The following is a 336,724-nucleotide window of genomic DNA, read 5'->3' on the forward strand; positions in this document are numbered from 1 at the left end:
ATGTGGAAGCCCAGTAATGGGTGGAGCTGACCGGTACTAATAGGCCGAGGGCTTGTCCTCAGTTGCTCGCGTCCACTGTGTTAGTTCTGAAGCAATGAACTCCCATTTGCCGGTTGAGTTCAACTTCATAGTGTTTCGGTGGTCATAGCGTTAGGGAAACGCCCGGTTACATTCCGAACCCGGAAGCTAAGCCTTTCAGCGCCGATGGTACTGCAGGGGGGACCCTGTGGGAGAGTAGGACGCCGCCGAACAAATTTTAGCCTCAACCCCCGGATTTATTCCGGGGGTTGAGGCATTTTTGCGTTCTAGGCTTGGTGCATGCGATACGACCTGGTCATTTTCGACAACGACGGTGTGCTGGTGGACAGCGAGCCGATCTCGAACACCTTGTTGGCCGGCTATCTGACGGAGCTGGGGCATCCGACGACGTACGAGGAGTCGGTGCGGGACTACATGGGGTCCGCGATGCACCGGATCCATGAGCTGGTCGAGGAGCGGAGTGGGGAGAAGCTGCCGGCGGAGTTCGACGAGACGTTCCACGCGCGGGTCTTCGCTGCCTTCCGGGCGGAGCTGGAGGCTGTGGCCGGGGCAGGGGACGTGCTGAAGGGGCTGGCCGAGGCGGGGGTTCCGTACTGCGTGGCCTCGTCCGGGAGTCATGAGCGGATCAGGGTGGGGCATCGGAAGACCGGGCTCGACGTGTACTTCAGGGACGACGTTGTGTTCAGCGCCGAGGACGTCGGGCGGGGGAAGCCGGCGCCGGACCTCTTCCTGTACGCGGCGGAGCGGATGGGGGTCGCGCCCGAGCGGTGTGTGGTGGTGGAGGACAGCGCGCTGGGGGTGCGGGCGGCGCTGGCGGCGGGGATGGACGTGTACGGGTTCACCGCGATGACGCCGGAGGCGAAGCTGGCGGGTGCCAAGGGCTACTTCGGGCGGATGGAGGAGCTTCCCGCGATTTTGGGGATGTGATCCATCTACCCAGCGGTAGTTTCCGGCCGTACGCTGTGCCGCCATGACAGATGCGCGGTTGCGGCGTGGGCGGGGATCCCTGGCGGTCAGTTTCTTCGTGCAGGGAGTCACCTTCGCCCTGCTCGTGACACGGATACCGGCGATCCAGGATCAGTACGGGATCTCGGACGGGCTGCTGCCCGCGTTCCTGGCGGCGGTGCCGATTCTGGCCGGTGTGGCGAGCGTGGCGACCGAGAAGGTCGTGGCGCGGGTGGGGCCGGCGGTGGTGCTGCGGTGGGCGCAGCCGTTCGTGCTGCTGGCCCTGCTGGCGGTGGGGGCCGGGTCGGAGCTGTGGGCGGCGGCGGTCGCGCTGGGTCTTTTCGGTCTGGCGGTGGGGGCGCTGGACGCCTCGATGAACATGTTGGGGGTGAGCCTCCAGCGGGCGTACGGGCGGAGCATCATGCTCGGCTTCCATGCCTCGTACAGCCTCGGGGGGATCGCGGGGGCGTCGCTGGCGTGGGTGGGGGCGCACTGGCACCTGTCGCTGTTCGTGTCGTATCTGCCGGTGGTGGCGGTGCTGCTGCCCGTGGTGCTCGTCGGGAGCCGGTGGTATGTGGCCGGTGGGGACGGGCCGGTGGAGGTGGCGGGGGAGAGCAAGGGGAGCGGGATCGCGTTCAAGCTGCTGCTGCCGCTGTGTCTGGTGATGACCTTCGCGTACATCGGGGATTCCACGGTCTCCAACTGGAGTGCCAAGTACCTCCAGGACGTGCTCGGGAGTTCGGAGGAGCTGGCGACGGTGCCGTACAACGCGTACATGGTGACGACGCTGCTCGGGCGGGCCGTGGGGGACCTGGGGGTGCGGCGGCTAGGGGCCGTGGCGGTCGTGCGGGGCGGGGCGGTGCTCGCGGCGCTGGGGTTCGCGGTGGTGGCGGTGGCGCAGGGGGCGTGGGCGGGGATCGCCGGGTTCACGGTGCTGGGGTTCGGGCTGAGTGTGATCGTGCCGCAGACGTTCGCGGCGGCGGGCCGGTTGTTCCCGGAGAACAGTGACGCGGCGGTGGCGCGGCTCAATGTCTTCAACTACGTGGGTTTCCTGATCGGGTCGCCGCTGGTGGGGGCGTTGGGGGACGCGTGGAGCTATCGGTGGGCGATGGTGGTGCCGATGGCGCTGGTCCTGGTGACGGTGGTGTATGCCACGTCGTTCGGTTCGCGTGGGGCCCGATACGGTGGCGGGCATGAGCGGCCGCGCACTGTTGATGTGGGATGAAGCTGTCACGCAGTACGACTTCGGGTCGGAGCACCCGATGGATCCGGTACGGCTTGCGCTGACGATGTCGCTGGTGCGGGCCTTCGGGCTCGACCGGGCGGTGGACGTGGTCGCGGCGAAGCCGGCCGGGGACTCGACGCTGCGGCTGGTGCACCGCGAGGACTATGTGGCGGCGGTGAAGGCGGCTTCGGTGGATCCGCGCCACGCGGACCAGGCGTACGGGATCGGGACGGTCGACGATCCGGCGTTCGCGGGGATGCACGAGGTGTCGGCGCTGATCGCGGGGCAGTCGGTGGGGGCGGCCGAGGCGGTGTGGCGCGGGGAGGCGGCGCACGCGGTGAACTTCGCGGGCGGGCTGCATCACGCGATGCCGGGGGCGGCCTCGGGGTTCTGTATCTACAACGACGCGTCGCTGGCGATCGCGCGGCTCCTGGAGCTGGGGGCGGAGCGGGTCGCGTACGTGGACGTGGACGTGCATCACGGGGACGGGGTGCAGGCGGCGTTCTGGGAGGACCCGCGGGTTCTGACGGTGTCGCTGCACGAGCATCCGCGGACGCTGTTCCCGCAGACGGGGTGGCCGGAGGAGACGGGCGGCGCGGGGGCGGGTGAGGGCGGGGCGGTGAACGTGGCGCTGCCGGCGGGGACGGGGGACGCGGGGTGGCTGCGGGCCTTCCACGCGGTGGTGCCGGAGCTGCTGGCGGACTTCCGGCCGCAGGTCCTGGTGACGCAGCACGGGGCGGACACGCACTTCGAGGATCCGCTGGCGCATCTGGCGGTGTCGCTGGACGCGCAGCGGGCGGTGCAGGAGGCCTGTCACGAGCTGGCGCACGCGTACGCGGACGGGCGCTGGCTGGCGCTCGGTGGCGGCGGGTACGCGGTGGTGGACGTCGTGCCGCGGTCGTGGACGCATCTGGTGGGGATCGCGGCGCACGCTCCGGTGGCTCCGGAGTCGGTGATCCCGTCGTCGTGGCGGGACGAGGTGTACGCGCGGACCCGGCAGTTGGGGCCGGCGCGGATGACGGACGGGCGGTGGCCGGTGGGCTTCCGTGACTGGGCGGAGGGGTACGACCCGGCGGACCGGCTCGACCAGTCGGTGCTGGCGACGCGGAAGGCGGCTTTTCCGCTGCGGGGGCTGCTCGCCTGAGGTTCCGCGCGGGGCCGTGCTGGAACGGACGCGTGGGTGTTACGCCGACTGTGGGGTGTCCGGGAGGTTTGGGTACCCGGGCGGTGGTGTTCCGGCAGCATCGGGAGGGTGTTGAGTACCGGGGCGCTGCGGGCGCATCTGTTGGCGGCGGGGTTGGCGGGGACGGTGGCGACGTCGCGGGAGGAGAGCCTGCGGAGCTATCGGCTGTTCGCGGCGCGGGATCCGCGGGTGTTGCTGGGGCTGGATCCGGCGTGGGGGTGGGGTGAGGCGGAGCTGCTGCGGCTGATGGCGGACAAGTGCGGGGTGTCGGGGGATCCGGCGCACCGTTCGGGGCCGGACGTCATCGATCCGGAGCGTACGTTGAGGGGGCTCGACGCGTTCGCGGCGCGGTTGGGGGCGGCGGCGGCGCGGCGGGTTCCGGTGCTGTTGGGGACGGGGCATCCGCATCGTCTGCTCGGTTTCTACGTCGCTCTCGCAGACGCCTTGTCGGCGGCGGGATGTCTTGTCCTCACCCCGGCGCAGGGGCGATGTGTCGACATAACGACCCGGTTCGGCGTACGCACGTACCTGCTCGACTACGTGCGGGGGGTGGCGCTGGTACGGGAGCCGGGCCCGTCGGGGGGAGGGCGTGAGCCGGGGGCGCACTCCCACTCGCCGCTGCCGGTTAGGGCGGCGCTGGAGTCCGCGGCGGAGAGCGGGGGTCCGCTGCCGGAGCTGGTGGTGGGGGACCACGGATGGGTCTGCGGTGCTGGTCAGCTGGGTATCGAGGCCATCGGTCTGGCCGATACGGATGATCCCGCGCTGTTCGTGGGTGAGGCGGAGGGGCAGGTGTCGGTGGCCGTTCCGCTTGATGACGGCGTGCGCTCCGACTACTACCGTCCTCTCACGCGCTATGTACTCAATCGAGCGTGTCTGTCACGGTAAACGGCCGATGGCAGCTCCTCTTCCCCACTCGTACCACCCGCCCCTAGTCTGGAGAGTGAGCGCTCGGCGACGAAGAGTCACCGGAGGGGAAGCCGGTGGGCGTCGCGGCGGAAGGTACAGGTGGGTCATGGCTGCTGGCGATCGACCTCTCAACGAGGTCAAGTTTCTGACCGTGGCGGAAGTCGCCGCGGTGATGCGCGTCTCCAAGATGACCGTGTACCGCTTGGTGCACAGCGGTCATCTGCCGGCGATCCGGGTGGGCAGGTCCTTCCGGGTGCCGGAACAGGCGGTTCACGAGTACCTGAGGGAGTCCTTCGTGGGGGTGGGCACCGCGTAGCGAGCGCGCGGCGGAACACCGGGAGAGCTCCATGCGGCCCTCGGATTACGAGCGCGGTCCTCGGGACGGTAGGCTAGGCCGACGTAGGTCGTGTGGGCCCAGACGCCCCGCACCGATCCCCGCCGGGAGGCGGGGATGTTCCGAGAAGTGAGCGAGGGTAGTCGTGGGCTCTGTTATCAAGAAGCGGCGCAAGCGGATGGCGAAGAAGAAGCACCGCAAGCTGCTCAAGCGCACGCGCGTTCAGCGTCGCAACAAGAAGTAAGGCGACCGCTGCACCGCAGCAATCGTGCGTAAGGCGTGGCCCCTCACCGTTCGCGGTGGGGGGCCTCGCTGTTTGTGGCGCGTGACTGGCGCGGACTTTATGGCGTGGAAATCTGCAGGCGCTACGGTGGCGACCAACGGAAGACGACGGAAGGCGCTGATCTTGGGCAAGGTCGTGCTCGTCACCGGTGCTGCCCGGCATCTCGGCGGCCGCTTCGTGCGGCGGATCCAGCGGGACCCCGAGGTGGACCGGGTGATCGCGGTGGATGCGGTCGATCCGGCGCACCAGCTGGGCGCCGCCGAGTTCGTACGGGCCGACATCCGCCGGCCGGAGATCGCGAAGGTCCTCGCCGAGCACGACGTCGACACGGTGGTCCATCTGGACGTCACCGGTACGGCGCTGGGGGCCGGCGGGCGGACGTCGGTCAAGGAGACCAACGTCATCGGCACCATGCAGCTGCTCGGCGCCTGCCAGAAGTCGCCGCTGATCCGGCGCCTCGTGATCAAGTCCAGTACGAGCGTCTACGGCTCCGCTCCCCGCGACCCGGCCGTCTTCACCGAGACGACCGCGGCGAAGTCGCTGCCGAGCGGAGGCTTCGCCAAGGACGCCGTCGAGGTCGAGGGGTACGTGCGCGGCTTCGCCCGGCGCCGGCCCGACGTGGCCGTGTGCGTGCTGCGGTTCGCGAACATCCTCGGGCCCCGGATCGACTCCCCGCTGGCCGAGTACCTGGCGCTGCCGGTGCTGCCGACCGTCCTGGGCTACGACCCCCGGCTGCAGTTCGTCCACGAGGACGACGTGGTCGACGTGCTGCGCCTGGCGGCGCACGAGCCCCGCAGGGCGACCCAGAACAGCGGCACGTTCAACGTGGCCGGCGACGGGGTGCTGCTGCTGTCCCAGTGCGCGCGGCGGCTCGGCCGGCCCACCGTGCCGGTGCTGCTGCCCGCGGTCACCTGGGTGGGCACGGCGCTGCGGACGGTCGGGATCACCGACTTCGCGCCCGAGCAGATCCGGCTGCTCACCCACGGCCGGGTCGTGTCGACGGTGCAGACGCGCGAGGTCCTCGGCTTCTCGCCGCGGCACACGACGGCGGAGACCTTCGCGGACTTCGTGCGCGGCCGTGGGCCCGGGCTGCTGCCGCCGGAGACGCTCGCGGGGGCGGTGGACCGGCTCGCCGGGCGGCTGCTCGGGACCGCGGCGCCGGCTTCCCCCGTATCCCCTGTTCCCCCTGTTCACGACGGCGCCTGAGGAGACCGGACAAGCGATGGCGGACGCCAAGGTCATTCCGTTCGACGACGACCGCTCGCGGGCCCGGCGACGGCCCTCCCGGGCCGATGGCGAGGCGGCGGCCGTACGGGCCCTCCCGGGGCCGCAGCAGGCCGCCCGGGAGCCGGAGGAGGCCGAGGCCGCCCTGGACCCGCACGGCGGGGACGGCGGGTCCGGGGCGGAGCCGGGCGCCGGCGGCGCGGGCGGGGGCTGGGAGCGGCGGCTCGCGGGCGGACTCGCGTTCCTGCGGCGCCGGATCACCGGCGACTACGAGGTCGACGAGTTCGGCTACGACGAGGAGCTCACCGACCAGGTCCTGATGTCGCTGCTCCGCCCGCTGTACGAGAAGTACTTCCGGGTGGAGGTGAAGGGCGTCGAGAACATCCCGGCCGAGGGCGGGGCGCTGATCGTCGCCAACCACTCGGGGACCGTGCCGCTGGACGGGCTGATGATGCAGGTCGCCGTCCACGACCATCACCCGGCCGGGCGGCATCTGCGGCTGCTCGCCGCCGACCTGGTGTTCGTGCTGCCGATCGTCAACGAGCTGGCCCGGAAGGCGGGGCACACACTGGCGTGCGCGGAGGACGCGGAGCGGCTGCTGCGGGCCGGGGAGATCGTCGGGGTGATGCCGGAGGGCTTCAAGGGGATCGGGAAGCCGTTCGGGGAGCGGTACAAGCTCCAGCGGTTCGGCCGGGGCGGCTTCGTGTCGACGGCGCTGCGGGCCGGGGTGCCGATCGTGCCCTGCTCGATCGTAGGGGCCGAGGAGATATACCCGATGCTCGGGAACGCCAAGACGCTGGCGCGTGTGCTCGGGTTCCCGTACTTCCCGCTGACGCCGACCTTCCCGTGGCTGGGGCCGCTGGGCGCCGTGCCGCTGCCGACGAAGTGGACCATCCAGTTCGGTGAGCCGATCCCGACGGATGCGTACGCGCCCGAGGCGGCGGAGGACCCGATGCTGATGTTCAACCTGACGGATCAGGTGCGGGAGCAGATCCAGCACACGCTGTACAAGCTGTTGGTGCAGCGGAGGTCGGTGTTCTTCTGACGGATCCGGTCACGGGCCTGTTCGGTCAAGGGCCTGTCCGGTCAAGAGAAGAGGGGCGCCCCCCGTCCGTGGGGGCGCCCCTCTTCTCTTGCTAGCGAGCGTCCTCGCTGTCGATGCCGAGGCCTGGAAGGAGGCCCGGCAGGAGTGGTGGCAGGGTGACGTCCGGGACACCGGGGGCGGATTCGCCGGTGGGGGTCGTCGGGCTGCCGGTCGGGGAGGGCTTGAGGAGTCCGCCGGCGCTGCCGCCGAGGAGTCCGTCGTCCTCCGGTGAGCCCGTGCCGGTGCCGGAGCTCGGGCTGGTGCCCGTGCTGGGGCCGGACGGGCGGGGCGGTGCCGAGTGGCTGCCCTGGGTGGGGGTGTCGCCGGTCGGCGGACGCTGGGTGTCCGTGCCCTGGCTGCCGCTCGGGGAGCCGGTCCTGCCGCTGGGGCTCTCGGAGCCGATCGCGCCCTTCTCCGGGGTGCGGGGAAGCACCGACTGGAGCGGCTCGACGTCATCGTTTATGGCGTCGAAGACGTGCGTCACCTCGCTGCCGACGTCCGCGAGCTGGACGGGGAGCCGGTCGCGGAGGCCGTTCCAGGTGTCGCGGTGGGCCTGGGCGAAGGAGTTGAGCCGGGCCATCGGGCCGATCTCGCCGTCCCGCTGGTACGCCTGGCGGAGCAGCCGCCGGCCTTCGCTGGCGTCGTGCTTCATTCCGCTCAGGACGCGGCGGATCTCGGTGAGCGACTCGTGGTCGAGGTCGCCCGCGCGGCCGCGCTCCATGAGCCTGCGGGCTTCGCTGAGGCGGGTGGAGGCCTGGTCGAGGTAGATGCCGCCGCGGTCCGCGTCGTCGTCCGCCATGCCCAGCTTGATGTCCTCCATGCCCCGCTTGAGCCCGTAGAGCGAGTCACCCGGCAGGGCGTCGGAGCTGGCAGCGGCCACTCCGCCGAAGGCTCCGGCCGCCACACCGACGGTGAGACCGCCGGCGGCGAGGCCCTTGGTCCAGCGGGATCGGGGGCGGAGCTTGCGGAGCGGGGAGGCCCGGTGGGTTCCCTTGCCGCCGGCCGTCCGCTGCTCCGGCACCGTAGGGCCCGCGGCCGCGCTCCCCTCCATGAGCATCGCTTCCATGGCGGCGACGAGCTGTGCTCGCTGCACCACCTTGACCTCGGGATCCAGCTGTGGCTTCGGCAGCTCGCCGAGACCGTTCGCCAAGGCCAAAAGCCGCCCCTGCTCGGCCGGTTCGGCCGGGGCTTCGGGCTGCTCGGCCGCCGCGCCCTCGGACGCCCGGTCCTCCAGGGCCTGGGCGAAGGCGTTCGCCCGCCGGTGCGCCGATACGTTCGCGATCACTGGCGGCACCTCCTCTCGTCATGACGGTCGACTCCCCGGGGTGTCCGGAAGGTTGCACACCTTGAGCGCATCCACACGAAAGAGTGAGTGGCTGCGGACATGGCGTGTCCACAGGGAGCCTGCATCCCGCACAACGAGCGGCGCGGCACTTGGGTTACGCGCGAAAGATGATCGGACCAGTGCGTCATCGAGGCGTCACCGACTGTGAGTTGGGCGGGGGTCGTGGGGGCGTGGGGGGAGGTACGGGCGTGGGGGTGCCGACCGGGGGCGGGGGGCGCGTGTGGGGGGCGCGAACCGGTCAGCGGGCGTCGTCCGGGAGGAGGCGGGCCAGGGTGCGGACGGCCCGGTACTGGAGGGTCTTGATGGCACCCTCGTTCTTCCCCATGACCCGGGCGGTCTCGGCGACCGAGAGGCCCTGGAGGAAGCGCAGGGTCACGCACTCCTGCTGCTGGGGGTTGAGGCGGCGGACCGCGTCGAGCAGCGCCGCGTTGGAGAGGGACTCGAGGACGGAGTCCTCGGGGCTGCGCTCCACCTCGTTGGCGTCGAGCATTTCGCCGGTGGTGACTTCGAGGCGGAAGCGGCTGGACTTGAAGTGGTCCGCGACCAGGTTCCTGGCGATGGTGACGAGCCAGGCGCCGAAGTCGCGGCCCTGCCAGGTGAAGGTGGAGATCCGGCGCAGGGCGCGCAGGAAGGTCTCGCTGGTGAGGTCCTCCGCCGTCGCCTTACCGCCGACGCGGTAGTAGATGTAGCGGTAGACGGTGTCGCTGTACTGGTCGTACAGCCGGCCGAAGGCTTCGGCCTCGCCGGCCTGGGCCCGCTCGACCAGGTCCATCATGCGGGCGCTGTCGCTGTCGGCGGTGGGTCGGCGGTGGGTGGTCGAGGTCGTGGAGCGCGCACCACGTCTGCCCACGGCGGCCCCGCCGTCGGCCAGGGCGTAGCAAGGGCCGGCGGGTGCCGGTGCGGCGAAGGCGAAGGCGGGGACAGGGCCGGCGTACGCGGTGGGGACGAAGCCGCGCAAGTGGTCGAGGACCGTTGCGCGCAGCGTAGCCAGGCCCGAGGTGTCAACCCCGACGTGTGGGTACACGGGACTCCCAGAGGCAGAGCTTCCATCACGTGCAGTGCGGGACCGTTCACCCGTCGTGGCGACGTGAGGGGTCCTTTGTGCGTCTGAGGAGAATAACGCTTCGTACAGGCAGCGCTACACCCAGTTGCTCAAATCACCGGTTCCGTCGTTTCCGTTACTGCTTGCAGTCGGATAAAGGCCCAGTTCGTGACTGGTTGTTGATCACTTTGCTTCCGAGTGTGACTGCGCAGGCGGTGAGTTGTGCTCAAGTGCGGGGCGGGTGAGTGATTGTGGCCGCTGCTGGGTAAGGAGTCCGGAATGCCCGCGGGTCGACGTGTGCGGGGGTGTTCGACCACGGACGGGTGAGGGCGCTTGGTCCGGGGTTGTCGCAGATGATCGCAGCCGAAACGTATCGGCAGACGGGCGACGCGCCGGGCGGAGAGAGCCGGGTGATCTTCGGCGGGGCCGCGTCAGTGGCGGCGGCGGTGCAGCGCGACCGCGGCGGCGGTGCCGCCCGCGATGGCGCCCAGGCCCGCGGCCGCGGGGATGCCGACCTTGGCGGCCTTGCGGCCGGTCCGGTAGTCGCGCAGCCGCCAGTCCCGGTCCTTCGCGTGCTTGCGGAGCTTGGCGTCCGGGTTGATCGCGTAGGGGTGGCCGACGAGCGAGAGCATCGGGATGTCGTTGTGGGAGTCGCTGTACGCGGCGCAGCGGCTCAGGTCGAGGCCCTCGGCGGCGGCGAGGGCCCGTACCGCCTCGGCCTTGGCGGGGCCGTGCAGGGGCTCGCCGACCAGCTTGCCGGTGTAGACGCCGTCGACGGACTCGGCGACCGTGCCGAGCGCGCCGGTCAGGCCGAGCCGCCGGGCGATGATCGTGGCCGTCTCGACCGGGGCGGCGGTGACCAGCCAGACCTTCTGGCCCGCGTCGAGGTGCGCCTGGGCGAGGCCGCGGGTGCCGGGCCAGATGCGGTCGGCCATGTACTCGTCGTAGATCTCCTCGCCGATCGACATCAGTTCGGAGACGCGGTGGCCCTGGACGATGGACAGCGCGCTGTCGCGGGCGTCCTGCATGTGCTCGGGGTCCTCGACGCCGGCGAGCCTGAACCAGGCCTGCTGCCAGGCGAAGCGGGCGAGTTCGCGGCGCTGGAAGAACTTCCGCTTGTAGAGGCCGCGGCCGAAGTGGAAGATCGCGGCGCCCTGCATCACGGTGTTGTCGAGGTCGAAGAAGGCGGCGGCCCGTACGTCCCCGACGACCGGGAACTCCGGTTCGGCGGGCGCTTCGGCCTCGGCGGCGCCGGTCGACGCGGCCGCCTCCTCCCGCTCCCGTTCCAGCTGGAGCGAGGACTTGCGCGCTGCCTCGGCAGCGGCCTCGCCTGCGAGGACGCTGCGCGCGGTGGCGGAGCGCCTACGGGGGGTGAGCCATCCCAGAGCGGCCATATCGTGAGCATAGCCAGTCTGTTCGGTACTTCCCGACTTGTGACGATGCCAGGGCGTGAACACTGTGGGGCTCCCCTGTTAATCCGTGGCGGGGTCCCGTACGGCCGAGGGGACAGAATGGACGGCATGTTCGGACGGACGAAGAAGAAGGCCGATCCCGCCTCGCGCACCGTGACGCTGATCGGCAAGCCGGGGTGTCATCTCTGCGACGACGCGCGCGCGGTGGTCGAGGCCGTGTGCGCGGAGACGGGTGCACGCTGGGAGGAGAAGGACATCTCCCAGGACGAGGAGCTCCACCGGGCGTACTGGGAGCAGATTCCGGTGGTCCTGATCGACGGCGAGCAGCACACGTTCTGGAAGGTGGACGCGGAGCGGCTCCGGCGCGAACTGGGTGCCTGACCGAAAGGCGGTTACCATCGTGGACGTTTTGTTGGGTTTCGGGGGCGGCGTCGTGAGAGGTGTGTGCGGTTTTGCCCCCTTCGGGTTCTCAACGCGCTGACGCGCTCCGCGGTTCCACGACGATACGAACCGGCCGCGTGACCCCGGTCACTTTGGCCAGACAAAACGGACACCATCTTTGTGCACGCGTTCACAAAGACATAGCCTGCATTCGACGGGGCGGTCTTGGGACATATGGCCGCCTGCAGCCCCGCTCATCCCGCAGGAGCACCGTGGCAACTGGCCGAACTCACCGACCGGCGACCCGTAGCCGAGGAATTCCCGAGGCCACCGTCGCCCGGCTTCCGCTGTATCTGCGCGCACTGACCGCGCTCTCGGAGCGCTCCGTACCCACGGTCTCCTCCGAGGAGCTCGCGGCCGCCGCGGGCGTCAACTCCGCGAAGCTGCGCAAGGACTTCAGCTACCTCGGCTCGTACGGCACCCGCGGGGTCGGCTACGACGTCGAGTACCTCGTCTACCAGATCTCCCGTGAGCTGGGGCTCACCCAGGACTGGCCCGTCGTCATCGTCGGCATCGGTAACCTCGGCGCCGCGCTCGCCGGCTACGGCGGCTTCGCCTCCCGTGGCTTCCGGGTCGCCGCGCTGATCGACGCCGACCCGGCCATGACCGGCAAGCCGGTCGCCGGGATCCCCGTACAGCACAGCGACGACCTCGAGAAGATCATCAACGAGGACGGCGTCTCCATCGGCGTCATCGCGACCCCGGCCGGCGTCGCCCAGCAGGTCTGCGACCGGCTCGTGGCCGCCGGAGTCACCTCCATCCTGAACTTCGCCCCGACCGTGCTCTCCGTGCCCGACGGCGTCGACGTCCGCAAGGTCGACCTCTCCATCGAGCTGCAGATCCTCGCCTTCCACGAGCAGCGCAAGGCCGGCGAGGAGTCGGGCAACGAGAACGCCCCGGAGACGGACGCCGAGACCACCGTCGCCACCCCGCCCGCCCCCCGCGGCGCGGGCGGCGGACGCAAGGGACCCGACGGGGACCTCCCCGCGGTGATGCCGGCATGAGCCTTCTCGTCGTCGGGCTGAGCCACCGCAGCGCACCCGTCTCCATCCTGGAGCGGGCCTCGCTGTCGGGGGACACCCAGGCCAAGCTCCTCCAGGACACCCTCGCCGCCGAACCGGCCGCCGAGGGCACCGTCCTGGCCACCTGCAACCGCATCGAGCTCTACGCCGACGTGGACAAGTTCCACGCCGGGGTCGCCGAGCTGTCGACGCTGCTCGCCCAGCACAGCGGCGTCGGCCTCGACGAGCTCACTCCTTATCTCTATGTGCACTACGAGGACCGGGCCGTCCACCACCTCTTCTCGGTGGCCTGCGGCCTCGACTCCATGGTCGTCGGCGAGGGCCAGATCCTCGGCCAGATCAAGGACGCCCTCGCCCTCGGCCAGGACCTGCACACCGCGGGACGCCTCCTCAACGACCTGTTCCAGCAGGCCCTGAGGGTCGGCAAGCGCGCCCACAGCGAGACCGGCATCGACCGGGCCGGGCAGTCGCTCGTCACCTTCGGCCTGGAGCAGCTCGCCGACGGCACCGACGTCGAGACCTGGGCCAAGGGCAAGAAGGCCCTCGTCATCGGCGCCGGCTCGATGTCCTCGCTGGCCGCCGCCACGCTCGCGCGCTCCGGCGTCTCCGAGATCGTCGTCGCCAACCGCACCCTGGCCCGCGCCGAGCGGCTCGCCCAGATCCTGAACGAGCCCGGTGGCACGGGAGCGGCCGCACGCGCGGTCGAGATGGTTGCCGTCGGCGACGAACTGACACGTGCCGACGTCGTCGTCTCCTGCACCGGCGCCACCGGACTCGTCCTCACCGGCGAGGCCGTCGAGAACGCCGTACAGGACCGCTCCGCGCCCCTGTACCTGCTCGACCTCGCCATGCCCCGCGACATCGACGCCGCCGCGCACCGCGTCCCCGGCGTCCGGCTCGTCGACATCGAGTCGCTCGCCGAGGCCTCCGCCGACGCGCCCATGGCCGCCGACGTCGACCAGGTCCGGGGCATCGTCTCCGACGAGGTCGCCGCCTTCGGCGCCGCCCAGCGCGCCGCCCACATCACCCCCACCGTCGTCGCCCTGCGCACCATGGCCGCCGACGTGGTGGCCAACGAGGTCGCCCGTCTCGAAGGCCGGCTCCCCGGCCTTGACGACAAGCAGCGCGCCGAGATCACCCAGACCGTGCGCCGGGTGGTCGACAAGCTCCTGCACGCGCCGACCGTGCGGGTCAAGCAGCTGGCCAGCGAGCCCGGCGGCGCCGGGTACGCGGACGCGCTGCGGACACTCTTCGACCTCGACCCGGAGACGGTGGCTTCTGTCAGCCGGGCCGACCTGAATGACGCCGACGTCAAGAACCGAGGGCGAGTATGACCGAGAGGGCACTGAGGCTCGGGACCAGGCGCAGCAAGCTCGCCATGGCCCAGTCCGGGCACGTGGCCGATGCCGTCCGGCAGCTGACCGGCCGGCCCGTCGAGCTCGTGGAGATCACGACGTACGGGGACACCTCCCGGGAGCACCTCGCGCAGATCGGCGGCACCGGCGTCTTCGTCGCCGCCCTGCGCGACGCGCTGCTCGCCGGCGAGGTGGACTTCGCCGTCCACTCCCTGAAGGACCTGCCGACCGCACAGCACCCGGAGCTCGTCCTGGCCGCGATCCCGCGGCGCGAGGACCCGCGCGACGTACTCATCGCGCGGGAGGGCGTCACGCTGGACACCCTCCCCAAGGGCGCCCGCGTCGGCACCGGCTCGCCGCGCCGGATGGCACAGCTGCACGCCTACGCGCGCAACCACGGCCTGGAGCTCACCTGCGTCCCGATCCGGGGGAACATCGACACCCGGGTCGGCTATGTACACAGCGGTGAACTGGACGCGGTGGTTCTCGCCGCGGCCGGCCTCAACCGCATCGGCGGGACGGCGGAGCTCACCGGCTCCCTGTCGCTCGACCACCTGTCGGTCGACTCCGTCCTGCCCGCCCCCGGTCAGGGGGCACTGGCGATCGAGTGTCCGGCGTCCGACGCCGACCTCGTCGCCACGCTCGCCGCGCTCGACGACCCGCACACCCGGGCCGCCGTGACCGCCGAGCGATCCCTGCTCGCCGCCCTCGAGGCCGGCTGCTCCGCACCCGTGGGTGCGCTGGCCGACCTCCAGGCCGACGACCCCGGTCACGGGCAGGTTGTCACCGAAATGCGCCTGCGCGGCGTCGTCGGCACCACCGACGGCTCGACGCTGGTGCAGCTGTCCACCACCGGACCCGTACCCACCTCGCACGACGAGGCCATGGCGCTCGGCCGCGAACTCGCGGACGAAATGCTCGCCAAGGGCGCGGCCGGTCTTATGGGGGAGCGAGCACTTTGAACCCCACCAGCCCGACCACCAGCCCCCTGTCCCCGGCCTTCGGCGGCCATGGACACGTGACGTTCCTCGGCGCAGGGCCGGGCGACCCCGGACTGCTGACCCTCAGGGCCGTCGAAGCCCTGGCGGGAGCGGACGTCCTGATCGCCGAGCCCGAGGTGCTCGAGGTCGTTCGCGGCCATGCCCGTGCGGGGGTGAGCACGCCTGAGCTGACGGTTGTTGACGAGGCGTCAACAGCCGCCGGTGTCCCCGTGTTGAGGGATGCGGCCAATCTTGTCATGGAGGCCGCGAGGGGCGGCAGGCGGGTCGTCCGTGCGGTGACCGGCGACCCCGGCCTCGACGGGAACGCGGGAGCCGAGATGCTCGCCTGCGCCGCCGAGGGCATCCCCTTCGAGGTCGTCCCCGGTGTCGCCACCGTCGTCGGCGTGCCCGCGTACGCGGGTGTGCCGCTGCGCGACGCGCAGGGTACGGACGTGCGCTTCGTCGACGCCCGTACCGCCGACGAGCGGTGCTGGGCCGAGGTCGGTGCCTCCGACGGCACCGTCGTCGTCTCCACCTCGCTCGACTCGGTCGCCGCCGCGGCCGGTGAGCTGGTGTCCGCGGGCCGTAAGCCGGACACCCCGCTCACCGTCACCATCGCCGGTACGACGACCAGGCAGCGCACCTGGAACGCGACCCTCGGCACCATCGCCCAGGTCTTCAAGCAGGGCAAGGTACTCCCCTCGCCCGAGGGCCACCGGCCGGTCATAGCCGTGGTCGGCGAGCGCAGCGCCGCCGCGCAGCGGGACCAGCTGTCGTGGTTCGAGTCGAAGCCGCTCTTCGGGTGGCGGGTGCTCGTGCCGCGTACCAAGGAGCAGGCCGCCTCGCTCTCCGACCAGCTGCGTTCCTACGGCGCGGTGCCGCACGAGGTGCCGACGATCGCCGTCGAGCCGCCGCGGACCCCGCAGCAGATGGAGCGGGCCGTGAAGGGGCTCGTCACCGGACGCTACGAGTGGATCGCCTTCACCTCGGTGAACGCGGTCAAGGCCGTGCGCGAGAAGTTCGAGGAGTACGGGCTCGACGCCCGCGCCTTCGCCGGGATCAAGGTCGCGGCCGTGGGCGAGCAGACCGCCGCCGCGCTCGTCGACTTCGGTGTGAAGCCGGACCTGGTGCCGTCGGGCGAGCAGTCCGCGGCCGGGCTCCTGGAGGACTGGCCGCCGTACGACCCGGTCTTCGACCCGATCGACCGCGTCTTCCTGCCGCGGGCCGACATCGCGACCGAGACGCTGGTCGCCGGTCTGATCGAGCTCGGCTGGGAGGTCGACGACGTCACCGCCTACCGGACCGTACGGGCCTCGCCGCCGCCGGCGGACACCCGTGAGGCGATCAAGGGCGGCGGTTTCGACGCGGTGCTCTTCACCTCGTCGTCCACCGTGCGGAACCTCGTCGGCATCGCCGGCAAGCCGCACAACGTGACCGTCATCGCCTGCATCGGCCCGGCCACCGCCAAGACGGCGGAGGAGCACGGCCTGCGGGTCGACGTCCTGTCGCCGGAGCCGTCGGTGCACAAGCTCGCCGAGGCCCTCGCCGACTTCGGCCTGCGCCGCCGCGAGGCCGCGCGCGAGGCCGGCGACCCGGTGACCCGGCCCAGCGAACGGCGCCCCGGGGCGCGGAGGCGTCGCACGACCTAGTCGGTGCGGTGTGGTTCCGAGCAGGGTGCGGGTCCCCTTGGGGGCTCGCACCCTGCTTTCGTCTGTGCGGGGGCCTTGGTGCGCGGGGGGTGCGGATATGCCCACAAGGTGTTGGTAAGGGGTGGGGGGCGGCGGGCGTAGTTTGGGGGGATGAACTCGTATGGATCGTTTCCTGGGGCGCGGCCGCGGAGGCTGCGGACGACGCCGGCAATGCGGCGGATGGTCGCTGAGACGCGGCTGCAGCCGGCGGACCTGATCCTGCCCGCGTTCGTGCGGGAGGGGATCTCGGAGCCGGTGGCGATCCAGGCGATGCCGGGGGTCGTCCAGCACACGCGGGACACGCTGCGGAAGGCCGCGGTGGAGGCGCTCGAGGCCGGGGTCTCCGGGATCATGCTGTTCGGCGTGCCCGAGGACGAGAAGAAGGACGGCGCGGGGACCGCGGGGACGGACCCGGACGGGATCCTCCAGGTCGCCATCCGCGACGTGAAGGCCGAGGTCGGCGACGAGCTCGTCATCATGTCGGACCTGTGCCTCGACGAGTACACCGACCACGGCCACTGCGGTGTCCTCGGCGAGGACGGGCGGGTCGACAACGACGCCACCCTGGAGCGCTACGCCGAGATGGCGCAGGTCCAGGCCGACGCCGGCGTCCACGTGGTGGGCCCCTCCGGGATGATGGACGGGCAGGTCGGAGTGATCCGGGACGCCCTGGACACCATCGGCAAGGAGGACGTCTCCATCCTCGCGTACACCGCGAAGTACTCCTCCGCCTTCTACGGCCCCTTCCGCGAGGCCGTCGGCTCCTCCCTCCAGGGCGACCGCAAGACCTACCAGCAGGACCCCGCCAACCTCCGCGAGTCGATGCGCGAGCTGGCGCTGGACCTGGAGGAGGGCGCGGACATGGTGATGGTGAAGCCGGCCGGCCCCTACCTCGACGTCCTGGCCAAGGTCGCCGAGGCGGTGGACGTCCCCGTCGCCGCGTACCAGATCAGCGGTGAGTACGCGATGGTCGAGGCGGCGGCCGAGAAGGGCTGGATCGACCGGGACAAGGCGATCCTGGAGACCCTCACCGGCATCCGGCGCGCCGGCGCGCAGATGATCCTCACCTACTGGGCCACCGAGGTCGCCCAGAAGCTCGCCGCCGGGCGCCGGTAGCCGGTTCCGGCGGGGCGGTTGCCGGTTCTGGCGGGGCGGTAGCCGGTTTCGGCGAGGTGGTTGCTCAGTCCCACCAGAAGCTCCAGACGGGGGCTTCGAGGAGGGCCTTCGCGGCGTACTCGCGCAGGGTGGCGTGGTGTCCCTGCGTGATGTTGTCCGGGCAGAACGCGAAGTGCTCCGCCGCCACCGCCTCGGCCTCCTCGGGAGTCCGGGGCGGTGCCGCCACCGAGACGAGCAGCTGGTCGGCGGTGAGGGCGACGACGCGGGCGCCGAACCGGTCCTCCCAGGAGCGGAGCACCGCGCACAGCCGCGCCACGTCGTTCTCGTGGTTCAGCGGGCCCGTCCAGCCGATGACCGCCGGTATGTCGGCGCTGCGCCGGGCCGGGACCAGGGCCGGGCGGGCGTCGGCGAGCCACGCGCCGGGCTCGGTGAGGGTCTCGGCGACGGCGGCCGCCGCGCGGTCGGGGTCCGAGCGCGGCGGGAGCGCGGGGGACCGGCCGGGCCAGCCGGCGGCGAAGGGGGCCACGATCTCCTCGTACTCCGGCTGCTCGCCGAACAGCTCCACCACGGCGGCGGTCGTCGCCGGGTCCCGGTCCTCCTCCGGTATCACCGAGGCCGCGTAGTCGTCCCAGAACTCGGCGAGCACCTCCTCGGCGTCGTGGTCCGCCGGGTCGGTCATCAGCTCCGGCATCAGGTGCCACTTGGCCAGGTCGCGCGGCCCGTCGAGCAGGACCGGCAGCAGCCCCGCCGAGCGGGCCGCCGGGCGCAGCGCCGCCCAGCCTTCGGGCCCCGCCGGGGCGTGCCCCGACCAGAGCCAGGGGGCGTCCGCCGGGCCTGTGAGGGCGCCGGGCGGCAGGTCGAGGCCGAGGGAACGGCCGGTCGGTTCGGCTGCGAGCCGGGGCAGCTGGTTCGGGATCATCGCCATGACGAGAACGTACGGTGCGGCACTGACAACGGGGTGTGAGCAGGGCGGATGCCGCCGCGGGCCGCGCCGGCCGGACGGGGGCCCGGGCGCGTGGCGGGCCCGTGGTGGGCGAGTGGTGGGGGCCGTGGGGGCGGGGCACTCTGGAGAGGTAGCCGACAGGTACCTCGGTGGAGGTGGTCCTCATGATGAACACGCTTGTCGGATGGCATGTGGAGATGGAGTTCAAGGAGCAGGGCAGCCGGACGGAGTGCGCGGCCATGGTCCGGCTCACGGACGGGACCGAATACCGGTCCCACGGCAGCGCGAACCGGCACCCCTCCGACCCGGAGCAGCTGCGGGTGGGCGAGGAGATCGCCGGGGCGCGGGCCCTGATGGACCTGGCGTCGAAGCTCCTGCAGAAGGCCCACACGGAGATCGACGAGGTGTCGGGCCGGACCTCGCACAGCATCCACTGACGACGAAGCCCCCGGCACGGATGCCGGGGGCTTCGCTTCGTCCGTGCGGTCAGAGGCGCTCGGGCGTCCTGATGCCCAGGAGGGCCATGCCCTGGTGGAGCGTGCGGGCGGTCAGGTCGCACAGGAAGAGGCGGTTCTCCGCGACCTCGAGCGCCGGCTCCGGCTTGATGACCGGGCACTGGTCGTAGAACGTCGTGTACAGCGAGGCCAGCTGGTACAGGTACGCGGTGAGCTTGTGCGGCGCGTACTCCTCCGCCGCCTCGGCCACCGTCTCGGCGAACCGGTCCAGGTGCAGGCCGAGCGCGCGCTCCGCCGGGGCGAGCTCCAGCTCCGGGTGGGCGGCCGGGGTGCGGTCGCCGGCCTTGCCGAAGATGGACTTGATCCGGGCGTACGCGTACTGCAGGTACACCGACGTGTCGCCGTTCAGCGACACCATCTGGTCCAGGTCGAACTTGTAGTCACGGGCGGCGGACGTCGACAGGTCGGCGTACTTGACCGCGCCGATGCCGACGTACCGGCCGTTCTCGACGATCTCCGTCTCGGTCAGGCCGACCTTCTCGGCCTTCTCGCGGACGACCGCGGTCGCCCGGTCGACGGCCTCGTCGAGCAGGTCGACGAGGCGGACCGTCTCGCCCTCACGGGTCTTGAACGGCTTGCCGTCCTTGCCGAGGACGGTGCCGAAGGCCAGCTGGACGGCCTTGACCTCGTCGTTCAGCCAGCCGGCCCGGCGGGCCGTCTCGAAGACCATCTTGAAGTGCAGGGACTGGCGGGCGTCCACCACGTAGAGCAGGGAGGTCGCCTTGAGGTTCCGCACCCGGTCGCGGATCGCGGACAGGTCCGTCGCCGCGTAGCCGAAGCCGCCGTCGGACTTCTGGACGATGAGCGGGGTCGGGTTGCCGTCCGGGCCCTTCACGTCGTCGAAGAAGACGCACAGCGCGCCCTCGGAGCGGACGGCGACGCCCGACTCCTCGAGGATCCGGCAGGTCTCCGCCAGCATGTCGTTGTAGCCGGACTCGCCGACGACGTCGCCGTCCCGGATGTCCATGTCGAGCTTGTCGAAGACCGAGTAGAAGTAGATCTTCGACTCGTCGACGAAGCGCTGCCAGAGCGCGAGCGTCTCCTCGTCGCCGGCCTGGAGGTCCACCACGCGCGCGCGGGCCCGGGTCTTGAACTCCTCGTCGGAGTCGAACAGGGCGCGCGAGGCCTTGTAGAGCCTGTTCAGGTTCGACATGGCCTCCTCACCGGAGACCTCGGCGCCGTCCTCGGCCTTGTGGTCCAGCTCGTGCGGGTGCTCGATCAGGTACTGGATGAGCATGCCGAACTGGGTGCCCCAGTCGCCGATGTGGTGCCGGCGGACCACGGTCTCGCCCGTGAACTCCAGGATCTCCACCATCGCGGCGCCGATCACGGCGGACCGCAGGTGGCCGACGTGCATCTCCTTGGCCACGTTCGGCTGGGCGTAGTCGATGACCGTGGTGCCGGCCGACTCGCGGAACGGGACGCCGAGACGCGCGTCCGCGGCGCGCGCCGCGAGGGTCTCGACGATCGCCGCGTCGGTGACCGTGATGTTCAGGAAGCCGGGGCCGGAGACCTCGATCTCCTTCAGCACGTCGTTCGCCGGGATCGCCTCGACGACCTTCGTCGCCAGCTCACGCGGATTGCCCTTGAGCTGCTTGGCGAGCGCCAGGATGCCGTTGGCCTGGAAGTCGGCCCGGTCGCTTCGTCGCAGCAGCGGGTCGGCGGAGGCGGCGTCCGGCAGGGCTGCCGAGAGGCCTTCCGCGAGGCGCTGTCGCACGGTCGAAGCGAGGGAAGGGACCGAGGCCATGAGCTTCCGTTCCTGTTGAGTTCGTCGGGTCTGAAATCGCTTGTCAAGTGTCCCATGGCGGGGCAACGTGATTTCCCCGCCTGTGGACGACTCCGGAGAGCTCCGTCTTGTGGACGACTCCGGAGAGCTCCGTCTTGTGGACAACCTCGGAGTGTTCCGTTCCGTCTGGGAGAATGGCTTCACGTAGAGCTGTCAGGCAGCACCCCTCAGGAAGAAGGACGTACCGACCGTGGCTCAGAGCAGCACCGAGACCGACTGGGTCTCCCGTTTCGCGGACGAGGTCATCGCCGAGTCGGAGCGACGTGCGCCTGGCAAACCGGTCGTCGTCGCCTCCGGCCTCTCCCCGTCCGGCCCGATCCACCTCGGCAACCTCCGCGAGGTCATGACCCCGCACCTGGTCGCCGACGAGATCCGCCGCCGCGGGCACGAGGTCAGGCACCTCATCTCCTGGGACGACTACGACCGCTACCGCAAGGTCCCCAACGGCATCGAGGGCATCGACGCCTCCTGGGCCGACCACATCGGCAAGCCGCTGACCTCCGTCCCGGCCCCCGCCGGCTCGCCCCACCCGAACTGGGCCGAGCACTTCAAGGCCGCCATGGTCGAGGCCCTGGCCGAGCTCGGCGTCGAGTACGACCCGATCAGCCAGACCGAGCAGTACACCTCGGGCGTCTACCGCGAGCAGATCCTGCACGCGATGAAGCACCGCGGCGCCATCGACGCCATCCTCGACCAGTACCGGACGAAGAAGGCCCCGAAGAAGCAGTCCCAGAAGCCCGTCGACGAGGCCGAGCTGGAGGCCGAGGAAGGCTCCGGCGCCGCCGGCGAGGACGACGGCTCCGGCGGCACCTCCGGCTACTTCCCGTACAAGCCCTACTGCGGCCGGTGCGAGAAGGACCTGACCACCGTCACCTCGTACGACGACGAGACGACCGAGCTGGCCTACACCTGCACCGACTGCGGCTTCGCCGAGACCGTCAAGCTCAGCGAGTTCAACCGCGGCAAGCTGGTCTGGAAGGTCGACTGGCCGATGCGCTGGGCGTACGAGGGCGTCATCTTCGAGCCCTCCGGCGTCGACCACTCCTCGCCCGGCTCCTCCTTCGTCGTCGGCGGCCAGATCGTCCGCGAGGTCTTCGACGGCGTCCAGCCCATCGGCCCCATGTACGCCTTCGTCGGCATCAGCGGCATGGCCAAGATGTCCTCCTCGAAGGGCGGCGTGCCCACCGCGGCCGACGCGCTCGAGATCATGGAGCCGCAGCTGCTGCGCTGGCTGTACGCCCGCCGCAAGCCCAACCAGTCCTTCAAGATCGCCTTCGACCAGGAGATCCAGCGGCTGTACGACGAGTGGGACAAGCTGGAGGCCAAGGTCGCCGACGGCTCCGTGCTGCCCGCCGACGCCGCCGCGCACTCCCGCGCCGCCCGCACGGCCGCCGGCGAACTGCCCAGGACCCCCCGCCCGCTCCCGTACCGGACGCTGGCCTCGGTCATGGACATCACCGCCGGCCACGACGAGCAGACCCTGCGGATCCTCACCGAGCTCGACCCGGAGAACCCGGTCACCACGCTCGACGAGGTCCGGCCGCGCCTCGACCGCGCCGAGAACTGGATCACCAAGCACGTCCCGGCCGACCAGCGCACCATCGTCCGCGACGAGCCCGACACCGAGCTCCTCGGCTCCCTGGACGACGAGGGCCGCGAATCGCTGCGCCTCCTCCTGGAGGGCCTCGACACCCACTGGTCGCTCGACGGGCTCACCACGCTCGTCTACGGCGTCCCGAAGGTCATGGCCGGACTCGACGCCGAGGCCAAGCCGACGCCCGAGCTCAAGCTCGCCCAGCGCGCCTTCTTCGCCCTGCTCTACAAGCTCCTCGTGAGCCGTGAGACCGGGCCCCGCCTGCCCACGCTGCTCCTCGCGGTGGGTGCGGACCGGGTGAGGAAGCTGCTCGGCGCGTGAGCGCGTGAGCGCGTGAGCGTGTGAGTGCGTGAGCGTGTGACGTGAGTGCGTGAGCACGTGAGTACGTGAAGAGGCCCCGCCTCCGGAAAACCGGAGGCGGGGCCTCTTCACGTGCCTGGCCCTGTCGTCAGGGCGTGTCGTACTCGGCCATCTCCTGGTGGATGCGCTGCAGGGTCTCGGCGATCAACTGCTCCAGCAGCGGAGTGTTCCGGAGGTGCTGGGCGCCGTAGTTCTCGATCACCGTCTGTTCGAGCTCGGCCGGCCCCGGAAGCTGCCCGTGGTCGTCCAGATGCGACCAGGCCAGCTTGTAGACGACCTCGCGGAACTCCTCGACCTGCGGATCCTCGACGTACTCCGGGTACTCGACGAACTCCTCAGGGCCCGGCGGGGGCACGTCCTCCGGCCCCTGGGGGACCGGGACCGGCATCGGTTCGAGCCCCTCGACGATCTGCGGGTTGTACGTACCCTCGTACGACTCCGGGGAGACCTGCTGAGCGTCGAACCACGGGCTGTCATGGTTCACCGGCATCGCCTGGGCGTCCGGGTGCGCCAGCGCCATCGCCTGGGCGTCGGCGGGGGCGAGCCCCGGGTGCGGAAGCTGCGGGGGTACGGGGGCCTGCGGGACCATCGCCACCGGCTGGGACGGGGAGGTCTGCGCCTGCTGGGGGAGCTGGGCGAGCGGCGGCTGCGGCTGCGGGGGCAGCAGGGCCGGCTCGATGCCGGCGGCCGCCAGACCCGCCCCGGCGGTCTCTGCCAGCGGGACACCGTAACGGGCCAGTCGGAGGGGCATGAGGGCCTCGACCGGAGCCTTACGGCGCCAGCCACGGCCGAAACGGGCCTGAAGCCGGGCCTGGTAGATCAACCGTTCCTGCTCCAGCTTGATGACCTGCTCGTACGAGCGCAGCTCCCAGAGCTTCATGCGCCGCCAGAGGCGGAAGGTGGGGACCGGCGACAGCAGCCAGCGGGTGATGCGCACACCCTCCATGTGCTTGTCGGCCGTGATGTCCGCGATCCGGCCCACCGCGTGCCGGGCGGCCTCCACGGCCACCACGAACAGCACCGGGATCACCGCGTGCATGCCGACGCCCAGCGGATCAGGCCAGGCCGCCGCGCCGTTGAACGCGATCGTCGCCGCCGTCAGGACCCAGGCCGTCTGCCGCAGCAGCGGGAAGGGGATCCGCAGCCAGGTCAGCAGCAGGTCGAGGGCGAGCAGGACACAGATGCCCGCGTCGATGCCGATCGGGAAGAAGTACGAGAAGGTGCCGAAGCCCTTCTGCAGGGCGAGCTCCCGCACAGCGGCGTACGAGCCCGCGAAGCCGATTCCCGCGATGATCAGCGCACCGGCGATGACCAGGCCGATGAGTATTCGGTGTGTGCGTGTCAGCTGCATCGCGGCCACCCGCGATCCCCTCCCGTCAAACGACATCCGGCGCGCACAGACTGGCACATGCGCGCGAAGCCCGGCCCCCGGGGGAGGGACGGGCTCCGCGTGAATATGCCAGTCTGTGCGGTTCTCTGGCTAGTTGTTCGCCGCAGCGACCGCTTCCGCGACTACTTGTTCGCCGTCGCGACCGACGCCACGGCCTCCTTGGCCGCCCGCACCGCGCCGTCCAGGACCTGCTTGTCCGTCGGACCGATGGCACCCGCGTACCCGGCGCCGTTGAACGAGAGAAGGACGAGCACGTTGCCCGTACGCGCCACCACCGAGGTGTAGACGAAGTCCTCGTCCGTCTTGCGCAGCTGGTACGAGACGGCCTGCGCCTCGTCGCCGACACCCGTGACGTCCGTGGTGCGGAGCTTCTTCGCGCCGGCCGTCGCCTGGACCTTGGCGACCTCCTTGGACAGGTTCTCCTTGGCGCGGTCCTGGCCGCTGCCGAGCGAGGAGTCCGAGTCGTAGCGGTAGAAGGACACGTCGAGCCAGCGGTAGTGCGAGCCGTGGACGCCCTTGTCCTCCAGGCCGTTCCACGAGCAGCCGCCGCGGCTCGCCAGGTCACTGGACGCGGCCGGCGTGCCGTTCTTCGTCTTCGCCTTGGGAACCAGCCCCCCCGTCGTCTTGGCGGAGATCGACTTGCAGACGTCGGGCAGCTTCGCGAACTTCGCGGGCTCCACCGTCTTCGTCGACTGCTTCGGGGACGGCGTCGCCGACGCCGAGGACGTGCCCTTGCCCTGCGCCTTGCCGGAGTCACCGGAGTCGGAGGAGCAGCCGGCGGCCACGAGCATCACCGGGACGGCGGCGCAGGCGAGTATGCGGGAGAGTCGCGGAGCTGATCGCTGCATGGTTCCTTCAGTCGCTTGTCGTGCGGTCCGGGTCGGCTGTCCGGGGGGCGTGGCCATCGCCGTGGCCACGGGGACGGTCACGGTACGCCGACACGTTACGTGGTCGTCGTCCGCTCACGGGGCGGAGCCGGACGGCTACTCCTCCAGCCGTTCGGCGAGCAGCCGGGCCAGATTCCGGGCCCTTTCCTGCAGCTCCCGGCTGTCGGGGGCCTCGGCGGAACCGGTCGTCTGCTCCCGGTAGGAGACCGTCACGATCACGTTGGATGTGCGGAACACCACGCTGACGGCACGCTGATGGCCGCTCGCGCCGACCTTCCCGAGGACGTCGTCGAGGTACGCGATCTCGCCGAGGTCGTCGAGGAGGCGGGGTTCCAGGCCGGTGGTGGCGGATTCGGTGGTGGATCCCGAGGGAGATCCGGAGGGAGACCCGGAGGGGGTGGTGCCGGTGGTCGGGGGCTTGGCCGTCGGGGGCTTGGCGCCGGGGGATGTGGCGCCGGTGGCGGAGCCCGTGGTGCCGGTGGAGCCTGTCGTGGTCGGCGAGGCCGGGGTGGAAGGGGGCACCGGGATGCCCGCTTCGAGCTGCTTCGCGGTGAAGACAGCCTGCGCGCGGTCGGCGTCGCTGACCGTGGCGTCGTACGAGACGACCCGCTCCACGTCGAGCGTGAGCCGGTGCGAGATGTCCGGGGTGTCGGCGCGCCAGGTGCAACCCACCCGGCGGTCGGTGTCGTACGTGACGGCGGCGGTGCCGCGGTACGCCTTCTCCCGCTCCCCGTCCGGCAGCGAGGCTGCGCCCGGGAGGAGGTCCTTGAGGGTGGCCTGCGGGACGGCGCCACAGGGCTCGAAGAGCGTGCGGTAGCGCCCGGGGGGCGCGACGGGAGCGGCGGGTCCCGCCTTGGCGTCGACGGCGATGTCGTCCGCGGGTGAGCCGGCGGAGCATCCGGTGAGGCCGAGCCCGAGCCCCAGCCCCAACACGCTGGTCAGAGCGACGGCTGTCCGCGCCGTGGACCCGGTGCGGCCGGGGGCGTACCTCTTTCGCTGCACGGTCCCAGGCTCCCTTCTCCCGAAGTCTTTCCCGAAAACTGTTTGCCGCGCGAACCCGGCCGATGGACACAATGTCTATCGCACACGCAGCTGTTGATGCCGGTCCGCTGTCACCTGTACGGGCTTTGGCTCCAGTTTTTGCGTTATCAGACTTTTCGGGGGAATTGAGGAAGTATGTCGTACGTAGAGGTACCCGGCGCGAAGGTGCCGATCAGGATGTGGGCCGACCCCTCCACGGTCGAGGGCGGTGCCATGCAGCAGCTGCAGAACGTGGCGACGCTGCCCTGGATCAAGGGCCTCGCCGTCATGCCCGACGTCCACTACGGCAAGGGCGCGACAGTCGGCTCCGTCATCGCCATGCAGGGCGCGGTCTGCCCGGCCGCGGTCGGCGTCGACATCGGCTGCGGCATGTCGGCCGTCAAGACGTCCCTGACGGCCAACGACCTGCCCGGCGATCTCTCCCGCCTGCGCTCCAAGATCGAGCAGGCCATCCCGGTCGGCCGTGGCCTCCATCGCGACGCGGTCGACCCGAAGCGGCTGTTCCAGTTCCCTACGGCGGGCTGGGACGACTTCTGGTCGAGGTTCGACGGGGTGGCGGACGCGGTGAAGTTCCGGCGGGAGCGGGCGGGCCAGCAGATGGGAACGCTCGGGTCGGGAAATCACTTCATCGAGTTCTGTGTCGACGAGTCCGGCGCCGTGTGGCTCATGCTGCACTCCGGGTCCCGGAACATCGGCAAGGAGCTCGCCGAGTACCACATCGGCGAGGCGCAGAAGCTGCCGCACAACCAGGGGCTCGTCGACCGTGACCTGGCGGTCTTCGTCGCGGACACCCCGCAGATGGCGGCCTACCGGCACGACCTCTTCTGGGCGCAGGAGTACGCGAAGTACAACCGCGCGATCATGATGGCGCTCTTCCAGGAGGTCATCCGCCGGGAGTTCCGCAAGGCCAAGGTGTCCTTCGAGCCGGTGATCTCCTGCCACCACAACTACGTGGCGGAGGAGCGGTACGAGGGCATGGACATGCTGGTCACCCGGAAGGGTGCGATCCGGGCCGGCTCCGGGGAGTTCGGGATCATCCCGGGCTCGATGGGCACGGGCTCGTACATCGTGAAGGGCCTCGGGAACGCGGCCTCCTTCAACTCCGCCTCGCACGGAGCGGGCCGGAAGATGAGCCGGAGCGCGGCGAAGCGGCGCTTCTCGACGCGGGACCTGGAGGAGCAGACGCGGGGCGTGGAGTGCCGTAAGGACTCCGGTGTCGTGGACGAGATCCCGGGCGCCTACAAGTCGATCGAGAAGGTGATGGAGCAGCAGCGCGACCTGGTGGAGGTCGTCGCCAAGCTGAAGCAGGTCATCTGCGTGAAGGGCTGATGCCCGAGACGGTCGTCGAGCGGCCCCTGGCACCTCGTGCCGGGGGCCGCCGTGCGTTCTCCCGGACGTGTCAGAGCTCGCGGTGGACCTTGGTGTTGGAGGCCTGGGCGCGGGGGCGGACGACGAGGAGGTCGATGTTGACGTGGGAGGGGCGGGTGCAGGCCCAGGTGATGGTGTCGGCGACGTCGTCGGCGGTGAGGGGGGCGGAGACGCCGGCGTAGACCTTGGCGGCTTTGTCGGTGTCGCCGCGGAAGCGGGTGGTGGCGAACTCGTCGGTCTTGACCATGCCGGGGGCGATCTCGATGACGCGGACGGGGGTGCCGACGATTTCGAGGCGGAGGGTCTCGGCGAGGACGCGGGCGCCGTTCTTGGCGGCGACGTAGCCGGCGCCGCCCTCGTAGGTGGAGTGGCCGGCGGTGGAGGAGAGGACGACGACGGTGCCGTCGCCGCTCGCGGTGAGGGCGGGGAGCAGTGCTTGGGTCACGTTGAGCGTGCCGATGACATTGACCTCGTACATCTGGCGCCAGTCGGCGGGGTCGCCGGTGGCGACGGGGTCGGCGCCGAGGGCTCCGCCGGCGTTGTTGACGAGGACGGCGAGGGTGCGGAAGGCGGTGGCGAACTCGTCGACGGCGGCGCGGTCGGTGACGTCGAGGGCGTAGGCGGTGGCCTGGTGGCCGGCGTCGTTCAGTTCGGCGGCCAGGGCCTCGATGCGGTCCTTGCGGCGGGCGGTGAGGACGACGCGGTAGCCGGCGGCGGCGAGCTGCCTGGCGGTGGCGGCGCCGATTCCGCTGCTCGCTCCGGTGATGACGGCGATGGGGGTACCGGGGCCGGTCATGACGTGCTCCTCGCGCAGGTGGTCGATTACGTCGATCGCCCGGTCAGGATAGGTGGGGTCCGGGTCTGGTCGGGTGGGTGGGCGTGACACGCGGGCTGATGGGTTGTCAGAAGATGTGATGGTACGTGGGTATTTTGTGCCTATGCGTGGATTGCGGAAGGGTGTGCTCGGGGTCGCTCTCGCGGCCGCGGTGTTGACGGGTGCCGGTACGAGTGCCGGTGCCGTGGGGTCGAAGGCCGGGCCAGAGGCGGATCTGTCCCATCACGGTCATGTCTCCCTCTGGGACGGGAGGCTCGGCGTCTGGCTGGTCAGCGAGAACCACGGGCCCTCCGATCTCTCCCAGGCGACCGTCCGGCTCGCCTTCTCCGTGCCGATGGCGGGAGGTCAGGAGCTGCCGCCGGCCTGTCTGTGGAGCAGTGACCGGGTGGTCTCCTGCCGGACCGGCGCGCTGCGGGCGGTGGGAGGTGCCGGTGAGCTGGCGCTCGATCTGCGGACCGCCGGCATGCCGGACGAACTGACGGTGGACATCACCACCGCCTGGCGGGACGGGGTGGCCGACCGGAACCCGCGGAACGACCGCCACCGCGTCCTGGTGCTGGCGACGGGTGACCCGTACGTCTTCTGATTTCGGGTGTTCACGCTCAGTGGTGGGCTGAGAAGACGTAGCCGTCGGGGCGGATGAGGACAGTGGCACGCTTGGCCGGGTCGGTCCAGGTGGCGCGGGTGAGGTGCTCGGGGGTGACCGGGGCGGTCGGGGGGAGGGTCGGGGCGGCTCCTCGTGGGGTTGCCTCTTGTGGGGTTGCCTCTTGCGGGGTGATCAGGACGAACCGGCCCGTGCGGAGGAGTTCGTAGAGGCGGCCTTCGCGGAGGGTGAGGTCGGGGGCGCGGCGGCCGGAGGGGCGACTGGTGCCGGGGGCGGGGGCGTAGCTGATGGCGATGCCGCTGATCATGCCCATGGTGCGGGCGGTGGCGGGCCGGACGGCGCTCAGGAGGCGGGTGGTGAGGGTGCGGGCGGCGCGGGTGAGCGGGGTGTGGGCCATGGCGAGCCGCACGATGGCGCCGCTGCTGCGGAGCACGGCGGCGCCGACGGGGTGGCGCTCGGACTGGTAGCTGTCGAGGAGGGCCTCGGGGTCGGGGGCTTCGCCGCGGAGGACGGCGACGAGCTTCCAGGAGAGGTTGGCGGCGTCCTGGAGGCCGGTGTTCATGCCTTGGCCGCCGGCGGGGGAGTGGACGTGGGCGGCGTCCCCGGCGAGGAAGACCCGGCCTACGCGATACGCCGGGGCCTGGCGCTCGTCGCTGTGGAAGCGGGAGATCCAGCGGGCTTCGTGCATGCCGTGATCGGTGCCGAGGGCCCGGCGGGCGATCTCGCGGAGCTCGTCGAGGTCGACGGGTTCGCTGTCGGGGACCTGGCGGGTGCGGTCCCAGCCCATCACCCGGTACCAGCCGTCGCCGAAGGGGGCGATGAAGGCGAAGGTGTCGCCGGCGCCGCTGACGGTGAAGGACTCGGCGGGCTTCCGCGCGAGGCGGACGTCGGCGAGGACGATGGAGCGGATCACGGAGCGGCCGGGGAAGGGCAGGCCGAGGGCGGAGCGGACGGCGCTGCGGACGCCGTCGGTGCCGACGAGGTGGCGGGCGCGCAGGGTGAGGGGCCCGTCGGGGCCGGCGAGGTCGGCGGTGACCGTGTCGGCGTCCTGGCGCAGTCCGCGGAGTTCGGTGTCGTACCGGAAGGTGACGCCGGCGGCCTTCGCGCGGCGCTCCAGGAGGCGCTCGACCTCGTACTGCGGGGTGACGAGCAGGTGGTTGAAGCGGGTGGGCAGGCGGGTGAGGTCGAGGTCGAGCCTGCCGAAGAGCCGGGCGTGGGTGAGGGTCGTGCCGGTGGCGAGGAGCTCGTCGGCGAGGCCGCGGGCGTCGAGCTGTTCCAGGGTGCGGGCGTGGACCCCGAAGGCCCGCGTGAGGTTGCCGAGGCCGTGCGGGCGGCGCTCGACGAGGGTGACGTCGATGCCGGCGGCGGCGAGGTCGCCGGCGAGGAGCAGGCCGGTGGGGCCGGCGCCGACGACGAGGACGTCCGTGTCCGTCGGGGCCGTCGGGGTCGTCGTGGGGGTGGTGTCGGTCGTGTCCTTGGTGGTGCTCATGGCTGCCTCCATGTGTCCACGCTCGTTGGCCAACGGTTGTTTGCCAACGCTCGTTGGCAACGGTAGGGGTGGTCGGGATGGCATGTCAACACCTGTTGGCCTACAGTCGTTGGTATGACGACCGTCCGCCGCTCCGACGCCACCCGGGCCGCCATCCTGGAGGCCGCTCGCGAGCGCTTCGCCTCCGACGGATACGAGCGCGCCACCATCCGGGCCATCGCCCGCGATGCCGGGATCGACCCTTCGATGGTCATGCGCTACTACGGCAACAAGGAGGGGCTGTTCGCGGCCGCCTCCGAGATCGAGCTCGACCTGCCCGAACTGGGTGGCCTGCCGGCGCGGCACATCGGGGCCGTCCTCGTCTCCCACTTCCTGGAGCGCTGGGAGCGGGACGAGGTCCTGACCGGGATGCTGCGGGTCGGCGTCACCAACGAGGCCGGGGCCGAACGCATGCAGGCGATCTTCGCCCGCGAGCTCGGGCCCGCCACCCGGGGCGTCTGCCCCGACCCCGAGGAGGCCCCCCGCCGGGCCGCGCTCGTCGCGTCCCAGATCCTCGGGATGGCCCTCGCCCGCTATGTGCTGCGGCTGCCGCCGGCCGTCGAGATGACCACCGACGAGATCGTCGCCTGGCTCGGCCCGACCGTGCAGCGCTATCTGACGGACGAGACCCCCTGACCAGGCGGTTCCTGGGTCGTACACTCTCTGCATGACGCAGAAGAGTTCCGTGCGGCGCGAGGCCCTCATGACCGAGCTGTACGGCGAGGCCCGCCGCTACATGGCCGCCTACGCCCTGTTCAACCAGGCCGTCGCCGACCATCTGGGACTCCACCCGACCGATGTGCAGTGCCTCAACCTGCTCAGCCTGGAGGAAGGCCCGGTGACGACCGGCCGCGTCGCCGAGCTGACCGGCCTCACCACGGGCTCGGCCACGCGGCTCGTCGACCGCCTCGAACGGTCCGGCTACGTCACGCGCCAGCGCGACACCGAGGACCGGCGTCGGGTCCTGGTGGCCCTCGTGCCCGAGCGGGTCGCCGAGCTCGGCGCGCTGTGGCGCAAGCTGAACCAGACCTGGGGCACGATGTTCGACGTCTACAGCGACGCCGAACTCGCGCTGCTCATCGCCCATATGCGGCGCACGGTCGAGGTCAGCGCGGCGCAGATCGAGCGGCTTCGCGGCGGGGAACTCGGCTGACGCCTCCCTTCGGGCGAGTGCTTCCGCAGCCCGCCCGGCCGGTGCGGCGCGGGGCAGTCAAGTGGGTGCGGCCCCCGGGCTTTCAGGCCGTGCGCGTGCCGCCGAACTCCCGTACCGCGTCGGAGACGATCGCCTCCAGGCGGGCGTGGTGGGCGCCGCGCCAGTAGACCCGGCCGCAGTCCGCGCACTGGGCGAAGACGTCGTACGTCTTCTCCGTCCCCTGCTCCAGGCGCTCGCGCACGGCGTCCTTGTCCGCGTCGGTCAGCTCCCCGTTGCACGCGGTGCAGCGGGTCCAGGGCGCGAGGGTCGGCGCGAACCGTTCCAGTACGTCCCGGAGTTGGTCCTCCGGACGGTCGCTGTAGATGTAAGCGCCCGCCCACAGCTCGCGGCGGCGCAGCAGGCCGCGGTCGCGCGAGAGCATCACGCGGCGCTCGCTCGCGGAGCGCGTCGCCAGTGCGGGGTCGCCGATGTCCTCGCTCTCGTACGCCGCGTCCACGCCGAGCAGGCGCAGGCGGCGGGCGAGGGTGCCGAGGTGCACGTCGAGCAGGAACCGGAGAGGGGCACCGGGGACGGGCTGGGGTCGTGCGACGTCCTGGACCTCCACGGTCTCCCCTGCGGCGGGGACGTGCGAGACGTCGACCGGGCGTCCGTCGACCAGGAGCCGTCCTGCCTCCGTGAGCGGGACGCCCAGGGACTCCACGACGTGGCCCAGCGAGGAGGTGCCGTCGGTGGTGAGGGGCGTGGGGTGGCCTGTGCGGTGTTCCGGGGGGACGAAGAGGCGCAGGCCGGGGGTGAAGCTGATGTGGATCTCCGGTCCGTTCACGGGGACAGGATGTCACCGGCGCGGGCGGGGTGGCCAGGGGATTTGACCCCGCGGCCGCGTCGGGGCGGCCGGGTCGGCCGGGCCGGCGAGGCCGACGGGGCGGGCATGGTCACCGGGCGGGCGTGGTCAGGGGAGGAAGGCGGCGGCGTGGTCGGTGGTCCAGGTGGTGAAGGAGCGGGCGGGGTGGGCGGTGAGGTGGAGGACGGTGGGGGTGAGGGGGGCGGGGTGGTGGGTGTGGGAGGACCAGTAGGAGAGGAGGGCGTCGGCGAAGGGGGCGGGGACGTAGGGCGAGACGGAGGCCTTCCACTCGTCGGGGGTGACGGCGGTGTGGGGGGCCGGGCGGCCGGTGACCTCGGCGATGATCGCCAGCTGGTCGGTGAAGGTCAGGGATTCGGGGCCGGTCAGGTGGTACGAGGAGCCGCGGAGGCCGGGCTGGGTGAGGACCGCGAAGGCGGCTTCGGCGACGTCGAGTTCGTGGATCGGGTCGGTGTGCGCCTGGGGATGGGGGAGGGCGGGTCCTCGGCCGGCGCGGAGGCCGGCGGCCCACTGGAGGGCGTTGGTGGCGAAGGCGCCCGGCTGGAGGTAGGTGGCCTCGAAGGCTCCCGAGGCCGCGACCGCGGCGAGGGCGCGCTCGGCCGCCAGATGGGAGGCGGCGATGGGGTTGTCGGCGGCGTCCGGGGCGTGGACGGAGCTGGAGGAGAGCAGGGCGATGTGCTCGACGCCGGCGGCGCGGGCCCGCTCGGCGAACGTCTCTGCGTGGGTCGCGTCGGCGTACAGGAAGACGGAGTCGACCCCGGCGAGGGCCGTGTCGAAGGTCGTCGGGTCCGCGAGGTCGCAGCGCACGGCCTCGACGTGACGGGGTGGCGAGAGGTCGGCGGGGTTCTTGGAGGCCGCTCGGGCCTTGATGCCCGCGGCGTCGAGCAGGCCGAGCAGGGTGGAGGCGACGCGGCCGCGGCTGCCGGTGACGAGAACGGTCATGAGGTGTCCCTTCGGGGGTGACTGGTGTGCGCGCAGGGCATGGCGGGCCACCATGCTTGCGCTGAGAAGCATCTGCGTTACGCAGATAAATATCCGTGAGGGTGCCTCGTCCGTCAACCCCGAAAAAACCTGGGGTACCGTCCCGGCATGAAGATCATCGAACTTGAGCCCGGTGACGCCCGGCTGGAGAGCGACCTGCTGCCGGTCCTCCTCGAACTGCGACCGCACCTCACGCCGGAGCTCTTCCGCGAGGTGTACGAGGCCGGACACCCGCAGGGACTGCGGTTCAGCGCCGCCTACACCGACGAGGGCCGCTGCGTGGGCGCGGCGGGCTGGCGGATCATCAACAACACCAGCTCCCTGCGCAAGCTCTACGTCGACGACCTGGTGACCGCCGGCGCCGACCGCTCCACCGGCGTGGGCCACGCCCTGATCGCCCACCTGGAGGCCCACGCCCGCGCCGCCGGCTGCCACGAGCTCAACCTGGACTCCGGAACCCACCGCACCGGCGCCCACCGCTTCTATCTGCGCGAGCGGTTCGACATCGTGGCCTTCCACTTCACCCGTGAGCTCACCGGGCCGGAAGCCACCTCCTGAAGCTGCCTCTCACGCCTGCTTCTCAGCCCTGTTTCTCCAGGTCGAAGCGCCAGTCGTTGCAGACCATCGGGCGGCCCGGCGGGTATTCGAGCTCGCGCTCGCCGAGCAGCTCGAACCCCGCCTTGCGGCACACCCCGTTCGACGCGATGTTGTCCGTCGACGGGTACGCGTGCAGGTAGCGGTGGCGGCCCGCAGTGCGGGCCCGCTCCACCACCGCGCGCGTGGCGGAGGTGGCGAGGCCGCGGCCTTGGAAGCCCGGCAGGACCGCCCAGCCCGTCTCGTACACCTCCTCGCCGTCCTCGGTCTGCGTCCAGTAGCCGACGCTGCCGACCACGACCTCCTCGGGCAGCAGGACGATCCGGAACATCCGCCCCGTGCCCGTGTCGTCGGTGCTCAGGTTCACGTACCGACGGTGGCGCCGGACGAGCTGCTCCTCGGTCTCGGGGCCGCCGAGATGGCCCATCAGTTCCGGTGCGTTCAGGGCGCGCAGCAGGTCCGCGTCCTGCTCGGACCAAGGCTCCAGGCGTACGGGTGCGGTGGTGTCGTTCATGTCCGTACGGTAGGTCAGGGCACTGACAGGCCCCGGGCGTAGGCCGTCGGAGGTACCCCGATCGTCGCCGTGAAGTCCCGTACGAGATGGGCCTGATCGCTGTAACCCAGCTCGGCCGCGAGACCGGCCCAGTCCGGGACCCCTTCCCTGGTGCCTTCCTTGGGCCCTGCCTTGGTCCCTTCCCCTGGCCTTTCCTTCCCCGCCGACTCGGCCCGTTCCAGGGCCTCGTGGATGCGGTAGCGCAGGATCACCCACTTCGGGCCGACGCCGACGTGCGAGGCGAAGAGCCGCTGGAGCGAGCGCGCCGACAGGCCGGACGCGGCGGCCAGCCGGGACACCTTGCGGACCGTGCGGTCCGAACGGATCAGGTCCACCAGCTCCATCGCCTGCGTGGCGGCCGGGTCCGGTGTCGGGCCGTGGGCGAGGAGGAAGGCGTCGAGCGCCGCCGCGCGCGCGTGGTCGGCGTCGGGGGAGAGGACGGCGGAGAGGACGGCGGAGAGGGCGGCGGAGAGCCGGGCGGACTCGTGGAGCACCCCGTCGAACACCTCGGTGAGCGGGACCCTGCGGCCCGTCCACGTGGAGACCGGCCACGCGGGCGCGAAGGGGCGGAAGCCGCCGGGGCGGAACTGGACGCCGCAGACACGGCCCCTGCCGGTGAGCTTCCGGGTGAAGAGTCCGAGGCCGATCCCGGAGACCTCGGCCGAGGAATCGGCGGCGTCCGGAGGGGCGTCCAGGGAGCCGTAGCGCTGGAAGACGATGTTGACCGACGGGTGCGGGACGACGTGGGTCGCGTACGGCTCCGGCAGCTCCCAGTCGATCAGCCAGTAGTGCTCCAGGAAGGGCCGCAGCTCCGGCGCGGGCATGTGGCGGCGGAAGCGGACACGGGAGAGCAGTTCGGCGGGGTCGACGATGCCCCGGGTGTCCCGGCGGGGAGCGGAGGCGGACATGCTCCGCATGCTAGGTGCGGGGCGGCTTCGGAGCCTGGCGCGTTTCTTCAAGAACGGAGTGGGCATGATCACCTAGCGTCGATTCCATGACGAACCAGGACACGCCCCGTATCGCCGACCTGCTGCACACCGCCGCCGCGCAGGCCGCGCCTCTCGTCAGGGACATCGACGACGCGTCGCTCGACGCGCCCACGCCGTGCGCCGAGTACGACGTGCGCGCCCTGCTCAACCACCTCTTCGCGGTCGTCGTGAACTTCCAGGCCCTCGCCGCCAAGCAGCCGGCCGACTTCTCCGAGACCCCCGACCGGGTCGCGGAGGCGGACTGGCGGGACCGCTTCGAGGCGGAGGCCGGGAAGCTGGTCGCCGCCTGGGCCGCGCCCGGCGCGGAGGAGGGCGCCTCCGGGGCGATGGGGATGCCCGCGCGGACCGTCGGGTCCATGGTGCTGCTCGACCTGACCGTGCACGCCTGGGACCTGGCCCGTGCCACCGGCCGCGTCTACGAGCCGGACCCGGCGGTGGTCGCGGGGCTCGTGGACGAGGTGGAGCGGATGGCTCCGATGGGCCGGAAGATGAGCGTCTTCGGCGACGCCGTCGACCTGCCCGACGGGGCCTCCGTCTTCGAGCGGCTGCTCGCGACGACCGGCCGCGACCCGCGCGCCTGGCGGTCCTGAGACGGATCCCGCCCAGCGGGCCCGCCCCCCTGGCCTGACCAGGGCGGGTCTGGCGTCAGCGCCGGTCGGGCCTCAGCGCAGGCGGCCAGGGGAGCCGAGGGAGAGGCGGGAGACGACCTGGCCGAAGGCGTGTTCCTCGGCGGGGGTCAGGGCGACGGACTCCTGGGGGTGCCAGACGCGCTCAAGGGGCACGGCCGCCCGGTCGCGGCGGACGCGGGCGCGGGCGCGCAGGCCGAGCGTCAGCCAGACCACCGTCGAGACGGCGAGGACGCCGAAGAGGGTGAGGACGCGGGGGTCGGACAACTGGCCGGGCAAGGACATGGCTCACTCCAGGACGTGAGGGCCGCCCGTATCCCGTGTGCCCCGGCAGGTGGCACGCGTGCACGACGGCGCTGGTGATTCCTACTGCTTCCTCCCGACCCGTTCAGTTAACACCACCCTGGGGGACTTTCGGCAGGGGGGTCCGGGACCAAAGTCCCGGGCAGTTGCTCGGGCTGTGGCTTGGGCGGTGGGCTTCGTGGGCCGGACGCAGGCCCTCTTGTGCGGGCCGGGGAACCGCTTCAAGGTGGCGGGAGAGGGAGATTCCGGCCGGGGAGGGAGCTGCCGCATGTCCGGAACGCAGGCATGGGGATTCACGGACGACAGAGGTACGGAGGTGGGGGCGGCCCGTGTGCCACGGCGGGTGGTCGCGTACGTGAGGGCCGGCGCGGGCCTGCTCGACCTGGGGGTGACGCCGGTCGCCGTCTACGGCTCCGGGCACGACGGCGAGGCGATCGACCCGGCCAAGGCGGGAGGGCTCGCCGCGGCCGGGGTCCCGTATCTCGGCCCCGGCCGGGTCCTGGACGAGGCGCTGCTGCGGGAGCTGCGGCCGGACGTGATCGTGGACGTCACGTACGACGGGAAGAGTCCGTACGCGCTGGACGAGGCGGTGGCCGAGCGGCTCGGCGTGCCGCTCGTCGCGCTCTCCGTCGGCGGCGAGCTGCCCCTCGGGGCGATCCTCGACCGCTTCGGCGCGCTGGCCGCGTCCCTGGAGGCCGCCACCCCGGCCGAAGCGGCCGCCCCCGCCGGAGCGCCCGGCGCCGCACAGAACCCCGCCGCCCCCGCCGAAGCGCCCGGGGCCGCGGAGACTCTGGCCGCCTCCGAGGAGGTGGTCCGGGACGCGGCGCGGCGGGGTGGGCTTACGGTGCTCGCGCTGTCCGGGGCGGGGCCGGAGCAGGTGCATCTGGCGCGGTCGCAGGCGTGGCCCGAGCTGGCGCGGCTGGCGGAGCTGGGGGTGCGGCTGATCGATCCCGGGCCGGGGCCCGGGGCGAACTGGCTCACCGCCGACTGGGGGCGGGTCGTGGAGTTGGGGCCTGGTCTGGTCCTCTTCGACAGCAGGGGGAACGCCACGCCGCCGTACGAGGTGCCGGTGGGGGCGCGCCTCACTCCGTGGAACCCGGAGACCCCGCCGAGCCCGGCCGCGTACGCGCGTTTCTTCCACGATCTGGCGCGGGCGCTCACGGACTGAGCGGGGGCCGCCTCGGGGGGCCTCGGGTGGCTGTCAGGCCGGCGTCGGTGTCAGGCGGGTGCGCAGGGAGTGGGCGAACTCCTCGGCGCGGGCGAGTTGGGCGCGGAGTTCGGCGACGCGTTCGGCGGCGGCCTGTTCGTAGCGGCGGACACGGGCGGTGAGGGCGGCGCGCTCGGCGGGGTCGAGCTCGGTGTCGGTGCCGGGGCGGTCGGCGGTGAGGCGGTCGACGGCGGTGAGGAGTTCGCGGGTCTCGTCGAGGGTGAAGCCGAGGGGCTTCATGCGGCGGACCACCATGAGCCGGGAGACGTCGGCGTCGGTGTAGAGGGGGAAGCCGCCGGGGGAGGCGGCGGAGGGGACGACGAGGCCGCTGTCCTCGTACTGGCGGATGGTCCGCAGGGACAGTTCTGTGCGTGCGGCGACCTCGCCGATCTGCATGGGTTCGCCGGCCAGGCGCATTCCTCGGGCTCCGCTCACGCGTGGTCCTCCTCGTACGGGCTCCCTCGGGGCGTACGGCTCCCCCTAGGGCGCGGCTTCCGTGCATTACATACCATTCGTCCTAACTTCAGCACTTATGAGAGCAAAGGGTGTGGCGAAACGCCTGCTCGTAGGTCGTCCGTTGGACAGCGGACGGCTCGGGGAGACGCTGCTTCCCAAGCGGGTGGCGCTGCCGGTCTTCTGCAGCGACCCGCTGTCCTCGGTCGCGTACGCCACCGAGGAGATCCTGCTGGTCCTCGCCCTCGGCGGGCTCGCAGTCCTCCATCTGGCCTGGTACGCGGCGGTCGGGATCGTGATCCTGCTGCTCGTCGTCGTCGCCTCCTACCGGCAGACCTGCTACGCCTATCCGGGTGGCGGCGGGGCCTATGTCGTCTCGGCCGAGAACCTGGGCGAGCGGGCGGCGCTGACCGCCGCGTCCGCGCTGCTCATCGACTACGTGATGACCGTGTCCGTGTCGGTCGTCTCCGGGGTCGCCGCGCTCACCTCGGCCGTGCCGTCGCTGGACGGGCACGCGGTGGCCATGTCGGTGTTCTTCGTGGTGGTGCTCACCTGGCTGAACCTGCGCGGGGTGCGCGAGTCGGGGCGCTGGTTCGCGATCCCCACGTACGCCTTCATCGCGGTCGTCTTCCTGATGTTCGCGGTGGCGGCGGTGCGGATGGGGACGGGGGCGACGATCCGGGCCGAGTCCGCCGCGCTGCCCGTGAAGGAGGTCTCCGTCTACTCGGGGCTCGCGCTCGTGCTGCTCGCCCTGCGGGCCTTCGCCTCGGGCTGTACGGCGCTGACCGGGGTGGAGGCGGTCAGCAACGGCGTACCGGCGTTCGCGAAGCCCAAGAGCCGCAACGCGGCCATGACGCTGGCGATCATGGGCGGGCTGTCGGCCGCCATGTTCTTCGGGATCACCGTGCTCGCCATGGTCTACGAGGTGCATGTGGCCGCGGACCCCACCGAGCTCGGCCTCGCGCCGGGCACGCCGATGTCCACCGCGCTCGCGCAGATCGGGCGGGCCACCTTCGGCGACTGGCACGTCCTCTTCTACGCGCTCCAGGCCGTCACCGCGGGCGTCCTGATCCTGGCGGCGAACACCGCCTTCAACGGCTTCCCGATGCTCGCCTCCGTCCTCGGGCGCGACCGCTACGCGCCCCGCCAGCTCGTCCACCGGGGCGACCGGCTCGTCTACTCGAACGGCATCGTCCTCCTCGCGCTCGCCGCCATCACCCTGATCGTGGCCTTCGACGCGCAGCTGACCCGCCTCATCCAGCTGTACATCATCGGCGTCTTCGTCTCCTTCACCCTTTCCCAGGCGGGCATGGTCAAGCACTGGCGGCGAGAACTCGCCACGCCGGAGGGGGCCGCGGGCCGGCACCGCATCCGGCGCAGCCTCGCGATCAACGCGTTCGGCGCGTGCCTGACCGCGGTGGTCCTGGTCATCGTCCTGGTCACCAAGTTCACCCACGGGGCCTGGCTCGTGGTCCTCGCGATGCCGCTGCTCTACGCCGGGATGAAGGGGGTGCGGCGGCACTACGACACGGTCGCGGCGGAGGTCGCCGTCGGTCCCGGGGCGCGGCCCCGCACCCTCGCCGGGAACCACGTCCTCGTCCTGGTGGCCTCGGTGAACGCGCCGAGCCTCCGGGCGCTGTCGTACGCGCGGACCCTGCGGCCCGACTCGCTCACGGCCGTCACCGTCGCGGAGGACCCGGCCGAGGCGGAGGTGCTGCGGGCGGCCTGGGAGGCCCACGGCATCGACGTACCGCTGCGGGTGCTCGATTCGCCGTACCGCTCGGTCGTGCAGCCGGTCCTGCGGCACATCAAGGACGCGCCCGAGCGGACGGGGGATTCGGTGGTCTCGGTGGTCATCCCCGAGTACGTGGTGGGGCACTGGTGGGAGCAGCCGCTGCACAACCAGAGCGCCCTGCGGCTCAAGGGCCACCTGCTGTTCGTGCGGAACGTCGTCGTCATCGACGTGCCCTACCGGCTCGCCTCCGCCCGCGAGCGCGCGGAGACGACCGCGGGCCGGTAGTCGGCCTCAGCCCCGGACGGCCTCAGGGCCGGGCCTCATGGCCAGACCAGGCAGTACGGCTGGTGGCCGGCCTCGTGGAGGCGGACGGAGAAGTCCTGCCATTCGTGGAGGAGCTGGTAGACGTCGAAGGCGTCGCGGGGGCCGCCGCGGTCGGGGACGGTGGACCAGATGAAGGCGGCGGCGCCGACGGACTCCTCGCCGATCCCGCGGAGGGGGTCGACGACGGTCATCGGGAGCTTGACGACGGCGTAGTCGGGGTGGAGGACGACCAGCTCAAGGGGCGGCACCTTGTGCAGGGGCATGCCCTGGATGCCGGTGAGGACCATGGCCGCTATCGTCTCGGGCTTGATCTTGGTGAACATGCCGCCCATGCCGAGCTCGTCCCCGCCGAGCTCCTCCGGACGCATCGAGATGGGGACGCGGGCGGCGGTGGCGCCGTCGGGCGCGCCGAAGTACTTGTACGTCACCCCCAAGCTCCGGCCTCCGGTCGCGGGGGGTGATTCCGCAGCGGGGTCCGGGTTCGGCCGGCCTCCCGACGCGGTCTGGTCCTCGCTCCGCCGGCGCCGGTGCCGCCCCCGCCGGGCAGACTCCGGGCCCAGGTCGTCCGTCCCCTCGCCCGGTCCGCCACCGCGATGCATATCTCCACCCGACTGCTTTTTCTCGGCAACACGACCCCGCCGCGCAACCCGATCATCGTGTCAGTGACCTCCCCCGCGTTCGTACGGTGAAACACCTGTCCGCAAGAACGCCGTGGCCTCTGACACCATGGATTCCGTGAGCCATCCCTATGACGCCCCAGTTTCGCAGACGCGGAGGGCGAGCGTCCCGGCGTAATACAGAGGATGTCCACCACCGTCCCTCCGTTCCCGATGTCGTGCCCGAAGTCGTTCTCGCAGGTCAGGATCACAGTGCCGTATTCATACGAAGCCCCAGTCTCACAGACGCTTTTCGACCGCGCTTCCCTCGTGACGCCCGGCGGCGTGAACTCACCGGTGCGTGCCTTCCGGGCCGTGGGCGGAACGCCCCGGTTCATGGTGTCCGGTTCCGGTCCGTACCTCACCGACGCGGACGGTCGTGAGTACGTCGACCTGGTCTGCTCGTGGGGGCCGATGATTCTCGGCCACGCGCACCCGGAGGTCACCGCCGCGGTGCAGGCCGCCGTGGCCCGTGGCACCTCGTTCGGCACGCCCGGCGAGGGCGAGGTCGCGCTCGGCGAGGAGATCGTCGCGCGGATCGAGCCGGTCGAGCAGGTGCGTCTGGTCTCCTCCGGCACGGAGGCGACGATGTCCGCGATCCGGCTCGCCCGCGGGTTCACCGGGCGCGCCAAGGTCGTGAAGTTCGCGGGCTGCTACCACGGCCACGTGGACGCGCTGCTCGCCGCCGCCGGTTCCGGTCTGGCCACCTTCGGTCTGCCGGACACGCCCGGGGTGACCGGTGCGCAGGCCGGTGACACGATCGTGCTGCCGTACAACGACCTGGAGGCGGTGCGGGCCGCGTTCGCCGCGCACCCGGGCGAGATCGCCTGTGTGATCACGGAGGCCTCGCCGGGCAACATGGGCGTCGTGCCGCCGGTGGCGGGCTTCAACCAGGGCCTGGCGGACCTGTGCCGGGAGAACGGCGCGCTGTACATCTCGGACGAGGTGATGACCGGTTTCCGTACCTCGCGGGCGGGCTGGTACGGCGTCGACGGCGTGAAGCCCGACCTGATGACCTTCGGCAAGGTCATGGGCGGCGGCTTCCCGGCCGCCGCGTTCGGTGGCCGCGCCGACGTCATGGGGCACCTGGCGCCGGCCGGGCCGGTCTACCAGGCGGGCACGCTGTCCGGTAACCCGGTGGCGACGGCCGCGGGCCTTGCGCAGCTGCGGCTGCTGGACGAGGCGGCGTACGAGAAGGTCGACGCGGTCTCGAAGGAGATCCAGGGCCTGGTGACGGGCGCGCTGGCGAAGGAGGGCGTGGCGCACCGGCTGCAGACCGCGTCCAACATGTTCTCGGTGTTCTTCACCGCCGACGAGGTGCGGAACTACGACGACGCGAAGAAGCAGGAGGCCTTCCGCTTCAACGCCTTCTTCCACTCGATGCTGGCCGACGGTGTGTACCTGCCGCCGTCCGCGTTCGAGTCGTGGTTCGTGTCGACCGCGCACGACGAGCGGGCGGTCGAGCGGATCGCCGCCGCGCTGCCGGCCGCCGCCCGTGCCGCCGCGGAGGCGACGGCATGAGCGAGTCGAGCACGCGGGACCAGGACATCACCGTCGTCCACCTGATGCGGCACGGAGAGGTGCACAACCCGGACGGGGTGCTCTACGGGCGCCGCGCCGGCTACCACCTGTCCGAGCTCGGCCGTCAGATGGCGGACCGGGTCGCCGAGCACCTGGCCGACCGGGACATCACGTACGTCGTCTCCTCCCCGCTGGAGCGGGCGCAGGAGACGGCGACGCCGGTCGCCAAGGCGCACGGTCTCGACCTGGCGAGCGACGAGCGGCTGATCGAGGCGGCGAACGTCTTCGAGGGCAAGACCTTCGGGGTCGGTGACGGCGCGCTGAAGAAGCCGGCGAACTGGAAGCACCTCACGAACCCGTTCCGGCCGTCGTGGGGCGAGCCGTACGTCGAGCAGGTCGTGCGGATGATGGGCGCGCTGGACGCGGCGAAGGACGCGGCGCGGGGTCACGAGGCGGTCTGTGTCAGCCACCAGCTGCCGATCTGGATCGTGCGCAGTTTCGTGGAGAAGCGGCGGCTGTGGCACGACCCGCGGCGGCGGCAGTGCACGCTGGCCTCGCTGACCTCGTTCACGTACCAGGGCGACAAGATCGTCTCGGTCGGGTACAGCGAGCCGGCGCGTGATCTCGTCCCGGTGCACCTGCTGGCGGGCGCGAAGCCGGTGAAGGGGAAGTCGAAGGCGTTCGGGGCGTAGGGCCTGTCCTGGCGAGTTAGGCCGGACAGGGCGTAGGGCCTGTTCCGGCGAGCTTGGCCGGATAGGGCGTAGCCCCTGGACGACGTACCCCGGGAAGGGGTACACCCACAGGGCGGTCGATGATGTTCATGTCATCCGGCCGCCCTGAAATTTTTGTGCTAATTCCCGGAACCTCCGTGTTCCGCCCTGCATCTCACTCATTGTCGGTTTGGATGACGTTTCGGTCATATGTCAGCGCGAATGGGGATGTCATGCGCGGGATCAGTCGAAGGGGCCTTCTCGGGGCGGGGGTTGGTGCCGCGGCGGCGCTCGGGATCGCCGGATGCAGCACCGGGAACCAGGACAAGCCGGGACGTTCCGGACCCGGTAAGGGGGGCGACACCACGACGGATCCCGGTACGCCCACCCCGACCAAGGACGACGCCCGGCTCATCGGTGACGGTTCCACCGCCGACACCGGCAAGCAGCCGCACCAGCCGGACGCGCCCGTCCCGCTCGAACCCGGCCAGACCCCGCCCCAGTTCGTGATCTTCTCCTGGGACGGTGCGGGCGAGGTCGGCAACGGCCTCTTCCCCCGCTTCCTCGAACTCGCCAAGAACCACGACGCGGCGATGACGTTCTTCCTCTCCGGGATCTACCTCCTTCCCGAATCGAAGAAGAACCTCTACCGCCCGCCGAACAACCGCGTCGGCGCCTCCGACATCGGCTACCTCACCGACGGCCACATCAAGGACACCCTGAAGTACGTCCGGCAGGCCTGGCTCGAAGGCCACGAGATCGGCACGCACTTCAACGGGCACTTCTGCGGCGGCTCCGGATCGGTCGGCAACTGGACCCCGGCGCAGTGGCAGAGCGAGATCGACCAGGCCATGAAGTTCGTCACCGAATGGAAGACGAACAGCGGCTGGACCGACCTCGACCCGCTGCCCTTCGACTACTCCAAGGAACTCGTCGGCGGCCGCACCCCCTGCCTCCTCGGCCAGGACAACCTGCTCCCCACCGCCAAGCGCCTCAACTGGCGCTACGACGCCAGCTCGCCCGGCGGCCGCCAGATGTGGCCGGTGAAGCGCCAGGGCATCTGGGACCTTCCTCTGCAGGCCGTGCCCTTCCCCGGGCACTCCTTCGAAGTCCTCTCCATGGACTACAACATGCTGGCCAACCAGTCGAAGAACACCACCAAGGGCATGCCCTCCCGCTACCCGGGCTGGCGCAAGCAGGCCACCGAGGCGCTCCTGGGCGGCTTCACGCGCGCGTACGAGTCGAATCGCGCGCCCTTCTTCATCGGCAACCACTTCGAGCAGTGGAACGGCGGCATCTACATGGACGCCGTCGAGGACGCGCTGAAGGGAATGGCCGGAAAGAAGGAGGTCCGGCTCGTCTCCTTTAAGCAGTTCGTGGACTGGCTCGACGTCCAGGACCCCAAGATCCTCGAACAGCTGCGTACCCTCGAAGTCGGCCAGAAGCCCGCCGGCGGATGGAACACCTTCCTGAAGCCCGCCACGTCCACGCCGACTGCTTAGCCGATCTTGACAAGGGGCTTTACGGGCACGTAGGGGGGTGCCCAAGATCCCCCAAACGCCCATGCGAAACTTTTCACATGAGCCTTAGCCGTGCCCCCCGTCGCACCCGGCGCACCCTGGTCGCCGTCGGCATGCTGTCCGTCGCCGCCCTCACGCTCTCGGCCTGCGGCGGCGACAGCAACGGCAAGTCCGGCGGCGGTGGCAACACCAACTTCGTGACCAACACGGGTGGCATCTCCACCGTCGCCAAGGGCGAGCGCTCGGCCACCGGCAAGCTCGCCGGCGAGACCCTCGACGGCAAGCAGCTCGACGTCGCCGGCCTCAAGGGCAAGGTCGTCGTCCTCAACGTCTGGGGCTCCTGGTGCGGCCCCTGCCGCGCCGAGGCCCCGCACTTCGCCAAGGTCGCCGCGGACCTCAAGGGCCAGGACGTCGAATTCGTCGGCCTCAACACCCGCGACCCCAACAAGCAGCCCGCCCTCGCCTTCGAAGAGGACTACGGGGTGCCCTACCCCAGCCTCTACGACCCGCAGGGCAAGCTGATCCTCTTCGGCTTCCCCAAGGGCACCCTCAACCCGCAGGCCATCCCCTCCACCGTCGTCCTCGACAAGGAGGGCAAGATCGCCGCCCGCTCGCTCATGGCGCTCGACGAGAAGAAGCTCCGGTCGATGATCGAGCCCCTTCTCAAGGAGAAGTGAGCCCGTGAACGAGACGGTCACCAGCGGAGCCCTGCTGCTCGCCCTGCCCATCGCGGTCCTCGGCGGCCTGGTCTCCTTCTTCTCGCCGTGCGTCCTCCCGCTCGTCCCCGGCTACCTCTCGTACGTCACCGGGGTCACCGGCACCGACCTCGCCGAGAGCCGCCGCGGCCGGATGACCACCGGGGCCGTCCTCTTCGTGCTCGGCTTCACCGCCGTCTTCGTCTCCGGCGGCGCCCTCTTCGGCTACTTCGGGACGAACCTCCAGGAGTACCGCGACACGCTCTCCACGGTCCTCGGCGTGCTCATGATCGCCATGGGCGTGTTCTTCATGGGCCTGATGCCCTGGTTCACCCAGCGCGAGTTCCGCTTCCACAAGAAGCCCGCGGCCGGGCTCGCCGGAGCCCCGCTGCTCGGCGCGCTCTTCGGCATCGGCTGGACCCCGTGCATCGGCCCGACCCTCGCCTCGGTCAACGCACTCGCCATCGACCAGGCGAGCGCCGGCCGCGGCGCGGTGCTCGCCTTCGCGTACTGCCTCGGGCTCGGCGTACCGTTCGTCCTCGCGGCCGTCGCCTTCCGCAAGGCGCTGGGCGCGTTCAGCTGGGTCAAGAAGCACTACGTATGGGTCATGCGGATCGGCGGCGGGATGATGATCGTCACCGGCGTCCTGCTCCTCACAGGGGCGTGGGACAGCATGGTCGCCACGATGCAGACCTGGTCCAACGGTTTCACGGTGGGGATCTGAGTTCCATGAGCACAACCGATACGACGGAGTCCGAGCGGACCGGCGACGAAGCCGCCGGCGCCCAGCTGTCGACCGCCCCGCTGGAAGAGACCGTCGTCGGCGGACCCACGCTCGGGGTCGTCGGCTGGATCCGCTGGTTCTGGCGCCAGCTGACCTCCATGCGGGTCGCGCTGATCCTGCTCTTCATGCTCTCCCTGGGCGCCGTCCCCGGCTCCCTCGTCCCGCAGACCAGCGCGGACGAGCTGAAGGTGGCCACCTTCAAGGAGGCCCACCCCACCCTGACGCCGCTGTACGAGAAGCTCCAGTTCTTCGACGTCTACAGCTCGGTGTGGTTCTCCGCGATCTACATCCTGCTGTTCGTCTCCCTCATCGGCTGCATCGTGCCCCGCACCTGGCAGTTCGTCGGCCAGCTCCGCAGCCGCCCGCCGGGCGCCCCCAAGCGCCTCACCCGGCTCCCCGCGTACACCACCTGGCGCACCGACGCCGAGCCCGAGCGGGTCCGCGAGGCGGCGCTCACCGTCCTCAAGGGCCGCCGCTTCCGCGCCCACACCGCGGGCGACGCGGTCGCCGCCGAGAAGGGCTACCTCCGCGAGGCCGGGAACCTGCTCTTCCACATCGCCCTGATCGTGATGCTGACCGCCTTCGCCTGGGGCCAGCTCTTCAAGTCCGAGGGCGGCAAGCTGATCGTCGAGGGCGACGGCTTCTCCAACACGCTCACCCAGTACGACGACTTCAAGTCCGGCTCCCAGTTCGGCACCGAGGAACTGGAACCGTTCAGCTTCACCCTGAACTCCTTCAACGGCACGTACGAGAAGGGCGGCCCGCAGCGCGGCACCCCGCGCACCTTCGAGGCGGACGTCACCTACTCCGAGGACGGCGGCACCGACAAGAAGGCCGTCATCCGGGTCAACGAGCCGCTGAAGGTCGGCGACTCCAAGGTCTATCTGATCGCCCACGGCTACGCGCCGGTCATCACCGTCAAGGACGGCCGCGGCAAGACCGTCTTCCACGGCGCCGTGCCGATGCTGCCCATCGACAACAACATCACCTCGACCGGCGCCATCAAGGTCATGGACGGCTACCGCGACAAGAACGGCAAGAAGGAGCAGCTCGGCTTCACCGCGCTCTTCGTGCCGACCTTCGCGGGCGCCGGCAGCGGCACGATGTTCTCGCAGTTCCCCGCGCTCGACTTCCCCGTCATGGCGCTCACCGGCTACCACGGCGACCTGCGCGTGAACTCCGGTCTGCCGCAGAACGTGTACCAGCTCAACACGACCAAGATGAAGCAGTTCAAGATCGACAAGGGCACCGGGGTCGCGCAGCGCATGCTCCCCGGTGAGACGATGACGCTGCCCGACGGCGCCGGCTCGATCACCTTCGAGAAGGACATCAAGGAGTGGGCGAGCTTCCAGATCTCGCAGCAGCCGGGCAACGGCCTCGCGCTCGCCGGCGCGATCGCCGCGATCGCCGGGCTCACCGGTTCGCTCTTCATCCAGCGGCGCCGGGTCTGGGTCCGGGCCGTCCGCGGTGAGGACGGCGTGACCGTCGTCGAGATGGCCGGCCTCGGCCGCAGCGAGTCCGCCAGGCTGCCGGAGGAGCTCGGCGACCTCGCGGTCGCGCTCACCGCGCAGGCCCCGCCCAGCTCCGTACCGGAACCCGCGGAAGAACCCGCAGAAGACCCTGCCCCTTCTGGAGAGGCCGACAAGTGATCCTCGCCGCCACGACCAACGAGAGCCTGGCGCGGATGAGCGACCTGCTCATCTACTCCTCGATGGCCGTCTACACCCTGGCCTTCTTCGCCCACATCGCCGAGTGGGTGTTCGGCAGCCGCAGCAAGGTCGGCCGCACCGCCGCCGCGCTCACCGCGCAGAAGGCCGCGGCCCCGGCCGTGACCGTGCGGGTCAAGAAGGCCGGCGGCACCGCCGTGCTCGACAAGCCGCAGGTCGTCACGCGGTCCGCGGCCGGCACCCGGGACGTGCCGGACGGCCCCGGCGCGGCGGGCGGCACGGTCAAGGGCGACCTGTACGGCCGGATCGCGATCTCGCTGACCGTCCTGGCCTTCCTGGTCGAGGCCTCGGGCGTGGTCGCCCGCGCGCTCTCCGTGCAGCGGGCCCCCTGGGGCAACATGTACGAGTTCTCCACCACCTTCTCCACGGTGGCGGTCGGCGCGTACCTCGGCTTCCTGGTCGCCAAGAAGAACGTCCGCTGGATCGGTCTGCCGCTGGTGACCACCGTCCTGCTCGACCTGGGCATGGCCACCACCTGGCTGAAGACCCCCAGCGACCAGCTGGTCCCGGCGCTCGACTCGTACTGGCTGTGGATCCACGTCTCCACCGCGATCTTCTGCGGCGCGGTCTTCTACATCGGCGCCGTCGGCACCCTGCTGTACCTCTTCCGGGACTCGTACGAGAACAAGCTCGCGACCGGCGGCGACCCGGGCTCCTTCGCCCGCTCGGTCATGGAGCGGCTGCCCTCGGCGGCCTCGCTCGACAAGTTCTCGTACCGGGTCAACGCGGCGGTCTTCCCGCTCTGGACCTTCACGATCATCGCGGGCGCCATCTGGGCCGGCGACGCGTGGGGCCGCTACTGGGGCTGGGACGCCAAGGAGGTCTGGTCCTTCATCACCTGGGTCGGTTACGCCGCGTACCTGCACGCGCGCGCGACGGCCGGCTGGAAGGGGCGGAAGGCCGCGTACATCGCGCTCATCGCCTTCGCCTGCTTCCTGTTCAACTACTACGGCGTCAACATCTTCGTCAGCAGCAAGCACTCGTACGCGGGCGTCTGAGCCCGTCCCCGGGGGCTCGTCCGGCTCGCACCGGGCCCGCCCCGGGGTGACGCTTGAGGTATGAGCGAGATACCCCGGGGCAGGAGCGAGACCCACGGCGACACCCACCTGCTGCGGTTCGTACTGGACCTCCCGCACCCCGTGCCGGTGGTCTGGGCGGCCGTCGCCTCGCCCGAAGGCCTGCCGGCCTGGCTCTGCGAGGCGGACCCGCTGGAGCCCCGGCTCGACGGGCGCGTCACGCTCCGCTGGCTCAACAGCGAGACGGAGGTCTCGGGGCGGGTGACCGCCTGGGACCCCGACTACGTCGCCGAGTACACGGTCGATCCGAGCACCCACGGACGGATGCGGTTCCATCTGGAACCGGGATCCGGGGCCGGGGGGCGCGGGTCGACCGTTCTGCGTTTCACCAACGAGCTGCGCGGCTCGCGCGAGTACCGGCTCGACTGCCTCGCCGGCTGGCACGACCACTTCGAGCGGCTCGCCGCCGCCCTTGACGGCCGGCCCACCGACTGGCGGGGCTGGACCGCCGAGCGGTGGCAGCACCTGCGGGACCTGTACGAGCGGGACGAGGCGGCCTGGCCGCAGTGGGTGCCGTAGGGCCCCCGGAACAGGGCCTTCCCGGGAGCGTCATCCCTTCTTCGGGGGGAGGCAGGCGGTGGTGGGCGGTGCGCCCTCGGGCCAGGCGATCGCGACGAAGCGCTGGCTGCCGTCGAGGGCGAGCTCGACGATCGGGACGGCCTTGTTGTACGGGTTGCCGTAGTTGTCGAGGCAGATCCAGCCGCCCGCGCCCTGGACCCGGAGCGAGCCCTTGACCTGCGGCCACTGGGTGACGACGTCTTCGAGCTCGGGGAACCGGGCGCCCTGCGGGGTGGCCTGGCGGATGGCGTGGACGGCGGTCGCCATCGCGTCGTAGGCGACGATCGCCTGACCGTCCGCGAGCGCCACCGGCTTCTTCGAGGCGCGGGCGATGTCGGTGACGAAGGTCGCGTACGCGACGGCCGAGCCGCCCGTCGCCGGGATCGGGCGCCCCGGGGCGGGCTTCCAGGCGTCGGGGTGCGCGAGGGACGCGTACCGGACGGTGAGCCTGGCCTTCAGGGCGTCGCGGTCGAGCAGCTTGTCGGCGCCGAGGTAGGAGCCCTCGTCGCCGGTGAGGATGGTGAAGGCGCGGTCGGTGCAGCCGCGGGCGCCGAGCGCGTTGATGAACTGGCGCAGCTGGGTGTGGCGGCCCGCGAAGAAGACCGTCTCGGCGCGGGTGTCGCAGATCAGATGAGTGATCTGGCGGAAGGTGTTGGCGGTGGTGCCCTCCTCGGTGGGGTCCGCCGGCGAGGTGAAGAGCTGCGGCTCGTAGGGGGCGCCCTTGAGGGAGGCGGCGAAGGCCGCCTTGAGGGTGTCGGTGTAGTGGTCGCCGCCGCGGGTGTCCTGGACGAGGAGCGCCTTGGCGGCGTCGACCCGGCCGAAGTGCGCGAGGGCCTTGGCCTCGTCGCTGTTGGTGGGGGAGACCCGGGCCAGGCCGGGGTAGCGGTCGGGGGCGGCGGGGCCGTTGGCGATGTCGTCGGCGGTGATCGTGGTGCCGACGACGGCGATCCCGCCGCCGGTGAGGGCGGCCACCGCCTCCCGTACCTCGGTGGAGGAGGTGGCGACGCCGGACACGGCCCGCAGCCGGTGCGGCGCCCCCGTCATCGCGGTGAGACGGTCGACGGTGGCGCGCCAGTGGGCGTTGCCCTTGCCGGTGTTGGCGAGGACCAGCCGGATCTTGGGGGTCTCGCTGTTGGACGCGTGGTTGGCGCGGAACTGGTAGGCGTACGCGCCCTGGACCTCGTGCAGCACCTTGGTCCGCATGCCCGCGTCGCTCGACGTCAGCGGCAGGAGGACGGCGACGGTGGCGTACTCGCCCTCCGTGAGCGTGGCGTTCTCGCGGCCGATGGCGGCGGCGACCTCGGTCAGGTCGGCGACGCGGAAGTCGAAGCCGTCGCCGTTGACGCCCACGCACTCGTCACTGCCGGCGGGGCGTTCGACGCCGTCCGCACAGGAACGGTTCTCCGGTTGTGCGATCCGGACGCCCACGTAACCGCCCACGCCGATGACGAGGGCGGAGACGACGGTCCAGGTGAACAGCTTCTGGCGGGGTGTCCAGTACAGGTGGCGGCGCAGCCATTCGAGCATGGCGTCAGACTCCGTCCTCGCTGCCCGGCGGAAGCGACAGCTCCCGCCAGGAGCGGATGTCGCGCGGCCAGTGGGTGGCCGCGTCCCACAGCGGACCGCTGCCCGTCAGATGACGGCCGGACAGCCGGCGCAGCTCGTGCGCGAGACGTTCGGCCACCTCCTCGTCGGGCAGCGCCAGCGGATCGGTGAGCAACCATACGGCGTGCAGCAACCGCCGTACGGACAAATGGAGTTCGGTGGCGTCGGCGTCAAGACCGGCGGGCGGCGGGACGGCCGGACCCTGCCCGAGGGCGACCGCGCGGCGCGGATCCGGCCCCGTGTGGTGCCTCTCGCGCGGGTACGGCGCCGCCGCGACGAACCGGAGCCGGCCGAGCCAGCCGAGGACGTCCGGACCGGCGAACGACAGCCGCAGCTGGGTCACCGCGAGCTCCGTCCGCCCCAGCGCCAGGTCGTGACGCAGCCGGTACGGCCCCGGCTCCGGCCCGTAATGCCGGTGCAGCGTCTCGTGGACCGCCCGCCAGGCCGCGTACCTCGGATGATCCCCGTCCTGGAAGCGCAGCCGGTGCAGCAGCAGCGCCCGCAGCAGCGGGTCCGCGACGAAGTGCCCCGGCCCCTCGGGCCAGTTCTCCGCCCGCAGCCGGTCCCGCACCCGCAGCGCCACGTCCCCGTCCAGCGACTCCCCCTGCAGCCGCGCGTGCGCCAGCATCCGCGCCGACTCCTCGTCGTGCGTCGCGGCCAGCACCGCGTACGGCTCCTGCCGGGGTACGGGCAGCAGCTCGGCGAGCAGCGCCGGCGCGACCGGCACCGGCGGACTGTCCTCCCGCAGCTCCACCGTCAGGTCCAGCAGCGCGCCGGGCGTCAGCGTCGCCCGCAGCGCAGCCGGCGCCTCCCCGGCCGCCCGCCCGAGCAGCGCCACCCCCAGCGGCCGCCCGCCGGTCAGCCGGTGCACCGCCCGGGCCAGCTCCGGCGGCGTCCGCCCCGCCGGATCGTGCCGGTCGAACACGGACCGGGTCTGCGCCGCCGACAGCGGGGTCAGCTCCACGGCGAGGATGCCGGAACCGATGCTCGTCCCGCGCGGACAGGGCGCCCGGTGCGCCGTCTCCGGCAGCCGGGTGCGGGTCGCGTGCCGCATCGCCTGGTACTCGCGGTCCCGGGAGGAGGCGAGCACCACGACCCGGTCGCGCCGGCCTTCGGCCCGCGCCCGCAGGACCGGCTCGACGAGCTGCCTGCCTACCGGCTCGTGGGCGTTGTCGAGAAGGAGCAGCGGACGGCCGATGCGGGTACCGCGCTGCCGGATCCCGGTGTAGGCGCGGAACAGGTCCTCGACCAGGGCGCCCACGAGGAACGCCTCCGCCTCCCGTCTTCGCTCCCCGCCCTGCTCGAAGTCGATCGCCAGCTGCTGAAGCCCCGCCTTTCCGCGCCCGCCCGCGTTGCGGTACCCGCCGTACCAGCTCTCCGACGTCCGCTGGAAGCGGCTGAACACCTCCTCCAGGACGGTCTCCACGGTCGCCTCGGCCAGCAGCCCGGCCAGCGGGGCGGCGGCGTCGGCGAACGTGGCGGCCAGCTTGGACAGCACCTTCCCCACCCAGTTCGTGGCGGCGCCCCGCGTCGCGTCGACCGTCGCGAGCAGCGGCCCGAGCCGCTGGAGGTCACGCCTCGCCCGCTCGTCGTCCTCCTGCGACCAGGCCAGCGACGCCACCGCCACCAGACCCAGCGACAGCCGCGGGAACTGCACCGCCCGGACGACCGTCCCCCTCGGCGCCAGCTGCACCGCCAGCTCCGCGAGCGCCCCCGTCACCGGCGTCCACCCGGGCCCGTGATCCGCCGGCGGCTCCACCCGCGCGCAGTCGAGCAGCGCCAGCGGCGTGAACCCCCGGTACCCGTTCCTGACCTCCTTGAGCAGCGCGGTCTTCCCCATCCCGCGCCCACCCGTGAACACCGTCACCGGCGGATCGTCCCCGTGCTCGTACGCCACCCGCGCGGCGCCCTTCCGGGTGAGCCCGACGAGCCGCGCGACGAGCCCCCCGTCCTGCAGGACCGCTTCGCGGCCGTACAGCTCTCTGTCCACGAACCGCCACCCCCGTCACAGTCAACTCAAGGATATCCAGGGTGTGTTGGGAAAGCGGTCAGCTTGTCGACTCTGTTGTGCAGGAGTTGTCACTCCGTGGCGATGGCGTCCAGCTGCGCCCGCAGATACGCGTGCGACTCGATGCCGTGGATCGTCGTCCCCGGCGTGCACTCGTAGAAGTACACCAGCGACATCAGCTCCTCGGCGGGCGCGTCCGCCGGTGGCGGCAACACCCGGTGCCGCCCCGAACGCCACCGTCCACCGGTCCAACCCGCCATCAGATCGCCGATGTTGACGGTGAACGCGGCGGGGTCGTACGGCGCGTCCTGCCACCCCCCGGCGTCCGTGAACACCTGCAACCCGCCCTTCCCCGCCTCCCGGTCCAGCACCGTCACCGTCCCGAAGTCCGTGTGCGGCCCGATCCTGAACTGCCCCGGCTCCGGCTCCCCCGTCCGCTCCCGCCCCGGATACCAGTTCACGTTGAACCCGAACGTCGGATGCCCCGTGTGCCGCGTGAAGAAGTCCCGCTCCTCGCCCAGCGCCTCCCCCAGCAGGTCGAGCACCCGGTCCGCCAGCGCCTTCATCTCCGCCAGGTACGTCTCGACGAGGGGCTTCAGCTCCGGGACCTCGGCGGGCCAGGTGTTCGGCAGGAACCACTCGGCGTCGACGGCCGGGTCCCCGGTCCGTTCCTCCGCCGCGAAGGACAGCGACTCCTTCAGGTCGGGAGGGGTCGCCGTCCCCTCCGCGTACCCGTTCGCCTCCGCCCCGGGCCCGAGCCATCCGCGCCCCCCGACCCGTACGGCGTACGCCTCCTTGGTAGCGGCGGGGAGGTGGAAGAAACGGCGGGCGGTGGTCCGGATCTCCGCCCGCAGCCCCGGATCCACCCCGTGCCCGGTGACCAGCAGAAACCCGGCCTCGCGCAGGGCCCGGTCGACGGCGGGGAGCTGGGGGGCCGGGTCGCGGCCGAGGTCGATGGTGGGGAGGGTGGCTTCGGTGCGTGCTTCACTCATCGCCGATGTCCTCGTTCCACAGAGCGGGGTTCTCGTCGATGAACTCCTTCATCAGCGCGACGCACTCCGAATCGTCGAGCAACACGACCTCCACCCCGTGCTCGGTCAGCCACTCGTGTCCGCCGTGGAACGTCTCCGCCTCGCCGACGACGACCCGCGAGATCCCGAACTGCCTCACCAACCCCGAGCAGTACCAGCACGGCGAGAGCGTCGTCACCATCGTCGTACCGCGGTACGAGCGCTGCCGCCCGGCGGCCCGGAACGCCGCCGTCTCCGCGTGCGTCGACGGGTCCCCGTCCTGTACCCGCCGATTGTGCCCGCGCCCGAGCAACGTGCCGTCCGCCCCGTACAGCGCGGCCCCGATCGGAATCCCGCCCTCGGCGAGCCCGGATCGGGCTTCGGCTAGGGCGGTGGCGAGCCACTGGCGGGCTTGTTCCTGGTCCATGCGGGGAGCCTTCCCCGGTGGGGTGGTCGGATATCACCCGGGGAACGGCGGACGGGTTCGCCCGCGCCGTTGGACCGCCGGTCAGCTGGCCTGGCCAGTGGGCATGATGGTGACCTGCTGGAGGTTCACCCGCGGCGGCAGCGTGGCGATGAAGCCGACGGTCTGTGCGATGTCCTGCGCCGTGAGCCACTCCATGGTCTGCCTGGAGCCGTCCAGCCAGTCCCGGGCGCCCTGGTCGGTGACGTGGCTCTGCAGTTCGGTGCCGACGATGCCCGGTTCGACCGCCGAGACGCGCACGTTCTTCGCGCCGAGCTCGGCCCGGAGGTGACGGGAGAGGTGGGTGACGTACGCCTTCGTGCCGGAGTAGACCGCGAAGTTCGGGAAGATGTTCTGCGCGGCGATCGAGGAGGTGTTGATCAGGTCGGCCACACCGCGCTCGGCGGCGGTCTTGACCAGCTGCGGGGTGAACGCGCCGATCGCGTTCATCAGACCCGTGATGTTCAGGTCGATCTGCTGCCTCCACTGGTCCGTCGCCAGCTCCTCGATCGGAGCGGGCAGCATGACGCCGGCGTTGTTCAGGAGCAGATCCGCGCCGCCGAACTCGGCCTCCACGCGGTCGGCGGCGCGCTGCACGGCGGCGGCGTCGGTCACGTCGGCGGCGATCGCCACCGCGCTGCCGCCGTTCCCCTCGATGCGGGCGACGAGGTCGGCGAGCCGGTCGGCGCGCCGCGCCAGGACGACGACGCGGGCACCCAGGGAAGCCAGTTGCTCGGCGGACGCCTCTCCGATGCCGCTGGAGGCGCCGGTGACGACCGCGATGCGACCGGTCAGAGGCAGGGACAGGGTGTTCGTGGACATGATGCGTACCTTCCAAGGGGAGAGGGAGAGTGCGATCGCGGGCCGCTCTTTCGGCCGCACACCCAGCACACCACCCGGACAAGCCCCTCAGGACGCCACGACTGGCCCTGCCCTGACAGGTACCCGCAGGGCCACCCTGGAGCGGACACCCCACCGCTGACGTGTTCACACTGGAGCCATGGACCGCACGAAGGAAATCTCCGGCTTTCTGCGCTCACGGCGCGCGCGTATCACTCCGGAAGAGGCCGGGCTGCCCTCTGACGGGCGGGTCCGCCGCGTGCCCGGCCTGCGCAGGGACGAGACGGCCCGCCTGGCCGGCGTCAGCACCGAGTACTACACGCGCATGGAGCAAGGGAGGGCGGGCAACCCCTCCACCGAGGTCGTGGAAGCGATCGCCCGCGCGCTACGGCTGGACGAGACCGAACGCGAGCACCTCACCGACCTCCTGCGGTCCGGCACCGGCACCAAGACCGCGCGCCGCGCGCCGGCCAGGGCCCAGCGGGTCCGGCCGGGCCTGCACCTGATGCTGGAGACCCTCGGCCACGTACCGGCCTTCATCCTGGGCCGGCGCACCGACGTGCTCGCCTCCAACCGGCTCGCCAGGGCCGTCCTCACCGACTTCGACGCCCTGCCCGCCACCCGCCGGAACCTGGCGCGCTACTACCTCCTCGACCCTCAGGCCCGCGAGCGCGTGGGTGACTGGGAACGGATCGCCTCGGAGACGGTGGCCATCCTCCGACTGGAAGCAGGTCGCTACCCCGACGACCGGCAGCTCGCCGATCTCGTCGGCGAACTCACTTTGTCCTGCGCCGAGTTCACCGTCTGGTGGAACGATCACCGGGTATTGCGCCGCACCCATGGCGCCAAGCGCTACCACCACCCCCTCGTCGGAGACCTGCACTTCTCCTACGAGTCCTTCCAGGCACCCGGCGACCCGGAACAGACCCTCTGCGTCTACAACGTCGAACCAGGCTCCGAAACCGCACAGGCCCTGCAGATCCTGGCCAGCTGGAACGCCTACGCCGCCCCGGCACCCACCACTGCCTCCTCCTCGTAAGGGAAGCGGGCGAGGGGGGTCGGGTTCTGGAAGAAGGTCTTGGCGCGGATCATGGCTTGTTCGTCGGCTCGGATGCGGCCGGGTCGGGAGGCTGTGCCGGTGAGGACGCCGCCGAAGTGCATGTGGAGGTAGGCGGCGGAGTGGTTGAGGCCGGTGACGAGGCCGTCGGCGACTTCGTGTTCGTCGTGGGCCATGGCGGTGACGCCCCAGAGGGTGCCGCCGGCCATGCGCTGGGCGAAGTCGGAGTCGGGGACGTTCAGCCAGCCTGACCAGTAGTCGAGGTAGCGCTTGGTCTGGGCGGAGAGGCTGTACCAGTACAGGGGGGAGACGATGACGATGTCGGTGGCGTCGATCGTGGCCTGGCGGAGCAGTTCCTCCACGTCGTGGGGCTTGCGGTCGGCGGACTCGTGGCGGCCGTCCTGGAAGTCGGGGAGCGGGAGCTCGTTCAGGTCTATCCAGCGTTGGGGGATGTCCGCGGGGAGGTGGGCGGCGGCGGTGCGGGCGAGGAGTTCGGAGTTGCCGTCGGGGCGGGAGCTGCCGAGGACGAAGAGGAAGGAGCGGTTCGGGCGGTCGTGAGCGGGGGTTTCGTCGGCGGTCATGTTCGGTGCCAACTGGCGGGACTTCGGGGGTATTCCGGGGGGCATCGGCGGGGCCGATCGGGGTCATCGGGAGGACGGTGCACTGGCTCGTGGACCGGCGGGTGGGCCCGCTCGTAGCGTCGTCGGCATGAGGAATGAGAGCAGGGGAACCGTTGAGCTGACGCTGGCGATGGTGCTGTCGGGCACGTTGGGGGTGTTCGTCGTCGAGTCGGGGGCGTCGCCGTTCGAGGTGGTGTTCTTCCGGTGCTTGTTCGGGGCGCTGGCGCTGGGGGCGTACTCGCTGGCGCGGGGGTTCTTCACCGGGCACGGGTTCACCGGGAGGAAGCTGGGGATGGCTGCCCTGGGCGGGGTGTTCATCGTCTTCAACTGGGTGTTCTTGTTCGAGGCGTACGAGGCGAGTTCGATCTCGCTGGCGACGGTCGTCTACCACACGCAGCCGTTCTTCCTGGTGCTGCTCGGGGCGGTCTTCGCGAGGGAGCGGATCCCGGGCGGGAAGCTGGGGTGGCTGGTCGTCGCGTTCGTGGGGCTGGTGCTGGTGTCCGGGGTGAGGCCGGGGGACACGGCGTCGCTGAAGGGGATCGGGTTCGCGCTGGCGGCGGCGGTGCTGTACGCGCTGTCGACGTTCGTGACGAAGCGGATCACCGGGGTGCGGCCGCATCTGATCGCGTTGGTGCAGGTGGTGGTGGGGATGCCGCTGCTGCTGCCGTTCACGGACTTCGGTGCGATGGCCGGGCTCGGGGGCGGGTGGGTGTGGCTGGTGGGCCTGGGGTTGATTCATACGGGGCTGATGTACGTGCTGATGTACGCGGCGTACGCGAAGCTGCCGACGGCAAAGATCGCGGTGCTGGCGTTCACCTACCCGGCGGTGGCGATGGGTGTCGACTGGGCGGTGTACGGGCACCACATCGGGCTCGTGCAGGCGCTGGGGGTGCCGTTGATCGTGCTGGCGAGCCTGAAGGTCACGCTGGCGGGGTCTGCTCGGACACGAGGCGCCGTGCCTGGTCGACGAACAGGCGGACATGTGGGGGAAGCCGCTTCCCCCGCCGCCACGCGAGCTGGGTGAAGAGGGTGAAGGGGGCTTGCCAGGGGAGGGGGACCAGGGTGCCGGAGGCCAGTTCCTCGGAGACGGTGACCTGGGGGAGGAGGGCGACGCCGAGGCCGGAGGCGACTCCGCGCTTGGTGGCCTCGATGGTGCCGAATTCCATGAAGGGCGGGGCCCACTCGCGAAGCTCTCGCTCGAAGAGGTCGCGGTAGGGGCAGCCGGGTTCGGTGCCGACCAGTTGGGCGTCGGCGAGGTCGGCGCTGGTCAGGGAGGTGCGGGCGGCGAGGGGGTGGCCGGGGGCGGAGACGAGGACGAGGGGTTCGGGGGCGAGGACCTCGGACTCCAGGCCCTCGTGGTCGGTGTCGGGTTCCATGAGGAAGCCGACGTCGTAGGTGCCCTGGCGGAGGGCCTGGCGGGTCTCGTCGCCGAGGGTGGGGCGGAGGGTGAGCCGCACCTTGGGGTAGCGGTGGTGGAAGTACTCGAGGAGCGGGGGCAGCCGGTAGGAGGTGAGGGACTCCATGGTGCCGACGGAGATCGGGCCCGAGGGTTCCTCGGTGACGGCGACGGCCGCCCGGGCCTCCTCGGCGAGGTCGGCCATGCGGCGGGCGTACGGGAGGAGCCGCTCGCCGGCTTCGGTGAGGCGGATGCGGCTGCCGAGGCGCTCGAAGAGCTCGACGCCGAGGGAGGACTCCAGGGAGCGGATCTGGCCGGTGACGCTGGACTGGGCGTAGCCGAGCTCGGCGGCGGCGCGGGTGAAGGAGAGGACGTCGGCGACCTTCTCGAAGGTGGCCAGGAGCCGGAGCTCCATCAGCTGTCGCTGTCCTTGCCGTCGCCACCCTGTTCGCGCTTCTTCAGCTCTTCCTCGCGGCGGCGGAGGTCGGCCTCCCAGTCCTTGAGGAGGGACTCGTCCTTCTTGTTCTCCTCGCGGAGGGACTTGAGGAACTCGGGGTTGTCGTCGGGGGCGACCCACTCGTGGCGGTGGTTGCGGTGCCACTCGGAGGGGGTGCGGCCGCCGGCGGGGGCGCGGCGCATCTTGCCGGCGGCGAACCAGACGATGGGGCCGACGATCCAGAAGAGCAGGATGATGATGACCCAGACGACCTTGGGCAGGTGCTTGGCCTCGTCCTCGGGGGTGTTGAGGCAGTCGATGAAGGCGTAGATCGTCAGCGCCAGCGGCAGGATGTACATCAGTGCCCTGAGCATGTGGGACAGCCCCCTGGAAGCAGCGGCGGGGCACGGCGACACGGCCCCGGTGACGGTCCAAGCCTAGCCCGTGGCGGCCGCGCCCCACCGGGGGACGGCGTCGGGGCTCCCGGGGGACCCGCCGGGCCCCGGGGCGGGAGCGCGGGCGGTGCTCGGGGATACTTGGCGCCATGGCTTACGACGATCTCCGCTCGCTGCTCAGGGCCCTGGAGCGTGAGGGCGACCTCAAGCGCATCAAGGCCGAAGTCGACCCGTACCTGGAGGTCGGGGAGATCGTCGACCGGGTGAACAAGGCGGGAGGTCCGGCGCTTCTCTTCGAGAACGTCAAGGGCTCCGCCATGCCGCTCGCGATGAACGTCTTCGGTACGGACCGGCGGCTCCTGAAGGCGCTGGGCCTGAAGTCGTACGGCGAGATCAGCGAGAAGATCGGCGGGCTGCTGAAGCCCGAGCTTCCGCACGGTTTCGTGGGCGTGCGCGAGGCCTTCGGGAAGCTCGGCTCGATGGTCCACGTGCCGCCGAAGAAGGTGAAGGACGCCCCGGTGCAGGAGGTCGTGCTCACCGGCGACGACGTCGACCTCGACCTGCTTCCGGCGCTGTTCACCTGGCCGAAGGACGGCGGCTCCTTCTTCAACCTGGGGCTCACCCACACCAAGCACCCGGAGACCGGTGTGCGGAACCTGGGTCTTTACCGGCTCCAGCGGCACGACAAGCGCACCATCGGCATGCACTGGCAGATCCACAAGGACAGCCGGAACCACTACGCCGTCGCGGCGGCGAAGGGCGAGCGGCTGCCGGTCGCGATCGCCTTCGGCTGCCCGCCGGCCGTCACGTACGCCTCGACGGCGCCGCTGCCGGGTGACATCGACGAGTACCTGTTCGCCGGCTTCGTGCAGGGCAAGCGGATCGAGATGGTCGACTGCAAGACCGTTCCGCTCCAGGTCCCGGCGAACGCCGAGGTCGTCGTCGAGGGCTGGCTCGAGCCCGGCGAGATGCTGCCGGAGGGGCCCTTCGGTGACCACACCGGCTTCTACACGCCGCAGGAACCGTTCCCCGCGCTGAAGATCGACTGCATCACGATGCGGAAGCGTCCGCTGCTCCAGTCGATCGTGGTCGGCCGGCCGCCGACCGAGGACGGGCCGCTCGGGCGGGCGACGGAGCGGTTCTTCCTGCCGCTGCTGAAGATCATCGTGCCGGACATCGTGGACTACCACCTGCCGGAGTCGGGCGGCTTCCACAACTGCGCGATCGTCTCGATCGACAAGAAGTACCCGAAGCACGCGCAGAAGGTCATGCACGCCATCTGGGGCGCCCACATGATGTCGCTGACCAAGCTGATCATCGTGGTCGACAAGGACTGCGACGTGCACGATCTGCACGAGGTGTCCTGGCGGGCGCTGGGCAACACCGACTACGCGCGGGACCTGACGGTCGTCGAAGGGCCCGTCGACCATCTCGACCACGCCTCCTACCAGCAGTTCTGGGGCGGCAAGGCCGGTATCGACGCCACGAAGAAGCTGCCCGAGGAGGGCTACACCCGGGACGGCGGCTGGCCGGACATGGTGGAGTCCGACCCGGCGACGGCGGCCCTGGTGGACCGCCGCTGGAAGGAGTACGGGCTGTGACCACGGCTGCCGTGCCGGGCGCCCAGCCGGGGCGTACGAAGGCGTTCCTGCGGCTCGTGATGATCGAGCACTCGGTCTTCGCGCTGCCCTTCGCGTACATCGCGGCGCTGACCGCCATGTTCCAGCTGGACCGGAACGTCCACTGGTGGACGCTGTTCCTGGTGACGGTGTGCATGGTGGGGCTGCGGACCTTCGCGATGGCGTGCAACCGGATCATCGACCGGGAGATCGACGCGCGGAACCCGCGGACGGCCAACCGCGAGCTGGTGACCGGCGCGGTGTCGGTGCGCTCGGCGTGGGTCGGGGCGGGGATCGCGGTCGTCGTGTTCCTCGGCGCGGCGGCGCTGCTCAACCCGCTGTGTCTGGCGCTGGCGCCGCTCGCGGTGATCCCGATGGTCGTGTACCCGTACGGCAAGCGGTTCACGAACTTCCCGCACGCGATCCTCGGGCTCGCGCAGGCGATCGGGCCGATCGGGGCCTGGCTCGCGGTGACCGGCGAGTGGTCGTGGGACGCGGTGATCCTGGGCCTCGCGGTGGGCGTGTGGATCGGCGGCTTCGACCTGATCTTCGCCTGTCAGGACGTGCAGGCGGACCGGGCGCACGGCGTGATGTCGGTGCCGGCCCGCTTCGGGGTGCCGGCGGCGCTGTGGGGGGCCCGCGGTTCGGCGGTCGTGACGACGGGGCTGCTGGTCTGGTACGCGCTGGCGACGGACGCGGGGCTGTTCTTCTGGGTCGGTCTGGTGATCGTGGTGGCGGCCTTCGGGTACGAGCACTCGATCGTGAAGCCGCATGACCTGTCGCGTCTGAACAGGGCGTTCTTCACGACGAACGGTTTCATCGGGATCAGCCTGTTCGTCTGCGCGCTGCTGGACCTGCTGGTCCGGGGGCTGACGCTCTAGGACCCGTCAGGCTTCGGGGGCGAGGCCGTCCAGGAGGGCGTCGAGGCCGTTGGCCAGGCCCTCCGGGCCGCCCGGCTCGGCGAGGGCGGGGGCGGCGTCGCGGAGGCGGGGGAGTTCGCGGGCCGGCATGCGGTGGAGGCCGAGGCGGAAGGCGGGGTCGGGCTCGTCGGGGTTGTCGACCATGGCGCGGAGCTCGCCGAGGACGTAGCCGAGGAGCCAGCCGGTCACGGCGCGGAAGGCCGCGACGGTGGCCTCTTCGGCCAGGCCCGCCCGGCTCAGTACGGCCAGGATCCGCTCGTGGTCGCCGAGCACGGCGAGCGGGCGGCGGGCGAGCGGGACGGCCAGCATGCGGGTGGCGAGGAGCGGGGCCACCTGGGGGTGGGCGAGGGCGACCGCGTAGGTCTCGGCGGCGATCCGGTGGAGCTCGTCCCGCCATCCGGGTGCCTCGGGGGAGGCGGCGAGCCGTTCCTCCAGTTCGGTGTAGAGGGCTTCGACCAGGCCGTCGAGCAGGGCGTCCTTTCCGGCGGCGTACCGGTAGAGGGCCATGGCCTCGACGCCGAGCTCGGCGCCGAGGCGGCGCATGCTCAGGGCGGAGAGCCCTTCGCGGTCGACCAGTTCCAGGGCGCTGGCGAGGACGCGTTCCCTGCTCAGGCGGCCGTAGCGGCCGTGGTCCCCGGCGCGCCGGCCCGGGGCGCGGCGGCCCCGTGCGGGGTCCTTCTCGCTCGCCATCGGCTCGCCCTCCGCCGTACGCCTTGACCGGGGAACATCCAGGGATAAAGTGTACATATACGTCGTAAACGTACGGTGCATTCGGCAGGGGAACCCGCCGGGTACCGCGTTCCGGCGGACGGCCTCCGCGGCACGGCACGACCGTGCACCGATTCGATCCGGAGCCATCATGACCATTCACCCGACCCTGCCGCAGAGCACCGGCTCGCGGCCCGCGGACCACCCCGAACGCCGGTCCACCGACCCGCCCCCGCACCCGATGAGGCGCGCCGGGGACCGGGCGCCGACCCGGCTCACCGTCAGCCTGGTGGTCCCCGCGCTCAACGAGGCCCGCAACATCCCCTGGGTCTTCGAGCAGATCCCCGACTGCGTCGGCGAGGTCCTCCTCATCGACGGCGACTCCCGCGACGCCACCGTCCGCGTGGCGACCCAGATCCTGCCCACCGTCCGCAGCATCCCGCAGAGCGGCAAGGGCAAGGGGAACGCGCTGCGCACCGGCTTCCTCGCCGCGCGCGGCGAGTACATCGTGATGATGGACGCCGACGGCAGCATGTCCCCGGCCGAGATCCCGCACTTCGTGCACTTCCTGGAGAACGGGTACGACTTCGTCAAGGGCTCCCGCTTCGTCGAAGGCGGCGGCTCCCTCGACATCACCCGCTTCCGCAGGCTCGGCAACCACGCCCTGCTCGCCCTCGTGAACCGGCTCTACGACGCCCACCTCACCGACCTCTGCTACGGCTTCTGCGCCTTCCGCCGCACCTTCCTCGACCAGCTCGACCTGCACGCCACCGGCTTCGAGATCGAGACCGAGATGATCGTGCACGCGCTGCGCGCCGGACTCCGCATCGCCGAGGTCCCCAGCCTCGAACTGCCCCGCCGCAACGGCCGCTCCAACCTCCACGCGATCTCCGACGGCCGCCGGGTGCTGCGCACGCTCCTGTCCGAGCGCCCCGGCGCGATGACCCCGCCCGCCCCGCGGGAGGGGAGCACGCCGTGACGCCGGCTCCGGCCGGGCCGGCCGCGCCGATGCCCGTCGTGGACATCGACCTCGCCGAGCCGGGCGCCTTCCGCCGCCCCGGCGGCCGGACGCGCACCGGACCCACCGGGCGCGCCCTCGGCCTCGTACGCCTCCACGGCCGCCCCCTCGGGATGGCCGAGGCGAGCGGACGGGAGCCGGCGGAGCTCTGGCGGGCGCTGGCGGACACGGTGCTGCGGGACCTGCCGGCGGGACCCGAAGGGCGGGCCGCGCGCACGGCCCCCGCCGGGACCGCCACCGAGGCCCCCGTGATCAGCGTGATCGTCGCGACGCACGACCGCGCCGGGATGCTGAAGGACTGCCTGGACTCGCTGCTCGCGGTGGAGTACCCGCGCTACGAGGTCATCGTGGTGGACAACGCGCCGGCGGACACCTCCGCCGAGGAGCTGGTCAGGAGGGAGTACGGCGGGGCGGACGGGGCCCGTCCCGCCGTGCGCTACCTGTGCGAGCCCGTGCCCGGCCTCGCCCGTGCGCACAACCGGGGGCTCGCCGCGGCCCGGGGGCGTATCGCCGCCTTCACCGACGACGACACGCTCGTCGACCCCGGATGGGCGGCCGCGCTCGCCGCGGCCTTCGCGGCGGACGCCCGCACCGGATGCGTCACCGGCCTGATCGTCCCGGCGGAGCTGGACACCGAGGCGCAGGTCGCCCTGGAGCGGCACGGGGCGTTCGCGAAGGGGTACGCGCCGCGGGCCTGGTCGCTGCGGGACCCGCCGCCCGATCCGCTGTTCCCGTTCACCGCGGGCCGGTTCGGCTCCGGCGCCAACATGGCCTTCCGTACGGACCTGCTGCGCGAGCTCGGCGGATTCGACCAGGCGACGGGCGTCGGGACGCCCGCGCACGGCGGCGACGACCTGCTGGCGTTCTTCCGGGTCATCGCCCGCGGCCGCTCCCTCGTCTACGAGCCCGGCGCGATCGTCTGGCACCGCCACCGGCGCACCCCGGAGGCGCTCGAGGCGCAGGCGTTCGGCTACGGCGCCGGTTTCGGCGCCTATCTCGCCGGGGCGCTCGCCCACGAACCCCGCATGCTGCCCGCGCTGCTGCGGCGGCTGCCGGGCGGGGTGCGGTACGCGCTGGCCAGAAGCCGGGAACGCGCGGGGAAAGCACCGGAGGCGGGGACGGGACCGGGGGGTGGGGTGGGCACCGGGCCGGGCGTCCCACCGGCCCGGATCGCCCGCCTGGAGTGGCGGGGGCTGCTGTACGGGCCGTTCGGCTATCTGCGCGGCCGGTTCGGGGAGCGGAGCCGGGCATGAGGACCGAACAGCCGGCACGGCACGGAACGGCCGCGTTCCACCAGACCGGCCGGCACGCCAGGACGACGACGGTGGCACCGGAGGGCCGTACGCCTCCGGACGCGCGGCGGAGCCCGTTCACCACGGTGCTGCGGGCCGGGGCGCGAGGACTGCTCTCCCGGGACCCGCTGCTGCGCAACGGGCATCTGCTCGCGGTGAGTTCGCTGGTGAGCGCGGGCCTGGGGTCCGTGTTCTGGGTGCTCGCGACGCACTGGTTCGACGACGAGGTGGTGGGCGTCAGCTATTCGGCGCTGTCGATGACGCTGCTGCTCGCGGGCGTCGGGCAGCTCAACCTGTCCGACTTCCTGGTGCGGTTCGTGCCGTCGGCCGGGCACCACACCCGCCGGCTGATCCTGGAGTGCTACGGGGTGAGCGCGGCCGTCAGCACGGTCGCGGCCGTCGGATTCCTGCTCCTCGTGCCGGTGGTCGCCCCCGAACTGGACTTCCTGCTCACGCCGGTGGCCGCGGGCTGCTTCGTCGCGGCGACCGCCGGATACGCGGTGTTCGTCATGCAGGACGGGGCGCTGACGGCGGTGCGGCGGCCCGGCTGGGTGGTGGCGGAGAACGTGGTCTTCGCCTGCGTGAAGATCGGACTGCTCGGCGTCGGCGCCGCGCTGGCCGTGTCGACCGGCATCCTCGCCGCCTGGGCGGGAGCGCTCGCGGTCTCCCTCGTCGTCACCAACTACGTGCTGCTGCGCCGGGCGGTGCCGCACCACGTGCGGGTGTCGAAGGTGGCCGAGCGGCCCGCGCGGGCGCTGCGGTACGCCTCGGCCGACTACGTGGGCTCGCTGTTCAGGATGGCGGCGTACACGCTGGTGCCGCTGATCGTCCTGGACCGGCTCGGCGCGGAGCAGAGCGCGTACTTCTCCCTGGCGTGGATCGTCGGGTACGTGCTGTACCTGGTGGCGCGCAACCTGGGCAGCTCGCTGGTGGTGGAGGCGGTGACCAGCCCCGCGCGGCTGGTCGAGCACGCGCTGAAGGTGCTGCGGCACGCGGGCCTGCTCCTCGGGGCGGCGGTCGTCCTCGTCGTGGCCCTCGCGCCGCAGATCCTCTCCCTGTTCGGCGGCGAGTACGCCGAGCACGGCACCACGCTGCTGCGGCTCCTCGCTCTGTCCTCGTTGCCGAACATCGTCGTCAGCATCGCCATCGACTCCTCACGGGCCCGCCGCCGGCTGCGCTGGGCCGTCGGACTGCAGGTCGCCATGTGCGTGCTCGTGCTCGGACTCACCAGGCTGCTGCTTCCGGTCCTGGGGATCACCGGCGCCGGCGTCGCCTGGCTGGCGACCATGTGCCTGCTGGCCGCGCCCCTGCTGATCTGGCGCGCGCGCTGGCTCACGGCCGCACCCGCACCCGCACCCGAAGCCGCACCCGAAGCCGGACCCGAAGCCGCACCCGAAGCCGGACCCGCACCCGGACCCGGGAGGTCCTCGTGAACGCCCTGCCGAGCATGACCGCCGTCGTCTGCGCCTACACCCTCGACCGGTGGGACGACCTCCGGGCGGCGATCGGGTCCCTGCGCGCCCAGCGGCACCCGGTGGACGAGATCGTCCTGGTCGTCGACCACTGCGACGAGCTGTACGCGCGCGCGTCCGCCGCGTTCACCGGGGTACGCGTGCTAGCCAACACCGGGCGCCAAGGCCTGTCCGGCGCCCGCAACACCGGTGTAGGGGCGGCCCGTTGCGAGGTCGTGGCCTTCCTCGACGACGACGCGGCCGCCGCACCGGACTGGTCCGCGGGCCTCCTCGCCCGGTACGTCGACCCGGCCGTCGCCGGGGTCGGCGGCCTGGTCAGGCCCTGGTGGGCCACCCGGCGGCCCGCGTGGTTCCCGCCCGAGTTCGACTGGGTGGTCGGCTGCTCGTACCGGGGCCTGCCCGAACACCTCGCGCCGGTACGGAACTTCATCGGCGCCAACATGTCCTTCCGGCGCGCCGAGGTGGTCGCCGCCGGAGGGTTCCGCGCCGACCTGGGCCGGGTCGGCACCCGGCCGCTGGGCTGCGAGGAGACCGAGCTCTGCCTCCGCATCGCCGCCCGCCGCCCCGGCGCGGTCCTCCTCCACGAACCCGCCGCCGCCGTCCGCCACCGGGTGCCCGCGGCCCGCGCCACCTGGGCGTACTTCGTCTCGCGCTGCTACGCGGAAGGCCTCTCCAAAGCGCGGGTCGCCCGCCTCGGCGGCACCCGCGCGGCCCTCTCCAGCGAGCGCGCCTACCTCCGCTCGACCGTTCCCCGCGCCTTCGTCCGCGCGCTGCGCCCCGGCCGCCCGGCCGGCCTGCGCACGGCGGGCGCCCTCGCGGGCGGCGTCGGCTGCACCGTCGCCGGCTACGCGGTCGGCCGGGCGCGGCGCCCCGAACCAGGCCCGCGCCGCCCCGCCGTGCTCCAAGCCCCGCCGGTGCGCCGGCCGGCGGTCGCGGGCGGTGGGCGGCCGTGACCACGGCCCCGGGCGGCCGGAACGGGTGGCCGGCCGCCCCGCCGGGCGGCCCGGGGGAGCGGGTGGCCGCCGTGCCGGGCGGCCGGGAGGGGCCCGGGGCCGGGCGGGCGCCCGTGCCCGTGTTCCTCTACCACTCGGTGGCGGCCGATCCGCCGTCGTGGATCGCGCCGTTCACGGTGAGCCCGCGGACGTTCGAGGCGCAGCTGGGGCTGATCGCGGACAGCGGTCTGACGGTCGTGCCGCTGAGCGGGCTGGTGGCGGCGCAGCGGGGCGGGGAGCCGCTTCCGGCGCGGGCCGCGGTGCTGACCTTCGACGACGGGTTCGCGGACTTCCGGGTGACGGTGCTGCCGCTGCTCGCGCGGTGGGGCCTGCCCGCGACGCTGTACGTGACCACGGGGGGTCTCGACGGCGGCGGGGCGTTTCCGCGGGGCTCGCGGATGCTGAGCCGGGCGCAGCTCGCCGAGGTGGACGCGGCCGGGGTGGAGGTCGGCGGGCACACGCGGACGCATCCGCAGCTGGACGTCCTTCCCGCGCGGCGGGTGTGGGAGGAAGTGGGGGAGTGCGGGCGGGAGTTGGAGGATCTGCTCGGTCACGCGGTGACGTCGTTCGCGTACCCCCACGGCTATTCGAGCCGGGCGGTGCGGGCGCGGGTGCGGGAGGCGGGGTGGAGTTCGGCGGCGGCGGTGCGGGACGCGTTCAGCTCGGCGGCGGACGAGCCGCTGCGGATCGCGCGGCTCATGGTGCGGGCCGATACGGACCGGGAGCGGTTCGGGCGGTGGACGAGGGGTGAGGGGCCGGCGGTCGCGCCGTTCCGCGAGGGGGTCAGGACGAGGGGCTGGCGCGCGTACCGGCGGACGAGGGAGCGGCTGAACATCCCGTACGAGGCGATCTCCTGAGGGCGGGCGGGCTCATCGCTGCCAGACCCGCACCCAGTCGACCTTCATGCGGGCCCTGTCGACGTCGTCGGGGGGCTCGTCGGGGACGCCGACGGCGAGGTTGAGCAGCACCTCCATGGGGACGTCGGGGATGCGCTTCGGGTCGGTGACGCGGAAGCGCTCGACGCCGTCGACGTACCAGACGAGCGCGTCGCGCTGCCAGAGCAGGCCGAAGACGTGGAAGCCGTCGGTGAAGTCGGCGGGGCCGTACGTGCCGCGCTGGCGGGCGCGTTCGCCGTCGGGCTCGCGCCAGTGGACGTACATGCTGAGCTCGGTCGTGGTGCCGATGAACTCCATGATGTCGATCTCGGGCGGGGTGAAGCGGGAGGCGGGCATCATCCAGAACGCGGGGAACATGCCGGATTCCGGGGGGATGCGGATCGAGGCCTCGAAGTAGCCGAAGGTGAAGACGCGGCGGGGTTCGCCGTACCACTGGTCGCGACCGGTGGAGACCATGCCGGAGCGCCAGGGGTAGGTCTTGTCGTCGCTGCCGCGGGTCGGGCGGCGCTGGGCGGTGAGGACGAGTGCGCCGTCCCGGACGGAGACCTGGCCCGGCAGGTACCACTCGGACTCGTCGTTGCTGCTGATGGTGCAGCCGTTGTTGTTCCAGTCGTAGCAGGTGGTCCAGAGGGCGGTGTCGAGCTCGGTGCCGTCGAAGCCGTCGTCGAGGACGAGCCGCCACGGGCCGGGGGTCGGCGGTCCCGAGGCGGCGGCGGGCCGGGCAGGGGCCGGGGGCGTGGCGGTGCCGGCCGGGCCGGCGCAGGCGGTGAGGGCGAGCAGGGCGGAGGCCAGCGTGAGCGCCGCCCTGCGGCGGCGGGAGCGGGGCGTGGCTCCTCGGGTCACCGCTGCCTGCCCGCGACCGAGCCCGCGACCCGGCGGGCGGCGAAGTCCGTGCCGCAGACGAACCGCAGGACGGGCCCGAACGTGGGCGCCGCGGCCAGGCTGGTGAAGTACAGGCCGGGCACGGACGACTCGAAGCCCGCGGACAGCACGGGCGCGCCGCCGGGCAGGGTGCGGACCGCCTGCCGCAGGGTCGGTTCCAGGAGGGCGAGCCGGTCCACGTCCACCCGGTAGCCGGTGGCCGACAGGACGTGGTCGGTGTCCATGAGTTCCGTCCCGCCCGCCGTGTCGGCCAGTTCCAGGCGTACGGTCCCGTCGTCCTCGCCCGGCCGGGCCGACACCACCCGGTGCCCGCACAGCACCGGGAACCGGCCGTCCACCCGCGCCCGCAGCCACCAGGCGCCCGAGGGGCCGAGGACGGTCCGCAGGAGGTGGTCGCGCACCGGGAGCGGCAGCCTGCGGTAGAGGCCCGCGCCCCGGCTGACGGCGGCGTGGGACCAGCCGGGGCCGAGCGGCGAGGCCGGTTTGAGGAGCCTGACCGGCCGGGAGCGGGACTCGGGCCGGTCGGTCTCCGGGGGGACGCCGAAGAGGAGGCTGCCGGTGCGGGCGATCACCGTGGGGCGGGCACCCGCCTCGTACAGGAGCGCGGCGCTCTCCAGCGCGGACTGGCCGGCGCCGACGACCGCGACCCGGCGGCCGGCGAACGCGGACAGGTCGGCGTGCTCGCAGGGGTGGGACGCGAGGCCGGCCCGGTGGAGCGGGGCGAGGCCGGGGAGCCGGTGGGCGTACGGCACGAGCCCGCTGGCCACCACCACGGCGCTCGCGTCGACCACCTCGCCGGTGTCCAGGGTGACGCCGAACCCGCCGCCCGCCGCCCGCACCTCGCGCACCGCCGTCCGCTCCACCCGCGGCACCCGCCGCTCCTGGAACCAGCGGCCGTACGCGATGAACTCGTCGACCGGGATGGGATACGTGTCCCCCACCGGCCGTCTGCCGTGGGCGGCGCGGAAGTCCGCGAACCGGTGGCCCTCCTCGGGGGCGGAGATCGAGGAGGCCGCCGGGACGGACTTGAGGAACATGCCGTCGGGCATGTGGGCCCGCCAGCCCTGCATCGGCTCGCCGAGGACACGGGTCGGCACGCCCGCCCCGTCGAGCCACGCGGCGGTGGCGAGCCCGTACGGACCCGCTCCGACCACCACGACGGGGTGCCGGCCTTCGCCGGGGCTGCCAGGCTCCGAGGTCATCAGGGATCTCCTCTCCGCCGGCCGTTCCCTCCACCAGGTTGCACCTCGGCGTCCCGTTCCCGCGCGCGGTGGCGGCGGGGCAGCAGCGCGAGGACCGTGGTCACGGCGGCGAGCACCGTCAGGGCCCGGCCGGCCGTGAAGACGCCGCCGAGGAAGAGGCCCACGGCCACCAGGGTCGCCAGGGCGAGTCCGAGCGTCAGGGCGAGCAGGGGGGCCACCAGGGCCGCGTACCGCGGCATGCCACGGCCGGTGACGGCCGGCCGCAGCGCGAGGACGGCCGCGAGGCCGGGGCAGACGAGCAGGAACGCCGTCACGGCCGCCACCCGCGCCGGCGAGGCCGCCGGCAGCGCCGTGGCGAGCAGCGCCAGCCAGCCCGAGACGGCGAGCCCCAGGCGGGTGAGCCCCTGCGCCGCGGTCACGGGGAGCCCCCGTCGAGCGGCGGCGTCACGTAGCGGTAGACCACGGCGTCCTTGTCGGCGAAGACGAGCGTGAAGCCCGGGGCGGTCGCCATGGCGTCCCGCAGCCGCTGCGAGGTGTCCGCCGGAAGTACCCCGGTGAGGTAGCCGTTCATGTCCTGGGCCCTGCTGAGCACGATGAACGCGGGCCGCTCCTCGGTGGAGCCGTACAGGAACGCGGTCACCCCGGCCAGCGGGTGCCTGATGAGGCGCTCGGTGTCCCTGGGGTCCTGGTGGGCCAGCTGGATTCTGCGGTGCTCCTCGTAGTTCAGGTCGAGTCCGGGGACGTCGGAGGTGAAGCTGACGATCACCGAGCCCGGGGCGGCGTGGTCGGTCACGTACCGGGCGGCGGCGACCTCGCCGGTGGTGAACCGGTTCACGGCCTCCTTGCCGTAGTAGCCGAAGACCAGACCGCCGAGCAGGGCCAGGAACACGGGGTAGACGACCAGGGCCCGCGGGACGCGCTGCCGGGCGCCCGGCGGCAGCAGCAGGGCCGCGACCAGGAACGCGGCGGCGGGCAGCGCGAACAGGTAGGCCCGGAAGAGCATCTCGCCGCCGTAGGCGTTGGCGGCCAGCAGCGGGATCGGTGCCACGGCCAGCAGGGGCAGTCCGGTGCTGCGGGTCCACCAGCGGACGAAGAACGCGGCCACGGCCAGCACGACGACCGTGGCGGAGAGGCCCCGGTCGATCCAGGACAGCAGGATCTGTCCCGGGGCGGCGTTGCCCGTCGCGGCGAGTCCCGAGGCGACGTTCTGGTCGGGCTGGCCGAGGGACGCCACGAGGTTCTCGATGTGGACGGAGATGTACGACCGGGCCACCGTCGCGTCCCACGCGAAGGTGAGGGCGACGGCGGCGGCGAGCACCGGCAGCGTCACCCGCCGGTTGCGGCGCGGCAGCGACAGCGCGACGAGCGCGCTGATCAGCATCAGCGGGGTGAGCGGGTGGGAGACGACGATCGCGGCGACCAGCACCACGACGCCCGCGAGCAGCGCGGGCGGCCAGCCGCCCCGCCGGCGCGGATCGGGCCGCGGCAGCACCGACGTCGGCAGCTGCCGGAACAGCAGGGCGATCACCGTCATGAAGAGCAGGAAGGCGAAGGACTGCGGCGCGAAGTAGTCCTGCCCGACCCAGGAGCAGCTGTAGAAGATCCAGACGGCGCCCCAGACGAGCCGCCGGTCGCGGGTCACCGACCGGTACAGGAGCAGCAGCGGGGCGAGCAGCAGGGCGTTGGCGAAGGCGGGTGTCCAGGCGGCGTACCCGACGGCCGATTCGAGGCCGGTGGCGCGCAGGAACAGGGCGTTGAGCTGGAAGAAGCCCGGCCAGTCGTTGTAGACGGACAGTTTCTCCGCGTGCGGGACCTCGCCGCCGTGCCGGAGCATCGCGTCGATGACCGCCAGGTGTTTCCAGGCCCACGAGTAGCGCAGGGTCGGGTACAGCAGCGTGGGCGTGGCGTGGAGCAGGGCGATCAGCCCGAGGACGTAGCCGGTGAGCCAGCCGGCGTGGGTGCGGGGGGTGCTCAGGGCGAGGCAGAAGCCGAGGGTGAGGAGGGCGGCGGCGACCCAGAAGAGCGGGGGGAGGACCTGGAGGAGGCCCAGGTCGCGCATGTCGTCCAGGGGCACGTCGCGGAGCGAGAGGAGCCACAGGGCGAGGGAGAGGGGCAGCAGGGCCCGTACGGACCAGTGCCTGACCGGGTGCGTGGCGGTGCGGTTCGGTGTCTCGGGGGCGGGTGCGCCGTCCAGGGTGCCGTCCCGGGTGCCCACCCGTGGGTCTCCCGGGCCCTTCACGGGGGGCCCGCGCTTCGGGTCGTGGCGTCGAGGACCGGCGCGACGGTGCGGGAGAGCCAGCGGCGGCTGTGGCCGAACTGCCGTGTCTTGCGCAGGTTTCCCGAGACGTGCCACAGCCAGGTCAGCAGCGGCAGCGCCGTCGGGTCGCCGCCGCTGTCCGGGTCGACGCCGTGCGCGGTCAGCAGGTCGCGGTCGGCGGACGGGAGCCGGCCGCGGCGCAGGACCTCGGCGACCTGGTGTCCCATCGGGGGGCCGCCGAGGGCCTCGCGGGTGGCGAGGACGAAGGTGCAGGCGTCGATCTCGGCCGGGCCGTCGGCGCGGGCGCTGCCCCAGTCGAAGACGCCGGTGATCCGGGCGCGGTCCTCGTCGAGCAGGAGGTTGTCGGCGTGGAAGTCGCCGTGCGTCCAGCCGCGCGTCAGGGTGGCGGTGGCCAGCGCCTCGTCGAGGCGCCGGCGCAGCGGGTCGAGGGCGGTGGGCCCGGCTCCGGGGCGGCCGGGGGTGATCTCCGAGGTCAGGACGGCCAGCCGGGCGTGGGCCCAGTCGGCGGTGTGGCCGGCGGCGGCCTCGCGGACGCCGGTCGCGGACCGCAGGGCCGCGAGCAGACCGAGCGCGGCGGTGACGGTGCGGCGCAGCTCCCGGGGCCGGCCGGGGAGCAGCGGCCCCGCGGGGACGCCGTCGAGCCGGGTCTGGACGAGCGGCCGGCGGGGCGGCCCGCGATGCGGCCGGGCGCCGACGGGGCGCGGCAGCAGCGGCCGCCACGGGTCGAGGCGCCGGTCGGCCGCGAGGGCGCGCAGGTGGTCCCACTCCTCGCCGAGGGCGTCCGAAGCCCCGTCGGTCCTGGGGTACTTGACCACGACTCCGGTGTCCGCCCAGTCGACCGTGAAGACCAGCAGGCACGCGTGGGACAGGGTCCGCCGCGGCAGTACGGTCACTTCGCAGGGTCCCGCCCGGCGCACCATGCCGTACGCCGCGGTCCGGTCGGCCAGTGCTCCCAGGGGCCGTGGTGTGCTGAGCGGGAGAGCATTCCCCAAGGCGGACATAACGTATCAACTTTAGAACACCCCCTGTTTTCCTGCCTTATGGGACAATAGGGAAGGTGCTTGAAGGAGAACCGTGAGGCGCGCGTCGGACGGACCGCCCCTCGACCGGGCGGTGCCCGCACTGCTGGCCAAGGTCGGCAGATACCCGCAGCACCACGGCGGGCTCGGCGTGGTGCGCACCCTGGGCCGCGCGGGCGTCACCGTGCACGCCGTCGTCGAGGACCGCCTCACCCCGGTCGCACTCTCCCGGCACCTGTCCCGCGCGTTCGTCCGGCCGACCACCGGCCTGGAGAACCCGGACGCGCTCCTCGCCGCCTTCCTCGCCATCGGCCGGTCCCTCGGCACCCCGTGCGTCCCCGTGCCGACCGACGACGAGGCGGCGATCCTCTTCGCCGAGCACGCCGACGCCCTCTCCGAGCACTTCCTGCTGCCCCCCGTGCCCGCCGCCCTCCCGCGCCTCCTGGCCGGCAAGGCCAGCCTCCACGCGCTCTGCGAAAAACTCGGCGTCGGCTCGCCCCGCAGCAGGGCGCCCGCCGACCGCGACGAACTCGTCGACGCCGGGCGGGAACTGGGCTTCCCCGTCGTCCTCAAGAACCGCGACCCCTGGACCCGGCTCCGTACCCCCGCGGTCGGCGGCACCACCGCGGTCCGCGACGAGCGCGACCTCCTCGACCGCTTCCCGCCGGGCGCGCTCCCACCGGTCCTGGTGCAGGAGTACATCCCGCGGGAGGGCGCCGAGGACTGGATCACCCACCTGTACTGCGGGGCGGGCGGCGCGCCCCGGGTCGTCTTCACCGGCCTGAAACTGCGCTCCTGGCCGCCGTACGCCGGGGTGACGACCCGGGCCGTGGCCCTGGCCAACCCCGCCCTCGCGGAACTGGCGGCGGACCTGTGCCGCCGGATCGGCTACAGCGGGGTGGCGGACCTCGACTGGCGCTACGACGGCCGCGACCAGGTGTACAAACTGGTGGACTTCAACCCGCGGACCGGCGCCCAGTTCCGGCTGTTCGAGACCACCGGATCGGTCGACGTCGTCCGGGCCCTGCACCTGGACCTGACGGGCCGTGCCGTACCGGCGGGCCCCCAGGCCGACGGCCGCGTCTTCGTCGCCGGCCACCTCGACCTGCCGTCTGTCGCGGCCTGGCTCCGGGAGGAACGCCGGCTGCCGCCCGGCCTGCTGCCGGGCCGCGACACCGAGCGCGCCTGGCTCAGCTTGGAGGACCCGCTGCCCGCCGCGGCCGAGGCCGTCCGCTTCACCGGCACCGTCGCCCGCCGCCTCGGCCGCGAGACGCACGCCTTGTTAAAGTGAGATGTCCGATTCAGGGAGGATCCGTGGACGCCGTGTTCCTCCGGGCCGTGCCGGGGGAGCGGCCGGGTGCCGGACGCCTGGCCTTGAGCGGACTCCTCCCGCTCGACCCCAGCCCGCTGCTGACCCGGCCCTCCGACCTGGTGCGCGCCCACCGCCTCGCCGGACTGCTGCGCGGCCACGACGTCCGCTTCCGCGACCTCCACCGGCTGAAGCGGACCGTCTCCGACCTGCTGGTGTTCCGCCTTGAGGACCAGGCGGCCGAGCCCCTCGTGATCAAGCACCCGCGCAGTGCCCGCGCCGCAGGATCCCTCACCCGCGGCTGCGCCGCCCTGCGCGAGCTGGCCGCCGACGAGCGGACCGGCGAGTGGCGGCGGCTCCTCCCCCAGGCCGAGGAGCTGTGGCGCGGCGACCGGCTGCTGCTCGTGACCGAGCGCTGCCTGCCGGGCGTCGAAGGGGACGTACTGCTCCGCCGCGCACCCGGCAGGACCTGGCCGCTGGCCGTGGCCGCGCTCGGCACCGTGGCGGCCCTGCACCGCGCGACCGGCCGCCCGGAGCGCGTCGACGGCAGGACCGCCGACTGGGTGGACGCGCGCCTCGCGGTCCTCGCCGAGCAGATCCCCTGGTGCGGCGGCGCCCGTGGCACGGCCGCCGTGCGGGCCCTGCGCGAGCGCCTCACCGGCGGTCTCGCCGGACGCACCCTGACCGTGGCCCGGACCCACGGCGACTTCCACCCCGGGAACATCCTGGTCGACGAGGAGAGCGGCAGGCTGTCCGGAGTGATCGACTGGGCGGACTCGTTCCCCGACGGGCCGTGCGCCGTCGACTCCTACCTGTTCGTCCTCACGCTCCGCCAGCAGCGCGAGCGGCGGCAGCTGGGCCGGATCGTCGCCGACGCCGTGCGCCGCGGCGGCCTGCTGCCCGAGGACCGCGCCCTCCTCGCCCACGCCGACGTCCCGCCCCCGCGCCACGAATCCGACGAAGCCCTCCTCCCCCTGCTCACCTGGCTCTGGCACGTGGCCGGCAACACCGCCAAGTCCGCCCGCTACGGCCGCAGCCGGCGCTGGGTGACCGGCAACGTGGTGCCGGTCCTGACGGAGGTGGCGCGGCGATGACGGGCCGTCACCACAGCGCCACCGGTCCGGTGCGGGTGACGGCCCCCGCGCCGCGCGAGGTCTGGTGGCGGCTCGCCGGGGAGGACGGGGCGGCTCTGGTCACCCAGACCCCGGCCTGGCTCGACGCCTTGTGCGCGACGGCCCCCTACGAGGACGCCAGCCGGCTGTACGCCTTCGACGGCGGCCCCCTGATCCTCGTACCCCTCGCCCGGCGGCGCGGGCTGCCGGCCCGGCTGACCGCCGAGGAGTCCTGGCCGTCGGGCTGGGGCATCGGCGGGCCGCTGGCCTCGGCGGGCGCGCCCACCGGGGAGGAGGCCGGGGTCGTCCTCCGCGACCTGGCCCGGAGCCCCGCGCTGCGGGTCGGCCTGCGCCTCGGGCCGGACGCCGACCCGGCGTGGACGTCCGCCGCGCCCCCGGGCTTCGCCGCCGAGGCGCTGACGACGCACGTCCTCGACCTCAGCGGGGGGTTCGGCGCGGTGTGGGACCACCGCTTCCACGGCCGCGTCAGGCGCGATGTGCGCAGGGGCGAGCGGTCGTCCGTCGAGGTCGAGGTCGACCGCGAGGGCCGGCTGGTGGCCGAGTTCTACGGGCTTTACGAGACGTCCATGGTGCGGTGGGCGGGGCAGCAGCACGAGCCGAGGGCGCTGGCCCGGCTGCGGAGGTCACGGGAGTTCCCGCGGCGGTACCTGGAGGAGGTCGCCGACCGGTTCGGCTCCTCGTGCGCCGTCTATCTGGCCCGGGTCGGCGGGGAGCCGGCCGCGGGCGTGGTGGTGCTGTCGTACGGCGGCCGGGCCAAGTACTGGCGCGGGGCGATGGACCGGGACCTGGCCCATCCGGTGCGGGCGAACTTCCTGCTCCAGCGGCTCGCGATCGAGGACGCCTGCGCCGAGGGCCGGACGGCGTACCTCATGGGCGACTCCCGTCCCGGGTCGCCGCTGGCGCACTTCAAGGAGGGCTTCGGGGCCGAGGGCCGCCCCTCGATGCGCTTCCGCCGCGAGCGTCTGCCCCTCACCGGGGCGGACCGCGTGCTGCGGACCACGGCCAAGCGGCTGCTGCGATTCCGGGACGCCTGACCTGGTTTTGTTCGGGCCGGATAGGCTCAGGGGCGTGGAGTCGCAGGAGATGAAGAGTCGTCGGCCCTGGGTGGTGGGGGTTTCCGGGGCGTCGGGCACGCCGTACGCCGCCGCCGTACTGAGGGGGCTGCTGGCCGCCGGGGAGAGCGTCGACCTCGTCGTGTCGCGGGCCTCGCGGCTCACGCTGCTCGACGAGACGGGCATCTCCTTCCGGGACGCCCACTGGCGCGAGGACCTGGCGGCCTGGCTGGCGCGGGGCGCCGACGGGAAGCCGGACACCTTCGACGTGGCGGGCCGTCTCGACGACGTGAAGTACTGGGCGGCCGGTGACCTGGCCGCGGGGCCGTCCTCGGGTTCGTACCCGGCGAAGGGGATGCTCGTGGTGCCGGCCTCGACCGCCGCGGTGGCGGGAGTGGCGCTCGGACTCTCGAAGGACCTGCTGCAGCGGGTCGCGAGCGTGACGCTGAAGGAACGGCGTCCGCTGGTGGTCGCCGTGCGGGAGACCCCGCTGAACGGACAGACGCTGAGGCACATGGTGACGCTGGACGAGGCGGGCGCCGTGGTGCTGCCCGCCTCTCCGGCGTTCTACGCGGGTGCGACGCACATCCAGGATCTGGTGGACTTCGTCGCCGGGCGGGTGCTCGACGCGGCAGGCGTGCCGCACGAGCTGTACCGCCGTTGGGAAGGAGAGCTCGGTGCGGCTCTCCCTGCTGATTAGCGCTTCTTGGCGCGCTTCTTCGCGGCGCGCTTCGCAGCGGTGGACTGCTGGTGGGCACGCGAGCGGTCGGCCATCTCCTGCAGCTCGCGCATGCGGGCGTAGGCCATCTCGATCGTGTACACGGTGATCACCACTCCTGAAAGATCGTCTTTGATCCACTGAAAGATTCACAGGGTGTCGCCCCTGTGTACCTTAGATTTTACACCTAAACTCGCGGTATCGCTGGACAATGGAAGGTTCCTCCCTATGGACGCCGTGGACAGGCAGCTCATCCAGGCTCTGCGCGAGAACGGCCGTGCCTCGTACGCCGAGCTCGGCCGGCTCGTCGGGCTCTCCGGCCCCTCGGTCACCGACCGCATCAACCGCCTTGAGGCGGCCGGGGTCATCACCGGTTACCGCGCCACCGTCGACGCCGCCTCGCTCGGCCTCGGCGTCACCGCGCTGATCGGCATCTCCCTCTCCGACGCCGCCGACCACGAGGACGTGGCCCGCCGGCTCAAGGACCTCGCCGAGATCGAGGACTGCTGGTTCATCGCCGGCGACGACTCCTTCATGCTCAAGGTCCGCGCCAACGACGTCGACGGCCTGGAGAAGACGATCCGCCGCCTCTCCGGCACCAAGGGCGTCTCCCGCACCCGTACGACGATCGTGCTCTCCACCAAGTGGGAGAACCGGGTCGGGGACCTGCCTGAAGAAGGCTGACGCGAAGCGGCAATGGGGGTACCTCCCGCCCGAAGGGTGGGGGAGTACGGTGGGCGGAGCTTGGATTTCGGAGACAAAGGGAGGCGGCCGTAGTGGACGCTGGACTCAAGCGCGAACTTGAGCAGAAGGTCCGGGACGGTGAGCGGCTGAGCCGTGAGGACGGCATCGCCCTGTACGAGTCCGACGACCTCGCCTGGCTCGGCGGGCTGGCCCACGAGGTCCGGACCCGCAAGAACGGCGACGTGGTCCACTTCAATGTCAACCGGCATCTGAACATGACCAACGTCTGCACCGCCTCCTGCGCCTACTGCTCCTTCCAGCGCAAGCCGGGCGAGAAGGACGCGTACACCATGCGCATCGAGGAGGCCGTGCGCCTCGCGAAGGCGATGGAGAACGAGAACCTCACCGAGCTCCACATCGTCAACGGGCTGCACCCCAACCTGCCCTGGCGCTACTACCCGCGCTCGCTCTCCGAGCTCAAGAAGGCCCTGCCGAACGTCTCCCTCAAGGCGTTCACGGCCACCGAGATCCACCACTTCGAGACGATCTCCGGGCTCTCCGCCTCCGAGATCCTCGACGAGCTGATCGACGCCGGTCTGGAGTCCCTGACCGGCGGCGGCGCCGAGATCTTCGACTGGGAGGTCCGCCAGCACATCGTGGACCACCGCACCCACTGGGAGGACTGGTCCCGGATCCACCGGCTCGCCCACGAGAAGGGGCTCAAGACCCCCTCGACCATGCTGTACGGGCACATCGAGGAGCCGCGCCACCGCGTGGACCACGTGCTGCGGCTGCGCGAGCTCCAGGACGAGACCAACGGCTTCCAGGTCTTCATCCCGCTGCGCTACCAGCACGACTTCGTCGACATGCAGGACGGCAAGGTCCGCAACAAGCTCCAGGCGCGCACCACGATGGCGACCGGCGCCGAGGCCCTGAAGACCTTCGCGGTCTCCCGGCTCCTCTTCGACAACGTGCCGCACGTCAAGGTCTTCTGGGTCATGCACGGCGTCCAGACCGCCCAGCTCGCGCTCCAGCACGGCGCCGACGACATGGACGGCTCGGTCGTCGAGTACAAGATCACTCACGACGCCGACAACTACGGCACCCCGAACAAGCTCGGCCGTGAGGACCTGCTCGAACTCATCCGCGACGCCGGCTTCCGCCCGGTCGAGCGCAACACCCGGTACGAGATCATCCGCGAGTACCCGGGCCCCGACGCGGAGCGCCGCGAGACGCCGCAGGCCATGCGGTTCTGAGGCTCCACCGAGTGCGTGAGGAAGGGCCGGCGGGAATCCCGCCGGCCCTTCCTCGTATCCCTCAGTCCAGGGGGAGCAGCATGACGATGTCGTCGCGGTCGTCGCCCGGGGCCACCCGGATCGCCCCGGGGATGCGGCCGACCTCCTTGTAGCCCGCGCGGGCGTAGAAGCCTTCGAGGCCGAGGCCGCCCCGGCAGGTGAGGCGGATGGCCTCGATCTCCTCGAAGCCGTCGGCGGTGCGGGCGGCCCGTTCGACGGCCGCCATGAGGTCGAGGCCGTACCCCTTGCCCTGGTGCCCGGGGTGGACCATCACCGTGTACAGCCACACCCAGTGGCCCATCAGCGGGTGGGTGTTGAAGGTGAAGAACGCGGTGGCGGCGATCTCGCCGTCCCCGTCGCGGCCGACGAGCAGACGCGTGCGGCCCTCCGTCATCGCCACGAGGTGCCTGAGCAGCGCCGGGCGGATCGTGTCGGCGGTGGCGGGGGGTACGAAACCGACCGCGCCGCCCGCGTTGGTGACGTCGGCCCAGAGGGCGAGGACGCCCTCGCGCAGGGCGGTGTCGACGGTCGGGTCGACCTCGAACGTAAGGGTCATGAGGCGATCGTATCTATTACTCGCGGGTGGGCTCAAGAGTTGCCGGTCGTACGCGAGCACCGCCGGCTCCTCTGAACCCACCCGCGGCCGGCTCCGCACCCCGCTCCCGGCGGGCGCTTCTCCCCGTGCTTCACTGGAGGGGCGCTCGTCCCGTATGGGACCTTGGGAACTTTTCGGAACGTCGGAACGGAAGAGTGAGCTGACATGCTCCGCTACACGCTGATGCGTCTCGGCATCTTCGCCGGATGCTTCCTCGCCCTGTGGGGCCTCGTCTACGCCGGCGTCCTGCCGCGCGGCCTCGGCGACTCGAACCTCCTCTGGGTCCTCCTCCTCTCCATCCTCATCTCCGCCCCCCTCAGCTTCGTCCTCCTCCGCAAGGCCCGCGACGAAGCCAGCGCCGAAGTCGTCGCCAAGGTCGACCGCGCCAAGGACCGCCTCGCGGCCAACCGCTCCCAGGAGGACGCGCTCTAACCCTCCCCACGGCGTATGGCTGGGTCAGGTGAACGCCGAGCCCGTCGCGTAAGCGCTGCGTAAGCTTGCTCACAGATCAGTGGGATTCGGACACCCCGGGTTGGGCCTTCCAAGGCTGCTGCCTGGGGTGTTCTGCGTTTCGGAGGTCGGGGGGCTGGTTTGGGTCTCAAAGAATGGCTTTGAGGATGTCAAAGTTCAAGTGTTAACGTGGTCGCCATGAAGACATCAGTGCGCCTCTCTCATGCCGTGGGCATTCCGCTCGTGGCGCGCCTGCATGTCGATCTGTGCCGCTGTATGTCCGCGGTCTGTTGCCGCGAGGTCTGATCCGGCATCATGCAGCGGCCCGCGCGTTGAGCGTGTGGTGCCGCACACCCGTTCTCGTATTCATTCGATACGCATCTGTGGAGTGTGTCTGTGTCCGCGCCTGCGAACGCGACCGAGGCGAAGGCCTCGTCCCGTATACCCAAGGTCCCTTTCTGGGCCCAGATCATCGCCGGTCTCGTGATCGGTGCGCTGCTGGGCTGGGTGGCCCGCAGCCAGGACGTGTCGTGGCTGAAGGAGACGCTGGGGCAGATCGGCGACATCTTCGTCCAGCTGTTGAAGCTGGCCGTGGCGCCGCTCGTGTTCTTCGCGATCCTGGTGTCGATCACGAACCTGCGGAAGGTGAACAACGCGGCGAGGCTCGCGACCCGCACGCTGCTGTGGTTCATGATCACCTCGCTGATCGCGGTGGGCATCGGCCTGGCGATCGGTCTGATCACGAACCCGGGCTCGGGCACCGGCCTGACCCCGCAGGACGGCAAGCTGCCGAAGCGCGAGGGCTCGTGGATCGACTTCCTGACGGGGATCATCCCGACGGACGTGATCACGCCGTTCACCGAGCTGAACGTGCTGCAGATCGTGTTCATGGCGGCCGTCGCCGGCATCGCCGCGCTGAAGCTCGGTGACCGGGCCAAGCCGATCCTGACGCTCTCCGAGTCGATCCTGGAGCTGCTTCAGAAGGCGCTGTGGTGGGTCATCCGCCTCGCGCCGCTGGGCACCGTCGGCCTCATCGGCTTCGCCATCGCCGACTACGGCTGGGACCTGATCGGCAAGTACGCGACGTTCACCGCCGACATCTACGTCGGTTGCGCCCTGGTCCTGTTCGGCGTCTACCCGCTGCTGCTGGCCACGGTCGCCAAGGTCAACCCGCTGCACTTCTTCAAGGGCGCCTGGCCGGCCATCCAGCTGGCGTTCGTCTCCCGCTCCTCGGTCGGCACGATGCCGGTCACCCAGAAGGTCACCGAGCGCCTCGGCGTCCCGAAGGAGTACGCCTCCTTCGCCGTGCCGTTCGGCGCGACGACCAAGATGGACGGCTGCGCGGCGATCTACCCGGCGCTCGCCGCGATCTTCATCGCGCAGATCTTCGACGTGCAGCTGGGCATCGGCGACTACCTGCTGATCGCCTTCGTCTCGGTGATCGGCTCGGCGGCCACCGCCGGTCTGACCGGCGCGACGGTCATGCTGACCCTGACCCTCTCCACCCTGGGCCTGCCCCTGGAGGGCGTCGGCCTGCTCATGGCGATCGACCCGATCCTCGACATGATGCGGACCGCCACCAACGTCGCCGGCCAGGCGCTGGTCCCGGTGATCGTCTCCGCCCGCGAGAAGATCCTCGACCTGACGGCGTACGAGAACGCCTCGGCGTCCCCGATCGACGAGCTGGTCGAGATCGGCGAGACCGACGAGAAGGTCGCGGTCACCGCCGCCGCCTGACCTGAACTGACAGGCCCCCGAGGTCCGCGTGCCCCCTGCCCCCGTCCGGGCAGGGGGCACGTACGCTTTCGCGGGGCATCCGGTGGATCTTGGAAGCGGGGATGTGGTCGCGATGGCCGACGGGACGAAGGCGCGGCGGTTGCCGAGGGCCGTGCGGGAGCGGCAGATGCTGGACGCGGCCGTACGGAGCTTCGCGCGGCACGGGTACCAGACGGCGTCCATGGACGAGATCGCCGAGCTGGCGGGGGTGTCGAAGCCGCTGGTGTACCTGTATCTGAACTCCAAGGAGGAGCTGTTCACCGCCTGCATCAGGCGGGAGGCGGGGGCGCTGCTCGCGGCGGTGGCCGCGGGGGTGGAGGACCGGAGCGTGCCGCCGGACGAGCGGCTGTGGGCGGGGCTGCTGGCGTTCTTCACGTACGCGGCGGAGAACCCGGACTCGTGGGTGGTGCTCAGCCGGCAGGCGCGGACGCAGGGGGAGCCGTTCGCGACGGAGGCGGCGCGGATGCGGGACGAGATCGCCGCGTTCGTGGCGGGGCTGATCGGGGAGGCGGCCCGGGAGGCGCAGGGGGGTGCCGAGATCACCGGGCGGGATGTGGAGGCGCTCGCGCAGGCGCTGGTCGGGTCGGCCGAGTCGCTGGCGGGCTGGGCGAACGAGACGCCGGGGGTGACGGCGAGGGAGGCGGCGGCGACGCTGATGAACTTCGCCTGGGCGGGGCTGGGAAACCTCATGAAAAGTCAACGGTGGTCTCCCCGTTGAGGCTTACCGCGCAGTAAGGTTACCGGCTAGTTAAAGCTCCGTAAGGGCGCGACAAAGCTCCGTATGGGCGCAACGTACCGACGCACGACCTCAGTTCATCGCGATAACCGAGGAGCCGCACGTGTCCGTCGCCACCGCCGCAGCCGGGACCGAGCCCGTCGAGCCGCACAAGACGCTGGTGGACGGGCGGGTGCGGGAGGTCTCCCTGCCGCCCCTCGTGCCCGTGGTCCGGCGCGGCTCGCTCGCCGACCTGCCCTACGACAACGCCCGCCAGGAGCCCGAGGTCCCGCTCTTCTCCCGTAAGGACGCGGACGGCGCCTGGTACGACGTCACCGCCTCGCGCTTCGCCGCCGAGGTGCACGCCGTCGCCAAGGGACTCATCGCCCACGGCCTGCGGCCCGGCGACCGGCTCGCGCTGATGGCCAGGACCACCTACGCGTGGACGCTGCTCGACTTCGCCGCCTGGGCCGCCGGACTCGTCACCGTCCCGGTCTACCCGACGTCCTCCGCCTTCCAGACCCGCTGGATCCTCCAGGACTCCGGCGCCGCCGCCTGTGTCGTCGAGGACTCCGACCAGGCGCGGCTCGTCTCCGCCGAACGGCGCCAGCTCCCCGGGCTCGCCCACCTGTGGGTGCTGGACGCCGGCGCCGTCGACCTGCTCCGCAGGGCCGGGAGCAGGGTCGCCGACGAGGCCGTCACCGCCCGCCGGGGACTGCTCACCCCCGAGACCCTCGCCACCCTCATCTACACCTCGGGCACCACGGGACGGCCCAAGGGCTGCGCCCTCACCCACGCCAACTTCTTCGCCGAGGTCGACAACGCGGTCCGGCTGCTCCACCCCGTCTTCGTCTCGGAGAGCAAGGAGCCCGCCGCCACCCTGCTCTTCCTGCCGCTCTCGCACGTCTTCGGGCGGATGGTCGCCGTCGGCTGCGTCCGTGCCCGGGTACGGGTCGGGCACGCGCCCTCGGTGGAGGGCGAGGAACTCCTCGGCGACCTGGCGGGCTTCCGGCCGACGTTCCTGCTGGCCATCCCGTACGTCCTGGAGAAGGTCTTCAACACCGCCCGCGCCACCGCCGAACGGGGCGGCAAGGCCGCCGCCTTCGACCGGGCCGCGCGGATCGCCCGCCGGTACGGACGGGAGGCGGCGCCCTCGCTCGCCCTGCGGGCCGCCCGGGCGCTGTACGACCCGCTGGTCTACCGGCGGATCAGGAACGTGCTCGGCGGCCGGGTGAAGTACGTGATCTGCGGCGGCTCCCCGCTCGGCGCCCGGCTCGCCGAGTTCTTCGCCGGCGCGGGCGTCGAGGTCTTCGAGGGGTACGGCCTGACGGAGACCACCGCGGCCTCCACGGTGACCCCGCCGCAGCGGCCGCGCACCGGGACCGTCGGCTGGCCGTTGCCCGGCACGGCCGTCCGGATCGCCGACGACGGCGAGGTGTGGCTCAAGGGCGGTCACGTCTTCGCGGGCTACTGGGACGCCCAGCGCGGGGTCGCCGTGCCGTACACCGACGACGGCTGGTTCCCCACCGGCGACCTCGGTTCGCTGGACGAGGACGGCTATCTGCGGATCACCGGCCGCAAGAAGGACATCATCATCACCTCCGCCGGGAAGAACGTCGCCCCGGCGCCCCTGGAGGACTGGCTGCGCGCCCACCCGCTGGTCGCCCAGTGCCTCGTCCTCGGCGACGACCGCCCCTACGTCACCGCCCTGATCACCCTCGACCACGAGGGCCTCGTCCACTGGCGCCGGATGCGCCACAAGGACCATCTGGCGCTCTGGGAACTGGCCCGCGACCCCGACCTGCTGGCCGCGGTCCAGCGCGCGGTCGACGACGCCAACCGCCTCGTCTCCCGCGCCGAGTCCATCCGCGCCTTCCGCGTCCTCACCACCGAGTTCTCCGAGTCCTCCGGCCACCTCACCCCGTCCCTCAAGCTCAAACGGCGGGCCGTGCTGCGGGACTTCGCGCGGGAGGTCGAGGAGATGTACGGCTCCGGTGCCGCTTCCGGCGGCGAATAGGCCTCAGGGCCAGAGGAGTTCGCGGGTCCAGGTGCCGTCCGGCTCGCGGCGGTAGCGGAGGCGGAGGTGGCGGCGCTGTTCGTCGCCCTGGAAGAACTCGACCTCGGAGGGCTCGACGACGTAGAGGGTCCAGGTGGGGGCGGGGGCGTCGGGCTCGGCCTGGGCCCGGCGCCAGGCGGCGGCACTGGCCTCGGCGAGGGCCGCGGGGGAGTCGAGGACTTCGCTCTGCCGGCCGACCAGGGCGGAGGCGAGGGCGCCGGTGGTGCGGGCGTGGAGGTCGGCGTGGGCTTCCTCGGGGGTGCCGGTGGTGACGTGGCCGCGGACGCGGACCTGGCGGCCCTGGACCGGCCAGTAGAAGCCGAGCGCGGCCTCGGGGCGGGCGGCGAGCTGGCGGCCCTTGGCGCTGGTGGCGTGGGAGGCGAAGTGCCAGCCGCGTTCGTCGGCGTCGTGCAGCATCACCGTACGGACGTCGGGGCGGCCGGTCCCGTCCACGGTGGCGAGGGAGAGGGTGTGCGGCTCGGTCTGGCCGGCCGCGACCGCCTCGGTGAACCAGTCGTGGAAGAGGGCGAGGGGCTCGGGCGGGGCGCCCGCCGGGTCGAAGGAGGGGAGCTCGGTGTCCCAGACCCGGAGGGAGTGGAGGGCACGGTGGAAGTCGGTCATGCGGCCACGGTAGGGCGCCGGTCCGCCGCCGTCGTGCCCGGCGCGGCGTAGTCCTCGATCGGGACCGCGTTCGCCGCCGCCTGGATGCCGTCGCGGATCTTCTTCGCGATGAGGTTCTTCCAGGGGGTCTTCGGCAGCGTCCGCACCATGAACATCCGCAGGGCGATCTTCCACTTCGAGCCGACCGTCATCTCCTTCACGAAGCCCTCGGCGAGCCGCTGGTTCTGCTCCACGCCGGGCCGCATCCGCTCCTCGTAGCGGGCGAACGCCACCGTGTGGTCGCCCCGGGCCCTGGCGAGCTCGCCGGCGAGGACGTAGGCGCCGGTCAGGGCGAGACCGGTGCCCTGACCCGAGGCGGGGGAGGCGCAGTGAGCGGCGTCGCCGAGCAGCACGACCCGGCCCTTCGACCAGCTGTCCATCTCCACCAGGGACATGGAGTCGAGGTAGAAGTCGTCGGCGTCGGCCGCGTGCCCGAGGAGCCGCGGGACCTCCCAGCCGTCGCCCGCGAACGTGTCGGCGAGCAGCCGCTTCTGGTCGGTGACGCTCCGCAGGTCGTACGGGAGTTCCTCGGGCGCCGAGAAGATGAACAGGTTCTTCGCGTCGCTCTCGCCGGAGGAGCTGTAGACGCACAGCAGCTTCTTCGGGATCGCGTGGTACGTCTCCCAGCGGTCCAGGCCCAGGTGGTTGGGGGCCGTGAAGATGGAGATGTACGCGCCGAGGTGGCGCTTGAACCGCTCCTCGGGGCCGAAGGCGAGCCTCCGGGTGTTCGAGTGGAGGCCGTCGGCGCCGACGACCAGGTCGAAGCGGCGGACGGTGCCGCTCTCGAAGGTGACGGTGACGCCGTCGGCGTCCTCGGCGAGGGCCGCGATGGAGTCGCCGAAGACGTACTCGACGTCCTGCGAGGTCCGGTCGTGGATGATCCGGGCGAGCTCGCCGCGCATGATCTCGTCGTCCTCCTCGACGCGCCCGCCGAAGATGTCCGCGGGCAGCTCGCCGATGGTGCGGCCGGCGTCGTCGACGTACGAACCGCCGCGCATGTCCGTGGAGTTGGCGCGGATCTCGTCCAGGATGCCCATCCGGCGGCAGACCTCGATCGCGGTGCCGCGGATGTCCACCTTGTAGCCGCCGGTGCGGAGCTCGGGGGCCTTCTCGACGACCGTCGGGACGAAGCCGTAGCGGTGCAGCCAGAGGGCGAGGGCGGGGCCGGCGATGGAGGCGCCGGAGATGAGGACGGTCCGGGCGGAGGTCTGGGCGGAGATCTGGTGCGCGGTCATGGCAGGACTCCTTGTCGGGTGTCTGCGGGCCGGGGTGCTCCCTGCCCGCAGACATGACTATACGGATGTCCTACACGCGTGTCTATGACGCTTGTATAGATTCTCGCGCGGGGCGCTCCGGGGGTCAGCCGCGGCCGAGGATCACCGTCCCCGAGGAGCAGAACCACCCGCCCGTCCCCGAGGCCACCGCGAGCTCCGGCAAGGAGCCGTCCGGGCGGCGCACCTGGAGGCCCGGGGCCTCGCCGCGCAGTTGCCGTACGGCCTCGACGAGGAGGAACAGGCCGCGCATCCCCGGGTGGCAGGCCGAGAGGCCGCCGCCGTCGGTGTTCACCGGCAGCCGGTCCTTCTCCGCGAAGTACGCGCCGCCCTCGCCCTTCGCGCAGAAGCCCAGGTCCTCCAGGGTCACCAGGGTCATGTAGGTGAAGGCGTCGTAGACCTCGGCGAGGTCGATGTCGGCGGGGGAGACCCCGGCCCGCTCGAAGGCCAGCCGGCCGCTGACCGCCGCCGGGGAGACCGTGAAGTCCTCCCACTCGGACATCGTGGTGTGCGAGGCGTGTTCGCCGGTGCCGAGCACCCAGACCGGGGCCGTACGGCAGTCCTGGACGTACTCCTCGGCGACGAGGAGCACCGCGCAGCCGCCGTCGCTGCGGATGCAGCAGTGCAGCTTGGTGAAGGGGTCCGCGATCATCGGGCCGCCGAGGACCTCGTCGACGGTGACCGGCTCGCGGAACATCGCCTCCTGGTTGAGGGCCGCGTTCGCGCGCGCCTGGACGGCGACCTCGGCGAGCTGCTCCAGGGTCGTGCCGTACTCGTGCATGTGACGGCGGGCGGCCATCGCGTACTTGGCGATCAGGGTGTGCCCGTACGGGACCTCGAACTGGAGCGGGCCGCGCGAACCGAAGGACAGGTTCGCGGTGCGGCGCCGGGCCCGGATGTCGGCGCGGGCGGTGGAGCCGTACACGAGCAGGACGGCGTTCGCGTGGCCCGCGGCGATCGCGTCGGCGGCGTGCGCGGCCATGACCTCCCAGGTGGCGCCGCCGACGGCGGTCGAGTCCACCCAGCGGGGGCGCAGCCCCAGGTACTCGGCCACCTCCACCGGGGCGAGGGTGCCGAGCCCCGCCGAGGCCAGGCCGTCGATCAGCGAGCGGTCGAGACCGCTGTCCGCGAGGGCGCGGCGGGCGGCCTGGGCGTGCAGGGCGTAAGGGGTGGCCTCGTCGACACGGCCACAGTCGGAGAGCGCGACCCCGACGGCGGCGACGCGGCGGGCGCTGCGTGTGGTGGGCATGAATCTGACGGTACATCAGATTCTTTGAATCGGGACCGGTGTCTCTCTGGGCAACCGCGCCCGCACCGCCCTAGCATGACGCACCGTCAGATACGGAGGGAGCTCCATGGACGCCGCCGATCACGCCGCGCTCACCGCCGCGCCAGCGGACCCGCTCACCACCCCGCCGGCGGACCCGCCCCCGGCCCCCCTCGCCGAAGGGCCCACCGCCGAACAGCGGCGCGAGACCCGCCGGGCCCTGCGGGAACTGCTCGCCGAGCGGGCCGGACCGGAGGAGAACCGGGCGGCCACCGCCACCGCCGAGGGCTACGACACCGCCCTGTGGGCCCGGATGTCCGGCACCCTCCGCCTCGCCGGACTCACCGTCCCCGAGGAGTACGGAGGAGCCGGACGCGGCCCCGCCCTCGCCGAACTCGCCCTCGCCTGCGAGGAGACCGGCCGCGCCCTCGCCCCCTCCCCGCTGCTCGCCACCACCGTCCTCGCCGCCCCGCTCCTCGCGGCCCTCGGCACCCCCGCCCAGCGCGCCGAACTCCTGCCCCGCCTCGCCGACGGCAGCCTGACCTGCGCCCTCGCCGTCCCCGGCCCCCTCGCACTCGCCCTCGGCCTCACCGGCGACAACACCGCGCACGACTGGTCCGGCGGCGGCCGCGCCGGCGGCATCCAGGCCGCCCGCACCCCGGAAGGCGGCTGGCGGCTGTACGGCGAGGCCGCCCACGTCGTCGACGGCCACAGCGCCGGCCTGCTGATCGTCGCCGCCCACACGGGGGGCTTCGCCCGCAGCCGCACGCTGCTGTTCCTGGTGCGGACGGAGGCGGGGGGCGACGCGCGCGCCGGCGCACGTACGGACGCGGCCGGTGACGCACGTACCGAGGCCCGTACCGCCGCGCCCGGCGGCGTCCGTACCGACGCGCCCGCCGACCCCCGTACCCACGCCGCCGAGGTCCCCGGGCTCGTCCGGACCCGGCAGCCGGCCCTGGACGCCACCCGCGCCCAGGCCACCGTGCAGTTCCGCGACGCGGCGGCCGAGCTGCTCGGCGAGGAACCCGCGGACGTCCTCGGCGCCCTCGCCGCCACCGGCCGTACCGCAGCCGTCATGCTGGCGGCCGAAGCGGTCGGCGCCGCGCGGGAGGCCCTCGACCGCACGGTCGCCCACGCGGGCCGCGCCACACCCGCCGGGCACCGGCTCGCCGACCTCCACGCGCGGATCGAGGCGGCCCGCTCCCTCACGTACTGCGCCGCGCGCGAGGCGGAAGGCGGCCCGCTCGCCCTCGCCCACGCGCTGGAGGCCCTGCGCGCCACGGCCGGGGAGAGCGTCCAGCTGCACGACGGCACCGGGCGCGGCCGGCAGCACGAGGCGCAGCTCTACTTCCGTCGCGCCGCCTCCGACGAACTGCTCTTCGGGCCCGCAAGGCGGCTGCGCGCCCGGGCCGCGGAACGGACCGGACTCCTCGGAGAGGTGGCGGCCTGATGCCCGTCGGCGTGAGGCTCATGCAGAAGGTGTCCTCGACCAGGACCTTCGCCAGGATCGCCCCGCACGTCATCCCGGCCATGGACCGGACCGTGCACCGGCTGACCCGAGGCAAGGTCCTGCTCAGCGCCCGCATGCTGCCCGGGGTGGTGCTCACCGCCCGGGGCGCCAGGAGCGGGCAGCCCAGGGTGACCCCGCTCGCCTGCATGCCCGAGCCGGACGGCCGCTGGCTGCTCATCGGCTCCAACTTCGGCCGCCCCGGCCACCCCGCCTGGACCGCCAACCTGCTCGCCCATCCGGACGTCCAGGTGAACTGGCGCGGCGAGGACATCCCCGTACGGGCCGAGCTGCTCGGCGGGGAGGACCGGGCCGCCGCCTGGGCGGCCGCGCTGAAGTTCTGGCCGCCGTACGCCACCTACCAGGCGCGGATCGACCGCGAGATCAGGCTCTTCCGGCTGACCAGGAGGTAGCAGCGGGCCCGGCCCGGAACACGGCGACGCCGACGACGGTCCGTGGGGGCGGACCGTCGCCGGCGTCGACGACAGGACGGGTGAAGGAGTGGACGGGCTATCTGGTCGGCTTCTTGCCGGTGATGCCCAGATGCACCAACAGGGCGAGGTTCGGCTTGAGTTCGGCCTGCTTCACACCCCAGGTCTGGAAGCCCTTCTGGTGGCCGGCGACCGAGGCCAGCATCGCCACCAGGGAGCCCGCCATGGCGGCGGGGTTGACGTCCTTGTCGACCTTGTTCTTGGCCTGGAGATCCTTCACCGCGTCCGTGAGGGAGTTGGTGACCGAGTTCAGGATCTTCATGCGGATCTTGTAGAACCGCTTGTCCCCCTCGGCCGCGCCGAGGTCCACGACCCGCAGGATCGCGTCGTGCTTGCGCCAGAAGTCCAGGAAGCCTTCGACGAGTTCCTCGGAGGTCTGCCAGCCGGCCTTGCCGACCCAGGAACGGCCGGAGACCAGCTCGGTCAACCCGGCGCCCTCCTTGGCCATTTCCTCCGCGATCTCGAGGACCGCTCCCTCGACGTCCGGGAAGTACTGATAGAACGTCGCGGGTGAAGTACCCGCCTTCCGGGCCACATCGATGACCTTGACGTCCCGGTAGGGCGAGGAGCTGAGCATCTCACCGAGGCAGTCGAGCAGCTTCTGCCGCGTCGCCTGGCCGCGTCGTCCGGCCACGCGGCCGTCGACGGTGCGTACTTGTCCTGTCATGCCGTCAGCTTACCGAGGGGCGATCGGCGCGCGATTCGGCCGAGTGCAAATGGGGTGCGGCCCCCTCCCGGCGGCGTTCTGCGAGGTCGGCGCGGGTGCGGGGGCCGGGGCGCAGGGGCGGGTTCAAGCCAGCTTGCGGGCTTTCTCGAGCGGTCCCGGGGAGCCGCGCACCCGAATAGGCTTATGAACAGCCTGTGGACAACTTCGGTGGACAACCCAGTCACCCCAAGGGCCCCGGGGCCGTAAAGGCCCGATAAATCGCCACTTAGGGACCCCCGCGGACCGCTCGGGCCGTGCGCGGCCGCCCCCACCGTCCTAGCGTGGAACCATGGCCGTACGCATTGAGGGCACCCCCTGCTGGGTGGACGCACAGCTCCCCGACCTGGAAGCGGGCAAGCGCTTCTACGGCGAGCTCTTCGGCTGGACCTTCGACGACGACCGCGACGAGGCCCTCCTCGACGGCCGCCGCGCCGCCGGACTCGTCCCCAAGCGGGACGGCCGCATGCCCACCACCTGGACCCTCTACCTCGCCACCGAGAACGCCGGCACCCTCGCCGCCCGCATCAAGTCCGCCGGCGGCCAGATGGTCATGGAGCCCTACCCCGTCGGACCCTTCGGCGTCCTCGCCCTCGCCGCCGACCCCGGCGGCGCCGTCTTCGGCCTCCGCCAGTCCGGCGACGACGACGGCTTCGCCGTCACCAACGAACCGGGCGCCTTCTGCTGGATGGAGGTGTACACCCGCCGCCCCGACGCCGTGGACACCTTCTACGCCACCGTCTTCGGCTACCTCGGCCGCCAGGCCGACGCCGCCGAGGAAGGCCGCGACGCCTCCTTCGACTACCGCATCTGGTCGCCCCCCGGCTCCCGCTCCGACGACACCGCCTTCGGCGGCCGCGCCGTCATCCCCGACGACTTCCCCGCCGAAATGCCCGGCCACGTCCTCGTCTACTTCGCCGTCCACGACTGCGACGAGGCCTGCGCCACCACCGAACGCCTCGGCGGCCGCATCGCCACCCCTCCCTTCGACACCCCCCACGGCCGCATCGCCGTCCTCCACGACAACCAAGGCGCCCGCTTCGCCGTCCTCGCCGAACCCGAATCCCCCCACGAGAACCCCTGACACCACCGGTCACCGCGCCACCGGTATGAGGTGTGACACCCCGAGCCGCCCCCGGGTTCGCAACCAGGGCTTCGGACAGGAAGAATCAGGGCGACGGGGCCGTACCCTCATGGCCCGTACGGGGAGGTGGCAGGCAAGTGGAACAGCTGACGCAGCACGACCCGAGACGTATCGGGCCCTTCGAGGTGCTGGGCCGGCTCGGCGCGGGCGGTATGGGCCTGGTCTATCTGGCGCGGTCGGCTTCGGGGCGGCGCGTGGCGATCAAGACGGTGCGCACCGAGCTCGCGGAGGACCAGCTGTTCCGGGTCCGGTTCACCCGGGAGGTGGAGGCGGCGCGGGCGGTCTCCGGCTTCTACACGGCGGCCGTGGTCGACGCCGATCCGCGCGCGGCGGTGCCGTGGCTGGCGACGGCCTATGTGCCGGCGCCCTCCCTCGAAGAGATAGTGAACGAGTGCGGGCCGCTGCCGGCCCAGGCGGTGCGCTGGCTGGCGGCCGGGGTCGCCGAGGCCCTGCAGTCGATCCACGGCGCGGGCCTGGTCCACCGTGACCTGAAGCCGTCGAACGTCCTCGTCGTCGAGGACGGCCCGCGGGTGATCGACTTCGGCATCGCGTCGGGGGTGTCCAACACGCGGCTGACGATGACCAACGTCGCCGTCGGAACCCCCGCCTACATGTCGCCGGAGCAGGCCCGCGACTCGCGCAGCGTCACCGGCGCGAGCGACGTGTTCTCGCTCGGTTCGATGCTGGTCTTCGCGGCCACCGGGCACGCGCCGTTCCACGGCGCCAATCCGGTGGAGACCGTGTTCATGCTGCTCCGTGAGGGTCCGGACCTGGCGGGCCTGCCGGACGAGCTGCGGCCGCTCATCGAGTCCTGTATGCAGATGGACGTCAGCCGGCGCCCCTCCCCGGCCGACCTCCAGGCGCAGCTGGCCCCGCATCTCTTCGGGCCGGGCAGCGACGACAGCGGTACGGCGTCGGCGTGGCTGCCGCACAGTGCGACCGCCATGATCGAGCGGCGCAGGGGCGGCGGCCGTACGCCGGTGCCGCCGGTGCCCGCCGATCCGCCGGAGGGCTTCTCCGACCCGCGCTTCCCGGACCGCGCGCCGGGCGGCCGGCGGCAGCCCGAGCCCGTCGGCGGCGGCCGGCACGCGGGCCCCGCCGAGAGCGCGGGCGGCCCGGTGCGTCTCGGCGGCGGGACGGTGCCGATCGGTCCGGGTCCCCGGGTCGCCGACACGCGTGCCGCGCTCGCGGTCGGCCGGAGCGCCGACGCGGGCCCCGCGACCGGCTGGATCCGTCCGCCCGGCGGCGGCCCGCACGGCGCCGAGCCGGGCCCGGCGCCCGGCTCGCGTCCGGTGAACGTCCCGGCGCAGGGCACCGACCAGACGGCCCCGCAGCCGCCGCCGGAGCCCGGGCACTGGCGGCCGTGGCGCTTCCGCATGTCGAACGACGTGTGGGGCACCCCGGTGGTCGCGGGCGACCTGCTGTACGTGACCTCCTTCGAGGTGCACGCCCTGGACACGGGGAGCGGCCGGCGCCAGTTCAAGACGCGGGACGTGGCCTGGTCGATGGCCGTCTCCTCGGGCCGTATCCACGCCTCGGACGGCCCCACGCTGTACGCGCTGGACGCCGGCGACGGCGGTGAGCGCTGGCGGCTGCACACGGACGCCTGGGTGTACTCGCTGCAGGTCGACCGGGGCACGGTCGTCACGGGTACGCGCGGTGGCGGCGTGCAGGGCTGGGAGGCCTCCAACGGCGCCAAGCTGTGGGAGATCACCGGCGCGCAGACGGACTTCGAGACCCCGGAGGCGGGGCCGGCCGTGCACGGCGACACGGTGTACGTGTGGCGGGACGCCCGGCTCCAGGCGCTGGACGCCCGGACGGGCGTGGAGCGCTGGTCGTACCCGATCGGCGACGCCGCCTCCTGCGCCAACGTGCCGGTCCGGGTCGCCCCGGCCGAGGACGGCTGTGTGTACGTGTCGGCCGGGACCCGGGTCCTGTCGATCGACATCGCGGCCGGGCACGTCCGCTGGCACTTCGAGGCGCCGGCCGTCTTCCTGTCGCCGCCCGCGTTCGCGCCGGGTCCGGCGGTCACCGGTGGCGGGGTGTACCTCTCCGACCACCTCGGCACGGTGTACGCGCTCGACGCGACCACCGGCCAGGACCGCTGGCGCATCGCGACCGAGCCGCGCCAGTCGGCCGAGCCGGTCCTCGTCGCCGACGGGAACGTCCACGTCGGCAGCGGCAGCGCGCTCTACACGCTGGACGCGGTCACCGGCACGCCCCGCTGGCGGTTCGCGGCGGGCGGCGAGCTCGTCGGCGCCCCGGTCGTCGCCGACGGCCGGATCCACTTCGGTTCCGCCGACCACGTCCTCTACACCCTGGACGCGACGGGCGGTCAGCTCCGCTGGAAGCTCGCCACCGGCGGCGAGATCACCGGCTCGCCGGTGGTCAGGGGCGGCGTCGTGTACGCCTGCAGCAAGGACCGCTGTGTGTACGCGCTCGACGCGGTCAAGGGCACGGCCACCGGCCGGGGGGCCGCCGCCCGCTAGACCGGGTGCCGGTCCGGAACCGGTGTGGATCAGGGAACCCGCTAGCCCTTGGGCGGCGGGTTCTCGCGTTCCGGGTCGGGCGTGGGTACGTCGAAGGTGCGGGTCGCCGCGTACGGCGTGGAGGCCTGCGGGGCCTCGGGGGCCTGCGGGGCCTGGGGCCGGACCGGCGGGCCGTCGAGCGTGGGGTGGGTGGGGCGGTAGGACGGGTCGGTGCCGTCCCGGTGGTCGAGCCGGTGGGCGCGGCTCTTGCGGCCGGACATGACGAGCGCGCCGAGGAGGAGCAGGACGCCGCCGCCGAAGGCGTTCGCGACGCCGTCGCCGAGGCCGCGGCCGTCGCCGGAGACGACGAGGCTGCCCTCGGCCTGGCCGACCCTGACCATCCAGAAGACCGTGAAGCCGAGGACGACGAGTCCGGCGAGGGCGACGAGCGGCCGGGAGCGCAGGATGACGCCGACGAGCGTGAGCAGGGCGGCGAAGGCGAAGGGCAGCAGGATCGAGCCGAGGACGTCGGACTTGGCGTCGGTGATGCCGGTGAAGAGCTCGTCGATCGCGTAGTCGCGACCGTGACGGCCGTCGTACCAGGCACGGAAGGGGCTCGAGACGGCGGCCGTCGCTCCGGCGAGAGCCAGGACCGAGCCGACGACGTTGCGGATCATCGATGCGGCCTCCTTGACGGTTCGGCTCTCGTTCCCGACGCTACGCCGGGTGCGGGGGGCCCGCCACGCGGCACCGGGGCATCCCCTAGGGTGGCGCGGACACGACAGACGGGACGGTTTTCGGGATGGTACGGACACGCCTGAAGCTCGCGGCGACGCTCACGGTGGTGGTGCTCGCGCTGACCGGTTTCCACACCGGCAAGGGCGGCGGCCACGGCAGCGGCGGCAAGAGCGGGAAGAGCGGCAAGAGCCGCAGCCACTCGGACTCCGACGACGACTCGGGCGGCGGCTGCTCGAGCGACGAGAAGAGCAACGACGACTACAGCGGCTCGGGCGGTGCCACCCCGGAGTACAGCTACGACCCGTCGCCGTCCGCGACTCCGACGTCGGACGCGGTCGTGGAGGTCGTCGACTGCGTGAAGCCCGCGCAGAAGAAGCGCAAGGGCAAGCCGGCCCGCAAGGCGGACACCACGGCCACGGTGAAGATCACCTCGGACGACTGGACGGAGAAGACCTTCCGCGTCGTCGTGTACTTCGAGGACGCGAACCGCAAGACGGTGGACCAGACCGAGACGACGGTGACGACCGGGCGCACGAAGACCTTCGAGGTGGCGATGGCGCACCCGGGGACCGTGGGCCGGGTGAAGAAGTGCTGGGCGAGCGTCCTGCGCGAGGTGCCGGGGGCGACCCCTACGGGCACCCCCGGCACCCCCACGGCTACCTCGTCCTGAACGCCGGTCCCCGCCGGGTGAACAGCTCCGCCTGCCGGTCCGCCGGCAGGTTGCCGAGGGCCACCAGGTGCGGGGCGTGCGCGAGGGCCGGGGTGCGGGAGGCCTCGGTGACGGACCAGAGGGCCCGGACCGTGCCCTGGACGGCCTCGGTGGGGTGCGTGGCGATGACGCCGGCGGCCCGCACGGCGGCTTCCAGGGCCTGGCCGGTGGGGGTGAGCTCGGAGACGAGACCGGTCTCGTACGCCCGGCGGGCCGAGGTCCGTTCCGCGCTGCCCATGAGGGCCATCCGGGCGATCTCCCCGTAGGGCATCCGCTGGGCCATGTGGATGGTCTCGAAGGCGCTGACCATCCCGTAGGTGGTGTGCGGGTCGAAGAAGCTCGCGTCCTCGCCGGCGACGACGAACTCCGCCTCGCCGATCAGATAGAACGCCCCGCCGCAGGCCATGCCCTCGACGGCCGCGATGACCGGCTTCCACAGGTCGTTCGCCTTGGGTCCGATCGCGAGGAGGGGGTCGTCGATCGTGTACGGGGACGAGGGCTGCGGCACGTTCCCGGCGGCCTCCCGGTCGATGCCGGTGCAGAAGGCCCGTCCGCCCGAGCCGGTGACGACGATCGCGCGGACCTCGTCCTCGTACCGGAACCCCCGCCAGATCGCGGCGAGTTCGCGGGCCATGTCGAGGGTGATCGCGTTGTGTTTCGCGGGCCGGTCGAGGGTGACGACGGCGACGCCGGTCTCCTTGTCGCGCTCGACCGTGACGTGGGAGGCCCCGGTGGTGCTCATCCGCGCTCCAGGAGCCAGCGCGGGACGGTGACGCCGTCGATCTCGGTGAAGGCGACCCGGACGGGGGCGCCGATGCGCAGCCGGGCCGGGTCGACCGAGTTCAGCGGGGCGTCGGGGTCGGCGACGACGTTGCCGACGAGGCGGATCAGGGGGGCTTCGGCGAGTTCGACGAGCACCGCGTTGTACGGGGCCACGGCGGCGTACTCGGGCAGCAGGGGCGGGTGGGGGAGCACGTACGACCAGATCCGGCCGCGCCCGGACATCAGGCGCCACTCGCTGTCGAAGGAGCGGCAGTGCGGGCAGCAGGGGCGGGGCGGGAAGCGGAGCTCGCCGCAGTCGGGGGCCGCGCAGGCCTGGACGCGGAGCTCGCCCCGGGCGGTGTACTCCCAGAAGGGGGCACCGTCCTCGTCGGCGACGGGTGTCAGCATGTCGGGATCAACTCCTCAGGCGCGAAGCAGGATGGCCGAAGTGGGGACGCCCTCGCCGGCCGTGACGAGGCAGGTGGCGGCGTCGGGGACCTGGGCGGTGGAGGTGCCGCGGAGCTGCTTCACGCCCTCGTTGATGAGGTTGAAGCCGTGGACGTACGCCTCGCTCAGTCCGCCGCCGCCGGTGTTGAGCGGCAGCCGGCCGCCGATCTCCAGCGCGCCGCCCTCGGTGAACGCGGCGCCCTCGCCGCGCCCGCAGAAGCCGTAGCCCTCCAGGGAGAGCGGGACGAGGGGGGTGAAGGCGTCGTAGATCTGGGCGACGTCGACGTCCTGGGGGCCGAAGTCGGCCTGCTTCCACAGGTGCCGGGCGGCGGTCCAGGCGGGGCCCGAGAGCGGGTCGTCGTTCCAGTAGTTGACCATGCCGTGGTGCTGGGCGGGCAGGCCCTGGGCGGCGGAGTGGACGTACACGGGCTTCTGCCGGCAGTCGCGGGCCCGCTCGGCGGAGACGATGACGCAGGCGAGGGCCCCGTCGGTCTCCAGGCAGTTGTCGAAGAGGCAGAGGGGTTCGCTGATCCAGCGGGCCGTCATGTACATCTCGCGGGTGAGCGGGCGCTCGTACATGATCGCGGCGGGGTTCTGGTTGGCGCGGTTGCGGCAGGCGAGGGCGACGTTGAACAGGTGGTCGCGGGTGGCGCCGTACTCGTGCATGTAGCGGCGGGCGAGCATGCCGATCTCGTCGGCGGGGCGGAGCAGGCCGTAGGGGCGGGTCCACTGGCCGGGGGTGGGCAGCTGGACGGCGGTGTTCTTCCAGGGGCGGGGGCCCGAGCCCCGTTTCCTGGACCGCCAGGCGACGCCGACGCTCGCCTGCCCGGTGGCGACGGCGGCGGCGAGGTGGCCGACGGTGGCGCAGGAGCCGCCGCCGCCGTAGCCGACCTTGGAGAAGAACGTGACGTCGCCGGCGCCGATGGCCTTGGCGACCTCGACCTCGTCGGTCTCCTCCATCGTGTAGGAGGCGAAGCCGTCGACCTCGGACGGGTCGATCCCGGCGTCGTCGAGGGCGGCGAGGATCGCCCGGCAGGCGAGGGCCTTCTCGGTCTCGGGCAGGTGTTTGGCGAAGGCGGTCTGACCGATTCCGACGATCGCCGTGGCGTCCTTGAGCACCGAACCTCCTCATGGGGCAGCACTGCTGACAGCGCGTCAGGCTACAACTAATCTGACGGATAGTCAGCTACAGGGAGGTTGGGTATGGACATGCGCGGCGACCTGGAGTGGGGCACGATCCCCGGTCTCGTACGGGCGGCGGCCGAACGGTACGGGGAACGCGAGGCCGTCGTCGACGGCCGCGCCCGCGTCAGCTACGCCGAACTCGGCGAACGCGTCGAACGGGCCGCCGCCGCCTGCCTCGCCACCGGCATACGGGCCGGCGACCGCGTCGCGATCTGGGCCCCCAACACCCTCGACTGGATCGTCTCCGCCCTCGGCGCCGTCACCGCCGGCGCCGTCCTCGTCCCCCTCAACACCCGCTTCAAGGGCACCGAGGCCGCCGACGTCCTCCAGCGCTCCCGCGCCCGCCTCCTCTTCGTCACCGGCACCTTCCTCGGCACCTCCTACGTCGCCTCGCTGCGCCGCTCAGGCGTCGAACTCCCGCACCTGGAGAAGGTCGTCGTCCTCGGCGACACCGCCCCCGACGAGGCCGACTGGACCACCTGGAAGGCCTTCCTCGCCGAAGGCGACCGCGTCCCCGCCGCCCGGGTCCGCGCCCGCGCCGACGCGATCGACCCCGACGCCCCCTCCGACATCGTCTACACCTCGGGCACCACCGGCCGCCCCAAGGGCGCCGTCATCAGCCACGCCCAGTCCCTGCGCTGCTACGCCGTCTGGTCCGACATCGCCGGCCTCCGCGAAGGCGACCGCTACCTCGTGGTCAACCCCTTCTTCCACACCTTCGGCTACAAGGCCGGCATCCTCGCCTGCCTCATGCGCGGCGCGGTGATCGTCCCCCAGTCCGTCTTCACCGTCGACACCGTCCTCGCCAACATCGCCGCCGAACGCGTCACCGTCCTCCCCGGCCCGCCCACCCTCCACCAGTCCCTCCTCGACCACCCGGCCCGGGGCGCCCACGACCTCTCCAGCCTCCGCCTGGTCGTCACCGGCGCCGCGGTGGTGCCGCTCAGACTCGTCGAGCGCCTCCGCACCGACCTCGGCGTCGGCACCGTCCTCACCGCGTACGGCCTCTCCGAGGCGAGCGGCATCGTCACCATGTGCCGGCGCGACGACGGCGACGAGACCATCGCCACCACCTCCGGCCGCCCCGTCCCCGGCACCGAGGTCCGCCTCTCCGGGAACGGCGAGGTGCTCGTCCGCGGCCACAACGTCATGAGCGGCTACTTCGAGGACGAGGAGGCGACGGCGGCGGCCGTCGACCCCGAAGGCTGGCTCCACACCGGCGACATCGGCGTCCTCGACGAGGCCGGCAACCTCCGCATCACCGACCGCCTGAAGGACATGTTCATCGTCGGCGGCTTCAACGCCTACCCCGCCGAGATCGAGCAACTCCTCGGCCTCCACCCCGACATCGCCGACGTCGCCGTCATCGGCATCCCCGACCCCCGCCTCGGCGAAGTCGGCAAGGCCTTCGCCGTCCGCCGCCCCGGCGCCCGCGTCACCGCCGACGACCTCATCGCCTGGTCGCGGCGCGAGATGGCCAACTACAAGGTCCCGAGGCAGGTCGAGTTCGTGACGGAGCTGCCCAGGAACGCGAGCGGCAAGGTGGTGAAGGGGGAGCTGCGGGCGCGGGCGGCGGGGTGAGGCGCGGGGGTACGGGGGACGGCTGCAACCAAGCATCCCCATGTACACGTCATACGTGCCGTCCTGCGGCGATCAGCAGCGCACCCCTCCTCCCCTCCTGGAGCAGCCCGTGTCCACGCCACAGCCACCCCAGCTCCCCCTCAGCCTCACCCCACAACAGGCCGCGCGGGGCGTCACGCTCACCCTCCAGCTCCCCACCGGCCCCGCCCACATCACCGTCCCGCCCTGCCGGAACGGCGACGTCATCCCCACCGTGATCGGCGGCAGCCCCGTCCTCCTCCGCATCACCGTCACCGGCGCCCCCCAGCAGAAGAAGTCCGGCCTCCTCGGCTGCCTCGTTCCGCTCCTCGTCATCGGCGCGCTCGTCGGCGGCTCGTACCTCTTCGGTGACAAGGACGAGTCACCCGGCTCCAGAGGCCCCGGCCCCGTCCCCACCTTCTCCTACTCGCCCCTCCCCAGCCTCGGCCTCGACCCCACGGCCACCGCGAGCCCCACCGAGGAACAGCCCGACCCCTTCGAGAAGGGCACCTGCCTCAACGGCTCCCTCCCCGACTCCACCACCGCCCAGAGCGTCGACGACGTCGAGGAAGTCCCCTGCTCCGCCTCCGACGCCCACTACAAGGTCATCCAGACCTTCCCCTTCACCTCCGACATGAACAACTGCAACTCCAACCCCAAAACCCAGTACGCCTTCTCCCACCGCTACACCATGAACGGCACCACCATCAGCGAATACGTCTACTGCCTCATCGGCCTCGGCTCGTACGCCCGCTGACCCCGGCACCACGCCCGCGCCCCCGCCGTGCGCTCGGCCGGCCGGGTGACGCCGGGCGTATCGCGCCCACCCGGCCCCGGACCTGCGGATACGCTCCGAGATCCGGGTCCGGGATCGCGCGAGGAGCACGCCATGAAAGCAGCGGCCTCCCTCGCCGCGGCCACGACCCTCGCCTCCGGCCTCCTCCTCAGCCCGCACGGCGCGCACGCCGCGGCCGTCGACCCCGCGCCCTGCGTCTCCGGCGAATCCGAGACCCGCGGCGACTCCAGCGTCGACGGCAAAGAGCTCCGCTGGGAGGACGACAGCAAGTACAACGACCCGCTGACCTGGGCCCACCGCGTCTGGTCGCTCGGCCTCGTGAAGATCGCCCCCGACGGCGCCGGCAACGTCAACGACCTCGAATGGCGCGACTACTCCAAAGCCGACGGCCACGGCGGCTACTGGCAGGGCAAACCGGGCGTCGACTACATCTACCTCAACTCCTACTACCTCGACGGCCGCTACAAGGACCGCGACTCCCGCCGCCACGTCGCCGTCCACGAACTCGGCCACGCCCTCGGGCTCTGCCACAAGCCCGACACCTGGGCCTCCGTGATGTGGACGAAAGTCCCCGACAACCCGCCGACCGAGCCCACGGCCCGCGACGAGGCGAACTACCGGAAGCTGTGGAAACAACCATGAAGCCGATGCGCACCGCCGGCCTCGCCCTCGCCGCCGCCCTCGTCCTCGGCGCCACCGGCTGGGCCGCCACCGAGGCCCTCACCACCGAGCGGACCCCCGTCCACGCCCTCTGCCTCCCCGACCTCTCCCACGACGAGTACGTCCCCGCCGCCATGAGCCACCTCGCCTACGCCACCGTCGAGGAGACCGTCGGCTACGACCCCGACACCGACGGCGGCCCCGGCGGCATCCAACGCGTCCACCTCCGCGTCCTCCGCGCCCTCAAGGGCCAGGTCCCCGCCACCCTCACCCTCGCCCAGGGCGTCGGCCGCGACCCCCACGGCCGCTACACCAGCCACGACCCCCTCTACCCCGTCCTCCACCCCGGCCTCACCTACATCGTCGGCTACACCCCCGACCCCACCTACGGCGACGGCTACACCCGCTACGCCAAACAAGAACCCGACTCCGCCCTCGCCCGCTGGGCCTCCCACGTCACCCACGCCGCCGTCCCCCCACCCGCCCCCGGGTGCGCCGAAGGCGCCTGACCGCACACGAAGGGGGCCGGGCATCCGCCCGGCCCCCTTCGCGGTGGTCCGATCTCCTCGCGCGAGCCCTGCCCCGACGAATCCCCCCTGGTTCCGTCGTGCGTCCCCCGAGCCCGCGCGCTCCCCCGTCGACCGGACCTTCCCGGCCGGCCCCGGCAGCTCCCCCGATGGCGCCGCCGCGGCCGTTCTCCCCGTCGGGAATGGTCTAGTTGATGGGCTCCGACGTGATGTGCAGGTTGTCGGTGGAGGCGCCGTCGCCGAGGACCTTGTCGGCGATCGCGTCGGCCGGCTCGGAGGTGATGTGCAGGTTCTTCGTGCCGATCTGGCCGGTCTCGGTGCCGGTGATGTGCAGGTTGTCCGGCTCGTTGACCGGCTTGGTGGCGTCGATGTCGCCCATGGCGTTCCCCTCCTGATGGGTGCTGCGGGTTGCTGGTGGGTGGAGCCCGTCCGGCTGTTCCCCCGTGGACGGTCGGACGGGCTCCTCGGGGTCGTTCACCCTAGTGCGTACGGGTGAGGACCTCACCGGCGACCCGTCTGCCCCCCGACGCGACGGATCGTTGAGGGCAACTCTGCCGGGGGGCGATAAACGAATGATGAACGCCGCTCGGGGCCCCGCGGCTCAGGCGGTGGCCAGGGGGCCCAGGAGTGCTCTGACCTCGGTTGCTTCCGGCGCCGACAACTCCTCGTAGATGTCGAGGGCTTCCCGCCAGCAGACCTGGGCGCGTCCGGACTGGCCGATGCCGTGCAGGGCCCGGCCGAGGACGGTGAGGACGTTGCCGCGCCGCCAGTCGCCGCCGATGCCCCGCAGGACGGTGAGGGCCTTCTCCGCGCCGGCGGCGGCCTCGCCGTACCGCAGGGCGGCGATGTCGACCTCGGCGATGCGGAACAGCGTCATGCCCTCCCACAGCCGCTGGCGGCTGTCCACGAACACGCTGAGCGCGCCGCGCAGTTGCTCCCCGGCGGCGGCCAGCTCGCCGCTCTCGGTGAGGGCGAGCCCCAGGGCGTACCGCCCGTTGGCCCCCTTCAGGGCGTGACCCATCTCGTCGTACATGTCCGCGCCCTGCTGGGCCATGCGGACGGCGTCCGCCCTGCGGCCCGCCGCCAGGTGGATACGGGACAGGTTGCACAGCGCGGCGGCCTCGCCCGCCCGGTCCTCGGCGGCCCGGAAACCGGCGATGGCCAGGGTGAGATGGTCGGCCGCGTCCTCGTAACGGGCCTGGTAGTGGGCGATGGCGCCCCTCGCGTTCAGGGCCCAGCAGATCGGAAGCGGGTCCTCCACGGACCGTGCCATGCCGATCACCACGTCGGCTTCCTTGTCCGCCTGCTCGAACCGGCCCTGGTAGTGGTGGACGTACGCCAGCGTGTTGGCCGCCCGGCCCTCCGCCCGTACGTCGCCCGTCTTGTGCGCGGCCTCGCGCAGGACGGTGGCGACGGCCTCGTACTCCTTGGAGTTGGCGCCGGATTCGGCGAGGTCGAGGGAGGCCCAGAGGAGGTCGACGCCGCGGCGGAGGGTGGTGGGGGAGGAGGCGGATTGGCGGACGGTGGCGAGGAGGGAGTTGGCTTCGGCGTAGAGCCAGTCCTGGGCGGCGTGGCGTTCGGTGAAGGTGAGGCCGTCGTGGGTGGTGGGTTCGAGGTGGTCGACGAGGCGGTCGCCGGGGCGCTCGATGGCGTACACGCGGGCGGTGGTGGAGAGGTAGAAGTCGAGGAGGCGGGAGAGGGCGGCCTCCTTCTCGGACGGGGGCTGTTCGTCGCGGTCGGCGCACGCACGCGCGTAGAGGCGGACGAGGTCGTGGTAGCGGTAGCGGCCGGGCGCGGCCGATTCGAGGAGCGAGGTGTCGACGAGCGCTTCGAGGAGGTCCTCGGTGTCCCAGACGGGCAGGTCGAGGACGGCCGCGGCGGCGGCGAGGGAGATGTCGGGCCCGTCGGCGAGGCCGAGCAGCCGGAAGGCGCGGGCCTGGGCCGGTTCGAGCTGGCCGTAGCCGAGTTCGAAGGTGGCCTTGACGGCGAGGTCGCCCGCCTGGAGTTCGTCGAGGCGCCGCCGCTCGTCGGCGAGTTTGGCGGCGAGGACGGACACGGTCCAGGTGCGGCGGGCCGCCAGGCGTGACGCGGCGATGCGGATCGCGAGCGGCAGGAAGCCGCAGGCGGCGACGACGTCGAGGGCCGCCTCGCGCTCCGACTGGACCCGCTCCTCGCCGACGATCCTGGTGAACAGCTGGAGCGCCTCCTCGGGGGACATCACGTCGAGGTCGACGAGGTGCGCGCCGGCCAGGTCGACCATGCGGATGCGACTGGTGACGAGGGCCGCGCAGCCCGCTGTGCCGGGCAGGAGGGGGCGGATCTGGGCGGCGTCCCGGGCGTTGTCGAGGAGGACGAGGACCCGGCGGCCGTCGAGCGTCGAGCGGTAGAGCGCGGCGCGGTCGTCGAGCGAGTCGGGGATGGCCGAGTCGGCGGTGCCGAGGGCGCGGAGGAAGGAGCCGAGGACCGTCTCGGGGGCGGCGGCGCGGTTCCCGGCGCCTTGGAGGTCGACGTACAGCTGGCCGTCGGGGAAGTGCGGGCGGGCCTCGTGGGCGACGTGCACGGCGAGCGTGGTCTTGCCGACGCCGCCGATGCCCGCGAGCGCCGAGACCGCCATGACGTGGCCCTCGGCGGTGGCGAGCCGGGCGCCGAGTTCCCGTACGAAGGAGGCGCGGCCGGTGAAGTCGGGGACGGTGGCCGGGAGCTGGGCGGGCCGGGCGACGGGGGCCGCGGCCGGGGCGGGCTCCTCGACGGGGCGGGCCAGCTCGGCGTCGGCCTGGAGGATGCGCTGCTGGAGCCGGGAGAGCTCGGGGGTGGGGTCGACGCCGAGTTCGTCGGCGAGGAGCCGGCGGGTGTCCGCGTAGACCGCGAGGGCTTCCGCCTGCCGGCCGCTGCGGTACAGGGCGAGCATCAGCAGTTCGCGCAGGCGCTCCCGCAGCGGGTGCGCGGCGGTGAGCGCGGTCAGCTCGGAGACGGCTTCGGCGTGCGCGCCGATCTCCAGGTCGATGTCCAGGCGGGTTTCGAGGAGCGTCAGCCGCCATTCCTCGAGGCGGGTCCGCTGTGTCTCGGCGTACGGCCCCGGCACGGAGGCCAGTACCTCGCCGTCCCACAGGTCCAGCGCCTCGGCGAGCCGCTCCCGCGCGCCCGCCCGGTCCCCGCCGGCCCGCAGTTTCTCCGCCTCGGCGGCGAGCTCCTGTGCGACGGTGACGTCGAGCGCGTCGGCGGAGGTCCGCAGTGCGTACCCGCCCGACTCGCTGACCAGGACCTTCGGGTCGAGGGCCTTCCGCAGTCGCGAGGCGTACGTGCGTACCGCCGCGAGGGCCTGCGAGGGGGGCTCCTCGCCCCACAGCGCGTCGATCAGCTCGTGCGCGGTCGCCGTCCGGCCGCCGCGCAGCAGCAGCGCCGCGAGCAGTGCCCGCTGCTGTGGCGAGCCGGTCGGCACCGCCTCCCCGTCCCGCCAGGCCCGCACGGGCCCGAGCACCCCGAACCGAAGCGACCCGGCGGCGGCGCCGGAGCCGGAGGGGCCGGACGCGCCGGAGACCTCCGTGCCAGGCACGTCCTGCGGTCCGGTGCCCGGCACGTCCTGCGGCCCGGCGTTCTGCGGTTCCGTGACGGCGTCCGTGCTCGGTTCCGTGACGGCGTCCGTGCTCGCGAAGGTGCCCGGGCGGGTGTCGTCACCCGCCGGGGTCGCCGCGTCCGTCCTCGGAGCCCGCTGTTCCGGAACTCGCGGCCCGTTCTCACGGTCCATCGCTCCCCCTGCCCCTACCGCTGGTATCGCCCAGGACAGTCTGCCTTGTACGGAGGGGGTCCGTCAGCATCGGGTCAGCCGTTGCGGGGCCGTAACCCGGGCCGTTCTGGGCCGCACTAGCTGACGGGTCGTCAGATCAGCGCTACCGTGAAAGCCATGGAGACCTTCCCGAAGATCATCTCGGTGGACGACCACACCGTGGAGCCCCCGCACGTCTGGCGGGACCGGCTCCCGTCGCGGTACCACGGCACCGGGCCCCGGATCGTCCGCGCGCCGCTGAAGGAAATGACGTTCCTCGGCGGGAAGTTCGCCCCGGTGATGGGGGCGAAGGGCGACGACGGGCCGATCGGCGACTGGTGGGTGTACGAGGACCTGCACCGGCCCCTCACCCGGCTCGACACCGCCGTCGGCTACGACCGCGACGAGATACGGCTCGAAGTCATCACGTACGAGCAGATGCGGCCCGGATCGTTCTCGGTGTCCGACCGGCTGGCCGACATGGACGTCAACCACGTCCAGTCCGCACTCTGCTTCCCGACCTTCCCGCGCTTCTGCGGGCAGACCTTCACCGAGGCGAGCGACCGCGAGCTCGGCCTCCTCTGCGTCCGCGCGTACAACGACTGGATGGTCGAGGAGTGGTGCGGGCCCGAGGCGCACGGGCGGCTGATCCCGCTCACGCTGATCCCGCTCTGGGACCCGGAGCTCGCCGCCGCCGAGGTCCGCAGGAACGCGGCGCGCGGGGTGCGGGCGGTGGCCTTCTCGGAGATCCCGCCGCACCTCGGGCTCCCCTCGGTGCACACCGACCACTGGGACCCCTTCTTCCGGGCGTGCGACGAGACCGGCACGGTCATCGCGATGCACATCGGCTCGTCGAGCCGGATGCCGTCCACCTCGGCGGACGCCCCGCCGGCGGTCGGCTCCACCATCACCTTCGCCAACTGCTGCTTCTCGATGGTCGACTGGCTGATGAGCGGCAAGTTCGAGCGCTTCCCGAACCTGAGGATCATGTACGCGGAGGGCCAGATCGGCTGGATCCCGTACATCCTGGAGCGCGCGAACGTCGTCTGGGAGGAGAACAGGGCCTGGGGCGGCGTCGCCGACAAGGTCACCCGCCCGCCGTCCGAGCTCTTCGCCGAGCACGTCTTCGGCTGCTTCTTCGACGACGCCTTCGGCCTGAGGAACCTCGACTCCATCGGCGCCGCCAACGTCCTCTACGAGACCGACTACCCCCACTCCGACTCCACCTGGCCCAAGTCCAAGGAAGTCGGCGAGGCCCAGATGAGCCACCTCGCCCCCGACGTCGTCGACCGCATCGTCCGCGGCAACGCCATCGACCTCCTGAGCCTGAGCCCGGAGGGCCTGTGGCGGCCGTGACGCAGGGCGTCGCGTAACGGCCCCCGCCGGCCGCGCCCGGTAGGGCCGGGGGTCCTTACGGCCCCACCGGCCCGACCGGCCCTCTCGGCCCTACCGGACGTCGTGGACGCTGTGCTCGCTCAGGTCGGCCGCGTGCCGTGCGAGGGTGCGGTAGTCGCCGTCGTCGTGGAGGACGGTCAGTCCGTGGTGGGCGGCGGTGGCCGCGATGATCAGGTCGACCGCCGAGGCGCTCCGGTGCTCCCCGGCTTTCGCCATGCGGTGCTGTACGGAGGAGATCCAGCGTCCCGCGTTCTTGGGTACCGCCACGTCGGGGTAGAGGTCGGTGAACATCTCGGCGATCTCGTCGTACTCGCGACCGTCCCGCGCGCTGTAGAGGAACTCGGCGCGCTGCGGGTAGCAGGAGGCGATGGCCTCGGCGTCGATGGCGTCGTACCAGGCCGACTGGAGCTCGGGGTCGGCGAGGAGCCGGACGAGTCCGGAGGTGTCGAGAAGGTAGATCACCGACCTTCCTTCTCGGCCTGGTGGCGCTTCGCGGCGTCCTCGACCGCTCCCCACTGGCGGGCGCGCTCGAAGTGGCGGCCGATGCGTGCGGCGCGTTCCTGCCGGTCCGCGTAGAACCGGAGGGCCAGGTTGACGGCCTCCTTCTTGGTCCTGGCCTTGGACAGGGCCATGGCGCGTTGCAGCGCGTCATCGTCTATGTCGATCTGGGTCACGGCCATGCCGTGCCTCCTCGCCCGCGATGTTGGTTATGTACAAAGAATCGTATGGCATCCACAAGGCTTTCGCGACTCTTGCCTGATGGCGCATGGGTGGCGACTATGGGCCCCTTCGATATCTGACGGATCGTCAGTCCAGGGGGTTTCTCATGGTGGTCTACGGAATGCAGCTGCCGGTCCAGTCGCAGTCCGCCCTCTACGCCGAACCCTGGGAGGCGGACGCCGGGCCCGCCGATCTGCTCGCGATCGCGCGGGCCGGGGACGCTCACGGCTTCGACTACCTCGCGAGCTGTGATCACGTCGCCATCCCGCGGCGGCTGGCGGCGGGGATGAGCACCGTCTGGTACGACCCGGTGGCCACGCTTTCCTTCCTCGCGGCCGCGACCGAGCGGGTGCGGCTGCTGTCGCACGTGGCGGTCGTGGGGCTGAGGCATCCGCTGGTCACGGCGAAGGCGTACGCGACGCTCGACCACCTCTCCGGGGGGCGGCTGATCCTCGGGGTGGGGGCCGGGCACGTGCAGGAGGAGTTCGAGGTGCTGGGGGTGGACTTCGCGCGCAGGGGGGCGGTGCTCGACGAGACCGTGGACGCGCTGCGGGCGGCGCTGGGGCCGGAGGAGTTTCCCGAGCACCTGGGGGAGCGGTTCGCCTTCAAGGACCTCGGCCAGCTGCCCCGGCCCGCGCAGGAGCGGGTGCCGTTGTGGGTCGGCGGCTCGTCGCCGGCGGCGGTGCGCAGGGCCGCGCTGAAGGGGGACGGCTGGCTGCCGCAGGGCGACCCGCGGGACAGGCTCGCCGCGCAGATCCGGAAGCTGCTGCGGCTGCGCGCCGAGGCCGGGATCGCGGAGCCGGTCACGGTCGGCGCCATCACCGAGGCCCTGTACGTCGGCACGCCCGGCTGGGAGGTCGGCCGCCGGACGCTCAGCGGCGGCCCCGAGGAGCTCGCCGAGTCGCTGCGGGCGTACGGGGAGATGGGCGTGCACCAGATCCAGGTGCGGTTCCGGTCGCGGAGCCGTGCCGAACTCATCGATCAGATGGCGGCCTTCGGCACGGAGGTCGCCCCCCACCTCCAATGAAGAGGGGTACGGACATGGGCAAGCTCGACGGGCGGGTCGTCCTCGTCACCGGCGCGGCGCGCGGGCAGGGTGAGCAGGAGGCGCGGCTCTTCGCGGCCGAGGGGGCGAAGGTGGTCCTCGCGGACGTCCTCGACGGCGCGGGGGAGGCGCTCGCGAAGGAGCTGGGGGAGGAGCGGGCGGCGTACGTCCATCTGGACGTGACGAGCGAGGAGGAGTGGGCGGCGGCGGTGGCCGCGGCGAAGGAGCGGTTCGGGAAGGTCGACGGGCTCGTCAACAACGCCGGGATCCTCCGCTTCAACGAGCTGCTCTCCACGCCCCTGGAGGAGTTCCAGGCGATCGTCTCGGTCAACCAGACCGGCTGCTTCCTCGGCATCCGCGCGGTCGCGCCCGAGATCGCGGCGGCCGGCGGCGGCACGATCGTCAACACCGCCTCGTACACCGGTGTCACCGGCATGGCGGGGGTCGGGGCGTACGCGGCGAGCAAGCACGCGGTTCTCGGCCTCACCCGGGTCGCGGCCCTCGAACTCGCCGCGAAGGGGATCCGGGTGAATGCGGTCTGCCCCGGCGCCATCGACACCCCGATGAGCAACCCTGAGGGCGTCGACCCGGCGGCCACGGCCGAGCTGTACCGCAAGCTCGTGCCGCTCGGGCGGATCGGGCGCCCGGAGGAGGTGGCGGCCCTGGCGCTCTTCCTGACCGGCGCGGAGTCGGCGTACATCACCGGCCAGCCGTTCGTGATCGACGGCGGGTGGCTGGCGGGCGTGAGCCTCTTCTGACGCCACGTCAGGTATTGACGCACCTGTCGCTCGGTGCGACAGTCGGGCACATCACGAATCTGACGACTCGTCAGAAACTCACGAGGACGGTGAACCCCCTTGGAATTCGGGATCTTCGTACAGGGATACGTCGGCAAGCGCGCCGAGACCGATCCCGAAGCCGAGCACAAGGCCCTCATGGAGGAGACCGAGTACGTCATCCAGGCGGACAAGTCCGGGTTCAAGTACGCCTGGGCCTCCGAGCACCACTTCCTGGACGAGTACTCGCACATCTCGGCCAACGACGTCTACCTCGGCTACCTCGCCCACGCCACCGAACGCATCCACCTCGGCTCGGGCATCTTCAACCCCCTCGCCCCCGTCAACCACCCGGTGAAGGTGGCCGAGAAGGTCGCCATGCTCGACCACCTCTCCGGCGGACGCTTCGAGTTCGGCTCCGGGCGCGGCGCCGGCTCCCACGAGATCCTCGGGTTCATGCCGGGCATCACCGACATGAACCACACGAAGGAGATCTGGGAGGAGACGATCGCCGAGTTCCCCAAGATGTGGCTCCAGGAGGAGTACGTCGGCTTCCAGGGCAAGCACTGGTCGCTGCCGCCCCGCAAGGTCCTCCCCAAGCCGTACGGCAAGTCCCACCCCGCCATGTGGTACGCGGCCGGGTCCCCCTCCTCGTACGCCATGGCCGGCAAGAAGGGCCTCGGCGTCCTCGGCTTCAGCGTGCAGAAGGTCTCCGACATGGAGTGGGTCCTCGAGTCCTACAAGTCGGCGATCAAGGAGGCCAAGGCGGTCGGCGACTTCGTCAACGACAACGTCATGGTGACCTCGACGGCGATCTGCGCCGAGACCCACGAGAAGGCCGTCGAGATCGCCGTCGGCGGCGGGCTCAACTACCTCCAGTCGCTGCTCTTCCGCTACCACGACACCTTCCCGCGGCCCGAGGGCATCCCCGAGTGGCCCGAGCTGCTCCCCGAGTACTCGGCCGAGATCATCGAACTCCTCATCCAGGAGGAGCTGATGATCTGCGGCGACCCGTCCGAGGTCCTCGCGCAGTGCAAGCGCTGGGAGCAGGCCGGCGCCGACCAGCTCTCCTTCGGCATCCCGATCGGCGTCTCGTACGAGGACACGATGAACTCGATCAAGCTGATCGGCGAGCACGTGATCCCCAAGATCGACACGGACCCGGTCCACCGCACCACCCGCTTCCGCCAGGGCGCGGGCCAGTAGGCGGAGCCGGAGCCCCGCACACCGGGGACCCCACCGTGGGCGGCGTCTTCCCGGACCGCCGCCCGCACGCCCCGACCGCGGCGGCCCGCGGCCGGGGCTGGGGCCTGTCCGGACCTGCCCGGAACCGGGGCCGGCCCGGCCCCGCAAGCGCCCCCCCCCGCACCCGCAAGCGCCCCCCGCACCCGCCCCCGCACGTTCGCAAGAAGGGACCGTCATGCTCGACCACCTGATCACCGGTGCCACCGTCGTGGACGGCACCGGCGCACCCGCCTTCGTCGCCGACGTCGGGATACGGGACGGGCGGATCGCCGTCGTCGCCGAACCCGGGGCTGTCCGGGAGGAGGCCCGGAGCAGCGAGGACGCGACGGGGCTCGTCCTGACGCCGGGGTTCGTCGACCCGCACACCCACTACGACGCCCAGCTGTTCTGGGACCCGTACGCCACCCCGTCCATGAACCACGGCGTCACCACCGTCGCCGGCGGCAACTGCGGCTTCACCCTCGCCCCGCTGCACCCGGACCGGCCCGAGGACGCCGACTACACGCGGCGGATGATGTCGAAGGTCGAGGGGATGGCGCTCAAGGCCCTCGAAGAGGGCGTCGAGTGGAGCTGGTCGTCGTTCGCGGAGTACCTCGACGCCCTCGAAGGACGGATCGCCGTCAACGCCGGCTTCATGGTGGGGCACTGCGCGCTGCGCCGGTACGTGATGGGCGAGGACGCGGTGGGCGGGCAGCCGACACCGGAGCAGCTGGAGCGGATGGTGGCCCTGCTCAAGGAGGCCATGGCGGCGGGCGCCTGGGGCCTGTCCACCACGCAGTCCGCCACGCACTCGGACGGCGACGGCGCCCCCGTCGCCTCCCGGCACGCCGCCCCCGCCGAGCTGATCGCGCTGTCGAAGGCCGTCGGCGAGCACGAGGGCACGCAGCTGGAGGCGATCCTCGCGGGCTGCCTCGACCAGTTCTCGGACGACGAGATCGAGCTGTTCGTGGAGATGACGGCGGCCGCCGGACGGCCGCTGAACTGGAACGTGCTCACCATCGACGCGGCCGTCCCCGAGCGGGTGCCGCGCCAGCTGACCGCCTCCGAGCGGGCCCGGAAGTCCGGGGGCCGGATCGTGGCCCTCACGATGCCGATCCTCACGCCGATGAACATGTCCCTCGGCACGTTCTGCGCGCTCAACCTCATCCCCGGCTGGGGCGAGATCCTCGGCCTCCCCGTGCCCGAACGGATCGCGAGGCTCCGCGACCCCGAGGTCAGGGCCGAGATGCTGCGGCGCGCCGACTCCAGGGAGGCGGGCGTCTTCCGGCGGCTCGCCCACTTCGGGCGGTACGTCATCGGCGACACGTACAGCAGGGAGAACGAGGGGCTCACCGGCCGGGTCGTCGGCGACATCGCCGCCGAGCGCGGCCAGGACGCCTTCCAGGCGCTCGTCGAGATCTGCGCCAACGACGACCTCAGGACCGTCCTGTGGCCGATGCCCAGCGACAACGACCCGGCGTCCTGGGCGCTGCGCCGGGAGACCTGGGAGCACGAGGACGTCATGCTCGGCGGCTCGGACGCCGGCGCCCACCTGGACCGGATGTGCGGAGCGCCGTACACCACCCGCTTCCTCGGGGACTGTCTGCGCGGCCGGAAGCTGGTGCCGCTGGAGCGGGCGGTGAAGATGCTCAGCGACGATCCGGCGCGGCTGTTCGGGCTGCGGGAGCGGGGCCGTATAGCGGAGGGCTTCCACGCCGACCTCGTCCTCTTCGACCCGGAGCGGATCGACGCGGGCCCGGCGACGCTCGTGCACGACCTGCCGGGGGACAGCCCCCGGCTCGACTCGCGGGCGGTCGGCATCGTGTCGGTGCGGGTCAACGGCGTGGAGACGGTACGGGACGACGAGGTGACCGGCGCGGTCCCGGGCAGGGTGCTGCGCTCCGGCCGCGACACGAGGACGGTGAGCACGCGGTGACGACCGGGAACGCGAGGCCCCAGAGCGTGAGGACCGAGGGCGGGAGGACCGAGGGCGTGAGGACCGACAGCGTGAGGACGAGGGCGGGAGGACCGAGGGCGTGAGGACCGAGAAGCTCTTCATCGGCGGCGAGTGGGTCGAGCCCGCCGGCGGGCACTACGAGGTGATCGACCCGGCGAGCGAGGAGGTCGTCGGGCTCGCGCCCGAGGCCTCCCGGGCCCAGGTGTACGAGGCGGCCGCCGCCGCCCGCGAGGCCTTCGCGACCTGGTCCCGCACGAAGCCGGAGGAGCGGGCCGCGATCCTCGACCGGGCCGCCGACCTGATGGCCAGGGACGCCGAGGCGAACACGCTCCTCGCGCGGGCCGAGACCGGCGCCACCACCGGCACCGCGCGCGGCATGCAGGTCGCCGTCGGCTCCTCCCGCTTCCGGCGGTACGCGCGCGGGGCCATGGAACCGGTCGAGCAGGCGCTGCCGCCGCAGATCAACGAGGCCGGGCCGATGGGGAAGGCCGGCGTGTTCGGCGCGGTGGCGGTACGGCGCCCGGTCGGCGTCGTCACCTGCATCACCTCGTACAACAACCCCTGGGCCAACCCGGCCGGCAAGATCGCCCCCGCGCTCGCCATGGGCAACACGGTCCTCGTGAAGCCGGCCCCGCAGGACCCGCTCTCCGTGTACGCGATGACCCGCGCCCTGGAGGAGGCCGGCGTCCCGGCCGGGGTCGTGAACGTCGTCACCGGCTCCGACCGGGCGGTCGGCGAGGCGGCCGTCGACTCCCCGGACGTCGACATGGTCTCCTTCACCGGCTCCACGGCCGTCGGACAGGCGATCGGCGAGGTCTGCGGCCGCTCGCTCAAGCGGCAGCTGATGGAGCTGGGCGGCAAGGGCGCCGCGCTCGTCTTCGACGACGCCGACCTGGACGCGGCGGTGATGGGCATCGGGACGACCTTCGCCTTCTACAGCGGACAGATCTGCACGGCCCCGACGCGGGTGCTCGCGCAGCGCGGGATCCACGACCGGCTGATCGAGAAGCTCACCGGCTACCTGGCCTTCATGAAGGTCGGCGACCCGGCCGCGCAGGGCACGGTCGTCGGCCCGGTGATCTCCGCCGCGCACCGCGACCGGGTGGAGTCGTACATCGAGCTGGGCAGGAAGGAGGGCGCCCGGGTCGTCGCCGGCGGTGAGCGCCCGGACTTCGCCAAGGGCTTCTACGTGGCCCCGACGCTGCTCGCCGACTGCACCAACGAGATGCGGGTGGTGCGCGAGGAGATCTTCGGGCCGGTCGTCGTGGTCGTCCCCTTCGACGACGAGGAGGAGGGGATCGCGCTCGCCAACGACAGCGACTACGGGCTGATCGACTACGTCTGGTCCGGCGACGTCGCCCGCGCCTTCCGCGTCGCCGCCCGGCTGCGGGCCGGCGGGGTGGGCGTGAACACCATCGGACGGAACATGGAGGCGCCGTTCGGCGGGTTCAAGAAGAGCGGTGTCGGACGGGACGTCGGCTCGTACGCGCTCCACGCGTACAGCGAGCTGCAGGCGGTCGTCTGGCCGGGGTGAGACACGTCTCGAAAATTCCTCGGGAAAATTTCAAACCGGACATTTGGGACTCTGCTGCGGTTCCCGCATATCGGACACTCGGCGACGGACCTACCAGTTGGTCGGTCCGTTGCGGTGGTCGATCTTTCAATCATCGGTCGATGTCCACTTCGACCCGCTCATTGCAAGGCGATGATCGATCAAGTGAGCGGAGGGCGATCCTCCGGATGTGGAAACCGCAGCATTTAACGTCCTGTTCATGACTCAGGTGGAAGCCCGGCCCCAGGCCGGAGACACGGTAAGGGGCGCCGACACCCCCGACGGCACCCCCGGTGTGCGCACCAAGGGCCTCGGCGGAAACTCCGTCGGCCTCCTCGGCAGTGCCGTCATCGGCATCTCGACCGTCGCGCCCGTCTACTGCCTGACCTCGACCCTCGGCTCCACCGCCGGCGAGGTCGGTCTGCAGATGCCCGCCATCTTCCTCGCGGGCTTCCTCCCGATGCTCCTCGTCGCCTTCGCGTACCGGGAGCTCAACAAGGTCATGCCCGACTGCGGCACCTCGTTCACCTGGACCGTCAAGGCCTTCGGGCCCAGGATCGGCTGGATGTGCGGCTGGGGCCTGGTCATCGCGACGATCATCGTGCTGTCCAACCTGGCCGGCGTCGCGACCTCGTACTTCTGGCTCCTCGCGGGCGAGATCACCGGCAGCGACTCCATCGCCGCCCTGGACGACAACAAGGCCGTCCACATCGTCACCTGCCTCGCGCTCATCGCCGTCGCCACCGCGATCAGCTACCGCGGCATGACCGCCACCAAGGGCCTGCAGTACACCCTCGTCGGCCTCCAGCTCGTCGTCCTCGCGCTCTTCGTGGTGATGGCCCTGTCGAAGGCCGGCGACTTCGAGACCTCGGTCTCCTTCTCCTGGTCCTGGATGAACCCCTTCGCGGTGCAGTCCTTCGCGGCCTTCACCGCCGGACTCTCGCTCTCGATCTTCATGTACTGGGGCTGGGACGCCTGCATGGCCTCCAACGAGGAGACCACCGGCAGCGCCAAGACCCCCGGCCGCGCCGCGCTCATCGCCATGGTCGTCCTGGTCGGCTCGTACCTCGCCACCGGCATCGCCGCCCAGATGGCCGTCGGCTCCGGCGACCAGGGCCTCGGCCTCGCCAACCCGAAGACCTCCGACAACGTCTTCGCCGCCCTCGCCGGCCCCGTCATGGGCCCCGCGCTCGGCATCCTGCTCTTCGTCGCCGTCCTCGCCTCCGCCGCCGCCAGCCTCCAGACGACCTTCATCCCGGTCGCCCGCACGGTCCTCGCGATGTCCACCTACGAGGCGCTGCCGAAGTCCTTCACCAAGGTCCACCCGGTCTTCAAGACCCCCGGCAAGGCCACCGTCGTCGCCGGCGTCGCCACCGGCGTCTTCTACACCGTGATGACCCTGGTCAGCGAGCACGTCCTGGTCGACACCATCTACGCCCTCGGCCTCATGATCTGCTTCTACTACGCCCTCACGGCCTTCGCCTGCGTCTGGTACTTCCGCGCCGAGCTCTTCCGCTCCGCCCGCGACTTCGCCTTCAAGGGCCTCCTCCCCGCCCTCGGCGGCCTCATGCTCACCGCCGTCTTCGCCAAGACCCTCTACGACATGTGGGACCCCGCCTACGGCTCCGGCTCCGCCGTCCTCGGCGTCGGCTCCGTCTTCGTCATCGGCGTCGGCCTCCTCCTCCTCGGCGTCGTCATCATGCTCCTCATGCAGCGCAAAAGCCCCTCCTTCTTCCGCGGCGAAATCCTCACCAAGGAAACCCCCTCCCTCGTCGTCCCCGACTGACCCCCTCCCCGACGCCCTCCCTGGGCGTCCTGCGAACGCGAAGGGGCGGGCCCGTGGGGGGTCCCGTCCCTTCGCTGTTTCACGAATCGCAAATGAAGAAGCATGAATGCTCTCATTTGATCTTTTCTCTGCTTTTCATTCGACCTGCCTGTGATGTCGGCTAGGTTCGCCGGTGTCAACGCTCGGCAGGGGAGGGCGAGGGGGTGGGCGGCCATGGCAGAGATGAGGCGGCTGCGACAGATCGCACGCCCGTTCGTTGTCGACGGCCCCTCCGGCGTGAGCATCCGAGACCGGCTCAAGGGCGTGACGGCTGAGGACGAAGAGGTCCTGCGTGCCGTGGGTGCGCACATGGGGCGCCTGGCATCGGGGGACTTGGCGAGGCGGGTACGGGACGGGCTCGGGCACTCCGCCGAGACATGGGCGACCCGTAAGCGGGAGCTGACCGCCGTCTCCTCCTCTCGGTGGGCCGGGTCGATCACCGCGAACACCCACGACCAGTGGGGTCTGTCCCGCCGGGCCCAGCACGCGCATCTGAAGACGCTGGACGCCGGGATCAGGACGATCCGGCTCCGACTGTCACTGCCGTTGGGGGAGAAGGGGCCCCGGGGCGGGAACGGCGGTTACACGTCCCGCCGTGAATGGTTCCAGAAGTCCCGCCGTCTGACGGTTCTCGAAGGTCGCTACGAGCGGGCCAAAGCCGCGTACGAGTCGGGACGCGTGTCGGTCGTGCGTGGTGGCAAGCGGCTGCTCAACCAGCGTCACCACCTTGCCGCTGCCGACAGGACCCCGGGGCAGTGGCGGGCGAGGTGGGAGGCAGCCCGCTGGTTCCTGACCGCCGATGGCGAATCCGGGAAGAAGTTCGGGAACCAGACCATCCGAGTCAGCCCTGACGGCGAGGTGAGCATCAAGCTCCCGGCGCCGCTGGCCGGTCTGGCCCATGCGAAGCACGGTCGGTACGTGCTCACGGCTCGCGTCTCCTTCCCGTATCGCGGCGAGGAGTGGTGTGACCGTGTCACCGGCAACCGGGCCGTCGCCTACCGCATCCATCTCGACCCCTCAACCGGCCGCTGGTACCTGGACGCTTCCTGGACTAGGAAGGATCTGCCCGTCGTGCCCTTGGCGGCTTTGAGGGTACGAGGCGTGATCGGCGTGGACATGAACGCCGACCACCTCGCCGCCTGGCGGCTGGATCCCCACGGCAATCCGGTCGGCGAGCCACGCCGTTTCGACTACGACCTGACGGGTACTGCCCGCCATCGTGACGCCCAGCTCCGCCATGCCCTCACCCGTCTCGTGCGCTGGGCCGAGGCCGCCGAGGTGCAGGCGGTCGCCATCGAGGACCTCGACTTCACTGCCTCGACGACCCGGGAGAAGCACGGACGAGCAAAGAAGCTCCGTCAGTTGGTCTCAGCCATTCCCACAGCGAAGCTCCGCGCACGTCTGGTCAGCATGTGCGCCGAGGCCGGCATCGGAGTGATCGCCGTGGATCCCGCTTACACCTCGAAGTGGGGTGCCGAGCACTGGCAGAAGCCGCTGACCAGCGGAAAGCGACAGACTTCCCGACACGCCGCAGCCGCGGTGGCGATCGGAAGGCGCGCCCTCGGGCACCGGATCCGGCGACGGGCGGCACCGCCCCGTGACGACCAGAGCGATGGTCACGGGCATCGGACCGCCCAGGCCGCATCGGGCACCTCAGGACGTGAGGGACACCGCCCCCGCATCCCCGGACCCCGGACGAGATCCGACGGCGCTGGGATCGGACGGAACGCGGTCGACCAGGACGCCCAGCACCGTTCGGGATGTCCGGCTGAGCATGAGCTCGGCTCTCAGGAACGGTCCCGCCGTCTTCGTTCCGGTTGATGAGGTCGCTTCCGCATGACTACGGCCCCTCTCGATCGGCCTCCGGCAATGCGGAGTGTGCCGGTTACGAGAGAGGCCGTTGGCGGGACGGGGCCGTGTCAGTGGTGCCCCGGCAGGAGCCTCTCCACCGCCGTGTTCGCCGGGGGGAGGTCGGGGGTGCCGGCGGGCTTGGGCTTGGGGGTGAGGACGCCGCTGAGGGGGACGACGGAGGGGAGGTTCATGCCGCTGGTGTCGGCGGTGGCCGTGGTGGCGGCGGAGACGCCGGTGGAGACGGCGAGACAGGTGAGGGCGGCTGCGGTGAGGATGCGCTTCATGACCGCACCAACGCGGACGCCCTGGATCCGGTTACGACCGGGGTGCCGGTTACCAGGACTGGCCGGCCGGCTGCTTGGTGGTGGCGTTGAGGCGGTTGAAGAGGTTGGTGACGCCGAGCCAGGCCACGATCTGGGCGAGCTGCTGCTCGTTGTAGTGGCGGGCGGCCTCCTCCCAGACGGCGTCCGGCACGGCGTCGACGCGGTCCGCGAGGCGGGTGGCGTGCTCGGCGAGGTCCAGGGCCGCGCGCTCCGCCTCGGTGAAGTACGGGGCCTCGCGCCAGGCCGCCACCGCGTGCAGCCGCTCGGCCGTCTCGCCGTCCTTCTCCGCCTTCTGGGCCCCGCCCACCACGCAGAAGCTGCAGTTGTTGATCTGGCTGGCGCGCAGGTGGATCAGGTCCAGGGTGCTGGAGGGGACGTCGCTGCCCGACTGCACGGCCTTGATGAGCCCGAAGATCGCGGGGCCGACGTCGGACAGGACGATGGCGGGGTTGGGGATGCGAGCGGTCATGGTGGGGCTCCTTAGGATGTGTACATGATCAACTGGTCGATGCGCCCGGCACGGGCCGACGAAGTGGAGACGGTCGCCGAGCTGAGAGCGGTGGTGATGCGGGACGACCTGGTCAGGCTCGGCGTCTACGACGAGAACCAGGTGCGGGACCGGCTGCGCCGGCGCTACCGGCCCGAGCACACCTCGGTGATCGAGGTGGACGGGGCTTTCGCGGGCTGCGTGGCCGTGGTCCCGGACGGTGACGGTGAGGGCCACCCGAACGGGGTGAGCGAAGGCTCGTGGCTCGAGCACTTCTACCTCGCCCCCGAGACCCAGGGCCGGGGCCTCGGGACGGCGGTGCTGCGCGAGCTGCTCGCCCGGACGGACGCGGCGGGGACACCCGTCCGCCTCCAGTCCCTGCGGGGCAGCGCGGCCATCCGGCTCTACGAGCGGGAGGGCTTCACCATCGAGGCGGAGACCCCGTTCGACGTGTGGATGGTCCGCGAGCCCGGCTCGGTCACGGCGAGGGGATGACGCCCGCCGGCTGGCGGACGGTGACGTTCAGCCGGTTGAAGAGGTTCGTGACGCCGACGGTCAGCACGATCGAGGCCAGCTGCTTCTCGTCGAAGTGGTCGGCGGCCGCGTCCCACACGTCGTCCGGCACCGCGTCCGTCACGTCGGCGAGCCGGGTCGCGGCCTCGGCGAGCGCCAGGGCCGCGCGCTCCTCGTCGGAGAAGTACGGGGCCTCGCGCCAGGCGGCGACGGCGTACAGCTTCTCGTTGCTGACGCCGGCCTTCTTGGCGCCCTTCGCGCCGAAGTCGACGCAGAAGCCGCAGTTGTTGATCTGGCTGGCCCGCAGGTGCACGAGCTCCAGGATGGTCTCGTCGACCCCGCCCTGCCGGGACGCCTTCACCAGGTTCATGATCGCCGCGCCGGCGTCCGGAAGGATGTAGGCGGGGTTCGTCATACGGGCCTTGGGCTCGTGCAGCGCCATGGTGTTCGCTCCTCAGCGTCTCTCGCGTCCTGCGTTCTTCGCTTTCACTGCACTGACGGAGCGCGCGACGAGGATGTGACAGCTCCCGGGAAGTTTTTTCGGAGAAATTTTCCGGGACGCTGTCACGGGAGCCGTAAACCGGCTCTGAGCTGCGATTACGCCGTCTCCTCGGCCTCCGCGATCAGGGCGGTGGCGATCGTGCGGAAGCCCAGCCGGCCGTACATCCGGGCCACGTCCGCGTCCGAGGCCGTCAGGAACACGAGCTCCGTGCCGGCGGCCCGGGCGTCCGCGACGAGGGCGGCCGTGACCGCGAGCGCGAGGCCGCGGCGGCGTCCCTCGGGCACGGTGCCGACGCCGACGACCTCGGAGACCGGGCCGACGCGCTGGTGCTGCCCGGCCGAGAGGGCGGTGCCCGAGCCGTCGAGCGCCGCGGCGAGCCGGCTGAGCCCGGCCGTGATCCGCTCGGCGACCCGCTCGGCGGCGCCCGGCATCGGCGGCATCCCGAAGGCCGCGAACGGAGCGGCCACGGCCGTCTCCAGGGCCTCGTCGTCCGCGCCGACCATCCGCACGGTGACGCCCTCCGGCACCGGCACGGCGAGCGGTTCGCCCTCCAGGACCATCAGGGGGTGCTCGTGCACGGTCAGGCCGGTCGCCTCCACCGCGGCCCGCAGCCCCGGCGTCGTCTCCGCCACCCACTCGAAGGCCTCCGGCACCCCCAGCTCCCGCTGCCGGGCCCGTACGGCCTCGACCGCCCCGACGGCCACCTCGCCCTCGTGGCCGAGCGCCGGCCGCGCGTAGTACGGCCAGCCGTTCCCCTCCTGGACGAACAGGGTCAGCGGCCCGAAGTCCTCGGCGCGGGCGGAGGGGCGTGGCACGGCGTCGTAGAACGCCTCGATTCGATTCAGCACCCGGTCACGGTAGGGGGAGGCGAGGGGCGGCGCAGGTGGTTTTCCGGTGGGCCGGCGGAACCGATCCTGGCATGATCCCGTCACCATTGCAGACAGGGGAGAGGGGGAGCCATGAGCCGTACGAGCAACACCTGCCCGGGCTGTGGCCGCGACGACCTGGTGCAGGCGGTGCCGGCCGTGTACGTCGCGGGCCGGAACGCCGTCACCAGCCGGGAACGGGACAGCGACGGCGACATGCGGACCGTGACGCGGACCGTGAGCACCGGCCTCTCCGACGCCCTCGCGCCGGTGCCCCCGCAGCCGACGTACGCGATCGGCTGCCTCGGCCTGCTCGCCGCGGCCGTCTCCGTCGGCACCTTCGTGGGCGGGGCCGTCAAGGGCGAGTGGTTCAAGGAGGAGCCCGAGCCGACGGCGATGACGCCGGGGGCGGACGGCTGGTACCACCTGCCGCAGGACGTGCCGTCCGAGCCCCCGCCGGGCTTCGCCTTCCTGGGCTGGATCTCGGCGCTGGCCCTGCTCGCCGCCGTCCTCGTGCTCGTCGTGGTGGTGAGGCGCCGGACGGCCTTCGCGCGGATCACCCGCCGGCGCCACCAGGCCGAGGAACTCTGGTCGCGCGGCTGGTACTGCCACCGCTGCGGCACGGTCCACTTCGCGGACGTCCCCGGCGAGGACCGCACCCCGCTCACCCTCCAGCGCTTCCGCGAGAAGGTCTGGGAGCACGGCGGGTACGGGGATCTGGCGGGCGAGCTGCGAGCGGTGGACCATTCCGGCCCCTGACGGCCGGGTGCGCCGTACCGCTGCGACGTCACGCGCCCGCCGCTGACGGCCGGGTGCGTCGTACCTCTCGGAAATCACGCGCCCACGCCCTACCGTGCGGCTATGCGGATCTCGACCACGATCTTTCTGACCGACGAGACCATCACCCCGGTGCGGCTGGCGCGCGAGCTCGAACAGCGCGGGTTCGCCGGGCTCTATCTGCCCGAGCACACCCACATTCCGGTGGAGCGGACGACGCCGTACCCGGCGGGCGGCGAGCTGCCCCGGGAGTACGGCAGGACGCTGGACCCCTATGTGGCGCTGGGGCAGGCCGCCGCCGTGACCGAACGCCTCGGTCTCGGCACGGGGGTCTCGCTGCTCGCCGAGCACGACCCGATCGCCCTCGCCAAGCAGATCGCGACCCTCGACCATCTCTCCGGGGGCCGCTTCACCCTCGGTCTCGGGTACGGCTGGAACCGGGAGGAGGCGGCGGACCACGGTGTGGAGTGGTCCGCGCGCCGCGGGCTCACCCATGACCGGCTGGCGCTGATGAGAGCCCTCTGGGCGGCGGAACCGACCGCGTACGAAGGGGAGTCGGGCTGTTCCGTCCGGGCGTCGGAGGCCTGGCCGAAGCCGGCCGGCGGGGCGCCGCGGATCCTGCTCGGCGGCGCGGCGGGACCGAAGCTGTTCGCGCGGATCGCCGAGGACGCGGACGGCTGGATGCCGATCGGCGGCCGCGGGCTGACGGAGTCGCTGCCGGTGCTGCGGGAGGCGTGGGAGAGCGCGGGCCGCGACCCCAAGGCCCTCCGGCTCGTCCCGTACGCCGTCCTCCCCAACCCCGGCAAGCTCGGCCACTACGCGGAGCTGGGCTGCGAGGAGGTCGTGCTCCAACTGCCCCCGGCGGGCGAGTCCGAGGTGCTGCGGACCCTGGACGCGTACGCCGAGTATCTGTGAGGGACGTCCGGAGCGGGGCTCTTCCTCGGGAGGCCCGAACCTCGGGAGACCCGAACCTCAGGGCCCTGCCCGCTCGTATGCTCGGTTCATGACTGATCACCAGGCAGCCCGCCCCACCGAGAACGCCATGCGACGCGCCCTCAAGCGGGCCAGGGACGGGGTCGCGCTCGACGTGACCGAGGCGGCCGTGCTGCTGCGGGCGCGCGGCGACGACCTGACGGACCTGGTGGCGTCGGCGGGGCGGGTGCGGGACGCCGGCCTGGAGGCGGCCGGGCGGCCGGGAGTCATCACGTACTCGAAGAGCGTGTTCATACCGCTCACCCGGCTCTGCCGGGACAAGTGCCACTACTGCACCTTCGTGACCGTCCCCGGCAAGCTCCGCCGGGACGGCCACGGGATGTTCATGTCGCCCGACGAGGTCCTCGACGTCGCCCGGCGCGGGGCGGAACTCGGCTGCAAGGAAGCCCTGATCACCCTCGGCGACAAGCCGGAGGACCGCTGGCCCGAGGCGCGGGAGTGGCTGGACGCGCACGGCTACGACGACACCATCGCGTACGTGCGGGCCATGGCGATCCGCATCCTGGAGGAGACGGGTCTGCTCCCGCACCTCAACCCCGGTGTGCTGTCCTGGACGGACTTCCAGCGCCTCAAGCCGGTCGCCCCTTCGATGGGGATGATGCTGGAGACCACCGCGACGCGGCTGTGGTCCGAGCCGGGTGGCCCCCACTACGGGTCCCCCGACAAGGAGCCCGCCGTGCGCCTCAGGGTCCTGGAGGACGCCGGCCGGTCCTCCGTGCCCTTCACCTCGGGGCTGCTGCTCGGCATCGGCGAGACCCTGGAGGAGCGTGCCGAATCCCTGTTCGCGCTGCGGCGGGTGGCCCGCGCGTACCACTCGGTCCAGGAACTGATCATCCAGAACTTCCGCGCCAAGCCGGACACGGCGATGCGCGGGATGCCGGACGCCGAGCTCGACGACCTCGTCGCCACCGTCGCCGTCGCCCGGCTCATCATGGGCCCGTCCGCCTGCCTGCAGGCCCCGCCGAACCTGGTCGACTCCGAGTACGAGCGGCTGATCGCGGCCGGCATCGACGACTGGGGCGGCGTCTCGCCGCTCACCATCGACCACGTCAACCCCGAGCGCCCGTGGCCCCGGATCGAGGAGCTGGCCGCCCGGTCCGCCGCCGCCGGCTTCGAACTCCGCGAACGGCTCTGCGTCTACCCCGAGTTCGTCACCCGCGGCGAACCCTGGCTCGACCCCCGGCTCCTCCCGCACGTCCGCGCCCTCGCCGACCCCGAGACGGGCCTCGCGAACCCCGACGCGCCCGTCCGCGGCCTGCCCTGGCAGGAGCCCGACGAGGCCTTCACCGCCGCCGGGCGGACGGATCTGCACGCGACGATCGACACCACGGGCCGCACGTCCGACCGGCGCGACGACTTCGACGAGGTGTACGGCGACTGGGAGTCGCTCCGTGAGGCCGCCGCGCCCGGCATGGTCCCCGAGCGCGTCGACGGCGACGTCCGCGAGGCGCTGGCCGTCGCCGCCGACGACCCGACGAAGCTGACCGACGCCCAGGCGCTCGCCCTGCTGCACGCCGACGGGCCCGCACTCGACGCCCTGACCCGGATCGCGGACGACGTCCGGGCGTCGGTGGTCGGCGACGACGTCACGTACATCGTCACGCGGAACATCAACTTCACCAACGTCTGCTACACCGGCTGCCGCTTCTGCGCCTTCGCCCAGCGGCGTACCGACGCCGACGCCTACACCCTCTCCCTCGACCAGGTCGCCGACCGCGCCGAGCAGGCCTGGGACGTCGGTGCCGTCGAGGTCTGCATGCAGGGCGGCATCCACCCCGACCTCCCCGGCACCGCGTACTTCGACATCGCCCGCGCGGTGAAGAAGCGGGTCCCGGGCATGCACGTCCACGCCTTCTCCCCGATGGAGGTCGTCAACGGCGCCACCCGCACCGGCCTGTCCATCCGCGAGTGGCTGACGGCGGCGAAGGAGGCCGGTCTCGACTCCATCCCCGGCACCGCAGCCGAGATCCTCGACGACGAGGTCCGCTGGGTCCTCACCAAGGGCAAGCTCCCCACCGCCACCTGGATCGAGGTCGTCACCACCGCCCACGAGCTGGGCATCCGCTCCTCGTCCACGATGATGTACGGGCATGTGGACCAGCCCCGGCACTGGCTCGGCCACTTCCGCACCCTCTCCCGCATCCAGCAGGAGACCGGAGGCTTCACCGAGTTCGTCACCCTCCCCTTCATCCACACCAACGCCCCCGTCTACCTCGCGGGCATCGCCCGCCCGGGCCCGACCGCCCGCGACAACCGCGCGGTCATCGCCATGGCCCGGCTCCTCCTCCACCCGCACATCCCGAACATCCAGACCAGCTGGGTGAAGCTCGGCACGGAGGGCGCGGCGGAGATGCTCCGCTCGGGCGCGAACGACCTGGGCGGCACGCTGATGGAGGAGACGATCTCCCGGATGGCCGGGTCGAGTTACGGCTCGTACCGCTCGATCCGCGACCTGGAGGCGATCGCGGAGGCGGCGGGCCGGCCCGCGAAGCCGCGGACGACGCTGTACGGCGAGGTCCCGGCGGAGCGGCAGCGCGTGGCCCGCGCCTCGGACGGCCACCTCCCCGAGCTCCTCCCGGTGCTGCCGCGGGAGTAGCCGAACCTGAGCGGCCGATGGTCACTCCGGAGCGGCCGATCCGGAGTGGTCACCGCCCTCCTTACAACGGTCAAACGTGGCCCCGAGGGCGTCCGGACACATAACGTTCCGGGCCCCGAATGGACTTACCCGGTCCATTACAGTGCTGCGCAGACCGCCGACGGGGGGAGGGCACGTCGTGGCCACGACAGCCGCAGCCGTGTGGGGCCGCGCCGAGCAGCAGGACTTCCGGGCCCGCGTCCGGGGCTGTCTGCTCGGCGGCGCCCTCGGCGACGCCCTGGGCGCCGGAGCGGACGGGACCCTGGACGCGCTCCGGAAGGCCCACGGACCTGACGGACTCACCGACCCCGTCCCCGCCTTCGGCCGCCGGGGCGCCGTCACCGCCGCGACCCAGATGAGCCTCTTCACCGTCGACGGCCTGATCCGCGCCCAGGTCCGCCGGGACACCGGTGCCTGGCACCCGCCGACCGACGTGCACCGGGCGCATCTGCGCTGGGCGGCCACCCAGCGCGACTGGGGGCCCGACGAGCGCCGCGAGGACAACGGCTGGCTCGCGTGCGAGGAGTGGCTCTACGCCCGCCGGAACCCGCCCCGCGCCTGCCTCACCGGCCTCGGCGACGAACGCCTCGGCACCCTGGACAAGCCGAAGAACCCGGACGCCGCCGACTCCGGCGCCCTCGTCCGCTCCGCCCCCTTCGGGCTGCTCGTCGGCTGGGAACCGCAGCTCGTCTGCCAGCTCGCCGTCGAATGCGCGGCCCAGACGCACGGCGCCCCCACGGCCACCCTCGCCGCGGGCGCCTACGCCGTCACCGTCCACGGCCTCGCGCGCGGCGCCTCCGTCGAGGCGGCGGTCGCCCGGGCCGTCGCGCAGCTCACGGTCCGCCCCGGCCACGAGCCGGTCACCGAGGCCCTCGCCCGCGCCCTCGGAGCCGTACGGGAAGGGGCGCCGGACGCCGACCGGGTCGCCGCGCTCGGGGCGGCCGAGGACCGGGCCGAGGGACAGCTGGCGGCGGCCGTCTACTGCGCCCTGGTCGCCGAGGACGTACGGCACGGGGTCCGGCTCGCCGTGAACCACGACGGGCCGTCCGCCGTCACCGGCTCCCTCACCGGCGCCCTGCTCGGCGCCCTCCACGGCGAGACGGCCCTCCCGCCGGCCTGGCTGGCCGATCTGGAGGGCCGTGCGACCGTCCTCGAACTCGCCGACGACTTCTCGATGGAGATGACCCAGGGCCCCGCCCTGCACGGCCCCGCCGAGTCGGCCCCCGGCTGGCTGGCCCGCTACCCGAGGGGCTGATCCCGCCGGGCCTCCGCCTCCGCCCCGGACTGTGCCGGGACCGGGCCGCCGTCGGTGGCGAGGCGTTCCAGGAGGGCGTCGCGCTCGGGGGTGGCCTCGGGCCTCACCTGTCCGATGAGGACGTAGAGGAGGAGCGAGGTCGCCAGCGGGGAGACGATCTGGATCTGGAGCTCGACGCCGTCCAGGCCGTAGGTGGTGAGCCAGAAGACGAAGAGGCCGGCGGCCCACGAGGTGAGGGCGGCGGTGGGGCCGGACTTCCGGAAGGCGCGGAGCAGGCCGAGCATGAAGGGGATGGCGATGGGGCCCATGAGTCCGGCCACCCACTTGATGACGACGGTGATGATGTCCTTGAAGGTGGGGGAGTTCACCTGGGTCGCGACGGCCATCGACAGGCCGAGGAAGGCGATCGTCGACCAGCGGGCGGCGAGCAGCCCGGCCCGCTGGGTCCAGCTCCGCGCCGCCTTGCTGAGGACGGGGGCGATGTCCCGGGTGAAGACGGCCGCGATGGCGTTGGCGTCGGAGGAGCACATGGCCATGGTGTGCGAGAAGAAGCCGACGACGACGAGACCGAGGAGCCCGTGGGGGAGGAGCTGTTCGGTCATGAGGGCGTACGCGTCGGAGCCGTCGGGCTTCTTCGGGTGGACGAGCAGCGGCGCGCACCACATGGGGAAGAAGAGGACGAGCGGCCAGACGAACCAGAGGACGGCGGAGAGCCGGCCGGAGCGGGTGGCCTCGCGGGCGGACGGCGTGGCCATGTAGCGCTGGGCCTGGTTCCACATGCCGCCGCTGTACTCGAAGGTCTTGATGAAGAGGTACGCGAGGAGGAAGGTCAGCGTGTACGGGCCGGCCGTGGGCGCGGTGTGGCCCTGGAGCTCCGGCCGGTCCCACACCGTCCAGAGGGCGTCGATCCCGCCCAGCTTCCCGAGGACGGCGACGAGCATGGCGACGCCCGCGAGGAGCTGGATGACGAACTGGCCGAGTTCGGTGAGGGCGTCGGCCCAGAGCCCGCCGACCGTGCAGTAGATCCCGGTGACGACGCCGGTGATGAGGATGCCCTGGTCGAGGGAGATGCCGGTGAAGACGGAGAGGAGGGTGGCGATGGCGGCCCACTTGGCGCCGACGTCGACGATCTTCAGGAGGACGCCGGACCAGGCGAGGGCCTGCTGGGTGGGGAGGTCGTAGCGGTCCTTGAGGTATTCGAGCGGGGAGGCGACCCGGAGCCGGGAGCGCAGCCGGTTGAGGCGGGGCGCGAAGAGGTGGGCGCCGATGGCGATGCCGATGGCGATGGGGAAGGACCAGGTCACGTAGGACGTGACGCCGTAGGTGTAGGCGATGCCCGCGTATCCGGTGAACATCACCGCGCTGTAGCCGGACATGTGGTGCGAGATGCCGGAGAGCCACCAGGGCATCCGGCCGCCGGCGGTGAAGAAGTCGGAGACGGTGTCCACGCGCTGGTGGGACCAGACGCCGATCGCGATCATCACCCCGAAGTAGCCGATGAGCACGACCCAGTCGAGACTGTTCATTGCGCCCCTCCATGAGATCCGGTCCGCCTTGTGAACGCGGTTCATGGTGTGGGGAGTTGGAAGGCGGTAACAATGCAGGGGAGGGTCAAGGGCCAGTAAAATCGTTCGGTTTACTGACCCTTGTTCATGGATATGAACTTGTCTGTGGGTTCCGGGAGTTCGCCCCCAGCGACGTCAGCGCATCAGCTCGCCCGCGTTGACCAGCAGTGACTGCCCCGTGATCGCCCGCGCCCGGTCCGAGGCGAGGAAGACCGCCGCCTCGGCGACGTCGCCGTCGGTCGCGAGCTCCGGCAGCGCCATCCGCTCGGTGAGCCGGGCCAGCACCTCGGCCTCCGGCACGCCCTCGGTGTGCGCGGCGAACTGGACGTAGGCCTGCACCGGCGGGCCCCACATCCAGCCCGGCAGCACGGTGTTGACCCGGATGCGGTGCGGGCCGAGCTCGTGCGCGAGCGAGTACATCGCCGAGGTCAGCGCGCCCTTCGAGGCCGCGTACGCCGCCTGCCGGACCTGCGAGGGTGCCGCCACCGCCGACTGCGTACCGATCAGGACCACCGAACCGCCGGCCGCCTTCAGGGCGGGCAGGCAGGCCCGGGTCATCCGCAGCGTGCCCAGCAGGTTGACGTCCAGGACCCCCTGCCAGGTCGCGAAGTCCGCGTCCTCGAGACCCCCGAAGTAGGAGTCCCAGGCGGCGACGTGCACGACCGCGTCGATCCCGCCGAACCGCGCCACGGCCAGCTCGGCCAGCGCCTCGCACTGCGCCTCGTCGGTGATGTCCGTGACCCGGTGCGCGACGTGGCCGCCCTCCGGGTCGATCTCGGCGGCGGACTTGACGAGGTTGGCCTCGGTACGGGCGCCGAGCACCGCGTTCCCCCCGTCCCGCACCACCGTCTCGGCGATCCGGTGGCCGAGTCCCGCGCCGACCCCCGACACGACGACCGTCTTCCCCTTGAGCAGCATCCGGACCCTCCTCGACCCTGGCCAAGCATCTGACGGTCCGTCAGAGTAGGTCTCCGTCACCGACTTGGGAAGGGGTACGAGGATGAGCGAGGAGACCCGCAGCGAGACGTACGCGGAACTGGCGGCCGTCGGTCCGTACGGCGTGCGGCCCGGCCACGCGCTGATCACCATGGTCGAGCCGCATCCGGGCCAGGAGTACGCGTACAACCGCTGGTACGAGGACGACCACTACTACGCCGGCGCCATGGCCATGCCCTGGATGTACGCCGGCCGCCGCTGGGTCGCCACCCGCGACCTCCAGGAACTGCGCCGCCCCGAGAAGTCCGCCGTCGCCCAGCCCGTCACCGCCGGCTGCTACCTCTCCACCTACTGGATCACCGACGGCCGCTACGACGACCACATGAAGTGGACCGTCGGCATCAACAAGCGGCTCAACCAGGACGGCCGCGTCCACCAGAGCCGTACCCACGTCTTCACGGCCTTCCAGGACCACGCGGCGACCGTGTACCGCGACGGGGCCGCGGGACCGCGCGACTTCCACGCCCTCGACCACCCCTACGCCGGACTGATCCTCCAGGTCGTCGACGCGGAGGGCCCCGAGGCGCGCGACGCGCTGCTCGACCGGCTGCGGACCCGGGAGCTGCCCCGGCGGCTCGCCGGATCACCGGCGGCGATGGTCACCGTCTTCCGGCCGACCCCGCTGCCCGGCGACCGCATGACCTATGTGAAGCAGGTCGAGGGCGTCGACACCCGGCTGACCCTGCTCTGGTTCCTGGAACGCGACCCGCGCGCATGCTGGACCGAGCACTTCGCCGACCTCGACGCCCTGGGCGGCGACGCGGGGCGGGTGGAACTGGTGGCGCCGTTCATCCCGACGGTGCCGGGCACGGACCTCTACGTGGACCAGCTCCGCTAGGCGGTGTCTTGTCGGGAAGGGCCGTCGGGAAGGGCCGTCGGGAAAGGCTGTCGGGAAAAGGCCGAGCCCCCTCGGCCAGGACGGCGGACCGGTCGAGAGGGCTCTTCACGTGCTGCTGGTGACGGCGTGCGTGCACCGGGGACTCAGAGCGCCCCGGTGGTCACCTCGCCGACGAAGACGTTCCACGAGGCCGGGCCGAAGTTGATGGACGGGCCCTCGGGGGCCTTGGAGTCCCGCACCGCGATCGCGGCCATGACCGGGGACTTCACTTCGACGCAGGCGCCGTTCCCACCCGAGTAGGAGGACTTGGTCCACGTGTCGGTCGCACCCTGGATGATCGCCATTATGCTCAACTCCGGTTCTGCCAGTGAGTGTGTCGAGCCGACGTTCTTGCCGGCGTGATCGACGCTACTCGCCGGGCCCGGCCGGCGGGACCGGCGTTCACACGACCGGGTGGCATATTCCAACCGGGCTTCCGTGGGAGCGATCACGGGGTGTACGGTGCCTGCCCCGGCGCCCCGGGGTCAGCCCTGAGCGTGCTTCTTGGCCATCTTCGCGATGAATTCGCGGGTCTGGTCCACGTTCAGCGCCTGTGCCCTGAGGTGCTCGTACATGACGGAGTACTTGCCGACGTCCTGCGCTTTTTCCAGGTACAGATCGCTCGTCACGCCCTCGATGTACACGACGCTCGAATCGGACGTGTCGGGGAACTCCAGGATCGAGTACTGCCCGCTGATCCCCGGATGCGCGCCCATCTCGAACGGGATCACCTGCACCGTGACGTGCGGCAGCTGCGACTGCTCGATCAGGTGCTCCAGCTGCTGCACCATCAACTGGCGGCTGCCGACGATCCGGTGCAGCGCGCCCTCGTCGATCACCGCCCACAGCCGCAGCGGACGCTCCTCGTCCCGGATGCGCTCCTGGCGGCGGGTGCGGACCTGGACCCGCTTCTCGATCTCCGCCGGCGTCGACTCCGGCATCGCGCCGGAGATCACGGCCTCCGCGTACGCCGGGGTCTGCAGCAGTCCGGGGATGATCTGGGACTCGTACATCCGCAGGCTCTCCGCGTCGGTCTCCAGACCGATGTAGACGCTGTACGGGATGTCGCCGAAGGCGTGCCACCAGCCCTGCTGGCGCGAGTCCTTGGCCATCTGCATGAGCGAGTCGACCATGCGCTCGTCCTCGACCTCGTACACCCCGCAGAGGTCGCGCACATCGCGCTGGCTGATGGAACGGCGGCCGTTCTCGAGGCGGCTGATCTTGGACTGGGAGACGAGGAGGCGCTCGGCGACCTGCTCGGCCGTCATGTTCTTCGCCTCGCGGAGCTTGCGCAGCTCCTGCCCCAATCGGCGTCGCCTGACGGTGGGGTTGACGTTGGACGCCACGGAAACTGCACCTCCGGCTGGTCTGCTGGGTAGCTGTGAGTATCTACCGCTTGGCAGACTGCCACCAATGACCGGGTGTGCGCTGGGAAACGACGACAACGCACATGTGCGGGACGGCCGTCCAGACCGCCCCGCACACCTGTGCGGCTCCCGGGTTGGTACGTGGTGCTGTGCCTCGTCGGAGGCGGTGGCTCAGTGCACCGCCGCGCGGGCCATGCCGCCCCGCGGTTGTGCCGGAACACCCGCCGCCGGCGCACGGCGCGGTTGCGCCGCGGCACCGTTCTGGACGTCCATGACGGCGTGCGCCACGAGACCGCCCATCGGGTCGTGCCGGATCAGGTCGCGCAGCCGGGACCGCGACGACCGTCCTTCGTTGCCGGGGTAGAGGTGCTTGCCGAGACCGACCGCGTGGGCCAGTGCGGCGAGCGCCGCGGTCCGCGGGTCCGGCGGTACGCCGGTGCGGATCGCACTGTCCAGCCGGGCCCTGATCTCCCGGCTGATCGCCGTGTCCGTCGCCTGGTAGCGAGTCGTCGGCAACACCCCGCACATCTGGGTCTCCACGGCATGCACCATGCCGCATCGCTCCAGATGCGAGAGATACGTCTGACGGAGCCCCAGTCGGGGTCCGCCGATCCAGTGGACGGCCCGGACCGGGCTGCCGCGCCTGCGCAGCAGCTCCAGTGCGGAGTCCAAGGTCGGATCTCCGGTCGGCCGTGGCATCACCACGGCGATACGATCCCCGTCTGGGGCTATCCGGCCTGCCAGCGCCAGCTCCACTAGCTGTGCTCCGGCCAGACCGAGGTCGAGCGACTGCGGCTGCGCTGTGGTACCCGTGGTCGGGTCCAGAGCGAGCAGCAGAAGCTCTTCCGGAATGGTTCTGCGGCTCCTGCCCATCCATGCCTCCCCGCGTGGATGAATGACAGGGTGACCCCTCTCACATTCATCTGTCGAGAGTGCCTGGGTGCTTCATCCGGGAACCAGTAGGTATGTCGTTCTCGTCTAGCACGGGAGCCAAGGGGTTCACACAGGACACTGGTAGACGGTTCGGACGTACGTATGACGCATGGAGGAGGCACGGTGGCGGGCGAGTCCCCCGACAAGTCGGAGCAGCAGGGGTCGTCTCAGGAGACGGCGACCCCGGTGGGCGGCGGCCGGGATCCCCGGCTCTCCGTGCTCCGCGAGTCAGAGTCCCCGTCGCCCTCGGCCTCACCGGTCCAGGTCGACCAGCCCACCGCCGTCTTCAAGACCCTGGCCCCCCGGACCCCGGAGGACGACGCGGTCGAGCCGGCCGCCGAGGCTTCCGCCGCCGAGCCCGAGCCCGAGAGCGCGCGCCTCAAGGCCGCCGTGGCGGCGTGGGTGGCCACGGCCGCCGACGACGGGGCCGCGGAGGCCCCTGAGGCCTCCGGGACGGCCTCCGAGGCCCCCGAGGGCTCCGTGGACGCTCCCGAGGACGACGACGACGCCCCTGAGGCCGACGACGCCGACGACGCCGACGAGCCGGACGACGAACCCGAGCCGGAGCCCGAGGACGAGCCCGAGGCCGACGACGAGCCGGAGGCCGACGACGCGTCCGAGCCCGACACGGACGACGAGGGCGACGACGAGGGCGACGAGGAGCCCGTCGTGGACGCCGTGGACGCCGGGGAGTCGGCTCCCGCCGCCTCGTGGTTCGCCGCCCGGAAGCCGGACGCCGCCGAGGCCGACAAGCCCGCCGCCGAGGCCGACAAGCCCGCCGCCGCGGCCGACAAGCCCGCCGCCGAGGCCGGCAAGTCCGACGACACGCCAGTCGACCAGCCGACGGCCATGTTCAAGATGGTCCGTCCGCCGGTCGTGGACCAGCCGACGACCGCGCTGAAGCTTCCGCGGGATCTGACCGCGGACTCCGACAGCGAGCGCACCAGCACGTTCCTGCCGCTGCGGGCGGACATCCCCGCCGAGCGGAAGGCCGAGGAGGCGCGGGCCGGGCGGCAGGCGCCCGCGCCCGCCCCCGTACAGCCCAAGCCCGCCGAGGCAGCGCAGCAGGCGGCGCAGCCGGCCGGGCTGACGGAGCCGGAGCGGACCCGGCAGCAGCCGTTGCCGCCGCTGCCGCCGCTGGACTTGCTGGCGGAGCTGACGAACACGCCGCCGCCGGAGCCGACGGCCGTGCGGACGACGCTGCGGCGGGTGCGGATCTGGACGCCGCTGGTGCTGCTTCTGCTGATCGTCTTTGCGATCGTGCAGATGGTCAGGCCGCTGCCCGCGCCCCAGCTGGACCTGTCGGCCGCGCCGACGTACACCTTCGAGGGCGGCGCGCTGAACCTGCCGTGGCCCAACGAGGGCCAGGGCGCCATCGAGGTCGAGGGCGTCGGGTCGATGGGCATGTACGGCCCGCAGAAGCCGGCCCCGATCGCGAGCGTCACGAAGACGATGACGGCGTATGTGATCCTCCGCGACCACCCGATCAAGGGCAAGGAGCAGGGCCCCGAGATCACGATCGACCGGAAGGCCGCCGAGCAGGCGGGCGCGGCGCACGAGTCGACGGCGGCGGTCAAGGAGGGCCAGACCTACTCGCAGAAGGAGCTTCTGGAGCTCCTGATGGTCCCCTCGGCGAACAACGTGGCGCGGCTGCTCGCCCGCTGGGACGCCGGTTCGGAGGCCGCGTTCGTCGAGAAGATGAACGCCGCGGCCAAGGAGCTGGGCATGACCCAGTCCGTCTACACCGACCCGTCCGGTCTGCTCGACACCACCATGTCGACCCCGCAGGACCAGCTGCGGCTGGCGAAGGCGGTCATGCAGTTCGACGTGTTCCGCGAGATCGTGAACATGCCGAACATGACGGTCGACGGCATCCCGGGCCGGATCGAGAACAACAACAACATCCTGCTCGAAGACGGTGTGAGCGGCATCAAGACCGGCTCCTCCACCCCTGCCGGCGGCAACCTGCTCTGGTCGGCGAACACCGTCGTGGACGGCCAGAACCGCCGCATCCTCGGCATCGTTATGGGGGCGAAGGACGCCAAGATCCTCAACGACAAGCTCCAGCTCTCGATCGACTACAGCCTGAAGCTGATCAAGCAGGCGCAGAAGGACGTCACCTCGGCGGCCGTGGTCAAGAAGGGCCAGGTCCTCGGCTACATCGACGACGGCCTCGGCGGCCGCACGCCGGTGGTGGCGACCAAGGAGCTCAAGGCGATCGGCTGGCCGGGCCTTGAGGTGAAGCTGGAGCTCACCGACGGCGGCAAGGCCGTCCCGCACTCCGGCAAGGCGGGCGACATCGTCGGCCAGGTGTCCATCGGCACCGGCGCCGGCAAGGTCAGCTCCCCGGTCGCCCTGAAGTCGGACCTCGTCGAGCCCGGCTTCGACAAGAAGCTCAAGCGTCTGGGCTGACCGCACGGCCGCGCGGCCGGGTACCCCGGAATTCCGGGGCACCCGGCTGTTAGCGTCTTCGGGGGACGAGAAGCAGCGCGTGACCTACGCGGGCAGCGAGACGGGAAGCACGGGAAAGGGCCGCAGTGACCACCGCCGAGCCGACACGCGCCGACCGCGCGGACTCCGACCCCGACGTCTACGGTGAGACCCGTGACCCACGCGAAGCCCGCGACACCGGCCGCGACGCCGCTGACGCCGACGGCGGATCCGGCACCGATACCCGGCCCTCTTCGCACGCGCGAATAGTGCTGCCGACCCAGCGGCCGGCGCCCGCGCCCGCGCCGCATCCGTCCGCCACGACGCCGCCCGCCGCCCGGCCACGGCGCAAGCGCCGCTACACGGTGATGGCGGCGACCGGGCTCGCCGCGCTCACCCACCTCCTCTGGTTCTTCTTCTTCGCGAACAGCGGCGGCGACCTGGCCGCGCAGGACGCCTGGGCCGAGTTCGTCGGACGGCACCCGGACTCCGCGTACAACCTGGCCTGGTACGGCGGGATGCACCCGGTCTCGTACAGCGTCGTCTCGCCGTATCTGATGTCGCTGCTCGGCGTCCGCAGCACGATGATGGTCGCGGGCACCCTGTCGGCGGCGCTGACGGCGCTGATCCTGGTGCGGGTGCCGGCGGTCCGCAATCCGCTGGCCTGCTCGGTCGCGGGCGTCTTCGCCTTCCTGTGCAACGCCCTGTCGGGGCGGGTCACCTTCGGCCTCGGCATGATGTTCGCGCTCGGCGCGGTCGCCGCCGTCTTCTGCTGGCCGCACCGCTGGCGCCGCAAACGCTGGGCCAAGGCCGCGGTGGCTGCCCCGCTCGCCGGTCTCGCGACCGCGTGCAGCCCGGTCGCCGGGCTGTTCCTCGGCATCGCGGCGGCGGCGCTCTTCCTGAACAAGCGGCGCCCCGGCGCGTACGCCCTCGGGCTGGCCCCGGTGGCCGTGGTCGCCCTGTCGTCCTGGCTCTTCCCCTTCTCGGGGACGCAGCCGATGGCCTTCGGCTCGACCGCGCTGCCCCTGCTCTTCGGGGTGCTCGTCCTCCTGCTCGTCCCCGCCGACTGGCGCACGGTCCGCACGGCCGCCGCCGTCTACACGGTCGGCACGCTGCTCACCTGGCTGATCGACTCGCAGATCGGCTCGAACATCTCGCGGCTGCCGATGCTCTTCGCCGGTGTCGTGCTGCTCGCCGCCCTGCCGTACACGGCGCCCCGCTCACGCCGCTGGTACGCCCTCCTGCTGGCCTTCGCCGGCCTGAACTTCTGGATCGGCTTCAAGGGCGTCGACGACGTCATCCGCACCGCCCCGGACGCCTCCTGGGCCCGCGAGCTCGCCCCGCTGGTCAACCAGCTCCAGGTCCGCGACGCCCGCAAGGCCCGCGTCGAGGTCGTGCCGGCCTCGAGCCACCGCGAGTCCTCCGCCCTCAGCCCGTACATCAACCTCGCCCGGGGCTGGAACCGCCAGGCCGACATGGAGCGCAACCCGCTCTTCTACGACGACACCCTCGACGCCGCGAACTACCAGGACTGGCTCGACCGCTGGGCCGTCCATTACGTCGTCCTCCCCACCGGCGCCCCCGACTCCGGCGCCGCCCGCGAGGCGGAACTCGTCGAGGGCGGCCTCCCCTACCTCAAGCAGGTCTGGGCCGACGCGAACTGGCGCCTCTACGAGGTCGAGAACCCGACCCCCCTCGCCACCCCGCCGGCCCGGGTCCTCAGCGCCCAGGAGAACGAGGTCGTCATCCGCGTCGACCGCCCCGGCCGCGTCCTCATCCGCGTCCCCTACTCCCCCTGGCTCGCCCTCGTCGACGACCAGGGCGCCAAGCTCGAAGCCCCCCAGGAGACCGAGGCCTCCAAGCTCGCCCGCGAGGAGTCCGACTCCGAACTCCCCAAGGTCTTCGCCAACAAGAACGGCTGCCTCTTCAAGACCGAGGCCGACCACCAGGGCGACGAATGGACCACCCTCATCGCCCCCACCCCCGGCACCTACCGCCTCGCCGCCCCCTACAAGCTCTCCCGCGGCACCGCCTGCCCCGAAGAACTCCGCTGAACGCCGAAGACCACCCGGCGACATCGCCAGGTGGTCTTCACACACACGTGCCCCCGGCAGGATTCGAACCTGCGACACCCGCTTTAGGAGAGCGGTGCTCTATCCCCTGAGCTACGAAGGCGTTCGGCGATGGACCGGTGGGGTCTGGTCGCCGCCGTCAGTGTAGCGGGTGGTGGGGTGGGGGGACGGGGAGATAGTGTCGCGGGGCTGGGTAAGCAAGCGCTTAGGAGGGTTGTGTGGTGGTGGGTGGCGGAGTGGAGCGGCTCACGGCCGGTGGGGGGCCCTTCGAGGTGGAGGGTGGGGTGTACGTCGGGGGGCCGCGGACGCTGCGGGAGTTCGTGGAGGTGACGTGGGCGTTCGGGGACCGGGTGTTCCTGGTGGCCGAGGACGCGCGGTGGACGTACCGGGAGTTCTTCGACGCGGCGTGCGGGCTGGCGCGGAGGCTGGTGGGGGAGTACGGGCTGAGGCCCGGTGACCGGGCGGTCGTGGCGATGCGGAACGTGCCGGAGTGGCATGTGGCGTTCTGGGCGGCGCAGCTGGCCGGGCTGGTCGCGGTGCCGATGAACGCGTGGTGGACGGAGGGGGAGTTCGCGTACGCGTTGGGGGACTGCGCGCCGGGGGTGCTGCTCGTCGACGGGGAGCGGGTCGGGCGGGTGCGGGCCTGGGCGGCCGAGCACGGGGTGCCGGGGATCGTCTTCCGGGGGGAGGCGGAGGAGGGGTTCCGGGCGTACGTCGTCGAGGACGATCCGCTGCTGGGGCCGCCGCTTGTCGAGGTGCTGCCCGAGCAGGACGCCACGATCATCTACACCTCGGGGACGACCGGGCGGCCCAAGGGGGCCGTCGCCACGCATCTCGCGCAGGTGGGGGCCGCGATGAATCCGCGGTACTTCGCCGCGGCCGCGGCGCTGGCGCGGGGGGAGGTGCCGGGGAGCGGGCCGGCGATCGTGTCGTTGACGACGTTTCCGTTCTTCCACGTGGCCGCGTTCACCTCGTTCTATGCCGTGATGGCGGCCGGCGGGACCTTGGTGATGATGCGGAAGTGGGATGCCGGTGTCGCCCTGGAGTTGATCCGGAAGGAGGGCGTCACGCATTACGCGGGGGTGCCGACGACGGCTCTGCAGCTGCTGGAGGCGGCGCGGGAGGCGGGGGATCCGCTGGAGAGCCTGACGCTGCTGAGCACCGGTGGGGCCGCCGCGCCGCCCGGGATCGTCGCGGGGATCGTGGCGGGGTACGGGGAGCGGGTCGAGCCGCGGAACGGGTACGGGCTGACGGAGACGTGCGGCGGGGTGCTGTCGAACGTGGGGGCCGAGTACCGGGCGCATCCGGGGAGCGTGGGGTGGCCCTCGCCGGTGACCGAGGTGCGGATCGAGGGGGCGGACGCGGCCGGGGTGGGGGAGTTGTGGCTGCGGGGGCAGTGTCTGATCCGCGGGTACTGGGGTGACGAGGAGGCGACGCGGGGGGCGTTCACCGAGGACGGGTGGTTCAGGACCGGGGACCTCGCGCGGGTGGACGGCGAGGGCCGGGTGAGCGTCGTCGACCGGATCACGGACATGGTGATCAGGGGCGGCGAGAACGTGTACTGCGTCGAGGTGGAGGGCGTGCTGCACGAGCATCCGGACGTCGCCGACGTGGCGGTGCTCGGGGTGCCGCATCCGCTGCTCGGCGAGGAGGTCGTGGCCGTGGTGCGGCCGCGCGCCGGGGCCCGGGTCGACGTGGAGGGGCTGCGCGCCCATGTGGGGGCGCGCCTGGCCGCGTTCAAGGTGCCCGCCCGGATCCGTGTACGGGAGGGGGAGCTGCCGCGGAACCCGACCGGGAAGGTCCTCAAGCGGGAGCTCCGGGAGGAGATCAGCGGCGGGTGACGCGGACGCGGTAGGCGCCGGTGGCGTCCTCGTCGAGGACGGTGATGCGGATGCCGTTGGCGCGGTCGGTGAAGGTCTCGCCGGGGCGGTAGGGGGCGTCGGAGAGTTCGGCGTGGACGTTGGCGCGGCGGGTGCAGCCGCCGCTGGCGTGGTCGCTGTCGGAGACGGTGACGGGGCCGTGGCCGGTGTCGACGTCGGACTCGACGCGGTAGACGAGGACGCCCTGCTCGCAGACGGCTTCGTCGTTGCCGTCCTTGCTGCGGACCTCGACGGCGTATCCGGAGGTGCCGGAGAGGGGGACGAAGGCGAGCTTGGGGCCGCCGGGGGTGGCGAGCGGGGTGAGGGTGTAGTCGCCGGTGCCGGGGCTGGAAGCGCAGCTGACCTGGTCGTTGTCGAGCCAGCCGAGCTTCCATTTGTGCCAGCCGAGGAGGTCGTTGTTGGCGCCCCAGTCCTCGGACATGATGTCCCAGTGGCCGACGGTGCCGCCGCCGTCCGAGGTGTAGAGGTCGGGCAGGCCGAAGACGTGGCCGTTCTCGTGGGGCAGGACGCGGTAGCCGGTCTCGGCGAGGCTGCCGGAGCCGTCGTCCTGGCGGCTGTAGACGAAGGACGTGTTGGCGAGGGGGACGCCGTCGGCGTAGGGGGCGTCGTCGTTGCCGGAGAAGGTGACGGACAGGACGGTGTCGAGGGCGGAGGGGCCGGCGTTCGGCGTGACCAGGATGTTGACGAGGTCGTAGGCGCTGAAGTCGACCCGGGAGTCGGCGGCCTTGACGATGTCCTCGACGAGGGAGCGGTAGCCGGGCTCGTACGGTGAGCCGCGTTCGATCCCGTACGCGGAGAACGCGCGCGGCATGCGCAGCCAGTCGGGTATCGGGACCTCGGCGTGGTAGCGGAGGCGGCCGTACGAGCTGGTGCGGAACCAGTCGGCGGTCTGCGGGAAGAACTCGCGGAAGCGGGCGGTCGCGGTGCCGTCGCCGGGGGCGTCGGGGAAGTCGATCATCAGGTTGAGGGCCCTGACCCGGCCCGTGGAGCGGACGTATCCGGGGGCGGTGGGCAGCCCCTCCGACATCTGCACGCCCATCGTGGTGGCGATGCGGCACGGTCCCAGCTGGGCGGCGCCGGGCGCGGCGGCCACCGGGCCGGCCGTCGCGGGGGCGGGGCCGGGGAGGGTGGTGCTCGCGGAGGCGAGCAGCGTGAGCGAGAGGGCCGTGATCGCTGCCAGGGCGACGGGTCTGCGTATCCGTCGGCGGGGGTGCTGCATACGGGCGCCTCTCCGGTGGGGGCAGGTCGGCGGCGCGGACCCTGCGCGGTTCCGCGTCGTGCGGCGCGGGCCCTGCGGCGGCTCCGCGTCGTGCGATCAGCCTGTGACGGGTGGGGCGGGGGCGCGCGCCGGGTGATCCGATCGTGGGTATTCCGCGGAGACGCTGGCTTGTGACGCAGGTCACATCGCAAGAGGGAAATAACCGGGGAGCGTGTCCCCGTTTAAGCCTGTGTTCAGCGAAGTGGGGAGTCCTTCCCCGGATGTTCCGAGTGAGTGTGAGGAGGCCGTGGCGTGACCAGCACCGCCGACACCGCGCCCGCCCGCCGCGTACCCAGGCCGCGGGCCGACGCCCTGCGCAACCGCGAGCGGATCGTGACGGCGGCCCGCGAGATGTTCGTCGAGTTCGGCTCCCAGGTGCCGTACGACGAGATCGCGCGCCGGGCCGGCGTCGGGAACGCCACGCTCTACCGGAACTTCCCGGAGCGGGCCGACCTCGTGCACGAGGTCGTCCTCTCGCTCATGGCCCGGGTCACCGAGATCGCGGAGCGGGCCGGCGAGGAGGAGGGCGACACCTTCGCCGCCCTCGCCCGCTTCACCCACGGCGCCGCCGACGAGCGGGTCGGAGCCCTGTGCCCGATGCTCGACGGCGCCTTCGACAAGGACCACCCGGACCTGATCGCCGAACGCGAGCGCCTCGAGGAGGCCGTGGAGGGCCTCGTCGAGCGGGCCCAGCGCGCCGGCCGCCTCCGTACCGACGTGGGTGTCGGGGACCTGATGGTGGCGCTCTCCCAGCTGACCCGCCCGCTGCCCGGCTCGGGCTGCGGGGCCTTCGACCAGTTCGTCCACCGTCATCTGCAGCTGTTCCTCGACGGCCTGGAGACCCCCGCCCGCTCGCAGCTGCCAGGAAAGGCCGCGACCTTGGAGGACCTGAGACGCGACGCGTGCTCCGCGCAGTGAGCGGCGTCCGGACCTCCCCCCGACTTACGTAACCGCACCCCCTTACGTCCTTTTTCGCACCGTACGCGCCAAGAGGTGGCTACACCCATGCCGAAAACACCCGAGACCACCGCGATCCAGGCCGACCCCGGCCGCTGGAAAGCCCTGATCTTCATCGCCCTCGCCCAGCTGATGGTCGTGCTCGACGCGACGATCGTGAACATCGCCCTGCCCTCCGCCCAGCAGGACCTCGGGATCTCGGACGGCAACCGGCAGTGGGTCATCACGGCCTACGCCCTCGCCTTCGGCGGTCTGCTCCTCTTCGGCGGACGCATCGCCGACCTGTGGGGCCGCAAGCGCACCTTCGTCACCGGCCTGATCGGCTTCGCCGCCGCCTCCGCGCTCGGCGGCGCCGCGACCGGCGAGGCCATGATGCTCGGCGCCCGCGCGCTCCAGGGCGCCTTCGGCGCGCTGCTCGCGCCCGCCGCGCTCTCGCTGCTCGCGGTGACCTTCACCGACGCCAAGGAGCGCGCGAAGGCCTTCGGCATCTACGGCGCGATCGCCGGTGGCGGCGGCGCCGTGGGCCTGATCCTCGGCGGCTTCCTCACCGAGTACCTGAACTGGCGCTGGACGTTCTTCGTCAACATCCCGTTCGCCGTGGTCGCCGCCGTCGGCGCGTACCTCGTCGTCCGTGAGCCGGCCGGCGGCCGCAACCGCTCGCCGCTCGACATCCCCGGCGTGATCCTGTCGACCACCGGTCTGGTCGCGCTCGTCTACGGCTTCACGCGCGCCGAGTCCGCGGGCTGGAGCGACGCCGGCACGATCGGCCTGTTCATCGGTTCCGCCGTGCTGCTGCTCGCCTTCGCGCTCGTCGAGTCGAAGGTGAAGTTCCCGCTGCTTCCGCTGCGCGTCGTGACCGACCGCAACCGCGGCGGCGTCTACCTCTCGCTGGGTCTCGCGGTCATCGCGATGTTCGGCCTGTTCCTCTTCCTCACGTACTACCTCCAGGTCGTGAAGGGGTACTCGCCGGTCAAGACGGGCTTCGCGTTCCTGCCCATGATCGTGGGCATGATCGTCGGCTCGACCCAGATCGGCACGCGCCTGATGACCCGGGTCCCGCCGCGGCTGCTGATGGCCCCCGGCTTCCTGACGGCCGCCGCCGGCATGCTGCTCCTGACGCAGCTGGAGATCGGCACCTCGTACGCCGGTCTGATCCTGCCCGCGCAGCTGCTGCTCGGCCTGGGCATGGGTACGGCGTTCATGCCGGCCATGTCGCTCGCCACGCTCGGCGTGGACCCGCGGGACGCCGGTGTGGCCTCCGCGATGGTCAACACCTCGCAGCAGGTCGGCGGCGCCATCGGTACGGCCCTGCTGAACACGATCGCCGCCTCGGCGACCACCGCGTACCTGACCGACCACGCGGCGGGCGCGACCACTCCGGCCGCGCAGAAGCTGCTCCAGCTCCAGGGCATGGTCGAGGGCTACGCCGCCGCCATCTGGTGGGCGGTCGGCATCCTGGTCGTCTCGGCCACGATCGCCTTCGTCCTCATCAACACCGGCAAGCCGGGCTCCGGCGCCGTCGCCGGGTCCGGTGCGGGCGCGGACGACGAGGTGAAGATCCCGGTGGTCGCGCACTGACCCCGCGGTAGTCCCCCCGTCAGGCCTGCCCTGGTTCCGCTGCCTCAGCGGAGCCAGGGCAGGTCCGCGTCCGCGTCCGTCGGTTCCAGGCCCTCGGCCATGACGCGCATGATCGCGCCGAGCTGTGTCACCTGTTCGGGGGAGAGGCGGTCGAAGAGGGCCTGGCGCACGGCCGCCACGTGGCCGGGGGCGTTGTGCCGGAGGACCTCCATGCCCTCGTCGGTGAGGAGGGCGAACTGGCCGCGCTTGTCGGAGGGACAGTTCTCGCGCCGGACCCAGCCGTTCTTCTCCAGGCGGGCGACGGCGTGGGAGAGGCGGGAGCGGGTGATCTTGGCGCTCTTGGCCAGCTCGGTCATCCGCAGCCGGCGGCGCGGGGCCTGGGAGAGCTGGACGAGGAGCCCGTAGTAGATGTGCGGCATCCCGGCGTCGCGCTGCAACTGGCGGTCGAGGTGGTCCTCGAGGAGCGTGGTGGCGTGCAGGTAGGCGCGCCAGACGTGCTGCTCCTCGTCGCTGAGCCAGCGGGGTTCGGTCATGTCTCCCATGGTGCCCATCGTACGACTCATTCTTGAAAGTTGAACTATATGGGGTTACGGTGGGCGGGCCGTTAGCTTGAAGTTTCAAGAACCCTGATGAGGAGCCGGAGGTCGTCGCCATGGACGTCACGTCGGAACGGATGCCCGCCCTGTACCTGTCGCACGGCGCGCCGCCGCTCGCCGACGACCCCGTCTGGCCCGGCGAACTCGCCGCCTGGTCCGCGGACCTCCCGCGCCCCAAGGCGATCCTCATGGTCTCCGCCCACTGGGAGGAGGCGCCGCTCGCCCTCGGCGCCACCGAGACCGTGCCGCTCGTCTACGACTTCTGGGGCTTCCCCGAGCACTACTACCGCGTCCAGTACGGGGCTCCCGGCGCCCCGCGGCTCGCCGAATCCGTGCGGAAGCTGCTGCGCGCGCCCGGCACGCCCGTACAGGACATCCCCGACCGGGGGCTCGACCACGGCGCCTACGTGCCGCTCGTCGAGATGTTCCCCGAGGCCGACATCCCCGTGCTCCAGATCTCCATGCCCACCCTCGACCCGAGGCGGCTCATGGACATCGGGCGCAGGCTCGCCCCCCTCCGCGACGAGGGCGTCCTGATCGTCGGCAGCGGCTTCTTCACCCACAACCTCGCCGCCCTCCGGCACACCGGCGGCGGCGTCCCCGGCTGGTCCGCCGAGTTCGACGCCTGGGGGCACGAGGCCCTCGCCGCGCGGGACGTCGACGCCCTCCTCGACTTCGAGCACAAGTCGCCCGCCGGCCGCCTCGCCCACCCCCGTACCGAACACTTCGCGCCGCTCTTCGTGACCATGGGCGCGGCGGACGAGTCCGGCGACCTCGACGCGGAGCGCTCCGTGATCGACGGCTTCTGGATGGGGCTCGCGAAGCGCTCGGTGCAGTTCGGCTGATCCGACGGCTCCGGGCCCGCGGCGCGGGGCGAGGCAACCGTCGGGCCGGAAGTGGCGTCTGAGGGGGTGGCGCCGCATGTGACGGCGGTCTCACCGACGGTGTGGTCGGCAGGTCCGCGAGGGGCGCCGAATCACCCTCCGTGCCCGGTCTGACCTGCACCTCCGTGGGTGCCGGCGGTGTGCCCTCGGGGGCGGCGGCCGCGCAGGATACTGCATGATCGCGAAAATCCATGTGCCGGGTGGGAATTCTGTCCTGATTCCAGTCGTTGTTTCCGTCGGATGCAGGGCACCCGCAAGGGTGTCGCGACCTACTCAGCAAGGGAGCACGCATGGCAACCCGTGCCGTCGCCCGTCGTCAGACCTCCGCCACGAGCGGAGCCGCACGGGCAAGCAGCGTTCGCGCCGTGGGCGGGGAGATCGCCGACCGCGACCTGGTCGGCATGTACCTCGACGAGATCGCGCGCACGCCCCTCCTCGACGCCGCCAAGGAGGTCGAGCTCTCCCAGACGATCGAGGCGGGTGTCTACGCCCAGCAGATCCTCGACGGGGAGATAGAGACCGAGGCGGGCGGCGCGACCCGTGAGGAGCTCCAGGCGCTGGTCGCCGAGGGCGAGCGTGCCAAGGACCTCTTCATCAAGTCGAACCTGCGGCTCGTCGTGGCCGTGGCCAGGCGCTACCCGCGCAGCGGGCTGCCGCTGCTCGACCTGATCCAGGAGGGGAACGCGGGCCTGGTGCGCGCGGTCGAGAAGTTCGACTACGCGAAGGGCTTCAAGTTCTCCACGTACGCCACGTGGTGGATCCGCCAGGCCATCACCCGGTCCATCGCCGACCAGTCCCGCACCATCCGGCTCCCCGTCCACCTCGTCGAGGAGCTCGGCCGCATCCGGCGCGTCCAGCGTGAGTTCAACCGTGAGCACGGGCGCGAGCCCGAGCCCGCGGAGGTCGCCGCCGAGCTCGGCTCCACGCCCGAGCGGGTCACCGACGTCCTCGACTGGGCGCGCGACCCCGTCTCGCTGAACATGTCCGTCGACGACCAGGGCGAGACCCAGTTCGGCGACCTCCTCGAGGACACCTCCGCCATCTCGCCCGAGCAGTCCGTCCTCACCCTGCTCCGCAGCGAGGAGCTCGACGACCTCATCGACAAGCTCGACCACCGCACCGCCTCCATCATCCGCATGCGGTACGGCATCGAGGACGGCCGCGAGCGGACCCTCACCGAGGTCGGCAAGCAGCACGGCCTCACCCGCGAGCGCATCCGCCAGATCGAGAAGCACGCCCTCCTCGAACTCAAGCGCATGGCCCACGACACGGGCTTCGACGCGGTGGCCTAGCCCGGCCGGCGGGCGGGTCGGAGCACGGCGAAGGGCCCGGGGACGGACGTCCCCGGGCCCTTCGCGCTGCCCGCGCGGGACGGGGCGGCGCGGGCTAGCCGGGCAGCGCCGCCGCCAGCCTCGTCGACATGTTCCGCGTGTACGTGACCAGGGGCTCCGGGCCGTGGATGGTGAAGGGGACGTCCATGAGGGCGAGGCGGACGGCGAGCCATTCGACGGAGTCGGTGACGCGGGCGCGGAGCCGGCAGCGGTCGGGGCCCTCGGGGGTGGGGTCGAGGTGGGACGGGAGGCGGGCGGCGACGGTCTCCGCGGGGGCGGCGAAGGAGACGTCGAGGTCGACCTCGCCCTGGGCGCGGGCCATGGAGCGTGCCATGAAGGTGGCGGCGTCGCCGGAGGGCAGGTCGCGCGGGGTGAAGCGGGCCCCCGTGGCGAACGGCTCGCTGACCCGGTCGACGCGGAAGGTGCGCCAGTCCTCGCGCCCGAGGTCGTACGCGACGAGGTACCAGCGGCGCTCGGTGGAGACCAGCCGGTGGGGCTCGACGAGGCGCTTGGTCTCGGTGCCGTCCCCGGCGCGGTAGCCGAAGCGGAGGCGCTCGTGTCCGGTGACGGTGCCGGCGATGGTGGTGAGGGTGGCGGGTGTGACGGTCGCGCCGTCGCCCCTGACCAGCGGGATCGTCGCGTTCTGGAGGGTGGAGACGCGGTTGCGGAGCCGGGCGGGCAGGACCTGTTCCAGCTTCGCCAGGGCCCGTACGGACGCCTCCTCGACGCCCTCGATGGCGTGCCCGGCGCCGGCCCGGAGGCCGACGGCGATGGCGACGGCCTCCTCGTCGTCGAGGAGCAGCGGCGGCATGGCCGTGCCGGCGACGAGCCGGTAGCCGCCGACCGCGCCGAGGGTCGCTTCGACGGGGTAGCCGAGGTCGCGGAGGCGGTCGATGTCCCGGCGGATGGTGCGGGGGGAGACCGAGAGCCGTTCGGCGAGCTCGCTGCCGGGCCACTCGCGCGGGGTCTGGAGGAGCGAGAGCAGATTCAGGAGTCGTACCGGGGTATCCGTCATGTCTTCCAGGATGGTGCCCATCTAGGACATCATTTGACCTAGATGAGTTCTATCTTCAACTCATGAGTTCACACGACGCCGTCACGGATGCGGCCCCCACGGACACGGCGGACAAGCGGCGCTGGATCGCCCTCGCCATCGTCATGACGGCCGCCTTCATGGATCTGGTCGACGCCACGATCGTCAACATCGCGATCCCCAGCATCGAGCGGGACCTCGGCGCCTCCTTCGGGGCCATCCAGTGGATCACCGCCGGTTACGCCCTCGCCTTCGCGGCCGGCCTGATCACCGGCGGCAGGCTCGGCGACATCTACGGCCGCAAGCGCCTCTTCCTCCTCGGCACCGCGGGCTTCACCCTCGCCTCGGCGCTCTGCGGCTTCGCGGCCAACCAGGAGATGCTGGTCGCCTCCCGCCTCCTCCAGGGCGCGGCGGCCGCGATGATGGTCCCGCAGGTCCTGTCGATCATCCACGTCACCTTCCCCGCGCACGAGCGCGGCAAGGTCTTCGGGATGTTCGGCGCGATCATCGGCCTCGGCGCCGTCTCCGGCCCGCTGCTCGGCGCGCTGCTCACCCAGTGGAACATCGCGGACCTGGAGTGGCGTCCGATCTTCCTGATCAACCTGCCGGTCGGCATCGCCGGTCTGCTCCTCGGTAGGAAGTTCATCTCCGAGTCGAAGGCGCCGAAGGCCCTGAAGCTGGACATCGTCGGCATGTTCCTGGTGACGGCCGCGCTGCTCATGCTGATCTACCCGCTGACCCGGGGCCGTGAGCTGGACTGGCCGCTGTGGGGCCACCTGATGATGGCGGGCAGCCTGCTGGTCTTCGCCGCCCTCGTCGCGTACGAGAAGTACAAGACGAAGAAGGACGGTTCGCCGCTCGTCGAGCTGTCGCTGTTCAAGGTGAAGAGCTTCGCCGCCGGTATCGCGGTGCAGCTGACCTTCGGTGTCGTGCTCGGCATCTTCTTCCTGGTCTGGACGCTGTACATGCAGATCGGGCTCGGCTGGAGCCCGCTGAAGGCCGGTCTGACCGGCGTGCCGTTCTCGATCGCCGTCTCGACGGCCGCCGGCCTCTCGGTGCAGAAGCTGGTCCCGCGCTTCGGCCGCAAGGTGCTCCAGGCGGGCGCGCTGACGATGGTCGCGGGCATCCTGCTCTACATGTTCGAGGCGAACCGTTACGGCACCGGGATCCACTCCTGGCAGATGATCGCGCCGCTGGTGGTCATGGGTCTCGGCATGGGCCTGATCGTCGCCCCGCTGACGGACGCCGTGCTCTCCGAGGTGCCGCGCGAGCACGCCGGCTCCGCCTCGGGCCTGATCAACACGACCGGCCAGATGGGCAACGCGCTGGGCCTCGGCCTCGTCTCGGTCGTCTTCTTCGGCGTCATCGACGACGAGCGCCTCGCCAAGGCCCCGGCCGAGGTGGGGGCGGCGTTCTCCGAGGCCTTCCAGAACTCCCTCGGCTGGGCGGCCGGCGTCCTCGCCGCGATCTTCCTCGTGATGTTCGCCCTGCCTTCGAAGCCGAAGCAGCACCTCGAAGGCGGCGGCGAGGGCGACGAAGCCCCCGAGGCCGTCGAGAAGGAGCCGGTGCTCGCGCACTGACCCGCCCGCGGGCGGCAACCGAAGGGCCCTGGTCCCGGGAGACATCCCGGGGGCGGGGCCCTTCGGCGTATCCGTGGGGGCCCTGCGGTGCGCCCGTGCGGGGCCCTTCGGCCCGAATCCCCGCTCGATGCCCGTTTGTGTCCGTCCAGATGCCCGAATGCGTTTACTTCGCCGAGGGGCGGGCGTAGCCTGATGCTGAAACCACAGGTTCGGGCATCGAACGGACGTAAACCCTCATGTACGCACCGGAGCGTCAGCAACAGATCCTGAGGATCGCCCGCGAGAGCGGACGCGTCGACGTCCTCTCCCTCGCCGAGGAGTTCCAGGTCACCGCCGAGACCGTACGGCGTGACCTCAAGGCCCTCGACCGGGCCGGGCTCGTCCGGCGGGTGCACGGCGGGGCCATCCCGGCCGGCTCGCTCGACTTCGAGCCCGACCTCGCCGAGCGGGAGTCGACGGCGGCCGACGAGAAGGACCGCATCGCGCGGGCCGCGCTCGCCGAACTGCCCCAGGAGGGCAGCGTCGTCCTCGACGCCGGATCGACCGTCGCCCGCCTCGCCGCCGACTTCCCCCTCGACAGCGCGCTGACGGTCGTCACCCACGCCCTCCCCGCCGCCGCCCGGCTCGCCGACCACCCCGGCATCGACCTCCACCTCGTCGGCGGACGCGTCCGCCACCGCACCCGCGCCGCCGTCGACGCCTGGGCCCTGCGGGCGTACGGGGAGATCCGCGCCGACGTCGCCTTCCTCGGCGCCAACGGCTTCTCGCCCCAACACGGGCTCACCACCCCCGACCTCGCCGAAGCGGCCGTCAAGCGGGCCGTCCTCGCCTCCGCCCGCCGGGTCGTGCTCCTCGCCGACTCCGCCAAGCACGGCCAGGAACACTTCGCCCGCTTCGGCGACCTGACCGATGTCGACCTGCTCATCACCGACAGCGGCCTCAGCCCCGAGGCCGCCGCCGCCATCGAGGCGGCCGGAACGGAAGTCGTCCGCGCATGATCCTCACCGTCACCCCCAACCCCTCCCTGGACCGGACCTACGAGGTCCCCGCCCTGGAACGCGGCGAGGTGCTGCGCGCCGCCGCCGAACGCGTCGACCCCGGCGGCAAGGGCGTCAACGTCTCCCGGGCCGTCGCCGCCGCCGGCCACCGCACGATCGCCGTCGTCCCGCTCGGCGGGGCGCCCGGCGCGCTGGTCGCCCAGCTCCTCGCCGGACAGGGCATCGAGGTCGCGCCCGTGCCGGTCGCCGGACACACCCGCTCCAACATCGCCCTCGCCGAACCCGACGGCACCCTCACCAAGATCAACGCGCCGGGCCCGGAGCTCACGGCCGAGGAATCCGAGACCCTCCTCGCCACCGTCGGCGCCCACTCGCCCGCCGCCGACTGGATCGCCTGCTGCGGCAGCCTCCCGCGCGGCCTCGCCCCCGAGTGGTACGCCCGGCTCGTCACCCGCGCCCACGGCGCCGGCGCCCGGATCGCCCTCGACACCTCCGGCCCCTCCCTGCTCGCCGCCCTCACCGCGCGCCCCGACGTCGTGAAGCCCAACGCCGACGAACTCGCCGAGGCCGTCGGCCGCCCGCTCGCCACCGTCGGCGACGCCGTCAAGGCGGCCGAGGAACTGCGCGACCTCGGCGCCGGAGCCGTACTCGCCAGCCTGGGCGCCGACGGGCAGCTGCTCGTCTCGGCGACCGGCGTCTGGTTCGGCCACGCGGCCGTCTCGGCCGTCCGCTCCGACGTCGGCGCGGGCGACGCCTCCCTCGCCGGCTTCCTCGCCGCGGGCGGCGAAGGCCCCGAGGCCCTCGCCGCGGCCCTCGCCCACGGCGCCGCAGCCGTCCAGCTGCCCGGCAGCCAGATGCCCACCCCGGGCGACCTGAACCCGTCCTCGGTCACGGTGACCGCCGACGTACCCCTCGACCGAGTACTCAGCGAGCAAGGGAGCCCGCGATGAGCAGAATGATCACCGCGGACCTGGTCGATCTCGAACTCGACCTGTCCGCCGACAGCAAGGAAGCGGCGGCCCGTTCGCTCGCCGAGCGCATGGTCGCCCTCGGCCGGGTGACCGACCTCGACGGCTTCCTCGCCGACGTCGCCGCCCGCGAGGCCCAGATGCCGACCGGCCTCGACGGCGGCATCGGCATCCCCCACTGCCGCAGCGCCCACGTCACCGAGCCGACCCTCGCCTTCGGCCGCTCGGCCACCGGCATCGACTTCGGCGCCCCGGACGGCCCCGCCGACCTGATCTTCCTCATCGCCGCCCCGGCCGGCGCGGACGACGCCCACCTCACGATCCTCTCCTCCCTCGCCCGCCACCTGATGGACGAGCAGTTCACGGGCGCGCTGCGCTCCGCGACCTCGGCGGCGGAGGCGGCGGCGCTGATCGCGGGGGAGGAGGCTCCCGAGGCACCGGAGGCACCGGAGGCACCGGCGGCTGCCGCTCCCGAGGCTCCCTTCCGTATCGTCGCCGTCACCTCCTGCCCCACCGGCATCGCGCACACCTACATGGCGGCCGAAGCCCTGGAGAAGGCCGGGCACGCGGCCGGGGTGGAACTGGTCGTCGAGACGCAGGGATCGGCCGGCTTCACCCGGCTCGACCCGGCGGTCGTCGCCGCCGCCGACGGCGTGATCTTCGCGCACGACGTGCCGGTACGGGAGAAGGAACGCTTCGCCGGAAAGCCCACCGTCGACGTCGGCGTCAAGGCCGGCATCAACCGCCCCGCCGAACTGATCACCGAGGTCCGGGGCAAGGCCGAACGCGGCGAGATCTCCACGGCCGCGCACCCCACCCCCGTCGAGAACACGGGCGAGCCCGAAGAGGGTTACGGCACCAAGCTCCGCAAGTGGCTCATGTCGGGCGTCAGTTACATGGTGCCGTTCGTCGCCGCCGGCGGACTCCTCATCGCCCTCGGCTTCGCCATCGGCGGCTACGACATCAACAAGGCGCCGTCCGTCGCCGAGCACTTCGCCTGGGGCCAGGCCGACTCGTGGGCCGCCCTGATGTTCCAGATCGGCGGGCTCGCGTTCAGCTTCCTCGTACCGGTCCTCGCCGGATACATCTCGTACGGGATGGCCGACCGCCCCGGTCTCGTGCCCGGCTTCGTCGGCGGCTCGATCGCGCTCACCATCAACGCGGGCTTCCTCGGCGGCCTCGCCGCCGGTCTCCTCGCGGGCGGCACCGTCCTCGCCATCCAACGCGTCCGGATCCCGGCGGCGCTGCGCGGGATCATGCCCGTGGTCGTGATCCCGCTGTTGTCCTCGATCGTCGTGGGCTTCCTGATGTTCCTGGTGATCGGCAAGCCGATCGCCTCGCTCCAGAAGGCGCTCACCGACTGGCTGTCCGGCCTCTCCGGCGCCAACGCGATCATCCTCGGCGTCATCCTCGGCCTGATGATGTGCTTCGACCTCGGCGGTCCGCTCAACAAGGTCGCGTACGCCTTCGCCGTCGGCGGCCTCGCCACCCCCAACGAGGGCTCCCTCAAGGTCATGGCCGCCGTGATGGCCGCCGGCATGGTGCCGCCGCTCGCCATGGCCCTCGCCACGACCGTGCGGGGCCGCCTCTTCACCCGTACGGAACGCGAGAACGGCAAGGCCGCCTGGGTCCTCGGCGCCTCCTTCATCACCGAGGGCGCCATCCCCTTCGCCGCGGCCGACCCCCTCCGGGTCATCCCGGCGGCGATGGCCGGCGGCGCCGTCACCGGCGCCCTCTCGATGGCCTTCGAATGCACCCTGCGCGCCCCGCACGGCGGCCTCTTCGTCCTCCCCCTCATCGGCAACCCGCTGCTCTACCTCCTCGCCATCGCCGCCGGCACGGCCGCCAGCGCGGGTCTCGTCATCCTCCTCAAGAGCGCCCGCAGGACCGCGCCGGAGCAGGCGGAGGACGCGACGGCCGAGCGGGAGGTGACCGTCGCGGCCTGATCCGGTCCGCACGGCTGGGGGGCGGTCCCTACCGCCCCCCAGCCGTGCGTCTGTTGCCGTCAGCGCCGGTTGACGACACCTCCGGCCTTCAGGTCACCCTTGAACCGGAAGGCGCGCAGGGACCCCGGTGTCGGGGTCGCCTGCTGGGTCCAAGGCTCGTTCCAGACGAACACCTTGCCGTTGATGTTGCCGTGGGTCTGCCACACCTCCCCGGTCTTCGTCACCACCTTGACGAACGCGTCGTTGCCTTGCGCCTCGATGGCGATGCCGCAGGCGTTCGCCGGGTAGTTGACGGGGACGTTCTCGTTCGGCGGCTCCAACGCGTCCGTGAGGTCATGCCAGGTGATCGCCCCGCCCGGCACGTCCGCCTTACCGGCGTACGCGATCCCGTTCGTCAGCACAGCCTGGAAGTCCTCGTCGTTCGACGGGCTGTAGGTGTCGATGTCGGAGCAGGGCCCGGTGGGACCGGTGGCTCCGGTTGCGCCTGTGGCTCCGGTGGCGCCTGTGGCTCCCGTCGCGCCGGTTGCGCCTGTGGCTCCCGTGGCGCCCGTGGCTCCTGTAGCGCCGGTGGCACCAGTGGCTCCCGTCGCGCCGGTTTCGCCCGTTGCGCCGGTGGCTCCGGTTGCTCCGGTGGCGCCAGTTGCTCCGGTGGGGCCAGTGGGGCCAGTGGGGCCCGTGTCGCCTGTCGCGCCCGTTGCCCCTGTTGCGCCCGTGGCCCCCGTGGCGCCGGTCGCACCGGTCGCACCGGTCGCGCCCGTCGCCCCGGTCGCTCCAGTCGCACCCGTCGCTCCGGTGGCCCCGGTCGCACCCGTGGCTCCCGTCGCCCCCGTGTTGCCCTTCGGCCCCTCGGGGCCGGTCGCTCCGGTGGGTCCTGTCGGACCCGTCGGACCCGGCGGGCCCGGAGGGCCGGACGGGCAGTCGTGGCCGCCGAGGGGGGTGCGGAGGGCGCGGGAGGCGGGGTTCTGGACGAGGGGTTGGATGCGGTGGTCGAGGAAGGCCTGGAGGTCGCCGGTGGGGGAGGGGGTGCCCCGGTCAGTGTGGGGCGGGGGGCCCTGCTCCCAGGGGGGAGGGCCGTCCTGGTGGGGTGGGGGGCCCTGCTCCCAGGGAGGGGGGCCGTCCTGGTGGGGTGGGGGGCCCTGCTCCCACGGGGGAGGGCCGTCCTCGTGGTGCGGGGGCGGGGGGCAGTCGTCGCCGGTGCGGGCGACGCCCGGGGCGGCGGGTTCGCCCCAGGCGGCGGCGGTCGGGGCGGTGAAGCCGGTGAGGACGAGCGCGACCGAGGCGATCGCGCCGCCGCAGAGCCAGGCGCGCCGGCGGGGGAGTGGGCCTAGCGGGGACCTGGTCCTGGCATCAGGACGCATGCGGGCTCCTTCCTTGGGGACTGATGTCCGGATGGGGAAGCGCGACAGCGCTTCTTTATCGGATCATCGGATCGCGTTCGTGAAGGCTTGACGGTCCTGGCGCACTCTCCACGCCATGGCCTATCGGGGACAGCCGAATGGATGCGTACGCGATGGCGAACTCCGGAGGGCCTTTCGGCGCGGCGACACCGAGCGTCGGGCAGGCGTCCGTAGGGTCGCCTCCCCCCGACCGCTCTCCCGCCCCCACCGGAAGTGGTGTTGCCGTGCAGCCGTCCATCTGCCTGTGCATGATCGTCAAGAACGAGGCCGCCGTGATCGAGCGCTGCCTCGCCTCCGTGCGGGATCTCGTGGACACCTGGGTCATCTCCGACACGGGTTCCACCGACGGGACCCAGGAGCTGATCCGGACCGCGCTCGCGGGCGTCCCGGGCGAGCTGCGGGAGGATCCGTGGGTGGACTTCGGCCACAACCGCAGCCTGAACATCGCGCACGCGCGCGGGCGGGCCGACTACCTGCTGCTCCTCGACGCCGACCACGTCCTGCGCCGTGAGGGGCCGCTGCCCGAGCCGACCGCCGACGCGTACATGATCCGGCACGAGGGGGCGGTGGAGTACCGGATCAAGCGCCTGGTCAGGGGCGATCTGCCGTGGCGGTACGAGGGGGTCACGCACGAGTACCTGACGGCCGACCGCGACCACGTGCAGGAGAACCTGGACGCGCTCGTCATCGAGGACTACGCCGACGGCGGCTCGCGGCACGACAAGTTCGAGCGGGACGCCCGGCTCCTGGGCGCCGAGCTCGAACGGGATCCGGCCAACCCCCGTACCGTCTTCTATCTGGCGCAGACCATGCGGGACATGGGCCGGCCGGACGAGGCCGTCGCCCTCTACGAGCGGCGCGCGGCGATGGGCGGCTGGGGCGAGGAGGTCTACTACTCGCTGCTCCAGTCCGGTGTCCTCAGGGCCGAGTCCGGGGAGTGGCCGGCCGCGATGGACGCCCTCTCGCGGGCCTGGGAGTCACGGCCGGAACGGCTCGAAGCCTGCTACGAGCTGGTGGCGCGGCTGCGGAAGATGCGCCGTCACCAGGCCGCCCACGCCGTCGTCAGCGCCGTGCTCGACCGGGCGGCGCCCCGCGACGACCTGCTGTTCCTCCAGCCGTGGGTGTACCGGTGGGGGCTGCTCTTCGAGTACTCGATCACCGCGTACTGGACGGGTGACCACGCCGCCTCGCTCGCCGCCTGCGACCGGCTGCTCGCCCTGCCGGACCTGCCCGAGGCGTACCGCGAGCAGACGCTGGCCAACCGTGCGTTCGCCGTCGCCCGACTTGGTGAGGCCGCCGCCCCGGCGCTCGTCTGAACACCGGGGCGGCGGCGAACCGGGGTCAGCGGACCCGGGAGCGGGACTCCATCGCCTCGCGGGCCGCGGTCTCGGACTCGTACACCTCGCACATGTGCCGGCCGTCCGGGGTCGCGGTGTGCTCGACCTCCCACAGGCTGATCTCGCTGCCGTCGAGCAGCAGGAACTGGTGCTCGTAGAGCGTGAAGCCGGCGTCCCGGCCGCCTTCGACCGGGCAGTGGCGGCCGAAGGCCTGGGTGATGTGGTGGGCGAAGGCCAGCCGGAGGCGGCGGACGGTCCGCTCGCCGGGCCGGTCCGCGTTCTCCGCGCGCCGCAGGACGCGGCGGGCGTGGTCGGCGGAGTTGTCCGGCACGTACATCGTGGGCTGGGCCGGTATGGGGCGGGCGAGCAGGGCGCTCAGGAGCTCCAGGTCGTCGTCCTCCTCCAGGGCGCGGCCGTCGGAGCGCTCGACCGTCCAGCCGGGCAGCGGGCCGGTGGGCAGCCGGGAGGCGGCGAGCCGGGCCTCCGACTCCTCCGCGTACAGCTCGTGCTGCAGGGCACCGTCCCGGCCCGTGTTGTGCACGAGCTCCCAGAGGCTGAGCGCGCTGCCGTCGGCGAGCAGGTAGGTGTGGCGGTGGGTGGTGCGGTGCAGCGACGCGCTGTGGTGCGAGGAGTGCAGCGCGCTGGAGTGGGCGAGTGCCGTGCCGAGGCGCTCGATGGTGGAGTCGGGCAGGTCGAAGGAGTTGAGCGCCCGGCCGAGGAGGCGCTCAAGGTGCGTCTCGGTCGTCTCGAAGGGATCGTGAGGATCCTGCGGATCGTTCAAGAGGGTCTCCAGGCCGTCGCCGCATGTCACTTGGTGCTTGCTTAACGTAGTCCCTGGGTCTGACATCGTGTCCGTGGTTCCGGAAAACGAAGGGCCCGCGCGGGAAGTTCCCGCCCTCTTCGTCAACTCCCTTGGGCTTACCGGGAGTACGGCCCCGCGTCCCGGCCCCCGTCCCGGCCTTCGTCCCCGCCCTGGTCCAGGCCTGGGCCGTACGCCCCGGTGCCGTACAGCTCTCCGTACGAGGGGAAGTTACCGCCCGGTCCGCGCTGTCCTCCGGGGGCCGCGAGCAGCGCCCGTACGATCGCCCGGGTCACCAGGTCGGCGCCGGCGGCGAGGAGCTCGTTGAGGGCGAGCGGCCCGGGGGCCTCGGGCAGTTCACGCGCGCCGGTGGCGAGGGCGAAGACGGTGTCGCCGTCGTTCATCAGGTGCACCGGCCGCACCGCGCGCGCGATGCCGTCGTGCGTGGTCCCGGCGAGCTTCTGGGCCTGGGCGCGGGTCAGCGCCGCGTCGGTCGCGACGACGGCGAGCGTGGTGTTCAGGGGAGGCGCGACGGACGCCTTCCGGGCCTCCGCGAGCCGCCGTCGGGCCGCCTCGTGGACCGAGGTGTCGGGGAAGACGAGCGGTTCCGAGGTGTAGTAGGCGCCGTAGGGGACGCCGTTGGCCGGGTCGACGGCCGAACCGGCGGCGTTGACCACCACCAGCGCGCCCACCGTGATCCCCGACTCCAGGACCGTGCTCGCCGTGCCCACCCCGCCGCGCAGCCCGCCGGCCACGGCCCCGGTGCCCGCGCCGACCGCGCCGGTCTCCACGCGCGCGTGGTCCCCGCTCGCGTCGGCCGCCTCCACCGCCGCCCGGCCCGTCGCCGCGTCGGGACGGGCCCGGAAGTCCCCGCCGCGGCCCAGGTCGAAGACGCACGCGGCGGGCACCACGGGCACCACGTGGGAGGGGTCGGGGCCCACCCGTACGCCCCGGTGCCGTTCTTCCAGCCAGGCCATCACCCCGGTGGCGGAGTCGAGCCCGTACGCGCTCCCGCCGGTGAGGACCACCGCGTCGATCCGCTGCACCACGTTCCGCGGGTCGAGCGCGTCGGTCTCCCGCGTGCCGGGCCCGCCGCCCCGCACGTCGACCGCGGCGACCATCCCGCCCGGCGGCGCGAGCACCACCGTCGTGCCGGTCAGGGCACCGGCCCCGGCCACGCGCGCGTGCCCCACCCTCAGACCGCTCACATCGGTGATCGCGTCCTGCCGCCGCACTCCCTCGTGATCTGTCATGTCCCCTCCCTACCACGCCCCTTGCGCGGGCGCGGCCCGGCGGAGCGGGCAGGGCCGGGGTTGGGGTTGGGGGCGCGGCCGGGAGGCTCAGCCGGTGGCCGTGGCGCGGGTCGCCGGGTTGCGGGCGGTCAGGGTGACGCCGATGGCGACCGTGGCCGCCGCGACGAGTCCGGCGGCGAGGACGGCCCAGCGGCCCGCGAACGAGCACATCAGGATGGCCAGGGCGGCCACCGGCAGGACCAGCTGCTGGGCGATGCCGATCTTGAAGTAGCGGGCGTGCAGCAGCCACACGGAGAGCAGGAAGACGGCCGAGGGGATCGTCACCGCGGCGGAGGCGGCGAGGGTGGAGATGTGGGCCTTGCCCACGGCCTGTTCGACGGCGATCTCCAGACCCGCGCCGACGGCGGCGGCAGACGTGAAGATCACGTAGTGGCCGTATCCCCACAGGAAGCCCTGGCGGCTCGACGTCAGCCGGTCGTGGGCCGGTACGACGAAGTAGATCCACCAGGCGGCGAAGACGAGCAGCAGCCCGCCGGCGGCGATCGGGAGCAGTTCGCCGAGCGCGTCGTGCTCGACGACGCCCGACTTCACCGCCACGGTCGCGGCGGCGACGGTCTCGCCGAGCACGATGATGGTGAACAGGCCGTACCGCTCGGCGATGTGGTGCGGGTGCCAGGTGCTGGGCGCGTCCTTCTCCGCGTACACCGGCACGGCCATCTCGGCGAGCGCCATCACGAGGAACACCCACGGCCGCGCCGGCTCCGGCGCGAGCACCAGCGCCAGCCAGCCGACCTGGCAGGCCAGCACCCCGCCCGCGTACCGCCGGCACATCGTCCGCTCGGCCGGGTCGGTCGCGTGGTGCGCGGCCCGCAGCCACTGCGAGGCCAGCGCGATCCGCATGACGAGGTAACCGAGGTAGACGATCAGGAAGTCGTGCTCCTGGGCGGCGCGGGAGATCCCGGCGGCCAGGATGAGCACGCCCGCGATCTGGACGAGCGTCACGACCCGGTACAGCACGTCGTCGTTGTCGTACGCCGACGCGAACCAGGTGAAGTTCATCCACGCCCACCAGATCGCGAAGAACACCATCGCGTAGTTCGCGATCCCCTCGCCCGCGTGCCCCTCCGCGACGGCGTGGACGAGCTCCGCCCCCGCCTGCGCGACGGCGACGACGAAACACAGGTCGAAGAACAGTTCCAGGGGCGTGGCCGCCCGGTGCGACTCCTCGCGGGAGCGCGCGGTCAGAGGAAGAAAGGGTTGTGTCATAGGCCCCAGGACACCAGAGCGGGGGGCGCGCGTGGTCATCTGGCACGCGGCGGGGGCTCGTGGGGGCGCCCGTACGGTCGCGGGGGAGGGTCAGGCGGCCCGTGCCGGGACGGCCTGTGCCGCCGCTTCCGCCGCCCCTTCCGCGTACCGCGCCACCACGAGGCCCGCCAGGCGCGGGTGGTCCGCCAGCGGTTCGGCGACCGCCCAGGTGCCGGGGACCTGGGCGAGGGCGTGGGTGAAGCGGCCGGGGGCGAGGAGGTGGGTGGCGAGGGCGACGCGGCGGAAGCCCCGGGTGTGGAGGCGGGCCACGGCCTCGGCCGGGGTGGGGGTGCTCGCCGAGCAGTACGCGGACGTCACGGGGACCGGGAGGAGGAGGCGCAGCTGCTCGACGGCCTTCAGCGTGCCGTCGTTCCCGCCCGGCCGCGAGGAACCCGCTCCGGCGACGACGACCGCGTCCGCCGGGCCGCCGGCCGCCCGTTCGGCGGCGCGCAGCCGGTCGTACAGGGCGAGCGCCACGGCGTGCTCGCCGCTCAGGCCCCGGGTCACCGTGCACGCGAAGTGGCGGGCGACGGACGGGATGTCGACGGTGCGGTGGTAGCCGTCGCCGAGGAGCAGGGGGACGACGACCGCGCCGGGGCGGTCCGCGAGGACGTAGGGGAGGGAGGGCTTGCGGTGGTCGAGGTAGGCGACGGTGACCTCCGCGCCGGTCAGCCCCCGGCTCGCCGCGGCGAGCCGGCCGACGGCGGCGGCCGCCTCGGGTACGGCGCTGCCGTGCGCGGCCAGCACCAGGTCCCGCTGGGGTACGGCGCTGCCGTGTGCGGCCAGTACCAGGTCCCGCATCCGAACCTCACCTCTTCGCCCGCGTGCCCCGTGTGTCAGGGGTAGGGCCGCGCGCGGCGGTGTCGTTCGTCGGCGCGGCCCTGCCCTCCTCACGGTAGGCGGCGGGGGAGGGCGCCGGGGGCCGACGGAAGGCCCGAGGGGGAGGGGCGGAGGTCCCGGAGGGTGGGGCCGTTCACGGGTCCGGCGGGCCGGGGGGCGCGCCTACGGTCGGAAGGCAAGAGACCCGCGACATCCACGGAGACCGCCATGGCCGCGCAGCGGACGCAGAACCTCGTGCTCATCGGCCACGGAATGGTGGGTCAGCGCTTGCTGGAAGCGCTGGCCGAGCGGGGGGCGCTCGCCGATCCGGCGGAGCCGGGCGGTCCGGGGTGGAGCGTGACGGTCCTCGCGGAGGAGGACGTTCCGGCGTACGACCGGGTGCATCTGTCCTCGGTGTTCACGGGGACGGAGCCGAACCAGCTGGGCCTGACCACACCGGAGTTCCTCGCGGGGCACGGCATCGACCTGCGGCTTGGCGACCCGGCCGAGCACGTCGACACGGCGGCCCGCACGGTGACGACGACCTCGGGCACGATCGTCTCCTACGACGCGCTGGTGATGGCGACGGGTTCGTACCCCTTCGTGCCGCCGATCCCCGGCGCCGACGCGCCCGGCTGCTTCACGTACCGGACGCTGTACGACGTCGACGCGCTGACCGCGTACGCCGAGGGCGCGCGGACGGGTGTCGTGATCGGCGGCGGACTGCTCGGCCTCGAGGCGGCGGGGGCGCTGCGGACGCTCGGTCTCGCCACGCACGTCGTGGAGTTCGCGCCGCGGCTGATGCCGCTCCAGGTGGACGACGGGGGCGCGGCGGCGCTGAGGGCGACCATCGAGTCGATGGGCGTGGCCGTGCACACGGGCGTGGGGGCCGCGGAGGTCGAGACGGACGCCGACGGGAAGGTGCGGAGTCTGAAGCTGTCGAGCGGGGAGCGGCTGCCGGCCGATCTGGTGGTGTTCTCGGCGGGGGTGCGGCCCCGCGACCGGCTCGCGCGCGAGGCGGGGCTCGCGGTGGGGGACCGCGGCGGTGTGGCGGTGGACGAGCGGTGCCGGACGACGGACCCGTACGTGTACGCGATCGGGGAGTGCGCCCAGACGGTCGACGGGCGGGTGTACGGGCTCGTGGCGCCGGGCTATCAGATGGCGGAGGCGGTGGCCGACCAGCTGGCCGGCTCCGGTGCGACGGTGTTCACGGGCGCGGACACGTCGACGAAGCTGAAGCTGCTCGGCGCGGACGTGGCGTCGTTCGGCGACCCGTTCGGGGAGGGGCGGCAGGCCACCGAGATCGTGTTCTCGGACGGCCGGGAGGGCGTCTACAAGAAGCTGCTGCTCGGCCCCGAGGGCCAGCTGCTCGGCGGCATCCTGGTGGGTGACGCCGAGGCGTACGGCTCGCTCAAGCCGCACGCGGGGCGGCGGCTGCCCGCGCCGCCCGAGGTGTTCCTGCTTCCGTCCGGCGGCGCCGGTGCCGAGGTGCCGGGTGTGGAGGCGCTGCCCGACGACGCCGTCGTCTGCTCCTGTCACAACGTGACGAAGGGCGCGGTGGCCGGGGCGATCGCGGAGCACGGGCTGACCGACGTCGGCGGCGTCAAGCGCTGCACGAAGGCGGGCACGGGCTGCGGCGGCTGTGTGAACACCCTGCAGGCCGTCCTCGACGCGGCGGGCGTGGCGAAGGCGCGCGGGCTGTGCGAGCACTTCCCCGAGCTGTCGCGCCCCGAGATCTACGAGCTGATCCGTACCGAACACATCCGTTCCTTCACCGAGTTGACGGAGCGGTACGGCTCCGGCGGCTCGGGCTGTACGGTCTGCAAGCCGGTCGTGGCCAACGTCCTCGGCACCCTCGCTCCCGAGCTCGGTCTGCGGCACGTCCTGGAGGGCGAGCAGGCCGCGCTCCAGGACTCCAACGACCTGTTCCTCGCCAACCTCCAGAAGGACGGCACCTATTCGGTGGTTCCTCGCGTCCCCGGCGGCGAGATCACCGCCGAGCAGCTGATCGTGATCGGTGAGGTGGCCCGCGACCACGGGCTCTACAGCAAGATCACCGGCGGTCAGCGGATCGACCTCTTCGGGGCGAGGAAGGAGGAGCTGCCGGCAATCTGGCGGCGACTGATCGACGCCGGCTTCGAGTCGGGGCAGGCGTACGGCAAGTCGCTGCGGACGGTGAAGTCCTGCGTCGGGTCGAAGTTCTGCCGCTTCGGGCAGGGCGACTCGGTGCAGCTCGCGATCGACCTGGAGCTCCGCTACCGGGGCCTGCGCGCCCCGCACAAGATCAAGGGTGGGGTCTCGGGCTGCCTGCGCGAGTGCGCGGAGGCCCGCGGCAAGGACATCGGCGTCATCGCGACCGCCGGCGGCTGGAACCTGTACGTGTGCGGGAACGGCGGTACGAGCCCGCGGCACGCCGATCTGCTGGCCTCCGACCTGTCGGCGGCCGAACTGTTCGCGCTGATCGACCGGTTCCTCATGTACTACGTCAGGACCGGGGAGCGGCTTGAGCGGACCTCGGCGTGGCTGGAGCGGCTCGACGGCGGGCTCGACCACCTGAAGGACGTCCTGATCGAGGACTCGCTGGGGATCGGCGCGGAGCTCGAAGCGCAGATGGAGCGGCACGTGGCCGCGTACCGCGACGAGTGGCGGGCCGTCCTCGACGACCCGGAGGCGCTGGCCCGGTTCGAGCCGCACGTGGCCGGGGTGGAGTTCCTGGAGCCGGGCCGCGGCCGGGCGGCCGTGCTGCCGGACGGCACCGAGGCGGCGCTGTTCCGCGGCGGGGACGGCGCGGTGTACGCGGTGGGCAACCGGGACCCGTTCTCGGGCACGGACGTCATCGCGAACGGGATCATGGGCAGCAGGGACGGGGTGCCGGTGGTGGCGTCGCCGATGCACAAGCAGGAGTTCGACCTGCGGACCGGCGCGTGCCTCGACGACCCCGAGGTGTCCCTGCCGGTGCTGCCGGTGCCTCCGGCCCGCTCGTAGGAGGACTCTCGGCCCGCCCGTTCGGCGACCATCGGCACTCACGGAGCCCTTATGCGGCGGCGCAGCCTGGAAGAGCAGGAAAAAGAGCTGCGAATCAGTCTGCGAAAAGGCAGGGAAGCGCCATGAGTTCCGTAGTCCAGACCCAGGACGGCAGAAAGACGGGTGGGCAGGCCCCCTCGTACGACACGGAGCAGTACCGCCCCGGCAAGCCGATCACCGACTGGGAGCCCGAGAACGAGCTCTTCTGGAAGTCGATCGGCAAGAAGGTCGCCAACCGCAATCTGTGGATCGCGGTTCCGGCCCTGCTCGTGGCGTTCGTGGTGTGGCAGGTGTGGTCGGTCACGGCGACCAACCTCAAGGACGTCGGCTTCGGCTTCTCGACCTCGCAGCTGTTCTGGCTGACGGCCATTCCCGGTCTGACCGGCGGCACGGCCCGGATCTTCTACACGTTCCTCGGCCCGATGGTCGGACAGCGCCGCTTCACGGCCCTGTCGACGGTGGTGCTGATCGTGCCGCTGATCTGGCTGGGCATCGCGATCCAGGACCCGACGACGCCGTACGCCGTGATGGTCGCCATCGCCGCGCTCTGCGGCATCGGCGGCGCGAACTTCGCCTCCTCCCTCGCGAACATCGGCTTCTTCTTCCCGAAGGCGAAGAAGGGCAGCGCGACCGGCATCAACGGCGGTCTCGGCAACCTCGGCGTCTCCGTGGTCCAGCTGCTGACCCCGATCGTCATCACCTGGTCGACCATCGCGATCGGCTCGGCCCAGCACAAGGCCGACGGCACCCCGGTCTACCTGCAGAACGCGGCCTTCATCTGGGTCCCGGTGCTGCTCGTCCTGGCGGCCGTCGCCTGGTTCGGCCAGAACGACCTGAAGGTGGCCTCCACCCCCTTCAGCCAGCAGAAGATCATCTTCAAGCGCAAGCACAACTGGCTGATGACCTGGCTGTACGTCGGCACCTTCGGCTCCTTCATCGGCTTCGCCGCCGCGCTGCCGATGCTCATCAAGACCACGTTCCCGGACTACTCGGTCGCCACCTACGCCTGGATGGGCCCGGCCGTGGGCGCCCTCGCCCGCTGGGGCGGCGGCTGGATCGCGGACAAGTGGGGCGGTGCCCGGGTCACCATCCTGTCCTTCGTGGGCATGGCCGTCTCGATCATCGGCGTGATCAACTTCCTGCCCTCGGGCAGTGACGGCGGCTCGTTCTACGGCTTCTTCTTCTGCTTCCTCGCCGCGTTCTTCTTCTCCGGAATCGGCAACGGCTCGACCTTCCGGCAGATCCCGGTGATCTTCCGCGGCACCCACCTCAAGGGCCTTGAGGAAGGCACCCCGGAATACGCCAAGGCGCTGAAGCAGGCGGAAATGGAGTCCGGCGCCGTCACCGGCTTCACCTCGGCCATCGCGGCCTACGGCTTCTTCTTCATCCCGGCCCTCTTCGGCTCGGTGGCCGTGACCAGCGCGATGTGGGGATTCGTCGCCTTCTACGTCAGCTGCATGGTCGTGACCTGGTGGTTCTACGCCCGCAAGAGCGCCGAGGCGCCCAGCTGAACCGGCCGACCGGCACCTCGGGAAAGGCCCCGCTCCGGCGGGGTCTTTCCGCATGCCGGGGACGGGACCAAAGGCCGTCGACCGGTGACCAATGCCGCCGCAAATGATCGATCAAAGGGGGTGAAATGGAGATAAGCAACGACGCGATCGAATGATTCGAAGAAGGCGGTGCGGGACGTGACTGCTACCCCGGCTGAGGCCACCGTGAACGAGCGGGCCTGGAAGAACTTCAAGGGCGGCCTGTGGCGCGACGCCATCGACGTCCGCGACTTCATCCAGCAGAACTACACCCCGTACGAGGGCGACGACTCCTTCCTCGCCGGCCCCACCGAGCGGACCACCGCCGTGTGGAAGGCCATCACGGACAAGTTCCCCGAGGAGCGCGCCAAGGGCGTCTACGACGTCTCGTACGACGTCCCCTCGACGATCACCGCCCACGCCCCCGGCTACATCGACCGCGACAAGGACCTGATCGTCGGCCTCCAGACCGACGCCCCGCTGAAGCGCGCGATCATGCCCTACGGCGGCTGGCGCATGGTCGCCGGCGCCCTGGAGACCTACGGCTACCCGGTCTCCGAAGACCTGGAGAAGGTCTTCACCGAGTACCGCAAGACCCACAACGCCGGCGTCTTCGACGCCTACACCCCCGAGATCCGCGCCGCCCGCAAGGCCGGCATCGTCACCGGACTCCCGGACGCCTACGGCCGCGGCCGCATCATCGGCGACTACCGCCGTGTCGCCCTCTACGGCGTCGACCGCCTCATCGAGGTGAAGAAGGAGGAGAAGGAGGAACTCAACTCCCTCCCCGCCGGCAACCGCTCCCTCGAAGAGACCATCCGCCTGCGCGAGGAGCTCTCGGAGCAGATCCGTGCCCTCGGCGAACTCAAGACGATGGCACGGTCCTACGGCCACGACATCTCCGGCCCCGCCACCACCGGCCGCGAGGCCGTCCAGTGGCTGTACTTCGCCTACCTGGCCGCCGTGAAGGAGCAGAACGGCGCCGCGATGTCCCTCGGCCGGACGTCCACCTTCCTCGACGTCTACCTCCAGCGCGACATCGAGGCCGGTCTCCTCACCGAGGAGCAGGCCCAGGAGCTCGTCGACGACTTCATCATCAAGCTCCGCATCGTCCGCTTCCTGCGCACCCCCGAGTACGACGAGCTGTTCTCCGGCGACCCCACCTGGGTCACCGAGTCCATCGCCGGCATGGGCGAGGACGGCCGCCCGCTGGTCACCAGGACCTCCTTCCGCTACCTCCAGACCCTCTACAACCTCGGCCCGGCCCCCGAGCCGAACATGACCGTCTTCTGGTCGCCGCAGCTCCCCCAGGGCTTCAAGGAGTTCTGCGCCAGGGTCTCCATCGACACCTCCTCCGTGCAGTACGAGTCGGACGAGCTGATGCGCCCGCGCTTCGGCGACGACACCGCCATCGCCTGCTGCGTCTCCGCGATGCCCGTCGGCAAGCAGATGCAGTTCTTCGGCGCCCGCGTGAACCTCGCCAAGACCCTCCTGTACGCGATCAACGGCGGCCGCGACGAGAAGTCCGGCGCCCAGGTCGGCCCCTCCACCGGCGCCCTCACCTCCGAGGTCCTCGACTACGACGAGGTCATGGCCAAGTTCGACGAACAGATGGAGTGGCTCGCGAACGTCTACGTCCACGCCCTGAACGTCATCCACTACATGCACGACAGGTACGCGTACGAGCGCATCGAGATGGCGCTCCACGACCGCGACGTGCGCCGCACCATGGCCTGCGGCATCGCCGGCCTCTCGGTCGCCGCCGACTCCCTCGCCGCCGTCAAGTACGCCAAGGTCACCCCGGTCCGGGACGAGACCGGCCTCGCCACCGACTACGTCATCGAGGGCGACTACCCGGCGTACGGCAACAACGACGAACGCGTCGACGAGATCGCGGTCTGGCTGGTCGAGGAGTTCATGCGGAAGGTCCGCAAGCACCCCACCTACCGGAACGCCGAACACACCCAGTCGGTCCTGACGATCACCTCCAACGTCGTCTACGGCAAGAAGACCGGCAACACCCCCGACGGCCGCCGCGCCGGCGAGCCCTTCTCCCCGGGCGCCAACCCGATGAACGGCCGCGACACCCACGGCTACGTGGCCTCCGCCCTCTCGGTCGCCAAGCTCCCGTACGAGGACGCCGAGGACGGCATCTCGCTCACCAACACCGTCACCCCCGACGGCCTGGGCCGCACCCCCGAGGAGCGGATCAAGAACCTCGCGGGCGTCCTCGACGGCTACATGGCCAGCGACGGCTTCCACATGAACGTCAACGTCCTCAACCGCGACGTGCTGATGGACGCCATGGAGCACCCGGAGAACTACCCGCAGCTGACCATCCGGGTCTCCGGATACGCGGTCAACTTCGTCCGGCTCACCCGCGAGCAGCAGCTCGACGTCCTCAACCGCACCTTCCACGGCTCTCTCTGAGCCCCTGACCCGCGCGGCCCCGGGGCCCTGCCTCTTCCACCCTCACCGGGCCCCGGCGCCGCGCGACCCCCTCCCTCTCCCACCCCCTCCCTCTCCCACCCCCTCCCGGGAGCGCAGCCATGACCACCCTCCTCGGACCCGCCGTCCCGGTCCGCCCCGCCACCCCGGCCGCCGCGGCGACCCAGCGCCCCTCCGAGGGCTCGGTCCACTCCTGGGACCTGTCCACCGGCGTCGACGGCCCCGGCACCCGCTTCGTCACCTTCCTCTCCGGCTGCCCCCTCACCTGCCTCTACTGCCACAACCCCGACACCTGGAAGATGCGCAACGGCAAGCGCACCTCCGCCGACGACGTGATCGCCGAGGCCGCCAAGTACGTCCGCTTCATCTCCGCCTCGGGCGGCGGCGCCACCGTCTCCGGCGGCGAACCGCTCCTCCAGCCCGTCTTCACCGGCGAACTGCTGCACCGGATGAAGCACGAACTCGGCCTCCACACGGCCCTCGACACCTCGGGCTTCCTCGGCGTCCGCGCCACCGACGCCCTGCTGCGCGACACCGACCTGGTCCTTCTCGACATCAAGTCCTGGGACCCGGACACGTACAAGAAGGTGACCGGCCGGCCGCTGCGCCCGACCCTGGACTTCGCCCGGCGCCTCGCCGACCTCGGCCAGGAGGTCCACGTCCGCTTCGTGCTCGTCCCGGGACTCACCGACGACCCGGCCAACGTCGAGGGCGTCGCCGCCTTCGCCGCCGGTCTCGGCAATGTCTCCCGCGTGGACATCCTCCCCTTCCACAAGCTCGGCGAAGCGAAGTGGCAAGCACTCGCCAAGCCGTTCACCCTGCACGACACCCCGTCGCCGACGCCCGAACAGGTCGCCGCGGCCCGCGAGGTCTTCCAGGCACACGGCCTTCACGCCGTCTGAGCGACGCCCTCACCCACCAGGCGCGCAAAACGGGAAAAATGCCCCGTACGGCCTTACCGTGGCCGCGTGACCGAGCCACCGCAGACAGTCGAGCCGACACCCGGGCCGGGCGAACCGGCCCCCAGCGCCCTCGCCACGGACGGCCCCGTCCCGGGAGAACCGCCCGCGGGCCGGCCGCCGCAGACCCCCGCCGCCGTGCGCCGCCGCGCGAGCCTCGCGGGGGCCGTCGTCTCCGCGCTGCTGATCCTCGCGATCGTCCTCGGCAGCCGGCTGCTCCGAGACTTCGACTCGGCCCTGCTCCCGTACGCCGTGGCCACCGTCTTCCTCGCCTTCGGCGTCGCCTACCGCTACACCGTCTGGGTCTCCGCCCCCGGCGCCCGCCGTCTCTTCAAGCAGGGCTGGCGGTCCTTCTTCTCCGCTGCGAACTTCCGCAAGGCGCCCACCGCCCTGCCGAAGATGATCGCCACCTACCTCGGCTTCCAGAAGTTCCTCGGCGCCCGCTCACACGCCCGCTGGGCCGCCCACCAGCTCGTCTTCTGGGGCTGTCTGCTCGCCGCCGCGATCACCTTCCCGCTCACCTGGGGCTGGTTCACCTTCACCTCGTCGACCGGCTCGGGCCCCGGCTACGAGATGCGGATCTGGGGCTTCAAGGTCCTCGGCTTCGACGCGCTCAGCGTCATCGGCTGGCTCATGTTCCACGGCCTCGACATCGCGGCCGTCCTCGTCATCGCCGGCGCCTCCTACTTCCTGTGGCGCCGCATGAAGGACCGCGGCGCCATCACCGGCCAGCGCTTCGCCTACGACCTGATGCCGCTGATCTGCCTCGTCGTCATCTCCGTGACCGGGCTCCTGCTGACCTTCTCGTCGATCTTCCTGCACGGCGGCGGCTACGAGTTCCTCGCCGTCCTCCACATGGTGTCCGTCGTCTTCACCCTCATCTACATCCCGTTCGGGAAGTTCTTCCACATCGTCCAGCGGCCCGCCGCCGTCGGCATGCAGCTCTTCAAGTACACCTCCCGCCGCACGGGCGAAGGCGACGACGTCCTCACCTGCCGCCGCTGCCACGAGCCCATCGACACCCCGGCCTACGTCGAGAACCTCCAGGGCACCATGCGCGACCTCGACCTCGGCTTCGACCACTGGACCGAGTACTGCCCCCGCTGCAAGCGCGTCCTACGCGGCAACGCCTACCTCGACCACGTCAAGAAAGGCTTCAAGTGACCGCGACCGACCCCGCGACCACCCCCGGCCGGCCGCTGCCGCTCGATCCGTCCCTCGCGCCGCCCGGCACCCGCCAGTTCCGCGACGCCGGCGGTATCCCCGCCGACCGGTGGCACGCCGACCAGAACGGCGAGACGCTCGTCCCCACCCACTGCTGCTTCTGCGGCGTCCAGTGCGGGATGTACCTCCGCGTCGACCGCGGCGGCAAGGTCTTCGGCGTCGAACCCCGCAACCACGACATCAACCGGATGCGGCTCTGCCCCAAGGGCATCAACGCCTACCAGCAGGTCAACCACCCCGACCGGCTCACCGCACCCCTGATGCGCCGTAACCGCGACGAGGAGTTCCGGGAGGTCAGCTGGGACGAGGCGCTCGACCACACCGTCTCCGAGATCCGCCGTATCCAGGGCGAGTACGGCAACGACGCCTTCGGGCTCCTCGGCGGCGCCAGCCTCTTCTCCGAGAAGACCTACCTCGTCGGCAAGTTCGCCCGCATCGCCCTCAAGTCCCGGCACGTCGACTACAACGGCCGCCTCTGCATGGTCTCCGCTGCCGGAGCCAACAAGCTCGCCTTCGGCATCGACCGGGCCGGCAACCCCTTCTCCGACATCCTCCTCACCGACTGCCTGCTCATCGCCGGCTCCAACGTCGGCGAATGCTTCCCCGTCATGACCCAGTACCTGTGGGGAGCCCGAGACCGGGGCGCCACCCTCATCGTCGTCGACCCGCGCGAGACCGCCATCGCCCGTACCGCCGACGTCCACGTCGCCCTCAAGCCCGGCACCGACTCCGCCTTCTTCAACGCCGTCCTGAACGTCGTCATCGCCGAGGGCCTCACCGACGAGGCCTACCTCGCCGCCCACACCACCGGCTGGGACGAGGTGAAGAAGACCGTCGCCGACTACCCGCCGTCCCGCTCCGCCGAGATCTGCGGCGTCCCCGAGCAGCAGATCGTCCAGGTCGCCCGGATGTTCGCCGGCGCCGGCAAGGCCATGGCCTGGCACGCCCGCGGCGTCGAGCACCACTCCCAGGGCGTCGAGAACTGCCTCACCATCATCAACCTCTGCGTCGCCACCGGGAACATCGGCAAGCCCGGCGCCGGCTACGGCACCATCACCGGCCAGGGCAACGGCCAGGGCGGCCGCGAACACGGCCAGAAGTCCGACCTCCTCCCCGGCGGCCGCTCCATCACCAACCCCGAACACCGCCGCCAGATCTGCGAGATCTGGGGCATCGACGAAGCCGAACTCCCGCCCGCCGGCACCTCCATGATGGAGATGGTCTGGCAGATGCAGCGCAAGGAGATCCGCGGCCTCGTCGGCATCTGCAACAACCCCTTCGTGTCCCTGCCGAACTACGCCACCGTCAAGGACGGCTACGACACCCTCGAATTCCACGCCCAGTTCGACTTCTTCCTCTCCGAGACCGCCGCCAACGCGCACGTGGTCTTCCCCGTCACCGTCTGGGCCGAGGACGAGGGCGTCATGGCCAACGCCGAGGCCCGGGTCGTCAAGCACAACAAGGCCCAGGAACCGCCCGCCGGCGTCCGCACCGACACCTGGGTCATGTGTGAACTCGCCCGCCGCCTCGGCGCCGGCGACAAGTTCGACTTCCCCGACTCGCGCGCCGTCTTCGAAGAACTCCGGATCGCCTCCGCCGGCACCGTCAACGACTACTACGGCATCACCTACGAACGCCTGGAGGAGACCGGCGGCATCGCCTGGCCCTGCCCGACCACCGAGCACCCCGGCACCCCCCGCCTCTTCGAGGACGGCCGGACCTACCACCCCGACGGCAAGATCCACATGCAGGTCGTCGAATGGCACCCGCCGATGGACCCGTACAGCGAGGAGTACCCCCTCTCGCTCACCACCGGCCGCACCGTCGCCCACTTCCTCTCCGGCAACCAGACCCGCAGGCTCGGCGCCCTCGTCGAACAGACCCCCCGCCCCTGGGTCGAAGTCCACCCCTCCCACGGCTTCCGCAACGGCGACCCCGTCCGCGTCGTCACCCGCCGCGGCAGCGAGGTCTTCCCCGCCCTCGTCACCGAGGCCATCCGCCCCGACACCGTCTTCGTCCCCTACCACTGGCCCGTCCCCACCGCGGCCAACGCCCTCACCATCGACGCCCTCGACCCCCGCTCCAAGATCCCGGAGTACAAGGTCTGCGCCGCCCGCATCGAGGCCGCCGAACGCGTCGACGACGTCCCCGCACCGCCCACCGCCCCCGGACAGCAGGCCTACCCGGAGACCCAGGTCTCCCGCCTCGACCCGCTGCCCCCGACCTCCCCCCAGGGCCGCGGTACCGCGGAGAGGAGCTGACCCGCACATGATGGGCCGCACGATCTTCATCGACCCGGGCCGCTGCATCGGCTGCCAGGCCTGCGTCTCCGCCTGCCGCGAATGCGACTCCCACCGCGGCAAGTCGATGATCCACCTCGACTACCCCGACGAGGGCCACTCCGTCGCCTCCCTCCCCACCGTCTGCATGCACTGCGAGGACCCCGTCGCCCCCTGCGCCGAGGTCTGCCCCGCCGACGCGATCCTCGTGACCGCCGACGGCGTCGTGCAGCAGGCCGACACCACCCGCTGCATCGGCTGCGCCAACTGCGTCAACGCCTGCCCCTTCGGCGTCCCCAAGATCGACCTCCAGGCGAAGCTCCAGATGAAGTGCAACCTCTGCTACGACCGCACCGCCTACGGCCTCGCCCCGATGTGCGCCACCGTCTGCCCCACCGGCGCCCTCTTCTACGGGACCCTCGACGAGCTCAGGGCCGAGCGCCCCGGCGTCCAGGTCGCCGACTCCTTCACCTTCGGCTCGACCACCGTCACCACCGGCGTGGCCATGGTCGTCCCCGCCGACAAGGTCCAGTGGCCGGTCCCCGGCGGCCTCCCCGTCGTCGAGATCAACGGAAGGGACGTGAGCGACGTGAACGCGAACAAGGGTGGCGGCGGGCGACGGGAGGGAGTGCGTTGAGCGTCACCGACCCCCAGCCGCCCGCGCCGGACGCCCGTGACGCGGCCCAGGAAGCGCTCCACGACCGGATCGCCGCCGACTCCCTCACCACCCGCCGCGACTACCTGCGGATCGTCGCCACCGTCTCCGGCGGCCTGGCCGTCGGCGGCGTCGCCGTCGCCTCCGGCATCCTGCACCGGCACGGCGACAGCGAAGGTGCCCCCGAGGTCAAGAAGGTCGCCGACCGGATCGAGCGCGGCGAGTCCCTGGCCTTCCGCTATCCGGGCGAGGAGGACCGGGCGATCGCCGTCCGCATGGAGGACGGCACCCTCGCCGGCTACTCCGCCGTCTGCACCCACCTCGCCTGCGCCGTCCTCTGGCGCAAGGAGCGGGGCAGCGAGGGCGAGCTGTACTGCCCCTGCCACGAGGGGATCTTCGACGCCCGGACGGGAGAGGTCACCGCGGGGCCGCCCCCCAGGGGACTGCCCAAGGTGATCCTCGTCGAGCAGGTCGACGGCAGCGTCTGGGCGATCGGCACGGCCCGCTCCGGCGAGTCCGCCCTGGAGGGCTTCTGCCGCCAGAACGGCGACGACCGCCCCGGCTGCCCGGGCTTCGGCGCCGGCGGCCCGGCCCCCCGCCCGGCGGAGAACCGCGAGCCGGCCCGGAGCCCGAAGGCGGCCGAGAGGAGTGACCGGACATGACCGACAGCACGTTCCCCGAGGACCCGCAGGCCCCCCAAGCCCCCCAGGCCCCCCGCCCTCCCGCGTACACCCCGGGCAGTGCGCAGCCGCGGCTGAACCGGCCGGTGCACGAGCGGTATCCGCAGATCCGCCCCACCAGCGGCTACGGGGACCCGCGGATCCGGCACACGGGGCCGGGACCCGGGGCGGGGACGGAGCAGGAGCCGGAGCGCTCGTCGAAGCTGTCGGCGCGTCTCGCGCTGGCGCTCACGGTCGTCATCGGCCAGCTGTGGGGGCTGACGATCGTGGTGGACGAGTGGATGGCGGGCGACACCGGCACGGCCTGGTGGGGGGCCGGCTTCCTCGTCCTGTCGTTCCTGGTGGTGCTCGGCCTGTGGGCGATCGACCCGAAGGACCGCTGAGCGGAATACCGCAGATCAGCCGGGTCCGGGGCGGGGAAGCGGGCGTACCCTGAGGGTATGAGTACCGCCCCCGCCCATGGCCCGCGAGACGCGAAGCGGTCCGGCACCGTATCCAGCCCCGAGAACACCCCCAAGCCGGTACTCGTCTTCGACGATCCGCTGGACCAGCAGTCCGCGGACGACACGGACCGTGGGTGGGGCGAGCGGCCTCCCGCAGGCGGCGACAGTGCCGCCGACCTGGCGCGCTTCCTCGACGAGAAGCCGCCGCACCACCTCTGAGGCCCGCGCGTCGCGTGGGTCAGGAGGTGGGGTGCGTCCCCGTACCCGTCCCGCCGGAGCCCGCCGATCCGCCGGAGCCGCTGCCCGCGCCGGCCGAGGGTCCGCGCTGGGACACGAGGTGGTCGCGGATCTCCTTGAGGACCTCCAGCTCGCTGATCTCCATGGTCTCCGCGACGCCCTCCTTCGCCTTGTCGTGCGCGGCGCGCTTGGCGAGGATCTTGGCCATCGGCAGGACCATCAGGAAGTAGACGACGGCCGCGGTGATCACGAAGCTCAGCACCGCGCTGAGGACCAGGCCCCACTGGAGCTGGATGCCGTCCATCTCGCCGTTGGCGCCGACCGTGCAGGGGTCCTTGATACAGCTCGCGTAGCTCTCCAGGTCCTTGGTGCCGAAGGCGCCGACGACCGGGTTGATGATGCCCTTGACGACCGAGTTCACGATGTTCGTGAACGCGGCACCGATGACGACCGCCACCGCGAGGTCGATCACGTTTCCCCGCATGAGGAAGGCCTTGAAGCCTCCCAGCAGACTTTCCTTCTTCTCGGCCACCGAGGTGCCTTTCGTCGCGTGTGAAGTCGCGTGTACCGCTGTGTGCGAAGCCATTAGGCAGTGAACGGCGCAGACGCGTCCAATCCGTACACACGGGACGGTGACTTGACAGGCAGTCAGTGCGAATCAGCACACCGTCACCGCCAGTTGGGACGTGACACCGGCACCTGCCAGCGCCGCCGCCGTCGGCCGTGGCACGGACAGGACGACGAGCGCCCCTCCGTCCGATCGAGTCTCGCCCGAGTGGGGAACTTCGGCCACTCGGGCGCCCGTCGCGACCACCCGGGCCTCATCCCCGTCACCGAAGCCCGAGTTGGGCGCGGCGATCACGTCGACCCGGTCGCCGGGCCGCAGCAGCCGTACGGTCGCGGCGTCCGCGATCCGCACCGGGGCGGACACCAGGGGCACCACGGCGGGCGGTCGCGCGCGGGCCGTCGCCGCGGGCCGCGCCGTCTCCGCGCGCCGCGGAATCTCCACGCCGAAGCCGCCGCCCCGGCCGAAGCCGCCGGCGACGGCCAGCGAGGCCGCCGCCAGCAGCAGGAGCGCCACGGGCCTTCGCAGCGCCCGCCACAGCCGGTGCCGCGTGCCCCGCACCCGTAGCGGTTCGAAGGCGGGCACCACGTGGGGCGGGGGAGGGGGAGACGAGGTCGTCGTCATGCGGGACACCACCATCCTGGTCGGAGGCAATGCTCGGCAGCACTGCTCGGAAGCACTCTCCCGGCTCCGCCACCGCCCTGCTCCGGCCTGGGGATCAGCCCGCGCCTGTGGACAACTTCCTCACTCCCGGGGGTGGTTTACGGCAGCTCGATCCCCAGGTCCCAGCCCTCGTGCGCCCGGGTGCACAGGCAGTCGCGGTCGGCCGTGGCGGGCAGTGCGCTCACCGCGTCGAAGAGGACCTCGCGGAGCCGGCCGACGTTCTCGCCGAAGACCCGCAGGACCTCGGTGTGGGAGACGCCGTCGCCGGTCTCGGCGCCCGCGTCGAGGTCGGTGACGAGGGCGAGGGAGGTGTAGCAGAGGCCCAGCTCGCGGGCGAGGACGGCCTCGGGGTGTCCGGTCATGCCGACGACCGACCAGCCGGCGGCGGCGTGCCAGCGGGACTCGGCGCGGGTGGAGAAGCGGGGGCCTTCGACGACGACCATCGTGCCGCCGTCGACCGGTTCCCAGCCGCGGCCCCGGGCGGCCTTGACCGCGACCCGGCGCCCGTCGGGGCAGTACGGGTCGGCGAAGGTGACGTGGACGACGTTGGGCACGGTCCCGTCGGCGCGCCGCTCCCCGTCGAAGTAGGTCTGCGCGCGGTCCTTCGTGCGGTCGACGAGCTGGTCGGGGACGACGAGGGTGCCCGGCCCGTACTCCTCGCGCAGTCCGCCGACGGCGCAGGGCCCGAGGACCTGCCGTACGCCCACGGAGCGGAGCGCCCAGAGGTTGGCGCGGTAGTCGATGCGGTGCGGCGGGACGGTGTGGCCGCGGCCGTGCCGGGGGAGGAAGGCCACCCGCCGGCCGGCGATCTCGCCGAGGAAGAGGGAGTCGCTGGGGCTGCCGTAGGGGGTGTCGACGGACACCTCGGTGACGTCCTCCAGGAAGGAGTAGAAGCCCGAGCCGCCGATCACGCCGATGTCCGCGTACACGTCATGGTTCGCCATGCCGGTCACCCTAGGGGGCAGGCCCGTGGCCTGTCCGGGAACGCCGAGGGGCCCCGCCGCAGGATGTGCGGCGGGGCCCCTCGGGGAAAAATCAGGCAGCCGAGCTTCCGGTGCTCGACGAGGACGTCGAGGAGGCGGAAGAGGACGACGTCGACGCGGCCGGCTTGGAGTCCGACGTCGAGGACGACGTGGACGAAGACGACGGGGTCGAGGACTTCGACGTGGCCGGCGAGCTGCTGGACGACGAGCCGCGGCTGTCGTTCCGGTAGAAGCCGGAGCCCTTGAAGACGATGCCGACGGCCGAGAACACCTTCTTCAGGCGGCCCTTGCAGCTGGGGCACTCGGTCAGCGCGTCATCGGTGAACTTCTGCACCGCCTCGAGGCCTTCGCCGCACTCGGTGCACTGGTACTGGTAGGTCGGCACTTGACTTCCTCCTGGCACTCACACTCATCGAGTGCTAACGACGATCCATAGTGACGTATTCCGTGGGTTCAGTCCACCGCCACCGGCACGCGGTGACCGATACCACGTGCCGCGACCCGGCTCGCCTCGCGGGGCTTCAGCCGCGACCGGAGGGCGAGGAGGGTGGCGAGGGCGAGCACCGTGCCCGCCATCGGCACCAGGAAACCGCTGCTCGCGCCGTGTGCGTCGGCCAGGCGGCCGGCGACCGTGACGGCCGCGGCCTGGCCGAGCGCGACGGCGCCGGTGAGCCAGGTGAAGGCCTCGGTACGGGCCGAGGCCGGGATCAGGGTCTCGACGATGGTGTAGCCGGTGATGAGCGCGGGGGCGATGCACAGGCCGACGACCAGGCCCAGGGCGCCGAGGAGCAGCACCGAGTGGGCGGTCCACAGCAGGGAGGCGGCGACGGTGAGGCCGGCGTAGCCGAGGATCAGGCGGCGGCGGGGGCCGGTCTTCCAGGCGACGGCGCCCATGGCGATGCCCGCGAGCATGTTGCCGGCGGCGAAGATCCCGTACAGCAGGCCGTTGGCGCCGGGGTTGCCGATCTCCTCGGTGAAGGCGGTGAGGGAGACCTGCATGCCGCCGAAGACGGAGCCGATGCCGAGGAAGGCGACGATCAGGACCCGGACGCCGGGGATGGAGAGGGCGGAGCGGTGCGGCTCGGTGCTGGCGGCGGTGATGCCGTACGCGGGCTGGGTGGCGCGCTGGGCGGCGAAGAACAGGCCGCCGACGAGGGTGAGGGCGGCCTCGGCGATCAGGCCCGCGGCGGGGTGGATGCCGGTGCACAGGGCGGTGGCGAGGACGGGTCCGACGACGAAGGTGAACTCGTCGGTGACGGACTCGAAGGCCGCGGCCGTGGACATCAGCGGGGTGCCGTCGAGCTTGGCGGCCCAGCGGGCCCGGACCATCGGGCCGACCTGGGGCACGGAGGCGCCGGCGGGCACGGCGGCCAGGAACAGCGCCCACAGCGGGGCGCCGCTCAGGGCGAGGGCCACGAGCAGGGAGACGGACGCGGTGTGGACGAGGACGCCGGGGATCAGGACGGCGCGCTGGCCGAAGCGGTCGGCGAGCTTGCCGCTCTGCGGGGCGAAGAGCGCCATGGAGACGCCGGTGACGGCGGCGACCGCGCCCGCGCTGCCGAAGGAGCCGGTGGTGTGCTGGACGAGCAGGACGATGCCGATGGTCAGCATCGCGAAGGGCTGCCGGGCGGCGAAGCCGGGGAGCAGGAAGGAGAGCGCACGGGGGGTGCGCAGGAGCTGTCCGTAGCCCGGACGCTTGTCGGAGATGACCGTGGACGCCACGGTCCTGGCCTTTCTGCCGCCTGGTAGCGCGCCCCGGCACGGTGGTGCGGGTGTCGCCGAGAGCTGTCCTCATGCGCGTTACTGCGGTAGATACCGGGCCGGCCCCCCTGCGGAGGGGGCGCCACGGCCGCCATACGGTCGCGCCAGCTCTGCGTCAGGCAGAGTTGGTTCGATCAGGTGTGCCTTCATGGTACAGGGAAGAGCGTCTTCCCGCCTGGGAAAACGCTCGTACCCCCCAATTAATGCCTCGGATTAACCGGATGTTCGCTTGTGGTGCTCGCCGGGGCGTTGGAAGCGCAGGGCCGTGCCCGAGGGGGCCGAGGCCGCCGTCGCGCCTCCGGTGCCGAGCCAGCCGGCGAGCTTGCCGCCCTGGCCGACCGCCCGCAGCCGGCGCTCGGTGGCGTCCCGCACGGGGTCGGTGGCGACGACGAGGAGCTCGTCGTGGTGGCGCAGGACGGTGGCGGGTCCGGGGACGAAGCTCGCCCCGTCCCGTACGACGAGGGTGACGGCGGCTCCGGCCGGGAGGCGCAGTTCGGCGACCTCGACGCCGTGCATCCGGGAGTGCTCGGGGATGGCGACGGAGAGGAGGTGGCCGCGGAGCCGCTCCAGGGGTGCGGATTCGACGCCGAGGTCGGCGGCGGCCGAGGAGTCGCCGAGCTTCAGGGCCCTGGCGAGCCAGGGCAGGGTCGGGCCCTGGACGAGGGTGTAGACGACCACGAGGACGAAGACGATGTTGAAGATCCGCTCGCTGCCCTCGATCTGCGACACCATCGGGATGGTGGCGAGGATGATGGGGACGGCTCCGCGCAGGCCGGCCCAGGACATCAGGGCCTGCTCCTGCCAGGGGATGCGGAAGGGCAGCAGGCTGACCAGGACTTCCATGGGGCGCGCGACCATCGTCAGGACGAGGCCGATGACGACGGCGGGCCAGAAGTCGTGGACGAGCTCGTGCGGGGTGACGAGCAGGCCGAGCAGGACGAACATGCCGATCTGGGCGATCCAGCCGAGTCCCTCGGCGAAGCCGCGGTTCGCGGGCGCGTGGGGCAGCTTGGCGTTGCCGAGGACCATCGCGGCGAGGTAGACGGCGAGGAAGCCGGAGCCGTGGGCGAGGGCGCCGGCGGCGTACGCGGTGACGGCGATGGCCATGACGGCGATCGGGTAGAGGCCGGAGGCGGGCAGCGCGATGTGGCGGAGCCCGTAGGCGCCGGCGAATCCGACGGCCAGGCCGACGGCGACGCCGATGGCGAGTTCGAGGGCGATCGTGCCGACGAGGACGTACCAGTGGTCGACGGGTCCCGCGGTGGAGAAGGCGACGACGAGGATGACGACGGGGGCGTCGTTGAAGCCGGACTCGGCTTCCAGGACACCGGTGACCCGCGAGGGCAGGGGCACCTTGCGCAGCACGGAGAAGACGGCGGCGGCGTCGGTGGAGGAGACGACGGCGCCGATGATCAGGGCCTGTCGCCAGTCGAGGCCGACGAGGTAGTGGGCGCCGGCGGCGGTGATGGAGACGCTGACGGCGACGCCGACGGTGGAGAGGACGACCGCGGCGGGCAGCGCCGGCTTGATCTCCTTCCACTTCGTGCCGAGACCGCCTTCGGCGAGGATCACGACGAGGGCCGCGTAGCCGATGACCTGGGTCAGTTCGGCGTTGTCGAAGGCGACGTTGCCGATGCCGTCCTGGCCGATGGCGACGCCGATGCCCAGGTAGAGCAGAAGGCTGGGCAGGCCGCTGCGGGACGAGATCCGCACGGCGGCGACGGCGATCAGCAGCACCAGCGAGCAGATGAGCAGGAGTTCGTTGAGCTCGTGGACAGTCAGTGGCCGTTCCTTCCCCTCGCGTGCAGCTGGATCGTTCCTCCAGCGGCCGACACTTCATTACCTTACCTAATCTTTAACGTTTTCTTGACGCTCTCTTTGCGACTCCTCGCTCGTCTGTACGGTTCTCTTCCTGACACCGCGTCCGGGCCCCACGGACGCTGCGCCTAAGGTTGCTCCCGTACTCCAGGATCACCCTGCCCCTCGAAGGACAGCGATGCCCTCCAACACGACCGCGCCCCCCGGCAAGAAGACCGCCAAGAAGAAAGGGCGGCGCGCCCGCCTGATCCTCCTCGTCCTGGTCCTCGCACTGGTCGTGGGCATCGGGTTCGGCGGCTACTGGGGTGTCAGCACCGTCCGGGCCTCGTTCCCGCAGACCACCGGCGAGATCCGCCTCGACAAGCTCTCCGGCGAGGTGGAGGTCAAGCGCGACGCGAACGGCGTCCCGCAGATCTACGCCGACAACGAGACGGACCTCTTCCGCGCCCAGGGCTACGTCCAGGCGCAGGACCGGTTCTACGAGATGGACGTCCGCCGGCACGTGACCGCGGGCCGGCTCTCCGAGATGTTCGGCGAGAGCCAGGTCGACACCGACGCCTTCCTGCGCACGCTCGGCTGGCGCCGGGTCGCGCAGCAGGAGTACGACGAGGTCCTCGCGCCGGAGACGAAGAAGTACCTCCAGGCGTACGCGGAGGGCGTCAACGCCTACCTGAAGGACCACGAGAAGCCGGCCGACATCTCGGTCGAGTACGCGGCCCTGGCCCTGACCAACGACTACGCGATCGAGCCGTGGACGCCGGTCGACTCGGTGGCCTGGCTGAAGGCGATGGCCTGGGACCTCCGCGGCAACATGCAGGACGAGATCGACCGCTCCCTGCTGACCAGCCGGCTGAGCGCCGCCCAGATCAAGCAGCTCTACCCGGCCTACCCGTACGCGCTCCACCAGCCGATCGTCGGCCAGGGCGCCGTCGACGAGCTGACCGGGAAGTTCGACCCGAAGGCCGAGGCGGGCCAGGGCGAGGGCGCGAGCACCGGCGACACCCGGGGCACCGGCCCCGGCTCCAACGGGCCGCAGTCCCAGCTCGGGGCGCTCTCCGAGGTCCTCGACTCGATCCCGGCACTGCTCGGCCCCAACGGCAACGGCATCGGCTCGAACTCCTGGGTCGTCTCCGGCGACTACACGACCTCCGGCAAGCCGCTGCTCGCCAACGACCCGCACCTCGCGCCGCAGCTCCCGTCCCTCTGGTACCAGATGGGCCTGCACTGCCGCTCGGTCTCGGCGACCTGCCGTTACGACGTCGCCGGCTACACCTTCTCCGGCATGCCCGGCGTGATCATCGGCCACAACGACAAGATCGCCTGGGGTCTCACCAACCTCGGCGCCGACGTCACCGACCTCTACCTGGAGAAGATCGGCCCCGACGGCTACCTCGTCGACGGCAAGGTCAAGCCCTTCACCAGCCGCGAGGAGACCATCAAGGTCGCGGGCGGCGACGACCGCAAGATCACCGTCCGCTCCACCGAGCACGGCCCGCTCGTCTCCGACCGCTCCTCGGAGCTGGAGACCGTCGGCCAGGCGGCCCCCGTCGGAAACTCCGCGCCCGACCGCGGCACCGGCTACGGCGTCTCCCTCCAGTGGACCGCCCTCCAGCCCGGCAAGTCGATGGACGCCATCTTCGCCATCGACCGCGCCAAGGACTTCACCTCCTTCCGGGCCGCCGCCAGGAACTTCGAGGTCCCCTCGCAGAACCTGATCTACGCCGACACCGAGGGCCACATCGGCTACCAGTCCCCCGGCAAGATCCCGCAGCGCACCAAGGGCGACGGCACCCTCCCCACGCCCGGCTGGGACTCCTCCTACCGCTGGAAGGGCTACATCCCCTTCGAGCAGCTGCCGTACGAGTTCGACCCGAAGCGCGGCTACATCGTCACCGCCAACCAGGCCGTGATCGACGAGAAGAAGTACCCCGACCTGCTCACCAAGGACTGGGGCTACGGCTCGCGCAGCCAGCGGATCAACGACCTCATCGAGTCGAAGATCAAGGACGGCGGCAAGATCTCGCCGGACGACATGCGCACCATGCAGACGGACAACCGCAGCGAGATCGCGACGCTCCTGAACCCGCTCCTGCTGAAGATCGACATCTCCGACCCGTACGTCCGCGAGGCGCAGAAGCTCCTCGAAGGCTGGGACTACACGCAGGAGCCCGACTCCGCCGCGGCCGCCTACTTCAACGCGGTCTGGCGCAACGTCCTCAAGCTCGCCTTCGGGAACAAGCTGCCCAAGGAACTGCGCGCCGAGGGCGACTGCATCAACGTCCGCCCGGTCGACGCCACCGGACCGGTCGACGAGCAGAACAAGCTCGTCCGCGAGTGCGGCGAGCGCGACCCCGACTCGGCGCAGCCGGACGGCGGCGACCGCTGGTACGAGGTGGTCCGCCCGCTCCTCAAGCAGGAGAAGAGCGACTGGTGGACGACCCCGGGCAGCCGCACCGACCAGCCCACCGAGACCCGTGACCAGCTGCTCGCCCAGGCCATGAAGGACGCCCGCTGGGAGCTGACCGCCAAGCTCGGCAAGGACATCTCCACCTGGAGCTGGGGCCGGCTGCACCAGCTGACCCTCAAGAACCAGACCCTCGGCACCGCCGGGCCCGGCGTCGTGCAGCAGCTCCTCAACCGCGGCCCGTGGAACCTGGGCGGCGGCGAGGCGGCGGTCGACGCCACCGGCTGGAACGCGGCCGGCGGCTACGAGGTCATCTGGGTGCCGTCGATGCGGATGGTGGTCAACGTCGGCGACTGGGACAAGTCCCGGTGGATCAACCTGACCGGCGCCTCCGGGCACGCCTTCCACTCGAACTACACCGACCAGACGGACGCGTGGGCCAAGGGCGAGCTCCTCGACTGGGCCTACGGCGGTGCGGCGGTCGACGCGGCGACGAAGGACCGGCTGGTCCTCAAGCCCTGAAGCGGGTGACCCCGGCCGGGGTCACCACCGCGTGCACGGGGTGGTCGTGGGGTTCCTCCGGGACCCGGGCGACCACCTCGTCCGCGTAGAGGAGGACCACCAGGGCCGGGTCCACGCCCGCGCGGGCCAGCCGGGCCAGGACCCGGTCGTACGAGCCGCCGCCCCGCCCGAGGCGCATCCCGCGCCCGTCGACCGCGAGACCCGGCAGCAGGACGGCGTCGGCGGCGCAGACGGCCTCGGGGCCGAGCCGGGCGCCGGTCGGTTCGAGCAGACCGCGGCCGGCCCTGGCCAGCGCCTCCCGCCCCTCGTACACCGCCCAGTCCAGGTCGTTGTCGGGGAGCAGGACGGGCAGCAGGACCCGGACCCCGCGCGCGTGGAGCGCGTCGAGCAACGCGCGCGTACCCGGTTCGCGGCCGACCGACACATAGGCGGCGACGGTACCGGCCTCCGCGAGTTCGGCCAGTTCCACACCGTGGCGGGCGAGGGATTCGGCCGTGTCCGCCAGGGACTCGGCGCTCAGCGCGGAACGGGCGGCCAGAAGTCGACTGCGCAGCAGGGTCTTTTCGGACGGGTCGGATGTCATGAAGGCCTCATGTGAATGAACGAATGTCTCGTAACTGTCTTTATGTGGAGGAAGTTAACCGAAGCCACATCTTCCTCTCATTCCGAACGACTAAGGTGCTCCGCATGAATCAGTCGCTCCCCAGGCTCGGCCGGATCAGCAAGGCTGTCATCCCCGCCGCCGGCCTCGGCACCCGCTTCCTCCCGGCGACGAAGGCGACGCCCAAGGAGATGCTGCCGGTCGTCGACAAGCCGGCCATCCAGTACGTCGTCGAGGAGGCCGTCGCGGCCGGGCTCTCGGACGTCCTGATGATCACCGGCCGGAACAAGCGTCCGCTGGAGGACCACTTCGACCGGAACTACGAGCTGGAGGAAGCTCTGAGCCGGAAGGGCGACGACGAACGCCTCTCCAAGGTCCAGGAGTCCAGCGACCTCGCCACCATGCACTACGTGCGCCAGGGCACCCCGCGCGGCCTCGGCCACGCCGTGCTCTGCGCCGCCCCGCACGTCGGCGACCAGCCCTTCGCCGTCCTCCTCGGCGACGACCTGATCGACCCGCGCGACCCGCTCCTCGCGCGCATGGTCGAGGTCCAGGAGCGCGAGGGCGGCAGCGTGATCGCCCTGATGGAGGTCGAGCCCTCGCAGATCCACCTGTACGGCTGCGCCGCGGTCGAGGCGACCGTCGACTCGGACGTCGTGCGGGTGACGGACCTGGTCGAGAAGCCGGAGCCGGCCGAGGCGCCCAGCAACTACGCGATCATCGGCCGCTATGTGCTCGACCCGGCCGTCTTCGACACCCTGCGGGAGACCGAGCCGGGCCGCGGCGGCGAGATCCAGCTGACCGACGCCCTGCAGAAGCTCGCCGCCGACGAGAAGCTGGGCGGCCCGGTGCACGGCGTCGTGTTCAAGGGGCGCCGCTATGACACCGGTGACCGCGGGGACTATCTGCGTGCCATTGTCAGACTCGCGTGCGAACGTGAAGATCTGGGACCGGACTTCCGGGCCTGGCTCCGGAGATACGTCAGCGAGGAGATGTAGCACCTTGAGCAGCAGCACGGCACCGTCGCCGTCCCCCGACGACAGCGGCCACGACCACGGGACGGCCCCCGCGGACCCCTGCGCGGGCCCGGCCAGCGGCCTGTGGTCGGTGGACGAGCACCTGGCCGACATCCTCGCGACCGTCGGCCCGCTCGAACCCATCGAGCTGCAACTCCTCGACGCCCAGGGCTGCGTCCTCGTCGAGGACGTGACGGTGCCGGTCGCGCTGCCCCCCTTCGACAACAGCTCCATGGACGGGTACGCGGTCCGGGTCGCCGATGTCTCCGGTGCCACCGAGGAGTTCCCCGCCGTCCTCACCGTCATCGGCGACGTCGCGGCCGGCGACGGCGGACTGCCCACCGTCGGCCCCGGCCAGGCCGCCCGGATCATGACCGGCGCCCCGGTGCCGCCCGGCGCCGAGGCCGTCGTCCCCGTCGAGTGGACCGACGGCGGCACCGGCGGCGGCGCGGCCACCGGCATGCGCGCGGCGAGCGCCGCCCCCGAGGGCGCCGGGGGTGAGGTCAGGGTCCACCGGGCCGCCGAGGCCGGCGCCCACGTCCGCAGGGCCGGCAGCGACGTACGGGCCGGGGAGTTGGCCCTCGCGGCGGGCACGGTCCTCGGGCCGCCGCAGATCGGACTGCTCGCCGCGATCGGCCGGGGCACCGTGCAGGTCCGCCCCCGCCCCCGGGTGGTCGTCCTCTCCACCGGCAGCGAGCTCGTCCAGCCCGGCGAGCCGCTCGGCGAGGGCCAGATCCACGACTCCAACAGCTTCGCGCTCGCCGCCGCCGCCCGGGACGCCGGGGCGCTCGCCTACCGGGTGGGGGCCGTCGCCGACGACGCCGAGTCGCTGCGCGCCACCATCGAGGACCAGCTCATCCGGGCCGACCTCATCGTGACCACCGGCGGGGTGAGCGTCGGGGCGTACGACGTCGTGAAGGAGGCGCTGACCGCCGACGGCCAGGTCGACTTCCGCAAGCTGGCCATGCAGCCCGGCAAGCCGCAGGGCTTCGGCGCCATCGGCGCCGAGCAGATCCCCCTGCTCGCCCTGCCGGGCAACCCCGTCTCCTCGTACGTCTCCTTCGAACTGTTCGTCCGCCCCGCGATCCGCGCCCTGATGGGCGTCCAGGACCTCCACCGCCCCCGCGTCCGCGCTGTCCTCGCGGCCGACAAAGCCCTCTCGTCGCCCGCCGGCCGCCGCCAGTTCCTCCGCGGCACCTACGACCCCGAGGCCGGCACCGTCACCCCCGTGGGCGGCGCTGGATCCCATCTCATCGCGGCCCTCGCCCACGCGGACTGCCTGCTCGTCGTCCCGGAGGACGAGACGCTCGTGGAACCGGGCAGCACGCTGGAAGTGGTCCTCCTCGGCTGAGGGGGCGAGGGTGGGGGTACGGTGTCGTCCCCATACAGCGACCGGGAGTGTCACGGCCATGAGCACGCAGCAAGGTCTCACCCACATCGACGAGGCGGGTGCGGCCCGCATGGTCGACGTCTCCGCGAAGGACGTCACGGCACGCACCGCGCGGGCCAGCGGGCGGGTCCTCGTGTCGCCGCGCGTGATCGAGCTGCTGCGCGGTGAGGGCGTCCCGAAGGGCGACGCGCTCGCGACGGCCCGGATCGCCGGGATCATGGGCGCGAAGAAGACGCCCGATCTCATCCCGCTCTGCCACCCGCTGGCGGTCTCGGGCGTGACGCTCGACCTCGCCGTCACCGACGAGGCCGTCGAGATCCTGGCGACCGTGAAGACCACTGACCGCACGGGCGTCGAGATGGAGGCCCTCACGGCCGTCTCGGTGGCCGCTCTCACGGTCGTCGACATGGTCAAGGCGGTCGACAAGGGCGCGGTGATCTCGGACGTGCGGGTGGAGGAGAAGACGGGCGGCAAGTCGGGCCACTGGACGCGGGGCGCCTCGTGACGCGCGGCGGCCAGGTGGCCGGCGTCCACGAGGGGGCGCGGGAGAGCGAGCCGGTCCCGGCCGTCCTCGGCGAGGGCGTCGGCGGCGCCCTGTCCGCCCCGTACTCGGCGCTGGTCGTCACCGCCTCCAACCGGGCGTCCGCCGGGGTGTACGAGGACAAGGGCGGCCCGCTGATCGCCGAGGGCCTGACCGCGATGGGCTTCGCCGTGGACGGCCCGCGGGTCGTCCCGGACGGGGCGCCGGTCGGGGCGGCGCTGCGGGCAGCGGTGGCCGCCGGGTACGACGTGGTGGTCACCACCGGAGGCACCGGCATCTCGCCCACCGACGAGACGCCCGAGGTCACCCGCCAGGTCCTCGACCGCGAGATCCCCGGCATCCCGGAGGCGATCCGGGCGTACGGGCGGGAGAAGGTGCCGACGGCGGCGCTCTCGCGCGGTCTCGCCGGGGTCGCGGGCGGCACGCTGATCGTGAACCTGCCGGGGTCCCCGGGTGGCGTACGGGACGGTCTGGCGGTCCTGGAGCCGCTGCTGCGGCACGCCGTCGACCAGATCCGTGGCGGCGACCACCCGAGAACCTCGTGATCCCGACCTGGCCGGTGATCCTCGTCGACGGGGACGTCGTGCTCCGGCCGATAAGGATGCGCGACCAGCGGGACTGGCGCGAGGTGAACCGCCGTAACCGCGAGTGGCTGCGGCCCTGGGAGGCGACGGTTCCGCCGGCGCCTCCGGGCGGGCCCGTCGCCCAGCGGCCTACGTACCGTCAGATGGTGCGCCATCTGCGGTCGGAGGCGAACGCGGGCCGGATGCTGCCGTTCGTCATCGAGTACCAGGGGCGGCTCGTCGGGCAGTTGACGGTGGCCGGGATCACCTGGGGCTCGATGTGCTCGGGGCACGTGGGGTACTGGGTGGACAGCGCGGTCGCCGGGCGCGGGGTGATGCCGACGGCGGTGGCGCTCGCCGTCGACCACTGCTTCCGCGCGGTCGGGCTGCACCGCATGGAGGTGTGCATCCGCCCGGAGAACGGGCCTTCGCGCCGGGTGGTGGAGAAGCTCGGCTTCCGTGAGGAGGGGCTGCGGCCCCGCTATCTCCACATCGACGGCGCCTGGCGGGATCATCTGGTCTTCGCGCTGACGGCGGAGGAGGTGCCGGAGGGGCTGTTGAGGCGCTGGCACCAGGCAAGAATAAAATAAGTGTTCGAATTTAATCGGTAGTTGGCACGCAAACGATCTGAACAATCACAAAAAAGTTCAGTGATATCAGCCAGATCGTGCGACACACCGGGCCAATTGGCCGATGCCCCCACGCGAACCCCTCTACCGTGGGAACGTGAGCAGCAGCGGCCTCATCTACGCAGTCATCGTCGGGGCCTGGGCCGCCTACTTGGTGCCGATGTGGCTCCGCAGGCAGGACGAGCTCAATGAAGCCCGTCCGACGGAACGCTTCAGCACCGCCATCCGGCTGCTTTCCGGACGGGCGGGCATGGAGCGCCGGTACGCCAAGGAGCTCAAGGAGCGGGACCGTACGGCGGAGGGCCCGACGCCCGACGTGGACCCGGACGCGGCGACCGAGCATCTCAGCTCGGTCGACGTCCGGGCCTTTTCCGCGCCCCCGGACAGAACCGAGGCGCGCCTCGAACTGCCCGAGCCCGCACCGGAACCCGCCCCGGCCAAGGCCGCCGCGCCCGCCCGCCAGGCCCCTGGTGCCCCGAGCCCCTCGGGCGCCCCGGGCACGGCCGCCGAGCGGGCCCGCCGCGGCAAGGTCCTCGCCCGGCGCCGGCGCACCACGACGCTCCTCTTCGCCGCCTTCACCCTCGGCGCGGTCGTCGCGGCAGTCGGCGGCGTCACCTTCCTGTGGGCGCCCGCGGTCCCCGCACTGCTCCTCAGCGCGTACATCGTGCACCTGCGGGTCCAGGAACGGCGGCGCTTCGTGTACGTGATGGACCGGCGCCGCGCCGAGGCCGCGGCCGCCCGGCTCCGCGAGAGCCGCCGCCCGGCCCCCACCCCGGAACCCGTCCCCGACCCGGCTCCCTCGCCGCAGGAGGCCGACCGGCGCGCCCTCGTCGAGCAGACCGACCACGCCGAATGGGTCGACCAGCAGCGCGAGCGCGGCCCCGCCCGCGGCGACAGCTGGGACCCCGTCCCGGTGCCGCTCCCCACGTACGTCACCGCCCCGGTCGCCCCGCGCGCCACCAGCGGCATCGACATCACCGACCCGGAGACCTGGAGCGCCGCCCGTTCCTCCACGGCCGCCGACCCCACCCCGGCGCCCGCCCCGGCCCCCCGTCAGCGGGCCACCCCGCCGCGCCGCAACCGCGACCACGGCCGCACCCCGCTGTTCGACCAGTACGCCGACGACGACCGCCCCCGCGCCGCCAACGAATGACCCCGCCGGGGGCCCGCGGCGGCCCTCGGCTGACCTGCGGTGAAGCGGATTTTTGCCTGAGCCGCTCGGGATGCTAATGTTTCACACGTCGCAAGGGCCTGTGGCGCAGTCTGGTAGCGCACCTCGTTCGCATCGAGGGGGTCTGGGGTTCAAATCCCCACAGGTCCACAAACGACAGTTCGCGAGTAGCTCTCGTGAACGTCTTGAGATCCCGTTCAGCCGTCAGGCTGGACGGGATCTCGGCGTTTGGGGATGGGTCCGACCGTCCGGTTCCGTTTCGTTGGCGACATGACGTACTCGCGACGGTCTCCTCGACTTTTCCGAAGTCGATCTTTCGGACCTGTGTGGCGCGATCTCCGGGGAGCGCCTGTCCGAAAGGGTTCGCCGTCGGCTTCGGGGGTCGGTGGCGTCGACCAGGTCCCGTGCACGTCCTGTTTGTTCCGCGCGGGGTGTCTGAGCTGCGGTGTTGTGGACTTCCCGCGGCCGGGTCGCGGACGGGGCCGGCGTCTGGCGGGCGTCTGCGCGCCGACGGTCGCGGGTCTCGCGTGGCCGGTTATTTCCGCCCATTTCCTGTAGGGGGGCGAGTGGGATTCTGATGCCCGGATCGCCTCATTGCCCGGAATCCACCCCTCCTCCGCCCAAGCTCAACTTCCGCTCAACTCGGTAGCCACTGTCCTGGCGGGCCGTCATCCTTTCGGCGTTCGTTGAAGATCGAGACAGCCAGGGGTGTACGTGTCCGTTGCCAGATGGCCTGCCGGGAGACCCGCGGCAGGAACCCGAAGAAGACGACTGATATCCATCGCACTGACGGGAGCGCTGTCCGCCTCCGCTCTCGTCGTCCTGCCCGGGCTCGCTCCGACGGCCTCGGCCGTCTTCGTGTCGCCGGTCGACACGGGAGAACAGAGCCAGGAGGACTTCGCGCTCGCGGAGGCGGCGAGGACGGGCCAGCCGTACGAGCTGGAATCCGCCCGCACCGAGACCACCGACACGTGGGCCCAGCCCGACGGGACGTGGACGGTGAGCCGGCACGCGACCGCCGTCCGCGTGCTCCGTGACGGTCAGTGGATCGCGACCGACCCGACGCTGGTCGACACCGGGAACGGCGTGCGGCCGAAGGCCTCGCTGGTCGACGTGACGTTCTCCGGCGGCGGCACGGCCCCCCTGCTCTCCGGAGTCAAGGACGGGCGCACGCTCACGCTGAACTGGCCGACGGCGCTGCCGAAGCCCACGCTGGCCGAGAACGTGGCCACGTACGCCGAGATCCTGCCCGGCGTCGACCTCCAGCTGAAGGCCGAGGTCGAGGGCTTCTCGCAGCTCCTGGTCGTCAAGACGCCCGAAGCCGCGCAGAACCCGCAGCTGGACAGCCTGAAGTTCAAGTTCGGGACGGTCGGCCTCGACGTCTCGGTGGACAGCGAGACCGGCAACCTGACCGCCGTGGACCCCTCGGGCCACGCGGTCTTCTCCAGCCCGACGCCGCTGATGTGGGACTCCACGAAGATCTCCAGCGAGTCGGCGCCGGCCGGCGGTGCCCAGGCGTTCTCCGCCGACGCCGTGGGAGGGACGGCGGACGACGGGACGGCGGCACCGGAGGACACCTTCGAGCCGCCGCCGGGTTCCACGGACGCTCCGATGGACACCACGGTCACCGGGGACACCCTGGAGATCAAGCCGGACCAGGCCATGCTGGCCGCTCCGCAGACCCAGTACCCGGTCTACATCGACCCGCAGTGGGCGTGGGGCGAGCGGCAGAACTGGACGCGCGTCTACAAGCACTACCCGAACTACTCGTTCTGGAACTCCACCGACCCGATCCGGGTCGGCTACGAGGCCGAGACGGGCGGCTCCGACCGCATCTCGCGCTCGTTCATCCAGCTGGACACGAGTGACGTCATGGGTGCCGAGGTCAAGTCGGCCACCTTCCGCGTCAAGAACATCTGGTCCTGGTCCTGCCAGTCCCGGCCCGTGCAGGTCTGGCACACGACGGGCATCACGTCCAAGACGACGTGGAAGAACCAGCCGACCCAGCTCTCGCTGCTCAGGACGGTGAACGACTCCAAGGGCTGGGACTCGAAGATCCCGAACTGCGGGGCGGGGAACCTCGAGTTCGACATCACCTCGAAGGTCAAGGCGCGGGCCAAGGAGGGCAAGAACAACCAGGGCCTGGCCAACATCACCCTGGGTCTCTACGCCGAGGACGAGGGGGACACCTTCGCCTGGAAGAAGTTCGACCCGAAGACGGCCACCCTCGAGATCGCGTACAACACCCTGCCGAAGCGGCCGGAGGGCCTGGGGACGTACCCCAAGACCGACTGCAAGACCGGCGGGATCATCGGCAACACCCGGGTCAGCCTGTACGCCACGCACTCCGACCGTGACGGCGGCAACCTGACGGCGCGCTTCAAGCTGTACAAGTCGGGTGTCACCGATCCGATCAGGACGATGGACCTGCCCGCCCTGAAGGACAAGGTCACCACCTGGGCGGTGCCCGAGGCGGACCTGCCGACGGGCAGCTACACCTGGAACGTCGTCACGAAGGACAAGGACCAGGCCTGGGGCCCGACCTCGGTGACCTGCAAGTTCAGCGTCGACCGCACGCGTCCCAGCAGCCCGCCGAGCATCACGTCGACGGTCTTCCCGAACGGTGAGACCAAGTGGCCCGCCAACACCGGCAAGGCGCGGACGCCCGGCGCGTTCACGTTCGGCCCGAACGGCGTCTCCGACGTGGCCCAGTACTACTACTGGACGGACACCGACCCCGACGTCACGCCGGTCAGCGCGAGCGCGCCGACGGTGACCATCACCCCGCCGAGCTACGGCCCGCACTTCGTCTACGCGTACAGCGTGGACAAGGCCGGCAACCGCTCGGACACGGCCACGTACATCTTCTACGCGGCCACGTCGAAGACGCGGGACGTCCCCTTCGACCTGAACGGTGACGGGCAGCACGACATCTGGGCCGCGGACGGCAACGGCACCCTGCTGACCTACGCGGGCCAGGGCTCGGGCGAGTTCAGCAACGCCAGCAACGGCGGCGGCTCGTTCGCCGGCAAGCAGATCACGACCTTCGGCGACTGGGGCCAGGACGGCTACAACGACCTGGTGTCCCTGGAGTACGACGAGGTCGACAAGCGCAAGAAGATCTACACGTACAAGAACGACGGCCTCGGCAAGATCGACCCGAACTCGCGGCTCGAGCTGAAGGTCACCTGCCCGGTCCGCAACCCGGACGAGGGCTGCGACGGCGAGGAGACCTGGGCCGGCGACGACCACTGGTTCAACGCCGACCAGATCGCCGCCCCCGGTGACATCAACGCCGACGGCCAGCCCGACCTCCTGGTCAAGCAGGGCAAGCTGCTCTGGGCCTACTACGGCAACCGCGCCACCGACGACCTGGACCTCGGCTACACGCGGTCGCCCACGCCCGTCGGCGGCAAGAACTGGGACAAGTACACGATCATCACCCCGGGCGACATCAGCTGGGACGGACTCCCGGACCTCTGGCTCCGCGACGACCTCACCGGTGACATCCTGCTCGCCTGGGCCGAGTACGCGCCCGGCGGCGGCCTTGACGCCGCGACCTGGGGCCTTCCGGAGAACCTGCTGAAGATCGGCAGCGGCGTCACCAAGGCCGCCTACCCGATCGTCGGCTCCTCCGGCGACATCACGAACGACCCGTACGAGGACATCCGCGCGGAGCTATGGGCCCGTCAGGCCTCGGACAACGCCCTGGTGGGCTGGAAGGGTCAGTCGACCAGCGCGACCAGCACCATCATGTTCGGCGCCAAGTTCACGATCGACGGCATGACGGGCGGCGCCTACATCCCGTCCGGCACCACGATCGCCTCCGGCGAGTCCTACACCTCCAACGCCGCCAAGCTCACGATGCGGACCGACGGCAACCTCGTCGTCACCTCCAACGCGGGCAACGTGCTGTGGAGCTCGGGCACCGCCGGCAACAACGGGGCCACGGCCGTCCTGCAGACCGACGGCAAGCTCGTGATCAAGAACGCGACCGGGGTCGTACTGAAGCCGTTCGGGGTGACCGCTCCCAACGGCTACGCGATGCTCCAGGACCGCGGCAACTTCGTCATCTACGACGCCGCGGGCCGGTCCACCTGGGCGGCGAACACCACCGTCCGGCACGACTACGACGGCGACGGCCGCAGCGACATGGCGGCCTGGTACTCGATCCCCGGCGGCAAGTCCGCCCTGCACACCTTCAAGTCCAACTCGGACGGCACCTTCGCCGCGCCGGTCAAGTCCTACGAGTCCGCGGTCGGCAGCTGGAACGTCGACCGGATGAAGTTCGCCACCGGCGACTACAACGGTGACGGCAAGGGCGACATGGCGGCCCTGTACGACTACGGCGACGGCGTGGTCAAGCTGTTCACCGCGCTCGGCAAGGCGGGCGGAGGGTTCAACGCGCCCTTCGCGTCCTGGACCTCGCAGAAGGGTGGCTGGTACTCCGGCTCCATGACCCTGGAGTCGGGCGACTTCAACGGTGACGGCCGCGACGACATCATGGCCTGGTACGCGTACGGGGCCGGCAACGACACCATCTTCACCTTCACCGCCAACGTGAAGGGCGGCTTCAACGCGCCCCACCGCTCCGCCGAACTCCAGGCGGGCTGGTGGGACGTCAGCGACAGCAAGTTCGCCACCGGTGACTTCAACGGTGACGGCCGCGACGACCTCGCGGCCCTCTACGGGTACCCGGACGGCACCCTGAAGATGCACACCTTCCCGGCCCTTTCCGACGGCGGCTTCAGCAACCTGAGCATCACGTCCTGGGCCGGTAACGGCACGACGTGGGGCGCCTTCAACCGGACCTTCCTGGAAGCCGGCGACTTCAATGGCGACGGTCTCGACGACGTCAGCTTCTGGTACGACTACGCCGACGGAAAGGACTCCCTGTTCAAGCTCCCCGCCTCCTCGGCGCGGGACGGGAAGTTCACCACATCCAGCATCCGGGCCCTGGATATCCCGGCCGGTAACTGGTATTACCAGGGTGCCCAGTACACGCCGGGCGACTACAACGGTGACGGTCGCGACGACATCGGCAGCCTTTACGGCTTCGCCACCGGTGAGGTCAAGGCGTTCACCCACCTGTCGAACGCCACGGGCTTCGACTACCACAAGGCCGGCTGGAGCACGCTGACCGGCTGGACCTGGGCGAACAGCACCATTCTGCGCGCTTACAACTAAGAGCGCCGCACCTAGCAGTAAATGACTGGCGATGCCCGGGAATTCTTCCCGGGCATCGCCTTTTTCGGAGCTGTTTTTCATCTCTCAGATCTACCTCAAATTACGGACCCGCGGCCGACGGATTCGAGTAGCGTTCGGTGACATTTCCGTACCCATGAGAGGTGGGGCGTGAGAATTCATCGCATACGTGCATCCGCAACCGTTTTGGCGGTTACGGTCACGATGGGAGTCCTTCCGGCGGCGGGTATTGCATCCGCTGTTCCGGAGGAAAGAAATCCGCTTCCGGTTCTTGAACAGCCGAAGCCGGTGCCCGTGGAGAAGGCGGCCATCGGCGGCAAGAGAAGACCGGACGCCGCGGCGGCGAACGCGTGGCGGGGGAGACCACGTGTCGCCTGGCCCGTGGCGGGCTCGGCGGAGGTGACCCTGGCCCCGCCGACCGGCGGCGCGCGGGCGGCGCGAGTGGACGGCGGATCCGTCGCGGTCCGGGCGGGGACGCTGCCCGTCTCCGTCGCGCTGACCGGACGGGGCGGGGCCGCCGAAGCCGCGCCCCGGGTCAAGGTCCGGGTCGCGGAACGCAAGGCCGCTCAGCGCGCGGGCGTGGAGGGGCTGCTGCTGTCCCTGGGGCGTACCGATGCCACGGCCGGGAAGGCCGACACGCGCGTGCAGGTGGACTACTCCGCCTTCCGTGACGCGTACGGCGGCGACTGGGCCGCGCGGCTCAGACTCGTGGGCCTTCCGGCCTGTGCGCTGACGACGCCCGACAAGGACAAGTGCCGGATCCAGACGCCGCTGGACACCACGAACGACACGCGGGCGGGGACCCTGTCCGCTCCGGTCGCCCTGGCCGGTGCGGCGGTGCTGGCGGCGACGGCGGGCACCCAGAGCTCGTCGGGCGACTACAAGGCGACGAGCCTGTCGGCCTCGGGGTCGTGGAGCGCGGGCGAATCGACCGGAGCCTTCAGCTGGAACCATCCGATCGACGTGCCGGCGGTGCCCGGCGGGATACAGCCGACGATCTCCCTCGACTACTCCTCGCAGGCCGTCGACGGCAGGACGGCCGCCTCCAACAACCAGCCGTCCTGGATCGGCGACGGCTGGAACTGGGAGCCCGGCTTCATCGAGCGCCGCTACAAGTCGTGCAACGACGACAAGACCGACGCGACGAACACCACGCGCGTGGGTGACCTCTGCTGGTTCAACGACAACGCGACGCTGAACCTCGGCGGCAAGAGCACCGAGCTCGTCTACCAGTCCGGCAAGGGCTGGCACGCCTCCGACGACTCCGGCGCCGAGATCGAGAAGCTGACCGGCGCCGAGAACGGCGACAAGGGCACGGACGGCGTCGACGGCAAGGGCGAGCACTGGAAGGTCACCACGGCCGACGGCACCCAGTACTTCTTCGGCCGGAACCGGCTGCCCGGCTGGACCGACGGCGGCACCATCACGCCCGATGACGACAGCCCGGTCACCAACTCCACCTGGACCATGCCCGTCTACGGCAACCAGGAGGGCGAACCCTGCTACGACGCCTCGTTCGCCGACGGCTGGTGCCAGCAGGCCTGGCGCTGGCAGCTCGACTACGTGGTCGACCCGCACGGCAACGCCATGGCGTACTACTGGAACACCGAGAAGAACAACTACGGCCGGAACGTCTCCGAGACCACCGGAGAGTCCACCGCGACCTCCTACATCCGGGGCGGCTGGCTCGACCACATCGACTACGGCCTGCGGGACAACGCCGTCTACACCGGCAAGGCCATGGGCAAGGTCGACTTCACCGTCGCCGAGCGCTGCCTGACCGGCTGCGGCACCTTCGACGAGACCAACGCCGGGAACTGGCCGGACGTCCCTTACGACGCGTACTGCAAGGACGGCGTCAAGTGCGAGGACAACTACTCGCCGACGTTCTGGTCCCGCAAGCGCCTCGCCGGGATCACCACCAAGGTGCTGACCGGAGGCGCGTACCAGGACGTCGACTCCTGGACGCTGACGCAGGGCTTCCCCGCGTCCGGTGACGGCATCTCCCGTCCGATGTGGCTCAGTTCGATCCAGCGCACCGGCAAGGCGGGCGGCACGGTCAAGCTGCCGGCCGTCACCTTCGCGGGCGAGCAGATGGCCAACCGGGTCGACAAGACCGGCGACGGCCTCGCCCCCTTCATCCGGCTGAGGCTCTACCAGATCACCACGGAGACCGGCGGCACCATCGGCGTCAACTACTCGACGCCCGGCTGCACCGCCACCTCCCTGCCGGCCCCGGACGCCACCAACACCACACGCTGCTACCCGGTGAAGTGGGCGTACGAGGGGTACGAGGCCCAGCTCGACTGGTTCAACAGCTATGTCGCCACCCAGGTCATCGAGGGCGACAACCTCGCCGAGTCCCCCGACAAGGTCACCGACTACTCCTACCTCGACGGCGCCGCCTGGACGAAGAGCACCGACGAGTTCACCAAGGCCGAGGACCGCACCTACTCCGTCTCCCGCGGCTACGGGCGGGTCCAGACCCGCACCGGCGCCGCCGACGACCCCCGCACCCTGACCGAGAGCCGCTACTTCCGCGGACGCGACGGGCAGAGCGTCAAGGACTCGACCGGAGCCGGGGTCACGGACCGCGAGCAGTTCGCCGGCATGGTCCGCGAGCGCGTCACCTACAACGGCGACGACACCTCGAAGCCCGTCACCGCGACCTCCTCCACCCCGTGGCGCTCCGGGGTCACCGCCTCGCGCACCCGCCCCGGCCTGCCCGCCCTGGAGGCGTACTCCACGGGCGTCGAGAAGGAGCAGACGCGGACCGCCGTCACCGGCGGCACCCGCACCACCGAACTCACCCGCACCTTCGACGCGTACGGCATGGTCACGAGCGTCTCCGAGACCGGTGACGTCGACAAGCCCGACGACGAGCGGTGCACCACCACCAGCTACGCCCGCAACACCGCCGACGGCATCCTCGACAAGGTCAGCAGGACCCTGACCGTCGCCGTGCCCTGCGGCACCACGGCGGCCTGGCCGGGCGACGTCATCGACGACGTCCGGACCTCCTACGACGGCGGCGCGTTCGGCGCGGCGCCGACCAAGGGCGACATCACCAAGAGCGAGCGGATCAACGGCGCCGGCACCGGCTACGACACGGTGTCCAGCACCCCCGTGGCCGACTACGACGTCTACGGCCGCGGCCTGTCGGCGGCGGACGCCTTCGGCAAGATCACCACGACCCGCTACACCCCGGCCGCCGGGGAGGCGCCGACCTCCGTGGTCGTCACCAACCCGCTCGGTCACGCGGCGACGACCACGATGGACCCGCGGCGCGGCCTTCCGACGCAGGTCACCGACGCCAACGGCAAGGTGACCACGACCGCCTACGACGCGCTCGGCCGGACCACGAAGGTGTGGCTGCCGACCCGCTCGGCCGTCACCTACCCGGACTCGCCCAACCGGTCCTTCGAGTACCTCGTGCGCAACGACGGCCCGATCGTTGTCACCAGCAAGTCCCTCGCGCACGACGCGCAGTACAAGACGTCCTACTCCTTCTTCGACGGTCTGCTGCGCGCCCGGCAGACCCAGGAGAACTCTCCCGACCTGTCCGGACGGCTCGTCACGGAGAACTTCTACGACACCCGCGGCCAGGTCTGGCGCGCCTCCGGCGTCTACTACGCCACGGGCTCGGCGGAGCCGGCCCTCGTCACCGGCGAGGAGCTGCACTACCCGTCGTCCACGGACACCCTGTACGACGGCGCCGGTCGCGTCACGGACGTGATCGCGCGGAGGTTCGGCGACGAGACGAAGCGGACCACCACCCGCTACACCGGTGACACCGTGACGACGATCCCGCCGAAGGGCGGCATCGCGACCACGAAGGTCGTCGACGCGCTCGGCCGGACCGTCGAGCTGCGGCAGCACACGGACGCGGCCCTCACGCAGTACCAGGCCACGCTCTACCACTTCGACCGGAAGGGCCGGGCCGACAAGCTGACCGACCCGTCGGGCGTCGCGTGGTCCTACGGCTACGACGCGCGCGGCCGTCAGACGCGGGTCGACGACCCCGACAAGGGGACGGTCAAGACCTCATACGACGCGGCCGACCGGCCCGTCGACGTCACGGACGCGCGCCTGTTCACCCTGCACACCGACTACGACGCGCTCGGCCGCAAGACCGCCGTCAAGAAGGGCACGACGACCCTGTCGTCCTTCGAGTACGACACCGTCGCCAAGGGGCAGCTCTCCAAGGCGTCCACCTGGGTCGCGGGACAGGCGTACGAGTCCGCGGTGACCTCGTACAACAGCCTCTACAACCCCGTCGGCACCCAGCTGACCATCCCGGCCCGCGAGGGAGCGGCCGCCGGCGTCTACAAGTGGACGACCTCCTACAACCCCAACACCAGCCAGGTGATGTGGACCATGCAGCCGGCCATGGGCGGGCTGCCGGCGGAGAAGGTCGCCAACACGTACAGCCCGGTCGCCGGTCTGCTGAACACCGTCGGCGCGGGAACCGACCCGCTGGTGTCGGCGAGCACCTACGACCACTACGGCCGGCTCACCCGCCAGGAGCTCGGCGCCTTCGGCCAGAAGGTCATGCTCTCCCACATCTACGACGAGCACACCGGCGCCCTGACGCAGGCGTTCGTCGACCGGGAGGTGGCGCCGCAGCGGGTCGAGGACACCAAGTACGGCTACGACCCGGCCGGCAACATCACCTCCGTCGCCACCGCCTACGGCCAGGACGCGGCCCGCACCACGGACACCCAGTGCGTCACGCTGGACATCCTGGCCCGGATCACCGAGGCCTGGACCAACACCGGTACGGCCTGCGCCCCCGCCCCGTCCACGACGGCGGTCGGCGGCCAGGACGCCTACTGGACGACGTACACCTACGACGCCGTCGGCAACCGCAAGACCGAGACCCAGCACAAGACCGCCTCGGGCCCGGCCGCCGACACCCTCCGCACCTACGCGACCCCGACCGCCGGCAGCCACAAGCTCCCCAAGGTCACCCAGACCGGAACCAACCCCCACGACGAGACCTTCGGCTACGACGCGGCGGGCAACACCAACTCCCGCAAGATCGGCTCCGCCGCGCAGCAGATCCTGGCGTGGGACGACCTGGGCCACCTCGCGTCGGTCACCGAGGGGACGACGCAGAAGGCGAGCTATGTGTACGACACGGAGGGGCAGCGGCTCGCGGCGAAGGACGCCGACGGGACGACCCTCTACCTCCCGGGAGGCAACGAACTGCACCTGAGCAAGGCCGGCGTGCTGTCCGGCACCCGCTACTACACCGCCGGTGACCGGGTCGTCGCGGTCCGGACGGGCGGAAAGCTGACCTTCACGCTCTCCGACCACCACGGCACCGGCACGACCCAGATCTCGGCCGACGCCGCCCAGACGGTCACCCGCCGCAAGACCGCGATCTTCGGCGCCCCCCGCGGCACCCAACCGTCCTCCTGGACCGGCGAGAAGGGCTTCGTCGGCGGCACCAACGACACCGCCACCGGTCTCATCCACCTCGGCGCCCGCGAATACGACGCCGCCCTCGGCCGCTTCGTCTCCGTCGACCCCCTCTTCGTCACCGACGACCCGCGCCAGCACAACGCCTACGTCTACAGCAACAACAACCCCGTCTCCCTCTCGGACCCGGCCGGCACGGAAATCGGCTCCATGCCGAACTCCTGCCTGTACGACCTGAGGAACTGCTCGAACGACGAGAAGACGGGCAAGGTTCCGGCGTGCTGCACCTCCACCGGCGGTGGCGGTGGCGGTGGCGGTGGTGGCGGCGGCGGCGGCGGTGGCGGTGGCGGTGGAGGCGGCGGTGGCGGCGGTGGTGGCGGCGGCGGTTCGAACGCCGGGTCCCACTACTGCGACGGCTGCCGTCCTCTGATGCCTCAGCTCCCCAAGGGTGTGGTCGTGCCCGACGGAGGAAAGGACGTCAGCTGGTCCGAAACGGCAACGGTATCCAGGGACAACTACGTCGACCTGGACACCGCCGGGTGGTACTTGGGTGACGCGGACTCCGACCACACCATCTCGTACGCCTATGCCGTCAACGAGCAGGTGACGACGACGGAGCAGTACTCCAAGACGTTCGGCGCCAGCCTCACGCTGTCAGGCGCGGTGAAGGGCAAGGTTCCGTTCCTGGCGGAGGGCAAGCTCGAGGTTGCCGTCGGGCTCAACGGATCGTGGGCCTGGACCGACATCGACACCAAGTTGAGGTCCGACACCCAGACCATCACGGCGACGTGGGATGTCAAGAAGGGCCAGAGCGTGGGGCTTTCTCCCAGTGGCGTACTGACGTCCTATCAGACGACCTACCATCACAAAGACGGTCGTACAAGTACGAAGGCGTGGGGGACGTTCGATGTGACCACATGGAAGCCTGTCACCTACTCGCAGATACCGAGGAACATGATGGGACTCGCCGCGAAGCCCGAAACCGGGATCAGGCAGTGAGGCGCTCTCTCGTCCCGGCGGCCTCGGTGCCGCTGCTCCTCGGCCTGCTCCTTGGCTGTGGGGCGCGGCCGGACGGGGTGGCGGTCGCGCCATCGGTGGGTTCGCCGTCTTCCTCCGGACCCTCCCTGGACAAGACCGCCGACCTCGCATCCGGCATGCTCCGGAAGGCCGAGGCGGCGGGCGAGGCACCCGCCGGGGCTCCCGCCTCCGAGGTCACCCGGAACAGCGCTGCTGTGACCTTGATGTGGGAGACGGCCAAGGGGCGCCTGTGCCTCGCGCAGGCTCCGGTCTCGGGTGGGTCGGAGGTCCGTCTGTGTGCCGATCTCGCCGGAATCAAGCCCGTGGCCGGTGGCCACGTGGCGAAGGCGTTCGGGACGATGTCCGCTCCGGGCGGCGGCTGGACTGCCGTGCTCCTGGCGGAGCGCGGGACCCGGGTGACGTCGGTCCGGTTCGCCGGGCAGGCGGTCGACTGGACCCCCGTCAGGACATTGGCACCTGAGCGCTCGGGGCGGACCGTCTATGCCCTCGCATTCTCCGGCCGCTACCCGGTGGGAGAGCTGCTGCTGGCGCTCGACGCGGGCGGGCATGAGCGGGAGGAGCGGCTCACTCTGCGCTGACGGAGGGTGAAGAGAGACGGCGGGGGTGTCTTCGGGCGCCCCCGCCGTTCGTCGTTCCCGGAGTGGCTCAGTTCAGCGGCTTCGCGTAGCAGCGGCTGTTTTCGTAGTGGCGGTAGTGGCCGAATTTGGGGCAGGGGGTGTAGCCGGAGGAGGTGTAGAGGGCGATGGCTTCGGGTTGGGCGGTGCCGGTTTCGAGGACCATGCGGGTGCGGCCGGCGGAGCGGGCGTCGGTTTCGAGGGCGGCGAGGATGCGGCGGGCGAGGCCGAGGCCGCGGGCTTCGGGGACGACGTACATGCGCTTGAGTTCGGCGTCGCCGTCGGAGTAGCCCTCGTCGTTGGTGTCCTGGGTGCGCCAGCCGCCGGTGGCGAGGGGGGTGCCGTCCTCGTCGTAGGCGAGGAGGTAGAGGCCGTGGGGCGGGGTGAACATGCCGGCGTCCAGCGGTGTGACATCGCCCTCGTCGCCGTAGCGGACGGCGTACTCGGCCTGGACGGCGTCCTGGAGTTTGACGGCGTCCGGGTGGTCATAGGGCGTAGGCTGGATGTTCATGCGGGATATCGTACATGTATGCATCGCGCGGGTGTCGGTATTCTCCCGGGATGCTCACTGTCACGACCGCGAATGTCAATGGTCTCCGCGCCGCCGCCAAGAAGGGTTTCGTCGAGTGGCTGGCCGGGACCGAAGCCGATGCCGTCTGCCTGCAGGAGGTGCGCGCCGAGGAGGCGCAGCTGCCCGCTGAGGTGCGGGCGCCCGAGGGCTGGTTCACCGTTCACGCGCCCGCCGCCGCGAAGGGGCGCGCCGGGGTCTCCCTGTACACCCGCCGCGAGCCCGACCGGGTGCGGATCGGCTTCGGGTCGGAGGAGTTCGACGGCAGCGGCCGGTACGTCGAGGCGGACCTGCCCGGCGTGACCGTCGCCAGCCTGTACCTGCCGTCGGGTGAGGTCGGGACCGAGCGGCAGGACGAGAAGTACCGGTTCATGGGCGAGTTCCTGCCGTACCTGAAGGGGCTCAGGGAGCGGGCCGCGGCCGAGGGGCGCGAGGTCGTGGTCTGCGGCGACTGGAACATCGCCCACCGCGAGGCCGACCTCAAGAACTGGAAGTCGAACAAGAAGAACGCGGGCTTCCTGCCGGAGGAGCGGGAGTGGCTCGGCCGGGTCCTCGACGAGGCCGACGGCGGTTACGTCGACGTCGTCCGGGCCCTGCACCCGGAGCAGGAGGGCCCCTACTCCTGGTGGTCCTACCGCGGCCGCGCCTTCGACAACGACAGCGGCTGGCGCATCGACTACCAGATCGCCACGCCCGGCCTCGCCGCCAAGGCGGTCAAGGCGTACGTGGAGCGGGCCGCGACCCACGAGGAGCGCTGGAGCGACCACGCCCCCGTGACCGCCGTCTACGACCTCTAGGGCCTGGCCGTCCCGCGCAGGTGGCGGTCGAGGGCCATGGAGAGTTCGGCCTCGACGACGCTCTTGGCGAGGGGGCGGAGGCGGCGTACGTCCTCCTCGCCGGCGTGGGCGCGGAGGAGCTCGGTGAAGAGTCCGGCGAGGGCGTCGGCGTGCTCACGGACGCGGGCGCCGGCCTTGAGGACCTCGGCGAGGGGGACGCCTTCGTGGACGAGGGCGGCGGAGACGTCGAGGAGGCGGCGGCTGATGTGGATGATCTCCTCGCCGTCGGTGACGAGGTAGCCGAGGTCGAGGGCGGCGGCCAGGTTCTCGGGGGTGACCTCGCCGGCGAAGTGGTCGGCGAGTTCCTCGGGGGTGAGGCGGACCGGCTCCTCCTCGGTGGGTTCGCCGAGGGCGAGGACCTCGCGGACGTTCCGGCCGCTCTCGAAGGCGGTGGTGAGGTCGGCGATGCCGTTGAGGGTGTGGCCGCGCTCCAGGAGGGCGGCGATGGTGCGGAGCCGGGCCAGGTGCTGTTCGTCGTACCAGGCGATGCGGCCCTCGCGGCGGGGCGGCGGGATCAGGCCGCGTTCGCGGTAGAAGCGCAGGGTGCGCACGGTGATGCCGGCGGCGCTCGCCAGTTCCGCCATGCGGTACTCGCGGGCGCCGGTGTCGCCGCCGCCGGTGTCGCCGCCGGGCTCCGGGTGCTCGTGCGTGTCGGGTGCTGATCCTTCTGCCACGTTCGCCAGCCTATGTTGTACCGCCGGTAACTTTCCCTCGCCGTACCCCTACCGCTCGGTATGGAGCTGCTCTACAGTCCCGATTGTGCCAGTGATTGCTGGCGCGATGGGCCGGTTGCGCGGGAGGCGGCATGGCGAAGCACGAGCACGTACGGGTGGCGGTGATCGGATCGGGGTTCGGCGGCCTGGGCGCCGCCGTCCGGCTGCGCCGCGAGGGAATCACCGACTTCGTGGTCCTGGAACGGGCCGACTCCGTGGGCGGCACCTGGCGCGACAACAGCTACCCCGGCTGCGCCTGCGACGTACCGTCCCACCTCTACTCCTTCTCCTTCGCGCCGAACCCCGACTGGCCCCGGACCTTCTCCGGACAGCGGCACATCCGCGCCTACCTGGAGCACGTCACCGACACCTTCGGCATCCGCCCCCACCTGCGCCTGAACCACGAGGTGCTGCGGATGGCATGGGACACCGAGGCGCTGCGCTGGGAGATCGAGACCAGCCGGGGCGCCTTCAGCGCCGACGTCGTCGTCTCCGCCACGGGCCCGCTCTCCGACCCCAAGATCCCCGACATCCCGGGGCTCGCCGACTTCCCCGGCAAGGTCTTCCACTCCGCCCAGTGGGACCACGACTACGACCTCACCGGCAAGCGCGTCGCCATGATCGGCACCGGCGCCTCCGCCATCCAGATCGTGCCCGCGATCCAGCCGAAGGTCGGGAAGCTGACCCTCTTCCAGCGCACGCCCCCCTGGGTGATGCGCCGCATGGACCGGGCCATCACCGGGCCCGAGCGCTGGCTGCACCGCGCCCTGCCCGTCACCGGCACCCTCCGCCGCGGCCTCCTCTGGGGCATCCGCGAACTCCAGGTCGGCGCCTTCACCAAGCACCCGAACGAGCTCGGGCTCGTCGAGCGGCTCGCCAAGGCCAACATCGCCAAGTCCGTGAAGGACCCGGTGCTGCGGGCCAAGCTGACCCCCTCGTACCGCATCGGCTGCAAGCGGATCCTGCTCTCCAACACGTACTACCCGGCGGTCGCGCAGCCCAATGTCGACGTCGTCGCCTCCGGTCTGCGCGAGGTCCGCGGCTCGACGCTGGTCGGCGCGGACGGCACCGAGACCGAGGTCGACGCGATCGTCTTCGGCACCGGCTTCCACGTCACCGACATGCCGATCGCCGAGCGGGTCGTCGGCGCTGACGGGCGCACGCTCGCCGAGGAGTGGAAGGACGGCATGGAGGCGCTGCGCGGCGCCACCGCCGCCGGCTTCCCCAACTTCATGACGGTCATCGGCCCCAACACGGGCCTCGGGAACTCCTCGATGATCCTCATGATCGAGTCCCAGCTGAACTACATGGCCGACTACCTGCGCCAGCTGAACGTCCTGGGCGGCCGCGCCGCCCTCGCCGTCCGGCCCTCCGCCGTCGGCGCCTGGAACCGCAAGGTGCAGGCCCGGATGGAGCGGACCGTCTGGAAGGCCGGCGGCTGCGAGAGCTGGTACCTCGACGCCAACGGCCGCAACACCACCCTGTGGCCCGGCACGACCGGCGAGTTCCGGCGCGAGACCCGGCAGGTCGACCTCACCGAGTACGAGGTGATCCGCGCCCCCAGGACCGCGCCCGCCGCCAAGGCCCGCACCGCGCGCAAGAAGGAGGCCGCCCAGTGAGCCGCCACCCGGTCCCGCTGCCCCCGTCCCGCACCCTCACCGCCGTCTCCGCCGACGGCACCGGGATCCACGTCGAGGTGTACGGCCCCGAGGGCGCGCCCGCCGTCGTCCTCGCCCACGGCTGGACCTGCTCGATCGCCTTCTGGGCCGAGCAGATACGGTCCCTCGCCGTCGACCACCGGGTCATCGCCTACGACCAGCGCGGCCACGGCGGCTCTCCCTCGCCCCTCGCGAGCGCCGGCGCCGGCTACTCCACCACGGCGCTCGCCGACGACCTGGAGGCGGTGCTCACCGCCACCCTCGGCCCCGGCGAACGGGCCGTCATCGCCGGCCACTCCATGGGCGGCATGACGATCATGGCGGCCGCCGGGCGGCCCGCGCTCCGGCAGCACGCCGCCGCGGCCCTGCTCTGCTCCACCGGGGCCTCGGGGCTCACCGCCGAGGCCACCGTCGTGCCGCTGAAGCCGGGCGGGCTCCGCAGCCGCCTGACCGCGGCCGTGCTCGGCGCGAAGGCGCCGCTCGGCCCGGTCAACGGCCTCTCGAAGAAGGTCCTCAAGTACGCGACGATGGGACCGGGCTCGGCGCCCGAGCGCGTCGAGGCCTGCGCCCGGATCGTGCACGCCTGTCCGCGCGGCGCCCGCTACCACTGGTCGCAGGTGCTCGCCGGGCTCGACCTCGAAGAGGGGCTGCGGGAGCTGCGGCTTCCGGTGGCCGTGCTCGCCGGCACCGCCGACCGGCTCACCCCGCCCGTCCACGCCCGGCGGATGGCGGAGGCGCTGCCGCACTGCACGGGACTCGTCGAACTGGCCGGGATGGGCCACATGACACCGGTGGAGGCCCCGGAGGCCGTCACCGCGCAGATCCGCGAACTGACCCTCACGTACCTGGGCGTGAAGGAGACCGAGGAGGCAGAGGCATGAGCAGGGTGAGCCTGGAAGGGCAGGTCGCGGTCGTCACCGGCGGCGCGCGCGGCGTCGGCGAGCTCCTCGCCCGCAAGCTCTCCGCGCGCGGCGCGAAGATCGCGCTCGTCGGCCTGGAGCCCGAGCAGCTGAAGGAGGTCGCCGGGCGGCTGCACACCGAGGCCGACTGGTGGCACGCCGACGTCACCGACCACGAGGCGATGGCGCGGGTCGCCGCCGAGGTCAAGGAGCGGTTCGGGAAGGTCGACATCGTCGTCGCCAACGCCGGTGTCGCGGCGGGCGGTCCGTTCGTCGAGTCCGACCCGGGCGCCTGGCGGCGGGTCATCGAGGTCAACCTCATCGGCGGCGCCGTCACGGGCCGGGCCTTCCTGCCCGTCCTCATGGAGTCCCGCGGGTACTTCCTCCAGATCGCCTCGCTCGCGGCCCTCACCCCGGCCCCGATGATGACGGCGTACTGCGCCTCCAAGTCGGGTGTCGAGGCCTTCGCGCACAGCCTGCGCGCCGAGGTGGCGTACAAGGGCGTGCGGGTCGGCGTCGGCTACCTCTCCTGGACCGACACGGACATGGTGCGGGGCGCCGACCAGGACGACGTGATGAAGGAGCTGCGGCAGCGGCTGCCGTGGCCGGCGAACCGCACGTACCCGCTCGGCCCGGCGGTCGACCGGATCGTGGCGGGCATCGAGCGCCGCTCCAGCCATGTGTACGCCCAGTGGTGGCTGCGCGGGATGCAGTCGGTGCGCGGCTATCTCCCCGGCATGATCGCGACCGTCGGACAGCGCGAGATGCGGCGCTTCGAGCCGCGGCTCGGCTCGGTGTCCAAGGGTCTGGTCGGCGCGGGCGGCGCGGCCGACGAGCAGGAGCGCACCGAGGGCTCCACCGCCCGGTAGCGGTCCGTCACTGATCGAAATGCGTGGAATGTTTGCCCGTGCAAGGCTGGTCGAGGCCCGCGGGGCACACCGCCCCCGGCCCCCTCTCAGCCGTCTAGGAGTGAACTTCCATGGGCATGCAGGACCAGTTCAAGGACAAGGCCGAGCAGCTCAAGCAGCAGGCCAAGCAGGCCGCGGGCAAGGCGAAGGACCAGGCGTCGCAGCGGGCCTCCAAGGGCCGCGAGCGCTCCGACGAGGAGACCCGCCGGGCCCAGCAGGAAGCGCAGGACCGCATGGACATGGACTACGACGCCTGACGTCGGCCGGTCCTTGAGGGTTCCGGGAAAGAGTTCCGGAAAAGAGAGGGCGCACCCGGGAGACCGGGTGCGCCTTCGCTTATGCGTACTGCCGGGTCAGGCGATGCTGTTGTACGGGCCGCCGCCGAAGGTCAGCGCCGCGAGCTGCGCGCCGAGCCACGGGCTCTGCCAGTCGCCGGTGCCCCGGTAGAGGTACTGGGACGTGGTGCCGAAGCCGACCAGGTCGGGGCGCCCGTCGCGGTTCGCGTCACCGACGCCGACGAGGTCCTTGTACGCGTTCCAGCCGCCGCCCACCCTGGTGCGGGCGGCGAAGGTGCCGTCGCCCTTGCCGAGGTACTGCCAGAGGACGCCGTCCTTGTCGCGGGCGTACAGGTCGCCGGCGACGCCGCCCGCGACGTTCCCGACGGCGGTGAGCTGGTTGTAGACGCCCCAGCCGGTGCCGATCTTCTTCCGGGTGCCGAACGGCGAGTTGGACGAGCCGGTGCCCGGGTACAGGTACAGGTCGCCGAGCTTGTCGACGGCGACCAGGTCGGCCCGCCCGTCGCCGTTCAGGTCGCTGCCGGCGGCGATCTGGGTGAACGTCTGCCAGCCCGTGCCGATCTTCGCCCGGCCGCCGAAGCCGCCGAGGCCGTTGCCCTGGTACAGCCAGAGCGCGCCGGACGGCTCACGCGCGATGAGGTCCCCGACGTTCGAGCCCGCGATGTCGCCGGTGGCCTCGATGCGGTCGTAGACCTGCCAGCCGGTGCCGATCAGCTGGTGCGGGTCGGCCTGGAGCTGGGTGTCGTACGAGGTGTCGGCCCGCCACAGGCGGCCCGAGCCGTCGCGCAGCAGGACGTCCGGGGTCCCGTTGTCGTCGAAGTCGTGCGGCTTCGGCGCGCGGGTCGCCGTGAACGCGCCGGTCGCGCTCGCCGTCCCCCCGATGCCGTTCAGCGGGCGGGCGGTCAGCTCCCAGGCGTACTCGCCGTTGTACTCGCCCTGCCAGTCGAAGCTCACGCTCGTGGACTGCGGGGAGCCGTGGAAGGTCTCGATCCGCCCGGTGCGGGTGTGGCGCAGGGTGAGCGTCACGTCCGCGTTGCTCCGGGACAGGTTGAAGGTGAACTTCGCCTTGCCGCCGTTCCGGTCGAGGTCGACCGTGGCGGCGGGGACGTCGTGGCCGGTGATCGCCAGCTTCGTGGGCTCGCCGGTGGTGGCCTCCAGGGTCACGACGGGGGCCTCGTTCGCCGTCGCCGTGATCTTGTACATGCCCTCGCCCTGGTCGAGGCCGCCGCCGCGCACCCGCACGCTGCCGTCGCCGGCCGTGGCCGCCGAGGTCAGGTCGTCGAGCAGCTTCAGCGTCTTCTTGCCCTCGGCGTCCGGGTTGTACGCGGTGAGGGCGTGCAGCGGGCTCGGCTCCAGGGCGGAGAAACCATTCGCCTCGCCGTACAGCACCCAGCCGCCGACCAGGCTCACCTTGAGGTCGTTCGACACCGCGTCGGCGACCGGGATCTCCTCGACGGCCTCCGTCGTCCGGTTCAGCCGGAAGATCGCGGGCGTCGGGGTGCCGGCGCCGGTGGTCCAGGCGACGTGGGTGGCGGAGACGGCCTTGACCTCGGCGCCCGCCGGGACGCCGGGGATCTCCGTGACCGTGTCGGTGGCGAGGTTCAGCAGACCCCACTTCACCGCACCCTCCACGGTGAACCGGACGAGGGCGTCGTCGGCGGTGCCCTGCGAGATGTCGACCGAGGCGGCACCGGTGGGCAGGCCGGCGACGGGGACGCTGCTGGTGAGCGTGTGCTTCATCAGGTCGGGGCCGACCATGGTGAAGACGGCGTTCGCGGCCGAGCCGGCGTACTTGGGCGAGCCGAGTATCGGGTCGACGGCGATCTCACGCTGCTGCGTGACCCTGGCCATGTCGCGGATCGTGATCTTGTAGTGGTCCGAGAAGACCAGGTAGTCGTCGGTCCGCGTGGACCCGATCCGGCTCCGGCCGCCGGTGCCGTAGCCGGTGTCGTCCCCGTACTTGGCGTACCGCCGGGTGGAGCTGCCCACCGTCTGGGTGAGGAAGTTCCGCACCCCGGAGTCGATCAGCCGGGAGTTCTTGGGGAACGCGAAGGGGGTCGCCGTCGCTTCGGCCGTGCTCGCGGTGAGGGGCGCGGTGGCGGCGGTCGCCGGGACGGCGAGGGCGCCCGCGCCGAGGGTGACGGCGAGGACGGTGGTGACGGCGGCGACGAGGCGTCGCCGGGTCGGGCGAGCGTGGGGCACGTTCGAATTCCTCCCAAAGCACTGGCGCACCATGCGCCACACCTGTTTGGACGTTCGACGGTCCGAAAAGTTGTACGCGCGGAGGCCCCGATCTTCGTACCGTGATCGCCATGGCCGTACTTGAGCGACTCCGATCCGACCACGCGCCCGCCCTGCTCGCGTTCGAGCGGGAGAACCGGGGGTACTTCGCCGCGCGCGTGCCCGACCGGGGGGACGCGTACTTCGAGGCGTTCGACGACAGGCACCGGGAGCTGATCGAGGCGCAGGACGCCGGCGAGATCCACTTCCATGTGCTGGTCGCCGAGGGCGGCGAGATCATCGGGCGGGTCAATCTCGTCGACGTGGACGCCGGCGCGGGCAGCGCCGAGCTCGGCTACCGCCTCGCCGAGAAGGCGACCGGCCGGGGCTTCGCCACCCGGGGGGTGCGGGAGGTCTGCCGGCTGGCCGTCGAGGAGTACGGGCTCAGCCGGCTGACCGCCGTCGTGTCCCAGGGGAACGGCGCGTCGAGCGCCGTGCTCGCCCGGGCGGGCTTCGGCGCCGTGGGCGGCGTGACCCTCGACGACGGCGAGCCCGCCACCGCCTACGAGCTGGACCTCGCGGAGCTGGCCGGCCCCGGGGACGCCCCCTAGGACAGGTCCTGGCTAGGAGGCGTCCGGCCTCGGGGACACCCCCTAGGACAGATCCCGGCTAGGAGGCGTCCGGCCGCGGGGGCAGTTTCGGGCGGGTGCGGTCGGGGAGGGCCTCGTAGCCGGGCGGGCTGGCGGCGGGGGTCTCGGCGAGCAGGGAGAGGGCGACGTGGACGGCGTCGTCCAGCTGGGCGTGCCGGCCCTCGGCCCAGTCGAGCGGGGTGCGGAGGACGGCGAGGTCGGGTTCGACGCCGTGGTTCTCCAGGGACCAGCCGTACTCGGGGAACCAGGCGGCGTTCATCGGGACGGTGATCTGGGTGCCGTCGCCGAGCCGGTGGCGGCCGGTCATGCCGACGACCCCGCCCCAGGTGCGCTGGCCGACGACCGGACCGAGGCCGAGCAGCTTGAACGCGGCGGTGATCATGTCGCCGTCCGATGAGGTGGCCTCGTCGGCGAGGGCGACGACGGGGCCGCGCGGCGCGTTGGAGGCGTACGCGACGGGCTGGGCGTTGCGGGTGAGGTCCCAGCCGATGATCTTGCGGGTGAGTTTCTCTATGACGAGCTCGCTGATGTTGCCGCCGGCGTTGCCGCGCACGTCGACGATGAGCGCGGGCCGGGAGACCTCCATGCGCAGGTCGCGGTTGAACTGGGCCCAGCCGGAGCCGCCCATGTCGGGGATGTGGAGGTAGCCGCAGCGGCCGCCGCTGAGTTCGCGGACGACGGCCCGCCGCTTGGCGACCCAGTCCTGGTAGCGCAGCGGGCGTTCGTCGACGAGCGGGACGACGGCGACGCGGCGGGACCGGCCCTCGCCCTCGGCGGGCGTGAAGGTGAGCTCGACGGTGGTGCCGCCGGTGCCGGAGAGCAGCGGGTACGGGCCGGTGACCGGGTCCACCGGCCGGCCGTCGACATGGGTGAGGACGGCGCCCTCGCGGATGCCCGTACCGGCGAGGGGCGAGCGGGCCTTGGAGTCGGAGGACTCGCCGGGCAGGATCCGCTTCACCGTCCAGCCGGCCTCGCGGGGCACGAGGTTGGCGCCGAGGAGGCCCATCGGCCGCTGGTAGTGCGGGGGGCCTTCGTTGCGGCGGGCGGGGGTGACGTACGCGTGGGAGGTGCCCAGTTCGCCCATGACCTCGCGGAGCAGGTCGGCGAACTCGTCGGGGGAGGCGACCCGTTCGACGAGCGGCCGGTACTGGTCGAGGATCGCCGCCCAGTCGACGCCGCCCATACCGGGCTCCCAGAAGTAGGCCCGGACGATCCTTCCCGCCTCGTCGAAGGCCTGCCGCCACTCGGCGCCGGGCACGACCTCGTGGAGGATGCGCCGCAGGTCCAGGTAGACGGTGGAGTCGCCGTCGCCGGACTCGGTGGCGGGCACCGCCCGCAGGTCGCCCTCGTCGGCGATGACGAGGCGGGTGCCGTCGCCGCTGACCGCGAACCAGTCGAGGTCCTTGGCGAGTTCGGTCTTGCGGGCCTTGGTGATCGTGAAGTGTTCCAGGGTGGGGCGGCCCGAGGTGTCCGCCGGGTTGGCGAAGGTCTCGCCGAGCGCGCCGGAGATGGGCCAGCGCAGCCAGACCAGGCCGCCGCCGCTGACCGGGTGCAGGGCCGAGTACTTGGAGGCGGCGACCGGGAACGGGGTGACCCGGTCGGGCAGTCCCTCGATCTCGACGGTGACCGTGCCGTCGCCGCTGTCCGTCTCGTCGTCGGCGGGGTCGAGCCCGCCGGCCGCCGGACGCCCGTCGGGCAGCAGCGCGAACGGCGAGGGCGTGGCCGAGGAGAGCGGCACGAGATAGGGCCGGCAGCCGAGCGGGAACGACAGGTCGCCGGTGTGCACGTCGTACACCGGGTCGAAGCCGCGCCAGGAGAGGAAGGCGAGGTAGCGGCCGTCGCGGGTGAAGACGGGGTTCTCGTCCTCGAAGCGCCCGTTGGTGACGTCGACGACGGTCCGGCCGCCGGGCCCGGAGATGCGGGCCATCTTGATGGAGCGCAGGGAGCGGCCGATGCCGGGGTGGGACCAGGTGAGCCAGTCGCCGTCGGGGGAGAAGGCGAGGTCGCGGACGGGCCCGTTGACGGACCTGATCAGTTCGGTGACTCCCCCAGACTCCGTCTGGGAGGTGCCCCCACGCCCGTTGGAGTCCTCGGTGGCGTCGAGCAGCAGGAGCCGGCCGTCGTGGGACGCGATGGCGAGCCGTTCGCCGTCCGGGTCGGCGATCAGCTCCTCGACCCGGCCGAGGCCGCCCGAGGCGAGCCGGCGCGGCGGCCGGTCGCCGCTGGCGCGCGGCAGGTAGGCGACCTCGACGGCGTCCTCGCCCTCGGCGTCGGTGACGTACGCGACCTGGCCGCCGCTGCCCAGCATCTCGGGGAGCCGGACGCGGACGCCCGGCTCGTCGATGATCGTGCGGGCCGGGCCGTCGCGGTGCGTCAGCCAGTACAGGCTGCCGCGCACGGAGACGGCGCTGGCGCGGCCGGTCTCGTCGACGGAGACGGAGTCGATGTGGTGGGCGGCCGGCACCTGGTAGGCGCGCCGGCCGACGCGCTGCCCGCCGAGCCGGACCTCCAGCCTGCGGGGTTCGGAGCCGGCGGTGAGGTCGTCGACGATCCACAGGTCGCCCGCGCACTGGTAGACGACCCGGCGGCCGTCGCTGGACGCGTGCCGGGCGTAGAACTCGTCGTGGTCGGTGTGGCGGCGCAGGTCGGTGCCGTCGGGCAGGCAGGAGTAGAGGTTGCCGATGCCCTCGTGGTCGGAGAGGAACGCGATCCGTCCGCCGACGGCCATCGGGCAGTCGAGGTGCCCGCCGATGTCGGGCAGCAGCCGCTCGCCGTGCAGCCAGAGCCGTCCGGTGGCGCCGCCCAGGTACCGCTTCCAGGCGGCCGGTTCGTGCGGCGGCTTCCCGGTGAGCAGCAGTGTGCGGCGTTCGGCTCCGGTGGTGTCGCCGGTGATGCCGGGGTCGTCGGTGACGCCGATGTCGGAGACCGGGCCCCAGGGCATCCTGCCGCCGGGGGAGCCGTCGATGGGGACCGTGTAGGCCCAGGAGAAGTACGAGAACGGCTGCCCGTGCGAGGAGACGGCGAGGATGTCCGAGCGGCCGTCCTTGTCGGGTGGCGTCCAGCCGCAGACCCGGGTGTCCGTGGAGCCCCAGTAGCTGAGCCGCCGGGCCGTCCCGCCGTCCACGGGGACGAGGTGGATCTCTGGGTCCAGGCTGCGCCAGTTCGTGTACGCGATGTGCCGGCCGTCCGGCGAGAACCGTGGATGGCCGACCCGGGTGCGGTCGACGGTGAGGCGCCAGGCCCGGCCGGGGCGGTGGCCCCCGGGGACGAGCGGGGCGATCCAGAGGTCGTCCTCGGCGGCGAAGCACAGCAGATCGTCGTGGAGGTGCGGAAAGCGGAGATACGCGACGTCGTCACTCACCTCCTCATGCTTTCCGCGCCGAGGGGGTCAGGCAACTCGTACGTGTATGCGGGCGTCCTCATGGAGTGCGGGTCGGGTTCCGGTGGAGGGTGGCTCGGGTGTGGCCCAGGACACGTACGAAACGGTTTCGTTTCGCTGAGGGGGTGGGTATCTTCGTACTGTACGAAACCGTTTCGTTCGGATCGGAGCCCGGAACATGGCACGCAGCAGACTCACTCCCGAGCGGGAGTCCGAGCTGTACGCGGCCGTGCTCGACCTCCTCCGCGAGGTCGGCTACGACGCCCTCACCATGGACGCCGTCGCCGCCCGCACCCACTCCAGCAAAGCCACCCTCTACCGCCAGTGGGGGAGCAAGCCGGAGCTGGTCGCCCGCGCGATGCGGCACAACAAGCCGGTCGACATCACCGAGATCGACACCGGCTCCCTGCGCGGCGACATCCAGGAGATGCTCGCCCACACCGACGACTGCCAGATGGACAAGGACGCCGCGCTGATGCGGGGTCTGGCCCATGCCGTGCACACCCACCCCGAACTGCACCGGGCACTGCGCGAACTGCTCATCGAACCCGAGATGAACGGCCTCGACGAAGTGCTCCAGCGGGCGGTCCGCAGGGGCGAGGTCGCCGCCGGAAACCCGGCGCTGAAGCTCGTCCCCCACATGCTGATCGGCGCGTTCATCGCCCGGCCCCTGATCGAGGACCAACCGGTCGACCGCGCCTTCCTCAGCGCCTACTTCGACGCCGTCGTGCTCCCCTCACTCGGCGTCTGACCCACCGCTTTCCCGCTTTCCGCACCACCTGACTGCGCACCGCTCACGCCGTCGGGCCGGCTCCCCATGTCCTGTCACTCTCCACACTGGGAGTACGCCCCCGTGGCCACGTTCCTGTACAAGCTCGGCCGTTCCGCCTTCCGGCGCCGACGGCTCGTCGCCCTCCTCTGGGTGGCCCTCCTGGCGGTCGCCGGGATCGGGGCCGCCACCGCGCCCGTCGCCACCTCCGGGTCCTTCTCGATCCCCGGCACCGAGGCCCAGCGCGCCTTCGACCTGCTCGAAGAGCGCTTCCCCGGCGCCGGCGCCGACGGCGCCACCGCCCGTGTCGTCTTCAAGGCACCGGACGGCCAGAAGGTGACCGACCCGGCCCACAAGGCCGTCGTCGAGGAGACCGTCGCCGCGCTGAAGTCCGGCTCGGACCAGATCGTCTCGGTCGCCGACCCGTACACCGCGCACGCCGTCTCCCAGAACGGCTCCACCGCCTACGTGTCCGTCGCCTACAAGGTCAACGCCATGGAGCTGACCGACGAGACGAAGGAGGCGCTGAAGCAGGCCGGCGAGAGCGCGCAGGGCAAGGGCCTGACCGTCGAACTCGGCGGTGACGCGCTCCAGTCGATGCCCGAGCAGGGCCTGAGCGAGGTCATCGGCATCGTCCTCGCGGGCATCGTCCTCGTCATCACCTTCGGATCGCTCGTCGCCGCCGGACTCCCGCTGCTCACCGCGATCATCGGCGTCGGCATCGGCGTCTCCTCGATCACCGCGCTCGCGAACGTCCTGGACCTCGGCAACACGACCTCCACGCTCGCGTCGATGATCGGCCTCGCCGTCGGCATCGACTACGCGCTCTTCATCGTCTCCCGCTACCGCGCCGAGCTCGCCGAAGGCCGCGAGAAGGAGGAGGCCGCGGGCCGCGCGGTCGGCACGGCCGGCTCCGCCGTCGTCTTCGCCGGACTCACCGTCGTCATCGCCCTCGTCGGCCTCGCCGTCGTCAACATCCCGATGCTGACGAAGATGGGCTTCGCCGCCGCCGCGACGGTCGTCATCGCCGTACTCATCGCCCTCACCCTCATCCCCGCGCTGCTCGGCTTCGCCGGCGACAAGGTCGTCGGCCGCAAGCAGCGCAAGGGCCTCGCGAAGGCCGACGGCAAGGGAGGGGACAAGCCCAACGGCGGCACCCGCTGGGCCCGCTTCGTCATCCGCCGCCCCCTGATGGTGCTGCTCGCCGGCGTCCTCGGCCTCGGCGCCATCGCGCTGCCCGCCTCCTCCCTGGAGATGGGCCTCCCGGACGACGGCGTCAAGCCGGTCTCCACCACCGAGCGCCGCGCGTACGACATGCTGTCCGACGGCTTCGGCCCCGGCTTCAACGGCCCGCTGCTCGTCGTCGTCGACGGCGACAAGGCCGCCGCCGACAAGACGGTCTCCACCATCAAGGGCCTCAAGGGCTGGGCGGCGGTCACCCCGCCGACCCCGAACAAGGCCGGCGACACCGCGATGATCACCGTGGTCCCGAAGGACCGGCCGTCCTCCGCCGAGACGGAGACCCTGGTCCACGACATCCGCGAGGCCACCGGCGACGACGTCCTCGTCAGCGGCGCCACCGCGATGAACATCGACTTCTCGCAGAAGATGAACGACGCCCTGATGCCGTACCTGGCCCTGGTCGTCGGCCTCGCGTTCGTCCTGCTCGCCCTGGTCTTCCGCTCCATCCTCGTCCCGCTGAAGGCGGCCCTCGGCTTCCTGCTCTCGGTGGTCGCGGCCCTCGGCGCGGTCGTCGCGGTCTTCCAGTGGGGCTGGCTCGGCAGCCTCTTCGGGGTCGAGCAGACCGGCCCGATCATGTCGATGATGCCGATCTTCATGGTGGGCGTGGTCTTCGGTCTCGCGATGGACTACGAGGTCTTCCTCGTCACCCGCATGCGGGAGGCCTACGTGCACGGCGAGCGGCCCGGCGAGGCGATCGTGACCGGCTTCCGGCACAGCGCCCGGGTGGTCGTCGCCGCGGCGGTCATCATGATCGCGGTCTTCTCCGGCTTCATCGGCATGGACGACCAGATGATCAAGATGATCGGCTTCGGCCTGGCCGTCGCCGTCCTCTTCGACGCCTTCGTGGTCCGCATGGCGATCGTCCCGGCCGTCCTGGCCCTCCTCGGCCACAAGGCCTGGTGGCTGCCGAAGTGGCTGGACCGGATCCTGCCGAACGTGGACGTGGAGGGCGAGGGCCTCGCCAAGGCCACGGGTGAGGACGCCGGCGCGAAGCCGGACCTCGTGAAGGTCTGAGCCTTCGGGTCCTTCGGGTCCTTCGGGTCCTTCCGGTCCGTCCGGTCCGTCCGGTCCGTCCGGTCCGTCCGGTCCGTTCGGTCCGTCCGGTCCGTTCGGTCCGTCCGGTCCGTCGGGTCCTTCCGGTCCTGAGGTCGTACGCCGTCAGTGTGTCGTCATCGACGCACCGGCGGCGTACGTGTGCCGGAGGAAGCGCAGCAGGGCCGTGGTGTCGAACTGGACGACCGTGACCCCGTCCTCGCGGTGGAGCTCGACGACCGTCTGGACCCGGCCGCAGGGCCAGACGCCGATGTCGCCGCGGCGGGTGGGGGCGCGCAGGCCGGTCTCCAGGAGGGCGCGCGGGAAGGACCACTCGACGGCGCCGGGAAAGCAGAAGCGGACCGTCGCGGGGGAGAAGGCGGGGTCGTAGCGGAGGGAGACGGGGACGGGCCGGGAGAGCGGGGCGTCGCTGATGATCCGTCCCTTGGCGTGGTCGTCGACTTCACGGTCGTGCGCGGCGGCCATCGAAGGCTCCTCACGTTTTGTCCTCTTATCGACTAATGTCCCACTCCTTCCCGGTGGCGGCGCGGCGCAAGCGCATACGGGGGCGGGTGTGCGCGGGGTCACGTGAGCCCGTACGCCGCCGTTCTGTCACTGATGCGCTCTTGCAAGCTGTTCGCAGGAGCGCTCTATCATGCGGACGTGCATGTACCTGACGGATTCATCAACGCCCCCGTATCGGCCGTCGCCGGTGTCGTCGCCGCCGGCGCCGTCGCCGTCAGCCTGCGCGGGGCCCGCAAGGAACTCGACGAGAAGGCCGCGCCCCTCGCCGGCCTCGTAGCGGCCTTCATCTTCGCCGTACAGATGCTGAACTTCCCGGTCGCGGCCGGCACCAGCGGACACCTGCTCGGCGGCGCGCTCGCCGCGATCCTCGTCGGGCCGTGGACCGGCGTCCTGTGCATAGCCGTCGTCCTGCTCATGCAGGGCATCCTCTTCGCGGACGGCGGCCTCACCGCCCTCGGCGTGAACATCACCGTCATGGGCGTCGTCACCGTCGTCGTCGCCTACGCGCTCTTCCGCGGCCTCGTCCTCGTCCTGCCCCGCACCCGCCGCTCGGTGACCCTGGCGTCCTTCGTCGCCGCGCTCGTCTCCGTACCGGCCGCGGCCGCCGCCTTCACGCTCATCTACGCGATCGGCGGCACCACCGACGTACCGGTCTCCAAGGTCCTCACCGCGATGGTCGGCGTCCACACCCTCATCGGCATCGGCGAGGCCGTCATCACCATGCTCACCGTCGGCGCGGTCATCGCCGTCCGCCCCGACCTCGTGTACGGCGCCCGCGGACTCGCCACCCCGCTCAAGCTGCGGGTCGACGGCGAACTGGTCGACGCGACCCCCGCCGCTTCCCCCGCCGCTTCCCCGGCCGTCTCGCGGAAGAAGCTGTGGGCCGGCGGCGTCGTCACCGCCCTCGTCCTCGCCGGCTTCGTCTCCTTCTACGCCTCCGCCAGCCCCGACGGCCTGGAGAAGGTCGCCGCCGACAAGGGCATCGACCGCAAGGTCGAGGACCACGCCGCCGCCGACTCCCCGCTCGCCGACTACGGCGTCAAGGGCATCGAGGCCCCCCGCCTCTCCGGCGGCCTGGCCGGCGTCATCGGCGTGGGCGCCACCCTCGCGGTCGGCACCGGTGCCTTCTGGGTCGTCCGCCGCCGCCGCGCCGCCACCCCGGAAGCCGTCTGACATGGCGACGCCCGACCGGGGAGGCCTCTGACATGGGCGCGGGCCACGCGCACAAGCTCTACCGGCACGCGCACTCGCCGGTCCACGAGCTGCCCCCGCACACCAAGCTCGCCGCCGTCCTCGGCTTCGTCCTGGTCGTCGTCTCCACCCCGCGCGAGGCCGTCTGGGCCTTCGCCCTCTACGCCGTGCTCCTCGCGGCCGTGGCGGCGAAGGCCGCCGTCCCGGCCGGATTCCTGCTGAAGCGGCTGCTCATCGAGGTGCCGTTCGTCGCGTTCGCGCTGCTCATGCCGTTCGTCGTGCCCGGCGAGCAGACGAGCTTCCTCGGGGTGTCGCTGAGCGTCCCCGGCCTCTGGGGCGCCTGGAACGTCCTCGCCAAGGGCACCCTCGGGGTCGCCGCCTCCGTGCTCCTCGCCGCCACCACCGAACTGCGCGCCCTGGTCCTCGGCCTCCAGCGGCTCAAGCTGCCGCCCCTGCTCGTCCAGATCGCCTCCTTCATGATCCGGTACGGCGACGTCATCACCGACGAGATGCGCCGCATGTCCGTCGCCCGCCGCTCCCGCGGCTTCGAGGCCAGGGGCGTCCGCCACTGGGGCGTCCTCGCCAAGTCCGCCGGCGCCCTCTTCATCCGCTCCTACGAGCGCGGCGAACGCGTCCACCTCGCCATGGTCAGCCGCGGCTACGCCGGCACCATGCCGGTCATCGACGAGGTCACCGCCACCCGCGCCCAATGGGCCACGGCCGCCGCGCTCCCGCTCACCGCACTCCTGATCTGCCTCCTCGGATGGACCCTGTGACGACTCCCCCTTCCCTCGAGGTGCGCGGCCTCGCGTACGCGTACCCCGACGGCCACCAGGCGCTCTTCGGCGTCGACCTGACCGTCGGCCGCGGCGAGCGCGTCGCCCTGCTCGGCCCCAACGGCGCCGGCAAGACCACCCTCGTCCTTCACCTCAACGGCATCCTCACCGGCGGCGCGGGCGGTGTCACCGTCGCCGGGCTCCCGGTCGGCAAGAAGCACCTCGCCGAGATCCGGCGCAAGGTCGGCATCGTCTTCCAGGACCCCGACGACCAGCTCTTCATGCCGACCGTCCGCGAGGACGTGGCCTTCGGCCCGGCGGCCGCGGGCCTGCGGGGCGCCGAGCTCGAAGCCGTCGTCCGCAAGGCCCTCGAACGGGTCGGCATGGCCGAGTACGCGGACCGGCCGCCGCACCACCTCTCCTTCGGGCAGCGCCGCCGGGTCGCCGTCGCGACCGTCCTCGCCATGGAGCCGGAGATCCTCGTCCTCGACGAGCCCTCCTCCAACCTGGACCCGGCCTCCCGCCGCGAGCTCGCCGACATCCTCCGCTCCCTCGACGTCACCGTCCTCATGGTCACCCACGACCTGCCGTACGCCCTGGAGCTCTGCCCCCGCTCGGTGATCCTCAGCGAGGGCGTCATCGCGGCCGACGGCCGGACCGGCGACATCCTCGCCGACGAGGAACTCATGGCCAGGCACCGCCTGGAGCTGCCCTTCGGCTTCGTCCCCGGCTCCGTCGCCTGACACCCGTCTCCTGACACCCTTCGCCCGGCACCCGGCGCCTGACACCCGTCGCCTGCCACCCCCGGAATCGGACCCCCGCCGCCCGCGTTGCACCATGGGAGCCGGTCGTACGAAAGGCAGTGCGGCCGCACGAAAGGGAGTGTGAGCAGGGTGGACGTCCAGGGCACGGTCGCGGCGGGCTGGGAACCCGTCAGGGACGCCTTCCTCCGCAACTTCACGCAGCGCGGCGAGCGCGGCGCGGCCCTCGCCGTCCACCGCGACGGCGTCAAGGTCGTCGACGTGTGGGCGGGCACCAAGGATGCCGACGGCCAGGACATGTGGTCCGAAGACACCGCCCAGGTCGTCCGCTCCGCCACCAAGGGCGTCGCCGCCGCCGTACCCCTGCTCCTGCACCAGCGCGGCCTGCTCGACCTCGACGCCCCCGTCGCCGCGTACTGGCCCGAGTTCAAGGCCCACGGCAAGGACCGGGTGACCGTACGCCAGCTGCTCTCGCACCAGGCCGGCGTCCCCGTCATCGACCACCCCCTCACCCTCGCCGAGGCGACCGACCTCGAAACGGCCACCCGCGCCATCGCCGCCCAGGCCCCCGTCTGGGAGCCCGGCACCGCGCACGGCTACCACCCCCACACCTTCAGCTGGCTGCTCTCCGGCCTCGTCCACCGCGTCACCGGCCGCACCATCGGCCGCTGGGTCGCCGACGAGATCACCGGCCCCCTCGGCCTCGACCTGTGGATCGGCCTCCCCGAGGCGGAGGCCCACCGCGTCGGCCTGCTCGGCCCCGTCGAGGAGATCGAACCCGCCGACAGCGGCGCCCTCCGGCTCCGCCCCAAGCGCTCCGTCACCGAGGCCTACCAGGACCCCGCCTCCCTCACCCGGCGCGCCTTCGGCGTCATCGACCCCGCCCCCGACGAGAACGACCCCGCCTACCGGGCCGCCGAACTCCCCGGCTCCGCCGGCGTCGCCACCGCCCGCGCCCTCTCCCGCTTCTACGCCGCCACCCTCGGCCCCGTCGACGGCGCCGACCGCCTCCTCGCCCCCGCCACCCTCACCCTGGCCCGCACCGAGGAGTCCGCGGGCCTCGACCGGGTGCTCCTCGTCGGCACCCGCTTCGGCCTCGGCCACATGCTGCACGGCCCGGCCTCCCCGCTCCTCGGCCCCACCTCCTTCGGCCACCCCGGCCGCGGCGGCTCCCTCGGCTTCGCCGACCCCGAATCCGGCATCGCCTTCGGCTACGTCACCAACGGCATGCGCAAGACGGTCACCGCCGACCCGCGCGCCCAGGCCCTGATCCGCGCCGTCCGGGCCGCCGCCTCCTGACCCGCGCCGCCGAGTAGGGTCGACGGGGCCGGAGACGTACCCAAGTCCCAAGGGGAGCAAGGCGCATGGAATCCACGCACGACACGTACGAGAAGCTGCTGGCCCTGCTCGACGAGCGAGGCGCCGCCTACCGGGTGATCGAGCACGCCCCCGAGGGGGCCACCGAGGCGGTCAGCGCCCTGCGCGGGCACACGGCCGACCAGGCGGCCAAGTGCATCATCGCCATGGTGAAGATCGGCAAGAAGGAGAAGCGGTTCGCGCTCGCCGTCGTCCCCGGCGACAAGCGCATCGACCTCCAGGCGATCAAGGCGCTGTACGGCGGCACGTACGTCTCCTTCGCCTCCCCGGAGATCGCCGAGGAGCTCGCCGGCTCCCCGAGCGGCACCATCCTGCCCTTCTCCTTCGACGAACGCCTCGACCTCCTCGTCGACCCCGGCCTCCTCGCCAACGACGAGTTCTACTTCAACGCGGCCCGCCTCGACCGCTCCCTCGCCCTGAACGCCGAGGACTACCGGGCCATCGCGGAACCGCGCGTCGAGCGCGTCTCCACCGACTGACCGCCCCGATCCACAGCGGCTCAGGCGACGGCCGGCGTCAGCGCCAGCACCATCCCGAGCCCGACCAGCACCGTCCCGATCACCTTGTTCAGCACGGCCTGCTTCCGCAGCAGCCGCTCCCGCAGGCCGTGCCGCGAGAAGAACACCGCCGCGAGACCGAACCACACCAGGTGCGCGACCGACATGAACAGGCCGTAGCCCACCTGCTGGACGACGGGCGTGTCGGCGCTGACGACCTGCGTGTACGTGCTCAGCACGAACAGCATCGTCTTCGGATTGAGCGCGTTCGTCAGGAACCCCGTCCGCAGCGCCCCCGCCTTCGTCAGCCCCGCGCCGTCCGAAAGGTCCACGTCCACCCGGGACTTGGTGACGAAGGTCTTGTACCCGATGTACACCAGGTACGCCGCGCCGATCAGCTTCATCGCCGTGAACAGCATCGGCGACCGGCTCACCAGCAGGCCCACGCCCAGCATCGTGTACGCGACGTGCACCAGCACGCCCAGCGCGATCCCGACCGCCGCCAGCACCCCCGCCGTACGGCCGTACAGATAGCTGTTGCGGACCGTCATGGCGAAGTCCGCGCCGGGGCTGACGACAGCCAGAACCGTGATGACCGCGACGGCGATCAGCTGACCCATGTTCCCGATCCCCCACATCCGTTCCGCGCCCGGACCGGCGCGGCCCCGTGACGCTAGTCGATCCGCCGCCCGCCGCGCGAGGGCGAGATGACACAGTCGGGCCCACTGGTGCCGGGGCACGTGCCGGTGCTGAGATCACCCCATGGCACTCACACGGCGTTTCGAGGGGTACGGAGCACTGGTCACCGGCGCGGCCCGCGGCATCGGCGCCGCCACCGCCCGGCGCCTCGCGGCGGAAGGCGCCCGCGTCCTGGTCACCGACATCGACGAGGCCGAGGCCCGCAGAACCGCCGCCGAACTCCCCGGCGCCGCCGCGCTGCGCTGCGACGTCGGCGACCGCGCCTCGGTCGACGCGGCCGTCGCCCACGCCGTACGCGCCTTCGGCGGCCTCGACGTCCTCGTCAACAACGCCTTCGCCCCCGTCGTCCCCGACACCGCCCGCTTCGAGGACGAACCCGAGGACGCCTGGACCGGCCAGCTCGACGTCACCCTCCTCGGCGCCGTCCGCTGCTCCCGCGCCGCCCTCCCGCACCTCGCCGCCGGCGGCCGCGGCGCCATCGTCACCATCGGCTCCGTCAACGCCGAGGCCGACTTCGGCAACCACGCCTACAGCGCCGCCAAATCCGCCCTCTCCTCCTTCACCCGCACCCTCGCCGGCGACGCCGCCCCGCGCGGCGTCCGCGTCAACCAGATCAACCCCGGCACCATCGCCACCGCCGGCTGGGCCGGCCGCGAAGCCGACCTCGCCGCCCTCGCCGACCGCGTCTACCCGCTCGGCCGCGTCGGCACCCCCGACGACATCGCCGCCGCCGTCGCCTTCCTCGCCTCCTCCGACGCCTCCTGGATCACCGGCACCACCCTCCGCGTCGACGGCGGCCTCCTCGCCGTCAACACCCACTTCGCGGAGGTCCTCGGCGACTGACCCCACGCCCGGAGAATTTCTCCGCCCCGGACGCAACCCCGGCAGGTGCCGCACGTCTGGTGGTGTGAAGGCGCCCTTCACCGCACCACCCAGACCGTGTCCCCTCACCTCATCGGGAGACCCCTTCATGTCCACCCGCACCCGACGCACCCGCGTCCTCGCCGGCCTCGCCACCGCCCTCCTCCTGGGCGGCGCCTTCACCGCCCAGGCCATCGCCGACTCCACCCCCCGCCCGGCCCCGGCCCCGGCCGCCCCGGACACCGCGACCCCCGCGCCCGCCCCGGCCTCTCCGTCGGTCAAGCCCGCGCCCGCCCCGGCCTCTCCGTCGGTCAAGCCCGCGCCCGCCCCGGCCTCTCCGTCGGTCAAGCCCACGCCCGCCCCGGCCCCGGCCCAGCCGTCGGTCAAGCCGACCCCGGCCCCGGCCTCGACCCCGGCCTCGACCCCGGCCCCGGCCAAGCCGGCCCCCTCGACGGAGCCGACCCCCGCCCCGTCCCCGGTCCAGCCGTCCTCCACGGCCACCCCCCAGGTGATCGACCCGGGCACCGGCCCCTCGAAGTAACACCCCGCACCCACAAGGGGAGGGGCGGCCCGGCCCGCCCCTCCCCGGAACGAGGCCCATGCAGTACGCGACACCCGCCTTCCCCCTCACCTCCGCATCCACATCCGCATCCGCGACGGCCCCGTCGTGGTGGTCCCGCCTGCTCGCCCGCCTGCTCGCCCGCCTGTCGGGGGCGGAGGACGTACCCGGTGGCGTACCGGTGCTCCGGCGGAGCCGCCATCTGCGGGTGGTCCCGGCGGTGTACGACGAGGAACTGCCGCCCACGCTGACGGAGTTGTACCGGGCGCGGCGGACGGACATGGTGCGGCTCGCGTTGTTCCTGGTGGACGACCTGCACACGGCGGAGGACGTCGTGCAGGACGCGTTCGCCGCGGTGTGCAGGGCGTACGGGACGTCGCTGTCGGGCCTGCGGGACCCGGGGGCGTACCTGCACACCGCCGTGGTGAACGCGGCCCGTTCCGTCCTGCGCCGCCGCCGCACCGCGCGCGCGTACACCCCGCCGTACGAGGGAGCGGGCCCGCCCGTGGAGGAGGCGCTGCTCCTGGCCGAGGAGCACCGCCAGGTCCTCGACGCGCTGGCCCGGCTCACCCACCGCCAGCGCGAGGTCCTCGTCCTCCGCTACTGGTCCGAACTCACCGAGGCCCAGATCGCCCACACCCTCGGCCTCTCCCGGGGCACCGTGAAATCCACCGCGAGCCGCGCCCTCGACGCCCTGGAGAAACACCTGGAGGCGACGTCCCGATGACCCACGACGACCCCCGCGCCGCCACGGAGGCGCGCCTCCGCGCCGCCCTCACGGCGAGAGCCGCCCTCGTCACCCCGTACGACCTCCGCCCGGCCGCCCCGCCTCAGGGCCGCACCTGGGGAACCCGCCGCGCGGGCGGCCTGGCCCTCGCCGCCCTGGGCACGGTCGCCGCCACCGCCGCGGCCGTCTACTTCCTGACCCTGTCCACCCCGGACACCCCCCTGACACCCACTCCCGTCCCACCCGCCGCCACCCCGACCACCACCGCACCGCACCCGCGGCCCTCGACGCCGGGCCCGGCCACCCCCTCGGTCACGGGCGAAGGCACCCCCCGAAGTCGTTAGACAGCCAAATCATTTCCCGACATAATCCTTAGACATGGGAAAGACCTACGAACGCATAGACGGCCGGCTCCGCACCTTCATCGAGCAGCAGCCGATCTTCTTCACCGCGACCGCCCCGCTGGACGCCGACGGCACCGTCAACCTCTCCCCGAAGGGCCTCAAGGGCTCCTTCGCGGTCCTCGACGAACAGCGCGTCGCCTACCTGGACTTCGCCGGCAGCACGGCCGAGACCGTCGCCCACCTCCGTGAGAACGGCCGCATCACCGTCATGTGGTGCGCCTTCCAGGGCTCGCCCAACATCGTCCGCGTCCACGGCCGCGGCGAGCCCGTCTTCCGCGACGACCCCCGCTTCAAGGAACTCCTCACCCACTTCCCCGACATCGACCCCTCCCTCCACGGCCTCCGCGCCATCATCGTCGTCACCGCCGAACTCGTCCGCGACTCCTGCGGCTACGGCGTCCCCTTCATGTCCTACGACGAAGACCGCGACCTCCACGCCCGCCGCTTCGCCCGCGAAGACGACGCCTCCCTCAGCGCCTACTTCGCCAAAAAAGACCACATCTCCCAAAGCCTCGACGGCCTCCCCGGCCTCCCCCTCCCCCTCCCCCCAAGCAACTTCTGACCAACTGCCGCCGCTCCCCGGCACCTTGCGGCCGGCCCCCGAAGTGACGTGTCTGCGAGCGGCTCACGGCGGGAAAGCTGGTGTGGGCGGAGCTTGCCGTGGAGGGGGAGACGGATGGGGCGTGAGGGGATGGGGGCGACCCGCGTGGTGGGGGTCGGAGCGCGGGGCGGGCGGCGGCCGAAGCTCTGGGCGTTACGGCGGGACCGTAGCGGCAGTGGGACCGTCACCGAGGCGGAGTGCACCACCTGTCACGACGGGTCCGGAGCGGCGGACGACGGGCGCGGGCCCGCCGTCTGGTGCCTCGCCCACGCCCAGGAGACCGGCCACACGGGCTTCCGCCGGATCCGTACGGACTTCTTCCGGGCCTCCTGCGACGGCGCCGGGGCGCAGGCCGGCGGCGCCTGACGGCACGGGCCCGCAGCGGGTGTGCAGTACTTCGCGGGGTTGGTCTCGGTGCGGTCACTTCTCGGCGATCAGCGGGGCGAGCATGGAGCGGAGCTTCTTTTCGTCGAGAGCCTGGAGCGCTCGCGCGGCGATGCGTCCTTCGCGGTCCAGCACCACCGTTGAGGGAATGCCGTTGGGTGTCAGGGTTCCCTTGGGGAAAGCCTTGAGGAGCAACTTGCCGTGCGGGTCGTAGAGGCTGGGGTATGAGACCCCGAAGTCGTCCTCGAAGGCCAGTGCGGGCTGCATGTTGAAGTCGCGCGTGTTGATCCCGACGAACTCGACACCCTTCGCCTTCAGGTCCTTTGAGACCTTGGCGAAGTGAGGCGCCTCGGCCCGGCACGGCGGGCACCAGGAACCCCAGACGTTCAGCACCACGACCTTGCCTCTGAGGTCCGCGACGTCGAGTCGCTTGCCGTCCAGCGTCTCGCCCGCGAGCGTCCCCGCGTCCTTGCGCTTGCCGTGGGGAACGGTGGAGACACCCCCCGCGCCGGGCACGAAGTTCGTCCCGGCCCCATCGGAGCCGGGACGGTCACCGGAACCGCAGGCCGAGGTGACGAGAGCGACAGAGAGCGTTCCCGTGGCGAGCAGGGCATGACGAAGGGCACGGCTGAGGCTCATTCCGTGAGTCTTGCATGAGCTGACAGACCACCATGAGCAAGCTGGCGGGAGCCGGTCAGCCCGCGTGGAGCATGAGGCCGATGCCGAGGGCCATGAGGGTGGCGGCGGCGATGCGGGGGGTGCCGAAGCGTTCTTTGAAGAAGAGGGCGCCGATGGCGGCGCCGACGATGATGGAGGACTCGCGGAGGGCGGCGATGGGGGCGAGGGCAGCTTTGGTCTGGGCCCAGAGGACGAGGCCGTAGGCGGTGACGGAGAGGGCGGCGCCGAGGAGGCCGCGGGCGGCGTAGGGGCGGAGCTGGGGGAGGAGGGCGGCGCGGCGGGTGTGGAGGGCGTACGCGGGGATGGCGAGGCCTTCGAGGATCATCAGCCAGGCGATGTAGCCGAGCGGGGTGCCGGAGGCGCGGACGCCGACGCCGTCGACGACGGTGTAGAGGGCGATCGACAGGCCCGTGGCGCCCGCGGCGGTGAGCGCGGGCCACTGGGGGCGGGCGTCCTTGCCGCGGATGCCCCACAGGGCGAGACCGGTCAGGCCGGCGCAGGCGACGGCGACGCCGAGGAGCTGCCAGCCGCCGGGGACCTCGTCGAGGAAGACGGCCGCGAGGGCGGTCACGACGAGCGGGGCCGAGCCGCGGGCGATCGGGTACATCTGGCCGAAGTCGCCGAGCGTGAACGAGCGCATGAGCAGGACGTAGTAGCCGACGTGGAGCAGCGCGGAGGCGATCAGGTACGGCCAGGCGCCGGCCGCGGGCAGCGGCGCGAAGACGGCGGTGACGAGGCCGATCAGCGCGCCGCCGCCGGCGATCAGGGTGAAGGAGAGCAGCTGGTCCTTGATGCCGTGGGCGATGGCGTTCCAGCTGGCGTGGGTGACGGCGGCGACGAGGACGGCGAGGGTGACGAGAGGGGTCACGCCGAGGGCTCGCGGACGTCGACCAGGGTGGCGCCGGCGTGGTTCACCAGCGACTTCGGGTCGATCGCGAAGACCGTGTGCGGGGTGCCGGCCGCCGCCCACACCACGTCGTGTTCGAGGATGCCCCGGTCGGCGAGGACCCGGGTGCGCGTCCGGTGGCCGAACGGCGGGACGCCCCCGATCGCGTACCCCGTCGTCTCGCGCACCACCTTCGCGTCCGCCCGGGTCACCTTCTCCGCGCCCAGTTCCTCCCGTACCCGCTCGACGTCCACCCGCGACGCCCCGTCCATGAGGACGAGCACGGGCACTCCGTCGGCGGCGAAGATCAGCGACTTCACGATCTCGGCGACCCGGCAGCCGATGGCGTCGGCCGCCTGCTGCGCGGTGCGCGTCTCGTCCGGGAAGCTTCTGATCTCGACGTCCAGGCCCAAGTCCCTGAGGGCGGCGGCGAACTGGGGGTGCGCGGGCGTGGTGGCGTCGTCAGCGGTCGTCATGACGGCACGCTAGCGGTGGTTGTACGGGGCACGCGACCGGGTTCCGGGTTCCGGACAGGGGTCGCGTGGCCGGAGGGGCCCGGTGGACGGCTGCCGTATGCGACGCCGACGGGGCCCGGTGGACGGCTGCCGGATGCCGGATGCGACGCCGGCGGCCCCGCGTGCCCCGCCCCGCCCGTCACCTCGCGCGCAGCACCTGGGCCACCACCGGGCCCGCGGCGTCGCCGCCGTGGCCGCCGGATTCGACGACGGCGGCGGCGGCGAGGTCGCCGGAGTAGCCGGTGAACCAGCTGTTGGAGGTGGCCTGGGAGTCGACCTCGGCGGAGCCGGTCTTGGCGCCCTTGGGGGAGGGGACGGAGGCCATGGCCTGCGCGGCGGTGCCGTTGGTGGCGGTCGCGCTCATCATGCGGCGCAGCGCGGTGGCGATCTCGGGGGAGAGCGGTTCGGCGGTGGCGAACGCGCGGTCGTCGAGGCTTCTCGGCACGAGGTACGGCTGGAGGAAGCCGCCGTTCTTGGCGGTGGCGGAGAGCGAGGCGACGTTGAGGGCGCTCATGGTGATGCGGCCCTGGCCGATGTACGAGGCGGCCGTCTCGCCGCCGGAGGACTCGGGGACGCTGCCGTCGGAGGTGGGGACGCCGACCTGCCAGTCGAGGCCGATGCCGAAGGAGCGGCGGGCGGTCTCGCCGAGGGCGCGGTCCTCGACGTCCTTCTCGCCGAGCGGGCCGAGCGACTTGATGAAGGCGGTGTTGCAGGAGCGGCGGAAGGCGTCGGTGAAGGTGCCGCCGTCGATCTTGAAGTGCTTGAGGTTGTGGAAGGTGACGCCCTTCCAGGAGACCTCGGCCGGACAGGCGACCTGGGTGCCGGGCATGGCGAGGCCCTGCTGCATCATCATCGTCGCGGTGACGATCTTCATCGTGGAGCCGGGGGCCTGCTTGCCCTGGAAGGCGGTGTTGAAGCCGTTGGCGGGGCTGTTGGCGACGGCCCGTATCGCGCCGGTGGACGGTTCGACCGCGGCGACCGCGGCCGTTCCGTACGCCTTGACGGCCTTCTCGGCCGCCGCCTGGACGCCGGCGTCGATGGTGGTTTTCAGGACGCCCGGCTTGCCCTTGGTGAGGACGAGGACGGTGGTGTCGGGGACGGCGGAGGTGCCCGACTCGATCCAGGTCTCGACGCCGTTGGTGCCGCCGGTCTTCGCCCCGTACCGGGTGCGGAGTTCGGCGAGGACCGGGCCGAGCGAGGGGTACTTCTCCGCCGTGAGCTCCTTGCCGTTCCGGTCGACGGCCTTGACGGAGGCGGCCTTCGCGACGCCGGTGCGCAGGGTGCCGTCGGCGGTGAGCTTGGGGTGGAGGATGGCCGGCTGCCACTTGACCAGCGGGCGGCCGGTCGTCTCGCCGCGGACGACGGTCAGCTCGGAGGCGTACGACCAGGGTTTGGAGACACCCTCGAAGGTGACGGTCGCCTCGACCTCGAACGGCACCTTCGCCCCGACCGGCGCCCCCGCGGTGATGGTGGCCGCGGAGACGCTCGCGCCCTGCCGGTAGGAGAGGACGGCGGGTCCGGCCGCGACCGGGTCGTTCGTCAGCTGCGCCGCCCGGTCGGATTCGCCGGTGGCCCAGGCGGCCAGGAACTCCCGCGCGGTCGACGTCACCTCGTCGGGTGTCACGGGGCCGGACTTCGGCGCGGAGTCGGCCCGTGCGCCGATGCCCGAATCGCCTCCCGTGACGCCGTTCCAGAGGTTGTAGCCCCCGTAGCCGACCCCTCCGGCGACCACGGCGAAGACGCCTCCGACGATCGCGACCTTGGCTCCACTGCGCATGGCTGCGCCTCCCCTCCCCAGACGGCCGTCAAGTCAAGCAGTGCCTCCAAGGCATGTCGAGCAACTTTCGCCGATTCCGTCACACGAGCCCCACAGGTCCTACAGAACCCACAGGCCCCACAGGTTCCACGGGTCTAGCCCCCGGGCGCCGAACCGGACTTGGGAACAGGCGAGCAAGATCCGTACAACCTTTCGTCGTCCCGTGCGTCTGAACCAGCGAGTGAACCATCGAGGCGCATGGTGCGCCTGATGCATCCGGGAGGAAACACACGTGCCCCTGGCTCGTACGACCCGGCGCCGGCTCGCCGTCGCCGTCACCACCGTCCTCGCCGCCACCCTCGGTGCGAGTGCGCTGGCCGCCCCCGCGAACGCCGTCCCGGCGACCGGCGGCGTCCTCACGGCGAGCGCGACGGACGCGGCGAACGCGGCGACCACCGACGCCGACCTGATCGCCTACCCGAAGGTCGGCCGGCTCGCCGGCGCCGGCGTGACCGGCTTCCTCACCGTCGAGGGCAGCACCTCGACGTTCCGCCGGTACGCGGACGGCTCGGGACAGGCCTACACGGGCCTCACCTACCTGCGGTCCACGCGGACCACCGACTACCTGGTCTTCCGCGGCTCCACCCAGGTCACGCTGCGGAACCTGACCACGGCCGGCATCCTCCAGATCGCCGTCGGCTCGACCGCCGCCGACGCGCGCTTCGCCGGCTCCGCCGCCGACGCCCTCTTCACGACCCGCGAGACCGACGCGGGCACGGTGCTGCGCAAGTACACCGAGGCCGACCCCGAGGGCACGACGCTCGCCGGCATCCCCACGAACGCGTTCAACCTCACGGTCACGCCGTCCACGCCCGACCAGGCCGTGGTCACCTTCCGGCAGGGCGAGACCTACAAGTGGGCCGTCATCGACCTCGCCACCGGCACGGTCGGCACGATCCGCGAGAAGAACACGATCGGCCAGGAAGCCGTCTCCGCGACCCGCACCGCGTGGGCCACCGGCGAGGGCTCGTACGAGACGCCGCAGGTCTTCGTCGCCGACCTGGCCACCGGCGCCGTGCAGGAGGCCCCGGTCAAGCAGGGGACCGCCTCGGGCAACTTCCAGCTCGGCCTGGTCGGCGACTGGGTCGTGTACGGGCAGACCGGCGGCATGACCCAGTCGACGCCCGGCACGCACTACGCGCTCACCGCGTACAACCTCACCACCAAGACCTCGGTGAAGGTGCTCGACCACGCCTACCAGTTCACCGCCGCCCCCGACGGCAGCCTCTACGCGCGCGGTGGCCTCGTCGGGCAGGGCGAGGGCCTGTACCGGATCACGGCCGAGGGCAGTGAGGACCCGAAGGCCGAGAAGGTCGCCACGACCGGCGAGACCACCGAGGTCGTCCTCACGGGCCAGACCGTCCCGCCGGCCGAACTCGACCTCGACAAGACCGACGGCTTCTCCTTCCGGTGGAACGTGTCCCGGCGGGTGGACGCGAAGATCACCGTGCGCCACGTCCGCACCGGCAAGACCCAGTCGGTCTCCTCGGACTGGACCGAGGGGCCCGCCTTCGGCTGGTCGTCGGCCGGCTGGAGCGAGGACGTCCACAACGGCGAGTACACCTGGGAGATCGACGCCCGCCCCGCCAACGGCATCGGGCCGGGCATCGTCTCCAAGGGCACCTTCAAGGTCGTCCGCAAGACCGCGCCGCACGACTTCAACGACAACGGCACCCCCGACCTGCTCACCCGGGACTCGGCGGGACGCCTGTGGCGCACCGACCTCTTCTACCGCCCCATCGACGAGCAGCGGGGCCTCCACCCGGCCGAGCCCCGGACCCTCCTCGGCTCCGGCTGGAACGCCTTCGACCGCATCGAGGCCACCGGCAACCTGGGCGGCACGGCCACCGGCGACATGCTGGCCCGCGAGAAGACCGGTGTGCTCTGGCTCTACCCGGGCAACGGCACCGGCGGCTTCGGCAGCCGCCTCAAGGTCGGCACCGGCTGGCAGGTCTACGACCAGATCGCCGTCGGCAGCGACCTCACCAACGACGGCCGCCCGGACGCCGTCGCCACCGACAAGCTCGGCGGCCTCTGGCTCTACCCCGGCACCGGCGACGCCGCCAAGCCCTTCGGCGTCCGCAAGCAGATCGGCACCGGCTGGGGGATCTACAACGAGCTCGCCGCCGTCGGGAACATCGCGGGCGCCGGTGCCGGCGACCTCATCGCCCGCGACAAGGACGGCAACGTCTGGCAGTACCTCGGCAAGGGCGACGGCACCTTCGCCGGCCGCACGAAGCTCTACTCCGGCTGGAACGTCTTCAGCCGTCTCGTCGGCGTCGGCGACGCCAACCGCGACGGCCGTGCCGACCTCGTCGGCATCAGCACCGCCCAGGGCTCGCTGTTCAAGGGCACCGGCGACTGGCAGCGGCCCTTCGCCCGCGAGGTGATCTATCTGGAGCCGGCCGCGGCCACGGACCACGTCTTCTGACCCACGCGGGGACGAGGACACGAGGAGGGCGCGACCACCGGTCGCGCCCTCCTCGCTTCCCCCCGTTCGCTCCCTTACGGAGTCCGCGGCACCGCGACGAACGCCTCCCGGGGCGTGAGCGTCGGCTTGTAGCGGTAGGCGGTGCGCGGGATGACCGGCAGCAGGTCCTTGTGGATCACCTTCGACACGGCCTGGATCGTGTTCACGCCGTAGGTCATCGAGCTGTTGCCGTCGGTGAGCACGGTGATCGTGTAGTCGTGGCCGCCGCCCTTGAAGGTGCCGACGCTGTGCACGCGCCAGCCGCGCGTCGCCCGCTGCAGCCAGCCGTTCTTGACGTGCACGGCCACCGTGGAGGGCGCGCCCGCCGGAGTGCCCCACTTCTGCGAGGTGATGACGCTGCCCATGAGCTTGAGGAGGTAGTTCCGGGCGCCGTCGTTCAGCACCGCGTTCGGCGCGGTGATCAGCGAGAGCAGCTTCTGCTCGTCGGTCACGTTGATCTGGGTGAGACCCCAGTAACCGCCGGTCCCCGGCACCGTCCGCGTCATACCGGCGGCCGCCAGGAAGCCCTTCACCTTGGTCAGCCCGAGCTGGTTCCACAGCGTGGAGGTCGACGCGTTGTCCGACTTGGTGATCATGGCGGTGGCGAGGCTCTGCTCGCGCGAGGTCAACGTCCGGTTGTGCTTCCTCGCGTCCCACAGGAGCGTGGCCAGGACCGTCACCTTCACCACGCTCGCCGAGTCGTACGACGTCGTCGCGCGCAGCGTGCAGGTGGTGTTCGTGGTCCGGTCGCGCAAACCGATCGCCACGGTCCCGCTACGCCCGGCCAGCGCGGCCGTGATGTCCCGCTGCAGCTTCGCGGCCAGCCCGGCCTCGCCCGACGTACAGCCGACCTGCGGCGCGGTCGCAGCCGCGGCGGGCGTCGCGGCGCCGACGACCGGCACGAGCATCCCGGCCGCGGCGACGGCCGTCAGCACGCGGGCACGCCGGGATATGCGGTGTGTCATGTGGGTCCCCCCTGGAAGCGGATCGAACACGCCTACGGCACGTTCGCCCTACATGACAACCCGCGCGCCCGAATGGTTGCACGAATCCGGCGGAATGGGGGTCCCAGTGCAGAGGGGCCGGAAGGGCTTCGTACCGGCGAGAGGTGGCTCTTCCCGTGAGCGGGGCGTGGCGAATCATGGCGAACCATCGCTCGCGTCCCGGAACGATCTGAGGCACCGGTAGGTTGCAAGTGTCTGCTGCTCTCTCTCCAGGATCACCTGTCGTGGCGACAGGGCCCAACGCTGTGTGGGCGATTGAGAGAGAGGAGTTCGACCTGATGGGGCGATCGAGCAAGAGGAAGTCCTACCGCAACGCTCAGTTACGAGACTGGGTCGAAGTAGCGGTATTGGCACTCACTGCGATCACTGCCATTGCGGGATGCGTCGAGCGTTTCATGTGACGCGGCAGGGACCGGACGGCTGGTCGGGCTATCGAGTGAGCCCGGCCGACTAGTACTCGGCCGGGCCCACGCTACCCCGCGCACGGGCCTGGCCATGGGCGGCATCCCATAGCCAGGCCCGACGTGCGTACGGGGGGCGGGCCCCGAGTGCAAAGACCCGAAGCCGCTGCAGGACGAGGTAACCGCAGTTCGTCGGCTTCATCAAGCGTCAGTCATCGACCGATGGCGAAATGTGCTTTTGGGGATGATTTGGCCATGGCGCAAAACCCATAGCGCCCCGTGGCGACGCCAGGGCGGAAAAGAGTAGAACCGCAGGTACCAACCTTGGAGGGGGTGGCGAATCCTGGCGTATCGAGACCGGCCCTCCTTACTGCCCAGCCGCGGACGTGGTGCCGAAGATCCGCAGCCGACGCTCCGCCGCCAGGTCTAGTGGCGGCGACCTGCGCGGTCGCTGAGGAAAGTACCGAAGAGCTCACTCTCATCGGGCCGACCGAACAGACGCTTGGGCACCACCAGCAGGCACGCCTTCCCGCCACTGCGCCCGACGAGCACATGAAGCCGAGTCGTCTCGCGATAGCGGGTGAGCTCGCGCCACGCCATCCGCCGAGTCTCGTCACCCCGGGACACGGTGATGCCCGTCTCGTCCGCTGTGGTCTGCTTCCCCTCCGCGGCGTGGCCGGCCCGGTAGTGCCGAGTGGTCGCCCACCGCACGATCGCCGGCCAGACAGCCATCACGGCCACCGCGACACCAAGAGGCACGGGGCGCACAGAGCCGCCGTCCGCCGAGAGCGACACGCTCTGGAAAGCGATCAACGCCGAACCGGCGAAGACGATGAGCCACGTCCGTCGGAACAATCCAACGGCTTTGACGGCTTCGTCGAACTCATCGCGGGTCAGTGCACCGGACACGGTGAAGGAGGTCTGGCGTATGTCGCTCACGAGAGCGGAGCCTACCCATCCGCCCCTGAGCACAGGGGCGAGCCGTCGTGCCCGCCCCTGCTGCAATCCCCCGCCTACACCCAGGTGTCCAGCCACATCCGGGACCGCCAGCTGTCCAGGGGAATGGGGGTGCCGGTGTAGATGGGCCAGAAGTAGATGAAATTCCAGACGATGAGGAGGACGAGGCAGCCGGCGGCGACGGCGCCGAATGTGCGGCGTCTTTCGGATGAGCCGCGGGGGCCGATGAGGGCGCCGAGCATCATGGCCACCGCGAGGCACAGGAAAGGCACGAAGACGACGGCGTAGAAAAGGAAGATGGTGCGTTCCTGGTAAAGGAACCAGGGGAGCCAGCCGGCGGCGATGCCGCAGGCGATGGCGCCGGCGCGCCAGTCGCGGCGGAAGGCCCAGCGCCAGAGGACGTAGAGGATGGCGAAGCAGGCGGCCCACCAGAGGAGGGGGGTGCCGAGGGCGAGGACTTCCTGGGCGCACTTCTCCTTGGCGGTGGAGGGGCAGCCGTTGGTGCCGGGCGCGGGGGACTCGTAGAAGTAGGAGACGGGGCGGCCGAGGACGATCCAGGACCAGGGGTTGGACTGGTAGGTGTGCGGCGAGGTCAGGCCGACGTGGAAGGTGTAGACCTCGGACTCGTAGTGCCAGAGGCTGCGCAGCCAGTCGGGGAGCCAGCCCCAGGTGCCGCCGCCGGTGAGCTTGTCGTGCTCGGTGGCCCAGTGGCGGAAGTAGCCCTTGTCGGAGGCGAGCCAGCCGCTCCAGGTCGCCAGATACGTGGCCAGGGCCACCGGCACGACCGACACGAACGCCGGGACCAGGTCCTTCTTCAGCACCGCGAGGTGCGGGCGGACGGCGCCGGCGGTACGGCGGCCGGCGACGTCCCACAGGACGGTCATCAGGCCGAAGGCCACCATCACGTACAGGCCGTTCCACTTGGTGGCGGCCGCCAGGCCCAGTGAGACACCGGCCGCGATCCGCCACGGCCGCCAGCCCAGGCGCAGCGACTCCGCGATCTCCGCGTCCGGGCGCAGCACGCCCTCCTCGTCCTCCGGGAGCGCGGCGGCCAGCCTCCGCCGGGTCCGGTCGCGGTCCAGGACCAGACAGCCGAAGGCGGCCAGGACGAAGAACATCAGCACCTGGTCGAGGAGCGCGGTGCGGCTCATCACGAAGTGCAGCCCGTCGACGGCGAGCAGCAGACCGGCCAGGCAGCCCAGGAACGTCGAGCGGAACAGCCGGCGGCCGATCCGGCACAGCATCAGGACCGACAGGGTGCCCAGGAGCGCCACCATGAAGCGCCAGCCGAACGGCTCGAAGCCGAAGAGCTTCTCGCCGACGCCGATCACCCACTTGCCCATCGGCGGGTGGACGACGTACCCCGGGTCCGTCGGCACGAGGACCGCGCCCGGGTCGGTCAGGATCGTCTTGTCGATGTCCTTCGGCCAGGCGCCCTCGTACCCCTGGTTGATCAGCGCCCAGGAGTCCTTGGCGTAGTACGTCTCGTCGAATATCACCGCGTGCGGCTTGCCCAGGTTCCAGAACCGCAGCAGGCCCGCGACCGCCGTGACCAGGAGCGGACCGCCCCAGGCCATCAGCCGCCAGAGCCGCTCGGCGGGCCCGGGACCCAGCCCGAGCAGCGACCACACGCGCGCGGAGGGACGGGTGTACGACGGGACGAGCCGCTCCCGCAGCCCGATGGGTACGGCGCTTCCGGCGGGCGGCACATAGCCGAAGCGCCGCAGCCGCTGCTGCCACGAAGAGGGCTCTGCCACGGCGTGCCGGCCCTCCAGGGTCTCGGGTGCGGTACTGGTCACCGCGCCATCGTAGGGAACGCTCCTGTGCGCGTCGCCTGTCCGGGCTGCGAGGATGGTCCGTGTGACAGGAACGCTGGTACTCGCAGGGACCCCCATCGGTGACATCGCGGACGCTCCGCCCCGACTCGCCACCGAACTGGAGAACGCGGACATCGTGGCCGCCGAGGACACCCGGAGGCTGCGCGGGCTGACCCGGGCGCTCGGCATCCACACCACGGGCCGGGTCGTCTCCTACTTCGAGGGCAACGAATCCGCCCGTACGCCCGAGCTGGTCGAGGCGCTCGCCGGCGGCGCCCGGGTGCTCCTGGTGACCGACGCCGGCATGCCGTCCGTGTCGGACCCCGGCTACCGCCTCGTCGCCGCCGCCGTCGAGCAGGACATCAAGGTCACGGCCGTCCCCGGCCCGTCCGCCGTCCTCACCGCCCTCGCCCTTTCCGGCCTCCCCGTCGACCGCTTCTGCTTCGAGGGCTTCCTGCCCCGCAAGGCCGGCGAGCGCCTCGGCCGCCTCCGCGAGGTCGCCGACGAGCGCCGCACCCTCGTCTACTTCGAGGCCCCGCACCGTCTCGACGACACCCTCGCCGCGATGGCCGAGGTCTTCGGCGCCGACCGCCGCGCCGCCGTCTGCCGCGAGCTCACCAAGACCTACGAGGAGGTCAAGCGCGGCCCCCTCGCCGACCTCGCCGCCTGGGCCGCCGAAGGCGTCCGCGGCGAGATCACCGTCGTCGTCGAAGGCGCCCCGGAATCCGCCCCCGCCGACCTCACCCCCGAAGAGCTCGTCCGCCGCGTCCGCGTCCGCGAGGAAGCCGGCGAACGCCGCAAGGAAGCCATCGCCGCCGTCGCCACCGAAGCCGGCCTTCCCAAGCGCGAGGTGTTCGATGCGGTGGTCGCGGCAAAGAATGCGGACGCGTCGAGCCACGGAAAAGGCAAAGGACTAATCTGAAAGGCAAAGCCGAACCCGGCGCCGGGACTCTTCGATGGGCGCTTGGCAAGGGAAGGGCCAAAAGCCTTCCATGGTTCGTTCCCTGCTGATGCGCTCCGGCCCGAAAAGGCGTCCACTGATCAGTGGAGAGGAGCTGGCATGAGCGAGATCACCGGCACCGGCATATCCGTCGCCCATGAGGCGTACGCCTTCGCCTGCATGCGCTGTGGATACGGCTGGGAGCAGGCGTACGACATCGAGCACCACGTCGACGCCGCCGGCCACGAATTCGTCGTCTACAAGGCTGATGGGGAGCGGGTGCCGTCGCCGCTGTCCAGTCCGACGTGCATGAACTGCGGCGGGCACGTGGTGAGGATCATGAGGGCGGGGCAGGTGTCGTCGGTGCTCGACATGATCGCCGCGACGGAGAAGCACCAGCACGGGGCGAGAGCGACGAAGCCGGTGTCGCCGGCGGGGCCGATCGGGCAGGAGCTGACGGAGGACGTGCCCGAGGAGCCGCCGGTGCCGCATCACTGGCACTTCTCGGACCTGCTGCATCCTTTCCGCCACAACAAGTAACGCCTTGGCGGCGGCGCTCATGGCCCTCGTACGATCGGGCCATGAGTGCCAAGGACGCCCCGCCGCCGCTGCCCGAACCCCTCCTCGTGGAGGTGGCGGACTCGCACACCCATCTCGACATGCAGTCGGGGACCGTCGAGGAGGCGCTGGTCAAGGCCGCCGCCGTCGGCGTGACCACGGTGGTGCAGGTCGGCTGTGACGTGAAGGGCTCGCGGTGGGCCGCGGAGACGGCGGCGGCCCACGAGAACGTGCACGCGGCGGTGGCCCTGCACCCGAACGAGGCGCCGAGGATCGTGCTCGGGGACCCGGACGGCTGGTCGCGCCAGGGCGCGCGGGAGGGCGGCGGTGACGCGGCGCTCGACGAGGCGCTCGCCGAGATCGACCGGCTCGCGGCCCTGCCGTACGTGCGCGGGGTCGGGGAGACCGGCCTCGACTTCTTCCGTACGGGCCCGGAGGGCATCGCCGCGCAGGAGCGTTCCTTCCGCGCGCACATCGAGATCGCGAAGCGGCACGGCAAGGCGCTGGTGATCCACGACCGGGAGGCGCACGCGGACGTGCTGCGCGTCCTGGACGAGGAGGGCGCGCCCGAGCGGACCGTCTTCCACTGCTACTCGGGCGACGCCGCGATGGCGGAGATCTGCGCCGCCAAGGGCTACTTCATGTCCTTCGCGGGCAACGTCACCTTCAAGAACGCCCAGCACCTGCGGGACGCCCTCGCCGTCGCCCCGCTCGAACTGGTCCTCGTCGAGACGGACGCCCCCTTCCTCACCCCGGCGCCCTTCCGCGGCCGCCCGAACGCCCCTTACCTCATCCCCGTCACCCTCCGGGCGATGGCCGAGGTGCGCGGGATCGGCGAGAACGACATGGCCGAGGCGATCGCCGTGAACACCGCCCGCGCCTTCGATTACTGATCCATAACGGTTACGTGTCGTAGTCGGGTCGTCCGGGAGAGTGACGGTGGTCGGGGCTAGGGTCCCGGCCTCGTGAGTACTTCCCAGGGCAGCCACCGAGCCGGCCGGCGCGGCGCGGGCACGACCCCGACCCCGACCCCGGCCGCGCTCTCGACCCTGCCCGTGCACGAGCAGCCCACGCAGGCCGCGCCCGGTGTCGTCCCCGGTGTCGTCCCCGGGCAGGGCGGCCGGGCCGGTTCGCGGCGGGCCGCGCGGCGCCGGAAGGCGTCCGGGGGAGCCGGGGACGGGCTGCGGCGGCTGGTGCCGCAGGCGCTGGTGGTCGCGTTCCTGGCGGGCGGGACCAGCGCCTTCGTGGCCGACGACAAGGCGGTCAGGCTGTCCGTCGACGGGGTGCCGCGCACGCTGCACACCTTCGCCGACGAGGTCGACGAGCTCCTCGCCGACGAGGGCCTCGCGGTCGGCGAGCACGACATCGTGGCCCCCGCGCCCGGGGAGGCGCTCGCCAGCGGGGACGAGATCGTGGTGCGGTACGGCCGCCCGGTCGCGCTCACGCTCGACGGGCAGCGCCGCCAGGTGTGGACGACCGCGCGGACCGTCGAGGGGGCGCTGCGCCAGCTCGGGGTCCGGGCGGAGGGCGCGTACCTCTCGGTGTCCCGCGGGGCGCAGATCTCCCGGCAGGGCCTGGCCCTGGACGTGCGGACGGAGCGGGCCGTGACGTTCCTGGCGGACGGGCGCGAGCGGACGGTCCGTACGAACGCGGCGACGGTCAGGGAGGCGCTCGTGGAGGCCGGGATCACGCTGTCCGGGCAGGACACGACGTCGGTGCCGCCGGGCGCGTTCCCGCGCGACGGGCAGACGGTGAACGTGCTGCGGATCACCGGCTCCCGGCAGGTGCGGGAGGAGTCGATCCCGTACGCCGTGGAGAAGGTGGACGACCCGGAGCTGTTCGCCGGCACCGAGAGCGTCGAACGGCAGGGCGTCCCGGGCGTCCGCCGGGTCACGTACAGCCTGCGCACGGTCAACGGGGTCAGGCAGAAGCCCCGCAGGACCGGCGAGGAGATCGTCCGCGAGCCGGTCAGCCGCAAGGTGCGGGTCGGCACCAGGCCGCTGCCGACGTCCGTCGCGGGCGCCGACGGGCTCGACTGGGGGGCGCTCGCCGCCTGCGAGTCCGGCGGCCGGCCGAACGCCGTCGACCCCTCGGGGACGTACGGCGGGCTCTACCAGTTCGACCCGGGCACCTGGCGCTCCCTCGGCGGCAGCGGCGTCGCCCAGAACGCGCCCGCCGCCGAGCAGACCTACCGCGCCAAGAAGCTGTACGTGTCCCGGGGCGCGAGCCCCTGGCCCCACTGCGGCCGTCGGCTGTACCGGTGAGCGCGGGCGGTGGGCGGGGGCCGGTCGTGGCGGTGAGCCGTAGGTGGGCCGTGGCGGGGCCCCGTAGGCTGTACCGGTGAGCACCACCACCGGCCCCGAAAGCCCCGACGCCCTCCTCGGCCCCGCCGACATCCGTGAGCTGGCCGCCGCCCTCGGCGTGCGCCCCACGAAGCAGAAGGGCCAGAACTTCGTCATCGACGCCAACACCGTCCGGCGGATCGTCCGTACGGCGGAGGTGCGGCCCGACGACGTGGTCGTGGAGGTGGGTCCCGGCCTCGGCTCCCTCACCCTGGCGCTCCTGGAGGCCGCGGACCGGGTGACGGCCGTCGAGATCGACGACGTGCTCGCGGCCGCGCTGCCCGCCACGATCCAGGCCCGCATGCCGGCCCGCGCCGACCGTTTCGCGCTCGTGCACTCCGACGCGATGCTGGTGCAGGAGCTGCCGGGCCCGGCGCCGACCGCGCTCGTCGCCAACCTGCCGTACAACGTGGCCGTGCCGGTCCTGCTGCACATGCTGGAGCGGTTCCCGACCATCGAGCGGACCCTCGTGATGGTCCAGGCCGAGGTCGCCGACCGGCTCGCCGCCAAGCCCGGCAACAAGGTCTACGGCGTCCCGTCGGTCAAGGCGAACTGGTACGCCGAGGTGAAGCGTGCCGGCTCCATCGGCCGCAACGTCTTCTGGCCCGCGCCGAACGTCGACTCCGGTCTCGTCTCGCTCGTGCGCCGCGCCGAGCCCCTCGCGACGACGGCCTCCCGCCAGGAGGTCTTCGCGGTCGTCGACGCGGCCTTCGCCCAGCGCCGCAAGACCCTCCGCGCCGCCCTCGCCGGCTGGGCCGGTTCGCCCGCCGCCGCCGAGGAGGCCCTCGTGAAGGCCGGCATCTCGCCGCAGGCCCGCGGCGAGTCCCTCACCGTCGAGGAGTTCGCCCGCATCGCGGAGGCCAAGCAGTCGTGAGCGCGACCGGTGTGAACGGCGTGACCGTCCGCGTCCCCGCCAAGGTGAACGTCCAGCTCGCCGTCGGCGCCGCGCGCCCGGACGGCTTCCACGACCTGGCCAACGTCTTCCTCGCGGTGTCCCTGTACGACGAGGTGACCGCGACCCCCGCCGCCGGGCTGACGGTGACCTGCGAGGGCCGGGACGCCGACAAGGTGCCGCTGGACCGGACGAACCTGGCCGCGCGGGCCGCCGAGCTGCTCGCGGCCCGGGCCGGGATCTCGCCCGACGTCCACCTGCACATCGCGAAGGACATCCCGGTCGCCGGCGGCATGGCCGGCGGCAGCGCCGACGGCGCGGGCGCCCTGGTGGCGTGCGACGCGCTGTGGGGTCTGGACACCCCGCGCGAGGTGCTCCTGGAGATCTGCGCCGAGCTCGGCTCCGACGTGCCGTTCAGCCTGGTCGGCGGGGCGGCGCTCGGCACCGGCCGGGGCGAGCGGCTGGAGGTGCTGCCGGTCGGCGGGACGTTCCACTGGGTGTTCGCCGTCGCCGACGGGGGGCTTTCGACGCCGACGGTGTTCCGCGAGTTCGACCGGCTCGCGGAGGGCACCGAGATCCCGGAGCCGGCCGCGTCCCCGCTGCTCGTGGAGGCGCTGCGCACCGGTGACACCACCGCGCTCGCGGGCGCCCTCGCCAACGACCTGCAGGCCCCGGCGCTCTCCCTGCGCCCCTCGCTCGCCGCGACCCTGGCGGCCGGCACCGAGGCGGGCGCGCTGGCCGCGCTGGTCTCCGGCTCCGGCCCGACGACCGCGTTCCTGGTGAAGGACGCGGAGGCCGCCGAGACGGTCGCCGCCGCCCTGATCGCCTCGGGCACCTGCCGTACGGCCCGGGTGGCGGCCTCCCCGGTGCCGGGCGCGGTCGTCCTGCCGGAGGCGCGGGCCACCGCGGCCGGCTGAGCGGGTTCAGTTCTTGTTCTTGGAGATGCGGGCGAGGAGCAGGTTCGGGTCCGGGTCCTGCTGGATGAAGAAGGCCGCGCTGTTCACGTAGACGGTCTTGCCGCGGACCGCTGCGGAGGTCGGGTTCGACAGGCCGTCCTGCTGGGTGAGCACGGTCTTGTGGGTGCCGTCGGGGCGGACGAGGGCGAGCTCGTTCTTGATGATCAGGGCGGCGAGGACGGTGTCGCCGTGGCCGGTGAAGGTGAAGTCGTCGATCCAGGTGAGCCCGGTCGCCTTCGTCTCGGCCGGTCCGGCCGTCTGGTCCGGCAGCACCGGGATACGGACGAGTGTCTGGTGGTCGGTGTTGGAGAACCACACGGCGCCGTCGTGGACCTTGATGCCGTTGACGCCGACCCCGACGCCGTTGGGCGGCGCGATCCCCTGGAGGGCCGCTCCGGTGGCCCAGGCCTCGGGGGTGCCGCCCTCCTGCGGGACGCGCCAGATGGTGCCCTTCACGGAGTCGGCGACGTAGATCGCGCCGCACTTCTCGTCGAGCGCGAGGCCGTTGGGGAAGCCGTCGGCCGGGAGCGCGGCGATCCGCTCGGGCGTGCCGCCGCCGGGCGGTACGCGCCAGACGCCGTTCTCGTCGGCGGTGCCGGTGGCGTAGGCGACGTACAGGGTGCCGTCGTGGGCGCGGTCGATGCCCATGGTGGCGGCGGCGCCGATGACCGGCGTCTTGGGGTCGGTGACGGCCGGGAAGGTCGCCAGGATCGTCGTGTCGCCGTCCTTGGTGACGCGGGCGACCTGCCGGGCGAGGGCGAAGGTGATGTCGGCGGAGCCGTCCGGTTCGAGGACGATGTTCTCCGCGGTCTGCCCGGCGGCGAAGTCGAAGTGCGCCACGACGTGCGGGTCCGACACGGTCGGGTCGCCCGCCGTCGCGGGCCCGGCGGCGATCAGGGCGAGGGCGGTGGTCGCGGTGGCCACGGCGGCCAGGCGGGGGTGTCTCGGCATGCTGTTCTCCTCGGTGGGCTGCGACTCGGTGGGGCTGCGACCCGGTGGGGCTGCGACCCGCTCGGGGTTCGGGACGAACATGACGGGCTGTCGGTCCGCGCGTCCGGCAGCCCGGGCCGCGGGATCGCCCGCGTGGCCGACGCCGATGGGGCCGGTTGGCAGGGCGTGAGCCCCCGGCGCGAGCGCCGCCCGTGCCGGGTCCCGCGTACTCACCGCACGGTTGAGTACGCGCGCCCTGTCGGCGGGCGGGCGGGCGCGGGACCGTGGGCGCATGGGAACGAGTGCGCGTGAACTCGCCGCGGCCACACCGGCGACGCGGGACCGGTACGTCGATCTGCTGCGGGTCGCCTCGCTGGCGGTCGTGGTGCTCGGGCACTGGCTGATGGCGGCGGTGACGGGGGACGGGCAGGTGGGGAACCTGCTCGCGGTCGTGCCCGGACTCCAGGTGGTGACCTGGGTGTTCCAGGTGATGCCGGTGTTCTTCTTCGTCGGCGGCTTCGCGCACGCCCTGGCACACCGCTCGCGCCCCCGGTACGCGGAGTTCCTGCGGGCCAGGCTCCAGCGGCTGCTGCGGCCGACGATGGTGTTCGTGGGGGTGTGGGGCGCCGCCGCGCTGGTCCTCCAGCTGGCGGGCGTGGACGGCGGTCTCGCCGGGGTGGCGCTGCGGCTCGTCACGCAGCCGCTGTGGTTCATCGGGATCTACCTGGCGATGGTCGCCTTCACGCCGCCGCTGCTGCGGGCGCACGAGCGGTGGGGCTGGGGCGCGTTCGGCGCGCTCGCGGGCGGGGCGGTCGTGGTGGACGTGCTGCGGTTCGCGGGGGGCGTGCCGTTCGTGGAGTTCCTGAACTTCGCGTTCGTGTGGCTGGCGGTCCACCAGCTCGGCTTCCTGCGTGCCGACGGCATGATCCGCCGCCCCGCGCTCCTCGCGGGCGCCGGGCTGCTCGGCGCGACGGCGCTCGTGGCCCTCGGCCCGTACCCGCTGTCGATGGTGGGGATGCCCGGCGAGAAGGTCTCCAACATGGCCCCGCCGACCCTCGCCCTGCTCTGCCACGGCCTGTGGCTGGTCGGCGCGGTCGAGCTCCTGAAGGGGCCGGGCGCGCGGTTCGTCGCACGGGCCGGGGTGTGGCGGACGGTGGTGGCCGCCAACGGGATCGCGATGACGGCGTTCCTGTGGCACCTGACGGCGATGCTCGGGGTGTACGGGGCGATGCTCGGGCTCGGCCTCGACCTGCCGGCCCCGGCCTCGGGCGCCTGGTGGGCGCAGGTCCCGCTGCGGTTCCTGGCGGCGGCGCTGCTCACGGCGCTGCTCGTCTCCGTCTTCCGCCGCTTCGAGGCCCCCGTGCCGCCCGCCCCCGCCACCGAGACCGGCGGCCCGCTCGCCGCCCTCGGCATCACCCTCGCCCTCTTCGGCGTCCTGGGCCTGTCCCTCACCGGCTTCGCCGGCCTGCTCACCGGCCACTCCGCGACCCTGATCGCCGTCCCCGTCACGGCGCCGGCGGCGGTGGGACTCGCCCTCGTGGGGTGGCTCGCGGTGGAACGGGCGGGGCGGGGCGGGTCGCGGTGGCGGGTCAGATCGGGATGACGGTCGCGCGTCCCCGGCAGAGGGCCAGCAGGTCCTCCGGGTCCGAGGTGAGCACGGTGACGGGACCGGCCGCCGCGATGGCCGTCGCGGCGACCATCGCGTCGATCGCGTACTTGTGACCGTGCAGGCCCGCCTCGGAGAGCAGGGCAGCTGCCCGGCGTGCGACGGCGTCCGTCACGGGTTCGATGACGAGGAGGGACAGTGTCCACTCCAAGGCGGCCCGGTTGATGCGGGGGTGCATCACCTCGACCAGCGTGGCCGCGCTCGTCACGACCCGCAGGTCATCGGCGCGGGCGATCGCGAGCCAGTCCGTGACCTGGCGGTCGCGCAGAACGGCCTTGGCGAGTCCCTCGCTGTCGAGCACCAAGGTCCCGCCGGGGGCGGCCTCGGAACGGGGCGGTGTCACGCCGCACTCGCCTTGCCGGATGGCGCGGTGCCCTGCTCCTCACGTGCACGTCGCAGCTGCTCGCGCTTCGCCTGGACGTCCTCGTCCCTGACCGGTCCGTGCTCGGCTTCGGCGGCGGCGATGAGCTCGTTGAGGTTGTCCCGCTCTATCTGCCGGGCTACGGCGGCGGTGACGTAGGCCGAGAGCCCGGAGGGGCCACCACGCGCGCGTGCCGCCTCCGCGAGGTCCCGGGGCATGCTGATCGAGTACTTCTGGGTGGGCTCGCTCATGCTCGTGATGCTACCGCCGATGCCACCGGTCGGGCGGGAAGAGTCCGGCGACGTACCCTGGGACGTCGATCGATCCCCCGTACAGGAGTGAACGTGGCCGTCAACCTGGTCAATGTCGAGGCCGTCAGCAAGGTGTACGGCACCCGTGCCCTGCTCGACGGGGTGTCGCTCGGCGTGTCCGAAGGGGACCGGATCGGGGTCGTGGGCCGGAACGGCGACGGCAAGACCACCCTGATCAGGATGCTGGCGAAGCTGGAGGAGGCGGACACCGGCCGCGTCACCCACAGCGGCGGGCTGCGCCTCGGCGTCCTCACCCAGCACGACTCGCTCGACCCGAAGGCCACCATCCGCCACGAGGTCATCGGCGTCATGGCCGACCACGAGTGGGCCGGCAGCGCGAAGATCCGCGACGTGCTCACCGGACTCTTCGGCGGGCTCGACCTGCCGGGCTTCGAGAAGGGCCTCGACACCGTCATCGGCCCGCTCTCCGGCGGCGAGCGGCGGCGCATCGCGCTCGCCAAGCTCCTCATCGACGACCAGGACCTGATCGTCCTCGACGAGCCCACCAACCACCTCGACGTCGAGGGCATCTCCTGGCTGGCCAAGCACCTCCAGGAGCGCCGCTCCGCGCTCGTCTGCGTCACCCACGACCGCTGGTTCCTCGACCAGGTCTGCACCCGCATGTGGGACGTGCAGCGCGGTGACGTCCACGAGTACGAGGGCGGCTACTCCGACTACGTCTTCGCCCGCGCCGAGCGCGAGCGCATCGCCGCGACCGAGGAGACGAAGCGGCAGAACCTGATGCGCAAGGAGCTGGCCTGGCTGCGGCGCGGCGCCCCCGCCCGCACCTCCAAGCCGCGCTACCGCATCGAGGCCGCCAACGAGCTGATCGCCGACGTGCCGCCGCCGCGCGACACCAGCGAGCTGATGAAGTTCGCCAACGCCCGCCTCGGCAAGACGGTCTTCGACCTGGAGGACGTGAGCGTCACCGCCGGCCCCAAGGAGCTGCTCAAGCACCTCACCTGGCAGCTGGGCCCCGGCGACCGCATCGGCCTCGTCGGCGTCAACGGCGCCGGCAAGACCTCACTCCTGCGCGCGCTCGCCGACGCGGCCGTCAGCCAGGGCGAGCAGCAGCCCGCCGCCGGGAAGATCGTCGTCGGCAAGACCGTCCGGCTCGCCTACCTCTCGCAGGACGTCACCGAACTCCCCGGCACCCTGCGGGTCCTGGAGGCCGTGCAGCAGATCCGCGACCGCGTCGACCTCGGCAAGGGCCGCGAGATGACCGCCGGTCAGCTGTGCGAGCAGTTCGGCTTCTCGAAGGAGAAGCAGTGGACGCCGGTCGGCGACCTCTCCGGCGGCGAGCGCCGCCGCCTCCAGCTGCTCCGCCTGCTGATGGACGAGCCCAACGTCCTCTTCCTCGACGAGCCCACCAACGACCTCGACATCGAGACCCTCACGCAGCTGGAGGACCTCCTCGACGGCTGGCCGGGCTCCATGGTCGTCATCTCCCACGACCGGTTCTTCATCGAGCGCACCACCGACAAGACGTTCGCCCTCCTCGGTGACCGGACGCTGCGGATGCTGCCGCGCGGCATCGACGAGTACCTGGAGCGGCGCCGGCAGATGATCGAGGCGTCCGTCCCGGCGCCCGCCGCCGCGGCCGCGCAGGCCAAGCCGGGCGTCTCGGCCGCGGACGCGCGTGCCGCCAAGAAGGAGCTGCAGAAGGTCGAGCGGCAGCTCGACAAGCTCGCCGAGAAGGAGGCGAAGCTGCACGCGCAGATCGCCGACAACGCCACCGATTTCGAGAAGGTGGCGAAGCTCGACGCGGAGCTGCGGGAACTCGCGGGGGAGCGCGAGGAATTGGAGATGCGCTGGCTCGAACTGGCAGAGGACGCATAACGAGGGCATCACAGGCCGGTCCTCCCTTGGGCACAAGGGGCGGACCGGTCGCTTTTGCGCCATCGCGTGAGTGGTAGAAAGAAAACCCGCTCACGTCAAGGGGGAAACCGCTGATGACCCAGCCGCCCAGCAACCAGCCGCCGGGGGGCTTCGGAGCCCCCCAGGACCCGAGCCAGGGCCCGGCCCAGAGTCCGGCGCCGGGCATGCCGCCCGTCCCGCCGGTCCCGCCGCAGGCCCCGCCGGTGCCGCCGACTCCGCCGCCGGCCGCGCCCGGCCCGTACGGCCAGCCGCCGCAGCCCGGTTACGGCTACCCGCAGGCGCCGGGCCAGCAGCCGGGCCAGCCGGCCGCGCCGGGTCCGTACGGCCAGCCGCCGCAGCCCGGCCAGCCCGGCCCGTACGGCTATCCGCAGCAGGGCCAGCCGCAGCCGGGCCCGTACGGCCAGCAGCCGGGCGCGCCCGGTCCGTACGGCCAGCAGCAGGGTCCCTACGGCGGTTACCCGACGCAGCCGATGTACCCGGGCGCCCCGACCCCGCCGCCCGCGCCGGGCGGTGGCGGTCTGAAGGGCCGGACCGGTCTCGTCGCGGCGGTGGCCGCGGGCGCCGTCCTGGTCGCCGCCGTCACGACCTGGGCGGTCGTCTCCGGCGGGGACGACGAGAAGCCGATCGCCAAGCCCACCTCCAGCACGAGCAGCACGGCCGGCCCCAAGCCCACCGAGTCGGTGGACCAGGGCGACGGCTCCGGCGACGGCCGGGACGGCGGCGACGACCTCAACGCCGACCGCAAGCCCGGTGACGCCAAGGTGTCCTGGCTGCTGAAGAACGACGTCGACCTGCCCCGTAACGGCTCCGACGTCTACGGCCCGTGGATCGTCGGCGACACGGTCGTGAAGGCCATGTACAAGGGCATCGACGGCTACGGCCTGAGCGACGGCAAGCGCAAGTGGCACGTCGACGTGCCGTTCGAGCTGTGCGCGGCCCCGCCGGAGCCCGGCGCCGACGGCTCGATGGTCTTCGGGTACGCCGAGAGCGCCAAGGACGGCGCCAAGTGCACCGAGCTGCAGAAGATCGACCTGAAGACCGGCAAGACCGGCTGGAAGAAAACGGTCCCGAAGGCCACCGGCCTCTTCGCGTTCTCCGACAACACCCTGGCCATCAGCGGCAACACGGTCACCGCCGCCGGCTCCAGCAGCGCGTACGGCTTCTCGCTCGCCGACGGCCACCAGCTCTTCAAGGGCGCCACGACCGGCTGCAAGCCCTTCGCGTACGCGGGCGGCAGCAAGCTGATCGCCGCCATGGACTGCCCGTCGGGCAGCACCAGCAAGAAGGTCCAGGCGGTCGGCCAGGTCGACCCCAACACCGGCAAGCCGAAGTTCACCTTCCAGCTGGAGGCGAACTGGGAGGTCGACAAGGTCTACTCGGTCGACCCGCTGGTCGTCTCGGCGACCCAGCGCGAGCAGAAGAAGTGGACCATCTTCGCGCTCGACGCCAACGGCAAGCTCCGTTCGCAGATCCAGGGCGGCAAGGACAAGTTCGCCCCCGACTGCGGCGGCAGCTTCGTCATCTTCGGCAAGAACCTCCAGGGCTGCACCGGCGTCGCCGCCGACGCGAACACCTTCTACATGGCGACCGAGGGCGGCTACGGCAAGACCAACGAGGTCGTCGCCTTCGACCTGAAGAACGGCAAGGCCAAGTGGCGCGCCAAGGCGCCCGAGGGCCGGTCCGTCACCCCGCTCCGCATGGAGGGCTCCGACGTCCTGCTGTACGTCACGCCCCTGTACGACCAGGGCGGCGCCGTCGCCACCCTCGCGCCGACCGGCGGCGCGCCGAAGATCCTGCTCCAGCACCCGGTCTCGGCCTCCGACGTCGAAGGCAGCTTCTACAGCGCGGGGTACGCCTACGGCGGCGGCACCTTCGTGGTGGCGAGCGGACGTGTGTCGGCGTCCAACGACAAGGACGAGATGCAGGTCAAGACGATGATGGCCTTCAGCAAGTGAGGTGCACGGACCGATGACGCAGCCACCCCCGCCCCCGCCGAACCAACCCCCGGACCCGCAGCCCGGCTTCGGCGCCCCGACCCCGGACCCGGGCTACGGCCACCCGCAACAGCCGCCGGCCGAGCCGGGTTACGGGTACCCCCAGCAGCCGCCCGCCGAGCCGGGTTACGGGTATCCCCAGGCGCCGCAGCAGCCCCCGGCGGACCCGGGTTACGGGTACCCCCAGGCGCCGCAGCAGCCCCCGGCCGACCCCGGTTACGGCTACCAGCAGCCCCAGCAGCCGTACGGCTACCCCGCGCAGCCCCAGCAGCCCCAGCAGGCTCCGCAGTACGGGGCCGGTTACCAGCAGCCGGGGCAGGCTCCGTACGGGTATCCGACGCAGCCGCTGGGGGCACCTCCCGGGCCGCAGGGCCCAGGGGGACAGGCGTACGGCGGCTACCAGCAGCCCGCGCCCGTTCCCTCCGCGCCGGGCGGCAAGAAGCTGTCGGCGCAGCTGCAGATCGTGATCGCGGCGGTCGTCGCGGTCGCGGTGATCATCGGCGTCGGCATCTGGTACGCCGGTTCCGGGGGTGACGGCAAGGAGGAGGCCAAGGGCTCGGGCGGCACCTCGCAGGGCACCGACGGCGGCTCCGGCGAGAGCAAGGGCATCGGCGGGGGCGGCAAGGAGAAGGCGCCCGCGAACCCGCAGGCGAAGACGGCCTTCCAGGTGCCCGAGCCGAAGGTCCCGGACGTCACGGACGTCTCGGGTTCCTGGCTCACGGACAATGCGTACGTGAAGACCGGCGTCAACTCGATCGTCGCGTACGACATCGACAAGGGCACGGTCCTGTGGACGCTGCCGCTGACCGGCCAGGTCTGCGGCGCCTCGCGGCACATGACGGCCGACCACAAGGTGCCGATCCTCTTCGAGGCCAGCAAGCGGGTCGCGCCGCGCTACTACCAGCTGTGCACCGAGGTCGGCATGGTCGACCTGAACACCGGCAAGCTGCTGTGGTCGACCTCGGTCACCGGCGGCACCGGCGGCGACCAGAAGGTCCGGTTCGGCGAGGTCACGCTCAGCGGGGCGACCGTCGCGGCCGGCGGCACCGACGGCGGCGCCGCCTTCGACGCGGCCAACGGCAACCCGCGCTGGAAGCCGCAGGCCAACAGCCAGAACTGCTACGACCTCGGGTACGGCGGCGGCGAGGGCCTCGTCGCGGTCCGCAAGTGCGGTCCGTACGACAGCCAGTACGTGATGATCCAGAACCTGAACCCGACCACGGGCGCCCCGCTGTCGCAGTACAAGATGCCGACCGGCGTGAAGTACGCGTCGGTCGTCTCCACCAAGCCGCTGGTCGTCGCGGCCGACGTCGGCGAGTCCGCCGGCGACGGCAGCGGCATCTCGGACTTCTTCTCCCTCGACGAGAAGACCGGCAAGCTGAAGGCGAAGATCACGGCGGACGCCGACCAGTACGGGGCCCGCTGCCGCTCGACGAAGGTCGAGTCCTGCTCGCAGGCGCTCGTCGGCAACGGCCGGCTGTACGTGCCGACCGAGGAGCACGAGGGCAGCACCGGCGAGTACGGCGACGAGACCAACGAGGTCATCGCCTTCGACCTGACCACCGGCCGCACGCTGCCGGAGAAGGCCGACGCGGGGGACAAGTACACCCTGGTCCCGCTGCGGATGGACGGCGGCAACCTCATCGCGTACAAGGAACCGCCCTACGACAAGGGCGGCCGGATCGTCTCGATCGACGGCGGCACCATGAAGGAGACGCCGCTCCTGGAGAACCCGGGGGACCGCGCGAGCCGCGATGTGGAGGGCGACTTCTCCGTGGACTACTCGGAGATCCTGTACCGCGACGGACGCCTGTTCATGTCCGCCATGATGATCTCCAAGCCGCGGGCGTCGGCCCCGGCGGACGAGAAGAACTATCTGGCGGTGTCGTACAGCACCCACTGAACGCGCTGACGTCGTACGGACGTTCGTGAGGCGGGTACAGCCCGGCGTGTCGGTTCACCCCGACGTGCCGGGCTGTTTGCATACCGCGCCGGGTGGCGAAGAATTCGGGGTCGAGCGGACCGGCCGGCGGACGGCGGGTCCGGAGGATGGGGGATGACCGGGATGGGCGTACGCCTCGTGGTGGTCGACGACCACCGCCTTCTCGCGGAGGCGCTCGCCTCGGCGCTGAAGCTGCGCGGGCACCGGGTGCTCGCGGCGGGCGCGCCGGTGGCGGCGGCCGCGGAGCTGGTGGCGGGCCGGGCGCCGGAGGTCTGTCTGCTCGGCACGGCCGCGCCGGCCGAGCCGGGCGCCTTCGACGTGGTCGTACGGATCAGGCGGGAGCGGCCGCAGACGGCGGTGGTGGTGCTGGGGCCGGTCCCGTCGCCGCGCGGCATCGCGGCGGCGTTCGCGGCCGGGGCCTCGGGGTACGTCCGGCACGACGAGCGGATCGAGGGGGTGGAGCGGGCGCTCGTGAAGGCCAGGGCGGGGGAGTCGGCGGTGGCGCCGGCGCTGCTCCAGGGGGCCTTCGCGGAGCTGCTCCATCCGTCGGCGCAGCCGGACGACGAGGCGCAGCGGCTGCTGCGGATGCTGACGCAGCGGGAGGTGGAGGTCCTGGTCCGGGTGGCGGAGGGGGAGGACACCCGGCTGATCGCGGCGGGGATGGGGATCGCGTCGAGTACGGCGCGGACGCATGTGCAGCGGGTCCTGATGAAGCTGGGGGTCGGTTCGCGCCTTGAGGCGGCGGCCCTCGCGGCGCGTACGGGGCTGTTGGACCGGGCGGTTCCTGGGCAGCGCGGCCCCTGCTGAGGTGGGTTTCGCCGGGTCCCGTGGTGCGGGGCCCGGCTTCGGCATTGACGCCGATGTTTGAATGTGATTCTTTGTGCGTGCTTCTGTTTGATCCTGCCCGGAGGCCACCCCCGTGAAGAAGACCGCCACCACGCTCGCCGACGGGCGCGAGCTGATCTACTACGACACGCGCGACGACGCGGTCCGCACCGCCGTCGACCCGCGCCCCCTCACCCCCGTCGTCTCCCGCTCCGAGATCCGGTACGACGAGCTGACCGGCGACCCCGTCGCCATCGCCTCGCACCGGCAGGCCCGCACCTACCACCCGCCCGCCGACGCCTGCCCGCTCTGCCCCGCCAGGGACGGCCGCGAGAGCGAGGTCCCGGAGGAGAGCTACGAGGTGGTGGTCTTCGAGAACCGCTTCCCCTCCCTCTCCGGCGGCGTCGGCCGCTGCGAGGTCGTCTGCTTCACCGACGACCACGCGCTCTCCTTCGCCGACCTCACCGAGGAGCGGGTCCGCCTCGTCATCGACGCCTGGGCCGACCGCACCGCCGCGCTCGCCGCGCTGCCCGGCGTCGAGCAGGTCTACTGCTTCGAGAACCGGGGCGCCGAGATCGGCGTCACCCTGCCCCACGCGCACGGCCAGATCTACGCCTTCCCGTACGTGTCCCCCCGGACGGCCGCCATGCGCCGCCGCGCCGACGAGCACCGGGCCGCCACCGGCCGGAACCTCTTCGACGACGTCGTCGCCCGCGAGCAGGCCGACGGCGAGCGGGTGGTCCTGGAGACCGAGCACTGGATCGCCTTCGTCCCGTACGCCGCCCACTGGCCGTACGAGGTGCACCTCCACCCCAAGCGCCGGGTACCCGACCTGCTCGCCCTCGACGAGGCCGAGCGCACAGAGTGCGCACAGGTCTACCTGGAACTCTTGAGGCGCTTCGACCGGATCTTCGGCCCGGACGAGCCGCCGACGCCCTACATCGCCGCCTGGCACCAGGCGCCGTTCACGGACGAGCGGCGCGAGGACTTCGGACTCCATCTGGAGCTTTTCAGCGTCCGACGGGCCTCTGGCAAGCTGAAGTTCCTCGCGGGCACCGAGTCCGGCATGGGCGCGTTCATGAACGACGTACGGCCGGAGGACGCGGCCCGACGACTCCGAGAGGTGGCGAGCGCATGACCACGACCGCGAAGAGGTACCTGGTGACCGGAGGGGCCGGCTACGTCGGCAGCGTCGTCGCCGCCCACCTCCTGGAGCGGGGCCACCGGGTCACCGTCCTCGACGACCTCTCCACCGGCTTCGCCGAAGGCGTCCCCGAGGGCGCCGAGTTCATCGAGGGCCGCGTCCAGGACGCGGCCAAGTGGCTCGACCCCTCCTACGACGGCGTGCTCCACTTCGCCGCCTTCTCGCAGGTCGGCGAGTCCGTCGCCAAGCCCGAGAAGTACTGGGAGAACAACGTCGGCGGCACCATGGCGCTCCTCGCGGCCATGCGCGAAGCGGGGGTGCGCCGGCTGGTCTTCTCCTCCACCGCGGCGACCTACGGCGAGCCGGCGACCGTGCCGATCACCGAGTCCGCCCCGACCTCGCCCACCAGCCCGTACGGCGCGAGCAAGCTGGCCGTCGACCACATGATCGGCGGCGAGTGCGCCGCCCACGGCCTGGCCGCCGTCTCGCTGCGCTACTTCAACGTCGCCGGGGCGTACGGCACGCAGGGCGAGCGCCACCACCCCGAGTCCCACCTCATCCCGCTCGTCCTCCAGGTCGCCCTGGGCGAGCGCGGGGCCATCTCGGTGTACGGCGAGGACTACCCGACCCCGGACGGCACCTGCGTCCGCGACTACATCCACGTCGCCGACCTCGCCGAGGCCCACCTCCTGGCGCTCGACGCCATGACCGCGGGCTCCGTGCCGGCCGGCGAGCACCTGGTCTGCAACCTCGGCAACGGCAACGGCTTCTCCGTCCGCGAGGTCGTCGAGACCGTCCGCGCGGTCACCGGACACCCCGTCCCCGAGATCACCGCGACCCGCAGGCCCGGCGACCCGGCCGTCCTCGTCGCCTCCGCCGAGGCCGCCCGCGAGCGGCTCGGCTGGACCCCCTCCCGCCCGGACCTGGCGGCCGTCGTCGCCGACGCCTGGGCCTTCGCCCGTACGCAGCGGGAAGGAGCACGCCCGTGAGCGTCGCCGCCGACTTCGAGGCGCTGTACGGCGCCGCGCCCGACGGGGTGTGGGCCGCCCCCGGGCGGGTCAACCTCATCGGTGAGTACACCGACTTCAACGACGGCTTCGTGCTGCCGCTCGCGCTGCCGCACACCACCGTCGCCGCCGTCTCCCGCCGCGACGACGGCGTCCTGCGGCTGCACTCCGCCGACGTCGACGGCGGCATCGTCCAGCTGGAGGTCGACGCCCTCGAACCGCTCTCCGGCGGCGGCTGGGCGGCCTATCCGGCCGGCGTGGTCTGGGCGCTGCGGGCGGCCGGGCACCCGGTCACCGGCGCGGACATCCACCTGACCTCGACCGTGCCGACCGGCGCCGGGCTCTCCTCGTCCGCCGCCCTCGAAGTCGTCACCGCGGTCGCCCTCGACGAGCTGTTCGAGCTCGGGCTCTCCCGGCCCGAGCTCGCCCGGATCGCCCAGCGCGCCGAGAACGCCTTCGTCGGCGTCCCCTGCGGCGTCATGGACCAGATGGCCTCCGCCTGCGCGGAGGAGGGCCACGCCCTCCATCTGGACACCCGCGACCTCTCGTACCGTCAGGTCCCCTTCGACCTGGCCGCCGAGGGGCTCGGGCTGCTCGTCGTCGACACCCGCGTCAAGCACGCGCTCGGAGACGGCGCGTACGCCGAGCGGCGCGCCGGGTGTGAAGCGGGTGCGCGGGCGCTCGGTGTGAAGGCCCTGCGTGACGTGAGCGCCGTGCAACTGCCCGAGTCCCTCGGACGCCTGGGCGACGAGACGATTCTGCGGTACGTCCGGCACGTCGTCTCGGACAACGCCCGGGTGGAGCGCGTGATCGCCCTGCTCGACGCCGGAGCCACCCGGGCCGTCGGGCCGGTCCTCACCGAGGGGCACGCCTCCCTCCGCGACGATCTGCGGGTCTCCTGCCCGGAACTCGACCTGGTGGTGGAGGCGGCCAACGCGGCGGGGGCGCTCGGCGCCCGGATGACCGGCGGCGGCTTCGGCGGCTCCGCCGTCGTCCTCGTCGAAGCCGACCGGGCCGACGAGGTCGCCGGCGCCGTCACCCAGGCCTTCGCCGACGCCGGTCACGCCGCCCCCGGGATCTTCCCGGCGGTGGCATCGGCGGGCGCCCGCCGGCTCTGAGCCGGCCCCCGCGCCCGTACGACTTCGCGCAGTTCCGCCAAACGGCCCCCACCGCGCCGCCCCGCCCCTACTCTGTTGGGCAGCGCCGGTGGGGGCCGGTGCTGTTCAGGGGTCGAGACCGTCGGGTACGGCGCCGGAAGCGGGGTAACAGTCAACGCACGGCGGCGGCCGGGCGAACGACGGACCCGCCTCCGGCGCCGTACCCCGCGCCGGTCCGTTCCTCGACACTTGGGGGTGTCCGTGGCACGTATCCGCGTCCTGGTGGTGGACGACCACCGCATCTTCGCCGAGTCGCTGGCCGCGGCCCTCGCGGCCGAGCCCGACGTCGACGTGGCCGCCGCCGGCAGCGGCCCGGCCGCGCTGCGCTGTCTGGACCGCGGGGTCGCCGAGGGGCGCAGGTTCGATGTGCTGCTCGTCGACGCCGAGCTGGGCGCGGGACCCGCCGCGGCGGCCCGTCCGGCCGCCGACGAGACCGAGCCGGCGGTCGACGGGATCGCCCTGGTGGCGGGCGTGCGCCGGGTCCAGCCCGCCGTCCGCACCGTCGTCCTGGCCGAGAAGGACGATCCGCGCCGGGCCGCGCTCGCCCTCCAGGCCGGGGCCTCCGGCTGGGTCGCCAAGGACTGTTCGCTCCAGCGGCTGCTCGCCGTGGTCCGCGGGGTGCTGCGGGACGAGACGCATCTGCCACCCGCGCTGCTCACCGGCGTCCTGCGGGAGCTGACTGCGGCCCGCAAGCACCGGACGGACAGCGAGCGTCTTGTGGAGTCGCTGACCCCGCGCGAGCGGGAGGTGCTGCGCTGCATGGTCGCGGGCCTGGGCCGCAAGGCGGTCGCCGAGCGGCTCTTCCTCTCCCCGCACACCGTCCGTACGCACATGCAGAACGTGCTGGGGAAGCTGGGAGTGCACTCGACCCTGGCGGCGGTGGCGCTGGCCCGGCGGGCGGGGGTGGGTCCGGCCGAGCCGGCGTCCGCGCTAACCGGGGATGTTGTCGAACGGGGCGGTCAGCCGGCGTAGCAGTCCGGCCAGTTCGCCGCGCTGGGCGCGGGAGAGCTGGGCGAGGATGGCGCGCTCCTGGGCGAGCAGTCCGGCGAGCGCCTCGTCGGCGCGGTCGCGGCCCTCGGGGGTGAGGCGGACCAGGACGCCGCGCCGGTCGCTGGGGTCGGGCAGCCGCTCGACCAGGCCCTTCTTGGTGAGCCTGTCGATGCGGTTGGTCATGGTGCCGGAGGTGACGAGGGTCTGGGTGAGGAGCTGGCCGGGGGAGAGCTGGTACGGGGCTCCGGCGCGGCGCAGCGAGGTGAGGACGTCGAACTCCCAGGGCTCCAGCTGGTGCTCGGAGAAGGCGAGCCGACGGGCGCGGTCGAGGTGCCGGGCGAGCCGCGAGACGCGGCTGAGCACCTCGAGCGGTTCCACGTCGAGGTCGGGGCGCTCGCGGCGCCATGCAGCGACCAGTCGGTCGACCTCGTCCTCCATGACGATCAGTGTAGAGGGTCTGTTGACATAAAGTCTCTTGGGTTCAAGTTTCTCGATCTCAAGTATCTTGGAGTCAAGATATATTTCCCTGGACTACGGGGAAGAGACCCGGCCGGAACTTCGTTCCGCTTCGGCAACACGTGCCAGCAAGGGGGCTTCGAACATGCATTCCGTGGAATCCGCCGCACCAACCTGGGATCCGCAGCAGTACCTCCGTCACTCCGGCCACCGCACCCGGCCCTTCCTCGACCTGCTCGCCCGAATACCGCACCTGCCGGCCCAGGACAGGCCCGCCCGCATCGCCGACCTCGGCTGCGGCCCCGGCAACGTGACGGCCCTCCTCGCCGACCGGTGGGCCGACGCGCACATCACCGGCTTCGACCTCTCGCCGGAGATGCTGGAGCGCGCCGAGAAGGACTGGGCGGGCACCACCCGCGGCGGCGGCTGGCTCGACTTCCGTCCGGCGGACGCCGCCCACTGGACGCCCACCGAGCCCTACGACCTGATCGTCTCCAACGCGGCCCTCCAGTGGGTGCCCAACCACCCCGAGTCCCTCGCCGGCTGGATCGACGGACTCCACCCGGGAGGCACCCTCGCCTTCCAGGTCCCCGGCAACTTCACCTCGCCCAGCCACGCCCTCCTCGGCGAGCTCTGCGAGACCCCCGAGTGGCGCGAGCGCCTCGGCGATCAGGGCCGCCGCTTCGTCCACATCCTCGACCCGGCCGACTACCTCACCCGGCTGACCGACCTCGGCTGCGAGACGGACGTCTGGGAGACCACGTACAGCCAGCTCCTGCACGGTGAGGACCCCGTCCTCGACTGGGTCAAGGGCACCGCCCTGCGGCCCGTCCTCACCACCCTCGGCGAGGACCGGGAGGCCGTCGACGCCTTCCTGGCCCAGTACCGGGCCCTGCTCCGCGAGGCCTACCCGCCCGGCCCGCACGGCACGGTCTTCCCCTTCCGGCGGATCTTCGCCGTCGCGCGCAAGCGGGGCTGACCGCACCGGGGCACGCCGAAGACGGGGGAGACGCGCGGGCGCCCCGCACCGGACATCCGGTGCGGGGCGCCCGCGTTCACGATCTACGCCGAGTGCAGGGCCTAGTACATGGCGTTGAACGTCTGGAAGCCCGTGCCGATGCGGACGCGCGGCTTGAAGGAGCCGTCGCCGACGCCCAGGTAGCGCCACAGCTCGCCCGCCCCGTTCACCGCGAGCAGGTCGGCCTTGCCGTCGCTGTTCAGGTCACCGGGGGCCACGATCCGGGCGTACGTCCAGCCGGTGCCGATCTGCTGCCGGGCCGCGAGCGGGGTGTTGGCGTTGCCGGTGCCGCGGTACAGGAACAGGTTGCCCTTGCCGTCACGGGCGATCACGTCCGGGCGGCCGTCGCCCGAGTAGTCGCCGGCGCCGAGGATCGCGTTGTAGCCCGCCCAGCCGGTGCCGACCTTGATCCGGGCGTGCAGGGCCGTGCCCTCGCCGTTGCCCCGGTAGAGGTACAGGTTGCCGGCGGCGTCCCGGCTCAGCAGGTCGCCCTTGCCGTCGCCGTTCAGGTCGCCGATGCCGGCGATCTTGTTGTAGACGTGCCAGCCGCTGCCGAGGATCGTCTCGTCCTCGCCGTACAGGTAGCCCTGGACCACGGCGAGGAGGTCGCCCTCGTTGTCCTGCCCGAGGGACGGGGCGAACGCCAGGGAGAGGCCGTTCCAGCCGTCGCCGCCCTCGTAGCGCTGGCCGAGGCCGCCGCTGTTGTTCGCGTAGTAGACGGACAGGACGCCCGCCTTGCTCCGCGCCAGGACCGCGTTCTTGCCGGAGGAGGCGATCGAACCCGAACCGCTGAACTGGTCGACCGCACGCGCCCCGCGGTCGTAGCTGACCTGCGCGCGCGGACCGAGACGGCCGTCGCCCAGACCCAGGTAGCGGTAGAGGGTGCCGTCCTGGTCGCGGGCGAGCAGGTCGGCCTTGCCGTCGCCGTTCTGGTCGTCGACGGGCACGATCTGGTTGTACGTGCCCCAGCCCGTCCCGACGGCCCTGGGGGCCTTGAACGGGGCGTTCGTGTCGCCGGAGCTGCCGTAGAAGAACAGCTGCCCGCCCAGCTTGCGGGCCAGGACGTCGCCCTTGCCGTCGCCGTCGTTGTCGCCGAGGCCCACGATCTGGTCGTACATGCCCCAGCCGCGGCCCACCTGCTTCGGCGCCCCGAACGGCGACGTCAGCGAACCGGTGCCCAGGTACAGGAACAGGTCGCCGTTGTGCTTGCGGGCCAGCAGGTCCGCCTTGCCGTTGCCGTCGACGTCACCGGGCGAGAAGACCTTGTTGTAGATCGTCCAGCCGTTGCCCGACCACTGGCGCCAGCCGGACGTCAGCGAGGCGTCGGAGAAGAGCTCAAGCTGCCCGTACTTCGAGACGGTCAGCACCTCGGGAGCGCCGTTGCCGTTCAGGTCGCCGAGCGGGACGATCTCGTTCTTGATGGAGACGGAGCCGTTGAGGCCCTGCCACGGGTCCGCCGGGGACGCGGCGGTGGACGGCACCGCGTACAGCCGGCCGTCCCACTCGCGGTTGAGCAGGTCCGTACGGCCGTCGCCGTCCAGGTCGAGCCGGGGCGCCAGGACCGCGTCGGCCTGGGCCGTACCGGCCTTCGCCGAGCCGGACGGCACCGACCAGTCGAGCTTCAGCGGCGCGTGGTCGCGCTGCGGCAGCTCGACGGCCGGACGCGGCGCGGAGTCGGCCACCGCCGGGGACGCGAGGAGCATGCCGGCGGACAGGGCGAGCGCGGTGCACGTCGTGAGACGACGGGCGCGCCCGGAGAAAGCGGAACGCAAAAGATCCCCCCCTGGGGAACGAGAACAGGGCCCAAGGCAGGGGTCCGCGACGCGTCCGTACGGCAGTCGGCACGTACGGAGGGCGGGCACCCCCCTCGGATGTGGACCGGAGTGTACTCCTGTTCGACTCTGGGGAAGCCACCGTATTTCCCCGAACTCGTCAGGTCCCCGCCCCGCCCGTCCCCGCCGTGCCCCGTCAGTTCTTGCGGTGCCCTATCAGCCGCGGCTTCTGCTCCAGACCGTCGAGCCCGTGCCACGCCAGGTTCACCAGATGCGCCGCGACCTCCGCCTTCTTCGGCTTGCGGACGTCCAGCCACCACTGCCCCGTCAGCGCCACACTGCCCACCAACGCCTGCGCGTACAGCGGCGCCAGCTTCGGGTCGAACCCCCGGGCCTTGAACTCCAGACCCAGGATGTCCTCCACCTGCGTGGCGATGTCGCTGATCAGCGACGCGAACGTGCCCGTCGACTGCGCCACCGGGGAGTCCCGTACGAGAATCCGGAACCCGTCCGTGTAGTTCTCGATGTAGTCGAGCAGCGCGAACGCCGCCTGCTCCAGGAGCTCCCGCGGATGCCCGGCCGTCAGCGCGCCCGTCACCCCGTCGAGGAGCTGACGCATCTCCCGGTCGACGACGACCGCGTACAGCCCCTCCTTGCCGCCGAAGTGCTCGTACACCACCGGCTTGGACACCCCGGCCTTCGCCGCGATCTCCTCCACCGACGTGCCCTCGAAACCCTTCTCGGCGAAGAGCGTGCGACCGATGTCGAGCAGCTGCTCCCGGCGCTGCGCGCCCGTCATCCGCACCCGGCGCCCCCGCCGGGGCTTCTGCTCTCCGCTACTGCTGCCGGTACCGCCGGTCCTGCCCTCGATCGCCACGTCTTCCATCATGCCGCGTCTGCGGACACGCTCTGGCGGCGGGCTTCGATGCGGGACTTCGCCGGCCAGCGCACGTCCGTCGCCCAGCCCAGCTGCTCGAACCAGCGGATCAGCCGCGCGCTCGAGTCGATCTGCCCGCGCAGCACCCCGTGCCGCGCCGACGTCGGGTCCGCGTGGTGCAGGTTGTGCCAGGACTCCCCGCAGGACAGCACCGCGAGCCACCACACGTTGCCCGAGCGGTCACGCGACTTGAACGGACGCTTGCCCACCGCGTGACAGATCGAGTTGATCGACCACGTCACGTGGTGCAGCAGCGACACCCGCACCAGGGAACCCCAGAAGAACGCCGTGAACGCGCCCCACCACGACCAGGTCACCAGACCGCCCACCAGCGGCGGGATCGCCAGCGACACCACCGTCCACAGCACGAACTGGCGCGAGATCGCCCGGATCGCCGGGTCCTTGATCAGATCGGGCGCGTACTTGTGCTGCGGCGTCCGCTCCTCGTCGAACATCCAGCCGATGTGCGCCCACCACAGGCCCTTCATCAGCGCCGGAACCGTCTCCCCGAACCGCCACGGCGAGTGCGGGTCACCCTCCATGTCCGAGAACTTGTGGTGCTTGCGGTGATCCGCCACCCAGCGCACCAGCGGACCCTCCACCGCGAGCGAGCCCATGATCGCCAGCGCGATCCGCAGCGGCCGCTTCGCCTTGAACGCGCCGTGCGTGAAGTACCGGTGGAAACCGATCGTGATGCCGTGGCAGCCGACGTAGTACATGACCACCATCAGGACCAGGTCCAGCCAGCTCACCCCCCAGCCCCACGCCAGCGGCACCGCCGCGAGCAGTGCCACGAACGGCACCGTGATGAACAGCAGCAGCGCGAACTGCTCCAGCGAACCCTTCCGGTCGCCGCCGAGCGTGGCGAAGGGCAGATCCGCGGTGCCGTCGGACGTCTCGGGCGCCGAGGTCACCTCGGGGCTCATGGTCATGGATGTCCCCAGGGGGTGAAAGGTGAGCGTGAGGGTGGGTGAAATGCAGGAAACTGAAGAAACCACGCGGAACCGCGCGAAAACGCCGCCGAGGCTACGCCTCCGTAACCTACGGCGTCGTAAGTATGGCAGCGCCGGGGCGCGCGGCAAGAGGGCACAACAGGGCCCTGCCCGCCGCCCAGCATGTGGACACCTATCCTGGGTGCGTCGGACAGCGCGGTCCGCAAGCCTCCAGAACCCCTCCAGACGTGCTGAAACACTGCAAGGAGCCGCACCTGTGAGCAGTGCCGACCAGACCCCCACCGCCAGCGCCGAGCTGCGCGCCGACATCCGCCGACTGGGCGACCTCCTCGGCGAGACGCTCGTCCGCCAGGAGGGCCACGAGCTCCTCGACCTCGTCGAGAAGGTCCGCCGCCTCACCCGCGAGGACGGCGAGGCCGCCGCCGAGCTGCTCCAGGGCGTCGAGCTGGAGACCGCCGCCCAGCTCGTGCGCGCCTTCTCCACTTACTTCCACCTGGCGAACGTCACCGAGCAGGTCCACCGCGGCCGCGAGATGCGCGAGAAGCGCGCCGCCGAGGGCGGCCTCCTCGCCCGCACCGCCGACATGCTCAAGGACGGCGACCCCGAGCACGTACGCGAGACCGTCAGGAACCTCAACGTGCGGCCCGTCTTCACCGCGCACCCCACCGAGGCCGCCCGCCGCTCCGTCCTCAACAAGCTCCGCCGCATCGCCGCGCTCCTGGAGACCCCGGTCATCGAGGCCGACCGGCGCCGCCACGACCTGCGGCTCGCCGAGAACATCGACCTCATCTGGCAGACCGACGAACTCCGGGTCGCCCGCCCCGAGCCCGCCGACGAGGCCCGCAACGCCATCTACTACCTCGACGAGCTGCACGCCGGCGCCGTCGGCGACGTCCTGGAGGACCTCGCCGCCGAGCTGGAGCGCGTCGGCGTCGAACTCCCCGCCGGCACCCGCCCGCTGACCTTCGGCACCTGGATCGGCGGCGACCGCGACGGCAACCCCAACGTCACCCCCCAGGTGACCTGGGACGTCCTGATCCTCCAGCACGAGCACGGCATCACCGACGCCCTCGAACTCGTCGACTACCTGCGCGGACTGCTCTCCAACTCCATCCGCTACGCCGGAGCCACCCAGGAACTCCTGGACTCCCTCCAGCGCGACCTGGAACTCCTCCCGGAGATCAGCCCCCGCTACAAGCGCCTCAACGCCGAGGAGCCCTACCGGCTCAAGGCCACCTGCATCCGGCAGAAGCTCGTCAACACCCGCGAGCGCCTCGCCACCGGCACCCCGCACACCGAGGGCCGCGACTACCTCGGCACCGCCGAACTCATCCGCGACCTCACCCTCATCCAGACCTCGCTGCGCGAGCACCGCGGCGGCCTCTTCGCCGACGGCCGGATGGACCGCACCATCCGCACCCTCTCCGCCTTCGGCCTCCAGCTCGCCACCATGGACGTCCGCGAGCACGCCGACGCCCACCACCACGCCCTCGGCCAGCTCTTCGACCGCCTCGGCGAGGAGTCCTGGCGGTACGCCGACATGCCCCGCGACTACCGGCGCAAGCTGCTCGCCAAGGAGCTCCGCTCGCGCCGCCCGCTCGCCCCCACCCCGGCGCCGCTCGACGCCGCAGGCGAGAAGACCCTCGGCGTCTTCCACACCATCAAGGAAGCCTTCGAGCGCTTCGGCCCCGAGGTCATCGAGTCGTACATCATCTCGATGTGCCAGGGCGCCGACGACGTCTTCGCCGCCACCGTCCTCGCCCGCGAGGCCGGCCTGATCGACCTGCACGCCGGCTGGGCCAAGATCGGCATCGTCCCGCTCCTGGAGACCACCGACGAGCTCAAGGCCGCCGACGTCATCCTCGACGGCATGCTCGCCGACCCCTCCTACCGCCGCCTCGTCTCGCTCCGCGGCGACGTCCAGGAGGTCATGCTCGGCTACTCGGACTCCTCCAAGTTCGGCGGCATCACCACCTCCCAGTGGGAGATCCACCGCGCCCAGCGCAGGCTCCGCGACGTCGCCCACCGCTACGGCGTGCGCCTGCGCCTCTTCCACGGCCGCGGCGGCACCGTCGGCCGCGGCGGCGGCCCCTCGCACGACGCGATCCTCGCCCAGCCCTGGGGCACCCTGGAGGGCGAGATCAAGGTGACCGAGCAGGGCGAGGTCATCTCCGACAAGTACCTGATCCCGTCCCTGGCGCGGGAGAACCTGGAACTGACGGTCGCCGCCACCCTCCAGGCCTCCGCGCTGCACACCGCGCCGCGCCAGTCCGACGACGCCCTCGCCCGCTGGGACGCGGCCATGGACACCGTCTCCGACGCCGCCCACACCGCGTACCGCAAGCTCGTCGAGGACCCGGACCTCCCGACGTACTTCCTCGCCTCGACCCCCGTCGACCAGCTCGCCGACCTCCACCTGGGCTCGCGGCCGTCCCGCCGCCCCGGCTCCGGCGTCTCCCTCGACGGACTGCGCGCCATCCCGTGGGTCTTCGGCTGGACCCAGTCCCGCCAGATCGTCCCCGGCTGGTTCGGCGTCGGCTCCGGCCTCAAGGCGCTGCGCGAGGCCGGCCTCGACGAGGTCCTCGGCGAGATGTACGAGCACTGGCACTTCTTCCGCAACTTCCTCGCCAACGTCGAGATGACGCTCGCGAAGACGGACCTGCGGATCGCCCGCCACTACGTCGACACCCTCGTCCCCGAGGAGCTCAAGCACGTCTTCGACGACATCGAGGCCGAGCACGCGCTCACCGTCGCCGAGGTCCTGAAGGTCACCGGCGGCGAGAAGCTCCTCGACTCCAACCCGGTCCTCCAGCAGACCTTCGCCATCCGCGACGCCTACCTGGACCCGATCTCCTACCTCCAGGTCGCCCTGCTGGCCCGTCAGCGGTCCGCCGCCGCGGCCGGCCAGGAACCGGACCCGCTGCTCGCGCGGGCCCTCCTCCTGACCGTCAACGGCGTCGCCGCGGGTCTGCGCAACACCGGCTGACCCGCACCCCGTTCATGACTGTGCCCCCGACCGGAGACCCGGCGGGGGCACAGACGTGTGGGGGCTGGGCGCCGTTACTGCTGCGCCTTGCGACGGCGGGTCACCAGGACCGCGCCGGCGGCCGCGAGGGCCAGGGCCGCGGCGGCCATGATGCCGACCGGAGCGCTCGAACCGGTCTCGGCGAGGTTGCCCTCGTCCTTCGTGTCCGAACCGCCCGCGGCCGAACCGCCGGTGTTCTCGCCCGTCGTGGCGCCACCGTTCGTGCCGGTGCCACCCGTCGCGGACGTCTCGCCCGTCGCCGCGCCGCCGGTCGCCGAGGTCTCACCGGTGGTGGTGCCACCCGTGGCGGTCGTCTCACCGGTCGTCGTGCCACCCGTGGCCGTGGTCTCGCCGGTGGCCGCGCCGCCGGTCGCCGAGGTCTCACCCGTGGCCGTGCCACCGGTGGTGGTCGTACCGCCGTTGGTGGAGCCGCCGTTGGTGGAGGTCTCCTCCTCGCAGTCGACCCAGAAGACCTTCTGCTTGGCCTTGCCGTTCTCGCCCTTGAAGTTCCACTCCAGCTTGTAGTGGCCGTCGGGGAGCTTGAGGTCCTCGGTACGGCCGTTGCCGGAAGCGTCCAGCGTCAGCGTGCCCGAGATGCCCTTGAGGTCGGCGGTCGGCGCGTGGCCGTCGATGACCCAGGAGATCTCCTGAGCGCTGTCGAACTTGAAGCCGTCGAGGTAGAACTCGCAGACGTGCGGCTCGTTGGCCTTGATCTCCTGGCCGGTCTTCGAGTCGTGGATCTTGACCGTGCCGTTGTCGCCCTTGGGGCCGGCGGAAGCGAAGGCCACCGGGGCCAGGGCGAGGGAGCCCGCCATCGCCGCGACAAGAGCGGCTGCGGGTATGAAGGAGCGTCGCATGTGCAGTCGTCCATCTGTGGAATGAGGGATGCCGTGGGAGGTGGCTGGGGCAGCCTATCCATCGCTTTAAGGCACGCTTAACCCAGAGGTCCATAACGATTGCGCCAGTAAAGCGGCGCAATCCGGTCAGAGGGCGAGGAAAGCCGCGACGAGCAGCGCCCCGCCGGCCGCCGCCACCGACCAGGCCGTCCGGGTCAGCCGCAGACCGCCCCCGATGAGCGGCGCCGCGAGCAGCAGCGCCCCGCCGAGCGGCAGCCACGCGTGCAGACCGCCGCCCCAGCCCGTGCGCACGCCCTCGTCCGTGCCGGGCTTCACCACGACCGGGATCGTCTCGCCCTTCTCCGCGGCGACCGAGCGCGTGATCGTCAGCGTCCGCCGCGTCGACGAGGGGTCCTCGGGGGCGTACGTACCGCTGCACGTCTCCTCCGTGCAGCCGGTCACCGTCAGCGTCCCGTGCTCACGGCCCTTCGCGAGCAGGACGTGCTGGGCGGAGTTCCACGAGGCCCACGCGCCCGCGACGACGAGGAGCAGGGCGACCAGGGCCATGGCGGCGTTACGGACGTGCGTCATGACCCGCGATCGTACAGTCGTACGTTCCGAACGCCGGGACCTATGAGTTGTACGCCGACTGGGCCCGCTCCAGACCCTCCGCCACCAGGCACTCCACCGCGTCCGCCGCACGGTCCACGAACCAGTCGAGTTCCTTGCGCTCCGTCGAGGAGAAGTCCTTCAGGACGAAGTCCGCGACCTGCATCCGGCCCGGCGGACGCCCGATCCCGCACCGCACCCGGTGGTACTCGGCGCCCATCGACTTCGTCATCGACTTCAGACCGTTGTGCCCGTTGTCGCCACCGCCCAGCTTCAGCCGCAGCGTCGCGTAGTCGATGTCCAGCTCGTCGTGGACGGCCACCACATGCGCCGTCGGCACCTTGTAGAAGTCCCGCAGCGCCGTCACCGGGCCGCCGGACAGGTTCATGTACGACATCGGCTTCGCCAGGACCACCCGGCGGCTCGCCGGCCCGGGAGGCCCCATCCGGCCCTCCACGACCTGCGCCTGGGCCTTCTGCGCCCGCTTGAACGAACCGCGCATCCGCTCGGCGAGCAGGTCCACCACCATGAAACCGATGTTGTGGCGGTTGGCCGCGTACTCGGGCCCCGGGTTGCCGAGGCCGACGATCAGCCAGGGGGCGTTGGCGTCGTCCGTCGTCATGTGCGTCAGGTCTCCTCGTATGCGCGTGAGAGAAAAGAGAAACGGGGCGACGGGCCGGTACGGCCCATCACCCCGTCACGTCAGACAGAGCCTACGGCTCAGGCCTCCGCACCCTCGGTCTCGGCCTCGGCGGCCGGCTCCTCGGCCTGCGCGGCCAGGACCTGCAGGACGACGGCGTCGGCGTCGGTGACCAGGGTCACGCCGGACGGCAGGGAGATGGCGCCGGCGAGGACGGAGGAACCGGCCTCCAGGCCCTCGACGGAGACCGTGACGGCCTCGGGGAGGTGGGTGGCCTCGGCCTCGACGGAGAGGGTGGAGAGCACGTGCTCCAGCAGGTTGCCACCGGCGGCGAGCTCGCCCTCGGCCTGGACCGGAACCTCGACCGTGACCTTCTCGCCCTTCTTGACGAGCAGCAGGTCGACGTGGATCAGGAAGCCCTTGATGGCGTCACGCTGGACGGCCTTCGGGATGGCCAGCTCGTGGGTGCCGTCGACGTCCAGGGACAGCAGGACGTTCGGCGTACGGAGCGCGAGGCCGAGCTCGTGGGCCGGGAGGGTCAGGTGGACCGGCTCCGAGCCGTGGCCGTACAGGACGGCGGGAACCTGGGCGTCACGACGGATGGCGCGGGCGGCGCCCTTGCCGAACTCCGAACGGACGGAAGCGGCGATCTTGACCTCGGACATGCTGCACTCCTCGTAGAAAGGTGACGAAAAAAATGGTCACCCGGCCACGACTGGCGATGGCCTGCTACGAAGAGCGCGTCGATAACGGACCGCCGTGGACCTGTACGACACGCGTACCGGTACGGCCTCCCTCGCCGAGCAACTACGGCAGTCTACCGGCCCGCCCCGCCACGACCCAATTGGATCACCCGGACACGGCGGAGGGCCGCTCCCCCGGACGGGGAAACGGCCCTCCTCGCTTCAAGCCGCGACGGCTCAGTGCTCCTCGAAGAGGCTCGTGACCGAACCGTCCTCGAAGACCTCGCGCACCGCGCGCGCGATCGTCGGCGCGATCGACAGGACCGTGATCTTGTCGAGCTCAAGGGCGCCCGGAACCGGCAGCGTGTCCGTGAACACGAACTCGCTGACCTTGGAGTTCTTCAGACGGTCGGCGGCCGGGCCGGACAGGATGCCGTGCGTGGCCGTCACGATGACGTCCTCGGCACCGTGCGCGAACAGGGCGTCGGCGGCGGCGCAGATCGTGCCACCGGTGTCGACCATGTCGTCCACGAGGACACAGACGCGGCCCTTCACGTCACCGACGACCTCGTGCACGGTGACCTGGTTGGCGACGTCCTTGTCACGGCGCTTGTGGACGATCGCCAGCGGCGCGTCCAGACGGTCGCACCAGCGGTCGGCGACGCGCACGCGGCCGGCGTCCGGGGAGACGATCGTCAGCTTGGCGCGGTCGACCTTGGCGCCCACGTAGTCCGCGAGGACCGGCAGGGCCGACAGGTGGTCCACCGGGCCGTCGAAGAAGCCCTGGATCTGGTCCGTGTGCAGGTCGACGGTGAGGATGCGGTCCGCACCGGCGGTCTTCAGCAGGTCCGCGACCAGACGCGCCGAGATCGGCTCACGGCCGCGGTGCTTCTTGTCCTGACGGGCGTAGCCGTACGACGGGATGATCACGGTGATGCTCCGGGCCGAGGCCCGCTTCAGAGCATCGATCATGATCAGCTGCTCCATGATCCACTTGTTGATCGGAGCCGTGTGGCTCTGGATCAGGAAGCAGTCGGCGCCGCGCGCCGACTCCTGGAAGCGGACGTAGATCTCACCGTTGGCGAAGTCGAACGCCTTGGTGGGAACGAGACCGACGCCCAGCTGGTGCGCGACCTCCTCGGCCAGCTCGGGGTGGGCGCGGCCGGAGAAGAGCATGAGCTTCTTCTCGCCGGTCGTCTTGATCCCGGTCACAGCACTGTCTCCTCAGACGTGTTCTCTGGCCGCGATCCCACGCCCTGCGAGTGCGAGCGCATGTGCGAACCAGCCGAATTTGTGTGCACGTATCACGGTACGCCGAGTTCGACGTACCCGTTTCCGGTCAGCTTTCGCCGGCGGACTCCTCAGCGGTGGCCTGAGCGGCCTGCGCGGCAGCGCTGCCGGGCCGCTTCCGGGCCACCCAACCCTCGATATTCCGCTGCTGGCCCCGGGCCACCGCCAGCGAACCGGCCGGCACGTCCTTCGTGATCACAGACCCCGCGGCGGTGTAGGCACCGTCCCCGATGGTGATGGGAGCCACAAACATGTTGTCCGAACCCGTACGGCAGTGAGAGCCGATCGTGGTGTGGTGCTTCGCCTCACCGTCGTAGTTCACGAAGACGCTCGCCGCGCCGATGTTCGTGAACTCGCCGATCGTCGCGTCACCCACGTACGACAGGTGGGGGACCTTCGTGCCCTCGCCGATCGTCGCGTTCTTCATCTCGACGTACGTGCCGGCCTTGGACTTCTTGCCCAGGTTCGTCCCCGGACGCAGATACGCGAACGGGCCCACCGACGCGCTCTCGCCGATCACGGCCGAGTAGGCGACCGTGTTGTCCACCCGGGCACCCTTGCCGACCGTCGTGTCCGTCAGACGGGTGTTCGGGCCGACCACGGCGTCCTCGCCGATGTGCGTCGCGCCCAGCAGCTGCGTACCCGGCAGGATCACCGCGTCCTGCTCGAACGTCACCGTCACGTCCACGAAGACGCTCGCCGGATCGACCACCGTCACGCCCGCGAGCATCGCCCGCTCGATCAGCCGGCCGTTCAGCAGGGCCCGCGCCTCCGCGAGCTGCACCCGGTTGTTGATCCCCAGGATCTCCCGGTGGTCGGCCGCCACGGACGCGCCGACCCGGTGACCCGCCTCGCGCAGGATCGACAGCACGTCGGTGAGGTACTCCTCGCCCTGGCTGTTGTCCGTCCGCACCTGACCGAGGGCCTCCGCCAGCAGCCGGCCGTCGAACGCGAACACACCCGAGTTGATCTCCCGGATCGCGCGCTGCGCGTCCGAGGCGTCCTTGTGCTCGACGATCTCCGTCACCGCGCCCGAGGCGTCCCTGACGATCCGGCCGTAACCGGTCGAGTCCGGTACCTCGGCGGTCAGCACCGTCACGGCGTTGCCGTCGGCCGCGTGCGTCGCGGCCAGCGCCCGCAGCGTCTCCCCGGACAGCAGCGGCGTGTCACCGCACACCACCACCACGGTCCCGTCCGGCGCCTTGCCCAGCTCCTCCAGCGCCATCCGCACCGCGTGCCCAGTGCCGTTCTGCTCCTCCTGGACCGCCGTCCGCGTCCCCGCGTACTGCTCCTCCAGGTGCCCCGTCACCTTCTCCCGGGCATGCCCCACGACCACGACCAGGTCCTCGGGCTCCAGCTCCCGCGCGGCGGACACGACATGCCCCACGAGCGACCTCCCCGCGATCTCGTGCAGGACCTTGGGAGTCTTCGACTTCATCCGGGTGCCCTCACCCGCTGCGAGGACGACGACGGCTGCCGGGCGTTTGGCGCTCACGGAAATGCCCTTCGGCTTTGTGTGGTGGACCCACGCAGGATACCGGGGGGCAAGGGCACGGACATGAGTGCGGGTCCTGACCTGGACGGTCAGGACCCGCAACGCGTGGCTCCCGGAGAAGGATTCGAACCCTCATTCAATGGACCAAAACCATTTGTCCTGCCCTTAGACGATCCGGGATTACCGCTTTGCCCGATTTCAGTGACCGGGTGCAGTAGCCGCCCCTACTATGCCGCACCAGGCGCCTTCGATGCGACGGTAGAGATCGACACTTCCCAGGATTCGGATCGTGAGGCAGCCGTGGTAGTCGGTGCCCACGTTCTTGCGGTTGGTCAGGGGGCTGTGCCGCTTGATCGCTGTCTTGCCGAAGCGTGAGGGGTCGGCGCCGACGAGGGCGCCCCAGTACTGCTCGGCCTCGGCCGCGTCCGCTGTCTCGTGGATCATCACGCAGTACCGCCGCCGCTCGGGCGGGACGCCGAGGAGGTCGAGCCAGGCGGAGAAGACCCGGATCATTCCGGGGTCGCTGTTCACGAACGTCACGCGTTCGCGTCGGGCGTGCGGTTTGTCCTTCGTGCCCTCTGCCCAGTAGAGGCCCACCCCCAGCAGGAAGAGTTCGCGGTCCGAAAGCGCGCCGATCTCGTCGGCCGCTGCGTGCTTGGCCGCCTGGCGCTCCGCCTCGCGTCGGCGCAGGGTCGGCTCCCAGCCCCGCTTGGCGATCTCCGACGCTTCTTCCTTCGTCCGATTCCGTGCCGGTTTCGGCAGGTCTCGTACCCAGAGCGAGATCGAGCTCTTCGAACAGCCGAGTTCGACCTGGATCTGGTCGTAGGTCATGCCCTGGAGGCGTAGCTCGCGGGCGCGGGCGCGGAGGTCGTCCTTGGCGTTCGGACGCTTGGTCCTGCGCAGGTTTTCGAAGTCGGCGTACTTGGGGGTGGTGGATGTCATAGGGACACGGTCGTCCGGAATGCGGACGTCCGGGTCGAAAATGCGGACGATTCAACAGTTCGAGGGACTGATGTGCGGGACGTTGACGGCGAGCGCGGGTGGGCGGGGCTCGCCCGTAGGGTGGTGGGTATGACCACAACGGGGGCAGACCGGGGCGCTGGGGGCGTCGGGGGATGGTGGTGGTGGGGGAGGGCGCGGGGGGCCGTGCTGGATGTGGGGCTGGCGGTGGTGTCGGCCCTGGAGTGCGCGATCGAGGGGATCGGGTTCGCGGACAAGGCCGGGGTGCCGGTGCCCGTCGGGGTGGTGTTCGGGCTGGTCGTGGGGTCCGTGCTGCTGGTGCGGCGGCGGTGGCCGATCGCGGTGGTGTTGGTGTCGATCGCGGTGGCGCCGGCCGAGATGGGCTTTCTGATGGGGATCGTCGGGCTGTATTCGCTCGCCGCCTCGGAGGTGCCGCGCAGGATCACGGCCGTGCTGGCGGGGATGTCGACGGTCGCGGTGTTCGTGGTGACCGTGGTGCGGATGCGGCAGGACGTCGCGCAGGTCGACGCGGGGCCGCCGGACATCGACCCGAGTGGCTGGTACGTACCGGTGGTGGCGCTCTTCATGACCTTGGGGCTGAACGCGCCGCCTGTTCTCTTCGGCCTCTACATAGGCGCTCGGCGCCGTCTGATGGAGAGTCTCCGGGAGCGCGCCGACAGTCTGGAGCAGGAGTTGTCGCTGCTCGCGGACCGGGCGGAGCAGCGGGCGCAGTGGGCGCGGCAGGAGGAGCGCACGCGGATCGCCCGGGAGATGCACGACGTGGTGGCGCACCGGGTGTCGCTGATGGTGGTCCATGCGGCCGCTCTGCAGGCGGTGGCGCTGAAGGATCCGCAGAAGGCCGTGCGGAACGCGGCGCTGGTGGGTGACATGGGGCGGCAGGCTCTGACGGAGTTGCGCGAAATGCTGGGCGTCCTGCGCGAGGGTTCCGCCCCGGCGGCTCCGGCTCCGGCCCCGGTGCCGCTCGCGGCGGTCGGCCGTGCCGCTGCCGCGGCCGCGGAGGCGGCGGCGGACGAGGGGCCGTGCCTCGACGCGTTGGAGGACTTGTGCGAGCAGTCGCGGCTGGCGGGGGCGGTGGTCGAGTTGCTGGTGATCGGGGAGGCGCGGCCGTATGTCCCCGAGGTCGAGCGGACCGCGTACCGCGTGGTGCAGGAGGCCCTGACCAACGTCCACAAGCACGCGGTCGGTGCGTCGGTGGTCGTGCGTCTCGCGCACCGGGGGGCCGAGATCGCGATGCAGGTGGAGAACGGGCCCTGTCCTTCGGATACCGGTACCGCGGACGTGTGCCTGCCGAGCGGGGGGAACGGTCTGGTCGGCATGCGTGAGCGCGTGCTGCGGCTCGGCGGTGTTTTCGTCTCGGGTCCTACGGATGCCGGTGGCTTCCGGGTGTCGGCGGTCCTGCCGGTGGAGCGCCCGGACGGGGCGTGAGCCCCGGCCTCGTGCCCCTCAGTGCGCGGAGAGGCGGGTGGGGTGGGCGCCGGTGACGAGGGTGGCGAGGGCGGCGTCGATGTCCTTGCCGAGGTACCAGTCGCCGGCGTGGTCGAGGCTGTAGACGCGGCCTTCGACGTCCATGGCGAGGACGGCCTGGTGGTCGCCTTCCTCGCCGAGCGGGGCGAGCTCGGTGTCGAGGGCGCGGCCGAGGTCGGCGAGGGTGCGGGAGAGGTGGAGGCCGGCGAGCGGGTCGAAGCGGACGGTCGCGGGCGCTATCTGCCGCCCGTGCCCGGGCGCGGTGATGCGCAGGCCGCCGAACTCCGCCCATGCCTCGACCGCGGCCGGGAAGACGCTGTGCCGGTGGCCGGCGGGGGAGACGTGGGCGCGCAGGGCGTCGGCCCACTCCTCGGCGAGCTTGATGTCCCAGCGGCCGGGCTGCCAGCCGGCCTCGCGGAGGGCGGCGTCGACGTTGACGGGGAAGCGGGTGGTGCTGAGGTGGTCGGGCATGGGGGCGGTCAGCCGTTCTCGACAGGCGTGGTGGGGTCGACGGCGCGGACGCCGAAGTGGGCGAGCATCGCCGTACAGGAACGGCAGGGAGCGGCGTAGCTGCCGTGCAGCGGGTCGCCGTCCTCCCGGATGCGCCGTGCGGTGAGCTTGGCGTGCTTGAGGGAGCGGCGGGCCTCGCCGTGGGTGAGTGCCTTGCGCTGGGCGCGCTTGGAGCGGGCGTTCTCGGTGTCGGTGAGGTGCCGGGAGAGCAGGATCGCCTCCGGACATCGGCCGGTGAAGCGTTCCCGCTGGCCGCTCGTGAGGGTGTCGAGGAAGTCCTGGACGAGGGCGTGCAGGACGGGCGGCGTGTCGCCGCGGCCCGCGGTGCACGTGAGGGTCTCCCCGCGTACGGAGAGGGCGGCGCCGACGGTGGGGAGGATTCCGTCGCGGCGGTGACGCAGTAACGGCGCGCGCGTGGCCTCGGCGCTGCTGCTCCAGTTGAGGCGTGGGTCACCCTGTGTGGGCGTCGTTGCGGTGTGCATGGTGCTGGTCTTCCCCTCCTGCAATCCCCCGAGTTGCGTGGACAGCCTGCCAAATAGGGAGCCATATGGGGAAGCTGGGGCGGGCGAACGCCGCTTCGGTGTGTCGGAATCATGGTGCGACTGTCATGGCGTCGTGACACTTGGTCACCGTCGGACGGGGGCCGTTACGGGTCTTGTGGCAGCGCATAGGCTGTGCGGGATCAGTCGGTAGTAGCAGTCAGCGACGCCAGTGCAGGGGGCAACCGCCATGACGACAGGTCGGCTCGGGCACACCGCGCCACCGAACGCGGCCTACGCCGGGCAGGTCGTGCACTTCCCGGACCCGGTCCGCGCTTCCCGCCATCCCCGAGGGGTGCGGGTCGACGAGCACGGTCACCCGGACTTCTCGCCGTACGCGCGCGCGGCGGCGGAGATCGCCGAACCGCCGGAGGGCTTCGGCGTCGACGAGCTGCGGCTCACCGACTATGTGTCGGCGAACGCGGCGATGGCCGCGACCGGTCATGAACTGTGGGACACGATCCCGTCCGTGGCGACCCCGCACGGCTGGACCTGGCACCACGTGGCGCGCAGCCGCCGCATGGAGCTGGTGCCGGTGGAGGTGAAGGCGCTGCTGCGCCACCACGGTGGAGTGGCGACGGCGGCCGTCGACCAGTCGAAGCGCGGCACGCGTCCGCTCCAGGAGACCCGGCCCGCGCACTTCGGGCTGCCGAAGGGTCTGGTGTCGGTCTCGGAGTCGCAGCTGCAGGGCGTCGAGGAGGACCTGGGTTACCGGCTGCCGGGGCCGTACCGCACGTTTCTGAAGGCGGCGGGTGGCTGTGCGCCGGTGGGCGCGGCGCTCGACGCGGAGCTGGGGCTCCTCGTCGACCAGCCGTTCTTCACGGTGCGCGAGGAGGCGGGTGTCAACGACCTCGTCTACGTCAACAAGTGTCTGCGCGATCACCTGACGAAGGACTACCTGGGTGTCGCCTTCGTCCAGGGCGGTCTCGTCGCGATCAAGGTGCGCGGCCAGGGTGTCGGTTCGGTCTGGTTCTGCGCGTACGACGACGCGCGGGACTCCGGCGAGGCCGCGGCCGCCTGGTCGGTCGCCGAGCGGGTGGAGCGGCTGCTGCTGCCGTGCGGCGCGGACTTCGACGCGTTCCTGCAGCGGCTCGCCGGCAATCCGCCCGAGCTGGAGACGGTCGCGAACCTGATGGTGGACGGCGGCTTCGCGCGCGCCGTGCCCGTGGTCCCGGTAGGGGAGTGAGCTGGCTGTGGTGACCTTCGCGCAGGCGCAGGAGCGCGCCGAGGAGTGGATCAACGGTGAGCTGCCGTCGTACCAGCACCGTGAGGTGCGGGTCCGGGAGTTCGAGCTGGGGTTCGTCGTGTGGGCGGAGGACCGCGAGGGCGGTCCGACGTCCGACGGCGGCCGTCAGCGGCTGGTCATCGCCCGTGACAGCGGTGAGGCCACGCTGTGGCCCGGCCTTCCCGTGGGCGAGGTGATCCGCCGGTACGAGGAGGAGTACGGCTCCGCCGACGACGTTCCGGCGCAGGCGGCCGTCCCCGCCGCCCGCATCGACCTCAATCAGACTTCCTTCCTGCTCAGCCCGCCGGAGTGGTTGCAGGACGCCGCCGACAAGATCGGCCTCCCGCCGGTCGGCGCCAACGCCTCCCAGGAGAGCGGTACTTCCTCCGCGCCCTCCGAGGACTCCTCGGCCCCGGTGAGCGCGGCGGCGCCTTCGGCTTCGGCTTCGGTGGCCTCGTCGCGGGCCGACACGAGCGAGGGCGCCGGTCTCGACGCGTCCGGCTCCGCTTACGAGCCGACCGCCATGGACGGCGTCCCGGCCACCCCCGCGCCCACGCCTGCGGCGGCCGCGCCCGTGGCCCCCGTCGCGCCTCCGGCCGACGCGCCCGCGGCCCCGGCCGCGCCTCCGGCCGACGTGCCCGTGGCCGCCGCGCCGCAGGACCCGCCGGCCGCGCCGGCCGCGCCGGCCGTGCCCGCCACGCCGCCGCCTCCCGCGCCTCTGCCGGCTTCGCCGTCCATGAGCGGGCCGTGGGTGGACGCGAACGCGAGCGCGGGTGGGGCGGACGGGGCCGTGCCGTTGCCGGCGACGGTGTTCGCGCCGCCGTTGTCGGGGACGGACGACGAGGACGCGCCGCCGCCCTCGGTGGGCGCGGACGCGCCGACCGCGCTGATGAAGGGCGGCAGCGCGCTGCCGCCGACGGCGGTGGCGCCGCGGCTCGACCCGGCCGCGGGGCGGCCGGACGGTGCGCCGGCGAGCCCGCCGGCGCCGCCGGCCCAGGCGCCGGTGCCTCCGCAGGCCGGACCGGCGGCACCGCCGTCGGCGCCGGGCGCGGGGGACATCGCGGACGCGGCGACGAGCAAGGCGACGGTGGCGCCGAAGGCCGCGGGGCCGACGCCGCCTCCGCCGCCGGGCGCGCCGGGCACGCCGGGTGGGACGCCGGCGGCGGGGGCGTACATCCCGACGCAGCTGGTGTCGGCGCTGGGGCCCGAGGGCATCCAGCCGCCGGGTCCGCCCGGTCCGCCGCCGGCGCCGGCCGCGCCGCAGCCGGTGCACCACGCGGCGACGATGCTGGCGCATCCGAACCAGGGTGGTCCTGGTGCGCCTCCGCCGCCTCCGCCGCCGCCGGGTGTGCCGGGTACGCCTCCGGGCGGGATCGCGCACGCGGCGACGATGCTGGCGCATCCCGGTCCTGGCGGTCCGGGGACTCCGCCGCCTCCGCCCGCGCCGGCGCCGCCGCTGCACGGGCACATGCCGCCGCCCGCGCAGCCGGGTCCGGCGGCGCCTCCGGCGTACGGGTATCCGCAGCCGACCGGGCAGCCGACGGTGGGTCCGGGGTACCAGGCGGTGCTGCGGTACCGGGCGCCGGACGGTTCGGAGGCGCAGATCATCCGGCGTTCGGCGCCGGGGACGCCGCATCCGGAGTGGCAGATCCTGCACGAGCTGCGGGCGATGAACGTGCCGCCGCAGCAGGTGCTCGAACTGCACACGGAGCTGGAGTCGTGTGAGCTGCCGGGTGGTTACTGTGCGCGGATGATCCGCGAGACGTGGCCGCAGGCGCGGATCACGAGCATCGCGCCGTACGGCCGTGATCACGCGGGACGGCAGCAGGGCATGCGGCAACTGATCACCCACCAGGGCGAGTTGCACCAGGTCGCGGACGGTCCCGCGCGGCCGGCGCCGGTGCGGGCTCCGCTGCCGCAGGTGCAGCCGGCGCCGCCGGTCCCGCCGGAGGCGATCGCGCAGGAGCTGGCCGGGGCGTTCGGTCCGGGAGTCCTCCGGTTCGACCAGCGTGCGGTGTCGCGGCAGGGCGTGCCGGAGCTCGTGGCGCGGACGCTGGTGTGGGCGGGTCTGCCGGCGGACTTCGGTCCGTTCTTCTGGGCGCAGCCGGCGGTGCCGGTGGTGCCGACGCTGGCGGAGCTGGCGGCGCAGCGGCAGGTCGCGGCGGCGGCGGACGCGAGTTCGTACCTGGTGCTCGGTTCGGACTTCGGGCGGGCGATCTGTGTCCAGTACGGGACCGCGCACATCGTGGCGGTGCCGGTGGAGGCCGGTCCTGGCGGGCAGCCGGTGCCCCCGCAGTTCGTGAACACCGGTCTGCCGGAGTTCACGCGCTCGATGGCGCTGCTCGGCCGGATGTGGCGGCTGCGGTTCGGGCTCAACCCGGAGCAGGCGGGCCGCTGGACGGTCGACTTCCAGGCGCAGTTGGCGATGCTCGACCCGCAGGCGCTGGCGTCGCCGGAGACCTGGTGGTCGGTGCTCCTGGAGCAGATGTGGGACGGCCTTCTGTAGGTCTTCCCCCGGTCTTCCCCCGGTCTTCTGTAGTCGAAGGCGGGCGGAATGTGACGAAAGGCGCTCGACGTGCGTGCACGTTGGGCGCCTTTTGTCCGTTCTGATGGCGCATCCTTGACGTTTGAGGCCATACGGGAAGGGGCGTCGAGGATGAGTTTCGCTGTCGGACGGGGCCGGGGGTACCGCCCCGAGCAGGTCGACCGGTTCGTCGCCGCACTCTCCGAGGAGCGCGACGGTGCCTGGGAGCGGGCGGCGCGGCTCACCGTACTCGCGAAGGAGATGGAGGCGGAGGCGGCCCGGCTGCGGGCCGCCGTCGAGGGCCTCGCACCCCAGCGGTACGAGTCCCTGGGCGAGGCCGCCCAGCAGATCCTGCACCTCGCCGAGCAGGAGGACGAGAAGCTCGTCCGCGCCGCCGAGGCCGAGGCGCAGGCCCTCGCGGAGGCCGCCGACGCGGCGGCCACGGAGGCGGCCGATGCGGCCCGCGCGTACGGCGAAGGCGTCCGCGCCGCAGCGGAGGCCGCCGCCGGCGCCACCCTGAAGGCCGCCCGCGAGCGGGCCGCCGAACTGGCCGCCGACGCCCGCCGCGACACCGGCGAACAGCGGACCGCCGCCCGCGAGGCCTTCGAGGACACCGAGCGCCGCTCGGCGGAACTCCTCGCCGCCCAGAGCGCCGAACAGTCGGCGGCGCGCGACGAGGCCGACCGTACGGCCGAGGGCAAGGCCGCCGACCTCGACGCCCGCCACGACGAGCTCGTCGCCCACGCCGAGGAACGCCTCGCCGAGGCCCAGCGCGCCCTCGCCGAGACCGAGGAACAGGCCCGCCACGGCCAGGAGGACGCCGAGGCCCGCGCCGGGGAGATCCTCGCCGAGGCCCGCATGAAGGGCGAGCGCGTCGAGCGCGAGACCGAGCGGATACTCCGCGAGCACGAGGAATCCCGCGACGAGATCCACTCCCACATGGAACACATCCGCAACTCCCTCGCCGCCCTCACCGGCCGCCCGGCCCCCACCGACGACCCGGACGCGCCGGACGCGCCGGACGCGCGCGGCGAACGAGACGAGCCCGACGAGCGAGACGAGCCCGGCGAGCGCGCCGATCCCCAGTAGGCTCCCCGGCCATGATCATGAAGCTGACGGCCGTCACTCTCGACTGCGCCGACCCCATGGCCCTCGCCGACTTCTACCACCGCGCCACCGGCATCCCCCTCGCCGACCGTTCCGACGACGAGTTCGCCGGGCTGCGCGACCCGGACGGCGGGTTCTTCATCGGCTTCCAGCGGGTGGACGGCTACCGGCCGCCGACCTGGCCCGGGCAGGACGTCCCGCAACAGCTCCACCTGGACTTCGACGTCGACGACCTCGACGAGGCGGCGGCGCTGCTCGTGGAGTGGGGCGCCACCGTCCCGGAGACGCAGCCCCGGCCGGACCGGTGGCGGGTGGTCCTGGACCCGGCGGGCCACCCGTTCTGCCTGACGCTCCCGGGCCCCGCCGCCTCCTAGAGCCTGCCCGGCGGATCAGGGACGGACAGGCCCTAGTCGGGCCGGCCGAGCAGGGCCAGGCCGAGTTCGCTGGCCCGGTAGTAGACCTCGCGGCGGTAGCGGTGCGAGGTCACGAGGCCGGTGGCGCGGAGGACGGAGAGGTGCTGGGAGACCGCGCCGGGGCTGAGGCCGGTCTGCTCGGAGAGGCCCGTGGTGGTGGTCGGTGTGCTGGTACGGCTCAGGAGGCCGGCCCGGCTGCGGCCGAGGAGGCGGCCGAGTCCGTCGCCCGGCTCGGCGCCGCGCTCCCACAACGTGCCGACGGCGCGCACCGGATAGACGAGGCAGGGCGGTACGCCCTCCCGCGCGGGCAGCAGGACGCACTGGTTCGCGAAGGCGCTCGGGGCGAGCGTCAGCCCCCGGCCGTCGAGCGCGAGGCTCCCCTTCGGGAGGCCGGCCCAGGCGAGCCGGTCGTCGGCCCAGCGCAGGCTCGGGTGGAGGTGGGCGAAGACCTCCTGGATGCCGTCCTCGGCGAGCTGCCGGGTGCGGTAGGCCAGATCCGCCTCCAGGACGGCCCTGATCCGGGGCCAGTACGGGCGTATCCCGGCCTCCCACCAGGCGAGCAGGGCGGACGTCCGTTCCGCCGGACCCGCGAAGGCGGCGAGTTCCTCCTCGATCTCGGCGAGCGGACAGCGCGGGGGAGGGACGTGCGCTTCGAGTTCCGCGAGGTGCGGGAGCAGGGCCGTACGCTCCGGCCCCACGGTCAACGCCCTTTTGATCCACGGGAGATGGAGTGCGTGGCGTCCCGGGTCGGCGGAGGCGCGCAGGGCGGCGACGGACTCCCGGAGGGGCGACAGGGCGAACCGCAGCTGGGCCAGGTCGTCGACCCCGAACCGTATCTCTCCCACCGTTCCCTCCCCCGTGAGGTTTTCGCCCAGCCTAAAACAATGGTGGGCCGAGGCCGTGGGTGGTGATGTTCGCCGACATGACCACCACCACCGTTGAAACCCATGAATCCCCCGCGCGCCGGGCCCTCTTGCGGCTGCCGGACTTCCGTCGGCTGTGGGTCGGCGACACCGTCAGCCAGGCGGGTACGGCGATCACCGTCCTGGCGCTGCCGCTCGTGGCGATCGGGCCGCTCGGCGCGTCGCCGTTCGAGGTGGGGCTGCTCGTGGTGTGCGAGTACCTGGGGTTTCTGCTGCTCGGGCTGCCGGCGGGGGCGTGGGTGGACCGGATGCGGAGCCGGCGGGTGATGATCGCGGGGGACGTGGGCCGGGCGGTGCTGCTCGCCACGCTGCCGGCGGCGGCCTGGCTCGGTGTGCTGACGCTGCCGCAGCTGTACGGGGTGGCCTTCGGGCTCTCCGTCTGCACGGCCTTCTTCGACATCGCGTACCAGAGCCAACTGCCCCGGCTGGTCGACGAGGACCGCCTCGTGGAGGCGAACGTGTCCCTGGAGGCGAGCCGTACGGTCACGGCGGCCGGCGGTCCCGGGGTCGCGGGCGCGCTCGTCGCGGCGGTGACGGCACCGGTGGCGCTGGTCGCCGACGCGGCGAGCTTCCTCGTCTCGGCCCTCTTCCTGTCGCGGATCCGCCGCCCGGACCCGAAGCCGGAGAAGGTCCAGGGGGCGCGGCTGCGGGAGGAGATCGCGGCGGGGCTGCGGTTCGTGTTCCGGCACCGGCTGCTGCGGGCGCTCACGGTGGCCGCGGCGGTCTCGAACCTGTGCGGGACGATCGGCGCGTCGATGCTTCTCGTGCTCCTGTCGGGGGACCTCGGGCTTTCGCCGTTCCTGTGCGGGCTCGTGTTCACGGCGGAGGCGCTCGGCGGGTTCCTCGGCAGCCTCCTCACCGCCAGGATCGCCGCCCGGTTCGGCGAGCTCCGCGCGATGTGCGCGTCCGTGGTGGTGAGCGGGGTGCTGTGGCTGCTCGCGCTGCCGTTCTTCCAGGCGGACGGGCGGTTCGCCGTGGCCTGCGTGCTCCAGGGCCTCGGCTGGACCGCCTTCATGACCTTCAAGATCCATTCCGTGGCCCTCCGCCAGCGCCTCACCCCCGCGCCCCTCCTCGGCCGCGTCACCGCGACCTTCCGCTTCGTCGTCTGGGGCTGCATGCCGCTCGGCGCCCTCCTCGGAGGCCTCCTGGGCCAGTACGCGAGCGTCCGGACGGCCTTGTGGGCGGGAGCGCTGGGCGAGCTCCTCGCGGTGCTCCCCCTGCTGCCGCTGGTGGCACGGGGGCGCCGGGCGAGGTGACGGGGCGGCGGGGAGTGATGGGGGGCGGGTGAGGTGACGGGGGCTGCGGGGGGAGTGACGGGGGTGGCGGGTGAGGTGAGAGGGGCGGCCGTTAACCTCCTGAGTCCAGGGAGGGAACCCGTATATGCACCTCGAACGCGCACGCGGCCGTCGTCTCGCGGCCGCCGCCGTCACCATCGTCCTCGCCGCCACCGGCGGCACACTCACCACGCTCCCCGCCACGGCCGCACCCGCGCCCGCGCCCGTCGCCGAGCAGGACGGCCCGCAGCTGACCCCTGTGGCCTTCCCGCTCGACGCGGACGTCGTCGGCGCGGGGCCGAGCGGCTTCCTGTCGAAGACGCGCGGCAAGTCGCCCGAGTACCGCTGGACTTGGTACGCGGGAGGCTCGTCGACCGTGCTGCCCGGCACCTTCGCCGCCGGCGGCGGCTCGGACCTGGCCGTCAGCGTGGACCGGTCGGACGCGGCCGTCAGCCGGGTGATGTGGGTCCACGACCTGTCGACCCCCGCCGCGGCCGCCGTGCCGGTGAAGCTGGATCTCGACGCGCTCGGCGACGGCTACTTCTACGCGGGCCTCGCCGGCGACAACCTGCTCCTCGCGCGGAGCGAGAACGGCAAGGGGGTGCAGTACGCCGTCACGCTCGACGCCGCCCTGCTCGCCGGAGGCACGCCGAAGCTCCGCAAGCTGGTCGGCGGGCCCGACGTCGACTGCGACGCGCCCTACGACAACGGCTGGACCGACACCGGCTCCGCGCTCTACGACTGCAAGATCGGCGACTGGCGGGGCTCCGCCAAGATCCTCGTCGATCTCGCCTCGGGAACCGACACCTGGCTCGCCCAGGACAAGGACCAGTGGGCCTGGGACGGAGCCGTCTCCGCCACCCACGTGGCCTGGCGCGAGGCACGGCTGGGGAGCCACGGGGTCGTCGCCCTCAAGCGCGGCACCACCACGCGGAAGTGGATCCCGGACACCGACGCCGAGGTCTCCGACCCGCTGTACCTGGTCGGCGGCTGGCTGGCGTCCGGCCAGCAGGCCCACATCAGCGAGTCCACCGACCTCGACGGCGGGGCGAACCCCACCAAGCGCCCCTTCACCGTCCAGTCCGTCGAGACCGGCGAGAAGGCCGTCCTCCTCACCGCGTTCTCCTCCGCCGTCGCGGGCCCCGGCGGCAGCCTCCTGGTGCGCGGCGGCACCGCCGAGCAGGGCGAGGGCCTCTACCGGGTCTCGCCGCGCGCCGACGGCGGCCGACCCGAGGTCGAACGGGTCGCGGGCACCGGCCAGTCGACCGTCGTGACGCTCACCGGCTCCGACGCCCCGAAGGCGCTCACCGGCGAACAGACCGAGCGCGGGGTCGACTTCGGCTGGGACCTCTCCCGGGCGGACAGCCGCGTGTGGCTGACGCTGACGCATGTGCGCAGCCGTACGAGCGTCTACCACGAGTGGCCCGTCTCGTCCGCCGCCCCCGGGACGCCGCGCCGGGTCACCTGGCGCTGGGACGGGAAGAGCCTGGAGGGTGGCCCGGACCTCGGGACCGCGCCCAACGGCGAGTACGAGTGGGTGCTCACCGCCCGCCCGGACGAGGGCATCGGTCCGGAGCTCAAGGCGACCGGCCGCTTCACCGTGACGCGGCCCGTGGCCGCGCACGACTACAACGACGACGGGACCCCCGACCTGTTCGTCCGCTCGGGCGACGGCGAGCTGCGGCGCGTCGGCACGGTGCGGACGCCGGCCGGCGACAACGTGAAGGCGACGGGCGGGCTGCCGGTCGGGACCGGCTGGCAGGCCTACGACCGGATGGAGTCCGTCGGGAACATCGCGGGCACGCCGGTGGCCGACACGGTCGCCCGCGAGCGGAACGGGGCGCTCTGGCTGTACCAGGGCACCGGAGCCGGGGACAAGCCGTTCTCGGGGCGTACGAGGATCGGCACGGGCTGGCAGGTCTACGACCGGATCGCCGGTGGCAGCGACCTGACGAACGACGGGAAGCCCGACCTCCTGGCCACGGACAAGTCCGGCGGCCTGTGGCTCTACCCCGGCACCGGAAACGTCAACTCCCCGCTCGGCGCCCGCAAGAAGATCGGCTCCGGCTGGGGCACGTACAACCAGATCACCGCGACCGGCAACATCGCCGGCGCGCCCGCCGGCGACCTCGTCGCCCGGGACAAGGACGGTGTCCTCTGGATGTACCTCGGCCTCGGCAACGGCACCTTCGCGCCGCGGGTCAGGCTGGGCGGCGGCTGGAACGCGTACACCGACATCGTCGGCCTCGGGGACGCCAACGGCGACGGGCGCCCGGACCTGCTCGGGACCAACGGCAGCTCGTCGTACCTCTACGCGGGTACGGGGGACTGGCGGGCGCCCTTCAAGGGCGCGGTACGCAACGACCTGGTCCAGCCGGGGCACGGGATCGACGCCGCCTTCTAGCCCCTCCCTCGCTTCCTTCACTCCGCGCCGCGTCGCTCCCCCTCCTCCGTGAGGACGGGGAAGCGGCGCGGCGCCAGTGTGAGGAGGACGAGGAGGGCGAGGGCGGCGGCGGAGGCGGCGGCGAGGAAGACGTAGTCCACGGCGGCGTCGACGGCCTCGCGGAGGTGGCCGGCCGTCTCGGCGGTGAGACCGGCGGGTGCGTCGAGGGCGTCGGCGAAGGAGTCGAGGTCGCCGCCGCCGAGGCGGGAGGCGAGGACGGCGTTGGCGAGGGCGCCGAACACGGCCGCCCCGACGCTCTGGCCGACCTGGCGGCAGAACAGGACGGACGCGGTGGTGGTGCCGCGTTCCTCGTAGGGGACGGTCGACTGGACGCCGACGATCAGGGGGAGTTGGAAGAGGCCGAGGGCAGCGCCGAGGAGCAGCATGAGGAGGGCGGGCTGCCAGGGTTCGCCGGGAAAGGGGAGCAGGGGGAAGGCGAGGAGCACGAGGAGGGCGCCGGAGATGCCGAGGACGGCGGTGAGACGGAAGCCGATGCGGGTGTAGACCCGGTTGGAGAACGCGGCGGAGACGGGCCAGCTGAGCGTCATCACCGAGAGGACGAAGCCGGCGGCGATGGGGCCGAGGCCGAGGACGGACTGGGCGTAGGTGGGGACGAAGACCATCGGCGCGACCATCAGGAGGCCGAGGGCGCCGAGGGCGAGGTTCACGGCGGCGATCGCGCGGCGGCGCCAGACCCAGCCGGGGATGATCGGTTCCGCGGCGCGGCGCTCGACGAGGACCGTGACGCCGGCGAGTACGGCGGCTCCGCCGAGCAGGCCCAGGGAGGGCGCCGACAGCCAGGGCCACGCGACACCGCCCTGGACGAGCGCGGTGAGCAGCAGGGCGCCGGTGCCGAAGATGGCGAGCGCTCCGGCCCAGTCGATGCGTACGCGTTCGCGGGGCGTCGTGCGGGCCGGTTCGACCAGGTTCCGGCCGATCAGCCAGAGCGCGACGAGCCCCACGGGCAGGTTGACCAGGAAGATCCAGCGCCAGTCCGCGTATCCGGCCAACAGACCGCCGGCCGCCGGACCCGCGACGGACGACGCCGCCCAGACCGAGGACAGCTTCGCCTGGATCTTGGGACGCTCCTTCAGCGGATAGAGATCGGCCGCGATGGTCTGAATGGTGCCCTGCAGCGCGCCCCCACCGAAGCCCTGCACGACCCGGAACGCGATGAGCGACGCCATGTTCCACGCAGCCGCGCACAGCACCGAGCCGATGACGAAGAGGACCACACCGGCGATCAGCACGGGCTTCCGTCCGAAGGTGTCACTGAGCTTCCCGTACACCGGCAGCGTGACGGTCACCGCGAGCAGATACCCCGAGAACAGCCAGGAGAACACCGCCAGTCCACCCAGGTCCCCGACGATCTGCGGCACGGCCGTCGACACGATCGTGCCGTCGATCGCGGCCAGCCCCATGGTGAGCATCAGCGCGGCGACGACGGGCCCGCGGCGGGCGGCCGCCGGTGAGCCGGGAGCGGGGGCGGTGGGCCCGGCCTTACCGGCGGGGGTGCCCGCCGGTGTCGTGGAGGACTCGGTCACCGCGCAATCCCTTTCTTCGTACACCTAAATGTTTGCCCGCCAGGGTCTCACCCGTACCCGGGTCCTAGGAACCCCCAGGGCGCACGGACCGGTCGGCTCCGCTTGAGAACCGCGTGGCAGCGGCGTGGCGGACACGGATACCTTCCTGGCTGCGGCGCGCATCGAGAATGTGCACGCGCCGTGCTTCGGGAGGGAATTCATGCGCATACCTCTGTTCCGGCGACTGGCCTCCACGGCCGTCGCGCTGGGACTCACCTCGGCCGCCCTGCTCGGCGTGGGAACTGCCCCCGCACAGGCAGCGGTCAGCGACTGCCCCACGGGCTACTTCTGCGCCTGGGGGGACGGCGACTCCACGGGCCCGATGTTCAAGACGCAGTCGAGCAAGGCGACGCTGGGCACGTGGGACAACAAGTTCCGCCTGATCATCAACCGCACCTCGGGGTTCGCCTGCACCTTCGACGAGCCGAACTTCGAGGACGCCGCCGGGCGGTACGGGAACGACGGCTACTCGACCAGCATCGCCAGCCGTTCCGTCAGCTCGGTGAAGATCGTCCCTACGCTCCGGGAGTGTGAGGGGCCCGCGTACCCGCACTGGATCTCGGAGACCTCGCCCAAGGCGGCCGCCTTCGGTGACATGAACGGTGACCGGAGCTCGGACGTCCTCGTCCGTGACCTCGTCGGACGGCTGTGGTTCCTGCCAGGTGACGGCAGCGGCAAGCTGGTCGGCACCGGCGGCTGGAACGTTTTCGACGCCATGGTCCGGCACGGTGACTTCAGCCGTGACGGGCGCGAGGACGTCATCGTCCGCGAGAAGGCCACCGGCAAGCTGTGGCTCTACCCCGGCACCGGGACGGGCGGGCTCGGCGCGCGCAAGCTGATCGGCGTGGGCGGCTGGAACGCCATGAGCCGGATCGCCGCCTTCGGCGACCTGACCGGCGACGCCCGGTCCGACCTGCTGACGGTGGAGAGGTCCACCGGCAAGCTGTGGCTGTACCCGGGCACCTCCACGGGCGCCCTGGGCGCGCGCAAGCTGCTCGGCAGCGGCTGGAACGGGATGAACGCGCTGGTGGGCGTCGGTGACATGAACGGGGACGGCCGGGTCGACCTCTACGCCCGCGAGGCGTCGACGGGCAAGCTCTGGCTTTACCCGGGCAAGTCCGGCGCGCTCGGTGCGCGTGTCCTGGTCGGCACCGGCGGCTGGAACGGCATGACGATGCTCATCGGCAACGGCGACTGGTCCGGCGACGGCCGTGCGGACCTCATCGCGACGCAGGTCGAATCCCGCAGGCTGTACCGGTACGAGGGCAAGGGCACGGGCGGCCTCGGAGCGGGCGACTGGCTCGGCGGCGGCGACTGGTGGCATCTGAACGGCGCCTTCTGAGCCAGGAGTGAGGGGCCTCCACCCCCGGGTGGAGGCCCCTCACGCGTGTCCGGCGCGATCAGCGCGGCCGGAAGGGGCGGCGGCAGGGCGAGGGGCGTGCTTCAGGTGGACATCCCCTAGGGGAAGCTCCCCCATACGGGGCAGGGGTGGTTGGTACCGGCGGAGGAGGTGGAGGGAGGGGGGCGGGTTCTTAACTGGAACCTACAAAGCCAACCCACCGCTCCAAGGAGAGAAACGTGACTTCGGCTGTGACCATCCCCAAGCACGGGGGTACGGGAGAGAGCACCGCCGTGGCCGCGCGGGCGCGTCAGGTCGTGAAGGCGTACGGCTCGGGGGAGACCCGGGTGGTGGCGCTGGACGCCGTGGACGTGGACATCGCCCGCGGGCAGTTCACCGCGATCATGGGGCCGTCGGGTTCGGGCAAGTCGACCCTGATGCACTGCCTGGCGGGCCTCGACACCGTGACCAGCGGGCAGATCTTCCTCGACGAGACCGAGATCACCGGTCTGAAGGACAAGAAGCTGACGCAGCTGCGCCGGGACCGGATCGGGTTCATCTTCCAGGCGTTCAACCTGCTGCCGACGCTCAGCGCGATCGAGAACATCACGCTGCCGATGGACATCGCCGGGCGGAAGCCGGACGCCGAGTGGCTGCGGCGGGTCGTGGACACCGTCGGGCTCTCCGAGCGGCTGAAGCACCGGCCCAACGAGCTGTCCGGCGGCCAGCAGCAGCGGGTCGCCGTGGCCCGCGCCCTCGCGGCCAGGCCGGAGATCATCTTCGGTGACGAGCCGACCGGAAACCTGGACTCGCGGGCCGGCGCCGAGGTGCTGGGCTTCCTGCGGACGTCGGTGGACGAGCTGGGGCAGACGATCGTCATGGTCACGCACGACCCGGTGGCCGCCTCGTACGCGGACCGGGTGCTCTACCTGGCCGACGGGCGGATCGTGGACGAGATGCTGCGCCCCACCGCGGACGCCGTGCTCGACCGCATGAAGGACTTCGACGCGCGCGGGCGGACGTCATGAGCGTCCTGAAGACCTCGCTGCGCAACTTCTTCGCGCACAAGGGCCGCATGGCGCTCTCCGCCGTCGCCGTCCTGCTCTCCGTCGCGTTCGTCAGCGGCACCCTGGTGTTCTCGGACACCATGAACACGACGTTCGACAAGCTGTTCGCCGTGACCGCCTCCGACGTCACCGTCAGCCCGAAGAACGCGGCGGGCAACGACGAGACCCCGCAGACCGGCCGCCCCGAGGCCCTCCCCGCCGCGCTCGTGGAGCAGGTGCGGAAGGCGGACGGCGTCCAGGCCGCGCAGGGCTCGGTCGCCTCGACGAGCGTCACGGTCGTGGACGGGCGGAACAAGAACGTCGGCCCGACCGGCGGCGCGCCCACCATCGCCGTCAACTGGACGCCCAACGAGCTGCGTTCGGTGGAACTGGTCTCCGGCCACGAGCCGCGCGGCCCCACCGACGTGGTCGTCGACGGCGCCACCGCCGAGAAGCACCACCTGAAGATCGGCGACCCGCTGCGGACCATCGCGGTCACCGGCGACTTCACCGCGAAGATCTCCGGCATCGTCGACTTCAAGGTCACCAACCCGGGCGCCACCGTCGTCTACTTCGACACCGCCACCGCCCAGCGCGAACTGCTCGGCAAGGAAGGCCTGTTCACCGAGATCACCGCCGACGCCAAGCCGGGCGTCAGCGACGAGACCCTCAAGGCCGGCATCGCGGCCGCGATCGGCGACGGCTACAAGCTGAAGACCGCCGCCGAGACCGCCGACGCGGGCCGCGAGGACGTCGCCGGCTTCCTCGACGTGATGAAGTACGCGATGCTCGGCTTCGCCGGGATCGCCTTCCTCGTCGGCATCTTCCTCATCGTCAACACCTTCTCGATGCTGGTCGCCCAGCGCACCCGCGAGATCGGCCTCCTGCGGGCCATCGGATCGAGCCGCAAGCAGGTGAACCGTTCCGTCCTCGTCGAGGCGGTGCTCCTCGGCGTCGTCGGCTCCGTCGCCGGTGTCGCGGCGGGCGTCGGACTCGCCGTCGGCCTGATGAAGCTGATGTCCGCGGTGGGCATGGAACTCTCCACCCGCGACCTGACCGTCAAGTGGACCACCCCGGTCGTCGGCCTCGTCCTCGGCATCGTCGTCACCGTCCTCGCCGCCTACATCCCGGCCCGCCGGGCCGGCAAGGTCTCCCCGATGGCCGCCCTCCGCGACGCCGGCACCCCCGCCGACGGCAAGGCGGGATGGATCCGGGGCGGGCTCGGCCTCGCCCTGACCGCCGCCGGAGCGGCCGCGCTGTGGACGGCGACCCGCGCCGCCGAGGCCGGACCCGGCTCCCTGTGGCTGGGCCTCGGCGTCGTCCTCTCGCTCCTCGGCTTCGTGGTCGTCGGCCCGCTCCTCGCGGGCGGAGTCGTCCGCGTCCTGGGCGTCGTCGTCCTGCGGATCTTCGGCCCGGTCGGCCGGATGGCCGAGCGGAACGCGCTGCGCAACCCGCGCCGCACCGGTGCCACCGGCGCCGCCCTGATGATCGGCCTCGCGCTCGTCGCCTGTCTGTCGGTCGTCGGCTCCTCGATGGTCGCCTCGGCCACGGAAGAGCTCGACCGGTCCGTCGGCGCCGACTTCATCGTGCAGTCCGGCACCGGGCAGCCGATCGTGCCGCAGGCGCAGGCCGCCCTGGAGAAGGTCCCCGGCCTCGACCACGTCACCGAGTACCGGTGGGTCGACGCCAAGGTCACCGACCCGCGCGGCAGGACCACCACGGCCGACCTGGCCGCCACCGACCCGACGTACCCGAAGGACCTGCGCCGCGAGATCACCGCGGGCAAGCTCGCCGACGCCTACGGCAAGGGCGCGATGTCCGTCGGCAGCGACTACGCCACCGAGCACGGCGTCAAGGTCGGCGACGTCCTCACCCTCGCCTTCAAGGGCGGCGAGAGCGCGAAGCTGAAGGTCGCGGCGATCACCGCCGACACCGGGCAGGTCGACAAGGGCGCGATGTACATCAGCGTCGACACCCTCGCCGAGTACGTCCCCGCCGACCGCATGCCGCACAGCCTGCTCCTGCTCGCCAGCGCCAAGGACGGCCAGGAGACCCAGGCCTACCAGGCGGTCAAGGACGCGCTCGCCGCCTACCCCCAGTACAAGGCGAGCAACCAGGCCGACTACAAGGAGGAGCTCAAGGACCAGGTCGGCCAGCTGCTCAACATCGTGTACGGGCTCCTCGCCCTGGCGATCGTCGTCGCCGTCCTCGGCGTCGTGAACACCCTCGCCCTCTCCGTGGTCGAGCGGACCCGGGAGATCGGCCTCATGCGGGCCATCGGCCTCTCGCGCCGCCAGCTGCGCCGCATGATCCGCCTGGAGTCGGTGGTCATCGCCCTCTTCGGCGCCCTCCTCGGCCTCGGCCTCGGCATGGGCTGGGGGACCGCCGCCCAGAAGCTCCTCGCCCTGGAGGGCCTCGGCGTCCTGGACATCCCGTGGCCGACGATCCTCACGGTCTTCGTCGGATCGGCCTTCGTGGGCCTCTTCGCGGCCCTGGTCCCGGCCTTCCGGGCCGGCCGGATGAACGTCCTGAACGCGATCGCGAGCGAGTAGCGCCCCCCGCCCGCAGCGGTACGGCCCCGGTGGAGGTTCACCGGGGCCGCCCGTGTTTCGGAAGCGGCTGTCGGTGCACCGTCGTACGCTGGACACCCCGGCCCGTACGACGTGTCGGGCTGTTCGCGTTGCCCGCCTCCGGCACCCCTCGGGATGGACACCTTCATGAGCCTGCACGGTCTGCTCGATGTCGTCGTCAAGGACGCGGCTCTCGCCGAGGCGGTGAAGGCCGCCGCCGACGGGAACCGTCCGCATGTGGACCTGGTGGGTCCGGCCGCCGCGCGGCCGTTCGCGCTCGCCGCGCTGGCCCGGGACTCGGGCCGCCCGGTCCTCGCCGTCACCGCCACCGGACGCGAGGCCGAGGACCTGGCCGCCGCGCTGCGGTCCCTGCTCGACCCCGACACCGTCGTCGAGTACCCCTCGTGGGAGACCCTGCCGCACGAGCGGCTCTCGCCCCGCTCCGACACCGTCGGCCGCCGCCTCGCCGTGCTCCGCCGCCTCGCCCACCCCCGTGACGACGACCCGGCGGCCGGCCCGGTCAGCGTGGTCGTCGCCCCGATCCGCTCCGTGCTCCAGCCGCAGGTCAAGGGCCTCGGGGACCTGGAGCCGGTGTCGCTGCGCGGCGGCCAGACGGCCGATCTGAACGAGATCGTCGAAGGCCTCGCGGCAGCCGCGTACTCCCGCGTCGAGCTGGTCGAGAAGCGCGGCGAGTTCGCCGTGCGCGGCGGCATCCTGGACGTCTTCCCGCCCACCGAGGAACACCCGCTCCGCATCGAGTTCTGGGGCGACGACGTCGAGGAGATCCGCTACTTCAAGGTCGCCGACCAGCGCTCCCTCGAAGTCGCCGAGCACGGCCTGTGGGCGCCGCCGTGCCGCGAGCTGCTCCTCACCCAGGACGTACGGGAGCGGGCGGCGGCCCTCGCCGAGCAGCACCCGGAGCTGGGCGAGCTCCTCGACAAGATCGCCGAGGGCATCGCCGTCGAGGGCATGGAGTCCCTCGCGCCCGTCCTCGTCGACGACATGGAACTCCTCCTCGACGTGCTGCCGAAGGGCGCCATGGCCGTGGTCTGCGACCCCGAGCGGGTACGGACCCGGGCGGCGGACCTCGTCGCGACCTCGCAGGAGTTCCTGCAGGCCTCCTGGGCGGCGACCGCCGGCGGCGGCGAGGCCCCGATCGACGTCGGCGCGGCCTCCCTGTGGGGCATCGCGGACGTCCGCGACCGGGCGCGCGAGCTGGACATCGCCTGGTGGTCGGTGTCGCCGTTCGCGGCGGACGCCGACGACACCGACGGCGACACCCTGACGCTCGGCATGCACGCCCCGGAGTCGTACCGCGGCGACACCGCACGCGCGCTCGCCGACACCAAGGGCTGGCTGGCCGACGGCTGGCGCACGGTCTACGTCACGGAGGCCCACGGCCCCGCGTCCCGTACCGTCGAGGTCCTCGGCGGCGAGGGCATCGCGGCGCGTCTCGACGCCGACCTGGCGGAGATCTCGCCGGCCGTCGTCCACGTCTCCACCGGCTCCATCGACTACGGCTTCGTCGACCCGGCCCTCAAGCTCGCCGTCCTCACCGAGACCGACCTCTCCGGCCAGAAGGCGGCCGGCAAGGACGGGCAGCGGATGCCCGCCAAGCGTCGCAAGACGATCGACCCGCTGACCCTGGAGATCGGCGACTACATCGTCCACGAGCAGCACGGCGTCGGCCGCTACGTCGAGATGGTCCAGCGGACCGTCCAGGGCGCCACCCGCGAGTACCTCCTCGTCGAGTACGCCCCCGCCAAGCGCGGCCAGCCCGGCGACCGCCTCTACATCCCGACCGACCAGCTCGAACAGGTCACCAAGTACGTCGGCGGCGAGGCCCCGACCCTTCACCGGCTCGGCGGCGCGGACTGGACGAAGACCAAGCAGCGCGCCAAGAAGGCCGTCAAGGAGATCGCCGCCGACCTCATCAAGCTGTACTCCGCCCGCATGGCCGCCCCCGGCCACGCCTTCGGCCCCGACACCCCCTGGCAGCGCGAGCTGGAGGACGCCTTCCCCTACGCGGAGACCCCCGACCAGCTGTCCACCATCGCCGAGGTCAAGGAGGACATGGAGAAGACCGTCCCCATGGACCGCCTGATCTGCGGCGACGTCGGCTACGGCAAGACGGAGATCGCCGTCCGCGCCGCGTTCAAGGCCGTCCAGGACGGCAAGCAGGTCGCCGTCCTCGTCCCCACCACCCTCCTGGTCCAGCAGCACTTCGGCACCTTCAGCGAGCGCTACTCCCAGTTCCCGGTCAAGGTCCGCGCCCTGTCCCGCTTCCAGACCGACACCGAGTCCAAGGCCACCCTGGAAGGGCTGCGCGAGGGCTCCGTCGACGTCGTCATCGGCACCCACCGCCTCTTCGCCTCCGAGACCAAGTTCAAGGACCTCGGCCTCGTCATCGTCGACGAGGAGCAGCGCTTCGGCGTCGAGCACAAGGAGCAGCTGAAGAAGCTCCGCGCCAACGTCGACGTCCTCACCATGTCCGCCACCCCCATCCCGCGCACCCTGGAGATGGCGGTCACCGGCATCCGCGAGATGTCGACGATCACCACCCCGCCGGAGGAGCGCCACCCGGTCCTCACCTTCGTGGGGCCGTACGAGGAGAAGCAGATCGGCGCGGCCGTCCGCCGCGAACTCCTCCGCGAGGGCCAGGTCTTCTACATCCACAACCGGGTCGACTCGATCGACCGGGCCGCCGCCCGCCTCCGCGAGATCATCCCCGAGGCCCGGATCGCGACCGCCCACGGCCAGATGTCGGAGTCGGCGCTTGAGCAGGTCGTCGTGGACTTCTGGGAGAAGAAGTTCGACGTCCTCGTCTCCACGACGATCGTCGAGTCCGGCATCGACATCTCCAACGCCAACACCCTGATCGTCGAGCGCGGCGACAACTTCGGCCTCTCGCAGCTCCACCAGCTGCGCGGCCGTGTCGGCCGGGGCCGCGAGCGCGGTTACGCCTACTTCCTCTACCCGCCGGAGAAGCCCCTCACCGAGACCGCGCACGAGCGGCTCGCCACGATCGCCCAGCACACCGAGATGGGCGCCGGCATGTACGTCGCCATGAAGGACCTGGAGATCCGCGGCGCGGGCAACCTCCTGGGCGGCGAGCAGTCCGGCCACATCGCCGGCGTCGGCTTCGACCTCTACGTCCGCATGGTCGGCGAGGCCGTCGCCGACTACCGGGCGCAGCTGGAGGGCGGCGAGGAGGAGGCCGCCCCGCTCGAAGTCAAGATCGAACTGCCCGTCGACGCCCACATGCCGCACGACTACGCCCCCGGCGAGCGCCTCCGCCTCCAGGCCTACCGCTCCATCGCCTCGGCGAACTCCGAGGACGACATCCGCGCCGTCCGCGAGGAGCTCACCGACCGCTACGGCAAGCTGCCCGAGCCCGTCGAGAACCTTCTCCTGGTCGCCGGCCTCCGCATGCTCGCCCGCGCCTGCGGCGTCGGCGAGATCGTCCTCCAGGGCTCCAACATCCGGTTCGCGCCGGTGGAGTTGCGCGAGTCCCAGGAGCTCCGCCTCAAGCGTCTCCACCCGCGCACGGTCATCAAGCCCGCCGTGCACCAGATCCTGGTGCCCCGCCCCACGAGCGGGAAGATCGGCGGCAAGCCGGTCGTCGGCCGCGAACTCCTCGCCTGGACCGGCGAGTTCCTCACCACGATTCTCGGATCGTAGGTCGTCCGTCGTCCCCCGTCCGGCAGGATGTCCCCATGTCGGACGGGGGACGCGTGTTTCGTAGGTGGCTGCTGTGGGCCGGAGTCCTCGGCCTGGCCGTGGCGGGTGTCCTCTGGGCCCTCGACGGCGAGGACGCGGCCGGGCCGATGGAACTGTCCGAGCGGACCGATCTCATCGCGATGGTCTGCGGGGTGCTGGGCGGAGTGGCCGTCCTCGCCACGCTGTGGCGGCGGCCGGAGGAGGCGGAGGCGGAGGCGGTCGCCCGGCTCGCCCGGGCGGTCAGGGTCACCGGGGAGCCCCAGTGGACGAGCTCCCTCGGCGGCGACCTCAAGGCCATCGACGTCACGTTCGCCTTCCGCCCGTACGCCACCGCGCGTGCGGCGGAGCTGCCCGCCCCGCCCGCCGGGCGGCTGGAGAAGGTCGTCGACGACTACCGGGCGCTGCGGCCCCGGCGCATGGTGATCACCGGGGCGCCGGGCGCCGGGAAGACGATCCTGGCGCGGAAGTTCGTGATGGAGCTGAACCGGGTGCGGGCCGAGGACGAGCCCGTACCGGCCCTCGTCTCGCTCGCCGACTGGGGGCGCGGCGAGTCCTTCGAGGACTGGCTGACCCGGCACCTCCAGCGGGACTTCGGGCTGCGGCCCGCCGCCGCGCGGGGCCTCGTGACGGCGCGGAAGGTCCTGCCCGTCCTGGACGGCCTCGACGAGATGGACGGCGCCGACGGCGTCGGACTCGACTCCCGGGCGGGCCGCGCCCTGGAGGCCCTCGCCCGCTACCAGGACGGCACCGAGCCCGGCCCGCTCGTCCTGACCTGCCGGACGCGGGAGTACGACCTCCTGGAGGCGGCCGGCGGGCACATCCTGGACGCGGCCCGCCTGGAGATCGCCCCGGTGGCCCCGGCGCAGGCGGTCCACTTCCTTGAGCGGCGCGGTGCGGCCCGGCGGCCGGCCGAGTGGCGGCCCGTACTCGACGAACTCCGCGCCCACCCGGCCGGAGTCCTGGCCCGCACCCTGTCCACGCCGTGGCGGCTGACGCTGATGGCGGTCGTGTACGACAAGGAGGGCGACCCGGCGGAACTCCTCACCGCGCGCGGCGGGGCCGTGATGGCCGACCGGCTCCTCGCCCGCTTCATCCGGGCCTCGACGGCCAACGCGCCGGGCGGGCCGGGGCGGGTCTCGGCGGACACGATCCACCGGCGGCTCGGGGTGCTCGCGGGTGCGCTGGTCACGACCGGGGGCATGGAGGCGGACCTGGTGCTGGCGCGGCTGGCGGGGCGGCTGCGTGGCCGGCCGGCGGTGGCGCTGCATCTCGCGGCGTGCGGGGCGGCCGCGGGCGCGATGGTCGGCTCCGTCGTGCTGCGGTGGGAGGGGCTCGGCATCGACCTGGTGGTGGCGGCGCTGGGGGTCCTGCTGCTCACCGTCGCCGCCCTGCACGCCTTCGGCGCGGCCCCGGGGTGGCTGACCTTCAACTCGTCCGCCGTGCCGCCGCTCGGCAGCCCCTTGTGGAGGGTGGCGTGGTCGGCGTTCGTCCGCGGCGGCCGGGGCCCGGTGCTGTTCCCCGTCCTGCTCTGCCTGTTGTTCGGCTGGTTCGTGGCCGCGCCGGCCGGCTGGGGAGGCATGGGCGAACCGCTGCTCGCGGTCGCGGCCCTGGGGGTGCTCGCCGTGCTGTTCTCCGGGCTCGCGGTGGACGCGGTCGAGGCCGCGGTCCTCGGCCCGTCGGCCTGGGCCCGCATGGGGGCCGCCATGGCGACGGCCATGCTGGTGCTGGCGGTCACGCTGCCGGGATCGGCGTGGCTTCACCTGGACGTGAAGTACCCCTCGGCGCTCTTCTCGCTGGGCTCGTTCGCGCTGATGTTCCTGGCGATGGAGGGCCCGTGGTGTGCCTATGTCTTCACGGTCCTCGGACACCGTCCCCGGCTTCCGCTGAGGCTGGCCCGGTTCCTCGACTGGTCGGTCTCCGCCGGCCTCCTGCGGACCTCCGGCGCCGCCTACCAGTTCCGGCACCGGGAGTTCCAGGAGTGGCTGGTGCGGAACCCGGTCCCGTAACGCCTTTACGAAGGGGGGCGGGGGGGGGGGGGGGGGGGGGGGGGGGGGGGGGGGGGGGGGGTGTGGGGGGGGGGGGGGGGGGGGGGGGGGGGGGGGGGGGGGGGGGGGCGGCGCGCCTGACCCTCCCCCCCCTCCCCCCCCCCCCCCCCGCCTCTCCCCCCCCCCCCCCCCCCCCCCCCCCCCCCCCCCCCCCCCCCCGCCGTCGGGGGGAGCCGTCAGAGCTCGTCGAGGTCCAGGGCGTCGGCCATGGCGCGGTAGCCGGCGTCGGTGAGGTGGAGGTGGTCCTTGGCGTCGTAGGCGGGGAGGAGACGGTCGGGGTGGGCGGGGTCGGCGACGGCACGGTCGAAGTCGACGACGGCGTCGTAGGCGCCGGAGGTGCGGACCCACTGGTTGAAGGCCTCGCGCTTGGCCTCGTTCTCGGGGCTGTCGTAGAAGGAGCCCTCGATCGGGGTGAGGGTCGCGCCGATGACCTTGAGTCCCTTGGCGTGGGCCTCGCGGACGAGGGTGAGGTGGCCGGCGATCAGCCGGTCGAGGGAGACCTCGGGGGTGGGGTCAGGGAAGGCGGGGCCGCTGCCGCCGATGTCGTTGATGCCTTCGAAGAGGATGACGGTCCGGACGCCGGGTTCGGTGAGGACGTCCTTGCGGAAGCGGACGAGGGCGCTCTCGCCGGCCCAGGTGGTGTCGTTGACGACCTGGTTGCCGCCGATGCCGTGGTTGAGGACGGCACGCGGCCGGCCGGCGGCGGCGAGGCGTTCGGCGAGCTCGTCGGGGTAGCGGTTGTCCGCGTTCACCGTGGAGCCGACGCCGTCGGTGATGGAGTCGCCGAAGGCGACGACGCCGTTGCGGCGTCCGGCCTCCCGGCCGCCGGAGACCTCGACGCCGGAGAGGTAGTACCAGGCGTCGGTGCTCTCCCCGAAGGCGCTGCCGGTCACGTCGGCGCGGTGGTCGCCGTTCGCGCGGTAGCTGGTGGCCGTGGAGAACTGGTGGAAGGTGGCGGGGCCGGTCTCGCCCGCCAGGTAGAGGGTGACGGTCAGCGACTCGAAGGCCTCGACGGGGAGGTGCGCGGCGTCGCTGCGGAGGGTGCCGCCGGCCGGGATGGTCACGGACGGCCGGCCGCCGAAGAGCAGCCGGCGCACGGTGCCGGGCTCGACCGCGCTGCCGTCGGCGGTGCGGGCGACGGTGGCGCCGGTGATCCGCAGCGGGGTGGTGCCGTACCGGTTCGTCAGCTCGATCCGGTTCCGGGTGCCGCTCGTGGTGACGCGTACGACCTGGCGGACCGTCTGGTCGGCGAAGCCCTGCCGTGACCAGTTGGGGACGAAGGTCTCCGCCGCCTTCTGCGGGGAGGCGGACCAGGCGCCGCGCCACCCGCCGTCCGCGTGACGGCCGGCGGTCGTGTCCGTGGCGGCGGCCGTGTCGGTGACAGCCGTGTCGGTGACGGCCGTGTCGGTGACGGCCGTCGCGGTGGTCGGCAGGAGGGTCAGGGTGGTCGCGGCGAGGAGGGCGGCGGCGGCGTGCCGGAAGGTGGTGCGGGTGCTCATCTGGTGTTTCCCCCGTGGAGTTCGCTGGCAGGCGCCGGTGGGCGCACACCAGTTCCAACCCCTGGCCTGGTCCCTCTATTCCCTTGCGCACCAAGGGAAGTGAAGGTGTGTCAGGTGCCCGGAGGGCCGAACATCAAGCCCGTCAGGGAGCGGAAGTACTCGTCCGGAGCGCGGTCGCCGAGGGCGGCCGTCACGTTGCCCGTGAGGAGGAGGGTGGCGAAGCCGTGGGCCAGGGACCAGGCGGCGATGCCGGCCTCGCGGGGGCTGGGGACGTCCGGGAGGTCCGCCACGCCCGCGCGTAGCTCGGCCGAGGCGCGTTCTTTGGCGGCGAGGAGGTCCGGGTCGTCCGCGCGGAGCAGGCCGGGCTGGAACATGACCTGGAAGTGGGCCGGGTGGTCGACGGCGAACCGTACGTAGCGCACGCCGCGCTCGCGGAGCTCCGGCGTGCCGGCGAGGGCCTGCGCCAGGAGGTCGTAGCCGTCGGCGGCGATGGCGGTGAGCAGGCCCGTGCGGTCGCCGAAGTGGTGGGCGGGGGCCGCGTGGGAGACGCCGGCGCGGCGGGCGAGGTCGCGGAGGCTCAGGGCGGCCGGGCCGTCGGTGGCGATGACGTCGAGGGCGGCGGCGAGGACGGCGTGCCGCAGGTCGCCGTGGTGGTAGGTCTTCCGGCTCGTCATGGCAGCAGCCTAGCCCGTATCTAGGCATTGACAAGTTCAGGGGCCGGGAGCAATCTAGTCACTGACAAGACAGGCTTGCGAGATGCCGGGAAACGAGGAGCGACCATGGAACCCGCACGCGTACGTCAGATGTGGCACCTGCTCGAACCGCTGCACGCCCTGCTCTACTACGCCCCCGAGGCCTTCGACGAGGCCGCCGCCCTCGGCTACGACACGGGGGAGCGCTGGCCGTCCTACTTCGCCTGGCGGGCCGCGCCGCTCGGCACCCCGGGAGCGGTTCAGGTGGCGTCCGCCTTCTACAGCTTCAGCCCGGAGATGGTCGCCCGGTACGTCCCCGCCGTCTGGGAAACCGCCGATCCGGCGAAGGTCCTCGCCGCGCGGCTGCGGGCCGTCGACCGGACGTACCGGGCCGTCCTCGGTGACGAGGTCGTCGACGGGCCCGAGCTCGCCGAGGCCGCAGGCCTGGCCCGTACCGCCGCCGAGGCCGCGACGACCGAGGGCCGCCCGCTCGCCGCCGCCAACGCGGCACTGGCCTGGCCCGACGCCCCGCACCTCGTCCTCTGGCAGGCCGCCATCGTCCTGCGCGAGCACCGCGGGGACGGGCACCTCGCCGCCCTCCTGGCCGCCGGCCTCGACCCGGTCGAAGCGCTGGTCTCCTTCGCGGCGATCGGCGCCGCCCCCGAGCCCGTCTTCGAGAGCCGGGGCTGGTCGGCCGCCGCATGGTCGGCGGCCCGCGACCGCCTCGCGGCCCGCGGCCTCCTCGACGCCGCCGGCGCCGCCACCGAGGAGGGCCGCGCCCTGCGGGCCGAGGTCGAACTGCGGACGGACCTCCTGGCCGCCGCGCCCTGGAGGGCCCTCGGCCCCGAGTCCACCGCGCGGCTCGCCGAACTCCTCGGCGGGCCCTGGCTCGCGGCGATCGGCTCCGGGCTGCTGCCCGCCGAGAACACGCTGGGCATCGGGAAGGTCTGAGGCGTCGGGAGGGGGCGGGGCACCGGCAGGCTCCGAGGCGTCGGGAGCGTCTGAGGCCCCGACAGGGGGCCGGGTATGCGGAGGGTCTGAGGTGGTGTCGGGGGCGCGCCGGGCGGAGAGGTGTCCGGACGCGCGCGCGTGGCCCCCGCCTAGGATTCCGGGGTGTTCACACAACGGACGTATCGAACGAATCGAAGGACGCCGGCGGCCGTGGCCCTCGCCGCCGCCGCGCTCGTCGCCACCGCCTGCTCGCCCGGGGCCGGTTCCCCGGAGACCGGGGGCGGCTCGGGCGGGAAGCCCGCCGCGCGGGGGACGGCGCTGGCGGCGGTGGACGGTCTCACGGTCAAGGGGAGGGCGCCGAAGACCGGGTACGAGCGGGAGAAGTTCGGGCGCTCGTGGGTGGACGTCGACGGCAACGGCTGCGGGACCCGCGACGACATACTCAAGCGCGATCTGACCGGCGTCCGTTTCACGGACGGGCGCTGCAAGGTCGCGTCCGGCACCCTGACCGACGACCCGTACACGGGCGGCACCGTCGCGTACGTACGGGGTCGCAGCAAGGTCGACATCGACCATGTCGTCGCGCTCTCCGACGCCTGGCAGAAGGGCGCGCAGAAGTGGGACGCGGAGACCCGGCGCCGCTTCGCGAACGACCCGCTGAACCTGCTCGCCGTCGACGCCTCCGCCAACCGCCGCAAGTCCGACGGGGACGCGGCGACCTGGCTGCCGCCGAACAAGGCCTACCGCTGCACGTACGTGGCCCGGCAGGTCGCGGTGAAGCAGAAGTACGGGGTGTGGGTGACGCGGGGGGAGCGCGACGCCATGAAGCGGGTCCTCGGCGGCTGCCCGCAGCAGAAACTCCCGTAGCGCCGGACGCTGTCGGGAAATCCCCTCTGAAACAAACCGGAAAGTTGGTTGGTGTAGCGAGCAGCGATATCTATCCTGCTCGCATGGACCTCAACATATCGACCCTCGCCGAACGGCCCGAGCTCGAAGGGCCGATGTGGTCCATGAAGGACCTCTGGCCCGAGTTCATGATGTACGACCCGGTCGGCTGGGCCAACATGGGCCGGATCGTCCGGGAGTTCCCGGAGTTCGTGCTCGTCGCCACCGACGCCGGGGGCGCGGTCGTCGCCCGCGGCTTCAGCGTGCCCTTCCGGCTCGACGTGGAGGGCCGCCGCGAACTGCCCGCGCGCGGCTGGGACGAGGTCCTCAACTGGGCCTTCTCCGACCTGCGGCACGGCCGGGAGGCCGACACCGTGAGCGCGATCGAGATCACCGTCGACCTCGACAATCTCGGCAAGGGCCTCTCGCACCGGATGCTCGCCGCCATGCGGGAGAACGCCGGCCGGCTCGGCTTCGCCGAACTGGTCGCCCCGGTCCGCCCCAACGGCAAGCACCTGGAGGCCGCGACCTCCATCCACGAGTACGCCTTCCGTACCCGCGAGGACGGTCTGCCGCACGACCCGTGGCTCCGCGTCCACGTGCGCGCGGGCGGCAGGATCGAGGCGGTGGCCCCGGCCTCGATGACCGTCTCCGGCTCCGTCGAGCAGTGGCGCCGGTGGACCGGCCTCCCCTTCGACACGGACGGCCCGGTCGAGGTCGCGGGCGCGCTGGTCCCGGTCCACTGCCAGGTCACCCGCGGCTACGCGGTCTACGTCGAGCCCAACGTCTGGGTCCGCCACCGCGTCTGACGCTCCACGCGCACGCGGGGCGGGGCCGCTCCCCTGCGACGGCCCCACCCCGCGTGCGCGTGCTCGCGCGGCTCAGTCGGTGACGACGACGTCCTTCGCCGCCGGCACCTTCGCCGCGACCGGCTGCCCGTAGTGCGAGAAGGCGATCGTGCCCGGCTCCTCGCCGCCCTTCGTGACGATCTTCAGGACGTACGGGGTGCCCTCCGTGGCCACGTACACCGTGCTCGTCTCACCGCCTTCGCCCGGCTCCGTCAGCGCCAGCGCCTTCCGGCCGTCGACGGTGGTCTCCTCGCCCCTGGCGATGCCGGTCGCGCCCTGCTCGAACCCGTCGAGGAGCTTGTCCAGCTCGCAGAGCTCCAGCATCCCGTCGGATTCGGCCTCGCTCACGGACGACTTCACCCAGCGCCCCTTGAGCTCCTTCACCATCGCGTCCTGCGCCTCCGGCCCCTCCTCCTTGACCTGCTCGCGCAGGAAGGCCTCGTCGAAGCGCAGGTAGACGTCCTTGTCGTCGGCCTTCACCAACTCGACCGTGTTGGCCGCGCCCATGGTCAGCGTGCCGGCGCACTTCCCCCGCTCGTCGAGCGACAGATAGGCCTTCATCGGCTCGACGGCCGACTTGATGTCGACGCTCACCGTCAGCGACGTCGCCTTCTTCGTCGCCGCGAACGCCTTGTCGACGATCTCCGACCCCGTCTCACCCGGGAAGGGCCCCGTCGGCTTCGGGTCGTCCATGACATGGCCGCAGGCGGTGGCACCGGCCGCGACCGCGGCACACAGCAGTGCGGCGGCGGTGCGGGCGGTCCGAGCGGTCCGAGCGGTGCGGCGGGTCCGGGGGTGGGTGAGGGCGCGCATGGGGGAGTCTCCGAGGGGTGCCGTACAGGGGGGTGCCGTACAGGTGGTGCCGTACAGGGGTGTCGTAACAGGTGGTGGGGACCCCTGAGGGTCCCCGGTCCCGGTCCTGGTGGTGGTGCGTTCTTGCCGCGGGATCAGGCGGGGGCCGGCCGGGGTCAGCCGACCTTCAGCTCCCACTGGGAGGCGTCGTAGGTGAGGCCGGGGTTGACCTCGACGGTCAGGTTCTTGGCGTCCTTGGGGGCGTCGAAGGCGACGGTGATGGTGGCCTTCTTGCCGGGCATGATCGTGCCCTCGAAACCCGCGCCGATCTTGTCGTCGAAGACCTGCTCGGCGGCGACGCCGTCCTTGCCGGCGGTGGCGCTCAGGGACACCAGGGCGGTGTCGAACTTCTCCTTGCCGCCGTTCTCGATGAGGACGGTGACCTTGTACGCCGTGTTGCCCTTGGTGTGGCCGATCGCGTACTCACCCGGGGTGTAGGGCTTCGGGTCGGAGACCGTGACCTTGAGATCGTCGTCGTAGACCGAGGTGTCGCCGTCCGCGAGGCCCGCGCCCTTGTCCTTCTTGCCGGCGTCGGCGGAGGGGGAGGCGGAGTCGGCCGGGGCCTTGGCGGAGGCGCTCGCGCTCGGGTCCTTCGGGGCCGCGTCCTTGACCGCCTTGTCGATCTCGTCGACCGCGTCGCTGACGGCGGTGACCGTGATGACCAGGCCGACGACCGAGAGGATCAGCGACGCGAGGCCCAGGATCGCGCCGGTGAGGGCCACTCCCTTGTTGTTCGCCTCGCCGCGCTTCACGCGGCCCTTGCCGACCAGGCCCAGGATCAGGGCGATCAGGCCGAGGATGCCGGCCAGCCAGAAGAACAGCGGGATGAGGCCGGAGAGCGTGCCGATGATGCCGAGGATCAGGGCCGCGGTGCCGAGCCCGTTGCGCATGACCCGCTGCGGAGCGGCAGGCGGGACCTGAGTGTCGTACGACATGGGTGTGTCCTCCCGGACGATGAAGATGTCTGGCGCGATGGGTCAATCACAGCAGAGCCTGTGAACCGAGTCAACACGATTCACGAGAAACGGATCGACTCACACTGTGAAGTGGTGTGGCGGGCGTTCGTCAGTAGGATTGGTGTCACACGAGGACGAGCAGCGACCAGCAGCCGACGAGCAAGCGGGCGAACCAGAGTCAGGGGAGATGGGTCACGTGCCGGAGCGCGCAGCGGACGTAGGCGGCGGGGACAGCGGGGACACGGGCGCCGAGGAGGTGGGCGGGGCCGAGGTGACCGCCGCCGGCATCGCCCGGCTCGCGGGCGTCGGCCGGGCCGCCGTCAGCAACTGGCGCCGCCGCCACCCCGACTTCCCCAAGCCCGTCGGCGGCACGGAGGCCAGCCCCTCCTTCGCCCTCGCCGACGTCGAGCAGTGGCTCCGCGACCAGGGAAAACTCGCCGAAGTCCCGCTCCGCGAGCGGGTCTGGCAGCAGGTCGCCGGCCACCCGGCCGGCGCCGTCACGGCCCTCGTCCACGCGGGCTGCGCCCTCCTCCTCGTGCGGGAGCGGTCGGCGGCCTGGCCGTCGCTGGCCGAACTGCCCGACGAGCGCCTCGTCGAGGTGCTTCCGGTGGCCCTTGAGGAGACCCTCGGCGAGCGCCTCGGCCACGGGCGGCCCGTGCTCACCCCCACCAGCTCCGCGCTCACCGCCTCCGTCCCGCTGCTCCGCGGCGCCGCCGAGCTCGCGGCCGAGACCGGGGTGCGCGAGGCCTTCGAGTTCCTGCTCGGCCGTCACCTCGACGCCAACCCCCGCCAGTACACGCTCACCCCGCCCGGCCCCGCCGCCCTCATGGCGGCGCTCGCCACGGCGACGGACACCGCGACGGACACGGCGGCGGACACGGGGGAGACCGCGGGCGGCGGGAACGCAGGTGGCGCCGGGAACGCCCGGATCGCCGGGAACGGCACCCCCATCACCGTCCTCGACCCCGCCTGCGGCACCGGCAGCCTGCTCACCGCCGTCGAGCGGCCCGGCGCGTTCTGCGGCCAGGACGCCGACCCCGACCTCGCCGCGCTCACCGCGCTGCGCCTGGCGCTCGGCACCGACGCCGACATCCGCGTCCGGTCCGGCGACAGCCTGCGCGCCGACGCCTTCCCCTCGCTCGCGGCGGACGCCGTCCTCTGCCACCCGCCGTTCAACGAGCGCAACTGGGGCCACGACGAACTGGCCTACGACCCCCGCTGGGAGTACGGCTTCCCGGCCCGTACGGAATCCGAACTCGCCTGGGTCCAGCACGCCCTGGCCCGGCTCCGCCCCGGCGGCACCGCCGTCCTCCTGATGCCGCCCGCCGCCGCCTCCCGCCGCTCGGGCCGCCGCATCCGCGCCGACCTGCTCCGCCGGGGCGCCCTGCGCGCGGTCGTCGCCCTCCCGGCCGGCGCCGCGCCCCCGTACGGCATCCCGCTCCACCTCTGGGTCCTCCGCCGGCCCGTCCCCGGCGAGCGGCCCCCGGCCGAACTCCTCCTCGTCGACACCGCGTCCGAGCACGCCGGCCCCGCCAGGGACGCCCGCGACCGGATCGACTGGCCGGCCGTCCACACCGCCGTACTGGAGGCGTGGACGTCCTTCGACCGGGACGGCAGCATCGCCGGGACCCCCGGCGCGAGCCGTTCCGTCCCCGTCATCGAGCTCCTCGACGACGACGTCGACCTCGCCCCCGCCCGCCACCTGCCGCCCCCGGCCGCCGCCGAGGGCGCCGCCCAGCTCGCCGGGGTGCGCGAGCGCCTCACGGAGACCCTGCGCCGCACCCGGGAACTGACCCCGCCGCCCGTCACCGACCCCGCCACCGCCGGCGGCGGCCCGGTCGGCCGCCCCACGACGACCGTCGGCGAACTGGCCAGGGCCGGCGCGCTGGCGCTGCGCGCGGGCGGCGCGGGCACGGCCCCCGCCGGTTCCCCGGTCGCCGTCCTCACCGACCACGACGTCCTCGCCGCCCAGCCGCCGTCCGGCACCCTGCCCGACGGCCCGCCCGAGGAACCGGTCCTGCTCGCCGCCGGTGACGTCGTCGTCCCCGTCCTCGGCGGCGGCGCCGCCGTCCGCGTCGTCGACGCCTCCGCCGAAGGCGCCGCCCTCGGCCGCAACCTCCAGCTGCTGCGCCCCGATCCGGCCGCCCTCGACCCCTGGTTCCTCGCCGGCTTCCTCCGCGCCACCGCCAACAACCGCCAGGCCAGCAGCTACGCCTCCACCGCCACCCGCCTCGACGTCCGCCGCCTCCAGCTCCCCCGCCTCCCCCTCACCGAACAACGCCGCTTCGGCGCCCGCTTCCGCGCCCTCGCCGAATTCGAGGAAGCCCTCCGCCAGACCTCCCGCCTCGGCGACCAACTCGTCCAGGGCCTGTACGACGGCCTCGCGGACGGCACGGTGGCGCCGTAGGCCGGCCGTAGGCCGGTGCCGGCGGCGGCACGCTTCCCGCTCACTTCGACAACGGTTCCGGGTATCCCGGAACCGTTGTCCGCATCGGTGTATACGCTCGTCTCCGCACCCGATCCGTCCGAGCAGGAGCAGCAGGATGTACGGCCCTCCGCAGGCCCCGCAGGTTCCGCAGCCGCCGACAAGCCCCGCTTCCGGCGGCCGGATCGCGCTGCTCGTCCTCTTCTCCGCGCTCGCGCTGCTCAGTTGCGGGTTCCTGGCCTGGGCCCCGATGCTGCGGCTCGCGATCGTCACCCGCAGGGCGCTCGACTGGGTGCTGTTCGGCGTGACGTTCCTGCTGGCCGCGGCGCTCTTCACGTACGCGGGTGTCACCGGCGACGAGGAGCCCACCACCACGGAGTCCTTCATCGGCGTCGGCGTCATGGTCCTCCTGGTCGCCGGCTCGATCACGTACTACCTGCTGGTCGAGATCCGCCGTATGGACCGGCCCGCCGTCGCCGCGCCCGCGTTCCCGCCCGCGGGGTACGACTACGGGACCGCCGTCACGGTCCCGAGCCCGGGCGCCGGCCCGAACCCGTACGGCGGCCCCGTCGCCCAGCCGCCCGCCGTCCCCGGACCCCAGCCGCCCGCCGTCCCCGCGCCCCAGCCGCCCGCCGCGCCCCGGATCGAGCAGGTCCGCGCCGAGCTCGACGAGCTGAGCGACCTGCTGCGCAAGAACGCCCCGGAAGGTGAAGACCGCAGGTGAACGGGCGCGTCATCGGCGGGCGTTACGAACTCTCCACCGTCGTCGGCCAGGGCGGCATGGGCCAGGTCTGGACGGCGTACGACGGCCGCCTCGACCGCCGGGTGGCCGTCAAGCTGCTCCGCCCCGCCACCATGACCGGCCCCGCCACGGCCGCCGAGGAACTCCGCCGCCGCTTCGTCCGCGAATGCCGCGTCACCGCGCACGTCGACCACCCGGGCCTGGTGACCGTCCACGACGCCGGCAGCGACGGCGACGACCTCTACCTCGTCATGCAGTACGTCGAAGGCGCCGACCTCGCCGACCACCTCGCCGAGCACGACCCCTACCCCTGGGAGTGGGCCGTCTGCGTCGCCGCCCAGCTCTGCGCGGTCCTCGCCGCCGTCCACGCGGTGCCGATCGTCCACCGCGACCTCAAGCCGCGCAACGTGATGATCCGCCCCGACGGTTCCGTCACCGTCCTCGACCTCGGCGTCGCCTCCGTCCTCGACACGGACACCACCCGCCTCACCCAGACCGGTTCGCCCATCGGCAGCCCCGCCTACATGGCCCCCGAGCAGGCCATGGGCGGCGCCGTCGGCCCCTCCACCGACCTCTACGCCCTCGGCATCCTCCTCCACGAACTCCTCAGCGGAAACGTGCCCTTCGCCGGCTCCACCGCCCTCGGCGTCCTCCACCGCCACCTCTACGACCCCCCGGTCCCCCTCCGCCACCTCCGCCCCGAGGTCCCCGAAGCCCTCGAAGCCCTCGTCCTCCGCCTCCTCGCCAAGGACCCCCGCGCCCGCCCCTCCGGCGCCCACGAGGTCTACGACCTCCTCCTCCCCCTCCTCCCCTCCCACGGCGCCCCCACCGGCCCCATGGACCCCACCCGCCCCTTCCTCCGCCCCCACGCCCCCTGGCCGGCCCGCCCGACCCCCCTGCCCGCCCCCGTCCCGACGGTGGCGGTCCCGGTACCCGCGCCGACCTCGCCGCCTCCTCTGCCCCCGACCCCGCCCCCGGCTCCCCGCACCGACCCCCGCACCGACCCACGGGTCGACCGGCACGCGGACCCCCGGGATTCGGCCGCCCCCACCCCCACCCCCCGCACCGACCTCGCCGCCGCCGTCGACGAGGTCAAACGCCTGCTCGGCGAAGGCTCACTCACCCAGGCCGTGGACCTCCTCGGCGGCCTCCTGCCGACCGCCGCCGCCGAACACGGCGACCGCTCGCCGGTCGTCCACATCCTGCGCAAGCAGTACGCCTCCACGCTGATGGACGACGGCCAGTACCGCCGCGCCCTGCCCGAACTCCGCCGCCTCGCGGAGGACCGCGAAGCGGAAGCCGGCCCCTCGGACCCCGGCACCCTCCAGTTCCGCTACGACGCCGCCCTCTGCCTGGAACAACTCGGCGAAACGGCCGCCGCCCTCGCCGAGTTCCGCGCCGTCCTCCCCTACTACGACCACGACCCCGCCCGCTCCTTCGACATCCGCCGCCGCCTCGCCCTCCTCCTCCTCGCCACCGGCGACCACACCGCCGGCCACGACCACCTCCAACGCCTCCTCTTCGACGCCGAACGCGCCTACGGCCCCTACCACCCCCTCCCCATCGACCTCCGCCGCGCCCTCGACCACCAGCGGCAGCTGGGGCCCCGGCCCTGAAGCGCCCCGCATACGCGAGAAGGCCGGAACCGATGGGTTCCGGCCCTCTCGTGTGTCCGGGCGGCGGAGTGGCCGGGAGGTGGGTCGCAGGGTGGTTGTTCGCCGGGGTGTGGGGGCCCGGGACCCGGTTGTCCACGACGCTTCTTTTAAGTACCGGGGGAAAGTACCAACCCCACCCCACCTGCTCTAAGTGGTCATGCTGAGGGGGCGTCACCCACACGAGCGAACTCTGCCAACTCTGCTGGATTTTGGGGTGGTTGCCTGGCATATGCTCGCGGCGTCCTGAGCTTGAACAGAGTTCGGCCCCCGCTCGGAACTGTCGATCCCGACGGGGGCCTGACCAACAAGGAAGCAGCAACTTCCCCATGGGTATTCAGCACCCTAGCGCGACCATCCCCGCCGCGGGCATCATCCACGCCAATGTCACCCACGAGACCGGCTTCGTGGTCATCGGCAACCACCTCGCGCAACACGAGCACCTCTCGCTCGTCGCCATCGGCCTCTCCACCCACATCCAGTCGCTGCCCGTCGGCACCCCGGTCGGCATCAAAGACCTCGCCGACCGCTTCCCCGAGGGCGAGATCCGCATCGCCTCCGCCCTCCGCGAGCTGGAGTCCTACGGCTACCTCCGCCGCCTCCGCGAACGCCTGCCGAACGGGCAGATCGTGACGCGCACGATCTCCTGCAACAACCCGGGCGCGGTCCCGAACCTCCCCCAGGCTCCCGCCTGTTACCCGGCCGATGCCCCGGCCACCCACACACCGCCCCCGGCCCGGGTCGCCACCCCGGCTCCCGCCCGGGTCGCCACCCCGGCTCCCGCCCGGGTCGCCACCCCGGCTCCCGCCCGGGCCGCCGTCCCTGCCCCCGCCTCGGCCGCCGTCCCTGCCCCCGCCCCGGTCGCCGTCCCCGCCCCGGCCCCGGCCCGGGTCGTCATCCCCGCCCCGCGTGCGGACGCGGACGACGTCCCGGTCGCGCGGCCCGTGGGCCGGGAGCCGGAGCGGTGTTCGGCTCCGGCGGCCCCCGCGGTTCCGGTCGCGCTGCCGGAGGGGCCGGCGGCCGAATTGCTGGTGGAGCTGCGGCGGCACGACGAGCGGATGCTGCTGTCGGTGCGGGACGTGCGGCACCTGGCGCCCGCCGTGGACGCGTGGTTCGCGCGGGGCGCGACGGCGGAGGCGGTGCGGCGTACGTTGCTCGCCGACCTCCCGGACGACCTCAGGCACCCGGCGGGTCTGCTCTCCCACCGCCTCGGCAATCTGCTCCCGCCGCCGCTCCCCGCGCTGCCCCCGGCCCCGCGCCCGCGTCCGATCCAGCTCTGCGTCACCTGCGAGGAGGTGGCGTTCCGCGCCTGGGAGCCGGGTCAGTGCCCCGACTGCCGCGCGGACGCGGACGCGTGCGACGCGGCGGCGGCCAGGGAGGCGGCCGCGGCCTGGCTCGCAGCCGACGGTCCCTCTCCGGTCGTCGCCGCCTGACGCGGGCGCGTCCCGGGGCATCCCGGCAGGCCGGTCACCGGGTCGGTGCGGCGCCCTTGATCTCGGCGACGAACGCCGACCAGGCGGCGGGCTCGAAGGTGAGGGTGGGGCCGGTCGGGGTTTTGCTGTCGCGGACGGGGATGAGGGGGAGGTCGTCGGCGACTTCGAGGCAGTTGCCGCCTTCGCTGTTGCTGTAGGAGCTCTTGCGCCACGTGACGTTGCTCAGGTCGACGGCTCGCACGAGACTTCCTCCAACATCCGCATGACTAACTTCCGTGAATCCGGCGGGGAATGGGCTAGATCACGCACTCGATCGTAGCGGAGCTGAAGTCGCTCTACGGCTGATGCTTCCTCGACCAAATCGCCTGAGTAGTCAGTCTCCACCCAGGCCACGGGGCGGCCGTCCGACAACCGCAGGAACATCACATCGGTGTTCGCCAAGGCGTGAAGACCGGCGGCGTGCGGCAGCACCTGTAGCGTGATGTTTCGTCGCTCGGCCATTTCCAAGAGGTACTCCAGCTGCTCCCGCCACTCGTTGCGATCAGGTAGAGGCGTGCGCAGTACCGTCTCGGAGAGGATCGCCCGAAACGGCACCGCGCTCTCACCTGACAGGAGTTCGCGGCGCCCTATACGCGCCTCGACCTGTGCCGTCAGTTCCTCGCCGTACATGCCGCTCGTCGCGAGGGCCGCGCGGGCGTACGCAGGCGTCTGGAGGAGGCCCGGTACCACGCCTACCGCGTAATACCAGAGGCTCGTCGCTTCGGCCTCCAGTGTCATGTACCGCCGGTACTTCTCCTTGAACTGGGTGGGATCCCCCATCGCCAGCTCCCACAGAGTCAGCAACATCGTCGCTGTTCCGTAGTACTGGTCCAACGCCTGGACCACCTCCGGCCCGCCCAGCGTCTCGCCCTTCTCCAGCTTCGAGAAGAGCGACCAGTCCCAGCCCAGCGCGTCGCCGAGCTTCCGCAGGCTGAGGCCCCGCTCGGTGCGGAGGGACTTCAGTTCCTCCGCGAACCGCTTCCTCGGCTCCTGACTGCGGCCCGTCACCACCCGTCTCGCAGGCATCGCGCGCACTCCCTTGTGGAAGGTGTGGAACTACCCGCGCGACCTGGGGAAGCACAGCCCGATACCGCTCCGGGTTCCCGGTTTCCCGGTCCATTCTCGTAGCGCCGGGATCACAGAGGGTAGTCCACGAAGAGGAGCGGTATCCATGGAATGCGGGGCCTGGGTCTACGACCAAGTGGCGGGTGTGGTCGGGGAGTTCAGAGGGTCCGCCGGGCCCTATGTGATGCTCCGGCCGGTCGGGGGTGGCCGGGAGTGGCAGGCGGACCCCGACGACCTGCGCCCGGCCACGCCCGCCGAGCGGCTGAGTGCGGGTGTCAGGGCGGCGAACGGGCGCGCGGTGGGGGCGCGGGCGGAGCCCGTACCGGATCTGAGCCGCCCGCCCGAGCCCGTACCGCACTGTGTGGCGTGCGCGCTGCTCGTACGGGAACGGCGGGCGGCGCAGGCGGAGTTCGACCAGAGTGCGGTGACGGACGCGAACGTGTTGCTCAGGCGGCACCTGTGGGAGGACCACCGGTGACCGGGCGGGGTCAGGGCGTTCGCGGGGCGCGGCGCATGGACCAGAGGGTGGGGCCGCCGCCGGGGAGGGGGAATTCGGCGATGACCTGGAAGCCGAAGTGTTCGTAGACCGGGAGGTTGTCGGGCTTGGAGGATTCCAGGTAGACGGGGAGGCCTGAGGCGTCGGCTTGGGTGAGGCCGGAGCGGAGGAGGGCGGAGCCGTGGCCTTGGCCGCGGGCGGTGGGGTCGGAGCCGATGACGGCGAGGTACCAGTGGGGTTCGGTGGGGCCGTGTTCGGCGGCGGCGGTGACGGCTTCGCGGAAGGCGGGGGCGCGGTCGCCGAGGAGGGTGACGAGTTCGGCGATGGTGTCGGCGTCGGGGACGGCCTTGTCGGCGCCGTCGGGGGAGACCCAGAACGCGGAGGCCGCGTCGGTGCGTTCGCAGACGCCGTGGAGGCCGTACTGGCGGGTGAAGAGGGTCGTGAAGTAGCGGTTGAGGTTCGCCTCGCGGGTGGTGGCGTCGGGGAAGAACCACTGCATCATCGGGTCGTCGCCGAAGGCGGAGGCCAGGGTGCGGGCGACCGTGGGCGCGGCGTCGAGGGTGGCCGTTATCGGGGTGTTCGACAGGGTCATACGGGTCATTCTGTACCCGAGATGATCTTGGGGGGGGCTGGGTGCCCCCCCCGTGTCCCGTGCGGTCAGGCCGTCTTCGGCTGAGGCTGGTGGCGGAGGAGGCGTACGGCCGCCGTGGTGGGCAGGGCGATGCCGAGGGCGAGGAGGACGAGGAGGGTGGTCGCGTCGAGGCGGGCGGCCAGGAGGAAGGCGCCGAGGAGGACGACGACCGGGGTCGCGAGGGTGAGGGCGGTCGTGAGGGTCTTGGTGCGCTGGTCCCAGGCGGGGGAGGTCCAGAGGAGGACGAGGCCCACGGTGAGGGCGGCCAGGCCGGCGAAACCGGAGGTGAGGGTGGCGACGCCGCTGATGCCGAGGAGGACGGCGGTGATGACCGTACGGGAGCGGGCCTGGGGTGCCGGTGCCGCCGGCGGCACCGGCGCGGCGGTCGCGGTGGTCTCCGGTTCCTCCGCGCGGGCGGCGGCGACGATGGCGGAGGGGGAGCCGAGGCGTTCGAGGGCGGTGCGGACCGCTTCGGGGTCCTGCTCGTCGCCGACGGCCACGGCGAGGTGTTCGCGCAGGTCGGCGAGGAGCTCTTCACGGCGGCCCGGGGGGAGGAAGGAGGCTTCGCGCTCGATGGTGGCGAGGTAGTCGGTCACGAGGGGGTGTTCGGTGCCGGTCATGCGGAGCCTCCGTGGGGTGCGGTCAGGAAGTGGTCGACGCCGTCGCGGAAGCGAGGCCAGCTTTCGGCGAACTCGGTGAGGGCGGTTCGGCCGGGGGTGGTGAGGGTGTAGTAGCGGCGGGCGGGGCCGGTGGTCGACTCGCGGAGTTCGGTGTCGACGAGTCCGTCGCGGCGGAGCCGGGACAGCAGGGGGTAGATCGTGCCCTGGCTGGTGGTCATGACGCTGACGGCGGCGAGCTCGTCGAGGATCTCGACGCCGTAGCGGGGGCCGTCGCGCAGCAGGGCGAGGACGCAGTACTCCAGCACGCCCTTGCGTAGCTGGCTGGCGACCTTTCCGGCCGCCTCTGTGCTTGCTTCGCCAGGAACCATGTAATGCAAGATACCCCTGGGTGTGCCCCCGATCAACGGCGAATCGCATCCCGTCCCACCCGGGCCCCCTTCCGCGTCCCACTCCGGGCCTCGTCCCGAGTCCCGCTCCGGGCCCCATCCCGAGTCGCGTCCCGGGCCCCGTCCCGAGCCGCGCCCGCCCCGCGCCGCACCACTCCGCGTGCAACGATTCCCAGGTGCGAGAACCGCGTGGACTGAGCGAGCTGACCGAGGTCGACGAGCCGGCGTGGCCGCTGCTCGAAGGGGAGCTGGCGGCGGCGAAGGTGCCCGTCGAGGTCCTTGATCCGGACCCGGCGAACGCGGCGGCCACGCTCCTGAGGACGCAGGTCACCGTCGGCTCGTACCTCGGGGCGCTCGTCTTCCGTACGGGCGGGCTGGTCGTCGACGGCGGCTGGCTGCGGGTGTACGGGAGTCCCGCGGCGCACAACGAACGGCGCCTGCCCGGTCTCGCGCGGGTCAACGGTTACCCCGCGGAGCCGGAGGTCGGGTGGCGGCCCGCCGGCGGGCTCGTCGTCGCGCACGACGTGCTGGGCGGGGTGTTCGCCGTCCAGGGCGGCACGGAGGAGGAGACCGGGCTCCCGGGCCGCCCCGGCGAGATCGTCTACTTCGCCCCCGACTCGCTGCGCTGGGACGCGACCGGCGCCGGGTACGGGGCCTGGCTCTCGTGGGTGCTCGACGGCGGCACCGAGGAGTTCTACGAAGGGCTGCGCTGGCCCGGCTGGCGCGAGGAGGTGCCCGGCCTGACGGGCGGCGAGGGGCTCAGTCTCTATCCGCCCCTCTGGTCCGCCGAGGCGCACCGGGACTTGGCCGGGACCAGTCGGGCGGTCGTCCCGCTGAGGCAGCTGCTGGGGTTCGCGCGGGAGACGGCCGTGCGGCTGGACGGGGTGGACCCGGGGTTCCTGGGGGACCCGGATCTGTAGGCCCGCACGTCGCCGTCGGGGAGGGGCGGTGGTGGCCGCGGAGCGGAGTCGTCGTGGCGGGGGCCGCGCCACGCCGTGGGTGCAACCCGGCGACAAACGCGTTCGCGCCGCTGCATTCTGGCCGCTGATAGGAAGATCAACGGGGGAGCGCACGATGTGGTCGGTGGTGTCGGCGGGGGAGCTGCCCGCACGGGAACGGTTCGAATGGTTCGCGGATCTGGTGACGCGGGAGGTGATGCCCACCGCGCTCAGCGCCGAACGGCCCGCCGACTTCCAGGCCGGGGCGGCGGTGCTCGACCTCGGGGCCGTCCGGGTCGCGCGGTTCGCCTTCTCGCCCCTGCGCTCGCGCCGCACGCCCGCGCTGATCCGGCGGGGGGACCCGGAGCAGTACCAGCTGGGGCTGATGCGCAGGGGGGCGACGGTCCTTTCCCAGCACCGGAACGACTGCAGCGTCGGCGCGGGGGACCTGGTCTTCTGGGACACCTCGCGGCCCTCCGACGCGGCGATGCCGATCGAGTCGGGTCCCGTGCAGCTGACCATGCTGCAACTCCCGCGTACGGACCTGCCGTTGCGCGCCCACCGGGTCGAGCGGCTGCTCGGCAGCCGGATACCCGGAGGGCACGGGCTCGGGGCGATCCTCTCCTCCTTCCTCGACTCCCTCGAAGAGCACGCCGACCAGTGCGGGCCCGACGACCTGCCGAGGCTCGGTTCGGTCCTCGTGGACCTCGTCGCGGCCTGCCTGGCCCAGAACCTCGACGCGGAGGACCAACTGCCCGCCGAGGCACGGGCGCGGTCCCTCATCCAGCGGATCCACACCTTCGTCGACAGCCACCTCGGCGACCCCGACCTCACCCCCGTCGCCGTGGCGGCCGCCCACCACATCTCCGTACGCTCCCTGCACCAGCTCTTCCAGGCGCACGGGGACGGCGAGACCGTCCAGGGCCGCATCCGGCGCCGCCGTCTCGAACGCTGCCGCGACGACCTGGCGAGCCCGGCGTTCCTCGCCCACCCGGTGCAAGCCATCGCGGCCCGCTGGGGCTTCAGCGGCCCCGCCGTCTTCAGCCGCGCCTTCCGTGCCGCGTACGGGCTCAGCCCCACCGAGTTCCGCGCGCTCAGCGTCAAGGACGCACGCGCCGAGCGCACAGCCTGAGGAGCGGCCCGTTCCTAGGCTCGTCGCCGTGAGATCGGTCCACGGGGAACGCGGGGAGGGACGACAATGAACAGGCACGGTGACCAGGGGGTCTGGGACTTCGGCGGGTGAGCCCGGGGACGGGACGGCGCGGCGCGGAGCCCGGAACGGGGAGACAGGGGAGACGCACGCATGAGCGCGGAACAGCAGGGCGCGGGGACCGGCGGGGCCACGTCCGGCGGCGAGGGCCCGGGGGCCGTCACGGTGACGACCGCCCGCCTCGACCTCGTCCCCCTGACCGTCGCCGACGCGGGCGAGATGGCCCGGGTCCTCGCCGACCCCGCCCTCCACGCCTTCATCGGCGGCGCCCCGCTGCCCGAGCCCGAACTGCGCGCCCGCTACGAGCGGCTGGTCGCCGGCTCGCCCGACCCGGCCGTCCTCTGGTGCAACTGGGTCGTACGGTTCCGGGCCGAGGACCGGCCGGCCGGGACCGTCCAGGCGACCGTCACCGACGGCGGCCGGACCGCCGAGGTCGCCTGGGTGACGGGTACGGAGTGGCAGGGGCGCGGGATCGCCCGCGAGGCGGCCGAAGGGCTCGTCGGCATGCTCCTGGACCGGGGCGTACGGACCGTCGTCGCCCACGTCCACCCCGACCACGCGGCCTCGGCCGCCGTCGCCCGCGCGGCCGGCCTCACGCCGACCGACGAGGTCGAGGACGGGGAGATCCGCTGGGAGCTGCGGGGCGAGGAGCTGTTCGGGATCGAGTCGTTCGGCGCGTCCTGACGACCCGGGGGCCGAGAACCACGCCCAGGAGCAGCAGCGCCGCGAGGGCCCCCGCCGCCAGGCCCGCGCGGAGGCCGGGTGGGCGGTAGGAGCAGGAGACGGTGGTGTGGCCGTCGGGGACGGGGACGGCGAGGAGGCCGCCGTAGGAGACGGGGGTGGTGTCCTCGCAGTGCCAGCCGGCGATGCGGGGGGCGGCGACGACGGCGGTGCCGCCGCCCGGGGGGAGGGTGGCGCGGAGGCCGGACGGGGTGAGGCGGACGGAGGTCGCGGCGCGGGCGCGGAGGGCGGTGACGGCCGTCCGGAGGCGGGCGTGGTCGAGGCAGCCGAGTTCGCCGGGGCCGGGGAGGACCGGTGTGAGGCCGGGGGTCCGCTGGAGGCCGAGGGAGGTCAGGGCGGCGCGCCGCTTGGGGGTGCCGCCGAGGAGGTGGACCGGGGGGTGGTCGCCGAGGCGGGCGTCGCCGGTGGCGTCGGGGGCCCAGAGGAAGACCTCCGTGCCGACACGGCACGCGCCCGCGTGGGGGGACTCGTACACCTGGGCGCCGAGGAGGAGTTCCTGGTTGCGGAAGGGCGAGGGGCCGTAGGCGGGCGGCGGGCCCTGGGGTCGGAGCGTCACCAGGGGCAGGCGGGTGTCCGTGCGGACGACCGTGCCGTCGCGCCAGCGGGCGCCGACGCCGAACAGGGCGTCGGTGACCGGGTTGTCGAGGCTCTGGAGGTTGCGGCCGCGTGAGGTCCAGCCGCCGCCGAGGGCGGCGAGGGTCCGCGTGAGGACGGCGGGGGTGTGGCTGCTGTAGTAGGCGGCGCCCTGGCCGCCGAGGAGCAGCGGGTCGTTGCCGGCGACGCGGGGCAGGCCGGGGTCGGTGCGGTAGGCGGGCCAGCCGTCGGCGGCCGAGAGGGCGGCCGCGCGGCGCTCCTGTTCCGGACCCCAGGGCGGGTAGTCGTCGAGGCGGGCGAGCCGCTCCCGGTCGGCGTACGCCGTCGTCGCGGCGGACTGGGCGAGCAGGGTGCCGGTGACGAGGGCGGCGGCGAGGAGCCCGTACCGGCCGCGGCGGGGCAGGAGCAGCGCGGCGGCCACGGCGGCGAGGCCCGTACCCGCGAGGAGCAGCGACCAGGAGGTGAGCAGCGGGCTGGGGAGGGCGCCGGCCGTGAGGGCGAGGACGACGGCCGCGCCGCCGAGGAGCGCGCGGCGGTCGGGGAGACCGTGGGCGAGGCCGGTCCAGGCGGCGAGGACGAGGACGCCGGAGAGGACGAAGGTCTGGCGGTACGGGCTGCCGTTCGGCGTGGCGAAGACGTGCCAGACCAGGTGGGTGGGGCCCCACTGCATCGACAGGGCGACGGCCGCGCACAGCCCGCCCCACAGCCACCGCTCCCGGCCCGGCGCGTCCCGGCGGAAGAGCAGCGCCGCCGCGAGGAGCGGGACCGCCGTGCAGACGAAGGCCGCCGGGGTCGCGAAGCTGTACGTCACCGGGAGCAGCCGGGCCAGCGCGTCGGTGCCGGCGGCCGGGGCGAAGTCGCGGACCACGCCCGGGTAGGCGTGCCGGGAGCCGAGGAAGACCGGGACGAGGACGGGCGCGGCGAGACCGACGCCGAGACCGGTGGTGAGCGCGGCGCGGCCCAGGGTCCGCACGCGGAGGGACCCGGTCGCGGCGAGCCGGACGACGAGGACGAGGGCGGCGCCGAGGGTCGCCATGTACGCCGTGTAGAAGTTGGCGAGCCAGCAGACCGCCACCACCAGGGGCCCGAGGAGCGGCCGCGCCCCCTCCCGTACCCACTCGCCGACCAGGCACAGCAGCGGAAAGGCGATCAGGCCGTCCAGCCACATGGGGTTGTACGTGCCCTCCGCGAGCGACCAGCCGCACAGCGCGTACGAGGCGCCGAGGACGGCCGCCCACCACCAGACGCCGGCCGGGCCGACGCGGCGCAGCAGGAACGTCATCGCGGCCGCGGCCAGCGCCGTCTTCAGGACGGTCAGCCCGTACACCGCGTACTCGATGTCGCCGCGCGGGAAGACCGCGACGAGCGGCGCGAGCGGGCTCGACAGATACGTGCCGTAGTCGGGCAGGAACGACGTGCCCCAGCCGCCCTGCCAGTCGAGCAGCAGGCCGCCGTCCGCCCGGCCGCGCAACAGGTCCCACAGGTGCGCGTGGAACGGCACGAACTGGTTGGCGAGGTCGTTCACGGCCCGGTGGCGCGGGCCGAAGGGAAACACCCGGGCCACCGCGTCCCCGGCACAGACGGCGACGGCGGACAGGAGGGCGGCGAGCAGGCAGGAGCGCTTGGTGTTCGGCATGACGGGTCGAATATGTCAGCGTCCCGGGCGGTGGAACCGGTCTCGGAGGGCCAGTTCACGCGATGGTCGTCTGACGGTCACGCGCGCGGACCGGCCGGGTCATCGTGCTCCGTTGTCGTGGTCCGTGTGCTGCTCTCGATCGTCGTCCCGTGCTTCAACGAGGAGGACGTCCTCGCCCGCTTCCATGACCATGTGACCGTCGAACTCGCCAAGCTGGAGGGCGAGTTCGAGATCGTGTATGTGGATGACGGAAGCCGGGACGGGACCCTCGCGCTCCTCAGGGAGCTTGCCGCGGACGACCCGCTCCGGGTCCGTTACGTCTCCTTCAGCCGCAACTTCGGCAAGGAGGCGGCGATGCTGGCCGGCCTCCGGCACGCCGGCGGCGACGCCGTCGTGATCATGGACGCCGACCTCCAGCACCCGCCGGAGCTCGTGCACCGCATGGTCGCGCTGCACACGGAGGGGTACGACCAGGTCGTCGCCCGCCGGACCCGGGACGGGGACCGCGTCACCCGGACCCTGACCGCCCGCGTCTACTACTGGGCGATCAACCGGCTCGTCGACGTCGAGCTGGTGGACGGTGTCGGCGACTTCCGGCTGCTCTCCCGCCGTACCGTCGACGCGGTCCTCGGCCTCGGCGAGTACAACCGCTTCTCCAAGGGGCTGTTCTCCTGGGTCGGTTTCCGGACCACGACCTTCTCGTACGAGAACGCGGTCCGCGAGCAGGGCCGCTCCAAGTGGACCTTCGGCAAGCTCCTCAACTACGGCCTCGACGGCCTGCTCTCCTTCAACAACAAGCCCCTGCGGGCCGCCGTCCACCTCGGGCTGCTCCTCGTCGTCCTCGCCCTCGGCTACGCGGCCTGGATCGTCGGCGACGCCCTGGTCAACGGCGTGACCACGCCCGGCTACGTCACCCTGCTCGTCGCCGTCACCGCCCTCGCCGGCGTCCAGATGGTCATGGTCGGGCTCATCGGCGAGTACGTCGGCCGCATCTACTACGAGGTGAAGCGGAGACCGCACTACCTGCTGAAGGAGACCAGCGCCGGCCCCGAGGCGGCCGACACCCGGGTGACGGGTGAGTCGTTGTGGGAAACAGTCGCACCGAAGTAGTGGCTCCGGCCCCGGCGACTCCCTACCATCGATCACCGCAAGGTCGTTCAACGTGACGCACGACCAGCCCGGGAGGCTCCTTTGCACCGCCGCACTGCGCTCACCCTCTCCGCCGCGCTCCTCGCCGCGGCCCCACTCCTCACCGCCTGCGGCAGTGACGCCCACCCAGGAGCCGCGGCCGTCGTCGGCGGCGAACGCATCGAGGTCTCCAGCCTCCAGGCGCAGGTGAAGGACGTGCGCGCCGCGCAGGCCTCCTCCGAGCAGTCCGCCGAACTGCTCAAGGCCACCGGTGACCTCGGCCGGCGGAAACTCAACGCCATGATCATCGACCGGATCGTCGAGAAGGTCGCCGCGGACAACGGCGTCACCGCGACCCGCGCCGAGATCCAGCAGACCCGCACCGCCTACACCCGCGAGAACGGCGGCGACGAACGCTTCGAGGCCATCCTGCTCCAGCAGCGGGGCGTGGCGCCCGACCAGATCGACGACTTCGTCCGCCACGAGGTCCTCATGCTCAAGATCGCCGAGAAGCTCGGCTTCACCGACAGCGCCGAAGGCCAGAAGAAGCGGACCGACGTCTACTCCGCCGCCTCCAAGGCCCTCGCCATCGACGTGAACCCGCGCTACGGCGCCTGGGACTCCGAGCGCGGCGGCCTCACCGCCGCCACCACGCCCTGGATCCGCCAGATCAACCGCGACCCGGCCGCCTAGGGCCCTGTCCGTCCGGGACCCGGGCTCCGTGGAAGGCGCGGGGCGGGTCCGGGTAGGTTCGAGGGGTGACTTCTGAGAGCCCCGGCCGCATCGTCCTGCTGACCGCAAGCCACCGGGTGGCGCCCGGAATCCTTTCCTGGCCCGCCTGGCAGGCGCTGCACGGTGCCGACCGGGTGCTCTGCCCCGACGAGGACCACCCCCAGCTGCCCTATCTGCGGGAGGCCGGCGTCGCCGTCGAGCACCTCCGGCCGACCGCCGAGGAGCTCGTGGCGGCCTGCGCCGGAGGCCGTACGGTCCTGCTGCTGCCCTCCGGCGAGGGCGACCGCGCGCTGACCGACGGCCTCGCCCGGCTCGCCGGCTCCGGCCGCTACGCGATGCCCGACCTGGAGCTGCTGCCCGGCTCGTACGACCTGCCCGGCGCCCGGCTCCTGGACCTCGTGCAGATCATGGACCGCATCCGGCGGGTCTGCCCGTGGTCCTCGCAGCAGACCCACAAGGGGCTCGCCAAGTACGGCATCGAAGAGGCGTACGAACTCGTCGAGGCGATCGAGGAGGGCGACCGGGTCGCCCTGCGCGAGGAGCTCGGGGACGTCCTCCTCCAGGTCGTCTTCCACGCCCGGATCGCCGAGGAGGACCCCGAGGAGCCGTTCTCCGTCGACGACGTGGCCGCCACGCTCGTCGAGAAGCTGATCCACCGGCACCCGCACGTCTTCGGCGACGAGACCGCCGAGACCCCCGAGGACGTCAAGGCGCACTGGCTGCGCACCAAGGCGATCGAGAAGCAGCGCGAGTCCGTCACCGACGGCGTCCCCCTCGGCCAGCCCGGCCTCGCGCTCGCCGCGAAGCTCGCCGGGCGGGTGCGGACCGCCGGCCTCGACGTGGGCCTGCCCGCCGGTGAGGGCGTCGGCTACGAACTGCTCGCCCTCGCGGCCCGGGCCGAGGCCTCCGGCACCGACCCCGAAGCCGCCCTGCGGGCCGCCGCCCGCGCCTACCGCGACGCGATCCGAACGGCGGAGGGCCTGTGAGCACGCACCCGGACGCGGGCGACCCGGCCCTGAGCGAGCGGACCCCGGACGGGACCGCCGTCCCGCGTGAGGCCGCCTCGGGCGGGCCCAAGCGGCAGCGGAAGCCGAAGTTCGCCGAGGCGCCGGGGGTGACGGCGTTCATGATGCTGTTCTTCGGGTGGGAGGCGCTGAGCGACGGCACGTGGCCGTGGGCGCGGGTCGTCCTCGGGGTGATCGCGCTGGGGTGCGCGGCGGAGCTGGCGCGGTACGCGGTGTGGCGGGCGCGCACGCGCGCGCGTGCGGGGGACTGAACGCGGGCCGCGTGCGGGGAGCTGACCGCGGCCGCGTGCGGGGTGGACCCGGCGGCGGTCAGTGGTCGCGGGGGGCGCGGGCCTGGGGGTTGTGCCAGAGGACCTCGGGGGGGCCGAGGAGGCGTTCGGCCGCGGTGTTGGGGCGGGTGGTGAAGCGGCCCACGAGCGGCAGGGTGTCGTGGTGGGTGCGGGCCGGGTCGGCGCCGACCTCCTCCAGGACCTCGGTGACCTCGTTGACGAAGGCGGGCGGGCCGGCGAGGTAGACGTCGTGGGCCGGCCACTGGACGCAGGCCCGCAGGGCCTGGAGCAGCCGCTCGGTCGCCTGGTCGCGGCGCTGGCGGGGCGCGGCGGTGATGTAGGTGACGTTCAGTCCGGGAAGGCGTTCCTTCAGGTTCTCGGCCTCCACGCGCGCGTAGAGGTACTCCTTGGCGCGGGCGACGACGAACAGCCGGCCTTCGAGGGCAGGCTCGGCGGTGGCGGCCTCCTCCAGGAGGGCCTTCACCGGCGCCCAGCCCGTACCGGCGCATATATAGGTGCGGAGTCCGCCCGGTGCGGTGTGGGCGGTGAGGGCGCCGCCGGGGGCGCTGAGGCGCAGGACCTCGCCGGGGCCGGTCTCCTCGACGAGGGCCGTGCTCATGGCGCCGCCGGGGATGCGGCTGACGTGGATTTCGACGGTGCCGTCGGGGCGGGGCGCGTTGGCCAGCGAGTAGGTGCGCCAGACGCGGGGGACGCGCAGGGAGCTGACGCTGACGTACTGGCCGGGGAGGTACGGCAGGGGGCAGCGGGGGCGGAGGGTGAGGACGGCCAGGTCGTCTCCGTACCGCTCGTGGCGGACGACGTCCGCGTCCCACCAGGACGGCTCGCCCGCCTCGGCCGACTCGTCGGCGCCGGCCAGCATCAGCTCGGAGACCAGGCCGTACGCCTCGGTCCAGGCCTTCTCGGCCTCCACCGTCCAGGCGGAGCCGGCGGCGTGGGTGAAGGCGGCGATGAGGCTCTCGCCGACGGCGGCGTAGAGCGCGGGGGAGGCGAGGAACTTGCGGTGGTCGCGGCCCAGCTGCCCCAGGTAGGGGCCGAGGGCGGGGTCCTCCAGGTGGGTCACCACATGGGTGAGCGCGGCGAAGAGCCGGTCCCGCTGCGGGAGCATGTCCTGGGGGAACAGCTCGCGCACACCCGGGTTGTTCCAGAACAGGTGCGAGTAGAAGAAGGTGACGGCTTGTTCGGCGCGTCTCTCGACGACGGCGAAGGTAGCTCTGAGCAGCTGGGGGTCCACTGACAAGAATCTAGGGCACGACCTGTACCCCTTGATCACAGGTTCTCCACGAACGTGACGCGCGGGGGTCGCCCTGTACGGTCGTGGCGTGAGTACGACCCCCGGCCCCGCCCCCGCCCCCGAGCTCTTCACCTGGGAGTTCGCGAGCGATCCGTATCCCGCCTACGCCTGGCTGCGGGAGCACGCGCCCGTGCACCGGACGACGCTGCCCAGCGGGGTCGAGGCCTGGCTGGTGACCCGGTACGCCGACGCCCGGCAGGCGCTGGCCGACCAGCGTCTTTCGAAGAACCCGGCGCACCACGACGAGTCCCCGCACGCGAAGGGGAAGACGGGCATCCCGGGCGAGCGCAAGGCCGAGCTGATGACCCACCTGCTCAACATCGACCCGCCGGACCACACCCGGCTGCGGCGGCTCGTGTCGAAGGCGTTCACGCCGCGCCGGGTCGCCGAGTTCGCGCCGCGCGTCCAGGAGCTGACCGACCGGCTCATCGACTCCTTCGCGGAGAAGGGGAGCGCCGACCTCATCCACGAGTTCGCGTTCCCGCTGCCGATCTACGCGATCTGCGACCTGCTCGGTGTGCCGCCGGAGGACCAGGACGACTTCCGGGACTGGGCCGGGATGATGATCCGGCACGGCGGCGGGCCGCGCGGCGGGGTGGCGCGGTCGGTGAAGAAGATGCGCGGCTATCTCGCGGAGCTGATCCACCGCAAGCGCGAGGAGCCCGGCGAGGACCTCATCTCGGGGCTCATCAAGGCCTCCGACCACGGCGAGCACCTCACCGAGAACGAGGCCGCCGCGATGGCCTTCATCATTCTCTTCGCCGGTTTCGAGACGACCGTGAACCTCATCGGCAACGGGGTCTACCAGCTGCTGCGGCACCCCGGGCAGCGCGAGGCGCTCCAGGCCTCGGTCGCGGCGGGGGAGACGGGGCTCCTGGAGACCGGCGTCGAGGAACTGCTGCGGTTCGACGGGCCGGTGGAGATGGCGACCTGGCGGTACGCGACCCGGGCGCTGACCATCGGCGGGCAGGAGATTCCGGCGGGCGACCCGGTGCTGGTGGTGCTCGCCGCCGCGAACCGGGACCCGGAGCGGTTCGGCGGGCCGGACGTGCTCGACCTGTCCCGGCGCGACAACCAGCACCTGGGGTACGGGCACGGCATCCACTACTGCCTGGGTGCGCCGCTCGCGCGGCTTGAGGGTCAGACGGCGCTCGCGACGCTGCTGACGCGTCTGCCGGATCTGCGACTTGGCGTCGATCCGGACGAACTGCGGTGGCGCGGCGGGCTCATCATGCGGGGATTGCGCACGCTTCCGGTGGAATTCTCCCCTTCCGTACCCCCACAGTGAACTGACTGCCCGTCAGAACTGTGATCTTCACGTGATCGCGGGTCCATCGACTTGTGACGAGCGTTCGAATACCGCTACGTTTCCCGGCAGTCTCAGCCGTCACGCGAAAGGCGCTGCTATGCGTTCCGGGAACGGACGACACCGTCGCCCCCGTCAGGCCCCCGCCCTCGTCGTCGCCGCCGGGGTGACCGGATCGGCCATGGCGCTGCCGCTGCTCGCCACCGGGTCCGCCTCCGCCGCCGACGCCTCCACCTGGGACCGGGTCGCCGAGTGCGAGTCCGGTGGCCAGTGGAGTGCCAACTTCGGCAACGGCATGTACGGCGGCCTCCAGTTCACCCAGGACAGCTGGGAGCGCCACGGCGGTCTGGCGTACGCGCCGAGCCCCGACCTGGCCAGCCGGGCCCAGCAGATCGCGGTGGCCGAGAAGGCCCTTGCCAAGGGCAGCCAGGAGTGGGCCACCTGCGCCCCGATCGCCGGCCTGACGAACGACGGCAGGAGCACCGGCGTGGACCCGGGCCCGACCGCCGTCCCCGCCGCCCCCACGGGCCCGGTCGCCGAGTCGAACCGCACCGACGGCCTGCCGTCGGCCTCCGAGGCGTCAGGCCGCACGCTCGGCGCGGAGAAGAGGGCCACCGTCGCCCCGACCCCCTCCGCCCCCCTCACGCCCTCCGCGCCGGTCACCCCGGACACCTCGGTCACCCCGGGCACGCCGACGGCCCCCGGCACCCCGGACGGGTCGGTTACGCCCGGTACGCCCGATTCCTCCGCTACGGAGGAAGGTGACGTGTCGTCGGCCACACCCGGCACCGGCAAGCACCGGGGCGAGGCCGCACCGGAGGGAAGCGGCAAGTCGGGCGCTTCGGCCGAATCGGGTCGACATGCCTCCTCCAGCGACAAGGTGGCCGAAAGCGTCGAGTCGCAGCCCTCGGCTGACGGCGCGAAGAATTCGGGCACAACGGACAGTCAGGGCGCATCGGGCGCGTACACCGTGCAGCCCGGTGACAGCCTTTCGGGCATCGCGCAGTCGAACGAACTCCCCGGAGGCTGGACGGCCCTCTATGACGCCAACCGGCAGACGGTGGGCGCCGATCCGGACCTGATCGTGCCTGGTCAGAGCCTTGAGCTGACGGTGGATCCGGCTTCGCGCGAGGGGTAGTTCGGGGCCGTATGTCCGGATCTGGGCAAGTGAGACATGGGTCTCTTCGCCTCAACTGGCGTGTCCTGTCCGTAACCTTTGGCTCCGTCACCTCTCACCTGCGCAAACACCCCCCGCCGGACGGCAAGTAGGGGCGATTTTTCCGCAATACGCCTCTTTGAGCTTCCGGCGGGCTTGTGCCTATGGTCGTACCGCTCGCCACCGCGGGCCCCGTCGACCGAAACGCCGAATCCTGCCGTCGGCCGATGGGAACAGTCGTCGCGCAAGCGCCGAAGGCAGGAGTGGGGGACCCAAGGTAAGTGCCGGTCCCGGCCGTTGAGACAGACGGCCGACGATCGGCTTGGGGTGAAGCCGCGTGCAAGGACACGCGGCCGGGCAACTTTCCGGCCCGAACCCGACAGCTCACCTCACAGGCGTCGGTGAGGAGAATCTCCATGCTGTTTTCCGGCAAGGGCAAACACCGTCGTCCCTCCAAGGCCACCCAGGTCGCCACGCTCGTCGGCGTCACCGGTGTCGCCGTCGCCGCCCCGCTGATGACCGCGGGCACCGCGTCGGCCGCCACGGCCTCCGAGTGGGACCGCGTCGCCCAGTGCGAGTCCGGCGGCAACTGGTCCATCAACACCGGCAACGGCTACTACGGCGGCCTGCAGTTCTCGGCCTCCACCTGGGCCGCGTACGGCGGCACCGCCTACGCCCCGACCGCCAACCTGGCGTCGAAGTCCCAGCAGATCACCATCGCCGAGAAGGTCCTCGCGGGCCAGGGCAAGGGCGCGTGGCCGAGCTGTGGCGTGGGCCTCTCCGGTGCCAAGTACACCGGCGGCACCAGTACCCAGGCCCCGAAGCGCACGGCCACCGAGCCGACCACGCGCAGCGAGCAGCGCCAGGCCCCCAAGAAGGCCACCGGCGTCAAGAAGGCCACCTCCGCCAAGAAGTCCACGGCGCAGAAGACCGTCACCACCCCGACCGGCAAGTCGGTCAAGAAGGGTGACGGCGAGTACCGCGTCAAGGCCGGCGACACGCTCGGCACCATCGCCCAGGCGCACGGCGTCCAGGGCGGCTGGCAGAAGCTCTACGACCTGAACAAGGACGTCGTCGCCGACGCCGACCTCATCTACGTGGGTCAGCAGCTCCACCTCAAGTGAGCCTGACGACCCTCCCGCGGTGACCACCCCGGTCCGGCGTGCTCCTTCCCCCGTGCGCGCCGGACCGGGGTTCCGTCGTGTGAGGGCCCGGGTTCCGTCGCGCAGGGGCGTAGAAGAGTCCTATAAGAGGGGCCTCCGACGGTTACCGTCCAGTAGATCTGGGGTCCTTCGTCCCGAGATGCATGCCCTTGGGTCCTTTTTCGTCCCAGGGTGCGGGCGCCCGGCCGGCTGGAGCCTCCGGGGCGGTTAGGCTCTTGTCGCAAGGCCCAAGCGACCTGCATCGACCTTGCGTCACATCCAGCGTCACATCCCAGAAGGAGATGCTCGTGCCGTCCATCGACGTCGTCGTAGCCCGGGAAATCCTGGACTCCCGAGGCAACCCCACGGTCGAGGTCGAGGTCGGCCTCGACGACGGCAGCACCGGCCGTGCTGCTGTTCCGTCCGGCGCCTCCACCGGTGCCTTCGAGGCCATCGAGCTCCGCGACGGTGACCCGAACCGCTACCTCGGCAAGGGTGTCGAGAAGGCCGTCCTCGCCGTCATCGAGCAGATCGGCCCGGAGCTCGTCGGCTACGACGCCACCGAGCAGCGCCTGATCGACCAGGCCATGTTCGACCTGGACGCCACCGAGAACAAGGGCTCGCTCGGCGCGAACGCCATCCTCGGTGTCTCCCTCGCCGTCGCGCACGCCGCCTCCGAGGCCTCCGACCTCCCGCTGTTCCGCTACCTCGGCGGCCCGAACGCGCACCTGCTGCCCGTTCCGATGATGAACATCCTCAACGGTGGGTCGCACGCCGACTCCAACGTCGACATCCAGGAGTTCATGATCGCCCCGATCGGCGCGGAGTCCTTCTCCGAGGCCCTTCGCTGGGGCGCCGAGATCTACCACACGCTCAAGGGCGTGCTGAAGCGCAAGGGCCTCTCCACCGGCCTCGGCGACGAGGGCGGCTTCGCCCCGAACCTCGAGTCGAACCGCGCCGCCCTCGACCTCATCGTCGAGGCCATCAAGGAGGCCGGCTACACCCCGGGCTCCGACGTCGCGCTCGCGCTCGACGTCGCCGCGTCCGAGTTCTACAAGGACGGCAAGTACGAGTTCGAGGGCAAGTCCCGCTCGGCCGCCGAGATGACCGAGTACTACGAAGAGCTCGTCGCCGCGTACCCGATGGTCTCCATCGAGGACCCGCTGTTCGAGGACGACTGGGCGGGCTGGAAGGTCCTCACCGACAAGCTGGGCTCCAAGGTCCAGATCGTCGGCGACGACCTCTTCGTCACCAACCCGGAGCGTCTGGCCCGCGGCATCGAGGAGGGCACCGCCAACGCCCTCCTGGTCAAGGTCAACCAGATCGGTTCGCTGACCGAGACCCTCGACGCCGTCGAGCTCGCCCAGCGCAACGGCTTCAAGTGCATGATGTCCCACCGCTCCGGCGAGACCGAGGACGTCACCATCGCCGACCTCGCCGTCGCCGTGAACTGCGGCCAGATCAAGACCGGCGCCCCGGCCCGCTCGGACCGCGTCGCCAAGTACAACCAGCTCCTGCGCATCGAGGAGATCCTCGACGACGCCGCGGTCTACGCCGGCCGCAGCGCCTTCCCGCGCTTCAAGGGCTGAGCTCGCCTGACGCCCTAGATACCTACGTCCCCGTACTCGGTCCCGTACCGTGTGCGGGGACGTACGTATGAACAGGGGAGGCGACACGACATGGCCGTGAAGGACCGGGACCGGTTCTCGACCGCGACCCGGATCAGGCTGCTCGGCGAGCAGACCGCGGCCCGTGTCTACCGCTCGCAGACCCGGCGGCAGGCCCGCCGCTCCCGGCTCACCGGCCGCGCGGCCTTCCTCGCGCTCGTCGTGTGCTCCCTCGTCGTGGCGCTCGCCTACCCGATGCGGAGCTACGTCTCCCAGCAGGGCGAGATCGCCGAGCAGGAGCGCCGGGCCGCCGAGGCCGCCCGGCGGGTCGAGGAACTCAGGGACGAGAAGGCCCGCCTCCAGGACCCGGCCTACGTCCGCCGCCTCGCCCGCGAGCACCTGCACTACGTGCTGCCCGGCGAGACCGGCTTCACCGTGAACGACCCCGACGCGGAGCAGCGGCCCCGCGCCGACCAGGGTGCCGAAGAGCGACCCTGGTACGACAACCTCTGGGACGGCGTCGACCACGCCGACCGCCCGTAACGACCTGACGAGCAAGGCAGACATGGAAACGCCCCCTCCGCAGACCGAACGCACCGAGCCCACCGAGACGGACATCGCCGCCTTCGAGCTCCAGCTCGGCCGGCCGCCCCGCGGCCTGCGCGCCATCGCGCACCGCTGCCCGTGCGGTCAGCCGGACGTCGTCGAGACGGCGCCCCGGCTCCCCGACGGCACGCCGTTCCCGACCACGTACTACCTGACCTGCCCCCGGGCGGCCTCGGCCATCGGCACCCTGGAGGCCAACGGGGTCATGAAGGAGATGCAGGCCCGGCTCGCCACCGACCCGGAGCTCGCCGCCGCCTACCGGGCCGCGCACGAGGACTACATCTCCCGCCGTGACGCCATCGAGGTCCTGGAGGGCTTCCCGAGCGCCGGCGGCATGCCGGACCGGGTCAAGTGCCTGCACGTCCTCGTCGGCCACTCGCTGGTCGCGGGCCCGGGCGTGAACCCCTTCGGCGACGAGGCCCTGGCGATGCTGCCCGAGTGGTGGGCCAAGGGACCCTGCGTCACGCCGTGCGCGGACAAGGACGAGAAGGAGTCCGCGGAATGACCCGGGTCGCCGGTATCGACTGCGGTACGAACTCGATCCGCCTCCTCGTCGCCGACGTCGACCCCGAGACGGGCGACCTCGTCGAGCTGGACCGCCGGATGGAGATCGTCCGGCTCGGGCAGGGCGTCGACAAGACGGGCCGGCTCGCCCCGGAGGCGCTGGAGCGCACCTTCGCCGCCTGCCGCGACTACGCCGAGGTGATCAGGGAGCTGGGGGCGGAGCGGCTCCGCTTCGTGGCCACCTCCGCGTCCCGCGACGCCGAGAACCGCGACGAGTTCGTGAACGGGGTCATGGAGATCCTGGGCGTCGAGCCCGAGGTCATCACCGGCGACCAGGAGGCCGAGTTCTCCTTCACCGGCGCCACCGGCGAGCTGCACGGCTCGGAGAAGTACCTCGTCTTCGACCTCGGCGGCGGCTCCACCGAGTTCGTCATCGGCAACCGGACGGTCGAGGCCGCCCGCTCGGTCGACATCGGCTGCGTCCGGCTCACCGAGCGGCACGTCCGCCACGACCCGCCGACCGCCGAGGAGGTCGAGGCGATCCGCGCCGACGTGCGCGCCGCGCTCGACCTGGCCGCCGAGACCGTCCCGATCGAGACCGCCGAGACCCTCGTCGGCCTCGCCGGCACCGTCACCACGGTCGCCGGCATCGCCCACGGGCACAGCACGTACGACTCCGCCAAGATCCACCACTCCCGGATCTCCGCCGAACAGATCGACGAGGTCACCGACCGGCTCCTCGCCTCCACCCACGACGAGCGCGCCGCCATCCCCGTCATGCACGCCGGCCGCGTCGACGTGATCATCGCCGGCGCCCTCGTCCTGAGGGAGATCGTCCGACGCGTCGGAGCCCACGAGGTCGTCGTCAGCGAGCACGACATCCTCGATGGGATCGCCCTATCCGTGGCATAGCGGGCACCTATCGAGCCCTCCGGCGACATCCCGTCGGGAAAGTTCGTGAAGTTCTTCACAAGGAAAAGGGCCCTGATGGCGCCCGAAGAGGGTCCGAGGGGGGTCTTTAGGCCCTCCGAGGGGCGTCTCGGGGCCCTTTCGCAGGCGGGGGGCGTACTTCGCTCGCTGTTTCCATCGTGTGAACGCACCCGGTGGTTCGGCGTTAACGGGCGCTCTCCAGGCCAGTTCACAAGGGGTGAACAACGTTCGCCGTTGCACCCCGGTTCCTTTGCAGCACCATGACATGGATCACGTGGGCGGCGGAGTGTAGCAGAGGTGTGCCAGGACCTTGTGAAGGGGCGCACGAGCACCCCCCTCGGAGGGGGTGGATACTCGATGCCATGAGCACCACGGAGCGTCCCAGGATCCTCGTAGTAGGCGGCGGGTACGTAGGCCTGTACGCAGCTCGGCGCATCCTCAAGAAGATGCGCTACGCGGAGGCGACCGTCACGGTCGTCGACCCGCGGTCGTACATGACCTACCAGCCCTTCCTCCCCGAAGCCGCCGCCGGCAGCATCTCGCCGCGTCACGTCGTCGTCCCGTTGCGACGCGTCGTCCGCGGAGCCGAGGTGCTCACCGGCCGGGTCACCACCATCGACCAGGACCGCAAGGTCGCCACGATCGCGCCGCTCGTCGGCGAGGCGTACGAGCTGCCGTTCGACTACCTGGTCATCTCGATGGGCGCGGTCTCCCGCACCTTCCCGATCCCCGGTCTCGCCGAGCAGGGCATCGGCATGAAGGGCATCGAGGAGGCCATCGGCCTGCGCAACCACGTCCTCGAGCAGCTGGACAAGGCCGACTCGACCACCGACGAGGAGGTCCGCCGCAAGGCGCTGACCTTCGTCTTCGTCGGCGGTGGCTTCGCCGGCGCCGAGACGATCGGCGAGGTCGAGGACATGGCCCGCGACGCCGCGAAGTACTACACGAACGTGTCCCGCGAGGACATGCGCTTCGTCCTGGTCGACGCGGCCGACAAGATCCTCCCCGAGGTGGGCCCGAAGCTCGGCCAGTACGGCAAGGAGCACCTGGAGTCCCGCGGGATCGAGATCTACCTGCAGACGTCCATGGACTCCTGCGTCGACGGCCACGTCGTGCTGAAGAACGGCCTCGAGGTCGACTCCAACACGATCGTCTGGACCGCCGGCGTGAAGCCGAACCCGGCGCTCTCCCGCTTCGGTCTGCCGCTCGGCCCCCGCGGCCACGTGGACTGCAACGAGAAGCTCCAGGTCAACGGCATGGACTACGTCTGGGCCGCGGGCGACAACGCCCAGGTCCCGGACCTGGCCGCGATCAAGGCCGGCGTCCCGGCCGAGCGCGCCTGGTGCCCGCCGAACGCCCAGCACGCCCTGCGTCAGGCCAAGGTCCTCGGCGACAACGTCGTGGCCGGCATGCGCGGCTTCCCGCAGAAGGACTACAGCCACGCCAACAAGGGCGCGGTGGCCGGTCTCGGTCTGCACAAGGGCGTCGCCATGATCGTCATGGGCAAGGTGAAGATCAAGCTCAAGGGCCGTCTCGCCTGGTACATGCACCGTGGCTACCACGGCATGGCGATGCCGACCTTCAACCGCAAGATCCGCGTCTTCGCCGACTGGACCCTCGGCATGTTCCTCAAGCGCGAAGTCGTCTCGCTCGGCGCCATGGAGACGCCGCGCGAGGAGTTCTACGAGGCCGCCAAGCCCGCCCCCGCCCCGGCCGCCCCGGCGCAGGAGAAGGCCAAGGCCTAGCAGGTCAGGGCCCCCGGGCCCGGCAGCACCCCCGCAGTACCCAGAGCAGTACACGCAAGGCCGTAAAAGGGCCGTCCGCCATCCGTGGTGCGGACGGCCCTTCGCGTGTTTTCGGCCGGGAGTCGGCACGCGTCGCGCTGTGCCGGGAAGGGAATCCTCCACGGAGGGTGTTCCCTTGGTGACGAGCATTTCTGGGGCACGAGATCACGGAGGTGTGCATCATGGCCGACGCCGCGTCGCGGCTGACGACTCTCGCCGAGGAGCTCCTCGGCGGACCGCTCCCGGTGCGACTGCGGGCCTGGGACGGCAGCGAGGCCGGACCCGCCGGGGCCCCCGTCCTGATCGTCCGCGACCGCCGCGCCCTGCGGAGAATGATCTGGAAGCCCGGCGAACTCGGCCTGGCCCGCGCCTGGGTGGCCGGCGAGATCGACGTCGAGGGCGATCTGTACGAGGTGCTCGACCGTCTCTCGGGACTCCTCTGGGAACGCCCGCAGGACGCCAGGAGCCGCCTCGCGGCCCTCCGCGAGTCGGTGGCCGACCCGCGGGTCCGCGCCGCCGCCCGGACCCTGCTGCGGCTCGCCGGGCCGCTGCCGCCCCCGCCGCCGCCCGCCGAGGAGATGCGCGGCCGCAGCGGCAGCCGGCACACCCGGCGCCGCGACAAGCAGGCGATCAGTCACCACTACGACGTGGGAAACGACTTCTACGAGATCGTCCTCGGCCCGTCCATGGTCTACAGCTGCGCGTACTGGACGGAGGGCGGCACCCTGGAGGACGCCCAGCGCGACAAGCTGGACCTCATCGCCCGCAAGCTGCACCTGTCGGAGGGCGACCGGCTGCTCGACGTCGGCTGCGGCTGGGGCTCCATGGCGATCCACGCGGCCCGCGAGTACGGCGCCCGGGTCGTCGGCGTCACCCTCTCCCGCGAACAGGCCGCCTACGCCCGCAAGCGCGTCGCCGACGAGGGCCTCACGGACCTCGTCGAGATCCGCGTCCAGGACTATCGGGACGTCGAGGACGGCCCGTACGACGCGATCTCCTCGATCGGCATGGCGGAGCACGTCGGCGAGGTGAAGTACCGGGAGTACGCCGACACGCTGTACGGGCTCCTCAAGCCCGGCGGACGGCTCCTCAACCACCAGATCTCCCGCCGCCCGGAGCCCGACGAGGCGGCCTACGAGATCGACCCGTTCATCGACGCCTATGTCTTCCCCGACGGCGAACTCGCCCCCATGGGCCGCACCCTGACGACCCTGGAGGACGCCGGCTTCGAGGTCAGGGACGTCGAGGCGATCCGTGAGCACTACGCTCTCACCCTGCGCCGCTGGGTGGCCAACCTGGAGCGCGACTGGGAGCGCGCGGTGCGGCTCACCTCGCCCGGCCGGGCCCGCATCTGGCGGCTCTACATGGCCGCGTCCGCCGTCTCCTTCGAACGCAACCACATCGGCGTCAACCAGTTCCTCGCGGTGAAGACCCCGGCGTCGGGGAAGAGCGGCACGGCGCTGCGCCCGCGCGTCTGGCGGGAGTGACGGGAGGGGACGCCGAAGGGCCGGGTTCCTTTCGGAACCCGGCCCTTCGTCTCGTACCGGAGCCGCTACTCGGCCTTGATGGCGGAGAGCATGTTCAGCTTCGCGGCGCTGCGGGCCGGCCACAGGGAGGCGAGGACGCCGACCACGGCGGCCAGGACCAGGAAGAGGCCGATCCGGTCCCAGGGCAGGACCAGCGAGTAGCCCGGCAGGCTGTTCTTGAAGGTCTCGCCGATGGCCCAGCCGAGGAAGGAGCCGAGGCCGATGCCGACGACCGCGCCGAACACCGAGATGACCACGGCCTCCAGACGGACCATCCGCTTCACGCGGCGCCGGTCGAGACCGATCGCCCGCAGCATGCCGATCTCCTGCTGGCGCTCGAAGACGGACATCGCGAGGGTGTTGACGACACCGAGGACGGCGATGATCAGGGCCATGCCGAGCAGGCCGTACATGATGTTCAGCAGCATGTTGATCGGGCCGCCGAAGGTGTCGCGGATCTCCTTGTGGTCCATCACCTGGATCGCCGGGTTGTCGCCCATGGCCTTCTGCAGGGCCTGCTCGCCGGCGGCGGTGGCGCCGGCGTCCATCTTCACGTAGATCTCGCGGATGTACGACTGGTCCGCGTGGGCGTCGAGGATCTTCTTGTCGATGAGGACCGGGGAGACGAACTCGCTGCCCTCGTAGACGGCGCCGACGGTCAGCTTGCCCTTCTGCTTGTCGGTGAACTCGACCGGGACGGTGGAGCCGACCTTGAGGCCGCGCTTCTCGGCGGTCTTGTCGTCGACGGCGATCCGGCCCTGGCCGAGCGTGGCCAGGTTGCCGTTCACGACGTTCAGCTTGAGGACCTGCTCGATGGCACCGGGGGTGACGCCGGAGGCGGAGACGTAGTCGCCCTTGATCTGGAAGTCGCCGGCCTGCTGCGGGGAGACCGCCTTGACGCCGGGGGCCTTCTCCAGGGCGGTGAGCGCCTCCTCGCTGAGGGTGGTGCCGCTGGCCATGGAGACCATGTAGTCGGCCTTGATCTGGTCGACGGTCATCTTGTCCAGGGCGGTGCCGACGGTCGCGCCGAGCACCGAGAGGCCGGTGACGAGGGTCAGGCCGATGGCGAGCGCGGAGGCGGTGGCGCCGGTGCGGCGCGGGTTGCGGACCGCGTTGAGTCCGGCGAGCTTGCCGGAGACTCCGAAGAGGCTGACGAAGAGCGGGCGGATCAGGGCGATCACGGGCCGGGACAGCATCGGGATCAGCACGATGACGCCGATGAGGGTGAGGAACGCGCCGCCCGCGATGAACATGCGGCCTTCGTCGCCGCCCTGGCCCGCGCCGAGCACGATCAGTACGACACCGAGCGCGGTGAGCAGGGCGCCGAAGGAGTTCCGCACGACCAGCGACTTGGTGCTCGCGGTGGCGTGGACGCTGCTCATGGCGGCGACCGGCGGGATCTTCGCGGCGCGGCGGCCGGGCAGCCAGGCGGCGAGCATGGTGATCAGGACGCCGACGGCGAAGGCGGAGAGGGCCGGGGTGGCGCCGAGGACCAGGTCGCCGGCCGGGACCTTCATGCCGAAGGCGGTCATGGCCGAGCGGAGCGTGGCGGCCAGGCCGATGCCGAGGGCGTAGCCGACGGCGGAGGCGACCAGGCCGACCAGACCGGCCTCGGCGAGGACGGAGCGGGTGATCTGCTTGCGCGAGGCGCCGACCGCGCGCATCAGGGCCAGTTCCTTGGTGCGCTGGGCGACCAGCATGGTGAAGGTGTTGGAGATCAGGAAGATCCCGACGAAGAGCGCGATGCCGGCGAAGCCGAGGAGGACCTGGTTGAGGGCGCCGAGGCCGTCCTCGATCTGCTTGGCCTGCTCGTCGGCGAGGGCCTTGCCGGTCTGGCCGCTGGCCGCCTTCGGGACGACCTTGAGGACCTCGTCGAGGAGCTTGGCGTCGTCGGTGCCGGGGGCGGCGGTGACGGTCATGCTGCGGAAGAAGCCGGGCTTCAGGTAGAGCTTCTGGGCGACGGAGGAGTCGAAGACGACCAGGCTGCCGCCGGCGTTGACGGCGCCGTCCTCGGTGGTGAAGACACCGGAGAGGGTGTACTCCTTCACCGGGCCGTTGGTGGCCACGCGGACGGGGTCGCCGACCTTGTAGCCGCCCTTGTCGGCGGTCTCCTTGTCGAGCGCGACCTGGCCGGCCTCGGCCGGGCCGTTGCCGGTGACGAAGGTGTACGCGCGGTCCTTGCCGTCCTTGCCGGGGGCGAAGTTGGTGCCCTTGTTCGACCAGCCGCTGCCGATCAGCTTGCCGTTCTTGTCGGGCACGCCGGCGAAGCCGTCGACGCGGGGGCTGACGGAGGCGACCCCGTCGAGCTTCGCGACCTTGTCGACGTCCTGCTGGGAGAGGCCGGGGGCCTTCCGGGCCTCCTCGGGGTTCGGGTACATCTCGACGGCCACGGCGACGTCGTCGTAGCTCTTCGCCGACTGGTTGCGGAAGGCCTGGGAGAGGGTGTCGGTGAAGACGAGGGTGCCGGACACGAAGGCCACGCCGAGCATCACGGCGAGGACGGTCATCAGCAGCCGCGCCTTGTGCGCGAGGACGTTGCGCAGGGCGGTACGGAACATGGGTGAGGTCCTGAGGTCCTGAGGTCCCTGGGGGGACCGGGGGAAAGGGCGGGTACGCGGTGGGTGACGCGCGCGCGTCAGCTCGTACGGCCCTTGGCGTCGAAGGCCTTCATGCGGTCGAGGACGCCGTCCGCGGTCGGGCTCAGCATCTCGTCGACGATCCGGCCGTCGGCGAGGAAGATCACGCGGTCCGCGTAGGAGGCGGCGACGGCGTCGTGGGTGACCATGACGACGGTCTGGCCGAGCTCGCGGACCGAGTTGCGCAGGAAGCCGAGGACCTCGGCGCCGGAGCGGGAGTCCAGGTTTCCGGTGGGTTCGTCGCCGAAGATGATCTCGGGGCGGGAGGCGAGGGCGCGGGCCACGGCCACGCGCTGCTGCTGTCCGCCGGAGAGTTCGGAGGGGCGGTGGGAGAGGCGGCCGGAGAGGCCGAGCATGTCGATGACCTGCTGGACCCACTGCTTGTCGGCCTTGCGGCCGGCGATGTCCATGGGGAGCGTGATGTTCTCCAGGGCGGTCAGGGTCGGCAGCAGGTTGAAGGCCTGGAAGATGAAGCCGATCTTGTCCCGGCGCAGCTGGGTGAGCTGCTTGTCCTTCAGGGTGGACAGTTCGGTCTCGCCGATCCGGACCGAGCCGGAGGAGAAGGAGTCGAGGCCGGCGACGCAGTGCATCAGGGTCGACTTGCCGGAGCCGGAGGGGCCCATGATCGCGGTGAACTCGCCCTGCCGGAAGTCGACGGTGACCTGGTCGAGCGCGACCACCTGGGTCTCGCCGTGGCCGTAGACCTTCGAGAGGTCCGTGGCGCGGGCGGCCACCGCGGTGGCGCGGGACACGGTGGGGTAGGTGGTCACGGGGGGACTCCTGTCGCTGCGGGGTCGTCTTGGGAACCACTCCATCGTGTCGGTCGTTCCTGGCCGGGGCGTCCGCCCACGTGCCCGTTCTCGGGGCCGTCTCGAGTCTGACCGGAGGGCCGCTCCGTCCTCCTGAGGTATGACGGGGTCCCTGAGGGACGGCTTCACGCCGAGGTGACAGACGTGCGGCGACTTTTCGTCATTCCAGGGGGTGCGGCTTTGCGCCTGCGACCCCCGTCACAGTTCGGCGAAAAGGCTCTCACCTGCACTGACGCACCCTCAGGCGTCAATAAAATAAGACAACATCGGGCCGATGTTCCGCTGAACGGGGGAGGCGTCCCGATAGGCTCCTGTGCCAACGCGGAGCTACCCGCGTACGCCCGGATGGTGGAACGCAGACACGGCGAGCTTAAACCTCGCTGGCCTTCGGGCCGTACCGGTTCGAGTCCGGTTCCGGGCACCACCGGGCCTCAGGCGAGCGCCTGCGGCCCGGCGGTCTGCTCCCCGGCCGGCCGGGGCCGAAGAAGATCGAAAATCGGCGGGAAAAGATCCTCCCCGAGCACTAGGGAGTTTCTTTTGCCTACGCATTACTCTTGACGCAAGGCCGCGCCGCGCGGTCTGCCATGGAGGAGTGAGATGAGGAGCAGCAACCCGGTCTTCTCGCGACGGGGGTTCAGCCGCGACAACGGCTCGGCCGGCTTCGGTCAGCAGCCGCAGGCCGGGGGCCCCGCCGTTGGAACCAACCCGTACGCCACCGGCAACCCGTACGCCGAGGGCGCGACGAACCCGTACGCGACCAACCCGTACGCGCCGCAGGACACCCAGTTCGGTGCCCCGCAGCAGACCCGCGGCAACGTGATGACGATCGACGACGTCGTGAGCCGTACGGCCATGACGCTCGGCACGGTCGTGCTCACCGCCGTCCTTTCCTGGCTGCTGCTGCCCGTCGACCCGGCGAACCTCGGCAAGTCGTACGGCATCGCCATCGGCGCCGCCCTCGTGGCGCTCGTGCTGTCGCTCGTCCAGTCCTTCAAGCGCAAGCCGTCGCCTGCGCTGATCCTGGGCTACGCGGCCTTCGAGGGCGTCTTCCTCGGTGTGATCTCGGCCGCCGTCTCGACGTACATCGCCGACGGCGTCGTCATCCAGGCGGTGCTGGGCACGATGGCGGTCTTCGCCGGTGTGCTCATCGCCTACAAGCTGGGCTGGATCCGCGTCAACCGCCGCTTCTACGGCTTCGTGATGGCCGCCGCGATGGGCTTCATGCTCCTCATGGTCGCCAACCTGCTGTTCGCCGTCTTCGCGGGCGGTGACGGCCTCGGCTTCCGCAGCGGCGGCCTCGGCATCGTCTTCGGCATCGTCGGCATCATCCTCGGCGCCTGCTTCCTCGCCCTCGACTTCAAGCAGGTCGAGGACGGCGTGACCTACGGCGCGCCGCGCGAGGAGGCCTGGCTGGCCGCCTTCGGTCTCACCATGACCCTGGTGTGGATCTACCTGGAGATGCTGCGTCTGCTGTCGATCCTGCAGGGCGACGACTGACGCACCCCCTGACTCGGGGGAAGGGCCCGTCCGGCACACGCCGGGCGGGCCCTTTCGCGTGCCCGCGCTACGCGGTGGCGGCGTCCAGGAGGACGCGGGCCGCGGCCTTGGCCTGGGCCGCGGGCTCGGGGGAGCCGGTGATGCCCGCGACGGCCATGGCGCCGTTGGCGAGCAGGGCCAGCTGGTCGGCGAGGACGGGCGGGGCGCCGAGGGCGTCCGTCTGCTCGGCGAGATAGGCCCGCAGGGCCGCCTTGTGGTCGCGGGCGATGGCGGTGACCGCCGGGGCGACCCCGCCCAGCTCCCCGAAGGTGTTGATGAACGCGCAGCCGCGGAACTCGGGCCCGCCGAACCAGTCGGCCAGCCAGTCGAAGACCGCCAGGGCGCGCTCGTAGGGCCCGCCGGCGGCCCGCGCGCCATGGGCGGCCAGGGAGGCCCGTACGGCCTCGTCGCGGCGCCTGAGGACCGCTTCCACCAGGAGTTCCTTGGAGGGGAAGACCTGGTAGAGCCGCTTGAGCGAGACGCCGGACGCGGTGCGGATCGCGTCCATGCCGACGGACTGCACCCCGCGCTCGTCGAAGAGCCGTTCCGCGGTGTCGAGCAGCCTCAGCTCGGCGGTTTCCGCATCCATCTTCCGATCACCCCTTGCGTGGAGAACCATCGTTCTCGTAGTCTACAGGGCATCGGGAGAACGGCCGTTCTCCCGATCGGAAGCCAGAAACGGGGAGTCAGCCATGTCCGCCTTCGCCCAGCGCGCCCACACCGTCACCATCGACGGGCTCGACGTCTTCTACCGGGAGGCCGGCGACCCGGCGAACCCCACCCTGGTCCTGCTGCACGGCTTCCCGTCCAGCTCGCACATGTACCGCGGCCTCATCGCCGAGCTCGCCGACTCGTACCACCTGATCGCCCCCGACCACATCGGCTTCGGCGCCTCCGCCGCACCGGCCGTCGAGGACTTCGCGTACAGCTTCGAGAAGCTCACCGAGATCACCCTCAAGCTCCTCGACCGGCTCGGCGTCGACCGGTTCGCCCTCTACATCCAGGACTACGGAGCCCCCATCGGGCTGCGGATCGCCTCCCGGAACCCCGAGCGCGTCACCGCCATCGTCAGTCAGAGCGGCAACGCCTACCTGGAGGGCTTCACCCCCTTCTGGGACGTCCTCTTCGCGCACGCCAAGGACCGCGAGGCCAACGAGGCCGGGGTGCGCGAACTCCTCACCGCCGAGGCCACCCACTGGCAGTACACCCACGGCGTGCCCGCCGACCGCCTCGACCGGATCGCGCCCGAGACCTGGACCCTGGACCAGGCCGGCCTCGACCGGCCCGGCAACAAGGAGATCCAGCTCCAGCTGTTCTGGGACTACCAGTTCAACCTGGACGGCTACCCGGCCTTCCAGGAGTACTTCCGCACCCACCGGCCGCCGCTGCTCGCGGCCTGGGGACGCGGTGACGAGATCTTCGGGCCGGCCGGCGCCGAGGCCTTCGCCCGCGACCTGCCGGACGCGGAGATCCACCTCCTGGACGCCGGGCACTTCGCCCTGGAGACGCACGGCGAGGAGATCGCCGGACTTGTCCGCGACTTCCTCGGCCGGCACGTGAAGTGACGGGGGCGCCCGGCCGGCCCCGGCCGGCACGGGGGGGGGGGGGGGGGGGGGGGGGGGGGGGGGGGAGGGGGGGGGGGAGGGGGGGGGGGTGGGGGGGGGGGGGGGGGGGGGGGGGGGGGGGGG

At 72.0% G+C, this 336,724-nt stretch carries 295 protein-coding genes, 4 tRNA genes, 1 rRNA gene, 1 pseudogene and 1 riboswitch; of the genes and pseudogenes, 184 read left to right on the forward strand and 117 right to left on the reverse strand.

Going from position 1 to position 336,724, the window contains the following annotated elements:
• Window positions 1-134: 134 nt before the first annotated feature.
• The 9 genes from rrf (at window position 135) to ACZ7G1_RS21680 (ending at window position 7,184) form a co-directional block, all read left to right on the forward strand.
• Window positions 135-251 (forward strand): 5S ribosomal RNA (gene rrf / locus ACZ7G1_RS21640).
• Between the two features lie 67 nt (window positions 252-318).
• Window positions 319-966, forward strand: coding sequence for an HAD family hydrolase (locus ACZ7G1_RS21645; RefSeq protein ID WP_470873927.1), 648 nt, complete (start codon window positions 319-321; stop codon window positions 964-966).
• 43 nt (window positions 967-1,009) lie between these two features.
• Complete coding sequence (locus tag ACZ7G1_RS21650; protein ID WP_470873929.1) at window positions 1,010-2,209, forward strand: MFS transporter; 1,200 nt, start codon at window positions 1,010-1,012, stop codon at window positions 2,207-2,209.
• Window positions 2,178-3,353 carry an acetoin utilization protein AcuC gene (locus tag ACZ7G1_RS21655; RefSeq protein ID WP_470873931.1) on the forward strand — a complete coding sequence of 392 codons (1,176 nt, stop codon included), beginning with the start codon at window positions 2,178-2,180 and terminating at the stop codon, window positions 3,351-3,353. Before ACZ7G1_RS21650 ends, ACZ7G1_RS21655 begins: the two co-directional genes overlap by 32 nt.
• A gap of 108 nt (window positions 3,354-3,461) precedes the next feature.
• A complete protein-coding gene (locus ACZ7G1_RS21660) occupies window positions 3,462-4,277 on the forward strand; it encodes a phosphatase (RefSeq protein ID WP_470873933.1) in 816 nt (271 codons plus the stop codon).
• A 127-nt stretch (window positions 4,278-4,404) separates the two neighbouring features.
• Window positions 4,405-4,614, forward strand: coding sequence for a helix-turn-helix domain-containing protein (locus ACZ7G1_RS21665; protein ID WP_017240950.1), 210 nt, complete (start codon window positions 4,405-4,407; stop codon window positions 4,612-4,614).
• A gap of 163 nt (window positions 4,615-4,777) precedes the next feature.
• Window positions 4,778-4,876, forward strand: a complete 99-nt coding sequence (locus ACZ7G1_RS21670; RefSeq protein ID WP_003948845.1) for a 30S ribosomal protein bS22 — start codon at window positions 4,778-4,780, stop codon at window positions 4,874-4,876.
• Between the two features lie 162 nt (window positions 4,877-5,038).
• The gene (locus ACZ7G1_RS21675) at window positions 5,039-6,121 is read left to right on the forward strand and encodes an NAD-dependent epimerase/dehydratase family protein (RefSeq protein WP_470874387.1); all 1,083 of its coding nucleotides are present in this window, start codon (window positions 5,039-5,041) and stop codon (window positions 6,119-6,121) included.
• Window positions 6,122-6,137: 16 nt separating this feature from the next.
• The gene (locus ACZ7G1_RS21680; protein ID WP_470873935.1) at window positions 6,138-7,184 is read left to right on the forward strand and encodes a lysophospholipid acyltransferase family protein; all 1,047 of its coding nucleotides are present in this window, start codon (window positions 6,138-6,140) and stop codon (window positions 7,182-7,184) included.
• A 91-nt stretch (window positions 7,185-7,275) separates the two neighbouring features.
• Here ACZ7G1_RS21680 and ACZ7G1_RS21685 read toward each other — a convergent pair whose 3' ends face one another.
• The 3 genes from ACZ7G1_RS21685 to ACZ7G1_RS21695 form a co-directional block, all read right to left on the reverse strand.
• Window positions 7,276-8,508, reverse strand: coding sequence for a DUF5667 domain-containing protein (locus tag ACZ7G1_RS21685; protein WP_470873936.1), 1,233 nt, complete (start codon window positions 8,506-8,508; stop codon window positions 7,276-7,278).
• Window positions 8,509-8,806: 298 nt separating this feature from the next.
• Window positions 8,807-9,592, reverse strand: a complete 786-nt coding sequence (locus tag ACZ7G1_RS21690) for an ECF subfamily RNA polymerase sigma factor, BldN family (protein ID WP_017240953.1) — start codon at window positions 9,590-9,592, stop codon at window positions 8,807-8,809.
• A gap of 449 nt (window positions 9,593-10,041) precedes the next feature.
• Window positions 10,042-11,004 carry an HAD family hydrolase gene (locus ACZ7G1_RS21695; RefSeq protein WP_470873938.1) on the reverse strand — a complete coding sequence of 321 codons (963 nt, stop codon included), beginning with the start codon at window positions 11,002-11,004 and terminating at the stop codon, window positions 10,042-10,044.
• 117 nt (window positions 11,005-11,121) lie between these two features.
• Here ACZ7G1_RS21695 and ACZ7G1_RS21700 point away from each other — a divergent pair, with 117 nt between their 5' ends.
• The 6 genes from ACZ7G1_RS21700 (at window position 11,122) to hemB (ending at window position 17,624) form a co-directional block, all read left to right on the forward strand.
• Entirely contained in the window at window positions 11,122-11,403 is a 282-nt protein-coding gene (locus ACZ7G1_RS21700; protein WP_470873940.1) for a glutaredoxin family protein, read from the forward strand.
• Window positions 11,404-11,675: 272 nt separating this feature from the next.
• Window positions 11,676-12,467 carry a redox-sensing transcriptional repressor Rex gene (locus tag ACZ7G1_RS21705; protein ID WP_470873942.1) on the forward strand — a complete coding sequence of 264 codons (792 nt, stop codon included), beginning with the start codon at window positions 11,676-11,678 and terminating at the stop codon, window positions 12,465-12,467.
• Entirely contained in the window at window positions 12,464-13,819 is a 1,356-nt protein-coding gene (locus tag ACZ7G1_RS21710) for a glutamyl-tRNA reductase (protein WP_470873943.1), read from the forward strand. Before ACZ7G1_RS21705 ends, ACZ7G1_RS21710 begins: the two co-directional genes overlap by 4 nt.
• On the forward strand, window positions 13,816-14,802 hold the full coding sequence (gene hemC, locus ACZ7G1_RS21715; protein WP_470873945.1) for a hydroxymethylbilane synthase: 987 nt from the start codon (window positions 13,816-13,818) through the stop codon (window positions 14,800-14,802). Before ACZ7G1_RS21710 ends, hemC begins: the two co-directional genes overlap by 4 nt.
• A complete protein-coding gene (locus ACZ7G1_RS21720) occupies window positions 14,799-16,469 on the forward strand; it encodes a bifunctional uroporphyrinogen-III C-methyltransferase/uroporphyrinogen-III synthase (RefSeq protein WP_470873947.1) in 1,671 nt (556 codons plus the stop codon). The genes hemC and ACZ7G1_RS21720 overlap by 4 nt, the downstream gene beginning before the upstream one ends.
• Before the next feature lie 150 nt (window positions 16,470-16,619).
• Window positions 16,620-17,624 carry a porphobilinogen synthase gene (gene hemB, locus ACZ7G1_RS21725; RefSeq protein ID WP_470873948.1) on the forward strand — a complete coding sequence of 335 codons (1,005 nt, stop codon included), beginning with the start codon at window positions 16,620-16,622 and terminating at the stop codon, window positions 17,622-17,624.
• A 64-nt stretch (window positions 17,625-17,688) separates the two neighbouring features.
• Here hemB and ACZ7G1_RS21730 read toward each other — a convergent pair whose 3' ends face one another.
• Complete coding sequence (locus ACZ7G1_RS21730) at window positions 17,689-18,549, reverse strand: DUF4253 domain-containing protein (protein ID WP_470873949.1); 861 nt, start codon at window positions 18,547-18,549, stop codon at window positions 17,689-17,691.
• A gap of 185 nt (window positions 18,550-18,734) precedes the next feature.
• Between ACZ7G1_RS21730 and ACZ7G1_RS21735 the strand changes: the two genes are divergently transcribed.
• Complete coding sequence (locus ACZ7G1_RS21735) at window positions 18,735-19,004, forward strand: DUF1876 domain-containing protein (RefSeq protein ID WP_470874389.1); 270 nt, start codon at window positions 18,735-18,737, stop codon at window positions 19,002-19,004.
• Window positions 19,005-19,053: 49 nt separating this feature from the next.
• On the opposite strand, the gene argS is transcribed toward ACZ7G1_RS21735, so the two are convergent.
• The gene (gene argS / locus ACZ7G1_RS21740) at window positions 19,054-20,829 is read right to left on the reverse strand and encodes an arginine--tRNA ligase (RefSeq protein ID WP_470873950.1); all 1,776 of its coding nucleotides are present in this window, start codon (window positions 20,827-20,829) and stop codon (window positions 19,054-19,056) included.
• A gap of 229 nt (window positions 20,830-21,058) precedes the next feature.
• On the opposite strand from argS, the gene lysS reads away from it, so the two are divergent.
• Window positions 21,059-22,783 (forward strand): lysine--tRNA ligase, encoded by a 1,725-nt coding sequence (gene lysS / locus ACZ7G1_RS21745; protein ID WP_470873952.1) that lies wholly within the window; start codon window positions 21,059-21,061, stop codon window positions 22,781-22,783.
• Between the two features lie 127 nt (window positions 22,784-22,910).
• Here lysS and ACZ7G1_RS21750 read toward each other — a convergent pair whose 3' ends face one another.
• The 3 genes from ACZ7G1_RS21750 to ACZ7G1_RS21760 all read right to left on the reverse strand — a co-directional run bounded on the left by ACZ7G1_RS21750 (window position 22,911) and on the right by ACZ7G1_RS21760 (window position 26,101).
• A complete protein-coding gene (locus tag ACZ7G1_RS21750; protein ID WP_470873953.1) occupies window positions 22,911-24,182 on the reverse strand; it encodes a DUF2637 domain-containing protein in 1,272 nt (423 codons plus the stop codon).
• A 152-nt stretch (window positions 24,183-24,334) separates the two neighbouring features.
• Window positions 24,335-25,060, reverse strand: a complete 726-nt coding sequence (locus tag ACZ7G1_RS21755; protein ID WP_470873954.1) for a DUF3558 domain-containing protein — start codon at window positions 25,058-25,060, stop codon at window positions 24,335-24,337.
• A 135-nt stretch (window positions 25,061-25,195) separates the two neighbouring features.
• Window positions 25,196-26,101: a DUF3558 domain-containing protein gene (locus ACZ7G1_RS21760; protein ID WP_470873955.1), complete on the reverse strand. Its 906-nt coding sequence runs from the start codon at window positions 26,099-26,101 to the stop codon at window positions 25,196-25,198.
• Between the two features lie 174 nt (window positions 26,102-26,275).
• On the opposite strand from ACZ7G1_RS21760, the gene ACZ7G1_RS21765 reads away from it, so the two are divergent.
• Window positions 26,276-27,469 (forward strand): RtcB family protein, encoded by a 1,194-nt coding sequence (locus ACZ7G1_RS21765; RefSeq protein WP_470873956.1) that lies wholly within the window; start codon window positions 26,276-26,278, stop codon window positions 27,467-27,469.
• Between the two features lie 70 nt (window positions 27,470-27,539).
• On the opposite strand, the gene ACZ7G1_RS21770 is transcribed toward ACZ7G1_RS21765, so the two are convergent.
• Window positions 27,540-28,304 carry an SDR family NAD(P)-dependent oxidoreductase gene (locus ACZ7G1_RS21770; RefSeq protein ID WP_470873958.1) on the reverse strand — a complete coding sequence of 255 codons (765 nt, stop codon included), beginning with the start codon at window positions 28,302-28,304 and terminating at the stop codon, window positions 27,540-27,542.
• A gap of 142 nt (window positions 28,305-28,446) precedes the next feature.
• Between ACZ7G1_RS21770 and ACZ7G1_RS21775 the strand changes: the two genes are divergently transcribed.
• Window positions 28,447-28,929 (forward strand): hypothetical protein, encoded by a 483-nt coding sequence (locus ACZ7G1_RS21775; protein ID WP_470873960.1) that lies wholly within the window; start codon window positions 28,447-28,449, stop codon window positions 28,927-28,929.
• 16 nt (window positions 28,930-28,945) lie between these two features.
• On the opposite strand, the gene ACZ7G1_RS21780 is transcribed toward ACZ7G1_RS21775, so the two are convergent.
• On the reverse strand, window positions 28,946-30,436 hold the full coding sequence (locus ACZ7G1_RS21780) for an FAD-dependent oxidoreductase (protein WP_470873961.1): 1,491 nt from the start codon (window positions 30,434-30,436) through the stop codon (window positions 28,946-28,948).
• Window positions 30,437-30,550: 114 nt separating this feature from the next.
• On the opposite strand from ACZ7G1_RS21780, the gene ACZ7G1_RS21785 reads away from it, so the two are divergent.
• Together ACZ7G1_RS21785 and ACZ7G1_RS21790 are read left to right on the forward strand one after the other, a co-directional pair.
• The gene (locus ACZ7G1_RS21785) at window positions 30,551-31,111 is read left to right on the forward strand and encodes a TetR/AcrR family transcriptional regulator (protein WP_470873963.1); all 561 of its coding nucleotides are present in this window, start codon (window positions 30,551-30,553) and stop codon (window positions 31,109-31,111) included.
• A 31-nt stretch (window positions 31,112-31,142) separates the two neighbouring features.
• Window positions 31,143-31,628, forward strand: a complete 486-nt coding sequence (locus tag ACZ7G1_RS21790) for a MarR family winged helix-turn-helix transcriptional regulator (protein ID WP_470873964.1) — start codon at window positions 31,143-31,145, stop codon at window positions 31,626-31,628.
• 82 nt (window positions 31,629-31,710) lie between these two features.
• Here ACZ7G1_RS21790 and ACZ7G1_RS21795 read toward each other — a convergent pair whose 3' ends face one another.
• Window positions 31,711-32,451, reverse strand: a complete 741-nt coding sequence (locus ACZ7G1_RS21795; protein WP_470873966.1) for a Mut7-C RNAse domain-containing protein — start codon at window positions 32,449-32,451, stop codon at window positions 31,711-31,713.
• Between the two features lie 126 nt (window positions 32,452-32,577).
• On the reverse strand, window positions 32,578-33,429 hold the full coding sequence (locus ACZ7G1_RS21800) for an NAD(P)H-binding protein (RefSeq protein WP_470873968.1): 852 nt from the start codon (window positions 33,427-33,429) through the stop codon (window positions 32,578-32,580).
• A 147-nt stretch (window positions 33,430-33,576) separates the two neighbouring features.
• On the opposite strand from ACZ7G1_RS21800, the gene ACZ7G1_RS21805 reads away from it, so the two are divergent.
• Window positions 33,577-34,026, forward strand: a complete 450-nt coding sequence (locus ACZ7G1_RS21805) for a GNAT family N-acetyltransferase (protein ID WP_470873969.1) — start codon at window positions 33,577-33,579, stop codon at window positions 34,024-34,026.
• A 22-nt stretch (window positions 34,027-34,048) separates the two neighbouring features.
• Here the strand turns inward: ACZ7G1_RS21805 and ACZ7G1_RS21810 are convergent, their stop codons facing one another.
• Entirely contained in the window at window positions 34,049-34,576 is a 528-nt protein-coding gene (locus tag ACZ7G1_RS21810; protein ID WP_470873971.1) for a GNAT family N-acetyltransferase, read from the reverse strand.
• 14 nt (window positions 34,577-34,590) lie between these two features.
• Complete coding sequence (locus tag ACZ7G1_RS21815) at window positions 34,591-35,523, reverse strand: DUF6597 domain-containing transcriptional factor (RefSeq protein WP_470873972.1); 933 nt, start codon at window positions 35,521-35,523, stop codon at window positions 34,591-34,593.
• Window positions 35,524-35,609: 86 nt separating this feature from the next.
• Between ACZ7G1_RS21815 and ACZ7G1_RS21820 the strand changes: the two genes are divergently transcribed.
• The gene (locus ACZ7G1_RS21820; RefSeq protein WP_470873974.1) at window positions 35,610-36,194 is read left to right on the forward strand and encodes a TIGR03086 family metal-binding protein; all 585 of its coding nucleotides are present in this window, start codon (window positions 35,610-35,612) and stop codon (window positions 36,192-36,194) included.
• 72 nt (window positions 36,195-36,266) lie between these two features.
• Here ACZ7G1_RS21820 and ACZ7G1_RS21825 read toward each other — a convergent pair whose 3' ends face one another.
• Entirely contained in the window at window positions 36,267-36,515 is a 249-nt protein-coding gene (locus ACZ7G1_RS21825; RefSeq protein ID WP_470873976.1) for a hypothetical protein, read from the reverse strand.
• A 286-nt stretch (window positions 36,516-36,801) separates the two neighbouring features.
• Here ACZ7G1_RS21825 and ACZ7G1_RS21830 point away from each other — a divergent pair, with 286 nt between their 5' ends.
• Window positions 36,802-37,701 carry an ABC transporter substrate-binding protein gene (locus ACZ7G1_RS21830; protein WP_470873977.1) on the forward strand — a complete coding sequence of 300 codons (900 nt, stop codon included), beginning with the start codon at window positions 36,802-36,804 and terminating at the stop codon, window positions 37,699-37,701.
• Window positions 37,702-37,734: 33 nt separating this feature from the next.
• On the opposite strand, the gene ACZ7G1_RS21835 is transcribed toward ACZ7G1_RS21830, so the two are convergent.
• Window positions 37,735-38,151, reverse strand: coding sequence for a MerR family transcriptional regulator (locus ACZ7G1_RS21835; RefSeq protein ID WP_470874390.1), 417 nt, complete (start codon window positions 38,149-38,151; stop codon window positions 37,735-37,737).
• Between the two features lie 121 nt (window positions 38,152-38,272).
• Here ACZ7G1_RS21835 and ACZ7G1_RS21840 point away from each other — a divergent pair, with 121 nt between their 5' ends.
• On the forward strand, window positions 38,273-40,213 hold the full coding sequence (locus tag ACZ7G1_RS21840) for an APC family permease (RefSeq protein WP_470873979.1): 1,941 nt from the start codon (window positions 38,273-38,275) through the stop codon (window positions 40,211-40,213).
• A 35-nt stretch (window positions 40,214-40,248) separates the two neighbouring features.
• On the opposite strand, the gene ACZ7G1_RS21845 is transcribed toward ACZ7G1_RS21840, so the two are convergent.
• A complete protein-coding gene (locus ACZ7G1_RS21845) occupies window positions 40,249-40,851 on the reverse strand; it encodes a hypothetical protein (RefSeq protein WP_470873980.1) in 603 nt (200 codons plus the stop codon).
• A gap of 231 nt (window positions 40,852-41,082) precedes the next feature.
• Between ACZ7G1_RS21845 and hemL the strand changes: the two genes are divergently transcribed.
• The 8 genes from hemL (at window position 41,083) to ACZ7G1_RS21885 (ending at window position 49,460) form a co-directional block, all read left to right on the forward strand.
• The gene (gene hemL, locus ACZ7G1_RS21850; RefSeq protein WP_470874392.1) at window positions 41,083-42,429 is read left to right on the forward strand and encodes a glutamate-1-semialdehyde 2,1-aminomutase; all 1,347 of its coding nucleotides are present in this window, start codon (window positions 41,083-41,085) and stop codon (window positions 42,427-42,429) included.
• Window positions 42,426-43,121 carry a histidine phosphatase family protein gene (locus ACZ7G1_RS21855; protein WP_470873982.1) on the forward strand — a complete coding sequence of 232 codons (696 nt, stop codon included), beginning with the start codon at window positions 42,426-42,428 and terminating at the stop codon, window positions 43,119-43,121. The genes hemL and ACZ7G1_RS21855 overlap by 4 nt, the downstream gene beginning before the upstream one ends.
• 251 nt (window positions 43,122-43,372) lie before the next feature.
• Window positions 43,373-44,641 carry a polysaccharide deacetylase family protein gene (locus ACZ7G1_RS21860; RefSeq protein ID WP_470873984.1) on the forward strand — a complete coding sequence of 423 codons (1,269 nt, stop codon included), beginning with the start codon at window positions 43,373-43,375 and terminating at the stop codon, window positions 44,639-44,641.
• Window positions 44,642-44,718: 77 nt separating this feature from the next.
• The gene (locus ACZ7G1_RS21865; RefSeq protein ID WP_470873986.1) at window positions 44,719-45,336 is read left to right on the forward strand and encodes a TlpA family protein disulfide reductase; all 618 of its coding nucleotides are present in this window, start codon (window positions 44,719-44,721) and stop codon (window positions 45,334-45,336) included.
• A gap of 4 nt (window positions 45,337-45,340) precedes the next feature.
• The gene (locus tag ACZ7G1_RS21870; RefSeq protein WP_470873988.1) at window positions 45,341-46,078 is read left to right on the forward strand and encodes a cytochrome c biogenesis CcdA family protein; all 738 of its coding nucleotides are present in this window, start codon (window positions 45,341-45,343) and stop codon (window positions 46,076-46,078) included.
• Window positions 46,079-46,083: 5 nt separating this feature from the next.
• Window positions 46,084-47,787: a cytochrome c biogenesis protein ResB gene (resB, locus tag ACZ7G1_RS21875; RefSeq protein WP_470873990.1), complete on the forward strand. Its 1,704-nt coding sequence runs from the start codon at window positions 46,084-46,086 to the stop codon at window positions 47,785-47,787.
• Window positions 47,784-48,863 carry a c-type cytochrome biogenesis protein CcsB gene (gene ccsB / locus ACZ7G1_RS21880; RefSeq protein WP_470873992.1) on the forward strand — a complete coding sequence of 360 codons (1,080 nt, stop codon included), beginning with the start codon at window positions 47,784-47,786 and terminating at the stop codon, window positions 48,861-48,863. The genes resB and ccsB overlap by 4 nt, the downstream gene beginning before the upstream one ends.
• A 60-nt stretch (window positions 48,864-48,923) precedes the next feature.
• On the forward strand, window positions 48,924-49,460 hold the full coding sequence (locus tag ACZ7G1_RS21885; RefSeq protein WP_470873994.1) for an SRPBCC domain-containing protein: 537 nt from the start codon (window positions 48,924-48,926) through the stop codon (window positions 49,458-49,460).
• Window positions 49,461-49,490: 30 nt separating this feature from the next.
• Here the strand turns inward: ACZ7G1_RS21885 and ACZ7G1_RS21890 are convergent, their stop codons facing one another.
• The 5 genes from ACZ7G1_RS21890 to ACZ7G1_RS21910 form a co-directional block, all read right to left on the reverse strand.
• Window positions 49,491-51,026: a hypothetical protein gene (locus ACZ7G1_RS21890; protein ID WP_470873995.1), complete on the reverse strand. Its 1,536-nt coding sequence runs from the start codon at window positions 51,024-51,026 to the stop codon at window positions 49,491-49,493.
• A 4-nt stretch (window positions 51,027-51,030) separates the two neighbouring features.
• Window positions 51,031-53,094 carry a hypothetical protein gene (locus ACZ7G1_RS21895; RefSeq protein ID WP_470873996.1) on the reverse strand — a complete coding sequence of 688 codons (2,064 nt, stop codon included), beginning with the start codon at window positions 53,092-53,094 and terminating at the stop codon, window positions 51,031-51,033.
• Window positions 53,095-53,183: 89 nt separating this feature from the next.
• Window positions 53,184-54,104 (reverse strand): isopenicillin N synthase family dioxygenase, encoded by a 921-nt coding sequence (locus ACZ7G1_RS21900; RefSeq protein WP_470873998.1) that lies wholly within the window; start codon window positions 54,102-54,104, stop codon window positions 53,184-53,186.
• Window positions 54,097-54,549, reverse strand: a complete 453-nt coding sequence (locus ACZ7G1_RS21905) for a nucleoside deaminase (protein WP_470874000.1) — start codon at window positions 54,547-54,549, stop codon at window positions 54,097-54,099. Before ACZ7G1_RS21905 ends, ACZ7G1_RS21900 begins: the two co-directional genes overlap by 8 nt.
• Window positions 54,550-54,630: 81 nt before the next feature.
• Complete coding sequence (locus ACZ7G1_RS21910) at window positions 54,631-55,407, reverse strand: SDR family oxidoreductase (protein ID WP_470874002.1); 777 nt, start codon at window positions 55,405-55,407, stop codon at window positions 54,631-54,633.
• Between the two features lie 178 nt (window positions 55,408-55,585).
• On the opposite strand from ACZ7G1_RS21910, the gene ACZ7G1_RS21915 reads away from it, so the two are divergent.
• Window positions 55,586-56,464 (forward strand): helix-turn-helix transcriptional regulator, encoded by an 879-nt coding sequence (locus ACZ7G1_RS21915; protein ID WP_470874004.1) that lies wholly within the window; start codon window positions 55,586-55,588, stop codon window positions 56,462-56,464.
• Here the strand turns inward: ACZ7G1_RS21915 and ACZ7G1_RS21920 are convergent.
• Window positions 56,425-57,063 (reverse strand): flavodoxin family protein, encoded by a 639-nt coding sequence (locus ACZ7G1_RS21920; RefSeq protein ID WP_470874005.1) that lies wholly within the window; start codon window positions 57,061-57,063, stop codon window positions 56,425-56,427. The genes ACZ7G1_RS21915 and ACZ7G1_RS21920 overlap by 40 nt on opposite strands.
• A gap of 127 nt (window positions 57,064-57,190) precedes the next feature.
• Here ACZ7G1_RS21920 and ACZ7G1_RS21925 point away from each other — a divergent pair, with 127 nt between their 5' ends.
• Window positions 57,191-58,126, forward strand: a complete 936-nt coding sequence (locus ACZ7G1_RS21925) for a DMT family transporter (protein WP_470874007.1) — start codon at window positions 57,191-57,193, stop codon at window positions 58,124-58,126.
• Here the strand turns inward: ACZ7G1_RS21925 and ACZ7G1_RS21930 are convergent.
• Complete coding sequence (locus ACZ7G1_RS21930; protein ID WP_470874009.1) at window positions 58,023-58,913, reverse strand: LysR family transcriptional regulator; 891 nt, start codon at window positions 58,911-58,913, stop codon at window positions 58,023-58,025. The genes ACZ7G1_RS21925 and ACZ7G1_RS21930 overlap by 104 nt on opposite strands.
• Window positions 58,913-59,308 carry a PLD nuclease N-terminal domain-containing protein gene (locus ACZ7G1_RS21935; RefSeq protein WP_470874010.1) on the reverse strand — a complete coding sequence of 132 codons (396 nt, stop codon included), beginning with the start codon at window positions 59,306-59,308 and terminating at the stop codon, window positions 58,913-58,915. The genes ACZ7G1_RS21930 and ACZ7G1_RS21935 overlap by 1 nt, the downstream gene beginning before the upstream one ends.
• A 170-nt stretch (window positions 59,309-59,478) precedes the next feature.
• Here ACZ7G1_RS21935 and ACZ7G1_RS21940 point away from each other — a divergent pair, with 170 nt between their 5' ends.
• Window positions 59,479-60,930 (forward strand): menaquinone biosynthesis decarboxylase, encoded by a 1,452-nt coding sequence (locus tag ACZ7G1_RS21940; RefSeq protein ID WP_470874012.1) that lies wholly within the window; start codon window positions 59,479-59,481, stop codon window positions 60,928-60,930.
• A complete protein-coding gene (mqnP, locus tag ACZ7G1_RS21945; RefSeq protein WP_470874014.1) occupies window positions 60,927-61,829 on the forward strand; it encodes a menaquinone biosynthesis prenyltransferase MqnP in 903 nt (300 codons plus the stop codon). Before ACZ7G1_RS21940 ends, mqnP begins: the two co-directional genes overlap by 4 nt.
• A gap of 6 nt (window positions 61,830-61,835) precedes the next feature.
• Here the strand turns inward: mqnP and ACZ7G1_RS21950 are convergent, their stop codons facing one another.
• Window positions 61,836-62,558 carry a TetR/AcrR family transcriptional regulator gene (locus ACZ7G1_RS21950; RefSeq protein ID WP_470874016.1) on the reverse strand — a complete coding sequence of 241 codons (723 nt, stop codon included), beginning with the start codon at window positions 62,556-62,558 and terminating at the stop codon, window positions 61,836-61,838.
• 169 nt (window positions 62,559-62,727) lie between these two features.
• Between ACZ7G1_RS21950 and ACZ7G1_RS21955 the strand changes: the two genes are divergently transcribed.
• From ACZ7G1_RS21955 to ACZ7G1_RS21975, 5 genes are read left to right on the forward strand one after another with little or no spacing between them, the layout of a single operon-like run.
• Window positions 62,728-63,555 (forward strand): glycosyltransferase family 2 protein, encoded by an 828-nt coding sequence (locus ACZ7G1_RS21955; RefSeq protein WP_470874018.1) that lies wholly within the window; start codon window positions 62,728-62,730, stop codon window positions 63,553-63,555.
• Complete coding sequence (locus ACZ7G1_RS21960; RefSeq protein WP_470874020.1) at window positions 63,552-64,847, forward strand: glycosyltransferase family 2 protein; 1,296 nt, start codon at window positions 63,552-63,554, stop codon at window positions 64,845-64,847. Before ACZ7G1_RS21955 ends, ACZ7G1_RS21960 begins: the two co-directional genes overlap by 4 nt.
• Window positions 64,844-66,319, forward strand: a complete 1,476-nt coding sequence (locus ACZ7G1_RS21965) for a lipopolysaccharide biosynthesis protein (protein WP_470874022.1) — start codon at window positions 64,844-64,846, stop codon at window positions 66,317-66,319. The genes ACZ7G1_RS21960 and ACZ7G1_RS21965 overlap by 4 nt, the downstream gene beginning before the upstream one ends.
• A complete protein-coding gene (locus ACZ7G1_RS21970) occupies window positions 66,316-67,311 on the forward strand; it encodes a glycosyltransferase family 2 protein (RefSeq protein ID WP_470874024.1) in 996 nt (331 codons plus the stop codon). Before ACZ7G1_RS21965 ends, ACZ7G1_RS21970 begins: the two co-directional genes overlap by 4 nt.
• Window positions 67,308-68,207: a polysaccharide deacetylase family protein gene (locus ACZ7G1_RS21975; protein ID WP_470874025.1), complete on the forward strand. Its 900-nt coding sequence runs from the start codon at window positions 67,308-67,310 to the stop codon at window positions 68,205-68,207. The genes ACZ7G1_RS21970 and ACZ7G1_RS21975 overlap by 4 nt, the downstream gene beginning before the upstream one ends.
• 12 nt (window positions 68,208-68,219) lie before the next feature.
• Here ACZ7G1_RS21975 and ACZ7G1_RS21980 read toward each other — a convergent pair whose 3' ends face one another.
• The 5 genes from ACZ7G1_RS21980 to ACZ7G1_RS22000 are packed head-to-tail and all read right to left on the reverse strand — an operon-like array spanning window position 68,220 to window position 73,501.
• Complete coding sequence (locus tag ACZ7G1_RS21980; protein WP_470874026.1) at window positions 68,220-69,089, reverse strand: glycoside hydrolase family 16 protein; 870 nt, start codon at window positions 69,087-69,089, stop codon at window positions 68,220-68,222.
• A complete protein-coding gene (locus tag ACZ7G1_RS21985) occupies window positions 69,086-70,330 on the reverse strand; it encodes an NAD(P)-binding domain-containing protein (protein WP_470874028.1) in 1,245 nt (414 codons plus the stop codon). Before ACZ7G1_RS21985 ends, ACZ7G1_RS21980 begins: the two co-directional genes overlap by 4 nt.
• Entirely contained in the window at window positions 70,330-70,749 is a 420-nt protein-coding gene (locus tag ACZ7G1_RS21990; protein ID WP_470874029.1) for a hypothetical protein, read from the reverse strand. Before ACZ7G1_RS21990 ends, ACZ7G1_RS21985 begins: the two co-directional genes overlap by 1 nt.
• Window positions 70,746-72,545 carry a glycosyltransferase gene (locus ACZ7G1_RS21995; protein ID WP_470874030.1) on the reverse strand — a complete coding sequence of 600 codons (1,800 nt, stop codon included), beginning with the start codon at window positions 72,543-72,545 and terminating at the stop codon, window positions 70,746-70,748. Before ACZ7G1_RS21995 ends, ACZ7G1_RS21990 begins: the two co-directional genes overlap by 4 nt.
• A gap of 20 nt (window positions 72,546-72,565) precedes the next feature.
• Complete coding sequence (locus ACZ7G1_RS22000; protein ID WP_470874031.1) at window positions 72,566-73,501, reverse strand: phosphotransferase family protein; 936 nt, start codon at window positions 73,499-73,501, stop codon at window positions 72,566-72,568.
• 181 nt (window positions 73,502-73,682) lie between these two features.
• Here ACZ7G1_RS22000 and ACZ7G1_RS22005 point away from each other — a divergent pair, with 181 nt between their 5' ends.
• From ACZ7G1_RS22005 to ACZ7G1_RS22020, 4 genes are read left to right on the forward strand one after another with little or no spacing between them, the layout of a single operon-like run.
• A complete protein-coding gene (locus ACZ7G1_RS22005; protein WP_470874032.1) occupies window positions 73,683-74,918 on the forward strand; it encodes a carboxylate--amine ligase in 1,236 nt (411 codons plus the stop codon).
• Between the two features lie 23 nt (window positions 74,919-74,941).
• Window positions 74,942-76,030: a phosphotransferase family protein gene (locus tag ACZ7G1_RS22010; protein WP_470874033.1), complete on the forward strand. Its 1,089-nt coding sequence runs from the start codon at window positions 74,942-74,944 to the stop codon at window positions 76,028-76,030.
• Window positions 76,027-77,103 carry a GNAT family N-acetyltransferase gene (locus ACZ7G1_RS22015; protein WP_470874034.1) on the forward strand — a complete coding sequence of 359 codons (1,077 nt, stop codon included), beginning with the start codon at window positions 76,027-76,029 and terminating at the stop codon, window positions 77,101-77,103. Before ACZ7G1_RS22010 ends, ACZ7G1_RS22015 begins: the two co-directional genes overlap by 4 nt.
• 49 nt (window positions 77,104-77,152) lie before the next feature.
• Window positions 77,153-77,821 (forward strand): UbiX family flavin prenyltransferase, encoded by a 669-nt coding sequence (locus tag ACZ7G1_RS22020; RefSeq protein ID WP_470874393.1) that lies wholly within the window; start codon window positions 77,153-77,155, stop codon window positions 77,819-77,821.
• On the opposite strand, the gene ACZ7G1_RS22025 is transcribed toward ACZ7G1_RS22020, so the two are convergent.
• Complete coding sequence (locus ACZ7G1_RS22025; protein ID WP_470874036.1) at window positions 77,818-77,955, reverse strand: hypothetical protein; 138 nt, start codon at window positions 77,953-77,955, stop codon at window positions 77,818-77,820. The two genes, ACZ7G1_RS22020 and ACZ7G1_RS22025, sit on opposite strands and share 4 nt — an antisense overlap.
• A gap of 112 nt (window positions 77,956-78,067) precedes the next feature.
• Between ACZ7G1_RS22025 and ACZ7G1_RS22030 the strand changes: the two genes are divergently transcribed.
• Entirely contained in the window at window positions 78,068-78,523 is a 456-nt protein-coding gene (locus ACZ7G1_RS22030) for an Lrp/AsnC family transcriptional regulator (protein WP_031013392.1), read from the forward strand.
• Between the two features lie 92 nt (window positions 78,524-78,615).
• Window positions 78,616-79,779: an aminofutalosine synthase MqnE gene (gene mqnE, locus ACZ7G1_RS22035; protein ID WP_470874038.1), complete on the forward strand. Its 1,164-nt coding sequence runs from the start codon at window positions 78,616-78,618 to the stop codon at window positions 79,777-79,779.
• A gap of 61 nt (window positions 79,780-79,840) precedes the next feature.
• On the opposite strand, the gene ACZ7G1_RS22040 is transcribed toward mqnE, so the two are convergent.
• Complete coding sequence (locus tag ACZ7G1_RS22040) at window positions 79,841-80,374, reverse strand: GNAT family N-acetyltransferase (RefSeq protein WP_470874040.1); 534 nt, start codon at window positions 80,372-80,374, stop codon at window positions 79,841-79,843.
• A 204-nt stretch (window positions 80,375-80,578) separates the two neighbouring features.
• Between ACZ7G1_RS22040 and ACZ7G1_RS22045 the strand changes: the two genes are divergently transcribed.
• The 4 genes from ACZ7G1_RS22045 (at window position 80,579) to ACZ7G1_RS22060 (ending at window position 85,371) form a co-directional block, all read left to right on the forward strand.
• Window positions 80,579-80,845 carry a DUF4229 domain-containing protein gene (locus tag ACZ7G1_RS22045; RefSeq protein WP_470874042.1) on the forward strand — a complete coding sequence of 89 codons (267 nt, stop codon included), beginning with the start codon at window positions 80,579-80,581 and terminating at the stop codon, window positions 80,843-80,845.
• Window positions 80,846-81,259: 414 nt separating this feature from the next.
• Complete coding sequence (locus ACZ7G1_RS22050; protein ID WP_470874044.1) at window positions 81,260-82,600, forward strand: dicarboxylate/amino acid:cation symporter; 1,341 nt, start codon at window positions 81,260-81,262, stop codon at window positions 82,598-82,600.
• Between the two features lie 112 nt (window positions 82,601-82,712).
• Window positions 82,713-83,357 carry a TetR/AcrR family transcriptional regulator gene (locus ACZ7G1_RS22055; protein ID WP_470874046.1) on the forward strand — a complete coding sequence of 215 codons (645 nt, stop codon included), beginning with the start codon at window positions 82,713-82,715 and terminating at the stop codon, window positions 83,355-83,357.
• A 121-nt stretch (window positions 83,358-83,478) separates the two neighbouring features.
• Window positions 83,479-85,371, forward strand: coding sequence for an AMP-dependent synthetase/ligase (locus tag ACZ7G1_RS22060; RefSeq protein WP_470874047.1), 1,893 nt, complete (start codon window positions 83,479-83,481; stop codon window positions 85,369-85,371).
• A 3-nt stretch (window positions 85,372-85,374) separates the two neighbouring features.
• Here ACZ7G1_RS22060 and ACZ7G1_RS22065 read toward each other — a convergent pair whose 3' ends face one another.
• From ACZ7G1_RS22065 to ACZ7G1_RS22075, 3 genes are all read right to left on the reverse strand, one after another.
• Window positions 85,375-86,031 carry a pyridoxine/pyridoxamine 5'-phosphate oxidase gene (locus tag ACZ7G1_RS22065; protein WP_470874049.1) on the reverse strand — a complete coding sequence of 219 codons (657 nt, stop codon included), beginning with the start codon at window positions 86,029-86,031 and terminating at the stop codon, window positions 85,375-85,377.
• On the reverse strand, window positions 86,028-87,305 hold the full coding sequence (locus tag ACZ7G1_RS22070) for an FAD-dependent monooxygenase (protein WP_470874051.1): 1,278 nt from the start codon (window positions 87,303-87,305) through the stop codon (window positions 86,028-86,030). Before ACZ7G1_RS22070 ends, ACZ7G1_RS22065 begins: the two co-directional genes overlap by 4 nt.
• Before the next feature lie 124 nt (window positions 87,306-87,429).
• Window positions 87,430-88,590 carry a thiolase C-terminal domain-containing protein gene (locus tag ACZ7G1_RS22075; RefSeq protein WP_470874053.1) on the reverse strand — a complete coding sequence of 387 codons (1,161 nt, stop codon included), beginning with the start codon at window positions 88,588-88,590 and terminating at the stop codon, window positions 87,430-87,432.
• A gap of 106 nt (window positions 88,591-88,696) precedes the next feature.
• On the opposite strand from ACZ7G1_RS22075, the gene ACZ7G1_RS22080 reads away from it, so the two are divergent.
• On the forward strand, window positions 88,697-90,058 hold the full coding sequence (locus ACZ7G1_RS22080; RefSeq protein WP_470874054.1) for an acyl-CoA dehydrogenase family protein: 1,362 nt from the start codon (window positions 88,697-88,699) through the stop codon (window positions 90,056-90,058).
• The gene (locus ACZ7G1_RS22085; RefSeq protein WP_470874055.1) at window positions 90,058-90,528 is read left to right on the forward strand and encodes a nitroreductase family deazaflavin-dependent oxidoreductase; all 471 of its coding nucleotides are present in this window, start codon (window positions 90,058-90,060) and stop codon (window positions 90,526-90,528) included. Before ACZ7G1_RS22080 ends, ACZ7G1_RS22085 begins: the two co-directional genes overlap by 1 nt.
• 97 nt (window positions 90,529-90,625) lie before the next feature.
• On the opposite strand, the gene ACZ7G1_RS22090 is transcribed toward ACZ7G1_RS22085, so the two are convergent.
• Entirely contained in the window at window positions 90,626-91,273 is a 648-nt protein-coding gene (locus ACZ7G1_RS22090; RefSeq protein ID WP_470874056.1) for a TetR family transcriptional regulator, read from the reverse strand.
• Between the two features lie 328 nt (window positions 91,274-91,601).
• Between ACZ7G1_RS22090 and kbpA the strand changes: the two genes are divergently transcribed.
• On the forward strand, window positions 91,602-92,393 hold the full coding sequence (gene kbpA / locus ACZ7G1_RS22095) for an AfsK-binding protein KbpA (protein ID WP_470874057.1): 792 nt from the start codon (window positions 91,602-91,604) through the stop codon (window positions 92,391-92,393).
• 137 nt (window positions 92,394-92,530) lie between these two features.
• On the forward strand, window positions 92,531-94,942 hold the full coding sequence (afsK, locus tag ACZ7G1_RS22100) for a protein serine/threonine kinase AfsK (RefSeq protein WP_470874058.1): 2,412 nt from the start codon (window positions 92,531-92,533) through the stop codon (window positions 94,940-94,942).
• 41 nt (window positions 94,943-94,983) lie between these two features.
• On the opposite strand, the gene ACZ7G1_RS22105 is transcribed toward afsK, so the two are convergent.
• The gene (locus ACZ7G1_RS22105) at window positions 94,984-95,598 is read right to left on the reverse strand and encodes a hypothetical protein (RefSeq protein WP_470874059.1); all 615 of its coding nucleotides are present in this window, start codon (window positions 95,596-95,598) and stop codon (window positions 94,984-94,986) included.
• A 125-nt stretch (window positions 95,599-95,723) separates the two neighbouring features.
• Between ACZ7G1_RS22105 and ACZ7G1_RS22110 the strand changes: the two genes are divergently transcribed.
• Complete coding sequence (locus tag ACZ7G1_RS22110) at window positions 95,724-96,329, forward strand: hypothetical protein (RefSeq protein WP_470874060.1); 606 nt, start codon at window positions 95,724-95,726, stop codon at window positions 96,327-96,329.
• On the opposite strand, the gene ACZ7G1_RS22115 is transcribed toward ACZ7G1_RS22110, so the two are convergent.
• Genes ACZ7G1_RS22115 through ACZ7G1_RS22125 form a run of 3 tightly spaced genes read right to left on the reverse strand, consistent with a single transcriptional unit; the run spans window position 96,316 to window position 98,696 of the window.
• Window positions 96,316-97,110 (reverse strand): enoyl-CoA hydratase/isomerase family protein, encoded by a 795-nt coding sequence (locus tag ACZ7G1_RS22115; RefSeq protein ID WP_470874061.1) that lies wholly within the window; start codon window positions 97,108-97,110, stop codon window positions 96,316-96,318. The two genes, ACZ7G1_RS22110 and ACZ7G1_RS22115, sit on opposite strands and share 14 nt — an antisense overlap.
• Window positions 97,107-97,538 carry a Zn-ribbon domain-containing OB-fold protein gene (locus tag ACZ7G1_RS22120; RefSeq protein WP_470874062.1) on the reverse strand — a complete coding sequence of 144 codons (432 nt, stop codon included), beginning with the start codon at window positions 97,536-97,538 and terminating at the stop codon, window positions 97,107-97,109. Before ACZ7G1_RS22120 ends, ACZ7G1_RS22115 begins: the two co-directional genes overlap by 4 nt.
• A 15-nt stretch (window positions 97,539-97,553) precedes the next feature.
• Window positions 97,554-98,696, reverse strand: a complete 1,143-nt coding sequence (locus ACZ7G1_RS22125) for a lipid-transfer protein (RefSeq protein WP_017241033.1) — start codon at window positions 98,694-98,696, stop codon at window positions 97,554-97,556.
• Between the two features lie 90 nt (window positions 98,697-98,786).
• Between ACZ7G1_RS22125 and ACZ7G1_RS22130 the strand changes: the two genes are divergently transcribed.
• From ACZ7G1_RS22130 to ACZ7G1_RS22145, 4 genes are all read left to right on the forward strand, one after another.
• The gene (locus ACZ7G1_RS22130) at window positions 98,787-100,343 is read left to right on the forward strand and encodes a FadD3 family acyl-CoA ligase (protein ID WP_470874394.1); all 1,557 of its coding nucleotides are present in this window, start codon (window positions 98,787-98,789) and stop codon (window positions 100,341-100,343) included.
• Window positions 100,344-100,452: 109 nt separating this feature from the next.
• Window positions 100,453-101,118, forward strand: a complete 666-nt coding sequence (locus tag ACZ7G1_RS22135) for an LppU/SCO3897 family protein (RefSeq protein ID WP_470874063.1) — start codon at window positions 100,453-100,455, stop codon at window positions 101,116-101,118.
• A gap of 132 nt (window positions 101,119-101,250) precedes the next feature.
• The gene (locus ACZ7G1_RS22140) at window positions 101,251-101,799 is read left to right on the forward strand and encodes a matrixin family metalloprotease (protein ID WP_470874064.1); all 549 of its coding nucleotides are present in this window, start codon (window positions 101,251-101,253) and stop codon (window positions 101,797-101,799) included.
• On the forward strand, window positions 101,796-102,326 hold the full coding sequence (locus tag ACZ7G1_RS22145; protein ID WP_470874065.1) for a hypothetical protein: 531 nt from the start codon (window positions 101,796-101,798) through the stop codon (window positions 102,324-102,326). Before ACZ7G1_RS22140 ends, ACZ7G1_RS22145 begins: the two co-directional genes overlap by 4 nt.
• 205 nt (window positions 102,327-102,531) lie before the next feature.
• On the opposite strand, the gene ACZ7G1_RS22150 is transcribed toward ACZ7G1_RS22145, so the two are convergent.
• Window positions 102,532-102,723: a hypothetical protein gene (locus tag ACZ7G1_RS22150; RefSeq protein WP_470874066.1), complete on the reverse strand. Its 192-nt coding sequence runs from the start codon at window positions 102,721-102,723 to the stop codon at window positions 102,532-102,534.
• Window positions 102,724-102,945: 222 nt separating this feature from the next.
• Entirely contained in the window at window positions 102,946-106,089 is a 3,144-nt protein-coding gene (gene afsR / locus ACZ7G1_RS22155; protein WP_470874067.1) for an SARP-family global regulator AfsR, read from the reverse strand.
• Between the two features lie 156 nt (window positions 106,090-106,245).
• Between afsR and ACZ7G1_RS22160 the strand changes: the two genes are divergently transcribed.
• Complete coding sequence (locus tag ACZ7G1_RS22160) at window positions 106,246-107,463, forward strand: amidohydrolase family protein (RefSeq protein WP_470874068.1); 1,218 nt, start codon at window positions 106,246-106,248, stop codon at window positions 107,461-107,463.
• Between the two features lie 90 nt (window positions 107,464-107,553).
• On the opposite strand, the gene ACZ7G1_RS22165 is transcribed toward ACZ7G1_RS22160, so the two are convergent.
• Complete coding sequence (locus ACZ7G1_RS22165) at window positions 107,554-107,964, reverse strand: PIN domain-containing protein (RefSeq protein ID WP_470874069.1); 411 nt, start codon at window positions 107,962-107,964, stop codon at window positions 107,554-107,556.
• Window positions 107,961-108,182, reverse strand: coding sequence for a type II toxin-antitoxin system VapB family antitoxin (locus ACZ7G1_RS22170; protein ID WP_470874070.1), 222 nt, complete (start codon window positions 108,180-108,182; stop codon window positions 107,961-107,963). Before ACZ7G1_RS22170 ends, ACZ7G1_RS22165 begins: the two co-directional genes overlap by 4 nt.
• Before the next feature lie 146 nt (window positions 108,183-108,328).
• Here ACZ7G1_RS22170 and ACZ7G1_RS22175 point away from each other — a divergent pair, with 146 nt between their 5' ends.
• The 7 genes from ACZ7G1_RS22175 to ACZ7G1_RS22205 all read left to right on the forward strand — a co-directional run bounded on the left by ACZ7G1_RS22175 (window position 108,329) and on the right by ACZ7G1_RS22205 (window position 118,422).
• Window positions 108,329-109,249, forward strand: coding sequence for a TIGR03619 family F420-dependent LLM class oxidoreductase (locus ACZ7G1_RS22175; RefSeq protein ID WP_470874071.1), 921 nt, complete (start codon window positions 108,329-108,331; stop codon window positions 109,247-109,249).
• A gap of 14 nt (window positions 109,250-109,263) precedes the next feature.
• Window positions 109,264-110,025, forward strand: a complete 762-nt coding sequence (locus ACZ7G1_RS22180; RefSeq protein WP_470874072.1) for an SDR family NAD(P)-dependent oxidoreductase — start codon at window positions 109,264-109,266, stop codon at window positions 110,023-110,025.
• Between the two features lie 99 nt (window positions 110,026-110,124).
• Complete coding sequence (locus tag ACZ7G1_RS22185) at window positions 110,125-111,249, forward strand: LLM class flavin-dependent oxidoreductase (protein WP_470874073.1); 1,125 nt, start codon at window positions 110,125-110,127, stop codon at window positions 111,247-111,249.
• A 214-nt stretch (window positions 111,250-111,463) separates the two neighbouring features.
• Window positions 111,464-113,203: an N-acyl-D-amino-acid deacylase family protein gene (locus ACZ7G1_RS22190; protein ID WP_470874074.1), complete on the forward strand. Its 1,740-nt coding sequence runs from the start codon at window positions 111,464-111,466 to the stop codon at window positions 113,201-113,203.
• A gap of 100 nt (window positions 113,204-113,303) precedes the next feature.
• On the forward strand, window positions 113,304-114,758 hold the full coding sequence (locus ACZ7G1_RS22195) for an aldehyde dehydrogenase family protein (RefSeq protein WP_470874075.1): 1,455 nt from the start codon (window positions 113,304-113,306) through the stop codon (window positions 114,756-114,758).
• 238 nt (window positions 114,759-114,996) lie between these two features.
• Entirely contained in the window at window positions 114,997-116,562 is a 1,566-nt protein-coding gene (locus tag ACZ7G1_RS22200) for an APC family permease (RefSeq protein ID WP_470874076.1), read from the forward strand.
• A 222-nt stretch (window positions 116,563-116,784) separates the two neighbouring features.
• Window positions 116,785-118,422 carry an IS200/IS605 family accessory protein TnpB-related protein gene (locus tag ACZ7G1_RS22205; RefSeq protein ID WP_470874395.1) on the forward strand — a complete coding sequence of 546 codons (1,638 nt, stop codon included), beginning with the start codon at window positions 116,785-116,787 and terminating at the stop codon, window positions 118,420-118,422.
• Window positions 118,423-118,520: 98 nt separating this feature from the next.
• Here the strand turns inward: ACZ7G1_RS22205 and ACZ7G1_RS22210 are convergent, their stop codons facing one another.
• Both ACZ7G1_RS22210 and ACZ7G1_RS22215 read right to left on the reverse strand, forming a co-directional pair.
• Window positions 118,521-118,736 (reverse strand): hypothetical protein, encoded by a 216-nt coding sequence (locus ACZ7G1_RS22210; protein ID WP_470874077.1) that lies wholly within the window; start codon window positions 118,734-118,736, stop codon window positions 118,521-118,523.
• 49 nt (window positions 118,737-118,785) lie between these two features.
• The gene (locus ACZ7G1_RS22215) at window positions 118,786-119,244 is read right to left on the reverse strand and encodes a carboxymuconolactone decarboxylase family protein (RefSeq protein ID WP_470874078.1); all 459 of its coding nucleotides are present in this window, start codon (window positions 119,242-119,244) and stop codon (window positions 118,786-118,788) included.
• Window positions 119,245-119,268: 24 nt separating this feature from the next.
• Between ACZ7G1_RS22215 and ACZ7G1_RS22220 the strand changes: the two genes are divergently transcribed.
• Window positions 119,269-119,757 carry a GNAT family N-acetyltransferase gene (locus tag ACZ7G1_RS22220; RefSeq protein WP_470874079.1) on the forward strand — a complete coding sequence of 163 codons (489 nt, stop codon included), beginning with the start codon at window positions 119,269-119,271 and terminating at the stop codon, window positions 119,755-119,757.
• On the opposite strand, the gene ACZ7G1_RS22225 is transcribed toward ACZ7G1_RS22220, so the two are convergent.
• Together ACZ7G1_RS22225 and ACZ7G1_RS22230 are read right to left on the reverse strand one after the other, a co-directional pair.
• Complete coding sequence (locus ACZ7G1_RS22225) at window positions 119,741-120,217, reverse strand: carboxymuconolactone decarboxylase family protein (RefSeq protein WP_470874080.1); 477 nt, start codon at window positions 120,215-120,217, stop codon at window positions 119,741-119,743. The two genes, ACZ7G1_RS22220 and ACZ7G1_RS22225, sit on opposite strands and share 17 nt — an antisense overlap.
• A 155-nt stretch (window positions 120,218-120,372) precedes the next feature.
• Window positions 120,373-121,125, reverse strand: a complete 753-nt coding sequence (locus tag ACZ7G1_RS22230) for a GNAT family N-acetyltransferase (protein ID WP_470874081.1) — start codon at window positions 121,123-121,125, stop codon at window positions 120,373-120,375.
• Window positions 121,126-121,236: 111 nt separating this feature from the next.
• On the opposite strand from ACZ7G1_RS22230, the gene ACZ7G1_RS22235 reads away from it, so the two are divergent.
• The 4 genes from ACZ7G1_RS22235 (at window position 121,237) to ACZ7G1_RS22250 (ending at window position 126,803) form a co-directional block, all read left to right on the forward strand.
• Window positions 121,237-121,902 (forward strand): hypothetical protein, encoded by a 666-nt coding sequence (locus ACZ7G1_RS22235; protein WP_470874082.1) that lies wholly within the window; start codon window positions 121,237-121,239, stop codon window positions 121,900-121,902.
• A gap of 102 nt (window positions 121,903-122,004) precedes the next feature.
• Window positions 122,005-122,835 carry an LLM class F420-dependent oxidoreductase gene (locus ACZ7G1_RS22240; RefSeq protein ID WP_470874083.1) on the forward strand — a complete coding sequence of 277 codons (831 nt, stop codon included), beginning with the start codon at window positions 122,005-122,007 and terminating at the stop codon, window positions 122,833-122,835.
• An 88-nt stretch (window positions 122,836-122,923) separates the two neighbouring features.
• A complete protein-coding gene (locus tag ACZ7G1_RS22245) occupies window positions 122,924-125,509 on the forward strand; it encodes a bifunctional FO biosynthesis protein CofGH (protein WP_470874084.1) in 2,586 nt (861 codons plus the stop codon).
• Window positions 125,510-125,687: 178 nt separating this feature from the next.
• Window positions 125,688-126,803, forward strand: coding sequence for an ADP-ribosylglycohydrolase family protein (locus ACZ7G1_RS22250; protein WP_470874085.1), 1,116 nt, complete (start codon window positions 125,688-125,690; stop codon window positions 126,801-126,803).
• Here the strand turns inward: ACZ7G1_RS22250 and ACZ7G1_RS22255 are convergent.
• Complete coding sequence (locus ACZ7G1_RS22255) at window positions 126,788-128,329, reverse strand: sodium:solute symporter family protein (RefSeq protein ID WP_470874086.1); 1,542 nt, start codon at window positions 128,327-128,329, stop codon at window positions 126,788-126,790. The genes ACZ7G1_RS22250 and ACZ7G1_RS22255 overlap by 16 nt on opposite strands.
• Before the next feature lie 174 nt (window positions 128,330-128,503).
• Window positions 128,504-129,286, reverse strand: coding sequence for an SDR family oxidoreductase (locus ACZ7G1_RS22260; protein WP_470874087.1), 783 nt, complete (start codon window positions 129,284-129,286; stop codon window positions 128,504-128,506).
• A gap of 82 nt (window positions 129,287-129,368) precedes the next feature.
• On the opposite strand from ACZ7G1_RS22260, the gene ACZ7G1_RS22265 reads away from it, so the two are divergent.
• On the forward strand, window positions 129,369-130,202 hold the full coding sequence (locus ACZ7G1_RS22265) for a hypothetical protein (protein WP_470874088.1): 834 nt from the start codon (window positions 129,369-129,371) through the stop codon (window positions 130,200-130,202).
• Between the two features lie 143 nt (window positions 130,203-130,345).
• Here ACZ7G1_RS22265 and ACZ7G1_RS22270 read toward each other — a convergent pair whose 3' ends face one another.
• The 3 genes from ACZ7G1_RS22270 to ACZ7G1_RS22280 form a co-directional block, all read right to left on the reverse strand.
• On the reverse strand, window positions 130,346-130,546 hold the full coding sequence (locus ACZ7G1_RS22270; protein ID WP_470874089.1) for a DUF397 domain-containing protein: 201 nt from the start codon (window positions 130,544-130,546) through the stop codon (window positions 130,346-130,348).
• A 180-nt stretch (window positions 130,547-130,726) separates the two neighbouring features.
• Window positions 130,727-131,587 carry a helix-turn-helix domain-containing protein gene (locus tag ACZ7G1_RS22275; RefSeq protein WP_470874091.1) on the reverse strand — a complete coding sequence of 287 codons (861 nt, stop codon included), beginning with the start codon at window positions 131,585-131,587 and terminating at the stop codon, window positions 130,727-130,729.
• Window positions 131,588-131,779: 192 nt separating this feature from the next.
• Complete coding sequence (locus ACZ7G1_RS22280) at window positions 131,780-132,481, reverse strand: GOLPH3/VPS74 family protein (RefSeq protein WP_470874093.1); 702 nt, start codon at window positions 132,479-132,481, stop codon at window positions 131,780-131,782.
• Between the two features lie 183 nt (window positions 132,482-132,664).
• On the opposite strand from ACZ7G1_RS22280, the gene ACZ7G1_RS22285 reads away from it, so the two are divergent.
• Both ACZ7G1_RS22285 and ACZ7G1_RS22290 read left to right on the forward strand, forming a co-directional pair.
• Window positions 132,665-134,953, forward strand: a complete 2,289-nt coding sequence (locus tag ACZ7G1_RS22285) for a D-alanyl-D-alanine carboxypeptidase family protein (protein ID WP_470874095.1) — start codon at window positions 132,665-132,667, stop codon at window positions 134,951-134,953.
• 386 nt (window positions 134,954-135,339) lie between these two features.
• Window positions 135,340-137,025: an MFS transporter gene (locus ACZ7G1_RS22290; RefSeq protein WP_470874396.1), complete on the forward strand. Its 1,686-nt coding sequence runs from the start codon at window positions 135,340-135,342 to the stop codon at window positions 137,023-137,025.
• Window positions 137,026-137,073: 48 nt separating this feature from the next.
• On the opposite strand, the gene ACZ7G1_RS22295 is transcribed toward ACZ7G1_RS22290, so the two are convergent.
• Window positions 137,074-137,146 (reverse strand) — tRNA-Arg (locus ACZ7G1_RS22295).
• Between the two features lie 115 nt (window positions 137,147-137,261).
• Here ACZ7G1_RS22295 and ACZ7G1_RS22300 point away from each other — a divergent pair.
• The gene (locus ACZ7G1_RS22300; protein ID WP_470874096.1) at window positions 137,262-138,884 is read left to right on the forward strand and encodes a class I adenylate-forming enzyme family protein; all 1,623 of its coding nucleotides are present in this window, start codon (window positions 137,262-137,264) and stop codon (window positions 138,882-138,884) included.
• On the opposite strand, the gene ACZ7G1_RS22305 is transcribed toward ACZ7G1_RS22300, so the two are convergent.
• Entirely contained in the window at window positions 138,871-140,142 is a 1,272-nt protein-coding gene (locus tag ACZ7G1_RS22305; RefSeq protein WP_470874097.1) for a M6 family metalloprotease domain-containing protein, read from the reverse strand. The two genes, ACZ7G1_RS22300 and ACZ7G1_RS22305, sit on opposite strands and share 14 nt — an antisense overlap.
• A 291-nt stretch (window positions 140,143-140,433) precedes the next feature.
• Between ACZ7G1_RS22305 and ACZ7G1_RS22310 the strand changes: the two genes are divergently transcribed.
• Both ACZ7G1_RS22310 and ACZ7G1_RS22315 read left to right on the forward strand, forming a co-directional pair.
• Window positions 140,434-141,099, forward strand: a complete 666-nt coding sequence (locus ACZ7G1_RS22310; protein WP_470874099.1) for a TetR/AcrR family transcriptional regulator — start codon at window positions 140,434-140,436, stop codon at window positions 141,097-141,099.
• 87 nt (window positions 141,100-141,186) lie between these two features.
• The gene (locus ACZ7G1_RS22315; RefSeq protein WP_470874101.1) at window positions 141,187-142,716 is read left to right on the forward strand and encodes an MFS transporter; all 1,530 of its coding nucleotides are present in this window, start codon (window positions 141,187-141,189) and stop codon (window positions 142,714-142,716) included.
• A gap of 44 nt (window positions 142,717-142,760) precedes the next feature.
• Here ACZ7G1_RS22315 and ACZ7G1_RS22320 read toward each other — a convergent pair whose 3' ends face one another.
• Complete coding sequence (locus tag ACZ7G1_RS22320) at window positions 142,761-143,267, reverse strand: MarR family winged helix-turn-helix transcriptional regulator (protein WP_470874103.1); 507 nt, start codon at window positions 143,265-143,267, stop codon at window positions 142,761-142,763.
• Between the two features lie 101 nt (window positions 143,268-143,368).
• On the opposite strand from ACZ7G1_RS22320, the gene ACZ7G1_RS22325 reads away from it, so the two are divergent.
• On the forward strand, window positions 143,369-144,157 hold the full coding sequence (locus tag ACZ7G1_RS22325; RefSeq protein WP_470874105.1) for a dioxygenase family protein: 789 nt from the start codon (window positions 143,369-143,371) through the stop codon (window positions 144,155-144,157).
• Between the two features lie 329 nt (window positions 144,158-144,486).
• Window positions 144,487-145,488 carry a sigma-70 family RNA polymerase sigma factor gene (locus ACZ7G1_RS22330; protein WP_470874106.1) on the forward strand — a complete coding sequence of 334 codons (1,002 nt, stop codon included), beginning with the start codon at window positions 144,487-144,489 and terminating at the stop codon, window positions 145,486-145,488.
• 94 nt (window positions 145,489-145,582) lie between these two features.
• Here ACZ7G1_RS22330 and ACZ7G1_RS22335 read toward each other — a convergent pair whose 3' ends face one another.
• Window positions 145,583-146,542, reverse strand: a complete 960-nt coding sequence (locus ACZ7G1_RS22335; protein WP_470874107.1) for a helix-turn-helix transcriptional regulator — start codon at window positions 146,540-146,542, stop codon at window positions 145,583-145,585.
• A 62-nt stretch (window positions 146,543-146,604) separates the two neighbouring features.
• Between ACZ7G1_RS22335 and ACZ7G1_RS22340 the strand changes: the two genes are divergently transcribed.
• The 4 genes from ACZ7G1_RS22340 to ACZ7G1_RS22355 all read left to right on the forward strand — a co-directional run bounded on the left by ACZ7G1_RS22340 (window position 146,605) and on the right by ACZ7G1_RS22355 (window position 152,052).
• Window positions 146,605-148,140 carry an MFS transporter gene (locus ACZ7G1_RS22340; RefSeq protein ID WP_470874109.1) on the forward strand — a complete coding sequence of 512 codons (1,536 nt, stop codon included), beginning with the start codon at window positions 146,605-146,607 and terminating at the stop codon, window positions 148,138-148,140.
• 236 nt (window positions 148,141-148,376) lie between these two features.
• On the forward strand, window positions 148,377-149,138 hold the full coding sequence (locus ACZ7G1_RS22345) for a DeoR/GlpR family DNA-binding transcription regulator (RefSeq protein ID WP_470874110.1): 762 nt from the start codon (window positions 148,377-148,379) through the stop codon (window positions 149,136-149,138).
• On the forward strand, window positions 149,135-150,088 hold the full coding sequence (gene pfkB, locus ACZ7G1_RS22350) for a 1-phosphofructokinase (protein WP_470874111.1): 954 nt from the start codon (window positions 149,135-149,137) through the stop codon (window positions 150,086-150,088). Before ACZ7G1_RS22345 ends, pfkB begins: the two co-directional genes overlap by 4 nt.
• A complete protein-coding gene (locus ACZ7G1_RS22355) occupies window positions 150,085-152,052 on the forward strand; it encodes a PTS fructose transporter subunit IIABC (protein WP_470874112.1) in 1,968 nt (655 codons plus the stop codon). The genes pfkB and ACZ7G1_RS22355 overlap by 4 nt, the downstream gene beginning before the upstream one ends.
• 59 nt (window positions 152,053-152,111) lie before the next feature.
• Here the strand turns inward: ACZ7G1_RS22355 and ACZ7G1_RS22360 are convergent, their stop codons facing one another.
• Both ACZ7G1_RS22360 and ACZ7G1_RS22365 read right to left on the reverse strand, forming a co-directional pair.
• Window positions 152,112-152,453, reverse strand: a complete 342-nt coding sequence (locus tag ACZ7G1_RS22360; RefSeq protein ID WP_470874114.1) for a hypothetical protein — start codon at window positions 152,451-152,453, stop codon at window positions 152,112-152,114.
• Between the two features lie 153 nt (window positions 152,454-152,606).
• Window positions 152,607-152,945, reverse strand: a pseudogene (locus tag ACZ7G1_RS22365) (hypothetical protein); the annotation flags it as partial.
• 728 nt (window positions 152,946-153,673) lie between these two features.
• On the opposite strand from ACZ7G1_RS22365, the gene ACZ7G1_RS22370 reads away from it, so the two are divergent.
• Window positions 153,674-154,765, forward strand: a complete 1,092-nt coding sequence (locus ACZ7G1_RS22370) for a glycosyltransferase (RefSeq protein ID WP_470874115.1) — start codon at window positions 153,674-153,676, stop codon at window positions 154,763-154,765.
• Between the two features lie 25 nt (window positions 154,766-154,790).
• Here ACZ7G1_RS22370 and ACZ7G1_RS22375 read toward each other — a convergent pair whose 3' ends face one another.
• The 4 genes from ACZ7G1_RS22375 to ACZ7G1_RS22390 form a co-directional block, all read right to left on the reverse strand.
• The gene (locus ACZ7G1_RS22375; protein ID WP_470874117.1) at window positions 154,791-155,633 is read right to left on the reverse strand and encodes a DUF6227 family protein; all 843 of its coding nucleotides are present in this window, start codon (window positions 155,631-155,633) and stop codon (window positions 154,791-154,793) included.
• Window positions 155,634-155,704: 71 nt separating this feature from the next.
• Window positions 155,705-156,838: a P1 family peptidase gene (locus ACZ7G1_RS22380; protein ID WP_470874118.1), complete on the reverse strand. Its 1,134-nt coding sequence runs from the start codon at window positions 156,836-156,838 to the stop codon at window positions 155,705-155,707.
• Between the two features lie 87 nt (window positions 156,839-156,925).
• Window positions 156,926-158,104: a low temperature requirement protein A gene (locus ACZ7G1_RS22385; protein ID WP_470874120.1), complete on the reverse strand. Its 1,179-nt coding sequence runs from the start codon at window positions 158,102-158,104 to the stop codon at window positions 156,926-156,928.
• 90 nt (window positions 158,105-158,194) lie between these two features.
• Complete coding sequence (locus ACZ7G1_RS22390; protein ID WP_470874121.1) at window positions 158,195-158,944, reverse strand: sirohydrochlorin chelatase; 750 nt, start codon at window positions 158,942-158,944, stop codon at window positions 158,195-158,197.
• A gap of 246 nt (window positions 158,945-159,190) precedes the next feature.
• Here ACZ7G1_RS22390 and nirB point away from each other — a divergent pair, with 246 nt between their 5' ends.
• The 10 genes from nirB to ACZ7G1_RS22440 all read left to right on the forward strand — a co-directional run bounded on the left by nirB (window position 159,191) and on the right by ACZ7G1_RS22440 (window position 172,422).
• Window positions 159,191-161,947: a nitrite reductase large subunit NirB gene (nirB, locus tag ACZ7G1_RS22395; protein WP_470874122.1), complete on the forward strand. Its 2,757-nt coding sequence runs from the start codon at window positions 159,191-159,193 to the stop codon at window positions 161,945-161,947.
• Window positions 161,948-162,069: 122 nt separating this feature from the next.
• Window positions 162,070-163,497, forward strand: a complete 1,428-nt coding sequence (locus ACZ7G1_RS22400; RefSeq protein ID WP_470874124.1) for an MFS transporter — start codon at window positions 162,070-162,072, stop codon at window positions 163,495-163,497.
• 177 nt (window positions 163,498-163,674) lie between these two features.
• On the forward strand, window positions 163,675-165,945 hold the full coding sequence (gene pflB / locus ACZ7G1_RS22405; protein ID WP_470874126.1) for a formate C-acetyltransferase: 2,271 nt from the start codon (window positions 163,675-163,677) through the stop codon (window positions 165,943-165,945).
• A 119-nt stretch (window positions 165,946-166,064) separates the two neighbouring features.
• Window positions 166,065-166,865, forward strand: a complete 801-nt coding sequence (gene pflA / locus ACZ7G1_RS22410; RefSeq protein WP_470877523.1) for a pyruvate formate-lyase-activating protein — start codon at window positions 166,065-166,067, stop codon at window positions 166,863-166,865.
• 195 nt (window positions 166,866-167,060) lie between these two features.
• Window positions 167,061-168,086 carry an MFS transporter gene (locus ACZ7G1_RS22415; RefSeq protein ID WP_470877532.1) on the forward strand — a complete coding sequence of 342 codons (1,026 nt, stop codon included), beginning with the start codon at window positions 167,061-167,063 and terminating at the stop codon, window positions 168,084-168,086.
• Entirely contained in the window at window positions 168,083-170,407 is a 2,325-nt protein-coding gene (locus ACZ7G1_RS22420) for a molybdopterin oxidoreductase family protein (RefSeq protein ID WP_470877522.1), read from the forward strand. Before ACZ7G1_RS22415 ends, ACZ7G1_RS22420 begins: the two co-directional genes overlap by 4 nt.
• 7 nt (window positions 170,408-170,414) lie before the next feature.
• On the forward strand, window positions 170,415-171,062 hold the full coding sequence (locus ACZ7G1_RS22425) for a 4Fe-4S dicluster domain-containing protein (protein WP_470877521.1): 648 nt from the start codon (window positions 170,415-170,417) through the stop codon (window positions 171,060-171,062).
• Window positions 171,059-171,742 (forward strand): QcrA and Rieske domain-containing protein, encoded by a 684-nt coding sequence (locus ACZ7G1_RS22430; protein WP_470877520.1) that lies wholly within the window; start codon window positions 171,059-171,061, stop codon window positions 171,740-171,742. Before ACZ7G1_RS22425 ends, ACZ7G1_RS22430 begins: the two co-directional genes overlap by 4 nt.
• On the forward strand, window positions 171,739-172,143 hold the full coding sequence (locus tag ACZ7G1_RS22435; protein ID WP_470877519.1) for a hypothetical protein: 405 nt from the start codon (window positions 171,739-171,741) through the stop codon (window positions 172,141-172,143). Before ACZ7G1_RS22430 ends, ACZ7G1_RS22435 begins: the two co-directional genes overlap by 4 nt.
• A gap of 57 nt (window positions 172,144-172,200) precedes the next feature.
• On the forward strand, window positions 172,201-172,422 hold the full coding sequence (locus tag ACZ7G1_RS22440) for a hypothetical protein (protein ID WP_470877518.1): 222 nt from the start codon (window positions 172,201-172,203) through the stop codon (window positions 172,420-172,422).
• Between the two features lie 19 nt (window positions 172,423-172,441).
• Here the strand turns inward: ACZ7G1_RS22440 and mscL are convergent, their stop codons facing one another.
• The 6 genes from mscL to ACZ7G1_RS22470 all read right to left on the reverse strand — a co-directional run bounded on the left by mscL (window position 172,442) and on the right by ACZ7G1_RS22470 (window position 178,149).
• Window positions 172,442-172,972: a large conductance mechanosensitive channel protein MscL gene (gene mscL, locus ACZ7G1_RS22445; protein ID WP_470877517.1), complete on the reverse strand. Its 531-nt coding sequence runs from the start codon at window positions 172,970-172,972 to the stop codon at window positions 172,442-172,444.
• 126 nt (window positions 172,973-173,098) lie between these two features.
• Entirely contained in the window at window positions 173,099-173,629 is a 531-nt protein-coding gene (locus ACZ7G1_RS22450; RefSeq protein WP_470877516.1) for a hypothetical protein, read from the reverse strand.
• Between the two features lie 137 nt (window positions 173,630-173,766).
• Entirely contained in the window at window positions 173,767-174,612 is an 846-nt protein-coding gene (locus ACZ7G1_RS22455; protein WP_470877515.1) for an S-methyl-5'-thioadenosine phosphorylase, read from the reverse strand.
• A gap of 91 nt (window positions 174,613-174,703) precedes the next feature.
• Window positions 174,704-175,036 (reverse strand): FmdB family zinc ribbon protein, encoded by a 333-nt coding sequence (locus ACZ7G1_RS22460; protein ID WP_470877514.1) that lies wholly within the window; start codon window positions 175,034-175,036, stop codon window positions 174,704-174,706.
• Window positions 175,037-175,104: 68 nt separating this feature from the next.
• The gene (locus ACZ7G1_RS22465; RefSeq protein ID WP_470877513.1) at window positions 175,105-176,373 is read right to left on the reverse strand and encodes an MFS transporter; all 1,269 of its coding nucleotides are present in this window, start codon (window positions 176,371-176,373) and stop codon (window positions 175,105-175,107) included.
• Between the two features lie 252 nt (window positions 176,374-176,625).
• Complete coding sequence (locus tag ACZ7G1_RS22470; RefSeq protein ID WP_470877512.1) at window positions 176,626-178,149, reverse strand: potassium/proton antiporter; 1,524 nt, start codon at window positions 178,147-178,149, stop codon at window positions 176,626-176,628.
• Window positions 178,150-178,408: 259 nt separating this feature from the next.
• Between ACZ7G1_RS22470 and ACZ7G1_RS22475 the strand changes: the two genes are divergently transcribed.
• Window positions 178,409-181,156 (forward strand): penicillin acylase family protein, encoded by a 2,748-nt coding sequence (locus ACZ7G1_RS22475; RefSeq protein WP_470877511.1) that lies wholly within the window; start codon window positions 178,409-178,411, stop codon window positions 181,154-181,156.
• Here ACZ7G1_RS22475 and ACZ7G1_RS22480 read toward each other — a convergent pair.
• A complete protein-coding gene (locus ACZ7G1_RS22480; protein WP_470877510.1) occupies window positions 181,146-181,739 on the reverse strand; it encodes a 5-formyltetrahydrofolate cyclo-ligase in 594 nt (197 codons plus the stop codon). The two genes, ACZ7G1_RS22475 and ACZ7G1_RS22480, sit on opposite strands and share 11 nt — an antisense overlap.
• Window positions 181,740-181,843: 104 nt before the next feature.
• Between ACZ7G1_RS22480 and galU the strand changes: the two genes are divergently transcribed.
• The 10 genes from galU to ACZ7G1_RS22530 all read left to right on the forward strand — a co-directional run bounded on the left by galU (window position 181,844) and on the right by ACZ7G1_RS22530 (window position 199,312).
• Window positions 181,844-182,755, forward strand: a complete 912-nt coding sequence (gene galU, locus ACZ7G1_RS22485) for a UTP--glucose-1-phosphate uridylyltransferase GalU (RefSeq protein ID WP_470877509.1) — start codon at window positions 181,844-181,846, stop codon at window positions 182,753-182,755.
• Between the two features lie 4 nt (window positions 182,756-182,759).
• Complete coding sequence (glp, locus tag ACZ7G1_RS22490) at window positions 182,760-184,124, forward strand: molybdotransferase-like divisome protein Glp (RefSeq protein WP_470877508.1); 1,365 nt, start codon at window positions 182,760-182,762, stop codon at window positions 184,122-184,124.
• A 58-nt stretch (window positions 184,125-184,182) separates the two neighbouring features.
• Window positions 184,183-184,668, forward strand: coding sequence for a cyclic pyranopterin monophosphate synthase MoaC (moaC, locus tag ACZ7G1_RS22495; protein ID WP_470877507.1), 486 nt, complete (start codon window positions 184,183-184,185; stop codon window positions 184,666-184,668).
• A complete protein-coding gene (locus tag ACZ7G1_RS22500; protein WP_470877506.1) occupies window positions 184,665-185,249 on the forward strand; it encodes a MogA/MoaB family molybdenum cofactor biosynthesis protein in 585 nt (194 codons plus the stop codon). The genes moaC and ACZ7G1_RS22500 overlap by 4 nt, the downstream gene beginning before the upstream one ends.
• Window positions 185,246-185,857, forward strand: a complete 612-nt coding sequence (locus ACZ7G1_RS22505; RefSeq protein WP_470877505.1) for a GNAT family N-acetyltransferase — start codon at window positions 185,246-185,248, stop codon at window positions 185,855-185,857. Before ACZ7G1_RS22500 ends, ACZ7G1_RS22505 begins: the two co-directional genes overlap by 4 nt.
• Window positions 185,858-185,993: 136 nt before the next feature.
• Entirely contained in the window at window positions 185,994-187,049 is a 1,056-nt protein-coding gene (sepX, locus tag ACZ7G1_RS22510) for a divisome protein SepX/GlpR (RefSeq protein WP_470877504.1), read from the forward strand.
• 94 nt (window positions 187,050-187,143) lie between these two features.
• Window positions 187,144-187,217: transfer RNA gene (locus ACZ7G1_RS22515), tRNA-Ala, on the forward strand.
• Window positions 187,218-187,781: 564 nt separating this feature from the next.
• The gene (locus ACZ7G1_RS22520; protein ID WP_470877503.1) at window positions 187,782-192,254 is read left to right on the forward strand and encodes an FG-GAP-like repeat-containing protein; all 4,473 of its coding nucleotides are present in this window, start codon (window positions 187,782-187,784) and stop codon (window positions 192,252-192,254) included.
• A 306-nt stretch (window positions 192,255-192,560) separates the two neighbouring features.
• A complete protein-coding gene (locus ACZ7G1_RS22525; protein ID WP_470877502.1) occupies window positions 192,561-198,695 on the forward strand; it encodes an RHS repeat-associated core domain-containing protein in 6,135 nt (2,044 codons plus the stop codon).
• On the forward strand, window positions 198,692-199,312 hold the full coding sequence (locus ACZ7G1_RS22530; protein WP_470877501.1) for a hypothetical protein: 621 nt from the start codon (window positions 198,692-198,694) through the stop codon (window positions 199,310-199,312). The genes ACZ7G1_RS22525 and ACZ7G1_RS22530 overlap by 4 nt, the downstream gene beginning before the upstream one ends.
• A gap of 67 nt (window positions 199,313-199,379) precedes the next feature.
• On the opposite strand, the gene ACZ7G1_RS22535 is transcribed toward ACZ7G1_RS22530, so the two are convergent.
• Complete coding sequence (locus ACZ7G1_RS22535; RefSeq protein WP_470877500.1) at window positions 199,380-199,859, reverse strand: GNAT family N-acetyltransferase; 480 nt, start codon at window positions 199,857-199,859, stop codon at window positions 199,380-199,382.
• Window positions 199,860-199,909: 50 nt separating this feature from the next.
• Here ACZ7G1_RS22535 and ACZ7G1_RS22540 point away from each other — a divergent pair, with 50 nt between their 5' ends.
• Window positions 199,910-200,713 (forward strand): exodeoxyribonuclease III, encoded by an 804-nt coding sequence (locus ACZ7G1_RS22540; RefSeq protein ID WP_470877499.1) that lies wholly within the window; start codon window positions 199,910-199,912, stop codon window positions 200,711-200,713.
• On the opposite strand, the gene ACZ7G1_RS22545 is transcribed toward ACZ7G1_RS22540, so the two are convergent.
• Window positions 200,710-201,336 carry a MerR family transcriptional regulator gene (locus ACZ7G1_RS22545; RefSeq protein ID WP_470877531.1) on the reverse strand — a complete coding sequence of 209 codons (627 nt, stop codon included), beginning with the start codon at window positions 201,334-201,336 and terminating at the stop codon, window positions 200,710-200,712. The genes ACZ7G1_RS22540 and ACZ7G1_RS22545 overlap by 4 nt on opposite strands.
• A gap of 221 nt (window positions 201,337-201,557) precedes the next feature.
• Here ACZ7G1_RS22545 and ACZ7G1_RS22550 point away from each other — a divergent pair, with 221 nt between their 5' ends.
• From ACZ7G1_RS22550 to ACZ7G1_RS22565, 4 genes are all read left to right on the forward strand, one after another.
• Window positions 201,558-203,084 (forward strand): flavin-containing monooxygenase, encoded by a 1,527-nt coding sequence (locus ACZ7G1_RS22550; RefSeq protein WP_470877498.1) that lies wholly within the window; start codon window positions 201,558-201,560, stop codon window positions 203,082-203,084.
• Complete coding sequence (locus ACZ7G1_RS22555; RefSeq protein ID WP_470877497.1) at window positions 203,081-204,004, forward strand: alpha/beta fold hydrolase; 924 nt, start codon at window positions 203,081-203,083, stop codon at window positions 204,002-204,004. Before ACZ7G1_RS22550 ends, ACZ7G1_RS22555 begins: the two co-directional genes overlap by 4 nt.
• Window positions 204,001-204,891, forward strand: a complete 891-nt coding sequence (locus tag ACZ7G1_RS22560) for an SDR family oxidoreductase (protein ID WP_470877496.1) — start codon at window positions 204,001-204,003, stop codon at window positions 204,889-204,891. The genes ACZ7G1_RS22555 and ACZ7G1_RS22560 overlap by 4 nt, the downstream gene beginning before the upstream one ends.
• Before the next feature lie 110 nt (window positions 204,892-205,001).
• Entirely contained in the window at window positions 205,002-205,187 is a 186-nt protein-coding gene (locus ACZ7G1_RS22565) for a hypothetical protein (RefSeq protein WP_470877495.1), read from the forward strand.
• Between the two features lie 96 nt (window positions 205,188-205,283).
• Here the strand turns inward: ACZ7G1_RS22565 and ACZ7G1_RS22570 are convergent, their stop codons facing one another.
• Entirely contained in the window at window positions 205,284-207,428 is a 2,145-nt protein-coding gene (locus ACZ7G1_RS22570) for a hypothetical protein (protein ID WP_470877494.1), read from the reverse strand.
• Between the two features lie 110 nt (window positions 207,429-207,538).
• Here ACZ7G1_RS22570 and ACZ7G1_RS22575 point away from each other — a divergent pair, with 110 nt between their 5' ends.
• Window positions 207,539-208,057: a GNAT family N-acetyltransferase gene (locus ACZ7G1_RS22575; protein ID WP_470877493.1), complete on the forward strand. Its 519-nt coding sequence runs from the start codon at window positions 207,539-207,541 to the stop codon at window positions 208,055-208,057.
• Between the two features lie 58 nt (window positions 208,058-208,115).
• Here ACZ7G1_RS22575 and ACZ7G1_RS22580 read toward each other — a convergent pair whose 3' ends face one another.
• Window positions 208,116-211,457, reverse strand: coding sequence for a S41 family peptidase (locus ACZ7G1_RS22580; protein WP_470877492.1), 3,342 nt, complete (start codon window positions 211,455-211,457; stop codon window positions 208,116-208,118).
• A 196-nt stretch (window positions 211,458-211,653) separates the two neighbouring features.
• On the opposite strand from ACZ7G1_RS22580, the gene ACZ7G1_RS22585 reads away from it, so the two are divergent.
• Complete coding sequence (locus ACZ7G1_RS22585) at window positions 211,654-212,226, forward strand: TetR/AcrR family transcriptional regulator (protein ID WP_470877491.1); 573 nt, start codon at window positions 211,654-211,656, stop codon at window positions 212,224-212,226.
• A 102-nt stretch (window positions 212,227-212,328) separates the two neighbouring features.
• Window positions 212,329-214,500 carry an MMPL family transporter gene (locus tag ACZ7G1_RS22590; RefSeq protein ID WP_470877490.1) on the forward strand — a complete coding sequence of 724 codons (2,172 nt, stop codon included), beginning with the start codon at window positions 212,329-212,331 and terminating at the stop codon, window positions 214,498-214,500.
• A 144-nt stretch (window positions 214,501-214,644) separates the two neighbouring features.
• Here ACZ7G1_RS22590 and ACZ7G1_RS22595 read toward each other — a convergent pair whose 3' ends face one another.
• Window positions 214,645-215,004: an SsgA family sporulation/cell division regulator gene (locus ACZ7G1_RS22595; protein ID WP_470877489.1), complete on the reverse strand. Its 360-nt coding sequence runs from the start codon at window positions 215,002-215,004 to the stop codon at window positions 214,645-214,647.
• 177 nt (window positions 215,005-215,181) lie between these two features.
• Between ACZ7G1_RS22595 and ACZ7G1_RS22600 the strand changes: the two genes are divergently transcribed.
• From ACZ7G1_RS22600 to ACZ7G1_RS22620, 5 genes are all read left to right on the forward strand, one after another.
• Window positions 215,182-216,216 carry an energy-coupling factor ABC transporter permease gene (locus tag ACZ7G1_RS22600; RefSeq protein WP_470877488.1) on the forward strand — a complete coding sequence of 345 codons (1,035 nt, stop codon included), beginning with the start codon at window positions 215,182-215,184 and terminating at the stop codon, window positions 216,214-216,216.
• A gap of 32 nt (window positions 216,217-216,248) precedes the next feature.
• Window positions 216,249-217,010, forward strand: coding sequence for a cobalt ECF transporter T component CbiQ (gene cbiQ / locus ACZ7G1_RS22605; protein ID WP_470877487.1), 762 nt, complete (start codon window positions 216,249-216,251; stop codon window positions 217,008-217,010).
• Window positions 216,998-217,753, forward strand: coding sequence for an energy-coupling factor ABC transporter ATP-binding protein (locus tag ACZ7G1_RS22610; RefSeq protein WP_470877486.1), 756 nt, complete (start codon window positions 216,998-217,000; stop codon window positions 217,751-217,753). The genes cbiQ and ACZ7G1_RS22610 overlap by 13 nt, the downstream gene beginning before the upstream one ends.
• A 150-nt stretch (window positions 217,754-217,903) precedes the next feature.
• Entirely contained in the window at window positions 217,904-219,070 is a 1,167-nt protein-coding gene (locus tag ACZ7G1_RS22615) for a serine hydrolase domain-containing protein (protein WP_470877530.1), read from the forward strand.
• Window positions 219,071-219,135: 65 nt separating this feature from the next.
• Window positions 219,136-219,627: a YbaK/EbsC family protein gene (locus ACZ7G1_RS22620; protein WP_470877485.1), complete on the forward strand. Its 492-nt coding sequence runs from the start codon at window positions 219,136-219,138 to the stop codon at window positions 219,625-219,627.
• A 20-nt stretch (window positions 219,628-219,647) separates the two neighbouring features.
• Here the strand turns inward: ACZ7G1_RS22620 and ACZ7G1_RS22625 are convergent, their stop codons facing one another.
• A complete protein-coding gene (locus ACZ7G1_RS22625; RefSeq protein ID WP_470877484.1) occupies window positions 219,648-220,265 on the reverse strand; it encodes a LysE family translocator in 618 nt (205 codons plus the stop codon).
• 142 nt (window positions 220,266-220,407) lie between these two features.
• On the opposite strand from ACZ7G1_RS22625, the gene ACZ7G1_RS22630 reads away from it, so the two are divergent.
• The 6 genes from ACZ7G1_RS22630 to ACZ7G1_RS22655 all read left to right on the forward strand — a co-directional run bounded on the left by ACZ7G1_RS22630 (window position 220,408) and on the right by ACZ7G1_RS22655 (window position 223,862).
• Window positions 220,408-221,187, forward strand: a complete 780-nt coding sequence (locus ACZ7G1_RS22630; RefSeq protein ID WP_470877483.1) for an SDR family NAD(P)-dependent oxidoreductase — start codon at window positions 220,408-220,410, stop codon at window positions 221,185-221,187.
• A gap of 127 nt (window positions 221,188-221,314) precedes the next feature.
• On the forward strand, window positions 221,315-221,746 hold the full coding sequence (locus ACZ7G1_RS22635; RefSeq protein WP_470877482.1) for a hypothetical protein: 432 nt from the start codon (window positions 221,315-221,317) through the stop codon (window positions 221,744-221,746).
• A gap of 58 nt (window positions 221,747-221,804) precedes the next feature.
• A complete protein-coding gene (locus ACZ7G1_RS22640; RefSeq protein ID WP_470877481.1) occupies window positions 221,805-222,491 on the forward strand; it encodes an RNA polymerase sigma factor in 687 nt (228 codons plus the stop codon).
• Window positions 222,488-222,835, forward strand: coding sequence for a hypothetical protein (locus ACZ7G1_RS22645; protein ID WP_470877480.1), 348 nt, complete (start codon window positions 222,488-222,490; stop codon window positions 222,833-222,835). The genes ACZ7G1_RS22640 and ACZ7G1_RS22645 overlap by 4 nt, the downstream gene beginning before the upstream one ends.
• A gap of 34 nt (window positions 222,836-222,869) precedes the next feature.
• A complete protein-coding gene (locus tag ACZ7G1_RS22650; protein ID WP_470877479.1) occupies window positions 222,870-223,457 on the forward strand; it encodes a pyridoxamine 5'-phosphate oxidase family protein in 588 nt (195 codons plus the stop codon).
• A gap of 114 nt (window positions 223,458-223,571) precedes the next feature.
• Entirely contained in the window at window positions 223,572-223,862 is a 291-nt protein-coding gene (locus tag ACZ7G1_RS22655) for a DUF7848 domain-containing protein (protein ID WP_470877478.1), read from the forward strand.
• Between the two features lie 54 nt (window positions 223,863-223,916).
• Here the strand turns inward: ACZ7G1_RS22655 and ACZ7G1_RS22660 are convergent, their stop codons facing one another.
• The 4 genes from ACZ7G1_RS22660 to ACZ7G1_RS22675 form a co-directional block, all read right to left on the reverse strand.
• Window positions 223,917-224,519, reverse strand: coding sequence for a TlpA family protein disulfide reductase (locus ACZ7G1_RS22660; RefSeq protein WP_470877477.1), 603 nt, complete (start codon window positions 224,517-224,519; stop codon window positions 223,917-223,919).
• Window positions 224,520-224,574: 55 nt separating this feature from the next.
• Window positions 224,575-225,426, reverse strand: coding sequence for an EamA family transporter (locus ACZ7G1_RS22665; protein WP_470877476.1), 852 nt, complete (start codon window positions 225,424-225,426; stop codon window positions 224,575-224,577).
• On the reverse strand, window positions 225,423-225,920 hold the full coding sequence (locus tag ACZ7G1_RS22670; RefSeq protein ID WP_470877475.1) for a YbaK/EbsC family protein: 498 nt from the start codon (window positions 225,918-225,920) through the stop codon (window positions 225,423-225,425). Before ACZ7G1_RS22670 ends, ACZ7G1_RS22665 begins: the two co-directional genes overlap by 4 nt.
• Window positions 225,921-226,098: 178 nt before the next feature.
• The gene (locus ACZ7G1_RS22675; protein WP_470877474.1) at window positions 226,099-227,736 is read right to left on the reverse strand and encodes a penicillin-binding transpeptidase domain-containing protein; all 1,638 of its coding nucleotides are present in this window, start codon (window positions 227,734-227,736) and stop codon (window positions 226,099-226,101) included.
• A 271-nt stretch (window positions 227,737-228,007) separates the two neighbouring features.
• On the opposite strand from ACZ7G1_RS22675, the gene ACZ7G1_RS22680 reads away from it, so the two are divergent.
• The gene (locus ACZ7G1_RS22680) at window positions 228,008-230,206 is read left to right on the forward strand and encodes an FG-GAP repeat domain-containing protein (protein WP_470877473.1); all 2,199 of its coding nucleotides are present in this window, start codon (window positions 228,008-228,010) and stop codon (window positions 230,204-230,206) included.
• A gap of 74 nt (window positions 230,207-230,280) precedes the next feature.
• On the opposite strand, the gene ACZ7G1_RS22685 is transcribed toward ACZ7G1_RS22680, so the two are convergent.
• The 3 genes from ACZ7G1_RS22685 to ACZ7G1_RS22695 form a co-directional block, all read right to left on the reverse strand.
• Window positions 230,281-231,210: a serine hydrolase gene (locus ACZ7G1_RS22685; RefSeq protein ID WP_470877472.1), complete on the reverse strand. Its 930-nt coding sequence runs from the start codon at window positions 231,208-231,210 to the stop codon at window positions 230,281-230,283.
• Between the two features lie 866 nt (window positions 231,211-232,076).
• Entirely contained in the window at window positions 232,077-232,589 is a 513-nt protein-coding gene (locus ACZ7G1_RS22690) for a YcxB family protein (RefSeq protein WP_470877471.1), read from the reverse strand.
• A 74-nt stretch (window positions 232,590-232,663) separates the two neighbouring features.
• A complete protein-coding gene (locus tag ACZ7G1_RS22695) occupies window positions 232,664-234,406 on the reverse strand; it encodes a dolichyl-phosphate-mannose--protein mannosyltransferase (protein WP_470877470.1) in 1,743 nt (580 codons plus the stop codon).
• Between the two features lie 52 nt (window positions 234,407-234,458).
• Between ACZ7G1_RS22695 and rsmI the strand changes: the two genes are divergently transcribed.
• The 6 genes from rsmI (at window position 234,459) to ACZ7G1_RS22725 (ending at window position 240,073) form a co-directional block, all read left to right on the forward strand.
• Complete coding sequence (gene rsmI / locus ACZ7G1_RS22700; protein WP_470877469.1) at window positions 234,459-235,346, forward strand: 16S rRNA (cytidine(1402)-2'-O)-methyltransferase; 888 nt, start codon at window positions 234,459-234,461, stop codon at window positions 235,344-235,346.
• Window positions 235,347-235,484: 138 nt separating this feature from the next.
• A complete protein-coding gene (locus ACZ7G1_RS22705; RefSeq protein ID WP_470877468.1) occupies window positions 235,485-235,904 on the forward strand; it encodes a hypothetical protein in 420 nt (139 codons plus the stop codon).
• 41 nt (window positions 235,905-235,945) lie between these two features.
• The gene (locus ACZ7G1_RS22710; RefSeq protein ID WP_470877467.1) at window positions 235,946-236,815 is read left to right on the forward strand and encodes a TatD family hydrolase; all 870 of its coding nucleotides are present in this window, start codon (window positions 235,946-235,948) and stop codon (window positions 236,813-236,815) included.
• A gap of 72 nt (window positions 236,816-236,887) precedes the next feature.
• Entirely contained in the window at window positions 236,888-238,186 is a 1,299-nt protein-coding gene (locus ACZ7G1_RS22715) for a ubiquitin-like domain-containing protein (RefSeq protein ID WP_470877466.1), read from the forward strand.
• Window positions 238,187-238,262: 76 nt separating this feature from the next.
• Window positions 238,263-239,138 (forward strand): 16S rRNA (adenine(1518)-N(6)/adenine(1519)-N(6))-dimethyltransferase RsmA, encoded by an 876-nt coding sequence (rsmA, locus tag ACZ7G1_RS22720; RefSeq protein WP_470877465.1) that lies wholly within the window; start codon window positions 238,263-238,265, stop codon window positions 239,136-239,138.
• Entirely contained in the window at window positions 239,135-240,073 is a 939-nt protein-coding gene (locus ACZ7G1_RS22725) for a 4-(cytidine 5'-diphospho)-2-C-methyl-D-erythritol kinase (RefSeq protein WP_470877464.1), read from the forward strand. Before rsmA ends, ACZ7G1_RS22725 begins: the two co-directional genes overlap by 4 nt.
• A 6-nt stretch (window positions 240,074-240,079) precedes the next feature.
• Here ACZ7G1_RS22725 and ACZ7G1_RS22730 read toward each other — a convergent pair whose 3' ends face one another.
• Window positions 240,080-241,063, reverse strand: a complete 984-nt coding sequence (locus ACZ7G1_RS22730; protein ID WP_470877463.1) for an NHL repeat-containing protein — start codon at window positions 241,061-241,063, stop codon at window positions 240,080-240,082.
• 271 nt (window positions 241,064-241,334) lie between these two features.
• Here ACZ7G1_RS22730 and ACZ7G1_RS22735 point away from each other — a divergent pair, with 271 nt between their 5' ends.
• On the forward strand, window positions 241,335-242,645 hold the full coding sequence (locus ACZ7G1_RS22735) for an acyltransferase family protein (RefSeq protein ID WP_470877462.1): 1,311 nt from the start codon (window positions 241,335-241,337) through the stop codon (window positions 242,643-242,645).
• Here ACZ7G1_RS22735 and ACZ7G1_RS22740 read toward each other — a convergent pair.
• Together ACZ7G1_RS22740 and ACZ7G1_RS22745 are read right to left on the reverse strand one after the other, a co-directional pair.
• Entirely contained in the window at window positions 242,632-243,051 is a 420-nt protein-coding gene (locus tag ACZ7G1_RS22740) for a PIN domain-containing protein (RefSeq protein ID WP_470877461.1), read from the reverse strand. The two genes, ACZ7G1_RS22735 and ACZ7G1_RS22740, sit on opposite strands and share 14 nt — an antisense overlap.
• Complete coding sequence (locus ACZ7G1_RS22745) at window positions 243,048-243,320, reverse strand: CopG family transcriptional regulator (protein WP_470877460.1); 273 nt, start codon at window positions 243,318-243,320, stop codon at window positions 243,048-243,050. Before ACZ7G1_RS22745 ends, ACZ7G1_RS22740 begins: the two co-directional genes overlap by 4 nt.
• Before the next feature lie 93 nt (window positions 243,321-243,413).
• Between ACZ7G1_RS22745 and ACZ7G1_RS22750 the strand changes: the two genes are divergently transcribed.
• The 8 genes from ACZ7G1_RS22750 (at window position 243,414) to ACZ7G1_RS22785 (ending at window position 254,299) form a co-directional block, all read left to right on the forward strand.
• Window positions 243,414-245,219 (forward strand): ABC-F family ATP-binding cassette domain-containing protein, encoded by a 1,806-nt coding sequence (locus ACZ7G1_RS22750; RefSeq protein WP_470877459.1) that lies wholly within the window; start codon window positions 243,414-243,416, stop codon window positions 245,217-245,219.
• A gap of 113 nt (window positions 245,220-245,332) precedes the next feature.
• Window positions 245,333-247,213: an outer membrane protein assembly factor BamB family protein gene (locus tag ACZ7G1_RS22755; protein WP_470877458.1), complete on the forward strand. Its 1,881-nt coding sequence runs from the start codon at window positions 245,333-245,335 to the stop codon at window positions 247,211-247,213.
• A gap of 13 nt (window positions 247,214-247,226) precedes the next feature.
• Window positions 247,227-249,155, forward strand: coding sequence for an outer membrane protein assembly factor BamB family protein (locus ACZ7G1_RS22760; protein WP_470877457.1), 1,929 nt, complete (start codon window positions 247,227-247,229; stop codon window positions 249,153-249,155).
• Between the two features lie 162 nt (window positions 249,156-249,317).
• Window positions 249,318-250,001, forward strand: coding sequence for a helix-turn-helix transcriptional regulator (locus tag ACZ7G1_RS22765; protein ID WP_470877529.1), 684 nt, complete (start codon window positions 249,318-249,320; stop codon window positions 249,999-250,001).
• Between the two features lie 112 nt (window positions 250,002-250,113).
• A complete protein-coding gene (gene galT / locus ACZ7G1_RS22770) occupies window positions 250,114-251,157 on the forward strand; it encodes a galactose-1-phosphate uridylyltransferase (protein WP_470877456.1) in 1,044 nt (347 codons plus the stop codon).
• Window positions 251,154-252,152: a UDP-glucose 4-epimerase GalE gene (gene galE / locus ACZ7G1_RS22775; RefSeq protein ID WP_470877455.1), complete on the forward strand. Its 999-nt coding sequence runs from the start codon at window positions 251,154-251,156 to the stop codon at window positions 252,150-252,152. The genes galT and galE overlap by 4 nt, the downstream gene beginning before the upstream one ends.
• Window positions 252,149-253,288 carry a galactokinase gene (galK, locus tag ACZ7G1_RS22780; RefSeq protein ID WP_470877454.1) on the forward strand — a complete coding sequence of 380 codons (1,140 nt, stop codon included), beginning with the start codon at window positions 252,149-252,151 and terminating at the stop codon, window positions 253,286-253,288. Before galE ends, galK begins: the two co-directional genes overlap by 4 nt.
• 240 nt (window positions 253,289-253,528) lie before the next feature.
• On the forward strand, window positions 253,529-254,299 hold the full coding sequence (locus tag ACZ7G1_RS22785; RefSeq protein WP_470877453.1) for a LuxR C-terminal-related transcriptional regulator: 771 nt from the start codon (window positions 253,529-253,531) through the stop codon (window positions 254,297-254,299).
• On the opposite strand, the gene ACZ7G1_RS22790 is transcribed toward ACZ7G1_RS22785, so the two are convergent.
• Window positions 254,258-254,755, reverse strand: coding sequence for a MarR family winged helix-turn-helix transcriptional regulator (locus ACZ7G1_RS22790; protein ID WP_369144694.1), 498 nt, complete (start codon window positions 254,753-254,755; stop codon window positions 254,258-254,260). The two genes, ACZ7G1_RS22785 and ACZ7G1_RS22790, sit on opposite strands and share 42 nt — an antisense overlap.
• Window positions 254,756-254,918: 163 nt before the next feature.
• Here ACZ7G1_RS22790 and ACZ7G1_RS22795 point away from each other — a divergent pair, with 163 nt between their 5' ends.
• A complete protein-coding gene (locus ACZ7G1_RS22795; RefSeq protein WP_470877452.1) occupies window positions 254,919-255,752 on the forward strand; it encodes a trans-aconitate 2-methyltransferase in 834 nt (277 codons plus the stop codon).
• A 101-nt stretch (window positions 255,753-255,853) separates the two neighbouring features.
• Here ACZ7G1_RS22795 and ACZ7G1_RS22800 read toward each other — a convergent pair whose 3' ends face one another.
• The 3 genes from ACZ7G1_RS22800 to ACZ7G1_RS22810 all read right to left on the reverse strand — a co-directional run bounded on the left by ACZ7G1_RS22800 (window position 255,854) and on the right by ACZ7G1_RS22810 (window position 259,432).
• Complete coding sequence (locus ACZ7G1_RS22800) at window positions 255,854-257,563, reverse strand: FG-GAP repeat domain-containing protein (protein ID WP_470877451.1); 1,710 nt, start codon at window positions 257,561-257,563, stop codon at window positions 255,854-255,856.
• A gap of 196 nt (window positions 257,564-257,759) precedes the next feature.
• The gene (locus ACZ7G1_RS22805) at window positions 257,760-258,452 is read right to left on the reverse strand and encodes a TetR/AcrR family transcriptional regulator (protein ID WP_376490855.1); all 693 of its coding nucleotides are present in this window, start codon (window positions 258,450-258,452) and stop codon (window positions 257,760-257,762) included.
• The gene (locus tag ACZ7G1_RS22810; RefSeq protein ID WP_470877450.1) at window positions 258,449-259,432 is read right to left on the reverse strand and encodes an acyl-CoA desaturase; all 984 of its coding nucleotides are present in this window, start codon (window positions 259,430-259,432) and stop codon (window positions 258,449-258,451) included. Before ACZ7G1_RS22810 ends, ACZ7G1_RS22805 begins: the two co-directional genes overlap by 4 nt.
• A gap of 277 nt (window positions 259,433-259,709) precedes the next feature.
• On the opposite strand from ACZ7G1_RS22810, the gene ppc reads away from it, so the two are divergent.
• Entirely contained in the window at window positions 259,710-262,439 is a 2,730-nt protein-coding gene (ppc, locus tag ACZ7G1_RS22815; protein ID WP_470877449.1) for a phosphoenolpyruvate carboxylase, read from the forward strand.
• A gap of 74 nt (window positions 262,440-262,513) precedes the next feature.
• Here ppc and ACZ7G1_RS22820 read toward each other — a convergent pair whose 3' ends face one another.
• The 8 genes from ACZ7G1_RS22820 to ACZ7G1_RS22855 form a co-directional block, all read right to left on the reverse strand.
• Window positions 262,514-263,335 (reverse strand): LPXTG cell wall anchor domain-containing protein, encoded by an 822-nt coding sequence (locus tag ACZ7G1_RS22820; protein ID WP_470877448.1) that lies wholly within the window; start codon window positions 263,333-263,335, stop codon window positions 262,514-262,516.
• Window positions 263,336-263,461: 126 nt separating this feature from the next.
• Window positions 263,462-263,905: a hypothetical protein gene (locus ACZ7G1_RS22825; protein WP_470877447.1), complete on the reverse strand. Its 444-nt coding sequence runs from the start codon at window positions 263,903-263,905 to the stop codon at window positions 263,462-263,464.
• 40 nt (window positions 263,906-263,945) lie between these two features.
• Window positions 263,946-264,545 (reverse strand): aminoacyl-tRNA hydrolase, encoded by a 600-nt coding sequence (gene pth, locus ACZ7G1_RS22830; RefSeq protein WP_470877446.1) that lies wholly within the window; start codon window positions 264,543-264,545, stop codon window positions 263,946-263,948.
• A 98-nt stretch (window positions 264,546-264,643) separates the two neighbouring features.
• Entirely contained in the window at window positions 264,644-265,228 is a 585-nt protein-coding gene (locus tag ACZ7G1_RS22835) for a 50S ribosomal protein L25/general stress protein Ctc (RefSeq protein ID WP_470877445.1), read from the reverse strand.
• 255 nt (window positions 265,229-265,483) lie between these two features.
• On the reverse strand, window positions 265,484-266,458 hold the full coding sequence (locus tag ACZ7G1_RS22840; protein WP_141302919.1) for a ribose-phosphate diphosphokinase: 975 nt from the start codon (window positions 266,456-266,458) through the stop codon (window positions 265,484-265,486).
• A 127-nt stretch (window positions 266,459-266,585) separates the two neighbouring features.
• Window positions 266,586-268,031, reverse strand: a complete 1,446-nt coding sequence (gene glmU, locus ACZ7G1_RS22845) for a bifunctional UDP-N-acetylglucosamine diphosphorylase/glucosamine-1-phosphate N-acetyltransferase GlmU (protein ID WP_470877444.1) — start codon at window positions 268,029-268,031, stop codon at window positions 266,586-266,588.
• A 106-nt stretch (window positions 268,032-268,137) separates the two neighbouring features.
• Window positions 268,138-268,211 (reverse strand) — tRNA-Gln (locus ACZ7G1_RS22850).
• 18 nt (window positions 268,212-268,229) lie between these two features.
• A complete protein-coding gene (locus tag ACZ7G1_RS22855; protein WP_470877443.1) occupies window positions 268,230-268,973 on the reverse strand; it encodes a transposase in 744 nt (247 codons plus the stop codon).
• A gap of 129 nt (window positions 268,974-269,102) precedes the next feature.
• On the opposite strand from ACZ7G1_RS22855, the gene ACZ7G1_RS22860 reads away from it, so the two are divergent.
• Window positions 269,103-270,437 (forward strand): sensor histidine kinase, encoded by a 1,335-nt coding sequence (locus tag ACZ7G1_RS22860; RefSeq protein WP_470877442.1) that lies wholly within the window; start codon window positions 269,103-269,105, stop codon window positions 270,435-270,437.
• Between the two features lie 18 nt (window positions 270,438-270,455).
• On the opposite strand, the gene ACZ7G1_RS22865 is transcribed toward ACZ7G1_RS22860, so the two are convergent.
• Window positions 270,456-270,947, reverse strand: coding sequence for an SUKH-3 domain-containing protein (locus tag ACZ7G1_RS22865; protein WP_470877441.1), 492 nt, complete (start codon window positions 270,945-270,947; stop codon window positions 270,456-270,458).
• A gap of 8 nt (window positions 270,948-270,955) precedes the next feature.
• The gene (locus ACZ7G1_RS22870; protein WP_470877440.1) at window positions 270,956-271,468 is read right to left on the reverse strand and encodes a YwqJ-related putative deaminase; all 513 of its coding nucleotides are present in this window, start codon (window positions 271,466-271,468) and stop codon (window positions 270,956-270,958) included.
• A gap of 247 nt (window positions 271,469-271,715) precedes the next feature.
• On the opposite strand from ACZ7G1_RS22870, the gene ACZ7G1_RS22875 reads away from it, so the two are divergent.
• From ACZ7G1_RS22875 to ACZ7G1_RS22890, 4 genes are all read left to right on the forward strand, one after another.
• A complete protein-coding gene (locus ACZ7G1_RS22875) occupies window positions 271,716-272,711 on the forward strand; it encodes an SMI1/KNR4 family protein (RefSeq protein WP_470877439.1) in 996 nt (331 codons plus the stop codon).
• A 7-nt stretch (window positions 272,712-272,718) separates the two neighbouring features.
• Window positions 272,719-275,256 carry an SUKH-4 family immunity protein gene (locus ACZ7G1_RS22880; RefSeq protein WP_470877438.1) on the forward strand — a complete coding sequence of 846 codons (2,538 nt, stop codon included), beginning with the start codon at window positions 272,719-272,721 and terminating at the stop codon, window positions 275,254-275,256.
• A 150-nt stretch (window positions 275,257-275,406) separates the two neighbouring features.
• Window positions 275,407-276,363, forward strand: coding sequence for a cellulose-binding protein (locus ACZ7G1_RS22885; protein WP_470877437.1), 957 nt, complete (start codon window positions 275,407-275,409; stop codon window positions 276,361-276,363).
• An 11-nt stretch (window positions 276,364-276,374) separates the two neighbouring features.
• Window positions 276,375-276,755, forward strand: a complete 381-nt coding sequence (locus tag ACZ7G1_RS22890) for a VOC family protein (RefSeq protein WP_470877436.1) — start codon at window positions 276,375-276,377, stop codon at window positions 276,753-276,755.
• Window positions 276,756-276,787: 32 nt separating this feature from the next.
• On the opposite strand, the gene ACZ7G1_RS22895 is transcribed toward ACZ7G1_RS22890, so the two are convergent.
• Window positions 276,788-277,639: an ArsR/SmtB family transcription factor gene (locus ACZ7G1_RS22895; RefSeq protein ID WP_470877435.1), complete on the reverse strand. Its 852-nt coding sequence runs from the start codon at window positions 277,637-277,639 to the stop codon at window positions 276,788-276,790.
• Between the two features lie 77 nt (window positions 277,640-277,716).
• Between ACZ7G1_RS22895 and ACZ7G1_RS22900 the strand changes: the two genes are divergently transcribed.
• Both ACZ7G1_RS22900 and ACZ7G1_RS22905 read left to right on the forward strand, forming a co-directional pair.
• Window positions 277,717-278,973 (forward strand): MFS transporter, encoded by a 1,257-nt coding sequence (locus ACZ7G1_RS22900; protein ID WP_470877434.1) that lies wholly within the window; start codon window positions 277,717-277,719, stop codon window positions 278,971-278,973.
• Between the two features lie 124 nt (window positions 278,974-279,097).
• Window positions 279,098-281,395, forward strand: a complete 2,298-nt coding sequence (locus ACZ7G1_RS22905) for an FG-GAP repeat domain-containing protein (protein WP_470877433.1) — start codon at window positions 279,098-279,100, stop codon at window positions 281,393-281,395.
• 17 nt (window positions 281,396-281,412) lie between these two features.
• Here ACZ7G1_RS22905 and ACZ7G1_RS22910 read toward each other — a convergent pair whose 3' ends face one another.
• A complete protein-coding gene (locus tag ACZ7G1_RS22910) occupies window positions 281,413-282,978 on the reverse strand; it encodes an MFS transporter (RefSeq protein ID WP_470877432.1) in 1,566 nt (521 codons plus the stop codon).
• Window positions 282,979-283,177: 199 nt separating this feature from the next.
• On the opposite strand from ACZ7G1_RS22910, the gene ACZ7G1_RS22915 reads away from it, so the two are divergent.
• From ACZ7G1_RS22915 to ACZ7G1_RS22935, 5 genes are all read left to right on the forward strand, one after another.
• Window positions 283,178-284,359: an FG-GAP-like repeat-containing protein gene (locus ACZ7G1_RS22915; RefSeq protein ID WP_470877431.1), complete on the forward strand. Its 1,182-nt coding sequence runs from the start codon at window positions 283,178-283,180 to the stop codon at window positions 284,357-284,359.
• Window positions 284,360-284,595: 236 nt separating this feature from the next.
• Window positions 284,596-285,384 carry an ABC transporter ATP-binding protein gene (locus tag ACZ7G1_RS22920; protein WP_470877430.1) on the forward strand — a complete coding sequence of 263 codons (789 nt, stop codon included), beginning with the start codon at window positions 284,596-284,598 and terminating at the stop codon, window positions 285,382-285,384.
• The gene (locus ACZ7G1_RS22925) at window positions 285,381-287,954 is read left to right on the forward strand and encodes an ABC transporter permease (RefSeq protein WP_470877429.1); all 2,574 of its coding nucleotides are present in this window, start codon (window positions 285,381-285,383) and stop codon (window positions 287,952-287,954) included. The genes ACZ7G1_RS22920 and ACZ7G1_RS22925 overlap by 4 nt, the downstream gene beginning before the upstream one ends.
• A gap of 165 nt (window positions 287,955-288,119) precedes the next feature.
• The gene (gene mfd, locus ACZ7G1_RS22930; RefSeq protein WP_470877428.1) at window positions 288,120-291,653 is read left to right on the forward strand and encodes a transcription-repair coupling factor; all 3,534 of its coding nucleotides are present in this window, start codon (window positions 288,120-288,122) and stop codon (window positions 291,651-291,653) included.
• Between the two features lie 35 nt (window positions 291,654-291,688).
• Complete coding sequence (locus tag ACZ7G1_RS22935; RefSeq protein WP_470877427.1) at window positions 291,689-293,698, forward strand: NACHT domain-containing protein; 2,010 nt, start codon at window positions 291,689-291,691, stop codon at window positions 293,696-293,698.
• A 215-nt stretch (window positions 293,699-293,913) separates the two neighbouring features.
• Here the strand turns inward: ACZ7G1_RS22935 and ACZ7G1_RS22940 are convergent, their stop codons facing one another.
• Both ACZ7G1_RS22940 and ACZ7G1_RS22945 read right to left on the reverse strand, forming a co-directional pair.
• Window positions 293,914-295,236, reverse strand: a complete 1,323-nt coding sequence (locus tag ACZ7G1_RS22940; RefSeq protein WP_470877426.1) for an SGNH/GDSL hydrolase family protein — start codon at window positions 295,234-295,236, stop codon at window positions 293,914-293,916.
• A gap of 110 nt (window positions 295,237-295,346) precedes the next feature.
• On the reverse strand, window positions 295,347-295,910 hold the full coding sequence (locus tag ACZ7G1_RS22945) for a TetR/AcrR family transcriptional regulator (protein WP_470877425.1): 564 nt from the start codon (window positions 295,908-295,910) through the stop codon (window positions 295,347-295,349).
• A gap of 105 nt (window positions 295,911-296,015) precedes the next feature.
• On the opposite strand from ACZ7G1_RS22945, the gene ACZ7G1_RS22950 reads away from it, so the two are divergent.
• From ACZ7G1_RS22950 to ACZ7G1_RS22960, 3 genes are all read left to right on the forward strand, one after another.
• On the forward strand, window positions 296,016-296,879 hold the full coding sequence (locus tag ACZ7G1_RS22950; protein ID WP_470877424.1) for an SCO6745 family protein: 864 nt from the start codon (window positions 296,016-296,018) through the stop codon (window positions 296,877-296,879).
• A 210-nt stretch (window positions 296,880-297,089) separates the two neighbouring features.
• A complete protein-coding gene (locus tag ACZ7G1_RS22955) occupies window positions 297,090-297,746 on the forward strand; it encodes an HNH endonuclease family protein (RefSeq protein ID WP_470877423.1) in 657 nt (218 codons plus the stop codon).
• An 83-nt stretch (window positions 297,747-297,829) separates the two neighbouring features.
• Window positions 297,830-298,573, forward strand: a complete 744-nt coding sequence (locus tag ACZ7G1_RS22960; RefSeq protein ID WP_470877422.1) for an N-acetyltransferase — start codon at window positions 297,830-297,832, stop codon at window positions 298,571-298,573.
• Window positions 298,574-298,645: 72 nt separating this feature from the next.
• Here the strand turns inward: ACZ7G1_RS22960 and ACZ7G1_RS22965 are convergent, their stop codons facing one another.
• Together ACZ7G1_RS22965 and ACZ7G1_RS22970 are read right to left on the reverse strand one after the other, a co-directional pair.
• Window positions 298,646-299,425 carry a hypothetical protein gene (locus ACZ7G1_RS22965; RefSeq protein WP_470877421.1) on the reverse strand — a complete coding sequence of 260 codons (780 nt, stop codon included), beginning with the start codon at window positions 299,423-299,425 and terminating at the stop codon, window positions 298,646-298,648.
• Window positions 299,426-299,580: 155 nt separating this feature from the next.
• Window positions 299,581-300,399 carry a DUF4190 domain-containing protein gene (locus ACZ7G1_RS22970; RefSeq protein WP_470877420.1) on the reverse strand — a complete coding sequence of 273 codons (819 nt, stop codon included), beginning with the start codon at window positions 300,397-300,399 and terminating at the stop codon, window positions 299,581-299,583.
• A 292-nt stretch (window positions 300,400-300,691) separates the two neighbouring features.
• Between ACZ7G1_RS22970 and ACZ7G1_RS22975 the strand changes: the two genes are divergently transcribed.
• From ACZ7G1_RS22975 to ACZ7G1_RS22990, 4 genes are all read left to right on the forward strand, one after another.
• Window positions 300,692-302,827 (forward strand): N-6 DNA methylase, encoded by a 2,136-nt coding sequence (locus ACZ7G1_RS22975; RefSeq protein WP_470877528.1) that lies wholly within the window; start codon window positions 300,692-300,694, stop codon window positions 302,825-302,827.
• A gap of 136 nt (window positions 302,828-302,963) precedes the next feature.
• Entirely contained in the window at window positions 302,964-303,569 is a 606-nt protein-coding gene (locus ACZ7G1_RS22980) for a hypothetical protein (RefSeq protein ID WP_470877419.1), read from the forward strand.
• On the forward strand, window positions 303,566-305,203 hold the full coding sequence (locus ACZ7G1_RS22985; protein ID WP_470877418.1) for a serine/threonine-protein kinase: 1,638 nt from the start codon (window positions 303,566-303,568) through the stop codon (window positions 305,201-305,203). Before ACZ7G1_RS22980 ends, ACZ7G1_RS22985 begins: the two co-directional genes overlap by 4 nt.
• A gap of 365 nt (window positions 305,204-305,568) precedes the next feature.
• Window positions 305,569-306,672 (forward strand): helix-turn-helix domain-containing protein, encoded by a 1,104-nt coding sequence (locus ACZ7G1_RS22990; RefSeq protein ID WP_470877417.1) that lies wholly within the window; start codon window positions 305,569-305,571, stop codon window positions 306,670-306,672.
• Between the two features lie 34 nt (window positions 306,673-306,706).
• On the opposite strand, the gene ACZ7G1_RS22995 is transcribed toward ACZ7G1_RS22990, so the two are convergent.
• Window positions 306,707-306,913, reverse strand: coding sequence for a DUF397 domain-containing protein (locus tag ACZ7G1_RS22995; protein WP_470877416.1), 207 nt, complete (start codon window positions 306,911-306,913; stop codon window positions 306,707-306,709).
• The gene (locus ACZ7G1_RS23000) at window positions 306,895-307,737 is read right to left on the reverse strand and encodes a helix-turn-helix domain-containing protein (protein WP_470877415.1); all 843 of its coding nucleotides are present in this window, start codon (window positions 307,735-307,737) and stop codon (window positions 306,895-306,897) included. Before ACZ7G1_RS23000 ends, ACZ7G1_RS22995 begins: the two co-directional genes overlap by 19 nt.
• 145 nt (window positions 307,738-307,882) lie before the next feature.
• Between ACZ7G1_RS23000 and ACZ7G1_RS23005 the strand changes: the two genes are divergently transcribed.
• Window positions 307,883-308,254 (forward strand): hypothetical protein, encoded by a 372-nt coding sequence (locus ACZ7G1_RS23005; protein ID WP_470877414.1) that lies wholly within the window; start codon window positions 307,883-307,885, stop codon window positions 308,252-308,254.
• A 10-nt stretch (window positions 308,255-308,264) separates the two neighbouring features.
• Here ACZ7G1_RS23005 and ACZ7G1_RS23010 read toward each other — a convergent pair whose 3' ends face one another.
• From ACZ7G1_RS23010 to ACZ7G1_RS23020, 3 genes are read right to left on the reverse strand one after another with little or no spacing between them, the layout of a single operon-like run.
• Window positions 308,265-308,873: a GNAT family N-acetyltransferase gene (locus tag ACZ7G1_RS23010; RefSeq protein ID WP_470877413.1), complete on the reverse strand. Its 609-nt coding sequence runs from the start codon at window positions 308,871-308,873 to the stop codon at window positions 308,265-308,267.
• 56 nt (window positions 308,874-308,929) lie between these two features.
• Window positions 308,930-309,523, reverse strand: a complete 594-nt coding sequence (locus ACZ7G1_RS23015) for an HAAS signaling domain-containing protein (RefSeq protein ID WP_470877412.1) — start codon at window positions 309,521-309,523, stop codon at window positions 308,930-308,932.
• Entirely contained in the window at window positions 309,520-309,891 is a 372-nt protein-coding gene (locus ACZ7G1_RS23020; RefSeq protein ID WP_470877411.1) for a PadR family transcriptional regulator, read from the reverse strand. The genes ACZ7G1_RS23015 and ACZ7G1_RS23020 overlap by 4 nt, the downstream gene beginning before the upstream one ends.
• Before the next feature lie 194 nt (window positions 309,892-310,085).
• Here ACZ7G1_RS23020 and ACZ7G1_RS23025 point away from each other — a divergent pair, with 194 nt between their 5' ends.
• From ACZ7G1_RS23025 to ACZ7G1_RS23035, 3 genes are all read left to right on the forward strand, one after another.
• Window positions 310,086-310,829 carry a DUF2625 domain-containing protein gene (locus ACZ7G1_RS23025; RefSeq protein WP_470877410.1) on the forward strand — a complete coding sequence of 248 codons (744 nt, stop codon included), beginning with the start codon at window positions 310,086-310,088 and terminating at the stop codon, window positions 310,827-310,829.
• A 154-nt stretch (window positions 310,830-310,983) separates the two neighbouring features.
• The gene (locus ACZ7G1_RS23030; protein WP_470877409.1) at window positions 310,984-311,979 is read left to right on the forward strand and encodes an AraC-like ligand-binding domain-containing protein; all 996 of its coding nucleotides are present in this window, start codon (window positions 310,984-310,986) and stop codon (window positions 311,977-311,979) included.
• Between the two features lie 171 nt (window positions 311,980-312,150).
• Window positions 312,151-312,741 (forward strand): GNAT family N-acetyltransferase, encoded by a 591-nt coding sequence (locus ACZ7G1_RS23035; RefSeq protein ID WP_470877408.1) that lies wholly within the window; start codon window positions 312,151-312,153, stop codon window positions 312,739-312,741.
• Here ACZ7G1_RS23035 and ACZ7G1_RS23040 read toward each other — a convergent pair.
• On the reverse strand, window positions 312,650-315,028 hold the full coding sequence (locus ACZ7G1_RS23040; RefSeq protein WP_470877407.1) for a YfhO family protein: 2,379 nt from the start codon (window positions 315,026-315,028) through the stop codon (window positions 312,650-312,652). The genes ACZ7G1_RS23035 and ACZ7G1_RS23040 overlap by 92 nt on opposite strands.
• 126 nt (window positions 315,029-315,154) lie before the next feature.
• On the opposite strand from ACZ7G1_RS23040, the gene ACZ7G1_RS23045 reads away from it, so the two are divergent.
• The 4 genes from ACZ7G1_RS23045 to ACZ7G1_RS23060 all read left to right on the forward strand — a co-directional run bounded on the left by ACZ7G1_RS23045 (window position 315,155) and on the right by ACZ7G1_RS23060 (window position 318,164).
• Window positions 315,155-316,138, forward strand: a complete 984-nt coding sequence (locus ACZ7G1_RS23045; protein ID WP_470877406.1) for a glycosyltransferase family 2 protein — start codon at window positions 315,155-315,157, stop codon at window positions 316,136-316,138.
• 81 nt (window positions 316,139-316,219) lie between these two features.
• The gene (locus ACZ7G1_RS23050; protein WP_470877405.1) at window positions 316,220-316,849 is read left to right on the forward strand and encodes a SurA N-terminal domain-containing protein; all 630 of its coding nucleotides are present in this window, start codon (window positions 316,220-316,222) and stop codon (window positions 316,847-316,849) included.
• A gap of 65 nt (window positions 316,850-316,914) precedes the next feature.
• A complete protein-coding gene (locus ACZ7G1_RS23055) occupies window positions 316,915-317,874 on the forward strand; it encodes a nucleoside triphosphate pyrophosphohydrolase (protein WP_470877404.1) in 960 nt (319 codons plus the stop codon).
• Window positions 317,871-318,164: a hypothetical protein gene (locus tag ACZ7G1_RS23060; RefSeq protein WP_470877403.1), complete on the forward strand. Its 294-nt coding sequence runs from the start codon at window positions 317,871-317,873 to the stop codon at window positions 318,162-318,164. The genes ACZ7G1_RS23055 and ACZ7G1_RS23060 overlap by 4 nt, the downstream gene beginning before the upstream one ends.
• Window positions 318,165-318,222: 58 nt before the next feature.
• On the opposite strand, the gene ACZ7G1_RS23065 is transcribed toward ACZ7G1_RS23060, so the two are convergent.
• A complete protein-coding gene (locus tag ACZ7G1_RS23065; protein ID WP_470877402.1) occupies window positions 318,223-319,434 on the reverse strand; it encodes a globin domain-containing protein in 1,212 nt (403 codons plus the stop codon).
• Window positions 319,435-319,522: 88 nt separating this feature from the next.
• Here ACZ7G1_RS23065 and ACZ7G1_RS23070 point away from each other — a divergent pair, with 88 nt between their 5' ends.
• From ACZ7G1_RS23070 to ACZ7G1_RS23110, 9 genes are all read left to right on the forward strand, one after another.
• On the forward strand, window positions 319,523-320,782 hold the full coding sequence (locus ACZ7G1_RS23070) for a cytochrome P450 family protein (protein WP_470877401.1): 1,260 nt from the start codon (window positions 319,523-319,525) through the stop codon (window positions 320,780-320,782).
• A gap of 118 nt (window positions 320,783-320,900) precedes the next feature.
• The gene (locus tag ACZ7G1_RS23075) at window positions 320,901-321,938 is read left to right on the forward strand and encodes a transglycosylase family protein (RefSeq protein ID WP_470877400.1); all 1,038 of its coding nucleotides are present in this window, start codon (window positions 320,901-320,903) and stop codon (window positions 321,936-321,938) included.
• Between the two features lie 257 nt (window positions 321,939-322,195).
• Window positions 322,196-322,369: riboswitch (cyclic di-AMP (ydaO/yuaA leader) on the forward strand.
• A gap of 3 nt (window positions 322,370-322,372) precedes the next feature.
• Window positions 322,373-323,080, forward strand: coding sequence for a transglycosylase family protein (locus ACZ7G1_RS23080; RefSeq protein WP_470877399.1), 708 nt, complete (start codon window positions 322,373-322,375; stop codon window positions 323,078-323,080).
• 320 nt (window positions 323,081-323,400) lie between these two features.
• On the forward strand, window positions 323,401-324,687 hold the full coding sequence (eno, locus tag ACZ7G1_RS23085; protein WP_470877398.1) for a phosphopyruvate hydratase: 1,287 nt from the start codon (window positions 323,401-323,403) through the stop codon (window positions 324,685-324,687).
• Window positions 324,688-324,777: 90 nt separating this feature from the next.
• Complete coding sequence (locus ACZ7G1_RS23090; RefSeq protein ID WP_470877397.1) at window positions 324,778-325,248, forward strand: FtsB family cell division protein; 471 nt, start codon at window positions 324,778-324,780, stop codon at window positions 325,246-325,248.
• A gap of 22 nt (window positions 325,249-325,270) precedes the next feature.
• Entirely contained in the window at window positions 325,271-325,816 is a 546-nt protein-coding gene (locus ACZ7G1_RS23095) for a DUF501 domain-containing protein (RefSeq protein WP_470877396.1), read from the forward strand.
• A complete protein-coding gene (locus tag ACZ7G1_RS23100; RefSeq protein WP_470877395.1) occupies window positions 325,813-326,727 on the forward strand; it encodes a Ppx/GppA phosphatase family protein in 915 nt (304 codons plus the stop codon). The genes ACZ7G1_RS23095 and ACZ7G1_RS23100 overlap by 4 nt, the downstream gene beginning before the upstream one ends.
• Before the next feature lie 380 nt (window positions 326,728-327,107).
• Window positions 327,108-328,490, forward strand: a complete 1,383-nt coding sequence (locus tag ACZ7G1_RS23105; RefSeq protein ID WP_470877394.1) for an NAD(P)/FAD-dependent oxidoreductase — start codon at window positions 327,108-327,110, stop codon at window positions 328,488-328,490.
• A 221-nt stretch (window positions 328,491-328,711) separates the two neighbouring features.
• The gene (locus ACZ7G1_RS23110; protein WP_470877393.1) at window positions 328,712-330,016 is read left to right on the forward strand and encodes a class I SAM-dependent methyltransferase; all 1,305 of its coding nucleotides are present in this window, start codon (window positions 328,712-328,714) and stop codon (window positions 330,014-330,016) included.
• Window positions 330,017-330,081: 65 nt separating this feature from the next.
• Here ACZ7G1_RS23110 and ACZ7G1_RS23115 read toward each other — a convergent pair whose 3' ends face one another.
• Together ACZ7G1_RS23115 and ACZ7G1_RS23120 are read right to left on the reverse strand one after the other, a co-directional pair.
• On the reverse strand, window positions 330,082-332,613 hold the full coding sequence (locus tag ACZ7G1_RS23115) for an ABC transporter permease (protein ID WP_470877392.1): 2,532 nt from the start codon (window positions 332,611-332,613) through the stop codon (window positions 330,082-330,084).
• 77 nt (window positions 332,614-332,690) lie between these two features.
• Entirely contained in the window at window positions 332,691-333,461 is a 771-nt protein-coding gene (locus ACZ7G1_RS23120) for an ABC transporter ATP-binding protein (RefSeq protein ID WP_470877391.1), read from the reverse strand.
• A 378-nt stretch (window positions 333,462-333,839) separates the two neighbouring features.
• Here ACZ7G1_RS23120 and ACZ7G1_RS23125 point away from each other — a divergent pair.
• Window positions 333,840-333,924: transfer RNA gene (locus ACZ7G1_RS23125), tRNA-Leu, on the forward strand.
• Window positions 333,925-334,097: 173 nt separating this feature from the next.
• The gene (locus ACZ7G1_RS23130) at window positions 334,098-334,997 is read left to right on the forward strand and encodes a Bax inhibitor-1/YccA family protein (protein ID WP_470877390.1); all 900 of its coding nucleotides are present in this window, start codon (window positions 334,098-334,100) and stop codon (window positions 334,995-334,997) included.
• A 67-nt stretch (window positions 334,998-335,064) separates the two neighbouring features.
• Here the strand turns inward: ACZ7G1_RS23130 and ACZ7G1_RS23135 are convergent, their stop codons facing one another.
• Window positions 335,065-335,625 carry a TetR/AcrR family transcriptional regulator gene (locus tag ACZ7G1_RS23135; RefSeq protein ID WP_470877389.1) on the reverse strand — a complete coding sequence of 187 codons (561 nt, stop codon included), beginning with the start codon at window positions 335,623-335,625 and terminating at the stop codon, window positions 335,065-335,067.
• Window positions 335,626-335,728: 103 nt separating this feature from the next.
• Between ACZ7G1_RS23135 and ACZ7G1_RS23140 the strand changes: the two genes are divergently transcribed.
• On the forward strand, window positions 335,729-336,601 hold the full coding sequence (locus tag ACZ7G1_RS23140; protein WP_470877388.1) for an alpha/beta fold hydrolase: 873 nt from the start codon (window positions 335,729-335,731) through the stop codon (window positions 336,599-336,601).
• Window positions 336,602-336,724: the final 123 nt, after the last annotated feature.

This window comes from Streptomyces sp. NPDC037273, assembly GCF_055603625.1.

Coding starts and splice junctions, on each gene's coding strand:
- ACZ7G1_RS21645 (WP_470873927.1), top strand. CDS start 319: ATGCGATACGACCTGGTCATTTTCGACAACGACGGTGTGCTGGTGGAC.
- ACZ7G1_RS21650 (WP_470873929.1), top strand. CDS start 1,010: ATGACAGATGCGCGGTTGCGGCGTGGGCGGGGATCCCTGGCGGTCAGT.
- ACZ7G1_RS21655 (WP_470873931.1), top strand. CDS start 2,178: ATGAGCGGCCGCGCACTGTTGATGTGGGATGAAGCTGTCACGCAGTAC.
- ACZ7G1_RS21665 (WP_017240950.1), top strand. CDS start 4,405: ATGGCTGCTGGCGATCGACCTCTCAACGAGGTCAAGTTTCTGACCGTG.
- ACZ7G1_RS21680 (WP_470873935.1), top strand. CDS start 6,138: ATGGCGGACGCCAAGGTCATTCCGTTCGACGACGACCGCTCGCGGGCC.
- ACZ7G1_RS21695 (WP_470873938.1), bottom strand. CDS start 11,004: ATGGCCGCTCTGGGATGGCTCACCCCCCGTAGGCGCTCCGCCACCGCG.
- ACZ7G1_RS21700 (WP_470873940.1), top strand. CDS start 11,122: ATGGACGGCATGTTCGGACGGACGAAGAAGAAGGCCGATCCCGCCTCG.
- ACZ7G1_RS21710 (WP_470873943.1), top strand. CDS start 12,464: ATGAGCCTTCTCGTCGTCGGGCTGAGCCACCGCAGCGCACCCGTCTCC.
- hemC (WP_470873945.1), top strand. CDS start 13,816: ATGACCGAGAGGGCACTGAGGCTCGGGACCAGGCGCAGCAAGCTCGCC.
- hemB (WP_470873948.1), top strand. CDS start 16,620: ATGAACTCGTATGGATCGTTTCCTGGGGCGCGGCCGCGGAGGCTGCGG.
- ACZ7G1_RS21730 (WP_470873949.1), bottom strand. CDS start 18,549: ATGGCGATGATCCCGAACCAGCTGCCCCGGCTCGCAGCCGAACCGACC.
- ACZ7G1_RS21735 (WP_470874389.1), top strand. CDS start 18,735: ATGAACACGCTTGTCGGATGGCATGTGGAGATGGAGTTCAAGGAGCAG.
- argS (WP_470873950.1), bottom strand. CDS start 20,829: ATGGCCTCGGTCCCTTCCCTCGCTTCGACCGTGCGACAGCGCCTCGCG.
- ACZ7G1_RS21755 (WP_470873954.1), bottom strand. CDS start 25,060: ATGCAGCGATCAGCTCCGCGACTCTCCCGCATACTCGCCTGCGCCGCC.
- ACZ7G1_RS21765 (WP_470873956.1), top strand. CDS start 26,276: ATGTCGTACGTAGAGGTACCCGGCGCGAAGGTGCCGATCAGGATGTGG.
- ACZ7G1_RS21770 (WP_470873958.1), bottom strand. CDS start 28,304: ATGACCGGCCCCGGTACCCCCATCGCCGTCATCACCGGAGCGAGCAGC.
- ACZ7G1_RS21775 (WP_470873960.1), top strand. CDS start 28,447: ATGCGTGGATTGCGGAAGGGTGTGCTCGGGGTCGCTCTCGCGGCCGCG.
- ACZ7G1_RS21780 (WP_470873961.1), bottom strand. CDS start 30,436: ATGAGCACCACCAAGGACACGACCGACACCACCCCCACGACGACCCCG.
- ACZ7G1_RS21785 (WP_470873963.1), top strand. CDS start 30,551: ATGACGACCGTCCGCCGCTCCGACGCCACCCGGGCCGCCATCCTGGAG.
- ACZ7G1_RS21790 (WP_470873964.1), top strand. CDS start 31,143: ATGACGCAGAAGAGTTCCGTGCGGCGCGAGGCCCTCATGACCGAGCTG.
- ACZ7G1_RS21800 (WP_470873968.1), bottom strand. CDS start 33,429: ATGACCGTTCTCGTCACCGGCAGCCGCGGCCGCGTCGCCTCCACCCTG.
- ACZ7G1_RS21805 (WP_470873969.1), top strand. CDS start 33,577: ATGAAGATCATCGAACTTGAGCCCGGTGACGCCCGGCTGGAGAGCGAC.
- ACZ7G1_RS21810 (WP_470873971.1), bottom strand. CDS start 34,576: ATGAACGACACCACCGCACCCGTACGCCTGGAGCCTTGGTCCGAGCAG.
- ACZ7G1_RS21815 (WP_470873972.1), bottom strand. CDS start 35,523: ATGTCCGCCTCCGCTCCCCGCCGGGACACCCGGGGCATCGTCGACCCC.
- ACZ7G1_RS21820 (WP_470873974.1), top strand. CDS start 35,610: ATGACGAACCAGGACACGCCCCGTATCGCCGACCTGCTGCACACCGCC.
- ACZ7G1_RS21825 (WP_470873976.1), bottom strand. CDS start 36,515: ATGTCCTTGCCCGGCCAGTTGTCCGACCCCCGCGTCCTCACCCTCTTC.
- ACZ7G1_RS21830 (WP_470873977.1), top strand. CDS start 36,802: ATGTCCGGAACGCAGGCATGGGGATTCACGGACGACAGAGGTACGGAG.
- ACZ7G1_RS21840 (WP_470873979.1), top strand. CDS start 38,273: ATGAGAGCAAAGGGTGTGGCGAAACGCCTGCTCGTAGGTCGTCCGTTG.
- ACZ7G1_RS21845 (WP_470873980.1), bottom strand. CDS start 40,851: ATGCATCGCGGTGGCGGACCGGGCGAGGGGACGGACGACCTGGGCCCG.
- hemL (WP_470874392.1), top strand. CDS start 41,083: ATGTCGTGCCCGAAGTCGTTCTCGCAGGTCAGGATCACAGTGCCGTAT.
- ACZ7G1_RS21855 (WP_470873982.1), top strand. CDS start 42,426: ATGAGCGAGTCGAGCACGCGGGACCAGGACATCACCGTCGTCCACCTG.
- ACZ7G1_RS21860 (WP_470873984.1), top strand. CDS start 43,373: ATGCGCGGGATCAGTCGAAGGGGCCTTCTCGGGGCGGGGGTTGGTGCC.
- ACZ7G1_RS21865 (WP_470873986.1), top strand. CDS start 44,719: ATGAGCCTTAGCCGTGCCCCCCGTCGCACCCGGCGCACCCTGGTCGCC.
- resB (WP_470873990.1), top strand. CDS start 46,084: ATGAGCACAACCGATACGACGGAGTCCGAGCGGACCGGCGACGAAGCC.
- ACZ7G1_RS21885 (WP_470873994.1), top strand. CDS start 48,924: ATGAGCGAGATACCCCGGGGCAGGAGCGAGACCCACGGCGACACCCAC.
- ACZ7G1_RS21890 (WP_470873995.1), bottom strand. CDS start 51,026: ATGCTCGAATGGCTGCGCCGCCACCTGTACTGGACACCCCGCCAGAAG.
- ACZ7G1_RS21900 (WP_470873998.1), bottom strand. CDS start 54,104: ATGAGTGAAGCACGCACCGAAGCCACCCTCCCCACCATCGACCTCGGC.
- ACZ7G1_RS21905 (WP_470874000.1), bottom strand. CDS start 54,549: ATGGACCAGGAACAAGCCCGCCAGTGGCTCGCCACCGCCCTAGCCGAA.
- ACZ7G1_RS21910 (WP_470874002.1), bottom strand. CDS start 55,407: ATGTCCACGAACACCCTGTCCCTGCCTCTGACCGGTCGCATCGCGGTC.
- ACZ7G1_RS21915 (WP_470874004.1), top strand. CDS start 55,586: ATGGACCGCACGAAGGAAATCTCCGGCTTTCTGCGCTCACGGCGCGCG.
- ACZ7G1_RS21920 (WP_470874005.1), bottom strand. CDS start 57,063: ATGACCGCCGACGAAACCCCCGCTCACGACCGCCCGAACCGCTCCTTC.
- ACZ7G1_RS21925 (WP_470874007.1), top strand. CDS start 57,191: ATGAGGAATGAGAGCAGGGGAACCGTTGAGCTGACGCTGGCGATGGTG.
- ACZ7G1_RS21930 (WP_470874009.1), bottom strand. CDS start 58,913: ATGGAGCTCCGGCTCCTGGCCACCTTCGAGAAGGTCGCCGACGTCCTC.
- ACZ7G1_RS21935 (WP_470874010.1), bottom strand. CDS start 59,308: ATGCTCAGGGCACTGATGTACATCCTGCCGCTGGCGCTGACGATCTAC.
- ACZ7G1_RS21940 (WP_470874012.1), top strand. CDS start 59,479: ATGGCTTACGACGATCTCCGCTCGCTGCTCAGGGCCCTGGAGCGTGAG.
- ACZ7G1_RS21950 (WP_470874016.1), bottom strand. CDS start 62,558: ATGGCGAGCGAGAAGGACCCCGCACGGGGCCGCCGCGCCCCGGGCCGG.
- ACZ7G1_RS21955 (WP_470874018.1), top strand. CDS start 62,728: ATGACCATTCACCCGACCCTGCCGCAGAGCACCGGCTCGCGGCCCGCG.
- ACZ7G1_RS21965 (WP_470874022.1), top strand. CDS start 64,844: ATGAGGACCGAACAGCCGGCACGGCACGGAACGGCCGCGTTCCACCAG.
- ACZ7G1_RS21985 (WP_470874028.1), bottom strand. CDS start 70,330: ATGACCTCGGAGCCTGGCAGCCCCGGCGAAGGCCGGCACCCCGTCGTG.
- ACZ7G1_RS22015 (WP_470874034.1), top strand. CDS start 76,027: ATGACGGGCCGTCACCACAGCGCCACCGGTCCGGTGCGGGTGACGGCC.
- ACZ7G1_RS22020 (WP_470874393.1), top strand. CDS start 77,153: ATGAAGAGTCGTCGGCCCTGGGTGGTGGGGGTTTCCGGGGCGTCGGGC.
- ACZ7G1_RS22030 (WP_031013392.1), top strand. CDS start 78,068: ATGGACGCCGTGGACAGGCAGCTCATCCAGGCTCTGCGCGAGAACGGC.
- ACZ7G1_RS22040 (WP_470874040.1), bottom strand. CDS start 80,374: ATGACCCTTACGTTCGAGGTCGACCCGACCGTCGACACCGCCCTGCGC.
- ACZ7G1_RS22045 (WP_470874042.1), top strand. CDS start 80,579: ATGCTCCGCTACACGCTGATGCGTCTCGGCATCTTCGCCGGATGCTTC.
- ACZ7G1_RS22055 (WP_470874046.1), top strand. CDS start 82,713: ATGGCCGACGGGACGAAGGCGCGGCGGTTGCCGAGGGCCGTGCGGGAG.
- ACZ7G1_RS22065 (WP_470874049.1), bottom strand. CDS start 86,031: ATGACCGACTTCCACCGTGCCCTCCACTCCCTCCGGGTCTGGGACACC.
- ACZ7G1_RS22070 (WP_470874051.1), bottom strand. CDS start 87,305: ATGACCGCGCACCAGATCTCCGCCCAGACCTCCGCCCGGACCGTCCTC.
- ACZ7G1_RS22075 (WP_470874053.1), bottom strand. CDS start 88,590: ATGCCCACCACACGCAGCGCCCGCCGCGTCGCCGCCGTCGGGGTCGCG.
- ACZ7G1_RS22080 (WP_470874054.1), top strand. CDS start 88,697: ATGGACGCCGCCGATCACGCCGCGCTCACCGCCGCGCCAGCGGACCCG.
- ACZ7G1_RS22085 (WP_470874055.1), top strand. CDS start 90,058: ATGCCCGTCGGCGTGAGGCTCATGCAGAAGGTGTCCTCGACCAGGACC.
- ACZ7G1_RS22090 (WP_470874056.1), bottom strand. CDS start 91,273: ATGACAGGACAAGTACGCACCGTCGACGGCCGCGTGGCCGGACGACGC.
- kbpA (WP_470874057.1), top strand. CDS start 91,602: ATGGCCGTACGCATTGAGGGCACCCCCTGCTGGGTGGACGCACAGCTC.
- ACZ7G1_RS22105 (WP_470874059.1), bottom strand. CDS start 95,598: ATGATCCGCAACGTCGTCGGCTCGGTCCTGGCTCTCGCCGGAGCGACG.
- ACZ7G1_RS22110 (WP_470874060.1), top strand. CDS start 95,724: ATGGTACGGACACGCCTGAAGCTCGCGGCGACGCTCACGGTGGTGGTG.
- ACZ7G1_RS22115 (WP_470874061.1), bottom strand. CDS start 97,110: ATGAGCACCACCGGGGCCTCCCACGTCACGGTCGAGCGCGACAAGGAG.
- ACZ7G1_RS22120 (WP_470874062.1), bottom strand. CDS start 97,538: ATGCTGACACCCGTCGCCGACGAGGACGGTGCCCCCTTCTGGGAGTAC.
- ACZ7G1_RS22130 (WP_470874394.1), top strand. CDS start 98,787: ATGCGCGGCGACCTGGAGTGGGGCACGATCCCCGGTCTCGTACGGGCG.
- ACZ7G1_RS22140 (WP_470874064.1), top strand. CDS start 101,251: ATGAAAGCAGCGGCCTCCCTCGCCGCGGCCACGACCCTCGCCTCCGGC.
- ACZ7G1_RS22145 (WP_470874065.1), top strand. CDS start 101,796: ATGAAGCCGATGCGCACCGCCGGCCTCGCCCTCGCCGCCGCCCTCGTC.
- ACZ7G1_RS22150 (WP_470874066.1), bottom strand. CDS start 102,723: ATGGGCGACATCGACGCCACCAAGCCGGTCAACGAGCCGGACAACCTG.
- afsR (WP_470874067.1), bottom strand. CDS start 106,089: ATGGACCGTGAGAACGGGCCGCGAGTTCCGGAACAGCGGGCTCCGAGG.
- ACZ7G1_RS22160 (WP_470874068.1), top strand. CDS start 106,246: ATGGAGACCTTCCCGAAGATCATCTCGGTGGACGACCACACCGTGGAG.
- ACZ7G1_RS22170 (WP_470874070.1), bottom strand. CDS start 108,182: ATGGCCGTGACCCAGATCGACATAGACGATGACGCGCTGCAACGCGCC.
- ACZ7G1_RS22175 (WP_470874071.1), top strand. CDS start 108,329: ATGGTGGTCTACGGAATGCAGCTGCCGGTCCAGTCGCAGTCCGCCCTC.
- ACZ7G1_RS22180 (WP_470874072.1), top strand. CDS start 109,264: ATGGGCAAGCTCGACGGGCGGGTCGTCCTCGTCACCGGCGCGGCGCGC.
- ACZ7G1_RS22190 (WP_470874074.1), top strand. CDS start 111,464: ATGCTCGACCACCTGATCACCGGTGCCACCGTCGTGGACGGCACCGGC.
- ACZ7G1_RS22200 (WP_470874076.1), top strand. CDS start 114,997: ATGACTCAGGTGGAAGCCCGGCCCCAGGCCGGAGACACGGTAAGGGGC.
- ACZ7G1_RS22205 (WP_470874395.1), top strand. CDS start 116,785: ATGAGGCGGCTGCGACAGATCGCACGCCCGTTCGTTGTCGACGGCCCC.
- ACZ7G1_RS22210 (WP_470874077.1), bottom strand. CDS start 118,736: ATGAAGCGCATCCTCACCGCAGCCGCCCTCACCTGTCTCGCCGTCTCC.
- ACZ7G1_RS22215 (WP_470874078.1), bottom strand. CDS start 119,244: ATGACCGCTCGCATCCCCAACCCCGCCATCGTCCTGTCCGACGTCGGC.
- ACZ7G1_RS22220 (WP_470874079.1), top strand. CDS start 119,269: ATGATCAACTGGTCGATGCGCCCGGCACGGGCCGACGAAGTGGAGACG.
- ACZ7G1_RS22225 (WP_470874080.1), bottom strand. CDS start 120,217: ATGGCGCTGCACGAGCCCAAGGCCCGTATGACGAACCCCGCCTACATC.
- ACZ7G1_RS22235 (WP_470874082.1), top strand. CDS start 121,237: ATGAGCCGTACGAGCAACACCTGCCCGGGCTGTGGCCGCGACGACCTG.
- ACZ7G1_RS22240 (WP_470874083.1), top strand. CDS start 122,005: ATGCGGATCTCGACCACGATCTTTCTGACCGACGAGACCATCACCCCG.
- ACZ7G1_RS22245 (WP_470874084.1), top strand. CDS start 122,924: ATGACTGATCACCAGGCAGCCCGCCCCACCGAGAACGCCATGCGACGC.
- ACZ7G1_RS22255 (WP_470874086.1), bottom strand. CDS start 128,329: ATGAACAGTCTCGACTGGGTCGTGCTCATCGGCTACTTCGGGGTGATG.
- ACZ7G1_RS22260 (WP_470874087.1), bottom strand. CDS start 129,286: ATGCTGCTCAAGGGGAAGACGGTCGTCGTGTCGGGGGTCGGCGCGGGA.
- ACZ7G1_RS22265 (WP_470874088.1), top strand. CDS start 129,369: ATGAGCGAGGAGACCCGCAGCGAGACGTACGCGGAACTGGCGGCCGTC.
- ACZ7G1_RS22270 (WP_470874089.1), bottom strand. CDS start 130,546: ATGGCGATCATCCAGGGTGCGACCGACACGTGGACCAAGTCCTCCTAC.
- ACZ7G1_RS22280 (WP_470874093.1), bottom strand. CDS start 132,481: ATGGGCAGGAGCCGCAGAACCATTCCGGAAGAGCTTCTGCTGCTCGCT.
- ACZ7G1_RS22290 (WP_470874396.1), top strand. CDS start 135,340: ATGGCGGCGACCGGGCTCGCCGCGCTCACCCACCTCCTCTGGTTCTTC.
- ACZ7G1_RS22305 (WP_470874097.1), bottom strand. CDS start 140,142: ATGCAGCACCCCCGCCGACGGATACGCAGACCCGTCGCCCTGGCAGCG.
- ACZ7G1_RS22315 (WP_470874101.1), top strand. CDS start 141,187: ATGCCGAAAACACCCGAGACCACCGCGATCCAGGCCGACCCCGGCCGC.
- ACZ7G1_RS22320 (WP_470874103.1), bottom strand. CDS start 143,267: ATGGGCACCATGGGAGACATGACCGAACCCCGCTGGCTCAGCGACGAG.
- ACZ7G1_RS22325 (WP_470874105.1), top strand. CDS start 143,369: ATGGACGTCACGTCGGAACGGATGCCCGCCCTGTACCTGTCGCACGGC.
- ACZ7G1_RS22330 (WP_470874106.1), top strand. CDS start 144,487: ATGGCAACCCGTGCCGTCGCCCGTCGTCAGACCTCCGCCACGAGCGGA.
- ACZ7G1_RS22335 (WP_470874107.1), bottom strand. CDS start 146,542: ATGACGGATACCCCGGTACGACTCCTGAATCTGCTCTCGCTCCTCCAG.
- ACZ7G1_RS22340 (WP_470874109.1), top strand. CDS start 146,605: ATGAGTTCACACGACGCCGTCACGGATGCGGCCCCCACGGACACGGCG.
- ACZ7G1_RS22345 (WP_470874110.1), top strand. CDS start 148,377: ATGTACGCACCGGAGCGTCAGCAACAGATCCTGAGGATCGCCCGCGAG.
- pfkB (WP_470874111.1), top strand. CDS start 149,135: ATGATCCTCACCGTCACCCCCAACCCCTCCCTGGACCGGACCTACGAG.
- ACZ7G1_RS22355 (WP_470874112.1), top strand. CDS start 150,085: ATGAGCAGAATGATCACCGCGGACCTGGTCGATCTCGAACTCGACCTG.
- ACZ7G1_RS22375 (WP_470874117.1), bottom strand. CDS start 155,633: ATGTCAGACCCAGGGACTACGTTAAGCAAGCACCAAGTGACATGCGGC.
- ACZ7G1_RS22380 (WP_470874118.1), bottom strand. CDS start 156,838: ATGACAGATCACGAGGGAGTGCGGCGGCAGGACGCGATCACCGATGTG.
- ACZ7G1_RS22385 (WP_470874120.1), bottom strand. CDS start 158,104: ATGACACAACCCTTTCTTCCTCTGACCGCGCGCTCCCGCGAGGAGTCG.
- ACZ7G1_RS22390 (WP_470874121.1), bottom strand. CDS start 158,944: ATGCGGGACCTGGTACTGGCCGCACACGGCAGCGCCGTACCCCAGCGG.
- nirB (WP_470874122.1), top strand. CDS start 159,191: ATGGCCGCGCAGCGGACGCAGAACCTCGTGCTCATCGGCCACGGAATG.
- ACZ7G1_RS22400 (WP_470874124.1), top strand. CDS start 162,070: ATGAGTTCCGTAGTCCAGACCCAGGACGGCAGAAAGACGGGTGGGCAG.
- pflA (WP_470877523.1), top strand. CDS start 166,065: ATGACCACCCTCCTCGGACCCGCCGTCCCGGTCCGCCCCGCCACCCCG.
- ACZ7G1_RS22425 (WP_470877521.1), top strand. CDS start 170,415: ATGATGGGCCGCACGATCTTCATCGACCCGGGCCGCTGCATCGGCTGC.
- ACZ7G1_RS22435 (WP_470877519.1), top strand. CDS start 171,739: ATGACCGACAGCACGTTCCCCGAGGACCCGCAGGCCCCCCAAGCCCCC.
- ACZ7G1_RS22440 (WP_470877518.1), top strand. CDS start 172,201: ATGAGTACCGCCCCCGCCCATGGCCCGCGAGACGCGAAGCGGTCCGGC.
- ACZ7G1_RS22450 (WP_470877516.1), bottom strand. CDS start 173,629: ATGACGACGACCTCGTCTCCCCCTCCCCCGCCCCACGTGGTGCCCGCC.
- ACZ7G1_RS22455 (WP_470877515.1), bottom strand. CDS start 174,612: ATGGCGAACCATGACGTGTACGCGGACATCGGCGTGATCGGCGGCTCG.
- ACZ7G1_RS22475 (WP_470877511.1), top strand. CDS start 178,409: ATGCCCTCCAACACGACCGCGCCCCCCGGCAAGAAGACCGCCAAGAAG.
- ACZ7G1_RS22480 (WP_470877510.1), bottom strand. CDS start 181,739: ATGACATCCGACCCGTCCGAAAAGACCCTGCTGCGCAGTCGACTTCTG.
- galU (WP_470877509.1), top strand. CDS start 181,844: ATGAATCAGTCGCTCCCCAGGCTCGGCCGGATCAGCAAGGCTGTCATC.
- moaC (WP_470877507.1), top strand. CDS start 184,183: ATGAGCACGCAGCAAGGTCTCACCCACATCGACGAGGCGGGTGCGGCC.
- ACZ7G1_RS22535 (WP_470877500.1), bottom strand. CDS start 199,859: ATGAACATCCAGCCTACGCCCTATGACCACCCGGACGCCGTCAAACTC.
- ACZ7G1_RS22540 (WP_470877499.1), top strand. CDS start 199,910: ATGCTCACTGTCACGACCGCGAATGTCAATGGTCTCCGCGCCGCCGCC.
- ACZ7G1_RS22545 (WP_470877531.1), bottom strand. CDS start 201,336: ATGGCGGAACTGGCGAGCGCCGCCGGCATCACCGTGCGCACCCTGCGC.
- ACZ7G1_RS22550 (WP_470877498.1), top strand. CDS start 201,558: ATGGCGAAGCACGAGCACGTACGGGTGGCGGTGATCGGATCGGGGTTC.
- ACZ7G1_RS22560 (WP_470877496.1), top strand. CDS start 204,001: ATGAGCAGGGTGAGCCTGGAAGGGCAGGTCGCGGTCGTCACCGGCGGC.
- ACZ7G1_RS22565 (WP_470877495.1), top strand. CDS start 205,002: ATGGGCATGCAGGACCAGTTCAAGGACAAGGCCGAGCAGCTCAAGCAG.
- ACZ7G1_RS22575 (WP_470877493.1), top strand. CDS start 207,539: ATGGCCGTACTTGAGCGACTCCGATCCGACCACGCGCCCGCCCTGCTC.
- ACZ7G1_RS22585 (WP_470877491.1), top strand. CDS start 211,654: ATGGCACGCAGCAGACTCACTCCCGAGCGGGAGTCCGAGCTGTACGCG.
- ACZ7G1_RS22595 (WP_470877489.1), bottom strand. CDS start 215,004: ATGGCCGCCGCGCACGACCGTGAAGTCGACGACCACGCCAAGGGACGG.
- cbiQ (WP_470877487.1), top strand. CDS start 216,249: ATGGGCGCGGGCCACGCGCACAAGCTCTACCGGCACGCGCACTCGCCG.
- ACZ7G1_RS22610 (WP_470877486.1), top strand. CDS start 216,998: ATGGACCCTGTGACGACTCCCCCTTCCCTCGAGGTGCGCGGCCTCGCG.
- ACZ7G1_RS22620 (WP_470877485.1), top strand. CDS start 219,136: ATGGAATCCACGCACGACACGTACGAGAAGCTGCTGGCCCTGCTCGAC.
- ACZ7G1_RS22625 (WP_470877484.1), bottom strand. CDS start 220,265: ATGGGTCAGCTGATCGCCGTCGCGGTCATCACGGTTCTGGCTGTCGTC.
- ACZ7G1_RS22630 (WP_470877483.1), top strand. CDS start 220,408: ATGGCACTCACACGGCGTTTCGAGGGGTACGGAGCACTGGTCACCGGC.
- ACZ7G1_RS22635 (WP_470877482.1), top strand. CDS start 221,315: ATGTCCACCCGCACCCGACGCACCCGCGTCCTCGCCGGCCTCGCCACC.
- ACZ7G1_RS22640 (WP_470877481.1), top strand. CDS start 221,805: ATGCAGTACGCGACACCCGCCTTCCCCCTCACCTCCGCATCCACATCC.
- ACZ7G1_RS22645 (WP_470877480.1), top strand. CDS start 222,488: ATGACCCACGACGACCCCCGCGCCGCCACGGAGGCGCGCCTCCGCGCC.
- ACZ7G1_RS22650 (WP_470877479.1), top strand. CDS start 222,870: ATGGGAAAGACCTACGAACGCATAGACGGCCGGCTCCGCACCTTCATC.
- ACZ7G1_RS22655 (WP_470877478.1), top strand. CDS start 223,572: ATGGGGCGTGAGGGGATGGGGGCGACCCGCGTGGTGGGGGTCGGAGCG.
- ACZ7G1_RS22660 (WP_470877477.1), bottom strand. CDS start 224,519: ATGAGCCTCAGCCGTGCCCTTCGTCATGCCCTGCTCGCCACGGGAACG.
- ACZ7G1_RS22670 (WP_470877475.1), bottom strand. CDS start 225,920: ATGACGACCGCTGACGACGCCACCACGCCCGCGCACCCCCAGTTCGCC.
- ACZ7G1_RS22675 (WP_470877474.1), bottom strand. CDS start 227,736: ATGCGCAGTGGAGCCAAGGTCGCGATCGTCGGAGGCGTCTTCGCCGTG.
- ACZ7G1_RS22685 (WP_470877472.1), bottom strand. CDS start 231,210: ATGACACACCGCATATCCCGGCGTGCCCGCGTGCTGACGGCCGTCGCC.
- rsmI (WP_470877469.1), top strand. CDS start 234,459: ATGGTCCGTGTGACAGGAACGCTGGTACTCGCAGGGACCCCCATCGGT.
- ACZ7G1_RS22705 (WP_470877468.1), top strand. CDS start 235,485: ATGAGCGAGATCACCGGCACCGGCATATCCGTCGCCCATGAGGCGTAC.
- ACZ7G1_RS22710 (WP_470877467.1), top strand. CDS start 235,946: ATGAGTGCCAAGGACGCCCCGCCGCCGCTGCCCGAACCCCTCCTCGTG.
- ACZ7G1_RS22730 (WP_470877463.1), bottom strand. CDS start 241,063: ATGCCGAGACACCCCCGCCTGGCCGCCGTGGCCACCGCGACCACCGCC.
- ACZ7G1_RS22735 (WP_470877462.1), top strand. CDS start 241,335: ATGGGAACGAGTGCGCGTGAACTCGCCGCGGCCACACCGGCGACGCGG.
- ACZ7G1_RS22745 (WP_470877460.1), bottom strand. CDS start 243,320: ATGAGCGAGCCCACCCAGAAGTACTCGATCAGCATGCCCCGGGACCTC.
- ACZ7G1_RS22755 (WP_470877458.1), top strand. CDS start 245,333: ATGACCCAGCCGCCCAGCAACCAGCCGCCGGGGGGCTTCGGAGCCCCC.
- ACZ7G1_RS22760 (WP_470877457.1), top strand. CDS start 247,227: ATGACGCAGCCACCCCCGCCCCCGCCGAACCAACCCCCGGACCCGCAG.
- ACZ7G1_RS22765 (WP_470877529.1), top strand. CDS start 249,318: ATGGGCGTACGCCTCGTGGTGGTCGACGACCACCGCCTTCTCGCGGAG.
- galE (WP_470877455.1), top strand. CDS start 251,154: ATGACCACGACCGCGAAGAGGTACCTGGTGACCGGAGGGGCCGGCTAC.
- ACZ7G1_RS22790 (WP_369144694.1), bottom strand. CDS start 254,755: ATGGAGGACGAGGTCGACCGACTGGTCGCTGCATGGCGCCGCGAGCGC.
- ACZ7G1_RS22795 (WP_470877452.1), top strand. CDS start 254,919: ATGCATTCCGTGGAATCCGCCGCACCAACCTGGGATCCGCAGCAGTAC.
- ACZ7G1_RS22805 (WP_376490855.1), bottom strand. CDS start 258,452: ATGATGGAAGACGTGGCGATCGAGGGCAGGACCGGCGGTACCGGCAGC.
- ACZ7G1_RS22810 (WP_470877450.1), bottom strand. CDS start 259,432: ATGACCATGAGCCCCGAGGTGACCTCGGCGCCCGAGACGTCCGACGGC.
- ACZ7G1_RS22820 (WP_470877448.1), bottom strand. CDS start 263,335: ATGCGACGCTCCTTCATACCCGCAGCCGCTCTTGTCGCGGCGATGGCG.
- ACZ7G1_RS22825 (WP_470877447.1), bottom strand. CDS start 263,905: ATGACGCACGTCCGTAACGCCGCCATGGCCCTGGTCGCCCTGCTCCTC.
- pth (WP_470877446.1), bottom strand. CDS start 264,545: ATGACGACGGACGACGCCAACGCCCCCTGGCTGATCGTCGGCCTCGGC.
- ACZ7G1_RS22835 (WP_470877445.1), bottom strand. CDS start 265,228: ATGTCCGAGGTCAAGATCGCCGCTTCCGTCCGTTCGGAGTTCGGCAAG.
- ACZ7G1_RS22855 (WP_470877443.1), bottom strand. CDS start 268,973: ATGACATCCACCACCCCCAAGTACGCCGACTTCGAAAACCTGCGCAGG.
- ACZ7G1_RS22860 (WP_470877442.1), top strand. CDS start 269,103: ATGACCACAACGGGGGCAGACCGGGGCGCTGGGGGCGTCGGGGGATGG.
- ACZ7G1_RS22865 (WP_470877441.1), bottom strand. CDS start 270,947: ATGCCCGACCACCTCAGCACCACCCGCTTCCCCGTCAACGTCGACGCC.
- ACZ7G1_RS22870 (WP_470877440.1), bottom strand. CDS start 271,468: ATGCACACCGCAACGACGCCCACACAGGGTGACCCACGCCTCAACTGG.
- ACZ7G1_RS22875 (WP_470877439.1), top strand. CDS start 271,716: ATGACGACAGGTCGGCTCGGGCACACCGCGCCACCGAACGCGGCCTAC.
- ACZ7G1_RS22885 (WP_470877437.1), top strand. CDS start 275,407: ATGAGTTTCGCTGTCGGACGGGGCCGGGGGTACCGCCCCGAGCAGGTC.
- ACZ7G1_RS22890 (WP_470877436.1), top strand. CDS start 276,375: ATGATCATGAAGCTGACGGCCGTCACTCTCGACTGCGCCGACCCCATG.
- ACZ7G1_RS22900 (WP_470877434.1), top strand. CDS start 277,717: ATGACCACCACCACCGTTGAAACCCATGAATCCCCCGCGCGCCGGGCC.
- ACZ7G1_RS22905 (WP_470877433.1), top strand. CDS start 279,098: ATGCACCTCGAACGCGCACGCGGCCGTCGTCTCGCGGCCGCCGCCGTC.
- ACZ7G1_RS22915 (WP_470877431.1), top strand. CDS start 283,178: ATGCGCATACCTCTGTTCCGGCGACTGGCCTCCACGGCCGTCGCGCTG.
- ACZ7G1_RS22925 (WP_470877429.1), top strand. CDS start 285,381: ATGAGCGTCCTGAAGACCTCGCTGCGCAACTTCTTCGCGCACAAGGGC.
- mfd (WP_470877428.1), top strand. CDS start 288,120: ATGAGCCTGCACGGTCTGCTCGATGTCGTCGTCAAGGACGCGGCTCTC.
- ACZ7G1_RS22935 (WP_470877427.1), top strand. CDS start 291,689: ATGTCGGACGGGGGACGCGTGTTTCGTAGGTGGCTGCTGTGGGCCGGA.
- ACZ7G1_RS22940 (WP_470877426.1), bottom strand. CDS start 295,236: ATGAGCACCCGCACCACCTTCCGGCACGCCGCCGCCGCCCTCCTCGCC.
- ACZ7G1_RS22945 (WP_470877425.1), bottom strand. CDS start 295,910: ATGACGAGCCGGAAGACCTACCACCACGGCGACCTGCGGCACGCCGTC.
- ACZ7G1_RS22950 (WP_470877424.1), top strand. CDS start 296,016: ATGGAACCCGCACGCGTACGTCAGATGTGGCACCTGCTCGAACCGCTG.
- ACZ7G1_RS22960 (WP_470877422.1), top strand. CDS start 297,830: ATGGACCTCAACATATCGACCCTCGCCGAACGGCCCGAGCTCGAAGGG.
- ACZ7G1_RS22965 (WP_470877421.1), bottom strand. CDS start 299,425: ATGCGCGCCCTCACCCACCCCCGGACCCGCCGCACCGCTCGGACCGCT.
- ACZ7G1_RS22970 (WP_470877420.1), bottom strand. CDS start 300,399: ATGTCGTACGACACTCAGGTCCCGCCTGCCGCTCCGCAGCGGGTCATG.
- ACZ7G1_RS22980 (WP_470877419.1), top strand. CDS start 302,964: ATGTACGGCCCTCCGCAGGCCCCGCAGGTTCCGCAGCCGCCGACAAGC.
- ACZ7G1_RS22990 (WP_470877417.1), top strand. CDS start 305,569: ATGGGTATTCAGCACCCTAGCGCGACCATCCCCGCCGCGGGCATCATC.
- ACZ7G1_RS23000 (WP_470877415.1), bottom strand. CDS start 307,737: ATGCCTGCGAGACGGGTGGTGACGGGCCGCAGTCAGGAGCCGAGGAAG.
- ACZ7G1_RS23005 (WP_470877414.1), top strand. CDS start 307,883: ATGGAATGCGGGGCCTGGGTCTACGACCAAGTGGCGGGTGTGGTCGGG.
- ACZ7G1_RS23010 (WP_470877413.1), bottom strand. CDS start 308,873: ATGACCCGTATGACCCTGTCGAACACCCCGATAACGGCCACCCTCGAC.
- ACZ7G1_RS23015 (WP_470877412.1), bottom strand. CDS start 309,523: ATGACCGGCACCGAACACCCCCTCGTGACCGACTACCTCGCCACCATC.
- ACZ7G1_RS23020 (WP_470877411.1), bottom strand. CDS start 309,891: ATGGTTCCTGGCGAAGCAAGCACAGAGGCGGCCGGAAAGGTCGCCAGC.
- ACZ7G1_RS23030 (WP_470877409.1), top strand. CDS start 310,984: ATGTGGTCGGTGGTGTCGGCGGGGGAGCTGCCCGCACGGGAACGGTTC.
- ACZ7G1_RS23035 (WP_470877408.1), top strand. CDS start 312,151: ATGAGCGCGGAACAGCAGGGCGCGGGGACCGGCGGGGCCACGTCCGGC.
- ACZ7G1_RS23040 (WP_470877407.1), bottom strand. CDS start 315,028: ATGCCGAACACCAAGCGCTCCTGCCTGCTCGCCGCCCTCCTGTCCGCC.
- ACZ7G1_RS23075 (WP_470877400.1), top strand. CDS start 320,901: ATGCGTTCCGGGAACGGACGACACCGTCGCCCCCGTCAGGCCCCCGCC.
- ACZ7G1_RS23080 (WP_470877399.1), top strand. CDS start 322,373: ATGCTGTTTTCCGGCAAGGGCAAACACCGTCGTCCCTCCAAGGCCACC.
- eno (WP_470877398.1), top strand. CDS start 323,401: ATGCTCGTGCCGTCCATCGACGTCGTCGTAGCCCGGGAAATCCTGGAC.
- ACZ7G1_RS23090 (WP_470877397.1), top strand. CDS start 324,778: ATGGCCGTGAAGGACCGGGACCGGTTCTCGACCGCGACCCGGATCAGG.
- ACZ7G1_RS23095 (WP_470877396.1), top strand. CDS start 325,271: ATGGAAACGCCCCCTCCGCAGACCGAACGCACCGAGCCCACCGAGACG.
- ACZ7G1_RS23100 (WP_470877395.1), top strand. CDS start 325,813: ATGACCCGGGTCGCCGGTATCGACTGCGGTACGAACTCGATCCGCCTC.
- ACZ7G1_RS23105 (WP_470877394.1), top strand. CDS start 327,108: ATGAGCACCACGGAGCGTCCCAGGATCCTCGTAGTAGGCGGCGGGTAC.
- ACZ7G1_RS23110 (WP_470877393.1), top strand. CDS start 328,712: ATGGCCGACGCCGCGTCGCGGCTGACGACTCTCGCCGAGGAGCTCCTC.
- ACZ7G1_RS23115 (WP_470877392.1), bottom strand. CDS start 332,613: ATGTTCCGTACCGCCCTGCGCAACGTCCTCGCGCACAAGGCGCGGCTG.
- ACZ7G1_RS23130 (WP_470877390.1), top strand. CDS start 334,098: ATGAGGAGCAGCAACCCGGTCTTCTCGCGACGGGGGTTCAGCCGCGAC.
- ACZ7G1_RS23135 (WP_470877389.1), bottom strand. CDS start 335,625: ATGGATGCGGAAACCGCCGAGCTGAGGCTGCTCGACACCGCGGAACGG.
- ACZ7G1_RS23140 (WP_470877388.1), top strand. CDS start 335,729: ATGTCCGCCTTCGCCCAGCGCGCCCACACCGTCACCATCGACGGGCTC.